The organism is Stenotrophomonas sp. LMG 10879 (assembly GCF_002750935.1).
Taxonomy (GTDB): domain Bacteria; phylum Pseudomonadota; class Gammaproteobacteria; order Xanthomonadales; family Xanthomonadaceae; genus Stenotrophomonas; species Stenotrophomonas lactitubi_B.
Map to the genome: position 1 here is coordinate 288,358 of NZ_PEJT01000001.1, position 378,745 is coordinate 667,102.

Sequence of the window (378,745 nt, forward strand, 5' to 3'; positions counted from 1 at the left end):
CGCGGGCACGGGACGTTTTCGAGTTCACAGATGTGCCGAACGCAGCGTCTTCTTTCCAGGTCCAGTGCAGGGGTGTGCCCGTCCTCTACGTGGAGAGGCAGCAGTTCCTTCTGTTGATCAGGCTGCCACTTGGCGCGGGGCGACGGGCGCCTGCGATCTTCCACCTGCAGGCCACGATGGAGTGGCCACTGCAGCCATTGAGCTATCTGGAGCAATTCCTGGCGGGCGTGCAGGAGCCAACCGTGCAGGATCGATTGCTGCTGTTGGTCACTGGCGGCGTGCCTGAGGATGAGCGTTGTAAGTGACGAGAGCTATCTCGCCAGGGCCTCGGCTAGAACATCGCCCATCACGTCAGATGTTGGCATCCGGCTCACTGGGATTTCGGCTTGCTCAAACCACGCCCGGTCTGCCTCCGGGTGCGGGCCAGTCAGAACAACTTTTCCCGAACCGTAGCGATACGAGGCGGCGCTTATGTCGCCATTTTCATAGTGCCCAAGCGCCTTGAACCCAGCTGAGGGGGATGCAGGGAAATAGGGCCCGTCCTGGAAGAACATCTGATCCTGATGCCCAAGCCACTCCACGGCAACGGCAGCGTCGTCAATCGAATGCACCGGGAAGCCGGGACGGCCGACGGCACTGTCCAGTTCCTCGTCAATCAAGCCGAGATTGTTCGCGTCCGCCAAGTACGCGCCCATACATAAGCCAAGGTAGTGACCGCCTTGATCTACGTACTCCCTGATGGCGTTGGAACGCTGCCCACCTAAGGCTCGAAGCGCCGCTGGGATGTTCTGGCCTCCACCAGGCTGGATGTAGAGGTCGAAGCGCTTCAGGGTTTCAGGGGTGACGTCCAGCGGCTCATCCGGCCCGACGTACTCCACCTGGTACTTCCCCGATGCTTCGATCGAACGTCGAACGGTCTCTGAGCAGTCATCGCATCCCGCGTCGCCGCGATAGATTGCGATACGAGGAGGCGTCGAGGAAAAGGCCGCGCCCGAGATCAGTAGCAGCGCTGCCAGGAGGGTGCCTGTCCGCAGGAGTTTAGCCACCGAAAGATCTCCGCTGGTTCACTGAGAACGTCTGCATAGGATGGTGGTTGAGAGCGGTGGCGGGTGGCCGGATTACGCTGGACTGCGGGTGAATTTGCTCTGAATCCAATGGGTAGAAAGGATGCGGGGAAATTCGACTCGCGGCCGGCATCGCATGGCGTCTTGCCGGCCAGCGGCCGGCACTACCTCTTGCGTTGTGGGCGTCCGGGATCGGAATTACCGTGACGCGTCACGCGTGAATGGCGTAAACCATCGACCGGGTATGATGCCGGCTTTCTTGCACTTGCCGCGATGCAGCGCGCGCGTTGCTGTTGGCTACGCGCCGGTGCCGCTGAGACCCCACGGACTCCATGCTCGCTTCCCATTCCCCCCTCATCATCTGGGCGGCCGTGGCCGTTGCCACCGTCGGCCTGCTGTTCCGCCCCTTCCGCATTCCGGAATACGTGTGGGCGCTGGGCGCGGCCGCACTGCTTCCACTGCTCGGCGCGGTGTCGCTCGGCACCACCTGGCATGCGGTAGCCGAAGGGCGCGACGTCTATCTGTTCCTGATCGGCATGATGGTGCTGGCCGAGCTGGCACGGCGGGAGGGCCTGTTCGACTGGCTGGCGCTGTATGCGGTGCGGCATGCCGGCGGTTCGGGGCGGCGCCTGTTCGATCTGGTGTTTCTGGTGGGCACGGTAGTAACAGTGTTCCTGTCCAACGATGCCACCGCCGTGGTGCTCACCCCCGCCGTCTATGCGGCATGCAAGGCGGCCCGCGCCAATCCCCTGCCCTATCTGTTCGTCTGCGCGTTCATCGCCAACGCGGCCAGCTTCGTGCTGCCCATTTCCAACCCGGCCAACCTGGTGGTGTACGGCAACCACATGCCCTCGCTGCTGCAGTGGCTGGCGCAGTTCGCGCTGCCTTCATTGGCTGCGATCGGCGCCACGTATCTGGTGCTGCGCTGGGTGCATCGGCGTGAGATCGCACAGCCGCTGGCCGCCGCGCCCGAGCATCGCCCGCTTACCGAGGGTGGCCGGCTGAGTGCGCTGGGCGTGCTGTTCACCGGCACCGTGCTGCTGGTGACCTCGGCAATGAACGGCCCGCTGGGCCTGGCCACCTTCTGTGCAGGCGCGCTGAGCGTCGCGGTGGTGGCGATCCGCCAGCGCCACAGCCCGCTGCCGCTGTTGCGCCACGTGTCGTGGGGCGTGCTGCCGCTGGTGGCCGGCCTGTTCGTGCTGGTTGAAGCGGTGTCGCAGACCGGTGTCATCCAGACGGCGGCCAGCAACCTGCAGGCGCTGGCGCAGACCTCGCCGCACCAGGCGGGCTGGCTGGCTGGCGCCTCGGCCGCACTGCTCAGCAACGTGGCCAACAATCTGCCGGTGGGTCTGGCGGCGGGCTCGCTGGGGCAGATGGCCGAGCTGCCGGCGCAGACGCGCGCGGCATTGCTGATCGGCGTGGACCTGGGCCCGAACCTGTCGGTGACCGGCTCGCTGGCCACCATGCTGTGGCTGGTGGCGCTGCGCCGCGAAGGCGAGCATGTCAGCGCGCTCGACTTCCTGCGGGTCGGCGCGCTGGTGATGCCGCCCGCGCTGATCGGGGCGTTGCTGCTGCTCTGATCAGGGCGCAGGCGCAGTGCTGGCCTAGAACGCCACCTGCAGGCGGGTGTTGAAGGTGGTGCCTTCGTCCTTACCTGGCCCGGTGCCGCTGCGGTTGTTTGTCTGCCAGCGGATGGCCTCGAACATCACGCGGCTGAAATCGTTGAGGTAGCAGTTCGTGCCCAGCGTCCACGCGTGGCCGGTACCGCCGCTGGGCAGTTCGGCGTAATCCACGTCTTCATAGCGTGCCTTCAGCTCCCACGCGCCCCTGCCGCCGCGCGTGACCGGGTCGGCCACCTTCACCCGGCCCCAGGTGCCGGCCTTGCCCGAATAGGCCGGCGTGGCGCCGACCAGGAACCAGCCAGCCGAGACGGCCCAGGCCTGGTGGTCGAGGTCGTAGCGACCGCTGGCATCGGCGCCACGCAGGTTGCGGGTGCCCCATTCGCCGGTCGCCCAGGCCGGGCCGAAGAAGCCCGCCAGCTCTGCGCCATAGCCGGTGCTGCGCTCGGCGCCCAGCAGCGTGCCCGGGGTGATCTTGACCAGATCGTTGAAGTGCCCGGCGATGGCCGAGCTGCGCACCACGCTGCTGGCGCCGGCAGCGATTTCCTCGTGGAAGGCCCATGCGCCCAGATGCACCGTCGTGGTGGAGCTCTCGATGGGGTTCCAGTGCACGCGCGTGGCCCAGGTCTGGCTGTCGTTGTCGGTGCCGGCGTTGTTGAGGTCATTGCCCGCAACCGAGAGGCTGGCGTGCCAGCCCTTGCCGTACACGCGCTCGGTAAGGCCGACACCGAACAACCCGCGTTGCGGCAGCATCAAGGTGCCCACCACGTTGCGGTCCTGGAAGGGTGTGTTGGAGGTGCTGCTGGAGCCGTCGATGCCGCGATCGTTCAGGCGGTTGCCGACGGTGAGGTCGGCAGGCAGGCCGAACAGGCGGTGATCGACGGTGGCATAGACCGATTTCCAGGCCACGTCGTTGTCGGCGAAATCGCCCTCCACGGCCCAGCCGAGGATGCCGTAACGGCCTTCGGCGCCCAGGCGCACCGAACGGATTTCGGTGCCGGACAGGTTGCGGTCGTTCACCGCGGAGCCGTCAGTACTGGAGGCATCAACAAACAGGCGCCCGCGCGGCCGGAAGGTGACGTTGCCGTCGACGCTGCTGAACTCCGGCGCCCCCTTCGACCAGGACACCTTGGGCTGTTTCGACTGGCTCGATTCCAGCGCGGCCAACCGGGTTTCCAGCGCAGCCGCGGGCGTTGCCGTTGCCGTTGCCGTTGCCGTTGCCGGTGATGGTGATGGTGATGGGACTGCAGTGCCCTGCCCGCCCTCGACAGCGCGCAGGCGCGCCTCCAGCTGCTGGATCTGCACGGCCTGCTGCTGCACCAGTTGCGAGAGCTGGGCATGGCTCAGTGGCGCAGGCGGTGACGACGTGGACTGGGCGCCGGCATGGCCACTGGCCAACAGCAGGCCAAGCGCGACCGACAGCGCTGCCGGCGGCAGCACGGTGGAATGGTTCATGGTCTCTCTCCGGCCAGCCGGCCCCCTGGCCTGGCGCTGGCCTGTTGCGGTGGTGCGGGGGAAGATCGGGGAAGGAGGCGCGCGCCGCCGGATCAGCCCGGCGGCGCGGCAAGCGGGCTCAGGCGGCCGCGCTCAGCTGGTGGCCTGCGCCTGCGCGTTCGGGCGCCAGGTGATCAGCTTGTTCTCGACCACATCCAGCAATGCGTCGATGACCAGCACGAAAGCGGCCAGGATGATGATGCCGGCGAACACGCCCACGGCATTGAAGTTGCCCTCGGCCTGGGCGATCAGGTAGCCCAGCCCTGCCGAGGCACCGAGGTACTCGCCGATGATCGCGCCGACCACGGCGAAACCGACCGAGGTGCGCAGCGAGGACAGGATCCAGCTGGCCGCCGCCGGGAAATACACGTGGCGCAGCAGGTCGCTGCGGCCTGCGCCGAGGATGCGGGCGTTGGCCAGCACCACCGGGTTCACTTCGCGCACGCCCTGCATGGCGTTGAAGAAGGTGGTGAAGAACACCAGCGTGACCGCCAGCGCCACCTTCGACCACAGCCCCAGGCCCAGCCACAACACGAAGATCGGCGCCAGCACCACGCGCGGAATCGCATTGAAGCCCTTGATGAAGGGGTCCAGGATGCGTGCCGAACGGCGGCTCAGGCCGAGCCAAACGCCGCCTGCCACGCCCAGCCCGGTGCCGATGATGTAGCCCAGCGCGGTTTCGGTCAGGGTGATGTAGACGTGCTGGTAGAACGAGGTATCCGACAGCCAGGTCCAGGCCTGCTGCACGATCGCCGTTGGCGAGGGGAAGAAGAACGGATCGATCACGCCCAGCGCGATGCCGCCCTCCCAGCCGCCGAACACGGCGACCACCAGGGCCAGCTGGATGAATTTGTCAGTCTTGGCGTGCATAGCTCTTCTCCACTTCGCCGCGCAGGCAGGCCCAGATGTCGCGGTACAGGTCGGTGAATCGTTCGTCCAGCTTGATTTCGGCCACGTTGCGCGGCCGCTCCAGGTTCACGTCGAAGCTGCGCACGACGCGGCTGGCCGGGCCGGAGGACAGCACCACCACGCGGTCACCCAGTGCGATCGCCTCTTCCAGGTCATGCGTGATGAGGATCACCGAGCGGCGATCCTCCTGCCACAGCCGCAGCAGTTCGTTCTGCATCAGGTGGCGGGTGTGGATGTCCAGCGCCGAGAACGGCTCGTCCATCAGGATCACCTTCGGCTCGACGATCAACGCCTGCGCCATCTGCACGCGCTTGCGCTGGCCGCCGGACAGTTGGTGCGGGTAGCGGTGCTCGAAGCCACTCAGGCCGACCTTGGCCAGCCAGGCATTGGCCTTGGCCTTGCGCTCGGCTTCAGGCACGCCTCGGAAGCGCAGGCCGAGTTCGACGTTCTGGTAGGCGGTCTTCCACGGCAGCAGTGCATCCTGCTGGAACAGATAGCCGACCGATTCCTGCACGCCGCTGACCTTGCGGCCATCGATGGCGACGTCGCCGGACGACGGGGTCAGCAGGCCTGCCACGGAATTGAGGATGGTGCTCTTGCCGCAGCCGGTGGGGCCGACGATGGCGAGGAACTCGCCGTCGCCTACCTGGATGTCGACATCGCGCACGGCGGTGAATTCGCCGAAGGACATGGTCACCTTGTTGATGGCGACCATGGTCTGTGCAGGCTCCAGCTGCGGCGCGCCGTTGAGCTGGCGCACGGTGGCATTGAGGGCCATGGGGTTACCTCCGCTTAACGTTGGGCAGCCGGCGCCGCAGCGTGTGCACGCTCGACGAAGGCATTGGTGTAGGTCCTGGACAGATCGATGTTGGCCTTGGCCACGTCCGTGTTGAATTCGCGCAGCACCTTCAGCGGTGTTTCCAGATCGGCCGCGGTGAAGTGGCCATCGGTGGTGAAGATCGCGCGGGCGTTCTCCACGGCGCGTGCATAGGTGGCGCGGTCGCCGGAGACATAGCTGTCAGGCAGGGCCGCGACGATGTCCTCGGCGCTGTTGTCGGCGATGAACTTCAACGCCATCTGCTCGGCACGGGCGATCTTTTCGGCCGCTTCCGGGCGCTTGTCCAGGAAGCTCTGGTTGGCGTACATCACCGAGGTCGGGTACAGGCCGCCATAGACCAGGCGTGCGCCGTCATCACTGCGTGCGTCGAGGATGATCTTGCCGACCTTGCGTTCGGTGATCAGGGTGGCGGCGGGGTCGTAGTTCACCAGCAGGTCGATCTTGCCCTGCTCCAGCGCGGCGACTGCTGCGGCACCGGAACCCACGCCGATCAGCGAGATGCTGTCGACCGGGATGTCATGCTGGGCCAGGAAATGCCGCACGAAGAAGTCCGACGAGGAGCCTGGTGCGGTGATGCCGACCTTCTGGCCCTTGATGGTCTGTGGGCGCGCCGGATCGAACGTGGCGTCTTCGCGGCCGGCCATCACCAGGCCGGAATTGCGCGAGAGCAGCACGAAGGCGACCACGTCCTTGCCCTTGGCCTGCATCTGGATGGTGTGGTCGTAGAAGCCGACGGCCACGTCGGTGGAGTTGGCAACCAGCGCCTGCAGCACCTTGGAGCCACCCTGGGCGAAGTTCTCGGTCTTCACGTCCAGGCCGACGTCCTTGAAGTAGCCCTTGGCGTCGGCGATGAAGAACGGCAGGTTGTTGAGGTTGTAGGAACCGACGCTGATGCGCACCGGGGCATTGTCGCCACCGCGTGCGCCGCCACCGGCGGCAGTGGCGTCCGGCTTGCTGCATCCAGCCGCGGCCAGGCCGACCGCGCACAGCGCGGCCATGAAGAACTGCTTGTACATCATCCCTCCCAGGAGTGAAGCATCTACGTTGTGGTGGCGGGCAAGCACGGCTGTGCTGGCCCGACCGGTTTCAGATCATGCCGCTGACGTCCATTGGCGGGCTTGATTGGCACTGGCCCTGGCGGGCGCGGGCGACGTGGCGAACACGCGACCTTCAAACAGACGACGTGCGGTGCGCACCACGCTGGCGACCACCGGCGCGTCGTCCGAGCTGCGACTGAGGCCCACCTCCAGGGCCCCACTCGGATGTTCGAGGGTAATGCTGCCGGGCATCGGCAGGCACCCGACCAAAGTGTGGGCCAGCGTACCCGGGGTGACGGCGGCGGTCGCGATGCCCACCGCACCGGTGATGGCCAGCGCGGTGTGGCACTGGTGCGGCATGAAATAACGCACCTGCAGCTGCCCGCCGTGTTGCGGTGCGGACAGCAGCACCGGCTTGGGAATGACCTTGTTGCCGGCGTCGGCGATGCCCATGCGGGCGCCGGCCTCGATGCGCAACGCCTCCAGCCGCGCCATGAACGCAGCATCCGCATTCAGTTCGGCAGGTGAGGCATCGCCGCGTACGCCCAGGTCTTCAGCCTGCACCAGCATCAGCGGCATCGCGCAGTCGACCAGGCTGACCGGCACGCCGTCGATGGTTTCCCGGGCATGGCCGCTGGGCAGCAGCTTGCCGGTGCGTGCGCCGGCCGCGTCCAGGAAGGACAGCCGCACCGGCGAGGCCGAGCCCGGTGCGCCGGCAATGCGCGTATCACCCCGGTAGACCACGTTGCCGCCCGGGGTTTCCACCGTGGCGATGATCAGCTTGCCGGTGTTGACGTTGTGCACGCGCACTTCGGTCTGCGGGTCCTGTGCCTGTACCAGCCCGCGCTCGATCGCATACGGGCCCACGGCCGCCAGCATGTTGCCGCAGTTGGGCGAGGTATCGACCACCTGCTGCTCCACCCGCACCTGGGCGAACAGATAGTCCACGTCAGCATCGGGGCGGCTGGAGCGGTCGATGATGGCCACTTTGCTGGTCAGTGCGTTGCCGCCGCCGATGCCGTCGATCTGCAGCGGGTGGCCCGAACCCATCACCTCCAGCAGCAGTCGGTCACGCTCGGCGATATCAGCCGGCAGATCGCTGGCCAGGAAGAACGGGCCCTTGGAGGTACCGCCGCGCATGAGTACGCAGGGAATGCTGAGCAGATCGTTGGACATACGTGTGATAGATTGATGCGTATAGGGGATGAATGACCCCTCTGTGATTCGATACTGGCATGACCCCAATTGATCTGTGAATTGCTGATTTTTGGATGATTGATACCTGATGAGCATCAATTGCGAAATTCTGGATCTGCGCGCGTTCCTGCTGGTGTCGGAAACCCGCAGCTTCCATCGCGCTGCCGAGATCCTGCATGTCTCCCAGCCGGCGTTGAGCCGACGCATCCAGAAGCTTGAGCAGGCGGTGGGCTCGCCGTTGCTGGAGCGCACCACGCGCAGCGTCAGCACCACGGCCGTGGGCGAGAACCTGCTGCCGCTGGTGCGGCGCATGCTGGAAGAATTCGATGGATCGCTGTTCTCACTGCGCGGCCGCGAAGACACCCGCGGCGCTACCGTGACCATCGCCTGCCTGCCTACGGCGGCGTTCTACTTCCTGCCCAGCGTGATGGCGCGTTTCCACGAGGCGCATCCGAACGTGCGCTTCCGCATCCTGGATATCCCGGCCACTGAAGGCCTGCAGGCGGTGGAGCGCGGCGAAGTCGAATTCGGCATCAACTTCATGGGCGCCAACGACCCCAACCTCGATTTCGACGTGCTGGCCGAGGATCCGTTCGTGCTGGCGTGCCGGCGCGATCATCCGCTGGCCCGCAAGCGCACGGTGGAATGGGCCGATCTGGCCGAGCACCAGCTGATCACCGTGCATCGCACCAGTGGCAATCGCACGCTGCTGGACGGCGCATTGGCGCGCGAGAACCTCAAGCTGAGCTGGCATTACGAAGTGACCCACCTGTCCACGTCGCTGGGCATGGTCGAGGCCGGCATCGGGGTATCGGTGCTGCCGAAAATGGCGACTCCGGACGGCGATCACCCGACGCTGGTGACGCGTTCAATCGGCAACCCGGTGGTGTCGCGCACCATCGGTATCGTCCGCCGTCGCGGTGCCCTGCTCTCGCCCACCGCAGAGCGGTTCCTGCAGATGCTGATGAGCCAGTGGCGCGCGCAGACCTGAGTGCGGCTTAGTCCGCAGGGCGTGTTGCAGCTGTGACTTTCTGGCCGCCATCAAGTGCGCTGCTGGCCAGCAGCTGTTCGGCCAGGCCGCGGTAGATCGGCACACGGCAGACCATTCCGGACACGCCTCGGGCAATCAGCACGGTGGCCAGGATCGGCAGCAGCAGATCGCCGCTGTCGGTCAGCTCCAGCGAGATCACTGCCGAGGTCAGCGGCGCCTGGGTCACGCCGGTCAGGTAGGCGCACATGCCCAGCAGCACGAACGCTTTCGGGTCCACCGCCGGCATCAGCACCGCCAGGTTGTGCCCCAGCCCTGCCCCCACCGCCAAGGCGGGTGAGAACAGACCGCCGGGAATGCCCGCCACATAGGACGCCAGGTTGGCGAGCAGCTTCATCAGGCCGAACTCGTGACCGACGATTGCCTGGCCCTGCACCAGACTGCGCGCCTGCTCGTAGCCGGTACCGAACGCGCCGTCGCCGAAGATCAGCGCCAGCACCACCACGACCAAGCCGCAGGCCGCGGCCAGTGCCACCGGATGGTCCCGCTTGAGCCGGCCCAGCCAGCGCGGATGACCGGACATGGTCAGCAGTACGATCCGCGCGAACAGTCCGCCCAGCAGGCCGGCGACCACGCCGCACAGCACAATGGCGCCCCACGCCTGGCCCAGCGGCAGCAGCGCCGAGACGTGGCCGAAGTAGGTGTAGTTGCCCAGCAGGCCGAGGGACACCACGCCGCCCACGATGACCGCCGTGAGCAGGGTGCCCGAGAAGCGGTGCTCGAACCGCCCGCTCAACTCTTCGATGGCGAACACAATGCCCGCCAACGGCGTATTGAAGGCCGCGGCGATGCCGGCCGCGCCCCCTGCCAGCAGGAAATGCGACAGCTCGCGGGGATCCTTGAACCCGAACCAGCGCCCAAACAGGCACATCAGGCTGGCGCCCACGTGCACGGTGGGCCCTTCGCGGCCAACCGACGCGCCGCCCAGCAGCGACAGCGAGGTCAGCAGCAGTTTGCCCGCCGAAACCGCAGGCGAGAGGTTGACCTGCCTGAACTGCGGGTCCGGCTGATCCAGAGCTGCGATGACCTGCGGAATGCCGCTTCCCCGGGTGGGCCTGAGCGCACCGGCGGTCAGCCAGGCCAGCAGCGCGAAGATGCCCGGCGTGAACAGCAACGCCCACCACGGGGAATGGGCAATGACACGCTGGAAGACATGGAAGGCGGCATCGCTGGCCTTGGCGAACACGATGGCAACCAGTGCCACGGCCACCGCGCCGCTCCACAAGGCCGCGCGCCGGCGCCATCCTTCGGTCAGCACCATCGCTGACAGGCGTGCGCGGAGAGGTTGAAGATCGAACATCGGTTGATTCTGTGAGCGCCGATGGGCCCAGGGAAGTGGCGAGTGTGGCGGTTGGCGCTGCGGTATCCGGTGAAATGGGCGTCCACCTGTCCTGGCAGCGCCCCCGCCGGGTGCACATCACTCGGCGCAGCTTGCGGTGTTCTTGCCGTGCCGTTTTGCGTGATAGAGCGCCTTGTCCGCCTTCGCCAGCCAGTCCTCTGCGGTGCCTGTGCCAGCGGCGGCGGCGATCCCGATGCTGACGCTGAAGTCGATGTCGGCGGCCTCGACCGTGCCCGGTTCCTGCAGATGCTGCCTGATCTGCTCGGCCACATTCATGGCCTCCGCTGCTGTGCGCTGACCCAGCAGGACGGCGAACTCATCGCCGCCCAAACGCGCCGGCATGTCGCCCGGCTGGGCCAGCTGGCGCAGCACTTCCGCGATGCGGCGAAGCACCTCGTCGCCGGCGCGATGGCCGTGCGAATCATTGATCTGCTTGAAATCATCTACATCGAGCATCAGCAGGCACGCGCCCGCGCCCTGGTGCGGCCCCTTCTCCAGCACCTGCTGGGCGCGCTGGATCAGGAAGCCGCGGTTGGCCAGTTCGACCAATGGATCCATCCGGCTCAGCCGCTGCAGCTGGCGATTCTGTGATTTCACCCGCCGCGCCAGTCGCCAGCTCAGCACGCTCAGACCGATGCCATAGACGAACAGGAAAGGCAGGCTGAGGACGATCGTGCGCTGCGAGGTGACCGGCTGAAACGGCAAGCCCAGGGCGAGCCAGGCGATCACGAATCCGGCCACCAATGCCAGGGTCGCCCGCGTTGCCAGGCGGATACCCCCGGCGGCGATCTTGTCGGCCACCAGCAGCGCGGCAAACAACGCGCTGGGCACGGTACTGAGGGCCATGAAGGCGATCCACGCGCCTCCGAGCAGGGAGTCGACGATCATGCAGCGGAACTGCACCGCGGCCGGCGCGCGCGCGCGGCGTGTCAGCACCAGCGCCACTGCAGGCCATGCGACGGCATTGAGCAGCAGCAGTACCCACGCCGACGCATCCGCCTGACGCTCCAGGATGATCGAGGCAATCGGAAGCGCCCCCAACCCATTTCCCACGAACCGCATCCAGCCGATGCGCCGTGCAGCGCCGACGCCCTCGACCGCGACTTCCGTTGAATCAGTGAAGAACGGCATTGCCGGCTCTCCCGATCATCTCCCCTGCCATGCGCCCAGACATCCGTTTGCCTGCGAGTCTGGCATCTGCACGTCAACAACAGGTCAATGGCCGGTGCTTGCCACCGGTGTCGATCTCCCAGCGCAACTCGAAGTGCAGTTCCAGTTGCTGTCCCGGCTGCAACCGGGTGGGCGCCAACGTGAACCCATCCGGCGGGCCTGTCTGTGGCTCCACGCAGGTGGCGTGCGCGGCGCCGTCATAGACCACCCAGTGATCGGTGTCGGCGCGCAGTCGCAGCCGCTGGCCGGCGGAAACCAGCGTGACCTCGCGATGGTTGATGAAGCAGTCGTCCCAAGGGCCTTGCGCCGGATCGACGCAGGGCAGGACGGCGATGCCCTCTCCGTCGCGGGGGTACATCGCGGCTGGCGCGAACAGCAACCGGTCCGGCTTGCGGAACCACGGGTGCCAGCCGAGCACGGCCGGCATCGGTGTGTCGCCTGCCTGTACGGCCAGGCGCAGTTGCAGGCAGTCGGGCTGCACGTGGATGTGCTGCGATGCCCTGCCCCCGAAGGGCCAATAGCCATCCTCGGGAAGGTCCAACGACAGCGACGCGCCGTCCGATTCAAGGCGGTCGATACGCCAGGGCCGTGAAAAGCCAACGCCATGGATGGCGTGCACTCCAAAGTTGACCGGCAGCTGATAGGGCCTGCCGTCGAAGCTGAAGCGTCCCTGCCGGATGCGCCCGGCCCAAGGGACCATTGGATAGCACCCCCAGCCGATGGCGGCCGCCTCCTGCTGTTCGCCGATCAGCCATTCCACACCGTCGAAACGGATCCGCGCGATGCGTCCACCCGCCTCCGGTGCCACTGCCACTTCCAGCCTGCCTGCCCGCAACCAATGCAGTGGACCGGCAGGCATCGCGGCCTGCGCATCATCCTGCGGAGATGTCTCAGGCGCCATAGGGATCGATGGTCCGGATGCTGCCGTCTGCTTCCATGTGCAGCGGCGTGCACTTGACCGAACGCAGGTGGGTGACCCCGCCCGACAACAGCGCGTCGTGGTAGAACAGGTACCACTGCCCCCGGAACGCACAGATGGAGTGATGGGTGGTCCAGCCCACCACGGGCGTGAGGATCACGCCGCGATAGGTGTACGGTCCGTACGGGCTGTCGCTGGTGGCGTAGCACAGCAGGTGCGTATCGCCGGTGGAGTACGACAGGTAATACCGGCCCTGGTATTTGTGCAGCCACGGCCCTTCAAAGAATCGGCGTGCGTGGTCATCGGCGCGCAGTGGCTGTCCGTGCCCGTCCAGGATGACGATCTCGCGCGTGGCTTCGGCCAACCGGGTCATGCTCGCGTCCAGTCGCGCGATACGCGGGCCCAGTGCCGGCGCGTCGCCGGCAGGTTCTTCATGCGCCGGGTCGTAGCGGTTGTCCCGGTACTTCTGCAGCTGGCCACCCCAGATGCCACCGAAACAGAGGTAGTGCGTGCCGTCGTCGTCCTCGAACACGGCCGGGTCGATCGAGTACGCGCCCTCGATGGGCTCGGGCTCGGCAGTGAACGGGCCCTCCGGCCGATCCGCCGCCGCAACGCCGATGCGGAACATGCCGTCGGCATCCTTGGCCGGGAAGTACAGGTAGTAGCGGCCATCGCGGCAGGCGGCGTCCGGCGCCCACATCTGCCGGCTGGCCCATGGCACGTCGCGCACATGCAGCGCCACGCCGCAGTCACTGGCCTCGCCGTCGGGCGTGTCCATCCGCAGCACATGGTAGTCCTGCATGCCGAAGTGCCCGCCCTCATCGTCGAAGGGCGCGCCGCTGTCGATGTCGTGCGACGGATAGATGTACAGCCGCCCCTCGAATACGTGCGCCGAAGGGTCGGCGGTGTAGATGTGCGTTACCAGTGGTTGCGAGATGGCGTGTGCTGCCAGCTGGTCCAGACGGCTGCCCTGTCGCCGCGACTGCAGGTCCTGCTCGATGCGGGTCTCCATGCGCTTGTTGATCTCGTAGAGGAAAAGCAGCGCTACTGCAGCCAGGAACGGCAGGGAGCAGTACACGCTTACCGTCAGGCGGATGCCGTCCACCACGGCCTGCGGCTGCTGCGGGGCGCCTGCCTGGTAGCCATGATGGGCGAGGATGCCGGCGACCAGCGCACCACCGATGCTGAGCCCGATCTTCAGGCCACACAGCATTGCCGAGAAGACGATCGCGGTGGCACGGCGGTGGTTCTTCCATTCGGAATAGTCGGCGACGTCGGCGATCATCGCCCACAGCAGCGGGATGGTGATGCCGTAGCAGAACCCGTGCAGCATGAAGGCAGCGAAAGCCACGGCAACCGCCGTGGGCGGAAAGAAATAGAACGCCAGCAGGAACACGGTGGACACCAGCAGTGCACCACCAAAGACATCACGCTTGCCGAACCGGTCGGCCAGGCGGCGCGATACGCCGATGCCCAGGATCATGCAGACGATGCCGCAGGCGTTGAACAGGCTGAATGCCGACGTTGCCGGGTCCTTCGGCCAGGCGAACCCGGACAGGCCCATGCCGTTGAGCGCCGCGTTGACGGCAGCGATGAAGCGGTTGAACCCGGAGCTGTCGAGAAAACCCGCCAAGGCGGCTTCGCTCATGTAGTACTGGAAGTAGTAGACGTAGGTGCCGCCCTTCAGGGACAGGTTGATGAAAACCAGGATGGTGAGGGCCAGCATCACCTGCCATGGTCGGTTGCGCAGCAGGTCGGACAGATCCTGCAGCACGCCGGCGGTCTGTTCCTTCGCCGGTACGATGCGCTCGCGCGTGGTGGCGAAGGTGATCAGGAAGAACGCCGTTCCCACTGCCGCGAACACGGTCATGACCCGCTCGAAGCCCAGCACGCGGTCGCCGTCGCCGAGGATCAACACCAGGGGCAACAGCAGCACCTGGATGATGAACTGCGCGACCATCACCGCCACGAAGCGGTAGGCCGACAGGCTGTTGCGCTGGGCCATGCTGCCGGTGAGCACGCCGCTGAGCGCCGAATACGGCAGGTTGTTGGCCGCATACACGAGCATCAGCAGGCCGTAGGTGGTCACGGCGTAGATGATCTTGCCGCGCGGCGCCAGGTCGGGGGTGCTGAAAGCAAGCAGCGACAGCGCCCCGAATGGAAGTGCTGTCCACAGGATCCACGGCCGGAACTTGCCCCACCGGCTGGCCGTCCGGTCGGCGGCGATGCCGATCAATGGAGTGAACACGAACGCCCCGAGCACGCCGATCACGAAGATGATCGTTGCGGCCGTGGCCGGCGGCAGCCGGAACACATCGGTGTAGAAGAACGCGAGGTACGTGATCAGCGTCTGGAAGATCAGGTTCGCCGCGAGGTCGCCCAGGCTGTAGCCGAGCTTCTCCCGGATGGACAGCGTGTGCCCGGTGCTTTCCATGCGACGTGCATCAGTCACGGTTGGCCTCCACGCGGAACCCGACCTTCGCACGGATGTCGGCGCTGGAGCTTCCCACCCTCACTTCATACGCACCCGCCGGCACCGCATAGCCGCCGCGCGCTTCGTCATACTGGCGCAGGTCCTGCTGTGCCTGCAGATCGAACGCTACGGTGCGCCGCTCGCCGGCGGCCAGGTGGACGCGCTGGAAGCCGCGCAATGTCTGGCGTGCGTCGCCGGGACCCGCCTCCAGCCGCCGTACATACAGCTGGACCACTTCGTCGCCGGCACGCTTGCCGGTGTTGGCTATCTCGACCTGAACCCTGAGCTTGCCGTCGTGGGTGATGCGCGCCGAATCAAGCTGCAGCCTGCCGTAGTCGAACCGGGTATAGGACAGCCCATGACCGAATGGATACAGCGGCGTGCCGCGGAAGTAGCGGTAGGTACGGCCTTCCATCGTGTAGTCGTCGAACGCGGGCAATGTGTCATCCGCCCTGTAGAAGGTCACCGGCAGGCGCCCGCCGGGATTGACTTCGCCGAACAGCGCCTGGCCGACGGCGGTGCCACCGCGCTGGCCGGGATACCAGCTCATCAGGATGGCGGACAGATTCTGCTGCGCCCACTCCACCGCCATCGCCGAGCCACCAGTGAGCACAATCACCACCGGCTTGCCAGTGGCGTGCAGCGCTTCCAGCAGCGTGCGCTGTGGCGCGGGCAGGCGCAGGTCGGTACGGTCCCCGCCGGCGAAGCCCGGGTAGTTGACCTTCATTTCTTCGCCTTCGACATCGCCGGTGAGGCCGCCCACGAACACCACCACGTCGGCGTTGCGCGCGGCCTCCAGCGCCGCTTCGAACGGCGGCTTGGCACCGGGCATGCGCCACCCCAGGCGGACACCGGCGTCGCGCTCGGCGTCGAAGTACTCAAGCCTCAGGTCATAGGCGCGGCCGGCCTGCAGGTCCAGGTCCACGCCATCGCCGCGCAGGCGATCGCTGTTGGCCCAGTGGTCGAGCACCCGCTTGCCGTCCACGTAGAGGCGGAAACCATCGTCGGCAGCCGCCTCGATCCGGTAGCGCCCCGAGACGGGCGGCAGCAGCTGGCCACTCCAGCGGATGCTGAAACCATCGCTGGGGATGCCCTGCCCCGGCGCGGCTTCACCACGGGCCAGCAGGTTGTCGGTGGGAGAGCCCCGGTCCCAGCGGAATCCGATCTGGGCATCGGTGCGCACCAGCGCCGGCGTGCCGGAAAGATCAGCGGTACGGAAGTACTCGCCACGCAGGCCGCGCTCCGGGGAATCGGCCGAGGGGCGCAGGTAGGTCGCTTCGATCAAGGGCGTGGCGCTGGGATCGTCGCGCCCTTCAACCAGGTCCACGCCGCGTGCGTAGCTCACCTCGATGCCCTTGGCGGCATCGCGGATGCCCTGCAGCAGGGTGACCGGCGCGGCTGGGGTGCCGAAGTAGTTGCCCAGCAGTGCCATGGTGTCATCGGCGGTGGGGCCGATCACGGCGATGCGCTTGAGGGTGCGCGACAGCGGCAGCACGCCATCGTTCTTCAGCAATACCAGCGATTCCTGGGCGGCCTTCAGGGCCAGCGCATCATGCGCCGGGGCCTGGTTGACCGACGCGGGAATCCGCGCCCAGCGCACGCGCTCGGGCGGGTCGAACATGCCCAGCCGCATCCGCGCGGCGAACAGGCGGGTCACCGCATCGTCGATCTCCGCCTCGCTGATCAGGCCCTGCCGTACGGCGGCTGGCAGCGTGGCGTATTCCTGGCCGCACTCCAGTTCGGTGCCGTTCCTGACCGCCAACGCGGCAGCAGCCTCGCGGCTGGGAACGATCCGGTGATGCTTCCAGATGTCGACGATGGCCCAGCAGTCGGATACCACGTAGCCCTTGAAGCCCCAATCGCGGCGCAGCACATCGCGCAGAAGGAAGCGGCTGGCGCTGGCGGACTCGCCATACACCCGGTTGTAGGCCCCCATCACCGCGTCCACCTGCCCCTCCTTCACCAGCGCCTCGAACGCCGGCAGGTAGGTGTCATACAGGTCGCGCTTGCTGGGGCGGGCATCGAAGTGGTGGCGATCAGCTTCGGGGCCGCTGTGCACGGCCAGGTGCTTGGCGGTGGCGTCGAGCTTGCGGTACACCGGGTCGTCACCCTGCAGGCCGTGCACGAAGGCCACGCCCATGCGGGCGGTGAGGTACGGGTCCTCGCCGTAGGTTTCCTGGCCGCGGCCCCATCGCGGGTCTCGGAAGATGTTGATGTTCGGTGACCAGTAGGTCAGCCCCTGATAGCGGCCATGCGAGCCTTCGCGGAGGAACTGGTGGTGCTTGGCACGGGCCTCGTCGCTGATGGTGCTGGCAACCTGCCCCATCAGCGGCACATCGAACGTGGCCGCCAGGCCGATGGCCTGCGGAAACACGGTTGCCTGCCCTGCCCGCGCCACGCCATGCAGGCCCTCGTTCCACCAGTCGTACGCGGGAACGCCCAGGCGCTCGATTGCGGGCGCGGCGTTCTGCATCTGCGCTGCCTTCTCCTCCAGGGTCATCCGTGCGACCAGGGCGGCGGCGCGGGTTTCAACGCTGGCCGAGGTGTCGAGCCAGGGCGCAGGTCCGGTAGCGTGACCGGTCGTTGCCAGCGCGATGGCAGCGCACAGGGCCAGCGTGCGGAAGATGGGAGTGCGCGTCATCATTTGCTCCTCAGGGCACGCTCGTCGCGCGCGAATGGTCCCAGCAGGGCGCCGACGAAGCCGCCTGCACGATCCGTACTCAATACCGTTCCGTCCACGTCATCGGCCAGTGTCTGCCAGCCACGCCCGTCGCCGCTGTCGAAGGCGAACGCATAGCGGCCTTCGTCACCGGCGATCTTCAGGCGCAGCGACGCGGTCGCCATCGCCTCACGGGTTGCCAGTGTGCGGGCATCGCCGCTGCCGTCGCGCGCTTCGAGAAAGACCGCCACGCGATCAGCGCCAATGCTGCGGACGCCCAGGAAGTACCAGTGCGTCTCGTTCTGGAAAGCTGCCAGGCCGGCGGCCACGCCTGCTGCCGGGCGGGTCATATCGGTACTGGCCTCGAAGCGCAGGTGCTGCTGGCGTCGGCCGAGGAACGCGGGGTTGCGCAGTGTGTCCAGGTTCTCCGCCAGCGGATGCACAGCCAACGCCCCCGGCCGCTCACGCAGGTCGGCCCACGGCTGCTTGGGGACGCGCACGCGCAGCCAGCCGCTGCCGAGTGTCGGCGCATCGAATTCGTCGCGCTCGATGAAGTTGCCGGTGGACGGCGCCTGCGACGCCTCGCCCTGCATCCACGAGGGCGCTCTGGCCGCATACGGAATGGCCTGGTTGGCCGGCAGGATCACCGGCCAGCCGTCCTGCCATTGCACCGGCAGCAGATAGGTCTCGCGCCCGGTGTTGTAGTGGCGGATGTCGTAGTTGCGGCTGGCAAGGAACACCGCCCACCAGGAGCCGTCCGGACCTTCCACCAGATCGGCATGCCCGGCATTGGTGATCGGCAGTGGCCTGCCATCGGGCAGGTCGCGCTGGGTGAGAATCGGATTGCCCGCATATGGCACGTAAGGCCCCCACACCTCGCGGCTGCGCAGCACCACCTGCGAGTGCTGCGGGCCGGTGCCGCCTTCCGCATCGGAGAGGTAGTACCAGCCATCGCGCCTGTAGAGGTGCGGCCCCTCGATCCAGATCGGGTTCCTGGCCGGCTCCACCCCGCCGTCGATCAACACCCTGCGCGGTCCCACCGGGGTGAAACGCTCCAGATCGATCTGCTGCATCCAGATGGCACGGTGGCCCTCGTAGCGTGGCGGGCCGGGCGGTACATCGTTGTTGAGCAGATACACGGTGCCGTCATTGTCGAAGAACAACGACGGATCGATGCCGTCGATGCCGGGCAGCCAGTGCGGATCGGACCAGGGACCGGCGGGATCGCGCGCGGTCGCGATGAAATTGCCGCCGCTGTCGACGGCCGTGGTGACCACGTAGAACATGCCGTCGTGGTAACTGATGGCCGGTGCGAAGATGCCACGCGACACGCCCAGGCCGTCGAAGTCCAGCTGCGATGGCCGGTCGATCACGTTGCCGATCTGCTTCCAGTGCACCAGGTCCACGCTTTCGAACACCGGGATGCCCGGGAAGTAGGTGAAGCTGGAGTTGACCAGATAGAAGCGCCCGTTTGCGGCGACGACGCTGGGGTCGGCATGGAACCCGGCAAGAATGGGGTTGCGATAGTGTCCGGCCGGCAACGGCGCATCGAATGCCGCGTCGCGACCGCGGTACTCGAACCAGTCGAAGTAGACCGGCGGCGCAGGCGCCGCTGCCCACGCCTGCGGCAGGAATGAAGACAACACGAGCAGTGAGGCCAGCAGCAGGCGCATCAGGGAACCTCCGCAGGAGAAATGGAAAGCTCGAAGGGACCGGCGGGCGCGCCGCTGCTGTCGTGCAGGGTGCACACCGGGCCATCGGCCCAGCAGTAGCGCACGCGGGCGGCGAAAACGGTCTCGGCGCCGCGCAGCACGACGTCGTGACCGTCCAGCACCGCGTCGGCGTAGTGGCAGTGGCGCGCATCGGCGTCGCACAGCTCGAAGCCGATGGGACCGTTCGCGCCGGTCGTGACCAGAGCGCCGGCCACGTCGTCGAACGCGATGCGTACACCGGCCCGCGTGGCCGATGCCTGGCGCGCTATCGGGCCGGACGGCGCTACGCCGCGCTCGCTGTAGACCACATGACGCGCTGCCCGCGCCAGTCGCCGGCCCACTTCCTGCTTGTTCGGCGGGTGGATGTCGTAGGCATCGCCGATGTCGATGGCCACCGCCAGCCCGGTGCGCGGGTCTTCCACCGCAGCGAGCCGCTGCGCTTGGCGCACCTGCGCCCAGCCACTTTCAACCGGCGCCACGGCTGGCTGGCCATAGCCGGCCAGTTGCACCAGCAGCAGCGGCGTGTGCGCGCCGAACCGTCTCCGCCAGTCGTCGCGCAGGCTGCGCAGGCGTGCGAGGTATGCCATTGCGTCGCCGGTATTGGATTCACCCTGGTACCACAGCACGCCGCGCAGGCCATAGCCGCCCAGTGGCGAAATCATGCCGTTGTACAGCGTCGACAGTCCTGTAGCGGCATGCCACGGTGCCAGCGGCGGCGCCTGTACACCGGGCGCCATCCGATACTGCCAGCGCGCATCCAGCGCGATGCGTGTACCGTCATCCAGGCGGATGGCGTGCGCACTTGCGGGCCCTGCAAGCCCACCCTCACCGTAGGTGTCCAGGACATTGATCACCACCGTGTTGGCACCGGCCTTCAGCAACCCGGGCGGCAGCGCATACGTCCGCCGCTCACCCGCGCCGTACTGGCTGCCCACGGCGACGCCGTTCACCCAGGTCATGTCCGTCTCGTCGACGGGACCCAGCTCAAGCCACGCGTGCTTGCCGGCCTGCGCGGCCGTCAGGGTCACCTGGGTGCGGTACCAGGCCATGCCGTTGTAGCCGGCCAGCGCCGGCACACCCCAGCGCTCCCACGCGCCGAGCGTGGCCGGTGCGCGTTGCCATCCGCTGCTGTCGGTGCCGGGCTGCCAGGGCGTATCGGCGGCGGCACCTTCGCGTGTTGTCCACCAGTGTTGCCAGTGCTGGCCCCAGCGGGCGTTTGCCGCTGCGGGATCGCGGGCAGACAAGGCGAGCACGTCCAGTGCTGGCCCCATGCCGCCCTGCATGCGCAGGGCATCGGTGCTGGTCCAGGCCTCGATGCGCGAACCGCCCCACGCCGCCTGGATCAAGCCCATGGGGACATCGACCGTCTTCTGCAGTTCGCGCGCAAAGTAGAAGCACGCAGCGGAAAAGTCGCGCACCGTGTCCGGCGCCGCCATATGCCATGCCACAGACGCCGGAAAATCACTCTGTGGTGAAACCGCCGCCGCCTTCGGTACGGTGAACAGGCGGATCTTCGGTTGCGTGGCGCTGGCGATCTCGCTGTCTGCGTCCAGCGTGCGCCGCACCGGCAGTTCCATGTTCGACTGCCCGGAACACAACCAGACGTCGCCGATCTGCACGTCGTGCACGATCTGGGTTGCGTCCCCCGCACGCACCGACATTGCATGGGGGCCGCCGGCGGCCATGGACGGCAGCGTTGCCTGCCAGCGGCCGTCGGCTGCCGCGTGGGTGCTGACCGTCCGCCCTGCAACGGTCACCGAAACCGTGGCACCTGGCGCGGCCCGGCCCCATACCGGAACCGGCTGCTCACGCTGCAGCACGGCGTGATCCTGGAACAACGGATGCAGCAGCGCCATCCCTGGTTCCTGCGCCGCTGCATTCGTGGCACAGCCGCCCATGGCGACCACCAGCATCCAGCCCACCCACGACGTCGGCTTCATCGCCCATCTCCCGGTGCGGACGGAAACTGCAACGCCTGGTACCAGGCCAGCGGATGCGGCGGCGCGGCTTCGCCTGCGGGCAACGGCCTGCCGCTCACCGACTGGAAGTACGCCACGCTGGCATCGCGCCACCACTGTGCTTCGCGCAGCTGGATACGCAGGAAGGCCGCGACCTGCGCATGCCGTTGTGCATCCACCCTGCCCTGCAGCCCTGCCCAGGTGCCCTGCATGCCCTGCACCTGCCGTACCCCCTGCGAGTAGCGCGCGACCAGCTCGTCCCACAGTGTCCGCCCCGAGGCCATGCGGTGGTCCCACGGCACGTGGTGGAACCACAGCAGCAGCGGCGCTGGAACCCGCGCCAGGTCGCCATACTGCTCAGCCACGCCGGGGGAATACTGGGCCACGGCATTGCTGCCGCCTGCGGTGCGGTCGAAGCCGATGCCGCTGTGATCCGCACGGTGGTAGTACACCGACGTCCAGTCCGCGCGTGGGCCGCCATCGACCCACGGACCCGGACCATGGTGGTGTCCCCGCGCCATCAGATGGTGCAGGCCCAGCGGGGTCATGTAGTTCACCGCGGCCTCGCGCGAGGCCATCATCATCCCGACAATGGGCTGCACCACGCCGGGATCGGCCGAGAAGGTCAGCGCCGCCCAATCTGCCGCGATGTCCCCGGCCGATTGCCGCGGATCCCACGCAAGGCGCCCGAAGGCGTACCAGTTGGCCTGGTCGTAATGCGATCCACTCCAGGTGCGATCGGTGCCGATGTTGGCGACGCCGGCCATGCCGGCCAGGGATCGCGCCACGGTGGAACCTTTGCCGCGTGCGCGGGTGTCGGCCCGCAGCACTTCCTCGTACAACGGCCCCAGGTAAACCAGATGCGTGGCGAAGCCCAGGTATTCCTTGGTGATCTGCACTTCCATCATCAGTGGCGTGCGCGGCATGGCCCCGAACAGCGGATGGAACGGCTCACGCGGCTGGAAGTCGATGGGCCCGTTCTTCACCTGCAGGACTACGTTCGGGCGGAAGGCGCCGTCCAGGCCGGCAAATTCGCTGTAGGCCTGCGTGGCCCGGTCGGCGGGAACGTCGTGCGCATAGACGAAGGCGCGCCACATCACCACGCCACCGTGCGGGGCCAGTGCATCGGCCAGCAGGTTGGCGCCGTCGGCGTGCGAGCGGCCATAGTCCTGCGGGCCGGGCTGCCCTTCCGAATTGGCTTTCACCAGGAAGCCGCCGAAATCGGGAATGCGTGCATAGATCTCGGCGGCCTTGTCCCGCCACCAGCGCTGCACGCCCGGGTCGAGCGGATCGGCGGTGTCGAGCCCGCCCAGCTCGATGGGTGCGCTGAAGCGTGCGCTCAGGTAGACGCGAATGCCGTACGGCCGGAACAGATCCGCCAGTGTTGCCGCTTTGTCGAGATACTGCGGCGCAAGACTCTGTGCGTTTGAATTCACGTTGTTGAGCACGGTGCCGTTGATGCCTACGGACGCATTGGCACGTGCGTAGTCGGTGTAGCGCGGGTCGCGCCATTCCGGCAGCGTCTGCCAGTCCCACAGTGACTGGCCTGCATAGCCGCGCTCCACATACCCGTCGAGGTTGTCCCAATGGTTGAGCACGCGCAGCCGAAGCCGTGGCGATTGACGCACATCGAGGGCATCGATCCTCGCGCCCGTCTGCAGCAGCCGCAGCAGATGGAACACGCCATACAGCACGCCGATATCCCGTGATGCGGCGACCAGCAGCACATCGCGCTGGCCCACCCGTGTGCGCTTGAGCAGGTAGCCCTCCTCGCCCAGTGACTGCAACTGCGCCCGCAACGGTGCGATCAACGCTGACGACTGCGGAGTACCCAGCACCAGCGCGGGACCGATGGCCGCCGTACCCGGTGCCTGCGGATCGCTGCCGAGCAGTCCGCCGAGTCCACGCTCCAGCTCATCGCGCGCGGCGCGCTGCGTGGCCGTCTGATCAGGGGCCACCACCTGCCCCAGGCGGGTGCGGTAGTGGGCAGCGAGCGTCGGCTCGAGCGGGGCGTAACGCATCCACAGCGCGTAGCCATCCTCTGCGCGTGCGTTGCCCATGCAGGCCAGCAACGCCAGCACGCTGGCGAACATCCAATGACACCGCTCGCCATCGAAACGGAACCGCAGGGTGGCCAGCAAACCTTGTAAGCTCGGCGCGTGCGCTGGATGCAGCAGCGTCACAAAGAAGAACGGGAGCGCGTATTGGACAAGCCGAAGAAATCGGTCCGCCGCAAAACCAGTGGCGTGACGATCGACGAGGTGGCAGCCCTGGCCGGAGTGTCGCCGATGACGGTGTCGCGGGCGATCAACCAGGGCAAGGTGCGCGACGTCACCCGCGAGCGCGTGATGCGCGCAGTGCGTGAACTGGGCTATACGCCCAACCTCGCCGCCAGTTCGTTGGCCGCCGCGCAGCACACGCGTATTGCACTGATCTACACCGACCCCAGCGGTGCCTACCTGCGCGAACTGCTGGTCGGCCTGCTGCGGGTAGCGTCCAACGCTGCCATCCAGCTGGTCATCGACTACTGGGACGAGCCGGGCCCCGCCGCCCAGCGCAAGGCCGCGCGTGCCCTTGCCGGGCGGGTGGACGGCGTCATCCTGCCGCCGCCGCTGTGCGAATCGAAGCCCGTGGTGACCGAGCTGGTCAGGGCCGGTATCCCGGTGGTTGCGATCGCGCCAGGTCACCTTGGCAACGGCGTTTCCTGCGTGCGCATCGACGACTTCCACGCTGGCAGGGAACTGGCCGAACACCTGATCCAGCATGGTCACCGCCGCATCGGCTTCATCTGCGGGCGTACCGATCTCAGCGCGAGCGCGCGGCGCTATGACGGCTTTGTCAGCGCGCTGCACGACGCCGGGCTGGAGGTCGACCCCGCCCTGGTCGAACAGGGCGACTACACCTACCGCTCCGGGCTCGCCGCTGCTGAGAAGCTGCTGTGCCAGCCTCGGCCACCCACTGCGATCTTCGCCAGCAATGACGATATGGGCGCGGCGGCAATCTCCGTTGCCCACCGCCGTGGGCTGGAGGTACCCCGCGACCTGTCGGTGGTGGGCTTCGATGACAGCTCGGCGGCCACCACGGTCTGGCCTGAGCTCACCACCATCCATCAGCCGATCGCCTCGATGGCCGACGCGGCCATCGATATCCTGCTGCGCACCATCCGCCGCCGCACCGGCGGCGAGCGGGTGCTGATCGACCACGTGGTGCCGCACCGGCTGGTGGTGCGCGACTCGGTCGCACGCCCGCCTGGTTCCCGATAGCGCAGTGCGTGGCGTCACGGTCACGCGCCCGCGCAGCCGATGGTGGTCTCTGCTTCATTCAGAGCGCCCAGTGCGACACGTGACACCGACAGTGTCATCGCCCCCGCCGTTCCGATCGACCACGGGCGATCCAGCTTGCCGACATCCGCGCCAGCGGCCGCCAGGCACTTCAGCGGCACGCCCACGCGCGTCCATTGGCCCACCGGCAGCGTTGCCAGCGTCGGCGTGAGCGCAATGCGGGCCGAGCAGCCAGTGCCGCAGCCCACTGCCAACCATGCCTCGCCGCGGGGTGCAGACTCCACCCGCAGTGTGGTCAGCAGCATCAGGTCGCCGTTGCTTTCGCGCTGCAGGTCCAGCGCTGTGTGCGACTGCAGCGTGGCAACTGCCTCCGCCTTGCCCGACCATGCAAGGCGGCGACCGTCCTCCTGCGCCAGATGGTCCACGCCAGTGACCTTGAGCAGATCGCCCTCCAGGGCCTCCGGCACCTTGGTGACCGTGACGCCCTGCCCCGTGCCGTTCTGCAGGCGCAGGGCCATGCCTGAACCGACTTCGCCGCGCGCGAAGAACACGCCGGTGGCGCCTTCGTTGCCAGTCACGCCGGAGACTTCCGGCAGGGCTGCCAGATCGCCGTTGTCGGCGTAGGACAGTCCGAAGCCGAAAGCGAACTGCGGGTCGTAACCCTGCTGCCCCACGTTGTTGGCGTACTGCGTGGCCGTGCGCGGCCAGCTGAAGCTCAACCTGCCCTTGAAATCGTGCTGCACGCTGCCATCAGCCTTGCGCAGCAGAACGTCGGCAACGCCGGCACCTTCCGAGCCGGGCAGCCACGCTGCAACGAACGCATCCGCGGCGTTGATCTCGCGGTTGACCCACAGCGGGCGTCCGCTCAGGAACACGGCCACCACAGGGATGCCGTCGGCCTTCAGCCGTTTGATCAGGGCAAGATCCGCGTCATCGCCCGGCTTGTACGCCAGGGTCGGCAGATCGCCCTGGAACTCGGCGTACGGGCTCTCGCCGAATACCACCACGGCCACGTCCGGCTTCGTCACATATTTCCCATCGACGGCAAGCACTGCCTCGCCACCTGCGGCGGACGCCTGTTGGGCGATACCCTCGTAGATCGTGTCTGCGTTGGGGAAGTCCTTGCGCGTGGTGCCGGTTCCCTGCCAGTTCAACGTCCAGCCACCGGCCTGCTTGCCCACGTCGTTGGCACCATCACCGGCGACCAGGATGCGCTGGCGGGGGGACAACGGCAGTACACCGCCCTGGTTCTTCAGCATTACCAGTGATTCGCGCACGGCCTGCCGCGCGAGGGCGCGATGTTCCGGTGCACCGATCAGGGCGAACTGCCCGCCGACCGCGCGCGCGGATGGCTTGCCGGCCTCGAACAGACCCAGTCGCATCTTCACCCGCAGGATCCGGCGCACGGCTTCATCCAGCCGCTGCTGGCTGATGGTGCCGTTCTTCACTGCAGCCAGCGTGGTTTCGTAGAAGCCTTTCCAGCTGTCCGAGGCCATGGCCATGTCCAGCCCTGCATTGATGGTGGCCGGGCAATCGGTGGTCGTGCATCCCTTGACCTGTCCATGTCCGTTCCAGTCGCCCACCACGAACCCACCGAAGTGCATGCGGCCCTTCAACGCATCGGTCAGGTACTGCCTGTGACCATGCATTTTTTCGCCGTTGACGCTGTTGAAGGACGCCATGACGGTCTGTGCGCCTGCCGCGATCGCCGGTGGATACCCGGCCGCGTGGATGCGCACCAGGTCTGCTTCGCTGATCCGGGTGTCACCCTGGTCCTTGCCATCGGTGGTGCCGCCGTCGCCGAGGAAGTGCTTCACCGAAGCGATCACATGACGACCATCGAGGAACGCGGGCGTACCCACTTTGCCCTGCAGGCCTTCGACCATTGCACCGGCATAGCTGGCCACCACCTCGGGCGATTCGGAATAGCCCTCGTAAGTACGCCCCCAGCGGTCGTCCTGCGGTACCGCCACGGTCGGTGCGAATGCCCACTCCATGCCGGTCGCGCGGGTCTCCAGTGCGGTGACTTCGCCGATCCGGCGCAGCAGATCCGGGTTGCGGGCCGCGCCCAGGCCGATGTTGTGCGGGAACAGCGTCGCGCCGATGATGTTGCTCTGCCCGTGCACGGCATCAATGCCGAACAGCACCGGAATCGCTTTGCCACCGGCGGAGGTGTCCATCGACGCTGCGTAGAACGCATCGGCCAGCGCCAGCCATTCGGCCGGCGCGGCATCGTAACGGCCACCGGGATCGGAATTGCCGCCGGCCAGGACCGAGCCCAACCGATAGCGGCGCACGTCGTCGGGCGTGATGCTGGCGATATCGCCCTGCACCAGCTGGCCGACCTTTTCCTCCACCGTCAGGGTGGCCATCAGGTCGGTGATGCGCTTCTCCAGCGCGGGGTCCTCGGCCAACGGCCAGGCGACCTGCGGCCACGGATCCGCCGTCGCGGCCGCAGGTCCGGCAACCTTCTCATCCTTGCCGCAGGCCGTAAGTGCCAGCAGCAGCGTGGTCAGCAGCACGCCAGCATGGGCGCGGCCAACGTGTCGATGGGTCATTGCGTTCATCCTTGCATCTGCTCCAGTTCCTTGCCCTTGGTTTCGTGCACGTACCTGAGCACGAAGAACACCGAAATGACCGCTGCCACCAGGTAGATGCTGTACGTGGCTGCCAGCCCGGTGCCGGCCAGCAGGATGGGGAAGGTCACGGTAACGGCGAAGTTGGCGGTCCACTGCGCCGCACCGGCCACTGCCAGGCCCGAACCGCGGATCTGGTTGGGGAACATTTCGCCCAGCATCACCCACATCACCGGTCCCCACGAGATGTTGAAGAACACGACATAGGCATTGGCCGCCACCAGCGCCAGCGTGCCCATGCCTGCAGGCAGCTGCAGGTGCGTATCGACCAACGAGCCGCTGGCGAATGCCGCCACCAGCACCGCCAATGACACCGCCATGCCGGCCGAGCCCACCCACAACAACGGCTTGCGCCCGATGCGATCGATCAGCAGCACGGTGACGATGCACGCACCGATGCTGAGCGCACCGGACAGCACGTTGATCAGCAATGCGTCGTTCTCGGAGAAGCCGACGGCCTGCCAGAGCACGGCACCGTAGTAGAAGACCACGTTGATGCCGACCAGCTGCTGGAAGGTGGCCAGGCCGATACCCACCCAGACGATGGAGCGGATCCGGCCGGTGCTCTTGCTGCGCAGGTCAGACAGCCGCGGCCGATGGTGGTCGGTCGACAGCGAAGCGTCGATCTCGGCAAGCTTCGCCTGCGCCTCGGCACCGCCGTACAGCCGCGCAAGCACCTGCAGTGCCTCGTCCTTGCGGCGCTTCACCATCAGGTAGCGCGGGCTTTCCGGAATGGTCAGCAGCAATGCCAGGAACAGCAGCGAAGGCACGGCCTGCATCCAGAACATCCAGCGCCACGCCGCATAGCCGCCCCACAGCGCCTCGGTGGAGGCACCGGCGGTGGCCGCCAGCAGGTAGTTGGACAGGAACGCGACGGTCAGCCCGCTGATGATGGCGATCTGCTGGACCGTGGCGAGGCGGCCACGGTAGCGTGCCGGTGCCACTTCGGCGATGTAGGCCGGCGAGATCACGCTCGCGGCCCCCACCGCGAAGCCTCCCAACACCCGCGCGGCGACGAACATCACCGAGGACGATGCGGCGCCTGCGCCGATCGCCGACAGCAGGAACAGCACCGCCGAGACGATCAGCACATTGCGGCGACCGAGACGGTCGGCCAGGCGGCCGGCACTGAAGGCACCGACGGCACAGCCCAGCAGCATCGAGGCGATCTCGAACCCCTGCATCCACTCGCCGGACCTGAACGCCTGGTGCAGGCCGTCCTGGGTGCCGTTGATCACGCCGCTGTCGAACCCGAACAGGAATCCGCCAATCGTCGCCACCACGCTGATCAGTACGATCAATCGGGTGTTCTCTCCACCGCTCATTGCCTGCTGCATTGCCCTGCCCCTCCCCGGTTCGGTGTCATCGATGCGAGCCGTCGCGCTCAACGCAGCAGGTACTGGTTGATCAGGTTCTCGTAGCGCTCCTGCTTGCCGCTGATCTGCCGTGGCTCGCCGCCCTTGGCACCCAGCGCAGCCAGCTCTGCGAGGCTGAGCGCGCCGCGCGCGAAGTCATTGCCGGCACCACTGTCGAAGCTGGCGTAACGCTCTTGGCGCCACTGCTCCAGCGGCGAATCGTTCAGCAGTGCATGGGCCACTTCGAGCCCGCGGGCGAAGGCATCCATGCCGCCGACGTGGGCAATGAACAGATCTTCCAGGTCGGTCGATTCGCGGCGCACCTTGGCGTCGAAGTTCAAGCCGCCTTCCAGACCGCCCTGGCGCAGTACCACCAGCATCGCGCCCACGGTGTCGTACAGGTCGGTGGGGAACTGGTCGGTATCCCAGCCGTTCTGCGCGTTGCCGCGGTTGGCGTCGATGCTGCCGAGCAGGCCGTGGTCCGAGGCGACCTGCAGATCGTGTTCGAAGGTGTGGCCGGACAGCGTCGCGTGGTTCGCCTCGATGTTGAGCTTGAAGTCCTTGTCCAGGCCATGTTCCTTCAGGAACCCCACCACGGTGGCGCTGTCGAAGTCGTACTGGTGCTTCATCGGTTCCATCGGCTTGGGCTCGATCAGGAAGTTGCCCTTCAGGCCGATGCTGCGACCATGGTCGCGCGCCATGGTCAGGAACCGCGCCAGGTGGTCGACTTCGCGCTTCATCTGGGTATTGGCCAGCGCGGCATAGCCTTCGCGGCCGCCCCAGAACACGTAATGTTCGCCGCCCAGTTCAACGGTGGCCTCCAGCGCCGCCTTCACCTGCACGGCGGCACGCGCCACCACCGCAAAGTCCGGATTGGTGGACGCACCGTTCATGTAGCGCGGGTGCGAGAACAGGTTGGCCGTGCCCCACAGCAGTTTCATGCCGGTGGCATCCTGGCGCGCCTTGGCCAGGCCCACCATGTGCTTCAGGTTCTTTTCGTACTGCGTGACGTCGTCGGCGTCCGGCGCCAGGTCGATATCGTGGAAGCACCAGTACGGCACGCCCAGCTTGGTGAAGAACTCGAACGCTGCATCCACCTTCGCCTCGGCGGTTGCCATCGGCGAGCCGGTCTCCCAGGGGAAGTGACGGGTACCCGGGCCGAACGGATCATGCCCGGCGTTGCAGAAGGTGTGCCAGTAGCAGACCGCGAAGCGAAGATGCTCCTGCATGGTCTTGCCACCGATGACCTTGTCGGCGTCGTAGACCTTGAAGGCGAGCGGGTTGTCCGAGCCCCGTCCTTCGAAGGGAATGCGGCCGATGCCGGGGAAGTACTCCTTGGCGCCGATGAAGGGTTGCGTGCTCATGGTGCGTCTTCCTGTCGTTGTGCGAGGTGTCGCGGAAAGAGGAATCAGCCGCGATACAGCGGCGTGATGGCGTCGAGATGTCGAAGGAACCGGGCGTAGGCCGTGGCGTAGGCTTCGCTGCGCGAGGGGTCCGGGCGCGCGGACCGCAGCGGATCGAGCGCAACGTGCCGGTCGGTGATCGCGGCGATCGAGGTAGCGTCACCGCGCGCGTGAGCGACGGCCCACAGCGCCTGCAGGGCCGCACCGAACGCCGCGCCTTCGGGCTGGGTCGGTACGTCCACCGGCAGGCCGAACACATCGGCCACCAGTTGCCGCCACTGTCCGCTGTTGCTGCCGCCGCCGGTCAGCACGATGCGGTCGAACTGCATGCCCGCGCCGACGAATGCGTCGTAGCCAAACTTCAGGGCGTAGGTGGCCCCTTCCATGGCCGCGCGGTAGATGTGCGCCGGCGTCATGTTGGTCGTATCCAGGCCCGCCAGCACCCCTTTGCCCTGCGGCAGGTCCGGCGTGCGTTCGCCGTTGAGGAACGGCAGCATCACCAGCCCGTCGGCGCCGGGCGGCGTGGCGTGCAGGTGGCCGTCGCCATCGCGGCTGCTGAAACCGAAGGCATCGGCAACCTGCCCGGTCACCACGGTGCAGTTCATCGTGCAGATCAGTGGCAGCCAGCCGCCGGTCGACGAGCAGAACGCGGCCCACGCGCCGTTGGGATCGACCACGGGGGTATCCGAGAACGCAAACAGCGTGCCTGACGTGCCCAGGCTCATCGCCAGGCGACCAGGCACGACGCAGCCGGTGCCGATGGCCGCCATCATGTTGTCGCCACCGCCGACGGCCACCTTCACGGTGGGCGGAAGTCCCAATGCCACGGCGGCCTCAGGCGCAATGTCGAACACCTCATCGGGTGCAGCGATGCGCGGCAGGCAGCCGGCAAGATCGCGCTGCGGATCGGTCGCGTGCAGCAGCTCGTCCGACCAGGTGCGGGTGCGCACGTCCAGCCAGCCGGTGCCGGACGCGTCGCCGTACTCGCAGAAGCGTTGGCCGGTCAACACGAAATTGAGGTAATCGTGCGGCAACAGGATGGTGGCCAGCCGGGCGTAGGCGTCGGGCCGGTGCATCTTCGTCCACGGCAGCTTGGAGGCGGTGTAACCGGCAAGCACCGGGTTGCCGGCCAGTTCGATGGTGCGTGCGGCACCGCCAACCGCGGCCATGATCTGCACGCATTCGGCCGCGGTGCTGGTGTCGCACCACAGCTTGGCCGGTGCCAGGACCTTCCCTGCTGCATCGATCGGTACGAAGCCATGCTGCTGCCCGGAGACCGCAAGCGCGGCAATGCGCGAGCGCAGCGCCGGATCGATTGCGGCAAAGCAGCCCTGCAGCGCGGCGACCCAGTTGTCTGGGCGCTGTTCCCGGCTGCCATCGGCGGCGCTGGTCAGTTCCAGTGGCGCGCTGGCGCTGGCAACGAGGCTGCGTGCATCAGGATCGTAGACGACCACCTTCAGGCTCTGCGTACCGGCGTCGATTCCTGCAACCAATTCCATTTACTGCACCCCGTAATGATGTGAAGGTAGCGCTACCAATTCTGTGCAACAGCACACACTGCGGCTACGCCACGGCCCGCCCCGTTTGCCAGGCTCCCGGCGCAGCCCTGCAGTAGCGTTCGATGAAGTCCGCCTGCGACGGCATCTTCGCCACCGCTTCCTGCACCGGCTGCCGGAGTCGATGCAACAGCGTTCGCAGGTCCGCGTCGCTGATCGCGCGCGCAAGCGGATGCGGCGGTCCCGGCAGGATGCCCTGGCCCATCAGGACGCTGGTCCAGGAGTCGACCCGGAACAGCTCGCCGGGGTCCTGCCAGGCATGGGCCCGTTCGCGCCATGCGCGCAGGCGGACCTGCAGTGACTCGGGAAGCGCCATCTCGCGGCACGCCTTCCACATCGGCTCGTCGCGCTGGTTGGCGTGGTAGTGCAGGATGATGAAATCGCGTACATGCTCCATCTCCTGGCGGCTGACGTCGTTGTACAGCGCCACCAGCGAAGGGGTGATGCCCTCGGAAGGGAACAGCTGGATCAGGCGCACGACGGCGCTGATGGTCAGGTGGATGCTGGTCGATTCCAGCGGCTCGATGAAGCCACTGGCCAGCCCCAGTGCCACCACGTTGCGGTTCCAGGCCTGCAACCGGCGTCCGCTGCGGAACGGTACCAGCCAGGGATCGCGCAGGGGCCGTCCGTCGACATCACGGAGCAGCTTGGCCTGCGCCTCGTCATCGGACATGTGGCGGCTGGAGAACACCAGGCCGCAGCCGACCCGGTGCTGCAATGCGATATGCCAGCGCCATCCGGCCTCGTGCGCGATGGCACGGGTGTAGGGCACCGGCGGCGTAGCCGCGTCGGTCTGCACGGCAACGGCACGATCGCTGGGCAGCCATTCGTTCCAGTCTTCATAGCCGGTATGCAGTGTCTGCTCGGTCAACAGGCCACGGAAGCCGGTGCAGTCGATGAACAGATCGCCTTCGATGACCTGGCCGTCCTCCAGCAGCAGCGATGCAACCGAACCGTCATCGGCATGCTGGCGGACTTCCCGGATCTTGCCTTCCACCCGCCGCAGCCCGTTGGCTTCGGCCTTGCCGCGCAGGAAACGGGCGTAGAGCCCGGCGTCGAAATGGTAGGCGTAGTTGACCTGGGGCTGGGTCTGCAGCGAAAACCGGTCGGCTTGGGAAGCGACGCTTTCCAGGCAGAAGTCGCCCAGTTCCGAAGGCATGCCGCGACGCAGGCTGTCCAGCCAGAAATGATGGAACGGCGTGGCCCACGTGCCCTGCCCGATCGTGCCGAAGGGATGGATGAAACGCTCACCCGGGCGACGCCAGTTTTCGAACGAGATCGAGAGCTTGAACGTGCCGGCGACCGCCCGCATGAACTCCTGCTCATCGATCTGCAGGAAGCGGTGGAACGTGCGGATGGGCGGCACGGTGGATTCGCCCACACCGACGGTACCGATCTGCTCGGACTCTACCAGGGTGATGTCCAGCTGCTGGCGGAACTGGTGCGCCAGCGCGCAGCCGGCCAGCCAGCCGGCAGTGCCGCCACCGGCGATCACCACTCTCCGGATCCGCCCTCGTGTAGTGTCCGCAGCGTTCAATGCGATGCTCCCCATCAGCGGTTGAGTCGACCCAGCAGCTGCGCGCGCATGCGCCGCGCCTGCGTCTCGTCGAACGGTGCCAGCTCCCCCCGGGCGGCTTCGGGCAGGTGTTGCCCTGCCCGCTCGCCGGGACCAAACACGTAGTAATCGAAGATCCTTGCCCAGGCCTGTTTCTCGCGTGCCGGTAGATCACGCAGGGCCCACATCGCGTGCTGCAGCGCCGGCAGGGGCGAGCCCAGGAAGGCTGGCGCGCTGCGCCACCAGTAATTCACCAGCACGTTGAACGGTTCCAGGCTGCGCACGTGGTGCCACCACAGGCCCGGGATGAAGATGGCATCCCCGGGTTCAAGCGTGGCGGTCTGCGCGCTTGCCATGGCATCACGGAAGCGCGGATGGCGGTCGACGTCCGGGCGTTCGAAGTCCACCGTGCTGACCACCTGTCCTCCCGGGGTCGGCTCCATCGGCCCCGGGTAGAGGTTGTCGATCTGCTCCGGCGGAAACAGGGTGAAGCGGCGCCGGCCCACCGCACAGCACGCCAGGTTGTCGGGGACGTCGTAATGGCAGGAGGCCGTTACCCGGTTGCCGATCCAGATGCTGGCCGAGGCATCGATGCCCTGCCCCGACAGGCCGGCATCGTTGTGCTGCGCGAACCCGGGCAGCGCCCGTGCGATCAGCAGCGAAGCGACGTAGTAGGTGGGCGGGTTCGGCGAATCCAGATGATCGCCAATTGCGTCCAGCACCTCCGTCAGCACGCCACGCCGGACCTCGAAGTTCAAGCGGGTGAAGTCGGCGTTGTAGAACGGGCGCCCTTCGATCTCGGGGCCGCCGAAGGAATAGGGAACCGGCACGCCTGCGTCAAAGCCGCGAAGGTAGGCCATCGCCTCCTGCAGGGAACGTGCACCGGCCTGCACCAGCCCCCATCCGTTCGCGATGCCGCGCAGCACCACCGGTTCGCCGGCAGCCACCAGCGACTCCAGCGGCAGCGCCGTGGCATCGAGCCCTTCCAGGGTACGCATCGGGAGGCCGTCCAGCACCGGTCAGTTCCTGCCTGCCGCAGCAGCGGCATCATGCGCCCGCAGTCGCCGCTGCTTCTCGGCGATGAGGCGGCGCATGTTGTGCAGTGACGCCAGCATCAGATAGGCGCCTTCCAGATAGCCGGCGCGGTTGAGCGCGGCCAGCGCGGCACCGTCCAGCTGCGCCAGCCGATCACGGTCGATCGCGTGCAGGCCGTTGACACCGACCCGATGCTCCGGATCGATCCGCACGTCCAGCGTGACCGGTTGGATCAGCCCGTTCGCATCGAGGGCGGCGAACATCTCCGCGGCAAACGCATGGCCATCGTGAATGCCGCGCAGCACGCCGGCGACGTGTTCGAGATAAGGCGAGTTCCCTCCTTGCGGCAGGAACACCGGCTCCCCCTGCATCGCGCTCACGCGCGGATGGTCCAGATCCACATGCAGCACGGCCTCCCGGGTGAGCGCGCCATCAACGTGGTTCTCCTGGAAGCCGATCAGGAATGGCCCCTTGGCGGCCGCACCGGGCAGGTACGCCGCATTCCAGCGGCCGCCCTGCAGGAACAGGTTCTCGTGCTGCTCGAAGCCCAGCAGAGCCACCGACTGCCAGCCACCGGTGTCGGCATCCCTGCGCAGGAAGATCGGGTACTCCCGCTGCAGCTCTGCAAACTCACTCGGGTACGCTGGCACCATGCCGACCGCATCGCCGAACTCCGGCCCGAAGCCGGTGGCAACGCGAAGATCGCGGTGGGCAACGTTGTTGAGCATTTCGTAACGCGGCATGGACGTGTCCCGTTCGGTCAGATGCCTTCAACCGGTGCAGCTGCCGTGGCAGCTGCACCCCCTACGGTTCAGAACTTGTAGCGCACGCCGAGCATATACCGCGGACTCTGGTCGGCCAGCTTGACGATCATCTGCGAGGTGCGCGAGCGCCAGCGGACATCCTCACCGGTCAGGTTGATCGCCTCCAGGCCGAACGACCAGTGATCATCCAGGGTGTAGTTCACGCTGAGATCCCACTGCTCATACGCCTCCACATAGTACGGATTGCGGCTGGCACCCTGGTTGGCCAGGATCAGGTACTGGTCGCGCCAGTTCCAGGCAAGGCGTACCGACCAGCCGTATTTCTCATACATCAGCACGGCATTGGCGGTGTCGCTCAGGCCGGTGAGTGAGAACTGGTCGATGCCCGGATCGCCGGCATTGTTGAAGCCCACATCACCGTCGACCAGGGTGTAGTTGGCCAGAATGCCAAAGCCGGTATCGCCGAAGAAGTACTGTCCACCCAGCTCCCAGCCGTGCAGCTTGGCCTTGTTCTGGTTGATGGGACGGTTGACGTTGAACTGGTAGAGCGGATCGGCAGCGGTGCCGTAAAGATCGTAGGCTGCCTCGGTGGCCAGCACCTGGGCGTCGGTGCCGTTGTAGGCGGCCAGCCCGGCCGGATTGTTGCGCAGCAGGGCCAGGGCGGTGAACAGCGAGGTGTCATTGGCCGAGCACGCCGCCGCGTTGGCAGCGCCCACCTGGGTGACGCAGGCACCGCTGTTGAGGAATGCCAGGGCCGCCTGCGCGTCCGGACCGGAGGTAGGATCGCGCAGGCCGTACAGATTTTCCTGGACAATGGTGTTGCCAACGAAGTTGTCGACCGATTTGTTCCAGTAGGTCAGCGACAGGTAGCTCGCGTCGGCGAAGTACCACTCCAGTGCCAGGTCCAGGTTGTCCGATTCCAACGGTTTCAGCTGCGGGTTCTGTGCAGTGCCGCTGGCCCGCGAGGACGGGTCGATCAGGACCGAGCCGAACGGCTGCTGGGCCGTCGGGCCGGCATACAGGTTGCCGATCGGCGCGCGTGCGATGCTCTTGCCGAACGAGACACGTCCCTTCAGGTCCTCGCGAAGATCGATGCTGAAATCGAGGTTGGGCAGGATGTAGCTGTAGTTGCTCTTCTCGGTGAACGGCTGCTGCTCGTCGGACAACACCACACGGAAGTCGTTGTTGGACTGCCACTCGATCGCTTCCGGGATGGCGATGTTCGAGGTGGAGACAACGTCCGTCGTTTCATAGCGCACACCCAGTCGGGTATTGGTACGCATCCCGCCCAGCTCGCCATCCAGCTCAACCTGGAAGTAGGCCGACTTCGTCTTCTCTTCCACCAGGTTGTCGGCGGCGCGCTTGGGGCTCACGCCGAGGCCCACGCCATACTCGTTTGCCGCCCACTGCGCGAGGCGGCCGGCGTCGCCGCGCCATGCGGTCCAGCTGCTGGCACTGTAATCATCAAACAGACCGACGATGTTGACCGGCTGCATCAGGTCCATCAGCCCGCCGGCCGTGTCACGGTTGACGTTGGCTACGCCCCAGTCACCCAGTGTCGAATAGGCCTCTTCGGCCTGGATGCGATGGGTGGTGGACTTGCTGCTGTCCACGCCGAACTGGAAGCGACCGCTGTCGAAGATCCACTCGCCATCCACGCGGCCCTGCTTGATCTCGCTGATCTGGGTCTGCGAGTTGACGCGCAGCACCTGGCTGCCGATCTCGCCCGGCACGAAGCCCGGGTTGACCACGCCGTTGGTATTGGCGGCCGCATCGGCGTTGGATGGGAACCAGACCTGGGTGCCGATCGGCAGGCCGTTGTTGAAGTTCAGCTCCTGCACCCATGAGCCGCCACAATGCGGGCCGGTGGTGCAGTTGTTGGTGCCGGCGATGCTCATGAAGATGGAGCCACCGCCAGTGAGCGGGTCGTTCGGGCGGCTTTCGTTCTTCGAATTGTGCGCATCGAAGGTCAGCTTGAAGCGGTCGGTCACGTTCCATGCCGCATTGAAGCCCAGCGACCCCAGCTTATACTTCTGCATGCTGCGCTGCTGCTCAAGGCCGAAGTCCTTGGTGCCGGCGATCTCGCGGATGTAGGTTGGGGTCGCTACCGCGCCACTGGTGTCGAATTCGACGTCGGTGTAATTGCTGTTCTGCAGCCACATGCCCTGCTCGCCACGATTCTCGGTGATCTCGTTGGTCGAATAGGTGTAGTCCAGGGTCAGGGTCACCGCATCGGTCGGCGCGAACTGCAGCACCGCCTGGCCGTTGATGCGCTCACGTTCGAACTCGGAGAACGCATAGCGCAGGTCATTGGGCCGGGCGTACAGCGCGCCCACCGCCGGTGCATTGACTACCCTCGGGTTGCCCGGCATGGTGCCGGTCCAGGGCTGCACATTCCAGTAGTTCTCGGTGGCCTGCACCGAGCCGCCCTTGCGCTTCTGGTAGCTGGCGCTCACGCCCACGCCGAAGGTCTTTTCCGGATTGGTGTAGCTGAAGATGCCGGACAGCTCCGGTGTCAGGTCGTCACCGAATGGCTGGCTGCGGTCGGAGACAGCTTTCGCGCCGGCACTGGCGACGATGCCCTCATGGTCGAACGGCCGCGAGGTAAGGATGTTGATGGTGGCACCGATGCCACCGCTGGGGACATTGGCCTGGCTGGTCTTGTAGACCTCGATGCCGTTGATGGCTTCGGCAGCCAGCTGGGCGAAGTTGAAGGCGCGGGTACCGCCGTCGACACCACCGATGGCGACCTGCCCGGACGCACCGAATGCATCGGCGCCGGGCATCTGGCGCCCATTGAGCGTCACCATGTTGAACTGAGGGCCGAAGCCACGCGCCGTCACCTGTGCACCTTCACCGTCACGTCGTTCGATCGAGATGCCGGTGATGCGCTGCAGGGACTCTGCCAGGTTGGTGTCGGGGAACTTGCCGATGTCCTCCGCACTGATCACATCCACCACGCCGGCCGAGTCGCGCTTGATGTCCATCGCCTGGCTGAGGCTGTTGCGGATGCCGGTGACCTGCACGGTATCCAGCTGTTTCGGACTGGGCGGGTTCTGCTGCTGGGCGACAGGCGCGGCGGGTGACGTCTCCTGTGCGAATGCGGGATTGATGACCAGGACCCCACCGACAAAGGTGAACATGGCCCTGGAGGTGAACTTCGCCAGCGTCCGGCTCATCGATGAGCCCTCCGGCCTGGGGTACGACGGAACGAAAAAGCGCTCATGACTCTCCCCTCTGACATACGATCGAATGGATGTACCGCCCCTCCTGGGGGCACGCACGGGCGATGCCCGTCTTCCACACCGAACATCGCAGTGCGCTTTGCACCCACTGCGACTCACACTCGCTTTCAGACCTGCCGGAACAGCCGCGCGGTAAAGGGGGGGGGCATCCGCTGGCCTTACACCGGTCCAGTGGTAGCGCTACCATCGCGTCAGGGCGCAGACTACTCACCCGCAATCGCGCTTGTCATCATGCAGCGCAGCAAAGGGAATCGACACTTGAAGAACGGCCACAAAGCGGTCCGCCGGAAAGCGAGCGCCATCACCATCGATGACGTCGCTGCGCATGCAGGCGTTTCCGCCATGACGGTGTCGCGCGTCATCAACGGCCATGCCGGGGTACGCGAGGGCAACCGCGAACGCGTCCTGCGCAGCGTGCACGCACTGGACTACCGGCCCAACCTCGCCGCATCCGCACTGGCCGCCGCGCAGCGCACGTGCATCGCCTTGATCTACACCAATCCCAGCTCCAGCTACCTGCGCGAACTGCTGGTCGGCGCACTGCGCGGGTCCACGCGGTCGGCGGCACAGCTGGTGATCGCTGCATGGGATGAACTGGGCGCCCAGGCACGTCGCGAGGCGGCACGGCAACTTTCCACCACCGTGGCAGGGGTGATTCTTCCGCCGCCCCTGTGTGAGTCAAAGGACATCGTCGATGTATTCGTCAATGCCGGCATTCCCGCGGTCTCCATCGCGTCCAGCCGCTTCAGCGACAGGATTTCCTGCGTGCGCATCGACGACCGCCAGGCCAGCCATGACATGGTGGCGCATCTGGTCTCCCGTGGGCATACCCGCATCGGTTACATCAAGGGCGATCCGAACCAGACAGCCAGTGCGCATCGCTGGCAGGGCTACCGGGATGCCCTGGCCGAAGCTGGTATCGTCTACGACGGCGCGCTCGTCCAACCGGGCTACTTCACCTACCGGTCTGGACTGGAGGCTGCCGAGCAGCTGCTGACGCTGCAGCCGCCACCCAGCGCGATCTTCGCCAGCAACGATGACATGGCATCGGCGGTCGTTTCCGTGGCGCATCGTCGCGGCCTGCAGGTACCGGGCGATCTTTCGGTAGTAGGGTTCGATGACACATCCGCTTCGACGATGGTGTGGCCGGAGCTGACCACGATCCATCAGCCGGTAGCGGAAATGGCCGACAACGCGATGGACATCCTGTTGCGGGCGATCCGTCACTCCGCCTCGCCGGGACGCGCGACGGTCAATCACGTACTCGCGCACCGGTTGATCACGCGCGCTTCGGTATCGACACCGCAGCGGCCCTCTGCACTGCGGGCATCGCCGATTGCAACGCGGCAATCCGCTGACGCCGATGGGCGCGGCGGCTGAAGCACCGCCCCGGGCCCGGTTGCCCTACAGCCGCCGCATCATCAGCTGGGCTGAGCCTGGGCACAGTCCACTGAACTGCGTCGACGCAGCGATGAATCCAGGCGCTGCATCGCGCGCGACGCGCTCATAGCCAAGCTGCCCGAAGAACGGCGCTGATGTGGTCGTGAGAAGGAACACCGTCCTGCCGCCCGCCGCTCTGGCATGCCGCTCCAGTTCCTCAACCAGGTGCCGCCCCAGACCCCTGCCCTGCGACATCGGCCGGATAGCCAGCGAACGCAGGAGCACCACATCCCGGCTCGATTCGTAGCCCACACAGCCGAGCAGCTCTCCATCCAACGTCGCTGCCAGAAGGATGATTGGCCTGCCTGCACGCAGATCCTCCGTTGGCAGGCCGCTGGCCTCCAGCAGGGCCAGCACATCGGCAGACAACGTTGTCTCCATCACGCGCATGCGGCAGCCCTCTCTTCGTTCCGGCCCGGCGACCTGCAGCGGCAGCAAGCGCTCATCGCGCTCTCTGCGCGGCGTGGGCGCGGTCGCTGCTGGACGCCGCGTGTTGGCAGGGAAGCGCGGTCTGAAGCGCTTCGATGACCAGAGATGCGGCATCCTGCTGCAGTCGTTCGGCAGGCAACTGCCGGATGTGCGAAGCCACCCGGTCGACCAGTTCATGGGGAAGGATCTGCCCCTGGCCGCACCACTGCCCTCGGCCTGCGTCCGCAATACCCTGGATATAGGCGCTCGCGCGGGCGCTCGACAGGTCCCGGCACTGATCACTGCTGCAGAATCCGCTTTCGCCCTTGCCCTGCAGGAGCCTGGCCAGCTCTGCTCCGCTCACGAACCACGTGCGCGCAGCCGGTGCCGTCTCGGCCAGCGCGGACTCCGCCAACAGGCAGAGGCAGAGCACAAGGGCGGCGGGCACGCAGCGCGCTCTCCTGCCGACCGGATCCCTGCGGATGCCCGTGTCTGTCATCTAGTTCTCCTGGGCAGCATGGCCGCGCTCCTGGATACGGTCCAACTGATTGCGTGGAGTGAACTGCGGGTCGTCCGCTCCCTCCAGCATGAGCTCGACCATTGCATCGAAGGTTGCAGCGGTCTCGCCAGACTGCGCAGGCGTCATGAAGCCGGAATCGCCCTTGCCGGCGAGGTGGACCGCAGCAACCGTCTCCCGCTCGCCATCCTCGGCCCACAGGTAGTCGTGCACCAGTGCCTCGCCGTGCTCGCCAGGCTCAAGGAAATCGGCGGCGCCGCGCGCCATGGCCAGAAACACGACCAGGTCATGGAGGTTCTCGGAATACGTCAGTGACCCTGCAACGAAGTACGCCCCTGCCTGATCGTAGGCCGCAAGCTTGATGTTCTCCGCCTGCGCGGATTGCAGGATCGCGGCCAACGCTGCGCGATTGTCCGCATGCCGGGCCAGCATTGCATTGCAATCGGCGAGGAATTCACCCAGCTCCACATCACTGGACGCAGCCAGATCGGCGCCGCCGGGCAGGCGCCACCGGCCGGCGATCGATCGCCAGTCCTTCCACCTCGATGCCGCAGGCACCGGCGCGGCCAACCAGCGTGCAAGACGCTCGCGTGGCAGCCGCAGCCTGAGCAGGGCCGAATAGGGTTCGGACATGGCTCGCATCCATTCTCTGATCTTCGACAGCGAGGCTTGTACCAAACAACGTCAGCCAATCCAACTGCCGCAACCGGGCACGTGCTGTTAACGCTTCCGCATTATGCTGACTGCCTCATTGGATTTCCGCGAGGCGCGCCCCTTGACCAAGCTGCATACCCTGATGATCGCCTGCTGCCTGTCTGCCTTCAGCCCATTGGCCCTGGCTGAATCCGTGAATCTCACTAACAGCGCTGACGGCGCCAACCGCGAGGCCGGCATTGCTGCGCTCAAGAAGAAGTTGCAGGACGCCTGCACCGATCGCAAAGGTTCGCCCGACGCGGCGTCGTTCGAAGTGGTCTTTGAGAAGACCAGCGACAACCCGAACGTACCGAAGCCGTATTACGTGGACGGCAGGATGAAGTGCGAGTTGCCGGGGTAAGCGCGCGATGCCACCGGCGGCCGTGCCTGCATTACCCCCGCGGCGGCTGCGCGCCGCCCGGGGCCCGTGCCGGAATCCCTAGCGACGCAGGGCGTCGATGATCACGCCGGTGGCGATCTCCACCAGCAGGTATTCCGTATCCGACTGCCGCACCCAGCGCTGACCGCGGCCGGGGTCGCGCAGACGGTAATGCGCGTAGTCGTCCACCCAGTAGCGCCGGTCAACCTCGGCCCAAGGCAAGCGGTCACCGCGGCGCCATGCCTTTTTCTGCCAGCCCGGCGGGGGTGCGTCGCGGTTGTGCGGGCCGCCTGCATGGGGCGGCGGTCCGTTGCCCCGTGCATGATGCGGCGGATCGGCCCAGGCAGGCGCAGCAACCAGGGTCACTGCCGCCCCCAGGGCAATGCCAAGCAAACGTCCGGTTTTCATGGGGATACTCCCGGTCCAGCCGCGGTATGCGGCGTTGTGGCCCGGAATATAGAGCAGCGCCTGTGAATGAATCCGTGCGCCCGGGCCGGACCCGATGGGCGTCCGCAAGCCCGCAGTCAGCAATGCAGCTCCCTCACCCTCGAACCTGGGTAGGATTCAGGCCCAGTCGCCTGCGCAGCAATCGCCTGAGCGTCGCAGAATCGCCCAAGCCCACCTGCGCGGTCACCTCTTCCACCGAAAGCCCGCCACTTTCCAGCAGCACCCGCGCCCGGTTCAAGCGCACCGACTGGATCAACTGCTGCGGCCCGTAGCCGAGCACCTTGTTCACTTGGCGGTTGAGGGTGCGTGTGGACATGTTGGCCCGCGCGGCAAGCGTGCCCACGGTGACTGGTTCCGGGAGCGTCTCTGCGATGTGGCGGGTCAACAGCGCAATCAGGTTGTTCTCGGGCACCATCATCGCCGGCGACATATACAGCGACTGCAGGCGACGCTGCTCGACCAGCAGCGCCTGGCCCAGCATGGCCGTGAGTTGCTCGCCGAAGCGCTGGCGCAGCACGTAAAGCACCAGGTCCATGTGTGCCATCGCGGCGCCGGCGGTGATCAGCGGACCATCCGCATGCACCATCCGGCCAGGCTCCACACGGGTAGTGGGCGCCACGCGCCGCAGCGCAGGGGCCAACCACCACGTTGTGGTCACGCAGCGTCCCTCCAGCAATCCGGCTGCGTTGAGCAGAAACACGGACGAACAGGAGCCTGCAATCGTGCCGCCCGCTCTTGCATGGCGGCGCAGCGCAGCGAGCAAGGGTGGAATGTCCGGCTGGCGCAGGCGAGCTTCCAGCTGGCAGGCATCGTCGATGTCCAGGCCCGGCAGGATCCAGCATTCGTGCGCAGAGGAGCGCGCAGGCAGCTTGTCCACCTGCAGGTGCAGGCCGTTGCCAAGCGGGATGCTTCCTGGCTTCACCGCGCAGACCCGCCAACGCGGCGGTGCAACCCCGACCCGGCACGCCAGCTTGGCCGCAGTGGTCAGAAGATCAAGGGTGAGGGTGACGCTGGAGGCAAAGGGGGCCTGTGGCGCCACCAGGGTGAAATCATGCATTGGCTGATTCTGCGCGATTGTTGGCAAATCGGCCACTTCAGGCCCGCGCCGCAGCACGATTGAATGAGCGCTCCCTCACCCACGAGCGCTATCCATGCCCACCATCCTCATCAAGACACCCGCCGACGCACTGACCGCTCTTCAGCGCGAGCGGATGATCGCCGCGGTGAATACCGCTGCAACGCAATGCAGCGGCCTGGGGCCTGATCCCCGCCAACGCAGCCTGTGCTGGGTGATTGCCGAGGAGGTGCCGGCCGGCTTCTGGCGCTGTGGCGGCAGTGCCGACTTCCTCCACGTCATTCCGTGCCTGGTCCACGTCCTCGCACCCGCCGGCGTACTCGACGAACAGCACCGGTCCCGTTACGCGGCGGTTGTGCACCAGGCCATTCTGGAATCGCTGGCTCTGCCGGATACGCAGCGGCTGGCTGCTTCGATCATGGTGAGCGATGTCACCGATGGCACGTGGGGGCCCAACGGCCAGCTGTGGACATTGCCGCAGTTCGTGGAGGCCGCGGGGTATTCCCATCTGCAAGCGCCGGAGAACCGCTGACGCCGCAAGCCCTTGTCAGCAGACTGCGCCAACGATCATGTTCAATCACCCGATGGTCGCTGGCAGTAGCGGGCAAATTCCTGAAGAAAGGCCTCCGCCGGTCCGCGATTGATCGGCTGCCTTACGGCATCGGCAATGGCCTCCGGCTCCATCTTCATGAAGGGGAAGCGCAGGAACAGTTCTTCGTTGAAGCGGGAGCTGATGGTCGACAGCACAAGCCGCAGAGCCGCGAGCATGTCGTCGCCGCGATGGGATGCGTGCACCAGCGCGATGGGCTTTGCAATCACAAGGTCGCCCGATACGAGCCAATCGATGGCGTTCTTCAGGCCGCCCGGAACGCCTCGAGCGTACTCGGGGCTTGAAATCAGAATGCCATCGCTGGCTTCAATGCAGCGCTTGAAGTGCACAACGCTGTCAGGCAAGGGCAGATCTTCAAGATCGGGAGAAAAAACGGGCAGTCCGCCGAGGTCGGCGTAGGTATTCAGTGCGATATCCGGTGGCGCGATTTCTTCCAGCGCCCTCAGCAATGCGGTGTTGGTGGACAGCCGGCGAGCGCTACCGGATAGGGCAAGGATCTTCATCCCGGCACGCTATCACAGGCACCTGCCGCCGTGTCCGGCAATGACCCGCAGCGCGCCCTTGCACGTGGCAAACTAGCGGTGGTCGTTCAACGTCCATTGATCATGCACGGATGCGCATAGCCCATGACACGTCTGCTCATCATTGAAGACAACCCCGAGCTGGTTGCAAATCTCTACGCCTTCTTCGAGCCACTGGGCTACGTGCTTGACGATGCGCGGGATGGTGCCACCGGCCTGCGCAGGGCAACGCAGAACGATTACGACGCCATTCTGCTTGACCTGATGCTGCCCCGCCTCGATGGCATGGCACTGTGCCAGACGCTCCGTCAGGAGTTCCAGAACCCGGTGCCGATCCTGATGCTGACCGCCCGTGATCCGGTGGAGGACCGCGTGCAGGGGCTCGCGTTGGGTGCGGATGACTACCTGGTCAAGCCCTTCTCCCTGAAGGAGCTGGATGCGCGCATCAAGGCGCTGGTCCGCCGCGCCCAGGGCCGGCAGGTCCAGAGTGTGCTGGACTGGGGCGATCTGCGCGTCGACACCCGTTCACCGCAGGCGTGGCGCCAGGGCCACCCCCTCAATCTGACCCCGACAACGCACAAGCTGCTGATGTGCCTGGTGCGGGCTGCCCCCGCGGTGGTGCGCAAGCAGGAGATGGAATACCTGATCTGGGGCGACGAGCCGCCTGAGAGCGGTGCACTGCGCACGCACATCCATGAGCTGCGCCTGCAGGTGGACAGGCCGTTCAACCCTGCACTCATTGCCACGGTGCACAGCGTTGGCTGGCGGCTGGACAGGCCGACACTGGCACCTGCGGAGTAGCCCATGCCGTTGACTACCCGCTCGCTGAGGTCGCTCTATCGAAGCATGACACTGAGAACGCGCATCACGGTGTCGTTCGTGCTGCTGATGGCCGGTGCCATGGGCTTCATCGTGCTGGTCGAACTGGTGGACTACGACGAGGTAAGAGCCTCCGTCGTTTCGATGACCCAGGACCGCGAGGTCCATCGGCTGCAGGCCGCACTGGCCAGTGGCGCGCAACCGGAACTGGCAAAGGGCAGCCAGCTGTATGACGCGCGCTCGGCTCCTCAGGTGCTGCGCAGGTACGGGCCGGGCTACCACGGTGAAGAAGGCCCGAACGAATGGCATCTGCGGGTCTTCGAAAGCGACGGACAGCGCTACTACCTGCTGCAGGATGGCGAGCACTATGCCTACCTGGAGCATCTGATCAACGCCTTCGCGGCGCTGGTCATTCTCACCTGCGTGCTCTGCGCGTTCTGGATCGGCCGCCGAACCGCAACCCATGTCATCGCGCCCATCACCCGTCTGGCCGAGGCGGTGCAGAACAAGCACAAGCCCTTCCCCTACCAGGATGCGCGCGATGAGATAGGTGTGCTGGCGCGCGCTTTTGCCCAGCACAGCGACGAGCTTGAGCAGTTCCTGCAACGCGAACAGTGCTTTGCAGGCGATGCCAGTCATGAGCTGCGCACGCCCTTGGCGATCATCGGTGGCGCGGCCGAGACACTGGTGCACCAGCTGCCCGCCGACAGCCATCTGGTCGCCAGCGCCGATCGCATCATGCGCACCACCCAGGAAATGCAGCGGCAGTTGACCTGCCTTCTGCTGCTTTCGCGTGACCCCAGGACGGTGCCGCGCAGCGTCGTGCCTGTGCGGGCGCTGATCGAGGAATGCAGGGAGCGATGTGCGCCGTGGCTTTCGGGAAAGCCGGTGCGCTTGGTTCTGGATGCGCCGCAGGACCAGCAGGTGCTGACCACTCCAGAGCTGGCCCGTAGTGTGATCTGGAACCTGCTGCGCAATGCCTGCCAGTACACCGACGAGGGCGAAGTACGGGTCGAACTGCGGGGCAACATACTGCGCATCGCCGATACCGGCCCGGGGTTGCCGCCCAGCATCGACGCGCAGCAGTTCCAGCGTTTCATGCCCAGTGCCCGGCAGAGCGGTGAAGGCCTGGGCCTGTCCATCGTGCAGCGTGCGGTCGAGCACATGGGGTGGCAGATGACAGTCGAGACATCGGCGCAAGGCTGCCGATTCACCCTGCAGATGCTCCCAGCCGCGCGCGGCACCTGACAGCTTCCTGACACAGGCCTGCACATCCTTGCCGGATTTCCACGTGAAGGCAGGACAGAAATGCAGCCAGGGCACCCCAATGGCAACGGCAAGTACTCGCACGGAAAGACCGGCCTGCGCCGCGTCTTCCATACCCTGATCCATTCGCGCGATGGCTTCATCGCCACCTTCCGCGGAGAGGCCGCCTTCCGCCAGCTGCTGTTGCTGCATGGCGCACTGGCGGTCGTGGCCTTCCTGCTGGAGGTCAGCCGAAGCGAGCGCGCCCTGATGCTGATGGTCTGCTTCATCAGCCTGATGGTGGAACTGCTCAACTCGGCCATCGAAGCAGTGGTCGACCGCATCTCGTTGGAACATCACCCGCTCTCCAAGAACGCCAAGGACATGGGAAGTGCGGCGCAGACCACGGCGCTGTTGATGGTCGCTACGGTATGGGCCGTGGTTCTGCTGGGCTGAGCACGAAAGCTGACAACTTCCTGATAAACGCATCCAGATACTGCGCGCACTTCTCGTACAACGGATTGTGCACGTGCGTCCATGCTTCAGACTTTCCCCTCATCATCCGATCGTGCTTGTGTGGTGCACCGCGTTGTTCTTCGCCACGCTGGGAAACATCGCCCTCTGGAAAACACTGTGGTCCGTCATGGACATCCATGACCTGCGCAGCACCCTGTTCTTCTTCAGCCTGCCGGTGCTGCTGTTCTGCCTGTTCAATCTGCTGTTCACGCCGATCGGCATCCTTCCCTATGTACGCAAGCCGGTACTGGCGCTCCTGATTCTCATCAGTGCCGCGTGCAGCTACTTCATGCTTCATTACGGCGTGCTGATCGACCGCGACATGGTGCAGAACGCGCTGGAGACCAACCAGGCCGAGATGACGTCCTATCTCTCAGTCCCGCTGCTGCTGACAGTGCTGTTGTTGGGCGCCCTGCCCTCGTGTGTGCTGCTGGTGATGCGCAGTGGAAATGGCGGTCGCCCCTTGCGGGCGGCCCTGGTATGGCTGGGAAATGTGCTGGCGACATTGATGGTGCTTGCGGCGGTGACGTTTGCGTTCTACAAGGAGTACTCGTCGCTGCTGCGCAACAATCGCTACATCCGTGAACAGGTGCTGCCGCTGAATGTGGTCCGCCACACCTATGGTTATCTCAGGAGCAGCTACAGCGCCAAGGCGCAGCCATTGCGGGCTGTCGGCGAGGATGCCACCCGCATCGTCGGAAAACGGCCCCGCCTGGTGGTCGTGGTGGCTGGCGAGACGGCACGAGCACAGAACTTCCAGCTCAACGGCTACCCACGCCCGACCAATCCGTATCTGTCACGCAAAGACAACGTCATCAGCTTCGGCGACGTTTCCTCCTGCGGTACCGCAACGGCCGTGTCGCTGCCCTGCATGTTTTCGCAGATGACGCGGTCGCAGTACGACGGAGTCGCTGCGGCATCGGAAGAGAACGTGCTCGACATCCTGCAGCGCACCGGTGTCAGCGTGCTTTGGCGCGACAACAACAATGGCGGTTGCAAGGGCGTGTGCGAGCGCGTGCCCACCGATGACATGCCTCCGCTGAAAGTGCCTGGATTGTGTGTCAACCGGGATGGCACCTGCCATGACGAAATCCTGCTGCACCAGCTGGGCGCACGCATCGAGGCGATGCCGGGTGACGGGCTGATCGTGCTACATCAGCTGGGCAGCCATGGGCCCACGTACTTTGAACGCTATCCGGCCGATGCCAGGACATTCAGCCCCACCTGCGACAGCAACCAGATCCAGAAATGCAGCAATGAAGCGCTGGTCAACACCTACGACAATACGCTGGTCTATACCGACCGACTGCTGGGCAAGGCCATCGACCTCCTGCAGACCTACGCGGACCAGCGCGATGTAGCCCTGATCTATGTGTCCGACCATGGCGAGTCGCTTGGCGAGCACGGCCTGTATCTGCACGGGACGCCCTACTTCATCGCGCCACGGGAGCAGACCCAGGTGCCGCTGGTGATGTGGTTCTCTCCCGCCTTCGCGACCCATGCACGACTTGAGGTTGCCTGCCTGCGTCATGCTGCGGGCACCAGATCCTACAGCCACGACAATCTCTTCCACTCCCTGCTGGGGCTGTTCGATATCAGCAGCGGAGTTTACGAGCCGGGCCTGGATGTGTTCGCGGGCTGCCGCCTACCCTAGCGTGGTCGACTATCACAGTGTCTCCGCCAAACGCAGTACGTCCATGGGAAACGCGGCGTAATCGTCGAGCGGCGCGCTGTGGCTGTCCCGCCGGTGGATCTGCCTGACCGCGACCACGCCCTTGTCGGGAACAATGACCAGGTGCTGGCCGAGATAGCCGTTGGCTGCGTATGCCGCTACAGGCCCCCGGTCGATGTCGAAGATGTCGCTGAGTTTCAGTCCGCGCCCGCTGATTTCGGCAGCGTAGCGCTGTGGCCAGGCAGGTCCCAGGCGTTCGGCCAGGAAGCTGATCAGCGCTGCCTTGCTGTCGAACAGACGGGCCTCGGTGGCCAGCAGCACCTCCTGCATCCCGGCGTCCACGCTGCGGGCAGACAGGAAGGCTGCTGCCGCTGATTTCAGCCGGTAGTGCTCCCAAGCGGGGATGCGCCACCACAGCAGGCCGACATCGGGGGAGCGTGCGCTCTCGGCGGTCATCAACGCCACCGAGCGTTCGCTCAGCAACCGCTTGCCGTCCGGGGCGACGCCACCGGCCAGCATCAGTCTTCCGATCGCCGCCAGATCAGGGGCTGACAGCGATAGCCCGGCCATGCCCAAGGGCGTGCCGGCCTGATCCTTCATCCATGCATGACCGGAGATGCCGAGTGGCTTGAACAGCCGTTCGTCCAGGTAGACATCCAGCGGCTTGCCGGCAAGCCGTTCGACGATGCCCGGCAGGAGATTGGTGGCCTTGTTGTTGTAGGCGAACGTGGTGCCTGGATCGGTGGACACCTCGGCCGCCAGCGCCAGCTTCACCAGATCCGGTGCGCCCTCCAGTTCCACACCGGCGTTGGCTACGTTCTGCAGTCCGGAGGTGTGGTCCATCAGCATCCTGATCGTGATGTCCCGCTTCCTGCCCTGCCGCCATTCCGGGTAGACAATGCTGACCGGCTCGTCGATGGAAGCGAGCTTGCCGTCATCGAGCAGCAGTCCGATGGCCAGGGCGACGACGGACTTGGTCGCCGACATGAGGTGAATCCGTTCTTCACCGGCGGCGGGTGCGATCTGCAGCAGGACAGCGCCTTCTCGCTCAACGAAGACCGCGTCGGAATGCGCATTGCGGGCATTCTGCTCGATCACTGCAAGGGCGTCAGGCGTGTTGGCGCCGGCCACCCAGGGGCGCAACGCGAGGAAGACTATGCAGACGAATAAACAGGCTCTCATGGCGGGCTCCTCCATTGGACAGGTACAGGATGACTACATTTGTAGTCATCGTGCAGTGCATGAAGTCATGCGCCGACCGGGTGCCTTCACCCACGCCCGGGCGGCGCCTTCGAGGCATCCGACGGCCTTTGTGCATAGGCGCGTACGAAAAGCGCGACCGTGGCATGGCTTCCAGACATGGGCGTTGCCCCATTTGGCAGGCCATGCTCTGCAAGGATGAGCCTGAGAAACTTCTCACTGTCACTGGAATGCGGCGAACATGCAGAGGCCGTCGCCGTCGCCATCGCCTGCGCGGCGAGATCGAAGTACGGCTGGAGCACCGCACGCCAGTGCTCCATGTAGACAGCGCGGGCATGATCTGAACGCGAAAGCGCACTGCAGAAGGCCTGGCATGAAGGGTTTGCCGCCAACCGTCCGATGCCATCATTGATCCGCATCAGCGCATCGCCAAGATCCAACGTTCCATGCATGTGCAGCCCAGCAACCGGCAAGGATGCCAGATGGCTGTCCATGACCGCCCCGTAGAGCTGCGCCTTGTCACGATAGTGGGCATAGATCGTGACCTTGCTGACGTCACAGACCTCAGCGATGCGCTTCATCGTCGCGTTCTCAAACCCTTCTTCCGCAAACACAGTGCCGGCTGCATCCAGTATCCAACGTCGGCTCAACGCCCGTGCACCTTCCCAGCGCAGGGCGGTTTTGCTTGGGAGGCCGCTGGAGCGAACCACGCTCACATCCGCCTGAACAATGCACTGGCATTCACGCCGCCAAAGCCAAATCCATTGGTCAACGCGAACTCGATCTCCGCTTTCCGCGGCCCGCCGGCGACGATCGAAAGCCCGTCTGCCAACGGATCCGGGCGGCCGAGGTTGAGCGTCGCCGGCGCAACCTGATCGCGCAAGGCAAGCACCGTAAAGATTGCTTCGATGCCGCCAGCCGCCCCGAGCAGGTGCCCGGTGCTGGACTTGGTGGCAGAGATGAGAAGATCTGGACGGGCGCCGAACAAGGCGCGCATGGCCGCAAGCTCTGCCCGGTCCCCCACCTGGGTCGACGTCGCGTGCGCATTGATGTGGTCGACCTGCTCAGCGGAAATGCCCGCCTGCGCCAGCGCGATCTCCATCGCCCTGCGGGCGCCACTGCCGTCGTCGGGCCCCGCGGTCAAATGGTAGGCATCCGAGGTGGTGCCGTAGCCGACCAGCTCGGCCAGCGGGGTGGCACCACGCGAGCGCGCGTGATCCAGCCGCTCGATCACCAGCAGCCCCGCCCCTTCGGACATGACAAACCCGTCCCGCTGCTCGTCAAACGGGCGGGACGCTGCCTGCGGTGTGTCATTGAATGACGTGCTCAGTGCCTTGGCAGCGGCGAAGCCACCGAGGCTGACCCGGTGCATTGCTGCCTCTGCACCACCGCACAACGCGATGTCCGCCTCACCGGATCGGATGAGGCGCGCCGCGTCGCCGATCGCTTGGACACCCGCTGCGCACGCGGTGACGGGTGCACCCTGCGGGCCCTTGAATCCGTAGCGTATGGACGCCTGCCCCGCTGCCATGTTGGCCAGGAACGTGGGCGCAGTGAATGGCGACAGCCGGCCGGGCCCGCGACTGTCCGTGGTGTGGACCGCCGTGACGATCGATCCGAATCCGCCGATTCCCGTAGCGATCACGGTCGCTGTTCGCAGCAGCCCCTGTTCATCGGCCTCGTTCCAGCCAGCCTGTGCAAGCGCTTCATGGGCGGCGACCAGCGCGAACTCAACAAACCGGTCCATCTTCTTGAGGTCTTTCGGTGCGATGATGCCGGCGGAATCGAAGCCCGCCTCGGGATCCTGAATCCGGTCTGGCACGCGGCCGCCGACTTCGCAGCCGGTTCCCGCGGCAAGCTCGGCACCCAGCGACCCGATCCCGGAGCGCCCGGCCAGGAGGCGCGACCAGACGGTTTCAACTCCACAGCCGAGTGGACTGACCACGCCCATTCCGGTCACCACAATGCGGTCTCTGTCGGCAGTACTCATGTCTCACGTCCCATTTGGAGGAGGTTCTTCGGGCCACCATCAGGCGACGGGGGTCTTGTCCGCTCGCACCTTGAACCAGATGGCATACATCGCCGGCAGGAACACCAGTGTCATGACGGTGCCTGCGATGGTGCCGCCGATCAGCGTGTAGGCAAGCGTTCCCCAGAACACCGAATGGGTCAGCGGAATGAACGCAAGCACCGCTGCCAGAGACGTGAGGATCACTGGGCGGGCGCGGTGAACTGTCGCCTCGATGATGGCGTGGAAGGTATCCATCCCCGCTTCTTCGTTCTCGTGGATCTGGCCGATGAGGATGAGCGTGTTGCGCATCAGGATGCCCGACAATGCGATCAATCCAACCAGCGCGTTGATGCCAAACGGCTGCTGGAACAGCAGCAGGGTCGGCACCACGCCGATCAGCCCCAACGGACTGGTCATGAAGACCATGATCATCGCGGAGATGGAACGTACCTGCAGGATGATGATCAGCAGGGTCACCGCCAGCATGATTGGGAACAGTGGCAGCATCGCGCTCATCGCCTTGCCCGATTCCTCGATGGAGCCGGCCTGGGTAATCGCGTAGCCCTCGGGCAGCGAGGCAATGAGCGGCGCAAGCTGCTTGCTGATCGCGGTGGATACATCCGGTGGCTGCAGTGCATCGTCAATGTCACCGCGCACGGTGATGGTGGGTACCCGATCACGGCGGCGCAGCACCGGCTCTTCCATCCGAACCTCGACCGAGCCGATCTGCGACAGCGGCACTCGCTGGCCAGCAGCACCGACGAGGGTGAAGTCTGCGATGCGCGCAGGATCCAACCGCGTTGCCCCACCAGATCGAGCGACAACCTCGACGGTGCGGATGTCCTCACGAACGGCAGTGACCGGCACGCCGCTCAGGAAGAACTGCAACTGCTGCGAGACGGACGCCGAGGTCATGCCCATGGCCTGCAAGCGGTCCTGATCCAGCGTGAAGTGCAGCGTTGGCGTGCGCACGCCCCAATCGGTGTTGACCGTGCGCATCATCGGGCTGGCGTGCATGGTCTGCTCCACCTTGGCCGCAATGCCACGGATGACATCCGTATCCGGACCGCTGACACGGTAGGCCACCGGATAGGGCGAGTAAGGCCCGAACACCAGCTGCGTCACACGCACACGCGCCTCTGGTGCCAATCCCTCAGCCACCGCCTGGCGCAGCCTTGCTTTCAAGGCATCGCGCTGTTCCTGGCTGTCGGTACGCACCACGATCTTGGCGAATGCCGGATCCGGTAGTTCCGGCGAGATGGCAAGATAGAACCGGGGAGCGCCCTGACCAATATAGGCCGTGACGATCTTCGATTCTTCCTGCTGCGAAAGCCACTTTTCGACCTTCCTGGTAGCCAGGCTGGTCTGTTCGATGGCGGTGCCGTAGGGCATCTGCACTTCGACCAGCACTTCCGGGCGATCGGAAATGGGGAAGAACTGCTTTTTCACCAACCCCATGCCCACCACAGCAAGCACGAACAGACCGATCACCGAACCTGCCGCAAGCCACTTGCGCGCGATCACGCGCGCCAGGATTGAACGGAAACGGTTGTAGCGCGGCGTGTCGTAGAGGCTGCTGTGCCCGCCTTCGACGGTCTTGAGTTCAGGGAGGAGCTTCACCCCGAGGTAAGGCGTAAAGAACACCGCGACCACCCACGACACGATCAGCGCAATGCCCACGATCCAGAACATGTTGCTGGTGTATTCGCCCGCAGTGGACCGGGCAAAGCCATTGGGCATGAAGCCCACCGCAGTGACCAGGGTGCCGGCCAGCATGGGCGCTGCCGTATGGCTCCACGCGTAGGCCGATGCCTTGACCCGGCTATAGCCCTCTTCCATCTTCACCACCATCATTTCGATGGCAATGATGGCGTCGTCCACCAGCAGACCGAGCGCCAGGATCAGCGAGCCGAGCGTGATGCGGTCAAAGTTCTTGCCGGTTGCAGCCATCACCATGAACACGGCAGCGAGGGTCAGCGGCACGGCCGCAGCCACCACGACACCCACCCGCCAGCCCATGCTGACAAAGCAGACCAGCATCACCACCAGCAGCGCGGCAAAGAACTTCATCATGAACTCGTCGACCGACGAGCTGATGTTCACGGCCTGATCGGTGACCTTGTCCAGCGCCATCCCGACAGGAAGCCCGTCATTGATCTTCCTGACTTCCGCGTCGAGTGAGGCGCCAAGATCCAGGCCATTCCAGCCGTCGCGCATGACGATGCCCAGCAGCATGGCTGGCTCGCCACCGTTGCGGATCATGAAGGTCGACGGGTCCTCATAGCCACGCTTGACGGTGGCGATGTCCCGTAATTTGAGGGTCCTGCCCTGTGCAACGATGGGTGTATCGCGGATCTTGTCCAGCTGATCGAGCGCGCCATCGAGGCGAATGAAGATCTGCGGGCCCTTGGCCTCGACCGAGCCTGCCGGGGTCAACGCGTTCTGTCCGTTCAGCGCCCCGAACACGTCCTGCGGTGTTATGCCCAGGTTCGACAGCCGTTCGTGTGACAGCTCCACATAGATGCGCTCGGACTGCTCACCAATGATGTTGACCTTCTTCACGCCAGGTACGTGCAGCAATCGCTGACGCAGCGTCTCGGCATCACGCGCGAGCAGGCGGAACGGTTCACCCTTCGCTTTCAGTGCGAAGAGAGCAAACGTGACATCCGCGTACTCGTCGTTGACCATCGGGCCGATCACGCCCGTGGGCAGATTTGCGGCTTCGTCAGCCATCTTCTTGCGCGCCTGGTAGAACTCCTCCTGTACCTCCGACGGTGGCGTGCCATCCTGCAATGTCAGCGTAGTGAAGGACAGGCCAGGCCGGGTGTAGGTTTCGCTGCGGTCATACCAGCGCAGTTCCTGCAGGCGCTTTTCCAGCTTCTCGGCGACCTGGTCCTGCATTTCTGTTGGCGTAGCGCCAGGCCAGGCCGTCACGATGGTCATGACCTTGACAGTGAACGCAGGGTCCTCAGCGCGGCCGAGCTGGAAGAAGGAAACGATGCCGGCAACGGAGACCAGAAAGATCAGGAAAACCGTGATGGCACGCTCGCGCACCGCAAGTGCCGACAGATTGAACCCACTCACTGGTGGGCTCCATTTGCAGCGGCGTTCCTGGCGGCGTCAGCGATGCGAACCACCTGCCCTTCGCGGAGTAGATGGGCGCCGAGGGCAGCCACGCGATCCGATGCTTTCAGTGCCCCCTCAACCACGACCCGGTCATCACCCAACTGCTTGACGGCGACCGGCGTCCAATGGGCTTTGAGCGGCTCACCACCGATCACCCAGACGCCGGGACCGGTACCAGGATCGAACAGCGCGCCCAACGGCACCTCGACGCCGGCCGACGCACCGGCAGGCGCTGCGCCTGCAAGTTCGACCGCCACCGTGGAACCCAGCGTCAGCGCCGTGCTGCCCTCTTCCAGGGTGTAGCGGGCTTCGAAGGTCCGGGTGGCGGGGTCGGCCGATTCCGAGAGCACGCGCAACCGTGCGGGGATCTTGCCGCTTGCCCCGAACGGGGACGCTGAGGCCACGGAGCCGATCTGGGGTCGCAGCGTCTCGGGCAACTGGACCACGGCCTCCCGACTGCCTGCACGGGCAAGCCGGGCAACGATCTGCCCCGCCGCCACGACCTGACCGGGCTCAGCGGAGATGGTCATGACCACTCCGTCGGCATCGGCGATGAGCGCCGTGTATTGACTGGCATTACGTGCAACCCGGGCTTGCGCGTCGGCCGCCTTGAGCTGTGCCGATGCTGCGTCCGCCGCCGCTTTGATCTGCTCGTAGGCCGACCGGGAAACGACGCCCTTGGCTGCCAGATCGCGGTATCGCGCTTCGTCTGCGGTGGCTTGCGCGCTTTGCGCTCGGGCCGCGATGACGGCCTGCTGCTGGGAGGCCGCTGCCAAATTCAGATCGACAGGATCAATCCGATAGAGCACGTCGCCGCGCTTTACCGTCTGCCCCGTCTCAACCAGGCGCTCGGTGACCTTGCCACCCACTCGAAAGGCCAGATCACTCTGTACGCGTGCAGCGACGGTTCCTGTGAACGTGCGCGCGCCTCCCGCCCCCGGTTGCACTTGGGCAATCCGGACGATGGGCGGAGCGGTCCGGGGATCGACGTCATCCGACTTTCCGCAGGCCACAAGGAACAACGGAGCAACACAGGAGAGGGCTGTGACTACAAAACGGCGACGCATGCGGCCTTCCGGAGTGGGGTATCCGGAGGCATTCTGTTCCTAGTGACTAATATAGTCAATAGTCACTACGGGCGTGACTCAAGGCTCCGGAGGACCAACTCCTGCAAGGCACTTGGCGCTTCTTTGTGCAGGGGCGCCAGGTGCGGCAGCGTCACCGGATTCAGATAAGGAAGCAGGACCTGGTAGACCGCACGACTGGTGTCCTCGAGCGGCGTCGTGCACTCAAATGCGCCGGAAGCGCGTCCATCCTTGATGATGTCTTCAACAAGCTGCCTGATGCGCCCTTCATACGCCTGCGCTGAAGGCCATTGATCCGTCGCGGCCGCAACGGCAATTTCATACAGGCGCCGATCCTGCAGAAACAGGCGAAGACCGGCCTCCACAATGACGGTGAACAACAACCGCAGCCTCTCGGCAGGCGCTTGCACGCCTTGCAGGGCCTGATGAACCTCGCTTTCGATCTGACTGAGGCAATTGGCGCAGATCACCTCGCCAATGGCCTGCTTGGAGGAAAAGAACTTGTAGACGTAGGCCTTCGAGAAACCGATGGCCTTGGCGAGGTCGGACACCGTGGTCTTGTCATAGCCGTAGTGGCTGAAATGCGCGGTGGCAGCCTCGATGATCTGGGTGCGCACGTCGTGCTCGGCGGGGCCGCGCCCGGCGTCGAGTGCTGCAGAGGTTGAAGTAGACATCGGGCAAGGGTAGCGCCGCGCGCTAACGCGGGCAAATGGTGACCGATCGGGTATCGGTCCACTATCGGCCCCAGAGTGACGGTTGACGGACTCGGTCACCTGTCCAATACTCGGGGCGGCTCAGCTGGGCGATGACTCCGCAGCCGGGATGCGCGCTGCGCACCAGGGCCGAACCGTCTCATGCCGTGAGGAGCGCCTTCTGAATCAAGCATCTCCCCATCCGAATCGCCGCATCGACAGCTGCCTGTGGAGGGCAAGCAATGACCACAAAAACGACACTTGCGCTGGCCCTGCTTGGTGCATTGGCAGGCGCGACTGGTAATGCGCAGGCTGCTGCATTCCAGTTGAAGGAGAAAAGTGCAAAGGGCCTGGGCCGCGCTTTTGCGGGGTCGATCAGTGCGCCAGGCGACGCATCGGTGATAGCGGACAATCCGGCTGCCATGCGTCTTCTCGATGGGCGGCTGTTTCAAGCCGATGCAAGTGTTGTGAACTACACCGTGGACTTCAAAGGCGAAGGACGCGATGCCCTGGGACGTCCGCTCTCTGGAGGCGATGGCGGGGACGCGGGTGACACCAGCCCCATCCCTGCCCTCTATTTCAACACCCCATTGGGTGAGAAGGCCCACCTGGGGCTTTCACTGACGGCGCCATTTGGCTTCAAGACTGAGTACGAGAGCGACTGGGTCGGTCGCTACAACGGGATCAAGACGGAAATTAAATCGGTTGACCTGGGGATGTCGCTTTCCTACGACGTAAATCCTTATGTGTCCTTTGGCGCCTCCATTTTTGTCGAGCGCGTGGAAGCCAAGCTCTACGACGCTGTCGATTTTGGCGCCGTGCTCGCTGGCGCACGGGCGCCCGGCTTTTCTCCGGGAAGCGCAGATGGCTATACGCGCATTGACGCCGAGGATGACGCGGTTGGCTTCACCCTCGGCGGACTCTTCACGCCGGTAGAGGGAACCAACATCGGCATCGCATATCGGTCCAGGGTGGAACACAAGCTCAACGACGCAGAGGTACGCTTCGGGGTTCCAGCGACCGCCGCACCATTGTTGGCAGCAGCGCGTCCTGGCTGGTTTGTCGACACCAACGCAAGCACTGCGCTCAATCTTCCCGCCACGCTGACCGGCAGCATCAGCCACCAGGTCAACGACCGCTGGACGGTCATGGCCGATGTGACACGCACGGCATGGTCCAAGTTCGCCGAAATCAGGCTGGACTTCCACTCTGCTCAGCCCACCCGGGCTCTGGACTTCAGCTACCGGGATACAACGTTTGCTTCCATCGGCACGGAGTATCGCTATAGCCAGAAGCTAACGCTCCGCGCGGGCATCGCGACCGATCAGAGCCCTGTGACAGACGATATCCGTGATGTCCGCGTGCCAGACAGCAATCGCAAGTGGTTATCCCTGGGCGCTACGTATCGAGCCTCTGAGTCGGCTGAGTACAGCGTCGGCTACACGCATCTCTTCCTGGACAAGCCGGAAGTGTCGGTGACCTCGGCTACGGGCAGCAGCCTGCAGGGCGAGTACGACGTCGGCTCAGACATCGTGGCTTTTTCAGCTGCCTACTACTTCTAAAGCACCGGGCGGGTCCCCTCCCGCGCCCGTAGGCTGGCGGCGCAAGCCGCCAGCCGCCTTGGCAATCCCGATCACACAAGCGGATGCCAGGCCCTGTCGCCAACAAAGAAGCGGTCCGGAGTGAGCGCGGCAGCCAAACCGCTACTCGACTTCCAAGCGAACCACCAGCGGCCCCTCGGCACGAAGGGCCTGCAGACTTCCCTCGATACGTCCAAGCAGCACCAGACCCTTCGAGTAGCCGAACGGTCTGTGGAAAATCGCCAGGTTCCCCCAAGGTGCGTAGAAGGCGATATCGCCGGCCACTGGCGTGATCCCGTCCGGTTCGCCGGCAATGTTGAGGCGGCGCGGGAGCTGCGCGATCTTCTCCGTAGCAGCATAGTCCTCAAGCTGAAGGGTAATCGGCAACTGGGCGGCGAAGTCGCGTGCGGGAACGCTGACCTCCAACGTGGCCGACAGCGTCTGGTCGTTGATGATCAGCCGGATCTTCATTGCAGGGACCTTCGGGTTGGCTGCGGTTTTCATGAGCGCAACGGCGTGCTGATTCTGCCCGGCAGAACATGCAGGCACCGCCGCGAATGCAAGGCAAAGCGAAAGCAGCTGCGCAATGATCTGCGCCGCGCGTCCCATCAGCCTCGGGCTTCCGCGGCAACCGCCGAGCCGGACGCGGATGCAGCATCGGCAGCCGTGACATGGGCAAGCAAGGCCGCGAGCAACAGCAGGCCTGCGCCGGCCAGGAACGTACTGGCGAAACCAGCGCTGTCCAACAGCAGGCCACCGAGGGTGGAACCCAACGCGATCGAGCACTGCACCACCGCTACCATCAGCCCGCCGCCCGCCTCAGCGTTGCGGGTGAACGTGCGCGCCAGCCAGCTCCACCAGCCCACCGGCGCAGCCGTGGCCAGCAGCCCCCATACCGAAAACAGTGCGGCAGTCGGCCAAAGGTGCGAACCCAGCGGCACCAGCGTTACGGCAATCACCGCCATCAGGATCGGGACAGCCACCAGCGTGCGGTAGAGGCCGCGCCTGATGAATGCCCCGATCGCGAGCGTGCCCACAAAGCCGCTTGCACCCATGGTCAGCAGCACCAGCGGAACCGCGGATTCCCCTGCACCCGTGACCTTCTCCAGGAACGGGCGCACATAGGTGAACACGGCAAACTGCCCCATGAAGAACGCGCCGCACGCCGCCATGCCCAGCATCACCACCCGCCGCCGCAACAGGGCCAGTACCCCGCCGTGGGATGGCCTTCCTTCTGCGGGCATGGAGGGAAGGCACCGCCACTGCCATGCCAGCGCGATGGCTGCCACAGGCAGAAGGCACAGGAACGCGCCGCGCCATCCGATCACGCCGCCAAGGTAACTGCCCAGTGGCGCGGCCACGACCGTCGCCAGCGCGTTGCCGCCATTGAAGATCGCCAGTGCTCGCGGCACCTGCGCTGCAGGCACCAGGCGCATGGCCGTGGCCGCAGACAACGACCAGAACCCACCGATCACCACGCCGATCAGCGCCCGGCCCATCATGTAGATCGGGTAGCTGGAAGCCATCGCCACCACCACGCCCGACACCGCCATCACCGCGGTGAGCGTCAGCAGCAGCGTCTTCCGGTTGATGCTGCCGGCCAACCGGGAGATCGACAGGCTGGTCAGCACTGCGAAGGCGCCGGAGATGGCAATTCCATACCCGGCCAGCCCTTCGGACACACCGAGGTCAGCCGCCAGGGGCGTGAGCAGGCTCACCGGCATGAATTCGGAGGCGATCAGTGCGAACACGCATAGTGTCATCGCCAGCACACCGCCCCAGTTGGCCCGTTCGGCCGTCGCGTCGTTACTGCTCATTTCCCAGCCAGGCCTTGCTGGAAGAACGTCGCCAACCTGGCGAAGGGAATCAGGTCGGTGCGGTCATACAGGTCTACGTGGCCGGCATCTTTCACCCAGTAGATTTCCTTCGGCTGGGCTGCCCTGCGGTACGCATCCTCGCTGAACTCACGGGAATGTGCGTGGTCGCCCGAGATGAACAACATCGGCCGCGGCGAGATGGCCTCGATATCGTTGAATGGATAGAAGTTGACGAACTTGACCAGGCTGCTGAACAGCGGCTGGGTGGTTCGTTCGCGCTGCTCGCCTGCGGCTGCATAGGCACCGCGCGGCGTACGGTAAAAATCGAAGAACTCACGCTGCACGTCCGGCGTATCGGCATCCAGCGTATTCACGGTGCCCGGCACATAGGCGGCCTGCCCACCGTTGAACTCAACCAGGCGCTGCTTCGTCGCCGCTTGGATCATCGCTTTGCGCTGTTGAAGCGACTGCGTGTTGTTCAACCCCTGGCGCACAGCGGCGCCCATGTCATACATGCTGACCGTCGCGATTGCCTTGATGCGTGGATCGATCTTCGCAGCGCTGATCACGAAACTGCCACTGCCGCAGATACCCAAGCCCCCAATTCGTTCCGGGTCCACGAACGACTGCGCGCTCAGGAAGTCCACCGCCGCGCTGATGTCATCCGAATAGATCTCCGGCGACACCAGGTGCCGAGGCGTACCGGCGCTTTCACCCCAGAAGGACAGGTCGATTGCCAGCGTAACGAAGCCCTGCTCAGCCAGCTTCTGCGCGTACAACTGTGAACTCTGCTCCTTCACTGCGCCCATCGGATGACCGACTACCACGGCTGGCGCGCGGGCACCCCGCACCTGGCCCTGAGGCCGGTACAGCATTCCGACCACCTCCATCTGGTACTGGTTGCGGAAGCTGACGCGCTCGCCCTTTACGCTGGCGCTTCTGTAGAAATTGTCGGCGCCGGCGGTTCTTGCGGCGACCGGTGCCTCGGCGGCCACGGCCGCCTGCGGAACGAAATGGCTGGCAATCAGTGCCAGCAGCAGCGTGGTGGGTTTCATGTGCGGACGGCCTCAGTGGGAACTCAGGTCGCCACGATAGGCGGCGCCTGCTACCGCGATAAGCCGGCTGAAAGTTGATGCATTACTGAGTTGAGCTCACAATTGACCCATGAGCAGCGTGAAGACCAACGACCTGCAGGCCTTCCTGGTGGTGGCCCAGGAGCAGAGCTTCACCAAGGCAGCTGTTCGCCTGGGGGTGACACCCTCGGCGCTCAGCCACTCCATGCGGCTGTTGGAGGAGCGCCTGGGCATCCGGCTGCTGGCCCGGACCACGCGCAACGTCTCCCCGACCGAGGCGGGCGAGCGCCTGATGCGCTCCATCGCACCGCACTTCGAGGCCATCGGCGCCAGTGTGGAGGCATTGGGGGATCTGCGCGATCGCCCGGCCGGAACCCTGCGGATCTCCTGCACGGACGATTCGATGGAGACCATCATCCGCCCTCGCCTTGCCGGATTCCTCGCCGAGTATCCGGACATCACACTGGAGCTCTACGTTGATTACGGCTTCACCAACGTGGTGGAACAGCGCTTCGACGCCGGCATCCGGCTGGGCGAGGCGCTCAGCAAGGACATGATCGCGGTCAGGGTCGGGCCGGATTGGCGGCTGGGGGTGGTTGGATCGCCCGACTACTTCCAGAAGCATGCCAAGCCAAGGAAGCCCGCCGATATCACCCAACATCGCTGCGTGCACATCCGGCATCGCCCGAATGGCGCCATCTATGCGTGGGAGTTCGAGGAGAAGGGCAAGGAGTTCACCGTGCGCGGCGACGGACCACTGGTGTTCAACAGCATGATCCACGTGATCAATGCCGCCCTGGACGGCATGGGCCTGGCGTACGTGCCTGAGCCGATGGTGGCCGATCACATTGCCGAGGGCCGGCTGCTTGCCGTGCTCGACAAATGGTGCGTGCCTTTTCCGGGCTATCACCTGTACTACCCGAACCGCCGGCAGCCCTCGCCGGCATTTTCGGCGCTGGTGGGCTGGCTGAAGCGGGACGCTTAAGGTCCGCGGTGGTGCCAGGTCGGACTGAAGCACGGCGGCCTGCATCGCGCGCGCCGGCTGACGGCCCAGAGGCACGCGCGCAGGCGCGACTCAGCGATCGGGCGCATCCGACAGGCGCGCCATGACAGCCGCCCGGCACGCATCCAGGATTTCGTCCGCCAGCGGCGAATCATCCGGACAGGACCTGGACAGCACCACTGCGCCCACGGCCATGGCCATCAGGGCTATCCGGCGCGCACGCGCCTCCGGGCTGGCGTGCTCGCTCGACGGATCATCCTCGCTGGCAGGGCGCCCTACTTGGGCTTCAATGCCGGCGGCAAAGGCTGCCTTGACCGTTGCCGGCTGGCGCGCGGCGTCTGCACTCAACGCGGCCATCGTGCAGCCGTGGCCTGGGTCATCCCGATGCTCCCGGGAAAGGTAGTAGCCAAGAAAGCCCGCCAGATCCATGCCCGCCGCAGCGTCGGCAGATTGCGCCAGGCCGCAGAGGGAGGCTTCGGCCATGAGGTCGGTCTTGGAGCCGAAATGCTTGTAGAAGCCACCGTGGGTAAAGCCTGCAGCCGCCATCAGGTCTGCGACGCCTACACCGTCGTAGCCCCGCTCCCTGAAGAGCGTGGATGCGGTTTCGACAATGTGCGCCCGGTTGGCCTGCGCTTGTGCCTTGGTGACCTTCATGACCCGATGCCCCAGGGGCTGTGCTGCGGAAGGACGGCAGTCTAGCACGTATTGATTACGTTCATCATCAAACCATTGACATCATGGATTACGGTCATCATCATTGCGGCAACGACCACCAGCCCCACATCACATGACGACCACGACACTGTTCCAGCCCTACCCCCTTGGCCCGCTGACGCTGGCCAACCGTATCGTGATGGCACCGCTGACGCGCAACCGCGCCGATGCCGGCCTGGTGCCCAGCCCACTGGCATCCACCTACTACGCCCAGCGGGCCTCGGCCGGCCTGATCATCACCGAGGCCACCCAGATCTCGGCCCAGGCCCAGGGCTACCAGGACACGCCCGGGCTCTACACGCAGGATCAGATCGACGGCTGGCGCCAGGTCACCGACGCCGTGCACGCACGTGGCGGGCACATCTTCGTGCAGCTCTGGCACGTGGGCCGCATCTCGCACGTGGATCTGCAGCCCGGCCACGCCGCGCCCGTCTCCGCCTCGGCGATCCGTGCGCAGACCAAGACGTTCGTGCACAACGGCTTTGTTGATGTGTCCGAGCCGCGCGCATTGGAGATCGACGAACTGCCGGCCATCGTCAACGACTTCCGCCGGGCCGCCGCCAATGCCATCGCCGCCGGCTTCGATGGGGTCGAAATCCACGGTGCGAACGGCTACCTGCTGGAACAGTTCATCAAGGACGGCGCCAACCAGCGCACCGATGCGTACGGCGGCTCGGTCGAGAACCGCGCGCGCCTGCTGCTGGACGTCACCGCCGCCGTGGCGCAGGAGATCGGCGCCGATCGTACCGGTGTGCGCATCTCGCCGGTTTCTCCGGCCAACGCGATTTCCACCGTCAGCGACCCGCAGCCGCAGTACGACTACATCGTTGATCAGCTCAGCGCTCTGGGCATCGTGTACCTGCACGTGGTGGAAGGTGCTACCGGTGGCCCGCGCGACGTAGCGCCGTTCGACTTTGACAGCCTGCGCCGGCGTTTCACCGGCACCTACCTGGCCAACAATGGCTACGACCTCGAACTGGCCAACGCACGGCTTGCCGCTGGCAAAGCAGACCTGGTCGCGTTTGGCCGTGCCTTCATCAGCAATCCCGATCTGGTCGAACGCCTGAAAACCGGCGCGCCGTTGAACGCGTTGAATCCAGCGACGTTGTACGGCGGCGGTGCGGAGGGTTACACCGACTACCCCGCATTGACCGATACGGCGCCGCAGTAACCCGTTCGACAGCGCCACGCTGCACACCCCGTTCGCCCCTTCCAATTCCAAGAGACACACCATGAGCCAGCTTCCCATCGTCCTCATCACCGGCGCCTCCAGCGGCATCGGCACCGTTTACGCCGAACGCTTCGCACGCCGCGGACACGACCTGGTGCTGGTTGCGCGCGACAGGACGCGTCTGGAAACACTGGCCGCGCGCCTGCGCCAGGACACCGGGGTCGCCGTAGACGTCCTGCCGGCCGATCTCACCCAGCGCAGCGATCTGGCCGCCGTGGAAGCCCGCCTGCGTGACGATGCCCGTATCGGCATCCTGATCAACAACGCAGGCATCGCCCAGTCCGGTGGCTTCACCGCGCAATCGGCCGACAGCATCGACCAACTGGTAACACTGAACACCCTCGCCCTGACGCGCCTGGCCGCTGCCATTGCACCGCGATTGGCCACCGCCGGCGAAGGCGCGATCGTCAACATCGGCTCGGTAGTCGGCCTGGCACCGGAGCTTGGCATGACCGTCTACGGCGCGACCAAAGCCTTCGTGCTGTTCCTGTCGCAGGGCCTGAGCCTGGAACTGTCGCCCAAGGGCGTCTACGTGCAGGCCGTCCTGCCGGCGGCCACCCGCACCGAGATCTGGGAGCGTGCCGGCATCGACATCAACACGCTGCCCGAAGTGATGGACGTTGGCGAACTGGTCGATGCCGCCCTGGTCGGCTTTGATCGCCGCGAACCGGTGACCATTCCGCCGCTGCATGTGGCCGAACGCTGGGACACGCTGGAGGCATCGCGCCAGGGCCTGCTCTCGGATCTCCGCCAGGCGCAGGCAGCGGAGCGCTACCGCGCATGAAAGCCTTCCTCATCGACCGGTATGGCAAGAAGGAAACGGGGCGCATCGGAGAGGTACCAACGCCACCGCTGCGCGACGGCGATGTACTCATCCGCGTGCACGCGGCCAGCGTCAACGCGCTGGACACGAAGATCCGGCGTGGCGAGTTCAAGGCGGTCCTGCCGTATCGCCTGCCGCTGATCCTGGGCAACGACCTGGCCGGTACGGTGGAGCGTGTGGGCGCGGGCGTTTCCCAGTTCAAACCGGGCGATGAGGTATATGCACGTCCCGACGATGATCGCATCGGCACGTTCGCCGGGTTCATCGCGGTCAACGCGGGCTCTGTGGCGCCAAAGCCCGGCAACCTCAGCATGGTGGAGGCCGCCTCGCTGCCGCTGGTCGCACTGACCGCGTGGCAGACGCTTGTGGAAACCGCACAGCTGAAGCCAGGACAGAAGGTGTTCATCCAGGCCGGCTCCGGCGGCGTCGGCACCGTGGCCATCCAACTGGCCAAGCATCTGGGAGCCTTCGTGGCGACCACGACCAGCACGGCCAACGTCGCGTGGGTGAAGGCGCTGGGCGCGGATGTCGTCATCGATTACAGGCAGCAGGACGTCGCCTCCGAACTCCGCGACTACGATGTGGTGCTCAACAGCCTGGGTAAAGAGGAGCTGGAGCGCTCTCTGCAGATCCTCAAGCCGGGCGGACATCTCATCTCCATCTCCGGGCCACCGACGCCGGCCTTTGCCGCCGCGCGCGGGCTCGGCTGGCCGCTCAAGCAGGTCCTGCGCCTGCTCAGCCGTGGCATCCGCAGCAAGGCCAGGCAGAAAGGCGTGACCTACACCTTTGTCTTCATGCGCGCCGACGGGCAGCAGTTGCGCGGGATCACCCCGCTGGTCGAGTCCGGTGTGATCCGCCCGGTCATTGACCGGGTGTTTCCGTTCCAGGACACCCAAGGCGCGTTGGCTTATGTGGAGAGCGGGCGGGCAAAGGGCAAGGTTGTTGTCGAGTTGCCGTAGATTCTGACGAAGTCAGGCATCGCGGGTGGGTGGACACTCGATACCCTTGAAAGCGCGTTGCCCCCGCGCGTGTGCGACTCCGGCCGGAAGCGGACATCCGAGTGGTACTGGCTTCGCAACTAATCCGCCCGCATGGCGACGTAGGTGCTGTTCCCGCGCTTCAGCGAAAAGCTGCCTGGCCTCGTGCTGCCTGCCTGCTGGAATTCGACCGTCATGTCCTGTGCGGTCATGAAGAACCGGGTCTTTGACTCCGCAAACAGCTGCATCGGCCGCTTGCTGAACAGTTCGCTCTGGAGATACAGGCGGTCTCCTTCGGCAATGATCTGCGCAGGCTTGCCCACCAGAGTGTAGTCGCCCGCATACGTCGCGTTGGCCGCTGGGTCGGCTGCCAACGCAGCTTTCTCGATGATCTGGAACTCCGGCCAGCCATACTCTGCCGCCACGCTGACAAGAATCTCATCGATCAGAGCAGCGCCGTTATCGCTATTGGTCATGACCACCACGCCCTGCCCGGTGTGGGTGTAGCCATACAGCTGCGAGCGGAACCCATCCGTACCTCCCGAGTGGGAAAAGCTGCTGCCCGCGCCAAGCTCTTCAACGTACAGCCCGAGGCCGTACTCACCCAGACCCCGGCTCAGCATTGTGGAGGTCATCGCACTGGACAGCACCTTTCCGGGCTTTCCGGACTGCGCCTGCTGGATGTCGACGACCACCTTGGCCAGATCCGCTGGAGTGCTCCAGAGCGCGGCTGCTGCCGACTGCGGATAGACGTGCCAACCGCCGGCGAGGGGCGTTCCGTTGCTGTCATGGCCCGTTGCGGCCCGCGCCTGCCATGCTGGCGGCAGTGTCATGGCGAACGTACTGTCGTCCATGTCCAGCGGTCCGAGGACCAACGCCTGCATCAACTCGGGGAATGGCTTCCCGCCGGATTCGGTCATCATCAGCTGGACAACGCTGTAGCCACCCCCGGAGTACTTCCAACCGGTGCCGGGCCTGGCCTCCACACGAACCGCCTCGGAGTTCGCTGGCGCCACACCATCCAGCACCTGCAGCAGCGACGGTACCCGTTGGCCCTTTGCGTAGCCGTAGAAGCCATGGACGTTGATGCCGGCACTGTGGTTGAGCAGACCGCGTAGCGTGACGGGGCTTTGCCGGGTGAACGCGTTCTCCGGAATCTTCCAGCTGCTGAGCTGACCGTTCGCAGGAGCGTCCAGCGACAGCTTGCCCTGCTCAACCAGGCGCAGCGCGCCCAGTGCACTGACAGGCTTGCTGATTGAGCCAGCCTGAAACAGGCTTGCAGGTGTGGCCGCGCGTTGACCGGTCGTATCGAGCACGCCGTAGCTCCGCGTCCATTCGACATGCCCATCGTTGATGAGCGCAATGCTGACCGCTGGAACAGCGTGGAAGGCCATGCGTGTGGCAATCGACGCCTTTTGGCCGGTGGCGCCCTTGACGATTACGCGACTGGAAAGACCCTGCTCCACCCGGGCAATCCGGGACTGGATTGCAGGTGAAACCTCCTGCGCAGGGGCCGATGGAACCACGAACATCAGCACGATCGATGCAACGCTGAGACTGGTGCGGAGCAACAGGCGCTGTCCGATCTCTGCAGGCGCGACGACATCAGGCATCGTGGTCTCCAAGGTGAAGCGTGCCCCCGCCAAGGGAGATCGCTTTGGGTCGAAAGCAGGCATCGAGGATCTGGACCTCCAGCGGGACGATCAGCCGGAAAGGCCTGGTTGGGTGGGCGCGTCGCTGCCAACGTCCTGATCAAGCAGGCAATCAATGAAAGCACGCAGTGCCGGCAGCATGTGACGCCGGCTGGAATAGTAGAGGAAGAGGCCGGGCACCGTCGGCGACCAATCGGCAAGTACGCGTTTGAGCCGTCCATCGCGCAGGGCGTCCGCTATGTCACTGTCGTTGTAGGCGTACAGGATTCCAAGTCCCTGCAGCGCGGCGGGCACGATGATGTCCTGATGGTTCGAGATCACCTTTCCATCACCGAAGAACTCGATCGCCTTGTCCTTCTTCTTGAACGGCCAGCCCGCGACCTTGCCGCTGCCCGGAAAGCGCCAGTTGATACAGGCGTGGCGGCTCAGATCCGCCGGCGTCCTGGGTGTGCCATGCCGGGCAAGATATTCGGGCGAAGCTACGGCAAGCAGCTCGAAATCTGGAGTCAGCCGGACCGCCACCATGTCATTCTGCAGCCGCCCACCTACCCGTATGCCGGCATCGAATCCCTCTCCCGCGATGTCGCTGAGGCCATCATCTATCACGATATCGAGAACGACATCGGGGTTGGCCTGCGCGAAACGTCCCAACCGTGGCGCGAGCACGCGCTTGGCGCCCATGCTCAGGGTGTTGATACGCAGGGTTCCCGCCGCACGCGCACTCGCGCCCATTGCCTGCGCCACGGCTTCGTCCATCTCGCGAAGCATGGGGGCCATGCGCTCATGCAGCCGCCGACCGGGCTCGGTCGGCGAGACGCTGCGTGTGGTGCGGTTCAACAGGCGCACGCGCAGCCGGGCTTCCAACTGGCGGATGATCTGACTGAGGGCCGACCGTGACAGGCCCAGATGATCGGCAGCCCGCGCGAAGCTGCCGCGCTCGACCACGGCCACAAAGGCCTTGAGTTCCGCAAATTCGGAGCCGCGCATTGTGCACTGATTCCTACATGGCCTGATCGGATAATAGGTGATTCTCTAACCGCAGGAAAGCAATCAATCTAGCTCCGCACACCCCAAACGGAGCATTGCAATGAAAGATCTGGACCTGCCCGCGCCGATCGCAGCCTACTTCGCCGCCGACCACCAGAGCGGTCATGCGGTAGCCTCCTGCTTCACCAGGGAGGGTTTAGTCCTTGATGAGGGCAACACCCATTCCGGCGCGGCCGCGATCGAAGCCTGGAAGAACGAGGCATCTGCCAGGTACACCTATACGACCCAACCTCACACTCTGGAAACCCAGGGGCGCTCCCACGTCGTTACCTGCCGGGTGTCGGGCAACTTTCCCGGCAGCCCGCTGGACCTGCGTTACGTCTTCGTGCTGGAGCGCGGCAAGATCGCCTCACTGGAGGTCGCGCCATGAATTTCGATCTCCAACTGGCGGGAAAGCGCATCCTGGTAACGGGCGGCACGCGCGGCGTCGGCGCGGCTGTCGTCGAACTGCTGTCCCAGCTTGATGCCCGGGTCGTCGCGACGGCACGCTCGATTCCGAAGCAGCCTGTCGAGGGCGTCCACTACGTGGCGGCCGATCTCGCGACGGCGCACGGGGTACGCGAAGCGGTCGAGGCGGCGCAGGAAAAGCTCCATGGAATCGACATCCTCATCAACGTGGTCGGTGGCTCTTCGGCGCCTGCTGGTGGCTTTGCCAGGCTGGACGATGCCGAATGGGCCACGGCGCTCGATCTGAACCTGATGTCGGCCGTGCGGATGGATCGTGCATTGCTCCCCGCGATGATCGCGCAGGGGGACGGTGTGATCCTGCATGTGTCGTCGATCCAGCGCATGCTGCCGCTGCATGACGCCACGATCGCCTACGCCGCCGCGAAGGCGGCGTTGTCCACCTACAGCAAGGCCCTGTCCAAGGAAGTGACCCCCAAGGGCGTGCGCGTGATCCGTGTCTCGCCGGGTTGGATCGAGACGGAAGCTGCGGTCGATTTCCTCGGCGGCATCGCCGCCAATGCCGGCACCGACTACGAAGGTGCCAGGCAGATGGTCATGGATGCGCTGGGCGGGATTCCGTTGGGGCGCCCGGCCAAACCGAGCGAAGTGGCCGATCTCATCGCGTTCCTGGTCTCGCCCCGTGGGGCCTCCATTTCGGGATCGGAGCACATCATCGACGGCGGAACGGTGCCGACGGTGTAGGCAGGCTTCCGCTTGGCCGAGCGCTGATCACGTCCGGCCTTGCCCCCACGCCAATCAGTACGCTGGATCAAGTTATCAGGATTCCATGCCACCCATGATCCTGCCGCTCAGCGCAAAGTTGCCCTGCCGACCATCACCACCTGGGATAACACACATGTCCACGCTCATTTCCGCCGTGCTCGCCGCCGCCCTGGCGGCCGGCTTCAGCCCGTCCACACAGGCCGCCGATGCCGCCGCTGGCGATGCCGGCCGGGTGAAGAACGTCGTCCTGGTCCATGGCGCCTTTGCCGATGGCGCGGGCTGGCGTCCGGTCTACAACGAGCTGACCGCGCTCGGCTATCGTGTATCGATCGTGCAGAACCCGCTGACCTCGCTTGCCGATGACGTGAGGGCCACCCAGCGCGTGCTCGACCGACAGGATGGTCCCACTATCCTGGTCGGCCATTCCTGGGGCGGCACCGTGATCACCGAAGCCGGCGTGCACGGCAAGGTGGCAGGCCTGGTCTATGTATCCGCGCTGGCACCGGATGCAGGTGAGACCACCGCACAGCAGTACGAAGGGTTCGCCCCCACCCCCAGGTTCGTCATTGAAACCGGGAGCGACGGCTTCGGATTCATCAGCCAGACCGCGTTCAAGGCCGGCTTCGCACACGACACCACGGACGCTGACGCCGCATTCCTGCGCGACTCGCAGGTGCCCATCAACATGTCGGCGTTCGCCACGAAGCTGACACAGGCCGCCTGGCGGACGAAACCCAGCTGGGCCGTCATTGCCACCGAAGACCAGGCATTCGACCAGGCGATGCTCATCCACATGGCCGAGCGCATCAACGCCCGCATCACCAGGGTTTCGGCAAGCCATGCGGTCTTCATGACGCAGCCCAAGGTGGTCGCCCACACGATCGACCAAGCGGCCAAGGAAGCGATCAGCTCGACAAAGTAGGCTCCGGCAGCAGGACATCGGGCGCCGACTCCTCGGTCGCGCCCGGCGTCTTCGTCCAATGCGTCCGCCCCTCGATCAGCCGCCCTGCCCCAGCTCCCGCGCAAGGAAAGGCGCCGTCCTGCTGCCTTTGGCGCGGGCCACTTGTTGCGGCGTTCCCTTCGCCACAATGGTGCCACCCGCAGCACCGGCGCCCGGCCCGAGGTCGATCACCCAGTCCGCCTGCGCGACGGCACGCATGTCGTGCTCGATCATCACCACCGTATTTCCGGCCTCCACCAGCCGCTGCAGCTGGACCAGCAGCCTGTCCACGTCCGACGCATGCAGGCCGGTGGTGGGCTCGTCCAGCACGTAAAGCGTGCGCCCACGCTGGCTGCGCTGCAGCTCGGTGGCCAGCTTGATACGTTGTGCTTCACCGCCTGACAGTTCCGTGGCCGGTTGGCCCAGTCGCAGGTATCCCAGTCCGATGTCCTGCAGCAACTGCAGCGGGCGGGCAATGGCATCCTCCTCGATGAAGAACGCATGCGCCTGCTCAACCGTCATCTGCAGGACCTCGGCGATGTTGCGGCCGTTCCACAACACCTTCAACGTGGCCTCGTTGTAGCGGGCGCCGTGGCAGGTGGGGCAAGGCGCATAGACGCTGGGCATGAACAACAGCTCGACGCTGACGAACCCTTCGCCCTCGCAGGTTTCGCATCGGCCCTTGGCCACGTTGAACGAGAAGCGGCCCGCATCGAAGCGACGGCGGCGCGCATCGGGTGTCGCCGCGTACAGCTTGCGCACGTGGTCGAACAGGCCGGTATAGGTGGCCAGGTTGGAGCGTGGCGTGCGGCCGATGGGCTTCTGGTCCACCTGCACGACCCGCTGGATGGCGTCCACATCACCTGCAAGCTGGCCTCGCGTGGTTTCGATCACGGTCGGCCCTTCCGTAGGCGTGCCCTCCGCTCCATCGTCTGCGGGCTCATGCCCCAGGTGCAGCAGCATCAGCTCAGGCAGTGCCTGCGCCATCAGGCTGGACTTGCCGGAGCCCGAAATGCCGGTCACTGCGGTCAGCAGCCCCAGCGGCACCTGCGCATCCACACCCCGCAGGTTGTGGCGGTGGATGCCCTTCAGCTCCAGCCAACTGTTGGCACTGCGCTGCCGGCTGGCGGCCGCAGGCACCTGGTCGAACAGGTACCGGGCCGTGCGTGAATCCTGCACGTGCCGCAGGCCTTCGGGCTCGCCGCTGTAGAGCACGCGCCCGCCATGCTCGCCCGCCTCAGGGCCGACATCCACCAGCCACTGCGCGCGGCGCATCAGCTCCAGATCATGTTCGACAACGAACACCGAGTTCCCGCCGTCACGCAGCCGGTCCAGCGCGTCGTACAGCGCCTGACTGTCGGCGGGATGCAGGCCGGCCGAGGGCTCATCGAGCACGTACAGCACACCAAACAGCAACGAGCTGAGCTGGGTGGCCAGTCGCAGGCGCTGTAGTTCGCCAGCCGATAGCGTTGGCGTGGCGCGATCCAGCGAGAGGTACCCCAAGCCCAGGACTCGCAGCTGGTGTACACGCGCCATGACGCCGCCTGCAAGCCGCTGTGCAGCCAGACGTTTCTCCTCCGACAGGGCCGAGGTCAGCCGCACGTCGGGGGCCAAAGCATGGACAGGACGACCGCTCGCTGCCCGCGTGGTGCGGTCGCGGCGGGTGGCGCTTCTGCTGGTGCGTTCACCCCGGCTGTGTGCGCTGAAATCGCCCTGCGCGATGGGCTCCAGCAGGTCCGCCAGTTGATCCAGCGGAAGGCGCATGAATTCGCCGATGTCCACGCCTGCGAAGGTGACCGAGAGCGCCTCCGGCTTCAGGCGCTTTCCGTGACAGGCCGGGCACAGCTTGCCTTCCATGTAGCGGGAGACCCGCTTCCTCATCAACGCGCTCTGGGTATTGGCAAACGTGTGCAGTACGTAGCGCCGGGCGCCGGTATACGTGCCCATATAGCTGGGCTCCAGCTTGCGTTTGAGCGCGGCACGTGTCTCGGCGGGCGTGAAGCCGGCATAGACCGGCACGGTCGGCGTTTCCTCGGTGAACAGGATCCACTCCCGGTCCTTCTTCGGCAGCTTCTTCCACGGTATGTCGATGTCGTAGCCGAGCGTGACCAGGATGTCGCGCAGGTTCTGGCCATGCCATGCCGGCGGCCAGGAGGCGATGGCGCGTTCGCGGATGCTCAGCGACGGATCCGGAACCATCAGCGCTTCGGTCACCTCGTAGACGTGCCCCAGGCCATGACAGGTGCTGCAGGCGCCCTGTGGCGTATTCGGTGAGAAGTCCTCGGCGTACAGCATGGGCTGGTTGGCCGGGTATGCGCCTGCACGCGAGTACATCATGCGCACCAGGCTGGACAGCGTGGTGACACTGCCCACCGATGAACGTGCATTGCTGGCGCCGCGCTGCTGCTGCAGGGCGACCGCCGGCGGCAGACCGTCGATGGCATCCACATCGGGCACTCCCGCCTGGTCGATCAGGCGGCGTGCATATGGCGCTACGGATTCGAAGTAGCGCCGCTGCGCCTCGGCGAAGACGGTACCGAAGGCCAACGATGACTTGCCGGAACCCGATACTCCAGAGAACACCACCAGTGCGTTGCGCGGAATGGACACATCGACATTCCTGAGGTTGTGCTCGCGCGCGCCGCGCACCTCGACGCAGCCGCTGGCGGCGGCAGCACATGACGATTCGCCAAAGGGGGTGTTGGACATCTTCGCGATCCTGCAGGCAGTAAGCGGCACGCAGCAGAGCGTGCCCGGTGACACATTCTCGCTGCTGCGGGGTGAATGGAGCGAGGGAGTTCCGCCCCGGGGGCTCGACTCCGCCATCAAGGACCGGAAACCCGGCCTTCACAGCTACCACGGCACCTGCAATGCAACCATGCAGGACGCACCCTCCCCCTTGGTAGCCCATGCCCCACCTTCGTCGTCTATTTGGCCGCTGGCTGCGCCTGCGTCGTCGTGTGCGTTGGCGCTGGCGTGAACACCAGGCCTCGGTCCCGGCCATCGAGGCCACCGAGGGCCCACTGCGTGCCGCGCTGTACAGCGTTGAACAGATGGAGGTGTACGGCCGCGCGCTGGCGCGCCAGCACCGCGTGCGGATGCGACCCGGCCCGGAGCGCCTGCTCGAACGCCTGCAGGCCAACGAGCGGGTGCTGGAAGACGCCAATTCGCTGCTCAGCAGCGTGGTACGCGAACAGCGGCCGGTAACCCCGGCGGGGGAATGGCTGCTCGACAACTACTACCTGGTTGAGGAACAGATCCAGACCGCGCGGCGCCACCTGCCGCGCGGCTACAGCCGGCAGCTGCCGTCGCTTGTCTCGGGCCCCTCGGCCGGGTTGCCGCGGGTGTATGAGCTGTCGATGCAGGCCATCGCGCACGGTGACGGTCGCATTGACGCGGACACGCTGGGCCGTTTCATCGCATCGTACCAATCGCTCGCGCCGCTGAGCCTGGGCGAGCTGTGGGCCGTTCCGATCATGCTGCGCCTGGCGCTGCTGGAGAACCTGCGGCGCATGGCGGCGCGGGTGATGCGCGATGGAACCGACCGTCGCCTCGCTTCGCAATGGGCGGACAGCCTCAATCAAGCCGCTTCCGAGACCCCGACCGATGTGGTCCTGGTGGTTGCGGACATGGCACGATCCACGCCTCCGTTGACCGGCGCGTTCATCGCCGAGCTGACGCGCTCGCTGCATGGGCGCGGCGGTGCCTGGGCCATGCCCGTCGCGTGGCTGGAACAGTGGGCTGCAGCGGCCGGGCAGCGCGTCGACGAGCTGGTCGCCGCCGAGGGGCAGCAGCAGGCGGCCGACCAGGTGTCGATCGGCAACAGCATCGGCAGCCTGCGCTTTCTCTCCACCATGGATTGGCGCACGTTTGTCGAAGAGATGAGTGTGGTGGAGCAGCGGCTGCGCGAAGACCCGATGGCCGTCTATGCGCAGATGGATTTTGCCACCCGCGACGCCTACCGCCATGTGGTGGAGAAGATCGCCCGCGGCAGCCGCATGGCAGAGGAGCGCGTTGCCACCATCGCGCTGGACCTGGCACGGACGGCAACACCGCCGGATGGGCCACGTACGCACGTGGGCTACTGGCTGGTTGGCGAGGGCCTGAACGCCACCGTGGAAGCAGTGGCCGAGGCAGCACCGCGCCACCGCAAGGCACGGCGACTGGCACATCGCGTGCCGCTTGCGCTGTACCTGCTGCCGATCGCCCTGCTGGCGGTGCTGGCCACCGCGGGCCTGCTGGCAACCGGCAGTGGTTCGGTACCGCTCTGGCTGGCCGCGCTGCTCGCACTGCTGGTGTTCAGTGAGCTGGGCATCGTGCTGGTGAACTGGACCGCAACGGTGCTGGTCGCCCCCAGGCCGCTGCCCAAGCTGGATTTCAGCGAAGGCATCCCGGCCGCCTGCGCCACCGTGGTCGCGGTCCCCTCGATGCTGTCCAGCATCGACGGAATCGACGTGCTGGTCGAAGCGCTGGAGGTGCGGTTCCTGGCCAACCGCGATCCTCAGCTGCGCTTCGTGCTGCTGACGGACTTTCTCGACGCGGCGGAGGCCACGGCGGCGACGGACGACACCCTGCTTGCGCACGCCACGGCACGGATCGAGGAATTGAACAGGCGCTACGCGCCCGAGCGCGGCGATCGTTTCTACCTGCTGCACCGCCCCAGGCAATGGAACCCGGGTGAAGGCGTGTGGATGGGACACGAGCGAAAGCGCGGCAAGCTGGCGGCACTCAATGCCCTGCTCCGTCTGGGCGATGCGGCCGCGTTCATGCGCATCGTGGGTGACGCGGCTGCGCTGATCGGCGTCCGCTACGTCATCACGCTGGATTCGGACACACAACTTCCGCGGGATGCGGCACGCGCGTTCGTCGCCACCCTGGCGCACCCGCTCAACCGCCCGCGCTTCGATCCGACGCTGCAACGCGTGGTGGAGGGCTACGGCATCCTGCAGCCCAGCGTCGGCACCAGCCTCGGTCGGCGCCGCACCTCGCGTTTTGCCCGGATGTTCGGCAGCGAGCCCGGTATCGATCCGTATACGCGCATGGTCTCGGACGTCTACCAGGACCTGTTCGACGAAGGCTCGTTCGTGGGCAAGGGCATCTATGACGTCGACGCCTTCGAGCACGCGCTCGAGGGTCGCCTGCCCGAGAACCGCATCCTCAGCCACGACCTGCTGGAAGGCTGCTATGCACGCGCGGGCCTGGTCAGCGATGTGCGCCTGTACGAGGACTACCCCGAGCGCTACGCCGCCGACACCAAGCGCCGTGCACGCTGGATCCGCGGTGACTGGCAGCTGTTGCCGTGGTTGATGCCGTGGACGCCGCGCCCGGGCCAGGGATGGGAACGCAACCGGCTCAGTCTGCTGTCGCGCGGCAAGTTGCTGGACAACCTGCGCCGCAGCCTGGTGCCGATTGCTGCCCTGGTCTTGCTGGTGGTGGGCTGGCTGTATGCCGGAAACCCTGCTGCATGGACGGCATGGGTGCTGGCACTGTGGTACGCGCCGCCGCTGATAGGCATGCTGCGCGATGCCCTGAGCGTTCCGGACGACACGCCGCTGGAAGCGCACTACATCAAGGTCGGGCGAGGTACGCTGCAATCGTTGCTGCGCGCGTCCACCCAGGTCGCGTGCCTGCCCTTCGAGGCATTGCTGGCAAGCGACGCGGTGCTGCGCACGCTCTGGCGCATGGCCGTCACACGCCGCCACCTGCTGCAATGGAACCCTTCAAGCGAAGTCGAGCGCCGTCTCGGCAGCGACCGCGGCGCGGAATGGCGGGTGATGGCGCCGGCCTCACTGCTGGCGATTGCCTTGGTGGTTGTGGTGGCCAGCGTGCGCCCGCAGGCGCTGCCGTTCGCGCTGCCCTTGCTGTTGGCCTGGGCCTTTGCCCCCGCGTTGATGGCGTGGCTGGGCCGGCCGCCGGCCGCGAGCGTGGCGGAACTTTCCGTAACACAGCGGGCGTTCCTGGGCCGGCTGGCGCGGCGCACCTGGTCCTTCTTCCAGGCCTGGGTGCGCGAGCAGGATCATTGGTTGCCACCGGACAACATCCAGGAGCATCCGTCGCTGGTGGTGGCACGCCGCACCTCGCCAACCAACATCGGCCTGTCCCTGCTGGCCAATCTGTCGGCGTGGGATTTCGGCTATCTGCAGCTGGGCGCGGTCGCTGAACGTACGGCCCTCACCTTCGACACGCTGGACCAGCTGCCGCGCCATCGCGGCCACTTCCTGAACTGGTACGACACCGAAACCCTGGCGCCGCTGCCGCCGCGCTACGTTTCCACCGTGGACAGCGGCAATCTTGCCGGGCATCTGCTGACGCTGCGCCAGGGCCTGCTCGCGCTGGTGGATGCGCCGGTGCTGGCGCCGCACACCTTCGATGGCCTGGCCGATACGCTCGGCGTGCTGGAAGAGGAACGGCAGCGCCATCGCCGCGACGATGCAGCACTGGTTGAGGCGCTCAACCATCTGCGCCAGCGTCTGGCCTCAACGCGTGTCGACCGCCCTGTCGGAACGGCGGAGATACTCGCCCGCCTGCAGGAACTGGTCAGCCTGGCCGACGTCGTGCTGGCGCAGTGGCCCGCGCCGCCATTGCCCGAGGAAGGCGAGCTGCACTGGCCGACCCTGTTCGCCGCCGAATGCCATGCCGCCCACGCGTCGCTTGCCAGTCTCCCTGCCGATGCCAATGCGGACGACGAAGCACCGGTGCCCAGCCTGCGCCAGCTGGCTGCGCGGCGCGGCACCGCCGGTGCGGATGCCCGTGCGCGCATCCAGCAGTTGCAGGCCCTTGCGCACCGCGCCGGGCAGTTCTCGCTGATGGAATACGGGTTCCTGTTCTACCGCACCCGCAACCTGCTTTCGATCGGCTACAACGTCGACGACCATCGCCTCGACAACAGCTTCTACGACCTGCTGGCCTCCGAAGCACGGCTGTGCGCCTTCGTCGCCATCGCCCAGGGCCAGCTGGCGCAGGAGAGCTGGTTTGCGCTCGGCCGGATGCTCACCGAGGTCAACGGCACGCCGACGCTGCTGTCATGGAGTGGCTCGATGTTCGAGTACCTCATGCCGCAGCTGGTGATGCCCAGCTATCCGGATACGCTGCTGGACCAGACCACACGGCATGCGGTCGAGGCGCAGATCGTCTACGGGCGGACCCTGAACCTGCCGTGGGGGGTGTCAGAGTCCGGCTACAACGCCGTCGATGCCCGCCTGAACTACCAGTACCGGGCGTTCGGCGTACCGGGGTTGGGGCTGAAGCGCGGCCTGGGCCAGGATCGGGTCATCGCGCCCTATGCCAGCATGATGGCGCTGATGGTGGCGCCGGAAGCGGCCTGCCAGAACCTGCAGGTACTGGAGGGATTGGGGTTTGCCGGGCGCTTTGGCATGTACGAGGCGATCGACTACACCCCTGCCCGGCTGCCGCCGGGGCAGGATCACGTGCTGTTGCGTTCGTTCATGGCCCACCACCAGGGCATGGGCCTGCTGTCGCTGGATTACCTGTTGCGCGACCAGCCGATGCAGCGCCGCTTCCTTGCCGATGTCGAGTTCCAGGCCACCTTGCTGTTGCTGCAGGAGCGCATTCCGCGCATCGGCGTCTTCCACCCGCATGAGGTGGAAGCGCTGGGCGAGCACTCGGCCACGGCCGAGGACGAGACGGCGCTGCGCGTGCTGCGGGACCCGGGCGGCCCGCGCCCGGAGGTGCAGCTGCTGTCCAACGGACGCTACCACGGCATGCTGACCCATGCCGGCGGCGGCTACAGCCGCCACGGCGATCTGTCGCTGACCCGCTGGCGCGAGGACGGCACCACCGATGCCTGGGGGTCGTTCTGCTATCTGCGTGATGTGGACAGCGGCGAGTTCTGGTCTGCCGCGTACCAGCCCACCTGCGTGGCGGTGGACAATTACGAGGCGATCTTCTCTGACGCCAAGGCAGAGTTCCGTGGTACCCGCCGCGGCTGCGAGAGCCATCTGCAGGTCGCCATCTCCGCCGAGGACGACATCGAGCTCAGGCGCCTGCGCCTGACCAACCGCAGCCGTCGCCCGCGTACGGTGGAGATCACCACCTATGCCGAAGTGGTGCTGGCACCTGCGGCGGCCGACGATGCGCACCCGGCCTTCAGCAACCTGTTCGTGCAGAGCGAGATTCTGGCCGCCAAGCAGGCCGTGCTGTGCACGCGCCGGCCGCGTTCGCACGACGAGGTTCCGCCGTGGATGTTCCATCTGGTCGCCGTGCATGACGCGGAGGTGGTGGCGATCTCCTACGAAACCGACCGTGCGCGCTTCCTGGGCCGTGGCAACACGCCGCGGACGCCACAGGCATTGACCACCGATACCGAGCTTTCCGGCACGGACGGTTCGGTGCTCGACCCGATCGTGGCGATCCGCGTCCGCGTGGTGCTTGAGCCCGAGCAGACCGTGCAGCTGGACATGGTGTATGGCGTCGGCGCCGACCGCCCCGGTTGCGAGGTGCTGGTGGACAAATACCGTGACCGCCGCTTGGCCGACCGCGTCTTTGACCTGGCGTGGACGCACAGCCAGGTGGTGCGCCGGCAGATCAACGCCAGCCAGGCCGAGGCGGCGCTGTACGAGCGTCTGGCCGCCCACGTGCTGTATGTCGGTCCACTGCTGCGCGCGGGCGCCGGGGTCCTCCTGCAGAACCAGCGCGGACAATCCGGGTTGTGGAGCCATGCCATCTCGGGTGACCTGCCCATCGTGCTGCTCAAGGTCACCGATGCGGACAACGTGGAACTGGTCAGGCAGCTGGTGCAGGCACACGCCTACTGGCGGCAGAAGGGACTCAACACCGACCTGGTCATCTGGAACGACAGCAAGGCCGGCTATCGGCAGGAACTGCAGGACCAGATCCTGGGGATGGTGGCCGCCAGTTCGGAGACGGGCCTGCTTGATCGCCCCGGCGGCATTTTCGTGCGGCCGGTGCAGAACATGACCCACGAGGATCGCGTCCTGTTGCAGGCGGTGGCACGGGCGGTGATCAGCGACGAGGACGGCACCCTCGCCGCACAGGTCGGCCGCCAACCGCCGCCTCCGCGACGGATCCCGCCTCTGGTGCCGCAGGCAGTGCAGCAGGAACTGGCACTGTCGTCGGAGGCGACGCCGGGGCTGTCCATCGTCGCAGACGCGGGCCTCGACGCAGGCTTGCCCCCGGGCGCCGGGCACGACGAGGAGATGGATGACCCGTGGCCGTTCCTTCCCTACCGCGGCGCCGGCCAGTTCGACAACGGCACCGGCTGTTTCAGTGAGGACGGCCGCGAGTATGTCGTGGTGGTGCGCGAAGACGCGCCGACGCCGGCGCCCTGGGCCAACGTGATCGCGAACGCCCGCCTGGGAACGGTCGTCAGCGAAAGTGCGCCGGGCTACACCTGGTTCGAGAATGCGCACGAGTTCCGCTTGACGCCCTGGCTCAATGACCCGGTCTCGGACACGGGCGGCGAGGCGTTCTACCTGCGCGACGAGGACACCGGTCGTGTCTGGTCGCCGATGCCGCTGCCGCGCAGGGGCACCGGGGCCTACCGTACGCGTCACGGATTCGGCTACACGGTGTACGAGCATGTCGAGGACGGCATCGCCAGTGAGCTGTGGGTCTTCGTCGACGTCGCCGCGCCGCTGAAGTTCTCGGTCCTGCGCCTGCACAACCTGTCGGGCAGGACACGGCGGCTGTCGGCCATCGGCTACGTCGAGTGGGTGATGGGTGACCTGCGCGCGAAGTCGCGCATGCACGTGGTCACCGAGCGCGACCCGCAGACCGGCGCGCTGTTGGCGCGCAATACCTACAGCACCGACTTCGGCGGCCGGATGGCCTTCTTCGACACCGATGCCGACGGCTGCGGCTGGACCTGTGATCGCCTGGAGTTCATCGGCCGCAACGGCAGCCTGCAGGCACCGGCGGCGCTGCGGCGCGAACGGCTGGATGGACGGATGGGTGCGGGCCTGGATCCCTGTGCGGCGATCCAGGTGCCCCTGGAGCTGGCGCCGGGCGACCGCAGTGAAACCACGTTCCGCCTCGGCGCGGGGCGCGACCGCGAGGAAACGCTGGCACTGGCACGAAGCCGCCAGGGCGCCCAGGAGGCCATCGACGCGCTGGACGCGGTGCGCATCCATTGGCGCAATGTGCTGGCCACGGTGCAGGTGCGTACGCCGGACCCGGCGTTGGACGCACTGGCCAATGGCTGGCTGGTCTACCAGACCCTGGGCTGCCGCTACCTGGCGCGCAGTGGCTACTATCAGTCAGGCGGAGCGTTCGGCTTCCGCGACCAGCTGCAGGACGCGCTCGCCCTCGTGCACGCTCGCCCGGAGCTGACCCGCGAACACCTGCTGCTGTGCGCCGCACACCAGTTCACCGACGGCGATGTGATGCACTGGTGGCACCCGCCGCAAGGTCGCGGGGTGCGCACCCGCTGCTCCGACGATTATCTGTGGCTGCCACAGGGCGCCTGCCGCTACCTGGAGGTCACCGGCGATGCCAGCGTGCTGGACGAAACGGTCGGCTTCATCGAGGGGCGCGCAGTGACCGCGGAAGAGGAAGGGTACTACGACACGCCTACCCCTTCGACGCAGCGCGACAGCTTGTATGCACATTGCGTCCTCGCGCTCGAGCGCGGTTGCCGGCTGCTCGGTGAGCGCGGCCTGCCGTTGATGGGCAGTGGTGATTGGAACGACGGCATGAACCGCGTCGGCGACCAGCAGCGCGGTGAAAGTGTGTGGCTCGGTTTCTTCCTGCATGACACGCTGCACCGCTTCATCGGGGTGGCCAACGCGCGTGGCGACACCTCCCGTGCGCAATGGTGCCAACAGCAGGCCGACAGCCTGCGCCAGAACCTGGAACTGCATGCCTGGGACGGGGAATGGTATCGCCGCGCCTGGTTCGACAACGGCACCCCGTTGGGTTCGTCACAGAACCAGGAATGTCGCATCGACTCGATCTCCCAGAGCTGGTCGGTGCTGTCAGGCGTTGCCGCACCTGAGCGTGCCACGCAGGCGCTGGATTCGCTGTACACGCATCTGGTGCGGAAGGACGCCCAGCTGATCCAGCTGCTCGATCCGCCGTTCGACCAGACCACGGAAGACCCCGGCTACATTCGTGGATACGTACCAGGCGTGCGCGAGAATGGCGGCCAGTACACGCACGCGGCCGTGTGGGCGGCGATGGCATTCGCACAGCAGGGAGACGCGGTGCGTGCCTGGGAGTTGGCCGGCATGATCAACCCGCTCAATCACGCGCTGCACCCGGAAGCGGTGCAGACCTACCGCGTCGAACCGTATGTGTTGGCAGCGGATGTATACGCCGTGTCTCCGCATGTCGGCCGCGGCGGCTGGACGTGGTACACCGGCTCGGCCGGCTGGATGTATCGCCTGCTGGTGGAATCCCTGCTCGGCATACGTCGGGAAGGTGATCGCCTGTCGCTTGCGCCTTGCCTGCCCGATCACTGGCCATCATTCGAACTGAGCTACCGCTTCGGTCGCAGCTTCTACGAATTCGTGGTGACCCGCACTGCGCAGGGCCAGCCAACGCTGCATGTGGATGGCATGCTGCAGCCGGACCTTACCGTCCTGCTTCGGGATGACGGGCATCACTACCGTGTTGCACTTGATCTGGGTGCGCCCCCGGGATGAACGTCCGCCCCGAAATACAGGTGCAGCTTGATGCGCTGGCCGAGATGCTGGTGCACTGGTTGGCGCAGGTGCGGCATCCGGCGCAGTTCTGGCCGCAGTTTGAAACGCTGGCTGCAGAAATTCTGGACCAATGCGAGCACTCGGAAAGGGACCAGGCGCATGCAGGCATCCAGGCCATGCTCAAACGCCACGCGCTGGAGCTGCCGGCCTGGCACCAGCGTGACGACAGGCTGCCGCCGAGGACGCCAGAGGAGTGAGGGCTGGCTCCCTGCGTTACGATGCCGGGCTCAACCGACCAGGGATATGCATGCTCGTCTCCGCGCGCCTGTTGCTTGCCATCGCGGCGTCCCAGCTGCCGCTCTCCATGGCGATCGCGGCACCGCCCCCGCGGCCTGCTTCCACCGCGCCGGCAAGCAGCTGCGAAGGCGATGCATCCCGCTGCCCCGCGTGGATGCCCTCGCAAGCCGAGATGCGCAACACCATCGCCGACCATTTCTGCGAGCTGGCCGACCAGGGGCGCATCCAGCCTCGGGTGAAGCCGTTGGTCCGCGCCGAATCCTCGCCACTGAACTGTGGCGCGCTGGCAGAGGAGCCCGGTTCGAATTTTGTCTGCGGCGGTGAGATGCGCTTCATCGGCAAAGGCGGCGAAATCGACACCGTCCCATTCAGTCCCACTCTTCGCCGCGAGGAGGACGGACGCATCGCGCTTTATGTCGGCGATGACGAGGAAGGTGAACAGATCTGGCATGTCCCCGCCTCGCGCTCCAACTCAGCGACATGCGTGGTGCGCTGAGCGCGGCACATATGCGCCCGTCCCGCTTCAGAACAGCTTGCGCGGGATTTCGCCATCGATCTTGTCAGGGGCGTCCATTTCCAAGTGGGCCATTAGCGCGCCCTGTTTTGCCGGGCGCCAGGCGATCATCATCCTGCCGCATGACGGCCTCGATCCAGTCGACGTAGCGGGACACGCGAACGTTGTGGACCATCTGGCCGTAAAAGCCCGCTTCAAGGGCATGCTCGGGAACGGCCGTGATCCAGGACCCAAGCCCCACCAGTTGCCAGGTTCCATGGGCGTTGACCACAAGCGGGCCACCGCTGTCGCCACTGCCAAGCACACCCTCAAGGGGTAGTCCGTGCGGAGGCGGATCGAACCGGTACCAGATATAGCGCTCGTTGCCGCCGGTAACTGCGTTGTAGGCACGCCGAAGGGATGTGCGGTGGGGGCCACCCGGCAACTGACCCGCCGCGCCATTGCCGGTGGCGCCCTTCCCTATCAATGCAACCACCTGAGTGACCTCCGCCGCGCCGCGATAGAGCGCTACCGGCCTCACACCATCCACCGGCGTCGCAAGCCTGATCAGTGCGATGTCGTCGGACGCAGCCAGGAAAGCGTGGATTCCGGAGGGATTTCCCGTCGCCAGGGCTTCCCTGCCCAAGGCCTCGGGCATGCTCCTGTAGCCGGGGTGCAGGAACACGCGCTCGACGCCGTATGCGCTCCCATTGATGGTGATCGTTGCACCCATCCCCTCCATCGGCGCGGCATGCGCTGCGGTCACCACCCAGCGTGGATCGATGAGCACGCCATGGCCCTCGCCGGGCATGTCCGCCAGTGCTGGAAACGCGGATCCTTCGATCCGATACCTGGCATCGTCAACATCATCACGGATGACGACCGCCCCGGCGGCGAGCGGGAGTGCGGCAAATAGCAGAAAGAGCCAGCGGTTCATCGTTCATCCTTGTGGTCATCTGCGCAAGCCTAGCCGAACGCATCAACACCGGCGATGGATGTGCGACCAGACCCGGTGGGGACTGATGAAAGGATGGAAACCACGACTGAAGCGCGGCTCCGATAGCACTCCGGTCCTCACCGTGTGAAGTACAGGCAACCGGCTACGGCGATCGGCACTGGGTCGGCCTCGATGCGCTGGGCCACCAGTGCCATCACTTCGATGCCGTCGCCGTGGGCCTCCGGCGCTGACCGCACCAAGCGCATTCCCGCGGGGACACCCTGCGCCCCCGACGTGTCGAGGGACAGGGCCTTGCTGAGGTCCGCAGCAAGGGCTTCATCGAAGACGGCCACCACGGAACTACGCGACAGTATCAACCGCGTGGATGGATGGCCGAAGACGAGAACCGGGGCGGCAAGCTGCATTTCCGCGACAACACCGGGCATATCGCCCAGTGCGTTGCTGTAGCCCCCAGCCTTGCCGGCGATCTGCTGCCAGCCAGCCGACGGCTTTCCGCTGGTTGCGATGTCACGCAACTGATAGGCCAAGGTCCGGAATGCCGTGCGATCGGCCTTGCAGGACACGAGCGCCAGCGCTCGATCAATGTCTTCCTGTCTGGGAGCGGTCTTGCGGATCGATTCTGCCGCTGGCGCGGCGGGCGCCATGGCAAGCCCCAGGCCTGCGAGCAGCAGGACCACATTCAACGTACGGATGATCAAAACGAAATACTCCTGCCTGGGGGTGCCAAGACCGTTCGGCACTACACCGACAGACGGAAATCGCGGGGGCGCTAACGGGAAATCCCATCACCAGCAAGAGTTTCCCGCGCGGCAATCTTCTCGACCAGCGTATCGATCGCCGTCTCCATGGCGCGCGCCGTCTGGTCGCCGCTCTGGTTGGTGATGACGAAGATGCCAAGATCATACTTGGGCACGATGTAGATGTAGCACTGCGAACGCGGTACGCCACCATGATGGGCGTAGTAGACGCCCTTCAGGCGATCGCCGGCGACGATGTTCCAGAAGTAGCCGATGCTGAACCCGGAATCGAACTGGACCAAGGGGCGATGCGATTCCTTTACCACGGGCCCATTGGCCAGCTGGAACCTGAGGTACTTCACCATTCCCGGGACGGTCGCCTTCATGTTTCCGGAGGCGCCCCATGGCAGCTGCGGCATCGGCGTGGTCGGCACCGGGTTGTCACTGTGATAGCCGGCTGCAAGCCGGAGCGCTTCGGCGTCGCCCAGCTGGATCCTGACGTCGGTCATTGCGGCGGAATCACTGAGAAATCCGCGCAGCAGCGACGCGTAGTCGCGCTTGTAGACGGTTTCGAGGATATGCGCCGTCAGCTCCGTCCCGGCACTGGAGTATGCGTAATCCTTGCCGGGCGCCCGGCCGATCTCGACGGTGTGCAGGTCCTTGAAGAAGTCAGCCTTGCCGTAGTGCGCGTAGATGGCGTTGAGTTCGCCTGGCGTACGATGATCGGTGAAGTCCGCCAGCACCGTGTTCGCACGCTCCGGCAACATGTTCGGCAGGCCGCTGGTGTGCGACAACAGATGGCGGATGCGGATGGGCTCACCCTTGTACTGCAGGTTCGGGTAGTCCCCCTGCAGGTACTGCCGAACATCGTCGTCCAGACTCACCTTGTGTTCCAGGATGGCATTGGCCATCAGGGTGCCCGCCAGGGTCTTGCTCAACGAACCGATCTCGTAGAGCGTCGCATCGGTCGGCAGGCCTGGCTTGCCGGTTTCCATGTCGCCGCGATGACGGATGAATTCCTTGCCCCGGTACACGACGCCGATCGAGGTTGAATGAAGCAACGGCTGCTGGATCAGCGTTGCGGCAACGTCATCGATCTCCGTCCCTAGATCCTTCGCTGGAACCTTTTCGCTGGCGCAGCCTGCAGCCAACAGCGCGGCGGACACCAGGAGGCAGCTGAGCCATCGCCTGTTTCGGACACTCATCGAAGTCACGTGCATGCGTCGCCGCTTGAAGGGAGGTGCGGAATGGGGCCTTAAGATAGCCGATGGCCAAGGCCCACGCCTGTGCCGGTTCTCACGGCTGGGCAGGCTCGCACCCTACTCCGCCGCCAGCGCCTGGATCGGGTCCAGCTGCGCGGCACTGCGCGCGGGGAAGTAACCAAAGGCCAGGCCGATGGCCGACGAACACGCCAGTGCAACCAGTACCGGCGCGGCGGTAAACAGGAACGGTACGCCCAGCGACAACAGGCTGGTCAGCGCACCCGCAATGAAGGCCAGCAGCACGCCAAGTACGCCGCCGAAGAGACAGATCAGCACCGCTTCGATCAGGAACTGGCGCAGGATGTCGCCTTGCCGCGCGCCCACGGCCAGGCGCACGCCGATCTCGCGTACGCGCTCTTTCACCGATACCAGCATGATGTTCATTACCCCCACCCCACCCACCACCAGCGCCACCGCGGCAATGGCGGACACCAGTGCCGCCATGGTCTGGCTGGACTTCATCACCGCTTTGCGGATCTGGTCGGCGTTGTAGATGAAGAAATCGCGGCGGCCATGCCGGCGCTGCAGTTCGGCGCCCAGCAAGGCTTCGGCTGCCTTGGTCGACACGTTGTCGCGCACACGCACGGTAATGCTCTCCAGACGCTGGCTGCCCAACAAACGTGAGGCGGCGGAAGTATGCGGCACATAGACCGTCGGTGTTGCTCCACCGGCAAAGGCGCTGGCGCCGACCACGCCGATGACCTCCACCGGCATACCGCCCAGCAGTACGGTACTGCCGATCGGGTCGCCGTCGAACAGCGCCGTGGCCGCTTTCTGATCGACCACGCCGACCGCACGATACGCCTCCACTTCGTACTCGGTGAAGAAGCGCCCGGCCTTCAGGCGCAGGCCGCGTACGCGCGGCATATCTGCGCCAACGCCCATCACCTGCGTGTTGGCACGCCGGCTGCCCTGCAGCGCGGCCACCGAACCGCTCAAGGACGGGCTGACACTGTCCACGTAGCTGAGTGCGGCCAGATGGTCGGCATCGGCGACCACCAGCGTTTCGATTTCTGCCGAACGCGGGTCACCGAAGTCGGCGCCCGGGAAGATCTCCAGTGTACTGGCACCGAGCTCGTTGATCTGTGATTCCACCTGCGCCTGTGCGCCTTTGCCCAATGCCACTACGGTGATCACGGCGGCCACGCCAATGATGATGCCGAGCATGGTCAGCAACGTGCGCAGGCGATGGGCCAGCATCGAGCGCACTGCCATGTGCGCAACCTCGTGTACGCCATCCAGTCGAGCACGCCGCCCGGCACGCGACAACTGTTCGGTCTCGGACGCGGATCTGGCGCACGCGGCCGCGCGACCGCCCGCACCGCTATCGGCCACGACGCGCCCGTCGGCGATCTCGATCACCCGCGCCGCGTGGGCGGCAACCGATGTGTCGTGGGTCACCAGGATGACCGTGTGGCCCTGCGCATGCAGGCGCTTCAACTCGGCCATCACCTGTTGGCCACTGGCATGGTCCAGCGCTCCGGTGGGTTCGTCGGCCAGCACGATGGCACCGCCGTTCATCAACGCGCGGGCGATGGACACGCGCTGCTGCTGGCCGCCGGACAGCTGGCTCGGTCGGTTGCCGGTACGTTCACCCAGCCCCAGCGCTCCCAGCAGCACGCGTGCTCGCGCAGTGCGCGCCTTGATATCCATGCCTGCGTAGATCGCTGGCAGCGCTACGTTCTCGGTGGCGCTCAGATTCTCCATCAGGTTGTAGCGCTGGAAGATGAAACCGAAGTGTTCGCGGCGCAGGCGTGCCAGCTCGTCCGGAGGCATCTGTTCGGTGGCCGCACCGTCTACGCGGTAACTGCCTTGGCTGGGGCGGTCGAGGCAGCCGAGGATGTTCATCAGCGTTGACTTGCCCGAGCCTGATGGGCCGATGATGGCGATGAACTCGCCGGCATCGATGCGCAGCGATACCTCCTTCAGCACCACCACGTCACCGGCGGCAGTGCTGTAGGCGCGCGATACGCCGTGCAATTGAAGCAGCGCGTGGGTCATGCTCACATCCCCAGCAGGCTGGTGGCCTGCGGCTCGCCGCCACTCGGGGCCTGGCCGACCACCACGTTCTCGCCAACCCGCAGGCCGGACAGGATCTGCACGGCGGTGGCGGTGCGCAGGCCGGTGGTCACCGCGCGCTCGTGGGCACGCCCCTTGGCATCAACCACGCGCACGCTGCCGCGATTGTCGTCGTTGCCATCCGATCCGGTCAGCGCGGTCAGCGGCACCTGCAGTGCGTTGCTGGCCCGGGCCAGCTGCAGCGTCACCTTCACGGTCATCGAAGGTTTCAGCTTCAGGCCAGGGTTGGCCACATCGAACAGGCCCGCGTAGTACACCGCCTTTGGTGTCTGCGCCGAACTGCCGGTGGTGGCCGAAGCCGCGTCGGCAATCGAGGATGGCGCGGGCTCCAGCTGCTGCAGATGGGATTCGTAACGGCGTCCGCTCGGCCCCAGTGTCGAAAACCACAACGGCTGGCCAGGCGCGATCAGTTCCACGTCGGCCTCGGCGATCTCGGCACGCACGGTCATCATGTCCATCTGCGCCAGCATCACGATGGTCGGCGTGGTCTGCATGGAGTTCAGCGTCTGCCCGGCCTTGGTGACGATGGCAACGATGTAGCCGTCGGTCGGCGAGAGAATGCGGGTATAGCCCAGGTTTATCCGGGCCGTTTCCACCTGGGTCACCGCTTGATCGATCTGCGCCTGCAATGCAGCTACCTCCGAACGTGCCGCATCACGTGCCACCCGGGCGGCCTCGAAGCCCTCCTGCGAGACCAGCCGCGATGCCACCAGCTGTGACTGGCGCTCATGCATCCGGCTGGCTTGCGCATAGCGGGCCACGCTGGCGGCATGCTGTGCGCGCAGTGCGTTGGTGGACGCTTCGGCACTGCGCAGGGCGATGCGCTGCGGCTGCGAATCCACCTCCGCGATCAGGTCGCCGGCCTGCACGCGCTGGCCCAGCACCACGTGCAGGCGTTTGACCTGCCCGGACACCTGCGCGCCCACCGCCACCAGTTCCTTCGGATTGACCCGGCCCACCGCCTGCACGGTCTTCTCCAGATCAGCCACCCTTGCCGGCGCGGTGATCAGGGCGCCATCATCGCCATCGGCGAACGCCCACCAGCCGGCACTGCCCGCAAGGGTGGCCACGGCGGCGATGATCAGAGTCTTGCGGGTTTTCATCGGGATGCCCGGCTGCTTGCGGTCACCCATCGCGACCGCCAAGCCCTCAGTCTGGGAGCCTTGGTTGGAGGTTTCCTGGAGCCCGTGTGGAGATCGCATGGAGCCGGGGCCTGCGTTCAGGTGCACCGCCCGCCGCTGAACCCAGGCGCGGGTCCACACAATCTCGACACAATCTCGACCGGGCCTCCATCAAGGGGCGCTAGCCTCGCCGGGTTCTTCCACCCCCTGCCCGCGATGAAGCGCGATATCCGCACCCATCAGATGCCTTTGATCCTGATTGCCGAAGATGAAGGCGAAATCGCCGATATCCTTGGCGCTTACCTTGCGCGTTCCGGAATGCGCAGTGTCAGGGCCAGCGATGGCGAGGCGGCGCTGGCCAGCCACCACCAGCTGCGCCCCGACCTGGTGCTGCTGGATGTGCAGATGCCGAAGAAGGATGGCTGGCAGGTACTGAGCGAACTGCGCCGGCGCGGCAACACCCCGGTCATCATGCTCACCGCACTCGACCAGGATCTGGACAAGCTGACCGGCCTGCGCGTGGGCGCCGACGACTATGTAGCCAAGCCGTTCAACCCGGCCGAGATCGTCGCGCGTATCCAAGCGGTGCTGCGCCGTAGTGCGCCTTGCGTGGCCGATGTGGCCAACGGCGTGATCCGCCAAGGGCCGTTCGAGATCGATCTGCGCAGCCACGATGTGACGGTCAATGTCGACGGCCAAGGACATGCGTTGACGGTCACCCTCACTGAATTCCGCCTGCTGGTGCACATGGCCCGTGCGCCGCGCCAGGTACATGTGCGCGCCGATCTTCTGCACGCCTGCCTGCCCGAGGGCGATGCCCAGGAACGCACGGTGGACAGCCACGTGAGCAAGCTGCGCCGCAAGCTGGAGGATGTGGGCGTGCGCGGTATTCCGGCGACCATCCGCGGCGTTGGCTACCGCTTGCTGGGCTGACGGATGACTGCCAAAGGCAAGAGCATCGGCCGCCAGATCACGCTTTCGATCGTAGTGGCATCGCTGTGTTCGACGGTACTGTCGATCGCCGGCTTCTATCTGTTCTATTACCTGATGGAAGTCTTCTACCCGCGCTGGTACGACACGCCGCAGACGATGCTGCCATCGGGGCTGGAGTGGCTGTGGATCGGCCTCACCGCCATGGTGGTCATCGTATTGGCGTCGCTGATCGCATCGCGCCTGACCTGGCGCATCATCACCCCCTTGAACTCGGTAGCCGAAAGCCTGCGCCGCGTGGCCAGCGGCGATCTGGATGCGCGTGCGCGCGGCGACCACACCTCGATGACCGAAGCGGCTACCCTGGTGAGCGACTTCAATTCCATGGCCGAGCGGCTGAGCCGGATGTCGCAGAACCGGGTGTTCTGGAACGCGGCCATCGCGCACGAACTGCGTACGCCGATGACCATTCTGCGCGGTCGCCTGCAGGGCATCGCCGACGGTGTGTTCGAGCCACGGCCGGAGCAGTTCACCAGCATGCTGACCCAGCTGGAAGGCCTGACCCGCATCATCGAAGACCTGCGCGTGGTGAGCCTGGCCGAAAGTGGTCATCTGGACCTGCGGCTACAGCGCAGCGACGTCAGCGTGCAGGTGGCTGCAGTAGTAGAAGCGATGTCCGATGCGTTGGCCGAGAGTGGCTTCTCGGTGACGCTGGAGGCGCGCGCCGCGCTGGCGGACTGCGATCCGGCACGCATCCGCCAGGCGATACTGGCCTTGCTGGAGAACGCGCGCCGCCACGCTACGCCTTGCCCGCTGCGGGTGTATGTGAAGCTGGCCGCGGGGCACTGCACTGTCACCGTGGACGACGGCGGGCCCGGCGTGCCGGATGAACTGCGCGACAGCATCTTCGATGCCTTCCAGCGCACCGATGTGTCACGTTCCCGGCAGGGCGGCGGTTCCGGGCTCGGCCTGGCGGTGGTGCGCGCGATCAGCGTGGCCCATCACGGAACGGCACAGTGCCGGCCAAGCGAGCGTGGCGGCACTGTGTTCGAGATCCGCTGGCCGGTGCACGCCGGTCGCTGAACGCCACCGGCTTCTCCACGCGATCTCCATCGTTCCTCCATCCCCGCTCCAAGGCGCTGCCGATACTGGGTATTGCCGGGGGTTCCTGCCTCGATTCCCTGCCCCACCCTCGATCCATCCAGGTTCCCATGAAACACGCGCACGATTCGGCCACCGCAGCCGGCAGCATCGGCCAACAGAATGCGGCCGCTACATTGAAGATCATTCTGCGCACCTATCCCTGGCAGCTCACCGGCACCTTCTCGCTGGTGGCGCTGGAGAACGCGCTGCTGCTGGCGTATCCGCTGTTCGCCGGCTTCGCGGTGGACGCCATCATCCGTGGCAACGTCGGCCATGCCATTTCCTACGCGGGCGTGGTGCTGTTGTTCTGGCTGGTCGGTGCCGCCCGTCGTGCGGTGGATACGCGCACGTTCACCCGCATCTATGCCGATCTGGCAGTGAACGTGGTGCAGGCGCAGCGACGGCTGGGCCAGGCCACGTCCACGTCGGCGGCGCGGGTGGTGCTGGCCCGCGAGTTCGTCGACTTCTTCGAGAAGCACGTGCCGATCATCGCGACGGCGCTGGTTTCCATGTTCGGCGCGGCGGCGATGCTGCTGGCAATCGAGCCCCTGGTTGGCGCGGCCAGTCTGATTGCCCTGCTCGGCGCGCTGCTGTTGCTGCCCTCGTTCGCACGACGCAACGAACAGCTGCACGGACGTTTGAACAACCGGCTGGAGCATGAAATCCGGCTGGTGGACCGGGTCAGCCCGTCGGTGCTGCGCCGCCACTACAGCACGCTGTCACGGTTGCGCATCCTGCTGTCCGATCGCGAGGCAGGCGCCTTCGTGGTCGTCGGCGGTGCGGCAGCGGTGCTGTTTGCCTTGACCATCGGCCGCCTCGCCACCACCAATGGCATCACACCGGGCCACGTCTATGCGGTGATGACCTACCTGTGGACCTTTGTCGGCAGCCTCGACGACGCACCGTCGATGGTTGACCAGCTGGCCCGCCTGAAGGACATCGGCCGTCGGGTCAGCCCGGGGATGGAGGATGCGGAGGACAGTGCCCGTCCTGGGCCATGAGCTCGCCCGCCCGCATCCGGTAGTGCTCCACCCATTCCATGGATGCTGCGATACCCCCGAAGGGGAACAGATGCGGGCTGACCTGGCCATGGGCTTCGGTCAACCCGTCCACCAGGCGATCGACGAACACATCCGGCCCGGCCGTCCCCAGCAGGCGGCCGATCGAGATGCCGTAGCGGGACAGCATCGAGGTGCTTGCAGACACGCCGCACATCGCCGCATATCGTACAAGCCGCGCGATGCTGGCGGGCCCGGGAACGCCCGCCAGCACCGGAGGGGTGATGCCCCGGCCGCGCAGTTCATTCAACCAGGTCAGCACGCTATCGGCATCGAATGCGAACTGGGTGATGATCAGCGGCTTCATGCTCCGCGCTTCAATACGCTGGCACTTGCGTTCCAGCACGCGCCAGCGATCGGCGCTGGTCATCACCGGATGGCCTTGCGGATGCCCGCCCACAGCGACAACCCTGATGCCGGCGCGCTCGAGCACACCACTCTCGATGATCGATGTACTGTCGGCAAACGGCCCGGCAGGGGTGGAAAGATCACCCGCGATCAACAGACAGCGCTCGACACCGGCGTCGATGACGGCACGGTCGATGAAATGCTCAAGCGCCGCGCGCGAGACGATGCGGCGTGCCGAAAGGTGTGGCATCGGCTCGAAACCCAGTTCGCGCACCGCGCGTACTGCGGCCAGTCGGGCAGTGTCGTCCTCGCTGGGCAGGTAGGGAATGGAGATCGTCGTCCCCGGTGCGATGCGGGCCGCCTCTGCGTGCAGCGCAGGCAGGGCCTTGGCGCTGACTTCCAGGGAAGCGGCGCCGATGAAGGCCTGCGCCCGCTGCACGCGGTCGGGCGTGCCCGCCAGAATCGGAGCCCGGCGGTCGACAGCCCCCGACATCAGCTGGCCCCGCGCAGGTTGCCGGCGCTGGTGGAGCTGTGCCGTGCCAGCTCGACGAATGCCTGCAGGTAATCGATGCCGGTATCCGCCTCGCGCGCACCCAGATAGATCTGCTTGGGAATGCCTCGCGCACCCAACCGCACCGGCACCACGTCCATGCGCGCGGCGTACTCCTCCACCAGCCAGCGCGGCATGGCGGCCACGCCGCGGCCACTGGCCACCATCTGCATCATGATGTCGGTGGTTTCAATGGCCTTGTGCCGCCTGGGCGTGACCCCGGCCGGCAGCAGGAACTGGTTGTAGATGTCCAAGCGCTCGAAAGGCACCGGATAGCTGATCAGGATTTCCTGCGAGAGCTGGCGCGGCTTCACGTAGTCCGCCTTTGCCAGGGCGTGGCCTTTGGCCACGACCAGCACCTGCTCGTAGTCGAAGACGGGAACGAACTTCAGGCCCGGCTTCAACAGCGGGTCGGGCGTGACCAGCAGGTCGATTTCATAGCCGAACAGCGCGCCGATCCCCCCGAACTGGAACTTCTGCTTGACGTCCACATCGACGTCGGGCCAGCTGGCCAGATAGGGCGAGACGATCTTCAGAAGCCACTGATAGCAGGGATGGCATTCCATGCCGATGCGCAGCGCACCGCGCTCGCCCTGTGCGAACTGGCCCAGCCGTTCCTCGGCCAGGTCCAGCTGCGGCAGCACCCGGTTGGCGACCGCCAGCAGGTACTGGCCGGCCTGGGTGAGGCGCAGGCTGCGGCCCTCGCGCAGCCAGACGTTGGTGCCCAGCTGCTGCTCCAGCTTCTTCATGCTGTGGCTCAGGGCCGACTGGGTCAGGTTGAGCACGCCTGCGGCAGCGGTCAGCGAACCTTGCTGCTCGACCTGCTGCACGATGCTGAGATGGATGCGCTCCAACATGACGATGAATCTCACTCATGGATTGGTGAAGTAATACCATTTTACGTCATGGGAAGGGCTGGCTAGCATCGGTTCATGCCTTCGGATGCCTGCCAGCCCGGCCACCCCGCCGGCCTGCAGGACTGCGCCCCTGCAGATCACTCGAAGGAGCCCCTCCCCAGCTGAAGCGAAGAGATGACCCGCCCCCTCCGTATCGTCGCCGTTTCCGGCGGGCTGCAGCGCCCCTCAAGGGCCGCGACCCTGGCCGAGCACCTGCTGGACCTGATTGGCGAAGGCATCCCCTGCGATCAGCACCTGATTGAACTGGGTGCGCTGGCGCCGCAGTTGGCCGGGGCGCTCTGGCGCTCGCAGTTGCCCGAGACCGTGGAGCGGCAGCTGGTCGCTGTCGAGCAGGCCGATGTGCTGGTGGTGGCCACGCCGGTCTACCGCGGTTCGTACACCGGTCTGTTCAAGCACTTCTTCGACTTCATCGACCAGGACGCGCTGGTCGACACCCCGATCCTGCTGGCCGCAACCGGCGGCAGCGAGCGCCACGCGCTGGTGATCGACCACCAGCTGCGACCGCTCTTCAGCTTCTTCCAGGCCCGTACCCTGCCCCTGGGCGTTTACGCGACCGATCGTGATTTCGCCGACGGCCGTGTACACGACGAAGCACTGATCCAGCGGGCGCGCCTGGCGGTACAGCGGGCGATGCCGTTGCTTGCCCTCTCCCATCGCGCAGCACCTGTTCCCCTTGTGGCCGCTGCCGCTCTCTGAACGCCGAATGCCATCGACCTGCATTCGGATGTCACCCCGCAAACCGGAACGCCGCCCATGACCACCAACACCTTCACCTTCAGCATCACCCGTATTCCTTTCAACGAGGATTACCAGCCCGCTGACGGCACGCGCATCACCACCAACTTCGCCAACCTGGCCCGCGGCGCATCCCGCCAGGAGAACCTGCGCAACACGCTCGGCATGATCAACAACCGCTGCAACGACCTGGCGCACTGGGACAACCCCAACGCCGATCGCTACGTGGTGGAGCTGGACATCATCTCGGTGGAGATGCACATCGATGGCAGCGATGGCAGCGATCCGTTCCCGCTGATCGAAGTGCTGCGCCCCACCCTGGTGGATACGCACACCGGCGCGCGCACCGAAGGCATTGTCGGCAACAACTTCTCGTCGTATGTGCGTGACTACGATTTCAGCGTGGTACTGCCCGCCAGCAACGAGGGCAAGGACAGCTTCTCCATTCCCGAAGACTTTGGCGACCTGCACGGCAAGCTGTTCAAGCACTTCCTGCAGTCCGACGCCTACCGCGCGCAGTTCAGCAAGGCACCGGTGATCTGCATCAGCGTTTCCAGCAGCAAGACCTACCACCGCACCGAGAACCACCACCCCATCCTGGGCGTGGAATACCGCCAGGACGAGTTCTCTCCTACCGACCAGTACTTCGACAAGATGGGCCTGCGGGTGCGCTATTTCATGCCGCCAGGCAGCGTCGCGCCGCTGGCGTTCTACTTCCAGGGCGACCTGCTGGGCGACTACTCGAATCTGGAACTGATCGGCACCATCAGCACGATGGAAGCCTTCCAGAAGATCTACCGCCCGGAGATCTACAACGCCAATTCCGTGGCCGGCAAGGTCTACCAGCCCAGCCTGAAGCACCAGGACTACTCCTCCACCCGCATCGTCTACGACCGCGAGGAGCGCAGCCAGCTGGCCGTCAAGCAGGGCAGGTTCACCGAAGAACACTTCATCAAGCCATACCGCGCCGTGCTTGAGCAGTGGGCCGCCCGCTGATCCATCGATTTTCCATTTCGCCCCCAGGACACAAGACGCAATGTCGACGAAGAAACTGCTCCCCACCTCCACCGCAGGCAGCCTGCCCAAGCCCTCCTGGCTGGCCGAGCCGGAAAAGCTCTGGTCGCCCTGGAAGCTGCAGGATGACGGCCTGATTGAAGGCAAGCAGGATGCCCTGCGCCTGTCCCTGCAGGAACAGCAGCACGCCGGCATCGACATCGTCAGTGACGGCGAACAGACGCGGCAGCATTTCGTCACCACCTTCATCGAACACCTCAGTGGCGTCGATTTCCAGAAGCGTGAAACCGTCCGCATCCGCGACCGCTACGACGCGAGCGTGCCCACCGTGGTGAGCGCTGTCAGCCGCCCGAAGCCGGTGTTTGTGGACGATGCGAAATTCCTGCGCAGGCAGACCACGCAGCCGATCAAATGGGCGCTGCCGGGCCCGATGACCATGATCGACACCCTGTATGACGCGCACTACAAGAGCCGCGAGAAGCTGGCATGGGAGTTTGCGAAGATCCTCAACGAGGAAGCCAAGGAGCTGGAGGCGGCTGGCGTGGACATCATCCAGTTCGATGAGCCGGCATTCAACGTGTTCTTCGACGAAGTGAACGACTGGGGCGTGGCCGCGCTGGAGCGCGCGGTCGAAGGGCTCAAGTGCGAAACGGCGGTGCATATCTGCTATGGCTATGGCATCAAGGCCAACACCGACTGGAAGCAGACGCTGGGTTCGGAATGGCGCCAATATGAAGAATCGTTCCCGAAGCTGCAGACCTCCAGCATCGACATCATCTCGCTGGAGTGCCACAACTCGCACGTGCCGATTGACCTGATCGAGCTGGTGCGCGGCAAGAAGGTGATGGTCGGTGCCATCGACGTGGCGTCCAGCGTAGTGGAGACACCGGAAGAAGTGGCCACCACTCTGCGCAAGGCGCTGCAGTTCGTGGATGCTGACAAGCTCTACCCCAGCACCAACTGCGGCATGGCGCCGCTGGCGCGTGAGGTGGCGCGGGGCAAGCTGCGCGCGCTCAGCGCAGGCGCACAGATCATCCGCGAGGAGCTTCTGGCCCAGGGCTGAGCGGGCCAGGGCATCCTGTCGAACACGCTCCGCTCCGCGAAGCAAAGGCCGCGTGCCAGCGCGGGAGCCCTCCACTCCCGCACTGGCGCCGCCTCCCCTACCCTTGCGCCCCGATACTCAGCGCTGCTGATCCTTCAGGAACAGCCACGTGATCAACGTGGCATCCGGCCCCTTGGGATCGGTGAACGGCAACCCGGACTGGCTGCCGCTCCAGGCATGCCCCATGCCCTGTACCACGTAATGCTGGACCAGCGTCCTGCCACCGTAGGTGTAGCTATCGACGGTATAGGCGCGCCCACCCGGCACCTGGCCATGGAAGGTGTTGGTCGGCACATACTTCACCGAGTCGTTGTCCAGGCCATCGTCGGCCAGGTCATTGGTCTGCAGGAACTGGCGCACGGCCTGCTGTCCGTTCACCGGGTTCACCGTAGCGTCGGCGGTGCCGTGGAATACCAGCACCGGGATCGGTCGCGGTGACGGCGAACCCGAGCACTGCCAGGCCAGCCGCCCGTTGCTGTCCGGTGAGTAGATGCTGCCGGCCAACAGCGCGTAGGCGCTGCCGGAGATCGTGGTCGCGCCCTTGTACATGCCGCCGGAATGGATCGCGCCCGCAGCGAACACATCCGAATAGCAGGCCAGCATGATCGAGGTCATCGCCCCGCCGGCGGAAATGCCGGTGACGTACACGCGATGCGGATCGATGCTGTAGCCCGCCTTCACCTTGTCCACGATGCCGGCCAGGATCGAGGCCTCGCCGCTGTCACGCGCCTGGTTGATCGGCAGCTGCCAGTTCCAGCAGCGTGCGGGATTGGAGGTCACGTTCTGCCGGGGATAGACCACGATGAAGCCTTCGGTATCGGCCACCTCGTTGAAGCCGGAGGCCTCGCCCATGAGGTTCGGCCCGGTCACGCAGCCGTGCAGCACCAGCAACAGGGGCAGCGGCTGCATTTGGTCGTAGCCGGCCGGCACCCACACCTGGTACTCGCGGGCACCGAACAGATTGCCGTACAGGCCAACATCCCAATGCCCGGCGGGGTCTGCCGCAGCTGCGGTACCCGTCGTGGCCAGCCAGGTGCACAGCAGCAGCATCAGCGCCTTGATTGAATCGATTCCAGATTTCATGACCAGATCCTCATGCGTGAGTCGTGGATGAAGTGGTACCGGAAATCCTCGTGGACCGACCTTCCAGAGGGTGCTGCGACGCCGCTGTCAAACCCAGCCGGTGGCGTAATAGATGCCGATCACCACGAACACCGCAAGGGTCTTGATGATCGTCACTGCGAAAATGTCCTTGTAGGCCTGGCGATGGGTCAGCCCGGTCACCATCAGCAGGGTGATGACAGCGCCGTTGTGCGGCAGGCTGTCCATGCCGCCGGAGGCCATCGCGGCAACACGATGCAGCACCTCCATCGGGATGCCGGCGGCCTGTGCATTGGCGATGAAAGTCTCCGACATTGCCGCCAGGGCGATGCTCATGCCGCCCGATGCAGAGCCGGTGACGCCGGCCAGGCCAGTTACGGTCACCGCTTCGTGCAGCAGCGGATCCTTGATGGAACCCAGCGCATTGGCCACCACCATGAAACCTGGCAGCGCGGCGATGACCGCGCCGAAGCCATATTCCGAAGCGGTATTCATGGCAGCCAGCACCGCACCACCGATCGCCGCCTTGGTGCCTTCGGCAAACCGGGTGACCACCGGGCGCCAGGCGAGCGCCAGCACCGACAGGATGCCCACCAGCAGCGCACCCAGCACGGCCCAGATCGCGGTGATCTTCGCCACGTCCTGCACCACCGGCGCGGCGCTGCCCATGATCGACGGTACGAAGCTGTGCTCGCTGCCGTACCAGTGCGGCATACCCAGGGTGAACAGCTTGTTGGAGACGAACACCAGCAGCAGCGGCAGTATGGCAATACCCGCATGTGCCAGGTGGGTGCCGGCGAACGGTGTGGGCTCGTTCACCAGGGTGGCCGGATCGCCGTAGCCTTCGCCGTTGCGCAGGGCGGCGAGGCGGCGCCACTCGAGGTAGACCAGGCCGACCGCCAACACGAAAATGCCGCCAAGCGTGCCCAGCACCGGCGCCGCCCAGGTATCGGTGCCGAAGAACGTGGTTGGAATGATGTTCTGGATCTGCGGCGTACCCGGCAGCGCGTCCATGGTGAAGCTGAAGCCGCCCACCGCCAGCGTGGCCGGAATCAGGCGCTTGGGGATGTTGCTCTGGCGGAACATTTCCGCCGCGAACGGGTAGACCGCGAACACCACAACGAACAATGACACGCCGCCATAGGTCAGCAGGCCCGACACCAGCACGATCGACAGCATCGCCCGCTGCGCACCGAATAGCCGGATCGCCGCACCGACGATGGATCGGGAGAAGCCGGACAGCTCGATCAGCTTGCCGAACACCGCGCCCAGCAGGAACACAGGAAAGTAGAGCTTGAGGAAGCCGACCATCTTGTCCATGAACAAGCCGGTGAACATCGGCGCCACCAGCGACGGATCGGTCAGCAGTACGGCGCCGAGGGCGGCGATGGGCGCGAACAGGATCACGCTGTAACCGCGGTAGGCGACCAGGATCAGGAAGGCCAGCGCCGCAAGTACGATCAGTAACGACATACGGTGCTTCCAGGTGGGGACGCGCCCAGTATCCGGATCTGGCGACCGCTGCCGACTGGACCTAGGTCCACTCGCCGGTGTGCCACGGCGCCGCTAGCCTAGGCAGCATGGGTGGCAATGGGCCATCTGCCTTGGGGGAGGACCGAATGAAACGGAATTGCTTGAGCCTGATGATCGGCATGCTGTTGGCCACCGGGCCGGTTCTGGCGCAGGACGCGCCGCAGGGCACGCCGGCGGTGGGCAGGACCGCTTCGGCGACCAATCTGGACAGCATCACGGTGACTGCACGCAAGCGCGAGGAAACCCTGCAGGAGGTGCCGGTTGCCGTTACTGCCTTTACCTCCGAAGCCCTGGACAAGATGAACGTCCAGGACATCAGCGACCTGGATGGACAGGTGCCCAACCTGACCATCTACGCGGCGCGCGGGGCCAGCAGCACGGTCACGGCCTACATCCGCGGCGTCGGCCAGTCCGACCCCACCTGGGGCGCTGACCCCGGCGTGGGCATCTACCTGGATGACGTCTACATCGCGCGCCCGCAGGGTGCATTGCTGGACGTGTTCGACGTCTCGCGCATCGAGGTGCTGCGCGGCCCGCAGGGCACGCTGTACGGCAAGAACACCATCGGCGGTGCCATCAAGTACATCTCGCGCGGCCTGCCCACCCAGACCGAAGGCTTTGCCCAGATCACCGTGGGCAACTACAGCCAACTGGACGCCAAGGCGGCGATCGGCGGCCCGATCGGTGGCGCCGACAGCGGTCTGCGCGCCCGCGTGGCAGTGGCCAGCATGAATCGTGACGGCTTCGGTGAGAACACGTTCACCAACCAGCCGGTGAGTGACAAGCAGATCAATGCGGCACGCTTCAACCTGGGTGCGTATGCCGGCGACGATTTCGACGTGCAGTTCGCCCTGGACTGGATCGATGACCAGTCCGGCATGCGCGGTTCGAAGATGCTGGCACCCAATCCATTCGTGCGCGTCTACCCGCCGATGGATGACCGCTACGACATCCGCTCGGGCATGCGCAACCTCAACAGCGTGGAGACCAAGGGTGCCTCGGCCACGGTGAACTGGCGGCCCAGCGAGGATGTTGCGCTGAAGTACGTGGTGGCCAAGCGCGAATCGGACAGCGATGCGAACATCGACTTCGACAGCACGCCGGTCAAGCTGGCCGATGTGGGTGGCACTTACCACGACGACCAGGTCAGCAACGAGGTGCAGCTGAACTACGACGCCGGCGGACGCGTGCGTGGCGTGGTCGGCCTGTACCAGTTCAGTGGCGAAGCCGGTGGCCAGATCCGCAACAACTTCTTCAACCTGCAGTTCGGCGATACCCGTGGCAAGGTACTGACCGACAGCATCGCGCTGTATGCCGACTGGACCTTCGACCTGACCAGCAAGCTGAAGCTGGACGTCGGCGCCCGTTACACCGACGAGGACAAGCGCGCGATCGTGCTCAACCGCTTCTACTCGGATGCGACGTTCACGCGCCCGATCGCCACCGCCGCCGATTTCGACAAGAAGACCAACTTCAAGAACGTCTCGCCCAAGGTGTCGCTGGATTACCAGATCACTCCGGACATCATGGTCTACGGATTGGCTACCCGTGGCTTCAAGTCGGGCGGCTACAACATCCGCGCCAATGCCGTGGCGGTGCCGCGCTCGGCCGAACCGTTCGATGACGAGACCGTGGACAGCTTCGAGATCGGCAGCAAGATGGCCTTCCTCGACCAACGCCTGTTCCTGAACCTGTCGGCGTTCCACAACAAGTACAAGGACATCCAGCTGTCGGTGTTCACCGGCATCGATACCAATGGCGATGGCGTCGACGATGCCTTCTTCGGCGACTTCACCAATGCCGGCGCCGGCACCATCAACGGCCTGGAAATCGAGTACCAGTACCTGCCCAGCCAGCACTGGCTGATCTCCGGCAACCTGGCCTGGCTGGACGCCAAGTATGACGAGTACATGGATCGTGGCGTCAACGTGGCCAAGCAGATGAAGTTCACCAACGCGCCGGACTTCTCGGGCGCGTTGAACGTGGAATACCGCACCGACCTGGCCAATGGCAGCAACCTGTCCGCTCGGGTGAGCTACAGCTACCAGAGCGAGGTGTGGCCAACCACCGATCTGAGCCCGGTGATCCGCCAGGACGGCTACGGACTGGTCAACGCCGGCGTGATCTGGAAGCTTGACGACGCCTGGACCTTCTCGCTGCAGGGCACCAACCTGGCCGACAAGGAGTACCGCACCACCGGTTACAACATTCCGGCGGTCGGCACGCTGATTGGTTTCTATGGGCCGCCGCGCCAATATAGCCTCAGCGTCCGTTACGATTTCTAGGAAGCGTCTGCATGACACCGTCTTACGATGATCTGTACTGGAAAAGTGACGATGGCCTGCGCCTGCATGCGCGCGATCATGCCCCGGGCGCGGGACAACCGCCCCGTGGCACGGTGGTCTGCATCCCGGGCCTGACCCGCAACGGCGCCGACTTCGATGCCCTTGCGCAGTCACTGACCGCCGTCGGCTGGCGGGTGATCGCCGTCGACCTGCGTGGACGTGCGGGCTCGGAACGTGCGCCGGACCCGTCCAGCTACAACCCGCGCGCCTATGCCGATGACATGGTGGCGCTGCTGCGGTCACAGAACATCGATAAGGCGGTGTTCGTCGGCACCTCGCTGGGGGTGCTGGTCACCATCACCCTGGCCTCGCGTGCGCCCGGGCTGATCGCCGCGGCGGTGCTGAACGACGCCGGCCCCAAGGTGCCGCGCGAAGCCCTGGCGCGGATCGGCAAGTACGCCGGCAAGCCGGTGCCACCGATGGACCTGGCTGACGCTACGACCTACGTGGAATCCATCGGCAAGGCCGCATTCCCGCGCTTCACCACCGATGACTGGCGGGCGATGGCCGTGCGCACCTTCCGCCAGCGCAGCGATGGCCTGATGGTGCTGGATTACGACCCGGCGGTGATCCGTACCACGCGGCCGTGGCTGCTGTGGCTGCTGCGCCCGGTGCTGTGGCGTGCGGTGCGTGGCCTGACGTCGCGGGTGCCGGTGCTGGTGGTGCGCGGGGCGTTGTCGGACATCCTGCCTGCCGATGTCGCACGGCAGATGGCAGCCACATCGCCCAACGCCCGCCTCGTTGAAGTACCGGAGGTAGGCCATGCGCCGATGCTGTCCGAGCCCGAGGCGCGCGATGCGATTCTGGCCCTGCTGGAGCGCGTGCGATGAGTGCCGACGTGTCGATCGATGAGCTGCCTGCCGCCCTGCGGGCACTGCGGCAATGGGCGGCAAGCGAGCGACTGAGCGGCAGCACACACATTGCGCAGTCGCGCATCGATGCCTTCGCCGACGCCACCGGCGACCACAACTGGATCCACACCGATCCGGCCCGCGCCCAGACCGGCTTGCCGGGTGGGCAGACCATCGCGCATGGTTTCCTTCTGCTTTCGCTCACCGTCGAGGACGACGTGGCGGCCCTGGCCGGCTTTCCGGGCATCGCCCACGTGCTCAACTACGGTTTGAACAAGGTCCGCTTCCTGGCGCCGGTGCCCAGCCGTTCCGAGGTGCGGGTGCGCTCGCAGCTGCTGTCACTGGAGGCACGCAGGCCCGGGCAGTGGCTGCTGACCCAGCACAAGACGGTGGAAGTGATCCCCGCCGGCGAGGTCGCGGTGGTCGCCGAACAGCTGTCGCTGATCGTGCTCGCCGACTAGCGCCGGCCGGCTGCCCGCCGGCCACGGTTCTCTCTACACTGGAGCGATGTTGACGCCCTCCATCGTCCTGTTCGCCTGCATCGCGTGGACCGTGCTGCTGTTCGGCGTCGCCCTGTGGGGGGAACGCCAGGGGCATCGGCTGTCGAAGGTCTGGCCGGCCATCTACGCGCTGTCGCTGGGCGTGCACTGCACGGCGTGGACCTATTACGGGGCCGCCTCGCAGGGCGTGCAGTGGGGCTTCCCGATCCCGCCGACACTGGTCGGCATGGCCCTCATTTTTGCATTCGGCCTGCCGTTCCTGGTGCGGCTGGGGCGACTGGCCAAGCAGCACAACAGTGCCACCATCGCCGACCTGGTGGTCGCGCGCCTGCGTGCCGATCAAGGGCTGGGCATCACCATTACCCTGGTCGCGCTGTTCGGCATCATTCCCTACATCGCGCTGCAGCTGAAAGCGGTCAGCCAGGGGCTTGCCGCCCTGCTCGGTGATCAGTTCGCGCCCGTCGGCTGGCAACTGGACATGTCGTTCTGGTTCGCGCTGACGATGGCGGCGTTCACCACGCTGTTCGGCGCACGCAAGGCGTCGGCCACCGAACACAACCGCGGCATCGTGGTCGCGCTGGGGCTGGAGTCGCTGTTGAAGCTGACGGCACTGCTGGCCATTGGCCTGTATGCCGCGCGCTCGGTACACAAGGCCGGCGTGCCGCTGCTTGAGAAGATGGCGCACCTGCCGCCGCCGGCAGTGGTGCCGGATTACCTGACCATGGTCGCGCTCGGTGCGATGGCTGCGTTCACCCTGCCCCATCAGTTCCATGTGGGCGTGGTTGAACTGCGGCAGTCGTCGGACCTGAAGACGGCGCGCTGGCTGTTCCCGGTGTACCTGCTGTTGATCGGCCTGCCGTCGGTGCCGATGGCACTGGCCGGCGCCGCACAGTTGCCGTCTTCGGTGTCGCCCGACCTGTATGTCCTGGCCCTGCCGCAGGAACGCGGCCACCACCTGCTGGCACTGCTGGCCTACCTGGGCAGCCTGAGCGCGGCCACCGGCATGATGATCCTGTCCGGGCTGACCCTGTCGATCATGCTCGGCAACCACGGCGTGGGTTCACGCCTGCTGAGCGGGGTCAGTGGCTTCAGCAGTGGCGCCGATCTGCGACCGCGGGTGCTGGCCTTCCGTCGCGCCGGCATCCTCGCCGTGTTCCTGATGTCGTGGCTGTACAGCCGCGCGATGAGCGGCACCGAGGCGCTCAGCGATTTCGGCCTGATGTCGTTCACCGCGCTCTCGCAGCTGGCACCGGCCGTGCTGCTGGCGGTATACCGGCCGCGCACGCCCTCCCCGGCCATCATCGCCGGCATCGTGCTGGGTTCACTGGTCTGGCTGTGGCTGGTACTGCTGCCGATGGTGATCCCCGCCCCGCCACCGTCGGCCAGCCCCGACGGGTTGCACTGGCTGGCGATGTTCTCGCTGCGCATGCAGCCGGGCCATATCGCCATCAGCATGGGGGCGAGCCTGGCGGTCAACCTGGCGACCGTTGTGCTGGTGTCGCGTGCGGTGCGTCCCTCGATGCCACGGCAGCGCGACGCGATCGCCGCAGCATCGTTGCGCAAGACGGCCGGTCGCTTCCTCGGCCAGGAACGGGCGCGCCAGCTGATGGACGGACACGCCGGGCAGATGCTGGATGACGAGCGGGTCACCGCCATCGAGCGGGAGCTGACCGCCGTGGTCGGTGCGGGCATGGCACGCCTGCTGGTGGAGGCGGCCCGCGATGGTGGCGCTGCACCGCTGGACGCCGTCACCCGTGCGGTCGGCGAAGCCACCCAGGTACTGCGCTTCAACCAGCGCCTGCTGGAAGCCGCGCTGGAAAACATGAGCCAGGGCATCAGCGTGGTCGACGCGCAGTTGCAGCTGGTGGCCTGGAACAGTCGCTATGCCGCGTTGTTCAAGTTCCCGCCGGAGCTGCTGCAGGTGGGACAACCGGTGTCGAACCTGACGGCGTGGGCGCTGGGACAGCTGAAGATCGGCGACACCCCTGGCGACTCGCGCGACAAGGCATTGCAACGGCGGGTGGTGCACATGCGGCGCGGTACCCCGCATCTGTCCGAGCGGATCTTCCCGGACAACACCATCGTTGAAATCCGCGGCAACCCGATGCCGGGTGGCGGCTACGTGGCCACTTTCACCGATGTCACCGCTTTCCGACGTGCAGAAGACGCGCTGAAGCGCAGCAACGAAACCCTGGAGCGCCGCGTGCAGGACCGCACCGCCCGGCTGGAGCAGGCGGTGCATGAAGCCGAGCGGGCCAACGTGGCCAAGACACGCTTCCTCACCGCCGTCGGCCACGACCTGATTCAACCGTTGCATGCGGCGCAGCTGCTGACCGATGCCATGTCGCAGCACATCGAATCGGAGTTCCTGGACAGCTTCCTGCGCCAGATCCGTGGCGCGCTGGACTCCACCGACGATCTGCTGTCGGGCCTGCTTGATATTTCGCGGCTGGAAGCCGGCGGACTGGTCGCCGATCCGCGTCCGTTCGCGCTGTCGACCGTGCTGGATCCACTTGCGCAGGAGTTCGCCGTGCTGGCAGCGGCGCGCGGCCTGCAGTTCCGCCATGTGCGCACCCGCGCGTGGGTGCACAGCGACCCGTTGCTGCTGCGTCGGGTGCTGCAGAACTTCCTGGCCAATGCCATCCGCTACACCCGCCATGGCGGCGTGCTGCTGGGGGTGCGCCGACATGGCCAGACCCTGTCGATCGGCGTGCATGACAGCGGCCCCGGCATCGCAGCGGAGCAACAAGCGGTGGTCTTCGAGGAATTCCATCGTGGCGACCGCAGCAACGGCCAGGGCCTCGGTCTGGGGCTGACCATCGCGAGCCGCATTGCCGACCTGCTGCACGCGCCGCTGCAACTGCAGAGCGCGCTCGATCGCGGCTCAACCTTCTCGATCACCGTGGCGCGGGCAGCGCCGCCTGCGGCCCCGCGCACTGAACCCGCCGCTGGCAACAGCAGCATCAAGGGTATCCGCGTGCTGGTGGTCGACAACGATCCGCAGGCCCTGGAGGCAATGCGACAGATGCTGCTTTCCTGGGGCTGCGATGTCATCGCGGCGCGCGATGTCAATGCGCTGGGTGCTTCAGCGCAGGAAGCGGCACTGTGGTTGTTCGACTACCACCTTGATGATGGCGATACCGGCGTCGCACTGTGGAAGCGCCTTGTCGCCGTCCACGGTACACGGCCGACGGTGATCCTCAGCGCCGACACCGGCAGCGACACCCGCGAGGCAGTGCGCAGCGTGGGCCTGTCGCTGCTCAACAAGCCGTTCAAGCCGCTGGCACTGCGCTGGGCGATCAACCATCTGCTGGCAACGGCCGCGACGGCAACACCCTGACCAATGGTCAGGCGTCCTGCGTCTCTTCGATCTGCCGCGAGGGATCGCTCAGCCCCATCTCGTGCAGCACACGGATGGCCTGCGCACGATTACGCACGCCCAGCCGGCCCATGATGCGGGTCATGTGCGCCTTGACCGTGCGTAACTGCACGCCCAGCCGGTCCGCGATCTGCTTGTTGAGCAGCCCTTCGGCCACCAGGCTCAGCACCTTGTACTGATGCGCGGACAGGCTGGACAAGCGCGCGGCAAGATCGGCGTCCTTGTTGAAGGGCGCTACCCGTGCCACCGGCTCGCGCAGCAGCGCCGGAATCCAGCGCTCACCTTCCAACACGGTCTGCAGCGCGGACTGCAGGTCGGTCAGCCCCGAACTCTTGGGCAGATAGCCGGCTGCGCCGAGGTCGATGGCGCGGCGGATCACGTGCGGCTCTTCATTGGCCGAGACGATGATGATCGCCAGCCCCGGTTGCAGTGCACGGATGGTCGCCAGCCCGGCAAGACCATGGTTGCCCGGCATATGCAGGTCCAGCAGCATCAGGTCGATCTGCTGGCTCTCGATCGCTTCCAGCACGCTGTGCAGCGAATCGGCCTCGCTGATCTGCAGGTCAGCCACCGCCTCCTCGGCCGCACGATGCAGCGCCGCGCGGAACAAGGGATGGTCGTCGGCGATGAGCAGGGTCGGCATGTCCAGCGGAGGTTAGCAAATCGCCTGCGGTTGGGCACGGGTACCAAGGTACGCTGGCGTGCGCCGCCCGGATCGTTAGGGTGGAGCCATGAACATCCACCGCCCCGTTACGCTGCTGTGCGCCACGCTGCCGCTGCTTGTGGGCAGCATTTCCGCCGCCCAGGCTGCCGCGCCCCGCCCCATCACTGCTGTTCCGGTGTTCGAGCAGTGGCGGGAAACCCTGCATCGCGGCGACGATGAACTGCTGACCGCGGGACTGGGCCTCGACGCCCTGCGCTCGGCCAGCGCGCCCCAGTTCGCCAACCCGGCCCGGCCCACCGCCGACGAGGCCCGACGCCGTGCGATCTGGAGCAGTTGGCGTGGTATTGCCGACCTGACTCCCGGCGGTGGTTTCGGCGATGTCTACGGGAGCCTGCAGGCAGTGCCCGGCCGCGAATTCTCGGCCTATGCGCGCATCGATGGCGCACGCCAACCCCACCGCGTACTGGTGCAGGTACCCGACACCTTCGACACCTCGCGACGCTGCCTGGTCGTCGCTGCGTCTTCCGGCTCGCGTGGCATCTATGGCGCGATTGCGGTAGCCGGCAGCTGGGGCCTGGCCCATGGCTGCGCCGTCGCCTATACCGACAAGGGCGCCGGCAGTGACTACTACGATCTGGACGCCAAGACGGGCTTCCAGGACGACGGCACGCCCGCCAGCCAAAGCGCGCTGGCCTTCATTCCTGCGGGTACGGCAGCCACCCAGGGAATCGCCTTCAAACATGCCCATTCGGGTGACAACCCGGAAGCAGACTGGGGCCGGCATCTGCTGCAGGCGCTGCGGTTCGGCCTGCAGGTACTGGACCGCGCCCACCCCGAATCGGCCCCGTTCACGGCGGCCAACACGCGCACCCTGGGCGTTGGCGTATCCAATGGCGGTGGCGCCGTACTGCGTGCGGCGGAGATCGAAGGCGACTGGTTCGATGCGATGGTGGCCGGCGAACCCAATGTCTCGGTGGCAGGCGCACCACCGCTGTACGACTTCGTTACCCAGGCCGCGTTGCTGATGCCCTGTGCCCTGCTGGCAGAGGACGATCTGCCGCAACCGCCGATGTCGGCGCAGGCCGTGCCGGTGTGGACCCAGCGATGTGCCATGCTGAAATCCGCCGGGTTGGTGCAAGGTGATGACACTACGGCACAGGCACGGTCGGCACGGCAACAGCTGCTCGACGCTGGCTTGAGTGCCGACGCACTTCGTGCCGGCGCGTTCTCGACCGGGTTCGATCTGTGGCGCGCCATCGCGGTCACTTATTCGTCAGCCTATGGACGCTACGACGCCGGCGAACATCCCTGCGCGTACAGCTTCTCCGCCGCTGGGGCAGACGGCAGGCCCGGCGCGGCCACCGCCGAGGCTCGGGCAACCTGGTGGAGCGAGGGCAGTGGCATTCCGCCAGGCAGTGGCGTGATGCTGGTGGATGGCAATGCCGCCGGGGCGGGAGCTGATCCCCTGCGCGGTCTGAAATGCCTGCGTGCACTCGGCAATGGCGAAAGCGCAGATGCACGGCGTGTGCGCGCTGGCATCGCCGCGGCCAACGCCCAGGCCCCGCGTCGCGGCCTGCCGATCGTGGTGATCCATGGCCTGGACGACGGCCTGGTGCCGATCAGCATGACCAGCGATCGCTACGTGCCATCTGCGCGCAAGGCGGGGGCGCAGATCGCCTATTGGCGCGTGAACCACGCACAGCACTTCGACTCGCTGCTGGGCTTCCCGGATTACCGCAAGCGCTATGTGCCACTGCTGCCCTACCTGTTCGCGGCGCTGGACCAGGTGTGGGGTCACCTTGAGGATCCAGCCCATGCGCTGCCAAGTGATGCGCTCATCCAGCCGACCCCACGCGCGGAAGCGCCCTTGCTGCGCGAGCAGCTGTCCATTCCCGCGGTCCAGGCCCCCCCGAGCCGCTGACACGCCGCCCACCAGGAAGCCCCCCATGTCGTCCGCCACCGCTACAGACACGCCCGCTGCCGAGGCCAACTCCTTTCCCCTGTTGATCAAGCAGTTGCTGCTGACGCCGCTGGCGGTGCGTCCACAGCAGGAAATCGTCTACGGCGACAAGGTCCGCTTCGACTACCGCACCCTTCAGACGCGCATCGGCCAGTTGGCCGGGTTGCTGACCTCGCTGGGGGTCAAGCGCGGCGATACGGTGGCAGTGATGGACTGGGACAGCAACCGCTACCTGGAGAGTTACTTCGCCGTGCCGATGATCGGAGCGGTGCTGATGATGGTGAACATCCGCCTGGCGCCTGAGCAGATTGCCTATACGCTCAATCACAGCGGCGCGCGGGTACTCCTGGCCAACCGCGAATTCCTGCCGGTGCTGGAAGCCATCGACGAACAGTTGCCGGATCTGCGCACGCGCATTCTGCTGGCCGATGAGGTTGGCCCGCTGCCAACGGGTTTCGTGACCGAGTATGAAGCCGGACTGCGCGAGGCCACGCCCATCACCTGCTTCCCGGACTTCGACGAGAACTCCCGCGCCACGACGTTCTATACGACCGGCACCACGGGCCTGCCCAAAGGCGTGTATTTCAGCCATCGGCAACTGGTGCTGCACTCGCTTGCGGCGATGGCCGCACTCGGCAGTGCGTCCAGCCAGGGGCGCCTGCACCGCGACGACGTCTACATGCCGATCACCCCGATGTTCCATGTCCACGCCTGGGGCATGCCGTACGTGGCTACGCTACTGGGCATCAAGCAGGTCTACCCCGGACGGTATCTACCGGGCAAGCTGCTGGCGCTGATCGCCCGCGAGAAGGTGACGTTCTCGCACTGCGTGCCGACCATCCTGCATATGCTGCTGGGCGATGCCACGGCTGCCGATACCGATCTGCGCAGCTGGAAGGTGATCATCGGCGGTGCGGCACTGCCGCGGGCACTGGCGCAGCAGGCACTGGCCCGTGGCATCGATATCTTCGGCGGCTACGGCATGTCCGAGACCTGCCCCCTGCTTACCATCGCGCAGATCGATGCGCACGCCCTGGACGACCCGGATGAGGAGCTGTCGCTGCGTACCAAGGCCGGCATCCCGGTGCCATTGGTGGATCTGCGCATCGTGGACGAAGACATGAACGACGTTGCCCACGATGGCGTCGCTACCGGCGAAGTGGTGGCACGCACGCCCTGGCTCACCCAGGGTTATCTGCACAACCCGGACGCTTCAACGGCGTTGTGGGCGGGCGGTTACCTGCATACCGGGGACATCGGCAACATCGATGGCGGCGGCTACCTGCGCGTAGCCGACCGCATCAAGGATGTGATCAAGACCGGCGGCGAATGGATCTCCTCGCTCGCCCTGGAGGACATCATCGCCCTCCATCCTGCGGTCAACGAGGTCGCCGTGATCGGCATCAGCGATACGAAATGGGGTGAGCGACCGCTGCCGCTGGTGGTCCGGCAGCCCGGCAGCGATGTGACCGAGGCAGAGATCATCGAACTGGTCGCAGTACGCAGCCGCTCAGGCGACATCTCCCGCTACGCGATCCCCGACCGCGTCAGCTTCGTTGATTCGCTGGAGCGCACCAGCGTGGGCAAGATCAACAAGAAGAAGCTGCGTGGGCTGCATGATCCAGAGGCAGTTGCTGATGACCCGGGCTCACATGAAGCGGACCGTCCCAGCCATCGAGGTACCTCGACAGCGCATCTGCAACGTCGATGACGCGCTCCCGATAGAACAGGTGCATCGTCGGCGAAAACGCTGCATCCAGCACGCCATCAGCGGCTCGAGCAACCACCGCGTTGAGAACCACGCGCATGCCCAGGCGGTTGGTTCCAAACAACACATCGCCGCAGCAGCGCCAGCTGCTACTTACTGATCGGGTCCACGCCAACGTACTGGTTCCGTCGCAGATAGACCTCACCCGTCTTCATGTCCAGCAGCATATTGAACTGCCGGAGAACACCCGCGCCGAGCGTGCCGTCGCCAGTGGAGGCGTCATCGTCGATTGGAAACGACGCAGCGGCGTTGCCGATGGCCAACCCCTGGATGCTTGCAGACGGGACGCGCACATCCACGGCGCGAATGACATTGCCTGCGCTGCCGGTGAAACGGGACGTTCCCACTTTCTGGGTGAACACCTCCATCAGCCCATGGCGCGAGCTGTACGCATAGCTGAGATCGATGGAACCGTTGCTTCCCGTATCCAGTGCCAGCCAGGGCTTGACGACGGCGTCACCCTTTCCGAGCGTGACTTCGATTGCGGGTGTGTTGTCGATCCAGCGGACGTTGGCGCGGGTATAGCCGGTTACATCCGGCAGACTACGATGGACGAGCAGCTGCTGCCGGTCGTAATCGATCTCGACCACCTTCCCTTCAAAGAACTTCCATCCCAGAACTGCATCAAAGGGACGGTTCCTGTAGTCGACCACCACCGCGCCCATGCGCGTATGCAGTCCGCCGATCTCAACGTCGTTGCGCGTGCTGTAGTCCATCGTGGTGACGCCGTCTGACCCTGTGTTCTCAGTACGATCATCGATGACCACCGATGCCTTCGGCACGATGGCGCGTGACAGGGCCAGTCCATCCGCACCGGTATCCACCAGGAATCGCAAGGGCTCGGACCTGTTGACGCTGCCGCGGACGTAGATCCGGTGGTCCTTGTCCTGCTCAAACGGGATTGCCACGGGCGTGGCATTGGCGCCGGCACTCGCGCCTGAAGTGGCACAAGCGATGGCGGCAACCAGAAGTACATGTGGGATTCCAGGCACGGGCGACTTTCCTTTCGTTTGGCGGTGGTAGCGTGGCACCTGATGGATGCCACTAATGCGGAAAGGGTTTACATCGGTGCCGGTGCTGCGGGTGATGCCGAACGACGGGGTGTCACTGCGGTGGCGCTGACGGAACGGGCGCATCGCGCTTTTCTGGCGACGGCACGTCGGCAGCCGCAAACTCGCGCGCCTTTACCCGAAACGGCGCAATGCAGCCGGTCAGGCTGATGCAGATGGAGAGGGAAAGTGCGATCAGGGCCAGTGTTTTCATCGAGCTGCCAGGTTGTGCGGGTATTCTTGGAGCGCCATGGTCAGGTGCTCGTGGCTATAAGTCCATAGCCATCTGCCACTGTCGGCATACTGCCCCGTGGTAGGCTGGCCCAGCAGAACCCGTGCACGATATCGCAGCTGCATTCCCCTCCGGGATGACGTCCATGAAGAGCCCACCCGTACCTGCCGCCGAGTCGGATCGTGCAATGGAAGGCCCGTCGCCCAACCTGTTCCTCGCCCTGCGTGATCTGCTGCTTCCCTACAAGGCCGATCTTCTCGTCGTGCATGACGAGGGCGATCACTTCTACGCCAATTGCAGGAACGTAGATGCCAAGGGCAAGGCTCAGTTCTTCAGCGCGGTGAAAGTATCGGGTCGCAGGCATTCATTCCACTTCATGCCCATCTACACCTTCCCCGAGCTGTTGGCCGGCATCAGCCCGGCCCTGAAGAAACATATGCAGGGGAAGTCCTGCTTCAACTTCGATGCCTGGGATCCATCATTGCTGCACGAACTGCAGATGCTGATCGAACAGGGTGTCTCCCGCTACCGGTCGGCCGCCAAGCTGTGAGCACACCACGCGGCATCTGCCGCCGGTGTGCCCCCGGAGCGGCCGCACCCGCCATGGCGGGCGCGGCATGGATTCAATGCAACGGCACCTTCAGCACCGATGGCGCGGACGTCGGCGAACTGAAGGTCACCGCACCGCCCAACTGACTGATGCCTGCATAGCGCAGGTCCACCGTATCGACTACCAGCGTCAGGCGACTGCCCGCCGGAATGTTCCAGCTGCTCGCTTCCAGCCGCAGATCGAGGGTGGTCGCCTGGCCCGGTGCAACGCCGCGCAGGGTGTACGGTTTGTGGCTGATCAGCTGGCCATTGCCCAGCACATCTTCCGCGTACAGGTAGGCATACAGCGTGGTGTTGGCACGGCTGGGGGTGACGGTCACCCGCACTTCCGGCGCGCCGTCCAGGCGACGTGCGTTCCAGTAGATCGGCCCCTGCCAGACACCGGCGGCGTTGCGCCCGATGAAAGGTACGTACGCTCCCGGCGGAAGGTTGATCATCTGCAGCGAGCCGGACACCATCGCCACGCCGGAATTGGCGGCGGTCGCCAGGCCACTGCCGATGCGGTAGTTCCAGCCATTGCTGCGCCCATTTTCAACCAGGCCCCCGGCGGGCAGAAGCAGGCCACCGGGTGCGGTCAACGCGTAGCTGACTGCACCGCTGTTGGTGGCCTGCCAGTTCGGGTAGCTGCTCCAGCTTCCCTTCTGTGACTTCAGCTGCACCGCCGACTCGCGGTCGATGCCGTTGGCCACGCCCTTGAGGTAATGGTCGAACCAATCGCCCACCGAGTCGTAGACCTCGTTTGGAATGCCCAGTGCGCCCAAGGCCTCGTTGAGGGCGTGGTCGCCGTGACGCAGCTGCAGCTGCTTGGGGCCCTTCAGCTGGTTGAAGAAATCCACCAGCTGACCCGGCGGGAACAGGCTGTCGTTGAAAGCGTTGGCGAGGAACACCGCCGGCTGGTTGGCGTTGATCTCGTTGATGCTGGCAACAGGGCTGCGGATCGCGGCCACCGGCAGCAGTGATTCCACGGCGCCCTGATAGTTGCCGACCACGACGTTGCGATTGATCGTGGCCAACTCGGAACCGGGGCGGCCGGTGACCAGGCCGGCGGCCACCAGCAGCGCGATTCCCTGTGCGCTTGGGGTGTCGTTGGCGTACAGCGACGCCTGCAGGTCTGCCCATCCGCTGAGGGCGGCCACCGCCTTGATGCGCGGGTCACGTGCGGCCGCCAGCAGGCTGGTGCCGGCGCCGTAGGAGATGCCCGAGACGCCGATCCGCGCCGGGTCGGCCTGGGTGTTGTCCAGCGCCCAGTCGATCAATGCGCTGACGTCCTCGACCGTGGCCGGCCCGGCAATATCGATGGCCCCGCCGGACTCCCAGAAGCCGCGCGAGCTGTAGCTGATGACCACGTAGCCGCGCTTGGCCAGCGACTGCGCCACCCCTACGTACTCCACGCTCGGCACAGCCCAGCTGCTGGGCATCACCAGCAGCGGGTACTTGCCGCCACCTGCGTCCTGCGGCTCGATGACAAAGACCCCGAGGGGCGTGCCATCCCAACTGGGAAGGGTGCGGTGGGTGGTCTTGACCGTGGCGGCCCAGGCGGTGGGCGCCAGCCCGGTCAGCAGGATCAACAGCAGCAATACCTTGCGCATCGTCGTCTCTCCCCGTCGTTGGTGGTGCAACGGGTTGGACCGTACCAGTGCGAATGGTGGCTGACACCTTGCGCCGCAGCATGGGGCGGCGGGCCTGCCACCTCACGCCGCGGGCCTGAATGCGCCTACAGCGTTGCCTGCGCCTGCAGGGTGAACACCCAGCTGTCGGGTCGGCTGGCATAGGCGCCGGGACGTGCCACGTACTGCACCGCTGGCCGCAGCACCAGCCACGGGGCGACCTGCACGCCGTAGTTCAGCTCGACGAACTGCTCGTTGCTCTGCACATCCTTTCCGGTCAGCTGCTGATGCCGTGCGAGCCGGTCGGAGATATCCAGCCGGTTCCAGGCCACGCTGAGCACATCATCCTCGCGCGACGCGATCACGCCGCGCCAGCTCACGCCCGCTTCCCACGAGTAGCGCATCAGCCCTGTTTTTGCGTCGGCACGGGTGGCCACGCCGAACACCGAGATGCCGCGCACCGTATCGCCCTCGGGCTTCCACACGCGCTGCGCGGCCTGCACGTACGAACCGCTGCGATGCGAGGCGCGAGGTGCGGCCGGATTACCGATGTCATCGGCGTTGGAGGTGTCCAGGTAGTAGCCGACCTTGTAGGTGCCGCCATAGTCCTCGCCGGACGTGCCATGGCTGTAGCCCACTTCCACGGGCAGGAACAGGCCGGTCTTTCCCTTCGTCGAAACACGGAAGCCACTGTTGGCCTGCTTGCGCGTCGGGTTGACGTCGTAGATGCCGGTCTGTGCGTACCAGCCCGAGGGATCGTTCCACTTCACCCGTAGGCCCCACTGGCCCGTCGGGTTGTCCAGCCACCCGGAGCTGTAGATCGGGCCCAGCGGATGCCCGCATTGGCCGTTGTTGTTGAAGTTGCAGGTGTAGGGCAAGCCGCCGAAATCGTTGCCCATCGAGTAGAAGCCCCCTTTCAGGCTCAGCCGCTTGTCCAGCAGCAACCGCTCGTAGGAGAGTTCGTTGAAGCGCAGGTTCTGGCCCTGGCCATAGAAGGCCTGGTTCTGGATATAGGAACCGGTGGACCGCTCGTTGATGGCGTTGCCGAAGCGATCGGAGAACACCACGCGCAGCGTGCCGTCGAAGCCGAGTGCTTTGCCGGTATCGATCGTCGCGCCCAGGTCAATGTGTTCGGCGGTGGACCAGCCACTGCCCTTGTAACCATCGCTGCTGACGCCAGTGCCGACCACGATGCGTGCGCTGGGGGTTACGCCGTGGTCCTGCAGCCACAGGCGTGCGGCCCAATCGGCACTCAGCGGCGTCTGTACGATGCTGTCCACTGGTTTGGGTTTGGCGGTGGCAGTCGCTTCGGCGGCCGACACCGGGCCATTGACCGCGAGCAGGAGCAGGCCGATGCCGCTCAAGGAGAGCAGTTTCATGCCGCAGCCCTCCTGTTCCTGCGCTTCTTCCAGGCACGACGCACCAGCAGCACGACGCCGACCAGCGCCAGCACCGCAACGATCAGCATCGGCAGCCACAAGCGTGCGATCTTCGCCAGCAGCGGCTTTTCACCACCGGCGCGGGTCAGTGCGACCTGTGCCTCGGTGACCTGGTCGCCCGGCCCGAACTGCGTGCGCACGTAGGTCGCCACCGCTGCGATATCGGCGTCACTCAGGTCCTGCACGAACGAACCCTTCGAGAAGTGCGGCATCAATGCGTGTTCGCCCTGCACGTCGCGGTCAACGCCGCCGATGATGGTGGCGATCAGGTTCTGCGGACGGGTGATGCCCACGGTGGTGTTGTGCACCAGGGAGGGATAGTAGCCGTCCCGGCTGCCCTCGCCCCGCGATCCATGGCAGCTTGCGCACAAACCCGAGTACAGCACTCCGCCCGATGCCAATGCGGCACCCGTACCGCGTACCGGCTGCTCGCCCGGCGTGGCGGTGGCGTTGCCCCAGGCGAAGGCGGCCCGCGTGGCGTCAGGTTCGGCCACGGCCGGCACCGTGCGCAGGTAGGCAACGATCGCGGCGATGTCATCGTCCTGCAGCTTGGACAGGCTGTTGCTCACCGCTTCGGCCATGCCGCCACCGGCCTGCGCCTTGCCGGCAACGCGGCCGGTCTTCAGGTACTGCGCCAGCTCGGCGTCGCTCCAACCGCCGACACCGCTGATGGGATGGGAGGTGATATTGGGTGCGTACCAGTCACCCAGCGAGCCGCCGGCGAAGGCCTTGCCGCCCACTTCCTGCATCATCAGCCCGCGCGGACTATGGCAGCTCGAGCAATGCGCCAAGCCTTCCACCAGATAGGCGCCGCGATTCCATTGCGCACTCTTTCCCGCATCGGGCTTGAACGTTTCCTTGTCCAGGAACAGCAGGTTCCACACCGCCATGGACTGGCGGATGCTGAAGGGGAACGGCAGTTCGGTCGCGTGTGCTTCCTCGTCGACCGGCGCCACCTCCTTCATGAAGTAGGTATACAGCGCGTGGATGTCCTCGTCGGTCAGCTTGGCATACGAGGTATAGGGCATCGCCGGATACAGATGGGCGCCATCCTTGCGCACGCCTTCGCGGACTGCTTTGGCGAAGTCATCTTCACTGTAGAGGCCGATGCCATGGCTCTTGGAGGGGGTGATGTTGCTGGCCCAGATCTCACCCAGCGGGGACGCAATCGCGTAGCCGCCGGCATAAGGCTTTCCCTGCTTGGGGCTGGTGTGGCACGCCACGCAATCGGCGGCGACCGAGAGGTAGCGCCCACGTTCGGCGACTTCGTCTGCGCGCGCGGAGTGACTGGCTGCAGCCAGCAGCATCAGCAGAGCCGCAGTGACGGCCTTCATGCCGCACGCTCGATGGCGTCTGCGGCCCGCAATGCCAGCGCGGCCATGGTCAGGGTGCTGTTGACCACGCTGGCCGACACCATCGGTCCGCCGCCTGGCAGCCACAGGTTCGGATGATCGTGCGCGCGGCAATCGCCATCGACCACCGAATCGCGCGGGTCCGCGCCCATGATGGTCGAGCCCATGATGTGGTTGTTGGCGTTGAGCGCCGTGGTGATGACGAATTCCTCGGCGTTGAACAGCGAGCCGATGTGACGCAACTGTTTGCAGGACTCGTCATAGCCCTTGCGGGCATAGTCGCCCAGCGAGTAGTGGATATCCGGGCAGGCCAGGCCATGGCCATCGACCCGCGTCTTCGACAGCGTCAGCCGATTGCTCGGGTCCGGCAAGGGCTCCAGGCTGATCGAAAGATCGACGCCGAAGACCGCACGGCGACGGATTTCCGCATCCAGCGCGTCGCCAACCAGGCCTTTTTTCAGGGCCTGGTCGGTGGCGATCGCCACCCGGCTGATGTTGTTGAGGATGATCTTGGTGGCCGAGTACTGCGAACGGAAGGCGCCGTCGCGCGGACCAACCATGCAGCTGGACTGCGCCGGTCCGCGTCCCAGCCAGATCGGGCGATCGGCGATGAACGAGCAGTGGAAACCGGAATGGTCGAGCATGTTGCGCCCGACCTGGTCGGAACTGTTGGCGATACCGTTCGGGTTCTGCTCGTTGGCGGCAAGCAGCAGCAGGCGCGGCGTCTCCAGTGCGTTGCAGGCGATCACGAAACTGCGGCCGGTGGCCTTGTGGCTGACCTTGTTGTTGTCATACCAGTGGACAGCCGTGACCCGGTTCTGCGCGTCGGTGTCGATCCTGTAGGCCACTGCTTCGGCCAGCACCTGCGCACCCAGTTTCTCGGCCGCTTCGATGGTATGGATGCCGTTGTACATCGCGCCGATCGGGCAGATCGGCTGGCAGTTGTTGTTGCCGCAGCAGGCCGGCCGATCATTCCACGGCGTGACCATGCGACCCTGCGGAATGGGCACCAGGTTGTAGCCGTGCGGATTGACCACCTCGGCAAATACCTTGTCGCCGTTGCCCCAGGGGATCATGTCGGCGAGGTAGGGCTTGGACCGTTCGGAGGGGCTCTGCTTGCCCGGGTCGTTCGGCCCGGACACACCCATCGCCTCTTCCGCGCGGCAGTAATAAGGCTCGATGTCGTCGTAGCTGATCGGCCAGTCGCGCCCTACCCCATAGGTGGACTGCATCTTGAAATCGACCGGCAAGTGGCGCCAGCAGGAGGCGGCCCAGTGCCAGGTGGTGCCACCCACGGCCTTGATGAAGCCCTGGTGGAAGCTGCTGGCATCGGGGCCGGTCAAACCCACGTAGTCGTTGGCCGGGAAGTACAGCGGCGCGGTGGCCAGCGGCGACTGCGGATACGGCCCCTGGAAGTCGCTGCCGATGCGTCGCTCGAAGCTGACGTTGCGCCAGTTTTCGACGACGTCGGAGCGATGCAGGCGCGGGCCCGCTTCGAGGACCAGAACCGATTTTCCGGCACGAACCAACTGATGGGCGATCAATGCGCCGACGACGCCCGAGCCGACGATCACAACATCGGCATCGGCGTCGCCATCACGGAAAACCGGAGCTTTCATGAGGGGAATCCAGATCAATTACGGGAAAGAGATGAAAGCGCAGGCTCAGCCGTGCGCACGTACCGCCGCCGGCGGTTCAGCCGTCCACCATGCCGGGCCACCTTGTGCGTAGGTCGGCGGGAAAAGGCCGTCGTCCACGGGCCGCTGCATCAGCGCATCACGATAGGAAACGGTGATGGCCTGCGGGCCCTTGCCGACGCTGCCGGTGTACCAGGCGGTGATGATGGCCAGCGCTGTCGGCCGGGCATCGCCCGCCGCCGCCAGCAGTGCTTCAGGGCCTTGCACCTGTTGCGCCTTGGCCGCGAGAGCGGGGAACTGGGCGTGCATGTCGGGATGCAGCTTGGCGAAAGCGGCTTCGATGCGCCCGGCGGTCGCCGGATCGAGATCGGTCTTGCCCGTCAGCACCTGCGAGAGCTGCAGAAAGCGCCCGTCCGCCTGCTTCGCAAGGGCGGCACTGGCAGCGGGCGCTGGTGCCTTGCCACTGCAGGCAGCCAGCAGCGAAGCCGAGCCGACCGCCAGCAGGAAGGTTCTGCGCGTCAGGCCTTGCCCACTCCCTTCCAATCCCTCGGGAACACTCATGATGTGGACTCCTGATGCGTCACGTCTTCGGCTGCCCCTGACCGCGACGCGGGGGGCACCTACGGGTGAAACTGTAACGCACCTGCTCGTCGTCGCGGGGTGAGTGGTAGCGGCCGCAGAACGGTGAAGTGCCCTGCTTTGCGGCATCAACGCAAGCAGATTTCCGCCGGCAAGCAGGGGCCCCCGTCACGCCCGCACAACACCGTCAACGCTAAAAACAAGGGGTTTCCTACTCTGGAGAGTGGCCATGCGGGTACTGCTGCTGTGTGCCGTGGCGACGATGGCATTGTCGGCCTGCAACCAACGCGAACCGACCGATAAGGCACAACATGCCGATGCGGTTCGGCAAAACCCGCCAGCGGCCAGCGCGCCGGCGCGCAACGTGCCCGGCGGCGGCAGCGGGACCGCAGCCTCCGAAGACCAGTCGTCAGGAACCGGCGCCAGCAGCGGTAAGGAGGCACCGCCGGATTCTCCTGCAAAGCGCTGAATCCAGAAGGGTCGCCGGCTTGGCTCGGACAGGCACGCCGGACGTCCCTGCGATGGGCCAACGACCCTCTGCCACAACAGTGATTCCGGCACCTCCGCAGCGACTGACCTGGACAGATTGATGCAGCGCGATGTGAAATTGGACCCCGACAGGATTCACGCCAACAACGCCTGTGCGCTGGCATGTTCAAGGTGACCCAAGAGGATTACCACATGCCTGACACCGGACTCTTCTACGTCTTCTCAGTGGATTACGCGGCCGACGCGCGCGGCGGCCCCGACCGGATCACCTCGATCACCTTCCGCTGCAATCAATGCCACCACGTGTCCCGTGCCGACGCGGACCTGAAGAGGGTGGCGGGTGGCACGCTTCTCACCTGTGGGAGATGCGGGACCCACCAGGCGGTCAGCAACGCGCGTTTTGCCGATGGCGCGCATGCCGCAGCGGCCGAGCGGCCCGCCGTCGCCGCAGGTGAGCGCTGATGCAGCGCTGCCCGTGATGGAGCACGGCGATGTGAGCAGGATGCATGCACCACACGCCCGTTGGGCATCTGCCGTTCACTGCATCTACCCCGTATCCCAACGGCCTCACGGCTACGGTGAAGTCTCCCTTCGTTCCGGAGCACACCATGGCGATCAAGACCGCTGAAGATCTGTTCATCCACGAACTTTCCGACATATACAGTGCCGAGAAGCAGCTGACCAAGGCACTGCCCCGCCTGGCGCGCGCCGCTGACAATCCTGACCTCTTCGCTGCGTTCGAGACCCATCTGGAAGAGACCCAGGGGCAGATCGAACGTATCGACAAGGTGGTCGAGCTGTTGGGGATCCGCCTGAAGCGCATCAAGTGTGCGGCAATGGAGGGGCTGGTGGAAGAAGGCAAGGAGGCCATCGACAGCATCGACAAGGGCCCCGTGCGCGATGCGGCGCTGATCGGCGGCGCACAGAAGGTGGAGCACTACGAAATCGCCTCCTACGGCACCATTGCCGCGCTGGCCAGGCAGCTGGGCTACAAGGACGCCGTGCCCCTGCTTCTGGAAACCCTGGAGGAAGAGAAGGCCACCGACCAGAAGCTGACCCTGCTGGCCAGTGGCGGCGGCAACGCCAACGCCGCGAAGGCCGGGTAAGCGCAGGTGCACTGCACATCCGTCCGGCGCGCCGCTCCCCGGAGGCCGACGCGCTCTTACCCGCCCCATTCCACTCTCCGCGTTTCAGCGCCCGGCCTTGCCGGCACCGCGCTGTGCTGCAGGCCTCGCCCGCGTGCGCTTCTTCGCGGCTGGCGGTAGCGGTAGTACTCGATAGTCAATCTGGCACACCGGGCAGAAGAAGGTGCGCCGATGCGTGGTACCCATATGGACCTTGCTGACCGGACCACCACAACGGGGACATGTCCGCCGGGTGTGGACCCGCCAGTGCTTTTTCAGCTCGAAGGCACGCTTCCAACGCAGGAACTCGAAGCTGTACTCGCGGGCCTGCCTGACCAGTTCGGCAAGCTTGCGCGGCGGGAGGTCGCCGACATGGTTGGCCGGATGGACCCGGATGCGGAACAGCACCTCGTTCTTGATGATGTTGCCCACGCCGGAGAACAGCGTCTGGTCCAGCAGGGCGTCGCAGACCAGGACATCGGGCATCGACTTCAGGCGACGACGTGCGAGCCTGGGATCCCACAGGTCGCTCATCACGTCGCTGCGCCAGTCGTATACCTCGTCCAGCGGCTGCGCGATCAGTTTTACCGAGCAGGTGTAGAAGTTCAGTTCGCCGTTGTCAAAGCGCAGCGATACCCGCGCTGGCGTCTCCTTGCGCTCGTCGATGCGCCAGCTGCCGAACATCATCAGGTGGATGCGCAGCGTGACGTGACTGAATTCCAGCAGGAAATGCTTGCCCCAGCTGCGCACGGCCCGCACCCGGCGGCCCTGCAGGCAGGCCAGGTCGAGCGTGCTGTTGCCGCTGACCTCGCGGACCGTCTTCCCTTTGAATTTGGCGGCGGCCTCGCGCAGCAGCACGATGGAAGGACCTTCAGGCATTGGCGTGCTCCAGCAAGGCCTGCAGTTGCAGTGCATCGGAAACGGCATGGCCGTGTGCCGTGTTGTCGAGGATGACCCAGGCCCCGCCCGGCCCGGCGGCCTGCGTTGCTGCGCCGGCCAGCCTGCACAGCTCCGGCTGCTGGTACGCGCTGTAGTAGATCCGCGGCTGCCCGTGCCACCGCCAGTAGCTCCAGTGCCTGGCTCCGCCCGGCTGGCCAGCCCCTGCAACCCGCGCGGGATCGGCCGCGACCCGTGCAATGTCATGGTCTTCCAGCAGCGCATCGGCCTTTGCGTCGAACCAGCTGGGGTGGCGGGGCTCGCACGCCATGGGCGTCGCGGTACGCCGACGCAATGCCCGGAAGAACGCCGACGCGGTGCGGCCGTCGCAGGCCAGACTGGGGGGCAGCTGCAGCAACAGCGCGCCCAGCCGATCACCGAGATGCGCCACCGCGTGCAGGAAGGGGTCCAGCAACGGCGCCGCGCCGCGCAGGCGTGCGACATGCGAGATCGCCTGCGGCATTTTCACCGAGAAGCGGAAATCGTCCGGCACGCTCGCCGCCCAGCGTGCGTAGGTGGCAGGCTGGTGTGGACGGTAGAACGACGAGTTGATCTCCACGATCGGAAAGCGCGATGCGTAACGCTGCAGCGCGCTGTCGCCCGTGCCGAACATGTGGGCGACATCGGTGGGCAGCGACCATCCTGCGCAGCCGACGGCGACGCGGTGCGCCGAGTGTGGGTCATCAGATTCAAGTGCCATTGCGCTACGGTGATGGCGGGACCGTAGCAGTGCGGTGAATACACGTCGGCTGCGGCGTGAAGCACGCCGCCGGGCGTGGCCGGCCTGTCGAGGAGGCGCTGCCCGGCATCGACCCTTGCTGCTCAGAGGCTGGCGCTGACCATTGCACCGTTCGGCGGCTGCCGCGCTGGCAGGGAATGTCCATTGCGTGGCGCAACGCGTTCGTGGGTGGCGGCCATCACCTGGTTCACGCGATGAAGTGTGCCGCGACCACCGGGCTCGATACCGATGATGTAGACGAAGCGGCCATCGCAGCGCGACTGCGCCGATTCGAGCCCCTCGGTCTCGGAGAGAACGCGTTTCAGCGCCTTCTCCCAGGCTCTGCCCGGAGCCGATGCCAGTTCCACCACCACTGCGGTTTCCCCGCAGTCCAGCGGCATCACCTCCACACGCAGGATGCGCGGTGTCTTGACGGTCTCGGCACTACCCATTTTCAAACCTCCTCGGCAAACGACGGCGGCAGTATCCACGCCCGGCGCCAAGGCGCCGTCAAGAAGCCATGGATACCGCGTGCAGGTCGGCTGACAGCGTTGCCCGTGATGCGTCGCGGCATTCCCCGAGGGGCACCTGCAACCGCGCATTGCCCCGGTAGCGGCCACGCCATTAGCAGGTCTTCTTTTCATGCATGGGCGCCCTGGTCTGACAGGAGCCCAGTGCTTGCGCGCAGTCACACCTTCGCACTTTGCTCGTTGACCTGCTGGCGTCAACAAATGACGCTAACGACACCGCGACAGCCTTCGTAACGCCCTGCAGCGGTCGAGATCCCAGGCAATACCGGCCACGGCCGGATCGCGTCCCCCATCCCTGCCACCGCATCGTCCTTCACACGGAAAGGCCTGGCCTGCCGTGGTGGACGGCTGCGCCTTGCCCATACCCATGGAGATCCGCAATGCGCCTTGCCACGTTCTTCCTTGCCCTTGTGTTCAGCACCTTTGCCGGGGCCGCACATGCCCAGGTCGTGACCCTCAACAGGGGCGGGTTTGTATTGACCTATGACTGCAGCATCCACAGTGCGACCCGCTACGAATACACCCTGGTGGCGGACACTGGCTCGGCCGCCCGCCCGTCCAGCTTCTACAAGGATCCGGAGCTGCCGGCCGGTTGCCTCGGCCAGACCAGCACGGCCTCCTATGCCAGCGTGCAGTCCGGCTATGACCGCGGCCATCTGGTGACGTCCAATCACATGGACTACGACGCCACTTACATCCGTCGCGCCAACTACATGACCAACATCGTGCCGCAGGTCTCCAGCTTCAACCAGGGCATCTGGGTCAAGGCCGAGAACGTGGCCGAATGCTATCGGGACATCGCCCCGGTCGACGTCTATGGCGGCGTCGTCTATGGCGATGCGTCCAATGACTATTTCCTGTCCAGCCATGGCATTCCGACCCCGGAATTCTTCTGGAAAACGATCATCACCAAGGATCCGAACACCGGCACCGCCAAGGCCATCAGCTGGATCATTCCCAATGAAGCGGGACTGGGCAGCCTGGACAGCTATCTGGTCACCATCGCCGACCTGGAAGAGCTGCTGGGCGCCAGCTACGTGGCGATCAACGCGCCGGCGTCGCTGAAGAACATGCTGCCCAGCGCCAGCTGGCCGCTGCCGAGCGGATGCGATCTGAGCTGAGCCCCCGATGGCCCGACGGAATGCGCTCCGCCGGGCCTATCGCGCCTGGCAGCTCAGCCTGGATGATCTCTGCTGGCCCATCTCAAGGCACGGCCCCGGCGCGCGCGCCTGGCGCTGCGCGCCGGTAATGCAGCGCAAACAGATACAGCCCGGTGAACAACTGCAGGAACAACGGCGGCAGCGGCGAATATGTGATCCACGCCGGGGGCTCGCCCTGCCCCATCCCGCGCGCCACGAAGTTGGCGATCACCGCCAGGGTGAAGACGATCGAGGTCCAGCGGTGCACCGGACGCGCCCAGCCACCGGCGCTCATTGCGGCTTCCTCTCGGCAGGCTTCACGGGACGCTCGATCATCTTCCAGCCATTGCCGGACGGATCACGGAACCCGGCATCCACCGCACCGTAACGCTCCACCGGCTCCTGGGTGAATTCCACGCCACGGGCCAGCAGTTGTTCGTAGCTGGCGCGGCAATCGTCCACCGCCAGCACCAGCGGCGGCATCGCGCCCTTGGCCACCATCTGCTGCAGGGTCAGCGCGGTGGCTGCGTCATGCACGGGTGGCCCCGGCTTGAACAGCCCGAGCTGGAAGCCACCCTCGTCGCCCGAATGCACCGTAAGCCAGCGATAGTCGCCGTTGCCCACGTCGGTGTGCACCTTGAAGCCGAGCGCGTTGACGTAGAAGTCGAGCGCTGCGTCCTGGTCGTGCACATACAGGCCGACCACATTCACCATGCCAGTCATAGGATCCTCCCTCAGGTGGGATCTACGCTAACAAGGCCGCTGCGGCGGCGCTTCTCCAAAACTGCGATCTTCAGGTCCGGGCGCTGCGCAGCACGCGCATGACACTCCGGTACCGGGCCCTGCACCGGAGCACGGGCGCGCTCACTGTCGCGGACGGCGCCGGGGCTGTCGCCGGTGATATCGCGGAAGATCCGGCCGAAGGTGCCCAGGGTGGTCCAGCCGGTCTGCAGTGCGATCTCGGTGATCGGCAGGTCGGTATCGCGCAGCAGAGCAACCGCGCGCTCGATGCGCCGACTGAGCAGGTAGCGGTGCGGCGGCATCCCGAAGGCGTCCTTGAAGGAACGCGCGAAATGGGCTGTAGAGACCGCACTGACCTGCTCCAACCGTGCCACCGGCCAGTCTTCGTGGCTGGCCCGGTCCATGTGGTCCTTGGCGCGCAACAGGCGGCGCAGCAGTTCGGGGCTCTGGGGCATGCGCCCAGCGTAGCGCAGATGCCGGCGGCGCTTCCGATGGATAGCGGGCAGTGGGATACTGCGCCTGCCGCAGCCGGCCTTGAAGCCGCTCCCGGCCCCCCCAACTTCAAGGATGACCCCGATGCGCAGGATGCACTTCGTCGGCACGCTGTTGAGCGTGGCCTGTCTTTCCGTTTCGCCCGCCTGGGCTGCGGAAGATCCCGATTCACTGGCCCTGTGCGAACAGGTAGCGCCGCTGATGGACGCCGACGACTTCAAAGCGCTGGATGCCATGGCCGAGCGCTTCCGCAAGGGCCAGCGCAACGCCAGCGGCTATTCCAACCTCGGCCGTTTCTACATCTGCATGTCACGGCGCATCGGCACCGCGCATCAGGACGTGCAGCAGTGGAATGACTGGACCGCGTGGGCCGCACGCTGGATCCGGCAATCACCGCGTTCTCCGTCGGCGCACCTGGTGGCCGCGCGGGTGCCGCTCAACCTGGCCTGGAGCTTCCGTGGCGATGGCTATGCGAACGAGGTGACGGCGCAGGACTGGCAGCAGTTCAACGAGTACAACGCAGTGGCAGCAGCCTATATGCAGGAGCACAAGGCGATCGCCAAGCGCGACCCCTACTGGTATGAAATGTCCCTCCTGATCGCGTTGCGGCAAGGGGTGGACGAAGCAGCGTTCATGGCGTTGGTCGACGAAGGCAGCAGTCTCTTTCCCGACTATGACCCGCTGTATCTGATCGCGATGCAGCGCTTCACCCCGCACTGGCAGGGCGATACCCAGCAGATGGAAGCCTTCGCCCGGCATGCCATCGCACGAACATCCACGCGCCGCCGCGCCAGCCTGTATGCACGCCTGTACGCATCGGTCAGCGAAGGCGTGTCGGGGCAGCAGCTGTTCCAGAACTCGGCAGTCGACTGGCCGCTGATGCGGCAGGGCTGGGAAGACATCCTGGCCGAGTACCCCACCGCATGGAACCTGGAGGCGGCAGCCCGCCATGCCTGCCTCAGCAGCGACGTGCCCGCCACGAAAGCGTGGCAGCGCCGGTCGCTGGCCGCACAGGGCATCGGCGAACCCTACCTGGGCATGGTCGTCGACTCGGCCGAGCGCCAGTGCCCGCCGGAGGGCTCCTTCGCGCGGTGACCGTGCCCGGCAGGCGGCTGGCCCCGTGCGCGCGTCAGCGCGCCATGGCCCGCGCGGTCTGCTCCTGTACCGCCTGCTCCTGTTGCTGCGCATCCTGCTGGGTGGCGTCGGTCAGCCCGGGTGCGTCCTGCAGCCTGCGTACCTGGTCCTCGACCGGCATGGCCACCGCCTGCGCGGTATCGGTGCGGGCGATCTGGCGATCCGCAGCGTGCGGCTGGCCCTGCACTGCGAATGCATAGCGGCCATCGTCACTGAGCACGGCCTCGTCGATCCGCTGCATGCCCTTGTCCTTGGCCGCGACCAGCAGCGCCATGCCCAGCCGTTCACTCATAGCATCGGGCTGGCGCCCCATCGCCTGGTCGAGGCTGCTGACCGCGCCCTGGCTCTGCAGCCACAGGCGATGGTCCGGGCTGCCGGCGTGGCGTGGATCCTGCCGCGGCAGCAGCGGTGACGGCGGCGCCAGTGACTGCAGGTGCTCGCCCTGCACCGCCGCGTCGATCTTCTGCAGATCCTTGCCGCCCGCCGCGGCAATGTGGAACATGCGCTCGGCCATGCCGTAGGTGGATTGCCCCTGGTTGCGTGCCAGCCCCTGGGCGAAGGCATCCACGTCCTGCTGCGGCTTGCCGCTGCCGTCCTCGGCAAGCACCTGCCACGATGGCCCCAGCATCGGGTTGTCCTTGACCATCGACTGGGTGCGCTCCATCAGCGTGCGCATCTGGGCCTCGCTGAAGCTCAGGGTGTTCAGCTCGCCAGCCTTCATCGGCCCGCGATCGCCGGCGGGGTCGCCGGACAGCGCCGCGTTGACCATCCCGGCAATCTGTTCGCCCTGCGCATGCCCGCGCAGGTCGAAGGTGAATTCGTAGCGGCGCTGCGCCGTGTCCTCCTGGCCATCGGCGCCGTAAGCGCTGACCCGGGTTGCCGGCAGGTTGCCGCCGTACTGCACGCTGCGCAGTTCGGTGCGGCTGCCGTCTTCGCGGCTGACCTGCACCACGTCACCGCTGTTGCGTGCACCGGCCAGGTCGACACCAAACGTGTCGCCGTAGCCGACCTTCAGCCGCGTCTGCGAACTCATGCCCAGCCGCTCGACCGTGGCCAGATCCTGCACGCCCGCGGTCTGGCTGTTCAGCGTGCCGTTGTCGATGAACTGTTCATAGGCCTGACGGCCTTCGGGTTGATTGATGTCGAAGGTCGCAGTGCGGACAGCCGAGTGGCCGAGCGCGTCCTGGCGACCGGCGATCGCGCTGAACCTGCCTGCAGTGAATCCCATGCCGTTGAAGGCTTCGACCGCCTCGTTGGGCCCGGTGGTGACGCGCACCCGGCCATCATCCAGGCGATCCACGCGGTAGCTGGCACCGCTCGCCTCGGTCGTCTGGGTTTGCATGGCGATGTTGCGGAAACTGCCTTCCAGTGCAGTGCCAGTGAACTGCTGGCCATCCAGGGTGACGCTGCCACCGTTGGGAATGGTCTGCGGATCGAAAGGATTGATGCGGGTGGGATCGACGTCCACCGCGTCGCTGGGCAGGCTGACCCTGTAGCGCCCGCGTACGCCGGTGCTGCTGGTGTCCTGGAAGCCGGCACTTTTCACGCTTGCACCGACCACCGACTCCATCGTCAGCAGGTAGTCCCTGCCACCGTCGGCTGTCGGGCTGCCGGCCATGTTCAGCGACGTGCCCTGGAACTGCGATGCAAGACTGGACGCTGCGCGTTTCTGCTCGGCGCCCACCTTCAACGCCCCATCGCCCTCGTTCAACGTGACCGAGTAACCGCCGGCGGCAGCGCGGACCTCGCTGTTGGCCGAGGTGTAGGTCGGATCGAACGACGCCGCGGCGGCATCGCCTGGCGCATCCAGGATTGCGCCTTCCTTGCTGGTCTGGGCATTCATGCCGTGACCTCCTTGAACAGAGACGCGCTGATTATAGGGCTCAGCGTGCGCAGCACGTTCACATCGCACCGCAGCGGCATCCACGATAGTGATGGTCATCTTATTCCACGCCGAGGGTCCATGCCCCGCTCCCTCGCCCCGCCGCAGCAATGGTTCCGTCACGGCCGCACGCTGCTGACTGTCCTGCTGGGCCTGTATCTGCTGTACCTGCTCGCGGGCAATGTCTTTCTCAATACGCCGCTGTTCGATCAGGTCACCAATCGCAAGCCGCACAAGTTCGTGATGACCACCGGTCCCGCGATCACGCTGCTGCCGGGACATGTCATCGCCTGGAACGTGCAGATGCGCGGCCACGTCAATCACACGGTGTATGTGCTGCGCGCAGACCGGGCCAGTGCCCGCCTGGCGTTGCTGCCACTGTTCCAGCGTGAAGTGCGCGTGCCGTCGCTGCACGCGACCGGTGTAGCCGCCGAGATCGCGCGTGTGGATGAGGCCATTCCCTCACCACCACGCGGTGATCGCGGCTGGACGTTGCGATTCGATGCCATTCACAGCGACAGCATCCGCAGCGTCCGCACGGGCAAGCTGTTGATCGTCGGCCAGGGCAGCGGCACCGTCGGCTTCGTCAAGCAATTGCGCGGCGGGCCATCGGAGCTGCTGGACTCGGAGGTGTCTTTCGCGGATGCCGATGTCAGCCTCGACGGCACCCAGCTGCTTGGCGACATGCAGTTGAAGTCGCAGTTCTCCTATCCACGACACTACCGCGACCAGGCGCCGGGCCTGGAAAAACTGGGCCTGCTGCATGCGGTGCTGGAGGTAAAGGCGCGCAGCCAGGGGTTGCGCCTGGATACGGACACGCAACGACCCACCGTTGCCAGCGCTGCCGTACCGGGGCAGTTGCAGGCCTCGCTTACCCTTGACCAGGGCGCGCTGCAGCCGGGCAGCCATGCCGTCTGGCGGGTTCCGTTGCAGGTAGGGGCCGGCGCACCGGACCGTGGAACGCTGGCGATACAGCTGGATGCCGCTCGCGATATCCGTCTGCAGGCGCGATTGCCGCAACGCGATGGCACCGGCTCTGCACTCGATGCGGATCTGATCATCGCCGGGCGACACATTCCATTTGCCGATCCCAGCGAGGTGCTGGGACGCACCTCTGGTAACGTCAAGGGCGAATGGACCTTCACCTCGCTCAACTGGATTCCCGCGCTGTTCGTGCAGAAGCCCTGGTTCCAGCTGCAGGGCGGCGGCGTGCTGCGCGCGGACCTGCGCCTGCAGAACGGCGAGTTGGCCGCCGGCAGCAGCGTCGATATTCCGGCGGCACGGGCGGTGGCCGAGGTGGCCGGCGTGCACCTGCAGGGAACGGCCAGCGCCCATGGACAACTGCAGGCCGGAACGCCTACGCGCGCCGTACTGGCGGTGAAGCTTCCTACGTTCAGCGCCCATGCCGGCGGCGCCAAAGGTGCCACGTTGTTCGATGGTCGCGATCTGGCGCTGACACTCACCGGTGACGGCCGTCTGCGCGAACTGCGCAAGGGAGTGCGCGCGCAGCTGCGCTTCGACGACGCAACCATTCCAGACCTCACCGCCTACAACCGCTACCTGGGCAACGGCCAGGTCCGGCTGCAGGGGGGCGCTGGCAAGGTGAGCGGCGACGCTGAACTTGATACCCAGGGACGGGTCGGCAACGGCAGCGTGCGCCTGCGCAGTCAACGCGCACGGCTGCAGGTGGCGGGGCTCGACCTGCAGGGCGACGCGCGCGTGGATGGCAGGCTGCGACGCGGCGATTTCAGCCAGCGCCGGTTCGATCTGGGCGGGAGCGTGATCGAGCTGCGCAATGTGCAGGTGGGTGACCAGCAGCGACCACAACCGTGGTGGGGCCGGGTCACCATCGCCCGCGGCGACATCGATGCGCAGTCACCCTTCCAGGTGGACGCACGTGCGGACCTCGCCATGCGCGACGCCGGCCCGCTGCTGGCGCTGTTTGCCGAGCGCAGCGATTACCCGCGCTGGGCATTGTCCCTGCTCGATTCCGGCCAGGTGGATGCGCACACCCGACTGCGCTGGCGGGCCGGGCATCTGGTACTGGATGGACTGCAGGCGGAAAACGAGCGGCTTTCACTGCGTGCGCGGCTGGATCTGCTGGAGCAGCGCAAGCGCGGCGACCTGTACCTGCGCTGGGGCCTGCTGGGTGCCGGCATCGAGCTGGATGGCCAGCGCCGGCAATGGCATCTGGCCGGCGCGCGCGAGTGGTTCGAGGGTCGGCCAGCGCTGCTGCCCGGTGCTGCAGCGGTCAGCGACGGCGGCACGGCCGACTGAACCGAAGGCTGCATCCAGTCGCGACGCGTTTACGTACAACGCACTACCGCAGTCCGCACTCGTGCTGGAGGAGATACACCATGAACGTCCGCAGGCAGGCAGTTGGTCTTCTGGGCTGGGCCGTCGTTACTTTTCTTGCTGCCGCGCTCGGCGCGCGCGCCTCCATTTCTGCAGCGGAGTTCTACGCAGGCCTCGCGTTGCCGACATGGGCGCCGCCTGCCAGCGTGTTTGGCCCGGTGTGGACGCTGCTCTACGCGCTGATGGCGCTGGCCGCGTGGCTGGTCTGGCGCCAGGGCGGATGGCGCGCGGCCACGCCTGCGCTGGTGCTCTACCTGCTGCAGCTGGCGCTCAATGTGCTGTGGAGCTGGCTGTTCTTCGGCTGGAAACAGGGGGCGCTGGCATTTGCTGGCATCCTGCTGTTGCTGGTGCTGATCGTGGCCACCGTGGTCGCCTTCCATCGCGTGCGCCCGGCAGCGGCGTGGCTGCTGCTGCCTTACCTGGCATGGGTGGCGTTCGCCAGCGCGCTCAACTACGCAGTGTGGCAGGCCAATCCGGCCGTGCTTTAGCCGAGCGATGCCTCAAGGCCCTGTGCCGCAGGCCGCCACTGGCGCAGCGCGCTGCCCCTGAAGGCCTGCTCACCGCAGCCGGTCGGGCAGCGCAGTACGCGTGCGGCAGAGGTGCTCACAAGCCCATCGCCTTCCTGCGCCTTGAACACCAGCTCGCAGGACAGGCAGCGCGCCACCAGCGAATAGAGATGAACGATGCGGCCGCTGCCGGGATCCTGCAGCGCGTTGACATCCAGCAGATCAAAGCGGCCGTTGTCAGGCGCGGGGCGCGATGGGCGAAGCGGAGAGGACGATGGCTGCAGGTTCACGTCGATGCGTCACAGAAGGAGGAGCCTCGACTGTAGTTGCCGCGATGTGCAGCAGATGTGCACCACGGCCTTCAGTCTGCGGAAGCAGAACCCAGCCGATTGATCTGCGCGCATTCGAGCACTGCTGGCGGCTCAGGCATCGTCGCCAGCACGATCATCGCGCGGCCGATGGCCTCGTTGCTGGTCACCAGCGAAGGCAGGATGCGGCCCGCCGCCGCCATCAAGGGGCCGCCAAAGCGATACAGCGGCTTCAATGCCGCATGACGGGTGCCGGTTCCCGCCACAGGGCGCACCCCCGCAGGACGCAGCATGACGGTGCGCACCGGGAGCTGCGCCAATGCAGTCTCGGTCTCGCCCTTGATGCGCAGCGGCATGATCCGGCTGTGTGGGTTGGCGTGAGCACCGGAGACATACAGGAACCGGCCGTCTGGATTCGTCTCGGCCCATGCTGCAGCTACAGCCAGGGTGGCATCGAGCGTGACCTTCCGATACTCATCCTCGGCGGTGCCGAACGGTGGCGCGCCGGCGCAATAGAAACAGGCGTCGAATCCGTCCAGCAGCGGGCGCACATCGCGGGCATGCTGGAAATCCGCCAGCACGATCTGCTCGATCCGCGCGTCCAGCCCGGCCTGGCTGCGGACCAGGGCTGCGGTCCGCGCCACCTGCGGCGAAGCGAGGCAGGCACGGGCAACGCCCTGCCCGACCAGTCCGGTCGCACCGGTCAGCAGAATCCGCAGCGGGCGTGTTGGGTGCATGCGTTGACCTTGAAGAAGCCTAGAGTTTGACGAAGCGCTGGATCTTCCGTGCCAGCCAACCACTGAACACCAGCGGCGCGTCCAGCGCGGACACGCAGATGCAGGGTACGCCTGGCGCCGTTACCGGCTGGTGTTCGACGTCCTCGTCCAGATCGGCAACATCGCCTGGCGCGAACAACCCCAGTGCATCATTGTAGGAGCCGCGCAGGATCTGGGTCAGTTCGCTGCGGCCATGGCTGTGCATCGGCAGGCATTTTCCCGGCGCGATCTTCAGCATGATCAGCGAAGGCATCTGTTCTGCGCGGATGCAATGCACTCCAGGGGCCATCCAGCGCCAGTGCAGGCGACCCAGCGAATCACCAAAGTAAGGATGCAGCGACTTCGGCAGATGGTCCGGGTCGGCCTCGGGCCGTTCCGGCGGCATCGACCGCAGCGGGCTCGGCGCCATGCCGGCCTGGTCCACATCGAGCTGCGCAAGCATTGCCTCGCGCAGCCCTGCCCGCCGCGCCTCAGCCGCCGACGGCTGGGTCTGCTCCAGCAGTGCGGCACCGATGGCCTCGGCTTCGCGCAGGCGCTGGCGACAGTGCGGGCACTGCTCCAGATGCGTGCCGGCGACGATGCTCAGGGGCGTCGGCAGGGCGCCGGCGGCGTAGCTCATCAGCGTCGACTCATGCAGATGGTGGTGCGGATTCATGGTGCACCCCCCACCTTCGACTGCAACTGCAGGAACGCTCGTCGCAGGTGTGATTTGACCGTGCCCAGCGGCATGCCCAGCGCCTGTGCGATCTCGCTGTGGCTCTTGGCCTCGAAGTAGGACATCCGTACCAGGCGCGCCTGCGTGGCCGGCAGCTCGTTGATGCGCTGGCGCAGGCGGGCGTGGTCGGCAAACTGCTCGGCGCTGCTGCGCTCGCTGACATCACCGGCAGCAGCGTCCTCCACCGCTTCCTGCACCTGCATCCAGCTGCGCTCGCGGCGCACCCGGTCAATGTGCAGGTTGCGGCCGATGCGGTACAGCCAGGTGCTCAGCGCGCCCTGCGCAGGATCGAATTCGGCTGCACGCAGCCACAGGCGCAGCAGGCATTCCTGGGCCAGCTCTTCGGCCACCGCTGCAGGTGCGCCAAGGCCGCGCAGATAGATGCACAGGCGCGGCATGAAGTGGTCGTAGATGCGCAGGAAGCAATCACGGTCGCGCAGCCGGGCGACACCGTCCATCTCGCCGTTCCAGTTCGTCGGCTCGTTGCTGGGCTGCTGTGAACTGGACACGATCCGCGCGGTGTCGAAGGAAAGAGAGGGGCTGGCGGGTGGACGGTACATCGGCGGGGGCAGCCGTTGAGTGAAGAGGAGTCCTTGTCTCTACGCACAGCAGCGCCGGTTGGATGCACCCGGGATGGGCGCCAGCGTGCATCCAGCCGGTGCCACCGCCCGTACAGGCGGGCAAGTCTCCCATGGATCGCCCCGATGCGTGCTGCCTGGTTGTTGATGGTCGCCCCCTGCGCCGCCGGTGCGGCGCCGCTGCTGCGTTCGGAGGGCGTTGCCACCCTGCCCGATGGAACCGCCGCCTACCGCGAAGTGCATTGGCAGCGCGGGGCCGGCGATGGCAGCGAGCGCTGGGTGGAGTACCTCTGCCCTGCAGGGCAACCCTTCGCCCGCAAACAGATGCCCGCCGCCGCGCGGCCGCAGGCGCGGGGCTATGTGCTGCAGGACGCCCGCAGCGGCCAGGCGGCCCGCGTGGTGGTCGGCCGCGACGGGGTGCAGGTCGACTGGAAGGAAGACAGGTCTGCGCCATCACGAATCAAGCAGCTGCCTCTACCGGCGGATGCCGTGATCGACGTCGGCTTCGATGCCGCCGTGCGGGGCCACTGGCAGACGCTGCTGGATGGAAGGCCGGTCAGCCTGCCTTTCCTGGTGCCCGGCCGGCAGCGCTTCTACCCCGTGCAGGTGCAGTACCAGGGCCCCGTGCGCTGGCAGGGGCTTGCCGCCCACGCCGTCGACGTCCGCCTCGACACGTGGTTCGGCGCGGTGGCCCCGCGTCTGTCGCTTATATACGCCGATGCAGATCGCCGCCTGCTGGAGTTCCGTGGCACCAGCAACCTGCGCGATGCACGTGGCAACTATCCGCAGGTGACCGTGCGCTTTGCCGCCGCCGCCACCGAGCACCCGGAGCAACGCTGGCGCGATGAACTGCAGCGACCGCTGGTATCGAGCTGTGTTACGGCCAAGTGAAAGCGCAGTCGCGTGCAATCGTCTGCATCCAACCGGCACCGCAACACGTAGAGGTAGGCAATCGACTCCCTCGGGCTTCCGTCCATGGCATCCGCAGCGCCTCCCCTCCGCAGACGTTCGCGCCTGTTGCGCACCTTCCAGCGCTGGTTCGATACCGATGCCGGAAGCGAAGTGGCGGCGGACGGCGCTCAGGGTGACCGCATCGACTGGCTGCGCGCCCTGCCCTTCGCGCTGTTGCATGTGGCCTGCCTCGGGGTGATCTGGGTTGGCGTGTCCTGGACGGCGGTTGCGGTCGCCGTGTTCCTGTACGCAATCAGGATGTTCGCCATCACCGCGTTCTATCACCGTTACTTCTCGCACCGCACCTTCGAGGCATCGCGCACCGTGCAGTTCGTGTTCGCCGTCATCGGTGCCGCCAGCGTGCAGCGTGGCCCGCTCTGGTGGGCAGCACACCACCGCCATCACCACCGCCACGCCGATCAACCGCAGGACCCGCATTCCCCACTCCAGGGTGGATTCTGGCGCAGTCACATGGGGTGGTTCCTCACCCGCGGCGCCTTTGCCACCGACCTGCAGCGCATCCCCGATCTGGCCCGGTACCCCGAACTGCGCTGGCTGGACCGGTTCGACACCGTGGTGCCCGTGTTGCTGGCCGCTGCGCTGTACGGCCTCGGCGCGGTGCTCGAGCGCGTGGCCCCGGCGTTGCACACCAGCGGCCCGCAGCTGCTGGTGTGGGGCTTCTTCATCTCCACCGTCGTGCTGTTCCATGCCACGGTCACCATCAATTCGCTGGCGCACCGCTTCGGCCGGCGCCGCTTCGAGACCCGCGATGACAGCCGCAACAACCTGTGGCTGGCCCTGCTGACCTTCGGTGAGGGCTGGCACAACAACCATCACTTCTTCCCCGGCACCGCGCGCCAGGGCTTCCGCTGGTGGGAGATCGACATCAGCTGGTATGGCCTGCGGGTGATGGCTGCGCTGGGCCTGGTGAAGGGCCTCAAGCCGATCCCGGCCTGGGTACTGGCCAAGGCGAGGCACTGACATGCGCATCGCGATCATCGGTTCCGGCATCGCCGGCCTGGCCAGCGCTTGGTGGCTGGACGGCGAGCATGACGTCACCCTGTTCGAGGCCAACGACTACCTGGGCGGCCACACCCACACCCACGACGTGACTGTGGACGGACGCAGGATGGCGGTCGACACGGGGTTCATCGTCTTCAATCCGCACCACTACCCGCTGTTGTCGGCCCTGTTCGATGAACTTGGCGTGGCCTCGCAGCCCACCACGATGAGCTTCTCGATGCACAGCGAGCGCAGCGGCGTGGAGTACAACGCCACCTCGCTCGATGGGCTGTTCTGCCAACGAAGAAACCTGGTGTCCCCGCGTTTCTGGGGCATGCTGGCTGACCTGCGGCGTTTCTATCGTGACGCCCCCCTGCTGCTCGGCGAGGAGCAGGGACCTACGCTGGGCCAGTACCTGCACAGCCAGCGCTATGGCGAGGCGTTCGTGCAGGAGCATCTGCTGCCGATGGCCTCGGCGCTATGGTCATCACCGACCGCACAGGTGCTGGACTTTCCGGCGCGCTACCTGGTGCAGTTCATGGCCAACCACCAGATGCTGCAGATGACTGGGCGCGCGTCCTGGCGCGTGGTCAAGGGCGGCTCGGCCCGCTACGTCGATGCGCTGCGTGCGCGCTGGCGGGTACACGAGCGGCTGGAATGCCCCGTGCACGCCGTCGAGCGCATGCCCTGGGGGGCGCGCGTGCACACGGCCAACGGCATCGAAGGCTTTGATGAAGTGATCCTGGCCTGCCACAGCGACCAGGCCCTGGCGCTGCTGGCCGACGCCGATCCGGTTGAGCGGGCGGTGCTCGGTGCGATCCGCTACCAGCCCAATGAGGCGGTGCTGCATACCGATGCCTCGCTGCTGCCCGCCAACCGCAAGGCCTGGGCGGCCTGGAACGCGCATGTGCCGCGCGACCCCGCTGCGCCCTGCACGGTCAGCTACTGCATGAACCTGCTGCAGGGGCTGCCCGGCGACACTCCGTTGGTGGTGACCCTCAACCGCAGCGAGGCCATCGATCCGGCCAAGGTACTGCGCCGCCTGCAGTACGCACACCCGGTACACGACCATGTTGCGGTACAGGCACAGCAGCGCTGGGGCGAGGTGCAGGGCCATCGGCACACCTGGTTTGCCGGTGCCTACTGGGGCTGGGGCTTTCACGAGGACGGCATCCGCAGTGCCCGCCGCGTGGTCGACGCGCTGCAGGCGCGCTCGTTCCACCGCGGCATCGCGCAGCAGATGGAGGTGCCTGCGTGAGCGCCAGCGCCATCTACTTCGGCCACGTCGAGCATCGTCGCTACCACCCGCATGCGCACGCGTTCCGCTACCCGATCGCGCAGCTGCTGCTGGACCTCGACGAGCTGGACCAGGTATTTGCCGGGCGCTGGCTGTGGTCGGTCGGGCGCCGCAACCTGGCAGAGTTCCGCCGCAGCGACTACTTCGGTGATCCCGCCCTCTCCCTGGCCGACGCCGTGCGTGATCATGCCGCCACGGTGCTCGGGCGGCGCCCCGACGGCCCGGTTCGCCTGCTGAGCCACCTGCGTTTCGGGGGCCACGTGTTCAATCCGGTCAGCTTCTACTACTGCTACCAGGCTGACGGGGAGACCCTGGACTGCATCGTCGCCGAGATCACCAATACCCCCTGGAAGGAACGGCACGCCTACGTGCTGCCGGTCGCAACCGCGGTGCAGCAGGGTCGCGCCCTGCGCTGGCAGTTCGACAAGGCCTTCCACGTTTCCCCCTTCATGCCGATGGATTGCGCCTACGACTGGCGCTTTACCGCGCCCGCTGACGACCTGCGTGTGCACATGCAGGTCTGGCGCGACGGCCAACGCCAGTTCGATGCCACCCAGAGCATGCAGCGGCGGCCCATTGATGACCGCGGACTTGCCCGGGTGCTGGCTTGCTACCCCTTGATGAGCGCGCAGGTGGTCGCCGCCATCCATTGGCAGGCACTGCGCCTCTGGCTCAAGCGCAACCCTGTGCACGACCATCCTTCCCTAGCCGAGAAACCGCGATGAACGAAATGACCCCCTCGGCCACCCTGCCCCAGCCCGGCACCCTGGACGCGTTCCTGCGCCGGCGCCTGCTGGCCCAGCTTGCGCCGCTGCACAACGGCCGCCTGTGCGTGCGCGATGCGTTTGGCGATGTGCAGCTGGGCAACGAAGGCAGCGACCTGCAGGTCACCGTGACCATCGATGACCCGGCGTTCTACCGCAAGGTGGCCGCGAACGGCAGCGTTGGCGCCGGCGAGAGCTACATCAACGGTGATTGGCGCTGCGATGATCTGGTGGCACTGGTGCAGCTGCTGGTACGCAACCGCGACCTGCTCGATGGCATGGAACGCGGGCCGGCGCGCATCGGCGGCTGGCTGCTGCGTGGCTGGAACCGGCTGCGGCGCAACAGCCGCGAAGGCAGCCGTCGCAACATCGCCGCCCACTATGACCTGGGCAATGATTTCTTCGCCCTGTTCCTGTCGCCGGACCTGATGTACTCCTCGGCGCTGTTCACCGATGCCGGCGACTCGCTGGAGCGTGCGTCGCGACGCAAGCTGGACCGCATCTGCCAGCACCTGCGACTGCAGCCGGGTGATCGCGTGGTCGAGATCGGCACCGGCTGGGGCGGCTTTGCCGTGCACGCCGCGCAGCATTACGGCTGCCACGTCACCACCACCACCATCTCCGCGGAACAGCACGCACTGGCCGCACTGCGCGTGCGCGAGGCCGGCCTGCAGGATCGGGTGACGTTGCTGATGCAGGACTACCGCGATCTGCAGGGACAGTTCGACAAGCTGGTCTCCATCGAGATGATCGAGGCCATCGGTGCCGAGTATCTGGATACCTACATGGCCACCCTGCAGCGGTTGTTGAAACCCGATGGGGTGGCCCTGCTGCAGGCCATCACCATCGAGGACCAGCGCTATGAACAGGCGCGGCGCAGCGTGGACTACATCAAGCGCTTCGTGTTTCCGGGCAGCTTCATCCCGTCGATCAACGCCATCCTGGCCGCCAAGACCCGGGCCAGTGACCTGCAGCTGATCGCCCAGCAGGACTTCGGCCACTCCTATGCACTGACCCTGCGCGCGTGGCGGCAGCGCTTCCTGGCGCAGTTGCCGGCGGTACGCGCGCAGGGCTTCGATGAGCGCTTCTGCAGGCTGTGGGAGTTCTATCTGGCCTATTGCGAAGGTGGCTTCCTGGAACGCTCCATCGGCGTGTCGCATCTGCTGCTGGCACGCCCTGGCTACCGCCCCGAAGCAGATGCCCACGGCGAACGGATCGACTGACATGCGCCGCAACTGGGCCAACGTGATCGGCAACCAGATGGTGTGGCTGTGCGCCGTTGCCGGCGCCGGCCGTGGCTGGCAATGGCCGGCGGTGCTGTCAGCCAGCGTGTATGTCGGCAGCCAGTTGCTCACCTCGCCGCAGCCGCGCCTGGATGTTCGCCTGCTGTTGCTCGCGCTGGCCTGCGCCTGGCTGGTGGATGGCAGCGCTGCCGCCAGCGGTGGCGTGCAGTACGCCGCTGCGCCGCTGGGATGGGTGCCGCCGCCGTGGATCTTCGCGCTGTGGGCGGCCTTTGCGATGACGCTGACCGCATCGATGGCCTTCCTGCAGCGGCACTGGCTGCTGCCGGTGGCCCTCGGCCTGCTGGCGCCGCTGGCGTATCTGTCTGCGGCGCGCGGATTCCAGGCGGTGCACTTCACCACCCCGGCCTGGCAGGGCGTGGCAACCCTGGCGCTGGGCTGGTGCATCGCGCTGTCGCTGCTGTGCGCGGTGGCCCGCCGCGGAACGCCCGGCAACCACGACACCCCATTGATTGGAGCAACCTGATGAGCAGCGTGTGGTGGGTACTGCTGTATGCCGTGCTGATCATGGCCTGGGGCTGGGCCTGGCAGCGCAGGCACCGCAACATCGGCATCGTCGATGTCCTCTGGGCAAAGGGCGTGGCGGCCGGCGCGCTGCTGCTTGCGTGGCTGGGTGATGGCGCGCTGCAGCCCCGCATTGCGCTGGCGGTGCTGGGTGGCCTGTGGGGAAGCCGACTTGCCCTGCATCTGTGGCGCCGTGTGCGCAGCGAGGCGGAAGACGGTCGCTACCGCTATCTACGTGAGCACTGGCACGGCCATCAGGGAAAGATCTTCGGCTTTTTCATGGCACAGGCCGCGTTGGTGGTGCTGTTTGCACTGCCGTTCGTGGCCGTGGCCAGCAACCCACGCAGCGACATGCCTGGCTGGATCGCAGCGGCCGTTGTGGTGTGGCTGCTCAGCGTGGGTGGCGAGGCACTCGCCGACCGCCAGCTGGCCCGCTTCCGTGCCGACCCGGCCAACAAGGGCCGCACCTGCCGCGAAGGGCTGTGGCGGTATACACGCCATCCCAACTACTTCTTCGAGTGGCTGCACTGGTTCACCTATGTGCTGCTGGCAGCAACGTCGCCCCTGTGGTGGCTGGCCTGGTCCGGGCCGGTGCTGATGTATGTGTTCCTGCGCTACCTCAGTGGCGTTCCCTTCACCGAGAAACAGGCGCTGCGCAGTCGCGGTGATGACTATCGCGACTACCAGCGCAGCACCTCGATGTTCTTCCCGTGGTTTCCGCGCAGCCCCAAGGAGTGATTCCGATGAACAGCACCCCGTCCCTTGCTCCGGTTGCCGATACCGAGGGCGGACTCACCGGCTGGGCCGAGCGTGGCTGGCTGCCTGATGCGGCGCTGCGCGCGGGCATCCGTCGCCTGTGCGCACAACGCCTCGCCGAAGAATCGGCCGGCAGCATCGAGGAGCAGTCGCAGCGCTTCAGCCGCCGCATTGCCGAACTGGCCAGTAGCCCGCTGGCCCTGCACGTGGATGCGGCCAACCGCCAGCACTACGAGGTTCCCGCCGCCTTCTTCCAGGGCTGCCTGGGGCATCGCCTGAAGTACAGCAGCTGCTACTACCGTACCGGCAGCGAGACGCTGGACCAGGCCGAGGACGCGATGCTGGAGCTGTACGGACAGCGCGCCGAGCTGGCCGACGGCCAGCACATCCTGGAGCTGGGCTGCGGCTGGGGCTCGCTGACGCTGTGGATGGCCGAGCGCTTCCCGAACGCGCGCATCACCGCCGTGTCCAACTCGCACAGCCAGCGCAGCCATATCCTGGCGCAGTGCGAGGCACGCGGGTTCGGCAACGTCGAGGTGCTGACCCGCGACGTCAACCAGCTGGAGCTGCCTGCAGCGGCATTCGACCGCTGCGTATCGGTGGAGATGTTCGAGCATGTGCGCAATTACGACCGCCTGCTGGGTCGCATCGCCCGCTGGTTGAAGCCGGACGGCGCGCTGTTCGTGCACATCTTCGCCCATCGCACGCTGATGTATCCGTTCGAAACCGAGGGCGACGACAACTGGATGGGCCGGCACTTCTTCACCGGCGGCCTGATGCCGGCTGCGGACACGCTGCTGCACTTCCAGCGCGAGCTGGTACTGGACCAGCGCTGGCTGCTGGACGGCACCCACTACCAGCGTACCGCCAACCACTGGCTGGCCAACCAGGATGCCGCCCGCGAGCAGCTGCTGCCGATCCTGGCGCAGACCTATGGCGACGAAGCCGCTGCACGCATCTGGTGGCAGCGCTGGCGCATGTTCTGGATGGCCTGCGCCGAGCTGTTCGGCTACGACGACGGCCAGCAATGGCTGGTCGCCCACTACCTGTTCCGCCCGCGCTGAAGGAGACCGCCACCATGCGCATCGCCCCACTGTTCACGCTGTTGGCCGTGGCCCTGTTCGGCGCAGGCTGCAGCAGCCACGACACCCGCCCCATCCCGCTGCCGCCGAAGGTCGACGTGCCCCGTTTCATGGGCGACTGGTATGTCATCGCGCATATTCCGTCGCGGCCCGAGCGCGAGGCCTTCGATGCCGTGGAAAGCTACGCGCTGCAGGCCGATGGCCGCATCCAGACCACCTTTACCTATCGCAAGGGCAGCTTCCAGTCACCGCAGAAGTCGATGCACCCGATAGGCCGCGTCGAGAAGCATGGCAATGGTGCGGTCTGGGGCATGCAGTTCATCTGGCCCATCCAGGCCGAATACCTCATTGCCTGGCTGGATGAGGGCTACACGCAGACCATCGTGGCCCGCAGCAAGCGCGACTACGTGTGGTACATGGCGCGTACGCCGCAGGTAAGCGAGGCGGAGTATCAGCAGGCGGTCGCCCGCATCAAGGCAATGGGGTATGACACTGGAAAGCTGCGCCGGGTACCGCAGTCGGTGCGCTGAGACGCCTGCAAGTGCTACGGGCTGCGGCTGGGGCGTCAGGCGGGCCAAGGCCCCACAACCAGATGAATGGGGACTCGTCCGGCCGCTAGCCGGGCGTAGCCTGCCTCCTCTATAGTCAGCCGAGCACGACAGGCGTGGTGCCTGTCCGGCAACTACAGGGAGTGGGTCATGGGTCTGGTACAAGCGGTGAAGGGTGCAGTCGGCGGCGTGCTGGCGGACCAATGGAAAGACTTCTACACCGTGCCGACCGGCCTGCCGTCCACGGCAGCCCTGTTCGCAGCGGTGCCGCAGGGCACCAACGCCGGGCGCGGCTCGAACACCAGTGGCTCCTCCAACATCATCAGCAACGGCTCGAAGATCGTCGTGCCGGAAGGCTACGGCCTGCTGCTGTTCCAGGATGGCGCGATCACCGCCTTCGTCGCCGAGCCGGGTGGCTACGAGTGGCGCTCGGACGATCTGAACTCACAGTCGATCTTCGCCGGCGACGGCCTGGTCAGCACCTTCATCAAGCAGAGCTGGGAGCGCTTCAAGTTCGGCGGCCAGCCGGGCTCGCAGCAGGCCGCCTTCTTCATTTCGCTGAAGGAACTGCCGGACAACCGCTTCGGCACCCAGTCGGAAATCTACTGGGACGACGGCTTCCTCAACACCCAGGTCGGCGCGGTCACCCGTGGCTCGTACACGCTGAAGATCGTCGACCCGATCCTGTTCGTGAAGAACTTCGTTCCGGCCAGCTACCTGCAGCCGGGCCAGGTGTTCGACTTCACCGACCTGGACAACGCCGCTGCCAGCCAGTTGTTCAATGAAGTGGTGGGTTCGCTGGCGCCGGCGTTCAGCCTGTACACCAACGATCCGGGCAAGGGCAACCGCATCACCAAGCTGCAGCAGGATTCGCTGGGCTTTGCGCAGAGCCTGTCGGCCGCCGTCGAACAGGGCTACCAGTGGAAGTCCGATCGCGGCCTGGCCATCGTCAAGACCGCCATCGTCTCGATCGAGTACGACGCCAACACCCGTGAACTGCTGAAGACCGTGCAGCGCGCCGATGCCCTGTCCGGCTCGCGCGGCAATTCCAACCTGCAGGCCAGCGTTGCCCAGGGCATCCAGTCCGCAGGCGAGAACGGCGGTGCCGCCGGCCTTGTCGGCGTGGGCATGGCGTCGGGCATGTTCGGCGCGGGCAACCTGCAGCAGCCGGCAACCCCGGCCGCGCCGGCTGCCGACGACCCGGTGGCCAAGCTGAAGAAGGCCAAGGAAATGCTGGATCTGGGCCTGATCACCCAGACCGACTATGACGCGCTGAAGGCCAAGGCGCTGGGACTGTAAGCAGACGCAGGACGCGCAACCACCATGTCTGATCCCAGAAACACGCCGCCGCCGCTGCCCCGCTCCGCTTCAGCACCGCCGCCCCTGCCGGCGGCGGTGCTGGACGGGCCGGGATCGCCGCAGGACGTCCCTCCCCTGCCCGGCAGCTTCCCGCTCGATACCTCGACGCTGCCTGAGGCCATCCGCAACGACGTCGAGGCGCCCGACCCGGTCGCCATCGATACCTCTTCGGCCGAACTGAAGGACGGCCTCAACCGCTGCCCGAAGTGCGGCGCTACCGATATCCGGCCCAAGCTGGGCACCGATATCCTGGTCTGCCTGTACTGCCGTCACGAATGGCATGGCGCACGGGTGGAAGAAGAATTCGGCCTGGGCGAAGCCATCGACCAGCTGCGTGGCACCGTCATCGCATCGGGCGCGCGCGATATCGATGCCGACACCTCGGCACTGATGACCTTCAAGTGCACCGGTTGCGGCGCCGAAGTCACGGTCAACACCGAAAGCACGATGACGGCGCGCTGCCACTGGTGCCGTCACGTATTCGGCGTGAACGAACAGATCGCCAATGGCGCCGTGCCTGACGCCGTGCTGCCGTTCCATATCAAGAAGGAGGATGCCGTCGCGCGCATCCGCCAGTTCGTCGACAAGCGCCGGATGTTCGCGCTCAAGGCGTTCAAGGAACAGTTCACCCCGGAAAACGTGGTGGGTGTATACCTGCCCTACATGATCGTCGACGGCAATGTCAGTGCGGCGGTGGCCGGCAAGGGCGAGATCAAGACACGCGAATACACCCGTGGCAGCGAGAAGAACAAGCAGACCTACTACGACGCGGACATCTACCAGGTGGAACGCCAGGTCGATTTCACCGTGGACGACCTGCCGTTGGAATCGTCAGCCGAGCGCGGCAACCTGGACACGCGCGCCAACACCAACAACATCATCAACACGATTCTGCCGTTCGACACCAAGAACGCGGTGAAGTGGAACGCCTCCTACCTGGCGGGCTTCACCTCGGAAAAGCGCAACCTGGATGTCGAAAAGCTGCGGCCGCGGCTGGAAGACCAGCTGCTGTCGATCGCCCGCGCGCAGGTGGAAGGCACGGTGCGCCGCTACGACCGTGGCGTACGCTGGGAACAGGAGCAGCTGGAGGTGCACGGCACCCGCTGGGTGGCCATGTACCTGCCGGTGTGGCTGTACTCGTACCATCAGCCCGGCAAGAACGGCGGCATGCTGCACTACATCGCGGTGAACGGCCGGACCGGTGAAACCATGGGCAGCGTACCCGTGCAGCAGTGGAAGATGCTGCTGGCGGCGCTGACCGCCGGCACGATCATCGAAGCCCTCGCAATTGCCTTCCTGGTGGCCAGCACATGAGTGATGACAGTGGTCTTTGGTTGTTGGCTGCAGGCCCGGCCGGCGCGACCGCGCTGTACTGGGCGCTGTACCGGTTCTACCGCAACACCGACAAATCGCATTCGTTCGAACACGAAACCGAGATCGATGCCAAGCCGGTGACCGGCTCGGATCGTCGCGTGGACAGCATCAGCGGAACGCAGGAAAAGCGGATCCGCGGTGACAACGTGTATGAGTATCGAAAGCGGGTGGCCCGGGTGAAGACCGGCCCGGAATAGTCGACCCGGCCGGCCAAGGCCGGCCATGACTGTGGCGTACTGCCCAGATCCGGGCGCAATGCCGTGCCTATACTGCTGCCGCCTGGTGCGGCGGCGCGTTCGCGGCCGTCGATCCGGGCGGCGGGGCTGGATGTCCCCGTCCGGCCCGTGGCAGCAGCCGCGGGCCCTTGCAGTGATTCGTAACCCGTCGCGGTTGAACCAATCACCAAGGAGGACGCTATGCGCTACACACGCCGTGATTTCCTAGCGACCACTGCCACCGCCTCATTGGCCTCGCTGTTCGCGCCCAGTGCCCTGGCCAGTGGCCAGAGCACGGCCGACGGTACTGCAGTGGCGCGTTTCCACCGCTACAACGTCACCAGCGCGAAAGGACAGCAGATGCTGGCCAGCTATGCGCGCGGCATCCAGGCAATGCTGGCGTTGCCGGCTGACGACGCGCGCAACTGGTTCCGCAATGCGTTCGTGCACCTGATGGATTGCCCGCACGGCAACTGGTGGTTCTATGTCTGGCACCGCGGCTACGTCGGCTACTTCGAGCAGACCATCCGCGAGCTCAGCGGCGACCGCGAGTTCGCCATGCCTTACTGGGACTGGACCGAGCTTCCAAGGATTCCGCCAGCCATGTTCGATGGCCTGCTGACCCCGACCCACACCGCCTATACACCCTACACCCGCAATCTGGCGGTGTTCACCCAGTTCATGAAGCCTGCTTTGCAGCGCCACTGGAATACGCTGGACACCGGCCAGCGCCAGCAGCTGTCACTGCGGGGCTACAACAGCGCCGAAGACGTCTGGAACGATGTCACCGGCTACAACGCAAAGGAGCAGACCGGCATTTCCGGCAATGCGGCGTACGCGGTGACCTGTGGCGCCCGTTATCTCTGGCGGGAGCACCCGGGCTTCGACCCGAAGACGGCCTCCGCCGTGTCCGCCGACACCATCCGTGCCGGCCTGTCACCGGTGGAGTTCAACAACCCTGACATCAGCCGCAGCTTCACCAGTTCACGCACCACTTCGCACGTGCTGCAGCCCGATGGGGCCACCAAGTTCTCGGTACTGGAGGGCTTCCCGCATAACAAGGTGCACAACTGCATTGGCGGTGTCGGCGCCGTCGATCCCGGTCCCTACGGCAACATGACCAACTTCCTGTCGCCGCTGGATCCGATCTTCTACCTGCACCACGCCAACATGGACCGTCTGTGGGATGTGTGGACCCGCAGGCAACAGGCCTTCGGCCGCCCGATCATGCCGACCGACCCTGCGGAGAACAAGCAGTTCATGGAAGAGCCGTTCCGCTTCTTCGTCAATGCGCAGGGGCGTTACGTCGGCACACGCCCGGCCCGGGAGTTCTTCTCCACCAGCGCGTTCGACTACGACTACGACTATGTCTATGGCAGCGGCGTGCGTGCGGCAGAGCAGGCCGCAACGGCTCCCACCACCGCCAAGGCCGCGCGACTGGTGCGCGGCAAGCGGGCTGATGGCGCCGTACGAGTGGCTGTCCCCAACGAAGCGGTTCGTGCACATCTGGCGGCTACCGGGCCGCGCGTGCTGATTGCGGAGGTTACCCTCGAGCGTCCCCATGGACTGCACAACACGCGCGAGTTCGACGTGTTGATCAATGCGCCGGCAGATGTCACCTCGGTGAGCGCGGACAGCCCGTACTACGCCGGCACGGTCTCGTTCTTCGGGCCGAGCATGGCGGCCATGGGCCACGATCATCCAACGACGTTCGCCGTGCCATTGCCGCAGACGCTGGGGGCGCTGCGCGCGGATGCTGCCGGCGTCGGCTCGACGACGCTGGAGATCCGCCTGGTCGCCTCGTCGGGCCAGGCACCGCAATCGTTCCCGGTGCTGGATGCAGCGATTCTGGTGTCCCCGAACTAGCGCACCCTCGGCGGCTGGCGTCGCCACGGGGCGATGCCAGCCGGGGCTCCCGGGAAATGTGACTGCACACCAAGGCAGCGCCAGCATCGGGGCCTCGTCACACCGCCCCTGCCATGCGAGGCCTATGCTCACGCGCACACACCCGCTGTTTCCGTTGTTCCCAACGAGGATTCGACGATGGCAACCGTGCTTCCCCGCTTCGCGCTGCTGGTGCTGTGCAGCTTCGCCGCCCCCGCTACCACCCTTGCCCAGGACGCCTCCATCGGCTTCGGCCAGCACTCCAGCAGTACGCAGTCGTCCAGCGCATCGCAGACCACGGAAACCACCCGTTCGACCTCCGGGTCAACCAGCGATGACACGGCCGGGAACAACAATGGCGAATCGGCCTTCGGCAACTTCGGGTCGATAACGACGCAGTCCAACAGCAACAGCAGCGCGCATTCCCAATCCCGCAGCGAGAGCAAGGACGTCGGGATCCATATCAGCTTTGATGACAGCAACAACGATGACGGAAGCAACGACCGCCGTCGCGATGGCAGCAGGGTGATCGACAGCGATTTGTTCGGCCGTTGGACGCTGGGCCAGGAGAACAGCAAGAGCTGCACCATCGAACTGAAGGACAGCCCCTGGTTTGGTGGCTATGGTGCATGGGTGCCGGCCGGGTGCCCGGACGATTTCTTCTCGGCCAATCGCTGGCTGCTTTCAGGCAACCAACTGCTGATTACCGATACCGACAACAAGGTGATCGGAAGATTCCGCCAGACGGGTGGCGGGCGCTGGTCGGGGCGACGCGAATCAGACGGTGCACGGCTGTATCTGAATCAAGTCGGGCGCTGAGAGCTGATGCTGCCCTGAAGGAGCGCGTTCTTGTCCACGCAAGGATATGCGTGGATCTGGATTTCGATTCAAGCGCTTTCGCGAACGGCCGATATCCGGGGGTGAAGCCCGACTCATGGACGATGCGCGATGCCGTTGCAGGACCCCCGCCCCGACACCCTTTCGCCTCCTTCCGGCTCGCCTTGGCCGGCAGCGTCCAAAATCCTGACCGATCTCTACGCTCACAAGGGGTTGTTCGCGCTGGCGGGGACCCTTGCGATGGTCGTCTTCTTCTGGCGGATCCACTACCTGCCCAGCCTTGCATTGACTGATATCGCTCTGGTGGCGGCGGCCATCGTCTTCTTTTCGGTCGTGATGGTCATCGTGGTCGTCCTTACGCTCATGCTCCCCGCCGCTGTGCTGATCGAGTGGCAGAAGTCAGGATTCATCACCGACAGAAGCAGCGTCCGCACATCTGAGACGCACTGGCTGCCGTCCGCTGGCCTCAGCATGAGTATGGCCATGCTGGGCGCGGGCCTGGCAACAGGCTGGATGTATGTATGGTTTTTCACTCCGCTCGGCGACGCTGCACCCATCTTGTTCGCAGGTGTCATGCTGGTCGGTGCCGCTGGCGCCTTCGCGCCGATGGGCGTGAAACTCAAGCCGATTGATGAACCCGTCAACAGCGTTGTGCGGAAAAGGAAGATCTGGTGGGCACTGAGGCTGACGGTGCTTTCCGCTTGCCTCTACCTGTTCACGCTCCCCTTGATCGCGCTAGTGGTCTTCGGCACCCATTCCGCAGCCGCCACGATGAACGGCTGGGAAGTGCTCCTGGTCTCCCTCGGGCTGCCGCTCCTTCACTTGATTATCCTGAGCATAAGGACGCTCCCGCTCTGGATCCGGATGGTTGCACTTGCCTTGGTAATAACCCCGATCCTGCTCATTGCCGGCACTCCGTTCGAGTCACTCGACCGCGCTGCCAGCACGTTCCAGCTGGGGATGCTGCGCGACCAGAGCGTGGTGGTATCGAGCGAGGGCTGCAGAATGGTTCGGGCATCCGGGGTATCAGGCAACTGCCGCAGGATCGACGGCCCAGGGAAAGAGCTGTACGAGATCCGGGATGTCTTCGTGCTCAATCGCCTTGGCAGCCACACCGTCATCGCCGAGCCGGGCTGGACGCCGAAGACGCGAACCCGGTCGATCCCCCTGCCCAGCAGCGAAGTGTTCACCTGGTACAAGACTCCTGAAACTCCCCGTGCACCTCCCCCGTCGCTGCCTCCGGAACCACGCGCGCCGGCATCCGTCACGCCGCCACCCCCGATGAAGGCCACCTCGCGTGCGGTGCGCAGATCAAGGCCGCGGCAAAGGGCTCCTGCCTGCTAGCCCATAGGTGGGCAGAGGTGTGAAGGACCTTCCCCTGCACACGCCGGGCACAAGCTGGACGCGATCATCAGTGTTCCGCGCCGCCTTCTCTCTGCCATGTCCTCGCCCACTGGCTCCCGCCTCGTCATCTACGCTGCACTGGCAGGCAACCTTGCCATCGCCATTGCCAAGTTCATCGCCGCCGGCCTGTCCGGCAGCTCGGCGATGCTCAGCGAGGGCGTGCATTCGCTGGTCGATACCCTCAACGAAGTGCTGCTGCTGTACGGCCTGCGCCGTGCCGAGAAGGCCCCCGACACCCTGCACCCCTTCGGCTACGGCCGCGAGCTGTACTTCTGGAGCTTCATCGTCGCCCTGCTGGTATTCGCCGCCGGCGCCGGCGTCTCGGCCTACGAAGGCATCCAGCACATCCGCCAGCCGGAGCCGGCCAGCAATCACGCCATCAGCTACAGCGTGCTGGGCATCTCCATCCTGTTCGAAGGTGCTTCATGGTGGGTGGCGCTGCGCGAATTCCGCCGCAGCAAGGGCTCGCTGGGATACTTCGAGGCATTCCGGCGCAGCAAGGATCCGTCCACCTTCACCGTGCTGCTGGAAGACAGCGCCGCCCTGCTCGGCCTTGGGTTCGCGCTGGTCGGGCTGCTGGCCGCGCAACTGCTGGAGATGCCTGTGCTGGATGGCGTGGCCTCGCTGTGCATTGCCGGCGTACTGGCGATGACCGCGTTCCTGCTCGCGCGCGAGACCAAGGGCCTGCTGATCGGTGAGCCGGCCCACCCGGCGGTGGCGCAACGGATCATGGCCGTGGCCGTGACCGACCCGGATCTGCGCCGCGCCAACGGTGTGACCACCCTGCAGATGGGCCCGGAACAGGTGGTGGCGATGCTCAGTGCGGAGTTCGAGGACGATCGCACCACGCCGCAGATCGAGGCCTGCATCACCCGGATCGAGTCTGCGGTGAAACAGGAGTTCCCGGAACTGGTGGCCCTGTTCATCAAGCCGCAGACACCGGAAGTGTTTGCCGCGCGCCGGGCCGCGCTCGATCGTCCAGCCACGGCGGACTGACGCCGCGCTGGCGACAGCCTCACCGCTGACAGGCGATGATTGCAGCATGCCGAAGCAGACCGGTCCAGACGCGCCGTTCACCGTGCAGCCCGTTGACGGGACTCGACTACCGCGCGCCTTCTATCAGCGACCTTCAACGGTGGTCGCCCCCGAGCTGCTGAACAAACTGCTGGTGCGCAACGATGGCCGCGTCGCACGCATTGTCGAGGTCGAGGCGTATGCCGGCAGCGACGATCCGGCGGCGCACTCCTGGCGCGGCATGACCGCGCGCAACGCCAGCATGTTCGGCGAAGCAGGCCATCTCTATGTCTACTTCACCTATGGCATGCACTGGGGCAGCAATGTCGTCTGCGGAGACGTCGGCGAGGGTGTTGCGGTTCTGCTGCGTGCCGCCGCGCCAGTCGCCGGGCAGGAACTGATGTACCCGCTGCGGCCTGCCGCCCGCCGCGACCACGACCTGGCCAGTGGCCCCGGCAAGCTGTCGCAGGCGTTTGGCCTGGACCGGCACTTCGACGGCGCCGACCTGGTAACCGTCAGCCACGGCATCACGATACTGGACGACGGCATGCCGCCGCCGCAGGATCCGGTGGTGGGGCCGCGCATCGGCATCACCCGCGCCGTGGATTTTCCCTGGCGCTGGCATGTGCGCGACCATCGTCACGTTTCGGTACGCGCGCCCCGCGCGGCAACGCGAAGGAAACCTGCATGAAACCCATCATTGAAAGAGCATTGACACCAGCATCACTGTTCCACGCAACGGCATAACGTGCCGCGCCCTAGCGTGATCGCTGTGACCTGCCCTTCCCTGCCGGAGACGCAGTGCCTGCCATGGATGAAGCTTCCAGACTTCTCGAGATCGATCGCCTTGGTGTTCTCGATACACCGCCTGAGCCCGTGTTCGATGCCATTGTTGCCGCCGCGCTCGCTGCCACCGGCATGCCCATCGGGTTGATTTCCATCGTTGCCGCGCAGCGGCAATGGTTCAAGTCCAGCATCGGGCTGGGCGACATTACCGAAACGCCCCGCTCCATCTCTTTCTGTTCGCATGCCATCGAGCAGGACGAGCTGCTGGAGATTCCAGACGCGCGGCAGGACCCGCGGTTCGCCAGCAGTCCGCTGGTCACCGCAGGGCACCGGGTACGCCACTACGCCGGGATTGCACTGACCACCGCCCATGGCGCGCGCATCGGCACACTGTGCCTGCTCGACACGCTGCCCGGGGTGCTGTCGCCGTCGCAGCGGGAATTGATGGTCCATCTTGGCCGGGTCACCACGCAGGTGCTGGAGCAGCGCAGCGCATTGCTGCGACAGGTCGACCAGGCGCAGGCACTGCATCGCGATCTGAAGCGCAGCGAGGATTTCCTGCAGCGCACCAACACCGCCGCCAAGGTCGGCGGCTGGGAACTGGACCTGGACACCGGCGAGGTGCGCTGGACGCGCGAGACCAAGCAGATCCACGGTGTCCGTTCCAGCTACCAGCCCACCCTCGAATCCGCCTTGTCGTTCTACCGCCAGGACAGCCGCAGCATCATCCAGACTGCCGTGCAGCGTTGCGTGGAGGATGGCACGCCCTGGGAGGTGCAGCTGCCGATGCGCACGGCCGACGAACGCAGCATCTGGACCCGCGTGGTGGGCAACCGGCAGCAGGTGGAGGGCCATCCACGGTTGGTGGGCGCGATCCAGGACGTCACCGAAGAACGCGCGGCGCTGGACGCCCTGGAGGCGAGCGAGGTGCGCTATCGGCGCCTGTTCCACTACAGCCTGGGGCTGATCTGCACGCATACGCTGGATGGCACGCTGACCTCTGTGAACCCGGCGGCACTGCAGTCACTGGGCTACGAGGAACGCCAGATCATCGGCCGCAGCCTGTGCGATTACATGCCGCCCGAGCGCCGAGAGGTGTTCAATGCCTACCTGAAGCGCATCGAAGCCAACCACACCGATGCCGGAGTGATCGAGCTCATCGCCGCCGATGGAACGCTGCGCTACTGGGCCTACAACAACGTGCTCGACAGCGAAGGACAGCCGCCCTTCGTACTGGGCCACGCCCAGGATGTCACCGCGCTGCGGCTGCAGGAGCAGCGCCTGCGCGAGCTGTCGCTGAAGGATCCACTCACCCAGTGCCACAACCGTCGCTACCTGCACCGGCTCGATGAGATGACCGCCGGAACGTGGGCATGCCTGGTATTTGACCTGGACGACTTCAAACGGATCAATGACGCGCAGGGGCACCGCCGGGGCGACGCGATCCTGATCGACTTTTCCGCGTTCCTCAGGGCGCCACTGGGTGCGGGAGAGACCGTGGTCCGCCTGGGCGGAGACGAGTTCCTGGTGGTGCTGACCGCATCGGCGTCCGCGCGCCTTCCCCTGCTTGAGGGCTGGTATGCCGCCAACGCGGCGCAGTCGCCGACAGCGTTCTCCATGGGCGCGGCGCTCAGTGCGCCGGGTGAATCCGTGGCCGACACCATCCATCATGCGGACAGCCAGCTCTATGACGCGCGCGCACGGGTACGCACGGAGCGACGCGACGACTAGCTGCAGCGCCCGCTGTCGTCCCAAGGCAAGGCCTCAGCCAGCGAGAAAGCGCGTCATCCGCTCCAGCTCGTCATCCAGCGCATTGCGGAACAGAACGTCCTTCATGGGCGAGGCGCTGGCGAAACCAAGCTCCGGGTGCAGAGCGCCATCCCTGGCGGTGACATTGGCCCAGCCGACCATCTGGTCGCGCCACAGCAGCGGCAGTGCGTAGTAGCCGAAGCGACGCTTGGCCGCCGGGGTGTAGGCCTCGAACCTGTAGACCCAGCCCCAGAGCAGTTCGAATCGTCGCCGATCCCAGGCCACGGGGTCGAACGGGGCCAGCAGCCGCACCTGCTCATCGGCCTGATAGCGCCGCGAGCGGGGGTTCTCCTCGGCCGGCCAGTACCACTGTGTTCCGTCGATGATGCAGCCAGCCAGGCGCTCGCGTGCCAGCCGCAGTGCCTGCTGGATCTCAACGGACAGATGTGGAGCGCCGTAGCCCAGCAGCCGTGCCAGATAGGTGAGGCTGGCCGAAGGCAACGGCGCGTACTTGCGCACCACCAGATCGATCAGCGCGGTGGCGCGCTGCAGGCGCGCGGCCTTGCCGCCCTCGGCGAGTGCATGTTCTGCAACGGCATAGATGCGGGTGCCGCTGTCACGACGGGCGATGCGCAACATGCCGCGATAGTGCATGCCATCCAGCAGATGGGTGCTGGCATTGCTGGTGCCGCCCCAGTAGTTGGTCACCCGGCCATGCGCGAACGCCTGGTCGACCTCGCGCGGATGCACCGCGCCCCGCTCCTGCACGAACGCCAGTACCTCGGCCGCCTTGCGCCGCGTGCTGGCGTCCCACGGCCTGCGGGACACCCGCGGATGCATCAACGACAGGTGTTCGCGCGGCAGGAAACCGTAGTTGACCAGGAAGTCTTCCTCGATCGGCAACCGGCTGTAGCGGCGCTCCAGATCTCCAGCCTGATAGCCCTTCACCCGGTGCCGCAGGGTCAGGTCCTGGGCACGCGCAGGCGCACGGATGGGATCGGCCTGCACGAAACCCAGGCGACGGATCGCGGTCAGCAGCGTGGTGGGCGTGAACAGCGTGCGGGCTACGGCGTAGCGACGCAGATCGTCGAGGGTGGGCGTGGCAGGCATGGGCCGATTGTAGAGGCGAGCGTGCCCGGTGTGCGTTGCGCACTGGAAAGGCAACCGCGACGTGACCGTGGCAGCTCACCGCTACGATGGGTGCCGTTGCGATGGGTGCCGTTGCTCAGCGCAGCCACTGCGCATAGGCGGCCAGAACCGCCAGGTGCCCCACGTAGTACACGTAGAACGCCCAGCGTGAACGCGGAACCGTCCACGGCACCCTGGCCAACGCCAGCACCAGCGGGATGGCCAGCAATGCCCATCCGTTGCCATTGACCCAGCACAGCCCGCCGAATCCGAACGCCAGCAGCCAGTACGCCCGGTGGCGGAACGCGATCCAGCCCAGCACCACCAGGGCCACCCCCGCCCATTGGTAGTCCACGAAGAACGGCAGCAGGCCTCCTGCCACCAGCAGCAACAGCTGCCGGTTGCTGGTCAGCGCATGCACCGCCACCGCAGCCAGGCCGAAAGCCAGCAGGATGTTCAGCGGCAGCCAGTGGCCGAAGGCCAGCATGTGCAGCGGCTGCGCGACCACGCCCCAAGCGGACAAGCGCCGGATCGACTTGCCCAGATCGGCGCCCGGTTGCGCCAGGTTGCAGGCCATCACCAGTGCGAACAACGGGAAGGCGATGCGCCCCAGCTCGCTGACCACCGGCACATAGCCACCGAACACCACTTTGGCGACGTGATCGCCGGTCATCGACAGCAGCGCGATCCACTTCAGCAGCTCGCGGGCGCCGCTGCTGAGGGTGCCGTGCGCCGGCGGGGCGTGTACGGCGACGTCCTGCGCGCTCATGTCATTCATCCTTTGCGTCCTGCCGGGTCCATCTCGTCAGGAATCGACGACGTTGCCCCTTGAACGCAAAGAGTACTTGAACCTGACGCGGATGACGCTGGCGGATGTGCCCCGCTATCCTTGCAGTCCCCGCTTGTGAGGCACCGCCATGCGCACGCTGTATCCACCGATCACCCCGTACCGCGAACACACGCTACCCGTCGACGCGCTGCACACCCTGCATGTCGAAGAGTGCGGCACGCCTGAAGGCATTCCGGTGGTGTACCTGCATGGCGGCCCCGGCGCTGGCATCTCGCCCACCCATCGCCGCTTCTTCGACCCGACGCGCTACCGCATCGTGCTGATCGATCAGCGCGGCAGCGGCCGCTCCACGCCGTTCGGCGAGCTGCGTGACAACACCACCCAGGACCTGGTGGCCGACATCGAGAAGGTGCGCGAACACCTGGGCATCCAGCGCTGGCTGGTCTACGGTGGTTCCTGGGGTTCGACGCTGTCGCTGGCCTATGCACAGGCGCATCCCGACCGCGCTACCGGGCTGATCGTGCGCGGCGTCTTCCTCGGTCGCGAGGAAGAGAACCGCTGGTTCGCCGAGCGCGATGGCGGTGCCCGCTGGATCTTCCCGGAGCGCTGGGATCGTTACCAGGCGCACATCCCGGAGGACGAGCGCGGCAACATGCTCGAAGCGTACTGGAAGCGCCTGGACCATGCCGACGAAGCCGTCCGCATCGCAGCGGCACAGGCCTGGCTGGGCTGGGAAGACAATGCCGCCACGCTGCTGCATGAGGTCGACGCGGTGTCCGCTACCGATCCGCTCGATACGCTGGCCAAGGCACGCATCGAGGCGCATTACTTCCGCCACAACACCTTCCTGGAACACGGCCAGCTGCTGCGCGATATCGATCGCATCCGCCATCTGCCGGGCGTCATCGTGCAGGGGCGCTACGACATCATCTGCCCGCCACGCAGTGCCTGGGATCTGGCCAAGGCCTGGCCGGAAGCCACCTTGCAGATGGTCATCGCCGGCCACAGCGCCAACGAAGCGGCCACTACCGATGCCCTGGTGCGGGCCACCGACGCTTTCGCGGACCGCAGCTGAACAGAAGGGGCCAACGGCCCCTTTTTCTATACCAAGGTATAGCCGGGCTAACCCACGGGCCTCTAGGCCTGCTGAATACGAGCGCGGACAATAGCGCCACTGGCCAGCCACTGGCCGCCCCACGCGGAGACGCAGATGGATCCCGACCCTGCCGGGCGCAACGCGCGCCCCTGCCTGCCCCCTTGTTCACTGCTGGCGACTGACGGCCGGTTCCTGTCCGTGTAAGCGATGGGAGCCCCGGGCAGCGCCTGCCCGGAGGAATCCCATGTCCTACAAGATTCTCTACATCACTGTCCGCCGCCTGATCGGTGAGCGCGATGTTTCCGCCCTGCGCAGCCTGCTGCTGCAGCACGGCCCTGTCCTGTTCGCCCGTTCGCTGGCCCTCGGCTCGCCACGGGTGGTGGCCGACGCCCTGTCGCTGCTGCCGATCAGCGAGCGCATCAACGTGCTGCGCCACCTGCCCTACCCGCTGCGCGATGCGATGAAGCCGCTGTGCATCGGCGGCAGCCAGCGGCTGCGCATGCAGCCCTGGTCGCCCGCGGTGCTGGTCATGCGCCACGCCTGACGACCCGCCCCTTCCGCTCCACGCGCCGGCGCCGCCCGACGCCGCTCCACGAGGACCTCCCCCATGAGCCTGCTCAACGCCTGGTTCAATACCTTCCTGCGCAGCCGACGCGCGGCCAACCTGTTTGGTCGTCGTGCCATGCCCGAAGCCGGTTACGGCCGTGGCAGCACGCAGGCCGCACCGGCCGCGCTCACCGCCGGACTGCTCGCGCTGGCACAGGGCAGCGAAGCCGATGCGCTGGCCACCCTGCAGTCGCACGTCGACGGTCTCAGCCCGCATGAGGCCGAAGAGCGCCTGCTGCGTTTCGGCCCGAACGAGGTCGACCACGAAAAGCCACTGCCGTGGTGGCGCCATCTGTGGCAGTGCTATCGCAACCCGTTCAACCTGCTGCTGACGGTACTGGCCGCGGTGTCCTGGCTGACCGAAGACGCCAAGGCGACGGTAGTGATCGGCGCAATGGTGGTGCTGTCCACCTTGATCCGCTTCGTCCAGGAGGGCCGCTCCAACCGCGCTGCCGAACGGCTGAAGGCGCTGGTGGGCAATACCGCACGCGTGCTGCGCCGCGCTGCGGGCACCGAGGCGGCGGAGGTGGCCGACCAGTATTTCGGCGCACAGCTGCACAGCCGGCGGCCGGCACGGCTGCTGGATCTGCCGATCCGTGATCTGGTGCCGGGCGACCATATCGTGCTCTCGGCCGGCGACATGATCCCGGCCGATTGCCGCGTGCTTGCGGCCAAGGACCTGTTCGTCGCGCAGGCTGCGATGACCGGTGAATCCTTGCCGGTGGAGAAGTTCGTGCAGCCGGGCAATGCCGAGGCTGGCCTGATGGAACAGGCCAACCTGTTGTTCATGGGTACCAATGTGGTGTCCGGCACGGCAACCGCGCTGGTGCTGGCGACCGGCAACACCAGCTACTTCGGCACCCTCGCCCAGCGCAGCAGTGCCAGCGATCGCGCGCCGACGGCATTCCAGGCTGGCGTCAACAGCGTCAGCTGGCTGCTGATCCGGTTTGCCCTGGTGATGGTGCCGTTCGTGCTGCTGGTCAATGGCTGGACCAAGGGCGACTGGACCGAAGCCTTCCTGTTCGCGCTGTCGGTGGCGGTCGGCCTGACCCCGGAAATGCTGCCGATGATCGTCACCTCGACTCTGGCCAAGGGCGCGGTGCTGCTGTCGCGGCGCAAGGTGATCGTCAAGCGCCTGGACGCGATCCAGAACTTCGGCGCGATGGAAGTCCTGTGCACCGACAAGACCGGCACCCTCACCCAGGACAAGATCGCACTGGAGCGGCACACCGATGTGTTCGGCCAGGATTCCGAGGATGTGCTGACCTTCGCCTACCTCAACAGCCACTTCCAGACCGGCCTGATCAACCTGCTCGATCGTGCGGTGCTGGAGCATGTGGAGCTGCAGAGCTCGCTGCGCCTGTCACAGGACTACCGCAAGGTCGATGAGATCCCGTTCGACTTCGAGCGCCGCCGCATGTCGGTAGTGGTATCCGAGCGCGAGGACCATCACGAACTGATCTGCAAGGGCGCGGTGGAGGAGATGCTGGCGGTGTGCAGCACCGTGCGCGAGAACGGCCAGGACATGCCGCTGGATGAGCAGCGCCTGGCCCGCGTGCGGCAGACCACCGAGGAACTGAACGAACAGGGCCTGCGTGTGGTGGCGGTGGCGATGAAGGAGACCGCGGCCAGCCAGAGCGTGTACTCGCAGGCCGACGAGCGCGAGCTGACCCTGGTGGGCTACGTCGCCTTCCTCGATCCGCCGAAGGAGTCGGCCGCGCAGGCGCTGCAGGCGCTGGCCGCGCACGGCGTGGAAGTAAAGGTATTCACCGGCGACAACGAGCTGGTTACCGCCCGCGTCTGTGCCCAGGTCGGCCTGGATGCCGACACGATCGTGACCGGCCCGCAGATCGAGCGCATGGACGATGCGGCCGTGGCGCATGCACTGCAGGAACACCGCGTGTTCGCCCGCCTCACGCCGCTGCACAAGGAACGGCTGGTGCGCGAGCTGCGCGCACAGGGCAAGGTGGTTGGTTTCCTCGGCGATGGCATCAACGATGCTCCCGCGCTGCGCGCGGCCGATATCGGCATCAGCGTGGACAGCGCGGTGGACATCGCCAAGGAGGCGGCCGACATCATCCTGCTGGAGAAGAACCTGATGGTGCTGGAGGAAGGCGTCATCCAGGGGCGGCGCACCTTCAGCAACATGCTCAAGTACATCCGCATGACCGCCAGCTCCAATTTCGGCAATGTGTTCTCGGTGCTGGTGGCCTCGGCGTTCCTGCCGTTCCTGCCGATGCTGCCGTTGCAGCTGCTGGTGCAGAACCTGCTGTATGACATCTCGCAGATCGCCATTCCGTTCGACAACGTCGATGAGGAGCTGGTACGCAGGCCGCTGAAGTGGAACCCGGCGGACATCGGCCGCTTCATGGTGTTCTTCGGGCCGATCAGCTCGATCTTCGACCTCAGCTGCTTCGCCTTGATGTGGTACGTGTTCGATGCACGCACGCCGGCCGACCAGAGCCTGTTCCAGTCCGGCTGGTTCGTGGTCGGCCTGCTGACCCAGACCCTGATCGTGCACATGATCCGTACGCCCAAGGTGCCATTCGTGCAGAGCATCGCCGCGCCGCCGCTGCTGCTGATGACCGGGGCGATCATGGCCATCGGCGTGATCCTGCCGATGAGCCCGCTGGCCGGCTACTTCAAGCTGCAGGCACTGCCGGCCGGCTACTGGCCGTTCCTGGTGGCGATCCTGTTCGGCTATGCGGTGCTGACCACCCTGCTGAAGAAGCTCTACATCCGCCGTTACGGTTGGCAGTAAGCGCATCGGCGCAGGGAGAACCCTCATGGACTTCAACCCCCACCTGCCGGCGTTCAACGCCGGCGCCACCCTCAGCTCGCTGATCAGCCTGTCTGTCGCCTTCGTGCTGGGCGCGCTGATCGGCCTGGAACGGCAGTTCCGCCAGCGCACCGCCGGCCTGCGCACCAATACGCTGGTGGCAGTGGGTGCCGCGGTGTTCGTCGACCTGGCCGTGCGCTTCCACGACATGTACGGCGGTCCGCCATCACCGCTGCACGTGGTGGCCTACGTGATCTCCGGTGTCGGCTTCCTCGGTGCCGGCGCGATCATGAAGGATGGCGCACAGGTATCGGGCCTGAACACCGCAGCCACCTTGTGGGGCTCGGCGGCGGTCGGCGCCTGTGCCGGCATCAAGCTGCTGCCCGAGGCAGTGCTGGCTGCGGTGTTCGTGCTGGCCGCCAACACCCTGCTGCGGCCGGTGGTGAACCGCATCCAGCGGCAACCGCTGCCGGAAGCTTTCAGCGAGGCGACCTACGCGATCAACGTGGTCTGCCAGCGTGAGCAGCAGGCCGAGGTGCTGGACCGGCTTCTGCTGTTGCTGGAACAGGCGCAGTACCCGGTGCGCGCGGTCGACCAGCGCCCGTTCGGCGAGCGCGATGTCGAGATCGAGGCGGTGCTGTACGCCACCACGGTCGATGGCGGCGAACTGGATGCCGTGCTGGCGACGTTGGCGGCCACGCCGGGTGTGCTGCAGGGGTTCTGGAACGCCAGCCTGGAGGAATGACGCCCGGTAGTGCCGGCTGCTGGCCGGCAACCAGCAAGAGCGTGCACACCAAGCTTCGGTAGGTGCCGACCGTTGGTCGGCACGGATCTTCAGATACCCCGGCTTCCTGCTGCTGTGCCGACCAACGGTCGGCACCCACCGCGGCACCCGCGGCCGTTCGAGGGCATGGGCTCACCTTTGCTATCCTCTCCACCCACGCCAGGGAGCCCCCGATGCCATCGCTGTCGCCCCGCCGCCCCCTGGTCGTGCTGGCCCTGATCATCGTGATGGCGGCCATCTTCCTGGTCGATACGGTTACCGATTACGCCGTAGCCGCCGCCTGCTTCTACGCTGCCGTCATCCTGGCGGCGTCGCGGCAGCTGCCCGCACGCGGACTCATCGCGCTTGCGGCAGTCTGCATCGCATTGACCGGCATCAGTTTCTTCCTGACCCGTTTCGGCACCTACCGCATCGGCCTGGTCAATTCGGCCATCGGCATGCTGGTGATCGGCATCACCACGTATCTGGCATTGAAGATGGAAGCGGCCAAGGCTGCGGTGCAGGATGCACAGGCGCGCCTGCTGCGGGTGGCCCGCGCCTCCACCGTCGGTGAGCTGACCACCTCCATCGCGCATGAAGTGAACCAGCCGCTGGCGGCCATCGCCAGCAGTGCCGAAGCCAGCCAGCGCTGGTTGGCCCAGCAGCCACCGAACCTGGACAAGGCACGGCAGACCATCGCCCGTATCGTCGCCGACGCCCATCGCGCCAGTGACGTGATCGCCCGCATCCGCGGCCTGACCCAAGGCGCCGCGCCCGAGCGCCAGGCCTTCGACCTCAACCTGGCCGTGGAGGAAATGCTGGCGTTGTCGCGCAGCGAACTGGAACAGCATGGCGTGACGGTCGCGCTGCTGCTGGGCAACGAGCTGCCCCCCGCCCATGCCGACCGCGTGCAGGTGCAGCAGGTGATCGGCAACCTCATCCTCAACGCCGTTGACGCGATGGCCGTAACGCCCATGGGCGAGCGCAGGCTGTCGCTGCTGACCGCACATGATGGGCAAGGCCACGTCAGCCTGAGCGTGCGCGATCGCGGAATCGGCCTGCCGGTGGAGCAGCCCGACCGCGTGTTCGATGCATTCTGGACCACCAAGGCGAATGGCCTCGGCCTGGGTCTCAGCCTGAGCCGCTCGATGATCGAGGCCAATGGTGGCCATATCCGCGCCGAGCGACCCTCAGGCGGTGGCGCCTGCTTCATCTTCGAGCTGCCCACGGCCACGGAGGATACGGATGCGTAAACCCACGACAACCCCCGTGGAACCGGCACCGATCGTCTATGTGATCGACGACGATGCCTCGGTGCGCGCCGCGCTGGAAGACCTGCTTGCGTCCATGGGCCTGCAGGTACGGGCCTTCGCCTCGACCGCCGAATTCCTGGCCCACGCGATGGACGATGCGCCGGCCTGCCTGGTGCTGGACGTGCGCATGCCTGGCCAGAGCGGACTGGACTTCCATCGCACCATGGCCAGCCACGGCCTGCACCTGCCGGTGGTGTTCATCACCGGGCACGGCGACATCGCCATGGGCGTCAATGCCATCAAGGAAGGTGCCATCGAATTCCTGACCAAGCCTTTCCGTGACCAGGAGCTGCTGGATGCCATCCACAAGGGCATCGGGATCGACCGCCAGCGGCGCCGCGAGGGCGACGTGCTGGGCGCGTTGCAGCAGCGCTGGGACACCTTGAACACCGGCGAGCGCGAGGTGGTCGACGGCGTGGTGCGAGGTCGCCTGAACAAGCAGATCGCCGCTGACCTTGGGGTCAGCGAGATCACGGTGAAGGTGCGACGCGCGCAGGTGATGCGCAAGATGGGCGCGCGCACGCTGGTTGACCTGGTGCGCATGTACGATCGGTTGCAGGCCGCCGCGCCCTGATCGAATCCCGCGGCGGCGCGGCACGCCCCGGGCAGATCCCGCATGCCCCTCTGCGAGGCATGCGGGACGGTGTTACCAGCTGAAGCCAGCGCCGGCCGAAACGCTCTGGTCACTGCCGCTGAAGGCGCCGCCGAGTGAAACCGACATGTTCCTCTTCTCACCCACGATGCGCTGATAGCCGACGGCCAGAGCCGTACGCCCGTTCTGCGCACCCACACCGGCGCCGACACGGTTGTCGCCACTCAGCCCAGCGGTGTTCAGGGCCATGCCAGCGTAGGCCGCGCTGATCGCACCCATGCGGTCGAAGCGCTTGTCGATCGCCTGGAAGCGGCTGTTCGACCAATCGCGCTCGGCCTGGAAGCGGTCTTCCATCTGACCGACATTGACGGCATCGGTCGCACGGGTACCGTTGGCCACGTTGCTGATGACGCGTTCATTGCCCTGGGATCCCACCGACACTTCCTGATCACGATCGGCGACCGAACCGGCGCCGATCGCCACGGAGCCGTTGCCGGACGCCGAGGCACCGTCACCGATGGCGACTGCCCCTTCGCCGGTGGCTGCAGCACCGCTGCCGATACCCACCGAACCGCTGCCGGCGGCCTGGCTGCCGTCGCCGATGGCAACCGAGCCCTCGCCGGTGCCCGGCGAGGTCCCCGGCCCGCCAGGATTGCCCGGGCCACCGATGTTGCCGTCGGCGATGCGCTCCTCGACCACGCCCACGCGGCCATCCAACGCCGCCCAGCGCGCTTCCCAATCGGCCTGCACCTGCCACAGCTGACCGCCATTGATCGCCTCGCGGCTGCCCGCAGCAATCAGGCCGTTGCCCAGGTTCGCGATGACGGTGCCCTGGCTGCCGCCCAGCGTAGCGCGGTCCAGTGAGACGTCGTCGTAAACCAGTGCGCCCAAGGCGCGGCCATCATTCGGATCAACCAGGCCGGACGCCTTCAGCTGGGCAATGGTGGCCACGTCGGCGTCGTCAACACCATTGGCCACGCCACCGATGCGGCGGGCACCGGACGTGCCTGCCATGTCCACCAGGCTTCCACCCTGCTGGCTGCCGACCTTGATGCTGTCCGAAGTGGCGTCGTACTGGACGATGCCGGCCGAGCCGTTCGACAGATTGTTCACGTCCTGGCTGAGCTGGGTCAGGTTGCCTTCGTTGATGGTCACGCGCCCATCGAGGTTGCTGATATCGCCCTCGGCAACCGCGACGCGGTCGTTGGTCGCCTTCAGCTGCGCGCCATTGACGGCCTCGTCGCTGTCGTCGTCAACGCGGCCCCCGCCAACGCCCTTCACGACGCGGTTGCCATCCGTACCGGACACGTCGACAACACCACCGCTCTGCAGGGCAGCCACACTGACCACGCCCGTGCTGGCGTCGTGGGTCACCAGGCCCAGACCGCCGGCCGCCAACTGGCTCACCTGCGAGGTCAGATGGGTGATATCGCCCTCATTGGTGGTTACCCGCGAATCCAGCCGGGTAACATCACCCTGGATGAGGGAGATGTTCCCTTCCGCCGCGACAACGCGCTCATTGGTGTCGTGCAGCTGCCCGCCATTGACCGCTTCGGTGCTGCCGTTGGAGACATCGCCGGCAGCAACGTTCTTCAACACGGTGCCCTGTGCGCCGCTGAAGCGCACCGATGCCTTGTCGGCACCGTCGTAGACAACGGCGCCTTCGAGCGTATCGCCGATCGCACCCATGTCGTTGCGCAGCCCCTGCTCGGTCGCCTGCAGCTGTGACAGGTTCACCGCATCGTTGGCCGACACGCCGTCGTCGACACCGGCCAGCACGCGATTGCCGCTGGTGCCGGCGAAGTTCACCGTGCCACCGTCATTGCCACCGGCAACGGTAATGGTCCGGGTAGTGGCGTCCTGGCGGACAAGGCCGACAGTGCCGGCATCGAGGTCGCTGACCAGGGTAGTGACCCGGTTGTCGACGTTGGTCACGCGCCCGTCCAGCGTGGTGATATCGTCGGCGTTGCGCGCCACCCGCTCGTTGGTCTGGTGCAGCTGGCCACCATTCACCGCATCGGTACTGCCATCGGCAACGTCACCGTCGGCGATGTTCTTCAGCGTGGTGCCATCGGCGCCACCGAAACGGACGGACGACTTGTCGGCACCGTCGTACATCACCGCACCGTCAACAGTGCTGGCCAGCGTGTCCAGTGCCGTGGTGTTGGCTGCGGTGCGGCCGTCGAGGTTGGCCAGTGCGGCACCCACGTTGCTGTGCGCGCTGCCGCCCACGTTGTAGCTCGGCGCGGTCACGTTGCCATTGGCATCGACGGATGCGCCCCCGCCCAGCGCGGCTGCCGTGCTGCCGGCGCTGGCCTTGAGCTGCGCGAGGTTCACCGCATCGGTATCGATCGTGGCGGCACGCACGTTGACGATCTGCCGTTCGCCGCCCACCGTACCAACCGACACACTGTCGGCACGGTTGGCCACCGTACCCTGGCCGATTGCCACGGCATTGATGCCGGTCTCGGTGACCTGGGCATTGCGACCCAGGGCAACGCCATACTGCGCGGCAGCGTCGACGTTGGCGTTGGCGCCCAGCGCCAGCGAGCGTTCGCCCTGCGCCCGTGCCGTATCGCCGAACGCCGAAGCGGCGACACCGCTCGCCAGTGCGGCATTGCCCGCAGCGGTCGCATTGTTGCCGGTCGCCTTGGCGTCAGTACCCACGGCCGTAGCGCGGGCCGCGGTCGCGCTGGAACCTCCGCCCACACTCAGGCTGAAGTTCCCGGTCGCGGTGGCGGCATAACCCATGGATACGGAATTGAAGCCGTCGGTTACCGCACGATCACCAATGGCGACGTTTGCAAGGTTGTTGGCCACCGCACCATTGCCAACAGCGACCGAGTTCGTAGCCAGTGCCTGCGAACCCGGCCCCACCGCAACGGCATTGGTACCGGGAGCGACGCCGCCATCCATGCCACCCAGTACGCCGATGCTGCGCGATGCCGGGGCATCGGCGATGCACTCTGCGCGCTCGTCCTCGCTGCCAGGGGTGCCATCGGGCGTGGAACAGGTCTGCGCGGCCATGGCGCTGCCGGCCGACAGGCCGACGGCGATCGCCAGCAGTGCACGACGACCACCGGCGCTGCGCTTGCCGCGGGCCGTGGTCAGTTCGGATGCGACCATCCAACGGCCGATGGCCTGGTTCCAGACGATTCGATAGATCTTGTTCATGGCGGTTCCTCGTAGTTGATTCGCGCGGTACATGACGTTGGCCGCGGGGGGTGGACAGTGACCTCGTAGTGCTTGAGGCCATGCTCCTATCCCCCCCCATCCGGAAACATCGGACGCGGCCTAATCACGCATCCGGAACCCAGGCCCGCGTAGGCATGCCGCGGCAATTCAGCTGCATGAGGACGGCCTTGCACAGCCATCTATGCAGTGGCAGAAAGGACGATGCGTGGCGCCGTGCGGCGCGCTATGGCTCCACACTCGGGGGCGTTGTAGCGGCCATCGCAGCCGCCCTGCCTGGTCGGGCCGGTCGAATGGCGGCCGATGCCGCGTCTACGGACAAATGCTGGAAAGCAGCGGTCCTGCCCCGAATCGGACAGGGCCTGAATGGCGGCTGTGGCAATGGCTGAACGCATGCCGTTCAGCCTGGCGGGGCCTCAGTTGTAGGTCATCGACACGGTGATCGGCCGGCTTACCGTTCCCGCTGCCACGGTCGCTGCGCTCTGCAGGAAACGCGCACGGAAAGCGTGGGTGCCGGCGGCGGTGGTCATCTGGGACAGACCGCCGGGAGGCAGCCGGGTACCGTTGCTGGTGCGCTGCAGTTCGATGCCGATGCCGGCAACACCCTGGAACAGCGTGCCATCGTTGCTGTCGGCGCTGCCGGTGAAGCGCAGGCCGACCCGGGTCACCAATGGATCGCACTGGCTGACCACCACGTTGACGGCCTGGAACGGCGTACTGAAGGCGCCGGTGAACTGGGTAGCCTGGTAGGTTCCCAGGTCGACATCGGCCACGGCAATGCGGCACACGCCCGGCAGGATGGTGCCGGTGACGTTGAAGTTGGTGGTGGTAGCGGTCTGTGCCGATGCTGCACCGGACAGCATCAGCAGAGCGGCCAGCCACAGGCCTGGAATCGAAACACGCATGGGGGTTCTCAGTTGTAGGTCAGGGAAACCGTGATCGGTCGCTGGATGCGCCCGACGGAGACCGGCATCGCCGATTGCAGCAGGCGCGCGCGGAACGGATAGATGCCTTCGGCCGTCACGTATTGCGTTCTGCCACCGGGCGGAATGGGCACGTTCAGCGTCGACACCACCCGCACCAGTTCCACGCCCACGCCGGGCACGCCCTGGAACAGGCGGTTGTTGTCGATGTCGGCGGTGCCGTCGAAGGTCATGGCCACCCGCAGGATCAAGGGATCGCAGTCACTGACGGTCCCGCTGAAATCAACGTAGGCGGTGCCATGGCTGCCAGTGAACACGTTCGCCAGGTGCGACCCGAGGTCGACGTCCGGGAACGTGATCCGGCATGCACCGGGCAGGATCTCGCCGGAAACGGTGAATGGCTGGGTGTCCTGCGCCTGCACGCTGAACGTCAACATGGCCAGCACCAGGAAAAGAGCAGTGCGATGCATGATGCGCCTCAGTTGTAGGTGACCTGTACGGTCACGCTGGTGCGGATGGTGCCAGCCGTCACCGTGCCGGTGCGGACCAGGCGAGCGTTCAGCAGGTGACCGGCCGCCGGCGTTCCATTGGTAAGCCAGTCGAACCCCGCCTGGTTGGGTGCCAGTGTTTGCTGGGCGGGCGTGTACAACCACACGGCCAAGCCGCGCACGCCACCGCTGGCGGGTACCGCGAAGTAACGCGCATCGCTGCTGTCGGCGGTGCCCGCCATGCGCACGTGCAGCACGCGCAGATCGCTGGCGCAGCTGCTGCGGTTGAGGGTGAAGCTGACCGCGGGCGACTGCGGATTGGCGGTGAAGTACGGCGCGTCAAAGGTACCCACATCGACATCGGCGACGCTGAACTGGCAGGTGCCGGGCTGGAAACGGCCACTGAAGCGCAGGGTCAGGTCGGCCGCATGCGATGGCAACGGCAGCAGTCCGGCGAGCGCGGCCAACAGCAGGACAGCGCGCATGTCAGTTGTACTCCAGGGTGATGGTGGCCGCGCCATTGGCCTGCCCGGAGGACGCCGCGGCTGCAAGGCGGTAATAGCGCGCGCGCAGCATGATCGTGTACTGCGCGTTGTTGACCTCGGTCAGGGCCAGGCCGGAATCACGCAGGGTGTTGAAGCCGACCGAATCCTGCGCCTGCGTTCCGATCTGGATACCGATGCCGGTGGCGGTCAGGTTGACGCCGTCGTCCTGCAGCGCCATGACCGAGCGCGCACGGTCGGCAACCGCAGTGACCGGATCGACACGATAGCGGATGCGGTTGTCCACCCGCCCGTTGGCGGTCTGCACCGTACCGGTGGTCAGGTGGCCGCGGAAGCGGCCGAAGAACGCAGGACAGTTGCGCAGCACCACGGGCACATTCACCCAGCCCGTGGTGGTACCGGCCGCAGGGATTTCGCTCATCTGGTGCACGCCCAGATCCACCGGCACGTCGCTGGTGCTGCACGTGCGCGAGACAATGTTCAGGCTGCCCTGCACGCGCCCGCTCCAGAAGAGCACGTTGCGGTTGGCTCCGGTCATCCGGTACTCGAACTGCGGCAGGCTGACGCCGGTCACGGTGCCTGCGTTGATGGGACCGATCTTGATCAGGCTCACATCGAAGGCCTGTGCCGGTGTGAACAGCAGGACGGTAGGTGGCGGAAGGTTGGTTTCGTCTTCGACCAGGAACGGAAATCCTCTTCCGCTGTACCACACGGCCACACCCACGCCCGGTACATTGGTCTCATACACGGTGCCGTAGCTCGGGTGCACGTAGCTCGAAGCGCGATACGGCAACGACGTGTACTGGCGGATGCGGTCCATCCGACCAGGTGTGCAGGTAATCTCGTTGCCGGGGCCAGGGTAATAGGTTGCCCGGAAGATCTCGGTTCCCACCGGCACGTCCGGACCGACGGTGATCGAGCCATTGAGGTTTGCGATGTTGACCAGCGGCGCATTGCCGTCGGACATCCGGCAGTTCTGCGCCCAGACAGGCGCACTGGCCAGCAGCATCGCGGCCAGCAGGAATCGGGCCATCAGCATGATCGGGTTCATGGCGCTTTCTCCAGAGTAACCAGGTGAGGAAGAGCGCCGGGGCCGGGCTGCTGTGCAGCGGCCGCGGTCTGGCAGCGCGCTTCCACTACGGTGTAACCATCGCCGGAACGTGAGGTCGGCACCTGCACCTGCATCACGCATTGCTCGTCGCTGTCAGGACCCCATTGCACATGCACCGGACCGGAAGCCTGCAGGCCGGTGAGCAGCAGGCGGCTGCCCTGCCCCACCACACCGACATTGGTGCCCTGGGCGTCAGTGGCCTCGGCACCGAACGGCAATGGCCGACCGTCATCGGTACGTGCGTCGACCATCAGGCCATGGCTGGCGCGGGTACTGAAGGCCAAGCGCACCAGCGAGCCGGCACGCGGCGCGACGCTGCGTGCCGTTTCCTGCAGTTCCACGTCGAAGCCGGTGCCCTTGGGATCGATCGAGATGGTGTTCAGCTGGTAAGGCGTCAGGAACGGGACCACGGCGTAGCCGCGCTTGTCCAGGCGCGCACCCCCACCGTTCTCGATGCGCGCACCGGCCGCACCAGCGGCGTGCACCAGTGCTGCCGTTTCGCCCAGTGGCGGGGACAAGGTCAGCCCATCCCCATGCAGCACCATGCCACCCGCTGCGCCCATGCCCAGCTGGGTATAGTCGCTGCCCCTGCTGATGCTGGCCGTCCACTGGCCGCGCGCACCGCGGTAGCCGGTGTTGAGATCGACGCTGTTGCTGCCCGCGATGCGCGACAGGGTGGCGCCATAGCTGAAGCGGTCGTCCCGCGCGGAGAGGCCGTTGGTCGACAGCTGCGTGGCCGGTTCGCCATTACGGCTGCGGGTATGCATCAGGTTGCCCAGCGGCGCCCGCGGCGACCTGCCCAGCGGCAACGACACCATCAGCATCAGGCGGTTGTCCACGCGTGCCTGCTGGGCTCTTGCGGCCGGCACGTCCGCGCCGGGAATACTGTCCTGCAGATAGCCGCGACCAAAGTCGATCGAGTCGCGGGTGCGCTGGAAGTTGAGGCTGTAGCTCAGTGCTTTCCACTGGTTGCTGTAGCCGATGCTCAGGTCGAGCTGGCGGCCGGGTGCGTTCCAGAAATCGCGACGGGTGCCGATCACGAACAGCTGCCCGCCGCGCTCCCCCAGCTGCTGGTTCATGCTCAGGTCCATGCGGTTGCGCTGGCGGGCCACGGTGTCGATGTCCAGGTCGCGGGCACGCGCGTCGCGCAGCGATGCCCAGTCGCGCAGGCTCACGTAGTCGCGGGTGGCATAGCGGTAGGCGGCCACGGCAAAAGACGTTCCGGTGCGCACCACGTTGCGGTTGTAGGCCAGCCGGAAGCTGCTGCCGGACATCGGCGGCAGCCCCTGCACGGCCATCCGCGCCAGCGACCCGTCTGCGGCCACCGCGCCGAAGGACGTGTTGATCGCCGCACCTGCAAGGGCGGCGCGATAGTCTTCACCCACGACCATGCCGCCGTAGGTGCTGAGGGTGTTGCTGAGGCCGCGCTGGTACTGCAGCTGCAGCAGTTCCGGCGCTGCACGCAGCGAACTCTCGTCGACACGGCCGGCCGACGCGCTCCAGCGCGACTGGCCTGGGCGCAGCAGCTGCGGCACGGCCGAGTACGGCACGGTGAAGCGGTGCGAGCGGCCATCCGCTTCGCGCACCTCCACCTCCAGGTCACCGGCATAGCCGGTTGGATACAGATCGTCCAGCTCGAACGGCCCCGGAGCCACGCTGGCCTCGTGCAGCACGCTGCCGCGCTGGCGCACGATCACCCGTGCATTGGTCTCGGCCACGCCGCGGATCACCGGTGCGAAGCCACGCTGCGACTGCGGCAGCATGCGGTCATCGCTGCCAAGGCGCACGCCACGCAGGCGCACGCCTTCGAACAGGTCACCCGGCGTGGAGGTGTCACCCAGCATCAGCTGCGCCTTCCACGGCACGATATCGTGCTGCAGGTAGGCGGCCGTGGAACGGTAGCGCTGCGGCTGGCTGCCGCCCAGGGTCATCGCGCCCTGGTGCACCAGCTGCCATCCGGCAACGCGGCCGGTGGCGTTCAGGCCCAGGAAGCCCGAATAGCGGGCCGTGCTGCCGTTGTTGTAGTGGTACGCGTTGGCGTTGTAGCTCAAGGCGAACGCGGGCACGCCGGCATCCCACTGGCTGGGATCGACGTAACCGCGTGCTTCGCTGCGCAGGTAGAGCTGCGGTACCTGCAGGTCCAGCGTCTGGCTGCCGGCATCGAACGTTGCCGTTGCGCCCGGCACCAGGTCACCCAGGCTTGCGCAGACCAGCTCCTGCGGCCACGGCAACGCAGGCAGGTGCTCCGGGTCTGCCTGCAGCCGATCCACGGCAATGCCGTACGCCTGCAGATGTGCAGGGTCCAGGCACAGCCGGGAACTGCCCTCCACCTCGCGGTAGAGGATGTCCGTCCGTGCCTGCCACTGTCCGTTGAGACGGACATCACCACGGTAGGTACCCGGCGCGACGTAGTCAGCCTGCGCGAAGCGCTCCAGGTCAAGGCGGGCCGACGCACCGGCCGGCAGGAACGCCGCATCGAACGTGACCGCTTCGTCGACGCCGGATTCCGCCGCCGAAACGCTGTGGGCGAACAGGATGGTGGCCACCAGCATCGGCAGCCGGGCATGCCGCAGGCGGCAGGCGCCGTTGCCCGGCGCCCGGATCGGGGCGTTCATCAGGGTGTCTCCGCGGGGACAGGGAAAGGCGCGCAGGCGGTGCGCGCTGTACTCAGGGCTGCAAGGCGACCTGGGTCGGCACCAGGGCGCCGAAATCGTTGATGACGGTGATCGCGCCCTTCAGCTCGCCCTGCGGAGGAGCGGTGAGCCCTTCCAGCGCGAACTCGGCCTGTGCGAACGGTGCGACCATGCCGCCCCCCTGCATGCCTTGTTCCTTGCCATTGGCCCACAGGCCGACGCTGGCGAAGTTGACGTGGTAAGGCGTCGGGTTGTCCGCACGCAGCACCAGTCCGGAGGACGCGGAGTGCAGCGACCAGCGCACCTTCTGATGCGCCAGCACCGGCTCGCCGGCCAGGTTCGGCGGGCGGTAGAAGACCTTGATGCGGGTACGGAAGGCGAACTGCAGGATGTTGGCCGTGCTGCCACCGGTCTTCGGCGGGATCTCGAGCATGTTCAGCCAGTACAGCGTTTCACGATCGGCAGGCAGCGTGGCACCGGTGAACAGGATGCGGGCCGTCTGCTGCTTCTTCGGGTCCAGGCGGAACACCGGCGGCGCGACCGCGAACGGCGCCTTGGCGCTGTCCGGCGTGGACTGGTCATCACCATCATCCAGCCACACCTGGACCAGCGCGGCGCGCTCGCCTTCGTTCATGAATTTGAGCGTGACTTCCTTGTCCTGCGCGGGATAGACCACGCGGGTGCCACCGATCACCACCGATGCGTCGGCAGCCTGGGCGAACAGTGTGCCAAGGGCGAGAACGCCGGCACAGAGCGTGCGGTTGAAGGAAAGCATGGATCACCTCATCGATGAGGCCGGCCACAGGGCCGCCGGCAAGTGCCGACGGCCCTGCGCGGCATCAGTTGTAGACAACCTTGTAGTTGACGTACGACTGCACGAAGCCGGGCGCAGCAGCGCCGTTGACGGCGACGTACTGGCTGGCCATGTCGATCACGGCGGTGTTGTTGGCGATGGTCACCGGATCGGTCTTGAAGGCCGGGTCACGCAGATCGACCACGGCGTTCTTGTACAGCACCTGGATCTGGGTGTTGACGGCCGGTGCATTGGCTTCCTGGTTGCGCAGGTTGCCGTTGCCCGCGTCCACCTGGCCAGCGGTCGGGTCGAAGTACAGTTCGGCGATCTTGCCGTTCTGGCAGGTGCCCTGGCCCGGGCCGCCGATGACCAGCTGGAACGGATGCAGGCCCGCGACGTCACCGGCCGCTGCCAGCTGGTTGGCCTGGACCGGGTCCATCGGCACGGTGATGTTGGTGGTGCCGATGGCGCCTGCACCGCCGGAGATCGTGCAGGTCAGGTCGGTCACTTCACCGGTGAATTCGATGATGCCCGAGCCGTAGGACTGGGCATTGGCGGCCGCAGCGGCCAGCAGCAGGGTTGCAGCGGAAGCAATCGGGAGGAGCTTCATGGTGTTGGATTCTTCTTCACAGGTGTGATCCGCGCGAGGCGGTGAAAAGGCCCCGCCGCCGGGGAGGACGGCGGGGCCGGGAACGGGCGGGACACCTGGGGAGAAGCGTCCTTCCCGGCAGACCGGTTCATTGGCCTACGGGAGGAATGCTAGGAAGTGAAGGCGATTGCCTCCATCGGACCCGGCCGAGATTTCGGCTGTGATCGCTGAACGCGGTTTGCCCGCCGATCACGCATCATCACGCTCGTCGTCGGCGGGCGCATGCAGGTGCCAATGACGGCGCAGCTGGCTGCGGCGCCTCGGCGAGGCGAACAGGTAGTGATTCAGCAGTTCGAGGAAGTGCGCCTGCGCGGCTGCGGGCAGCCGGGTGAAGTGCAACAGCAGGGCAGTCAAACGGGGGTCGTCTCGAACGGACACATCATCACCGCAGCAAGGGATACCTCTCCGAGCCTAGGCATGGACAGCGGCGGGTCCATCGGACCCGTCCTCAATCAGTCGGCAGATCCTTCGCCACCGGCACCCGCGCGTGCGTTCTGTGACGCCTGCACAAGGCCGTGCGTCAGTGCGTACTCGAAGATCTCCGCATCGCGCTGCAACCCAAGCTTGCGCATCGCGGCGATCTTCTGCGTGCTGATGGTCTTGCGGCTGCGGCCAACGCGCTCGGCGATCTGCATCACGCTCAGCCCCTCGGCGAACATCCGCAGCACTTCTGATTCGCGCTTCGACAGGGCCTCGACCTCCTGCACATCGTCGTGCGGGTCGTCCTCGACGATCAGCCGCGCGATCTCCGCTGAAATGAAGGCCTGCCGGCGGCTGGCGGCATGCACGGCGGGAACCAGCTGCTCCAGCGGATCGCTCTTGCTGACGATGCATGACACCCCGGCCCGCTGGATCGAGCGCAGGACCATGGGACTTTCCATGCCGGTCAGCACCACCAGGTGCAGCGCCGGAAAGCGACGCTGCAGGAACCGCAGCAGGGTAACCCCATCCCCATAGCGGCCGTTGGGCATCGAGAAATCGCAGACCGCCACATCAACCGGTGTGCGGCTGAGCAGATCGACCAGTTCGGTGGAGTCGCGTACCAGTCCGGCGATGGCCAGGTCCGGCTCGGCCTCCAGCAGGTGCTCCATGCCGGCCAGCAGGACCGGATGGTCATCGGCCACGACGATGTTCAACGGCATGCTCGCTTCCTCTCCTGATGGTGAACCGCACGACCTGCCCGGGGACGGTCGGCTGCCTTATAGTGGTCCGCGCCAATTACGGCAATTTCTGTCTGTTTAATCAACAGAGACCCTCCATGTCCCATCCGATCATCCGCGTCGCCATCGCCGACGACCATCCGGTCATCCGCATGGGTATCGAAGCTGCCATCGACGAGATCCCCACCCTGTCCTGCATCGGCGCGGTAGGCGATTCCTCGGCCCTGGTCGCGCTGCTGCAGCAGACTGCCTGCGATGTCGTGGTGACCGACTACGCAATGCCCGGCGGCGCCTTCGGTGACGGGCTGCAGCTGCTCGACCATCTGCGCAAGCACTTTCCCGACCTGCGCCTGATCGTGATGACCGGGCTCGACCAGCCGGCGATGATCCAGGCGCTGCACGCCAGCGGCATCGACCACATCCTGAGCAAGGCCGATGACACCAGCCACGTGCCGGCGGCGATCGCCGCAGCATGGGCCAACCGTCGCTACCTGTCGCCGTCGATCACCCAGCTGCTGCCTGCACGCGGGGCGCCGCGCGCCATCGCGGCGCTGTCGCCCCGCGAGCACGAGGTGCTGGTGCTGTTCGTCTCGGGGCTGAGCGTCAATGAAATCGCAACCCGGCTGGACCGCCGCAAACAGACGATCAGTACCCAGAAGACCGCCGGAATGGCCAAGCTCGGTATCGACAAGGATGCCGACCTGTTCAAGTTCGCCAGCGAACTGGGGCTGCGCACCCCCAGGCCGGATACGGAGTAGCCGCAGCCTGCTCACACGTCGTCCCGCAGGCCATCGCGATAGGCGTCGATCAGATCGCGCAGATCGGACAGCAGAGCAACGCGTTCGTCCTCCGGCAGCGATTGCCCTTCGCGCAGCAACCGTTCGGCATCGCCAAAACGCGTGCCAAGCGGTTTCTCACCCATCATCAGCAGCACGCCCTTCAGCGCATGCAGCTGCTCCAGCAGCGCCTCGTCGTCGCCGCTCTCGCCTGCGGCGTGCATCCTGTCCAGATCGCGGGCACTGCTTTCCACGAACAATGCGCGCAGCTTGTGCGGCTTGTCCTTGCCTGCCGGCGAAAGCGAGCGTGGTGGCGGCGGCAGCGCCTGCAGGTAGCGGTCCAGCATCGCCAGCAGCCGGGCCAGGTCCAGCGGCTTGAGCAGCAGGTCGTCGATGCCCGCCGCACGGCAGCGTTCGCGTTCGCTTGCCAACGCGGTGGCAGTCACGGCGAGGATCGGCAGCGTTTCGCCGCGACCGCGCAGCGCCCGTGCAAGCTGGTAGCCATCAAGCACCGGCATGTTGATGTCGGTCATCACGATATCCCACGCCCCCGATTGCCAGCCGGTCAACGCCACCTGTCCGTTCTCCACCGCATCGACCTGGCAGTCCAGTTCCTCCAGCTGCTGCTGGATCAGCTCGCGATTGACCGGGTTGTCCTCCACCAGCAGGACACGGCCACGCGTGCGGCGTACTCCGGCCTGCGGCGCAGCGGCGGGCACCCGCGGCACAGGCATCCACTCCCCGCGCAGCGCCTGCAGCAGTGCCGGGCTGGCATAGCACGAGACGTGCACTGCATCATCGCGCTGCTCCGGCGACAGCGGCCCTCTGGGATAGGCCCGCACGATCCTGGCATAGCTGGGCAGCACCGCCAGCTCTTCGTCATCGGTCCAGGCGCGGCGCTCGCCGAAGATCAGCAGCGTGGCTCCGGGGGCGCCGTCGGTGGGTCGCTCGATCACCGTTACATCGGCGCCCCAGCGGTGCAGCAGCTGCCCGATCTCCTGCCGCCACTCCTGCGCCGACGACAGCAGCGCAATGCGGCGAGCGGACAAGGGCTGGTCCGGCGCTGTCGCAACCGCTGAGCGCTGAACGGGGACGTCGAGGGTGAACACGCTGCCTACGCCCAGCGTGCTCTGCACCTGGATACGGCCCCCCAGCAACTGCGCCAGCTGCTGGCACAACGCCAGGCCCAGCCCGCTGCCGCCGTAGCGCCGCGAGACGCTGGCATCGCCCTGCTGGAAGGGTCGGAACAGCGTGGCCACCTGTTCCTCGGAAAGTCCAATGCCCGAATCGACCACCTGCAGGCGCAGCTGCCGCTGCTCGCCTGTTCCGGCACCCGCCTCGGCGCGCAGGGTGATGCGACCGGAGGCAGTGAACTTCACCGCGTTGCTCAGCAGGTTGTTGAGGATCTGGCGGATACGATGGACGTCGCCGATGAAGACCTCATCCAGCGCTGGATCGATGGTGAAATACAGCTTCACGTCCTTGCGCTGCGCTTCTGGGGCGTACAGCAGCGCGGCCTGTTCGATCAGCGGACGCAGCGCGAACGGCAGTGGATCGATGTCCAGCTGCCCTGCTTCGATCTTGGAGAAATCCAGCACGTCGCTGATGATCGCCATCAGCGAATCGGCCGACAATCGAATCCGCTGCAGGCGCTCATGCTGGTCCGGCTGCAACGACGAACGCGCCAGGAGTTCGAGATGCCCCAGCACGCCATTCAGCGGCGTGCGGATTTCATGGCTCATCGTCGCCACGAACGCGGTCTTGGCACGACTGGCAGCCTCGGCCGCTTCGCGCGCACGCTCCGAGTCCTGCCGCGCCTGTTGCAGCGTATGCTGGAGTTCCACCTGCGCGGTGGCGTCGCGCATCGCACACACCCAGACCGGCTGGTCGTGGTAATTGGCTGCCGCCAGGGCGACCTGCAACTGACGGGCGTCGTCGGTGCCGGCGCCCAGCGCCCAGTTGAATTCACCGCCACGGGCTGGCAGGCCACGTGCATGGGCGATCAGCTGCGCATAGAGTTCCGGCACGGCGTGGTCCTGACCGGATTCGCCAACCAGTTCGCGCGCCACCTGGTTCTGCAGCAGTGCCGCACCGTCGCGTCGGCGCAGCAGCGCCAGGCCTACCGGCGCGGTACCGATGATGGCCTGGCTCAGCGCCTCGCTCTCATACACCCGCGAGGCATCGGCCAGCGCCGGTGCGAAGACGCGACGGTCCATCCGCCACAGCAGCATCCACAGTGCTGCCAGGATCAGCAGTGCGGTGAACACCCGCAGCAGGATCGCCGCATGCTGCGCGCGCCACAGGTCTGCCCAGCCGTACAGGTGGGTCAGGCGCCAATCCACCCCGCGCAGCGCGCCGCTGACCAGGAACCGGCCATCGTGGTACTGGCGCTGCCCCGCGGCTGATCGCGCATCTGCCAGCGTCGCGGCCAACGCAGCGGGTGATCGCGCGAGCGCCCCGCCCGCCAGCACCACACGCCCGTCGCCGGTGGTCACCAGGTAACTGCCGGGATCGGTTGCTTCCAGTCGACCCTTGAGATTGTCGATGGATTCGAACACCACGCGACGGAAGTACGGCACGTCCGCACGCGCCATCGTCATCACGCCGACCAACGCAGGTTGGCCGTTGAGCGGGTTGTCACCCAGGAACGACACCAGGCGGCGCCCCTGCGCTGCACCTGCCACTGGACCGGGCGCGGGAACCCGATCGCCCACAGCCGCTTCCATCTGCATCAGTCTTTCGAAGGCCTGGGCACGGGTCGGCACCTTCAGCGTCTGCAGCAGCTGGGCCTCGTCGATCACGCCGGCGACGGCCAGCAGCCGTCCCTTCGGCTCATACGCGTACATGGTGATCGGCCCCTGTGTCTGCAGGGCAGTGATGGTCGCAGCCGTGTATGCCGAGTATTCGTGCAGCATGCCCAGGTAGGCTTCGAGCTCGTCCTGCGGCATCGGCTGCGCGGGATTGCCCAGCACCAGCCAGGGCACCGATGCGCGCCCTTCCGCCCGCACCACCCCCTGCTGACCCTGCGACAGGAAATCACTCAGCAGAGGGGCACCCAGTCGTCGCAGCTCGGCCTGCTGGTCAGTCCACAATGCGTCGTTGGCATTGATGCTGCTCGCATAGGCGCGGTCGCGCTGGGACAGGAAATAGTCCAGCGCCGACTGCGCCTCCTGGAAGGTCTGACGCTCGCGCGAATGGAACTCGCCGATACCACCGACGAGGCTGGCGACGGCCGTCAGCACGATCAGGATGCTGATCAGTCCGCCACCACCGAACAGCAGGCGTCGCTGCAGCCTGCGCAGGGCATCTATCTGGTTGATGGGCGCTGCAGGCGCGGCCGGATGCATGGTGATTCCCCTTGAATGATGTCGTGCGCTGGCGCCCGCGATGAATCTAGTCCAAGCCCTGCCCGACCGCCAGCGGTCGCTGCCCCGGTCGGGCCGGCGCCAGCAACGCCTGCAGCAGCGACTCGCCGGAATAGCAGGATACCCGCCAGGTGGAGCCACGCCGCTGCGCACGCAGGGGGCCATCGGCACTGACCCGCACCACGCACCGCCCGTCCTCGCCAAGAACCGGCAGTTCCCGCGCCGGCCCGCGCTCGAACAGGACCAGCGGCGTGGCCGCATCGACATCGTGCTGGGCCAGCAGAGCAGGATCATCAATCACCTGCACATGGGCGCCCCACGCCTGCAAACGCCGGCTCAGTTCATCGCTCCAGCCGGCCGCCGCCGAGGCAAGCACCACGCTGCGTCCTGCCAGTGGCCGAGGCGACGCGCCAGCCACGCGCCCCACCGGCACCGCGAAGGTAAACACACTGCCCACGGCGGGCGTACTGCGCGCCTGGATCTCCCCGCCCATCCGCAGGCACAGCTCCCGGCACAACGACAGCCCCAGCCCGGACCCGCCGAAGCGGGTGATGATGCTCGCGTCGGCCTGCACATAAGGCTGGAACAGCCGTTCCAGCTGCGACGGACTCAGGCCGATGCCGGAGTCAGCCACCTCCATCTGCAGCATCAGGGTCTCGCCCTGCGCTTCCACCCGCGCCCGCAGCGCGATGCGCCCGGAAAGGGTGAACTTCACCGCATTGCTGACCAAGTTGCGCAGTACCTGCTCGATCCGCGCCTGCGGGCCTTCCACCTGCGCAGGCACTGCCGCATCCACCGACAGGTCCATCACCAGTCCCTTGGCCTCTGCCAGCGGCGAGAACAGCACGGCAACCCGCTCCAGCAGCGCGATCGGCTCGAACGTCTCGGCCTGCAGCTCCAGCTGCCCCGCTTCGGCACGGGAAAAGTCCAGCACGTCGTTGATGATCTGCAGCAGCGAGTCGGCCGATTGGTTGATGCGGCGCAGTCGGGCCTGTTGGTCCTCATCGAGCGAGGACCGGCCAAGCAGTTCGAGGTGGCCAAGGATGCCGTGCAACGGTGTGCGGATTTCGTGGCTCATGGTCGCCAGGAAGATGCCCTTGGCGCGGCTCGCCGCTTCAGCGGCCTGGCGTGCCTGCGCCTGCTGCTGTTCGAGCTCCACGCGCGCGCTGAGATCGCGCAGTGCGCACAGCAGCACGCTGCGCCCCTGGTAGGTGGCACCCACCGCACCGACCAGCAGTTGCCGGGCGGGAGATTTGTCGTTGGCGGGAACAGGCAGCTCGAACTCCACCGGCGCCTGGAACACACCGGCCCCGGACTCGTGTTCGGATGCCAGCTGCACCAGCTGCAGATACAGCGGCACCCCGCTGCGCTCGGCGGCCGCCGCATAGTGGCGCATCAGCTCGTTCTGCAGGACGGGGCGGGCCTCGCCGCGATCGATCAGGCACAGGCCCACCGGCGACAGCTGGATGAGGGAGCGGCTGAGCTGCTCGCCCTGGTAGACGCGTGCTGCACGCGCCAGCGCCGGGCCGAACACGCGCCAGTGCAACCAGGCAAGCAGCGTCCACAGGCCCAGCAGCAGTCCGCCTCCGAGCACGGCGGCCACAACGTACAGGCGCCTGCCATCATGGGCAATGTCGCCCACGCAATAGGTATTCACCAGCAGCCAGTCGGTGCCGGCCACACGCAGCGCCTGGTAGAAGCGGAGCCCTTGCCGGAACGCCACCACGGAGCCGTCGCCTTGCCTGCCAGCGCGCAGCGCCCGCATTGTGCTGCGCATCGGCAATCCGGTGACATCCGCGGTACCGGCAACCACCCGGCCGTCAGCGGTCACCACGAATGACGTGCCACGATCTGCAACCGCCATCACCCGCGCGAGCCGGTCTGTCGGTTCCAGGGTCACGAATGTACCGATCGCGCCGCCCTTGTCGTGTGCCGAAAGCCGTACCGCGATCGAAGCGGCGGCGCTCACGGGATGGCGCACCAATGCGATCTGCATGGCGCTGTCCGCGCCGGGCGCAGCAGTTGCGGAGGGCGCCGACAGCCGTTGCAGCTGCTGGAACAGACCAGCGCGGTGGCCGGCGCCGGTGGCAGCCAGCAGGCGCTGTTCGGTCAGTCCGTCTCCCAGCACCAGGAACTGGTGGCTGGGATCGAAGAAGAAGCCACTGGCGGCCGTATCCGGTTCCCCCTGGGGCGTACTCAGCCTGCGGATCACCGACAGCGAATGGGCCAACGTGAGATAGCGGTCCAGGCGGGCCAGCGGCCAGGTGTCGGTACCGACCCCCAGCACCATCTGCGGAGCGCTTTCGGGCCCTGCGCTGACGATCATCCGCTGGCCACCAGACAGGTAGCGCTCGCGCTCCGCCAGGCGGGTCGCGGCATCGCTGTCCGGGCGATGCCGCCAGGCATATTCGGCCATGTTCAACATGCGCTGGTGTGCCGCATCTGCCGCCACCAGATGCGCCTCGACCGCGGCATGGGTGCGCTGCAGTCCTTCCAGACGACGTGTCTGGAAGCCGCTGGCATGCAGCAGCACCAGCGCGACCGCCCCGGCAACGATGGCGAGGCTGAGCAGGCAGCCGCCCCACAGCAGCACCCGGTGCTGGTAGCGGCGCAGTGCACTGACGTCACAGTCCTCGTCGTCAAAGGAGCCGCGTCCGCGCAACAGGGGTGGAAGGGAGGGAAACCAGGGCATGGGAGCAGGAGGCGCCCCCGGCGCACAACGCCGGGGTGGCGCTCTCGTGGAAGGGCCGGTGATGGAATCACGAGGCTATCGGCGCCCTGCCCCCCTCCCCATAGGACAGGGCTGAGTTCGCTCCGTCGCGATCTGCCTGGCACCCTCGTGGAGGGCGGTCAGTCCCGCAGCAGGCGCCGCTGCTTCAACCGTGTATCGGCCAGCCCCACCACCAGCAGCACGATGCTGGTCAGCCACCCTGCGGCCAGCAGGTGCATCCATGGCAGCACGAAGCCGAGCACCACCAGCGCCGCCGCCCCCAGCAGATGCGAGCGCGGCACGTGGCCGTAGACCGCACGCTTGTACAGCGCGCTGCCCAGCAGGTAGATCAATGGTCCCGCCGCCAGCATCGCGGCATACGGCAGGGTCACCACCGCTTCCGGTTCGTCCATCACCAGGTCATTGCCGACGGCGGTGGCGATGATGCCGGCGATCAGCAGCGCGTGCACGTAGTGGAAATAGGCGCCGATGCGACCCGGGTCGTCGGAACGGGTGATGGTGTCGGTGGCGTCGCGGCTGGAGATGCCGAAGTACAGCCACCACATCGCGATCGTACCGGCGAAGGTCGCCAGCACCGCCGAAACCACCGCGCCACTCCAGTGCTCCACTTCGCTCAGCACGCCGCCGGTTGCCAGCAGCGTCTCACCCAGTGCGACGATCACGAACAGCTGGCAGCGCTCGGCCAGATGCCCGCCTTCAATGGTCCACTCGCGGGTCCGCGAACGGCCGAGGCCAGGAAACGCGAAGCCGAACATCGGCGAGATGTATTCGCAGGCGACGGCCAGCGCCCACAGCGCCAACCGCGCATTGCCTTCGACCGCCGCACCGGCCAGCCAGAAGCAGGCCGACACGCTGACCCAGGCCAGCATGCGCCTGAAATTGGCGGCCAGCGGATGCGCGCGCCCTACTTCCAGCAGGACGAACAGTGTCCGCCCCACCTGCATCGTGGCGTACGCGCCGGCGAAGATCCATGCGCGTCCGGCAAAGGCTTCGGGGATGGACGAAGACATCAGCAACGCCAGCAGCATCGTCACGAACAACAGGCCGCGGATGCGTGGCGCCTCCGGGTCGAACCAGTTGCTGACCCAGCACGCGTACTGCCAGCCGAGCCAGACCGCAAACCACAGCACCAGGGTCTGCAGCACGCCCAGCAGGCCAAGGTGGTGCAGCAGGTGGTGGCTGAGCTGGGTGACGGCGAACACGTAGACCAGATCGAAGAACAGTTCTTCGTAGGTCACCCGCGCATGATGGCCGTCGCGGCGACGCAGGGCAGGAAGACGGGGTGTTGCCGGCATCGCGGATCCTCGCTTCAGCGGCCCAGCCGCCAGAAAATGACACCGGCCACCAGCGCCGGAACGGCAAACACCAGCAGCAGGATCGGCAACTCCTCGCGCACTGTATAGCCCGCCCGGCTGACCCCCACCCACAGATTGGCCACCGACACCAGCAGCCACGTGCCGATGAAGGCCAACAGCGCCGTGGGCAGCTGCGAGCTGCCGGTGCTCCAGAGCCTGCCGAACAGGGCGAAGACGCCCAGCAGCAGGAACCCGCCGACGATCACCAGAAGCACGTGCATGGTCACTCTCCCCGATGGCTGCCCTGCAGCCTATCTGCGGCCGAGTGTGCGCGGCAGAGGGTGATCGTGGATTCACTTTCCCGAAGCGGCGAACAATGCCGTTGTCCGTCACCAGGGCCACACTGGATGACGCTGCACTGGCGTTGCCGCACGGGCCCATGGCGCCCTTATGGGTGCCATGAAATCTATGCGTGACGCGACGAAGGAGGCCCATGCTAGTTTCTGGGCCTCTTTCATCGGTGTCCTCCCATGCGCCTGCAGACCCTCGCCATCTCCCTCGCTGCCCTGCTTCCCGCTGCGGCTTATGCCGCCGAACCGCAGCTGCCGCAGCTGCGTGCCTACACCGTGGATGCGTCCTGGCTGCAGCCGATGGCGCCGCTGCAGATTGCCGACCACACCTGGCAGATCGGCACCGAAGACCTGACCGCGCTGCTGGTGCAGACGCCGCAGGGCGCGGTGCTGCTCGATGGCGGCATGCCGCAGATGGCCGACCACCTGCTGCGCAACATGAAAGCGCGCGGTGTTGCGCCTCAGGATCTGCGCCTGATCCTGCTCAGCCATGCCCACGCCGACCACGCCGGCCCGGTTGCAGCGCTCAAGCGCAGTACCGGCGCGCAGATCGTGGCCAATGCCGAATCGGCGGTGCTGCTGGCGCGCGGAGGCAGCCACGACCTGCACTTCGGCGACGGCATCACCTATCCGCCGGCCAACGCCGACTGCATCATCATGGATGGCGAAGTGGTCACGGTGGGCGGCATCGACTTCACCGCCCACTTCATGCCGGGACATACGCCGGGCAGTACCGCCTGGACCTGGACCGACACCCGCGATGGCACGCCTGTGCGCATCGCCTACGCTGACAGCCTGAGCGCACCGGGCTATCAACTGCAGGACAACCCGCGCTACCCGCACCTGATCGACGACTACCGCCGCAGCTTTGCCACGGTGCGCGCCCTGCCCTGCGATATCCTGCTGACCCCGCATCCTGGTGCCAGCAACTGGAACTACAGCGCTGGCGCCAAGGCCGGTGCCAAGGCCCTGAGCTGCAAGGCCTATGCGGATGAGGCCGAGAAGAAGTTCGACGCGCAGCTGGCCAAGGAAGCGGCCGGGGCCCGCTGATCCTGTAGAGCCGAGCCGATGCTCGGCTCGCCGGCCGAAAGCAGCCGAGCGTGGGCTCGGCTCTACACACGGCGCGCCGAAGAAGGACTACGTGGATGCAGCCGAATGGGCGCTCGACACGCAGCTGGCCAAACGGCCGGGGCCCGCTGATCCTGTAGAGCCGAGCCGATGCTCGGCTCGCCGGCCGAAAGCAGCCGAGCGTGGGCTCGGCTCTACACACGGCGCGCCGAAGAAGGACTACGTGGATGCAGCCGAATGGGCGCTCGACACGCAGCTGGCCAAACGGCCGGGGCCCGCTGATCCTGTAGAGCCGAGCCGATGCTCGGCTCGCCGGCCGAAAGCAGCCGAGCGTGGGCTCGGCTCTACACACGGCGCGCCGAAGAAGGACTACGTGGATGCAGCCGAATGGGCGCTCGACACGCAGCTGGCCAAACGGCCGGGGCCCGCTGATTCCGTAGAGCCGAGCCGATGCTCGGCTTGCGGGCAGAAAGCAGCCGAGCGTGGGCTCGGCTCTACACGGGCCGCGTGGAAGGGTGCCGGTCAGACCGACCGGCACTGCCACTGAATCTCAGCCTCCCTGGCCGTGCTGGGCGAAGGGCTCGGTGCTGCCATCAGCCAGCACCAGCTCGACGGTGTACGGCTGCACGTAGCCATCCGGCATTTCCATGCCCGGCGAGCCGGCCGGCATGCCGGGCAGCACCAGCCCGCGCGCCGTCGGCCGTTCCTTCAGCAGCCGCTTGATGTCCTCGACCGGAATATGGCCTTCCACCACGTAGCCACCGATCTCGGCGGTATGGCAGGACGCCTTGCCGGCCGGTACGCCGAGGCGCTGCTTGACCGGATGCATATCATCGGTGTCGCGTATCTCAACCGGGAAGCCGGCAGCCTTGAGGTGGTCGGCCCACACGCCACAGCAACCACAACTGGCCGTCTTGTGCACGATCGCCAGCGGCAATTCGGGATCGATCGTCGCCTCTGCCGTCACCGCCGCTGCCGAGGCGGTTGCGGTTGCGGTTGCGGCTGCGGTTGCCGTGGCGGGCGAGGACACGACCTCTTCGGAGGCGCGCGCGCAGGCGCTGCCCAGCAGAACGGTGGTAAGCAACAGGCTCAGGGAAAGCGTGCGGTTCATGTGTCAGGTTGTCCTTTGCAATCGCAGGCGCGAGCGCCTGCCACCCACACGACCGATGCGCGTGGGTCAGGTTGATGAGGGGGATACTGCAGGACGGCAGGCATGCACTGCCTGCGCGCGATCAGGCGATAGGCGGACGGATCAGCTGCGGCAGCGCAGGCGCGGGATGACCGGGTCGCAGCGCCTCGCCGGGCACTGCACGCAGCGGCCATGCAGCAAGGCCTCCCGCTGTCGGCAGCATGGCCACACTGGCCGGCACACACTCACAACCCTCGCTGATGCACGCGCCTGCGCCCTGGTCATCGCAGCAGGCGGGCGCTGCAGAAATCACAGTGTCAACGCTCTCGTGGGGTGCACTGCAATGACCCTCGCTGGCCTGGCCGTTGATGCCGCCCGAGGCAAGCGCCAGCGCCGGTGCATTCAGCACCAGGGTCAGGAGCAGCATCAGTCGCAGCAGCAGGCCGGATATATCCACGGCTTGATGATAGCCGACGCACGAGGCACCCGTCGCCGCTGACTGGTGTCATCATGGATGACGTTCATTGGAGCTTCTCCATGCCTGCCCGCTGCGCCTCTGCTGCCCTCCTGCTGTCCGCGTTGCTGAGCCTGCCGGTCATGGCAGGCGAACGGCAATGGACCGTGCTGTCCAGCGGCGATACTGACGACACCCATGAGCGCTGGCAGGTGAGCGCGACGCGGTTGCATACACTGCCCGCCTTCGACCCGGCACGCGCCGAGCCGCCGCTGTCGGTGCATCAAGCCACGGCGGCAGCGCTGGCCCACGCACGCCTGCGTTATCCGGGCGACGACTTCGTGGTCTCCGAGGTCAGCCTGCAGCGCTTCACCGCCGGCGCGGCGCCGCCTGCCGAAGACGCAGCGCGAGGCTGGGTGTACCTGGTCAGCCTCGACTACAACGCCAAGGGCTGGACCCAGATGGTGCCGGTACTGCTGGATGGCAGCATCGTGCTGAGCGACAACGAGGAACCTTAGGTGCGGCGTCTCACGCGGGCACCTCGACCTGCGCGCGCATCCGTACCGGGATGGATTTCGCCGCCGGCGTACCGCTGATCCGATCGTAGTGGTCCAGCGGCAGCAGCGGATTGAGCTCAGGGTAGTAGCCCGCCAGTGCACCGCGCGGCATCGGATAGTCAAGCACGGTCAGGCCGTCGATGCGCCGCGTCACGCCATCGTCGCTGATCGTTTCCAGGCTCACCAGGGCTTCCTTGCCGAGCCCGCGTGCCAGACGGTCCTCAATGTTCATGAATACCACCATGCGGTCGTTGTACACGCCCCGGTAGCGGTCGTTGTAGCTGTAGATGGTGGTGTTGTACTGGTCGTGCGAACGCACCGTGGCCAGTCGCAGCATCTCCGGGTCATCGACCACCGTGTTCACTTCCAGGCCCGGCATGACCAGGATGTTGGCCTTTCCGTTCGGCGTCGGCCACACGCGCCGGCGCGGTGGAATGTCCAGGTGGAAACCGTGCAGTGCCTGGATGCGTTCGTTGAAGCCTGCGTAGATGTCCGGGTAGACGGCGGCAATCAGGTCTCGGATCGGACCGTAATCATGCATGTACGCGGCCCAGTCCACCTTGCTGTCCGGCAACGCCGCCATCGCCATGCGGCAGACGATCTCGACTTCCGGCAGCACGTGCTCGCTGGCCGGCTCCAGCACGCCGCGCGACGCGGTCACGTTGGACATCGCATCTTCGATGGTGACGAACTGTTCCCCCAGTGGCGTGCGGATCCACTCCGAGCGCGCCACCACCGGAAGAATCAGCGCGTCGCGGCCATGCACAAGATGACCTCGGTTGAGCTTGGTGGCGATGCCCACGGTCAGTTCCAGCTTGCGCATGGCTTCGTAGGCGCGTTCGGTATCGGGCACGGCATGGATGAAATTGCCGCCCATGCCGATGAACACCTTGGCGCTGCCATCCAGCATCGCCGCGATCGACTCGACCACGTGGTGGCCGTGTTCGCGTGGCGGATCGAAACCGAACACCTGCTGCACGCGATCCAGGTAGCGCGCCGTGGGCTTTTCATCGATGCCGACCGTGCGGTCGCCCTGCACGTTGGAATGCCCGCGGATCGGGCCGATGCCCGCGCCCGGCTTGCCGAAGTTGCCGCGCAGCAACAGCAGGTTGGCCACCTGCTGCAGCAGCCGCGAACCCTGCTGGTGCTGGGTCAGGCCCATTCCATAGCAGATGACCGTCGCGCGCGAACGGATGTAGATCTCCGCGCAGCGCCGTATCTGCTCCTGCGCGATGCCCGACACCCGCACGATCTCATCCCAGTCCTGCGCCAGCACGTCTTCGCGTAGTGCCTCCAGGCCAACGGTATGCTCGGCCAGGAAGGCATGATCCAGCACCTGCTCGCCCTGCGCTTCGCGCTCGAACATCACCTTCATCATGCCCTTGATCAGCGCCAGGTCGCCGCCGATGCGCACGTGCACGAACTCGCTGGTGATCTCGGTGGAACCGAACGTGGCCATCTGCACCACGTCCTGCGGTTCGGTGAAGCGGATCAGCGCACGCTCGGGCATCGGGTTGACCGCCACGATCGGCACGCCGCGTTTGCGTGCTTCCACCAGGTTGCTCATCATCCGCGGCGAGTTGGTGCCGGTGTTCTGGCCCATCACGAAGATCGCCTCGGCGTGTTCGAAGTCGTCCAGCACGATGGTGCCCTTGCCCACGCCGATCACCGGCGGCAGGCCCCGGCTGGTCGGCTCGTGGCACATGTTCGAGCAGTCCGGGAAGTTGTTGGTGCCGAACTCGCGCACGAAGATCGAATACAGGAACGCCGCCTCGTTGGGCGTGCGGCCGGAGGTGTAGAACTCGGCCTGGTCGGGGTGGTCCAGCGCCTGCAGATGGCGGCCGATCAGCGCGAACGCCTCGTCCCATTCGCAGGGCACGTAGTGGTCGGTGGCAGCGTCGTAGCGCATCGGCTCGGTCAGCCGGCCCTGCAGCTCCAACCAGTAATCGGTCTGCGCCATCAGCTCGGTGACGGTGTGCTGGGCGAACAGCTCCCGGGTCACCCGGTGCTGGGTCGCTTCCCAGGCCAGGGCCTTGGCACCGTTCTCGCAGAATTCCAGCTTCTTGCGGTGGTCGGCATCGGGGAATGCGCAACTGGGGCACTTGAAGCCACCCGGCTGGTTCATCGCCAGCAATGCCTTCGATCCTTTGCTGATCACGCTCTGCTGCAGCAGCACCTTGGCGGTCGCACCGGCGGCCCCCCAGCCGCCTGCCGGTTGGTTGTAGGGCTTGTAACGCGGCGGCTTCTGTTCGGACATGGTCGGGAACCTGCGTTGGTGGAGTGCCTGCCTGCAGTGCCGGGCCCGCGCCCGGCTGCCGTGGCCAGTCAAGCACGCCGGCAACCGCGGCGCCATAGCCCAGCCGTGGTACAGCAGGCTGCCATGGCAACGGTTACCGCCGCGTCTTCACTGGAGGGCTGCGCTATTCTGCAGGCGTAGCCTGCCCTTCTGCTTTGCCCAGGATGTGCCGCATGCCCGGATCGACGCAGCCCTCCCCTCCGCCCGCCGGTACGGCACTGCGCACGTTGCAGCGCTGGCGCAGCACGGGGCAGGAGCATCAGGTCGACGTGATCGCCGAAGAAGTGCCGGTGGTGATGCGCTACAACGGTGCCGCCTTCGCGGTGATGATGGCCACGCCGTGCGACCTGGAGGATTTCGCCTTGGGTTTCTCGCTCAGCGAAGGATTGATCGAGCGGCCCGATCAGCTGCTGTCCGCCGAGGTGCAGCCACAACTGGAAGGCATCGAGCTGAAGATGACCGTGTCCGCCGACGCCCCTGGCGCCGCACTGGATCTGGACAACGGGCGCCTGCTGCCTGGTCGCGGCGGTTGCGGGTTGTGCGGCGCGCGTCAGCTGGAAGACGTGCTGCGTCCGCTGCCGCCGGTGAAGGACCGCCGCACGTATCAGACGGCTGCACTGCAGCGGGCACTGGCCGGGCTGGCCGCGCAGCAACCGATGAATGCTGCCAGTGGTTCGACCCATGCAGCGGCCTGGGCCGATGCCAGTGGCCGCATCGGCTGGGTGCGCGAAGACGTGGGCCGTCACAACGCGCTGGACAAGCTGATCGGTGCGCTGCACCACAACGAGCACAGCATCGATGGTGGCCTGCTGGTGGTGTCCAGCCGTGCCAGCTACGAAATGGTCAGCAAGGCAGCGCGCGCCGGTGCCAGCGTACTGGTTGCCGTTTCGGCCCCCACCGCGCTGGCCATCGACCTGGCCCGCAGTGCCGGTCTGTGCCTGGTAGGGTTCGCCCGCGAAGGGGGCTTCAACGTGTATACGCACCCGGAGCAACTGCAGGGGGATGGCCTGCACGGCCATCCGCCTGCCTGACGCGGCGGCCTCAGCGCAGCGCCACCTTCGGGAAGTCCACCGGCACGTCAAAGGCCACGTTGACGTAGTTGGTGAACAGATTGAGCGCTACGTGGGCCAGGATCTCCACAATCTGCTCGTCATCGAAACCAGCCGCGCGCAGCGCCTGCACGTCAGCGTCGGCAATCTGCGCACGCTGCTCGACCACCTTCAGCGCGAAGTCCAGGGCAGCGGCGGTGGCCGGATCGCTGGACTGGCCGATCTGCGCAGCGGCCATCTGTTCGCCACTGGCGCCGGCCTTGCGCCCCAGCGCCGTGTGCGCGGCCAGGCAGTATTCGCACGCATTGCGGTTGGCGATGGCCACCGCGATCTGTTCACCCAGCAGCGGCGACAGACGGCCGCCACCGAGCGCGCCAAATGCGCCCCACATGCTCTGCAGCGCGGCGGGCGAGTTGGCTACGGCACGGAACATCGCCGGTGTCGCGCCGAAGGCGGCGTGGACCTGGCCCAGCAGGGCCTGGCGTTCGGGCGTGGTCGAGGTCGGATCGATCAGGGGAATGCGGGACATGGGAGTACTCCTTGCGATAGCGCCCGGGATTGGACGATGGGCGCATCGTAGGTAGACTCTCCGGACGAATAGAGCATTTATCTCCAGACATGTTGTCCATTCATCCATGACCACCCTCCCGCCTCCGGCCCGGCCATCCGACGACGTGCCCGACCGGCTGTCGACCCTGCTCGAACGGTTCCGGGTACAGGCAGCGCTGTTCCATTCCGGCCCGTTGTGCGGACGGCACGTGTTCGAACCGCAGCCGGGGCGTGCCTTCCTGCACATCCTGCGCAAGGGCGAGATGGAGGTGCATCACCCGGACGCGGACTGCATCACGCGCCAGTTGAAGGTCACCGCGCCCAGCTTGCTGCTGTACCCGCGGCCCCTGCGGCATGTGTTCCTCAACGCGCCGCTGGACGGTCCTGATTTCACCTGCGCCACGCTCGATTTCGACGGCGGTGCACGCAATCCGGTCGTCCAGTCGCTGCCGCCGGTGATGGTGGTGCCGCTGTCGGCCATCGGTGAACTGGACGGCACCCTGCACCTGCTGTTCACGGAAGCCGACCGCCAGCGCTGCGGGTCGCGCCTGCTCACCAACCGGCTGTTCGAGGTTGCCCTGATCCAGGTACTGCGCTGGGTGATCGATCATCCCGATGCGGCGGGGGTAAGCCACGGGTTGATGCGCGGGCTGTCCGATGCGCGCCTGGCACGCACGCTGGTGGCCCTGCACCAGTCGCCGCAGCAGGCCTGGACCCTGCCGAAGATGGCGGCCATCGCCGGCCTGTCGCGCAGCGCGTTCGCGGCGGTGTTCAAGGACGTGATGCAGACCACACCGGCCAGCTACCTGCTGGACTGGCGCCTTAGCCTGGCCTGCACCCAGCTGCGCGCGGGGGCAGCGGCCAAGCAGGTGGCGACCGAGGTCGGCTTTGCCGATACCGCGTCATTGTCCAAGGCGTTCCGCAAGCGCCTGGGGCTCTCGCCCCGCGCGTGGCTGGCGACGCTGTAGCCCGCGGCTAGTCCTTAGGGGACTGCCCAGGAGAGAGCAACCCGCCGATCCGCTCGGTCAACTGTGCGCGCACCTTCTCGTCCAGCTGGCCTTCGTACATCGCCTCGTAGATCCACAGGCCGTCGGCAGCCAGCCGCGCCACGAAATTGTCCAGCGCCGCAGGGTCGTCGCTGCCGGCGGCCGGTGGAGAAGGTGCCCAGCGCTGCACTACCGGCGCCCACGGCCGGTCGCTGGGGAACTCAGGGTCCACCGAGTCCAGCATGAACATCAGCTCGGCACGGGTGGCACTCTGCGCCGAAACCCGCACGAACGTCTGGTAGCGCTCCAGCGCAGTGGCCTCGCCGGCCGACTTGCCCAGCAGTGCCTCCATCGATGCTTCCCAGCTCTGCACCAGGTGCTCGTCGATGCCGCGCAGCAACGCCTCGCGCGACGGGAAGTGGTACAGCAGGCCGCCACGGGTCAACTGCGCCTCGGCCGCCACCGATTCAAAGGTGACCGCACGCACGCCGTCGCGGTTGATCACGCTGACGGCGGCGTCGAGGATGCGCTCGCGCTTGCTGGTTCTCATTGCCGCTATTTTACGCGATCGGCAGCGCCGTCGCGGCCACCGGCACGTCCGAGCAGCAGGCGCGCGATGATCACCGCGCCGGCCGCCAGCACAGCGCTGATCACCAGCAGCACGATCTGGTAACCGCGATCGTAGGCCGCGGTTGCAAGGGCGAACCACTCCCCCTGCCCCGTGTCACGCGCCACGTGCAATGCCTGGGTGAACCCCTCGCGCGCGGCGGCCGGAATGTCCGCCGATTCCGGCAGGAACGCGCCGTACATCGCAGCGCTCAGGCTGCCCAGCAGCGCGACCGCCAGCAGGCCACCGAACTCGTAGGACACCTCTTCGACCGATGAGGCCATGCCCGCACGATGCGGCGGTACGTTGTTGAGGATGGCGGTGGACGCCACCGAGATCGCAGCACCCATGCCGAAGCCGGTGATCGCCATGCCGGCCACCACCCAGCCCAGGCCGTGCGGGAAGCCCAGCGCCACCACGCCCACACCTACCGCGCCAGCCGCAAGGCCGCCACAGATCAACGGACGCAGGCCGACCCGATGCAGCACGCTGCCGCCCAGCAACGCGCTGGGCAGGCTGCCCAGCGCCGCCACCGATACCAACAGGCCCGCCTGCAACGGGCTGAGGCCGGCCACCAGCTGGAAACGCTGGGTGGTGAGCAGCTGCAGCCCGGCCATCGCAAACAGGGTGAACACTGCCGACAGCGTGCCTGCGAGGAACGCCGGGTTACGGAAGATGGTGAAATCCAGCAGCGGATAGGGCAACTACTGCTGACGGCGGCTGAAGGCGAAGCCGGCGATGACCGCCAGCAGCAGCGAGACCGCGCCGACACCGTACGAGGGCGGCGTAGCGATCAGCGACTTGATCGCCAGCACCAGCCCGGACAGCGCGGCCAGTGCCAGCAACGAGGACAGCAGGTCCCACGGCCGCGTGCTGTCGCGCTGCCCTTCCGGCGCCAGCACCAGGGTCGCGATGAAGGCGACCACCACCACCGGCACGTTGATCAGGAATACCGAGCCCCACCAGAAGTGCTGCAGCAGCCAGCCACCGATGATCGGCCCCAGTGCCGCACCGACGATGGCCACCGAACCCCAGATCGCGATGGCGATGTTGCGCTCGCGCTCTTCATGGAAGCTGAGCCCGATCAATGCCAACGTGGCCGGCATCATCGCCGCCGCACCCACGGCGAGGAAGGCACGCGCTGCAATCAGCTGCGCGGCAGTCGCAGAGAACGCGGCCGCCAACGAGGCGATGCCGAACACCACCAGGCCGATCAGGAACATCCGCCGGTGGCCGATGCGGTCACCCAGGGTGCCCGCACCCAGCAGCAGGCCGGCCATCACCAGCGGATAGGCGTTGATGACCCACAGCGCCTGCCCGGCACTGGCCGAGAGCTCTTCGGTCAGGGTCGGCAGCGCCGTATACAGCACCGAGTTGTCCAACGTGACCAGCAGCAGGCCGGCGGCGACGGTGAACAGCAGCGACCAGCGACGGGCGCGCGACAGGGACGGAACACCGTCCAAGGGCTGGGAGAGAGCCATGGGAACCTGGATGGGAAGGGGTACACTCATAACTATACAGGACGTCCTGTATAGTTATAGATCTTCCAGGGAACGTTATTCAGCTTCCGGGAGGCGCAACGCCTGCTGCGACAAGGCTTGTGCCTACCTGCACTCCGCCGGCAATGCAGCGACCGCCTGCACGACCGGGTCCTGCATGGCCTCGCCCACCGCAGCATCCAGTTCGCCACGCAGATGGCCGTGCTGCCGCTGCATCACGTCTTCGCACAGCGCACGCACCCGCGCACGAGCGTTGCTGCGCAGCGTGCTGCAGCGCCAATCCACCCCTCCCAGCGGCAGCACCGAATAGACCACGCTGTTGCAGGCGTTGCCGGCGCGCTCTGGCAGCGGGCGCCCGCCGAAGTCACGCGGCGCACTGCTGCGCTGCGGGTCGAAGTAGCTGTCCGGGAAGGTGCGTGCGTACTGTTCGATATCCACCTCGATCCTGCCGCCATCGCCTGCAGGCAAGCTCAGTGGCTGCCCGCAGCCAGTGGCATCGGCGCGGTGCTGGATGTACTGGTAGATCGGCCGGTCCAGGCTCGCATCCTGCGTGGTCACGGCGCTCACCGCCGCCAGCACCGGCAGCGATGCACGGTTGGCCATGCGTGCCAGCACTCCCGCCTGCGTCGGTTCACAGCGGTCGCGCAGCGTCGCCACCAGCAGGAACAGCAGGTCATCACGAAAGGCTTTGTCGGCAGCCAGGTGATGTTCGATGCGTGCCTGCGCTTCCGCCGCCGGTGCTGGAAATGCCACTGCCGGTGGCAAAGGCGCGTGCGTTGCGTTCCACAGCAGCGCCACGCCGGTCCCTGCCAGCAGCAGCACCATCAGCAGCGCGACGCTGCGGGCGCGGAGCTTCGTCATCGGGTGTTCGTCATCGGGTGATCGCGGAAAGCGTCGCCGCGGCTGCGTCATAGGACGCGCTGGCGATATCCGCCTCGAAGTGCTTCACCTGCAGGCGCCCTGACAGCCGGTAGGGATCCCACAACGCGCCCATCGTGATCGGGGTGGCCAATGTCACATGGATGATCTGGTTCGGCGGTGGCGGCGGTACGTGGATGCACGCGCCATAGAACGGCACGAACAGCAGTTCGTCCACCTGCCCCGCGTCGTTCATCGCCAGCGGCACCACGTAGTCATCCAGGTCCAGCGTCCGTCCATCCACGCCATCGACCACCGCCGACGAGCCGAACTGCTGCGCGCGCAGAGGGCTGGAATGATCGATGGCCTGCCCGGGCAGCGAGCCCGATCCCGTGTCGTCGATCAAGCCGCCTACCCCATCCATGCCGTTGCCACGCGACAGCCCGATCTGCGGCGGTGGACGCTGGAAGCTGTCCTCCCCGGGCATCAGCGCGTCCCAGCGGTCGATCACTGCGAGTTTCGCCGCTGGCGAAGCGGCAGCGGCATCGTCCCGTGGTCGCGGCACCTCCACGGGCGGCCGGCCACAGCTGGTCAGCAGTACACCGGCAAGCACAGCGGCAAGCACCTTCGCGCTACGGTTCATAAGGCCTCAATTCGGCGTCGGCCATGCTGTAGGCCGAGCCGGCAAGATCATCGTCCACCCGCTCGGCACGCAGCACCCCGGCCAGGAAGAACGGCGAGTACATGTCGGGCATGGCGATCGGCTGCGGCAGCACCACGTGCACGATCTGGTTCGGTGGCGGCGGTGGCACGTGGATGCACGCGCCGTAGTACGGCACGAACAGGAATTCGAGCAGTCGACCGTCTGCCGCATTGGCCAAGGGCACGACATAGCCCGGCAACCGCACCGCGCGATCCAGTACCGCGTCCACGGTACGGAAGGTACCGAACTGGGCCATGCGCCGGTTGCCGCTGTGCTTCACCTCCGGCCCCTCACCGCGCTCCAGTGCGGCCAGTTCATCGCCCGGCAGCATCTGCAACCAGTCCAGCTCCTGCTCGCTTTCGGTGCCGGCACTGTCCTGCACCGGCGAGGGAGACAATGCCTGCACACCAGTGTCGGTCGGCCGTGTGCAGGCAGCCAGCAGCATGGCCGCAGCCAGCAGCAACCCGCGGACACCCGTGCTCATGACGCAGGCGCCAGGCCATCGGCCAGGGTGCGCCGGTAGGCCAGCAGCGCAGGCAGCAGGCCTGCGACCGCGCTGATCAGCAGCACGCCACCCACCCAGGCTAGTTCGCGCGCGTCCGGCCAGACGTGGGTGATCGACAGACCGAAATTGGCCAGCGCCCAGCTGCGCCCCACCACGCTGGCGCAGGTCAGCACGGCCAGCGCCAGCGCGCAGGCCATCGCTGCGGTAGCCACGGCTTCAACCACCAGCAGGCAGGCGACATAGGCCGGACGCGCACCGGTAGCGCGCAGCACCGCCATCTCGCGACGCCGCTCCTGCAGCGTAGATACCAGCAGCGCCATCAGCGAAACCATGCCCAGCAGCACCACCATCGCACTGATCAACTGCAGCGCGCGCTCGGCGGTCCCCAGCGACTGCCACAGCTGCTGCAGGGTCACGCCGGGCAGGATGGCCTGCAGCGCTTCGTCGGGATACTCGTTGATGCTGCGCTGCACGCCGAAGGTGGCGATGCGCGAGTTCAGGCCGAGCATGAAGGCGGTGATGCTGGTCGGGGTCAGGTCGAGCTGGCGTGCCTGTTCGGCGCTGACATGCTGGCTGCGAAGCTGCACGCCGGAGCGCCAGTCGACATGGATCGCCTCGATCGCCGGCAGTGATACCAGCACGGAAGAATCCACCGGCGTGCCGGTCCGCTGCAGGATGCCGACCACACGGAACGGCTTGTCCGCATGCGTGGCCAGCGTCACCGCACCGGTGCCATGGGCCAGCACGATGTCAGCGCCCACGCCGATGTGCGCCGCCTGTGCGACTTCCGCGCCGACCACCGCGTCATAGAGGTCGTCGAACGGCTTGCCCTGCGCGAATGCCAGCGGATGCCCTGCGCCATGCCGGTAATGTTCAAAGTAGCCGGCAGTGGTGCCGATCACCCGATAGCCCCGCCAGGAATCGCCCAATGACAGCGGCACTGCCCATTTCACCTGCGGCAGCGTGGACAGTTCCTGGTAGGACTGCCAGGACACGTTGTTGGTCGGATCGCCGATATGGAACACCGAATACAGCAGCAGATTCACCGGCCCCGAGCGTGCGCCGACGATCAGGTCCGTACCCGAGACGGTGCTGGCAAAGCCCTCGTGCGCCTGCGTGCGGATGCGTTCCACGCCCAGCAGCAGGACCACGCTCAGGGTGATGACCAGCACGGTCAGGCTCACGCTCAGGGCGCGGCTGCGCAGGCTGGCCCAGGCCAACTCAAACATGTGCACCCCCTGCCCGGTTCAGATCACCCAGCGACAACACCTGGTCGAACAACGGCTGCAGGCGGTCATCGTGGCTGACCACCAGCGCGGTGGTGCCGGCGGCGCGGCACTGCGCGGACATCAGCTGCAGGAAGGCCGTGGCCGCGTCGGGGTCCAGCGCCGAGGTAGGTTCGTCGGCCAGCAGTACCGCAGGGCGGCCGATCAAAGCACGGGCAGCGGCAACGCGCTGCTGCTGGCCGACGCTGAGCGTGCCTGCCGCACGCGGCATCAGTGCCGGGTCCAGCTGCAGCGCGCGCAGCAGCCGCGCGATTTCGGCGTCCAGCCCGCCGTCGATGCGCGCGTTGCGCAATGGCGAGAAGCGCACGCCCAGGGCGATGTTGTTGCGCACGCTCAGGAACGGCAGCAGGTTGAACTGCTGGAAGATCACGCCCAGCTGGTCGGCGCGGAAACGATCACGCGCGGCCGCGCCCAACGTGTTCACCGCATGACCGGCGACACGGATGCTGCCGCTGCCCGGCAGCAGGATGCCTGCCAGCAGGCCCAGCAGCGTGCTCTTGCCCGAGCCGCTGGTGCCGCGCAGCAGCACGCTGCTGCCCGCGCTCACCTGCAGCTGTGCGATGTCCAGAACTGCTCGGTCTGCGTAGCCGAACTGCACGCCCTGCAGATCGATGATGGTCGCTTGGTTCATGGCGCCAGCGGCACCCGCAGGCTGTCGGCGGTCACCACGCTGCGGCCTTGCCCGGTCGACGTTGCGGTATTGACGATCACCTCATGCAGACCTGGAAACAGCGTCGGCAGCGGCAATGCCAGCCCACGCAGCGCCGCCGGGTTGGCACAGTGGTAGCGCAGTGCTGCGGTGAATCCGGCGTGCGTGTGCTGGCCAGGCTGCGTTGCCACTGCTACTGGCGCAAAGCCCTCCGCAGTGGCCTCGGCATGGTCCAGCCGGCACTGCGCAGCGCTCGGCAACGTGACCCAGCTGCCGCTCTGCAGGATCGATCGCGCCCGCGCCACTGCGGCCTGTTCGCGGCTGTCGGCAGGTGGTCGTTCGAAATCGAGGATGCCGATCCCCGGCGCACGCAGTGCCAGCTCCAGCGTTCCCTGGTCCACGGCCAGATCGACATCGGCCTGGCCATGGACATGCGCATCGTGATGGCGCACGTCGTGGGCGTTCGCAGAATGGGCAGCAAGCAGCAGCAGAAGGACGGCAGAACGTTTCATGGGGGAGCTCCGTATTGTTACTATGTAACATTATGGACCACATCCCGACCTCGCCCGCAAGGGCCCGCACCCAGCCGCCAGCTTCGGCACGCTGGCATCCCCGCTTCGATCTGGCAGGCGCCTGGCTGTCGCTGGCCTGTGCCGCGCATTGCGTGGCCCTGCCCCTGCTGCTGGCCTTCACGCCCGCGGCGATGATGGCGCTGCGCTCGTTCCAGCACCCTGGCCACGCGGCGATGACCGCGCTGCTGGTGATGTCACGCTGGGAATGGCTGTTCGCGCTGCTGGCCTCGACGATCGCCGTGCTCAGCACCGCCGCCGGCCGGCGCCGCCATCAGCGGGCACTGCCGCTGTGCGTGGCCCTTGCAGGCGCGATCCTGCTGCTGTCCGCCTCGCTGTACCTGCCGTTGAAGGAATCGCTGCTCTGGCATGGCGCTGCCACCGCCTGCGGAGGGGTGATGCTGGCCGTCGCACATCTGCGCAACCGGCGGGCCCTGCGGTCCGCCGGTTGATGCTCCTTCAGAACCGGTAGCCGACCTCGGCACCGACAATGCGCGGGCTGTCCACTGGACCGTAGTAGTTGCCATCGCGGCCGAAGGCCAGGTTGTCGAAGATCAGGCCGTTGATGCGCCGCTTGTCGGTCAGGTTCTGCACGAACACGCGGGTGCTCCACGGGCCCCGCTCGTAACCCAGTTGCACGCCTAGTACGGCCACGGCCGGCTGGAACGCGCGGTTGCGCTCGTCCAGCGCACTGGAACCGGTGAACTGCGATTCCACCCGGGCATAGATGCCGGAGTCGAACTGATACCGCACGGCCAGGTAGCCGGTGTAGTGCGGCGTCAGCTTGACCCGCTTGCCATGCAGGTTCTCCTGCGGGCTGACCCACAGCTTGGTGTACGTCGCATCGACATAGCCGACATTGGCCATCACCGTGAACCCCGGCGCAACTTCAAATACGCCTTCCAGCTCTGCACCACGCGAGCGTATCGAGGCATCCGAGCCCACGTAGTCGGAGGAGATCGGCCGGCCGTTGGCATCGGTGGCCACCTGGATTTCCTGCCAGTTGTCCGAGCTGATATGGAACAGGGCACCGCCGAGATGGCCACGGCCGCCCGCGAGGTTCATCTTGAAGCCCACTTCGTGGCTCCACATGCGTTCGGATTCGTAGCGCAGCACCTTGTCGTTGATCACATCGCTCTGCGCGGCGGCCAGGTTGAAGCCACCGGGGATGTAACCCTTGGCCGAGGCCGCATAGAACGACAGATCATCGCTGGCGTCGTAGCGCAGCGAGACGCGCGGCAACGTCGCCGAGAACGTATGTGCCAGGGCGGCGTCGCGGTAGCGCACCAGCCCTCCAGCGCCGAGGTCGAGGAATCCAGCCCGCTGCTCGGTGGAGCGGCGGGCCTGCTCGTGGCGGATGCCGAGGCTGGCGGTCAGCTTCGGCAATGCCGGCAGCGTGTAGCTGGCGGTGGCGAACACACTGTAGTCCTCACCCTTGGAGGTCTGCCGCGGCGCCAGGTTGTAACTGTCCAGGCCGCGCAGCGCCGGGCCGACGAAGGTGCCCTGGATCGAATCCTTGTCGATGCGGTAGGTCGATACACCGGCCATCCAGGTCAGCGCCTGGTCGCTGGGCGAGCTGAAGCGCGCCTCGGCATTCCATGCATCCTTCCTGTCGTAGATGTAGCCGGCCAACGCGGAGCTGGCGGTCATGTCGAAATCATAGCCAGCCGAGGTGGTTTCCTCGCTGCGGTACGAGGCGGCAACATCCAGGGTGCCTGACTGCAGTTGCCACTGGGCGCTGAGGCCGGCAACGGTCTCGTCCTTTTCGGTGCGCTTGGGCGCATCGTTGATGTAGGTGAAATCACCGGCGTGGCGGCCACCGTTGAGGCGATCGCCATAGGTGCGGTTGTACAGGCCGGTATCCAGCGGCAGGTACTCGTACTCGAACATGCCCGGTGCGCGTGTTCGCAGGTGATAGGCCAAAGCGTTGACGGTCACGTAATCGCTCGGGCGCCAGCGCAGCTTGCCCTGCAGGTAGCCCTCTTTCACTTCGCCGCGCGCGCCGTACGGGGTCAGGTTCTTCAGGTGGGCATCCTCATCGGACCCCATGAACGCCACCGAGCCCGACAGCGTGCCGTCCTTGCTAAGCGGGCCTGCCAGGAAGCCATCCACGGCCGTACCGTTGCCATTGCCGAACCAGGTGCCGCGCACGTTCACCTCACCCTCGCGGGTATCGGCCGGGCCGCGCGTGCGCACCAGCACCAGCCCCGATTCGCTGTTGGCGCCGTACAGGGTGCCCTGCGGCCCCCGCAGCACCTCGACCGATTCCACCTGGTTGAGTACCGCGTTGCTCAGCTCGCGGAACGGAATGCCATCGATGTACACCGACGCACGGTTGACCAGGAAAGGATTGGATTCGATGCCACGGATGGAAATGAACAGGTTGCTCAGCTGGCCCATCACGTTGAACTTCACGTTGGGGGCCAGCTTGTCCAGGTCACGGAACTCGGTGACACCGGCTTCTTTCAGCGCCTGCCGGTCAAGCACGGTCACCGACAGGTCACTCTTCAGGTAGGGCGTGTCGCGCTTGGAGCCGGTGACCACCACGCCATCGAGGGTGGTGGCATCGGCGTGCTGCGCGTGGGCGGGAAGAACAGGAACGAGCAACGACGCTGCGACGAGGGCAACGGAGGAAACGGGGGCTTTCAAGGGCAACCTCATGGGGAACGGAAACGCGCCTGGCGGGCCGGCTGGCGCAAACTGTTATCCTGTAACATTCCGCGTTCGCCGCCACTCCATTGCAGTCAGCGCTGCTCCATTCCTGGACCCGCCATGCCCGCCCTCGCCGACCAGTTGCACCGGGAAGTCGCCCAGCCCATGGCCGGAACCGTGACCAGCGAGGATGGCTCGGTCGTTCTGCTGCGCCACGGCTTCCAGGCCAGCGAAGGCCCCATGGGGCACCCGCACCAGCTGCGCCTGGGCCTGCTGCTGGCCGGTGGCGGCAACCTGTACCAACGCACCACTGGCGGGGTCCTGCAGGCACGGTGGCATCCGGGCCAGTTCAACGTGGTACTGCCCGGCGATCATGGACACTACGCCAGCCCAGCGGTGGAGCTGCTGGGAATGGCCGTCGATACCGCGCAGTGGCGTGATGCGCCTGGCGGCTTCCCGGACATTCCTTCCCTTTCCCTGCGGCTGCATCGCGACCCGGTCATCGCCTCCGTGCTGCAGGCGCTATGGTCCAGCGCGCAGGTTGACGCCTGCGTGCCCGGCTTCCTGCAGTACGGTGCAGAGGTAGTGGTGCGGCGATTGGCCCAGCTTGCCGGCCATCCGCCCGCCCGGCCACGCATGGCCGCACCGCTGTCATCGCGGCAGCTGCGCCAGCTGCAGGGCTTCATCGATGAACACCGTTCGCAGCCGCTGGATGTCGCAGCGCTGGCCGGCGTACTCGGCATGGAACCAACCACCTTCAGCCGTGCGCTGCGCGCCGCCACCGGCACGCCACCGTATGCCTACCTGACCCAGCGCCGCATGGACTGGGCGCAGCAGGCGCTGCAGCGCGGCCTCAGCGTGACCGAGGTGGCCATGGCCTGCGGCTACGCCAATCCCAGCAAGTTCAGCGCTGCCTTCCGCCGCGTTGTCGGCACCCTCCCGTCAGCGTGGCTGCCGTAGATCCACGCCATGCGTGGATGGGCCACCAAGCGCGCGCTCCGCCTCGAACACACCCGCCACCCAATCGATGAATACCCGCAACCGTGGCGACGGCGTGCGGTTGCGCGGATAGACCAGGCTGACCGGGCTCGGCGTGGGCGGCATATCCGGCAACAGCTCCAGCAACTGCCCACGCGCGATGTACGGGTCCATCCGGTAACGCGGTGCCTGGATGATGCCCAGCCCGGCCAGCGCGGCACCCAGGAAGGCGTCAGCACCGGACACCCGCACGCGCGCCGGCAACGGCACATGGCGTACCTGGCCGCCCTGCTGGAACTCCAGCGGAATCAGCTGGCCGGTGGCGCTGGAACGGTAGCCGACCATCTGGTGTCCCGCTGCCAGCGACGCGATGCTCTCAGGCTGCCCGTGCGCCTGCACGTAGGCAGGCGACGCCACCGTGGCCTCGCGCAGCAACGCCAGGCGCCGCGCGGCCAGATCGCTGTCGGCCAGGGTGCCCACGCGGATGGCCGCATCCACGCCCTCGCGCAGCAGGTCGACATAGCGGTCGCCCTCGCTGACCTCCAGTTCGATGTCCGAGTAACGCTGCAGGAAATCCGGCAGGTGCGGGAACAGCAGGTGACGCCCCAGCGTTCCGTGCACTTCGATGCGCAGTGGCCCGCGCGGTGGAACGTCACGGAACGCGGCTTCGGCATCGTCCATGTCCGCGATCAGGCGCAGACAGCGGCCGTAGAAGGCCTCGCCTTCCAGCGTCGGCACCACCACGCGCGTGGTCCGGTGCAGCAGGCGCACGCCCAGGCGCTGCTCCAATGCCTTGATCGCATCGGTCACCGTGGCCCGCGGCAGCCCCAGGTCTTCGGCGGCCCGGCTGAAGCTGCGGCGCTCGACGATCCGCACGAAGGCACGCAGGGCGGTGAATCGATCCATTGTTCGGTTGGCCGGATGATGTTTCCGAATTATCCCTGATTATCCGCGACGGCGGAGAGACGAAGATGGCCCTGCGCCATGCCGGCGTGCCTTCCTGGAATGTGCCATGACCTCCCCCGCTTCCCGCCCTGTCGCCCTGGTCACCGGCGGCTCCCGTGGCATCGGCGCTGCGATCTCGCGCCGCCTGGCCGCCGACGGCCACGCCGTGGTGATCAACTATGCCGGCCGCCGCGACGAGGCCGAAGCCCTGGCTGCCGAACTGAGCGCCCATGGCGGCCAGGCCGTGGCCCTGCAGGCCGATGTCGCCGACCCGCAGGCCGTGCATGCCCTGTTCGACGCGATCGAGGCGCGCTTCGGTGGCATCGATGTGGTGGTCAACAGTGCCGGCGTGCTGCAGTTGGCTGCACTGGCCGACAGCGATGATGCATTGTTCGACCGCGTGATCGGCATCAACCTCAAGGGCGCATTCAACGTGCTGCGCGAGGCTGCACGCCGCGTGCGCGACGGTGGCCGCATCGTCACCCTGAGCACCAGCGTGGTGGGCATCAAGCTGGAAAACTACAGCGTGTATGCCGCCAGCAAGGCCGCGGTGGAGACGATGGGGGCGATCCTCAGCAAGGAGCTGCGTGGGCGGGGCATCACCGTGAACGCGGTGGCACCCGGGCCGACCGCCACCGATCTGTTCCTGGACGGGAAGTCGCCGGAGCTGATTGATCGGCTGGCGAAGACGAATCCTTTGGAGCGGCTGGGTACGCCGGAAGACATCGCCGGTGCGGTGGCGTTCCTGGCCGGTGCCGATGGCGGCTGGATCAATGGCCAGGTGCTGCGCGCCAATGGTGGGATGGTGTAGATCGCATGCCAACCAAGGTTGGCATCTACCAGATCACGCCACATCGGTAGTCGCCCACCTTGGTGGGCGCTGCGTCACGGGCTCATCGAATACGGCGCCTGCGCGCCCTGCCCCGGCCAGTCCTTGTTCGGTTCGGCCTGCATGGTGAAGTGCAGCTCACCACCGGCCAGGATCTCATCGTGGCGCAGGAAGGTGCGCTGCAACGGCTTGCCGTTGAGGGTCACGCTGCCGACATAGGTGTGCTTGTCGCCCAGGCCTTCGGCCACGATGGTGAAGGTCTTTCCGTTCGGCAACCGCATTGCGGTCTTCGGCAGGAACGGCCGGCCGAGGATGTACTCGCCCGAGCCCGGCGCCACCGGGTAGAAGCCCAGCGCGGTGAACACATACCACGCCGACATCTGGCCCACGTCATCGTTGCCAGCCAGGCCATCGGGGCGATCGGCGTACTGGGTGTCCATGATCTGCTTCAGGCGTGCCTGCGTGCGCCACGGCTGGCCGGCATACGAGTACAGGTAAGCCACGTGGTGGCTGGGTTCGTTGCCATGCGCATACCAGCCGATCAGGCCGGTGATGTCTTCCATGTGTTCGAAGATGGCCGGATCGACCTTGGCGTTGAACACTTCATCCAGGCGCGCCAGCAGCTTGTCGCTGCCACCGTGCGCGGCGGCCAGGCCTGCCACGTCCTGCGGCACGTACCACGAGTACTGCCAGGCATTGCCTTCGGTGTAGTCGGTGCCGTAACCACTGGCGCTGGGGTCGAACGGCGTGCGGAAGCTGCCATCGCGCTTGCGCGCACGCATGAAACCGGTGTCCTTGTCGAAGGCATTGCGCCAGTTGCCGGCACGCTTGTCGAAGGTCGCTGCCACATCGGCCTTGCCCATCGCCTGCGCCATGCGCGCGATGGTCCAGTCATCGAAGGCGTATTCCAGCGTCTTGCTGGCCGCTTCACCTTCTTCGTCGATCGGCACGTAGCCCAGCTCACGGTACTGCGCGATGCCATCGTAAGGACCGTAGTTGGCGGTCTCCACCATCGCCTTCAGCGCCTTGTCGGCGTCGAAACCACGGATGCCCTTCACGTAGGCATCGGCGATCACCGGCACCGCGTGGTAGCCGATCATGCACCAGTCTTCCAGGCCATGGAACGACCACACCGGCAACATGCCGTAAGGGCTGTGCTCGTGATGGGCCAGCATGGAATTGACGAAATCGCTGTTGCGCTTTTCCGGCTGCACCAGGGTCAGCAGCGGGTGCAGCGCCCGGTAGGTGTCCCACAGCGAGAACGTCGAATAGTTCGTATAGCCCTTGGCCTGGTGCACGGCGTTGTCGGCGCCGCGGTACTGGCCGTCGGCATCCATGAACAGCGTCGGCCCCAGCAGCGTGTGGTACAGCGCGGTGTAGGCGCTGCGACGTGCATGCTCCGGCGCATCGATATCCAGCACCGACAACGCCTGCGTCCACTCCTGTTTTGCCTGCGCACGCACGCGGTCGAAATCGAAGCCGGCCACTTCGGCATCCAGGTTGGCGATGGCGCCCGCCTCGCTGACCGGCGAAATGGCCACCTTCACCACCAGCGGCGCGTCAAGCTTGCCGAAGTTGAAGGTACCTACCAGCTGCCGCCCCTCGATCTGCGCGCGCTGCTTCGGGTCCTTCTCGCCCGGCGGCGCAAAGCCCTTGTAGACGATGTCCTGTTCGGTGTTGTGCAGTTCGTGGCTGGACAGCGGCCGCGAGAACCGCATCGCGAAATACAGCTGGCGGCCAGCGGCCCAACCGCGGGTCTCGCGGAAACCGGTGACTGTGCCATCGTCGCGCACGCGCACCCGCGACCACAGGATCTTGCCCGGGTAGTCATACATGCTGGTACGCATGTCCAGCAGCACCTTGGCCTCGGCGCCCTTCGGGAACGCATAGCGATGCACGCCCACGCGCGCGCTGGTGGTCAGCTCGGCGCGCACCTTGTAGTCGTCCAGGGTGACCGCGTAGTAGCCCGGCTCGGCCTTCTCGTCGTCGTGGCGGAAGCGCGAGGCGTAACCGCTGCGAGGCTTTTCAGGGTCGCCGCGCTCCAGGCCCGGGCTGCCGGTGAACGGCATCAACAGGATGTCGCCCAGGTCTGAATGGCCGGTGCCAGAAAAATGCATGTGCGAGAAGCCGACGATGCTGCTGTCGTCATAGCGATAGCCCGCCGCCCAGCCGTAGGCCTTCTCTCGCGGCTGGATGCGCGTATCCGGGCTGAGCTGGACCATGCCGAACGGCACCGTCGCACCGGGGTAGGTGTGCCCCTCGCCGCCGGTGCCGATGAACGGATCGACCGAAGCATAGGCCTTGTCGGCGGCGGTCTTGGCCGGGGCAGCCGCAGCCAAGCCGGAGGCGAACATCGCCGTGGCGGCGACAGCGATCAGGAGACGACGGTCCAGCGTGGGCATCGGCATTTGGATCGATTCAGGTGGTGGTCAGATCCTAGCACCGGGGTGGCGGTGTCGCATGCTGCAGTGCGGATGCCGCCTTCAACCTGTGCCTCTGCAACCAATTGAATGGATCGGCGCTGGGATTGAATGGATGCTGGCGAGGCTGGCACGCCAATTTCGATGCGAAAGCGCAACCGGTTGTCGGAATGGGCACTACTGAAAAATATCAGCCCGTAAATGGAGACTTCCAGATCCAATGCCTATTGGAACAGACCGCCATTGCGTGTGCAGGATGTCCGCGCAGCGCGAACGCACGCTGCCGGGTGTGGAACCCCGAAATGAGCCTTGGGAGCTGCTTGCCGTGACTACGGCGGGCGGTGCGCGGCGGCCGCATGGCCCTCCGGCTTTTCCCAAAGCTCAGCCGAAGTTCCAACCCCGCACCGCCCGCCACCCTTGCGGTGGCCACGTCCCCTCAAGGAGCCATCGCATGTCGCATGAACCGCCCATCCTGACCCCGGAAATGGAATCCCTGTTCTTCCGCATCGAGCACGCCCTGAACACCGCGGAGGGCATGGCGATGATGATCGGCGAGAACGAACCGGCCGACCCGCAGGCGCATCTGCGCCCGGGCTACAACCTGCAGAAGATCACGGTGGCGATGATGGCACTGAGCCAGCATGGTCGGCGGTTGCTGCATGAACTGCGCGAGCAGCATGTGCGGGTGACGCTGCATTGACGCGTGTAGAGCCGAGCCCATGCTCGACTCTGGTGTGATCGAGCACTACGGTTGGTGACGGAGCACGCCGAGCATGGCCTCGGCTCTAAGGGAGGCGGTCAATCCGGCAGCGCGCTCTGCAGTGTGGCGAGATCTGCCGCATCCACCGGCCGCACCACGCGCGCCACTTCCTTGCCGTCACGCAACAGGACCACCGTCGGCCACAGCTTCACCTGGAACGAGCGGCCCAGCGGTTTGCCCTTGCCATCTTCGATCTTCCAGTGCGGCAGATCATGCGCATCCACGAAGGCCTGCAGTGCCGGTTGCGCGGCCTGGCAATGGCCGCACCACGGGGCGCCGAATTCCAGCAGCAGCAAACCGGCCTGCGCATCCACCTCCGCGCGGGCCGGTTCGGCTGCAACGTGATCACGCATGAAGGGCATGCGGTTACGCCTGCAGCGTGCGCTGAATGTCTTCCAGCGGCGCGTTGGTCAGATCCTTGGCGATGTCGACCAGCATCCGCGCCTGCGTCTCCTTGTGCAACAACGGACGGATGCGACCCAACGTGGTGGGATCGGCGATCAGCACCAGATGCGCATAGCGGTTGTTGAGCGCGTCTTCGTTGAGCTGCTCGGCGACCTGCTTGGCGAAGGTCGCTTCGTTGAGCTGCGAGATCGACATGTCCTTGGGCACCGCGCCCGACGGCCCCTGTCCGGACACACCCTGCTCGCTGATGTCCTGCAGGCGCAGCTCGCCTTCCTGCTTCAAGGTGAGCTTCTGCTCGCTGCCGACGTTGGTGAACACGCGGGCCGAGCCACCATCGGCGACGATAACCAGGGTGCCTTCGGGAATTCGACGGGTCATGCGTTACTCCTTGCGTTGGTTCGTAACCACCGTAAAAGGCGTGGCGTGAGCGAGGTGAGCACAACATGTTCATTCGATGTGCGTGGGTCATCTGCATGAACAGGCAAGATGGAACGCTGCGTTCGTACCAGCGCGATTCTCGGCACGCTCACACTGTAACCGTTATCATGAACGCATGATCGACACGACCCACTGCGCGTCAGCACTTGTTGCTGGCATGCGGGAAGCACTGCCGACCGGCGCTTCGCTTTCCATCATTGCATCCCCCTCGCCTTTCCATCGCCTCGCGCTGGATCCCGGCGGATGACGCCTGCGGGCCCCGCCCGCCTGTCCCCTGCGGCTGCCACCACCACACGTGCACTGACGCGGCCTGACACGTAATCGGACCCATCCGATTGTCCCGCGTTCTGGCAGCGGGCAATGCTTGTCGCGTGCGCGGCGTTTGATCGCACACACCTTTCGCCCCGTTCCGGGCCTTCCATTCGATGCCCCTGCGCCTGCTGCGCCAGCATCGCCGTTTCCGACTTTCGGGACATCCGTACCGCCCATTCCACTCCATTTCCATTCTTCCAAGGGAGTCCCCATGCAGGACAACTCCGATGCCCATGCCCATTTCGGCTGGTTCAAACGCCGCCGCCATCTGAAGGTCGACGAGATCACCGTTGTCGACAAGCCCATGCTCAAGCGCGCCGTGGGCGCCGCTGCACTGGGCAATGCGATGGAATGGTTCGACTTCGGTGTCTATGGCTATCTTGCCGTCACCATCGGCCAGGTGTTCTTCCCCTCCAGCAACCCCACCGCGCAGGTGATCGCTGCGTTCGCCACGTTCACCGTGGCCTTCCTGGTACGCCCGCTGGGCGGCATGGTCTTCGGGCCCCTGGGCGACCGCTACGGGCGCCAGAAGGTACTGGCCTTCACCATGATCATGATGGCACTGGGCACCTTCGCCATCGGCCTGATTCCCTCTTACGAACGCATCGGCATCTGGGCGCCGGTGCTGCTGCTGCTCGCGCGCGTGGTGCAGGGCTTTTCCACCGGTGGCGAGTATGGCGGCGCGGCAACCTTCATTGCCGAGTACTCCACCGACCGCAACCGCGGCCTGATGGGCAGCTGGCTGGAGTTCGGCACGCTGGGCGGTTATATCGCCGGTGCCGGTACGGTCACCGCCCTGCACATGCTGCTGAGCAGCGAACAGATGCTGGACTGGGGCTGGCGCATTCCGTTCCTGGTGGCCGGCCCACTCGGCCTGCTGGGCCTGTACATGCGCATGCGGCTGGAGGAAACGCCGGCGTTCCGTGCCTATGCAGAGGAAGCGGAGAAGCGTGACCACGAACGTCCGGGCCTGGGTGAACTGCTGCGTGTGCACGGTCGCCAGCTGATCGTGTGCATGGGCTTGGTGCTGGTGTTCAACGTTACCGACTACATGCTGCTGACCTACATGCCCAGCTACCTGAGCGTGACCATGGGGTACGCGGAGAGCAAGGGCCTGCTGCTGATCATCATCGTGATGCTGGTGATGATGCCGTTGAACATCGTCGGTGGCCTTTTCAGCGACAAGCTGGGCCGGCGCCCGATGATCATCGGCGCCTGCATCGCGCTGCTGGTGCTGGCGGTGCCGAGCCTGCTGCTGGTGGGCAGCGGCAACGACTGGCTGATCTTCCTTGGGCTGATGCTGCTGGGCCTGGCGCTGGTGTGCTTCACCAGTTCGATGCCGTCCACGCTGCCGGCACTGTTCTATACGCCGGTGCGCTACAGCGCGCTGTCCATTGCGTTCAACGTGTCGGTGTCGCTGTTCGGTGGCACCACGCCGCTGGTGACCGCCTGGCTGGTGGAGCGCACCGGCGATCCGCTGGTGCCGGCCTACTACCTGATGGGCGCGGCGGTGATCGGCCTGATCACGATGATCTTCGTGAAGGAAACCGCCGGCCTGCCACTGCGCGGTTCGCCGCCGGCCGTGGGCTGCAACAAGGAGGCGGCCGCGCTGTTGAAGAGCGATGCGCCGGTGACGGTGGACCGCGCCCTGCCGCCGTTGCCGGACCTGGCCGAGCCGGAACAGGTGACCCCGGCCTAAGTGCCAGGGGCAGCGCCGGGCAGTGCCTGGCGCTGCCGGCTGCGCAGCGCTAGTCGGCGCGGGTCAGCTTGCCCGGGGTCCAGCGCAGGGTCCAGACATAGTCGCCATCCGGCGGGCAGACATGCTTGTAGCCCACGACATCGCAGGTGCTCGCACCGGCAACGACCTTGAACGCGACGATGATGCGGTCACCTTCGATCCTGATGGAATGCACGGCACCCGGAATCTGCTCGCCCGCATCATCGCCGTAACCTGACGCGCGGATGGCGGCGAAGTCCTCTGCCTCCACAGGCGACAGGCTCTTGGGGTTTTCCTTGCCGCGTGGATCATCCGCTGCCAGCGCCGTCATCACCGCAATCACATTGCTCTGTGCGAACGAGCCACCGGTATAGGTCGACGTATAGAGATATATGACCTCCGCACGACCATCACCGTCCAGGTCGGCAACGGCGGTCCACACCGGGCGGAAATCACTTTCGATGTCATCGCCGGGGATACGCCGCAACGAGGCCTCGGCTGCGTGGAACGCCTGTACCAGGCTCGGTGGCGATGCCTTCGATGCCGCAAATACCGGGTCACAACCGACCAGCGCCCAAAATGCGAATGCGGAAGGCAACAGGATGGAACGGGAAAATGCAGATCCGTGCATGGTGTTCTCCTTGGTGAATGGCGCAGCCGGTAATGCGGTTACTCGGCGCGGGTCAGCTTGCCCGGGGCCCAGCGGTACACCCAGGCATGCTGCCCTTCCGGTGGGCAGGTCACCTTGCCACGCACGCACAGCTTTGAATTGCGGGTGCTGTTGAAGGTGACGCGGATACGGTCGCCGTCCATGGTGATCGTTTCCATTTCGCCGGGAATGTGCACGGCAGCGTCATCGGCGTAACCGGATGCGCGGATCAACGCGTAGGTTTCGTCGTCATAGGCGGATTTGCCCGGCGATGCGGCCTGGCCCCGTGCATCGCCTTCGGCCAGCGGGGTCATCACCACCAGTTCGTTGAGCTGCATTGCGCTGCCGGTCTGGGTCGCGGTGTAGAGATAAACGATTTCCGGGCGGCCATCGCCATCGAGGTCGGCATTACCGGCCCACAGCGGGCGGTAGTCATACTGGCTGTCGGTGCCCGGGTGCAGGCGCAGGGACGCCTCGGCGGTACGACGTGCCTTGTCGTAGCTCATCGGCTCGTTCTTCGCCTCGTCCTTGACGTCGGCCGGCGTTGCATCCTGGGCAAGCAGCGGCGCCGCCACCGTCAATGCCATGGCCGCCACCAGCGCGCGCAGGCCGATGGCCTGCCAGTGCTTCCGCTCGTACATCCCTGTTCCTCGATCACTGAATCTGCGGAGTCGGATCATCGCACAGGCGGGCCGGCGAGCGGCGTGCTGTCGGCATGCAGTTCCATCGCGCGCATGACGATGGGCTTGGCCCAGTCCGGGGTGTGCAGCAGTTCCACCACTGACACCGGATACTGCAGGCCCTTGCGATCCAGCGCCAGCACAGGCAAGGGGGCAACACGTCCGTAGCGATCGGCCGGCGCGCTGTTGTCGTACACGTGCAGTTCGGCCAGGTGCGGCATCAATGCCAGCAGGTTCTCGCGCGCGGAATCGAAGCGTGCGCGGATCTTGTCCTGCGGGATGTCGTGGCCACCGCCAGCAACACGCGCCGCTACGCGCGACACATGCAGTTCGACAGTGGCCAACCCGCAGAACCAGATCGCCACGTCGTGCTGGCTGCAGGCCTCGCGCAACAGACGCGGAATGGTGTTGCCGCCCAAGGTGGTTTCAAAGGCAAAATCGCTGCCGTCGGCGATCGCCTGGCGCAGCCGTCGTGCGCCTTCCTGCCACGCTTCAGCGTTGGCTTCGGCCAACGGCCAGCCCGCCTCCACCAGCCGTCGGGTAAAGCTGTCCGGGTTGTACCAGCCCAGGCCGTCGGCCTCCAGCCAGGTACCGAGCAGCGAACTCTTGCCGGCGCCGTTGACGCCGGCCAACGCCAGGATCCGCCCCATGAGTCAGAGCGGACGGCCGAGCGCGACCTTGTGGCCGCGGCGGATCGGCTTGCCCATCACCTTGCCCAGCCCCTCACCCTGCTGCAGCCCGGCCAGCGCCTGGTCGAACTCGGTACGCAGGCGCGAGAGCACGTCGCTGCGCTCGTCGGTATCGCTGCCACTGGCCCTGGCCAGCAGCTCCTGGTAGGTCTTGATGTCCACGATCACCGCTTCAGGGTGGTTGTGGTTGGTGATGACCAGCGCCTGCTTCTCGCGCACGGTACGCATCAGGCTGGGCCAGCCACGGGTCTTGACCGAGGACGCCGGGGCCTTGTCGAGGCCGGGCAGGTCGAGCGGGAGGGTCATGGCACGGCTCCAGCGGAAGGATAGGAGGCCACTATACCCAATTTGGCCAAATTGGGGATAAATGCCCCCCCGCCCTTCCGCCCCGGCGGACGGGCGCGCACACGACTGGCAACGGGCTCCGCCGGGAGGGGGAACTGACATCCGCTCAGCCAGCATGCCGCCAATGCGTACGTGCAGCAGTGCGATTGGGTAGGCCAGCCGCAGTGTGCCCCGCGGTGGCACGGCCGGCATCCAGTTCTCGTACGATCGTACGGAGTGATTCCGTGGCGGCTCCGGCTCCGGCTGGCGCCGCCCTTTCCTGCAGCCGAGCATGGCTCGGCGCTACAACCGGGGATTCCCATGGCCTACGCACGCATTGTTTCGACCGCCGACAACTACCTGCACCACATCAGCAACGGCCATTTCGACGTCGCGGCCGATGAGCCGGCCTCGCTCGGTGGCCAGGGCAAGGGCTTTGCCCCGTTCGACCTGTACCTGGCCTCGCTGGCCGCGTGTACCGCCATCACCCTGCGCATGTATGCCCAGCGCAAGGGCTGGGAGCTGGGCGAGTTCCACGCCGAGCTGCGTTCCGAACGTGATGCGGACGGGCGCTTCCACGTGCACCGTGTGCTGCATGCCACTGGCGAACTGAGTGATGCGCAGTGGCAGCGCCTGTTGGAGGTGGTGGAGAAGACCCCGGTGACGCTGGTGATGCGCGAGGGTGCACGGATCACCAGCGAGCGCGGGGCGGCAGCATAAGCGCATCCACGCATGGCGTGGATCTACTGGCCCCTCAACGCCGTGAATGCAGCACGGTGCGCTGGCGCATGGCGTTGAATTCCTGTTCGACCTGCTGGATGTCTTCGGCCTGGAAGCCGGCGGCATCCAGCAGCTGATCGGCGGCCGCGGCAGCCAGCGGATCATCCTCGCGCTGGCGCCAGCAGCGTGACGGCAGGAAATAGCCGACCTCGCTGCGCCCGCGCATGATGACGACCGGGCGCCCTGCATACAGCAGGAATTCGGCCAGGTGCTGGCGCAACCCCTCCACCGAGACATAGGCCGGCCCGATGCCCAGTGTGTGTGCGGCGGGCTCGGAACTCTCGAACAGCTTGCGACGGCTCATCCACTCCTCCTTTGTGCAACGCGTGGTCTTCCTTCCTTAGACGGGCGCGTCGCCGCGCCCCCGCCACACGTGTCGTGACTGCGATCACGCTGTCCGATCAGAAACCGGTGTTGAACTCCAGCTGGAACACGTCGATCGACAACGGCGGGCCCGACACTTCCTTGGCCGCCATCCACTTGCCGCTGATCCAGCTGCGCGCATCCAGCGCATAGGCGCCGCCGACGTAGTAACCGCGCGCATTGGTACCGCCAAGGTGGAAGTTCGGATCGTTGTAAGCATCAGGCAGCGCATCGGCCTCGATCCGCTTGTAGCCCAGCAGGGCCTGCCACTGGCCCTTCTCCTTCAGCTCGGTGGCGCCGAAGGTGGCCTGCAGCATCCAGGCGGTGTCGCCGCTGCGGAAGGTATCGATGCTGGCGCTGCCACCGGCGCCGTAGTTGTTGACGATGCCGTTGTTGGCCCGGGCGAACATGGCCTGCTTGTCATAGGCCAGGTTGCGGATGTAGTCCGCGTCCAGGCGCATGCCGATGTCCTGCGCGAGCTGTGTATCCCAGCGCAGGTTGAAGGTGGCCAGGCGGAATGCCGAGGCCAGGCCCACGTACTGCGGTGTGGGCGTGTTGGCCGGATCCAGCGGATTGCGGGCGATGTCGCGGATCAGCATCAGGGTGTTGCCCTTCTGCATGAACGCCGGCCGCGACCAGTCGGTATCGCACCCAACCGCGCCTGCATACAGCGCGCACGGCGACGACAGGCGGCCACTGATGTTCTTGAAATCGTAGTAGCCCAGCGCTGCACGCAGGCTGTTGTCATCGTTGAAGCGCCAGTTCACCCCCACCTGTGCACCGGACAGCCACTTGTTCTCGTTCGGGGTCTTGACCCGGCTCTGGCTGGGAGCACTGTCGGAGGTGTACTCCAACGGCACCACCGCCAGGTTGCCGAACAGGCCGACGTCCTCAGCAATGTCGTACCTGAGATTGGCCGCCAGGCCATCGAAGTTCAGGTCGTTGGAGAACAGCGTGTCGCTGGTCCAGAACGGATTGCCGAAGCGTCCGCCGCGCACCGTCACCCAGTCGGCCGGGCTGTAGGCGAGCCATGCCTGGTCCAGCCACACGTCCTTCTTGCCCAGGCCGCCGCCAAGCTGTTCGGTGGTGGACACCGGCCCGTTGCTGCTGCCACTGGCCAGGCGCACGCCTGCGGTGGTGTGCTCGCCGATCATCGCTTCGATGCCCAGCCGTGCACGGATGCGCCACAGGTTGCGGCGGTCCTGGCGGGTGTTGAGCAGCGGCGGCAGCTGCAGGTTGGTGTTGTTGTTGGTATCGAAACCGCTGCCCGCATTCACCGAGGCCCAGTTGGTTTCGATGTCGCTGTTGCGTTCGGAGTAGAAGCGCGACTCACTGCGCACGCGCATGTCACCGGTCACCTTGATGCGCTTGGTCCACTCGGCCACTTCGTTCGGCGCGGCCCAGCCCTCGGCTTTGGCCTGCGCCATCACGTCCTGGCGCACTTCATCGCGGATGCCATCACGCACGCTCTGCGGCACGTACGGCACACGCACGTCGCCGGCTTCCAGCGCCACACCGCCGCTGCTGGCTGCGCCACTCGCAGTGACACGTTGCGCAGCCGCCGCTTCTGCTTCCGCCTGTACCAGCAGCGCCTGGCCGTCTTCGGGCTTGAGCGCGCCACTGGCAATCAACCCCTTGATCAGCTTGACCATGGTGGTTTCGGCAGCCATTGCACTGGCCGGCACGGCCAGGCTGAGCAGTACGGCGCAGCACAGCAGCGCCCGTCGGGCCGGCCGCGGGCGGCGGGATGCGGTTCGAGCGCGGTCGTGGTCGTTCATCACGGTTCTCATCGAAAGAAGGGAAATCACGGAAGTCATCGGTCAAGCGCCGGGGCGGCGCCCCTGGATCAGCACGCGCGCGGGGAAATCCAGCGACGCCGGTGGCATCTGGTCGACTTTGCCGATCTGCCGCAGCGCATCGAGCACGGCCACGTCGGCCTCCTCGTTGCCGCTGCCACGCACCAGCTCGACCTTCTCCAGCCGGCCATCCGGCGCCAGCCACACATTCACCTGCAGCTGGAAGGCCAGGCGCTTGACCCGCGCATCGCGCGAGATCGCCTGTTGCATCAGATAGCCCAGGTAGCGGCCATAGCTGGCATTGCCGGCACCGCCACGGCCGACACCGGACGAACCCCCGCCGCTGCCCGACTGGATGCCGAAGCTGTCGCCGCCGGCCTGCGCATCGGCGTCCATGGTTACCGGGTCGGCGTTGTCCGGCGTCGGCGTCGGCTCTTCGGCCGGCGTTGGCTGGTCCAGCGGTTCCGGCTCAGGCACGGTCTCTTCCGGCGGCGTCTCCGGCTCGGGCGGTTTTTCCGGTGGCGGCGGTGGTGGTGGCGGTGGTGGCAACGCCAGCATCGGCGGCTGCACCACCGGCCGGCGGGTGCTGGCGGTGTCCTTGAACAGCAGCCACCACAGGGCAATACCCAGTACCAGCAGCGCCGCCAGTACCAGCGCGATCGTCACCAGCAACTGGCGTCCGCGCGTACCAGGCTCCTGCAGGGGTGGTCGATGGCCGGCCATGCCTCAGCCCTGCGCCTTGCCGGTGACCAGGCCGACCTGGGCCAGCTCCAGCCGCCGCAGCAGGTCCAGCACCTCGACCACGCGCGCGTACTGCACCTGCGCATCACCGCGCACGATCACCGGGAAATCCGGCGAGGTTGCGCGTTCGGTACGCAGGCGGTCCTCCAGCTCGGCCATCGTCACCGGGTAGGCATCCAGGAATACCTGGCCGCTGGGGTCGATGGTGATCGCCTTGGTCTTGGGCTTCTCAAGTGCGGTGCTGTTGCTGGCCTTCGGCAGGTTGACCTCGATGCCGGGAATGGAGGCGTTGCTGGTCAGGATGAAGATCACCAGCACCACCAGCAGCACGTCGACGAAGGGCGTCACGTTGATGCCCTTCTCGCGTTTCTTGATGCCGAACTTCGCCTTATAGGCCATGGCCGGTCCCTCAGCCCTGGACCGCGGCCGGGCCGCGTCCGTCCTGCTCTTCGGCCAGGCGGGCGGCGAACTCGTCGATGAACACCGCCATGTCGGCGCCGATCGCTTCGGCGCGTGCCCCCAGCCAGTTGTAGCCGAACAGCGCCGGAATCGCGACGCCCAGGCCGGCGGCGGTACACAGCAGCGCTGCCGCCATGCCCGGGGCCACCGAGTTGATGTCCACCGCACCGGCCATCGCCGCCACCACGAACACCAGCATGATGCCGATCACGGTGCCGAACAGACCCACATACGGTGCACCCTCGATGGTGGTCGACAGCCAGTTCATGCGTCGCGCCATCGCCTCCTGTTCGCGCACCATCACCGCGTCCATCGACGCGCGGATGGCGGCGATGGTGGCCGCGCTCAGATAGCCGGAGTTGCCGTCGCGCTGATGGCGCTGCTGCATTTCATCGATGGCCACCTGGTAGATGCGCCACAGCGAGCCGTCGTGCATCGCCGTCGGCACCTTGCCCTGCCGGTCCATCTCGGACAAGGTGCGCAGCGGCACGCCGGAGAGCTTGCTGAAGCTCTCGGTGAACACCGCATTGGCCTTGCTGGTGCGGCCGAAATGACGGCTCTTGGCGATCATGATCGCCCATGACAACAGCATCATCAGGCCGAGGATGGCGACCACCACCCAGGCGTCGAACGGCATCGCCTTGAGGATGAAGGCGAAGTGGCTCTGCCCGGCCGACTGCTCGTCGGCGCCGTAGCTGATCAGGCGCGAGTCGGCGCCCTGTGCGGTGGCATCGGCCAGCAGCAGCGCCGCCGGGCGCGCCACGCGTGAGATCCGCAGTTCATCCAGCACCCCATCGAAGTTGGCCAGCGGCTGCGTCGCACCCGGTGCATCGGCGCCCACCACCGCAGCGGTGCTCAGTGCCGGCAGTTCACCACTGAGCTGGGCCACCACGCGACCGTTCAGAAACAGCTGCAGCGAACCCTTCTCGGCAGTAAGCGCGAGATGCGCCCACTGTCCTTCCGGGACCGGTTGTGCTGGCGTGCTGCGTTGACCGTTGAGCTGCACGAACGGCACGCGGTTGTCGATACCCAGCACCAGCTCGGCGCTGCCATCGCGCCGGGCGTAGACCGCCTGCGCGGTGGTCTGCGCGCCCGGTTTGATCCAGGCCGAAACGGTGAGCGGCGCGCCCGCTTCCTGTGCCAGCGAAGCGCTGGCCGGCAGCGGCAGCGGACCCGCGCCCAGCTGCACGCCACGCCCGATCACCGTGCTTTCCGCCGCAGGCACTACCGCACCGGCCGTGTTGCCGTAGGCCGTGGTATCACGCGCCGGCGCATTGGCTTCGGCAAAGTGGTAGACCAGCGTGTAGTCCGGATCGAACACCTGCTGGCCATTACCGCTGGCCGGTGCCTTCGCGTTTCCGTAGTACATCCAGATCGTCTGCGGCGCGCTGGCGGTCAGTGCTGGAACGTCCACCCAGACCAGGGCCAGGCCCAGGTTCGGGTCGAACTGCTCGATCTGATGGGCCAACACGGTGCGCCCGTCGGCAGCAACGAAGCGCAGGTCGTTGCCACCCTCCTGGGTGCCATCAAACCCGAAGTTGCCGGTATGCAGGCGCAGCAGCAGCGGGGTACGCCCGGGATTACCGGCCAACCCCGCGCCCTGTGGGCCGGCGTCGACGGTGATCGGCTTGCGGTACTTCCATTCGGCCTGCCACCAGTTGGCATCGGCCGCGGCGGCGGGCAGCGCGATCAGCGCAGCCAGCAGCAGCAACATTCGGGAAAGCAGACGGTCCATGCAAAAGGTCTCCGGAGAACGCATCTCAAGGGAAGGGTCAGTAGCTGGTGCTGATGTTGAAATGCAGGCGCGGGTCGTCCTTGCGCGTGACCGGGCCATCGGCGTAGGGCCAGGCGTAGTCCAGGCGCAACTGGAGGTGTTCGCCCAGGCGCAGCTGCGCGCCCAGCCCGACCGAGGCCAGGTTGTACTTGTCGCGCTGTTCCGGCAGCGGCTGACGCAGGCGCAGGTAGGCCGCGTCAGCGAAGCTGTACAGGCGCAGGTCGGTACCGCTCCACAGCGACCACGCCGGGGTGCGCCATTCCAGGTTGGCCAGGCCACCGTAGTCGCCGATCGCTTCGGCCGAGAGGTAGCCACGCACGGTGTACATGCCACCGGCGGCGAACTGCTCGGCCGAGACCAGCGGTGCATCGGTCGCCTGCAGCGAGCCACGCGCATACCACTGCCAGTCGTTGCCGAAGGTGTGCGTATTGGAGACATCCGCCTTGAACGCCACGAAGCTCGGGTCGGCCCAGTAGCGTTTCTGACCGAAATCGGTGGCGTTGCTGCCATAACCGAACAGGCGCCGGGTTCCCGCCACCAGCTGCGTGTTGATGCTCAGCTGATCGTTCTCGCCCTGGCGCACACCGACGAAGGCCAGGGTGATCGGCGCGTACTTCAACGGCGTCTTCAGGCTGTCCTTGCCCATCTGCGTGTCTTCTTCGGTGTCCTTGAAGTCCACGCCGAGGCTGAGCTGGCGCCACCACTGGCTGCTGCCGGCCAGGCGGTAGTTGAGCTTGAGACCAATGGAATGACCGTTGCCGATCACGTTGGTGCCGGTGCCGGTACCGACCTGCCCGCCTGCATTCAGTACGCGGCTGTCGGACTTGTAGCCCGATGCCTCCAGGCTCCACGGCGTGCCCTCGAAGGGGACCGTGTAGGACGCAGAGAACACCTTTGCCTGGTCGGTGTCTTCCGGCGCGATGAACACGCCGATGCTCGCGCTGTGTCCACGCCGCCACAGGTTGTCGTGGGCCAGCGATGCACTAAGCCGTAGCTTCTCGGTGTCGGCACTGTGATCGTTGTTGAGTGCCGCGCTCGCGCGCCACGGCGACTTCTCTTCCACCTGCAGGTCCACATCCATGGTGCCCGGCACCTGGCCTTCGCGCACCAGCGGCAGCACCTGGCGACGACCACCTTCGTTCAGCGCAGTCAGTTCCTTCTGCGCCTGGTCGAAGTCCGGCACCCGCCCCTCAGCCAACGCCGGTACCCGCTCGCGGATGCGTTCGGGTGAGTCATGGCGGGCACCGACCACGCGCAGCTGGCCAATGGGCGTTTGCTGCACCTTCAGCAGCACCACGCCCGCGTTGACCTGCTGTTCGGGCAGCTCCACATAGACCGATTGGTAGCCGGCCTGCTGGTACAGCGCGTTGACTGCATCACGCGCCTTCTCGACATCGGCGAGCGTTTTTCCGGGGCCGAGGAACGGTTCGACCGCGCGTTCGATCTGGCGCGCATCGAGCACGGTGTTGCCGCGCACGATGTACTCGTTGATGTTCACCGTGGGCGCTGGCGCGGCGTCCTGCGCGAGCACTGAAAAGGGCAACGACGCCAGGGCCAGCAACAAAGGATGCAGGCGCAGCGGAAGGCGAACGGCACGGCACGGAACGGGAGTCATCGAAGGCATCGCGTCGTATCGAAGGGAATGGCCAGGGAGCGGCGCGTGGGTCTACCAACAGGACGTGCAGGCCGCGTCAAAACCGCCAACAGTTTTGTGACAGCACTGTCATCTGTTGACGATGCTGAAACAGGCGCAGGCGGACACTTCGCCTGGTGCACGTCTTCATTGCAGAGCGCCTGCTGCCTCGGGAGATTCAAGATGCACGCCACCCTGCTTACGCCGAACCGCCGTGCCCTCTGTATGGCGTTGGTCCTGGGGCTGGCTTCGCCTTGGGCGCGGGCCGACCAGGCCGCCAAACAGGCAGACGCAGCGCCATGCATCGAAGTACAGGTCAATGGCGAGCGCATCCCCGCCTGGGACTGCCTGCAACGCAAGCTGGCGCCGACGGAGAGCGCAGCCGCCCGCCCTGCTCTTCCCGAAGCCGAACGCGTGATGCGCAAGCCCGGCAACCAGATGCTGCAGTACAACCTGGAAGGCACGCGGCAACGCATGGGCGATGCGTTCGGGCGTTCGGTGGTGCCACAGCGCCCGGCGCGCTGAGCCGTGTTCAGTGCCGCCCCAGCGCGGCGGGAACGATGCCATCGGTGGGCAGGGGCGGCAGTTCGGGCACGGGCAGCGAGCGCGGCTGTCCTGCCTGCTGCAGTTCAACCGCGTTGGCGCTGATCGCTGCCAGTACGGTAGATGGACCCAGCCGCTGGCCTGGAGCATAGGCCTGCGCAGGCGCCCCATCCACCGACAGCAGCGCCAGCGGCGCCTGCCGCCCAGCCATTACGCCCAGCACGCTCACATCGGTCTGCACCGCGCCGGGCGAGAGCAGCCGCACCAGCGGTGCGCTGGCAGCGTCGTCGACGGCCGGGGCAGCGGGTACGGTAACCTGCACCGCGGCCGCGGCCACGCGAGCCGGCGCCATGAACAGGGCCATGCCCCAGTATCCCGCCACGGCCAGCAGCAGCATGGCCGCCAGCAGGGTCAACGTGCGATTGCGATCCCAACGCCTGCCGTCCATGTTCCGCACCTTCGCCAGGGTCCTGTGCGGCCACGCTAGCAGCTGTCGCTGACGCTTTTGTTTCATCATCCGCACCTACGCTGGCAGGTATCGGCAAGGACGGGAGGCGATGTCCGATGCAACGCAGGCCACGCGGCTTCACCCTGATTGAACTGATGGTAGTACTGGTCATCATCGGCATCTGCACGGCGGGTATCGGCCTTGGCCTTGGCAGCCTGCTCGACCCTGCGCGGCAGCTGCGCCAGGAATCGGAGCGGTTGGCGCAGCGCCTGCAGGTCGCGCGCGATGAAGCACGCATCGATGGTCGGCCGATCCGCTGGCAGGCCAGCGCAGAAGGCTATCGCTTCAGCCGCCGCGACAGCGAGGGCTGGGTCGAGCTGCGGCGCGATGACCTGCTGCGCCCCCAGCAATGGCAGACCCGCGGCATTGAAGTGCAACCAAAGGCTGCCATCGAGTTGAGCCCCGAATGGATCGGCGTGCCGTGGGAGCTGGCGTTGTCGCTGGACGGCCGTCGACTGCGTCTTCGTGATGATGGCAGCGGACAATTGCAGGTCATGCAGTGAAGCGGACGCAACACGGATTCACGTTGATCGAGGTGCTGATCGCCTTGGCCATCGTGGCCATCGCCTTGGCAGCGGTGATGCGCTCGGTGGCGGTGGCGACCGATGACCAGTCGCGTCTGCGTGACCGTCGGCTGGCCCTGCTGTGCGCGCAGGACCGCTGGCAGGAGCTGCGCCTGGCCGCGCAACCACCCGGCGATGCACGCCTGCTGTGCCTGCAGGGGCGCACCCGTTTCCTGGTGCAGCAGCACCTGGGCAGCGGCGCCGACGGGCAACCGCAGCTGGAGTTGGGCGTGGTGGCCGAAGATGCACCGAAGCAGTCGCTGGCGCGCCTGCAGCTGCCATGGACGGCGGCGCCATGAAACGCGCTGCGCGGGGCTTCACCCTGATCGAAGTGATGATCGCCATCACCATCATGGGCGTGCTGGCGGTGATCTGCTGGCGCGCACTGGACAGCGTGGCCAACACTGACCAGCGCCTGCGCCAGGCCGATGCCGAGACCAGTACGGCGATGCGGGTGCTGCAGCAGTTCCAGCGCGATATCGAGATGCGGGCCGACGATGCGCTGATGAACGGTGCGGTGCGCCCGGCCGATCAACCCGCGCGGCTGCTGCCGCCGTCGTTGACCAGTGAGCGCCACCCCGATGGTGGCTTCACCCTGGAGATCACCCGCAGTGTCGGCAGTGATGGGCTGCAGTGGCAGCGCGTTCGCTGGTGGCGGCAAGGCAGCACGTTGTGGCGTGCCAGCGGTGCGCCGTCCGATCATTATCCGCTGCCTGCGCCTGAGCCGACGCGCGGGCTGCTGGTGGCGCGTGATGTACAGCGCTTCGAGGTGCGCGCATGGCAGCCGGGGGTGGGTTGGGCGATGCTGCCGAGCCAGGGCGAGGTATTGCCGGCGACCGGTCTGGAGTTGCGGTTGGGGTTGCGTGATGGACGCGGGCCGTTGAGTTACCGGCGGGTGTTGGCGCTCTGAGAGGAGCATCCACGCATGGCGTGGATCTACTGAACTGCATCCACGCATGGCGTGGATCTACTGAACTGCATCCACGCATGGCGTGGATCTACTGAACTGCATCCACGCATGGCGTGGATCTACTGCCCCGGTCGCCGGGCGCTGTCCCGCGCCCGGCGACGCCGTGTCGGTGGTCCTCACCGCTGATGGCTGCTCCCTGCCCTCCGTGCCGTCCTGGCTGGGGCCGCCACCGCTCCCTGGCAGCTGGCCCGATCCTCTGTTCTGCGCGTGGTCGGTGCGGACCTTGGTCCGCACCGCTCCTCATCCACGCATGGCGTGGATCTACTGGGTCGGCTGCTTGCCTGCTTCCGCACGTGCCTGCGGGAACTGGAAGGCGCTGTTGACGTCGTAGCCCGTGGCCGCTGCCGTGTTTCCGCGTGCTGGCGGGTCGATGCTGCTGCTGGCACTGCCGAAGCCGAGAATCTGCACGCTGATCACCGACGGCTGGTTGCGCCGCGCATCGTCCTGGCTCTTGCGCATCACGTCCTGTGCGGCCTGGCTGGCGCTGTTGGCCGCAGCGCTGGCCGACGCCAGCGCGTTGACGTTCACCGAGGCCAATACCGGCAGGCCCTTGCTGTCGCCCTGCACCTGGATGTTGGCGGCGTTGAGCACCTGCAATGCGGCCAGGTTGATGTTGCCCGACACGCGGATACCTGCCTCGCCCGCGTCGATGGTGCCCAGCGGCGCGATCAGGTCGACATCGCCCGGCGCCACTTCGGCGATCGGGTTCAGCGTTGCAATGCCCGCGCCGCTTGCCGGTGCCTGTGGCGACAGGATCACGTTGCCCCAGGTGTCGTAGACGCGACGCGGCGGGGTGTACAGCAGCGTGGTCTGCGAGCCACGGCCGGCGTTGATGTCGCCCTGCTCGGACCACGCCAGGATGTCGCCACCAAAGGTGGTCATCACCCGCGACAGGCCCAGCAGCACGCTGTCCTGGCTGAACAGACGGATGTCGCCCTGGCCCTGGGTGACCAGGCCCGCGCTGGCCGGAGGCACCACGCCCTGCACGCCCACCACGATCTGCCCGCCCGGCGCCATCAGCTCGATGTTGCCACCCGCTTCGGTGCGCACACCGGAACCGCCGTACATCACGATATCGCCAGTACGGTTGATGGTTGCGCCATTGGCGTCCTTGTCCGGCATCAGCGTGGCGATCGCTTCGCGCCCGCGCAGGTAGGAACCGAAACGCGGCCCTTCTGCGTTGGTGTACTCACGCCCTCCTTCGCGCAGTTCAGCGTAGTAGACCTGGCGCAGGAAGATGCGCTGCTGCTCCTTCGGCAGCGCATCGAACGCGGCCAGTGCATCCGTACCTTCGGCAGCGGTGCCGAAGCGCTGCTGCAGCCACTGCTTCAGTTCCTTGTCGTAGATCTTCACCGCCTTGCCAGGCTGCGATGCCAGCGACTGTGCCGGGTCGGCCAGGCTGGCCGGGTCGAGATAGCGCGCACGCAGCGCGGCGAAGTCGATCTGCTGGTTGCCGGCGGTCAGGCCGACACTCGCCCCGGGGCGGGTATCGCCCTGCACGATGCCGCCCAGCGTCACGATGCTGCCTACGTCCTCCTGCCGCAGCTGACGACCTGCACTGACCTCCAGATTGCCGGGACCGGCCACCACGGCATCCAGGTGCACTATGTCGCGCCCTGCCTCCACCACCGAAATATCGGTGGCCGTACTGTTCAGGGCGGTCAGCGAAACACCCAGGATGTCGCGCCCGGCGCGCATCTGCACCGCACCGGCCGCCTCGAACAGAGCAAACTGCGTGCGCTGGCTGCCGGAGCGCTCCAAGGTACGCTGCGCGCCCGATTTCAGGCCGATGATGTCGCCGCCCACGGCATAGAAGCGGCTGGGCGATAGCGCACCCGGCAGATTCGACAACGGTGTATTGGGACCGAACGCGAACAGCGGCAATGCCGCCTCCGGCGTCGCCGAATGGCCATCCACCGACAGGTTGTGGTGCGGCCGCGTAAGGCTGCCGCTGCCATCGCCCACCTGGGCCATGAAGGCCGGATCGAACGGCCCCGGCACGCGTGTATCCGCGGCCGAACGTGCGATCTGGGTAGCACCCGGCTGGGCGAAGATGCCGCCGCCGGCCAGTACATCCAGGCGGCCACTGGCCGAGGGTGCCAGCAGCAGTACGTCCTGGGTGTTGTCCTGCATGCTCAAGCGGTCGAAGGTGATGTTGCCCTGCGCGGCAACCGCGCTGAACCGCGAAGGATAGAGCCAGTACTGCAGCAGATCGCGCCCGCCGGCCTGCAGCTGCACCTGCTCAGGCGCGAGGTTGCTGCCGCTGAGATTCAGGGGGCCGGACACGCCCGGCGAAAGATCGCCTCCGGCGCTGAACAGGTCCACGGCGGTGGATGCGGTCCACAGCGAGAACCAGGTGGTGCCTGCGGCGCGGCTGCCGTTGTCCTGGGTCACACCGCTGTAGTTGGCCACCGCTACCCGGCCGGCATCGCCAACACCGCCCAGCACCACATCCCCGCGCGCCTGCAGCGATGCCGTGGCATCGCCCAGCACCAGCACCGGACCGCCCATCGCGCGTGCACTGTCGGCGGCGAACAGGTCGGCCGCACGCTGGCGGCCGAGCGTGCCGTAGTTCTCCAGCGTCACGCCCATGCCACCGATGCGGCCGGCCTCCAGCAGCAGGCTGCCCCGCAGGTTGCTGAAGGTGCCGTTGAGGTCAAGGTCCTGCGCGGCCCTGGCCGTGTTGAGGCTGGAGAACGTGGCGGTCAGCTGCGGATTCAGCACACCGCCGGTGCGCAGGCGCAGATCGCCGCCGCCGGTCAGGTGCAGCTGGCCATCGCTGACCCGGCCGGTCGAGCCGACTGCGGCAACGATCGCACCCGAGTGCGGCGCGGTCATGAACCCCAAGGCATCGCCCATCGCCTCGCGCACACCGGCGTTGCGGCCGGCATCGAGCGTGAGATTGCCGCCACCGAGCGTACCGAAACCGGTGAAACCCACCATCCGCGGCGTGCTGTCTGCGGTGGCCGAGACGTTGGTGTAGGTACCGAAGTTGACCCACCAGCTGGTCGGCACCGGCGTCACCCCGGTGGTGCTGCCGGTACCCTGCCGCCAGAGCCAGTTGCCCACGGCGGCACTGCCATGCAGTGCCATGTCGCGGTCGCTGCTGCCCGATTCGGCGCGCGCGGTCCACACATCGCCGACGATGTCCCGCCCGGCCTCCACGCGCAGGTTGCCACCATGGTCGGGATACCACGCCTGGTAGCCCGCCAGTGCAGCGTCGTAGCTGCCGGGCACCACGTCCTTGCCGAGCAGAGCGCTGTTCCAGGGCGCCGGCGCACGCGGCGAATTGAAGGCCGCATCACGCCCGTTGCCAAGCGAGGTGGGTGTGCCGGCGGTGTAGACGCCGAATCCGGATTTCATCACCACGTCGCCTGCCGCCAGCAGTTCCAGGTCGCCCTTGCCGGTGCGCAGCACGCTCCACGCGGGTGTGCCGGGGCGCTGGCCATAGGTGGTCACCTCGGTCTGCGTGCCTCCGCCGAAGCAATAGGTGGGCGCCGAGCCGCAGAACTCGTCTTCGGTCATGCCGAAGATCGCCGCGAAGTCCTTGGCCGATGTGCCGACGTAGGATTCATCGCCCCAGAAATCCAGCGAGCCCTGTGCGGCCACCTGGCGCGGTGCGGGGCCGCAGTAGCCGTCTGCCAGCGCACAGAACTCCTCTTCGGTGTAGCCGAAGATATCGGCCAGTTCGGCGATCGGTCGACCGGCATAGGAGGTATCGCCCATCCAGTCCAGCGAGGCCTGCTCGGTCAGCACGCGGTCGCCCACGAAAATGATCTCGGTCTTCACCGTGCCCACCGATCCCTGATGGGTATCGGCCAGCACCACGCTGCCGTCACTGCCCCAGCGACGCGTGCGCGGATCGGCAGCGTCGCTGTCCGCGCCGGCCACGGCGGTCAGGTCCCACGACGTCGTGCCTTCCGCCAGCATCGGCGCCAGCGCCCAGTTGCGGCCCTGGTTGCCATTGGCATCGGCAGGTCGCAGCTTCACCGGTGCATCGCCGGCCAGCTCCACCTTGGTCATGGAGGGAATGTATGCGCCCACTTTCAGGTCTACCGCGCGTGCCAGCCGCAACGCGATCGGCAGCACGGCACCGGCCGGCCACTCCTGTGCGGCCATCTGCACGCTGCTGCGCAGACGGAAGCCGCCGCCCAAGCGCGCGCCTGCCTCCAGCTGCAACGGCTGGTCAAGCAGGGTGCCCGCGGCGAAGGTCTGCCCATCACGGGTGGTAACCGCCGCACCGAGCACGGTGCCGGCAGGCAGTCGCAGGCTGTCGGCCAGTGTCATCGCTGCGGGCAGCACGGTACCGGCGGGCAGCACGGTCGATTCCACCGGCACCGCATAGTTCAGCGTGGTGCCCGCCGGGAATTCGGTACCCGGCTGCAGCTGCACGCCATCCACCGGCACCACCAAGCCGCCACCGAACGGTGTGTTGGCGCCGCCGCTGCTGCGACCCTCGATCAGTTCCCAGCCTGCTTCATCCGGGTTGGCGGGCGGTGGTGCGAAGCCATCGTTGATGCTGCCATGGATGTTGATGTTGCCTTCGGCCCGAAGCACCAGCGAGGCCGATTCGCCAAACCCGCGCCGCGCCGCGTCGAGACGGTCGGCGTCGGGACCGTAGCGATAACCGGACAGGTCGATGTCGCCGGAAACTGTCAGGTCGCCGCCGGGGTTGTCCGCACTACGGTGCGCCACCACCTGCACACCCGGACGCAGGCGGTGGCTGCCCAGCGCTGCGGTGCGCTGCTGCAGATCGGCATTGGCCAGCGCCCCGTCCATCCACGTGCGGTTGTCCGGATCGACGATCTGGTCCAGCCACTGCTGGGTGACCACCTGCGGCCGGTTGCCGTGTACATCCACGCTGGAGGCCAGCGGAGCATCGTCATAGCGGCGCACGCCGTTGACCTGGATGTCGGCCGCACCGGTGATGCGCATACCGTTGGCAACGGCAATGGCCGCATCATCAGTACCGATCCGCGGCACGTCGATCTTCAGCGTGCCTCGCGCAGCGCCGTCGTTCTGCCCGGGCTGGCTGCCCACGGCGACGCCGCTGCCCGCACGCAGGTCGATGGCGGCGCCGGCGCCGATGCTGACCTGGCCTGCGGCGCTGCCCAGTTCGACCGTCGCCCGGTTGGGGCTGTCGATGATCTTGCCGTAGCTGTCCACGCGCAGGCCACTGCCATGCGCGTCGAGCGTGCCGTTCACCTGCAGCGCGTCGCGGGCGTACAGGCGGATGCTGCCGACCTGCTCGCCGCTGGCGTCGATGCGCCCGGCCACGGTCAGGCTGCCCTTGTCCACGCTGATGTCGACCCGTCGCGCCTTCACCTCGTCGCCGATCTGCAGATCCCCCTCGCCGATCTGGAAGGTGCGCGCGCCGGTCACGCCGCTGCTGTTCAGCCGCTGGTTCAACCCTGCGAAATCCTGCAGCTGGCGTGCACGCACCACCAGTTCGCCCGCGTCGTAGGGCACCACGGTGCCACCGGCGTCGTAGCGGCCGCTGGCCGCGCCGTCCACACGCCCGGCCAGGTCCGCGCGACCGGCCAGGGCATTGACCGTCAATCGCCCACCGCGGTTGTTGCGCGCCGACACATCGATGCGCGAGGCGGCATCGGTGGTCACCGCGCCACTGTCGCTGGACAGCAGCACATCACCGCCCCAGCTGTATTTGTCCACGTCGAACAGGCTGACCTTGCGACCCGCCAGATCCAGCGCCGCATGCGCACCCACGCCGATGCCCTGGCGCGCACTGGCCGACAGGCGGCCGGAGGCCAGCGCGATCGTGCTGTCCAGCAGGATGCGATCAGCGTCGATGCTGAGCTCACTGCCCAGCGCATCACCGCCAGCCCTGCCGTTGCCCCCGTGCAGGGCGAAACTGCCGCCGGTGCGCAGGGCGAGCTGCGCGCCCGGGTCTGCGGTCAGCAGGGGCGTGCTGATGACCACGCTGCCACCGCTGTACTGCCAGCCCTTGTCGGCCAGGTACTCGCCGCGCTGCTGGTACGCATCCAGCGTTCCCTTCGCCGAGAACACCATCTGTTCCGACGCCCCGAGGTTCAACGCGCTGAAGCCAAGTACCTGACGGTTGGCCGCGACCTCGGAGCTGGGCCTGCTGTACGGCGCACGCCCCAGCGTCAGGGTGCGCGTGACGATATCCAGCTGGCCATCGCCCAGGCGATCCACCATCGGCTCTGCCGGCGGCACGGCCGCGTTGCTGCCCGTGGCCTGCGTGGCCGCCAGCGCACCATCCCACACCAGCGTATCCACCAGGATGCGCGCACGGTCGCTGGCGTTGCCATAGCCGTGGATCGCCTGCGCGCCCAGCACCAGGGTGCGCAGGCTGCCAACGCCGGTGGCGCTGTCGCGCGCATCCAGGTCGACGCTGCCGAACACATTCACCGAATCACGCGCCACCAGGCTCAGCGTGTCCAGCGCGGGTGCGCCGGTAGCCGCGTTGCCACGCAGCAGCTGCTGCAGCACCGTCTGGTTCATGGTCATGCCGGCGGGCAGTGCACCCGCTGCCGCCGCCTGTGCGATGGCTTCGGCGCTGCCGAGGTTCAATGCAGCCATGCTGACGCCCAGCTGGCGCGTGCCGTAGCTGGCCGAATCGCGCAGTTGCAGGGTGCCATCGGTGGCGACGGCGATGCTGCCGTCGGACACCAGCCGCGCTTGTCCCTCGCACGCGTCCTGGCAGCCGCCGATATCGATCGCCACCGGGCCGGCGGCAACGCCGGTGGTGCCGGTGATCAGGTTCAGGCGCTGGTTGGACACCGCCAGCAGGCCGCCCGTGACCTGGTAGGGCAGCGTGTCGACGGCGTCGCCACCGGCGCGTGCGTACGGCAAGGTGTTCACGGTCGCCCCGGCTTCGACCAGAATGCCGGCGCCACCGGCGGCGGCCGCCACCAGGATTTCCGGTGCCTGCAACGTGGCCCCGGAACGGATCGCCACGCTGCGGGCCTGGCCGTTCACCGTCACCTGCGACGCCACCTGGTTGATCTGACCACCGATCACCATGCGCGCCGGCTGGAATGCATTGAGGGCCTGGTCGCTAAAGGTCACGCCTCGGTCGCGCGTTTGCGCAACGCCGTCGGCAGCGATGACCTCCAGCGTGCCGATGGCCGGATTGGCCATCGAAGCCACCAGGGTGCCGCCCCGCCCCTTGTCACTGGCCGCGGCAAACCGCGCGGTACCGGCGAAGTCGATTGCCGCCGCACTCTGGCGTCCGGCGCCCTCACCCAGCGCCAGGGTCAGGCCCAGCGCATCGATGGTCTGCCAGCCGCGCGATTCGCCGCGGCGGTCGGCCGTTGCCTGCACGAAGGCGTTGTAGCTGGTTTCGTTGTAACCCGAATGCCGCCGCACCACCGCCGCCGGTGTCAGCAGCAGGTCGGTCAGCAGCGGCGATTGCACACCGCCCAGACCGCCACGCTGGTGGCCGGACACGCGCCAGGTGCCGGTGCCGGTCGGCAGCGGCTGCGAAACGCCGGACGCACCGGTCGCGCCAAGCTCGACACGGAACGCACCGGGCTGCAGCGCGAAGTTGGCCGGCAGCAGCGTGTAGGTGCCCGCCGGCAACCCGGGAACACCCGCCGGCACGGTGACCTGCTGACCGATGCCGGGCGCGGCGAAGCCGTCGGTGCTGGTGGGCGCGAATGCGCCCGTATAGCCGGGCACGATGGCATACACCGGGTTGCCCGAGGCACTGAACGCGTAGCGGGGGTTGGCATCGGCCAACGCGGTGCGCAGCACGTCCACCGAACCACCCCGACCGGAGATGAATGCTGCGCCGGTCAGGTCGCCGCCACCGGACATGTCCAGCAGCGCGCCCGGGCTCACGTTCACCTGGTTGGCTTTGAGGGTGACGCCCATCGAGGTGATGCCACCGGCGGTCAAGGAATCCACGCTGCGGCTGCCGATGCGCCAGTTGACCCCATCGGCGGTACCGCCATAGGGCAGCGCCAGGCCGGCACCGCTGGTGGAGGTGATGCTGCCGGGCAGCAGTTCCACCCGGCCGCCGGCCGTACCGCCCATGGCCAGACCACCCAGCTGCAGGGTTCCCATCGGCGCCCACACCACACCGCCCTGCTGCACGGTAGCGGCCACCAGTCGCAGCGAGCCGAACGCCGATGCGGGGACACCCGCTGCCGTGCCGTTACCCTGGATGCGCAGCACCGCATCCGGGTTCGCCCAGTAGTCGACGGTGTCCACGGTCTGCGCCGATGCACCCGCCACCACCCGGCCCACCGCCCCGGACGTCGGATACAGGCGCGCCGCGGTCAGGTCGATCGAGCCCGGTGCCAGCAGCGAACTGACCGCCGCGTTGCTGGCGATGCTGGAAAGAAGGCGCACATCGCTGCGGCTGTTCAACGAGAGATGGTCGAAACTGGGCAGCCAGGTGACATCGCGAAGATCGATGAGATCGCCATTGACCGCCAGCGCATGATCGCCCGCAGTCGCTGACACCGCACCCTGGGTGAACTGCAGGCTCTCGCCCGACAACTGCTTCCAGCGCGCCTGCGCCAGGCGCACATACGGTGCCGACAGCGAGATCGCGCTGGGCGTGCTTGCGCTTGCGCTTGCGCCTGCGGCCACGCCCAGACTGGACTGCCCCTGCCCATAGATGCGCAGGGACTCGGCCATACGCAGGTCGACATTGCCGAGCGTGCGGAGGTCGCCGAAGACCGAGAGATTGTCGAATCCGCCGGCCTGGATCTGCTGCACCGACAGTGTGGCATGCCCATAGTCCAGCCGCGCTGGCAACGACGTCTCGGCCGCGGTCTGCTGGCTGAGCGTGATCGCCCGTTCGCGCAGCACCTCCTCGGTTGCTCCGCGTGCATGCACGCTGCCGCCAAAGGCGAGGCCCAGCGTGCCACCACGCGCCCCACTGCCACCGGCCGCCGCATCCATCGCCCCTTGCAGGTACAGCGCATTGGCCGAACGCAGCACTATCTGGCCGCCGTCGCTGTCGACCCGGGTACGGCCCTGTCCATCAATATCCAGCTCGGCCGAGGCACCGCGCGCGTCAAGGCGTGCACCGCGTTCGACTACGACGAAGGCTTCCGGCGGCCGGTTGTCGACGAAGGCCGACGTCTCCCAGTCGAGCGCGCCACCGATCTCGATGCGCCCGCCCGTCCGCACCTGGCCGCGCAGCCGGCCAGCAGCATCGACCATCGAAACCGAATCGGCGCTGGCGTCCAGTACCGCCAGGTCACCGATCCGCCAGGTACGCTCGCTGCGCTGGCTGGCGTACAGCGCCGTGTCCGGGCGCACATCGTCGATGCTGATGCGGCCGCCGCGTGCCTGCAGCGTGCCCTCCACGTCGATGTTGCCCGCGCCCAGCAGCGAGATCGCCTGGCCTGGATCCACGGCGATACGCGCGTCGCGTCCCACGCGCAGGTCACCGCCCACGCTGTTGCGGTCCGAACGCAGGGTGATGCTGGCGCCGCTGCGCTGGCGGATGCGCCCGTTCTGCGGATCAGCCGCGTACAACGGCGCCGACCATGCCTGCAGCGCACTCGTCCGATCCTGCGCCGTGCGCGCGTCTTCGGCCAGGCGCAGACCCGGCGTCTGCACGACCAGCTCGGTGCCGTCGGCGATATCCAGGCCCTGATGGGCGTTGATGTCGTACTGCGCGAAGCCACTGCCGAACAGCGCCGTGTCCAGCTGCAGTGCGCTCGCGTCCTGCAGGGCTGTGCCGACCGCAACCTTGCCGCCGGTGCCCAGCGCGAACGTGCCACCGCCCTCGCCACGGCCGCTGAAATAGCTGCTTTCGCCCAATCGCACGCGACCACTGCCATCTGTCGCCACCTCGGCAGTGTTGGCCTGCAGGTTTACGCTCCCGCCCTTGCCGATGCGGCCTTTCCCTTGCATGTCCAGCGCAGCACCGGCGTCGACATCGACAGCCACCTGTCGGCCCACCGTCACGTCATGGCTGCTCTGCAGGCGCAGGCTGCCACCCTCGGTCCACGCCGCGCCGCTGTCCAGCCCGATGCCACGCGCCGAATTGCTCCAGCCACCGGCCAGATCAATCCGGGTACCGTCGGCAATGGCAACGTCGGCGCGGCCGTTGCGCAGCAGCGCCGTCGGCCGGCCCAGCACATCCAGCAGATTGCCCGCGTGCAGCCGGCCACCCACGATGTGGATGTCAGCGGCCAGGTTGACGGTGCTGCCGATCAGGTTGAGTGCGCCGCCAGCCTGCAGCGTCAGCGGCGCATCGACGGAGGCGCGGCCGGCAGTAGCCAGGTCGATGGCACCCCACTGCTGCGCGTTGAGCAGCCCGGCATCAAGCCACACGGTGTCGCGCCGCTCGCTGCCGATCGGCGACTGCAGCGTCAGGCCGGGGATCGCTGTACCGCCCTGCACGCGCACATCTGTATCGAACGCGCCATTGCGGCCCAGGCCGTCATAGCGCCCCAGATACAGCCCGGCGTTCCGCGCCACCGCCGTCTGCGCCTGCGCATAGCCTTCCAACGCAGCATCGGGCCGTCGCCCCTGCTGCGCGCCCTGGAAGGTGGTGGTCTCCACCTGGCCGTCCAGCACTGCGGTCGGCGCGGACACTACAAGGCGCCCGGCATCGCGGCCGACGGTGTAGCCGTTGTCAGTCCGCTGCGCAGCGAAAACGATGGGGTTGCGGAACGCCTCGGTGACACCCCAGCGCTCCTGCTTTACCTCGTAGCCCTTGTACAGACCATCGAACAGCATCTCCGCCGGCGCGTCGTCCAGCCGGTATACCTGCCCGTCGACACCGCGCAACCAACTCTGCTGTATCGCCCCGCTCTGCACGTCCAGGCTGCCGCCCGCCAGATTGATCCGCGAGCCTGCGCCGGTGACCACCTCGCTGCCGCCCAGCAGTACCGTGCCGCCCTGCGCCGCCCATTCGCTGATCGAGTGGCCCTGGTTGTCCAGATAGCCGCCCACTTCCAGCAACCCGCCGGCGGCATACCAGCGATCGCCCTCGTAGCCGCCAGTGCCGGCCGGCACGTGGATCAGCTGCCGACGGTCGATCCAGACTTCGCTGCTGGTCAGCTTGCCGCTGTCGCGGTTGTCGGGCGAATCGCGCAGTTCATTGCCCTGCACCTTGACCTGTACGTTGTTGCTTTCCATCGCCACCTTTACACCCACCGCGCCGGAGACATCCACACGCGCGGCGTTGTCCAGGTGGCTGCGACGACCGGCATCGGCAATCACCTGGCCGCCGGTGGCCACCGTCAGCGAGTTGCCCTGGAAATGGATGTCGCCCCCGGAAACGATCTCCACCCGCGACTGGTCGCGTCGATCGCTGTGCAGGGACAGATTGTCGAAGGTCGTCGTCCGCGACGCTGCACGAAGCGCATCCTGTTCGGCCGACTCCTTCAGCAGTGCATCGCGCTGGGTATCCAGTGCGCTGGCCTTGCCATCGTCTTCGATCAGCACCGCCGTGGTCGAGCCTTCGGCCAGGGTGACCCTGGCCCGGGCGTCACTGGCCGAGGCCAGCAGGTGCACGGTGCCGCGCTGGCCCAGCGTGGTGCTGGCCACGGCCACACCGGCCTGCTCGACGCTGCGCCCGGCCAGGGTGATGTCGCCCTCGCGGGCCAGCAGCAGGCCGGTGTTGCGGACGCTGCCGGCGCTACTGTCGGTGAGCAGGCGCGGCGCGATCTCGTTGCCGCGTGTGGTCGAAGCGGTATTGGCCGCCGTACCCACGCCGCGACGGATCACGAAGCTGTCGCCGGCCGCCATCTGGGCCTGGCCTTTGCGCGTCTCGATCTGGCCCGCGTTCTCCACACTGTGGCCGGCCAGCAGCACATAGCCGCCGCCACGCGTTGCGCTGGTAGGTTCATGCGTGGTGATGCGCGCGCCCCGTTCAACCATGACCTTGCCCACGGCATCGGTGAGGGCCGAGGTGTTCGCGTCGGCACTGTACAGGCCGTTGTCACGGAACTGCGCGTCGCTGATGCGTGCTGCAGCAGCAACCAGATTGCGGACGTTGACCTGGCTGTTGTTGCCGAACACCACGCCGTTGCGGTTGGCCACGAACACCGTGCCGTTGGCCTTCAGCTGGCCAAGGATCTGGCTGGGCCGCGCGTCCGGATCATTCACCCGGTTCAGCACCGCCCAGTCGGGGTTCTGCAGGAAGTTGAGGATGGTGTTGCCACCGATGTTGAAGGATTCCCAGTTCAGGATCGCCTGGTCAGCGGTCTGCTCGATGCTGACCTGTACGCGGCCATCGCTGCCCTGCGACTGGATCGCCTCGCGCGCATTCACCCAGCCGCGCGTCAGGGGGTTCTCATCGACCTTCAGTCCATCCTTGCCCAACCCATCGGCCACCACGAAGCCGGCCTCGCGACGCGACTGCCGGGCCTGTTCCTGCATGCGTTGCTGCAGAGCGATCGCCTGCGCCGCGGTACCAAGGTTGTCGATCGACTGCTGCAGCTTCTGCCGCGCGGCGTCCTGCTGCTGCGCGGGCAACTGGAACTGGATGGGCACGCCATTGGGCATGCGACCGCTCTGTGCGGCCGCGCCCTGCGCCGCGCCGCGGTCGGCGAACCAACCCGGACTGAACGCCTGTTGCGCGTGGCTGGCGGGGGCAGCCAGGGTTCCCAACGCCACCGCGATGGCCCAGGCCATCGGGTGGTTGCGGCGCATCGGCGCAGCCGAATGAACAGCGGACGTGTGCGGGAGCGACATCGGAACCTCATCAACCTGGTGGGCCGCAACTGCGGCAGCGATCGGGAGGCACGCGCAACGCATGCCCTGCCACTGATAGACGGTTCACGTGACATGAAGCCGACAGCAATGCACTGCACTGGCCCGTACCGCCGCCGGAAACGGAGACGCCGGCCCAAAGGGCCGGCGTCGGGTAACGCAGATTTCAACTACCGGACGCGATTACAGCGGACGGCCGATGCCGGCGCAGGTGCTCGGGTTGTTCAGGCCAGCGGCGTTGCCGGCGAGCACGAAGCGGTTGCGGATCGCGTCGCGCCACACCTTGGTCAGCGGGATGAAACCGTGGTCGGTGATCGCCTTGGCATGGGCCACCAGCGCCGGGGTGGCGGTGTAGTCAGTGGCGTAGTGGCGCATCAGGAAGCCACGCAGGCTGTTGGCGACGGTCGAATCCTTGTAGCACTGGCCGATGACCAGGTTGGTGTAGCCGGCGATCGGATAGCCAGCCGACGGATTGCCGAACACCGGCACCCAGTTGGCCGGATTTTCGGCAGCAGTGCCGGTCGGCGGAGCGACGGTTTCCAGGGTGGCCTGCACGCTCACCTGGTCCGGCGAGAAGCCCTTGACCTTGGCAACCTTGGTGGCATCGGTCAGGCTCGGGATCACGTCCGGACCGACATAGCCGATGCGGCCGGCCTGCGCGTACACGGCGTTGTACAGCGCGGTGCCGCCGGTGGCCGGCGCGGCCACCAGGAAGGCCGGCAGGTTGTTGTTGGCATCACGCTTGTACAGATCGGCGAAGGTCGACTTGATGGCGAACTTGCCATCGACCAGGTTCGAGGTGGCGGCAACTTCCGGCGCACAGGCGGCGGTCAGGAAGCGGGTGAACATTTCGCTGGTGCCGCTGCTTTCCGGACGGTAGACCACCTGGATCGGGCCACTGCGGTTGGCATCGATGGTCGACCAGTCAGTGATCGCACCGGAGAACACGCCGCAGATCTGCGCCACGCTCAGGTCAACCGCCGAACCGGCCTTGTTGAACGGAATGGTCACCGAGGTAGCCACCGACGGCACCTGGATCAGGTTGCCATAGCGGTTGGCATTGCTGGCCTGGTTGTAGGTGGCGGTGTAGGTGCTCAGTTCGGTCGAGCTCAGCACCGAATCGCTACCGGCAAAGTGCACGGTGCCGGTGGTCGAAAACAGCTGAGAATCATTCTGCAGGAAGGCCTTCTTGCCGGTGCCCGAGCCGGTCACGGCGTAGCTGAAGTTGCTCGGCAGGATGCTGTCAGCCTGACCCTTGTAGAGCTCGGCCGGCAGCGAGGCGCCGCCACCGGTAACGGTCTGGGCCGAAGCGGCACCGGCAGTGGCGAGCAGCGCGGTAGCAACCAGCGCGGCCAGGGTCTTGTACTTGTTCATGATCTTCTCCTGAAGGGTTTACTGCGAAGGTGAAACACCAAGGGAGGAACGGTCACTACACGCCTGCTGCCGCCGAGGGCCTCCCAGCCCACTCTGCGGCGACAGGGTCATGCTGGTCGTTGCCGATGACAGGCCGCTTAAGAAACCTGTGGAAGATCTGAAAAAGGTGTGGAGGATTGTGTGGAGAATCCGGACGTCGTTGGATCCACGCCACGCGTGTATGCACGTCATTGCACCAGCTGGTTCATTTCCATGATCGGCATCAGCACGGCCAGCACGATGGTCAGCACCACCCCGCCCATCACCAGGATCATCGTGGGCTCCAGCAATGCCGTGAGTGCCATCGCGCGGCGTTCGATCTCGCGCGAGATGGTCTGTGCAGCGCGGTCGAGCAACGGTGCCAAAGAACCGGTCTTCTCGCCACTGGCCACCAGGTGCACCAGGATCGGCGGATACACCTTCTGCACCTTCAGCGCAGCGCCAAGCGACGTACCTTCGCGCACGCGTGCGGCCACATCATCGGCACAGCGCGCCAGCAGCGCGTTGCCCAGTGTCTGTCGTGCGGCGTCCAGTGCACGCAGCAGGGGCACACCGGCATCCAGCAGGATTGCCAGTGTCGATGCAAAGCGAGCACTGTTCACGCCCAGCACGAAACGACCCACCATCGGGACGCGCAACAGCAGGCTGTCCCAGCGCAGGCGCAGATCCGGCCGCCGCAGTGCCAGCCGCCAGCCGACCACGAGTGCGCCGATGCCTATCCCCGTCCATACGCCCCACGCGCGTACGAAAGCACTGGCCGCCAGCATCACCTGGGTCAGCATCGGCAGCGTCTGCCGTGCCTGCACGAACGCGGTCACTACCTGCGGCACCACGTAGCTGAGCAGGAAGATCACGATCGCCACCGACACCAGGCTGATCGCCGCCGGGTAGATGAACGCCGTCAGCACCTTCGCCTGCAGCGCGTTGCGCTCTTCGATGTAGTCGGCCAGGCGTTCCATCACCCGCGCCAGATCGCCGGAATCCTCGCCGGCACCCACCAGGGCACGATAGATCGCGGGAAAGTCGCGCGGCCGCGCCGCCAACGCCACGGTCAACCGCTGGCCCGCGCGCACATCGGCACGCACTGCGGTGAGCGCCTGCGCAACGTGCGGGCGTTCGGCCTGTTCGATCACCGCGCTCAATGCGCTTTCCAGCGGCAGGCTGGCGGCCAGCAGGCTGGCCAGTTGCCGTGTGCCCCAGGCCAGTTCGCTGGCCGACAGTCTGCGCGCGCCCCAGCCGCTGCCGGCAGTGCGTGCGGCTGATACCTGTACCGGTGTCAGCCCACGCCCACGCAGTTGCTGGCGCACACCGCGCGCGGTATCGGCGTCCAGCTGTCCCTTCTCGATGCGCCCCTGTGCATTGGCGGCCTGGTAATCGAACAGTGCCATGCGCGCCTCAGTCGTCGCCGGTCACACGCAGGATCTCCTCCAGCGTGGTCACCCCGCTGTCGACCCAGCGCTGCCCGTCCTGGCGCAGGGTGCGCATGCCGGCACGCCGCGCCGCCTCGCGCAGCGCGGGTTCGCCCTGCCCTTCATGGATCAACGCGCGCACGCGCTCATCCACCATGAACAGTTCATGGATGCCGGTGCGCCCACGGTAGCCGCTGTTCGCGCAGGCCGAGCAGCCTACGGCCCGCCACACGGTGCGCCCCTCTGCATCGAGTTCGGCACGCCGACACTGCAGGCACAGCCTGCGCACCAGCCGCTGCGCCAGCACGCCACGCAGCGATGAGGCCAGCAGGAACGGCTCCACGCCCATGTCGGCCAGTCGGGTCACCGCCGAGATCGCATCGTTGGTATGCAGCGATGCCAGCACGCCGTGACCGGTCAACGACGACTGCACCGCGATCTGCGCCGTTTCCAGGTCACGGATCTCACCGATCATGATGGTGTCCGGATCCTGGCGCAGGATCGCGCGCAATGCCGTGCCGAAGCTCATGCCGATGCGCGCGTTGACCTGGATCTGGCCGATGCCGGCGAAGTCGTACTCCACCGGGTCCTCCACGGTGAGGATGTTGCTGGTGCTGCTGTCGAGCTGCCCCAGTGCCGCATACAGCGAGGTGGTCTTGCCACTGCCGGTCGGCCCGGTCACCAGCACGATGCCATGCGGCTGGCGGATCAACCCGGTGAAGGTGGCCAGCGTATCGTCGGCCATGCCCAACCGCTGCAGCTGCAGTCGCCCGGCGTCCTTTTCCAGCAGGCGCAGCACTGCGCGCTCGCCATGTCCGGTCGGCACCGTGGACACACGGATGTCCAGCGGTCTGCCCCCCACGCGGATGGCGATGCGCCCGTCCTGCGGCAGGCGCTTCTCGGCGATATCCAGGTGGGCCATGATCTTGATGCGCGAGACCAGCGCCGCATGCAGCGCACGCCGTGGCTGCACCATGTCACGCAGGGTGCCATCGACGCGGTAGCGCACCACCGAATGGGTTTCGAAGGGTTCGATGTGCAGGTCGCTGGCGCCATCGCGCGCGGCCTGTGCCAGCAGCGCGTTGATCATGCGGATCACCGGCGCATCGTCCTGCGCATCCAGCAGATCGGTCACCTCGGGCATGTCCTGCATCAGCCGGTCGAGATCGACTTCGCTTTCGGCCGCGCCGACCACCGCAGCAGCGTCGCCACCGTCACGATACTGCTCGCCCAGGCGCTGCTGCCAGGCTGCCCCTTCCAGTATCTGGAACGGCAGCGGCCCGTGCCGGCGGCGCAGCTCGGCCACCGCCCAGGCGGCGGTCTCAGTGGTCCCCAGCAGTACCGGCGCGCCCCCTGCTTCGGCCAGCATCACCCCGTGGCTTCGCACCCAGGCATACGGCAGCAGTGGCAACGGCACGGGCATGCTCATGGCCCGATGACCAGTTCCGGGGTGTAGCCCAGCCCGCGCAGCTGCTGCAGCGCCGGGTCGAGCGTGGCCGGGTCGCGCGCCACCCGCACCCGCAGGCGCTGTCCCGTTTCACCCGGCGTGGTCTCGGCATAGGCCTGCAGGCCAAGCGCACGCACCTGTGCCACGGCCTGGGTCGCACGCGCCGCATCCAGCCCCTGCGCGAACTGCACCACCTGCACATTGCCCTCGCTGGCCGGGTACAACGCCGCAAGGCTGCCGTTCTGCAACGGCTGGCCCTGTCCGTCCCGCGCATTGCCCTGGCCAAGCACGGACAGGTTCTGCGGCGGCAGCTGCGGTGCCGACAGTGCTGGCAGCGCCCAGCTCTGCACGGGCTGCGCAGCGGCCTGTGCATTGCGCATGTAGTCGTAGCGGTCGCGGGTCAAGCGTTGTCCGGCGGCCGGGTCGCGCACCACGTGCGGGCGCAGGAACACCATCAAGTTGGTCTTGGCCCGCTTGCGCGTGTCGCTGCGGAACAGCGCGCCCAGCACAGGGATCTTCCCCAGCCCCGGTACGGCATCGCGGCCATGGCTGACGCTGTCTTCCAGCAGGCCGCCCAGCACCATGATCTGGCCGTCATCGAGCAGAACGCTGGTATCCAGCGCCCGCTTGTTGGTGATGATGCCGGCGCTGCCCGAGCTCTGCGCATCGATGCTGCTGACTTCCTGGTAGATGTCCAGCTTCACCGTGCCGCCCTCGGAAATCTGCGGGCGCACCCGCAGCTTCAGGCCCACGTCCTCGCGTTCGATGGTCTGGAACGGATTGTTGCTGCCACCGCCACCGTCGGTCACATAACGGCCACTGACGAAGGGCACGGTCTGCCCGACCATGATGCTGGCCGCCTCGTTGTCCAGGGTCATCAGGTTCGGCGTGGAGAGGATGTTGGCGCCGCCTTTGCTCTGCAGGGCGTTGGCCAAGGCCTTCATGTTGAGGATCTGGCCGACGCCCGGCAGGTTGATGGTGCCGTCGATCACGCCGATGTTGAGGCCGTCCTTCGGCAGTACATCCAGCGTGGTGCGCGCGGTAGTGCTGATGCCGCTGCCACCGGTGGTACCACCGAAATGGGTTCCACCGAACGTGCGGCCGTTGCCCAGCATCCATTGAACGCCCAGTTCAGCGGCATCGGTCTGGTTGACCTCCACGATCAGGCTCTCCACCAGCACCTGCGCCCTCCGCTGGTCGAGCTGGTCGATCACCCGCCGCAGGTTGCGGTACACCGGCTCCGGCGCGGAGATCAGCAGGGTATTGGTGGCGATGTCAGCCTGCACCGAGATGCCGTTGTGGCTGAAACCGCTGCTGCCGGCATCGATTGGATCACGACGGCCCGGGTCAAGCCGCGGCGATTCCAGCGCATTGCCCTTGCTCTTGCCCTGCGCAGGTTGCGCCGGCGTGCTGGCGCTGCGACTGGCCTCGCCCGGCAATGCGGTGATGCCGTCGCTGCTGCCCATCGCCGGCGCGTCGCTCTGCCCTGCCACAACACCACGCAGCACCCCGGCCAGCTGGGTGGCCTGGGCATTGCGCAGGTACACCACATGCAGGTTGCCGGACTCGTCCTGGGCCTTGTCCAGCTTCTCCACCAGCTGCCGCGCAAGGCGCGTGCGGCCCGGGCTGCTGGAGCGCAGCAGCACGCTGTTGCTGCGCGGGTCGGCCATCACCACCACCTTCTGCGCCGGCTCCGCGCCCTGCGCATCCAGCAACGGTGCGACCATCGCCGCCACGTCCACGGCAATGCCCTGCTGCAGCTTGACCACGTCGGTGTCCATGCCGGCCGGCGTATCCACGCTGGCGATCACCCGCGCGATGCGCTCCAGGTTGTCGGCGTAGTCGGTGATGACCAGCGTGTTGTTGCCCGGGTTCGCGGTGATCGGATTGTCCGCGGTGATCATCGGCCGCAGCACCGCCACCAGTGCTGCTGCGCTTTCGTAGCGCAGGGCAAACGTGCGCGTGGCTATCTCGCCTCCCGCACCGCCGGCACCCACACGACCGCCCAGCAGCTTGGCGTCGGCCTGCGGCACCACCCGGCTGACGCCTCCACTTTCAACCACCGCAAACCCGCGCATGCGCAAGGCACCCAGCAGCAGCTGATAAGCCTGCACACGGCTGACCGGCCCATCGGAGACCACGGTCATCTTGCCGGTCACCCGTGGATCGACCAGGAACTGGCGGCCGGTGAAGCGTGCCGCCATGCGCAGCACCCCACCGATATCGGTGTCCACCAGGTTCAGCTGCACCGGTTCGCCACTGGCGTCCTGCGCCTGCACCGCCGCCGGAAGATGGGCCAGGCCCACCACCAGTGCCAGTGCCGCGCTGCAGCCCAGGCTGCGCATCGACTTCATGGATGGCCACCGCCATTGGCGGCCATCACGATGTTTCCGGAAATCCGTGCCGCCGGCATGTTCGCGTCCCCTGTGCGTTGCAGTTGCAGTTGCTGCAGTTCGATGGCCGGGTCGGCCAGCAAGGGCAGCAGCCAGTTCCAGAGCGCATCGGCGGGCACGCTCTGCACCCGCAGGTGCCAGCGCCCGTCACGCGGTTCGATATGCAGGCTGTCGGCCAGGCCCGCAGCGGTGATCTGTTGGCGCAGCCCGGCAAGCGTCGGCCGCTGGCCGTGTGCCTGCCGCTGTTGTTCACGGGCACGCAGCAGCGGTGCAAGTGCCGCCGACTGCGCCTGCAGCCGTGGCAGTTCAGCCTGCCAATGGCTGCGCTGTTTCAGCAGCGGCTGCAGCCAGCCCAGCCACAGTGCGGCCGCCACTATCGCGGCAGCCATCAACAGCAGCATCGCGCGTTCGCGCGCCGCCAGCCGCTGCCAACGGTGCTGCAGTCCACGCAGGGAATCCGCTGGGCGCAACCCGGCTGCGGTCACGGCGCAGCCCCGCTGCTGATCCGCAACCGGCCACCGGCTTCGCGCGCAAGCTGCAGCCCCTGTGCCTGCGTCGCCTGCTGCCAGCGCTCCAGCCGCTGCGCGTCCTCGGCCAACGCCTGCGCGTCGGCATCCAGCTCCATCTCCAGCTGGCCCGGCTGATAGCGCAGGCTTCGAACCTGGCCCGCCAACTCAGGTATGGCCTGCAGCACGCTGGCAACCTGCTGCTGCACGGCAGGAAGTGCCCGTGGCGCTGCCGGCACCGCCAGCGCCCGCCGTGCCTGCAGCACCGGATCGACCACATCGTGGATCTCCGGGAAGTGCGTGCTGAAGCCCTGCGCCATGTCCTGCCGCAAGGCTTCAGCCTCGCCATGCCAGCGCGATACCTGCAGTTGCAGACCCAGCGCAGCCAGCACCGCCGCCGCCAACGCAAGACCGATGGCCAGCCGCGGCGCGCCTGCACCCATGGCCGGCAACGGCAGCGACCAGCCAGGCAGCGGACCGCTGGACTGCAGTGCCTGCGCCAGCACGCTGGCTGGCAGGCGCTCGGCCCAGGCAGCCGGTACGGCATCGATCCACTGCACCGCCTGCACCCCGGCCTGCTGCAAGCGCACGGCCAGCGAATGCATCACCGAGCCCAGGTCGCGCCCGCTGCACCACTGCACGAAGCCACGATCACGGCCGAAGCGAACCAGTACATGCTCGCCACACAGCTGCAAGGTGGCCTGCCCAACCGACCAAGGCAGCAGCAAGGGCGTCGGATGCAGCGCCTGCAACTGCAGCCCACAGTCCTGCATCTGCTGCTGTAGGCGCGCGATCGCCTGCAGGCCAAGCCATGCCACCGCCACCATGCCATCAGTGGCCTGCGAGCCATGGCCCAGCGCTACTTCCTGCAGATCATCCAGCAGCATCGCTTCCACTTCGCCCTGCAGGGCCGCCTGCAGGCGTCGCCCGGACAGCGGCGGCAGCTGCAGCTCCAACAGGATCAGGTCCTGCGGGTCCAAGCTCGCGTGCACCATCGCCTGTGGAAAGCGCTGACCCAGCGTCGACAGGCGGTCACTGCCCGTTGCCAGCACACGTTCCTTGTGCAGCTGCGCCCATTCGACCGCGCTGTCCCTATCCAATCGTTCCAGCGCCGGCAGGCGCATTCTCAGTTGCGTGCTCATGCACCGATCCTTGTCCATATCCGTTGCACACGCACGCTGTCGTCGCGGTACTCGCGCCAGATCAATGCGCGGAAATCCACCGATGCGCCGTCGGCCTCTACCTGGCCTACCGCCAGGAACCATTCGCTATGGATACCCAGCGGCATCAACGCCATCTGTTCGTTGCTCAGCTGCAGCCGGTTGGCGATGTCACCGCGATTGAGCAACCAGTGGCCACGATCGCGCTCGCCCAGCAGCGCCTGCAGGCGCCCGGCATCCACCCCGGGTGCAATCGCCTGCAGCACGGCGATATCACTTGTATTGGCGTTGACCAGGGTCTGCGCAGGCAGCACCACCGTGCGCCGTTCCAATGCCTGTACCGCCAGCGGATCGGCGCCGGCCAGCACCTGTTCGATCAGCGACTCGCGCGGCAACGGCGCACGCGCCTGTCGCTCGCCATCGCGCAGGCGCGACTGGATCTGTGTTGCGGCGCTGGCACAGGCGGCGCGAGGCAGCCCCTGCCCGGCACACAGGGTGGTGAACGCACGCAGTGCCTCCGCTGCAGGTTGGCCGTCGGCCAGCAGCGTGCGCAGGTTGAACTTCGACTGCGCGTCCACCAGCTGCAGATGCACCGGCAGTGGCACCTGCAGCTGCAGCGGGCGCGCCCAACGTCCGCTGCCCACGGTAGTCAACTGCTCGCGCGCGTCGTCACGCAACTGCTGCGCCGCGCGCTCCAGCGTGGCGTCCACCGCCATGCGCACCTGCATGCGCAGCTGATCGCTGCGTACCGCACGCAGCTGCGCCGCCTGACGGGTCAGCAGCGCTGTGGCGATCACCGCCACCAGCGCCACCACCAGCATCGCCACGATCACCGCCATGCCCTGCTGGCGGGCACACGAACCTGGAATGTTCCGACGTGCCATCGTCTGGCCTCACAACTGCCAGGAGCCGATGTCCGCGTTGCCGGCCTCACCGCCGGGCTTGCTGTCGGCCCCCAGTGAGAACACGTCGATATCGCCGTGCGTGCCGGGGTTCTGGTACTGGTAGGGGTGCCCCCACGGGTCATCCGGCAGGCGGTCGAGATACGGCGTGACCGGCATCGCAGCACTGCCCTGCGGTGGCTTCAGCAGCGCCTGCAGCCCCTGCTGGGCATTGGGGTAACGACCATTGTCCAACCGGTACAGCTTCATCGCCTGCATCAGCGCGGCGATGTCCTGGCGTGCCGCCACCACGCGGGCCTGGTCGGGGCGATCCATCAGCCGGGGCACGATCAGCGCAGCCAGAATGCCGATGATGACCACCACCACCATGATCTCGATCAGGCTGAAGCCCTGCTGCCGAGCCCTGCGACCACCCATCTGCGTTGCCATTGTTCCGCCCTCATCATCCTGGAAGAGACCGCTGCCCCATGGTCAGCGGCGCATGTGTCAGTACGATAAATATCCTGCGGAAATCCGCTGTTCCTGCAGCCGATCACCCACGCGACGTGCGTTCGCCATGCAGGCGGCATCCAGCAGCGACGAAGGAACACGCGCAAGCGTGTCGTCCACGCAGTGCTGCAGCAGAGGCGTGGCGCACGCCTGCAGCAGGCGCATGCACTGCAGAGGCGACCAGGCCATGCCATGGTCGAAGCCGATGAACTGCCGATACACCTGGTGATAGCGAAGATCGTCGTGCAGGCGTTGCACGCTCGCAGGCGCTCGCAGCGCGACCAGCAACACCGCACGCTGCACCATGCGCACCTCCCCGCACTCCTGTGCCAGCGTGGCCAATGCCGATTCCGGCCACAGCTGCAGGCGCGCGTCCAGCGCCTGCCGCAGCAGCATCAACGGATGGCCGCTGGCATCCAACGCTGACCACCTTGCGGCGTCGGCCCAGGCATTGCTGGACAGCATCCACACCCACGGCTGTCCGTAGCGCTGCACATTCACGGGTGCATGCCGTGCCTGCTCCAGCGACTGGCTCAGGTGGCGATCCAGCTCCAGCATGCTGATCCTGCGACTGTCGGTCATCGGCGTCGCCTGCGCTCCGCGACGCGGGAGCGTCGTACTCTGCAGAAGACGTCAGCAAGGCAGCCGAAGCGACAGCACGAATGCGATGTTGAGCAGTGCGTGGCAGCATCGCGGGAGTGTCACCGCAGCGTCATCCGCCTGCAGGCTTCCAGGTCCAGGCGCGGAGCATCGCCGCCACAGCGCCGGGCCAGCACGGCAACGTCGCTGCGCTGTGCGAATGCGGCCAGTGCGTGCATCGCATCCGGGTCATCCAACAGTGCCGCCATCGAGGCCTGCAGCAACGGCAGCTGCCATCCCTCCATCTGCGCATCGCTGGCGGCCACGAACCAGTGCCACAACCGGTGGTAGCGCACGTGATCGTGAAGGGCCGCAAGACTCTCGATGCCATGCATGGCCATCAGCAGCAGCGCGCGCGCCAGTGCAGCGGCAGGCAACGTTCCCGATTCCGAAAGCGGCAGCGCCTGCCGCTGCAACCGCAACAGCATCGCCAGCGGATGGTCCTGCGGCTCGAATTCCAGCAGCACCGCCTGCTGTCGCCACTGCGCATCGGACACCACGCAGACCCACGGCGCGCCGTAGCGGTGCACCATCAAGGGTCGGCGCTGGGTGGTTTCCAGCAGCGCCGACAGATTCCGGCGCAGATCCAACACACCGATGGTCTCGTTGCGCATCCTTGGCCTCTCCATGCATGCAGCGGCCGTGCGCGTCGCGCGCAGCCAGGGTCTTACCCCAAGACGGCAATTCCACCGGGAAAGCGACGCAGGCCGAGCGACATCGTCTGCCCGAGCTGCTCCAGCGCAGCATCCGGATCATCGATGCGGAAGCGGCCGCTGACCGGGGCGCGCGCCAGTGCCGATTCGCCCAGCAGCACCTTGCCGCGCCGGTAGCGGTTGATCTCGGCCACCACCTCACGCAGCGGCGCGCGGCGGAACACCAGCATGCCTTCGGTCCACGCGCTCACTTCGGCCGCCACCGCTTCGGCCACCACGCCGCTGAGGCGCTCGTCATACACCGTCTGCTGGCCGGCCTGCAGCTGCAGGCGACCCTGCGGATGCTCGATGCGAACGCTGCCGCGCAGGCAGGTCACACGCACCTGGCCGTCGGTGTTGCGCACATCCAGGCGTGCTGCGCCCTCGTCGGCAACAAGACAGCCCGGCCCGGCGAACAGTGCCAGGCGCGTCCCCGCTGCGGCGTCGATCGCCGCCTGTCCCTGCACCAGCTCGAAGCCCTCACCCTGCGCGTCGCTGCGCCGGCGCAGGCTGCTCTGCGTATCCAGTTCGATCTTCAGATGTGGCGTCGGCGCAATCATCAGCCGCTCGCCGGTACCGGTATGGAAATCGGCCGTCATCGCCGTCACCGAAGGCCACAGGCCCAACGGCGGGTGCAGCGCAGCCACCACGGCCAAGCTCGCAGGTGCCGCCACCGCCGCCCCCAGGAATGCGCGCCGGCTCCAGCGTTGCGCCGGGGTTGCCGCCTGCGGCTGGCGTGCGGCGGCAGGCAGCTGCTCGCCGGCCAGGCGTACCTGTTCCCATTGCCGCTTCGCGCGGGCAAAGGCCTGCCGATGGCCGGGATCGGCCTCGCACCATTGGCGGAATTTCCTGCCATCGGCCGCCGTGGCCTCGCCCGAGGTCAACCGCACCACCCACGCGTGGGCCTGGCGCTCCACGGCGTCGAGCGGGCGGTGCGGTTGATCGTCAGCGTCCATGAGGGCTCTTGCCGTCCCCGCACGCTGCGGGGTTCTGCTCGGCGTCAAAGTGTAGACGGATGCCGTGCCTCAGAACCGCACCTGCCGCCCCTGCCCGCTGCGTTCGGCCAGGTAATCCTGTGCGGCTTTCAGCTCACGCTGCACCAGCCGCAGCGACACGCCCAGATGCTCGGCCACATCGCGCTGCTGCAGGCCGTCCACGCGGATCGCCAGCAATATCCGGCGGCGGCGCTCGGGCATCCGCTGCAGCAGGCCGACCATGTCTTCCAGCGCCATTTCCTGCTCGGCCGCCTGTGCCGGCCCCGGGCCGGGATCGGCCATGTCCATCAACGTATCCACTTCTTCCAGGCTCAGCAGGCGATGGTCGGCGCGCTGGCGGTCGATCACGGTGTTCATCGCCATGCGCAGCAGATACGCCGCGGGGTTCTGCACCGGGTCCAGGCGGTGTCGGCGCGTGCTCAGGCGCATCCAGGTGTCCTGCAGCGCGTCGCCGGCCAGCTCTTCCGAGCCCAGCTTGCGCACCAGCCGGCGCTTCAGTTCGTCGTAGGCGCCCAGCAGATGGTCCATCAGGTCTACCGCCCCAGCCGTGCTGTTGCTCATGTTCGATTCCTTGACGTCATGGTTGGGGCGGGCGCCGGCCACAGTCGTGGCCCGCGCTGGAAGGACGGATCTGCAGAGTCACCGGCTGCGGCAGCGCGGCAGCATCGGCGCCCAGCCGCAGGGCCTGCATCGCCTGCAGAAGGCGCGCATCGCGGCGTGTGCTGCCGCTGCCGGCAAGCAGTTCGGGTCCCTGCACCTGGCCATCGTTGGCAATGCGGAAGCGCAGCGTCGCCGCATAGGCGCCCGGCGCCAGCTCAGGGTCGTCACAGAAAGCGGTGCGCAGCCGTTGCTGCAGGTCGCCGAAGCGGCGACGCTGCCCGAGGTCGGCGGCCACATCGGTCGGGGAGGATTCGGTGCCCGCGTGTGCACCGCGGCGCAGGACCACACGCTGTGCACCGATCAGCTCGGCCTCGACGCCCGTGTCCTGCAGCACCACCTGCAGCGCCTGCAGGGGTGGCAGGCTGGCCTGCAGCGGATGGCTGCTGCGGCCCGTACCGAGATCGCCGGGATACATCACCGACCACCCGCTGACGACACTGAAGCGCTCGACCGCCTGTTCCAGCGGTTGCGCGGGAATGTCATAGGAACGGATGTCGTCCTGTGCGGCAGCAGCGAAGGCGAACAGCAACCCGGCGGCGGCGGCCACCCTCCAACGTCTGATCGCATGCTGTCCATTCAGCCCCCTGACGTAGAACACATGACCCTCGGCAGCGACATCAGCTGCAGCGGCGGAGCGCGGCACGACCAGGTGGGTCGGCCTGCACACGGCCGGCAAGCGGGTCACACCGTAGCGGCGTCACGTGTCATTGCGATGACGGCGGCGCGCAGGGGACGCGCCGGGTCGGCTCAGACCGGCAGTTCAGTGGTCTGCTTGATCCGCTGCATCGGGATTTCGGTCTTGGTGTTCTGCACCCCGGCGATGCGGTTGAGGTGCTGGATCTGGAACTGCCGGTACGCATCCAGGTCGGCCACCGCCACCCGCAGCAGGAAGTCACAGTCGCCAGCCATCAGATGGCATTCAAGCACTTCCGGGAAGGACTTGATGCTGTTGATGAAGTGATTGGTGGTGTCTTCGTCCTGACCGCGCAGCCAGACACGGACGAACACGGTGAAGCCCCGTCCGATCCTGGCCGCATTCAGCAGGGCCACGTAGCGATCGATGTAACCGCCCTCTTCCAGCAGACGAACCCGGCGCAGGCAGGCAGACGGCGAGAGCCCCACCTGGCGGGACAGCTCCAGATTCTGCAGGCGACCGTCGCGTTGCAGGGCGTCAAGGATGCGACGATCCAGGTTGTCGAGCTGGTACTGCATGAAATTCCACTCCTTGACCAAATCACCGCATGATATTGCACATTCGGCCGAACCAATGGCATCAACGCAACCCGATTTCGCGATCGGACCGTTAGCATGGATCACCCCCACTCGTTGTTGATCCATGGACGCCCGAACCACCCTGCCCTTGCCTGATCCCGCCTGCGACACCGCACCACGCGCCGAGTTCATGCGCGGCCTGCGCGCCGCCATACCGGTGATGATCGGCTTCATTCCCTTTGCCCTGGTGCTCGGCGCCCAGGCCGCCCAGAAGGGCCTGTCGGCGCTGGAAGTGCCGCTGATGACCGGCCTCAACTTCGCTGGCGGGTCTGAATTCGCCGCGGTCGAACTGTGGACCTCGCCGCCGCACATCGCGCTGATCGTGGCGATCACCGCGCTGGTCAACAGCCGCCACCTGTTGATGGGCGCCAGCCTGGCACCGTTGCTGCAGCACCTGCCGCGCCGTCGCGTGCTGCCGGCGCTGTTCTTCATGTGCGATGAAAGCTGGGCACTGGGCGTGGCCGATGCGCGCCGTCGCGCACTGGGCTTCAGCCTGGCCTACTACCTCGGCGTGTCGGCCGGCCTGTACACCGTGTGGGTGCTGTGCACCGCGCTGGGCGCGATCGTCGGCCCGCTGCTTGGCGACATCCATGCCTACGGCTTCGACATGGCCTTCCCCGCCGTGTTCCTGGTGCTGTTGCGTGGCATGTGGCAAGGCATGCGCGCCGCCCGGCCATGGCTGGTCAGCCTGGTGGTGGCAGCGGGCACCTACCTGCTGGTGCCCGGCGCCTGGTACGTGGCCAGCGGCGCGCTGGCCGGCCTCGCCGCCGCCTGGCTGCTGGCGGAGGACGCGGCATGATCTTCAACGGCCTGATCCACTGGACCTCGGTGCTGACCATCATCCTGATGGCCGCCGCCACCTATCTCACCCGCATCATCGGTTTTCTCGCGCTGCGCAACCGCACCCTGAGCAAGCGCGCGGTAACGGTGATGGAAGCCGCCCCGGGCTGCGTGCTGATCTCGGTGATCGCCCCGGACTTCGTGGCCGACAAGCCGGCCGATCTGGCCGCGCTGGCAATCACCCTGATTGCGGCCACGCGGCTGTCGATGCTGCCGACGGTGCTGATCGGCGTGGTATCGGCGGGGGTGCTGCGGTATGTGATGGGGTGAGCGGCAGAGGACCGTCGTCGTCTGTTTGCAATGGCGTCATGCGCGCAGCGCGCACCCACTCAAATTGCGCGTTTTGCTGTGCAGGTATCGCAACTCTAAGATTTTTCAACGATTCTGATTGCCCAACTCTACGCGTGTCGCTATGGATGGTTGGCCGATGCAGGAGCTTGAGCTGGTCGGCCCCTTCGAATAGACGAATAGATAAGCGGAGAATACCGATGCAGAATCTGCGAATGATCGTGGCAACGGTTGGAATTGCAGTTGGCACGGCAGGATGCGGCCCCGTCGAGTGGCAAGTCAGCGCATCCTGCGAAGAAACGAAGAAATGTCGCATTGAGGGAAAGATCGGAGGAAAGATCGGAGGTGGCGAACGCTCGAGCATTCCTTGGTACGAGCGCCTTCTGAAATCCTCGACTTCCGAAATTCCAGACGCAGCGCAATTCGACATTGACATATCAGGCTCATCTGTCGCTTTTCCCGCCAATGGTCTAGTTACCCTTCTGCTCTTTGATAGTCGACTAGGTGCAGCTACCGCGGCCCGACAGTTCCACTGGCAAAGAAGTGGGAACTCACTGACGTTGAGCAATCCAGATGCGGTGAATGCTTGGGCCGCCGGTGCAGCCGGGACAGCGGACGAGCTGAGATACGACCTTGCAGCTTTTGACGTTGGCGCTGTTCCAGGACCGAACACGATTGCGGCTTCATCAAGATATCAGGGAGCAACCAAGGCAGCCTCAGTTTCTGACTTCCAAGTCTGCACAAAGTATCCCTCTCCCTACCAATGCGGCATGACTCCCTGATGCAAGATAGCCGGCCTGGCTTCACCGCAACCCGCCGGCGGTTTGCCGGTGGAGCCGGGCTGGCTGCTCTCGCCTTTTCAATCAGTGCCTGCCAGTCCGTTCGTGTACCACAGCGTGACCTCGTCAGCGTAGATGGCGCCTTCGCAACAGTCCTGTCAGGTAGGGGCTCTGACTTGCAGGTTGCGACACTGTCGGTATTGCCAGGCTCGGAAAACGCAGAAGAGTTCACGCAATCGTTGGACTGCGCGACTGGCCCGGTAGCAGTCCAGATAAGATCGGCTGTGCAGGCTCCTTCTTTCGAACAGATCGAACAGCTATGTGCAGGTGCCGCACGGGCTGCCGGACTAGCCCTGCAATCAGTCAACCTGACTCAAACACCGGTCCGCTATCAGGTCACGATCGTCAGCGACGGTGGCGGCATCTGGCAACAGCCCGCCAGGCCGGCACGACCAGAACTGGTGGTGGCGTTCTGGTTTCCCGCCGGCGACGATGCCGATGCACTGCGCGAGCGCGTGATCTCCACCACCGCGCACGAATTCCACCATATCGCCACCGCGATGGCAGGCCAGCGTCGATGGGGCGCGCACCGGGAACCGGAGGCATACCTCGCCGGGGCATGTGCGCTGCTGGCGATTGAAGGTGAGCTTCGGCGCGAACAGCTTCCCGGCCGCCATGATCCCCGCGCTGACAGCCTACTGCCGGCGGCTGCACGCCGCTCTGGAAATGCTGGCAACGCGATCGGCCGGTCGTTGCAGGCATTCTTCAGCGGTGATCATATGCAACGCGATGACAAAGACGGGCGCGCACTGCTGCGGTACTGCCAGCAGAGCATCGGATTCCCCGGCATCGCCCGCTAGCGCCGCCCCTTCGCCCCTCCTGCGACAGCCGGTCGCAGCCCCCTCCCGGCGCACGCTTGACCTATATCAATCCGCCCACCGCCACGGGCGCGTATCTCTATGCAGGAACCCATACGCCGGCGTCACCGGCATCCAAAGGACCTGCGATGAGCTACACCCCCGACAACGCCCAACTGCTCAACGCCATGCAGAACGTGATGGTGATCTCCACCACCGACCTGCAAGGCAACATCACCTATGCCAACGACCTGTTCTGCACGCTCACCGGGTTCGCGCGCGAGGAACTGATCGGCCAGCCGCACAGCATCGTCCGCCATCCGGACGTGCCCAAGGCCGTCTACAAGGACATGTGGGACACCATCAAGGCCGGCAAGACCTGGACCGGCATCGTGCCGAACCTGGGCAAGGGCGGCGTGCTCTACGTGGTCGACACCACCGTGCAGCCGCTGTTCGATGCCGAGGGCAACATCACCTCGTACATCAGCATCCGCCGCGTGGTGAACGACCTGATGCAGAACTACGACCTGGTCGAGTTCAGCAAGGAAAAGTTCGACGACTTCTACGAGGCTGCGTGAACGCCCTCCCCACACGCACGCCCATCAGCCGGCTGCTGGTGGGTTTCGCCTCCGAGTCGGGCAACGCCCGCGCCCTGGCCCAGCGCCTGGGCGCGGACCCGGACCTGCAGCCGCATGGGCCGCAGGTCCTGCCGTTCAATGACATCGATGTGGCCAGCCTCGGCCACGGCGATGTGCTGCTGGCCATCTCCAGCTCGTTCGGCGACGGCGAGCCGCCGGCCAATGGCGAGCGCTTCTTCGAGTCGCTGCGGCAGGCGCCCGCCCTGCCCGGTCTGCGCTACGCGGTGTTCGGCCTGGGGGATACCGGCTACCCCAGCTTCTGCGGTTTCACCAAGGCACTGGATGCAGCACTGAGCGAGCGTCAGGCGCAGCCACTGCTGCACCGTGTCGACGCTGATCTGGGCTACGAGCAGTTCTTCCAGCAGTGGCGGCCGGTGCTGGGTCAGGTACTGGAGGGTGATGCGACCGCAGGCCAGGATCTGCGCCTGCAGGTGACGGCCTATGGCGCAGACAATGCCTTCAACGCCCGCATCGTCGAACGGCGGCGCCTGAGCCACAGTGACCCTGCGGCCTGGCACCTGCAGCTGGACATCGCCGGCAGCGGCATGGTCTACCGGGCCGGCGACACCCTGCATCTGGTTCCGGAAAACGATCCGGCACTGCTGCAGGCACTGGCCATCTGGTTGGGTGATTCCAGTGCCGTCGACGCACTGCGCGACCGTGAACTGCGCCTGCTCAGCAAGGGCGTGCTGCGCGAGCTGGCAAAGCTGGGCGGCAGCGAAGAACTGAAGGGCCTGCTGAAGATCAGCCAGAAGCGCGAACTGGACGCCTACCTGCATGGCCTGGACCTGCTTGATGTGCTGCAGGACCACGCCACCCCGGACAGCGTGCCACTGGCCCGCCTGCGTGAACTCCTGTCACCACGCCTGCCCCGCGCCTATTCCATCGCCTCGCATCCGCACGACGATCAGCTGAGCCTGTGCGTGCGCGAAGTGCGCTACACCCTGCGTGGCCGCGAACGATTCGGCACTGCCACCGGCAGCCTTCTGCACGGCGGCGACACAGCCCGCGTGTACTGCCGCTCCAATCCGGGTTTCCACCTGCCCGACAGCGGCAACGCACCCCTGCTGCTGGTCGGCACCGGTACCGGCATCGCGCCGCTGATGGGCCTGATGCAGGAACTGCAGGCTACCGGCGATGCACGCGAGGTCCATCTGGTGTTCGGCGAGAAGCACCGCGAGCACGACTTCCTGTACCGCGAGCAGCTGCAGGACTGGCAGGCGCGTGGCGTACTGGCTGGCCTGCACACCGCGTTCTCGCGCGATGGCGCGCAGAAGGTCTATGTGCAGCATGTGCTGCAGCAGCAGGGCGCGCAGATGCAGGATGTGTTGGCCCGTGGCGGCCACATCTACCTGTGTGGCAACAAGAGCCACCTGGAAGGCGCGGTGCGTGCAGCCATCGACGCGATCGGCGGTGACGGCCATTGGGACGCCTTGCGCGGCGAGGGCCGCACTCACTGCGAGCTGTATTGAGGCGCCTCGCCCAGGGGTAGAGCCGGTCGCTGGCCGGCTGCTCCGGATTCCGTGGTTGCCGGCCAGCGGCCGGCACTACCACCGCTCCGGCGCATGAATATGCAACGCGCCAGGCTCTGCCGGGCATGGCCCGGCACTACCATCACAGGTCAATCGCCGACGATGCGCCCGTCCACTACCCGCGCCACCTGCTGGCCGAACACCGCCACATCCTGTGGATCGTGGCTGATCAGCAGCAGCGGAATGCCGGTTTCATCCAGCACGGTTTCCAGCTCCTGCCGCAGGTGCTGGCGCAGGTCGTGGTCGAGCGCTGCGAACGGCTCGTCCAGCAGCAAGGCCTGCGGCCGGGTCACCAGCGCACGCGCCAACGCCGTACGCTGGCGCTGGCCACCGGATACCTGTGACGGCAGCAGATCCGCCACATGCTCGATACGGAATGCCTGCAACCACTGCTCCACCGCGTCGATGCGGGTACCGCGCCGCGGATTCAACCAACCCCGCTCAAGCCCGAACGCCACATTCTGGCGCACGCTCAGGTGCGGGAACAGCGCGTAATCCTGGAACACATATCCCAGGCGACGACGCTGCGGCGGCAGGTCAATCCCTGCACCTGCATCGAACAACGTCTGCCCGTGCAGGCGCACATGTCCGTGCTCCGGGCGCAGCAAGCCGGCCACCGCTTTCAGCGTCAGGCTCTTGCCGGCGCCGGAAGGCCCGAACAGCACCACCTGCCGCTGCGTGCACTGCAGTACCACGTCCAGTTCGAAGGTCTGGCCGGACGCCTGCAATCGTCGCTGTACCTGCAGGTCAAGCCACATCGCGCAGCTCCCGGCGGCGCCCGCCCACCAGCCGTGCGGCCAGCAGCAGGATCACGATGCATACCACCGACGTCAGGATCACCAGCGCATTGGCCTTGCCATCCTGCCCCGCCTGCACCGCTTCATAGATGGCGATCGACAAGGTCTGCGTACGGCCGGGAATGCTGCCGGCCACCATCAGCGTGGCGCCGAACTCACCCATCGCCCGTGCGAACGCCAGCAGCAGGCCGGCCAGAATCCCGCGCCAGGCCAGCGGCAGGGTGATGCGGAAGAACACCGCGGCTTCGGACACACCCAGCGTGCGTGCGGCCTGCTCCAACTGACCATCCACTTCTTCGAATGCGGCGCGTGCCGGCTTGAACACCAGCGGCAACGACGCTACCGCGGCAGCGATCACCGCCGCCTGCCAGGTAAATACCAGATTGATACCGAACCACGACTGCAGCCAGGCACCGATCGGGCCATTGCGCCCGATCAGTACTAGCAGGTAGTAGCCCAGCACCGTCGGCGGCAGCACCATCGGCAGGGTCAGTATCGAATCCAGCAGCTCCCGGCCGGGAAAGCGCCGTCGCGCCAGCAGCGCGCCAAGTGCCACGCCTGCCACAAGGTTGATCGCGGTGGCCCAGCCGGCCACCTTCAACGACAATCCCAGTGCGCTCCAGTCCAGGTCCATCCGTCAGGGCTTGCCGAACCCGTGCTTCTGCAGGATCGCCTGGCCCTGCGCCGAGCGCACGAACGCCGCGAAGCGCTTGGCCTCCACCGGCTGCGTGCTGGCCTGCACCACCGCGAGCGGATAGGCGATGCGCCCGGCAACCGGAACGTCGAACGCGCGCCGCACGCGATCCGGCATCGCCTGCGCGTCGGTAGCGTAGACAAAGCCCGCATCCACCTCGCCCCGTGCCACGTAATCCAGCGACTGCCGCACGTTCTGCGTACTGATCACCTTGCCCTGCACTGCCGGCCACAGCTTTGCGGCCTGCAGCGCACCCTGCGCGTAGCGGCCCACCGGCACGCTGTCCGGGTTGCCCAGTGCAATGCGCTGCACGCCGGCACCCGCCAGATCGGCCAGTGCGCGCGGCGGCGCCTTCGCCTGCGGCGGCACCACCACCCACAGCGCGTTCACTGCGAAGATCGCACGCGTACCCGCTGCCAGCAGCTTCTGCTGCGCCGCCTGGTCCATCGTTGTTTCATCAGCCGAGGCGAACACATCCACCGGCGCGCCCCGCGCGATCTGCTGCAGCAGCACGCCGGATGCAGCAAAGTTGAAGTCGACCTTGCTGCCCGGGTTCGCCTTCTCATAGGCGGCGCCCAGCTCGCGGAAGCTCTCGGTCAGGCTGGATGCCGCCGACACGGTCAGGTTGCCGGCCCACGCAGGCAGCGTGACCAGCAGACCCAGAAACACCATTGCGCATCGCTTCATCGTCGCCTCCCAGGTCAGGTTCAATCGGGGTCGTTCTCATCTGCAACGGCCAGCGCCGCCAGCCGGTCGGGTTGCAACAGCAGGATCTCGCGCTGCTTCACCGCAATCACGCCGTCATCGCTCAACCGCCGCAGCACCCGACTGGCCGTCTCCGGCGCCATCCGCAGATAGTTGGCGATCTCGGTGCGGGCCATGGTCAGGTTGAAGCGGGTCGCAGAAAAACCACGCCGTGCATAACGGGCCGACATATCCAGAAGGAACGCGGCCATCCGCTCTTCGGTGCGGTGGTTGGCCGCCAGCGTGGCAACCTTGCCGATCTCCGCACTGAGCAGGCTGAACAGCTTTGCCTGCAGCCCCGGCATGCGGGTGGCCAGCAGGCTCAACTTGGGGAACGAGATACGGCACAGGTGCACCGTATCCAGAGCCACCGCATTGCAGGGGAAGCGCGAGCCATGAATCGCGTTGAGCCCGATCACCTCGCCCGGCAGCGCAAAGCCCAGCACCTGTTCGTTGCCCTGACTGTCATCGACGAAGGTCTTGACCATGCCTGCGCGCACCGCCGCGATGGAATCGAAAGCCTCTCCCGCGCGGAAAATGTAGTCGCCCGCATGGAACGGCCCTACGTGGTCAACCAGCACATGCAGTTCGCCCAGCGCCGTCTTGTCATAGCCCTGCGACATGCACGCATCGGAGAAGGCACAGGTGCTGCAGAAATGCAGCGCATCGCCATCATCGGCGGCGGCGGGATTCGGCGTGGTGCGGCCGGGTCTGGCCTGGGAAGGCGGAGTCGAAGACATCGGGACAGCACTCAAGCGATGGCGGCCGCCGGCCGGAAGCATGCGGCCATCATACGCCACAGCAACCGCCCTTCCTCGGCCAGGCGAAGCACGCGGCCGTCCCAGCGCGCCCAGCCACGCGCGAGCAGCGGTGCGAGTGCGGGCAGGGTCTCGGCGAAGCATTCATCGAACGGAACATCATTGCGCCACTCGAAGGCGGCAGCATCCAGCGCATGGTCGCAGGCGATGCTCTGCGCGACCTCGGCGGCCAGACGTTCCTGCTCGGACAGGATCAGGCCCGCGGCCACGCCCACATGCCCCGCCTGCAGGCGGGCCTGCCAGCACTCCAGGTCATCCTCCGTCCGGTAGAACACCTCACCGACTTGGCTGCACGCCGCCAAGCCGATGCCGATGAAATCGCTGCGATCGCGGCGCGGTATGCCGGCCAGATCGCAATGACGCTGACCGTCGCCCGGGCCGTTCGGATCCGGCAGGTCGCCGCGCTGATGATGGTCGCCACCGATACCCACATAGCCCGCCTCGCGCAGCAATCGCCACGCCTGCAACCAGCGTTCCGATGAGGGATGCTCAGGCAGCGCGCATGGCGCCGGCAGCAGCACGCGCTCGGGCGCATCTGCCAGCACGGCCTGCAATCGCCCGATGAACCCAGCATCCTCCGCCGCAGGTACACGCAACTGGTAGTAGCGCGCGGTAAAGCCCGCGTCGCGCGCCTGCGCCAGCACTGCCGGGCCCGGTGCATCGGCGCGATCGATCACGTTCAGCCGTGTGCAGCCCACCGCGCGCAGTTGTGCCGGCGCCACGGCGCTGCCGGCATCCAGCCGTACCTCCACCTGCGGCCGGGCCACGGTGCGCAGGTGCCGCGGCACTGCATCCAGCAACTGCCCCAGCAGCGCTGGCGGCAGTGCTTCGGCAAGGCCCAGCTGCAGCACCATCGCCACCACCTCACGGTCCTCGGCCAGAGTATCAGCCTGCAGGCGCAACGCGGCCAGCAACGTGTCCAGATAGCGTTCGGCCGGCACGTCGCGGCCCATGCGGCCGGTCTGGAAACCCAGCGTCAGCCCACGCGGAATCAGGTGCTCGTTGCTGGCGCGCACGGCGGCACGCCAGCCGCTTTCACCGAAGCCGGCACTGAACTGGTCGGGCGGCGGAAACAGCACGTGGCGGGGTTGCCGCAGCAATGCCGCCTGCAGCGCCGTGTCCTCGCTCGCATCAACATGGAAGCTCATGACGGTCATCCTCGCGCGTTCCTCTTCGCACAGCCCTGATTGAAATCAAGCGTGGCGCATTGCGTTGCTGGTGCCGGCCAGCGGCCGGCACTACCGTTCAGGTGCCGCGCGCACGATCGACCGCCGCCGCATCGATGGCCTCCGGCAGGTCGGTCTCGCGATCGATCTGCGGGAAGTGTCGACGCTCCATCCTGCGGATGGCGAAATGCATCCATGCCAGCGCGGCGGACACCACCACGAACAGCAGCATGAAACAGCTGCTCCAGATACCCAGCGCGTCGTTCAATGCACCGAACACGATCGGCAGGATGAAGCCACCAAGGCCACCGATCATGCCCACTACGCCGCCCACCGCCCCCACGTGCCTGGGGTAATACACCGGGATGTGCTTGTAGACCGCAGCCTTGCCCAGCGACATGAAGAAGCCCAGCACGAACACAAGCACGGTGAACATCACCACGCCAATGGCCAGGTGGAAGTGGATCGGACCATGGATGCCCTTCACCACGTACTCGGTATCGGGGTAGGCCAGCAGGAACGTACAGATGGCCGACACACCGAAGGTCCAGTACATCACCCGGCGCGCTCCCATCCGGTCCGACATCCAGCCGCCCACCACGCGGAACAGGCTGGCCGGGATTGAATAGCACGCGGCCAGCATGCCGGCGGTGCCGACGTCCATGCCGTACGCACCCACCAGGTAATGCGGCAGCCACAGCGCCAGGGCCACGAAGCCACCGAACACGAAGAAGTAATACAACGAGAACCGCCACACCTGCAGATTCTTCAACGGTGCCATCTGCTCGGCGAACGGCACCGGCTTCACCCCGTCACGGCGGCGCTGCTCCAGCGAGGGGTCTTCCTTGCTGAACAGGAAAAACAGCACCGCCGTGATCGCCAGTGCCACTGCCCACACTTTGGCCACCATCATCCAGCCCGCCGCCACCATCACCATCGGCGCCAGCAGTTTGGTGACTGCCGCACCGATGTTGCCGGCACCGAAGATGCCCAGCGCGGTGCCCTGCTTGCTGGCCGGGAAGAACTTGGACACGTAGGCCACGCCTACCGAGAAATTGCCACCGGCAATGCCCACGCACAACGCGGCGAACAGGAATTGCGGGTAGGTGTGCGCGTAGGTCAGCATCCAGGTGGCGACCGCGCCGCACAGCATCACCAGCGCCATCACCTTGCGGCCACCGAACTGGTCGGACCAGATGCCCAGGAACACACGGCTGACCGAGCCGGTCAGCACCGGGGTGGCGATCAGCAGGCCGAACTGGGTGTCGGTCAGGCCCAGCTGCTCGCTGATCTGGATACCGATGATGGAAAAGATCATCCACACCGCAAAGCACACGGTGAACGCGAACGTGCTCAGCCACAGCGCACGCTGCTGCTGCCCGGCACTGGCGGGGGCAAGGGCCTGGTTCATGCAACCTCCTTCCTCAAGAGTGGGTCAGCCGATTTCGGCTTCGGCTTCGATCTCATCCAGCCCGCGTACCGGGTAGCGCTCCTGCAGCTGCAACAGGTAGGCCTGCACTTCGCGCTGGCGCACCTGCAGCTCCAGGTAGTCACGGATCTGTGGCAGCACTGCGTCGAACGGCAGCGGCTGCCCTTCCTCGCGCCCATCGATGCTGACCACGTGGTAGCCCCAGCGTGATTCCACCGGGAAGCCGGCCAGGCCCTCGCGCAGGCGGAACACCTGGCGATCGAACTCCGGCGTGGTCTGCCCACGCTGCAGCCAACCCAGGTCACCGCCCTCGCTGCTCGACGGGCAGCGCGAATGGCGCAGGGCGAAGTCGGCGAACAGGTGCGGCGCTTCCTTCAGTTCATTGGCCAAGCGCTCGCCCTCGGTGCGCGCCTCCAGGCGCCCGGCCACATCATCGGCCGGCGCGGCCAGCAGGATATGGCGCAGGCGCACGCGGTCCGGCGAGCGGAATCGTTCCGGGTTCTGTTCGAAATACCGTTGGCAGTCCTCGTCGGTCGGCACCCGGTCTTCAATTGCGTCTTCCAGCAGTTGCTGGATCAGCACTTCCTCATCGCTTACCCGGCCGCCGGCTGGCGCCAGCAGGCCCAGGCGCTGTGCTTCCAATCGCAGCAGTTCACGCACCACCAGTGCGCGTGCCGCCTCGGCACGCGACTGTTCCGGGCGCAGCGCCCGATGGTGTTGCATCTCGCGGGCGATGTCGGCCTCGCTGATCGCCGTGTCCTCCACGAACAACCGGCACGGTGCCGGTTGCCCAAGCGAGCGCGGACCCTGCTCTGCCCCGTCATGCTGGTGCTGGTGGGCCTCGGCCGGAACAGGCTGGGTGGAATCGATCACGGTGATCGGCAGGAACTTCGGCAGGCTGCCCATGGCTTACTCCCGCGGCCCGTAACGCAGCGCCGCCTGGCGACGGCGCACCACTTGGTATGGCCGCCACAGATAGCTGACCGGAATGCTCCAGACGTGCACCAGACGGGTGAACGGCGCGATCAGGAACAGGGTCAGGCCCAGGAAGATGTGCATCTTGTAGACCCAGCTGACGCCCTGGATGTAGTCGGCGGCACCGGCACGGAAGGTCACGATGTGCTGCGCCCACTCGGCCAGCTGCACCATTACCCCACCGTCCAGATGTCCGGCCGACACCCGGATGCTGTACAGGCCAAGACAGAGCTGGGCGAACAGCAGCACCAGCACCAGGGTGTCACCGAAGCTGCCGGTGGCGCGCACGCGGGCGTTGGTCAGCCGGCGCACCAGCAGGATACTGATACCGATGAAGCACAACGCACCGAACACGCCGCCCACCACCATCGCCAGCATCTGCTTCTGCGAGGAGGTGATGAAGTGCTCGTACACCGCGTGTGGAGTCAGCAGGCCGACCAGATGACCACCCAGGATGGCCAGGATGCCGATGTGGAAGCAGTTGCTGCCGATCCGCATGCCCTTGTCCGACAGCATCTGGCTGGAACCGGTGCGCCAGGTGTACATGGCCTTGTCATAGCGCGCCCAGCTGCCGATCAGCAGCACCGCCACGGCGATGTACGGGTAGTACTGGAAAGCGAATTGATGCAGGTAGTAGTTCATGGCTGGACCTCTCGATGCACAGGGCGGGCCGGTGAGCGTGTCGGTGGCTTGCAGTCTTCGGCAGGAGCTTCGGCGCCGAAACGCACGGCTTCCTCTTCCCACAGCCTGTCCATCGCCTCGGCCGTATCGTCGCGGGGCTCTTCGCTGGCGCGTTGCCGCAGCGCCTCCAGGTTGACCTTGCCGTCGCCGGCCTCCACCAGAATCTCCAGCAGCGGCACATGCGGCAGCTTGCGCTCGGCGGCGCGCGCGGCCAGCATCCCGGCGATGTGGCCGATGTGGTGCAGCCACTCCCGCGCCTCTGCCTCAGGACGATGCGCCAGGAATTCCAGCAACAGCGGCAGGTAGTCCGGCAGTTCGCGTGCATCCAGCTCGAAGCCGTGCTTGCGGTAGGTTTCCACCAGATCGACCATGGCCTGGCCGCGGTCACGCGATTCGCCGTGGATGTGTTCGAACAGCAGCAGGCTCATCGAACGGCCGCGGTCGAAGGTTGCCAGCCACGCGGCCTGCGCATCCAACGGATCGCTGTCCAGCAGCTGCTGCACGAAGCCACGCAGCTGCCTGCGCCGCGTCGGCGTCAGTGCCACCTCGTCACAGGCCGCCAGCAGTTCCTCGCCGTGCTGCCACAGTTCCTCGCGGGGGTAATCCAGCAGTACCCCCACCAGCTTCAGAACGCTCATCAGACCACCTCCTTGCGGCGGTGGTTGGGCCCGTTGTTCACCACGAAGCTGGTGCTCTTGCGCTGGCCGAACAGGTCGGCCGGGCTGTCGCCGTTGCAGCCGTTGCCGAAGGTGAAGCCGCAGCCGCCGCGTTCGCCGAAGGCGTCGTTGGCGTACTCGCGGTGAGCGCTGGGAATCACGAAACGGTCCTCGTAGTTGGCAATCGCCAGGTAGCGGTACATCTCTTCAACCTGGGCTACGGTCAGTCCGGTCTGATCAAGCACGGCGGTGTCTTCCACGCCGTCCACGTTCTTGGCCCGGCGCCAGGCGCGCATCGCCATCAGACGTTCCAGCGCCCGCACCACCGGTGCCTCGTCACCGGCCGTCAGCATGTTGGCCAGGTAGCGCACCGGAATACGCAGCGAGGCCACGTCCGGCAGTTCGCCACTCATGCCGATGCGGCCACGTTCGGCGGCCGACTGGATCGGCGACAATGGCGGCACGTACCAGACCATCGGCAGCGTGCGGTACTCCGGGTGCAGCGGCAGCGCCAGCTTCCAGTCGATCGCCATCTTGTACACCGGCGACTGCTTGGCCGATTCCAGCCAGCTGTCCGGAATGCCTTCCGCACGTGCAGCAGCAATCACCGCCGGGTCATGCGGGTCCAGGAAGATGTCCAGGTGGGCCTGGTACAGATCCTTTTCGGCGGCCACCGATGCGGCCTCCGCAATGCGGTCGGCGTCGTACAGCATCACGCCCAGGTAGCGGATGCGGCCGACACAGGTTTCCGAACAGATCGTCGGCTCACCCATCTCGATGCGCGGGTAGCAGAAGATGCACTTCTCCGACTTGCCGCTCTTCCAGTTGTAATAGATCTTCTTGTACGGGCACGCCGACACGCACATGCGCCAGCCACGGCACTTGTCCTGGTCGATCAGCACGATGCCGTCTTCCTCGCGCTTGTAGATCGCGCCTGATGGGCACGCCGACACGCACGCCGGGTTCAGGCAGTGCTCGCACAGGCGTGGCAGGTACATCATGAAGGTCTTTTCGAAGGCGCCGTAGATCTCCTTCTGCACTTCATTGAAGTTATAGTCGCGCGAACGCTTGCTGAACTCCGAACCCAGGATCTCTTCCCAGTTCGGGCCCCACTCGATCTTCTGCATGCGCTCGCCACTGATCAGCGAGCGCGGCCGTGCGGTCGGCTGGTGCTGGCTGTCCTTGGCGGTGTGCAGGTTCTGGTAGTCGAAGTCGAACGGCTCGTAGTAATCGTCGATCTGCGGCAGGTCCGGGTTGGCGAAGATCTTGGCCAGCATCCGCCAGCGACCGCCAGCGCGTGGCACCAGCTTGCCGCTGCCGGTACGCACCCAGCCGCCGTTCCACTTCTCCTGGTTCTCCCATTCCTTCGGATAGCCGATGCCCGGCTTGGTTTCAACGTTGTTGAACCAGGCGTACTCGACACCCTCGCGCGAGGTCCAGACGTTCTTGCAGGTGATCGAGCAGGTGTGGCAGCCGATGCACTTGTCCAGGTTCAGCACCATCGCGATCTGTGCACGGACCTTCATCACACCACCTCCTTGGCAACGGCCGGTACGGCCTCGCCATCAAGCCAATCGATCTTGTCCATCTTGCGCACGATCACGAACTCGTCGCGGTTGGTGCCGCAGGTGCCGTAGTAGTTGAAACCGTAGGCCAGCTGCGCGTAGCCACCAATCATGTGGGTCGGCTTGAGCACGATGCGGGTCACTGAGTTGTGGATGCCGCCGCGGGTACCGGAAATCTCCGAACCCGGTACGTTGATGATGCGTTCCTGGGCGTGGTACATCATCGCCATGCCCGGCATCACGCGCTGGCTGACCACCGCTCGCGCGGCGATCGCGCCGTTGACGTTGAACAGCTCGATCCAGTCGTTGTCGACGATGCCGGCATTGCGCGCGTCGTCCTCGCTGATCCACACGATCGGACCACCGCGCGACAGCGTCTGCATGATCAGGTTGTCGCTGTAGGTGCTGTGGATGCCCCACTTCTGGTGCGGGGTGATCCAGTTCAGCACGATCTCCTTGTTGCCGTTCGAGCGCTGGTTGAGCAGCGGCTCGATGGTGCGGGTGTTGACCGGCGGCCGGTAGCTCATGAAGGCCTCGCCGAAATCGATCATCCACTCATGGTCCTGGTAGAACTGCTGGCGACCGGTCACCGTGCGCCACGGAATCAGCTCGTGCACATTGGTGTAGCCGGCGTTGTAGCTGACGTTGTCGTCTTCCAGCCCGGACCAGATCGGTGAAGAGATGATCTTGCGCGGCTGCGCCTGGATGTCACGGAAGCGGATCGCCTCGTGTTCCTTGCCGACCGCCAGATGGGTGTGCTCGCGGCCGGTGAAGCTGCCCAGCGACGCCCACGCCTTCACCGCCACGTGGCCATTGGTTTCCGGGGCCAGGTGCAGGATCACTTCGGCCGCATCGATGGCGGTCGAGATGGCCGGCCGGCCCTGGCTGACGCCCTCCTCGTGCACGGTATGGTTCAACTTGCCGAGGAATTCCACCTCGTGCTTGGTGTCCCAGTTCATGCCCTTGCCGCCATTGCCGTGCTTGTCCAGCAGCGGCCCCAGCGAGGTGAACTTGCGATACAGGTTCGGGTAATCGCGCTCCACCACCGTCATCGACGGCATGGTCTGGCCGGGGATGGCCTCGCACTCGCCCTTCTTCCAGTCGGCCACGCCGAACGGCATGCCCAGCTCGTTGGGGGTGTCGTGCAGGGTCGGCACCAGCACCAGGTCCTTCTCCACGCCCAGCACGCCGGGCGCCATCTCGCTCACGGTGCGCGCAACCTCCTTGAAGATGTCCCAGTCACTGCGCGATTCCCACGCCGGGTCCACCGCCTTCGACAGCGGATGGATGAACGGATGCATGTCCGAGGTGTTGAGATCGTCCTTCTCGTACCAAGTGGCCGTCGGCAGCACGATGTCCGAATACAGCGCGGTGGTGCACATGCGGAAGTCCAGCGTCACCAGCAGGTCGAGCTTGCCTTCCGGCGCCTCGTCGCGCCACTTCACTTCCTCCGGCTTTACCGCGCCCATCTCGCCCAGGTCCTTGCCCTGCAGGCCGTGGCGGGTACCCAGCAGGTGCCGCAGCATGTACTCGTGGCCCTTGCCCGACGAACCCAGCAGGTTCGAGCGCCAGATGAACATCATCCGCGGGTGGTTCTGCTGCGCGTCCGGATCGGCAAAGGCGAAGTCCAGCGAACCGTCCTTGAACTTGCCCAGTGCGTAGTCGGCAGGGGCCACGCCGGCCGCTTCGGCCTCGCGCACCAGCTGCAGCGGATTGCGGTCCAGCTGCGGCGCGCATGGCAACCAGCCCATGCGCACGGCGCGCAGGTTCAGGTCGGCCAGGCTGCCGCTGTACTTGCTGGCGTCGGCCAGCGGTGACAGCAGCTCATCCACCTGCAGCTTCTCGTAGCGCCACTGCCCCGTGTTGAAGTAGAAGAACGACGTGCCGTTCATATGGCGCGGCGGCTTGCTCCAGTCCAGGCCGAACGCCAGCGGCTGCCAGCCGGTCTGCGGGCGCAGCTTTTCCTGGCCCACGTAGTGCGCCCAGCCACCGCCGGTCTGGCCCACGCAACCGCACATGATCAGCATGTTGATCAGGCCTCGGTAGTTCATGTCGTTGTGGAACCAGTGGTTCATGCCCGCGCCGACGATGATCATCGAACGGCCATGGGTCTTGTCGGCGGTACGCGCGAACTCGCGGGCGATCTCGATCACCTCGCCACGCGGCACGCCGGTGATGCGTTCCTGCCAGGCCGGCGTGCCCGGCACGTTCTCATCGAAGCTCTTGGCCACATTGGCGCCGCCGAAACCGCGGTCAACGCCGTACTGCGCCAGCAGCAGGTCATAGACGGTCGCCACCAGGGTCTCGCTGCCATCGGCAGTGGCCAGGCGGCGCACCGGGATGTTGCGGTCCAGTACTTCCTCGGCCGGGGCGGCCGTCCAGCCGTCACTCTCGATGCCACCGAAGTACGGGAAGCTGACCGCCTCGATCCCATCGTTGAAATCGGACAGGCTCAAGCGCAGGCGCGTATCCGCGCCGTTGCTGGCCTTCTCCTCGATGTTCCAGCGACCCTTTTCGCCCCAGCGGAAGCCGATCGAACCGTTCGGCACCACGATCTGGCCACTAGTCTCGTCGTAAGCGAGGGTCTTCCAGTCCGGGTTGTTGGCCTCGCCCAATCCACCCAGCTCACTGGCGCGCAGGAAACGCCCGGCCACCAGGCGGCCATCGGCGCGACGCTCCAGACGCACCAGCATCGGCATATCCGAGTACTGGCGGCAGTAGTCCTGGAAGTACTGCGACGGCGAATCGACATGGAACTCGCGCAGGATCACATGGCCGAAGGCGAACGCCAGCGCAGCATCGGTGCCCTGCTTGGGGTGCAGCCAATGATCGGTCAGCTTTGCCAGCTCGGAATAGTCCGGGCAGATCGAGACCGTCTTGGTCCCGTTGTAGCGCGCCTCGGTGAAGAAGTGCGCATCGGGCGTACGCGTCTGCGGCACGTTCGAGCCCCAGGCGATGATGTAGCGGCTGTTGTACCAGTCAGCCGATTCGGGCACGTCGGTCTGTTCGCCCCATACCTGCGGCGAAGCCGGCGGCAGATCGCAGTACCAGTCATAGAAGGACAGGCAGGCGCCGCCCAGCAGCGACAGGTAACGCGCACCGGCGGCGTAGGACACCATCGACATCGCCGGAATCGGCGAGAAACCGACCACGCGGTCCGGTCCGTACTGCTTCACCGTGTACAGGTTGGAGGCCGCGATGATCTCGTTGGCCTCTTCCCAGTTCAGTCGCACGAAACCGCCCATGCCGCGCCGGGTCTTGTACGAGCGCGCCTTTTCCTTGTCCTCCACGATGCTGGCCCACGCATCCACCGGGCCCTGGGTCCTGCGTGCTTCGCGCCACAGGCGCAGCAGCGTGCCGCGGATCAGCGGGTACTTCAGGCGGTTGGCACTGTACAGGTACCAGGAGTAGCTGGCGCCACGCGGACAGCCACGCGGTTCGTGGTTGGGCAGGTCCGGGCGCGTGCGCGGGTAATCGGTCTGCTGGGTTTCCCAGGTCACCAGACCATTCTTGACGTAGATCTTCCAGCTGCACGAACCGGTGCAGTTCACGCCGTGGGTGGAGCGCACGATCTTGTCGTACTGCCAGCGCTGGCGATAACTGTTCTCCCAGTCACGGCCTTCGCTCTTGGCAAACCCATGGCCATCGGCAAAGGGCTGGGGGTCACGCTTGAAGAACTGCAAGCGATCAAGGAAATAACTCATCGGGGGTCTCCCTTTGCGGACATCTGCATCGTGGCTGTGTGTGTCATCTGGCTGCGGTGCGTTTTCATGTCAGCAGGGCGTCTCTGCGCCGCGCCGGTAGTACCACCACCAGGTCACGGCCAGGCAGGTGACATAGAAAACGACGAACCCGTACAGCGCCATATCGGGGCTGCCGGTCAACGTGATCGAAGAGCCGTAGCTCTTGGGAATGAAGAAGCCGCCGTAGGCACCGATCGCACCGGAGAAGCCCACGACCGCGGCCGACTCGATGCTGGCCTGGTGCGCCGACGCGGCCTTGCCTTCCGCATTGGCACCTGCCGACAGGCGCTCATGCAGCGTGCGGAAGATCACCGGGATCATGCGGAAAGTGGTGCCGTTGCCGATGCCGCTGAGCACGAACAGCGCCATGAAGCTGAAGAGGAAGCCGTAGAAATTGCCGCCCTGGCCATCGCTGGGCAGGAAATGCAGCACGCCGAACACCGCCGCGATCATCAACGCGAACACCCAGAACGTCAGCCGCGCACCACCCCAACGGTCGGCCATGCTGCCGCCGACCGAGCGCATCAGCGCACCCAGCAGCGGGCCGATGAAGGCGTAGGCGAGCGGGTTCACGGCGGGGAACTGGCTCTTCACCAGCATCGGGAAGCCGGCCGAGAAACCGATGTAGGAACCGAAGGTGCCGATGTACAACCAGCACATCAGCCAGTTGTGCTTGCGGCGGAAAATCACCGCCTGTTCCGCAAACGAGGAGCGGGCGCTGGTCAGGTCATTCATGCCGAACCAGGCCGCCACCGCGCAGATCGCAATCGCCGGCACCCAGATGAAGCCGGCATTCTGCAGGTACAACGGCGTACCGCCCTCCACCACCGGCTGCGGCGCACCACCGAGGGCACCGAACACGCCCACGGTGATCACCAGCGGAATCACCGCCTGTGCCACCGACACGCCGACATTGCCCAGGCCGGCATTCAGGCCCAGCGCCAAGCCCTGCTTCTGCTTGGGGTAGAAGAAGGAAATGTTGGACATCGACGAGGAGAAGTTCGCCCCACCAAAGCCACACAGGATCGCGATCACCACGAACACCCAGTAAGGCGTCGCCGGGTTCTGCACCGCAAAGCCAAGCCAGATCGTGGGGGCCAGCAGCGATGCGGTGGACAGCGCCGTCCAGCGGCGACCGCCAAAGATCGGAATCACGAACGAATAGAAGATGCGCAGCGTCGCGCCGGACAGGCTGGGCAGTGCCACCAGCCAGAACAACTGATCGGTGCTGAAGCCGAAGCCGATCTTCGGGAGGCTGATGGTCACCGCCGAGAACAGTACCCAGACCGAGAAGGCCAGCAGCAGCGAGGGGATGGAGATGACTAGGTTGCGGGTGGCGACCCGCTTGCCGGTGCGCTCCCAATAACCGGGATCTTCCGGCGTCCAGTCGCTGATGACGCGACCAGGACTGGCAGTGCTGCGGACAACAGGATCGCTACCGACGGTCATACATGGCTCCAAGGCTGTGGAATGACGTGGGTACTGCTTTCAAGTTGTAACCCGTCGTCATGCAGCCATTAGGCCGTGCCGCAGTAACGACGGGGTTGATCTGGATCAATCAGGCGCGGGTTTCCCCCCTGCCCCTGACAAATGTCAAACCGATGATGCGGAACTGCGGCGGGTCGCCCCGCGCTGGCGCACGCTGTCGCGTACATCCACATCGAACTGCAGCTGCAGCGTGGTGCCGTCGTCCAGGTACAGCGCAAAGGCCAGGCCATCACGGCACGGCAGGCGCCCGGCCAGGTCCTCCACGGAAGACCGTGGCAGCACCAGGCGGCAATCGGTGCCGCTGTCGAGCAGCACGGCCGATTCGCCACCATGCAGCGAAACGGCCGTACCCCAACCACCGCTGCCACCGAACCGGGTCACGTTTTCCACCGTTTCACCGGCCAGCAGCTGCGCGAGCTCGGCCTCGTCCAGGCGCAGGCGCATCGTCTGTTCGTGCAACTGCACCTTCATGAGGCAACGTCCTCCCATTGGGCGGGGGTATTGCAATTGACCAGGGCGCTTTCATCAGCCTGGGCCAGGCGCAGGGTCTGCGCGTCCAGCCGGTGTTGCAGGGCCTGCAGGGAACGCGGACCGAGGGGATCGTGGATCATGTTTTCGAGGATCGTGCGACTTTCATTGTCCACATTAAACAGCATCGGAAGCGGATGCCCGTCAAAGATCGTGCAAGCGCTGCGATGCCCGTCACGCAATTGCCGCAGCAGATCCGGGGTCAGACGGGGCGTATCCACCGGCACCACCCAGGCGGGGCCATCGGGCATCTGCATTGCCACGCTGAACAGGCCGCCCAGCGGCCCGCACCGTGTGATCTGGTCGGGTACGCCGCCGAAGGCCGGGTAACGTCCGCTCACCCAGACGCGGTCTGCCCCGGCCAGCCGCAACGTGCCGCGCATGTGCTCCAGCAGCGCGCGCCCCTGCCAGGGCAGCAGCGCCTTGTCGCGCCCCATGCGGCTGGACAGGCCACCGGCCAGCACGATGCCGGCGATGGTCGTGTTCACGCGGGAAACCCCAGTAGAGCCACGCCATGCGTGGCTGCCCCTGCCGGGCGCGAGGGGAAGGCTCCATCCACGCATGGCGTGGATCTACTGGGGTCAATGGTGGTGCTCATGTGCCGGTTCACTGTCCGCGTGACACAGCGTGCAGCCTTCGCTCCACTCGCTGTCGCCGTCTTCGTAATGTTCCTGTTTCCAGATCGGGCACTGGTGTTTCACCGCCTCGATCAGCTGCCGGCACGCGCGGAACGCTTCATCACGGTGCGGGCTGCCCGCAGCCACCACCACCGCCACATCGCCAATGCCCAGACGGCCCTTGGCATGTGCCACGTACAACTTCAGCTTCGGCCCGAACGTCGCCTCGATCTCCGCCGCCAAGCGCTGGATCTCATTCAGCACCAGCGGTTCGAACAGGTCATAGGTGATGCCGGTCACCGGCCGCCCCACATTGAAGTCGCGTACCTTGCCGATGAACACATCGATGCCGCCGAATGCCGGGTCGGACACCGCTGCGATGCCTTCGGCCGGATCGATGGCGCGCTGCGCGCGGTCCACCACTTTCGCAGTCACGTTGCTCATGGCTCAGCCCCCACTCACCGGCGGCAGGATCGCCACCTTGCCATCGGCGGGCAGCGCCTCGTGGTCACGCAGCACGCGCTGCTGGTCGGCGAAGGCCGAATAGTCCAGCAACCCGGCGCGGAAGCCGGGAAAGCGCACCGGCAACAGCTCACGCAACGCCTGGCGCAGATCGGCCACGGTGCCACCGGCCACCTCCAGCGCGATCTCGCGGCTGGCATCCAGATCGGAAAACGCACCGAACAACTGCAGATTCACCTGTTTCATCATGACTCCTGGTTCGCCAGCTGCAGCGGGTCCTGATGGCCCCAGCCCTGCACGCGCACCGGCGTGCCGGCCGTGGCAAGGTCACCCTCGCCCTCCAGCACCACCCAGGCATTGGCCTGCAGCATGGATTTCAAACGGAACGATTCCTGGCCCGCCAGCACGCGCGCGCTCAAGCGCCCCTGCGCGTCCACTTCCACCCGCGCCCGCGCGTGGAAGCGCAGGCCCGGCGGCTTGCGCACGTCGGCCTGCAACGGCAGCTGCAGCAGCGGCTCGGCGGCCAGACCCAGCAGGCGCCGCAGCACCGGTTCCACGAAGAAGCGCTGCCCCACTGCCGCCGACACCGGGTTGCCGGGCAGGCCAAAATACAGCGCGCCGCCCGGCAGCACCGCGAACAGCAGCGGCTTGCCCGGGCGGATCGCCACTTTGTGGAACACGATGCGGGCGCCACGCGCGCGCAACGCATCGGGAATGAAGTCGTAGCGGCCCGCCGACACCGCACCGGTGCTGACCAGCACCTGCGCCCCTGCCGCCAGCGCGTCATCCAACACGGCATCGAAGGCAGCCACCTCATCGCCCACCGTGCCCTGCCACACCACCTCGGCACCGGCGGCCTGCAGGCGGCCGATCAGATAGGGCCGGTTGCTGTCACGGATCTGTCCGGAGTCCAGCGCCTGCGCCGCTTCGGTCACCAGCTCCTTGCCGGTGGCAATGACAGCGACCTTCGGCCGTGCCACCACCGCGACCTCGGCCACGCCGATGGCATGCAGCAGGGTGCGCGCATTGATGTCCAGCGCCTGCCCGGCCTGCAGCACGCGCTCGCCTTCTTCCACGTCCTGCCCGCGCAGGCGCACGTTCTGGCCAGGCTTCACCGCGCTCTTCAACGCAATGCGGGTCGGCCGGCCATCCTCGCTGGCGAGGATCTCCACGTTCTCGATCGGCACCACCGTATCCAGCCCAACCGGCATGCGCGCGCCGGTCATGATTTCCCAGGCACCTTCGCCGCCCTCGGCACCGGCATCGCCTGCGGCCTGCCAGCCCTGCACCGCAAACCCGGTACCGCTTTCGAAGGGCGTGCCATTGGCGCGCAGCGCGAAGCCGTCCATCGCCGAATTGTCGAACGGCGGCAGCGACTGCCCGCTGATGATGTCCGTGGCCAGGATGCGACCACCCGCCTCATGCAGCGTCAGCCGCTCGGCCGGCAGCGGTGTGGCTGCCTCCATCAAGTGCTGCAGCGCTTCGCTGTAGGCGATCATGCGTGGCCACCGCCATCGACCATCGCCAGCGCGTGGCCCAGCACCGGCGCCAGAATGTCCAGACACTGCGCGGCCGCACGAGGGCTGCCCGGCAGTGCAAATACCAGCATGTCATCCAGCTGCACCACCTCGGCACGGCTCAGCCAGGCCATCGGCGTGTGCTGCGCGCTCAACGCGCGCACCATCTGCGCCAGGCCGTGCACCGGGCGCGCGTTCAACGAACGCAGCGCTTCCGGGGTCAGGTCGCGCGGGCCAAGCCCGGTGCCGCCGGTACACAGGCACAGGCGTACGCCCTCGCCCGCCAGCGCACGCAGGCGGCCCGCCAGTGGTTCGATGCCATCGGGTAGTACTTCGGCAGCCACCACCTCGCCACCGAGCGACTGCAGCCCGCTCACCAGCTTCGGCCCGGACTCGTCGACATACGTGCCCTCGCTCGCGCGATCGCTCAGGGTGATCACCGCGCAGGCCGCACCGTTCAAGCCCTTCGGCGGGCGCGGCCTGAAGCGCTCGCGCTCACCATCGTCCATGCCATCAGGGTGCAGCCACAGGCCGCGCTTGCCGCCTTCCTTGAACAGCAGGCGGATGCCCTCGATACGCAGCGCCGGCTCCACCGGCTTGCTCAGGTCGTACAGGGTCAGCAGTGCGGCGTTCACCCCGGCTAGTGCTTCCATCTCCACACCGGTGCGGGCCTCGCTGGCGCACTCGCACCACACGCGGATCGACTGCCGTTCTGGCACAGGCGCGCAGTACACCTGCACCAGCTCCAGCGGCAGCGGGTGGCACAGCGGCATCAGCAGCGAGGCCATCTTCGCGCCTTGCAGGCCGGCAATCTCGGCCATCACCAGCGCATCGCCCTTGGGCAGGCGGCGCTCGACAATCAGCGGGTAGGCCACCGGTCCGGCATGCAGTTCGCCCACCGCCACCGCGCGGCGGCGGGTAACGCGTTTGTCGCGCACATCGGCCATGTGGAAGGCCGCAGTCAATTCACCACTCATCGTGTTCCTCATCCTCCGATCGACGCCAGGTGCGGGGTCAACCCGGTCTGGCCCTGATGCAATCCGTGCCCGGCCGCTTTCAGGCCAAGCTGTGTGGTGATGCGTGCCAGCAGCGCGTCCTGGTCATCGTCGCTCTGCAGCAGCGGGCGCAGTGGCACGCCGAATTCGCCGAACAGGCACAGCCGCAGGTCGCCCTTGGCGGTGACCCGCAGGCGATTGCAGCCCTTGCAGAAGTCACGCGAATACGGAGCGATGATGCCCACCGTGCCGCAATGCTGCGGGTGGCTGAACTCACGCGCCGGGCCGGCATCGGCCGCGCGCGGGCGCTCATGCCAACCGGCGGCATGCAGCTGGTCGATCACGTGTTCGGCACGCAGGTGGTGCCGCTGGAAATAGGCTTCGTTGTCGCCGGTACGCATCAGTTCGATGAAGCGCACGCTGAAAGGACGGTCGCGCAGGAAGTCCATCCATTGCGGCAGCTCGTCGTCGTTCAGGCCGCGCAGCAGCACCGCGTTGAGCTTGATGGCCGGCAGGCCCAGTGCCTGCGCCATCTCCAGCCCCTGCTGGATTTCCGGCAGGCGGTCGTGGCCAGTGATGGTGCTGAAGCGCTCGCGCTGCAGGCTGTCCATGCTCACGTTCAGCGCGGTCAGGCCGGCGCGGTGCCAGCCCGGCAGGCGGCGCGGCAGCAGCGTGCCATTGGTGGTGATGGCCACCTTGCGGATGCCCGGCACGGCCGCCACCGTGGCAATGATCTCGTCCAGGTCCTTGCGCAGGCTGGGCTCACCACCGGTAAGACGAATCTTGGTCATCCCCAGCATGGCAAACGCGCGCACCAGGCGCGCGATCTCGTCCACCGCCAGGAAGCGCGGGCGGCCATCGGCCTGGTAGCCATCGGGCAGGCAGTAACTGCAACGGAAGTTGCAGGCCTCGGTCAACGACAGGCGCAGGTAGGGAAAGCTGCGCCCGAATCCGTCGGTGAGTTGGCTCATGGCTGGTCCACCTTGTTGTTCCACCGTCTTGCCTGTGCCCGGAACGGCCCGGATACCCTCGCCTGCTGAGACTGACGCCAGCCTACGCGGCAGGCATTGACAACGGGATGACTTAAATCAATCGCCGCCGGCCACGCCGCGCAGGCGTTGTGGCAGCATGCGGCTTTCCGTGCCGTGTGCGTGTGACAGCCATCATGATGATGAACGATTTCCAGCACCTGCTGCAGGCCGCAGGCGAACAGGCCGAACCGCAACGCCTGCTGTTCGTATTCGCCCGCGCCGACCTGCCCGAATCGCCCACCGACGACCAGCGTGACCGACATGACCGCCGCGAAGGCGGCACCCTGTCGCCGGTGCTGTGCGTGGACAAGCTGCCGGCCGAGGTGCCCAGCTTCCAGGCGTTGGCCAGCGAGTCCAGCACCACCGGCGTGGAGTGGGACATGGTGTTCGTGGCGGCGATGGACGGCCGTGCGGGTTTTGCCCCGACCACCGACGAGGCCACCCGCCCGCTGCGGCTGATGGTCAACGCCATCAACGACGGCCAGATCGGCCGCTTCGCCGCCTTCGACCGCAGCGGTGAGCCGATCCAGTTCTATTGAGCCACCAGCTGCAGGGTCAGGAAGAAGATCAGCAGCACCGTGTTCAGGCCCCAGGCCACTGTCAACCCGCGCGCAGCAACGCCCAGATTCGGAGTGCGCGCGGTGGGTGCCGCCCGCCACACCGCCGGAATGATCCAGCCGGTATAGAGCAGCAGCACGGCGAACATCGCCAGCACCAGCGTGGTGCGCTGGTTGGCCAGGGCCCAGAGGGCAACAGCCCAGAGAATGTTGCTGGGAATGACCCCCTGCAGCCAGAAGACGTTCCAGAGGCGTGAACGGCCTTGGGTGTCGGGCGCGGGGTGCAGAGACGCGGTGGCTGTCATAAGTCTCCTTGGTGTTTAGGAAACGTGCTGGGCAAGCCTGCGCTTGGTGGCTGGGAACGTCAAGGCACGACGGAATGGTAGCGCCGGGCCGTGCCCGGCGGAATGCATCCGGGTTCACTGTGATGTCGCCTTCGCCCCGGCCACCCTGCTCACTCCATGCCCACAACCACGACACCTGTCGCAGATTGCCTGGTCGCGCTGGACCAACGCGGCAGCCAGCACTGCCAGTACTTAACAGCGTGGTTCAATGCCGAAAGCGTCTCCAATCGTGAGCTATTTGCAACTCTTCTGATTGGCATTGCATAGCGACGCGGGCTGAGATGGCGTGCCACCGAAAACGGGTGGTCGGGCGTCGAACACCCGTGTTGTTCCTGAGTGATTACGCTTGCCAGTCGGCGTCACCTTGCGTGGCGCCGGCTGGCAATCCGTCTGCCGGCTATGGCGGGCGGTACGTGGGGGCCCCGTGCCCGCCGGCTTGGGATCAACCCGGTGTTCGAACCTCGTACCGTCCGCCACCTCTGTGTGGCGGCTACCGATTGCCTTGCACGGAGCCTCGCCATGAACGGATCTGACCTGCCCCATCTGCACGCCTACAGCGACCCGGCCAACGCCGATGACCTGGCAGAGGCTGTGCCCTGCGTGGATGCGAATACCCTGATTGCCAACCTGAAGCGCATCGGCAAAGGCGCTGCGGCCGACGGGCAGCCCTGGCCGGAGCGGCACCAGTTACCCGGGCGCTGCATGGCACTGGCCGATGCGGATTGCGCGTTGGCCGGGTTGCGGGTGGTGCAGGAGATGCTGCTGGCGGCAGAGCGGACCCGACAGAACGGCGAGCCCGAGGACTATGTGGGCGACCGGGTGATGGAAGGGCTGATGCTGGCGTGCCTGGCGTTGAGTGCGCAGGCTGTGGGGCGGTTGCAGGTGAGCGGGTGATCGCTTCTACGGGTGTCGTCTCTGGCCTCATTTCGGCCCGTCTTTTACCCGCATAAACGCGACGCCCTTCTCATTACCTCCCGTGCCATGGCCACTCCAGACTGCCGTACGCCCCATCGTTCTGGCGGTACGACAATGCTGGCAAAGGCGATCAGGGCAATTGAATCGCTCGCCCTTTCAGAGTTGCGCAGACGGAGTCATCAGAAAACCAATGCAGAATTTCAAGAGCACCTTGGCGCTGCTCGTGGCCACCGGTTGCAGCGTGGCCCCAAACATGGCGCACGCGTTCCAGCTGGTCAGAGAAGAGGCCGATGTCAGGCTCATAGATGGCACACCCGCGATCTGCATCCCGCAAAAAGCGAGGCGGTCGTTCCCGGTGGCCAACCTGCTACTGATGGAGCACTACACACTCCAACACGAAAGCTGGGCCATCAGCCTGAAGGACGACGCCAAGCCGACGAAGCTAAGGCCTGGCAATTGCATTTCATACGGCTCAACGCCAGACGGCTACGAGCGGGATGGGCCAGAAGACAACAGGGAGAATGTTCAATTGAAATTGAACACAACCTACTACTTTCAAGCAATCCGATACATTCCAAATCTCTGGTACTTTCATACCGCAATCTATGAAGCCACATTCTGCCTCAAGACGGATGCCGACGGAGCTCTCAGCATTCAGAAGAAATCAGCATGCCCCGACTACAGCAGATGAAATTTCCCATCCCGGCATCAATCCTCGCCCTCCTGCTTCTCAGCGGCTGCCGCCATACCCCGGGCAGGGAGTTACCGGACCGAGGCTTGTCGCCCACCACGGATGCAGGCGTGGTCAATGTGACCATCAAGGTCCCCACGGAGCTCGATACGATGGAAATGCGAGTCATTTACCGATCAAAGACTTGCACCTTCACCGATCATACTGCCTCCGGAATTCCCTATGATCGAGATGGCTATCAGCGGATGGACTTGAAGCCCATCCAGCAGGAGCAGAGCAGACTGTTCGAGGCTAAAGTGCCGGTGAATGGAGGTGGTGCCTGCAACTGGGAACTGAGCAATATCACCTTCGGCGCGGAGTACAAAGACACCTCCGCGTTTGGCGAGGGCATTGCATCCGGCCTTCCTGCCGGCATGACTGTCATTTTTTATGACAACAATTCGCCCAACGGCCGCTGGGATATCAAAGTCGACGGAGATCTGACAGTTGTGCGGGACTACTACCCATGGCTCAGTGAGAGGTTCCTTGGAGGCCATACAAAGTCAATGAGCCTGATCACGAACGGGGATTACTACCTAACTTACAAGGCACCTGATGCCCGCAATGTCCATTTCGAACCCATCCTACATTCGCAGTTCCTCACGCGATCCGTGGGACCTAAAGTCAAAGCCAAAGGCAACAGCACGATCTTCTATTATCCAGATGGCAGCAATTCGTTCGAAGCTTACGTCTCGCCGAATCACGCGAAACTGCAGGCAATCCGGATGGCTGCCGAAGCGCAGCGCCAGGCCCTGTCCGATTCCGAAGGGTGAATGCCATGCGCTACGCCCTTCAGCGAAGACCGCTTTCAGCAGGCGTCAGTGCTCGCTGAAAGCGCTCCTCAGATCGACGCCGATGATCGGTGAGAGGTCCACCTTGCACAGCTCCAGCTCGAAGAGCTGATCGTGATTGTCCAGACACAGGGTGACTCTCACCGGCATCGGCATCGGCATCGGCAAGCTTTACAACGGCAATGTCACAGCCTAAGACCTAAGTCGTGCTGGACAGCAACAACACGCCCCCGAATCCGACGACATCCACGCACGCCACCTGGGCGAGCACGAGATCCTTCAACAATCGTTCGGACAGTTCGAACCTATCAGGCAGTCTCTGGATGAGGGGCACCTCGCCGGAGATTAGGAATCTGGACATCGGGCATCCTTCTTTCCGGATAGAGCAACCAGGAAGATCAGAACAAGCGCGATGCACACTGTCACGTTGAACAAGAGAATCGGTCGTATGGCGAGGTAGAGCTCACCGACTCCCACGGAATACGAACCATGATTGGACTGCGAGCCCAGCGCTCTGGCAATGATCTGAATCCAGACAAGCGAAGCCATCTGAACCGCAATGATTCCAATCGCGGAGAAGAGCCTTCTGGTGGGAGTTCTACCAACCATTGCGAAATACGCGAGCACCGAGAGGGCCGCATAGAAAACAACCAACATCCAAGTCATCCCACCTCCCCTGCGGAAACTTCAGCGCTCACGCACCCCGTGCTCGCCGCACTTTGGCCAGACCTTCTCTGGCGCGATGAAACCGTTTGCTGCGCCTTGGCAAGCCACGGTCAACACCTCTTTCCACCGCCGGCATGAATCCATGCACGCCGATGTAGCGATCATACGATGCATTGGCGCTGACACGATGTTCGATCGTCAGCTGATGCTCCAACATCATGGGCGATCTGTACTGACGGAAACGGAGCCGTCCTCCCCCATCCAGACGTTCACATACGAATCTGGCGGAGGTATGCGATTGATCGACGATCCCGCAGGAAGAATCTCCCAGTTGGTGATCGAGCCGCAGACTGTTTTATGAATCAACCTGCGACCATCCAACCCCCGTCTGGCGAGCTCGGCAACAACCACTTCAGGAGGGTGGCGATCAAAGCCCTTGTAGGCAGTGCAGGTCTTTCCCGTCTGACCCATGGGGTACGTTGAACTCTCCACCTCGTCCCGGCACCCCGGCTGGGCCAGGACGAGCAGGAGGGTGATCAGTAGCCGAGTGCATCGCATTGCCTGCCGCTCCTTCGAAGCGTACATCCCACACTGGACAACCCTCTCTGGACGACATTCCGTGCGGATGAAGACGGATTCCCCATATAGCCACGAGTATAGACAATGGAAGCGGTTGCCGATCCTGTTCGGGGTCAGATCCTCTTTCCAGAATGTGCCCCACCCAATATCCGTGATAGCGTGCGCCATCACAGTCTCCAACAGGTGCAAGGATGCGCAGCAGGATTGGATATGCCCTGGTCATCACCTCCGCTTTCCTGGCGGCGGACGCGACGGCAGCACCGCCGGCCGCAACTCCCAGCGATCGGGCCCAGGACTTCGTGCAGACACAGGCGATCTCGGCGCGCTGCCAGAAGATCCTGCCTGGCCTGAAACTACAGTTGCAGGACGGCCGCGAACGTTGGCTGTCGACCTTCGATCCCGCGCAGCTTCAGGTGGCGCAGGCCTACGCTGCCAGCAAGGAGGGAAAGAGGCTCGGCAATGAGGTCGAACGTGATGCCTCCCGAGCCTTTGGCCGCAATACGCTGTCTGCCGCCGCGACCTGCATCAGCCTTCTGGGCGAGTATTCGCCGGCCCATCCCCTGCCGACTGGCTCGGCAATGCCGGCCGAGAGAGTGCAGCATTACATGTTCCATTTCACGCCGATGGCACTGGCAAGGCTGCAATGCGCGCGCCTGGACGGGATCGATGTAGCAACGCAAGCGGACGGCTCGGAGACTTGGCAGTACCGGGCCTGCGGCCGGGTGGAAACCGTGCGCATGGCGCCGGCCGGTCAATCGTGGTCGATGACCGATGCGGATCGAAACCGTCTTTTCCAGGCCTTGACCCAGTAGGTCGCGAGGCAAGGCATGGCAGCAATGACGTTCCGACAACTTGCCAGAAGCAGCACGAGGCTGCTCCTCCTCTTCGCACTCTGCTTGATACTTGCCTCCTGCGATCTGGATCTGGTGATGGACAGCTCCTACGCCACGAAGCAGGAAGCCGTCGACGCCGAGATGATTGCCAAGGGCTGGATTCCCGCGTGGGTGCCCGAGGAGGCGACCGACCTGCGTGAGGTGCACGACCTCGATTCAAACGTGAGCGCGCTTGCCTTCAGCAAACCACGCAGCAAGCAGTTGTTGTTGCCGCCCGGTTGCCGGCCCGTCGACCACAGCGCTACCCAGCCGGCGCTGTTCAATCGAAGCTGGTGGCCGAGTGAGACCGCTCTGAAGCGCTCCTATACCTTCTTTCGTTGCGAGCCCGAATTCGGCAAGTCGATCTTCGTCGCAACAAGCAGCACAGGCAATCGCGTGCTCTTCTGGCGCACGTACGCTCGCTGATGCGCATGCCCGCCCTCCCCTTCAACCCGACACTACAGATGCACATTCCAGGAACGGTCCTCACCACCCTCGCCCTTTGCCTGTTGCCCTGCCTTCCGGCCTACGCAGAGCAAAGCACGCCTGCCGATGTGCAAGCGATCGAACAGGTGATCGAGTCCTTCCGCACCTCGCTGATCAACAAAGACAAGCCGACCTACATGGCGCTGTTCTTCTCTGACAAGCCGGAAGACATTGGCTGGCAGTTGGTGTCCGAGGACCGGCGATTGGCGGACATCCGCAGGGCCAAGCCCGATGCGATCAAGGCACGAAATATCCCATCGAACAACTTCATCTCGCTCATCGATGAGGCCGTGGCCACTGCAGAGCCACGAGAGGAGAAGTTCTTCAACACGAAGATCGACACAGACGGCGATGTGGCATCGGTGTCGTTCGACTACAGCTTCCACGCCAATGGCGCGAAAGAAAACTGGGGCAGGGAAATGTGGCAGCTGGTCCGCACCGAGCAAGGCTGGAAGATCTTTTCAGTGATCTATTCGATACGCGACAAACGCAGTTCCGCGGAGAGCTGATACTTCCTTTCAGCCAGTCAACGTCAATCGCCACGAGTAGCAGAATCCTGATTCCGCAGCCGCGCCGCAAAGTACCGCGTAGGCGACTGCCCCAGCGCTTTCTTGAACATCGTGATGAACGCTGTCACCGACTCGTAGCCCAGGGTTTCAGAAACCCGCTGCACCGCCGCGCCGCCGGCAAGCTCGCGAATCGCAACCAGCAGGTGCAGTTGCTGCCGCCAGCGCCCGAACGACAGACCGGTTTCCCGATCAATCAACCGAGTCAACGTGCGCTCGCCCAGTGCCAGGCGTTTGGCCCATCCACTGATGGTGCTGCGGTCGGCCGGATTGGCCGACAGCGCCGCAGCCAGCGCACGGATCTTGGGGTGATCGCTCACCGGCAGGTACAACCGCTCGGCCGGCATCTGCACCAGTTCGTCCAGCAGCACACGCGCCAGCCGATCGGTGTGCCCGCCGCGCGGGTAGTCCTGCGGCACATCGGCCAGGTGCAGGATCATCTCGCGCACCATCGGTGAGATCGACAGGGTCACGCAGTGCAGCGGCAGGTCGACGACGCCCGGCTCGACGAACAGGTAGCAGAGGCGCGCGTTGGCGGTCGCACGGTTGCTGTGCGGCAGGCTGCCGGGAATCCACACGCCGCACTGCGGTGGCACGATCCACAGGGCATTGGCCACCTCGCAGGTTACCGCGCCATGAAGCGCCAGGATCAGCTGTCCCTTGCGGTGGTCGTGCACCGGAATCTCAGCATCGTGGTCGGCCACCTGCAGGCGGCTGGCCACTGCCGGCCGATCCGTCGCGTCCGGGTCCAGATCAAAGCCAGGCAACGAGATGCGAGTCATTCTCAATGACCAGATTCAGCGATAGGCTGGCATTCTAGCGAAATTCGGCTGCAGGCCTCGCTGAATACGATGGCGGCATGCAGATTCCCGCCCCTACCCGCCCCTGGCTTTCGCGCCCGAGCGCGCTGCTGACGTCGCCCGCATTGAAGGTCGACCGCGAAGCGGTGCTGTTCTCGCTCAAGTGCCTGCTCGCCGCGATCCTCGGGCTGTATGTCTCGCTGCGCATCGGCCTGACCCGCCCATTCTGGGTGATCGGCACGGTCTATCTGGTGTCGCAGCCGATGTCCGGCGCAACGCTCAGCCGGGGCCTGTTCCGCCTGCTGGGAACCGTCGGCGGTGCGGTTGCTACGGTGCTGCTGGTGCCGCGGTTCGCCAACGCGCCCTTGGTGCTGAGCGTGGTGCTGGCGGCCTGGATGGGCCTGTGCCTGTACCTGGCCATGCTCGACCGCACACCGCGTGCGTATGCCTTCCTGCTGGCCGGGTACACCACCAGCCTGATCGGTTTCCCGGCGGTGATGGTGCCCGGTGACGTCTTCACCATTGCCATCACCCGCGTGCAGGAGATCTCCATCGGTATTCTTGCGGCAACGCTGGTCCACGGGCTGGTGCTGCCGCGCCGGGTTTCGCCGCGTGTGCACGCGCGTGTGGCGTCGATCCTCGGCGATGCGGAACGCTGGACGCAGGACATGCGCGCAGGCGCCCAGGAGACGGTACTTGCGGAGGATCGCTCCAAGGTGGCCGCGGACCTGCTCGAACTGCACACGCTGTCCATCCACCTGCCGTTCGACAGCGCCCACGGCGTTGCCCAGGTGCAGATCCTGCGCGCACTGCATGACCGGATGCTCGATGTGCTGATGCTGTCCAGCGCGGTGGACGAATCGATGGCCCAGCTGCGCGCGCAGCCTGTTGGCACGACAGACACAGCATGGCCGGACCTGCTGCGTGCAGCGCTTTGCACACGTCAGGCCGAACTCGATGCTGCGCATCACGACTGCCGGCTGCTGGAAGAGCAGCTGCACGACGCCCGCCCGGACTGGCGCCGGCGTGTGCCCGTGCACCTTGCCAGCAAGGCGAATGGCCACGTGCTGCACCGTGATCACCGCATCGCCCTGCGCAGCGCTTTGGGTGCTTTCGTCGGCATCGTACTGAGCTGCGCGCTGTGGATCGCCACCGCGTGGTCCGATGGTGCAACCGCCGTCTCCATCATCGGCACGGCCTGCGTGTTGTTCGGGACCGCCGAGGCACCTGCGGGGCATGTCATGCGTTACCTGATCGGGTCGACCATCGGCGTGGTCATTGGGCTGTTCTACGCGCTGGTGATCTTTCCGGGCCTGTCCGATTTCGTCGGCCTGGCCATGACGCTGGCGCCCGCGCTGCTGCTGTGTGGCTCGTTCCTCGCCCGCCCGCCGTTCATCATGGCGGCGTTGGGGGTAGTGCTCACCTTCCCGCTTATTGCAGGATTGGGCGCGACCAACGCCAGCAACATCGTGGGTGCGCTCAACAGCGGCGTCGCGCTGTTCGTCGGCACGGCGGCGGCGCTGTGCAGCATGTCGCTGTTGCAGACCCTGGACAGCAATCGCAGCCGCGCGCGCCTGCAGGATGTGATCAGGCGGGACATCGCCCGTCGAGCGGCCGGGCAGGTGCGAAATGCCAGCGACTGGACCAGCCGCATGGTGGATCGGCTTGCGCTGCTTGCTCCTCGCCTGCGCGGCCGTGCGGATGCGGCCCGCACATTGCGGACGATGTTTGCAGACATGCGCGCGGCCAGTGCCGTGGCCGAATTGCGTGTGATCGGCAGGACGCTCAAGGACCGGAGCAGCCGCGAGTGGCATGCGCTGCTGATGCACAGGGCCATCGCCCACTTCCGCACTCCCGCTCCCCGCCTGGTGAATGCGCCGCTGCTGGAATCGCTCGAACGCACACGCGACGCCGTCAGCACTGGCAGCGCGCCCGGAACCGAGCATGTTCTTGCACTGCTTTCCGGCCTGCGCCGCGACCTGCTCGCTCATGAGGCCTGATGCGATGTTCTCCGATATCTCCATCGATGGCGTCTTCGTTCCCGGCCTGCTGGCGGTGGCGCTCATCGCGCTGGCCCTGTCGATGATGGCCTCGCGGCTGCTGGCAAGCCTCGGGCTGTACCGGCTGTTCGCCTATCGCCCGCTGGTGGGTCTTTCGCTGTTCGTGATCCTGGCGGAGCTGTTGATCCAGCTCGCGCCCCTGTTCGAGAAACTGAAATGAAACACGTGCTGAGTGTCCTTGGCCGCTGGAGCGCAACGCTCTGCCTGTTCGCCGTCGCCGTCATCGCGGCCCTGTCCCTGTGGAGCCGATACGAAACGCAGCCCTGGACGCGCGATGGCCGGGTGCGCGCGGATGTGATCCGCGTGGCGTCGGACATGGGCGGACTGGTGACCCAGGTGCTGGTGCAGGACAACCAGCGGGTGAAAGCCGGGCAGCTGCTGCTGGTGCTGGACCAGCCGCGCTACGCCGCCGCGCTGGAGAAGGCGGATGCTGCGGTGAGCAGCGCGCAGGCCACGCTCACCCTCGCCCGCCGTGAATCGAAGCGGGATCTGGCGCTGGGCAACCTGGTCGCCTCGGAGACACGCGAGCGCAATGCGGCCAAGGTCGATACCGAAGTGGCCGGTCTGGCGCAGGCCCGTGCGGAGCGGCGGGTGGCACTGTTGAACGTGCAGCGCACCGAAGTGCGCGCCAGCGCCGCTGGCACCGTCACCAACCTCGATCTGCACCCGGGCGACTTCCTGCAACCGGGTGCCCAGGCCCTGGCCCTGATCGACAGCAGCAGCCTGAGGGTCGAGGGCTATTTCGAGGAAACCAAGCTCAACTGCATCAGCGAAGGCGATGCTGCGGTCGCGCGCCTGATGGGCGATGGCCGCAACGTGCATGGGCATGTGGAGAGCATCGCCGCCGGTATCGCCGACGACCAGCGCTCGAGCACCCACAACCTGCTGCCGTCGGTCGCGTCGACCTATACCTGGGTGCGGCTGGCGCAGCGGATACCGGTCCGCATCCGCCTGGATGACGTTGCCCCGGACACCCGCCTGATCGTCGGCAGAACCGCCAGCGTGACCATCACTCCGCGCGTGCAAGGGGCCTGCAAGTGATCGGCACCGCATCACGCGCGGGCGTGCTCGCCTGTGCGCTGTCGCTGGCCGGCTGCGTGTCCGGCCCTGACTACACACTTCCCGCCAGCGCGGTCGCCGCCGCCCCGGCTGCCCGCCGCGCATTCGTATCGGGGCCCGAGGCGGCCTACACACAGGCCGAGCCGCCAGATCGCTGGTGGCAGCTGTACGACGATCCACGGCTCAATGCCTACGTCAGCGAAGCGCTGCGGGCCAACACCGATCTGCGCGCGGCCGACGCCAACCTGCGCCGCGCCACGGCGCTGGTGCTGCAGGCCCGGGCCGAGGGCTCGGTAGGCACCGACGCCGACGCATCGGCCACGCTGGCCCGCGCCGGGGGATACACCTCCCCTTCCTCGCCACCGCAGGTGTACGCGCTCGGCATCCACCTGTCCTACCCGCTGGATCTGGCCGGTGGCATCCGCCGCGGCATCGAGGCCGCCAACGCGGATGCAGAGGCCGTCGCTGCGGCACGTGACCAGGTGCGGGTGGTTGTCGCCGCCGCCGTCACCCGCGCCTATGTCGGCATCTGTTCGACCAACCTTACCCTGGCGGCGACGCAACGGGTGCTCGATACGCAGCGCGCCACGTTGGACGCCACCACCCGCTTGGCGGCCGGCGGACGCGGAACCGAATTTGACGTGAGCCGGGCGCGCGCGGCGCACAACCGCAGCGCGGCGGCTGTGCCGCATCTGGTTGCCGAGCGGCAGGCGGCCCTGTTCGAACTGGCAGCGCTGATGGGCCGACTGCCAGCGGACTACCCGCAGGACGTCGCCAACTGCCAACAACCGCCGCGCCTGCAGCAGCTGATTCCTGTCGGCGATGGCAGCCAGCTGATCCAGCGTCGCCCGGATATCCGTGCGGCGGAGCGCCGCTTGGCGGCCGCCACTGCGATGATCGGCGTGGAAACGGCGGCACTATATCCCCAGGTGAGCATCGGCGCGTCCGCTGGCATGGCAGGTTCATTCAAGAAGCTGCTGGGCAGCGACAGCATCGGCGCGTCCATCGGACCGCTGCTGTCGTGGCGCTGGCCGAACCGCCGCGCAACCCACGCACGGATCGACGCTGCCGGGGCCAACGCCGATGCTGCGCTGGCATCGTTCGATGGCGCGGTGCTGGATGCGTTGCGGCAGACCGAAACCGCGCTGTCGGCGTATGCGCAGGAGATCGATCGCGAGCACAGCCTTGCCCTCGCCCGCGACGACGCGGCACGTGCGAGCGGCCAGGCCGGGCAACTGTACCGGTTCGGCAGGATCGGCTTCCTTGATGTGCTGTCAGCCGAAGCCGCGCTGGCCGATGCAGAATCCGCACTCGCAGCCTCGCGTGCGCAGCGGGTGGACCGTCAGGTGGATCTGTTCCTGGCGCTGGGCGGGGGTTGGGCCGAGACAGGCAATCGGACACTCGCCCCGGGTGGTACACAGGACTGATGGACGAGCGGTTCACGTGCAGCCAACCATGCCTGCCGGAAACTTCCGCAACACACTTGCATCGGACGTACCGCGCGGCGACGATGCGGTTCGGTTTAGGGGAACTCTGCATGGAACTGCTGACGCTCGACCATTTCGCCCGCCACGTCGATCAGACCTTCTCGGCGGTCATCAACGACGGCGAGGTTCCGTTTGTGCTTGTGGAGGCGCGAGCCCTGAACCCATCGCAAGTGCCGCCCGGCGCGGCACGGACTCCGTTCTCGCTGTTGTTCCGCAACGGCTCGGCCTTCCTGTTCCCGCAGCAGATCTATCAGATGCGCCATGACGACATCGGTGAGGTGGGCATATTCCTGGTGCCGGTAGCGCGCGAGCAGGCGGGGTTCCTGTATCAGGCGATCTTCAACTGACGGTGTGCCCGCTCCGGCGGGCGTACGACAGCGTGTCGCCGGCTCAGCCCGGTGCCCAACGCAGCAGCAGATGCGAGCCTTGATCGTGGATCAGGGCAAAGCCCGCACGCCGGTACAGGCGCTGCGCAGCGACGTTGTCAGCCTGCACGTGCAGGGTCACGCCGCGACCCAGCGCGGCGGCCTCGCCCTGGCTGTGAGCAATCAGGGCCGCGGCCACACCGTGACCGCGCTCACCGGGAAACAAGCAGATATCGACGATCAGGTGATCCGGCGCACTGCGCTGCAGGTAGTAACGGCCCACCACCACGCCGTGGCGTTCGATGGCCAGGAAATCAGAGTCGCTGTAGTGCGCCTGGTAGTGCTGGTGCTGGAGTGCGAACTGGCTATCCAGAAACGCGCGCTTGCTCGCTTCGGGCCAAGGCACTGGTGCCAGTTCCTCCGCGCGGGTGCTGGCGTACAGTTCGCGCAGCCAGCTCAGGTCATCGTCGCACAGGGGCCGCAAAGCGTACCCGCGCTCGCCAAGGAGCGCGGGGACGGCCAGGTGGTCGTTGCGGCCTGCCGGAAACGAAGTGAGCTGCGACGTTGCTTGCATGTCGTCAGCCAAAGCTGGGGAATACACCCTCCAGCGCGATGCAGAAGTTCGTCGCGAGGTAGGGCTGACGGTTTTCATGCGGCTGGCCACCGCCGGACGGCGCGATCATCATGGGGCTGAACTGCGTGTTGGCAGTGTTGCCAGGCACGAAGGGTGAGCCCGACGTAGGCAGGCCAAGGTAGTTGCCCGCTGCCGGGACGCTAGTGCGCTTGCTCTCGGCAGGTTGGTTATAGATGGTCAGGGAGTGGCTGTGCGATGGCATCTCGTTCTGGGTCAGCGTCACCCCATTGCTGCCGAAAGCCTCGCCGATGCTGCGCGGGGTCAGGCCAGGGCCTTGGCCCTGCTGGGTGGCTGCGCGATTGACGAAGTTGGGCAACTGGAACGTCGTTTGTCCGTCGCCGCCATACTGAGTGCCCAGCAGCGAAAACAGGGCGGTGTTCTGCCGGATCGCCAAGGTGGCGCCATTGCAGCTGGCCCAGCCCTGTGGCGCGAAGTTGAAGCCGAACAACTGGATTTCGCCGATGAAGGGTTCGGTCATGGTCGTGTCCTGGAGGCGCGTATGCGCGGGTTGCGGCTCAGCTCTGCGACGGGAAGATGCCCGCCCACGCGATGCAGAACTGCACCGTGAGCGTAGGCATCTGGTTGTCGTGCGGCTGGTTGCCACCCATGCTGACAACTGCATTGGGCGACATGACCGCAGCATTGGCGCCGGTGATGTCGGTGACATACATGGTTTCGCCCGACAGCGCCGCCGGCAGCACGGCAGTGCCGACCGCGCCGGTGGTTGCCAGCGCCGTGGTTGCCATCAGCGATGGCGTATGCTGCGGCAACTGCGTCTGCAGCAGGGTGACACTTTCAGTGCCGGCCTTCTGCCCCATTACATAGTTGCTCAAGCCCTGGCCACGGCCCTGATGGATCGGCACGCGGCCGCTCAGGTCGGGCACGCCGAACGTAGTGACGCCGTCGCCGCCGAACGTGGTGCCGATCAGGGTATACAGCACTTCGTACTCGGCAATCGATTGAAGCGAACCATTGCATGCGAACCAGCCGTTGGGCACGCGTGCAAAGCCGAACATCCGGATTTCTCCGACGTAAGGGGTGCTCATGATTAACTCCTGTAGTGGATGCCGGGCGGTTCAGCCGCGTGACGGATAGATGCCGGACAGCGCGATCACGAAACTGATCACGGTGTAGGGCTGCAGGTTCGAGTGTGGCTGATTGCCCCCACCCGCCCCCACGCCCTGCAGTGGCACCAGGGTGCCGCTGGCGGCTCCGAAAATCGCGCTGCCATTGGTGCCATACAGGCCATTGGTGGGATTTCGCGCCGTCCCCGCGCTGGTGGTGCCATTGACCACAGGACTGTGGAGTGGCACCTGCGTGCCCTGCAGTGTCACGTTTTCCGCACCCGCAAGCTGGCCCTGGACGTAAGGTGCTGGGCTCCAGCTGGGATCCACCGAACTGCCGGCACCAACCGGGGTACACGACTGCATGTTGGGCAGGGCGAAGTTGGTGGTGCCGTTACCACCGTATTGGGTGCCCAGCAGCGAAAACAGCGCCTGATTCTGGGCAATGGATAGCAGCTGTCCGTTGCAGAGGGCGAATCCCCTGGGTGCGAACGCAAACCCCGTGAGCATTATCTGCCCGAGGAAGACTTCGGTCATACCTTTTCCCCCGAAAGGTTGGTGGCACGGACATCATGTCCGGTGCGGGAGTAACTCTGGCTCACACGCCGAGCCCGGTACAAGTAAAACTTTTGTGCAATTGCAACATTAATGCTTCATGAACCATGCGGCACTTTCTTTTTTACCATGAATGCTGCTTGAATGGTCGCCAGCAGTTCGCAAGGGGTGCGGTCCGGGGAAAATCCCGGTTACCGCGGACAGGGGTTAAGTCTCGCCGCACTGACTCGAAAGCCCTGGTGCATTCGAGCCGGTGCGGTGCCAACAGGGGCAGGACATGCATCAGTCATCGGCGCTACGCGTGGAGACGCCGCGTGCGCGTTCGCACGCTTTCTATTCCTGGTTCTGCTCCTGGATCGCCATCGCGCTGTTGTGCGCGGGCAGTCTGTGGCCGCAGCCAGCGGCCGCCGCGCCATCGACCTTCTGCCCGACGCTGAGCATGTCAGTCGCCAACAGTGGCTCGCAGACGCTCAACATCAACAACTGCCATGGCGGCTTCGGCATCTCCGCAGGGACGGCAAGCACCCCGCACGGCAGCCGAACCGTGGGCGTGCAATCCGGTGCCAACCTGCCGCTGACCTACACCCACAACGGCGACAGCGCCTCCACCGATACCTTCGTCATCCAGGACGACTTCGGCGGTGACATCACCGTCACCGTAACCATCGCTCCGGCATCAGCCATCACCCTCGCCGCCTCGCCTGCGGTCAACCTGACGGTGGGCGTGCCTTTCAGCACCAGCCTCAGTGCCAGCGGCGGCACCGGACCTTACACCTACAGCCTGGACACCGGTTCCATTCCGCCGGGCCTGAGCCTGAGCGGAAACACCATCAGCGGTACACCCACCCAGCGCGGCGCCTATGCCTTCACCATCCGCGCCACCGACAGCGCCTCTGCCAGCGGCGTGCGCAGCTTCAGCGGTTCGGCAGCCAACCCGACCCTTGCCATCGCGCCGTCGACGCCCTCTGCGGCGCAGGGCCTTGCCTACTCGGTGACCTTCACTGCCAGCGGTGGCGTGCCCGGCTACACGTTCGCGTATGAAAACGGCACCCTGCCGCCCGGCCTGAGCCTGAGCGGGGCGACCCTGAGCGGCACGCCCACCACCCAGGGCAGCTACACCTTCGGCATCCGCGTCACTGACAGCAGCACCGGCACCGGCAGCTATGCCGAGGTCAAATCGGTGACCCTGCAGGTGATTCCGCCGCCGACCATCGTGGTCAGCCCGACCACCGTTCCGGGCGCAACCGTCGCTGTGGCCTACAGCCAGACCCTCAGCGCCAGCGGCGGCACTGCGCCGTACAGCTTCGCCATCACCGCAGGCACGCTGCCCGCAGGGCTGAGCCTCAACACCAGCACCGGCGCACTGACCGGTACGCCGACCGCAGCCGGCACCTTCAACTTCACCGTGACCGCGACCGACACCAACAGTTTCACCGGCTCCCGCGCGTACACTCTGGTGGTGGCGCCGCCGGTGATCCTGATCGCTCCGTCCGCGCTGACAGGCGGCACAGTCGGCGCGGCCTACAGTGAGAGCTTCATCGCCAGCGGCGGCATCGCGACGTACAGCTATGCGATCACTGCGGGCGCCCTACCGGCGGGGGTGACGCTCAATGGCAGCAGCGGCGTCATCAGCGGTACACCCAGCGCAGGCGGCACCTTCAACTTCACCGTTACCGCCACCAGCAGCAGCACCGGCGCCGGCGCGCCGCACACCGGTTCGCGCGCCTATTCCACGACGTTCCTTCCGGCCACGGTGGTGCTGCCGGCCACCACGCTGGCCAACGGTACCCAGAACGCGGCGTACAGCGCCACGCTCAATCCTGCCAGCGGCGGCACCCCGTCATATACCTATGCGCTCACCGCCGGCAGCTTGCCGGCCGGTATCACGCTCTCCAGCGCGGGCACCCTGTCGGGCACACCCACATCAGCGGGCACCTCCAATTTCTCCGTAACAGCCACCGACAGCAGCACCGGCAGCGGCCCCTACAGTTCCGCGCCGCGTGGCTATTCACTACAGATCATCAACATCCCACCCGTGGCCAATCCGCTGTCAGCGAGCGTGGCCTACAACAGCAGCGCCAATCCGATCACGCTGAACATCTCCGGCGGTGTGCCGTCCTCGGTGGCCGTCGGCACCGCGCCGCTCCATGGCAGCGCGAACGCCAGCGGCACTTCCATCACCTACCAGCCAACCGCAGGTTACGCGGGCCCGGACAGCTTTACCTACACCGCCACCAACGGCGCCGGCACCTCTGCACCGGCCACGGTCAGTGTCAGCGTTGGCCTGCCGAGCATCACCGTGACTGCGGGCGGCCCGATGAACGCCCAGGTCGGCGCAGGCTACAGCCAGACGTTCACCTGGAATGGTGGCACCGCGCCCTATAGCGGCTTCACTGTCACTGGCCTGCCAGCGGGCCTGGGCATCAGCGGCACCACCGCCAACAGCGTGACCATAAGCGGCACGGTGGGCGCGGCGGGCAGCTTCAACCTCGTCGCCACTGCCGTCGACAGCAGCACCGGCAACGGTCCGTTCACCACCCACCAGAGCTTCACGCTGACCGTTGGCGCGCCGACCCTGAGCATGACCCCGGCGCCGGGCAACCTGCCGATGAACTACGGCGTGGCCACCACCATCAACTTCGCCAGCAATGGCGGCACCGCGCCGTACAGCTACGCACTGGTCGCCGGCTCGCTGCCGGTGGGGGTCACCCTGACGTCGGCCGGTGTGCTCAGCGGTACGCCGACTGTGCCGGGCAACTACAACATCGCCGTGCGCACCACCGACTCCAGCACCGGCGCGGGAGCGCCGTTCTCGCTGCAGCAGAACTACACCATCGTCGTTGCCACGCCGGCAATCGCCATCGATCCGCCCAGCCTGCCCAACGGCAGCGCAGGCGTGGCCTACAACGCGCAGGTTAGCTCCAGCGGCGGCGTTGCGCCATACAGCTACTCGCTGATCAGCGGTGCGCTGCCGATCGGCATGTCCTTCTCCTCCGCTGGCGCGCTGACCGGCGTCCCTCGTTCGGATGGCAGCTTCAGCGTCACGGTGGGATCCACCGATTCCAACGGCCAGACCGCCAACCGCGTGTACACCGTCACGATCGCTCCGGCGACCGTGGTGCTGGCCCCGGCCACCCTGCCCGGCGGCGCAGTGGGCACGGCCTATTCGCAGGGCCTGAGCAGCAGCGGTGGCATCGCGCCGTATACCTACGCGATCGCCTCCGGTGCCCTGCCCCCCGGCATTGCCTTCAGTTCGGCGGGTGTGTTCAGCGGTACGCCAACCACGGCCGGCAGCTATACCGCGGTGGTGCGTTCCACCGATGACGCCGGCTACAACGCCACCCAGAGCTACAGCATCGTCATCGCTGACGCCGTGCCGGTGGTAGTGGACGACAGCGCCGCGACGCCGTCGCAGCAACCGGTGACGATTCCGGTAACAGCGAACGACGGCGGCGTGATCACCTCGATCGCCGTGGCAGGCGCGCCGGCACATGGCACCGCCACCGTCAGCGGCGTGACGGTTGTCTACACGCCAACGGGCACCTACTTCGGCGCGGACAGCTTCACCTACACCGCCACCGGCCCAGGTGGCACCTCGGCCCCGGCTACGGTGTCGATCACCGTCAACGCGCTGCCGGTGCCTGCGGGGCAGCCGCGCGCGGCTGTCGCCACCGTGGCAGGGCAGCCGGTGACCATCGACACCACGGTGGGTGCCACCGGCGGTCCGTTCATCGGTGTGACCCTGGTGACGCAGCCGGCCACCGGCACCACGACGGTGACCGGTACCAACATCACCTACACCCCACTGGTCACCGCCTCGGGCACCGCAAGCATCGTCTACACCTTGAACAACGCCTACGGCGCATCGGCTCCGATCACCGCCACGATCACCATCAACCAGGTGCCGGTGGCGGTCTCGCGCCGGGTCAGTGCCAATGCGGGTGTTGCGGCGGTGGTCGAGCTGACGACCGACGCCACCGGCGGCCCGTTCACTGCGGCCACGCTGGTATCGCTGTCGCCGGCGACTGCCGGCACGGCCACCATCGCACCTTCCGGCAGCGGTGCCAGCGCGGGCTATCGCCTGACCTTCACCCCGGCGGCCACCTTCGCCGGTATCGCCACGGCCACCTTCACGTTGGCCAACGCATTCGCGACCTCGGCGCCGGCGACCATCGACTTTGATGTAATCGGCCGACCGGACCCGACCCTGGACGCGGAAGTGATGGGCCTGCTGGGCGCGCAGACCGCTTCCACCCGTCGCTTCGCCACTGCGCAGATCGGCAACTTCCAGCGCCGCATGGAAGGCCTGCATGGTGCTGGCAGAGGGGAGCGCTTCGAGAACGGGCTGAGCTTCGGCGTCGACCGCGACCGTCGCTGCCAGGATGAGGTGCGACGCATGCCCGGCGGCGATTGCCGCCAGGTCACCGCGCTGGACGAATCTATGCTGAGGGACGACGTTGCTGTCGCGCCCGTCGGCGGGGATCGCGGCAAACGTAGCGGCAATGGCGATAAAGGCGCCCTGACCCTGTGGACCGGCGGTTCGATCAACAGCGGTGATCGCGATGGTCGCTCGGGCAGCGCCGGCTTCGACTTCCAGACCAGCGGCATCAGTGCTGGTGCCGATACCCGCGTGAACCAGTCGTTCGCCTTCGGCGCCGGTATCGGCTACGGCCACGACACTACCGACGTCGGTCACAACGACACCCGCAGCCACGGCGAAAGCTACACCCTGGCTGCGTACGCCAGCTATCACCCGGGCCAGTACTTCTTCGTTGATGGCCTGCTGGGTTACCAGTTGCTGTCGTTCGATTCCCGCCGCTACGTGACTGCCAATGGTGCGATGGTGCAAGGTGACCGCGACGGCAAGCAGTGGTTCGCCTCGCTGTCGGTCGGTGGCGACTACCAGCACGACCGGTTGTCGGTGAGCCCGTACGCGCGCCTGGATCTGGCCCGCGCCACATTGAACGGCTATACCGAACGCGGCGACGCCATCTACGCCCTGCGCTACGACGACCAGGATGTGGACACCACCACCGCCAGCCTGGGCGTGCACATGGACTATCGCTTCCCGGTGCGCTTCGGCACGCTGTCGCCACAGGTGCGGTTCGAGTACCAGCACGACTTCCAGGACGCCAGCTCGGTGACGATGGGCTACGCCGATCTGCCGGGCGGTCCGTTCTACCGCGGCGAAATCGACGGGCTCAAGCGCAACCGGTTCGTGTTCGGTCTGGGGGCGGTGCTGCAGACCGAGCGCGACCTCAGCTTGCGGATCGAGTACCGCGGCCTGTTCGGCAGCAGCGAAGACACAGACCACGGCGTGCAGCTGAACCTGGAAAAGAAGTACTGATCAAGTGGGGCGCGGCGACGCGCCCCACCCTCCCGGCAACACCGGCCGTGCATGTCGAAAGCATCGGCTGAACCTGCCGCCGACCGCAGCAGCCGGGCATGGGCCCGGCGCTACGACACAGCCGTCAATTGGCCAGGGCGAAATCCAACCCCGCACACACCGCAGCCACCTGGGCGTCGTTGCATTCCTGCGGGTTGGTGCGCGGGCTGTCCGGGTACACCTCGGTGGTGGTGGCATACAGCGCATCGGTGAAGCCGGCACATGCACCAATGGAACGCGACTCGCCCCACACCACGCCCAGCGACTGCAGCGGCATGCCCACCAGATTGCCCTCGGCGTCGGCCGGGGCAATGTGGGTGATCGGGGCCACGGCGGCGATCAGCGCCTTCTGGAATTCGTGCTGCGGGTCTTCGCTGTTGCCGATCACATAGAAGCCATCGGGAATGGTGTCGCGCTCGAACGGCTTGCCATCGCGGGCGCAACGGGCCGGGTCGAATTCGTGCAGGTCGCTGTCGGTGGTTTCGTGCAGGTCCAGGTGGACCCGGATGTTGGGCTTGCGTTCGGCCACCCAGCGCATCAGCGAGGCGGCTTCCTCGATCAGGTCGCCGTCACGGAAGCTGCGGTTGGGGTCGATGGCATTGGGATTCCAGCGCTGGATGCGCTCGTAGCCCCACGGGCTCACGCACGGGGCCACGATCAGGTTGAAGCGGCCCAGGTAACGCTCGGCGTGCTGTTCCAGGAACTGCAGGGCGCCATGCACGCCGCTGGTTTCGTAGCCATGCACGCCGCCGGTGACCAGCGCGGTCGGCAGGGCCGGGTTCCAGTCGTGGTTCACCACCGCAAACAGCGGGTAGTGGTCCGGGGCGTAGTCAAGCTGGCCGTACTGGACCACGTCGAAGCGCTCGTCCAGCCGCTCCAGCGCGGTCACCACGTCTTCATGGTAGCTGCGCTGCCGCTGCTGGCGGGCCCGCCACTGCGCGCGTTCGGCGTCGCCCCAGGGCTGTCCGGGGGTGCCGATCGGGTAGAACTGCGCAACGGTCATCTCAAGCTCCAGAAGTCGGGGTGCGGTGGTACAGCCGACCATTTTAAGCCCTGTGGCCCGATCGTTGCTGCCCCCGCGCCCCGCCTTCATACGGCCGGCTTCATCTGGTTGTAAAATCAACGGTTTTTGGCCCCCACCCCCTTGATGGCGAACGCAGCGCAGCCGGTCCTGGGTGGACCGGACTTCCTCCGTCTGCTCGCCCGTCTCAGCGACGGCGCGATGCCGGCCTCCAGTCCCGCCCTGACCGATCGCCTCGGTCAGTGGGTGGACTGGAGCCGTGCCGTGGCCCTTGCGGGGGCGCTGGATGGCCGCCTGGCTGAACCGGCCGAGGCTGCCGAGGCCCTTGATGATCTGCTGGCCGACTGCGCCCAGGCCGAAGCGAGCCTGTTGGCCTCGCTGAGCGAGGACGTCGAGGCCGAGCGCCTGCTGGACCTGGCCGAGGCCGCTGCGGCACCCAACTTCGCTTCGCTGCGGCAGCGTTACCGGGTGCTGCAACAGGCCATCCAGACCGCCACCGGTCGCCTGCGCGGCCGCCTGCGCGACCAGCTGATGCTGGCCTCACCCGAGCTGGCGCGGCTGGCCGAGGTCGATGCGGTGATGGAACAGACCTTGAGCCCGCGCGAGCACAGCCTGCTTGCCACCGCCCCAGCGGTGCTGGGTGCCCGATTCGAACGCGTGCACGGCCAGCCCGGCTGGCGCGCGTCCTTCCGCCACGACATGCGCACGCTGCTGCTCGCCGAGCTGCAACTGCGCTTCCACCCGATCCAGGGGCTGCTTGCCGCCCTGCGCTCACACTGACCGGAACACCATGTCCAGAACTGTTTTCCACGTCCTTGTCTTCCTTGCTGGCCTGCTGGCCGTGTGCTGGATCGGTGTCGGCTACGTCTCGGTGCACCCGCTGGGTGCGGCCGTGGCCGCGATCATCGCGGCCTGCTACATCGCCGGTGGCGTCGAGCTGTACCGTTACCGGCAGGCCAGCAATGGCCTGCGCGCCGCGCTGAATGACGTTTCGCTGGCCAAGGACAGTCTGGCGCCGTGGCTGGAGCGTGTGCCGCTGGGCCTGCGCAATGCGGTGCGCCTGCGCGTGGAGGGCGAACGCACCGCCCTGCCCTCGCCGGTGCTGACCCCTTATCTGGTGGGCCTGCTGGTGCTGCTGGGCATGCTCGGCACGCTGCTGGGCATGATGGACACCCTGCGCGGCACGGGCCTGGCCCTGCAGAGCGCTACCGACATGGCGGCCATCCGCGGCTCGCTGGCCTCGCCGGTGCAGGGCCTGGCGGTGGCGTTCGGCACGTCCATCGCCGGTGTGGCCAGCTCGGCCATGCTGGGCCTGTTGTCGGCGCTGCTGCGCCGCGACCGCCTGCAGGTGGTGCAGCAGCTGGACCGCGCCATCGCCACTGACCTGCATCCGTATTCGCAAGCCTGGCAGCGTGCCGAGTCGCTGCGCCTGCTGCAGTCGCAGTCTGCGGCGCTGCCTGCGCTGGTCGATCGCCTGCAGGCGATGACCAGCACCTTCGAACAACACAGCGCGGCCGCCAATGAGCGCCTGCTGGCCGGCCAGGCCGAATTCCTGGCGCAGAGCCAGGCGTTGCAGGAACGCCTGGCCACCTCGCTGCAGCAGTCGCTGCGCGAAGGCGCCGAAGCCAGTGCCGCCGCCATCGGGGGCGCCCTGCAGCCGATGGCCGAAGCCACGCTGGCCGGTCTGGCCAGCCACGGCCAGGCGCTGCATTCGCGCGTCGAACACGCGGTGCAGCAGCAGTTGAACGGCCTCACTGAAGGCTTCGAGCGCAGCCGTGTGGCCACCGAGGCCAGCTGGGCCAACGTCGTGGCCGAGCAGACTGGCGCGCAGCAGGCACTGGTTTCTGAACTGCGCCAGCATCTGCAGGCCTTCAGCGAAGGCCAGAGCGCGCAGAGTGAAGCGCTGGTGGTGCGCATCGGCGAGCGCCTGCAGGCCGACGCCAGCGGCAACGCCGACGCCTGGCGTGCCGCTGCCGAACAGCAGCATGCATTGAACAGTGAACTGGTCGAGCGTCAGCAGCAGGCACTGCAGCGTGCCAGCAGCCACCTGGACGAACGTGCGCAGGCGCTGCTGCAGGCGCTGGATGAGCGCCACGCCGCCGGCCAGTCGCTGCTGCAGGACCACGAACAACAGCGCCTGCAGGACTGGCAGGCTGCACAGGCCGCCATCGCCACCGCGCATGCCGAGCTGCAGGCCGGCCTGGATGCGCGCGAGCAGCAGCGTCAGGAACGCTGGGACGCGGTGAGTACCGAGCTGCAGCAGGCGCATGCCGCGTTGCAGGCCCAGCTGGTGGCCGCGGACGAACAGCGCCTGCAGCGCTGGAGCGACGCACTGCAGAACGTTTCGACCGACCTTGCCGCGCGCCTGCAGGCCGATGGCGAACGCTTGTCCACGCAGCAGCAGCAGGTGTGCGACACGCTGGCGCAGACCGCGCAGCAGATCGGCGAGAACGGCCGCGCCCAGGCCAGCGCCACGTTGGCCGAAGTCTCCACCCTGCTGCAGACCGCGGCCGAGGCGCCGAAGGCCGCGGCCGAGGTCATCAACGAACTGCGCAGCACCCTGTCCGAAAGCCTGGTGCGCGACAACGCGATGCTGGAGGAGCGTGGCCACCTGCTCGCCACCGTGCAGACCCTGCTGGAGGCGATCAACCACGCCTCGCACGAACAGCGCACGGCCGTGGACGCGCTGGTCGGTGGTTCGGCCGAACTGCTGGAACGCGTCGGCAACCGCTTCACCGACCACATCACGGCCGAGACCGGCAAGCTCGATGGCATCGCCACCCTGCTCAGCGGCAGTGCCGGCGAGGTGGGCCAGCTGGCCGGCACCTTCGGGTCTGCGGTCGAACAGTTCGGTACCGCCTCGGCGGAGCTGTCGGGACGCCTGGAACAGATCGGTGGCGCACTGGATGCCTCGCTCGCGCGCAGCGATGAGCAGCTGGCGTACTACGTGGCGCAGGCGCGCGAGGTGGTCGACCTCAGCCTGCTGTCGCAGAAGCAGGTGATGGAAGAACTGCAGCAGCTGGCCGCGCGCCGCGGCAAGGCCGGCAGCGCATGAGCGACGAGCTGGAGGTCGATGGCGGCTCGCACGCCCCGATCTGGGCGGCATTCGGCGATCTGATGTCGGTGCTGCTGGGTGCGTTCGTGCTGATCCTGGTCGGCGTGGTCGCCGTGCAGCTGGAGCTGTCGCAGCGGCTGGACCAGGAGGTCAAGCAGCGCCAGGCCGAGGCCAAGCGCCTGCAGACCCTGGAACAGGCGCTGGCCGGTCCGCTTGCCGCCGGCCGGGTGACGCTGGTGGACGGTCGCATCGGCATCAGCGGCAACGTGCTGTTCGCGCTGAACTCCGACCAGCTGCAGCCGGAAGGCCAGGAGCTGCTGCGCAGCCTTGCCGCGCCGCTGGCGGCGTACCTGGGTTCGCGCGAAGAAATCCTGATGGTCAGCGGCTTTACCGATGACGCACCGGTGCGCGAAGGCAACCGCCGCTTCGCCGACAACTGGGAGCTGTCGGCGCAGCGCTCGCTGACGGTGACCCGGACCCTGATCGCCGACGGTGTACCGGCCGATGCGGTGTTCGCCGCCGCCTTCGGCAGCGAGCAGCCGGTCAGCTCCAATGCCAGCGAAGAGGGCCGCGCGCGCAACCGCCGCGTGGAGATCGCGCCGATTCCCAAGCCCAAGGCCCCGGATGCCAAGTAAGCCGCCCGCGCTGGAGGGCCTGCGCGCACTGGTGCGCGATCTCGATGCGGGGTCGCGCTCGCTGCCGCATTACCCGCAGGTGCCGATGCTGCAGCAGGTGCAGCGCGAGTGGTCGGAGCTGCGCAGCGAACTGCAGGTGCGCCGCTCGCTGCGTACCGAGGCCCCCGCCGACGGCGGCCCACTGAACTCGGCAGTGCTGGTGCAGCGCATGCTGGACACGATGCAGGCTACCAGCCCCGGGTATCTGCGCCACTTCATCGACTATGTCGACACGCTGTCGTGGCTGCAGGCGTTGCAGGATGGCGCCGCCAGCAGCGGTGACGCAGCAAAGCCCAAGCGCACGCGCAAGCCACGCAAAGCGGATTGAGCGCGCGTTGACGCCGACCTGGATCGGCGCTTCTGGTAGAGGCCAACCTTGGTTGGCGCTTCTCCATCAATGCTACGCATCGACAATTCGGCGCCGCGCATGCCGACCAAGGTCGGCATCTACCTTGCCCCTGAAGCTCCTTGTAGAGCCGAGCCCATGCTCGGCTGCACCCGAAAGCAGCCGAGCATGGGCTCGGCGCTACAGGTCTGCGCCTCACAACAACTGAACATGTCACCAGACAGTCATCTGTCTAGCGCACCATTTTCACGTTGATCGAACGGCGCCTGCGGCGCCGCTGATCACATCGCATCTTCCCCCTTCATCTGCCTGAGCTCCGCTTCCACGCGGCGGCTCGCGCCTGCCTGAGTGCGTGTTCCATGACCAAGACCCTGTTGGCTGCTGCGTTGTCCCTTGCCCTTGCGCCGATCGCATGGGCGCAGCAGGCGCCGTCGGCCACCGACCTCGATGCCGTTTCAGTCATCGGCAGTGGCGAGGCGCGCCAGGTGCAGCGCATCACCCGCGAGAACCTGGACATCCTGCCGCCCGGCACCAGCCTGCAGAAAACGCTGAACCTGCTGCCGGGCGTCAACGCGCAGTCGGCCGACGCGCTGGGTACCAACGAACAGTCGATGACCCTCAGCCTGCGCGGCTTCAACGCCACCCGGCTGGGTTACACGCTGGACGGCGTACCGCTGGGCGACGGTGCGTACAACAACTACAACGGCCTGACCATCAACCGTGCGCTGATCAGCGAGAACATGGCCGGCGCCGAGCTGGCGGTGGGCATCGGCAGCCTCGGCACGCCGTCCACCAGCAACCTCGGCGGCACCATTTCCTATACCTCCGACCGCCCGGCGCAGGAACTGGGCGGCCGCGTGGTGCAGACCTTCGGCAGCGATGCCAACCGCCGCACCTTCGTGCGCGTGGACAGCGGCGAGTACAACGGATTCTCCGGCTACGTGTCGGGCATGAACGCGGTCTCGGACCTCTGGAACGACCAGACCGCGTACAACAAATCCACCACCAGGCAGTTCAACGCCAAGGGCGTGTGGAACTTCGGCGGCGGCCAGATCACCGGCTTCGTCGACACCTCGCGCACCAGCCAGGCCGACTACTTCTACCTGTCCAAGGACGAGATGTCCCGCGGCCTGGGCTGGGACTGGGGCGGCTACGCGCCGGACTGGAACAAGGCCGTGGCCAAGGCCTACTGCAACACCGCCAGCCTCAACGCGAAGAAGTGCGACAACAGCGGTCCGGACAAGGACGCCGACGGCGCCTTCACTGCCGGGCAGATCCTGCGCGATGACAACCTGTACTACCTGGCCGGCGACTTCTTCCTCGCCGACGGCTTCACCCTGCGCGCGCTGGCCTACCACCACGACGACCGTGGCGAAGGCCACAACTGGAACAGCGGCGCCTGGTCGAACAAGGGCACGGCGCAGGAAATCCCGATCATTTTCCGCAACACCATCTACACCATCGACCGCGATGGCGGCACGCTGTCGTTCGATTGGGAGCTGGGTGCACACCGCATCGAAGGTGGCGTCTGGTACGAACGCAACACCAGCAGCGCCGAACGCTACCAGACCGCAGTGGACGGCCCACGCGACCTCAGCGGCATGAACACCCTGCCCTCGGACGTGGGTGTGTTCGCCCAGCGCACGCGCTGGAAGACCCACCAGTTCTTCCTGAAGGACACCTGGCGCCTGCTTGACGACCGTCTGACACTGGAATTCGGCGCCAAGAGTCCGCATGCCACCTCCGACGCGCAGGCACTGCCCGGCGATGCGAAGACACCGATCTCGCCGAGCTCGAACAACCAGTTCGCGACCGGTTCGCTGAAGGCCAGCAAGAACTTCCTGCCCAGCGTGGGTGCGAACTTCCGCCTCAGCTTGCATCACGAAGTGTTCGCCAGCTATGCGGAGAACATCGCCATGTTCCAGGGCGGCTTCAAGCTGGGCCCACAGGCGGTCAGCCAGGCCACCTGGAACGCGCAGGGCAACCTGAAGCCGGAAGAATCACGTTCGCTGGAAGCGGGCTACCGCTTCGTCACCGACACCCTGCAGGCGTCGGTTGCTGCCTACAGCGTGCGCTTCGACAACCGCCTGCTGCAGTACAACCCCTGCGACTCGCGGCAGCCGGTCGGACCGACCTGCGGCAACCGCTTCTACAACGTCGGCGGCGTCGACAGCCGCGGTGCCGAACTGACCGTGCTGTGGACACCGAACGAGCACTTCAGCTGGTACACCTCGGCGTCGCTGAACCGCTCGACGTATGCCTCCAACTACATCCAGGCGGGCGTCGAGCAGCAGATCAAGGGCAAGATCCAGACCGACACGCCCAAGCAGCTGCTGGCCACCGAGATCACCTGGCGCGACAACGGCTGGTTCGCCAGCCTGCGCGGCAAGTACACCGGCGAGCGCTTCTACACCTATACCAACGACCAGGGCTTCGGCGGTTTCACCGTGTTCGACGTGGCCGGTGGCTACGATTTCGGCCAGGTTGGCTTCGCCAAGGGCATGCGCCTGTCGCTGAACGTCACCAACCTGGGCGACAAGCGCTACGCCAGCAACCTGGATTCGAGCGTGTTCGCACCCAGCGACCCGTCGGGCAAGCTGTATGTGTTCCATGCGTCGGCACCGCGCCAGGTGTTCGGTACCATCGACGTCCGCTTCTGATCGCCGGCCGAGGAGTCCATCGATGTCCGCTACTGCCCTGCTGCTGGCCGCGCTCTCGGTCAGCGGCTACAACGCACCGCATGAAGCCCGCGGCATGCCACCACGCGCGGTGGACGTAGGCAGCTTCACCTACGTGGACAAGGGATTGGTCGCCGCCGGGCGATTGCCGGCAGGCACCGTGGACTTCCTCGGCGATACGCTGGGCTCGTTCTCGTCGTTGGCGATACAGCCGGGCACGTGGCGGCGCACCGCGCGTGGCTACCAGGGGGTGCTGTGGACGCTGCCCGACCGCGGCCGCAACGATCCGGAGGCCGGCCTGTTCTACGACTACGCCGGCCGCCTGGAACGCATGAAGCTGCGCATCGACTGGCCGCAGGGAACGTCCAAGGGCTTCGGCGTGGTGGCGATGACGCCCGACAAGGGCCTGGTGCTGAAGGACTACAACGGCCAGTCCTTCACTGGTGCCGACCCCGGTGATCACACGATCAACCAGCGTGGCGTGGTGCTGCCCTCGCCCGCAGTTGGCGCGGGGGCCGGCAAGGTCGCGCTCGACGCGGAATCCCTGCAGTTCACTGCCGACGGCCACTTCTACATCGGCGACGAGTACACCGCCAACGTCTACTACTTCGATGCACAGGGCCGGCTGCAGGGCGTGATCGTGCCGCCGCTGGCGATCCGGCCACAACGTGATGGCAAGCCTGCCTTTGGATCGTTGGCCGCGCCGCAGACCGGGCGCCGCAACAACCAGGGCGTGGAAGGCATGAGCCTGTCGCCCGACGGCACACGGCTGTTTGTTGCCCTGCAGAGCGCCTTGATCCAGGACAGCGCGCCGGGCAATGCCGCCGGCCGCATCAATACCCGCGTGCTGGTCTACGACGTATCTGCCAACCCGACGCCGACGCAACCGGTCGGCCATCATGTGATGATCCTGCCCGCCTATGCCCATGACGGCAAGGGCAAGCTCGACCGTACTGCTGCACAGAGCGAGCTGCGTGCGCTGGACAACGCGCGATTCCTGATGCTGGCGCGCGATGGCAATGGCCTGGGCAAGGATGGCGATGATCCGATCGTCTATAAATCGGTGCTGCTGGTGAACGTGACGCAGGCCTCCAATCTGGTGGATACGGAATATGAGACCGGCACGGCATCGGTGCTGGCCGATCCGGCTGATGCGATCTTGAAGACCGGCATCGTGCCCGCCAACGTCAAAGAGGTGCTGAACCTGCTCGACCGGACTCAGCTGGCCCGGGCCGGGCTGGATCTGGATACAGGGCGCGGCCCGCACCCGGGGCTGCTGTCGGAGAAATGGGAGGCGATGGACGTGCTGCCGGCGCTCGATCCAGAGCACCCGAACGACGTACTGCTGTTGATCGGCAACGACAACGACTTCATCGCCCGTACCTGCCGCATGCAGGGCGAGCACTGCGACAGTGCGTACGACAACGACAACCGCCTTCTGGTGTACCGTCTGACGCTGCCCTGACAGCGAACCGATGTCGCGCTCGCTGTAGAGCCGAGCCCATGCTCGGCTGAGGGAGGAAAGCAGCCGAGCATGGGCTCGGCTCTACAGATGCTCACCCACGCAGCGTGGCGCCGCCATCCACGTACAGATCGCTCATCGCCACGTGCCCAGCCTGCTCGGACAGCAGGAACATCACCGCCTGTGCGATGTCCTCCGGCGTGGCCAGCTTGCGCAACGGGATGCCAGCCTTGTAGGTCGCCGGATTGCCTGCAATCACCCGCGCCGCGCCCTGCTCGTCTTCCCACATGCCGGTCTGCATAGGGGTCAACGTGGAGCCCGGCGCCACGATGTTGCAGCGGATGCCCAGTGGCGCCAGCTCCAGGCCCAGGCAGCGGGTGAACATCGTCGCCGCCGCCTTCGAGGCCGCATAGGCGGCCATGCCATGCCGTGGCACGCCCGCCGCGTTGGAGCTGACGGTCACGATGGCGCCTTGCCGGCGCGGCGACATCACCCGCGCCAATGCGCGACCGACATGGAACACACCGTCGGCATTGACAGCGAACACCCTGCGCCAATCCGCGTCACTGGTGTCCACGACCTCGCCGACATGCAACACGCCGGCCACGCTGGCCGCCAGCATGATCGGCCCCACCGTGGCTTCCACCTGGTCGACCAGGGCGTCTACGGCCGCGCCGTCGGTGACATCCAGTGCGAAGGCCTGCACGCGCCCATCGTCGGCCGCCGGCGCAGGCCGCTCACGATCGGTCGCCACGACCCGGCATCCTGCGTCCAGCAGTTGCCCCACCAGCGCCGCGCCGATACCGCCGGCTGCGCCGGTCACCAGCGCCACGTTTCCTTCAAAACCCGTCAACTGCACGTTGCATTCTCCTGTTGCCTGTCCCACTGCTGCAGACGCGCCGATAGCCAGGGTGCCAGCTGTGCCACGGCATCACGCCCGGTCAGTTCGGCGTGCAGGAACGGCAGCTCGATGGCATCCACCCGCAGCGCATGGGCCTTCCACAGTGCGGACTGCAACTGCGGCCGTGCCTGATGATCGCGTCCGGCGCGCACATGCGCCAGCGTTCCCACGAAGGGTCGGTGCTGGTGTTCGCGGATCAGTCGATTGGTTCCGGTCACCGCCCGCACCACACCGTCGAGCACCACCTCGGGCAGGCTGCCCAGCGCGCTGCCGCCGCGCCGCAGGAAGGCGAGGATGCGCGCGCGGTCGTCCAGCTCGGGATGCGCGTCAGGATCGTGCCCGGCGATGGCCAACAGCGCCCGCAGCGCCGCGATCGCGTCGGGCTCCGGCTCAGCGCGCCAGCACTCGCTGGGATAGGCATCGAGCAGTACCAGTTCACCGACCTCGCGGCCGATGTCGTGCAGGCGCACCGCCATCGCCTGCGCGAGGATGCCGCCCACCGACCAGCCGAGCAGATGGATCGGCCCCTGCGGCTGCAGCGTGATCACCCGCTGCACATAGTCATTGGCCATGGCCTCGATGGTGCCTGGCAGGGGTTGCGTGGGATCGAGTGCAGGTGATTGCAGCCCGTACACCGCGCGCGTTGGCTGCAGCGCACGGGCAAGCGCGCGGTAGTTCCATGCAATGCCCCCGGCCGGGTGCAGCACGAACAAGGGCGCCACGGTTGATTCGTCGGACGCGGACAGCGCAATCACCGGTCCCAACGCGTGATCGGCACGTGCCGGAGGCTCAGCAATGCGTGCCGCCAGCGCGGCAACGGTTGGCTGCGCGAACAGCGCGCCGAGGCCCAGCTCGCAACGCCAGCGCTGCTCGATGGCCAGCAGCAGGTGCACGGCCGAAAGCGAGTCGCCACCGAGACTGAAGAAATCCACATCGACGGCCACGGGCGATTCACGCCCCAGCGCCTGCGCGAACAACCCGGCCAGTTCCTGCTCCAGCGGCGTGCGCGGTGCCTGCCCTGCGACTTCCTGCTGCGGCGGCTTCGGCAGCGCAGCGCGATCCAACTTGCCATTGGCAGTCACCGGCCACTGATGCACGCCTACGAACGCAGACGGCACCATGTAGTCGGGCACCCGCGTCAGCAGATGACTGCGCAGCACCGCTGCATCCGCCTGAGTCGACGGCACATAGGCGACCAGCCGCGCCTCGCCGGGAAGATCATCGCGCAACAGCACTTCCACCCGGTCCATGCCAGGCAGCTCGCGCAACGCCGCTTCGATCTCGCCGAGTTCGATGCGCAGGCCGCGCAGTTTCACCTGGTGGTCGCTGCGCCCCAGGTATTCGACAACACCGTCGGCCCGCCAGCGCGCCACGTCGCCAGTACGATAGATGCGTTCACCCGGCAGGAACGGATCGGCCAGGAAGCGCTCGGCCGTCAGGTTGTCGCGGCCGAGATAGCCGCGCGCCAACTGCACACCACCAAGGTAGAGGTCACCTGCCACGCCCACCGGCACGGGCTGCATACGTGCGTCAAGCACATACAGGCGGGTGTTCCAGACCGGGAAACCGATCGGCACCGGGCGCGAGCAATCATCGGCCGACGCCGGCCACCAGCTCACATCCACAGCAGCTTCGGTCGGCCCGTACAGGTTATGTAGTTCGGATTGCATCCTCGCGTGGAAGCGATCACGCAGGGCGGCATCCAGCGCCTCGCCACTGGTGAACACGCGCCGTAGCTGCAGGTCCTGTGAGGCCGGTGCAGCCAGGAACGCATCCAGCATCGACGGTACGAAATGCGCGGTGGTGATGCCATGCACGCGGATCAATCGCGCCAGCTCGGTCGGGTCGCGGTGTGCGTCCGGCCCCGCCAGCACCAGCGTCGCGCCACACAGCAGTGGCAGGAAGAATTCCCAGACCGATACGTCGAAGGTTGCCGGGGTCTTCTGCAGAATCCGGTCGTCGGCACCGATGCCGTAGTGCTCGCGCATCCATAGCAGGCGATTGACGATGGCGCGGTGCTCGATCACCACGCCCTTGGGCTCGCCGGTCGAACCGGAGGTATAGATCACATAGGCCGCATCGTCGCCCATCGGGCCCGGCCAGGGTGCGGCGAAGCTCACATCGGTCCACTGCTCCGGCGGCAGCACCGGTTCGTCTGCCATCCGGGACTGCGCGCTGGCCTCTGCCAACACACAGACCGGTTGCGCCGACGCCAGGATGCGCGCCAGCCGCTCAGTGGGATGGGCAAGGTCCAGTGGCAGGTACGCGCCGCCTGCACGCAGTACCGCCAGCAGCGCCACCACCAGTTCCAGCGAACGCGGCAGCGCTACCGCGACGATGGTGCCCGGCCCCACGCCAAGCGAACGCAGCTGCGCGGCCAGTGCGAAGCTGCGCGCCTCAAGCGTGGCATGATCCAGCGTCGTATCACCGAACACCAGCGCCGGTGCCGACGGATCACGGTCCATGCCCTGCTGCAGCAGTTCCACCAGGGTGGTGTCAGGCAGTGGATGCGCGGTGGCATTGAAGCCAAGCAGGACCTGCCTGGATTCTTCCGGCGTGGCCAGCGGCACCGCCGCGATGTGTTCGGCCTGCAGCGCCGCCGACACGAAATGCAGCAACCGCCGGGCATGCGCCTTCACCTCGTGCAGATCGTACAGGGCGGGGTTCGCTTCAATCTCCAGATCCAGCAGGGTCTGTCCATCACCACGGAAGCCCAGCGTCAGGTCGTCCACCGGACCGGTGCTCAGCACCTCCAGCGAGGCCTGCACACCCGGCAGCGCCAGCGGCTTGTAGAAGGGCTGTACGTTGATCAACGGCCCATGCAGGCGGTGCTGTGCGCCGACCAGCCCGAGGTCACGACGCAACTGCTCCCCCCGGTAGCGGCCATGCTTGCGGCCCTGGCTGAGCTGGCGCCCGATGCGCCGGCAGAATTCCTCGACGCTGTCCTCGCCGCCCGCCACCCGCAGCGGCAGTACGTTCATCACCATCGCCGGCACCCGCGCCGCAACACTGCCCAGCCGCGCCATGTACGGCACGCCGAGCACGACTTCTTCGGACGCGCTCATGCGGCGCACATACTCGGCGGCCAATGCAGCGAGCACATCCGGCCACGGCTGCAGCCACGCTGCCGAAACCTGCAGCAGGCGGTCGCGGAAAGCAGGGTCCACCGGCTGCACCCAACGCACGGCATCGTCACTGGCAGCGGCGGTTCCGGCCAGGCCGGTGGAGGCCGGCGCGCCCTGCAGTGCCTGCAGCCACCACTGCCTGTCGGCGTCGCGGCGCGCATCGCTGCGGTAGCTGGCATCGTCGGCCAGCACGCCCGCCAGCGCTGGCAACGCGCTACCGGTGCGGCCCGCATACAGTGCGCATACACGGTCAGTAAACAGCGCCATGCCATAGCCATCGGTGGCCAGGTGATGCACGCGCAGGTACCAGGCCCAGCGCTGGCCGCCCAGGTTGAACAGCACCTGCTGGCTCAGTCGGTCGCGGGTCGGATCAACTACGCTGGAGCGATCGGCCTGCATCGCGGCGCGTGCCGTCTGCTGCGGATCGGCCGCAGCAGCAACATCGCGCAGCTGCAGTGATGGCACCCGCGTGGATTCATGCCATTGCACCGGCTGGCCGTCCTCGGCCTCGGCGAAACGCAAGGCCAGCGCCTCGGCCTCGGCCGCGGCCTGATTGGCGGCGGCAGTGAACGCCACTACATCCAACGGACCCTCGATCCACACCGCATGCGCGGTATTGAATGCAGGGTTTTCCGGTGCAAGCCGCTGGGCAAACCACAGCCCGGCCTGCGCCTCGGTCAGCGGCAGCGGCGATCCGTTCATGCCGTCTGCGAAGCCTGCAGCTGCTGCACCACCGCCCACCATTGGCGCAGCGTGGTGTGTTCGGCCAGCTGCGAGAACTCCAGTGGCAGCCCGGTGTTGCCCCAGGCCAGCACCAGTCCCAGCATGCGCATCGAATCCAGATCCAGATCGATCAGGTTGTCATCGTCACCGATGTCGGCCGCTTGGCAATCCAGTACGCGGGCGACGTCGGCGCGCATGCGCTCCAGCGTCAAGGTTTCGGTCGTCGCGTTCATCACAATGCTTCCAGCAGCTTGTCGGTGGTCATCGGTACGCCGCAGGTGCGGGCAATCCAGTGCAGCGCCTGATCGTGGTCGGCACGCGAGAAATCAGCCACGGCATCGGCAGCGATGAAGGTCTCTATGTCGCGCTGGAACGCCTCCACCGCCGTGGCGGTGCATCCGATGTGCGCGTACACGCCGGTGATCAGCAGCTGATCGCGGCCACGCACGCGCATCAGCGTTTCCAGATTGCTGCGCTGGAATGCGCTGTAGCGGTGCTTGACCAGCACATGCTCGCCCGGTGCCGGTGCCAACGCGTCGATGATCGGCTCGTGGTCGGCACGACGGCCCATGCCCGGGCCCCACAGGTCTGCCTGCAGGCCGCGGTCACGGCGGTCCTGGTCGCCGTGCTGGGCGGTGTAGAAGACGGGAATGCCGTGTGTACGGCAATGCCCAAGCAGCCGCGCGATGTTGTCCACTGCCGGCCGCAGCGGCGCATTGCCCGCATCGAAGGCGGCGAGGAAATAGCGCTGCATGTCGTGCACCAGCAAGGCGACACGATCACGCTGGGGGCGCCAGGCGCCACGCGCCTGCGGCAGTTCCGTGGCGGTCGGCAGGGAATACGGGGCAATACGGGGCAGCGCCATCAGCGCGTTCCTCCTGTCTGTTGCAGATGACGCGCACGCAGCTGCGCGCGCAGTTCGCGGCGGCTGATCTTGCCAACCGCCGTGGTATCGAAGCTGTCCACGAAAACAATCTGATCGGGCACCTTGAACGCGGCCAGGCCACGTCCGCGCATCCACGCCTTCAGCGCCGGCGCCTTGATCGCCTCGCCCTGCTGGATCACGAAGGCACAGCTGCGCTCGCCCAGATAGTCGTCGGGAATGGAGACCACGGCGGCATCGAACACGCTGCCATGGGCCAGCAAATGGTCTTCGATCTCCTCGGCAGAGATCTTTTCGCCCGCCCGGTTGATGTGGTCGCCGGCACGGCCCTGCACCACCAGGTAGCCTCCGGGCAGCTGCTGCACGCGGTCACCGGTGCGATAGAAGCCATCGTCGGTGAACGAGCGCGCATTCGCCGCCGCATCGTTGTGGTAACCGCGGATGGTATACGGGCCCCGCGTGAGCAGATGGCCGACCTCGCCTTCTGCAACTGGATTATCGTGGTCATCGACCACCCGCACCTCGTCATCGGCGCTGATCGGCCGGCCCTGGCACGCAACGATCAGTTCCTGCGGATCATCCAGCCGGGTGTAGTTGACCAGGCCTTCGGCCATGCCGAACACCTGCTGCAACGTGCATCCAAGGCCATCAATGACCCGCCGTGCGGCTTCCGGCACCAGCTTGGCGCCACCAACCTGCAGGACCTGCAGGCTGGACAGATCGTGCTTGCTGGTGGCCGCCGCCTGCGCCCACAGCAGTGCCAGCGGTGGTACCAGACCACAGCAGGTCACCTTCTCGCGCGCGATCAACGGGAATGCCGCATCCGGGCCGGGGCCCGGGCTGAGCACCACGCGGGCGCCGGCGTACAGCGCACCGAAGAAGCCCGGTGAACTCATCGGGAAGTTGTGTGCCGCCGGCAGCGCGACCAGGTACACGCTGTCGCGGTCGATGCCGCAGATTTCGTTGCTGGCGCGGAACGAGTAGATGTAGTCGTCGTGCGTGCGCGGAATGAGCTTTGAAAGCCCGGTGCTGCCACCCGAGATCTGCAGGAACGCCACCGACTGCGGGTCAGGATCGGCCGGCAGCTGGCTGCGGTCGCCCTGCAGCGAGTCCAGCGCAACAAATTCGGCTGCGTCGCCATCGATCAACACGTGGCGCACCGCCGGCACCTCCACCTGCAGCGCGCGCGCCAGTCCCCGATGATCGAAGCCCTCATGTACATCGGTGCTGATGTAGGCACTGGCCTCGGCCTTGCGAGCGAAGTGCGCCAACTCGGTAATGCGGTGCGCCGGCAGCGCGTACACCGGCACCAGCCCGGCGCGGAACAGCCCGCAGATGGTGCTGATGAAACTGGCGGTGTTGCCCAGCTGCACCAGCACGCGCTCCCCGGGGTGCAGGCCCAGCGCCAACAGGCCGGCACCAATGCGCCCGGCCTCATGCCAGAGCTGCGCATAGCTCAGGCGCACATCGCCCGCCACCACCGCGATGTCGTCGGCGTGGCGCTCGGCGCGTTCGCGCAAAAAACCGGGGAAGGTCTCGCCGCGCCAATGGCCGGCAGCCCGATAGCGCGCGACCAGCGCTTCGGGCCATTGCTGCTGCAGCGGCAGGCGGGAGTCAACGGCGGACGGCGTCATGCGGATACCTCGATCAGGGGCAGCGGGTCCTGCACGCCCAGTGCGTTCAACAGCGCAGCGAACTTGGCGGCGGTCTCGGCGACCTCGGCGGCGGGCTGCGAGTCGGCGACGATGCCGGCGCCGGCATACAGGCGCAGCTGAGTGCCCTGCAGCCGCGCGCAGCGGATCGCCACGTACCAGTCGCCATCACCCTGTGCATCCAGCCAGCCCACGGCACCGGCATAGAAGCCGCGCGGCACCGGTTCCAGCGCACGGATGCGCTGCAGTGCTTCCATCCGCGGGGTACCGCAGACGGCCGGGGTGGGATGCAGCTCGGCCAGCAGGGTCGCCGCCGACGTAGCAGCGTCCTTCAGCGTGGCGTGGATGCGCGTTCCCAGATGCCACATGCTGGCGGTAGCGTGCAGCACCGGGCGCGGCTGCGCCTCGATGTGGCTGCACCAGGGCGACAGGCCATCGACGATGGCCTCCACCACATGGCGGTGTTCGTCGTGATCCTTCGCCGATGCCAGCAATGCCTGCGCGGCGCGCTCGTCGGCGACCGGATCGGCACTGCGCCGGGCCGAACCGGCAAGCGGATGCGACAGTACCTGCGCACCGCGCTTGCGCAGCAGTAGCTCCGGCGTCGCCCCCACCAGCCACGCCGGCGCCTGGCCGACGTCCACCGGCAGCGGCACGGCGTAGGTCGCCACCGAAGGATCGGTGCCCAGGCGGGCCAGCAGCATTTCCGGCGACAGCACCTGCTGCGTATGCGCCAACAGGCTGCGCGCCAGTACCACCTTGTGCAGCGCCGGGTTGGGCGCGCGCATCGCGCTGACCGCGTCGGCCACTGCCACTGCATAGTCCTGCGCGGATGGCTCGGCGGTCAGCGCTCCGGACAGCGCTGGCGCTGCCTGTGACTGCACAGGCAATGCTGGCAACAGTCGCTCGGGCTGGTACAACGCATCATCGGCACGCGGCTCGAACGGCACCGCGCCGACCAGCAGGCCCGGGCCACCGCGCTGCTGCGCGAAGAACGTCGCCACGCGCTCGGCCAGGGTGGCCAGCGCGCCCGCCGGCAAGGGGGCGCGGCAGCCCCGCGCGTGCATCTGCTGATCGGCCTGCCGCAGCAGGAACAGCGACGCTTCGGCGGTGGGCTCCGGCAGCATCGACGCAGCCTCCGGCCACGCGCCCTGCATCAGGGAATCGTTCATGGGGTCTCCTTCATCCGATACGCTGCGGCCAGCACGCACAGCATCAGCAGCAACACACCGACCAACAGGTAAGGCAGGCTGGCGCCGCCGCGATACAACAGGGTGCCGAGCATCGGCCCGGCCACCATGCCCAGGCCCTGTGCTGCCGCGACCGTGCCGGCCGCCGCACCCTGTTCGTGCGCCTGCACCGCATCGGCGGCCAACGCCTGGAACGAGGGAAACACGAAGCCCATGCCGAACGCCGCGAGCGCGTAGGCCGCCGGCAACTGCCAGGTCTGCTGCACCGCGGCCACCGAGGCGAAACCGATGCCAGCGATCAGTGCGCCGAGGATGATCCAGCGCCGGGGATGCACGTCCAGCTTCATCACCAGCCCCTGCGCGAGGATCAGGCCCACACCCACTGCAGTCAGGGCGATGCCGGCCATGCGCGCGCCTTCGGCTGCATCCAGGCCGAAGCGATCGATGGCGAAGAAGCCCACCGTGACCTGCGCGATGGTGACCGACACCATCGCCACGAACGCGGCCATCTGCGGCAGGCGCAGGCGCGGGTCGAGGCGCGACAGCGGCACGCGGTTGCGCTGCTGCGCGGCAGCCACCGGTGGCGTGGCCGGCAGGCGCCAGGCCAGCAGACCCAACGCGAGCAGCGGCAACAGCGCCGCCACGTACAGCGCCAACGGCAGGTCCTTGTAGGCCAGCCAACCAGCCGCCGCCGGACCCAGCACCATGCCCAGCGCATTGGCGCTGCCCAGCCGGGCCAGGAATTTCGCACGTTGGCCGGTGGGTGCTTTGTCGGCGATCAGCGCGGCAGCGGTTGGCGGCACGGCCGCATAGAACAGGCCGATCAGGCCACGCGCGCCGACCAGCACCAGCACCGAGACCAGCACCGGCGGTATCGTCTGCAGCGCGACATCGATGAACACCGCCAGCGCGATGTAGACCACGGTGTAGGCACTCATCGCCAGCATCAGCACGCGCTTGCGGCCGATGCGGTCGCTGAGCTGGCCCCAGGGGCGAGCGGCCAGCATCCACAACACACCCGCGGCCGTGACCGATAGACCGGCATGCCATTCAGACAGGCCCAGCAGGCGCACCACCGGGCCGATGACGGCGACGAAGGACATCATCGCCATGGTGCCGATCAGGGCAGCCAACACCAGCGCCGGCAAGCCGGGAACCACGGGACGTGCATGCATGGAACACCAACCGTAACCAAGGAGGGAACGCCGGGCGCTTCCGCACCCCGCGCGACGTCGCCCTGTCAGGCGGCGACGTCATCCTTAAATGATAACGGCTCGCATTTGCATTTGATACCCATTCGCTTAACGGGCACGCACCCGCAGGTGCATCACTGCCCGGCGCGTACCGACAACAGGCCGCGACGCTTGAACCACCACTCCAGCGGCAAGGTCACCAGCGGCGGAATCGCGGCCAGCAAGGCCAGCCCCGTTGCCCACCATGGCCAGCGCAGGCGCAGCGCCGCAAACAGGGTCACCGCCACATAGACCATGAACGCCACGCCATGCAGCGGCCCGAACAGCTTCACCAGCGCGACGTTGGCCTGCGGGCCGTACTTGAGCCACATGCCGGCCAGCAGACCGGCCCAGGTGATGGCCTCGATGAAGGCCACGATCGCGAACAGGCGTCCGGTCGGGTGCAGCGGGTTGCGGTGGGTCACGCGAGGCTCCAACAGTGGATATCAAATGCGAATGATACGCATATGCGAACATTCCGGACACCGAGGGTAGCGCCGGGCCATGCCCGGCGAACGGGACAGCTGTGTCCACCAAGGGGGACACCTACCGAGGCGTATCCGGCAGGATCTGCTCCCCGATCTCACGCAGCACCTCGTCCATCGGCCGGCCGTTGTCGACCAGGTTGAACATCACATGCGCCACGCCCTGCGCGTGCACCCGCAGCAGGTAGTCGCGCAGGCCATCGCGGCCCACCTTCAGGCCCAGCGGCAGCGGCTCTGCCGGCGCAGCAGGGTCGGCCTGCAGGTCCAGCAGCATCGACTGCACGAACGGCTTGGGCGCGCCACCGCGCTGGGCCTGGGCCTGCTGCCACAGACCAATGCGCCCTTCCTGCGCGGTCTCTTCGCGGTGATAGGTCGCCCAGCCTTCGGCTTCGCGTGCGATCCACTGCAGGCTCTGCCGTGCAGTACCGACCACCAGCATCGGAATGCGCCTGGCCGGCGCGGGAAGTACGTGGTATCCGCCGGTTGCCTGCATCACCGGCGCACGCTCGGATGGTTCGGGCGACAGCGCCGCATGCAGCAGCGACCAGCGCTCGCGGAAGGTCGCTGCCCTGCTTTGCAGATCCTCGCCGAATGCCGCGAACTCCTCCGGTCGATCACCCGAGCCCAGGCCCAGCACGAAGCGCCCACCACTGATCCGGTCCAGGCTCAACGCCGACTTCGCCACCTGCAACGGTTGCCGCAACGGCAGCACGATGGCCGCAGTGCCGATCACGATGCGTTCGGTCGCCGCGGCCAGCATGCCCAGCCACAGGAACGGATCATCCAGCGCACTGGCAGTCGCATCCGGCCCCTGCGGCACCATCAACGGCACATCCCGGGTCCACAGCGCGGCGAAACCCAGATCGTCGGCCAGCCGCGCGATGCGTCGTGCCTCATGTGGATCGGCCAGGCCGTGTGCGGCCACCGGCGTCATCAGGCCAAGGCTGAGGCCCTGCGCTGGAAACAGGCGGGCATGGGCGGGATTGAAATCAGTCATGCCGCCAGCTTAGCGTGGGGCATTGATGCCGTCCCGCCACAGGAAGTACCGCGCATGACCAGGATCCGCCCCGCCCACGTCGATGACCTGCCCGCGATCAGCGCGGTGTGCATGGCCGCCTTCACTGCCGCCGTTGCGCCCATGCTCACCGCCGAGGGCATCGCCACGTTCGGCACGGTGGCTGCCGCCTCCGCGTTCGCCGAACGTCTGCAGGGCGACAACCACATCCTTGTGGCCGAACAGGCAGGCCAGGTGGTCGGCGTGGTGGAACTGAAGGCCGGCCAGCATCTGGCAATGCTGTTCGTTGCGCCGGAACTGCAGGGGCAAGGCATTGGTCGTGCCCTGCTGCAGGCGGTGCTGCCGCAGGTGCGTGGCCCGCAGATGACCGTGCGCGCCTCGCTCAACGCGGTGCCCGCCTACGAACACTATGGATTCGTGCTGGATGGCGAAGTTGGCCAGTTCAACGGCCTGATCTACCAGCCGCTGGTGTTGACGGTGCCTGCTCCGGTGGATGCGGCCCCTGGTCCGCACTGAAGTGCAGCCCACATGCCGTGCTGCGCGTGCGACATAAGCAAACTGCATCAGCCAGCACCCAGACCGTTCCTACAATGGCCCCATCACCCTGTCCTTCGAGATGCCGCCGATGCGTGTCGCGCTTTCCATGTTGCTGCTGGCCTCGGCCCTGAGCGCCTGCTCTCCCGCTTCCGCTCCGGTACCGACGGCGCAGGCGGCAGCCACTGCCCCGGCCTCTGCTATCGCCTGGCGCCAGGGCGATGTGGATGATGCCTTCAACGAAGCCGCCGAGAGTGGCAAGCCGGTGCTGCTGTACTGGGGCGCGGTGTGGTGCCCGCCGTGCAACCAGCTCAAGGCCGGGCTGTTCAAGGATCCGGCCTTCATCGCATTGACCGGCAAATTCGTGCCGGTGTACCTGGACGGCGACGAGGAAGGCGCGCAGGCGTGGGGCGAACGCTTCGGCGTGCGCGGCTATCCGACCCTGATCGTGCTCGACCCGCAGCGCAACGAAATCACCCGCGTCGCCGGCGGCAACGACGCGGCCGAACTGACCCGGGCACTGACCGTCGCCGCCAGCCGCCGCAGCGCCGTTGCGGAAACGCTCGCGATTGCGCTGGCCACGCCGGCCAAGCTTGGCACCGAAGACTGGCAAGTGCTGGGCGACTACGGTTGGGAAGTGGATGCCAACCGCCTGGCCGGCAAGCGTAGCACGCAGGACGTGCTGCAGCAGCTGGCCAAGGCCGCACCCGAACCTGCGCTGCAGCGTCGCTTCGCGCTGCTCGCCTTGGCTACAGCCGAGAAACCGACGACAGCGCCCACCCAGGTACGCGAGCTGTTGCAGGCCGTGCTGGCGCAACCGGCGGAAGTACGTCGCAACCGCGAGCTGCTGGGGTATGCCGGCGCCGGGCTGGTCAAGCAGGCCAGCGCCGGTCCGGCCAGCAGCAATGCCCTCGGTCAGCAGCTGCTGGTCGCGCTGGAACGCGCCGATGCCGCGCGCGGCGATCGCGCTGACGATGCCTTGTCACGCGCGCTGACCGAGCTGGCGCTGGCCCGCCAGCAGCAGCCCGAAGGCGCGCTGCCGGCAGCCCTGGTTGAGCGGGTAAAGCAGCGCGTGGCCGCCGCCGATGCCGCCGCCACCGACGCGCATTCGCGCCAGGCCACCATCAGCAGTGCCGTCTACGCGCTGCGACAGGTCGATGACGATGCGGGCGCCGAGGCCTTGCTGCTGGCCGAGCTGAAGCGTAGCGAGCAGCCTTACTACTACATGCCGGAGCTGGCCGAACTGGCCGAGCAGCGCGGTGATACCGCCGGCGCACTGGAGTGGTTGAAGCGTGCCTACGAAGGCGCGCAGGGGCCTGCCACGCGCGTGCAATGGGGTGTGCTGTACGTGGAAGGCCTGCTGCGGCTGGCGCCCGATGATGCACCGCGCATCGAGAAGGCCACCGAGGCGTTGATCGCCGAGCTGGACAAGCAGCCGTCCGGCTACCACCAGCGCACGCGTCAGCGCTTCGAACGGCTGGCCGCACAATTGCAGGCGTGGAGCGCGAAGCACAAGGGTGCGGAGACGCTGGCACGGTTGCAGCAGCGGATGCAGACCGCCTGTGGTGATCAGGTTGATAGCGCCTGCAAGGATTGGTTGAGCTGAGATATTGAAAGCGCTGGCAGATGGTTCGCCGCTCCGGCGCTTTTGTTGATATCGATTGCGGCGGCGGGAGGGGCTGGACAATTTCCTGCGGGCGCGGACGGCGCATCACCACGCCGGTGAGGGTTCGAAAAGCGGTTCCCGCTTGACCTCAACCAATGTTGAGGTGCGATAACAGTCTCCCCACGGCCACACCCCTGGCCTTCCCCACGGAGACTGTCTCGATGTCGTACTCGCTTCCCGCCCTCCCCTATGCCTACGACGCCCTCGAACCGCACTTCGATGCGCGCACGATGGAAATCCACCACGGCAAGCACCACCAGGCTTACGTCAACAACCTCAATGCCGCGCTGGAACAGGCGGGTCTGCCCGCGCAGCCGGTGGAAACCCTGATCGCCGATCTGGATGCCCTGCCCGAATCGATCCGCGGCGCAGTGCGCAACAACGGCGGCGGCCACGCCAACCACAGTCTGTTCTGGACCGTCCTCAGTGCAAACGGCGGCACGGCCGATGACGAACTTGCCGCGGCCATTGATCGCGACCTCGGCGGCTACGATGCCTTCAAGGAAACCTTCAGCAGGGCCGCGCAGACCCGCTTCGGCAGTGGCTGGGCGTGGTTGACCGTCGATCGCGACGGCCGCCTGCAGGTCGAAAGCAGCGCCAACCAGGACAGCCCCCTGATGGGCGCCGCGGCGGGTGCCTCCGGCAATACCCCGATCCTTGCGCTGGATGTGTGGGAGCACGCCTACTACCTGCACTACCAGAACCGCCGCCCGGACTACATCGGCGCGTTCTTCAACCTCATCAACTGGGCCGAAGTCGGCCGGCGCTACCGCCAGGCCAGGGCCGCATGAACGCGGACTCTGGCGCATACGCCGGGCCGTGGGCAGGGGTCTTCCCCGCTCCGGCACCGGTGCCGTCGGTCAGCCTGCCGCCGCGTGCGCTGCGCCGGTTGCTCGGCCATTTCCCTACCGGTGTGGCGATCGTGTGCGCGCGTGATGCACAGGGAAAGCCGCAGGGCCTGACCATCAATTCGTTCGTGCCGATCTCGCTGCAGCCGCCACTGGTGCTGTGGAACCTGGCCCTGCATGCGCAGAGCCTGTCCACGTTCCAGCGCGCCACCCAGTTCGCGATCAGCGTGCTTGGCGCCGGACAGGAAGCGCTGGCGCGCCGTTTTGCCGACCCGCAGGTGCGCCATCGATTCACCGATGTGCCCTTGCTGGACGACGGCGAGGACGCGCCACCGCGGATCGCCGGTGCCGTCGTCCACCTCACCTGCACCCGCCACGCGCAGTGGCCGGTCGGTGATCACCTGTTGCTGGCCGGGCGCATCGTCGATGTGCAGGAAGAAGGCGGCGCACCGCTGCTGTTTCATCGCGGCCGCTTCCAGGCCGGTCCGGTGGAAACCCTGGTGGAGGTGCGGTGATGGACATCGACACGCTGGAAAACATGCTCGCCGCTGGCAAGGACAGCGCGCTGCTGCGCTTCGGCTTGGGCAAAAGCTGGCTGGACGCCGGCGATCCGGTGCGCGCAGCCACCCATCTGGGGCGCTGCGTGGTGCTCGACCCGGATTATTCGGCAGCGTGGAAACTGCTGGGCAAGGCATGGCTGGCCGGTGGCCAACCACAGGCGGCGCGCGAGGCGTGGCAGCGCGGGCTCAGCGTGGCCGGCAGCAAGGGCGACCAGCAGGCCCGCAAGGAAATGGAGGTGTTCCTGCGCAGGCTGGACCGCGAGTCGCCTGCGCTGTTGGCGAAGGCCGGCTGAACAATCAGCCGGCGTTGGCCGATGCCGGTGCCGGCATGATGTCCGGCATCGGCAGGCGGCGCGGCTTGCTCGGGAACGCGTGGCGCAGGATGCGCCAGACCACCTGGGTGAACTGCCGCGGCAGCGAGCCGTTGTTGTAGTGCTGGCCGTAACGGCGGCAGATATCCTTCACTTCCTTGGCGATCGCCGCATAGCGGTTGGCCGGCAGATCCGGATAGAAGTGGTGCTCGATCTGGTGGCTGAGGTTGCCCGACAGCACGTTGATCACGAAACCACCGCTGATGTTGGACGAACCGCGCAGCTGGCGCAGGTACCAGTGGCCGCGCGATTCATTGCGCAGGCATTCCTTCGGGAACGTTTCCGATTCGGCAGTGAAGTGCCCACAGAAGATGATCACGTAGGTCCAGATGTTGCGCAGGCCGTTGGCCACCATGTTGCCCAGCAACACCGGCAGGAAGAACGTACCGGCCAGCAGCGGGAAGAACACGTAGTCCTTCAGCACCTGGCGGATCATCTTGCGTGCCACCGGACGGGTCTGCAGCCACATCGCGCGGCTGCTGATGCGGCCCTTGAACCAGCGGCCCAGGCGCAGATCCTGCGCAGCCACGCCCCACTGGAACAGCAGCGCGAAGATCGGTGCGATGATCGGCTGCAGCAGGTAGAACGGCTTCCAGCGCTGTTCCGGGAAGATGCGCAGCAGGCCATAACCGATGTCATCGTCCATGCCACGCACGTTGGTGTAGGTGTGGTGGCGGAAATTATGGGTCTTGCGCCAGTTGTCGGCAGTGGCAACGATGTCCCATTCGTAGGTGTTGCCGTTGAGCTTGGGGTCGCCGGTCCAGTCGTACTGGCCGTGCATGACGTTGTGGCCCAGCTCCATGTTTTCCAGGATCTTGGCCAGCGCCAGCAGCAGGGTGCCGGCGATGCAGGCCGGCCACAGCAGCGGCGCCCAGAACAACGGCGAGAACGCGCCCAGGAACAGCAGGCTGCGGCCAAGCACGCCCGACCAGCGCACAGCCGCTGCGACGCGCCGGATGTAGCGGGTGTCGGACGCGCCGAGGCTGCCGATCACACGGTCGCGGATCGCATCGAGTTCCTCACCAAACGTCTGCATCTCGGCAGGGCTCAGGGCACGGTCGGTAGCGCGGGTCATGGCAGCGGGGTCCTCAGAGATCCAGGGTCAGGTCGGTGGTCGGCGCGCTCACGCAGATCCGCACCGGCACGGCCGTTTCGAACTGGGTGTCGCCGGTGCGCAGGTGGCGGGTGGTGCCACTGACGCGTTCACAGGTGCAGCTGTTGCAGATGCCCATACGGCAGCCGTGCTTGGGCGCGATGCCCTGCGCCTCCAGGCTTTCCAGCAGCGAGCGGCCACGCGGCACGATCAGCCGCCGGCCGCTGCGGGCCAGGGTCAATGCGACCTCGCCCAGGCTGTCGGCATCACTGAGTGCTGCCGGTGGGGTAAAGGCTTCCGCCTGGAAGCCGGCCACGTGCTGGGCCAGCCGCGTGCGCGCGGCGGCAACGAAACCGTCCGGGCCACAGGCCAGTACATGGCGCTGCGCCAGCGGGGTGTCGTCACCGGGTACGGCCAGCGTGTGGCTGTCGATACGCGCAGCCGGCACGTCGCCTTCGCGGGTGGTCAGCAGGTGCACGCGCAGATTCGGATGCGCCGCAGCCAGGGCCAGCAGTTCATCGCGGAACTGGAACGCCGCAGCGTTGCGCTCCCAGTAGAACAGGTCGACCGGTGCCGCCAGCGGGCGCTGGCAGGCGTCGCGCAGCAGGCTGCGCATGGGCGTGATGCCGCTACCGGCTGCCAGCAGCAATACCGGCGCGGCAGCAGGCATGTGGAAATCACCGAAGGCCGCGTCCAGCCGGAACAGGTCGCCCGGCTTGGCATGTGCGACCAGATGCTGGCTGACCTTGCCGCCCTCCACCGCCTTGACGGTAATGGCCAGCTCGCGGCGGCCCAGGCGGGTCGGGCTGTAGCTGCGGCGCAATACACGCCCCTCAAGCTCAACGCCGAGGGTGACGTGCTGGCCGGCGCGCATCCCGGTCCAGTGCCGGTTGCAGCGCAGGACCAGGGTCGCGGCGCCCTCGCCGGCCGGCTCGCGCCGTACCAGGCGGGCCATCGGCTCTCGCAGGGTCCACAACGGATTCAGCTGGCCCGCCCAGAAGTCGAACAGCGACGGCGACAGCCAGCGGTACGGAGAAAGCAGGGAAGGTCGGACGACAGCGCTCATGGGCGCACTATACGGCCGCACACACAGCTGTGTATACATGTGTATATTGCACCGGATTGGGTATGATTCAGCCTTGCCCCTCCGGAAGTGCCATGGCCGCCGCCACCGTTCTATCTCCGCCTGAAGATGCCAGCAGCCCGGCCCGCCGTACGGTGAGCCGCGAGGATCTGTTGGCCGCCGCGTTGAAACTGATCGGCCCGCATCGCAGCCTCTCCACCCTCAGCCTGCGCGAAGTCGCGCGCGAGGCCGGCATCGCACCCAACAGCTTCTATCGCCAGTTCCGCGACATGGACGAACTGGCCGTCGCCCTGATCGACGTCGCCGGGCGCTCACTGCGCACCATCATCGGCGAAGCCCGCCAGCGCGCTACGTCCAGCGCCACCAGCGTGGTGCGCGTGTCGGTGGAAACCTTCATGGAACAGCTGCGCGCCGACGACAAGCTGCTGCACGTGCTGTTGCGCGAAGGAGCGGTCGGCTCGGATGATTTCAAGCACGCGGTCGAACGCGAACTGCACTACTTCGAAGAAGAGCTGCAGCACGACCTGGTGCGCCTGGCCGCACTGGATGGCGCGGTGCTGTACAAGCCGGAGCTGGTGTCGATGGCGATCACCCGGCTGGTGTTTGCAATGGGCGCTTCGGCCATGGATCAGCCCCCGGAGAACGACCCGGAACTGGTCGAACAGATCTCCACGATGATCCGCATGATCATCGTCGGCGCGCGCACTCCCGCCGCCTTCCGCCGCGGCTGACCCCTTCCGGTGCATGACCACCGGCACGCTTCCGTGCGCAATGTGTAATGTTATAACACTCGGATTCGAGTAAAGACCCCGGTCCCGCCGGAAGCTGACACGGCAATATAGCAATTGCTATGTTGATGAGCTTCTGCTTTCCTGTGCGCCAGCCAGGTCGCCCTCGCCGCCCTCCCTCCCCAAGGACGACGCCCTCATGCGCATTGCTGCCTCCCTTCTTCGTCGGCTGCCGCTGGCTGCCGGTATCGCCGCCGCGCTGCCATTGGCCGCAGTCGCTGCACCGCCCTCACCCACCGAGTTGGACCGGGTGCAGGTGAAAGTCAGCACGGCCACCCGCAGCGAACGCCTGCTGTCGGACGTGCCGATCCGCACCGAAGTACTGCGCAAGGAAGACATTGCCCTGCGCGCGGCCACCGATTTCTCCCGCGCGGTCGAGCTGATCAACGGCCTGCGGGTGGAAAGCAACTGCCAGAACTGCAACACCAGCGAGGTGCAGCTGCTGGGTCTTCCCGGTGCCTACAACCAGCTACTGTTCGATGGCATTCCACTGCTGTCCACGCTGGGCAGCGTGTACGGGCTGGAACAGATTCCCGCCGGCTTCGTCGACCGCATCGAAGTGGTCAAGGGCGGTGGTTCGTCGTTGTATGGGCCGGGCGCGGTGGCCGGTGTCATCAATCTGATTCCGCCACTGCCTGCACGCAGCGGTGGCCATGTACAGGCCGGCGTGGATGTGCTGAAGGGCACGCCGCAGAAAAACGCCGACGTCCGTCTGGATCTGGTCGCCAGCGAAGCCGATGCGGGACTGTCGGTGATCGCCCAGCGCAACTGGAACAGCGGCATCGACTACAACGGCGACGGCTATACCGAGATCACCCGCAAGAACCTCAAGGTCGGTGGCCTGCAGGCCTGGTATGCACCGAATCCGGGCACGCGCCTGCGGCTGGACCTGCAGGTGACCGATGAGAGCCGTCGCGGTGGCAATCGTCTCGACCAGCCCGAACACCTGGCCAACATCGCCGAATCGCTGGATACGAACTACCGTCGCGGCAGCCTGTCCTGGGACCAGGAAGTGAACAGCGACGTCGACTTCCGTCTGGCCTACGCCTTCGCCGACATCGACCGCGACAGCTTCTATGGCGGTCTTGGCGATGTGGTCACCGATCCATCGGCGCCCGGCTACGACCCTTCGCAGCTGGACCCGAGCGTGCCCGGCAGTGCCGCATCACGCTCGTGGCGCCAGTACGGGCGCACCCACAACCCGCTGCACTACATCGACAGCCAGTTGAACTGGCGGCTGGGTGCACACACGCTTGCGTTCGGCGTGCAGTACAAGCATGAGGGCCTGCGTGACGACAACCGCGATGGCGCCGGCCAGCGCCTGGCCGTGCTCGAGGATGCAACCTTCCACAACCTCGGCGCGTTCGTGCAGGACGAATGGAGCGTACGCGATGACGTCGACCTGGTGCTGGGTGCGCGCGTGGACAAAAGTTCGGAACTGGACAGCGCCGTGTTCTCACCGCGTATCGCCCTCGCCTGGCAGGCGACTCCCCGGCTGAAATGGCGTGCGGGCATCGCCACCGGCTTCCGTGCGCCGGAAATCTTCGTCGAGGATGTCCACGTCGATACCCTCGGTGGCGAGCAGGTGCGCGTGCGCAACACCAGTGGCTTGAAGGAGGAGCGCGCACTGACCACGCTGTTCGGGTTCGACTGGCGCTCGGACCCGGCCGATCCTGTATGGAGCTGGGATGCCACCGCGTCCTACGCACGCATCCGCGATACCTTTGCGCTTGGCGAGATCCAGCGTGGCGATGATGGCCAGCTGACACAGCTGCGCTACAACGCGTCCGGCTCGAACGTGCTGGGCATGGAAACCAACGTCGGCTGGCAGCCCTCTGCGCAATGGCGGCTGACCGCCGGTGCGTCGTGGTACCGCTCGCAGTTCCGCGCGCCGCAACGCATCTTCGATGACACCGCCGACGGCGGCGATACGGTGATCGACAGCCGCGACTACCTGAAGACGCCGCGCTGGACCGGCGTGGCCCAGCTCAGCTGGATGCCGGCCGAACCCTGGGAGACGTTCCTGGCGCTGCGCCACACCGGATCGATGCCGGTACTCAACAATCGGCTGGGCGAACTGCACCGCACCCGCGCCTTCCTGGTCACCGATCTCGGCGCGCGCTGGCATCGCCACCTGGGCGCGCAGGCACAGCAGGAAGTGTCGGTGGCGGCCGGAGTCAAGAACGTGTTCGACCAGCGGCAGAAGGATCTGGAAAGCGGTGCGCTGCGCGACAGCGACTACGTGTACGGTCCGCGTTTCGCCCGCTCGTGGTACGTGAACCTGCGTTATGCGTTCTAGCGGGCTGCCCGCCCTGCTGCTGGCACTGGCATGGCCGGCGGCGGCGGCCGACCTGCACGCGCAGGTCTCAGCGTCGCTGATGCGGCCCGAGCCACGTGCCCTGCGGCCGATGCAGTGGTCGCCACCCCCGAAGCTGATCGCGCTGTACTTCGGTGCCGACTGGTGCGCGCCCTGCCACGCCTTCGTGCCGACCCTGCGCGGCGTGCGCGACGCGCTGCGCGAGGCCGGCGCCGATACCGAAGTGGTGTATGTCAGCCTGGATGAAAGCGAGGCGGCGTTGCGGCGCTACATGCAGCTGCAGGAGATGCCGTGGCCGGTGCTGGACCCGCGTCGCGCGAAGCGCATGCCGGCGCTGCAGGCGTTGGCCGGCCCGGCCCCGCCCAACCTGGTGCTGATCGATGCGCAGGGCACGGTGCTGGCCAATGGCTGGCAGGGGCACCATTACCGCGGGCTGCAACCGGTATTGCAGGAATGGCGGAAGCAGGCGTGTGCTCAGGAACAGGCGCGTTGCCCGCCTGAATTGTAGAGTCGAGCCATGCTCGACTCATTTCATCACCGCGCGAACAGCAGCCGAGCATGGCTCGGCTCTACAGAAAGCAGATTCCGCGAGTAGATCCACGCCATGCGTGGATGCACTCATTCCATGCCGCGCGAACAGCAGTACAGAAACCGCGACTCAGCCGCCCTCGGCCTTGCGTACGAATGCGTCGAACAAGGCCAGGGTCTGCTCACTGACATGGTGCTCGATGCCTTCGGCATCACGCCGCGCGGTATCCGGGTCCACGCCCAGCGCCAGCAGGAAGCGTTCCACGGTCTGGTGGCGCTGACGGCTGGCATGGGCCAACGCCTCGCCCTCGGGGGTCAGGAACACGCCGCGGTATGGGCGCTGCACCACCCAGCCGTCACGGGCCAGCCGTCGCAGCATCTTCGCCACCGTCGGCTGGGCCACGCCCAGGCGGGTGGCGATGTCGACCTGGCGGGCCTCGCCGCCGTCGGCCAACAGGTCGGAGATCAGCTCGACATAGTCCTCCACCAGTTCCATCCGGTGTGCCTCGCGCACTTGCCGGAAGCTCTCGACCTGGCGCTCGGCCTCGATCAAGGGGGTGCTTTTCAGCGATGTCGAATCGTCCGTCTTGCCCACGCGTGTGCCTGTCCTGCAGTTGTCATCGGGTGCGAACCTGAATTCTGGACCAGTGACGCAGTAAAGACGATTGTTTCACATTGCTATGCGATATAGCAGTGGCTATATTGGCAGCCATGAACACTGTCGCACCCACCGATTCTGCCGCCTCCACTCCGGCCAGCCTGGGTGCGCTCAACGCGTCGATAGCCGTACCCGACAAAGGTCATTGGTGGTTCCGGCTGCTGGCCTTCCTTGGCCCGGGCTACATGGTGTCGGTCGGTTACATGGACCCGGGCAACTGGGCTACCGATCTGGCCGGCGGCTCGCGCTTCGGCTATCTGCTGCTGTCGGTCATCCTGATCTCCAACCTGATGGCGGTGATCCTGCAGGCGTTGTCGGCACGGCTGGGCATCGCCACCGGCATGGACCTGGCGCAGGCCTGCCGTGCGCGCTACCCCAAGCCGGTGAACCTGGCGCTGTGGGCGCTGTGCGAAGCGGCGATCATCGCCTGCGACCTGGCCGAAGTGATCGGCACGGCCATTGCCTTGAAACTGTTGTTCGATCTGCCGCTGCTGTGGGGCGCGGTGATCACCGCGCTGGACACACTGCTGGTGCTGCTGCTGATGAACCGCGGTTTCCGCGCGCTGGAAGCCTTCGTGATCGCGCTGCTGCTGGTGATCTTCGGTTGCTTCATGGTGCAGATCGCGCTGGCCGCGCCGCCGGTGATGCAGGTGCTGGGCGGTTTCATTCCGCGCACGCAGGTGGTCACTGATCCGCATGCGCTGTACATCGCCATCGGCATCATCGGGGCCACGGTGATGCCGCACAACCTGTACCTGCATTCGTCCATCGTGCAGACCCGCGCCTATCCACGCACCGATGAAGGCCGTCGCAGCGCGCTGCGCTGGGCCGTCACCGACAGCACCGTTGCCTTGACCCTGGCACTGTTCATCAACGCCAGCATCCTGATCCTGGCGGCGTCGGTGTTCCATGCCAATGGCCGCTTCGATGTGGAAGACATCGAGCAGGCGCACCAGTTGCTGGCACCGATGCTGGGCGTGGGCCTGGCCTCGACATTGTTCGCCGTGGCGCTGCTCGCGTCCGGCCTGAACTCGACGGTGACGGCGACACTGGCCGGGCAGATCGTGATGGAGGGGTTCCTGCGCCTGCGCCTGCCGCCGTGGCTGCGGCGCTTGATCACCCGCGCGCTGGCCATCATCCCGGTGGTGGTGGTGATCATGCTGTTCGGCGACCAGGGCGCGGTGAAGCTGCTGGTACTGAGCCAGGTAGTGCTGTCGATGCAGCTTCCGTTCGCGATCATTCCGCTGGTACGGATCGTGACCGACAAGATGACGATGGGCGCGCTGGTGGCGCCGCGCTGGCTGGGCAGCATCGCCTGGGTGATCGCGCTGGTGATCGTGGTGCTGAACGTGAAGCTGCTGGTGGACACGTTCGCTGGCGGTTGATCCGCGCGCCCGGGGTCGGATCCCTTGCCACAGGCAAGGGCTCTGACCCCAGTAGATCCACGCCATGCGTGGATGCCCGCGTAGATGCGGATCGCGCGAAATGCCGCCGGGCATGGCCCGGCGCTACCGATGGCGAACTGCAGTAGATCCACGCCGTGCGTGGATGCGGCAATGTCAGGCGCTACAGGAACTCCGCGATCGCCGCTTCGATCTGCTGCGGAGACTGGAAGCCCGGCATGCGCATGCGTTCGTCACCGTCCAGGAACAGCGACAGCGTGGGGGTCTGCCGCAGCCCCAGCTCACGGAAGAACGCCTCTCCCACTACTTCCAGCTGCACCCGCAGCAGGGTCGTGCCCTGCCCTGCAGTGCCGCTGGCCACCCGCTGCAGCGACATGTCCAGCATCCGGCACCCCGGGCACTGGTCCTTGTGGAAGTCCACCAGCACGCGCGGGTGGTCGGCCAGCAACTGGTGGAACTGCTCAGGCGTGGTGGCGTCGATGATCTGCATCGGTGGTACTCCAGTAATGAGCCAGGACCGCGTCGGTCCAACGGTTGATGGCCGTGGCATGCCGCCGGCCATGGGGCATCTGTTCGATCTCCAGCGGCGGGTAGCCGCTGTGGAAATAGCGGATCAGCCGGTGCACCGCACCGCAGTAGTACTCCTGCCCCCACTGCGTTTCGCCGGTACCGAACACCGCCACCTGGCGCGGCCGCTGGCCGCGTTCGGCGATGCCTGCCACCCAGGCCTTCATCTCCGACGGCGTGCGCCCGGCGTTGTCGGTCCAGCAACCGAGCAGCACCAGGTCGGCCTCGCCCACCGGCAGCGGCGGGCACTGGCGCGGGTCGTCGGCGTCCTGCCAGTGCACGGCGTGGCCTGCGGCCCGGCAACGCTCGGCGATGTGGCGGCCGAGCTCACGGGTGTTGCCACTGAGCGACGCCACCACGATCAGGATGCGCAGCGCCGGGCCGCGCTCAGAGGTCGTCGAAGCCGTTGTCGACGTTGGTCTTCTTGTAACTTGCATTGCGCATCTCGAAGAAGTCGGTCTTGGTCTCGGTGAAGTTGTCGGCGTAGGCCTTGATCCACGGCATCACGTTGTCGGTGGTGTCGCTGTACAGGCGCTCGATGCCGAGCATGCCGGCCATCTTGTTGGCGCGGTACTTCACGTAGCGCACCATCTCGTCCACGTCGATGCCGTCGATGCCGTCCAGCACTTCCGCCGACCATTGGGTTTCCAGCTCGATGGCATGTTCGAACGACTGGTGCACGTAGGCGGTCAGCTCGTTGGTCTGCAGCTCCGGGTTCTCGCCGATGATGGCGCGGATCAGCTCGCTGATGAACTTGGTGTGGGCCAGTTCGTCACGGTTGATGAAACTGATGATCTTGCCGGTGCCGTTCATGCGGTTCTGCCGCACCATGTTGTAGAAGTAGGCGAAACCGGAATAGAAGTTGATGCCTTCCAGGATCGAGGACTGGATCAGCGACTTCAGCAGGGTTTCGGCGGTCTTCTCGCGCATGAAATCGTCATACGCCCCCATGATCGGCGCGTTGCGCTTGATGATGGTCGGATGGGTGCGGGCGATCTCGAAGATGCGGTTCTGGTTCGGCAGGTCGGTGATCGAAGCCAGCACGTAGCTGTAGCTCTCGTTGTGGATCACCTCCTGCTGGCCGATGATCGCCGCGTTGGCGTGCGCGGCCGGGTCGGTGATGTACTCGGCGACGTTGTAGATGAAACGCGTCTGCGGCGAATCAAGAGTAGCCAGCAGGCCGATGATGGAATCGTAGGCGTTCTTCTCGCGCGCGTTCAGCTCGCCGTACTGGCGTGCATCCACCTTCATGTCCACCTCATCAGGGATCCAGAAGTTGGTCGAGAGCTCCTTGTAGGCGCGATAGAACGACGGGTACGGGATGTCGTTCCAGTTCAGGATGCCGCTGGTGCGGCCGTTGATGATGCCGGTGCTGCGGTTGGGGTGGCGCGGTTCGAGGATCTTGATGCGGTCGAGGGGGGTTGCCATGGTCTTCTGCCTTCGTATTGCATGCGTTGCGGATGTAGAGCCGAGCCCATGCTCGGCTGCTCTTCGCGCCTGAGCCGAGCGTGGGCTCGGCTCTACAGGGGGCGCAGCGATCAGCTCGAGCACCACTCGCATTCGCTGATGTCGATGTCGTTGGAGCGCACGTAGTAGGTGGTCTTCAACCCTTCCCGCCAAGCACTCAGGTGCAGCTCCAGCAACGTGCTGGCGCGGATCGTGCTCGGCACGTAGAGGTTGAAGCTGATCGACTGGTCGACATGGCGCTGGCGGCGCGCGTTCTGCCGCACGCTGGCGAACTGGTCGACCTTGTAGGCGCCCTTCTCGTAGTACGGCCAGGTTTCCAGCGACAGCCCGGGCGCAGCCACCGGCCGCCGGAAGTCCTTCTTTTCCTCGTAGTAGAACGCGCTGTAGATCGGATCGATCGACGCGGTGGAACCGGCTATCTGTGCGGTGCTCATGTTCGGTGCCACTGCCAGCAGCCAGCCGTTGCGCAGGCCGTTGCTCGCCACCTCGCGTGCAAGACTGTCCCAGGCCGCGCCGCTGTAATCACGGTCACGGAAATAGTTGCCGTTGTGCCAGTCGCTGCCGGCGAACATCGGGTAGCTGCCCTTCTCCCTGGCCAACTGCGCGCTGGCCTGGATGGTCAGGAAGTTGATGCGCTCGAACAGGCGATCGGACAGCTCCTCGGCCTCGGGCGATTCCCAGTGGATCGCCTGCTGTGCCAGCAGGTGGTGCCAGCCGAACGTGCCCAGGCCGATGGCGCGGTACTTGTGGTTGGTGATGGTGGCCTGCGGCACCGGCAGTGCATTGAGATCGATTACGTTGTCGAGCATGCGCACCTGGATCGGAATCAACCGCTCCAGCACATCCGTGGCCAGCAGATCCTCGGGGGCGGTGATGGCGCGGCCGAGGTTGATCGATGACAGGTTGCAGACCACGAAGTCACCGGCACGACGGGTGGTGACGATCTGGTCGCCGCTGACGATCTCCTGGATCATCCGCGTCGGGCTCATGTTCTGCAGGATCTCGGTGCACAGGTTGCTGGAATAGACCATGCCCGCGTGCTTGTTCGGGTTCTTCCGGTTCACTTCGTCGCGGTAGAACAGGAACGGATTGCCGGTTTCCAGCTGGCTGAGCATGATCCGCTTGAACAGGTCGATCGCCTTCACCGTGCGGCGGCTGATGCGCTCGTCGGCGACCAGTTCGGCGTAGCGGTCGCGGAAGCTGCCCTGCCCGCGCTTCTCGTCGTAGAAGTCCTGCAGGTACCAGCCCTTGGCCTGCTTCACCTCGTGCGGATCGAACAGGTACCAGTCGGCCCGGCGCTCGACCGCCTCCATGAACAGATCGGGCACGCAGATGGCGGTGAACACATCGTGCGCGCGCAGGCGCTGGTCGCCGTTGTTCAGGCGCAGGTCCATGAAGGCTTCGATGTCGCGATGCCAGATGTCCAGGTACACCGCCACCGCACCCTTGCGCTGGCCGAGCTGATCGACCGACACCGCGGTGTTGTTGAGCTGCTTGATCCACGGCACGACGCCGCCGGATGAGTTGGGCACGCCGCGGATCGGCGCGCCACTGCTGCGCACGTACCCCAGGTACGCACCCACACCGCCGCCGTGCTTGGACACGCGGGCAATATCGGTGTTGGAGTCATAGATGCCCTGCAGGCTGTCATCGACGGTATCGATGAAGCAGCTCGACAGCTGACCACCGACCTTGCCGGCGTTGGCCAGGGTCGGCGTGGCCACCGTCATGTGCAGGTTGGACAGTGCCCAGTACGCCTCGCCCACCAGCTGCATGCGCCGCACACGGCCGCTCTCACCCGGCCCGCCCTCGTTCTGCATCAGGTACAGGGCGATGGTCAGCCAGCGCTCCTGCGGCAACTCATACACCTCGCGGCTGCGGTCGGTGGCCAGATAGCGCGTGGCCAGCAGGTACAGGCCGTTGTAGGCGAACAGACGATCGCGCTCGGGGTCGATCATCTCACCGGCCTGCTGCAGCTCTTCCTTCGAATAGCAGCGCAGGATGTCGTTGCTGTAGACACCGCGGTCGGCGAGGCTTTCCTGCAGGCCCACGAAGGAGCCGTACTTCAGGCTGACGTCGTAGAAGCGGTTGCGGCTGGCGCGCTTGTACAGCCGGCGCAGGTACAGGCGTGCGGCAAACTGTTCCCATTCGGGCGCGACAAGATCGACGCGCGATTCTGCTTCGCGGATCAGCAGGTCCACCAGATCATCGGCACTGATGCTGGGCTTGCGCTCGACCATCGCCAGCACCACGCGGCAGTAGTCGGTCACATCCAGCTGTGGCAGCTCGGCATGGATCGTGTCGATGCTGCGCAGCAGGCGTGCCGCATCGTAGGGCAGGCGACGATTGCCGGCTTCCTTGGTAATCCAGGTCGGCACGCGCTCGCCGCTGGCGCGCATGGCGTCGCCCGCGCCGGCCAGGTCGGCCACGCGGAAGGTACTGTCGGTCATGGTGGTGGAACTCCAGGCTCGTACGCGCGTCGGCGCCCGATGCCATGGCGGCCCTGCACGCGATACCGGCGCGCGGGGCGAACGGGTGAAGTGCCAGGGTGCAGGAACGTAGGTCGTCGGCATCTGCCTGCGCCTGCGGCCGGTATCCGGGCCGTGGGGGCGACCTGCGTCCGCACGATGGCGGCCGCGTCGACACGGCAAGCCTTCAGGGGCGGGCCGCGGGACGTTTACTGCATGTCCGGCGGCGGCGGCTGACCGGGAGTGACGGCCACAACATAGTGGGGATGCCCTGAGCCGTCAACACAAGATGCAGTAATCACGTCATGTCGCGACCATCGGTCGCAGGATGCCGTGTTGCACCGCCATCACCTTGTTGACGCCGCACACGTCCCCAGTTCGGTAACACATCAACTTTTACGGAACACCGCTCATGCGCGCTGCCCAGTACTCCTCCTTCGGCGACCCGGCCGACGTCCTTGCCGTTGCCGACGCCGCACTGCCCGACCCCGGCCCCGGCGAGGTGCGCATCCGCACCGTGCTGGCCTCGATCCACAACCACGACCTGCTGACCGTGCGTGGCCTGTACGGCTACAAGCCGACGTTGCCGGCGATCGGTGGCAGCGAAGCACTGGGCGTGGTCGATGCGCTCGGCGAGGGCGTCGATGGCCTGCAGATCGGCCAGCGTGTTGCCGCCGCCTCGGTGCACGGCACCTGGGCCGAAGCGTTCATCGCGCCGGCGCGCATGGTGATCCCGATGCCGGAATCGATCCCCGACGAGATGGCCGCACAGCTGATCGCGATGCCGCTGAGCGCGCTGATGCTGCTGGAGTTCCTGCGCGTCGAGCCGGGCCAGTGGGTCGTGCAGAACACCGCCAACGGTGCCGTCGGCAAGTCGCTGGCGATGCTGGCAAAGGCGCGCGGTGTGCACGTGGCCAACCTGGTGCGCAACGCGGAAGCGGTGGCGCAGCTGCAGGCGCTCGACATCGATCACGTGTTCGATACCTCGGTGGACGGCTGGAAGGACCGCGTGCGCGAAGCCACCGGCGAAGCACAGGCAGCGGCTGCGGTCGATTCCATCGGTGGCGATGCCAGCGGCGACCTGGTCGACCTGCTCGGTCACCACGGCACCCTGGTCTCGTTCGGCGTGATGAGCGGCGAGCCGATGCGCATTCCCGCCGGTGGCCTGATCTACAAGGAAGCCACGGTGAAGGGCTTCTGGGGCAGCAAGGTCAGCCAGGCGATGGCGGTGGAAGACAAGCGTCGGCTGGTCGGCGAGCTGCTGAAGCGCGCGGCGGGCGGTGAGCTGACCTTGCCGGTGGAGCGGATCTTCGATCTGGACCACATCGCCCAGGCCGCAAAGGCCGGTGCGGGTTCGGGTCGTAACGGCAAGGTGTTGCTGCGGCCGTGATCGTCTGACATTGCGTTCTGTAGAGCCGAGCCATGCTCGGCTGCTTTCCGGCCAGTGTGTGGAGCCGAGCGTAGGCTCGGCTCTACAGGGGCGTGCGGACCAACGGTCCGCACCCACCGGAGCACGGGCCACTCCACCAAGGGCGCTGACTTTCGTTAAGAACCTGTGATGTATAACTGAATGCGCTTTCGTCATTGGAAGGCGCACGGACCCGCGTGCGGTACTGACGACTCCTCCCCCGTTTGGCGTAGTCGCTTCCATGTATCGCTCCACCCTGCTTTCCAGCGCGGTCGCGCTGGCCCTCGTCGCCGGCACTGCCGGCGCCGCTGAAACCGCCGACACCGGCAAGGACAGCACCACCCTCGGCACCGTGCTGGTGACCGGCTCGAACATCAAGCGCAGCGACACCGCCGGCCCCAACCCGGTGCAGATCGTCACCCGCGAGCAGATCCTGCAGACCGGCCGCTCCACCCTTACCGACGTGCTGCGCAACCTGTCGGCCAACGCCGGCAACAGCTTCGACGAGCAGTACACCGGCAGCTTCGCTGCGGGCTCGGCGTCAATCGGCCTGCGTGGCCTGTCGCCGAAGAACACGCTGGTGCTGGTCAATGGCTACCGCGTGGCCAACTTCGGCTTCGCGCTCAACACCCAGGACACCTTCGTCGACCTCAACGCGCTGCCGATCAGCGCGGTCGAGCGCATCGAAGTGCTCAAGGATGGCGCCTCGGCGGTGTACGGCTCGGACGCCATCGCCGGTGTCATCAACATCATCCTGCGCCGTGATTTCCAGGGCGTGGAAGTTGGCGGTGGCTTCGGCACCGCCACCCACGGCGGTTTGAACGAGCGCAAGGCCAACCTGCTGGCCGGCTTCGGTGACCTCGAGCAGCAGGGCTGGAACGTGCTGTTCGGGCTGGACCTGCTCAAGCGCGACCGCCTCGATGCTGACCAGCGCGCGTACACCCGCGACGGCGATTTCCGCGACAAGCCCGGTGGCCGCCTCGCCGGCTGGTCCACGGCCGGTGGCAACTGGCTGTCCAATCCACGTGCGCCGCAGCCGTTCTCGCCCTGCCCCGATGGCAGCGAGCTGCGTCCCTACAGCGACTTCGGCAGCACCCTGCCCGGCCAGGCCTGCGCCTTCAACGCGCAGCCGTTCAAGACCCTGCAGCCTGGCGCCGAGCGCCTGCAGGCGTCGTTGAGCGCGACCTACCGCTTCAACGACAGCGTCGAAGCCTTCGCTGATGTGCTGTACAGCCACAACAAGGCCGACCAGATCTTCAGTGCGCCGCTGACGGTCGGCCCGGGCCTGCGTGCCTACAATCCCGCCACCGGTACGTTGACCGATATCGCCGCGGTGCTGCCGGTCGGCCATCCGAACAATCCGGGCAGCGCGCCGCTGCCGTTCGAATACACCTTCTTCGATCTCGGCCCGCGCCTGAAGGACAACACCCAGGTGTTCTACCGCGCGCTGGCCGGCGTGCGTGGCACCGGCGAACGCTGGGACTGGGAAGTGGCCGCACTGACCTCGCAGAGCGCGCAGCGCGAGTACGTGGACAACTTCGTGGACCGCTACGCCTTCCAGCAGATCCTGCGCGATGGCAGCTACAACTTCCTCGATCCGTCCAGCACGCCGGGCGCACTGGACGATCTGCGCCTGCAGACCAAACGTCCAGGTTGGTACAAGCTGCACTCGTTGAACGTGAAGGCCTCGACCTCGTTGTGGGAACTGCCGGCCGGTGCGATCGGCTTCGCCTGGGGCGCCGAATTCCGCAAGGAATCACTGGATGCGCGCACCAGCGCGCAGGTGCTGTCCGGTACCGAGCTGCGCCCGGCGATCAACATCGTCGACGGCGAACGCCAGGTCAGTGCCGCCTATGCCGAGTTCAGCGTGCCGCTGCATCGCACGCTGGAGCTGCAGGTGGCCGGCCGCGGTGATCACTACGATGACTTCGGCAAGGCGTTCTCGCCGAAGTTCGCGCTACGCTGGCAGCCGCTGGACAGCCTGCTGCTGCGCGGTTCGTTCTCGCGCGGTTTCCGTGCACCGTCGCTGCCGGAGATCGCACCGGGGCAGACCATCAGCTACGGTTCGGTGGTCGACCCGTTCGATCCGCTGCAGCCGGGCGGCAGCCGTGGTGTGACCAACCTGCGCACCGGCAATCCGGACCTGAAGGCCGAACGCTCGCGCAACCTCAATGTCGGCGCGGTGTGGTCACCCGATGCCGATTCCAGCATCGGCCTGGACTGGTACCGCATCGAGCAGGACAACCTGGTCAAGCCGGACAGCGCGCAGTTCATCGTCAACAACCCGGACCTGTTCCCCGGCCGCGTGCAGCGCGATGCACAGGGCCGCATCCAGATCATCACCAACCAGTACGCCAACCAGGGCGAGCTGACCACCTCGGGCATCGACCTGGAAGCCAACCGTACCTTCCGCACCGATGGCTGGGGCAACTTCACCGTGGCCGGCAGCTGGACCCACCTGCTCAGCTTCAAGCAGCCGCTGGTGGCTGGACAGGCGCCCTATGACGGCGCCGGCAACAATCGCCATGGCGCCCTGCCACGCACGCGCGGCACCACCTCGTTGAACTGGGCTGTGGGTGACTGGAGCAGCACGCTGAGCCTGCAGTACGTGAGCGGCTATGACCAGCGCGTGGCCACCGCCACCAGCAATCCGGGCCTGCGCGACAAGGTCAAGCCCTACCATCAGCTGGACCTGTACGTGGCCTACGAGGGCATTCCGCAGACCACGCTGTCACTGTCGGTGCTGAACCTGACCGACAAGGATCCGCCGTTCGATCCGGCCGGCGGCTCCAGCGGCTTCGACATCAGCCAGTACAACCTGCGCGGTCAGTTCGTTTCGCTGGGCGCGCGCTACCGGTTCTGATTGCCGCTGTAGAGCCGAGCCCACGCTCGGCTCTTCCCTCGGAGCCGAGCGTGGGCTCGGCTCTACAGGGGGGTGCGGACCAACGGTCCGCACCCACCACATCAACGGCTCAGGTGCAGGAACTGCAGGTGCCGTTCGTACTGGCTGATGATGTCGTTGATGATCTGCTTGCGGTTGTAGCCGACCAGGTCGTAATCCTGGCTGCCCTCGTACAGATGTACTTCGGCGCGGTAGTAGCGCTGGTTGCGCAGCTGCTGCGCGGCGAAGGACGGGGTCAGGTAGCCACTGAGGATCACGCGGTACAGGAAATCCTGCTGCTCGCCGTGGTTGACCGACAGTTCCATATCGCCCGCTTCGAAGCGCGTCTGCACGTCCCAGCCCTGCTCGCCCAGCTGCTCGGCCACCGCCTCCATCGCCGGCTTCACCGTGTCGTCCATGAAGCGGTACACCTGGTCGCGCACCGGGAAGTTCATGGCCTGGGTCAGGCGCTGGCGCCAGCCCTGGTGGTGGCGATCATCGCCGATCAGCGGCGATGGCCTGAACTGCTGCGCGCGCTTGCGGTGCGACTCGTCACTGAAAGCACGGGTCAGGCCCCACATCATCAACAGCAGCACCGCCGAGAACGGCAACGATGCCAGCACCACCGCTGATTTCAAGGCATCGATGCTGCCGGCCAGCAGCAGGCCAGCGGTCAGCACCGCGATCACCGTGCCCCAGAACACACGCAGCCAGCGCGGGCCATCATCCTCCGGCGCACCGCCATGCGAGGACAGCGTGGACAGCACCACCGCCCCGGAATCGGCCGACGTCACGAAGAAGATGAAGCTGACCAGCACGGTCACCCCGATAACCGCCTTGCTCCACGGGTAGCCATCCAGCAACGCATACAGCACCGTCGGTGGATCATCCACCGCCAGCTGCGCCAGCTGCTGCTGGCCATGGTGCAGCACCTGGTCCAGCGCGCTGTTGCCGAAGATCGACAGCCACGCCAGGGTGAAACCCAGCGGAATCAGCAGCACGCCGAACACGAATTCGCGGATGGTGCGGCCGCGCGAGATGCGCGCGATGAACAGGCCGACGAACGGCGCCCAGCCGATCCACCAGGCCCAGTAGAACACCGTCCAGCCGCCCAGCCATTCCGGACGCCCACCATAGGCGTACACGTCGAAACTCTTGCCCACCACGCTGCCCAGGTAATCACCCAGGTTCTGCATCAGCGTGCTGAGCAGGTACTGGGTGGGGCCGGCGCAGAGCATGAACAGCACCAGCGCGATCGCCAGCAGCATGTTGATGTTGGCCATCCAGCGCACGCCCTTCTCCACCCCGGACACCGCCACCGCGACGGCCGCGCCCATCATCGCCACCACCAGCAGGATCTGCACCAGGTTGGAGTGCGGCACATTGAACAGGTGCGACAGGCCGGCGTTGAGATGCAGCACGCCGAAGCCCATGTCCGCACCGATACCGAACACCGTGGCGACGATGCCCAAGGCATCGACGGTGTAGCCGATCGGGCCGTTGATGCGCTTGCCGATCAGCGGATACAGCGCCGAGCGCAGCGCCAACGGCAGGTTGTGCCGATAGGCGAAATAGGCCATCGCCATTGCCGCCAGCGCGAACACGCCCCAGCCATGCAGGCCCCAGTGCAGGAACAGCAGCTGCATGGCCTGGCGTGCACCGGCCTCGCCCGCTGCGCCATCACCCTGCGGCGGCTGCAGGTAGTGGGTCAGCGGTTCGGAAACGCAGAAGAAGAACAGGGTGATGCTGATGCCTGCAGCGAACAGCATGCCGGCCCAGGAGAGATAGCTGAATTCCGGTTCGTCATGGTCGGCACCGAGCTTGATGCCACCGTACTTGGACAACGCCACACCGACCACGAACACCAGGTACAGGGTCATCGCCAGCAGGTAGTACCAGCCGACGTTGAGCGCGGCCCAGTCCTGCGCCTTGACCAGCAGGCGACCGGCGCCGAGCGGAAACAGGCTGACGAACAGTGCGAAGGCAACGACAACGATCGCCGCGAAGGCGAAGACGGGCCGCAGGGTTCGCACCGGCTGATGTTGAGGCTCCAGTGCTTCCATGGGTAGCCATCTCCGGATCGATCAGAAAGTAAGCCGGCGGATTCTGGATGAACAGCAGTGGACACAGGATGAAGTCGTGGCACCGCGCAGGCACGATCGGCCGGTGTTCCGTGCTACGCGCGCGCCTGCAGCCCTCCACGCGCGTCCGGCGGTGATGTCACCCTGGTCCGATTACGACACACCGCGTCCAGCGCCGACGATTCAACCCATCACGTGCACCGCGCACAGCTTGTTGCCGTCCGGATCACGCAGGTAAGCCAGGTACAACTGGCGCCCGGCCTTCTGCCGCACGCCAGCCGGCTCTTCCACCGCAGTACCGCCATGGGCCACACCCGCTTCCTGCCAGGCATGCACCGCCTGTGGGTCGGCCAACGCAAAGCCGATGGTGCCACCGTTGGCGTGGCACGCCGCCTGGCCATCGATGGGCGGAATGACCATGAACATCCGGCCGTCCTTGACGTAGACCAGCTTGCCCTCGTCATCGAACACGCCTGCGCGGCCGCCGACGGCGGTGAACAACGCATCGTAGAAGCGGCGGGAGATCGCCATGTCGTTGGTTCCGACGGTGACGTGACTGAACATGCGGGCACTCCGTTGCGGGAAAGCCCGAGTGTCGGCCACCTCACTGATCGCCGCAATCAAGCCGGGTTCAAGACGTACTGAGCAGCAACACCGCCACAGTGACCAGGCCGATGCCGATCCAACCAATCGGGCGCAGGCGGTTGCCGAACAGCAGGCGGCCACAGGTGGCCGTGCCGATCACGCCGATCGCGCCCCACATCGCATAGGCGGTGGCCAGGTCCATGTAGCGCACGGCCTGGCCCAGCAGGGCGAAGGCGATCCAGACCAGCACGATGGCGCCGACACCCCAGCGCCAGCGACGGAAGCCATCGGACTTGGCCACCATCATGTTGGCGGCGACATCGATCAGCGCCGAACAGATCACGAAAAACAGGGCCATCATGTTCATCAGTGCGCCTCCCCGAGGGTGACACAGACGATGCCGACCACCGCCAGCACCAGACCGGCCAGCTGCTGCAGCGACAGGCTCTCACCGAACACGCTGATGCCGACCACGGTCAGCAGGGTCAGGCCGAGGCCTTCCCACACCGCATAGGCCACGCCGACGGCGATGCGGCGCACCGACAACGCCAGGAAGTAATAGGACAGCGCCAGCGCGGCGGCCATCACCAGATAACCGGTCCAGCCGCCATCGCGGGCGGCATGGGCCATGAAGGACGTGCCGACCACTTCGGCGACGATCGCCACGGTCAGGCAGGCCCAGGCGACGAAGGCGCCACGGGCAGGAACAGTACGGGACATGTGAAGCTCCTTGCGGGACGGGGACCGCGCCCGTCATCAATAGATCCACGCCGTGCGTGGATGATCCGGAACGCCCCCGCAGACAGGGGCGACGGCGGCCAGTATCATCGCCTTTTACGGTGGTATCAAAATGGATTCCATCGACAGGAGCGATGGATCAATGCCCTATTCCCCTGAATCCCTGCAGGCCTTCGTCGAGGCCGCCGCGCTGGGCTCGTTCTCGGCGGCCGCGCGCCGGCTGCGCAAGACCCAGTCCACGGTCAGTACCGCCATCGCCCATCTGGAGGCGGACCTGGGCATGGTCCTGTTCGATCGCAGCGGCCGCTATCCACAGCTGACCGACGCCGGTCGGCAGGTGCTGGGCCACGCGCAGGAAATCCTTGCCGCCGACGCGCGGCTGCAGCAGTTGAGCGTACGCCTGGCGGCACCGGTGGAGCCGCGCCTGACCGTGGTGTTCTCCGATGTCTACCAGCTCGATCCAGCGCAACGTGTGCTGCAGCGGTTTGCCGAGGCATTTCCCGAGATCGAACTGGAATGGCTGGATGCCGAAGGGCGGGACGTACTGGAACTGGTGGATGCTGGGCGCGCCGGACTGGGACTGCTGCCGCGCCAGGCGCAGTACCCCGATGCGCTGGTGGCCCAGCCCTTGGCCCACCACAGCGAACTGGCGGTGTACGTGGCCAGCGACCATCCACTGGCGCAGGCCGGCGTGCGCGCGGCGGCGCAGCTGGCCCGGCACCGGCAGGTGCGGCTGAGCGCGCAGGTCGACCACGCGCCGCCGATCAGCGGGCCGGCGTGGACCGCGTCGGACTACCTGATGGTGATGGAGATGGCCGAGGACGGCATCGGCTGGGCCGAGCTGCCGCGTGCGCTGGTGCAGCGCTACGACCGCGGCCGCCTGCTGGAACTGCGCGTGCCGGGCTGGCCGCGCCGCATCCACAGCGACCTGGTGTGGCGCCGCGATACGCCGCCGGGGCCGGCGGCGTTGTGGTGGGCCGAGGCATTGGGGTGATGCATCAACGGCGCCCCATCCACGCATGGCGTGGATCTACTGCACGCTGAATTACCGCATCCACGCATGGCGTGGATCTACTGCGCACTGAACTACCCCATCCACGCATGGCGTGGATCTACTGCACGCTGAAGTAGATCCACGCCATGCGTGGATGCACAGGAGGTCAGCAGATCACGGGTTGGCTAGCGCGTAATCCAGCGCCGAGCACACCGCCGCCACCTGCGCGTCGTTGCACTGCTGCGGCGTCGCCCGCGGGCTGTCCGGGTAGACCTCGGTGGTGGTGGTGTACTTCGCCCCGGTGATGCCGGCGCACAGGCCCAGCGGTACCAGCGCGTACTCGATCACGCCGTGCGCGACCACCGGCGAACCGATGATCTCGCCCTTGTCGTCGGCCGGTGCGATATGGGTGACCTTCTCCACTTCGGCGACCACGGCCTGCTGGAACGCCGGCTGCGGATTCTCGCTGTCATCCACCAGGTAGAAGCCATCGGGAATCAGGCCCGGTTCGAACGGCTTGCCGTCGCGCGCGGCAAGTGCGGGACGGAACTCGCTCTCGTCGCTGTCGGTGGTCTCGTGCAGGTCGATGTGCAGCACGAACTGGCCCTTCAACGATGCGATCAGTTCGATCAGCGCCGTCGATTCGCGGGCCGGGCCGTCAGCGCGGAAGTTGCGGTTCGGGTCGATCGCATCGAAGTTCCAACGGTTGATGCGCTCGAAGCCCCACGGATTCACGCACGGCGCGACCAGCAGGTTGGCCTTGCCGGCGTAGCTGGCGGCGTGCTTTTCGAGGAATTCCAGCGCGCCCAGCACGCCACTGGTCTCGTAGCCGTGCACACCGCCGGTCACCAGCGCGGCCGGCAGTGCCGGATTCCAGTCGCGGCTGCGCAGGGCGAACAGGGTATAGGTCTCGCCTGCGTAGTCGAGCTGGCCGTAGGCCACCTTGTCGAAGCGCCCGGCCAGTGCATCGATGCGCGGCAGCACTTCCTCGTCGTAACGGCGCAGGCGCTGCTGGCGCGCACGCCACTGCTCCCGTTCCGCCACGCCCCACGGCTGGCCAGGGGTTCCGACGGGGTAGAAAGCAGCAGTGGACATGGCAGATCTCAGCGGGTCAGGAGGCAATTGATCACTTTACCATCGGGTCAAAGCGCTGAACCGTGTGCCGATTCCAATGGCGAATGGAATCAGCAATAATTCTCATTTACGCCCTTCCACTGCCCGCAACGATGCCCATCCCTGCCCTGCAACCGGCCCGCCTGCCCCTGGCCGCCGCCCTCGCCCTGTGCCTGATCCCGGCTGCCAGCGCCTTCGCGCAGGAGAGCGCCACCACGCTCGACAGCATCCAGGTATCGGGCAGCTGGCTGGGCACCGGCCTGCACGACAGCGTCAAGAGCTTCGCCGGCGCACGTACCGTGGTTGATCGCCAGCGCATCGAGGCCAGCGGCGCCGCCAGCCTGGGCGATGCCATGCGCCGCATTCCCGGCGTGCAGGTCACCGACAACTCCGGCACCGCCGGCAGCTCGGTGTCGCTCAACATCGGCGTGCGTGGCCTGACCGGCCGCTACTCGCCGCGCTCGACCGTCCTGCTGGACGGCGTGCCGCTGGCGGTGGCGCCGTACGGGCAGCCGCAGCTGTCGTTCGCCCCGGCCAGCCTGGCCAACATCGAGTCGATCGACGTGGTGCGTGGCGGCGGTGCGGTGCGCTACGGGCCGCAGAATGTCGGCGGCATCATCAACTTCAGTACCCGTGCCATTCCGACCGCGACCGGCCTGCACGGCGAGGCCGGCGTGCGCTACAGCGCGTACGACCACGGCGGCGGCGACAGCACCCAGTACAACGCGTTCCTCGGCGGCACCGCCGACAACGGCGTGGGCACGGCCCTGTTGTATTCCGGGCAGGACGGCCGCGGCTGGCGCCAAGGCAGCGATGACCGTTTCGACGACCTGGCACTGAAGTTCGCCTATGCCATCGATGCACAGCAGGAACTGCGCGCCAAACTCTCGTACTACAACGTGCGTTCGCTGACCCCGGGCGGCCTGACCCGCGCCCAGTACGAGACCGATCCGTTCCAGAACACCCGGCCGACCGACTTCTGGAAGGGCCATCGCACCGGCATCGACCTGGGCTACACCAACACGCTGTCGGAGAACAGCGAGTTCGAGGTGCTTGCGTATTACAACGAAAGCAACCGCGCCAGCTCGCTGATCAATGCCGCCAACACGCAGATCACCGTGCAGCCGCGCGACTACCGCGTGCTCGGCATCGAACCGCGCTACACCCAGCGCCTGCACTGGGGCAGCAGCGTGCACGACATCACCGCCGGCTACCGCTTCCTGCGCGAGCGCGGCAACGACCGCAGCTACACCGTGACCCGCCGTACCGGTGCCGCCGGCGCCACCACCCGCTTCGACAACGCTACCGATGCGCACTCGTTCTACGTTGATGACCGCATCGCCATCGGCCAGTGGCGGATCACGCCCGGCGTGCGCATGGAGTGGATCGACATGGACCGCCAGCAGGCCGGTGGCGGCGCGACCTTCAGCAGCCGCAACGACAAGGCCCTGCCCTCGCTCAACGTGACCTACCTGCTGACCCCGCAGCTGACCGTGTTCGGCAACTACACCACCTCGTTCGGGCCGGTGCAGAACATCCAGCTCAACTCGCAGAGCGCGACCAATCCGCTGAACCCGGAAATCGCCAGGACCACCGAGCTGGGTGCGCGCTGGCAGGATGGCGCGCTGCGCGCGGAAGTGACCGTGTTCAAGATGCGCTTCGACAACCAGATCCTGCAGGTGCCGGGCATCACCCCGCCGACCTTCCAGAACATCGGCGCCACCGACCACAAGGGCGTGGAGAGCGCGATTGAATATCGCTTCGCCGAAAGCAGCGCGCTGGCCGGGCTGGAGCTGTACGCGAACTACACCTGGACCAAGGCCATCCAGCAGTCCGGCGACAATCGTGGCCTGGATGTGCCGTTCTATTCGCGCGATACCGACAGCATCGGCGCGCGCTATGCGCTGGCCGGCTGGACCTTCAATGTGTCCAGCACCCACCAGAGCGGCCAGTTCTCCGATGCCGCCAACACCTGGGACGAAACCGCCGATGCGCGCGTGGGCCGCGTGCCGGGCGTACGCCTATGGAACGCGCAGGCCGCCTGGCAGCTGCCTTGGCTGGCCGACAGCGAGATTGCGGTGGGCGTGAACAACCTGGCCGACAAGCGCTGGTACACCCGCAACGTGGATGGCAACGCCGGCCGCATGGTGGCCGCACCGCGCACGTTCTACGTGCAGGGCCGCTACCGCTTCTGAGTGCGGTAACCGCCTGATGCGGTGACGGTAGCGCTCACGGTGGCGGCGTATCATGCCGCCACCATGTCCTCCACCGCTTCGCCATCGCGCCTGCATCTGGCCTTCCAGGGCCTGCGCCTGCGCCTGCGTGGCAGCGACCTGTGGTTCATCGCCCTGGCCCTGCTGGTCGGGTTGATCGCCGGTGGCCTGACCCTGTTGCAGGCTGGGCTGGCACGCACCCTGCAGACGGCGCTGTATGGGCTGGACGAAGGCATGCGCCTGAGCTCGCTGCCCTCGCTGACCTGGACCGCGCTGCTGGTACTGCCGCTGGGCGGCCTGGTGGTGGGCGTGGTCAGCCTTGCTGCAACGCGCCTCAAACGCCCGCTGCTGGATGCCGTGGAAGCCAACGCGCTGCACGGCGGCCGCATGTCGATGCGCGACAACCTGATCGTGTTGACCCAGACCCTGGTCTCCAACGGCTGCGGCGCCTCGGTCGGACTGGAAGCGTCGTACACACAGATGGGCGCGGGCAGCGGCTCGCAGCTGGGACGGGTGATGCGCCTGCGCCGCAACGACGTGCGCATCCTGGTCGGAGCCGGTGCGGCCGGTGCCATCGCCGCGGCCTTCGGCGCTCCGCTGGCTGGGGCGTTCTACGCCTTCGAGATCGTCATCGGTGCCTATACGCCGGCGGCACTGGCACCGGTTGCGGTGGCCGCGCTGGCCGGCGCCTTCGTTGCCGACCAGGCCGGCGTGGAAGCCTACCTGCTGCCGGCGGCATCCACCATCGACGTGCGCGCTGCCGACTATGCGATCTACGGCCTGCTCGGCTGCTGCTGTGCCATGGTCGGCATCGTGGTGATGCGCCTGATCGCCTCCATCGAGGGCACGGTCAAGCGCAGCCCGTTGCCGCTGTGGGGGCGGCCGGTGGTGGGCGGCCTGCTGCTGATTCCGCTGGCGCTGGCCAGCCCGCAGGTGCTGTCGTCCGGCCACGGCGCACTGCATCTGGACCTGACCACCCATCTGCCGCTGATCTGGATCGGCGGACTACTGACCCTCAAATGCCTGGCCTCGGGCATCTCGCTGGGTTTCGGCTTCCGTGGTGGCCTGTTCTTCGCCTCGCTGTTCATGGGCACCCTGGTCGGCACGCTGTTTGCCGGGCTGCTGGCGATGGCCACTGGCGTACCGGTGGTCGACGCCACCTCGGCGGCACTGGCGGGCATGGCCGCACTGGCCGCGGCGGTGGTTGGCGCGCCGATGACCATGGCCATGCTGGTGCTGGAAGGCACGCACGATTTCCTGCTGACCAGCGTGGTGATGAGCGCCGTGCTGGTGTCCAGCACCCTGGTGCGCCAGTGGTTCGGCTATTCCTTCTCGACCTGGCGCATGCATCTGCGCGGGGAAACCATCAAGAGCGCGCGTGACATCGGCTGGGTGCACAACCTCAATGCCGGGCGGATGATGCGCAAAGGCGTAGCCACTGCCCCGGCCGACCTCGATGCCGCTGCCTTCCGCCAGCGCTTCCCGCTGGGCTCGGGCAGCCGGGTGATCCTGATCGACAGTGAAGGCCACTACGCCGGCATCGTGCAGATCCCGCGCCTGTTCGGCGACGGCGTGAAACCCGAGGACGTGGTGGGTACGTTCGCCGAGAACCGCGACGTAGCGCTTGCCGCCAGCGCGGACGTGGTCAGCGTGATGCAGCGGTTCGACCAGACCCAGGCCGACGAGCTGGCGGTGGTGGCCGACGATGGCCAGGTACTGGGCGTGGTGTCTGAAGCATTCGTGCGCAAGCGCTATGCGGAGGAGCTGGACAAGCGCCAGCGCGAAATGATGGGCGAGCGCGTCGACGAGTAGATCCACGCCATGCGTGGATGATGTCCCAGGCGCACCAACCCATCCACGCATGGCGTGGATCTACTGTCACCTGCGGGAGGTAGACTGCGGCCATGCGCTTCATTGAAACCTTCCAGTCCGGCCCCTTCGCCGACACCGTGGTCAGCCTGCTGGCGGCGTTCGTGCTCGGCACCCTGATCGGCGCCGAACGCCAATACCGGCAGCGCACCGCCGGCCTGCGTACCAACGTGCTGGTAGCCGTCGGCGCCGCGGCCTTCGTGGATCTGGGCATGCGTATCGCCGGCAGCGCCGAGGCCGTGCGGGTGATCTCGTACGTGGTCTCGGGCGTCGGCTTCCTCGGCGCCGGCGTGATCATGAAGGAAGGCATGAACGTGCGCGGCCTGAACACCGCCGCGACGCTGTGGTGCTCGGCGGCCGTGGGCAGCTGCACCGGCGCGGACATGCTGGCCGAAGGCGTGCTGCTGACCGTCCTGATCATTGCCGGCAATACCCTGCTGCGGCCACTGGTGAACGCGATCAACCGCATCCCGATCAACGAAGCCGCCAGTGAGGCAACCTACGAAGTGCGCCTGAGCGTGGATGCCGACGCGGTGCCGCGCGTGCGCGAGCGCCTGGTCGATGCACTGGAAGCAGCGCAGTATCCCGTCGGCGACGTGCAGCTGGTCGAGCACGCCGATGCGCCCACCGATGTGATCGCCGTCCTGGTCAGCACTGCTGTCAGCGCCGACGAGCTGGACGTGGTGCTGGCGCGGATGGAGCAGGTTCCGGGCGTGCTGCACGCCACCTGGGAAGTCAGCACCCGCGATTGAGCGTGGGCCAGCAGTTCATCCACGTGTGGCGTGGATCTACTGCTCATGCACGGGCCACGCGCTGCTGCGCACTCAGCAGCCTGCGGAACGATGCGCAGCGCCGCGCATCCTCGGCGTGTGGGCAGGCCGCAGCGCGCCGCAACCGATCCTGCACCCGCTGCAATCCGCGGATCTGCTGCTGCAACGCATCGGCCTGGGCCAGCAATGCCGTGCGGTCCAGTGCAAGCCCGGCCCCCTGTGGCATCGCCGCACCAATCTGCTGCAGCGACAGGCCCGCAGATTGCCCAAGGCCGATCAGTGCCAGCCGTTCCAGCACCTGTTGGTCGTATTGCCGGCGCAGACCACGACGCCCCAGCACCTGCACCAGGCCCAGCTGCTCGTAGTAGCGCAGGGTCGAGGCCGGTACGCCACTGCGGCGCACCACCTCACCGATATCCAGTTCCCGCATCGTGCTTGACCTCAAGTGGGCTTCAAGCGCCACCATGGTCGCACTCCCCGCGCAAGGCAAGCCCATGGCTGATTCACTCCCGCTCGATCAGAACACGCTCTGGAACGGCCCTGCTGGCGAGAACTGGGTCGCGCAGCAGGCCCTGCTGGACGGTCTGTTCCAACCGATGGCCGATGCCCTGCGCGACGAACTGCCGGCTGCCGTCACGGAACTGCTGGACATCGGCTGCGGCACCGGCGCCAGCACGCTGACCGCCGCCGCAGCGCGTCCTGAGGCCCACTGCACCGGCATCGACATCTCCGCACCCATGCTCGCCCTCGCCCGCCAGCGTGCCGCCGCGATCGGGCGCGACATCGACTTCATCGTTGCCGACGCGCAGCGCCATGCCTTCGCAACAGCGCGCTACGACTGGGTCCAGTCGCGGTTCGGGGTGATGTTCTTCGAAGACACGCTGGCCGCCTTCGCCAACCTGCACCGTGCCGCCCAAGCGGGCGCGGGCCTGCGCTGCATCGCCTGGCGCAGCGCGCAGGAAAATCCGTTCATGACCACCGCCGAACGCGCTCTTGCGGATCAGTTGGTGCTGCCGGCACGAGCAGCCGGTGCGCCAGGACAGTTCGCCTTCGCCGATGGCGAGCGGGTGCGTCGGCTGCTGCAGAGCGCCGGATGGCAGGACGTGGATGTATCGCCGCTGGACCTGACATGTTTCCTCACCCGTGACGCGCTGGCCAGCTACGTTGGCCAGCTCGGACCTGTGGGCCTGGCCTTGCGTGCACTGCCCGCCGAGCGCGCCGATGCGCTGCTGCAACAGGCACTGGCCGCATTCGCTCCGTTCATCGACGGTGATCGCGTGCGCGTGGAGACCGCCTGCTGGATGATCCGCGCCCGCGCCTAGCAACAGAAAAGGGCACGGAGGGGATCAAGTCGTTCATGCCCCGGCTGTGCGGGAAACGACTTGATCCCCTCCGTCCCCTCTTCTCTACAGCGCCTCGCCTGCATCGGCCAGCCGCGATTCGATCAGCGCGTACCACTGCTCGAGCATGTCGACCAGCATGTCCAGCTCGGCGTCGGCCCGCTGCGCGCGGCCACTGCGCAGGCAGGCCTGCGCCTCCTGCAGCTGGGTGAGGAAGCCGGCAACGGTGTCGGCCTGCAGGATCAGGCCCGGCAGCCGGCGCCCGGGAATGCGCACGACCGCATGGTTGCCGAGCTGGCCGTACACGCTGAGAGTGGCTTCCGTCTTCATGGACAAGGGCAGGAATTGGGCATTCATCAGGTGCACCAGGGAAGAAACCTGCCCACCGGCAGGCGTGGAAAACGGGGGAGACGTTTCCACGTCCTGCCGGCAGAACAGGGGGGACTCGGGATGCCGGGGCACGCCCCGGCACGGGGATTCAGTGCGGCCGGGCCACGCCAGCGATCTGCACCCGCCGGTTGGGCGCCAGGCAGGCGATCAGTTCGCGCCGGTTGCGCTGGTCGCACTGCACCAGCGGTTCTGCCGCGCCGCGACCTTCGGCACTGATGCTCGCCGCGGGTACGCCGCCCTGTACCAGCGCCATGCGCACCGCCTCGGCACGTCGCTGCGACAGTGTCTGGTTGTAGGCAGCGCTGCCGATGCGGTCGGTGTAGCCGACCACCTGGATCGACTGCACCTGGCTGGCCTCACGCACCTGCGCCAACACGCCCTGCACGGCCTGCTGACCAGTGGCACTGAGCACCGCACTGTCAAAACCGAACAGGGCATCGGCGGCCAGTCGCAGCGGCTGCTCCGGCAACGGCGCCGGCGGTGGCGGTGCAGGCGGACGCGGCGGGTCCAGCACGGCAGCGCACGATTCAGGCTTCCAGTAGCCGCCCTGGGCGATGCCCTTGTTGTCAAAGCGCACCTGGAACTGGCAGGTGAAGTATTCGGCGCCCTGTGCGGTGCGGAAGTTGAACAGGTAGTTCCACTCGCGCACGCCCCACATGCCTTCATTGAAATGCGGGGTGCCCAGCAACGTATAGAGCTGGCGCTTGCTCATGCCCGGCGCGAACCGGCGCAGGTCGGCGATATCGGGATAGATGCCTTCCTTCAGCGAGGCCTTGCTGGCCTCCGGGAAGGTGACGGCAGTGCTGCCGGCGGGACCGTCGGCGGCCGGTGCGTGGCTGCGGCACGCAACCAGCAGCCCTGCAGCCAGGATCAGCCCCAGCGTGGCGATGACGCGGCCACTGCGAGCGATGCGATGCGATTTCATGTCATTCCCCCTGTAGACGTTGGCCGCGGCGCCGGGCCGCAAGTACGACCCGGCGCGGGCAATCACCACTGGATGCCGGCACCGACGGCCACACCGGCCTCGCCACGGCTGTTGGTGGAGCCACTGAACTTGTAGATCCAGCGGCCGCCCTCGGAAACACCGGAGATGCCCAGGGCCACGCCGGATTCGCCGTTGTAGCTGCCGGCGGCGATCGAGGCCATGTTGCGTCCGGCTTCGCTGGGCTGCGGCAGCGACGCGGTTGCCATCGCCGAGGCGATACCGGCCGAGGCACGGTTGTCGGTCTTGCGCAGGTCGCGTTCGAAGCCGCCCATGCGCTCATCGGTGTAGGCCTTGGACCAGTCCAGCGTCTGCGCCATGCCCGACTTCAGCTGGTCGACATTGACCGCGTCGGTACCGGCGGTGCCGGCGGCGACGTTGCGCACCGTGGTCGGGCCGCTGCTGGTGCTGCCCAGGGTCACGCTGTTGTAGTTGGTGGTGCCGTTGGTGGTGGTGTCATAGCGGATCGTGCCCTGCTGCGAAGCCTGCAGCTGACGCACGTTGACCGCGTCCGTTGCCTGCGAACCATCGGCCACGTTGACCACCTGGCGTTCGGCACCGGCTGCCCCCACCGACACGGTATTGGCGCGGTTGGCGACCGAGCCTGCACCCAGCGCCACCGAGTTGTCGGCCTGTGCCTGCGAACCGTTGCCCAGTGCGGTCGAGTTCGCCCCGGCAGCGGTGGAGCCGGCACCGCCTGCGGCGGAGTTGGCACCGCTGGCAGACGGATCGGCCAGGTTGTTGCTGTTGTTGGCCCGGAAGCTGCCGGCGACGTTGGTGATGTTCTGGATCTTCTGGTCGGTGTAGGACTTGGACTGGTCGATGGCGTAGTTGACGCCGTTCTTCAGCTGGCCGACGTTGGTCGCATCGTGGTCGTCGGAGCCATCGGCCACGTGGGTGACCTTGCGCTCGCTGCCGCTGCTGCCCACCGCCACTTCACCGGACGAGTTGCTGGCCCCGGCTTGGCCGTAGGCACCGGTATAGCCAGTCTGCGCGCCGACGCTGGCCACCGAGCCGGCACCCAGCGCAACACTGTTGCCTGCGCTGGCATTGGCGCCGTTGCCGACTGCCACGCTGCCCGCGCCCGCTGCGCTGGCCTGCGGGCCGACCGCCAGTGCTTCGGCACCGGTGGCCGTAGCCGCGGCGGCAGTGGAGTTGACCGCCAGGTACGGGCTGCCGCCACCGTTGCTGATGCGCTGGTTGAGCACCCGCAGCGAGCCGTCCACGGCGGAGAACGCCGCGGTGACGTTGCTGTAGTCGTTGCCGGTGATGGTGCCATCGGTGGCGATGGTGGAGATGTTGAAGGTCGGCGCGGTCCACAGGCCGGTGCTGCCGTTGTACACGGTGCTGCCACCGAAGTAGCTGGCCACCGTCTGGTGCGTGCTGAACAGCTGATCACCGGTGATGGCATCGCTGCTGCCCGCCAGAATGCTGCCGGCGGCAACGTTGGTGACTTTCACCGGTGCACCGCCGGTACCACTGAGGGTCACGGTATCGACCACGTTGCCACTCCCATCCACGTCGTACTTCACGGCGCGCTTGTCGAGGTCATCGGTCTGGTCTGCAACGTTGGCCAGCGAATTGCTGACCGCATCGAAGGCGGTGCCGACGTCGTTGTAACTGCCCTGGCTGACGGTGCCATTGGCGGCGACGTTGTTGAGCGTATAGGTCGGTGCAGTGACCACGCCATTGGCATCCACCGCAGCGCCGCCGCCGAGATGGGTGGCCACGGTCTGGTTGGCCGCGAACAGCTGCGCACCGTTGATCGCTTCGCTGCTGGCCGCGCTGATCTGGCCCGGGCCAAGGTTGCGCAGCGTGGTGGCCGTGCCGGACTGGCCCAGCGTAGCGCTGCCGTAGTTGACGCTGCCGTCGCCGTTGAGGTCGTAGCGCAGCGCGCCCTCTTCCGAGGCCTGCAACTGCCCCAGGTTGACCGCATCGGTGCTGGCGGTACCGGCGGCGACGTTGGTGACCTGGCGTTCGGCGCCTGCGGCACCGATCGACACGCTGTTGGCACGGTCGGCCAGGCTGCCGGCACCGACCGCGATGCTGTTGGCGGCGGTCGCGTTGGCACCGGCACCGACGGCGATCGATTCGGTACCGCTGGCCACGGCGTCGGCACCGGTCGAATTCACGCGCAGGTACCGGGTGCCGGTGTTGCGGATGTCGTTGATCTGCGTGTTGAGGTTGACCAGCGAGCCATCCACCGCATCGAAGGCGTCGGTGACGTTGTCATACAGCCCCGAGGCGACGGCGCCACCGGTGGAGATGCTGCTGATCTCGAACAGCGGTGCGGTGAAAGTGCTGGTGAGCGGATCGAACGCTGCACGTCCACCGAAGAACTTCGCCATGGTGTCGTTGCTGGCGAACAGCTGCGCACCATTGACCGCCTCGCTGCTGGTGGCGTTGACCGCACCGGCGGCCAGATTGCCGATGGTGGTGGTGCCGGTGCCATTGCCGAGGGTGACACGGCGGTAGTCGGGGTCGCCTGCACCATCCAGGTCATAGGTGACCGCCGCGGCACCGACCGCATCGATCTGGCTGATCGCGCCCTTCAGCTGGGCCACGTTGACCGCGTCGGTGTTGGCGCTGCCGGCCGCGAGGTTGGTGATCTGCCGCTCGCCACCACCGGCGGTGCCTACCGACACCTCGCCAGCGGACACCTGTGCGGTGGTCAGGCCGTAGGCGCTGTAGCTGGCCTGGGCACCACGCAGTGCGGCGGAGCGGTAGCCCAGCGCCACCGAATTGGCCTGGTTGGAGGTGCTCTCCGCACCGAGCAGGGTCTGCCCGTTGGCGGTGCCGCTGGCACTGTCGCCGACCACCACCGAGTGGCCCATGCGTGCCGCGTAGTCGGCAGTGGGGACGCCGGTCGGATCGCTCGGATCATTGGCACCCGCACCCGGGAAGGCGACGTTGGCATCAACCTTCGGCAGCTCATGGCGGGCATTGGCACCGATCACCACTTCCTTGGAGCCGTTGGCATAGGCGCCATCGCCCATCAGCACCTGGTAGTCCTGCGCGGCGTTGACCGCCCAGCAGGAGATATCGGCCAGTGCAATGTCCAGGCACTTGGCCGCCCAGGCCGGCGAATCCTTGGGCAGCAGCAGGCCCAGCAAGCCACCGGGATTGCCGTTGTTGATGTTGTAGATGTAGCTGTCGGAGGTGACGCCACCGATCAGGGTCAGGTGCGAGCTGCCGCCGGTGACCGCGCCACCCAGGCCATTGAGCGTGGTACCGACCGGCGTGGCATTGACCACCGGCAGGCCGAGCACGTTGACCGTGGAATAGGTCTGCATGACGTTGGCGGTGCTGAGCTTGAGGTTGCCGTTGGACAGGTAGCCGGTGCCACCGAACAGGCTGGCGGTGGTCGGGCCGAGCAGTTCGGTGACACCGCCCACCAGGCCACCGGTGCCGATCACCAGGCCCGCGTTCGGGTCGGCAGCGGCCGGCGCCTTCGGGCTGGTCGGCGGAATGGCCGACGGCGAGGTCAGGCCGAGGCTGCCCAGGGTATTGCCGACCAGGCCGCCGACGGCGCCGGTCAGGTTGCCGACAGTGCCGTTGAGATCGCCGTTGAGCAGGCTGCCGACAGCGCTGCCAACGCCGTTCAGCGCAGTGCCGACGCCGTTGAGCAGGCCGCCCAGGCCAAGCGCGCTGTTCTGTGCGGCGACGGTTGCGGTGCCGGCCAGCTTGAGGTTGCGATCAGCGACGAGTTCTTCGCCGTCCTTGCCCTGTACGCGTACCTTGCCCGCCACGCCGGTATCAAACGCGGCGGTGATCGCGCGGTCATCGGTGTCGCCCGGCAGCTCTTCCTTGGCCGGCAGTGTGACTGATGCGGTGGCGCCGGCCTGGCCTTGTCCTTCGATGGGGTTGCCGGCCACGCCCAGCCGCGAATCGACCTTGCCGTCGACGGCCGCCTTCAGCCCGGACGGCGTTGCAGTCACGGCGGTGGCAACCTGGGTGCCGGCATCGACGCTGGCAACCGGCGTACCGGCGATGCCGACATTGGCTTTTGCGGCGGCGTTGGCAGACAGACCCAGCGGCGCCTGAGCGGCCGGTGCGACGTTCGCGGCGACTGCGGTATCGACACGGGCGGCGGCGACGTTGCCGATGCCGATGTTGGCGTGCACGTCGGCGCCGAGCGCCGGTGCGGGCACCTGGCGCGGCGTCGCGCCGGCGGCCAGCTTGACCTGCACGGTGGCCGGCAGGACGTCGCGCACCACCGGCAGCGAAGTCGTGCTCAGCTGCAGGCCAACGCGTGCGTTCGCACTGATCGCCGGGTTTGCCTGGGCCTGTCGTGCGGCCGCTGCCAGCGCAACCTCGGCATCGACCTTCACCGGCATCGGCTGGGTGTACTTGGCCGCCAGCGCCTGCAGGTCGCGCAGCGATTGGTTGGACTCCGTGGCCGCCGCAGGTCCGCTGGCCAGCACACACAGCAGTGCCAGGGCCAGGGTGCTGGGCACCAGGAGGCTGGCGCGGCGGTCGCGCGGTGCGGCACCACCGCTATCGCCGGTGGCCAGTTCCGAGGCCACAACCAGAGCATTGAGCTGGCGGTTCCATACACGCCGGTAGATGCGGTTCATGAGCATTTCCCCCGTAGGCGGACTACTTGAATGTCAGTGGACTTGCCGTTAGGCAGGTGACTGACATTTCGCGCCTTTCAGCGAGGGCTGAGCACTTCATTCCGGCAGGGCAATCGCGCATTCCGGCAAATCCACGGCCGGATTCGGCAGCCAGATATGCAAATCCGGCAGGGAGGGCTGGCCGGGCTGCGCCCGGCACCCGCAGAGGCCACGTCAAAGACAACAGCAACGGCAAAATCTGGGTTCCTGAGGGATGGCGGGGTGGGTCCGGTTGCGGGGGACGCTGCAAGTACGTCCATGTAAGCTCGGTCGCGCCATCCATGGCGCTCACGCCCCCGCAACCGGACCCACCCCGCCTTCGACAGTTTCCCGCGCGCGTTGTAGTAGAGCCGGGCCATGCCCGGCTGAGGGGAAAGTCCGATCACCATTTTTCATTTAGATCGAAATAATCAATCAGAATCGAAGATTCACTCACACTTTCGAATGCGCGATGGCCAATCCCACCGCCCTCGGGAAACTGTCAGGGGTGGGGCGGTGTGGGCTTGCAGGACCGTTGGCGCCATGGATGGCGCCATCGAGCCCCCATGGATGGGTTTACGGCGTGTCCTGCAAGCCCACACCGCCCCGCCAACCCACAGAAAACCCAGAGCCGGCTGTTGCTGTGGCTTCGGCTGTGGCTTCGGCTGTGGCTTCGGCTGTGGCCTCTGCGGGTGCCGGGCGGCAGCCCGGCCGATACCCTCAGGCCGGTTGGCCGAGCTGTGCGGGCGCGCGCATCAGGGTGTCGCGCGGCAGTTCGCCAAATACCTTGCGGTAGTTGTCGGCAAAGCGCGACAGGTCCCACAGCCCGCAACTGAGCGCGATGGCCTTGACCGAGCGCCGGTTGGAATCGGCCATCGACAGGCTGCGGCAGGCCGCGCACAGCCGCAGCATCGACAGGTAGCGATTGGGCGAGGTACCGAACAGATCCTCGAACGCATAGCGCAGGCCACGTTCGCTGACGCCGGCGGCGTCGCAGATTTCGTTCATGTAGATATTGCGACGCAGGTTGAGGCGCATGAAGTTCTCCGCCCGCTGCGCGATCAGGTAATGCGTGCGCCGGGCGCGGCTGCAGCTGGGTCGATCGGCGGGGCCCGCGCCCAGCAGTGCCTGGATATGCTCATGCAGCAGTCGCTCGGTTTCCTCCGGCTGCAGCCCACCGCCCTGCCCCAGCTGTGCATGCAGTTGCTGGTAATGGCGCACCAGGGGCATTGCCTCGTCGCCCAGGTTGAACAGCGAAAGTGCCTGCCCCGCCGGTGGCGTGCTGCGCAGGCTCAGTTCGGTCAGCTTGCGCTGCACGCGCGCGACCGGCACCAGCATCAGCGTCATCTGCGTGCCGGGGCTGAGCGTGAATTCACTGATGCCTTCAGGCATCACGGCCAGCGCCATGCCCGGCGTCAGCGGCACGCCATGGCACCAGCTCAATGCATCGTCGGTGGTGTGCAGGTAACCGAGCATCGCCCAGTCGGGGGGCAGCATGAATCGGCCGCGGCAATGGAAGCCGCAGGTGATGCTGCAGAACAGGGCTTCCTCGTGAACGCGCGAAGCGAATGCCGCGCGCGGACCATTGCCATCCAGCAGCAACAGTTCCACATCGCACACGCGGAGCACGCCGCTCAGCGTGGCCAGGTCGATCGACCTGAGATCGCCGTCGTCGTTGCCTTCCACCCCACCATCGACCATGACAGTGTCGTCCCCCGTTTGGTCTGCTGTACGACCCCGCCCCCACTGCCTGACAGGGCGCACGCCGTTTCCAAGAGCATCGTCCGTTGCCGTGATGGTCGCTGCGCGGCACGCGCGTCCATCCATGAAAATGCAATACCTTGAATGCGAGTATGCCCGATAATCCGCAGCCGTAAACAGGATGTTTCGACGCCAGCCGATTATCGACGACGTGAAGAAAATGTGCGCGCGGATGGCATGGTTTTCGCATGCGCGCAGATCGACCTCACATTATCTGCACGACCATGAATCGTTTTGCGCAGGAACGGATATGCGTCACAGATCCGCGCCTGAATATTCAGCAATTCACCGAATCTGCCGAATTTGCATATAGGTTCCGGTTGCAGGGAACCGCCATTCAGGCAAAGTCGAATACACGGTGATCGGGCACGCAGATAGCGGCCACACCCAGGGGGACAGCATGACCATGCACCTGCGAAATACCGTTTCGACCACCGGCCCGGTGCCGTGCGGTCGCGGTTGCGCGGCCGCTGCCCTGCCCGGGAATGATCACCCTGCTTGAGCACAGCGGGATTGCCCGCCGTGCCTCCTCCGCCAGGATGGCAGAGGCCTACGGACGGTCCCGGCGGAGCCGGGCCACCGCCCATGCAGGTGTCCTGCAGCAACTGACAGGTAGAGGGAGACAACCGTCATGAACGCATCGATCCGCAAGTTCCTGAAAGAAGAAGATGGCGTGACCGCGCTCGAGTACGGGCTGCTGGCCGCCGTGATCGCCGGCATCCTGATCGTGGTGGGCAGAACCCAGATCACCGCGTTCTTCACCACGTTGTTCACCCGCCTGCAGGCCATCGCCACCGACGCCACCACCACCTAGCCGTCGCGCGGGGTACAGCACCTGCGGTCGCTTCGATGGCGACCGCGGTGGCCGATGAAGGGGGTCTGCAACTGTCCAATGACGGACGAAGAGGGTGTGCGATGACACTGCTGGGATTGCTGGCCATGGGAGTGTGCCTGCGGATCGCGATCAGCGATCTGTACGCCCGCCGCGTGCCCAACACCTGGCTGCTGGCCGCGTGCGCGATCGCGGTGCCACTGATCATCGCCGACCAGTTCAATGCAACGCGCACGACCTGGGCGCCCCACCTGCTGGGCGCGGCACTTGGCCTGCTGGCATTGCTGCCGTTCTATGCGGTGCGCTGGATGGGCGCCGGCGATGTGAAGTTCTTCGCCGTGCTCGGCCTGCTGCTGGGCTGGAAGGCATTGCTGCCGGTATGGGTGCTGGCCAGCCTGGCCGCAGGCGCCCACGCCATGCTGGTGATCGTCGGACGGCAGTTGGCCGGTCACCTGCCGCTGCGCCTGCAGATGCAGGTCAATCGCGCCAGCACGCATTGGAATGGTCACCCTGCCCTGCGCGAGCTGCAGGCCGCCCGGCAAGGGCGACAGGGTATTCCCTACGCCGCCTACCTGGCCTTCGCGGCAATTGGCTGGGTACTGGCAACGACTTATGGAGGCGTGGCATGAAAGCGTTCGCACGTCGCCGCCAACGCGGCGTGGCCAGCATCGAATTCGCGCTGATGCTGCTGCTCGGCCTGGTGCCGCTGTTGCTGTTCACCTTTTCCGGCGTGCTGATCATGGCCGCACAGCAGACCCTGGCCACGGCCTCGGCCGAGGGCGCGCGCGCGTCGCTGCGCTATGGCAGCGCCGGCGAGCGGCGCACGGCTGCCTGCCTGGCAGCCCGCCGCTCCATGCAGTGGCTGTTGCAGTTTTCCAGGCAGAACCCGGACTGCAGCGCGGGCGGCGCCGGTGCCATCGTGGTCTCGCCGCAGGCGCCCTGCGCCGGCCTGGCGACGGTGCAATGCATGACCGTGACCGTGAGCTACGACTACAACGCCCATCCCTTCCTGCCCGGCACCGCCACGCTCTATGGCTGGGTGATGGGCGCCCCCATTCGCAGCGTCGCGGTCGCCCAGCTGGACCTTGGCAGCAACTGACGATCGGTACAGGAGACGAATTCCATGCTCAAGTTGACCCGCATCGCCGCCATCGCCCTGATCGCGCTCGCCGTGCTGCTCGCCGTGGTGGCCTTCGTGATCGGTCGCAAGCCTGCGGCTTCGGCGGACAATCCGAGCACGATCGTAACGGCCGATGCGCAGACGTTCAGTGTCGTCGAAGCCACCGCGCGGCTGCCTGCCGGCGAGCCGATCAGCGCCAATGGCGTACGGCTGACACAACGCACCACCGAAGTGCCGGGGGCGGTGGCCGACCTGGCCGCGGTGGTCGGCAAGGCGCCGGTGCAGGACATCAGCGAAGGCAGCGCGATTGGCGCCAGCCTGCTCGCGCAGGGCTTCTCGCTGCAGCTGCGGCCGGGGGAACGGGCGCTGGCGGTGCCGGTCGATGAGCTGGTCGCGGCAGGCAACCGCATCCTGCCCGGCGATTTCGTCGACGTCTTCCTCAACCTGCGCAGCGCTGCTACCAGCTACAACGGCCAGCAGGACATCGCACAGACCCGCTTGCTGCTGTCGCGCCTGCGCGTGCTCAGCTACGGTCAGCAGGACATTGCGGTGGCCCCCGGCCCTGCCCAGGGTGAGGCACCGGCCACGGCCAGCAACGACTCTCGCGCGGCCGACATCACCAGTGGTTCCAGCAGCGGCCACAGCAACGGAAACGGCAGCGATGCCACGCAGCCGGCACGCACCGCGGTGCTGGCGGTACCGGTGGCCGATGCCAACCGCCTGCTGCTCGGCGCGCAGCAGGGCAAGCTGTTCCTGGCCCTGCGCAATCCCGCCGACACCGGCCTGCCGGACCTGGCGCTGTTCCCGCAGGCGCGCGGCGTACTGGACCCGGTGCGCGGCCTGGACAACGAACAGCAGCAGGCCCTGCAGCGGCCGGAGAACAACGCCTACGCCGGCCTGGATGGCGACGCACTGGCGGGCCGCGGCAGCAGCGTGCAGCGCAACGCTCACGAAACGCCGGCGCGTGCACCGGTGCAGCGCCGCTCGACACCGCGACCGGCGGGCATCGAAATCATCCGCGGCGACACTGCCGCCCCCCGTGGCTCCCTTTGACCCTTGCCGAGAGCGCACATGACCGAACGTCGCTACTGCCTACGCCCCTCTGTCCGCCAGCGCTGGCTGGCCCTGCTGCTGGTGCTGCTGGCACCGGGTGCGAGCGTGGCTGCCGACGACCTGCTGCTGCAGACCCGCGAGCAGCGGCCATGGACGCTGCCGGCCGACCTGGAACGGGTCGCCATCGCCGATCCCGGGGTGGCTGACATCGTGATGCTGCGCGGCGCACGCCAGGCGTTGCTGGTCGGCAAGGCGCCGGGCACCACCACCCTGCTGCTGTGGCACCGCAAGCAGAGTGAACCGCAGCGTGTGCAGGTGCGCGTACAGAGTGCCGTGCAGGGCGCAGCCGATGCCGGCTCCAGCGGACTGGTCTTCACCCAGCAGGATCAGCAGGGGCTCCTGCAGGGAAGCAGCGACAGCGTGCTGGCGCACATGCAGGAACAGAAGACCGCCGTGATGGCGCTGGGCAAGGACGGCAGCCTGGCCGACGCCTCCACCATCAGCAGCGGCGGCGTGGTGCAGGTCGAGGTCAAGGTGGTCGAATTCAACAAGACCGCGCTGAAGCAGATCGGCATCAACTTCCAGAACCGCAACGGTGGTTTTGCTTATGGATTCGCCCGACCCGGTGGGCAGCTGCCAGGCAACACCGGCATTCTCCCCGGCATGAAGGAAGGCGAGTCCAGCAACGAAAGCGAATCACCGATTTCCTCGGCGTTCCGGCTGGTGTTTGGTTCGACCAAGGGCCTGTGGAACGCCGACGTCGACCTGCTGCAGGCCAACGGCATGGCGCGCGTGCTGGCCGAGCCGACCCTCGTTGCGCTGTCCGGGCAGAGCGCCAGCTTCCTGGCCGGTGGCGAACTGCCGATCCTGGAGCCGCAGGGACTCGGCACGACCACGGTCACCTACAAGCCCTTCGGCATCGGCCTGACCGTCACCCCCACCGTGCTCTCACCGAACCGCATTGCGTTGAAGGTCGCGCCGGAAGCCAGCGACCTGGACTACACCAACGCGATCGCGCTCAACGGCGTGCAGATCCCGTCGATCACCACCCGCCGCGCCGATACCACCGTCGAGCTTGGCGATGGCGAGAGCTTCGTCATCGGTGGCCTGGTCAGTTCCACCGTGGCATCGACGGTCAACAAGATTCCGCTGCTCGGCGACCTGCCGATCATCGGTACGTTCTTCCGCAACTTCGACTACAAGCGCCAGGACAAGGAACTGGTGATCATCGTCACGCCGCGGTTGGTACAGCCGATTGCCCGCAATACCGAACTGCCGCTGCCCGGCGATCGCGAAGCCAAGCCGAACATGCCCGAATGGGGCGCGTGGCTGCTTGGCCCGATCAGCCGCGATCCGGTTCCCGGTTTCTCGCGCTGACCCACATGACGTCTCCGGTACCACGCCCATGCCCTACGCCACTGCCCTGCCGCTGCACCCGCAAGGACCACCGATGAACCTGGTCCTGTACGGGATCGACCGTGAACTGCTGCCGCGCCTGGCTGCCAAGCTGCCGCCGGCCACGGCACTGCATTGGCAGGACAGCGGCGAGCCGACCTCGGCACAGGACCTGCAGCGTGGCCCGCAGAACCTGGTTCTGCTCGACTTCCGCCCGGAGCATGCGTCGGCATCGACGGTGCTGGCCCAGCAGCTGCAGCAGACCCAGCCCGATCTGACTCTGGTGGCTGTGGGTGCAACCAGCGCCGGTCAGGTTGAAGGTGTGGTGATGGCACTGCGCGCCGGCCTGCGCGATGTGCTGGACCTGGACAGTGACAACACCGGCATCGAGGCCGCCCTGCGCCGCGCCCTGTCGCCGCGGCCCGCCGCAAGCGCACAGCAGGCGCACAAGGCGCGGCTGATCGTGCTGCTGGGCGTGCGCGCCGGCGTCGGCACCAGCACCCTGGCTGCACATCTGTCGGTGCTCGCACAACAGACTCATACCCTGGCGCAAGGCGATGCGGCCGTGCAGGACGGGCTGCTGATGGAGCTGGCGCAGCCGGCCGGCGACCTTGCCCTGTACCTCAACCTTGACAGCCGCTTCCACTACGAAGACGCGCTGCGCAATGCCAGCCGCATCGATGCCACCCTGGCGCGCACCGCGATGGCGCGGCATTCCAGCGGCCTGGTCCTGCTTGATCGTGCCAGCGGCAGCGACGCGCTGCCGCCGTCCGACCCTGGCGCGCTGCTGCAGCGCCTGCGCAGCGTGTTTGCCAGCGTGCTGTGTGATGCCGGCGGCTGCCCGCTGCGGCAGTTGCCGCCGCTGCTGCTGGACCAGGCAGATGAAATCTGGCTGGTGGCCGACGCCTCCATCGCCACGCTGGTGTCGCTGGACCACGCCCTGAAGCACCTTTCCGGCCAGCGCGATCGCGAGAAGCGCCTGCAGCTGCTGATCAACCGCCACGACGACAACAGTGGCATGAGTCCCGAACAGATCGCGCGCCGCTTCGAGCTGCCGCTGCTGGCCACCCTGCCCGAGCGGCCACGGGTGCGCACCGCCGCCAGCCACGGTCATCTGCTGCTGCAGGATGCGCCGCGCGACCCGTACCTGCGTGCCCTCGCCCCGCTGGTGCAACGCCTGGATCCGGCTGCCTGCCCGGTCCAGACGCATGGCCTGCGGGAAAGACTTGCCCTTGCCCTGGGTGGATCGCAATGGAAGACAAAGTGACCCCGTTCCCGCACGTTGTCGCCCGCAACACGGTGCCGGAGCATGCACCGGGCAGCCTGCCGTTCGCACAGACCGAGCAGTACCAGAAGGTACTGTCGGCCGCGCACGAGCACCTGCTCAACAGCATCGAAGACGAGCGCATCGACATCGATTCCTGGGCCCCGGACACCATCGCCCGCTGGGTGGAGGTGCAGACGGTCAGTTTCATCCAGGAATGGCGCATCCCCATCAACGAAGAAGAAATGCAGGTGGTGGCCGAAGGCCTGGTCAAAGAGCTGACCGGGTTCGGCCCGCTTGATGACCTGCTGCATGACCCCACCATCGAAGACATCCTGATCAATGGCTTCAAGGATGTGCATGTCTCCCAGGGCGGGCAACTCAAACGCGCGCCACAGCGTTTCACCGACGACACCCACCTGCTGCGCATCCTGCGCCGCATCATCGCCCCGCTCGGCCGCCGCCTGGATGACTCCAATCCGATGGTCGATGCGCGCCTGCCCAATGGCGGTCGCCTCAACGCGATCATCTCGCCGTTGGCGGTGGACGGGCCGATGGTGTCCATCCGCAAGTTCCGCAAGGACCCCTTCACCCCCGATGAACTGCTGGCCAAGGGCACCTTCGATGCACCGATGCAGGCCCTGCTGAAGGCGATGGTGCTGGGCCGCTGCAACATCCTGGTCTCCGGCGGCACCAGCTCGGGCAAGACGTCGCTGCTCAATGCGCTGGCCAGTTATGTGCCGGCCAACGAACGCGTCATCACCGTGGAAGACACCGCCGAGCTCTCGCTCAACCACCCGCATGTGGTGCGCCTGGAAAGCCGCATCGGTGGCGCCGAGGGCCAGGGTGCGGTCAGCATCCGCGACCTGGTACGCAACAGCCTGCGCATGCGCCCCGACCGCATCGTGGTCGGCGAGGTGCGTGGCGCCGAAGTGCTGGAAATGCTGCAGGCGATGAACACCGGCCACGACGGATCGATGGCCACCATCCACGCCAACTCGCCGCGCGACTGCCTGTACCGCATCGAGATGCTGGCCGGGTTTGCCGGCTTCCAGGGCAGCGAGGACAGCCTGCGCCGGCAGATCGCCAGTGCCATCGACTTCATCGTGCAGATCTCGCGCCTGGGCAGCGGCCGCCGCGTGCTGGTGTCGATCACCGAAATCACCGGCGTCAGCGACAACCTGATCACCACCCAGGAGATGTTCCGCCACGAAGTGCAGATCGATGGCAGTGGCAAGGAAATCGATCGCTGGATCGGCCTGGGCTTCCAGCCGCATTCGCACAAGCTGGAACCGTTCCGGCAGTTGCTGCGCGAATCCCTGTACGGAGACTTCTGAGCATGAGTACCGGCCTGCTGCTGGGTGTGCTGAGCATCGTGTCGGTGCTGCTGGCGCTGGCCGTGTGGTTGTGGGGGACGGCCAACAGCCGCGAACAGCGCCAGGCCTCCCTGCAGCATGCCGAGCAGCAGCTGGCGCGCGGCACCGGCCCTGGCGCCAATACCACCGCCGACGCGGCGCGGCAGGCCCCGTTGCCTGCACCGGGTCGGCGCACCCTGCCCTGGGACGGACAGCTGCAACGTGCCGGCCTGACGCCGGGCTGGAAGCTGCCACTGCTGATGCTGCTGCCGGGCATCGCCCTGTCCGCATTCGCGGTGCTGCGGCTGGGCACCGCCTGGATGTTCCCGCTGACCCTGCTGCTGTACCTGCTGGGCTGCTGGCTGTGGCTGATGCGCCGCACCGGCAAGCTGCAGGCGCAGCTGCTGCACCAGCTGCCGGACTTCCTCGACAACCTGGTGCGCCTGACCGCGCTCGGCAACAGCCTGCAGGCCGCCTTCCAAGTCGCCTCGATGCAGACCAACGCACCGCTGCGCGGCCTGCTCGACACCACCGTGCGCTATGCCCGTGGCGGCATGGACCTGGACCGCGCGCTCAACCTGGCCGCACAGCCCTACCGCATGGACGTGCTGAAGGTACTGGCGGTGGTGATGGGCGTGAGCGTGCGCATCGGTGGCCGTGCCGACCAGATCCTGCAGCGCATGGGCGACTTCATGCGTGACCTCGAACAGGCCCAGCAGGAACTGGCCGCGACCACGTCTGAAACCCGCATGTCGGCCTGGGTACTGGGCCTGTTACCACCGGCCAGCGCGGTATTGATGGCGATCTCCAGCCCCGAATTCTTCCAGCCGGTGCTGCACGATCCGCTGGGCCACAAGATCCTGTTGATCGCCCTGTGCATGGAACTGACTGGCGCCTTCCTGCTGTATCGCCTGGCCAAATCGCTATGAGTACTCCCGTCCACGCAGGAGGCATCCAATGAGCGCCAGCATCTGGTTCGTGGCCGCCCTGCTGGTGCTCGCTGCCGGCGTGGCCCTGCTGGGCCTCGGCAGCTGGGTCCGCAGCCATCGCGAGGACCGCAGCGCGGCCACATTGAAGACGGCGCTGCGTCCGCGCGAAAACGAAGACGGCGCTGCCGATGCACGCAAGGATTCGCTGGGATGGCTGGAGCAGTTCGGCCGTGGACTGAGCGGTGGCCGCCTGGAAGCCGCACTGCTCGCCGGTGAAGATCGCCTGCTGCTGGACCTGGCCGGCTGGAACACCCGCCGCGGCACCGCCATCTATCTGGGCCTGCGCCTGCTGCTGGCAATGCTGGTGCTGGGTATCGCGCTGGCGATCAGCGATGCCACGGGGTTGTCCAGGATCATGGTGGTGATCGGCGCACTTGCTGCCGGCCTGTTGCTGCCGAAGTTCGCGCTCAGCGCGTGGGTCAAGCGCCGCCGCCGCGCCGTAAACAATGAACTGCCGCTGTTGATCGACCTGCTGCGCCTGCTGCAGGGCGTGGGCTTCAGCATGGACCAGAGCCTGCAGACACTGGGCGACAAGCTGCGCGACGCACTGCCGGTACTGGGCGGGGAAATCCAGGAAGCGAATGTGTCCTACACCCACGGACGCACGCGCGCGCAGTCGCTGCGGCGGCTGAGCGATGTATACGGTGACGACGACCTGTCCAGCCTCGTGCAGTTGATCCTGCAGGTGCACGCGCATGGCGGTGCCGTGCAGGAACCGCTGCGCCAGTTCAGCATCCGCCTGCGCGAGCAGCGCCGCAACGCGCTGAAGGAAAAGGTCGGCAAGCTCTCGGTGAAGATGACCGTGGTGATGATGCTGACCCTGCTGCCGGCACTGATGCTGGTGCTGGCCGGACCGGCGCTGGTCGCGCTGGCCACTACCTTGTCGAAAATGGGATGACTTTCATGCCTGTCCTGCGCCCCGCCTGCCTGTTGCTTGCCCTGGTTGCCGCCGCTGCCGGCTGCAGCTCCACCACGCCGAAGTACCTGCGTGCGCCGAGCCTGGCCGAGCCGACGCCGGCCCCGCAGGACAGCCGCAACGCCTATCTGGAGCTGATCCAGCGCATGCAGCAGCAGGGCGCCTGGTACGCCTCGCTGGCGCACGTGGATGCCTTCCGCCAGCGCTACGGCGACACCCCGGCACTGCGCCTGCTGCAGGCCGACGCACTGCGCCAGACCGGCCAGATCGAGGCGGCGCTGGCGTTGTACCGCGAACTCGGCAACGGCCCACAGGCCGCGGCCGCCGCGCATGGCATCGGCCTGATCGCCGCCCTGCGCGATGATGACGACGGTGGCGAGCAGGCACTGGCACGTGCCACCCAGCTGAACCCGCTGAACACCGATTACCTGGGCGACCTCGGCTATGCACGGCTGCGCGCCGGCCGCTTCGAACAAGCACGTGAGCCGCTGGCCAAGGCACTGGAACTGTCGCCGGGCAACGCCAAGGCCACCGCCAATCTCGCCCTGTGGGCGCTGCTGCGTGGCGACACCGCCACTGCCGAACGCCTGGCCCAGCAGGCCAGCTTCAGCGAGGAAACGCGCCGCAGCGTCGAACAGCAGGCACAGCAGATCCGCACGCGGCTGCAGCAACGCCAGGCGGCTGCCACGGCGGCAGCGGCGGCAGCGACGCGGCCGGTTGCCGCGGCGACTGCCAGCCAGGCCGCCACGGGCCCGCGCCTGGCCGCCGAACCGCGCCGCGATGGCCGTGACCAACGCGAGCCGCCACGACTGCCGCCCTCGATGCTGGAACGCTTCGGCACCACCGACCATCCCACCGGGAACACGCCATGACCTCGACGCCACTGATCCGCTGCCTGCTGCCGATGCTTGCCGGCTTGTCTTTCGCTGCGATTGTGCAGGCGCAGACGCCGCAGCAGCCGTTGACCGGACAGATGCTGGGGGGTGCGGCGCCCGCACCGGCAGCCGCGCCCCTGCACAGCGAGCCGCTGGCCACCGTGGACGTATCGCCGGAACAGGCTCCACCGCCTCCGCCGGTCCCTGCAGCCAAGCCTGATTTCGGCGGCACGCAGCTGCGGCCCAACACCTCGCAGATCGGCGACACCACACGCAGCCTGTTCCGCCTGCAGGCCTCCGGCGAGATAGCCGGTGCGCGCCTGCCGATCCTTGGCGACCAGGCCACATCCAGCTACGCGCGTTACCTGAAGAGCTTCCAGTACGACATCCCGCAATTCTTCGAAACCGACGTCGCCAAGTCTGCAGGATCCTCCCGATCCGGACGCTGAGGTCTGCCATGAACCGAGCACGCCACATCAGCTTCAGTCGCCCGCGCGGCGGCATGTCGGTCACCATGATGCTGGTGATGATCGCGTTGCTGGCAATGCTCGGCCTGATCGAGATCGGCTTCCTGTTCTGGGCCAAGCGTGATGCACAGAAGGTAGTCGATCTTGCCGCACTGGCGGGCGCACAACGGCTGGACCTGTGCAACGCCAGCAATACCGACAACAGTGCTGCCCGGCAGAGCGCACTCGCGCAGAACCGCTTCCGTGGGCAGGTGCAGATCCAGTGCGGCAACTGGAATGCCAGCCGCGGAACGGCAGACCACTTCAGCCCGAGCGTGGACGCCAGCAATCCGCGCAACGCGGTGCGCGTCATTGCCGAACGCGGCGTGCTGCCATTCTTCGGCCAGAACCGCACGCTGCCCACCCTGCGCGTGCAGGCCGTGGCCAAGCGCTCGGAACCCACCGCGGTGTTCGCGGTGGGCTCGCAGCTGCTGCGCACCAATGGCAACTCACCGTTGATGGCGACCCTTCGCCTGGTTGGTCTGGACGTCACCAACGCAACGGTGCTGTCCTACGATGGCCTGGCGCAGGCCACCATCACCCCGTCGGGGCTGCTGGCTGCACTCGGCATCCCGGTCACCGCTGACCTCAGCGTGGCCGACTTCAACCGGCTGCTGTCGATCAACCGCATTTCGCTGGCACAGCTGGTCAATGCCACCGCCACTGTCGTTGGCCGTGACACCGCCGTCGGCGTGCAGCTGCAGGCGTTGTCCAACCTGGTCGGCACCCGGTTGGACATCAACCAGCTCAATATTCTGCTGGGCAGCCAGAACGGCGGCGGCGGCCTGTTCGCGCAGGTGATTTCGCCGGACGGCACCATCGGCAGCGCGCTGGAATCACGGGTCAACGTGCTGGATCTTGTCACCGCCGCGATCTCCATCGCCAACGATGGCAATGGCGTGCAGGTGCAGGGCTTGAACCTGCTGGGCATCGACGTCAAGGCCGGCGTGGTGGAGCCACCGTCCATCGCCATCGGCGGTGTCGGCGCACGCGCCTACAACGCGCAGGTGCGGCTGATGGTGGACGTCGACAGCGACCGCCTGTTCGCGATCGGTCCGTTGCTGAACCTGCTCGGCACCAGGCTGCATCTGCCGCTGCACGTGGATGTGGCCAATGCGATGGGAACATTGACCAGCATCCAGTGCGGGGCGACGCCACCGACGGCCACCGTCCAGGTCGATTCCTCGGTGCTGCGTGCCTGCGTCGGCAAGGTCAACGCGGCCGATCGTTTCTCCAAGAGCAACGTCTGTGATGCGACCCTGCAGAACGAGCAGCTGTTGAAACTGCTGGGGCAGCCCTTGATCAACGACAGGATCACCCTGCCGGCGCTGACCAGCACGCAGAGCCTGACCCTGGCCGCCGGCCAGACCGGCTCGACCCGGATCAACCCGCTGGCCGTCGGCACCGCCGTGTCGGATCTGGTCAACGAACTGCTGCGCGTGCTGTCCGGCATGCTCAGTTCGCCCAAGCAGGGCATGAACGCCAACGACACCGCCAAGGCATTGGCCGACCGTTACCTGCAGGCCGCCTTCCCCAGTGGCGGGCGCTACAACGTGGACCAGGTGATTCCGCTGCTGCGCGATGGCGATCCGTCACGCAACCTTGCACCGTTGGGCAACTGGACAGTTACCAAAGGCGTACCCAAGCCCTGCCTGCTTGGCCTGACCACCTGTTGGGAAGATGGCTCGGTGTGGACGGGCTACCGCACCACCGTGACCGGCCAGGGCCTGGGCCTGCTCGACGGCCTGCTCGGCTCGCTGGTCGGTGGCCTGCTGATCAACCGCTGCGACAGCCTGCTCGGCAACCTGATCGACTACAACGGCTGCGTGCGTACCAACCTGGCGTCCTATATCCAGACCGCCCCGGCCGGATTCCTCGATGGCCAGAACGGCGGCGGGGTAACCACCCCGGGCAACAACGTGACCTGCAGCGGACTGTTGTGCGCGCTGCTGAACCCCGTACTGGCCGCGCTCAAGCCGGTGCTCAACAGCGTCGGCACCCTGCTGACCAACACCCTGGCCAGCCTGCTCGGGCTGGAACTGGGCCGCACCGATGTCAGCATGCAGTCGATCCAGTGCAGCTCGGCGCAGCTGGTCTTCTGACCCGCGCGGGCGCGGGTTGGCGGCGTCCGTGCCCATGCTAGACTCGCGGCGGGGAACCACTTTCAACTCAACCCACACTACATCCGTGGATGGTCTAGACATGCGAGAAACTTCAGGGGGCACCGTCTTCGCCCGGTATCCGCGCGGCGCAGCACTGCTGGCCGTGGCCATGATCGTGGTGGCGCCGTCGGCGCTGGCCGCACGTGGCGATCGCACTGCCACCGTCGAGCCGGCCAAGGCCGCGCCGGTGGTACGCAACACCGTCGACGAACTCAAGCAGTTGATGGATGCGCAGCAGCTCACCGAGCTGCGTACCACCTACAACGGCAACTACGGCGCCAGCCTGCTGTTCAACGCCAATACCCTGACCTACTACGTGGCCCTGTTCCAGGAGAAGAACTTCTGGCGGGTGATCAAGACCGATGCCGTCGACAACGCCGAGCGTGTCTACCGCACCTTCGCGCAGCAGTCCGAACAGCTGGCGCAGGTCTATATCGACACCACCCGGCTGGAAGCCGGCAAGCGCTACACCGAGCGCCTGGTGGCCTACAACGAAGAACGCCTGCGTACCCTGCAGCAGGAAATGGAACAGCAACAGGCGCAGTCGGCGCAGGTCAGTGCAGCGCTGCAGCAGGCCCAGCAGCAGGCGGTCAGCCTGAGCACCGACGTGCAGAGCACCAACAGCCAGCTCGATGCGCTGCAGCGCCGGATCCAGATCCTGCAGGCCGAACAGGGCAACCCGGAGCTGAGCCTGCCCAAGCCGGATGCAGCCGCGGCGCCGGCCGCCGCCAGCGACGGACGCTGAGGCCTACCTGGCCTGTAGACCAAAACGGCACCTTCGGGTGCCGTTTTTCGTTGTGATCAACGACAGGCCTCGCGCACCGCGTCATCCAGCTGCCTGCGCTGCAGGTAATCGAGCCTGCGCGGCTTGGCCAGCGTTTTGACCTGCTGCTCGCGCGCCCGCTCGCAGGCTTGCGGGTCGGCCATGATCGATATCAGCGCGCCCTGCGCGCGTCCGCGCCGTGGCGTCCGCCTGGTTGCGCTGCGGGCAGGCTGCACGGCCGAAGGTAGCGGCCCACGCGCCTTCGACTCCACAGCAGGCACTTCCCAGCGCCACTCCGCCTCCCCCTGGCAGGGCGTCTGCTGATAGACCGGATGCTCACCATCGGTGCACTTGTAGACGTTGGTCTGCGCCGCCGCGACAGCCGCCCACAGCAGTCCAGGCAACACTCCCCACCTCGGCATCTTCATGACTGGCCCTCGCGCGTCCGATGGCCATGGTTGCCATCAGCACCGACCTGCCGCCAGAGCGAGTCGCGTCAGCGCAACGAACCCGTCAATCCGCCACAGCCGTGCAATGCACGCCGCCCATCGTGCGCTGTACTGCCGCAGGCGCCGGCGAACCCGCAGGCGTCTTTCCTCCCTTCCGCCAAGGAACCTGCAATGAGCAATTTCGTGACCGTCAACGATGGCGCCCGCATCTTCTACAAGGACTGGGGCACCGGCCAGCCTGTCGTATTCGCCCATGGCTGGCCGCTTTCGTCCGACGCCTGGGACCCGCAGATGCTGTTCATGGGCCAGAACGGCTACCGCGTGATCGCCCACGATCGCCGCAGCCATGGCCGCTCCAGCCAGACCTGGGACGGCAACAACATGGACACCTACGCCGATGACCTCGCTGCCGTTCTGGATGCGCTGGACGTGAAGAACGCGATCCTGGTCGGCCATTCCACCGGCGGTGGCGAAGTGGCCCACTACATCGGCCGCCATGGCAGCACGCGCGTGGCCAAGGTGGTGCTGGTCGGCGCCGTGCCGCCGTTGATGCTGAAGACCGCCGGCAATCCGGCCGGCACGCCGCTGGAGGTGTTCGACGGCATCCGCAAAGGCACCGGCGGCGACCGTTCGCAGTTCTTCAAGGACCTGGCCACGCCGTTCTTCGGCGCCAATCGTGATGGCAACAGCGTCACCGAAGGCATGCGTGATTCGTTCTGGCTGCTGGGCATGCTGGGCGGCGTGAAGGGCCAGTACGACTGCATCCACGAATTCTCGGAAGTGGACTACACCGAAGACCTGAAGAAGATCGACGTGCCGGCCCTGGTGGTGCACGGCGATGACGACCAGATCGTGCCTTTCGACGCCTCCGCCAAGCTGTCTTCGCAGATCATCACGGACGCGGAACTGAAGGTGTACGCCGGCGCACCGCACGGCCTCACCCTCACCCATGCCGACCAGTTCAACGCCGACCTGCTGGCGTTCGCACGCAAGTGACATAGCGCGGCGGCGCTCCGGCGCCGCCGCTCCTGCGGTAATGCCGGCCACTGGCCGGCAACCGCATCAACCCCGCTCGAAACCGCGTTCAGCCGGCCAGCGGCCAGCTCTACCACGACACCCTCAGATGTCGCTGTGGTGATGCGGCGCTGCTGCGGGCAGTGGATCATGGCCGCCGACGAAGTGACGCACCACCGGCGCGCGCTCACCGCGATGCAGCGCCCGCAGCGCTTCCTGGATCGCCTTGTCGTCGGCGGTGATGCGCTCATGCTGGCGCAGGTGCTCCAACCACGACGCCGCCACGAAATATTCCAGATGGATGCCCGGGGTCGCCACATCCTCGACCACGCCCCAGACCACGGCGCCATCGCGCCGACGGATCGTCCCCAGCGTGCGCATCTGCGCCTGGAACGCGGCACGGTCGGCGGCATCGATGCGATATTCGATGGTCACCAGCACCGGCCCGCGATCATTGGACACCGGTACCGACAGCTCCGGCGCTGGCCAGTGGCCGGCCGGGCTCAGGTTCAGATCTTCGGCACCGGCTATGCGCACGCGCCATACCAGCAGGCCGCCGATGACCGCGCCTGCGGCGGCCACCAGCAATGCCAGTTCCGGCGATGTGCGCTGCGCCAGCGCGCCCCAGCTCAGGCCACCGGCCGCCATGCCGGCCGAGAACACCATGATGTACAGGGCAAGCGCCCGTGCTCTCACCCAGGCCGGCACCGCGGTCTGTGCAGCGATCTGCAACGAAGACAGTACGGTGATCCAGGCGAAGCCATTGACCAGCATCACCAGCGGCAACACGTACCAGCTGCGGGTCAGGGCCAGGCCGGCCAGGCTTGCAGCCAGCGACAAGGTGGCCAGCAGCACCAGCAGGTCGCGGTCGAGCTTCGCCCGCAGCTTCGGCAGCAGCAGTGCGCCGCCCACCGCACCGATGCCGATGCAGCCCAGCAGCACGCCATACTGCCCTGCCCCACCGTGCATCTGTCCGCGCACCACCACCGGCAGCATCGCGTTCATCGCTGCGGCAAAGAAGAAGAAACCAGCCGACTTGATCAATACCGCCTGCAGGCGTCCGGCACGGCTGGCATAGCGCAGGCCTGCCTTCAGGCCAGCACCGAACCCTTCCGGAGGCAGGCTGGACGCCTTCGGATCGCGCTTCCAGCCCCACACTACGAACAGCATTGCCGCAAAGGTGATGGCGTTGAACCCGAAGGCCCATACCGCACCCAACTGGGCCACGATCACGCCGCCGATGGCTGGGCCGATCGAACGGGCGATGTTGATGCCGATGGAATTGAGTGCCACTGCCGAGGCCAGCATCGGTTGCGGCACCAGCTCGGAGACGATCGCCGCCTGCGCCGGCATCGCCATCGCCGCGCCGCAGCCCATGCAGAAGGTCAGCAACACCAGCAGCTGCGGCGTCAGCAGGTCCATCGCCGTAAGCATCGCCGTCACCGCCGCCACCAGCAGCATCCAGCCCTGGGTGAACAGCAGGTACTTGCGGCGATCGACAATGTCGGCCAGGGTGCCGGCCGCCAGCGCCAACAGCACGATCGGCACGGTGGTGGCCGACTGCACCAGCGCCACCATCAACGCCGAACCGGTGCGTTCAGCCATCACCCAGGCGGCGGCAACATCGTTGACCCAGGTACCGATGTTGCTGGCCAGGATCGCCAGCCAGATCGAACGGAACATGCGGATCTTCAGCGGCGACCAGGCGCCATCGGCTTGCGGGGAGTGTTGTGACGCGGATGCGTTCACCATTGCCATGCTCCAACGATTGAGGCGAACAGCGTGTCCTGGCCACCGGCCTGCTTCAGTGCAGGACCGGCGTCGACCCAGGCCAGCTGCAGCTGCCATTGCCAGCGGTCATTGACCTGCCAGCGGGTTTCGGATTTGTACTGGGTGCCGATGCGGCGTGCGCCACCGGCACTGCCGGGCAACGCCGCCAATGGTGCCGGCGTGGTGTAGACCGCATCGGCGCGCCGCTGCTTCCAGGCCAGCTGTACACCCAGCTCGGTGGTCACCGCGTCATGCAGGCGCAGCGCCAGTGTCGGTTGCAGATCCATCAGGTTGGCCGGTGCCAACAGGCTGGCTTCGCTGAAATAGGCGGACTTGGGAAACAGCGCATTGAACGTACCCAGCCGACCATCCTGCGGATCTGCATCGCCGCTGGCGATATCGGCCTTCAGGCCCAGGCGCGGTTGCAGCGGCAGCCCTGCCCAGCGCCAGCCGGTATCGGTGGCCAGGGTCCACGCGCGGACGTCCAGATCGCCAGTCACGGCCCGCAGCTCACCGCCCTGCACCACCAGCTCGGTGTTCCAGTCCAGCGCACCGGACTGGCCGAACCAGCGCGCGCCCAGGGTCTGCCGCCGCTCGGTACCGCTGCCTGCGGCGAAGCGCGCGCCCTCGCGACGATAGTCCAGCAGATAGAGATCCCACTGGCTGCCGCCTGTGCCCTTCGCCGTCGTCGCATACACGCCGATCAGGTGTGCACCGCGCTCACCGCTGTCATCGAACGCACCGGGGCGGTTCTCGACCGGACGCAGCGCCATCAGGTCCAGCGCGCCCCGCCGGCCCTGCCAACCTACCCGTGCACCATCAAACGCCAAGCGGATGTTCGGCCCATCGCGCACCGACAGCAGGCGCGAGCTGCCATAGCCCGCTTCCTGCCGGCCCAGCTGCACGTGCATGCCTCCAGCAGCCCAGCGCCAGTACGCCTGCTGCACGTCCAGCGCGCCGCGATCGGTTCGACCTGGGCCACCGGCCTTGCCGCGCTCGGCATGCGCACCCAGCTGCAGCTTCGCCTGCCAGTCATCGCGGGCGAAGGTGGCCGATGCCAGCGCACGCAGCAGGCCGTAGCCATCCTCGCCGCCACCAACGCCGAACCGGCTCGGGTCGTAGTACATGCCACGCAGGCGCAGCGATGCATCCCACTGCAACTGGCCATCGCCAACCGCGGTACAGGCGCCGCCGTCGCAGGCCAGTGCCAACGACGGCAACGCCAGTGAAGCCAGAGTCAGAACGCGAAGCACGAACATCCCATCGCGCCCCAGAACGCGGTCAGGTCATCGGTTGGCGCGGCATGGCGGGCCGCATGTCCATGCCCACCATGGGTGCTGCAGGCGGCGCCGTGATGGTGATGATGGGCCGCCGCCAGGCCAGTGGCGGCGCCGCCGACGTGGTAGCCGCCGAAGCGGTTCACCGGCGACCAGTCCGGCATCGCGGGAGGCAGCTGCGGCGCCAATCCGGCGTAGTCGCCGTCGCCATGCACGATACGGCCACCCACCACGGTCAGCAGGCTGGTGATGTCGGCGATCTGCTGCTCATCGACGCGGAAGAAGTCCGCCGACAACAGAATGAAGTCGGCCAGCTGGCCCGCCTTCAGCGTGCCCTTCACTGCTTCGTCGCCGGAGAACCAGGCACTGCCCTGCGTCCACAAGCGCAAGGCCTGCTCACGTTCCAGCAGGTTTTCATCACCGTACAGGGCCAGGCCACCGACGGTGCGCCCGGTCACCAGCCACGACAGCGCCACCCAGGGGTTGTAGCTGGCCACGCGGGTGGCGTCGGTACCGGCGCCGACCGGCACGCCCTCGGCCAGCATCCGCTTCACCGGTGGCGTGTGCCGCGCCGCCTGCACGCCATAGCGCTGCACGAAGGCCTCGCCCTGGTAGGCCATGCGGTGCTGCACGGCGATGCCGCCGTTCAATGCGCGGATACGCTCGATGTTGCGCGGGGTGATGGTCTCGGCGTGGTCGATGAACCAGTGCAGGCCATCGAACGGCACCTCGCGGTTGACCTGTTCGTAGACGTCGAGGATGCGGCTGATGCTTTCGTCGTAGGTCGCGTGGATGCGGAACGGCCAGCGCTTTTCCACCAGCAGCTTGACCACGTCGTGCAGTTCCGGTTCCAGCTCCGGCGGCAGCTCCGGGCGCGGCTCGTTGAACAGTTCGAAATCGGCTGCCGAGAACACCAGCATCTCACCGGCACCGTTGTGGCGCAGCAGGTCATCGCCCTGGCGCGGCTGCAGCATCTCGCTCCAGCCGCGGAAATCGCTGACCTCGCTGCCCTTGTTCTGGGTGAACAGGTTGTAGGCGATGCGCACGGTCAGCTGATCATCGCGATGCAGCTGCTCGATGACCTGGTAGTCCTCGGGGTAGTTCTGGAAGCCACCGCCGGCGTCGATCACCGAGGTGATGCCCAGGCGGTTCAACTCGCGCATGAAATGGCGGGTGGAATTGGACTGGTATTCGATCGGCAGCTTCGGCCCCTTGGCCAGGGTTGCATACAGGATCAGTGCGTTCGGCTTGGCCAGCAGCAGGCCGGTCGGGTTGCCCAGCGAATCGCGCACGATCTGCCCACCGGGCGGATCCGGCGTGTCCTTGGTATAGCCGCAGGCACGCAGCGCGGCGCGGTTGAGCAGCGCGCGGTCGTACAGGTGCAGCAGGAACACCGGCGTATCCGGGGCGATGTCGTTCAGCTCCTGCAGGGTCGGCAGGCGCTTCTCGGTGAACTGGGTAGCGGTGAATCCACCGACCACACGTACCCACTGCGGCGCGGGCGTGCGGTCCACCTGCGCCTTCAGCATGGCCATCGCATCGGCCAGTGACCGCAGGCCGTCCCAGCGCAGCTCCAGGTTGTAGTTCAAGCCACCACGGATAAGGTGGGTGTGGCTGTCATTGAGACCCGGCACCAGTCGCCGTCCCTGCGCATCGATGAGGGTGGCTTCGCTGCCCCAGTCGCGCATGATCTGTTCATCGCTGCCGACGGCGACGATGCGCCCCTCCTGCACGGCCAATGCCTGCGCATGCGGTTGCTGCGGATCGAGGGTGGTGATGCGTGCATTGCGGATGACCAGCGTGCTCATGCGGCGCTCCTTGGAAGGGGATTCGATGGCGACGGCGGTGCCGCCAGCCAGGCCCAGCGCCAGCGCGGCACCGGTGGCCAGGACCACGTTGCGGCGGCCAGGATCGAGAGGGTCGTTGCTCATGCGATGTCTCCAGAAAGAACCAGCCCATCCACCGCCCATGCACCGGGCCCGGCCAGGGCGATGGCCAGCAATACCAGCGTCCACAACAAGGGATACTCGGCACCGCCACGCATCCAGAACCATCCTTTGGGCAGCGCCAGCAGTGCGGTGAAGGCGATGAACGCGGCAGCGACAAGCGCGGCGACCCGGGCCTGCCAGCCCAGCATCACCGCGGTGCCGGACGCTACCTGCAGCAGCGCCAGCAGCAGTGGCAACGGGGCCGCTGCAGGCAGGCCGAAGCCACGCAGTTCGCCGGCAAAACCCGCCAGGCCAGGCCCGTTGAACCAGCCGAACAGTTTGCCCAGCGCGTGCGGCAGCAGGAATCCTCCCGCCGCCGCCCGCAGGATCAGCAAGGCCAGGTCGAGGCCATGGCCATCGCGCACGCTCAGTGCCCGCCTTCCTGGGCGCCGAACATGCTCTTGGCATACTGGATGCCGACGCCATAGCCGCCGGCATGGTCGCGGGCGATGCCGGTGGTCAGGTCGTAGGTTTCACCGCGCGCCCAGTCGCGCTGCAGTTCCAGCAGGTACTGCACGCTGGTGATCGGCACTGCACCAGCCTGCACCATGCGGGTGATCGCACGTTCGTGCGCCTCTTCACTCACGTCGCCACAGGCATCGGTGACCACGTACACCTCAAACCCCTGCTCCAGCGCCGACAGCGTCGGTCCGACGATGCAGACGCTGGTCCACAGCCCGGCCAGCACCAGCCGACGCTTGCCGATACGGTTTACCTCATCGATCACCGGCTGGTCTTCCCAGGTGTTCATCGAGGTGCGATCGAACACCGTCTGGCCCGGGAAGATCGCCGGCAGCTCCGGGAACATCGGGCCGGAGAACGACTTCTCGGCCACCGTGGTCAGCAGCACCGGCACGCTGAAGCCCTTCGCGCCCTTGCTGATCAACGCCACGTTGTTGCGCAGTGCGGAGATGTCGATGGTGTGGGTGGCGAACGCCATCTGCGACTGGTAGTCGATCAGGATCAGGGCGTGGTCGGTGGGTGACAGCAGTGCCTTGGCGGGGGTGGCGATGGCGAGGCTCATGGGTGGACTCCAGTGGAAGAAACAACAAGGGGACGTGCGAGCGCCGCATCGCCGGCCAGATACTGGCCGGGACTGCAGCCGGTCTCGGCGCGGAAGCTGCGGACGAAATGGCTCTGGTCGAAAAAGCCCAGATGCTGGGCCAGGCAGGTCATCGACTGCCCATGGGTCGCCAGCAGCTGCCGCGCACGTTCAATGCGCCGTCGGCGTACATAGCGAAGCGGGCTGGCACCGGTGCCATTGCGGAACAGGCGCACCAGATGAAAACGGCTGACGCAGGCGACTTCGGCCAGCTCGGTGACCCGCAGCGGCTGCGACAGGTGCTCATCGATGTAGCGCAACGCACGCTGCAGGGCGGCCGACTGCTGGGGCGCCAGCGTGGGCGTGGGTTCGGCGGGCGAAAGGACGGTAGCCATGTTCGGGCGCCGCAGCGGGGGTGGCCCATGGTGCGGCGCCAGCCGTCGGCGCCCTACCCCCAACGGTCGAGGTCAACACTCACCCGATCGGGGGAGGCGGCCGTCGCAACCGTCGCCGGCCGAACAGGCGCGCGTCCAGCGAATAGGCGCCCGGCCCCAGCAGCAACAGTGCCAACGGCAGCAGCGACCATGGCAACGCCGCGCCCTGCCAATAGAGCCCCGGCACCGCCAGCGCGACCGCCAGCGGCGTCAACAGGCCGGGCAACAGCAAGCCCGTTGCCGCCAGGCACAGCCACCATGACCCACCTGCAGCGGTACCTGGCAGCAACAGCGCGCTGGCGACGCACATTCTCAGCCACAGCAATCCCAGGCCCGGGCCGCGATCGGGAAACATCACATACAAGCGCTGCATCGCCGGCCTCCATCATCCATGTCGGCGTGATAGCCGACCCCGCTGCATCACGCCTACCCCATTCGGGTCACCTGCGCCTGCCCCGCACCTGCCAGAATGAGCGCCATGCGTGGCCACATCATCCCTCTCCCGCGTCGCCTGCCGGCGCTGCTGTCGTGCCTGCTGTTGTGGATCGCCCTGCCCGTGCTCGCTGCGCAGCATCCGGTGATCAGCGACGGCATGCCCGGCTACCAGCACACCGCGTGGCGGGTCGGCCAAGGGGCGCCAGGCGATATCTGGGACATCGCCCAGGATCGTGAGGGCATGCTGTGGCTGGCGACCGGCTCGGGCCTGTACCGCTTCGACGGTCGCCGTTTCGAGCGCCAGGCGGCACCTGCGGGCGCCCGCTTCCCCTCCACCAACATGGTCACGCTGGGCCTCGACGGCGAGGGCGACGACCTGTGGATCGGCTATTTCCAGGCCGGCATCAGCCAGTTCTCGCCGCAGCGGCTGCGCAGTTTCGGGCGCGCACAGGGCGTGCCGGTGGGCGTGGTGCCGCGCTTCGCGCATGACCGCAATGGACGCCTGTGGGCTGCAATCAACGGTGGCCTGCGCTGGTTCGACGGGCAACGCTGGCAGGCCCCGTCTGCCGATGAAGGCGTGCCACAACGTCGTGTGCAATGGCTGCTGCAGGACAGCCACGGCACCTTCTGGGTGCTGGCCGACCTGCACATCTGGAAGCGCCCGGCGGGAAAGACCGCATTTGAAAACACCGGCATCGCGGTCTCGCAGATGGCGACCCTGGTGGAAAGCCCGCAAGGCGAGATCTGGCTGGCTGACCGTATCCGCGGCACCTCGCCGCTGGCCAACGCGCAGGGGCTGCTGCCCCCCAGCGAACGTGAAGCGCGGCGCATGCCGGACCTGGTGGCCGCGCGGCTGCAGTTCACCGCCGATGGCGCACTGTGGGCCACGATGAGCCCGCACGGTGGCGTCGCCCGCGTCACCTTCGATGGCCAGCAGGCCGTGCGCATCGAGCGCTTCGACACACCGCAGGGCCTCACCGCGACCTCGGCGGTGCCGGTCATCGCTGACCGCGAAGGCAACCTGTGGGTCGGCACCAACCTCGGCCTCAACCGCTTCCGCGCCCGCAGCGTGCAGACGCTGGCCGTCGGCCCCAGCGATCCTTACCGCTCGCTGGTACGCGGCAGCGATGGCCGCGTGTACGGCTATGGCGAAGACCTCAAGCTGTTCGACCTGCAGCGCCCGCTGCTTTCCGAAAGCGCGGCGCAGTTGCAGGCCGCCGCGCAGCGGGCGCCCACGCCGGTCTGGCAGTTCGACTGGATCAACCTCGCGCGCACGGTCGGCGGCCACACCACGCGCATTCCCCTGCCCGCACCGTTCACCGGCCAGCCCCTGCATGCCCTGCTGTTTGCCGAAGATGACCAGGCCTGGGTCTGCGCCGGTGAGCAGGCGGTGCTGCAGTACGCGGATGACCGCTGGCGACGCGAGACGCGGCTGCCCGAACAGGCCTGCTCGTCGTTGGCGCGTGCCAGCAACGGCGCGCTGCTGCTTGGTTATTCCGACGGCACGCTGCGCCGCCTGGATGCCGCATCGATCAGCACGTTCGGCGCGGCACAGGGGCTGTCAGTCGGCCCGATAACCGCGCTGCTGCAGCATGACGATCTACTGCTGGTTGCCGGTGAGGCGGGCCTGGCCGCGCGCCTCGGCAACGGCCGCTTCCTGCCGGTGCGCACCAACACCACCGGCATTCTCGAAGGCATTACCGGCATGGTCGGCGATGCCCAAGGGCGACTCTGGCTCAACGGCAGCCGCGGCCTGGTGCGGCTCGAAGTCGCGACCCTGCGCAGCGCACTGCGCGACGGCCAGCCGGTTGCCCCGCGCCTGTTCGATGCCGTCGATGGCATGCCTGGCATTGCCCTGCAGAGCGGCCCCATCCCGACCGCCGTACTGGCCGCCGACGGCCTGCTGTGGCTGGCTACCAACCAGGGCCTGGCGTGGCTGGACACCCTGCAGCCGCACATCAACACCATGGCGCCTTGGGTGCGCATCGGCGACGTGCTGTATGGCACCACCCAGACGCCGTTGCAGGAGGGTCTGCGCCTGCCGGCCGGAACCTCCCAGCTGCAGATCGACTATGTCGCGCTGTCGCTGGCGCGGCCCGAGCGCAACCGCTACCGCTACCGCCTGTCCGGCGTGGACGACGGCTGGCAGGACGCTGGTGGCAGCACGCGCGCCTACTACACCAATCTGGCACCGGGTCATTACCGTTTCGAGGTGGAGGCTGCCAACGAGGACGGCATCTGGAGCCGCGCGCCAGCGACCCGCAACTTCCGGATCGCGCCCACGTTCCTGCAGAGCGTCTGGTTCAAGTTGTTGTGCGTGGTGCTGGTGCTGGCCGTGCTGATGCTGGCCATCCGCATCCGCAGCGGCCAGCTCGCGATGCTGTTCCGCGCCCGCCTGCAGGAGCGCAACGGCGAGCGCGAACGCATCGCACGCGACCTGCACGACACCCTGCTGCAGGGCAGCCAGGGGCTCATCCTGCGGCTGCACGCCATCAGCCAGTCCGCGCAGACACCTGAACCGGTGCGCACCCAGCTGGAGGCGGCGATGCAGTTGGCCGAGCAGAATCTTGCCGAAGGCCGGGAGCGGGTCAACGCGCTCCGTGACGGACCGTTTGCCGGTCGCGACCTCGCCTCGGCGCTGGCCGATGTGCACGCCGAATACGCGGGCCAAGGCACCAACCCGCTGCGCCTGACCGTGGAAGGCAGTCCCCCGCCCCTGCAGACCGATGCCGCCGAAGAAGTGTTCCTGATCGGACGCGAGGCCATCCGCAACGCGCTGCGGCATGCGCAGGCCAGTGCCATTGAAGTGGAGCTGTCCTACGGCACCCGCTGCTTCCTGCTGCACGTACGCGATGATGGTGTCGGTATTGCCGACGAGGATGCCGGCCGCGGTCATTGGGGCATGCAGGGCATGCGCGAGCGCGCACAGCGACTGGGCGCGGAACTGCAGCTGTGGACCCGACCGGGACTGGGCACCGAAGTTGCGCTGTCCGTGCCGGCCCGTCGCCTGTATCACCGCCGTCCATCGCGCTGGCGCTGGCCGTGGAGCAGACCCACCCATGACTGAATCCCTTCCTCCCATCGGCGTGCTGGTGGTTGATGACCATCCCCTGCTGCGCGATGGCCTGGCGGCACTGCTGAGCACGCACGCAGACCTGCGCCTGCTCGGCGAAGCCGCCGATGGCGAAGAAGCGCTTGCCCGCTACCAGCAGCTGCAACCCGATGTGGTGCTGATGGACCTGCAGATGCCACGCATGGACGGCGTGGAAGCGATCGTGCGGATCCGCGCGCTTGATCCCCGCGCCCGCATCATCGTGCTGACGACCTACCGCGGCGATGTGCGTGCGGTGCGTGCCCTGCAGGCCGGCGCCAGCGCCTATCTGCTGAAGGACACGCTGCGCCACGAACTGGTGGACACCATCCGCACCGTGGCCAGCGGCCGCCGCGCACCGATACCGGCAGAGGTGGCGGCCAGCATCGCCGCACATGTCGTGGAAGACCGGCTGTCGCCGCGCGAAACCGAAGTACTGCGCCACGTGGCCGGTGGCCTGTCGAACAAGCGCATCGGCGAACGCATGCAGATTTCCGAGCAGACGGTGAAGGCGCACATGAAAAGCCTGATGGACAAGCTGGGCGTCGGCGACCGCACCCACGCGGTAACCCAGGCGCTGCGCCGCGGAATCATCAGCCTGGATGACACCGGTCAGGATTGAGGGGGTTCGGCCGGGCTGCGCCCGGCACCCGCCGAAGCAACGTCAAGGTCAACGTCAACGTCAAAAGCGGGCTACCTGGGGGATGGCGGGGTGGGTCCGGTGGCAGGGGCCGCTGCAAGTACGTCCATGTAAGCTCGGTCGCCGCATCCATGCGGCTCACGCCCCTGCCACCGGACCCACCCCGCCTTCGACAGATCTCCGCGATCTGCCCGGATGACATGACCTGCTCTTGGTAGGTGTCGACCTTGGTCGACACGTAGATCCACGCCATGCGTGGACGCTCTTCGTTCAATTGTCGAAAAATCAGATTTCGATGGAGATTCATCCAGCATGGGATGGGTCCATCAGACACCGGAAAACTGCCCGGATGACATGACCTGCTCTTGGTAGGTGTCGACCTTGGTCGACACGTAGATCCACGCCATGCGTGGATGCTCTTCGTTCAATTGTCGAAAAATTAGATTTCGATGGAGATTCATCCAGCATGGGATGGGTCCATCAGACACCGGAAAACTGTCGAAGGTGGGGCGGTGTCGGATTGCGGGGTGTCAGCCGCATGGGCCCGAGGCATGCCTCGGGCGGGTTGGGCAGGACGCCCAACCCCGGTCTTGCCGTGTGCGCAGGACTGCGCACACGAGCAAGCGGCGGCCAAGCCTTATCTGATCGGAATCTGGCAGCGTAGGTGTCGAGAGCCGGCGTGGGCCGCCGTGCAAGCCTGGATCTCGACGATCGCCATGTAGCTTGGCGCCCACGCCGGAATCTCCCTTGATCCGCCCG

326 protein-coding genes and 2 pseudogenes (1 of these 328 cut by a window edge) are annotated in these 378,745 nt (G+C 66.5%); 138 read left to right on the forward strand and 190 right to left on the reverse strand.

Features of this window, described 5'->3' with window-relative positions:
• Window positions 1-305 carry the 3' portion of a hypothetical protein gene (locus CR919_RS21300; RefSeq protein ID WP_243379787.1) on the forward strand. 196 nt of this gene lie to the left of the window's left edge, so 305 of the gene's 501 nt are visible here — the last part of the coding sequence; its start codon lies off the left edge, out of view; the stop codon is at window positions 303-305.
• A gap of 6 nt (window positions 306-311) precedes the next feature.
• Here CR919_RS21300 and CR919_RS01215 read toward each other — a convergent pair whose 3' ends face one another.
• Window positions 312-1,046, reverse strand: coding sequence for a BPL-N domain-containing protein (locus CR919_RS01215; protein WP_165787222.1), 735 nt, complete (start codon window positions 1,044-1,046; stop codon window positions 312-314).
• A 350-nt stretch (window positions 1,047-1,396) separates the two neighbouring features.
• Between CR919_RS01215 and CR919_RS01220 the strand changes: the two genes are divergently transcribed.
• A complete protein-coding gene (locus CR919_RS01220) occupies window positions 1,397-2,644 on the forward strand; it encodes an arsenic transporter (RefSeq protein ID WP_099818454.1) in 1,248 nt (415 codons plus the stop codon).
• A gap of 24 nt (window positions 2,645-2,668) precedes the next feature.
• On the opposite strand, the gene CR919_RS01225 is transcribed toward CR919_RS01220, so the two are convergent.
• The 5 genes from CR919_RS01225 to CR919_RS01245 form a co-directional block, all read right to left on the reverse strand.
• Complete coding sequence (locus CR919_RS01225) at window positions 2,669-4,138, reverse strand: porin (RefSeq protein ID WP_099818455.1); 1,470 nt, start codon at window positions 4,136-4,138, stop codon at window positions 2,669-2,671.
• Between the two features lie 132 nt (window positions 4,139-4,270).
• On the reverse strand, window positions 4,271-5,047 hold the full coding sequence (locus CR919_RS01230) for an ABC transporter permease (protein ID WP_006367989.1): 777 nt from the start codon (window positions 5,045-5,047) through the stop codon (window positions 4,271-4,273).
• Window positions 5,031-5,864: an ABC transporter ATP-binding protein gene (locus tag CR919_RS01235; protein ID WP_099818456.1), complete on the reverse strand. Its 834-nt coding sequence runs from the start codon at window positions 5,862-5,864 to the stop codon at window positions 5,031-5,033. The genes CR919_RS01230 and CR919_RS01235 overlap by 17 nt, the downstream gene beginning before the upstream one ends.
• A gap of 14 nt (window positions 5,865-5,878) precedes the next feature.
• Window positions 5,879-6,940, reverse strand: coding sequence for an ABC transporter substrate-binding protein (locus CR919_RS01240; protein WP_099818773.1), 1,062 nt, complete (start codon window positions 6,938-6,940; stop codon window positions 5,879-5,881).
• Between the two features lie 75 nt (window positions 6,941-7,015).
• Complete coding sequence (locus CR919_RS01245) at window positions 7,016-8,137, reverse strand: 4-oxalomesaconate tautomerase (protein ID WP_099818457.1); 1,122 nt, start codon at window positions 8,135-8,137, stop codon at window positions 7,016-7,018.
• Between the two features lie 109 nt (window positions 8,138-8,246).
• Here CR919_RS01245 and CR919_RS01250 point away from each other — a divergent pair, with 109 nt between their 5' ends.
• Complete coding sequence (locus tag CR919_RS01250) at window positions 8,247-9,149, forward strand: LysR family transcriptional regulator (protein ID WP_099818458.1); 903 nt, start codon at window positions 8,247-8,249, stop codon at window positions 9,147-9,149.
• A 7-nt stretch (window positions 9,150-9,156) separates the two neighbouring features.
• On the opposite strand, the gene CR919_RS01255 is transcribed toward CR919_RS01250, so the two are convergent.
• The 9 genes and pseudogenes from CR919_RS01255 to CR919_RS01290 all read right to left on the reverse strand — a co-directional run bounded on the left by CR919_RS01255 (window position 9,157) and on the right by CR919_RS01290 (window position 23,529).
• On the reverse strand, window positions 9,157-10,506 hold the full coding sequence (locus CR919_RS01255) for a chloride channel protein (protein ID WP_099818459.1): 1,350 nt from the start codon (window positions 10,504-10,506) through the stop codon (window positions 9,157-9,159).
• 117 nt (window positions 10,507-10,623) lie between these two features.
• A complete protein-coding gene (locus CR919_RS01260; protein ID WP_099818460.1) occupies window positions 10,624-11,676 on the reverse strand; it encodes a sensor domain-containing diguanylate cyclase in 1,053 nt (350 codons plus the stop codon).
• 73 nt (window positions 11,677-11,749) lie between these two features.
• A complete protein-coding gene (locus CR919_RS01265) occupies window positions 11,750-12,616 on the reverse strand; it encodes an aldose epimerase (protein WP_099818461.1) in 867 nt (288 codons plus the stop codon).
• Complete coding sequence (locus CR919_RS21305) at window positions 12,606-13,622, reverse strand: glycoside hydrolase family 43 protein (protein WP_343124854.1); 1,017 nt, start codon at window positions 13,620-13,622, stop codon at window positions 12,606-12,608. The genes CR919_RS01265 and CR919_RS21305 overlap by 11 nt, the downstream gene beginning before the upstream one ends.
• Window positions 13,599-15,068: pseudogene (locus CR919_RS21310) on the reverse strand (MFS transporter); the annotation flags it as partial. The pseudogene CR919_RS21310 and the gene CR919_RS21305, both read right to left, overlap by 24 nt.
• A gap of 10 nt (window positions 15,069-15,078) precedes the next feature.
• Window positions 15,079-17,748 carry a glycoside hydrolase family 3 C-terminal domain-containing protein gene (locus CR919_RS01275; RefSeq protein WP_343124853.1) on the reverse strand — a complete coding sequence of 890 codons (2,670 nt, stop codon included), beginning with the start codon at window positions 17,746-17,748 and terminating at the stop codon, window positions 15,079-15,081.
• Window positions 17,748-19,439 carry a glycoside hydrolase family 43 protein gene (locus tag CR919_RS01280; protein WP_099818464.1) on the reverse strand — a complete coding sequence of 564 codons (1,692 nt, stop codon included), beginning with the start codon at window positions 19,437-19,439 and terminating at the stop codon, window positions 17,748-17,750. Before CR919_RS01280 ends, CR919_RS01275 begins: the two co-directional genes overlap by 1 nt.
• Window positions 19,439-21,418, reverse strand: coding sequence for a sialate O-acetylesterase (locus tag CR919_RS01285; protein WP_099818465.1), 1,980 nt, complete (start codon window positions 21,416-21,418; stop codon window positions 19,439-19,441). The genes CR919_RS01280 and CR919_RS01285 overlap by 1 nt, the downstream gene beginning before the upstream one ends.
• Complete coding sequence (locus tag CR919_RS01290; RefSeq protein WP_099818466.1) at window positions 21,415-23,529, reverse strand: alpha-glucuronidase family glycosyl hydrolase; 2,115 nt, start codon at window positions 23,527-23,529, stop codon at window positions 21,415-21,417. The genes CR919_RS01285 and CR919_RS01290 overlap by 4 nt, the downstream gene beginning before the upstream one ends.
• Before the next feature lie 111 nt (window positions 23,530-23,640).
• Here CR919_RS01290 and CR919_RS01295 point away from each other — a divergent pair, with 111 nt between their 5' ends.
• The gene (locus CR919_RS01295) at window positions 23,641-24,699 is read left to right on the forward strand and encodes a LacI family DNA-binding transcriptional regulator (RefSeq protein ID WP_099818467.1); all 1,059 of its coding nucleotides are present in this window, start codon (window positions 23,641-23,643) and stop codon (window positions 24,697-24,699) included.
• Window positions 24,700-24,719: 20 nt separating this feature from the next.
• Here CR919_RS01295 and CR919_RS01300 read toward each other — a convergent pair whose 3' ends face one another.
• The 8 genes from CR919_RS01300 to CR919_RS01335 all read right to left on the reverse strand — a co-directional run bounded on the left by CR919_RS01300 (window position 24,720) and on the right by CR919_RS01335 (window position 38,200).
• A complete protein-coding gene (locus tag CR919_RS01300; RefSeq protein WP_099818468.1) occupies window positions 24,720-27,284 on the reverse strand; it encodes an exo 1,3/1,4-beta-D-glucan glucohydrolase in 2,565 nt (854 codons plus the stop codon).
• On the reverse strand, window positions 27,281-28,690 hold the full coding sequence (locus tag CR919_RS01305; RefSeq protein WP_099818469.1) for a sugar porter family MFS transporter: 1,410 nt from the start codon (window positions 28,688-28,690) through the stop codon (window positions 27,281-27,283). The genes CR919_RS01300 and CR919_RS01305 overlap by 4 nt, the downstream gene beginning before the upstream one ends.
• Before the next feature lie 47 nt (window positions 28,691-28,737).
• On the reverse strand, window positions 28,738-30,072 hold the full coding sequence (gene xylA, locus CR919_RS01310) for a xylose isomerase (RefSeq protein WP_099818470.1): 1,335 nt from the start codon (window positions 30,070-30,072) through the stop codon (window positions 28,738-28,740).
• Between the two features lie 44 nt (window positions 30,073-30,116).
• Window positions 30,117-31,610 carry a xylulokinase gene (gene xylB / locus CR919_RS01315; protein ID WP_099818471.1) on the reverse strand — a complete coding sequence of 498 codons (1,494 nt, stop codon included), beginning with the start codon at window positions 31,608-31,610 and terminating at the stop codon, window positions 30,117-30,119.
• A 64-nt stretch (window positions 31,611-31,674) separates the two neighbouring features.
• Entirely contained in the window at window positions 31,675-33,219 is a 1,545-nt protein-coding gene (locus tag CR919_RS01320; RefSeq protein WP_099818472.1) for a tryptophan halogenase family protein, read from the reverse strand.
• Window positions 33,219-34,238, reverse strand: coding sequence for a cupin-like domain-containing protein (locus CR919_RS01325; RefSeq protein ID WP_207761003.1), 1,020 nt, complete (start codon window positions 34,236-34,238; stop codon window positions 33,219-33,221). Before CR919_RS01325 ends, CR919_RS01320 begins: the two co-directional genes overlap by 1 nt.
• Window positions 34,239-34,241: 3 nt before the next feature.
• Window positions 34,242-35,000, reverse strand: coding sequence for a SapC family protein (locus CR919_RS01330; protein WP_099818473.1), 759 nt, complete (start codon window positions 34,998-35,000; stop codon window positions 34,242-34,244).
• A 68-nt stretch (window positions 35,001-35,068) separates the two neighbouring features.
• A complete protein-coding gene (locus tag CR919_RS01335) occupies window positions 35,069-38,200 on the reverse strand; it encodes a TonB-dependent receptor (protein ID WP_099818474.1) in 3,132 nt (1,043 codons plus the stop codon).
• A 408-nt stretch (window positions 38,201-38,608) separates the two neighbouring features.
• Between CR919_RS01335 and CR919_RS01340 the strand changes: the two genes are divergently transcribed.
• Window positions 38,609-39,646 (forward strand): LacI family DNA-binding transcriptional regulator, encoded by a 1,038-nt coding sequence (locus CR919_RS01340; protein ID WP_243379790.1) that lies wholly within the window; start codon window positions 38,609-38,611, stop codon window positions 39,644-39,646.
• A gap of 24 nt (window positions 39,647-39,670) precedes the next feature.
• On the opposite strand, the gene arsN2 is transcribed toward CR919_RS01340, so the two are convergent.
• Genes arsN2 through CR919_RS01355 form a run of 3 tightly spaced genes read right to left on the reverse strand, consistent with a single transcriptional unit; the run spans window position 39,671 to window position 41,264 of the window.
• Window positions 39,671-40,144 carry an arsenic resistance N-acetyltransferase ArsN2 gene (gene arsN2, locus CR919_RS01345; RefSeq protein WP_165787223.1) on the reverse strand — a complete coding sequence of 158 codons (474 nt, stop codon included), beginning with the start codon at window positions 40,142-40,144 and terminating at the stop codon, window positions 39,671-39,673.
• Window positions 40,145-40,148: 4 nt separating this feature from the next.
• Window positions 40,149-40,613, reverse strand: coding sequence for a Rap1a/Tai family immunity protein (locus CR919_RS01350; RefSeq protein WP_165787224.1), 465 nt, complete (start codon window positions 40,611-40,613; stop codon window positions 40,149-40,151).
• On the reverse strand, window positions 40,614-41,264 hold the full coding sequence (locus tag CR919_RS01355; RefSeq protein WP_099818477.1) for a hypothetical protein: 651 nt from the start codon (window positions 41,262-41,264) through the stop codon (window positions 40,614-40,616).
• A 142-nt stretch (window positions 41,265-41,406) separates the two neighbouring features.
• Between CR919_RS01355 and CR919_RS01360 the strand changes: the two genes are divergently transcribed.
• Entirely contained in the window at window positions 41,407-41,685 is a 279-nt protein-coding gene (locus CR919_RS01360) for a hypothetical protein (RefSeq protein ID WP_099818776.1), read from the forward strand.
• Between the two features lie 78 nt (window positions 41,686-41,763).
• Here the strand turns inward: CR919_RS01360 and CR919_RS01365 are convergent, their stop codons facing one another.
• Together CR919_RS01365 and CR919_RS01370 are read right to left on the reverse strand one after the other, a co-directional pair.
• Complete coding sequence (locus CR919_RS01365) at window positions 41,764-42,111, reverse strand: RcnB family protein (protein WP_025877128.1); 348 nt, start codon at window positions 42,109-42,111, stop codon at window positions 41,764-41,766.
• Window positions 42,112-42,244: 133 nt separating this feature from the next.
• Entirely contained in the window at window positions 42,245-43,264 is a 1,020-nt protein-coding gene (locus CR919_RS01370) for a helix-turn-helix domain-containing protein (RefSeq protein WP_207761004.1), read from the reverse strand.
• A gap of 37 nt (window positions 43,265-43,301) precedes the next feature.
• Between CR919_RS01370 and CR919_RS01375 the strand changes: the two genes are divergently transcribed.
• Window positions 43,302-43,757: a tautomerase gene (locus CR919_RS01375; protein WP_099818479.1), complete on the forward strand. Its 456-nt coding sequence runs from the start codon at window positions 43,302-43,304 to the stop codon at window positions 43,755-43,757.
• Between the two features lie 41 nt (window positions 43,758-43,798).
• Here the strand turns inward: CR919_RS01375 and CR919_RS01380 are convergent, their stop codons facing one another.
• Window positions 43,799-44,338 carry an NADPH-dependent FMN reductase gene (locus tag CR919_RS01380; RefSeq protein ID WP_099818480.1) on the reverse strand — a complete coding sequence of 180 codons (540 nt, stop codon included), beginning with the start codon at window positions 44,336-44,338 and terminating at the stop codon, window positions 43,799-43,801.
• 123 nt (window positions 44,339-44,461) lie between these two features.
• Between CR919_RS01380 and CR919_RS01385 the strand changes: the two genes are divergently transcribed.
• The 4 genes from CR919_RS01385 to CR919_RS01400 all read left to right on the forward strand — a co-directional run bounded on the left by CR919_RS01385 (window position 44,462) and on the right by CR919_RS01400 (window position 48,590).
• On the forward strand, window positions 44,462-45,157 hold the full coding sequence (locus tag CR919_RS01385; protein ID WP_099818481.1) for a response regulator transcription factor: 696 nt from the start codon (window positions 44,462-44,464) through the stop codon (window positions 45,155-45,157).
• Window positions 45,158-45,202: 45 nt separating this feature from the next.
• Complete coding sequence (locus tag CR919_RS01390) at window positions 45,203-46,423, forward strand: HAMP domain-containing sensor histidine kinase (RefSeq protein ID WP_099818482.1); 1,221 nt, start codon at window positions 45,203-45,205, stop codon at window positions 46,421-46,423.
• 60 nt (window positions 46,424-46,483) lie between these two features.
• Entirely contained in the window at window positions 46,484-46,876 is a 393-nt protein-coding gene (locus tag CR919_RS01395; RefSeq protein WP_099818483.1) for a diacylglycerol kinase, read from the forward strand.
• A 133-nt stretch (window positions 46,877-47,009) separates the two neighbouring features.
• Window positions 47,010-48,590, forward strand: coding sequence for a phosphoethanolamine--lipid A transferase (locus CR919_RS01400; protein ID WP_243379793.1), 1,581 nt, complete (start codon window positions 47,010-47,012; stop codon window positions 48,588-48,590).
• Between the two features lie 12 nt (window positions 48,591-48,602).
• Here CR919_RS01400 and CR919_RS01405 read toward each other — a convergent pair whose 3' ends face one another.
• From CR919_RS01405 to CR919_RS01430, 6 genes are all read right to left on the reverse strand, one after another.
• Window positions 48,603-49,805, reverse strand: a complete 1,203-nt coding sequence (locus CR919_RS01405; RefSeq protein WP_243379795.1) for a serine hydrolase domain-containing protein — start codon at window positions 49,803-49,805, stop codon at window positions 48,603-48,605.
• Window positions 49,806-49,876: 71 nt separating this feature from the next.
• Window positions 49,877-50,458, reverse strand: a complete 582-nt coding sequence (locus tag CR919_RS01410) for a TetR/AcrR family transcriptional regulator (protein ID WP_207761005.1) — start codon at window positions 50,456-50,458, stop codon at window positions 49,877-49,879.
• Window positions 50,459-50,520: 62 nt separating this feature from the next.
• Window positions 50,521-51,798, reverse strand: coding sequence for a beta-ketoacyl-ACP synthase II (gene fabF, locus CR919_RS01415; protein WP_099818486.1), 1,278 nt, complete (start codon window positions 51,796-51,798; stop codon window positions 50,521-50,523).
• Between the two features lie 39 nt (window positions 51,799-51,837).
• Entirely contained in the window at window positions 51,838-54,903 is a 3,066-nt protein-coding gene (locus CR919_RS01420; protein WP_099818487.1) for an efflux RND transporter permease subunit, read from the reverse strand.
• Entirely contained in the window at window positions 54,900-56,012 is a 1,113-nt protein-coding gene (locus tag CR919_RS01425; RefSeq protein WP_165787225.1) for an efflux RND transporter periplasmic adaptor subunit, read from the reverse strand. Before CR919_RS01425 ends, CR919_RS01420 begins: the two co-directional genes overlap by 4 nt.
• 65 nt (window positions 56,013-56,077) lie before the next feature.
• On the reverse strand, window positions 56,078-56,704 hold the full coding sequence (locus tag CR919_RS01430) for a TetR/AcrR family transcriptional regulator (protein WP_099818488.1): 627 nt from the start codon (window positions 56,702-56,704) through the stop codon (window positions 56,078-56,080).
• 260 nt (window positions 56,705-56,964) lie between these two features.
• Here CR919_RS01430 and CR919_RS01435 point away from each other — a divergent pair, with 260 nt between their 5' ends.
• Window positions 56,965-58,284 (forward strand): outer membrane protein transport protein, encoded by a 1,320-nt coding sequence (locus tag CR919_RS01435; protein ID WP_099818489.1) that lies wholly within the window; start codon window positions 56,965-56,967, stop codon window positions 58,282-58,284.
• A gap of 141 nt (window positions 58,285-58,425) precedes the next feature.
• On the opposite strand, the gene CR919_RS01440 is transcribed toward CR919_RS01435, so the two are convergent.
• The 3 genes from CR919_RS01440 to CR919_RS01450 all read right to left on the reverse strand — a co-directional run bounded on the left by CR919_RS01440 (window position 58,426) and on the right by CR919_RS01450 (window position 61,174).
• Window positions 58,426-58,911, reverse strand: coding sequence for a cyclophilin-like fold protein (locus CR919_RS01440; protein ID WP_207761006.1), 486 nt, complete (start codon window positions 58,909-58,911; stop codon window positions 58,426-58,428).
• Complete coding sequence (locus tag CR919_RS01445; RefSeq protein WP_243379797.1) at window positions 58,911-60,053, reverse strand: MFS transporter; 1,143 nt, start codon at window positions 60,051-60,053, stop codon at window positions 58,911-58,913. Before CR919_RS01445 ends, CR919_RS01440 begins: the two co-directional genes overlap by 1 nt.
• Window positions 60,054-60,115: 62 nt before the next feature.
• The gene (locus CR919_RS01450) at window positions 60,116-61,174 is read right to left on the reverse strand and encodes an alpha/beta hydrolase (RefSeq protein WP_099818491.1); all 1,059 of its coding nucleotides are present in this window, start codon (window positions 61,172-61,174) and stop codon (window positions 60,116-60,118) included.
• A gap of 109 nt (window positions 61,175-61,283) precedes the next feature.
• Between CR919_RS01450 and CR919_RS01455 the strand changes: the two genes are divergently transcribed.
• Entirely contained in the window at window positions 61,284-62,177 is an 894-nt protein-coding gene (locus CR919_RS01455) for a LysR family transcriptional regulator (RefSeq protein ID WP_099818492.1), read from the forward strand.
• A gap of 90 nt (window positions 62,178-62,267) precedes the next feature.
• Here the strand turns inward: CR919_RS01455 and CR919_RS01460 are convergent, their stop codons facing one another.
• Window positions 62,268-62,849: a TetR family transcriptional regulator gene (locus CR919_RS01460; RefSeq protein ID WP_099818493.1), complete on the reverse strand. Its 582-nt coding sequence runs from the start codon at window positions 62,847-62,849 to the stop codon at window positions 62,268-62,270.
• A gap of 133 nt (window positions 62,850-62,982) precedes the next feature.
• Here CR919_RS01460 and CR919_RS01465 point away from each other — a divergent pair, with 133 nt between their 5' ends.
• The 3 genes from CR919_RS01465 (at window position 62,983) to CR919_RS01475 (ending at window position 65,922) form a co-directional block, all read left to right on the forward strand.
• A complete protein-coding gene (locus CR919_RS01465) occupies window positions 62,983-64,080 on the forward strand; it encodes an alkene reductase (protein WP_099818494.1) in 1,098 nt (365 codons plus the stop codon).
• Between the two features lie 61 nt (window positions 64,081-64,141).
• Window positions 64,142-64,924 carry an SDR family oxidoreductase gene (locus CR919_RS01470; protein ID WP_099818495.1) on the forward strand — a complete coding sequence of 261 codons (783 nt, stop codon included), beginning with the start codon at window positions 64,142-64,144 and terminating at the stop codon, window positions 64,922-64,924.
• Entirely contained in the window at window positions 64,921-65,922 is a 1,002-nt protein-coding gene (locus CR919_RS01475; protein WP_099818496.1) for an NADP-dependent oxidoreductase, read from the forward strand. Before CR919_RS01470 ends, CR919_RS01475 begins: the two co-directional genes overlap by 4 nt.
• A 119-nt stretch (window positions 65,923-66,041) precedes the next feature.
• Here the strand turns inward: CR919_RS01475 and CR919_RS01480 are convergent, their stop codons facing one another.
• Together CR919_RS01480 and CR919_RS01485 are read right to left on the reverse strand one after the other, a co-directional pair.
• Window positions 66,042-67,553 (reverse strand): serine hydrolase domain-containing protein, encoded by a 1,512-nt coding sequence (locus tag CR919_RS01480; protein WP_243379800.1) that lies wholly within the window; start codon window positions 67,551-67,553, stop codon window positions 66,042-66,044.
• A gap of 90 nt (window positions 67,554-67,643) precedes the next feature.
• A complete protein-coding gene (locus tag CR919_RS01485; protein ID WP_099818497.1) occupies window positions 67,644-68,579 on the reverse strand; it encodes a LysR family transcriptional regulator in 936 nt (311 codons plus the stop codon).
• A gap of 100 nt (window positions 68,580-68,679) precedes the next feature.
• Between CR919_RS01485 and CR919_RS01490 the strand changes: the two genes are divergently transcribed.
• From CR919_RS01490 to CR919_RS01500, 3 genes are all read left to right on the forward strand, one after another.
• Window positions 68,680-69,009: a nuclear transport factor 2 family protein gene (locus CR919_RS01490; RefSeq protein ID WP_099818498.1), complete on the forward strand. Its 330-nt coding sequence runs from the start codon at window positions 68,680-68,682 to the stop codon at window positions 69,007-69,009.
• A complete protein-coding gene (locus CR919_RS01495) occupies window positions 69,006-69,788 on the forward strand; it encodes an SDR family oxidoreductase (RefSeq protein ID WP_099818499.1) in 783 nt (260 codons plus the stop codon). Before CR919_RS01490 ends, CR919_RS01495 begins: the two co-directional genes overlap by 4 nt.
• A gap of 94 nt (window positions 69,789-69,882) precedes the next feature.
• Window positions 69,883-70,731, forward strand: a complete 849-nt coding sequence (locus tag CR919_RS01500) for an alpha/beta hydrolase (protein WP_243379805.1) — start codon at window positions 69,883-69,885, stop codon at window positions 70,729-70,731.
• A 75-nt stretch (window positions 70,732-70,806) separates the two neighbouring features.
• Here the strand turns inward: CR919_RS01500 and CR919_RS01505 are convergent, their stop codons facing one another.
• On the reverse strand, window positions 70,807-73,458 hold the full coding sequence (locus CR919_RS01505; RefSeq protein ID WP_099818501.1) for an excinuclease ABC subunit UvrA: 2,652 nt from the start codon (window positions 73,456-73,458) through the stop codon (window positions 70,807-70,809).
• A 200-nt stretch (window positions 73,459-73,658) separates the two neighbouring features.
• Between CR919_RS01505 and CR919_RS01510 the strand changes: the two genes are divergently transcribed.
• Genes CR919_RS01510 through CR919_RS01520 form a run of 3 tightly spaced genes read left to right on the forward strand, consistent with a single transcriptional unit; the run spans window position 73,659 to window position 83,163 of the window.
• Window positions 73,659-82,370, forward strand: a complete 8,712-nt coding sequence (locus tag CR919_RS01510; protein ID WP_099818502.1) for a glycoside hydrolase family 94 protein — start codon at window positions 73,659-73,661, stop codon at window positions 82,368-82,370.
• Between the two features lie 20 nt (window positions 82,371-82,390).
• On the forward strand, window positions 82,391-82,627 hold the full coding sequence (locus tag CR919_RS01515; protein ID WP_133119578.1) for a hypothetical protein: 237 nt from the start codon (window positions 82,391-82,393) through the stop codon (window positions 82,625-82,627).
• Window positions 82,628-82,677: 50 nt separating this feature from the next.
• Window positions 82,678-83,163, forward strand: a complete 486-nt coding sequence (locus CR919_RS01520; protein ID WP_099818504.1) for a hypothetical protein — start codon at window positions 82,678-82,680, stop codon at window positions 83,161-83,163.
• A 64-nt stretch (window positions 83,164-83,227) separates the two neighbouring features.
• On the opposite strand, the gene CR919_RS01525 is transcribed toward CR919_RS01520, so the two are convergent.
• From CR919_RS01525 to CR919_RS01545, 5 genes are all read right to left on the reverse strand, one after another.
• Entirely contained in the window at window positions 83,228-84,097 is an 870-nt protein-coding gene (locus tag CR919_RS01525; protein ID WP_099818505.1) for a trypsin-like serine protease, read from the reverse strand.
• 137 nt (window positions 84,098-84,234) lie between these two features.
• Window positions 84,235-84,816 (reverse strand): hypothetical protein, encoded by a 582-nt coding sequence (locus tag CR919_RS01530; RefSeq protein ID WP_099818506.1) that lies wholly within the window; start codon window positions 84,814-84,816, stop codon window positions 84,235-84,237.
• Window positions 84,817-84,887: 71 nt separating this feature from the next.
• Window positions 84,888-86,021 carry a serine hydrolase domain-containing protein gene (locus tag CR919_RS01535; protein WP_243379809.1) on the reverse strand — a complete coding sequence of 378 codons (1,134 nt, stop codon included), beginning with the start codon at window positions 86,019-86,021 and terminating at the stop codon, window positions 84,888-84,890.
• A 153-nt stretch (window positions 86,022-86,174) separates the two neighbouring features.
• A complete protein-coding gene (locus CR919_RS01540) occupies window positions 86,175-88,118 on the reverse strand; it encodes a MacB family efflux pump subunit (RefSeq protein ID WP_099818508.1) in 1,944 nt (647 codons plus the stop codon).
• A gap of 2 nt (window positions 88,119-88,120) precedes the next feature.
• On the reverse strand, window positions 88,121-89,299 hold the full coding sequence (locus CR919_RS01545; RefSeq protein ID WP_099818781.1) for an efflux RND transporter periplasmic adaptor subunit: 1,179 nt from the start codon (window positions 89,297-89,299) through the stop codon (window positions 88,121-88,123).
• Between the two features lie 234 nt (window positions 89,300-89,533).
• On the opposite strand from CR919_RS01545, the gene CR919_RS01550 reads away from it, so the two are divergent.
• From CR919_RS01550 to CR919_RS01560, 3 genes are all read left to right on the forward strand, one after another.
• Window positions 89,534-90,250 (forward strand): response regulator, encoded by a 717-nt coding sequence (locus tag CR919_RS01550; RefSeq protein ID WP_099818509.1) that lies wholly within the window; start codon window positions 89,534-89,536, stop codon window positions 90,248-90,250.
• A 3-nt stretch (window positions 90,251-90,253) separates the two neighbouring features.
• Window positions 90,254-91,330 (forward strand): ATP-binding protein, encoded by a 1,077-nt coding sequence (locus CR919_RS01555; protein WP_099818510.1) that lies wholly within the window; start codon window positions 90,254-90,256, stop codon window positions 91,328-91,330.
• Between the two features lie 128 nt (window positions 91,331-91,458).
• Window positions 91,459-92,391, forward strand: a complete 933-nt coding sequence (locus tag CR919_RS01560) for an ABC transporter six-transmembrane domain-containing protein (RefSeq protein WP_099818511.1) — start codon at window positions 91,459-91,461, stop codon at window positions 92,389-92,391.
• Here CR919_RS01560 and CR919_RS01565 read toward each other — a convergent pair.
• Together CR919_RS01565 and CR919_RS01570 are read right to left on the reverse strand one after the other, a co-directional pair.
• Window positions 92,342-93,289 carry a methylenetetrahydrofolate reductase gene (locus CR919_RS01565; RefSeq protein ID WP_099818512.1) on the reverse strand — a complete coding sequence of 316 codons (948 nt, stop codon included), beginning with the start codon at window positions 93,287-93,289 and terminating at the stop codon, window positions 92,342-92,344. The two genes, CR919_RS01560 and CR919_RS01565, sit on opposite strands and share 50 nt — an antisense overlap.
• Window positions 93,289-94,203 carry a LysR family transcriptional regulator gene (locus CR919_RS01570; RefSeq protein WP_099818513.1) on the reverse strand — a complete coding sequence of 305 codons (915 nt, stop codon included), beginning with the start codon at window positions 94,201-94,203 and terminating at the stop codon, window positions 93,289-93,291. The genes CR919_RS01565 and CR919_RS01570 overlap by 1 nt, the downstream gene beginning before the upstream one ends.
• A gap of 174 nt (window positions 94,204-94,377) precedes the next feature.
• Here CR919_RS01570 and msuE point away from each other — a divergent pair, with 174 nt between their 5' ends.
• From msuE to CR919_RS01585, 3 genes are read left to right on the forward strand one after another with little or no spacing between them, the layout of a single operon-like run.
• Window positions 94,378-94,959 (forward strand): FMN reductase, encoded by a 582-nt coding sequence (msuE, locus tag CR919_RS01575; RefSeq protein ID WP_099818514.1) that lies wholly within the window; start codon window positions 94,378-94,380, stop codon window positions 94,957-94,959.
• A 57-nt stretch (window positions 94,960-95,016) separates the two neighbouring features.
• A complete protein-coding gene (locus tag CR919_RS01580; protein ID WP_099818515.1) occupies window positions 95,017-95,994 on the forward strand; it encodes a DUF1852 domain-containing protein in 978 nt (325 codons plus the stop codon).
• A 40-nt stretch (window positions 95,995-96,034) separates the two neighbouring features.
• The gene (locus CR919_RS01585) at window positions 96,035-97,075 is read left to right on the forward strand and encodes a methionine synthase (protein WP_099818516.1); all 1,041 of its coding nucleotides are present in this window, start codon (window positions 96,035-96,037) and stop codon (window positions 97,073-97,075) included.
• A gap of 117 nt (window positions 97,076-97,192) precedes the next feature.
• Here CR919_RS01585 and CR919_RS01590 read toward each other — a convergent pair whose 3' ends face one another.
• On the reverse strand, window positions 97,193-98,197 hold the full coding sequence (locus CR919_RS01590) for a PHB depolymerase family esterase (protein WP_099818517.1): 1,005 nt from the start codon (window positions 98,195-98,197) through the stop codon (window positions 97,193-97,195).
• An 87-nt stretch (window positions 98,198-98,284) separates the two neighbouring features.
• Entirely contained in the window at window positions 98,285-99,688 is a 1,404-nt protein-coding gene (locus tag CR919_RS01595) for a GntP family permease (RefSeq protein WP_099818518.1), read from the reverse strand.
• Between the two features lie 170 nt (window positions 99,689-99,858).
• Between CR919_RS01595 and CR919_RS01600 the strand changes: the two genes are divergently transcribed.
• Genes CR919_RS01600 through CR919_RS01615 form a run of 4 tightly spaced genes read left to right on the forward strand, consistent with a single transcriptional unit; the run spans window position 99,859 to window position 106,784 of the window.
• Entirely contained in the window at window positions 99,859-102,033 is a 2,175-nt protein-coding gene (locus CR919_RS01600; RefSeq protein ID WP_099818782.1) for a TonB-dependent receptor, read from the forward strand.
• 11 nt (window positions 102,034-102,044) lie between these two features.
• Complete coding sequence (locus tag CR919_RS01605) at window positions 102,045-102,923, forward strand: alpha/beta hydrolase (RefSeq protein ID WP_099818519.1); 879 nt, start codon at window positions 102,045-102,047, stop codon at window positions 102,921-102,923.
• Complete coding sequence (locus tag CR919_RS01610) at window positions 102,920-103,405, forward strand: MaoC family dehydratase (protein WP_099818520.1); 486 nt, start codon at window positions 102,920-102,922, stop codon at window positions 103,403-103,405. Before CR919_RS01605 ends, CR919_RS01610 begins: the two co-directional genes overlap by 4 nt.
• 46 nt (window positions 103,406-103,451) lie before the next feature.
• Window positions 103,452-106,784: a PAS-domain containing protein gene (locus tag CR919_RS01615; protein WP_099818521.1), complete on the forward strand. Its 3,333-nt coding sequence runs from the start codon at window positions 103,452-103,454 to the stop codon at window positions 106,782-106,784.
• A 7-nt stretch (window positions 106,785-106,791) separates the two neighbouring features.
• Here CR919_RS01615 and CR919_RS01620 read toward each other — a convergent pair whose 3' ends face one another.
• A complete protein-coding gene (locus tag CR919_RS01620) occupies window positions 106,792-107,466 on the reverse strand; it encodes a response regulator transcription factor (RefSeq protein WP_099818522.1) in 675 nt (224 codons plus the stop codon).
• An 88-nt stretch (window positions 107,467-107,554) separates the two neighbouring features.
• Here CR919_RS01620 and CR919_RS01625 point away from each other — a divergent pair, with 88 nt between their 5' ends.
• Both CR919_RS01625 and CR919_RS01630 read left to right on the forward strand, forming a co-directional pair.
• Window positions 107,555-109,408, forward strand: a complete 1,854-nt coding sequence (locus CR919_RS01625; RefSeq protein ID WP_099818523.1) for a 3-hydroxybutyrate oligomer hydrolase family protein — start codon at window positions 107,555-107,557, stop codon at window positions 109,406-109,408.
• Window positions 109,409-109,433: 25 nt separating this feature from the next.
• Window positions 109,434-111,158: a fatty acid--CoA ligase gene (locus CR919_RS01630; protein ID WP_099818524.1), complete on the forward strand. Its 1,725-nt coding sequence runs from the start codon at window positions 109,434-109,436 to the stop codon at window positions 111,156-111,158.
• Window positions 111,159-111,304: 146 nt separating this feature from the next.
• On the opposite strand, the gene CR919_RS01640 is transcribed toward CR919_RS01630, so the two are convergent.
• The gene (locus tag CR919_RS01640; RefSeq protein ID WP_099818525.1) at window positions 111,305-112,351 is read right to left on the reverse strand and encodes a retropepsin-like aspartic protease; all 1,047 of its coding nucleotides are present in this window, start codon (window positions 112,349-112,351) and stop codon (window positions 111,305-111,307) included.
• Window positions 112,320-112,478, reverse strand: coding sequence for a hypothetical protein (locus CR919_RS21150; RefSeq protein WP_165787226.1), 159 nt, complete (start codon window positions 112,476-112,478; stop codon window positions 112,320-112,322). Before CR919_RS21150 ends, CR919_RS01640 begins: the two co-directional genes overlap by 32 nt.
• Window positions 112,479-112,641: 163 nt before the next feature.
• Here CR919_RS21150 and CR919_RS01645 point away from each other — a divergent pair, with 163 nt between their 5' ends.
• A complete protein-coding gene (locus tag CR919_RS01645) occupies window positions 112,642-113,046 on the forward strand; it encodes a hypothetical protein (protein WP_133119579.1) in 405 nt (134 codons plus the stop codon).
• A gap of 73 nt (window positions 113,047-113,119) precedes the next feature.
• Here CR919_RS01645 and CR919_RS01650 read toward each other — a convergent pair whose 3' ends face one another.
• The 5 genes from CR919_RS01650 to CR919_RS01670 all read right to left on the reverse strand — a co-directional run bounded on the left by CR919_RS01650 (window position 113,120) and on the right by CR919_RS01670 (window position 119,701).
• The gene (locus CR919_RS01650; protein ID WP_099818527.1) at window positions 113,120-114,694 is read right to left on the reverse strand and encodes a CocE/NonD family hydrolase; all 1,575 of its coding nucleotides are present in this window, start codon (window positions 114,692-114,694) and stop codon (window positions 113,120-113,122) included.
• Between the two features lie 125 nt (window positions 114,695-114,819).
• Complete coding sequence (locus CR919_RS01655) at window positions 114,820-116,091, reverse strand: carbohydrate porin (RefSeq protein ID WP_099818528.1); 1,272 nt, start codon at window positions 116,089-116,091, stop codon at window positions 114,820-114,822.
• Entirely contained in the window at window positions 116,088-117,485 is a 1,398-nt protein-coding gene (locus tag CR919_RS01660) for a cytochrome c (RefSeq protein WP_243379812.1), read from the reverse strand. Before CR919_RS01660 ends, CR919_RS01655 begins: the two co-directional genes overlap by 4 nt.
• The gene (locus CR919_RS01665; RefSeq protein WP_099818529.1) at window positions 117,482-119,122 is read right to left on the reverse strand and encodes a GMC family oxidoreductase; all 1,641 of its coding nucleotides are present in this window, start codon (window positions 119,120-119,122) and stop codon (window positions 117,482-117,484) included. Before CR919_RS01665 ends, CR919_RS01660 begins: the two co-directional genes overlap by 4 nt.
• 45 nt (window positions 119,123-119,167) lie before the next feature.
• Window positions 119,168-119,701 (reverse strand): sugar dehydrogenase complex small subunit, encoded by a 534-nt coding sequence (locus CR919_RS01670; RefSeq protein ID WP_099818530.1) that lies wholly within the window; start codon window positions 119,699-119,701, stop codon window positions 119,168-119,170.
• A 247-nt stretch (window positions 119,702-119,948) separates the two neighbouring features.
• Between CR919_RS01670 and CR919_RS01675 the strand changes: the two genes are divergently transcribed.
• The 3 genes from CR919_RS01675 to CR919_RS01685 all read left to right on the forward strand — a co-directional run bounded on the left by CR919_RS01675 (window position 119,949) and on the right by CR919_RS01685 (window position 121,314).
• Entirely contained in the window at window positions 119,949-120,188 is a 240-nt protein-coding gene (locus tag CR919_RS01675) for a hypothetical protein (RefSeq protein ID WP_099818531.1), read from the forward strand.
• A gap of 182 nt (window positions 120,189-120,370) precedes the next feature.
• Entirely contained in the window at window positions 120,371-120,670 is a 300-nt protein-coding gene (locus CR919_RS01680; protein WP_207761007.1) for a hypothetical protein, read from the forward strand.
• 146 nt (window positions 120,671-120,816) lie between these two features.
• Window positions 120,817-121,314, forward strand: a complete 498-nt coding sequence (locus CR919_RS01685; protein ID WP_099818532.1) for a ferritin-like domain-containing protein — start codon at window positions 120,817-120,819, stop codon at window positions 121,312-121,314.
• 84 nt (window positions 121,315-121,398) lie between these two features.
• Here CR919_RS01685 and CR919_RS01690 read toward each other — a convergent pair whose 3' ends face one another.
• The 3 genes from CR919_RS01690 to CR919_RS01700 form a co-directional block, all read right to left on the reverse strand.
• Window positions 121,399-122,211 (reverse strand): DNA-formamidopyrimidine glycosylase family protein, encoded by an 813-nt coding sequence (locus tag CR919_RS01690; protein ID WP_099818533.1) that lies wholly within the window; start codon window positions 122,209-122,211, stop codon window positions 121,399-121,401.
• Window positions 122,204-122,968: a DUF72 domain-containing protein gene (locus tag CR919_RS01695; RefSeq protein ID WP_243379815.1), complete on the reverse strand. Its 765-nt coding sequence runs from the start codon at window positions 122,966-122,968 to the stop codon at window positions 122,204-122,206. Before CR919_RS01695 ends, CR919_RS01690 begins: the two co-directional genes overlap by 8 nt.
• Before the next feature lie 122 nt (window positions 122,969-123,090).
• Window positions 123,091-123,438, reverse strand: a complete 348-nt coding sequence (locus tag CR919_RS01700) for a hypothetical protein (protein ID WP_099818535.1) — start codon at window positions 123,436-123,438, stop codon at window positions 123,091-123,093.
• Between the two features lie 458 nt (window positions 123,439-123,896).
• Between CR919_RS01700 and CR919_RS01705 the strand changes: the two genes are divergently transcribed.
• Window positions 123,897-124,637 carry a DNA/RNA non-specific endonuclease gene (locus CR919_RS01705; RefSeq protein ID WP_099818536.1) on the forward strand — a complete coding sequence of 247 codons (741 nt, stop codon included), beginning with the start codon at window positions 123,897-123,899 and terminating at the stop codon, window positions 124,635-124,637.
• Window positions 124,638-124,719: 82 nt separating this feature from the next.
• Here the strand turns inward: CR919_RS01705 and CR919_RS01710 are convergent, their stop codons facing one another.
• The 3 genes from CR919_RS01710 to CR919_RS01720 are packed head-to-tail and all read right to left on the reverse strand — an operon-like array spanning window position 124,720 to window position 125,851.
• Entirely contained in the window at window positions 124,720-124,950 is a 231-nt protein-coding gene (locus tag CR919_RS01710) for a hypothetical protein (protein WP_099818537.1), read from the reverse strand.
• On the reverse strand, window positions 124,947-125,378 hold the full coding sequence (locus CR919_RS01715; protein WP_099818538.1) for a VOC family protein: 432 nt from the start codon (window positions 125,376-125,378) through the stop codon (window positions 124,947-124,949). The genes CR919_RS01710 and CR919_RS01715 overlap by 4 nt, the downstream gene beginning before the upstream one ends.
• 11 nt (window positions 125,379-125,389) lie before the next feature.
• Complete coding sequence (locus CR919_RS01720) at window positions 125,390-125,851, reverse strand: AraC family transcriptional regulator (protein ID WP_099818539.1); 462 nt, start codon at window positions 125,849-125,851, stop codon at window positions 125,390-125,392.
• A 121-nt stretch (window positions 125,852-125,972) separates the two neighbouring features.
• Between CR919_RS01720 and CR919_RS01725 the strand changes: the two genes are divergently transcribed.
• A complete protein-coding gene (locus tag CR919_RS01725) occupies window positions 125,973-126,983 on the forward strand; it encodes a DUF4034 domain-containing protein (protein WP_165787227.1) in 1,011 nt (336 codons plus the stop codon).
• A gap of 34 nt (window positions 126,984-127,017) precedes the next feature.
• Here the strand turns inward: CR919_RS01725 and CR919_RS01730 are convergent, their stop codons facing one another.
• Window positions 127,018-128,865 (reverse strand): XVIPCD domain-containing protein, encoded by a 1,848-nt coding sequence (locus CR919_RS01730; RefSeq protein ID WP_099818541.1) that lies wholly within the window; start codon window positions 128,863-128,865, stop codon window positions 127,018-127,020.
• A gap of 120 nt (window positions 128,866-128,985) precedes the next feature.
• Here CR919_RS01730 and CR919_RS01735 point away from each other — a divergent pair, with 120 nt between their 5' ends.
• Both CR919_RS01735 and CR919_RS01740 read left to right on the forward strand, forming a co-directional pair.
• Window positions 128,986-131,181, forward strand: a complete 2,196-nt coding sequence (locus CR919_RS01735; protein WP_099818542.1) for a hypothetical protein — start codon at window positions 128,986-128,988, stop codon at window positions 131,179-131,181.
• A gap of 80 nt (window positions 131,182-131,261) precedes the next feature.
• The gene (locus tag CR919_RS01740) at window positions 131,262-131,747 is read left to right on the forward strand and encodes a TspO/MBR family protein (RefSeq protein ID WP_099818543.1); all 486 of its coding nucleotides are present in this window, start codon (window positions 131,262-131,264) and stop codon (window positions 131,745-131,747) included.
• On the opposite strand, the gene CR919_RS01745 is transcribed toward CR919_RS01740, so the two are convergent.
• The 4 genes from CR919_RS01745 to CR919_RS01760 all read right to left on the reverse strand — a co-directional run bounded on the left by CR919_RS01745 (window position 131,744) and on the right by CR919_RS01760 (window position 134,124).
• Window positions 131,744-132,055, reverse strand: a complete 312-nt coding sequence (locus CR919_RS01745; protein ID WP_099818544.1) for a hypothetical protein — start codon at window positions 132,053-132,055, stop codon at window positions 131,744-131,746. The genes CR919_RS01740 and CR919_RS01745 overlap by 4 nt on opposite strands.
• A 71-nt stretch (window positions 132,056-132,126) precedes the next feature.
• Window positions 132,127-132,810 carry an NAD(P)H-binding protein gene (locus tag CR919_RS01750; RefSeq protein ID WP_099818545.1) on the reverse strand — a complete coding sequence of 228 codons (684 nt, stop codon included), beginning with the start codon at window positions 132,808-132,810 and terminating at the stop codon, window positions 132,127-132,129.
• Window positions 132,811-132,829: 19 nt separating this feature from the next.
• On the reverse strand, window positions 132,830-133,504 hold the full coding sequence (locus CR919_RS01755; RefSeq protein ID WP_099818546.1) for a ChrR family anti-sigma-E factor: 675 nt from the start codon (window positions 133,502-133,504) through the stop codon (window positions 132,830-132,832).
• A complete protein-coding gene (locus CR919_RS01760; RefSeq protein WP_099818547.1) occupies window positions 133,501-134,124 on the reverse strand; it encodes a sigma-70 family RNA polymerase sigma factor in 624 nt (207 codons plus the stop codon). The genes CR919_RS01755 and CR919_RS01760 overlap by 4 nt, the downstream gene beginning before the upstream one ends.
• Window positions 134,125-134,268: 144 nt before the next feature.
• Here CR919_RS01760 and CR919_RS01765 point away from each other — a divergent pair, with 144 nt between their 5' ends.
• From CR919_RS01765 to CR919_RS01850, 18 genes are all read left to right on the forward strand, one after another.
• Entirely contained in the window at window positions 134,269-135,033 is a 765-nt protein-coding gene (locus tag CR919_RS01765) for a hypothetical protein (RefSeq protein WP_099818548.1), read from the forward strand.
• 84 nt (window positions 135,034-135,117) lie between these two features.
• Window positions 135,118-136,074, forward strand: coding sequence for an acyl-CoA desaturase (locus tag CR919_RS01770; protein WP_099818549.1), 957 nt, complete (start codon window positions 135,118-135,120; stop codon window positions 136,072-136,074).
• 1 nt (window position 136,075) lies between these two features.
• Complete coding sequence (locus CR919_RS01775) at window positions 136,076-137,353, forward strand: FAD-dependent oxidoreductase (protein ID WP_099818550.1); 1,278 nt, start codon at window positions 136,076-136,078, stop codon at window positions 137,351-137,353.
• Window positions 137,350-138,117, forward strand: a complete 768-nt coding sequence (locus CR919_RS01780; RefSeq protein WP_099818551.1) for a DUF1365 domain-containing protein — start codon at window positions 137,350-137,352, stop codon at window positions 138,115-138,117. Before CR919_RS01775 ends, CR919_RS01780 begins: the two co-directional genes overlap by 4 nt.
• Window positions 138,114-139,379, forward strand: coding sequence for a cyclopropane-fatty-acyl-phospholipid synthase family protein (locus tag CR919_RS01785; protein WP_099818552.1), 1,266 nt, complete (start codon window positions 138,114-138,116; stop codon window positions 139,377-139,379). The genes CR919_RS01780 and CR919_RS01785 overlap by 4 nt, the downstream gene beginning before the upstream one ends.
• Window position 139,380: 1 nt before the next feature.
• Window positions 139,381-139,923 carry a DUF2878 domain-containing protein gene (locus tag CR919_RS01790; protein WP_099818553.1) on the forward strand — a complete coding sequence of 181 codons (543 nt, stop codon included), beginning with the start codon at window positions 139,381-139,383 and terminating at the stop codon, window positions 139,921-139,923.
• The gene (locus tag CR919_RS01795; RefSeq protein WP_099818554.1) at window positions 139,923-140,699 is read left to right on the forward strand and encodes a DUF1295 domain-containing protein; all 777 of its coding nucleotides are present in this window, start codon (window positions 139,923-139,925) and stop codon (window positions 140,697-140,699) included. Before CR919_RS01790 ends, CR919_RS01795 begins: the two co-directional genes overlap by 1 nt.
• Before the next feature lie 5 nt (window positions 140,700-140,704).
• Window positions 140,705-141,781: a class I SAM-dependent methyltransferase gene (locus CR919_RS01800; protein WP_099818555.1), complete on the forward strand. Its 1,077-nt coding sequence runs from the start codon at window positions 140,705-140,707 to the stop codon at window positions 141,779-141,781.
• A gap of 14 nt (window positions 141,782-141,795) precedes the next feature.
• A complete protein-coding gene (locus CR919_RS01805; RefSeq protein WP_099818556.1) occupies window positions 141,796-142,329 on the forward strand; it encodes a lipocalin family protein in 534 nt (177 codons plus the stop codon).
• Between the two features lie 168 nt (window positions 142,330-142,497).
• Window positions 142,498-143,646 (forward strand): SPFH domain-containing protein, encoded by a 1,149-nt coding sequence (locus CR919_RS01810; RefSeq protein ID WP_099818557.1) that lies wholly within the window; start codon window positions 142,498-142,500, stop codon window positions 143,644-143,646.
• A 24-nt stretch (window positions 143,647-143,670) separates the two neighbouring features.
• The gene (locus tag CR919_RS01815; RefSeq protein WP_099818558.1) at window positions 143,671-145,020 is read left to right on the forward strand and encodes a hypothetical protein; all 1,350 of its coding nucleotides are present in this window, start codon (window positions 143,671-143,673) and stop codon (window positions 145,018-145,020) included.
• Window positions 145,017-145,277 (forward strand): hypothetical protein, encoded by a 261-nt coding sequence (locus tag CR919_RS01820; RefSeq protein WP_099818559.1) that lies wholly within the window; start codon window positions 145,017-145,019, stop codon window positions 145,275-145,277. Before CR919_RS01815 ends, CR919_RS01820 begins: the two co-directional genes overlap by 4 nt.
• 219 nt (window positions 145,278-145,496) lie before the next feature.
• On the forward strand, window positions 145,497-147,161 hold the full coding sequence (locus tag CR919_RS01825; protein ID WP_099818560.1) for a tyrosinase family protein: 1,665 nt from the start codon (window positions 145,497-145,499) through the stop codon (window positions 147,159-147,161).
• A 177-nt stretch (window positions 147,162-147,338) separates the two neighbouring features.
• Entirely contained in the window at window positions 147,339-147,998 is a 660-nt protein-coding gene (locus CR919_RS01830; RefSeq protein WP_099818561.1) for an AprI/Inh family metalloprotease inhibitor, read from the forward strand.
• 129 nt (window positions 147,999-148,127) lie between these two features.
• Window positions 148,128-149,360, forward strand: coding sequence for a hypothetical protein (locus tag CR919_RS01835; RefSeq protein ID WP_099818562.1), 1,233 nt, complete (start codon window positions 148,128-148,130; stop codon window positions 149,358-149,360).
• 96 nt (window positions 149,361-149,456) lie between these two features.
• On the forward strand, window positions 149,457-150,416 hold the full coding sequence (locus tag CR919_RS01840; RefSeq protein ID WP_099818563.1) for a cation diffusion facilitator family transporter: 960 nt from the start codon (window positions 149,457-149,459) through the stop codon (window positions 150,414-150,416).
• Window positions 150,417-150,462: 46 nt separating this feature from the next.
• Complete coding sequence (locus CR919_RS01845; protein ID WP_099818564.1) at window positions 150,463-151,125, forward strand: DNA-3-methyladenine glycosylase; 663 nt, start codon at window positions 150,463-150,465, stop codon at window positions 151,123-151,125.
• 119 nt (window positions 151,126-151,244) lie between these two features.
• Window positions 151,245-152,951: a PAS domain S-box protein gene (locus CR919_RS01850; RefSeq protein WP_099818565.1), complete on the forward strand. Its 1,707-nt coding sequence runs from the start codon at window positions 151,245-151,247 to the stop codon at window positions 152,949-152,951.
• A 33-nt stretch (window positions 152,952-152,984) separates the two neighbouring features.
• Here CR919_RS01850 and CR919_RS01855 read toward each other — a convergent pair whose 3' ends face one another.
• Together CR919_RS01855 and CR919_RS01860 are read right to left on the reverse strand one after the other, a co-directional pair.
• Window positions 152,985-154,079, reverse strand: coding sequence for a crosslink repair DNA glycosylase YcaQ family protein (locus tag CR919_RS01855; protein ID WP_099818566.1), 1,095 nt, complete (start codon window positions 154,077-154,079; stop codon window positions 152,985-152,987).
• Between the two features lie 115 nt (window positions 154,080-154,194).
• A complete protein-coding gene (locus CR919_RS01860) occupies window positions 154,195-154,866 on the reverse strand; it encodes a TraX family protein (protein WP_099818567.1) in 672 nt (223 codons plus the stop codon).
• 148 nt (window positions 154,867-155,014) lie between these two features.
• Here CR919_RS01860 and pip point away from each other — a divergent pair, with 148 nt between their 5' ends.
• The 6 genes from pip to CR919_RS01890 all read left to right on the forward strand — a co-directional run bounded on the left by pip (window position 155,015) and on the right by CR919_RS01890 (window position 162,018).
• Entirely contained in the window at window positions 155,015-155,962 is a 948-nt protein-coding gene (pip, locus tag CR919_RS01865) for a prolyl aminopeptidase (RefSeq protein ID WP_099818568.1), read from the forward strand.
• 265 nt (window positions 155,963-156,227) lie between these two features.
• A complete protein-coding gene (locus tag CR919_RS01870; RefSeq protein ID WP_099818569.1) occupies window positions 156,228-156,527 on the forward strand; it encodes a hypothetical protein in 300 nt (99 codons plus the stop codon).
• Window positions 156,528-156,590: 63 nt separating this feature from the next.
• Window positions 156,591-159,350 carry a magnesium-translocating P-type ATPase gene (gene mgtA / locus CR919_RS01875; protein WP_099818570.1) on the forward strand — a complete coding sequence of 920 codons (2,760 nt, stop codon included), beginning with the start codon at window positions 156,591-156,593 and terminating at the stop codon, window positions 159,348-159,350.
• A 25-nt stretch (window positions 159,351-159,375) separates the two neighbouring features.
• The gene (locus tag CR919_RS01880; RefSeq protein WP_099818571.1) at window positions 159,376-160,113 is read left to right on the forward strand and encodes an MgtC/SapB family protein; all 738 of its coding nucleotides are present in this window, start codon (window positions 159,376-159,378) and stop codon (window positions 160,111-160,113) included.
• Between the two features lie 212 nt (window positions 160,114-160,325).
• On the forward strand, window positions 160,326-161,384 hold the full coding sequence (locus tag CR919_RS01885) for an ATP-binding protein (RefSeq protein ID WP_099818572.1): 1,059 nt from the start codon (window positions 160,326-160,328) through the stop codon (window positions 161,382-161,384).
• A complete protein-coding gene (locus CR919_RS01890) occupies window positions 161,377-162,018 on the forward strand; it encodes a response regulator transcription factor (protein ID WP_099818573.1) in 642 nt (213 codons plus the stop codon). Before CR919_RS01885 ends, CR919_RS01890 begins: the two co-directional genes overlap by 8 nt.
• A 72-nt stretch (window positions 162,019-162,090) precedes the next feature.
• Here the strand turns inward: CR919_RS01890 and CR919_RS01895 are convergent, their stop codons facing one another.
• The 10 genes from CR919_RS01895 to CR919_RS01935 all read right to left on the reverse strand — a co-directional run bounded on the left by CR919_RS01895 (window position 162,091) and on the right by CR919_RS01935 (window position 173,470).
• A complete protein-coding gene (locus tag CR919_RS01895; RefSeq protein WP_165787228.1) occupies window positions 162,091-165,210 on the reverse strand; it encodes an ESPR-type extended signal peptide-containing protein in 3,120 nt (1,039 codons plus the stop codon).
• A 434-nt stretch (window positions 165,211-165,644) separates the two neighbouring features.
• Window positions 165,645-166,133 carry a fimbrial protein gene (locus CR919_RS01900; protein WP_099818575.1) on the reverse strand — a complete coding sequence of 163 codons (489 nt, stop codon included), beginning with the start codon at window positions 166,131-166,133 and terminating at the stop codon, window positions 165,645-165,647.
• Between the two features lie 8 nt (window positions 166,134-166,141).
• Window positions 166,142-166,621 carry a type 1 fimbrial protein gene (locus CR919_RS01905; RefSeq protein ID WP_099818576.1) on the reverse strand — a complete coding sequence of 160 codons (480 nt, stop codon included), beginning with the start codon at window positions 166,619-166,621 and terminating at the stop codon, window positions 166,142-166,144.
• 8 nt (window positions 166,622-166,629) lie between these two features.
• Window positions 166,630-167,124: a fimbrial protein gene (locus CR919_RS01910; RefSeq protein ID WP_165787229.1), complete on the reverse strand. Its 495-nt coding sequence runs from the start codon at window positions 167,122-167,124 to the stop codon at window positions 166,630-166,632.
• A 1-nt stretch (window position 167,125) separates the two neighbouring features.
• Window positions 167,126-168,193 (reverse strand): fimbrial protein, encoded by a 1,068-nt coding sequence (locus CR919_RS01915; protein ID WP_099818578.1) that lies wholly within the window; start codon window positions 168,191-168,193, stop codon window positions 167,126-167,128.
• Entirely contained in the window at window positions 168,190-170,868 is a 2,679-nt protein-coding gene (locus CR919_RS01920) for a fimbria/pilus outer membrane usher protein (protein WP_099818579.1), read from the reverse strand. Before CR919_RS01920 ends, CR919_RS01915 begins: the two co-directional genes overlap by 4 nt.
• Before the next feature lie 52 nt (window positions 170,869-170,920).
• Window positions 170,921-171,661, reverse strand: coding sequence for a fimbria/pilus periplasmic chaperone (locus CR919_RS01925; RefSeq protein ID WP_099818581.1), 741 nt, complete (start codon window positions 171,659-171,661; stop codon window positions 170,921-170,923).
• A gap of 64 nt (window positions 171,662-171,725) precedes the next feature.
• Entirely contained in the window at window positions 171,726-172,289 is a 564-nt protein-coding gene (locus CR919_RS01930; RefSeq protein ID WP_099818582.1) for a fimbrial protein, read from the reverse strand.
• A 228-nt stretch (window positions 172,290-172,517) separates the two neighbouring features.
• Window positions 172,518-172,682 carry a hypothetical protein gene (locus CR919_RS21155; protein WP_165787230.1) on the reverse strand — a complete coding sequence of 55 codons (165 nt, stop codon included), beginning with the start codon at window positions 172,680-172,682 and terminating at the stop codon, window positions 172,518-172,520.
• Window positions 172,683-172,780: 98 nt separating this feature from the next.
• Entirely contained in the window at window positions 172,781-173,470 is a 690-nt protein-coding gene (locus CR919_RS01935) for a response regulator transcription factor (RefSeq protein WP_099818583.1), read from the reverse strand.
• Between the two features lie 116 nt (window positions 173,471-173,586).
• Between CR919_RS01935 and CR919_RS01940 the strand changes: the two genes are divergently transcribed.
• The gene (locus tag CR919_RS01940; protein WP_099818584.1) at window positions 173,587-174,246 is read left to right on the forward strand and encodes a response regulator transcription factor; all 660 of its coding nucleotides are present in this window, start codon (window positions 173,587-173,589) and stop codon (window positions 174,244-174,246) included.
• Between the two features lie 11 nt (window positions 174,247-174,257).
• On the opposite strand, the gene CR919_RS01945 is transcribed toward CR919_RS01940, so the two are convergent.
• The 4 genes from CR919_RS01945 to CR919_RS01960 all read right to left on the reverse strand — a co-directional run bounded on the left by CR919_RS01945 (window position 174,258) and on the right by CR919_RS01960 (window position 181,936).
• Window positions 174,258-177,611, reverse strand: a complete 3,354-nt coding sequence (locus tag CR919_RS01945; RefSeq protein WP_099818586.1) for a hybrid sensor histidine kinase/response regulator — start codon at window positions 177,609-177,611, stop codon at window positions 174,258-174,260.
• Between the two features lie 46 nt (window positions 177,612-177,657).
• Window positions 177,658-180,321: an ATP-binding protein gene (locus tag CR919_RS01950; protein WP_099818587.1), complete on the reverse strand. Its 2,664-nt coding sequence runs from the start codon at window positions 180,319-180,321 to the stop codon at window positions 177,658-177,660.
• Window positions 180,322-180,479: 158 nt separating this feature from the next.
• Window positions 180,480-181,655 carry a low temperature requirement protein A gene (locus tag CR919_RS01955; protein WP_099818589.1) on the reverse strand — a complete coding sequence of 392 codons (1,176 nt, stop codon included), beginning with the start codon at window positions 181,653-181,655 and terminating at the stop codon, window positions 180,480-180,482.
• Window positions 181,656-181,669: 14 nt separating this feature from the next.
• A complete protein-coding gene (locus tag CR919_RS01960) occupies window positions 181,670-181,936 on the reverse strand; it encodes a hypothetical protein (RefSeq protein WP_099818590.1) in 267 nt (88 codons plus the stop codon).
• A 249-nt stretch (window positions 181,937-182,185) separates the two neighbouring features.
• On the opposite strand from CR919_RS01960, the gene blaL1 reads away from it, so the two are divergent.
• A complete protein-coding gene (blaL1, locus tag CR919_RS01965; RefSeq protein WP_099818591.1) occupies window positions 182,186-183,055 on the forward strand; it encodes a L1 family subclass B3 metallo-beta-lactamase in 870 nt (289 codons plus the stop codon).
• 568 nt (window positions 183,056-183,623) lie between these two features.
• On the opposite strand, the gene CR919_RS01970 is transcribed toward blaL1, so the two are convergent.
• Both CR919_RS01970 and CR919_RS01975 read right to left on the reverse strand, forming a co-directional pair.
• Window positions 183,624-184,184, reverse strand: a complete 561-nt coding sequence (locus CR919_RS01970) for a DUF411 domain-containing protein (RefSeq protein WP_099818593.1) — start codon at window positions 184,182-184,184, stop codon at window positions 183,624-183,626.
• A 121-nt stretch (window positions 184,185-184,305) separates the two neighbouring features.
• On the reverse strand, window positions 184,306-184,659 hold the full coding sequence (locus CR919_RS01975; RefSeq protein ID WP_099818594.1) for a CopL family metal-binding regulatory protein: 354 nt from the start codon (window positions 184,657-184,659) through the stop codon (window positions 184,306-184,308).
• 80 nt (window positions 184,660-184,739) lie between these two features.
• Between CR919_RS01975 and CR919_RS01980 the strand changes: the two genes are divergently transcribed.
• Entirely contained in the window at window positions 184,740-185,174 is a 435-nt protein-coding gene (locus CR919_RS01980; protein WP_099818595.1) for a hypothetical protein, read from the forward strand.
• A gap of 10 nt (window positions 185,175-185,184) precedes the next feature.
• Here CR919_RS01980 and CR919_RS01985 read toward each other — a convergent pair whose 3' ends face one another.
• Window positions 185,185-187,470 (reverse strand): FdhF/YdeP family oxidoreductase, encoded by a 2,286-nt coding sequence (locus CR919_RS01985; RefSeq protein ID WP_099818597.1) that lies wholly within the window; start codon window positions 187,468-187,470, stop codon window positions 185,185-185,187.
• 212 nt (window positions 187,471-187,682) lie between these two features.
• Between CR919_RS01985 and fdhD the strand changes: the two genes are divergently transcribed.
• A complete protein-coding gene (fdhD, locus tag CR919_RS01990; protein ID WP_099818598.1) occupies window positions 187,683-188,540 on the forward strand; it encodes a formate dehydrogenase accessory sulfurtransferase FdhD in 858 nt (285 codons plus the stop codon).
• 10 nt (window positions 188,541-188,550) lie between these two features.
• Here the strand turns inward: fdhD and CR919_RS01995 are convergent, their stop codons facing one another.
• Complete coding sequence (locus CR919_RS01995) at window positions 188,551-189,087, reverse strand: peroxidase-related enzyme (protein ID WP_099818599.1); 537 nt, start codon at window positions 189,085-189,087, stop codon at window positions 188,551-188,553.
• Between the two features lie 106 nt (window positions 189,088-189,193).
• Here CR919_RS01995 and CR919_RS02000 point away from each other — a divergent pair, with 106 nt between their 5' ends.
• Window positions 189,194-190,075, forward strand: a complete 882-nt coding sequence (locus CR919_RS02000; RefSeq protein ID WP_099818600.1) for an AraC family transcriptional regulator — start codon at window positions 189,194-189,196, stop codon at window positions 190,073-190,075.
• 7 nt (window positions 190,076-190,082) lie between these two features.
• On the opposite strand, the gene CR919_RS02005 is transcribed toward CR919_RS02000, so the two are convergent.
• From CR919_RS02005 to CR919_RS02040, 8 genes and pseudogenes are all read right to left on the reverse strand, one after another.
• Window positions 190,083-190,643 carry a TetR/AcrR family transcriptional regulator gene (locus CR919_RS02005; protein WP_099818601.1) on the reverse strand — a complete coding sequence of 187 codons (561 nt, stop codon included), beginning with the start codon at window positions 190,641-190,643 and terminating at the stop codon, window positions 190,083-190,085.
• A 5-nt stretch (window positions 190,644-190,648) separates the two neighbouring features.
• Window positions 190,649-192,181, reverse strand: a pseudogene (locus CR919_RS02010) (MFS transporter).
• 123 nt (window positions 192,182-192,304) lie between these two features.
• Window positions 192,305-193,024, reverse strand: coding sequence for a hypothetical protein (locus CR919_RS02015; RefSeq protein WP_099818784.1), 720 nt, complete (start codon window positions 193,022-193,024; stop codon window positions 192,305-192,307).
• A 46-nt stretch (window positions 193,025-193,070) separates the two neighbouring features.
• Window positions 193,071-193,700: a DUF3299 domain-containing protein gene (locus CR919_RS02020; RefSeq protein WP_099818602.1), complete on the reverse strand. Its 630-nt coding sequence runs from the start codon at window positions 193,698-193,700 to the stop codon at window positions 193,071-193,073.
• On the reverse strand, window positions 193,690-194,244 hold the full coding sequence (locus CR919_RS02025) for a DUF3299 domain-containing protein (RefSeq protein WP_099818604.1): 555 nt from the start codon (window positions 194,242-194,244) through the stop codon (window positions 193,690-193,692). The genes CR919_RS02020 and CR919_RS02025 overlap by 11 nt, the downstream gene beginning before the upstream one ends.
• On the reverse strand, window positions 194,241-195,494 hold the full coding sequence (locus CR919_RS02030) for an ABC transporter permease (RefSeq protein ID WP_099818605.1): 1,254 nt from the start codon (window positions 195,492-195,494) through the stop codon (window positions 194,241-194,243). Before CR919_RS02030 ends, CR919_RS02025 begins: the two co-directional genes overlap by 4 nt.
• Window positions 195,487-196,182 (reverse strand): ATP-binding cassette domain-containing protein, encoded by a 696-nt coding sequence (locus CR919_RS02035; RefSeq protein WP_099818606.1) that lies wholly within the window; start codon window positions 196,180-196,182, stop codon window positions 195,487-195,489. Before CR919_RS02035 ends, CR919_RS02030 begins: the two co-directional genes overlap by 8 nt.
• On the reverse strand, window positions 196,179-196,712 hold the full coding sequence (locus tag CR919_RS02040; protein WP_099818607.1) for a DUF2796 domain-containing protein: 534 nt from the start codon (window positions 196,710-196,712) through the stop codon (window positions 196,179-196,181). Before CR919_RS02040 ends, CR919_RS02035 begins: the two co-directional genes overlap by 4 nt.
• Window positions 196,713-196,744: 32 nt before the next feature.
• On the opposite strand from CR919_RS02040, the gene CR919_RS02045 reads away from it, so the two are divergent.
• Window positions 196,745-197,221, forward strand: coding sequence for a MerC domain-containing protein (locus CR919_RS02045; RefSeq protein WP_099818609.1), 477 nt, complete (start codon window positions 196,745-196,747; stop codon window positions 197,219-197,221).
• A gap of 7 nt (window positions 197,222-197,228) precedes the next feature.
• Here CR919_RS02045 and CR919_RS02050 read toward each other — a convergent pair whose 3' ends face one another.
• On the reverse strand, window positions 197,229-199,418 hold the full coding sequence (locus tag CR919_RS02050) for a TonB-dependent receptor (RefSeq protein WP_099818610.1): 2,190 nt from the start codon (window positions 199,416-199,418) through the stop codon (window positions 197,229-197,231).
• 123 nt (window positions 199,419-199,541) lie between these two features.
• On the opposite strand from CR919_RS02050, the gene CR919_RS02055 reads away from it, so the two are divergent.
• Window positions 199,542-200,381, forward strand: a complete 840-nt coding sequence (locus CR919_RS02055; protein ID WP_099818612.1) for an AraC family transcriptional regulator — start codon at window positions 199,542-199,544, stop codon at window positions 200,379-200,381.
• Here CR919_RS02055 and CR919_RS02060 read toward each other — a convergent pair.
• A complete protein-coding gene (locus CR919_RS02060; protein WP_099818613.1) occupies window positions 200,364-201,305 on the reverse strand; it encodes a LysR family transcriptional regulator in 942 nt (313 codons plus the stop codon). The genes CR919_RS02055 and CR919_RS02060 overlap by 18 nt on opposite strands.
• Window positions 201,306-201,411: 106 nt before the next feature.
• On the opposite strand from CR919_RS02060, the gene CR919_RS02065 reads away from it, so the two are divergent.
• Window positions 201,412-202,155 (forward strand): SDR family oxidoreductase, encoded by a 744-nt coding sequence (locus CR919_RS02065; RefSeq protein ID WP_099818614.1) that lies wholly within the window; start codon window positions 201,412-201,414, stop codon window positions 202,153-202,155.
• 74 nt (window positions 202,156-202,229) lie between these two features.
• Here the strand turns inward: CR919_RS02065 and CR919_RS02070 are convergent, their stop codons facing one another.
• Window positions 202,230-204,581 carry a GH92 family glycosyl hydrolase gene (locus CR919_RS02070; RefSeq protein WP_099818615.1) on the reverse strand — a complete coding sequence of 784 codons (2,352 nt, stop codon included), beginning with the start codon at window positions 204,579-204,581 and terminating at the stop codon, window positions 202,230-202,232.
• 463 nt (window positions 204,582-205,044) lie between these two features.
• Here CR919_RS02070 and CR919_RS02075 point away from each other — a divergent pair, with 463 nt between their 5' ends.
• Window positions 205,045-205,293, forward strand: a complete 249-nt coding sequence (locus tag CR919_RS02075; protein ID WP_099818616.1) for a hypothetical protein — start codon at window positions 205,045-205,047, stop codon at window positions 205,291-205,293.
• A 98-nt stretch (window positions 205,294-205,391) separates the two neighbouring features.
• Here the strand turns inward: CR919_RS02075 and CR919_RS02080 are convergent, their stop codons facing one another.
• Together CR919_RS02080 and CR919_RS02085 are read right to left on the reverse strand one after the other, a co-directional pair.
• On the reverse strand, window positions 205,392-205,715 hold the full coding sequence (locus CR919_RS02080) for a thioredoxin family protein (protein ID WP_099818617.1): 324 nt from the start codon (window positions 205,713-205,715) through the stop codon (window positions 205,392-205,394).
• A gap of 4 nt (window positions 205,716-205,719) precedes the next feature.
• Window positions 205,720-206,136 (reverse strand): host attachment family protein, encoded by a 417-nt coding sequence (locus tag CR919_RS02085; protein ID WP_099818618.1) that lies wholly within the window; start codon window positions 206,134-206,136, stop codon window positions 205,720-205,722.
• A 583-nt stretch (window positions 206,137-206,719) separates the two neighbouring features.
• On the opposite strand from CR919_RS02085, the gene proP reads away from it, so the two are divergent.
• A complete protein-coding gene (gene proP / locus CR919_RS02090) occupies window positions 206,720-208,207 on the forward strand; it encodes a glycine betaine/L-proline transporter ProP (protein WP_099818619.1) in 1,488 nt (495 codons plus the stop codon).
• Window positions 208,208-208,256: 49 nt separating this feature from the next.
• Here proP and CR919_RS02095 read toward each other — a convergent pair whose 3' ends face one another.
• Genes CR919_RS02095 through CR919_RS02110 form a run of 4 tightly spaced genes read right to left on the reverse strand, consistent with a single transcriptional unit; the run spans window position 208,257 to window position 210,549 of the window.
• Window positions 208,257-208,856 (reverse strand): hypothetical protein, encoded by a 600-nt coding sequence (locus CR919_RS02095; RefSeq protein ID WP_099818620.1) that lies wholly within the window; start codon window positions 208,854-208,856, stop codon window positions 208,257-208,259.
• 38 nt (window positions 208,857-208,894) lie between these two features.
• Window positions 208,895-209,515 carry a hypothetical protein gene (locus CR919_RS02100; RefSeq protein WP_099818622.1) on the reverse strand — a complete coding sequence of 207 codons (621 nt, stop codon included), beginning with the start codon at window positions 209,513-209,515 and terminating at the stop codon, window positions 208,895-208,897.
• 35 nt (window positions 209,516-209,550) lie between these two features.
• Window positions 209,551-210,204, reverse strand: a complete 654-nt coding sequence (locus tag CR919_RS02105; RefSeq protein WP_099818624.1) for a hypothetical protein — start codon at window positions 210,202-210,204, stop codon at window positions 209,551-209,553.
• Window positions 210,205-210,207: 3 nt separating this feature from the next.
• On the reverse strand, window positions 210,208-210,549 hold the full coding sequence (locus CR919_RS02110; RefSeq protein ID WP_099818625.1) for a type II toxin-antitoxin system prevent-host-death family antitoxin: 342 nt from the start codon (window positions 210,547-210,549) through the stop codon (window positions 210,208-210,210).
• Between the two features lie 339 nt (window positions 210,550-210,888).
• On the opposite strand from CR919_RS02110, the gene CR919_RS02115 reads away from it, so the two are divergent.
• The gene (locus tag CR919_RS02115) at window positions 210,889-211,287 is read left to right on the forward strand and encodes an OsmC family protein (RefSeq protein WP_099818627.1); all 399 of its coding nucleotides are present in this window, start codon (window positions 210,889-210,891) and stop codon (window positions 211,285-211,287) included.
• 34 nt (window positions 211,288-211,321) lie between these two features.
• On the opposite strand, the gene CR919_RS02120 is transcribed toward CR919_RS02115, so the two are convergent.
• From CR919_RS02120 to CR919_RS02145, 6 genes are all read right to left on the reverse strand, one after another.
• A complete protein-coding gene (locus CR919_RS02120) occupies window positions 211,322-211,651 on the reverse strand; it encodes a hypothetical protein (protein WP_099818628.1) in 330 nt (109 codons plus the stop codon).
• A 97-nt stretch (window positions 211,652-211,748) separates the two neighbouring features.
• A complete protein-coding gene (locus CR919_RS02125) occupies window positions 211,749-213,488 on the reverse strand; it encodes a putative porin (RefSeq protein ID WP_099818629.1) in 1,740 nt (579 codons plus the stop codon).
• Between the two features lie 42 nt (window positions 213,489-213,530).
• The gene (locus CR919_RS02130; RefSeq protein ID WP_099818631.1) at window positions 213,531-214,229 is read right to left on the reverse strand and encodes a cell envelope integrity protein TolA; all 699 of its coding nucleotides are present in this window, start codon (window positions 214,227-214,229) and stop codon (window positions 213,531-213,533) included.
• Between the two features lie 3 nt (window positions 214,230-214,232).
• A complete protein-coding gene (locus CR919_RS02135; protein WP_089235818.1) occupies window positions 214,233-214,646 on the reverse strand; it encodes a biopolymer transporter ExbD in 414 nt (137 codons plus the stop codon).
• 10 nt (window positions 214,647-214,656) lie between these two features.
• The gene (locus CR919_RS02140) at window positions 214,657-216,441 is read right to left on the reverse strand and encodes a MotA/TolQ/ExbB proton channel family protein (protein WP_099818632.1); all 1,785 of its coding nucleotides are present in this window, start codon (window positions 216,439-216,441) and stop codon (window positions 214,657-214,659) included.
• Between the two features lie 37 nt (window positions 216,442-216,478).
• On the reverse strand, window positions 216,479-218,095 hold the full coding sequence (locus CR919_RS02145) for a ShlB/FhaC/HecB family hemolysin secretion/activation protein (protein ID WP_099818634.1): 1,617 nt from the start codon (window positions 218,093-218,095) through the stop codon (window positions 216,479-216,481).
• A gap of 201 nt (window positions 218,096-218,296) precedes the next feature.
• Between CR919_RS02145 and CR919_RS02150 the strand changes: the two genes are divergently transcribed.
• Complete coding sequence (locus CR919_RS02150; protein ID WP_099818635.1) at window positions 218,297-218,638, forward strand: hypothetical protein; 342 nt, start codon at window positions 218,297-218,299, stop codon at window positions 218,636-218,638.
• A gap of 7 nt (window positions 218,639-218,645) precedes the next feature.
• On the opposite strand, the gene CR919_RS02155 is transcribed toward CR919_RS02150, so the two are convergent.
• Window positions 218,646-219,104 carry a general secretion pathway protein gene (locus tag CR919_RS02155; protein ID WP_099818636.1) on the reverse strand — a complete coding sequence of 153 codons (459 nt, stop codon included), beginning with the start codon at window positions 219,102-219,104 and terminating at the stop codon, window positions 218,646-218,648.
• 116 nt (window positions 219,105-219,220) lie between these two features.
• On the opposite strand from CR919_RS02155, the gene gspH reads away from it, so the two are divergent.
• The 3 genes from gspH to CR919_RS02170 are packed head-to-tail and all read left to right on the forward strand — an operon-like array spanning window position 219,221 to window position 220,637.
• The gene (gspH, locus tag CR919_RS02160; RefSeq protein ID WP_099818638.1) at window positions 219,221-219,667 is read left to right on the forward strand and encodes a type II secretion system minor pseudopilin GspH; all 447 of its coding nucleotides are present in this window, start codon (window positions 219,221-219,223) and stop codon (window positions 219,665-219,667) included.
• Entirely contained in the window at window positions 219,664-220,026 is a 363-nt protein-coding gene (gspI, locus tag CR919_RS02165) for a type II secretion system minor pseudopilin GspI (RefSeq protein WP_099818639.1), read from the forward strand. Before gspH ends, gspI begins: the two co-directional genes overlap by 4 nt.
• The gene (locus CR919_RS02170) at window positions 220,023-220,637 is read left to right on the forward strand and encodes a prepilin-type N-terminal cleavage/methylation domain-containing protein (RefSeq protein ID WP_099818785.1); all 615 of its coding nucleotides are present in this window, start codon (window positions 220,023-220,025) and stop codon (window positions 220,635-220,637) included. The genes gspI and CR919_RS02170 overlap by 4 nt, the downstream gene beginning before the upstream one ends.
• A 321-nt stretch (window positions 220,638-220,958) precedes the next feature.
• Here the strand turns inward: CR919_RS02170 and CR919_RS02175 are convergent, their stop codons facing one another.
• The 15 genes from CR919_RS02175 to CR919_RS02245 all read right to left on the reverse strand — a co-directional run bounded on the left by CR919_RS02175 (window position 220,959) and on the right by CR919_RS02245 (window position 247,286).
• The gene (locus CR919_RS02175) at window positions 220,959-233,351 is read right to left on the reverse strand and encodes a filamentous haemagglutinin family protein (protein WP_099818640.1); all 12,393 of its coding nucleotides are present in this window, start codon (window positions 233,349-233,351) and stop codon (window positions 220,959-220,961) included.
• 201 nt (window positions 233,352-233,552) lie between these two features.
• On the reverse strand, window positions 233,553-234,743 hold the full coding sequence (locus tag CR919_RS02180; protein WP_099818641.1) for a substrate-binding domain-containing protein: 1,191 nt from the start codon (window positions 234,741-234,743) through the stop codon (window positions 233,553-233,555).
• Window positions 234,744-234,970: 227 nt separating this feature from the next.
• Window positions 234,971-236,170, reverse strand: coding sequence for a type II secretion system inner membrane protein GspF (gene gspF, locus CR919_RS02185; protein WP_099818642.1), 1,200 nt, complete (start codon window positions 236,168-236,170; stop codon window positions 234,971-234,973).
• Between the two features lie 7 nt (window positions 236,171-236,177).
• A complete protein-coding gene (gspE, locus tag CR919_RS02190) occupies window positions 236,178-237,614 on the reverse strand; it encodes a type II secretion system ATPase GspE (protein ID WP_099818644.1) in 1,437 nt (478 codons plus the stop codon).
• A gap of 2 nt (window positions 237,615-237,616) precedes the next feature.
• Window positions 237,617-239,992, reverse strand: a complete 2,376-nt coding sequence (gspD, locus tag CR919_RS02195) for a type II secretion system secretin GspD (RefSeq protein WP_099818645.1) — start codon at window positions 239,990-239,992, stop codon at window positions 237,617-237,619.
• A complete protein-coding gene (gene gspM / locus CR919_RS02200; protein WP_099818646.1) occupies window positions 239,989-240,516 on the reverse strand; it encodes a type II secretion system protein GspM in 528 nt (175 codons plus the stop codon). Before gspM ends, gspD begins: the two co-directional genes overlap by 4 nt.
• Window positions 240,513-241,679 carry a type II secretion system protein GspL gene (gene gspL, locus CR919_RS02205; protein WP_099818648.1) on the reverse strand — a complete coding sequence of 389 codons (1,167 nt, stop codon included), beginning with the start codon at window positions 241,677-241,679 and terminating at the stop codon, window positions 240,513-240,515. Before gspL ends, gspM begins: the two co-directional genes overlap by 4 nt.
• On the reverse strand, window positions 241,676-242,536 hold the full coding sequence (gene gspK, locus CR919_RS02210; protein WP_099818649.1) for a type II secretion system minor pseudopilin GspK: 861 nt from the start codon (window positions 242,534-242,536) through the stop codon (window positions 241,676-241,678). Before gspK ends, gspL begins: the two co-directional genes overlap by 4 nt.
• A gap of 54 nt (window positions 242,537-242,590) precedes the next feature.
• Window positions 242,591-243,028: a type II secretion system major pseudopilin GspG gene (gene gspG, locus CR919_RS02215; protein WP_099818650.1), complete on the reverse strand. Its 438-nt coding sequence runs from the start codon at window positions 243,026-243,028 to the stop codon at window positions 242,591-242,593.
• Between the two features lie 57 nt (window positions 243,029-243,085).
• Window positions 243,086-243,670, reverse strand: a complete 585-nt coding sequence (locus CR919_RS02220; protein ID WP_099818652.1) for a hypothetical protein — start codon at window positions 243,668-243,670, stop codon at window positions 243,086-243,088.
• A gap of 119 nt (window positions 243,671-243,789) precedes the next feature.
• On the reverse strand, window positions 243,790-244,341 hold the full coding sequence (locus CR919_RS02225; RefSeq protein ID WP_099818653.1) for a hypothetical protein: 552 nt from the start codon (window positions 244,339-244,341) through the stop codon (window positions 243,790-243,792).
• Window positions 244,342-244,394: 53 nt separating this feature from the next.
• A complete protein-coding gene (locus CR919_RS02230) occupies window positions 244,395-245,375 on the reverse strand; it encodes a DUF4880 domain-containing protein (protein WP_099818654.1) in 981 nt (326 codons plus the stop codon).
• A gap of 69 nt (window positions 245,376-245,444) precedes the next feature.
• Window positions 245,445-245,975, reverse strand: a complete 531-nt coding sequence (locus CR919_RS02235) for a sigma-70 family RNA polymerase sigma factor (protein ID WP_089237960.1) — start codon at window positions 245,973-245,975, stop codon at window positions 245,445-245,447.
• Between the two features lie 16 nt (window positions 245,976-245,991).
• A complete protein-coding gene (locus CR919_RS02240; protein ID WP_099818786.1) occupies window positions 245,992-246,672 on the reverse strand; it encodes a TonB-dependent receptor in 681 nt (226 codons plus the stop codon).
• 149 nt (window positions 246,673-246,821) lie between these two features.
• The gene (locus CR919_RS02245; protein ID WP_025874361.1) at window positions 246,822-247,286 is read right to left on the reverse strand and encodes an Lrp/AsnC family transcriptional regulator; all 465 of its coding nucleotides are present in this window, start codon (window positions 247,284-247,286) and stop codon (window positions 246,822-246,824) included.
• 124 nt (window positions 247,287-247,410) lie between these two features.
• Here CR919_RS02245 and CR919_RS02250 point away from each other — a divergent pair, with 124 nt between their 5' ends.
• From CR919_RS02250 to CR919_RS02270, 6 genes are all read left to right on the forward strand, one after another.
• On the forward strand, window positions 247,411-248,145 hold the full coding sequence (locus CR919_RS02250; protein ID WP_099818655.1) for an AzlC family ABC transporter permease: 735 nt from the start codon (window positions 247,411-247,413) through the stop codon (window positions 248,143-248,145).
• Complete coding sequence (locus CR919_RS02255; RefSeq protein ID WP_099818656.1) at window positions 248,142-248,456, forward strand: AzlD family protein; 315 nt, start codon at window positions 248,142-248,144, stop codon at window positions 248,454-248,456. Before CR919_RS02250 ends, CR919_RS02255 begins: the two co-directional genes overlap by 4 nt.
• A 218-nt stretch (window positions 248,457-248,674) precedes the next feature.
• A complete protein-coding gene (locus tag CR919_RS20995) occupies window positions 248,675-249,256 on the forward strand; it encodes a hypothetical protein (RefSeq protein ID WP_133119581.1) in 582 nt (193 codons plus the stop codon).
• Between the two features lie 173 nt (window positions 249,257-249,429).
• Window positions 249,430-250,113 carry a hypothetical protein gene (locus tag CR919_RS21000; RefSeq protein WP_133119582.1) on the forward strand — a complete coding sequence of 228 codons (684 nt, stop codon included), beginning with the start codon at window positions 249,430-249,432 and terminating at the stop codon, window positions 250,111-250,113.
• A 146-nt stretch (window positions 250,114-250,259) separates the two neighbouring features.
• Window positions 250,260-250,688, forward strand: coding sequence for a PAS sensor domain-containing protein (locus tag CR919_RS02265; RefSeq protein ID WP_032128130.1), 429 nt, complete (start codon window positions 250,260-250,262; stop codon window positions 250,686-250,688).
• Entirely contained in the window at window positions 250,685-252,220 is a 1,536-nt protein-coding gene (locus tag CR919_RS02270) for a sulfite reductase flavoprotein subunit alpha (RefSeq protein ID WP_099818659.1), read from the forward strand. Before CR919_RS02265 ends, CR919_RS02270 begins: the two co-directional genes overlap by 4 nt.
• A gap of 149 nt (window positions 252,221-252,369) precedes the next feature.
• Here the strand turns inward: CR919_RS02270 and CR919_RS02275 are convergent, their stop codons facing one another.
• From CR919_RS02275 to moaA, 19 genes are all read right to left on the reverse strand, one after another.
• Window positions 252,370-253,038 (reverse strand): ATP-binding cassette domain-containing protein, encoded by a 669-nt coding sequence (locus CR919_RS02275; RefSeq protein ID WP_099818660.1) that lies wholly within the window; start codon window positions 253,036-253,038, stop codon window positions 252,370-252,372.
• The gene (gene modB, locus CR919_RS02280; RefSeq protein WP_089235839.1) at window positions 253,028-253,711 is read right to left on the reverse strand and encodes a molybdate ABC transporter permease subunit; all 684 of its coding nucleotides are present in this window, start codon (window positions 253,709-253,711) and stop codon (window positions 253,028-253,030) included. Before modB ends, CR919_RS02275 begins: the two co-directional genes overlap by 11 nt.
• Before the next feature lie 3 nt (window positions 253,712-253,714).
• The gene (modA, locus tag CR919_RS02285) at window positions 253,715-254,458 is read right to left on the reverse strand and encodes a molybdate ABC transporter substrate-binding protein (RefSeq protein WP_099818661.1); all 744 of its coding nucleotides are present in this window, start codon (window positions 254,456-254,458) and stop codon (window positions 253,715-253,717) included.
• A gap of 20 nt (window positions 254,459-254,478) precedes the next feature.
• Complete coding sequence (locus CR919_RS02290) at window positions 254,479-255,255, reverse strand: helix-turn-helix domain-containing protein (protein WP_089235841.1); 777 nt, start codon at window positions 255,253-255,255, stop codon at window positions 254,479-254,481.
• 11 nt (window positions 255,256-255,266) lie between these two features.
• Window positions 255,267-256,481 (reverse strand): coproporphyrinogen III oxidase, encoded by a 1,215-nt coding sequence (locus CR919_RS02295; protein WP_099818787.1) that lies wholly within the window; start codon window positions 256,479-256,481, stop codon window positions 255,267-255,269.
• Between the two features lie 97 nt (window positions 256,482-256,578).
• Window positions 256,579-257,910, reverse strand: a complete 1,332-nt coding sequence (locus CR919_RS02300) for a nitrate/nitrite transporter (protein ID WP_089235842.1) — start codon at window positions 257,908-257,910, stop codon at window positions 256,579-256,581.
• Between the two features lie 24 nt (window positions 257,911-257,934).
• Complete coding sequence (locus CR919_RS02305) at window positions 257,935-258,834, reverse strand: peptidylprolyl isomerase (protein ID WP_099818662.1); 900 nt, start codon at window positions 258,832-258,834, stop codon at window positions 257,935-257,937.
• A 3-nt stretch (window positions 258,835-258,837) separates the two neighbouring features.
• Complete coding sequence (gene narI / locus CR919_RS02310) at window positions 258,838-259,545, reverse strand: respiratory nitrate reductase subunit gamma (RefSeq protein ID WP_089235844.1); 708 nt, start codon at window positions 259,543-259,545, stop codon at window positions 258,838-258,840.
• The gene (narJ, locus tag CR919_RS02315) at window positions 259,542-260,222 is read right to left on the reverse strand and encodes a nitrate reductase molybdenum cofactor assembly chaperone (protein WP_099818663.1); all 681 of its coding nucleotides are present in this window, start codon (window positions 260,220-260,222) and stop codon (window positions 259,542-259,544) included. The genes narI and narJ overlap by 4 nt, the downstream gene beginning before the upstream one ends.
• Window positions 260,222-261,766, reverse strand: a complete 1,545-nt coding sequence (gene narH / locus CR919_RS02320) for a nitrate reductase subunit beta (protein ID WP_099818664.1) — start codon at window positions 261,764-261,766, stop codon at window positions 260,222-260,224. Before narH ends, narJ begins: the two co-directional genes overlap by 1 nt.
• Complete coding sequence (locus tag CR919_RS02325) at window positions 261,766-265,509, reverse strand: nitrate reductase subunit alpha (protein ID WP_099818665.1); 3,744 nt, start codon at window positions 265,507-265,509, stop codon at window positions 261,766-261,768. Before CR919_RS02325 ends, narH begins: the two co-directional genes overlap by 1 nt.
• 69 nt (window positions 265,510-265,578) lie before the next feature.
• On the reverse strand, window positions 265,579-266,997 hold the full coding sequence (locus CR919_RS02330) for a NarK family nitrate/nitrite MFS transporter (protein WP_099818666.1): 1,419 nt from the start codon (window positions 266,995-266,997) through the stop codon (window positions 265,579-265,581).
• 144 nt (window positions 266,998-267,141) lie between these two features.
• Entirely contained in the window at window positions 267,142-267,507 is a 366-nt protein-coding gene (locus CR919_RS02335) for a hypothetical protein (RefSeq protein WP_099818667.1), read from the reverse strand.
• Window positions 267,504-268,052, reverse strand: a complete 549-nt coding sequence (locus CR919_RS02340) for a molybdenum cofactor guanylyltransferase (RefSeq protein ID WP_279324030.1) — start codon at window positions 268,050-268,052, stop codon at window positions 267,504-267,506. Before CR919_RS02340 ends, CR919_RS02335 begins: the two co-directional genes overlap by 4 nt.
• Before the next feature lie 93 nt (window positions 268,053-268,145).
• On the reverse strand, window positions 268,146-268,625 hold the full coding sequence (locus CR919_RS02345) for a molybdenum cofactor biosynthesis protein MoaE (protein ID WP_099818669.1): 480 nt from the start codon (window positions 268,623-268,625) through the stop codon (window positions 268,146-268,148).
• 3 nt (window positions 268,626-268,628) lie between these two features.
• Window positions 268,629-268,889, reverse strand: coding sequence for a MoaD/ThiS family protein (locus CR919_RS02350; protein ID WP_049463966.1), 261 nt, complete (start codon window positions 268,887-268,889; stop codon window positions 268,629-268,631).
• Window positions 268,889-270,142, reverse strand: a complete 1,254-nt coding sequence (glp, locus tag CR919_RS02355; protein WP_099818670.1) for a gephyrin-like molybdotransferase Glp — start codon at window positions 270,140-270,142, stop codon at window positions 268,889-268,891. Before glp ends, CR919_RS02350 begins: the two co-directional genes overlap by 1 nt.
• A complete protein-coding gene (moaCB, locus tag CR919_RS02360) occupies window positions 270,139-271,137 on the reverse strand; it encodes a bifunctional molybdenum cofactor biosynthesis protein MoaC/MoaB (protein ID WP_099818671.1) in 999 nt (332 codons plus the stop codon). The genes glp and moaCB overlap by 4 nt, the downstream gene beginning before the upstream one ends.
• Window positions 271,138-271,145: 8 nt before the next feature.
• Complete coding sequence (gene moaA, locus CR919_RS02365) at window positions 271,146-272,126, reverse strand: GTP 3',8-cyclase MoaA (protein ID WP_099818672.1); 981 nt, start codon at window positions 272,124-272,126, stop codon at window positions 271,146-271,148.
• Window positions 272,127-272,320: 194 nt separating this feature from the next.
• On the opposite strand from moaA, the gene CR919_RS02370 reads away from it, so the two are divergent.
• Window positions 272,321-272,725, forward strand: a complete 405-nt coding sequence (locus CR919_RS02370; RefSeq protein WP_099818673.1) for a ribonucleotide reductase subunit alpha — start codon at window positions 272,321-272,323, stop codon at window positions 272,723-272,725.
• Here the strand turns inward: CR919_RS02370 and CR919_RS02375 are convergent.
• On the reverse strand, window positions 272,719-273,048 hold the full coding sequence (locus CR919_RS02375) for a hypothetical protein (RefSeq protein ID WP_099818674.1): 330 nt from the start codon (window positions 273,046-273,048) through the stop codon (window positions 272,719-272,721). The two genes, CR919_RS02370 and CR919_RS02375, sit on opposite strands and share 7 nt — an antisense overlap.
• A gap of 558 nt (window positions 273,049-273,606) precedes the next feature.
• On the opposite strand from CR919_RS02375, the gene CR919_RS02380 reads away from it, so the two are divergent.
• The 3 genes from CR919_RS02380 (at window position 273,607) to CR919_RS02390 (ending at window position 275,505) form a co-directional block, all read left to right on the forward strand.
• The gene (locus CR919_RS02380) at window positions 273,607-273,981 is read left to right on the forward strand and encodes a hypothetical protein (protein ID WP_099818675.1); all 375 of its coding nucleotides are present in this window, start codon (window positions 273,607-273,609) and stop codon (window positions 273,979-273,981) included.
• Window positions 273,982-274,192: 211 nt separating this feature from the next.
• Window positions 274,193-274,693, forward strand: a complete 501-nt coding sequence (locus CR919_RS02385; protein ID WP_099818676.1) for a hypothetical protein — start codon at window positions 274,193-274,195, stop codon at window positions 274,691-274,693.
• On the forward strand, window positions 274,690-275,505 hold the full coding sequence (locus CR919_RS02390) for a hypothetical protein (protein ID WP_099818677.1): 816 nt from the start codon (window positions 274,690-274,692) through the stop codon (window positions 275,503-275,505). The genes CR919_RS02385 and CR919_RS02390 overlap by 4 nt, the downstream gene beginning before the upstream one ends.
• Before the next feature lie 363 nt (window positions 275,506-275,868).
• Here the strand turns inward: CR919_RS02390 and CR919_RS21160 are convergent, their stop codons facing one another.
• Window positions 275,869-276,189, reverse strand: coding sequence for a hypothetical protein (locus CR919_RS21160; protein WP_099818678.1), 321 nt, complete (start codon window positions 276,187-276,189; stop codon window positions 275,869-275,871).
• Between the two features lie 770 nt (window positions 276,190-276,959).
• Between CR919_RS21160 and CR919_RS02410 the strand changes: the two genes are divergently transcribed.
• From CR919_RS02410 to CR919_RS02420, 3 genes are all read left to right on the forward strand, one after another.
• Entirely contained in the window at window positions 276,960-277,580 is a 621-nt protein-coding gene (locus CR919_RS02410; protein ID WP_243379827.1) for a hypothetical protein, read from the forward strand.
• Between the two features lie 117 nt (window positions 277,581-277,697).
• Complete coding sequence (locus tag CR919_RS02415) at window positions 277,698-278,066, forward strand: hypothetical protein (protein ID WP_243379830.1); 369 nt, start codon at window positions 277,698-277,700, stop codon at window positions 278,064-278,066.
• A 38-nt stretch (window positions 278,067-278,104) separates the two neighbouring features.
• On the forward strand, window positions 278,105-278,635 hold the full coding sequence (locus tag CR919_RS02420; RefSeq protein WP_099818790.1) for a hypothetical protein: 531 nt from the start codon (window positions 278,105-278,107) through the stop codon (window positions 278,633-278,635).
• A gap of 23 nt (window positions 278,636-278,658) precedes the next feature.
• On the opposite strand, the gene CR919_RS02425 is transcribed toward CR919_RS02420, so the two are convergent.
• Complete coding sequence (locus CR919_RS02425) at window positions 278,659-279,474, reverse strand: helix-turn-helix transcriptional regulator (protein WP_099818680.1); 816 nt, start codon at window positions 279,472-279,474, stop codon at window positions 278,659-278,661.
• A gap of 77 nt (window positions 279,475-279,551) precedes the next feature.
• On the opposite strand from CR919_RS02425, the gene CR919_RS02430 reads away from it, so the two are divergent.
• The 5 genes from CR919_RS02430 to CR919_RS02450 all read left to right on the forward strand — a co-directional run bounded on the left by CR919_RS02430 (window position 279,552) and on the right by CR919_RS02450 (window position 284,445).
• On the forward strand, window positions 279,552-281,492 hold the full coding sequence (locus CR919_RS02430; protein ID WP_099818681.1) for an FUSC family protein: 1,941 nt from the start codon (window positions 279,552-279,554) through the stop codon (window positions 281,490-281,492).
• A gap of 4 nt (window positions 281,493-281,496) precedes the next feature.
• Complete coding sequence (locus tag CR919_RS02435; RefSeq protein ID WP_099818682.1) at window positions 281,497-281,712, forward strand: DUF1656 domain-containing protein; 216 nt, start codon at window positions 281,497-281,499, stop codon at window positions 281,710-281,712.
• Window positions 281,709-282,593 carry a biotin/lipoyl-binding protein gene (locus CR919_RS02440; protein WP_099818683.1) on the forward strand — a complete coding sequence of 295 codons (885 nt, stop codon included), beginning with the start codon at window positions 281,709-281,711 and terminating at the stop codon, window positions 282,591-282,593. Before CR919_RS02435 ends, CR919_RS02440 begins: the two co-directional genes overlap by 4 nt.
• Window positions 282,590-284,038 (forward strand): efflux transporter outer membrane subunit, encoded by a 1,449-nt coding sequence (locus CR919_RS02445; protein WP_243379832.1) that lies wholly within the window; start codon window positions 282,590-282,592, stop codon window positions 284,036-284,038. The genes CR919_RS02440 and CR919_RS02445 overlap by 4 nt, the downstream gene beginning before the upstream one ends.
• A 110-nt stretch (window positions 284,039-284,148) precedes the next feature.
• Window positions 284,149-284,445, forward strand: a complete 297-nt coding sequence (locus CR919_RS02450) for a hypothetical protein (protein ID WP_099818684.1) — start codon at window positions 284,149-284,151, stop codon at window positions 284,443-284,445.
• A 43-nt stretch (window positions 284,446-284,488) separates the two neighbouring features.
• On the opposite strand, the gene CR919_RS02455 is transcribed toward CR919_RS02450, so the two are convergent.
• Genes CR919_RS02455 through CR919_RS02470 form a run of 4 tightly spaced genes read right to left on the reverse strand, consistent with a single transcriptional unit; the run spans window position 284,489 to window position 286,698 of the window.
• A complete protein-coding gene (locus CR919_RS02455; protein ID WP_165787232.1) occupies window positions 284,489-285,037 on the reverse strand; it encodes a GNAT family N-acetyltransferase in 549 nt (182 codons plus the stop codon).
• 4 nt (window positions 285,038-285,041) lie between these two features.
• Window positions 285,042-285,575 (reverse strand): tail fiber protein, encoded by a 534-nt coding sequence (locus CR919_RS02460; RefSeq protein WP_099818686.1) that lies wholly within the window; start codon window positions 285,573-285,575, stop codon window positions 285,042-285,044.
• Between the two features lie 37 nt (window positions 285,576-285,612).
• Window positions 285,613-286,143 carry a tail fiber protein gene (locus CR919_RS02465; protein WP_099818687.1) on the reverse strand — a complete coding sequence of 177 codons (531 nt, stop codon included), beginning with the start codon at window positions 286,141-286,143 and terminating at the stop codon, window positions 285,613-285,615.
• Between the two features lie 30 nt (window positions 286,144-286,173).
• The gene (locus CR919_RS02470; RefSeq protein WP_099818688.1) at window positions 286,174-286,698 is read right to left on the reverse strand and encodes a tail fiber protein; all 525 of its coding nucleotides are present in this window, start codon (window positions 286,696-286,698) and stop codon (window positions 286,174-286,176) included.
• Between the two features lie 295 nt (window positions 286,699-286,993).
• Between CR919_RS02470 and CR919_RS02475 the strand changes: the two genes are divergently transcribed.
• Window positions 286,994-292,063 (forward strand): putative Ig domain-containing protein, encoded by a 5,070-nt coding sequence (locus tag CR919_RS02475; RefSeq protein ID WP_099818689.1) that lies wholly within the window; start codon window positions 286,994-286,996, stop codon window positions 292,061-292,063.
• A gap of 124 nt (window positions 292,064-292,187) precedes the next feature.
• On the opposite strand, the gene CR919_RS02480 is transcribed toward CR919_RS02475, so the two are convergent.
• Entirely contained in the window at window positions 292,188-293,105 is a 918-nt protein-coding gene (locus CR919_RS02480; protein ID WP_099818690.1) for a M14 family metallocarboxypeptidase, read from the reverse strand.
• A gap of 144 nt (window positions 293,106-293,249) precedes the next feature.
• On the opposite strand from CR919_RS02480, the gene CR919_RS02485 reads away from it, so the two are divergent.
• The 6 genes from CR919_RS02485 to CR919_RS02510 all read left to right on the forward strand — a co-directional run bounded on the left by CR919_RS02485 (window position 293,250) and on the right by CR919_RS02510 (window position 301,341).
• Window positions 293,250-293,903, forward strand: a complete 654-nt coding sequence (locus CR919_RS02485; protein WP_099818691.1) for a DUF3348 family protein — start codon at window positions 293,250-293,252, stop codon at window positions 293,901-293,903.
• A 10-nt stretch (window positions 293,904-293,913) separates the two neighbouring features.
• Complete coding sequence (locus CR919_RS02490) at window positions 293,914-296,178, forward strand: DUF802 domain-containing protein (protein WP_099818692.1); 2,265 nt, start codon at window positions 293,914-293,916, stop codon at window positions 296,176-296,178.
• On the forward strand, window positions 296,175-296,813 hold the full coding sequence (locus CR919_RS02495) for an OmpA family protein (RefSeq protein ID WP_099818693.1): 639 nt from the start codon (window positions 296,175-296,177) through the stop codon (window positions 296,811-296,813). The genes CR919_RS02490 and CR919_RS02495 overlap by 4 nt, the downstream gene beginning before the upstream one ends.
• Window positions 296,731-297,180 (forward strand): DUF2894 domain-containing protein, encoded by a 450-nt coding sequence (locus CR919_RS02500; protein WP_243379834.1) that lies wholly within the window; start codon window positions 296,731-296,733, stop codon window positions 297,178-297,180. Before CR919_RS02495 ends, CR919_RS02500 begins: the two co-directional genes overlap by 83 nt.
• Before the next feature lie 377 nt (window positions 297,181-297,557).
• Window positions 297,558-299,858, forward strand: coding sequence for a TonB-dependent receptor (locus tag CR919_RS02505; protein ID WP_099818695.1), 2,301 nt, complete (start codon window positions 297,558-297,560; stop codon window positions 299,856-299,858).
• A gap of 22 nt (window positions 299,859-299,880) precedes the next feature.
• Window positions 299,881-301,341 (forward strand): esterase-like activity of phytase family protein, encoded by a 1,461-nt coding sequence (locus CR919_RS02510; protein ID WP_099818696.1) that lies wholly within the window; start codon window positions 299,881-299,883, stop codon window positions 301,339-301,341.
• A gap of 91 nt (window positions 301,342-301,432) precedes the next feature.
• Here the strand turns inward: CR919_RS02510 and CR919_RS02515 are convergent, their stop codons facing one another.
• The 9 genes from CR919_RS02515 to CR919_RS02555 all read right to left on the reverse strand — a co-directional run bounded on the left by CR919_RS02515 (window position 301,433) and on the right by CR919_RS02555 (window position 312,526).
• The gene (locus tag CR919_RS02515) at window positions 301,433-302,197 is read right to left on the reverse strand and encodes a 2,3-dihydro-2,3-dihydroxybenzoate dehydrogenase (RefSeq protein ID WP_099818697.1); all 765 of its coding nucleotides are present in this window, start codon (window positions 302,195-302,197) and stop codon (window positions 301,433-301,435) included.
• Window positions 302,188-306,066, reverse strand: coding sequence for a non-ribosomal peptide synthetase (locus CR919_RS02520; RefSeq protein WP_099818698.1), 3,879 nt, complete (start codon window positions 306,064-306,066; stop codon window positions 302,188-302,190). The genes CR919_RS02515 and CR919_RS02520 overlap by 10 nt, the downstream gene beginning before the upstream one ends.
• Entirely contained in the window at window positions 306,063-306,320 is a 258-nt protein-coding gene (locus tag CR919_RS02525) for a phosphopantetheine-binding protein (RefSeq protein WP_099818699.1), read from the reverse strand. The genes CR919_RS02520 and CR919_RS02525 overlap by 4 nt, the downstream gene beginning before the upstream one ends.
• A complete protein-coding gene (locus CR919_RS02530; protein WP_099818700.1) occupies window positions 306,320-306,952 on the reverse strand; it encodes an isochorismatase family protein in 633 nt (210 codons plus the stop codon). The genes CR919_RS02525 and CR919_RS02530 overlap by 1 nt, the downstream gene beginning before the upstream one ends.
• Window positions 306,952-308,604, reverse strand: coding sequence for an AMP-binding protein (locus CR919_RS02535; protein ID WP_099818701.1), 1,653 nt, complete (start codon window positions 308,602-308,604; stop codon window positions 306,952-306,954). The genes CR919_RS02530 and CR919_RS02535 overlap by 1 nt, the downstream gene beginning before the upstream one ends.
• Window positions 308,601-309,794 carry an isochorismate synthase gene (locus CR919_RS02540; RefSeq protein WP_099818702.1) on the reverse strand — a complete coding sequence of 398 codons (1,194 nt, stop codon included), beginning with the start codon at window positions 309,792-309,794 and terminating at the stop codon, window positions 308,601-308,603. Before CR919_RS02540 ends, CR919_RS02535 begins: the two co-directional genes overlap by 4 nt.
• Window positions 309,791-310,987, reverse strand: a complete 1,197-nt coding sequence (locus tag CR919_RS02545) for an MFS transporter (RefSeq protein WP_099818703.1) — start codon at window positions 310,985-310,987, stop codon at window positions 309,791-309,793. Before CR919_RS02545 ends, CR919_RS02540 begins: the two co-directional genes overlap by 4 nt.
• Window positions 310,988-311,139: 152 nt before the next feature.
• Entirely contained in the window at window positions 311,140-311,469 is a 330-nt protein-coding gene (locus CR919_RS02550; protein ID WP_230109969.1) for a DUF3817 domain-containing protein, read from the reverse strand.
• A 121-nt stretch (window positions 311,470-311,590) separates the two neighbouring features.
• A complete protein-coding gene (locus CR919_RS02555; RefSeq protein ID WP_099818704.1) occupies window positions 311,591-312,526 on the reverse strand; it encodes a TIGR03571 family LLM class oxidoreductase in 936 nt (311 codons plus the stop codon).
• Window positions 312,527-312,580: 54 nt separating this feature from the next.
• Here CR919_RS02555 and CR919_RS02560 point away from each other — a divergent pair, with 54 nt between their 5' ends.
• From CR919_RS02560 to CR919_RS02580, 5 genes are all read left to right on the forward strand, one after another.
• Window positions 312,581-313,060: a GNAT family N-acetyltransferase gene (locus CR919_RS02560; protein WP_099818705.1), complete on the forward strand. Its 480-nt coding sequence runs from the start codon at window positions 312,581-312,583 to the stop codon at window positions 313,058-313,060.
• A gap of 100 nt (window positions 313,061-313,160) precedes the next feature.
• Window positions 313,161-314,684, forward strand: a complete 1,524-nt coding sequence (locus CR919_RS02565) for a thioredoxin family protein (RefSeq protein ID WP_099818706.1) — start codon at window positions 313,161-313,163, stop codon at window positions 314,682-314,684.
• Between the two features lie 221 nt (window positions 314,685-314,905).
• Entirely contained in the window at window positions 314,906-315,535 is a 630-nt protein-coding gene (locus CR919_RS02570) for a superoxide dismutase (RefSeq protein WP_099818707.1), read from the forward strand.
• A complete protein-coding gene (locus CR919_RS02575; RefSeq protein ID WP_099818708.1) occupies window positions 315,532-316,107 on the forward strand; it encodes a flavin reductase family protein in 576 nt (191 codons plus the stop codon). The genes CR919_RS02570 and CR919_RS02575 overlap by 4 nt, the downstream gene beginning before the upstream one ends.
• Window positions 316,107-316,445: a tetratricopeptide repeat protein gene (locus CR919_RS02580; protein ID WP_099818709.1), complete on the forward strand. Its 339-nt coding sequence runs from the start codon at window positions 316,107-316,109 to the stop codon at window positions 316,443-316,445. Before CR919_RS02575 ends, CR919_RS02580 begins: the two co-directional genes overlap by 1 nt.
• Before the next feature lie 4 nt (window positions 316,446-316,449).
• Here the strand turns inward: CR919_RS02580 and CR919_RS02585 are convergent, their stop codons facing one another.
• Window positions 316,450-317,598 (reverse strand): acyl-CoA desaturase, encoded by a 1,149-nt coding sequence (locus CR919_RS02585; protein WP_099818710.1) that lies wholly within the window; start codon window positions 317,596-317,598, stop codon window positions 316,450-316,452.
• A 13-nt stretch (window positions 317,599-317,611) separates the two neighbouring features.
• Complete coding sequence (locus CR919_RS02590; RefSeq protein ID WP_099818711.1) at window positions 317,612-318,721, reverse strand: ferredoxin reductase; 1,110 nt, start codon at window positions 318,719-318,721, stop codon at window positions 317,612-317,614.
• Window positions 318,722-318,774: 53 nt separating this feature from the next.
• Between CR919_RS02590 and fabR the strand changes: the two genes are divergently transcribed.
• The 3 genes from fabR to CR919_RS02605 all read left to right on the forward strand — a co-directional run bounded on the left by fabR (window position 318,775) and on the right by CR919_RS02605 (window position 322,313).
• A complete protein-coding gene (gene fabR / locus CR919_RS02595) occupies window positions 318,775-319,431 on the forward strand; it encodes an HTH-type transcriptional repressor FabR (RefSeq protein WP_025878574.1) in 657 nt (218 codons plus the stop codon).
• A gap of 196 nt (window positions 319,432-319,627) precedes the next feature.
• The gene (locus CR919_RS02600; RefSeq protein WP_099818712.1) at window positions 319,628-321,787 is read left to right on the forward strand and encodes a TonB-dependent receptor; all 2,160 of its coding nucleotides are present in this window, start codon (window positions 319,628-319,630) and stop codon (window positions 321,785-321,787) included.
• Complete coding sequence (locus CR919_RS02605; protein ID WP_099818713.1) at window positions 321,777-322,313, forward strand: thioredoxin-like domain-containing protein; 537 nt, start codon at window positions 321,777-321,779, stop codon at window positions 322,311-322,313. The genes CR919_RS02600 and CR919_RS02605 overlap by 11 nt, the downstream gene beginning before the upstream one ends.
• A 150-nt stretch (window positions 322,314-322,463) precedes the next feature.
• Here the strand turns inward: CR919_RS02605 and mntR are convergent, their stop codons facing one another.
• Window positions 322,464-322,928 (reverse strand): manganese-binding transcriptional regulator MntR, encoded by a 465-nt coding sequence (mntR, locus tag CR919_RS02610; protein ID WP_099818714.1) that lies wholly within the window; start codon window positions 322,926-322,928, stop codon window positions 322,464-322,466.
• 116 nt (window positions 322,929-323,044) lie between these two features.
• Here mntR and CR919_RS02615 point away from each other — a divergent pair, with 116 nt between their 5' ends.
• Window positions 323,045-324,376 carry an Nramp family divalent metal transporter gene (locus tag CR919_RS02615; RefSeq protein WP_099818715.1) on the forward strand — a complete coding sequence of 444 codons (1,332 nt, stop codon included), beginning with the start codon at window positions 323,045-323,047 and terminating at the stop codon, window positions 324,374-324,376.
• Window positions 324,377-324,557: 181 nt separating this feature from the next.
• Here the strand turns inward: CR919_RS02615 and CR919_RS02620 are convergent, their stop codons facing one another.
• The 4 genes from CR919_RS02620 to CR919_RS02635 all read right to left on the reverse strand — a co-directional run bounded on the left by CR919_RS02620 (window position 324,558) and on the right by CR919_RS02635 (window position 328,827).
• Window positions 324,558-324,884, reverse strand: a complete 327-nt coding sequence (locus CR919_RS02620) for a thioredoxin family protein (protein ID WP_099818716.1) — start codon at window positions 324,882-324,884, stop codon at window positions 324,558-324,560.
• Window positions 324,856-325,323, reverse strand: a complete 468-nt coding sequence (locus CR919_RS02625; RefSeq protein WP_243379853.1) for a flavodoxin — start codon at window positions 325,321-325,323, stop codon at window positions 324,856-324,858. Before CR919_RS02625 ends, CR919_RS02620 begins: the two co-directional genes overlap by 29 nt.
• Before the next feature lie 25 nt (window positions 325,324-325,348).
• Window positions 325,349-326,389 carry a ribonucleotide-diphosphate reductase subunit beta gene (locus tag CR919_RS02630; protein WP_025878567.1) on the reverse strand — a complete coding sequence of 347 codons (1,041 nt, stop codon included), beginning with the start codon at window positions 326,387-326,389 and terminating at the stop codon, window positions 325,349-325,351.
• A gap of 110 nt (window positions 326,390-326,499) precedes the next feature.
• On the reverse strand, window positions 326,500-328,827 hold the full coding sequence (locus CR919_RS02635) for a ribonucleoside-diphosphate reductase subunit alpha (protein ID WP_243379856.1): 2,328 nt from the start codon (window positions 328,825-328,827) through the stop codon (window positions 326,500-326,502).
• 481 nt (window positions 328,828-329,308) lie between these two features.
• Between CR919_RS02635 and CR919_RS02640 the strand changes: the two genes are divergently transcribed.
• Together CR919_RS02640 and CR919_RS02645 are read left to right on the forward strand one after the other, a co-directional pair.
• Window positions 329,309-330,286: a zinc-binding dehydrogenase gene (locus tag CR919_RS02640; RefSeq protein ID WP_099818719.1), complete on the forward strand. Its 978-nt coding sequence runs from the start codon at window positions 329,309-329,311 to the stop codon at window positions 330,284-330,286.
• Window positions 330,287-330,545: 259 nt separating this feature from the next.
• Entirely contained in the window at window positions 330,546-333,167 is a 2,622-nt protein-coding gene (locus CR919_RS02645) for a TonB-dependent receptor (protein ID WP_099818720.1), read from the forward strand.
• Between the two features lie 101 nt (window positions 333,168-333,268).
• Here CR919_RS02645 and betT read toward each other — a convergent pair whose 3' ends face one another.
• From betT to CR919_RS02665, 4 genes are all read right to left on the reverse strand, one after another.
• Window positions 333,269-335,248: a choline BCCT transporter BetT gene (gene betT, locus CR919_RS02650; RefSeq protein WP_099818721.1), complete on the reverse strand. Its 1,980-nt coding sequence runs from the start codon at window positions 335,246-335,248 to the stop codon at window positions 333,269-333,271.
• Window positions 335,249-335,449: 201 nt separating this feature from the next.
• Window positions 335,450-335,830 (reverse strand): VOC family protein, encoded by a 381-nt coding sequence (locus tag CR919_RS02655; protein WP_099818722.1) that lies wholly within the window; start codon window positions 335,828-335,830, stop codon window positions 335,450-335,452.
• A gap of 67 nt (window positions 335,831-335,897) precedes the next feature.
• Window positions 335,898-336,218, reverse strand: a complete 321-nt coding sequence (locus CR919_RS02660; RefSeq protein WP_099818723.1) for a multidrug efflux SMR transporter — start codon at window positions 336,216-336,218, stop codon at window positions 335,898-335,900.
• Window positions 336,218-336,571, reverse strand: a complete 354-nt coding sequence (locus tag CR919_RS02665; protein ID WP_032975306.1) for an SMR family transporter — start codon at window positions 336,569-336,571, stop codon at window positions 336,218-336,220. Before CR919_RS02665 ends, CR919_RS02660 begins: the two co-directional genes overlap by 1 nt.
• A 160-nt stretch (window positions 336,572-336,731) precedes the next feature.
• On the opposite strand from CR919_RS02665, the gene CR919_RS02670 reads away from it, so the two are divergent.
• The gene (locus CR919_RS02670) at window positions 336,732-337,583 is read left to right on the forward strand and encodes a LysR family transcriptional regulator (RefSeq protein ID WP_033831329.1); all 852 of its coding nucleotides are present in this window, start codon (window positions 336,732-336,734) and stop codon (window positions 337,581-337,583) included.
• A gap of 174 nt (window positions 337,584-337,757) precedes the next feature.
• Here CR919_RS02670 and CR919_RS02675 read toward each other — a convergent pair whose 3' ends face one another.
• Window positions 337,758-338,678, reverse strand: coding sequence for a M14 family metallocarboxypeptidase (locus CR919_RS02675; protein WP_099818724.1), 921 nt, complete (start codon window positions 338,676-338,678; stop codon window positions 337,758-337,760).
• Window positions 338,679-338,809: 131 nt separating this feature from the next.
• On the opposite strand from CR919_RS02675, the gene CR919_RS02680 reads away from it, so the two are divergent.
• From CR919_RS02680 to CR919_RS02690, 3 genes are all read left to right on the forward strand, one after another.
• The gene (locus CR919_RS02680) at window positions 338,810-340,891 is read left to right on the forward strand and encodes a TonB-dependent siderophore receptor (protein WP_099818725.1); all 2,082 of its coding nucleotides are present in this window, start codon (window positions 338,810-338,812) and stop codon (window positions 340,889-340,891) included.
• 63 nt (window positions 340,892-340,954) lie between these two features.
• Window positions 340,955-342,721, forward strand: coding sequence for a chloride channel protein (locus tag CR919_RS02685; protein ID WP_243379837.1), 1,767 nt, complete (start codon window positions 340,955-340,957; stop codon window positions 342,719-342,721).
• Window positions 342,722-342,813: 92 nt separating this feature from the next.
• The gene (locus CR919_RS02690) at window positions 342,814-343,530 is read left to right on the forward strand and encodes an MgtC/SapB family protein (RefSeq protein WP_099818727.1); all 717 of its coding nucleotides are present in this window, start codon (window positions 342,814-342,816) and stop codon (window positions 343,528-343,530) included.
• A 43-nt stretch (window positions 343,531-343,573) separates the two neighbouring features.
• Here the strand turns inward: CR919_RS02690 and CR919_RS02695 are convergent, their stop codons facing one another.
• Window positions 343,574-343,978, reverse strand: coding sequence for a MerR family transcriptional regulator (locus CR919_RS02695; RefSeq protein ID WP_099818728.1), 405 nt, complete (start codon window positions 343,976-343,978; stop codon window positions 343,574-343,576).
• Window positions 343,979-344,042: 64 nt separating this feature from the next.
• On the opposite strand from CR919_RS02695, the gene CR919_RS02700 reads away from it, so the two are divergent.
• On the forward strand, window positions 344,043-344,870 hold the full coding sequence (locus CR919_RS02700; RefSeq protein ID WP_099818729.1) for a class I SAM-dependent methyltransferase: 828 nt from the start codon (window positions 344,043-344,045) through the stop codon (window positions 344,868-344,870).
• An 84-nt stretch (window positions 344,871-344,954) separates the two neighbouring features.
• On the opposite strand, the gene CR919_RS02705 is transcribed toward CR919_RS02700, so the two are convergent.
• The 4 genes from CR919_RS02705 to CR919_RS02725 all read right to left on the reverse strand — a co-directional run bounded on the left by CR919_RS02705 (window position 344,955) and on the right by CR919_RS02725 (window position 352,556).
• Window positions 344,955-345,245: a hypothetical protein gene (locus CR919_RS02705; RefSeq protein WP_170929478.1), complete on the reverse strand. Its 291-nt coding sequence runs from the start codon at window positions 345,243-345,245 to the stop codon at window positions 344,955-344,957.
• A gap of 121 nt (window positions 345,246-345,366) precedes the next feature.
• Window positions 345,367-346,203: an OmpA family protein gene (locus CR919_RS02710; protein ID WP_099818730.1), complete on the reverse strand. Its 837-nt coding sequence runs from the start codon at window positions 346,201-346,203 to the stop codon at window positions 345,367-345,369.
• A gap of 62 nt (window positions 346,204-346,265) precedes the next feature.
• The gene (locus tag CR919_RS02715; RefSeq protein ID WP_099818731.1) at window positions 346,266-350,837 is read right to left on the reverse strand and encodes a YadA-like family protein; all 4,572 of its coding nucleotides are present in this window, start codon (window positions 350,835-350,837) and stop codon (window positions 346,266-346,268) included.
• 738 nt (window positions 350,838-351,575) lie between these two features.
• Window positions 351,576-352,556, reverse strand: a complete 981-nt coding sequence (locus CR919_RS02725) for a helix-turn-helix domain-containing protein (protein ID WP_099818732.1) — start codon at window positions 352,554-352,556, stop codon at window positions 351,576-351,578.
• A gap of 691 nt (window positions 352,557-353,247) precedes the next feature.
• On the opposite strand from CR919_RS02725, the gene CR919_RS02730 reads away from it, so the two are divergent.
• The 13 genes from CR919_RS02730 to CR919_RS02790 all read left to right on the forward strand — a co-directional run bounded on the left by CR919_RS02730 (window position 353,248) and on the right by CR919_RS02790 (window position 365,828).
• Entirely contained in the window at window positions 353,248-353,430 is a 183-nt protein-coding gene (locus CR919_RS02730) for a Flp family type IVb pilin (protein ID WP_025878547.1), read from the forward strand.
• A gap of 101 nt (window positions 353,431-353,531) precedes the next feature.
• The gene (locus tag CR919_RS02735) at window positions 353,532-354,077 is read left to right on the forward strand and encodes a prepilin peptidase (protein WP_099818733.1); all 546 of its coding nucleotides are present in this window, start codon (window positions 353,532-353,534) and stop codon (window positions 354,075-354,077) included.
• The gene (locus CR919_RS02740; RefSeq protein ID WP_089235916.1) at window positions 354,074-354,547 is read left to right on the forward strand and encodes a TadE/TadG family type IV pilus assembly protein; all 474 of its coding nucleotides are present in this window, start codon (window positions 354,074-354,076) and stop codon (window positions 354,545-354,547) included. Before CR919_RS02735 ends, CR919_RS02740 begins: the two co-directional genes overlap by 4 nt.
• A gap of 24 nt (window positions 354,548-354,571) precedes the next feature.
• Complete coding sequence (gene cpaB / locus CR919_RS02745) at window positions 354,572-355,621, forward strand: Flp pilus assembly protein CpaB (protein ID WP_099818734.1); 1,050 nt, start codon at window positions 354,572-354,574, stop codon at window positions 355,619-355,621.
• 18 nt (window positions 355,622-355,639) lie between these two features.
• A complete protein-coding gene (locus CR919_RS02750; protein WP_099818735.1) occupies window positions 355,640-356,998 on the forward strand; it encodes a type II and III secretion system protein family protein in 1,359 nt (452 codons plus the stop codon).
• Between the two features lie 28 nt (window positions 356,999-357,026).
• Window positions 357,027-358,283 (forward strand): fimbrial protein, encoded by a 1,257-nt coding sequence (locus CR919_RS02755; protein WP_099818736.1) that lies wholly within the window; start codon window positions 357,027-357,029, stop codon window positions 358,281-358,283.
• Window positions 358,268-359,617 carry a CpaF family protein gene (locus CR919_RS02760; RefSeq protein WP_099818737.1) on the forward strand — a complete coding sequence of 450 codons (1,350 nt, stop codon included), beginning with the start codon at window positions 358,268-358,270 and terminating at the stop codon, window positions 359,615-359,617. The genes CR919_RS02755 and CR919_RS02760 overlap by 16 nt, the downstream gene beginning before the upstream one ends.
• Window positions 359,618-359,619: 2 nt before the next feature.
• Window positions 359,620-360,564, forward strand: coding sequence for a type II secretion system F family protein (locus CR919_RS02765; RefSeq protein ID WP_099818738.1), 945 nt, complete (start codon window positions 359,620-359,622; stop codon window positions 360,562-360,564).
• A gap of 28 nt (window positions 360,565-360,592) precedes the next feature.
• Window positions 360,593-361,522 carry a type II secretion system F family protein gene (locus CR919_RS02770; RefSeq protein ID WP_099818739.1) on the forward strand — a complete coding sequence of 310 codons (930 nt, stop codon included), beginning with the start codon at window positions 360,593-360,595 and terminating at the stop codon, window positions 361,520-361,522.
• A gap of 5 nt (window positions 361,523-361,527) precedes the next feature.
• Window positions 361,528-362,412 (forward strand): Flp pilus assembly protein TadD, encoded by an 885-nt coding sequence (locus CR919_RS02775; RefSeq protein WP_099818792.1) that lies wholly within the window; start codon window positions 361,528-361,530, stop codon window positions 362,410-362,412.
• Window positions 362,409-362,864, forward strand: a complete 456-nt coding sequence (locus tag CR919_RS02780) for a DUF3613 domain-containing protein (protein ID WP_099818740.1) — start codon at window positions 362,409-362,411, stop codon at window positions 362,862-362,864. Before CR919_RS02775 ends, CR919_RS02780 begins: the two co-directional genes overlap by 4 nt.
• A gap of 8 nt (window positions 362,865-362,872) precedes the next feature.
• Complete coding sequence (locus CR919_RS02785; protein ID WP_099818741.1) at window positions 362,873-365,023, forward strand: TadG family pilus assembly protein; 2,151 nt, start codon at window positions 362,873-362,875, stop codon at window positions 365,021-365,023.
• A 100-nt stretch (window positions 365,024-365,123) separates the two neighbouring features.
• Window positions 365,124-365,828, forward strand: coding sequence for a DUF2968 domain-containing protein (locus CR919_RS02790; protein ID WP_088100167.1), 705 nt, complete (start codon window positions 365,124-365,126; stop codon window positions 365,826-365,828).
• Window positions 365,829-365,884: 56 nt separating this feature from the next.
• Here the strand turns inward: CR919_RS02790 and CR919_RS02795 are convergent, their stop codons facing one another.
• Window positions 365,885-366,274, reverse strand: a complete 390-nt coding sequence (locus tag CR919_RS02795; protein ID WP_099818742.1) for a hypothetical protein — start codon at window positions 366,272-366,274, stop codon at window positions 365,885-365,887.
• 192 nt (window positions 366,275-366,466) lie between these two features.
• On the opposite strand from CR919_RS02795, the gene CR919_RS02800 reads away from it, so the two are divergent.
• The gene (locus CR919_RS02800; protein ID WP_099818743.1) at window positions 366,467-367,291 is read left to right on the forward strand and encodes an alpha/beta hydrolase; all 825 of its coding nucleotides are present in this window, start codon (window positions 366,467-366,469) and stop codon (window positions 367,289-367,291) included.
• 123 nt (window positions 367,292-367,414) lie between these two features.
• Here the strand turns inward: CR919_RS02800 and CR919_RS02805 are convergent, their stop codons facing one another.
• The 7 genes from CR919_RS02805 to CR919_RS02835 form a co-directional block, all read right to left on the reverse strand.
• The gene (locus CR919_RS02805) at window positions 367,415-369,061 is read right to left on the reverse strand and encodes an MFS transporter (RefSeq protein WP_099818744.1); all 1,647 of its coding nucleotides are present in this window, start codon (window positions 369,059-369,061) and stop codon (window positions 367,415-367,417) included.
• Window positions 369,055-370,338, reverse strand: coding sequence for an alginate export family protein (locus CR919_RS02810; RefSeq protein ID WP_099818745.1), 1,284 nt, complete (start codon window positions 370,336-370,338; stop codon window positions 369,055-369,057). The genes CR919_RS02805 and CR919_RS02810 overlap by 7 nt, the downstream gene beginning before the upstream one ends.
• The gene (locus CR919_RS02815) at window positions 370,317-372,164 is read right to left on the reverse strand and encodes an amidohydrolase (protein ID WP_207761010.1); all 1,848 of its coding nucleotides are present in this window, start codon (window positions 372,162-372,164) and stop codon (window positions 370,317-370,319) included. Before CR919_RS02815 ends, CR919_RS02810 begins: the two co-directional genes overlap by 22 nt.
• Before the next feature lie 119 nt (window positions 372,165-372,283).
• Window positions 372,284-372,709 carry a DoxX family membrane protein gene (locus tag CR919_RS02820; protein WP_099818747.1) on the reverse strand — a complete coding sequence of 142 codons (426 nt, stop codon included), beginning with the start codon at window positions 372,707-372,709 and terminating at the stop codon, window positions 372,284-372,286.
• A 2-nt stretch (window positions 372,710-372,711) separates the two neighbouring features.
• On the reverse strand, window positions 372,712-373,368 hold the full coding sequence (locus CR919_RS02825; RefSeq protein WP_099818748.1) for a hydrolase: 657 nt from the start codon (window positions 373,366-373,368) through the stop codon (window positions 372,712-372,714).
• Window positions 373,365-373,781 carry an AraC family transcriptional regulator gene (locus tag CR919_RS02830; protein ID WP_099818749.1) on the reverse strand — a complete coding sequence of 139 codons (417 nt, stop codon included), beginning with the start codon at window positions 373,779-373,781 and terminating at the stop codon, window positions 373,365-373,367. The genes CR919_RS02825 and CR919_RS02830 overlap by 4 nt, the downstream gene beginning before the upstream one ends.
• Window positions 373,782-373,860: 79 nt before the next feature.
• Window positions 373,861-374,193 (reverse strand): hypothetical protein, encoded by a 333-nt coding sequence (locus CR919_RS02835; RefSeq protein WP_099818750.1) that lies wholly within the window; start codon window positions 374,191-374,193, stop codon window positions 373,861-373,863.
• 96 nt (window positions 374,194-374,289) lie between these two features.
• Between CR919_RS02835 and CR919_RS02840 the strand changes: the two genes are divergently transcribed.
• Window positions 374,290-377,322, forward strand: a complete 3,033-nt coding sequence (locus tag CR919_RS02840) for a sensor histidine kinase (protein WP_099818751.1) — start codon at window positions 374,290-374,292, stop codon at window positions 377,320-377,322.
• Complete coding sequence (locus CR919_RS02845; RefSeq protein WP_089235934.1) at window positions 377,315-377,968, forward strand: response regulator transcription factor; 654 nt, start codon at window positions 377,315-377,317, stop codon at window positions 377,966-377,968. The genes CR919_RS02840 and CR919_RS02845 overlap by 8 nt, the downstream gene beginning before the upstream one ends.
• The last annotated feature ends 777 nt before the right edge of the window (window positions 377,969-378,745 follow it).

Coding starts and splice junctions, on each gene's coding strand:
- CR919_RS01840 (WP_099818563.1), top strand. CDS start 149,457: ATGTCCTCGCCCACTGGCTCCCGCCTCGTCATCTACGCTGCACTGGCA.
- CR919_RS01385 (WP_099818481.1), top strand. CDS start 44,462: ATGACACGTCTGCTCATCATTGAAGACAACCCCGAGCTGGTTGCAAAT.
- CR919_RS01640 (WP_099818525.1), bottom strand. CDS start 112,351: ATGCGCCCGTTCCGTCAGCGCCACCGCAGTGACACCCCGTCGTTCGGC.
- CR919_RS02000 (WP_099818600.1), top strand. CDS start 189,194: ATGACCACCCTCCCGCCTCCGGCCCGGCCATCCGACGACGTGCCCGAC.
- CR919_RS01505 (WP_099818501.1), bottom strand. CDS start 73,458: ATGTCCAACACCCCCTTTGGCGAATCGTCATGTGCTGCCGCCGCCAGC.
- CR919_RS01380 (WP_099818480.1), bottom strand. CDS start 44,338: ATGAAGATCCTTGCCCTATCCGGTAGCGCTCGCCGGCTGTCCACCAAC.
- CR919_RS02680 (WP_099818725.1), top strand. CDS start 338,810: ATGCCCATCCCTGCCCTGCAACCGGCCCGCCTGCCCCTGGCCGCCGCC.
- CR919_RS01595 (WP_099818518.1), bottom strand. CDS start 99,688: ATGTCGTTACTGATCGTACTTGCGGCGCTGGCCTTCCTGATCCTGGTC.
- CR919_RS02525 (WP_099818699.1), bottom strand. CDS start 306,320: ATGAACGCGACGACCGAAACCTTGACGCTGGAGCGCATGCGCGCCGAC.
- CR919_RS02180 (WP_099818641.1), bottom strand. CDS start 234,743: ATGAACAAGTACAAGACCCTGGCCGCGCTGGTTGCTACCGCGCTGCTC.
- CR919_RS01440 (WP_207761006.1), bottom strand. CDS start 58,911: ATGGGACGCGCGGCGCAGATCATTGCGCAGCTGCTTTCGCTTTGCCTT.
- CR919_RS01510 (WP_099818502.1), top strand. CDS start 73,659: ATGCCCCACCTTCGTCGTCTATTTGGCCGCTGGCTGCGCCTGCGTCGT.
- CR919_RS01845 (WP_099818564.1), top strand. CDS start 150,463: ATGCCGAAGCAGACCGGTCCAGACGCGCCGTTCACCGTGCAGCCCGTT.
- CR919_RS02590 (WP_099818711.1), bottom strand. CDS start 318,721: ATGTATACACAGCTGTGTGTGCGGCCGTATAGTGCGCCCATGAGCGCT.
- CR919_RS02480 (WP_099818690.1), bottom strand. CDS start 293,105: ATGACCGTTGCGCAGTTCTACCCGATCGGCACCCCCGGACAGCCCTGG.
- CR919_RS02295 (WP_099818787.1), bottom strand. CDS start 256,481: ATGAGCTTCCATGTTGATGCGAGCGAGGACACGGCGCTGCAGGCGGCA.
- CR919_RS02600 (WP_099818712.1), top strand. CDS start 319,628: ATGCGCATTGCTGCCTCCCTTCTTCGTCGGCTGCCGCTGGCTGCCGGT.
- CR919_RS02030 (WP_099818605.1), bottom strand. CDS start 195,494: ATGTTTGAGTTGGCCTGGGCCAGCCTGCGCAGCCGCGCCCTGAGCGTG.
- CR919_RS01720 (WP_099818539.1), bottom strand. CDS start 125,851: ATGCCCCAGAGCCCCGAACTGCTGCGCCGCCTGTTGCGCGCCAAGGAC.
- CR919_RS01995 (WP_099818599.1), bottom strand. CDS start 189,087: ATGTCCCGCATTCCCCTGATCGATCCGACCTCGACCACGCCCGAACGC.
- CR919_RS02810 (WP_099818745.1), bottom strand. CDS start 370,338: ATGTTCGTGCTTCGCGTTCTGACTCTGGCTTCACTGGCGTTGCCGTCG.
- CR919_RS01330 (WP_099818473.1), bottom strand. CDS start 35,000: ATGCCGCGTTACGAAATGCTCAACAACGTTGCCCACCGCGATCTTCGC.
- CR919_RS02060 (WP_099818613.1), bottom strand. CDS start 201,305: ATGGATCGATTCACCGCCCTGCGTGCCTTCGTGCGGATCGTCGAGCGC.
- CR919_RS02420 (WP_099818790.1), top strand. CDS start 278,105: ATGCACATTCCAGGAACGGTCCTCACCACCCTCGCCCTTTGCCTGTTG.
- CR919_RS02800 (WP_099818743.1), top strand. CDS start 366,467: ATGAGCAATTTCGTGACCGTCAACGATGGCGCCCGCATCTTCTACAAG.
- CR919_RS01855 (WP_099818566.1), bottom strand. CDS start 154,079: ATGCCTGCCACGCCCACCCTCGACGATCTGCGTCGCTACGCCGTAGCC.
- CR919_RS01580 (WP_099818515.1), top strand. CDS start 95,017: ATGACCACCAACACCTTCACCTTCAGCATCACCCGTATTCCTTTCAAC.
- CR919_RS01655 (WP_099818528.1), bottom strand. CDS start 116,091: ATGAAACTGCTCTCCTTGAGCGGCATCGGCCTGCTCCTGCTCGCGGTC.
- CR919_RS01750 (WP_099818545.1), bottom strand. CDS start 132,810: ATGCACCCAACACGCCCGCTGCGGATTCTGCTGACCGGTGCGACCGGA.
- CR919_RS02425 (WP_099818680.1), bottom strand. CDS start 279,474: ATGACTCGCATCTCGTTGCCTGGCTTTGATCTGGACCCGGACGCGACG.
- CR919_RS01960 (WP_099818590.1), bottom strand. CDS start 181,936: ATGCACGTGCTTCTGGTGATCGTCGGCGGGTTCCTGCTGCTGGGCGTC.
- CR919_RS01955 (WP_099818589.1), bottom strand. CDS start 181,655: ATGCCGGCAACACCCCGTCTTCCTGCCCTGCGTCGCCGCGACGGCCAT.
- gspL (WP_099818648.1), bottom strand. CDS start 241,679: ATGAGCACGCAACTGAGAATGCGCCTGCCGGCGCTGGAACGATTGGAT.
- CR919_RS02375 (WP_099818674.1), bottom strand. CDS start 273,048: ATGACAGCCACCGCGTCTCTGCACCCCGCGCCCGACACCCAAGGCCGT.
- CR919_RS02575 (WP_099818708.1), top strand. CDS start 315,532: ATGAACGCGGACTCTGGCGCATACGCCGGGCCGTGGGCAGGGGTCTTC.
- CR919_RS01905 (WP_099818576.1), bottom strand. CDS start 166,621: ATGCATCGCACTGCTCTTTTCCTGGTGCTGGCCATGTTGACGTTCAGC.
- CR919_RS01240 (WP_099818773.1), bottom strand. CDS start 6,940: ATGTACAAGCAGTTCTTCATGGCCGCGCTGTGCGCGGTCGGCCTGGCC.
- gspE (WP_099818644.1), bottom strand. CDS start 237,614: ATGCCCGTGCCGTTGCCACTGCTGCCGTATGCCTGGGTGCGAAGCCAC.
- CR919_RS01485 (WP_099818497.1), bottom strand. CDS start 68,579: ATGCGCGGCTCCGAATTTGCGGAACTCAAGGCCTTTGTGGCCGTGGTC.
- CR919_RS01665 (WP_099818529.1), bottom strand. CDS start 119,122: ATGAAAGCTCCGGTTTTCCGTGATGGCGACGCCGATGCCGATGTTGTG.
- CR919_RS02440 (WP_099818683.1), top strand. CDS start 281,709: ATGAAACACGTGCTGAGTGTCCTTGGCCGCTGGAGCGCAACGCTCTGC.
- CR919_RS01465 (WP_099818494.1), top strand. CDS start 62,983: ATGACGACCACGACACTGTTCCAGCCCTACCCCCTTGGCCCGCTGACG.
- CR919_RS01870 (WP_099818569.1), top strand. CDS start 156,228: ATGTCCTACAAGATTCTCTACATCACTGTCCGCCGCCTGATCGGTGAG.
- CR919_RS02225 (WP_099818653.1), bottom strand. CDS start 244,341: ATGCGCAACGAGACCATCGGTGTGTTGGATCTGCGCCGGAATCTGTCG.
- CR919_RS01585 (WP_099818516.1), top strand. CDS start 96,035: ATGTCGACGAAGAAACTGCTCCCCACCTCCACCGCAGGCAGCCTGCCC.
- CR919_RS02755 (WP_099818736.1), top strand. CDS start 357,027: ATGCCCTACGCCACTGCCCTGCCGCTGCACCCGCAAGGACCACCGATG.
- mgtA (WP_099818570.1), top strand. CDS start 156,591: ATGAGCCTGCTCAACGCCTGGTTCAATACCTTCCTGCGCAGCCGACGC.
- CR919_RS02145 (WP_099818634.1), bottom strand. CDS start 218,095: ATGACTCCCGTTCCGTGCCGTGCCGTTCGCCTTCCGCTGCGCCTGCAT.
- CR919_RS02545 (WP_099818703.1), bottom strand. CDS start 310,987: ATGCATGCACGTCCCGTGGTTCCCGGCTTGCCGGCGCTGGTGTTGGCT.
- CR919_RS01945 (WP_099818586.1), bottom strand. CDS start 177,611: ATGCATCCGGCCGCGCCTGCAGCGCCCATCAACCAGATAGATGCCCTG.
- CR919_RS02455 (WP_165787232.1), bottom strand. CDS start 285,037: ATGCAAGCAACGTCGCAGCTCACTTCGTTTCCGGCAGGCCGCAACGAC.
- CR919_RS02170 (WP_099818785.1), top strand. CDS start 220,023: ATGAAACGCGCTGCGCGGGGCTTCACCCTGATCGAAGTGATGATCGCC.
- CR919_RS01540 (WP_099818508.1), bottom strand. CDS start 88,118: ATGACCCACGCGCTGCTTCAATTGCACGGCGTATCGCGCGCCTACAGC.
- gspH (WP_099818638.1), top strand. CDS start 219,221: ATGCAACGCAGGCCACGCGGCTTCACCCTGATTGAACTGATGGTAGTA.
- CR919_RS01320 (WP_099818472.1), bottom strand. CDS start 33,219: ATGGGGAGCATCGCATTGAACGCTGCGGACACTACACGAGGGCGGATC.
- CR919_RS02045 (WP_099818609.1), top strand. CDS start 196,745: ATGGACCACATCCCGACCTCGCCCGCAAGGGCCCGCACCCAGCCGCCA.
- moaA (WP_099818672.1), bottom strand. CDS start 272,126: ATGAGCCAACTCACCGACGGATTCGGGCGCAGCTTTCCCTACCTGCGC.
- CR919_RS01950 (WP_099818587.1), bottom strand. CDS start 180,321: ATGCCCTGGTTTCCCTCCCTTCCACCCCTGTTGCGCGGACGCGGCTCC.
- CR919_RS02530 (WP_099818700.1), bottom strand. CDS start 306,952: ATGGCGCTGCCCCGTATTGCCCCGTATTCCCTGCCGACCGCCACGGAA.
- CR919_RS01785 (WP_099818552.1), top strand. CDS start 138,114: ATGAACGAAATGACCCCCTCGGCCACCCTGCCCCAGCCCGGCACCCTG.
- narI (WP_089235844.1), bottom strand. CDS start 259,545: ATGAACTACTACCTGCATCAATTCGCTTTCCAGTACTACCCGTACATC.
- fabF (WP_099818486.1), bottom strand. CDS start 51,798: ATGAGTACTGCCGACAGAGACCGCATTGTGGTGACCGGAATGGGCGTG.
- fdhD (WP_099818598.1), top strand. CDS start 187,683: ATGCCCGGATCGACGCAGCCCTCCCCTCCGCCCGCCGGTACGGCACTG.
- CR919_RS02380 (WP_099818675.1), top strand. CDS start 273,607: ATGAACGGATCTGACCTGCCCCATCTGCACGCCTACAGCGACCCGGCC.
- CR919_RS01920 (WP_099818579.1), bottom strand. CDS start 170,868: ATGAACGCCCCGATCCGGGCGCCGGGCAACGGCGCCTGCCGCCTGCGG.
- CR919_RS02535 (WP_099818701.1), bottom strand. CDS start 308,604: ATGACGCCGTCCGCCGTTGACTCCCGCCTGCCGCTGCAGCAGCAATGG.
- CR919_RS02300 (WP_089235842.1), bottom strand. CDS start 257,910: ATGAACCAGGCCCTTGCCCCCGCCAGTGCCGGGCAGCAGCAGCGTGCG.
- CR919_RS01675 (WP_099818531.1), top strand. CDS start 119,949: ATGCGGGTACTGCTGCTGTGTGCCGTGGCGACGATGGCATTGTCGGCC.
- CR919_RS02325 (WP_099818665.1), bottom strand. CDS start 265,509: ATGAGTTATTTCCTTGATCGCTTGCAGTTCTTCAAGCGTGACCCCCAG.
- CR919_RS21150 (WP_165787226.1), bottom strand. CDS start 112,478: ATGAAAACACTGGCCCTGATCGCACTTTCCCTCTCCATCTGCATCAGC.
- blaL1 (WP_099818591.1), top strand. CDS start 182,186: ATGCGCCTGCAGACCCTCGCCATCTCCCTCGCTGCCCTGCTTCCCGCT.
- CR919_RS02475 (WP_099818689.1), top strand. CDS start 286,994: ATGCATCAGTCATCGGCGCTACGCGTGGAGACGCCGCGTGCGCGTTCG.
- CR919_RS02175 (WP_099818640.1), bottom strand. CDS start 233,351: ATGTCGCTCCCGCACACGTCCGCTGTTCATTCGGCTGCGCCGATGCGC.
- CR919_RS01555 (WP_099818510.1), top strand. CDS start 90,254: ATGACTGCCAAAGGCAAGAGCATCGGCCGCCAGATCACGCTTTCGATC.
- CR919_RS02390 (WP_099818677.1), top strand. CDS start 274,690: ATGAAATTTCCCATCCCGGCATCAATCCTCGCCCTCCTGCTTCTCAGC.
- CR919_RS01560 (WP_099818511.1), top strand. CDS start 91,459: ATGAAACACGCGCACGATTCGGCCACCGCAGCCGGCAGCATCGGCCAA.
- CR919_RS01235 (WP_099818456.1), bottom strand. CDS start 5,864: ATGGCCCTCAATGCCACCGTGCGCCAGCTCAACGGCGCGCCGCAGCTG.
- CR919_RS02105 (WP_099818624.1), bottom strand. CDS start 210,204: ATGGGGCGGATCCTGGCGTTGGCCGGCGTCAACGGCGCCGGCAAGAGT.
- CR919_RS02155 (WP_099818636.1), bottom strand. CDS start 219,104: ATGGACGGCAGGCGTTGGGATCGCAATCGCACGTTGACCCTGCTGGCG.
- CR919_RS01285 (WP_099818465.1), bottom strand. CDS start 21,418: ATGAAGCCGACGTCGTGGGTGGGCTGGATGCTGGTGGTCGCCATGGGC.
- CR919_RS01265 (WP_099818461.1), bottom strand. CDS start 12,616: ATGGCGCCTGAGACATCTCCGCAGGATGATGCGCAGGCCGCGATGCCT.
- CR919_RS01680 (WP_207761007.1), top strand. CDS start 120,371: ATGTTCAAGGTGACCCAAGAGGATTACCACATGCCTGACACCGGACTC.
- CR919_RS01520 (WP_099818504.1), top strand. CDS start 82,678: ATGCTCGTCTCCGCGCGCCTGTTGCTTGCCATCGCGGCGTCCCAGCTG.
- CR919_RS02345 (WP_099818669.1), bottom strand. CDS start 268,625: ATGAGCAACGTGACTGCGAAAGTGGTGGACCGCGCGCAGCGCGCCATC.
- CR919_RS01670 (WP_099818530.1), bottom strand. CDS start 119,701: ATGAGTGTTCCCGAGGGATTGGAAGGGAGTGGGCAAGGCCTGACGCGC.
- CR919_RS02250 (WP_099818655.1), top strand. CDS start 247,411: ATGGACGCCCGAACCACCCTGCCCTTGCCTGATCCCGCCTGCGACACC.
- CR919_RS01705 (WP_099818536.1), top strand. CDS start 123,897: ATGCGCCTTGCCACGTTCTTCCTTGCCCTTGTGTTCAGCACCTTTGCC.
- modB (WP_089235839.1), bottom strand. CDS start 253,711: ATGGACCTGGACTGGAGCGCACTGGGATTGTCGTTGAAGGTGGCCGGC.
- CR919_RS01710 (WP_099818537.1), bottom strand. CDS start 124,950: ATGAGCGCCGGTGGCTGGGCGCGTCCGGTGCACCGCTGGACCTCGATC.
- CR919_RS01495 (WP_099818499.1), top strand. CDS start 69,006: ATGAATTTCGATCTCCAACTGGCGGGAAAGCGCATCCTGGTAACGGGC.
- CR919_RS01250 (WP_099818458.1), top strand. CDS start 8,247: ATGAGCATCAATTGCGAAATTCTGGATCTGCGCGCGTTCCTGCTGGTG.
- CR919_RS01900 (WP_099818575.1), bottom strand. CDS start 166,133: ATGCGTGTTTCGATTCCAGGCCTGTGGCTGGCCGCTCTGCTGATGCTG.
- CR919_RS02490 (WP_099818692.1), top strand. CDS start 293,914: ATGTCCAGAACTGTTTTCCACGTCCTTGTCTTCCTTGCTGGCCTGCTG.
- CR919_RS01280 (WP_099818464.1), bottom strand. CDS start 19,439: ATGCGCCTGCTGCTGGCCTCACTGCTCGTGTTGTCTTCATTCCTGCCG.
- CR919_RS01835 (WP_099818562.1), top strand. CDS start 148,128: ATGCCGTTGCAGGACCCCCGCCCCGACACCCTTTCGCCTCCTTCCGGC.
- CR919_RS01935 (WP_099818583.1), bottom strand. CDS start 173,470: ATGCCGTTGAACATCGTCGTGGCCGATGACCATCCGGTCCTGCTGGCC.
- CR919_RS01790 (WP_099818553.1), top strand. CDS start 139,381: ATGCGCCGCAACTGGGCCAACGTGATCGGCAACCAGATGGTGTGGCTG.
- pip (WP_099818568.1), top strand. CDS start 155,015: ATGCGCACGCTGTATCCACCGATCACCCCGTACCGCGAACACACGCTA.
- CR919_RS02605 (WP_099818713.1), top strand. CDS start 321,777: ATGCGTTCTAGCGGGCTGCCCGCCCTGCTGCTGGCACTGGCATGGCCG.
- CR919_RS01470 (WP_099818495.1), top strand. CDS start 64,142: ATGAGCCAGCTTCCCATCGTCCTCATCACCGGCGCCTCCAGCGGCATC.
- CR919_RS01740 (WP_099818543.1), top strand. CDS start 131,262: ATGAACGTCCGCAGGCAGGCAGTTGGTCTTCTGGGCTGGGCCGTCGTT.
- CR919_RS01700 (WP_099818535.1), bottom strand. CDS start 123,438: ATGGGTAGTGCCGAGACCGTCAAGACACCGCGCATCCTGCGTGTGGAG.
- CR919_RS01500 (WP_243379805.1), top strand. CDS start 69,883: ATGATCCTGCCGCTCAGCGCAAAGTTGCCCTGCCGACCATCACCACCT.
- CR919_RS02700 (WP_099818729.1), top strand. CDS start 344,043: ATGGCTGATTCACTCCCGCTCGATCAGAACACGCTCTGGAACGGCCCT.
- CR919_RS01590 (WP_099818517.1), bottom strand. CDS start 98,197: ATGAAATCTGGAATCGATTCAATCAAGGCGCTGATGCTGCTGCTGTGC.
- CR919_RS01685 (WP_099818532.1), top strand. CDS start 120,817: ATGGCGATCAAGACCGCTGAAGATCTGTTCATCCACGAACTTTCCGAC.
- CR919_RS02290 (WP_089235841.1), bottom strand. CDS start 255,255: ATGTCTTCGACTCCGCCTTCCCAGGCCAGACCCGGCCGCACCACGCCG.
- CR919_RS01390 (WP_099818482.1), top strand. CDS start 45,203: ATGACACTGAGAACGCGCATCACGGTGTCGTTCGTGCTGCTGATGGCC.
- narH (WP_099818664.1), bottom strand. CDS start 261,766: ATGAAGGTCCGTGCACAGATCGCGATGGTGCTGAACCTGGACAAGTGC.
- CR919_RS02675 (WP_099818724.1), bottom strand. CDS start 338,678: ATGTCCACTGCTGCTTTCTACCCCGTCGGAACCCCTGGCCAGCCGTGG.
- CR919_RS01930 (WP_099818582.1), bottom strand. CDS start 172,289: ATGAAGCTCCTCCCGATTGCTTCCGCTGCAACCCTGCTGCTGGCCGCT.
- CR919_RS01725 (WP_165787227.1), top strand. CDS start 125,973: ATGCGCAGGATGCACTTCGTCGGCACGCTGTTGAGCGTGGCCTGTCTT.
- CR919_RS01365 (WP_025877128.1), bottom strand. CDS start 42,111: ATGAAAACCGGACGTTTGCTTGGCATTGCCCTGGGGGCGGCAGTGACC.
- CR919_RS02805 (WP_099818744.1), bottom strand. CDS start 369,061: ATGGTGAACGCATCCGCGTCACAACACTCCCCGCAAGCCGATGGCGCC.
- CR919_RS02570 (WP_099818707.1), top strand. CDS start 314,906: ATGTCGTACTCGCTTCCCGCCCTCCCCTATGCCTACGACGCCCTCGAA.
- CR919_RS02495 (WP_099818693.1), top strand. CDS start 296,175: ATGAGCGACGAGCTGGAGGTCGATGGCGGCTCGCACGCCCCGATCTGG.
- CR919_RS02555 (WP_099818704.1), bottom strand. CDS start 312,526: ATGACTGATTTCAATCCCGCCCATGCCCGCCTGTTTCCAGCGCAGGGC.
- CR919_RS21160 (WP_099818678.1), bottom strand. CDS start 276,189: ATGACTTGGATGTTGGTTGTTTTCTATGCGGCCCTCTCGGTGCTCGCG.
- CR919_RS02410 (WP_243379827.1), top strand. CDS start 276,960: ATGCGCAGCAGGATTGGATATGCCCTGGTCATCACCTCCGCTTTCCTG.
- CR919_RS02770 (WP_099818739.1), top strand. CDS start 360,593: ATGAGCGCCAGCATCTGGTTCGTGGCCGCCCTGCTGGTGCTCGCTGCC.
- CR919_RS02565 (WP_099818706.1), top strand. CDS start 313,161: ATGCCGCCGATGCGTGTCGCGCTTTCCATGTTGCTGCTGGCCTCGGCC.
- CR919_RS02505 (WP_099818695.1), top strand. CDS start 297,558: ATGACCAAGACCCTGTTGGCTGCTGCGTTGTCCCTTGCCCTTGCGCCG.
- CR919_RS02775 (WP_099818792.1), top strand. CDS start 361,528: ATGCCTGTCCTGCGCCCCGCCTGCCTGTTGCTTGCCCTGGTTGCCGCC.
- CR919_RS02735 (WP_099818733.1), top strand. CDS start 353,532: ATGACACTGCTGGGATTGCTGGCCATGGGAGTGTGCCTGCGGATCGCG.
- CR919_RS01355 (WP_099818477.1), bottom strand. CDS start 41,264: ATGTCCGAACCCTATTCGGCCCTGCTCAGGCTGCGGCTGCCACGCGAG.
- CR919_RS02025 (WP_099818604.1), bottom strand. CDS start 194,244: ATGAGCACGGGTGTCCGCGGGTTGCTGCTGGCTGCGGCCATGCTGCTG.
- CR919_RS02350 (WP_049463966.1), bottom strand. CDS start 268,889: ATGAAACAGGTGAATCTGCAGTTGTTCGGTGCGTTTTCCGATCTGGAT.
- CR919_RS01260 (WP_099818460.1), bottom strand. CDS start 11,676: ATGCCGTTCTTCACTGATTCAACGGAAGTCGCGGTCGAGGGCGTCGGC.
- CR919_RS01810 (WP_099818557.1), top strand. CDS start 142,498: ATGGGTCTGGTACAAGCGGTGAAGGGTGCAGTCGGCGGCGTGCTGGCG.
- CR919_RS02385 (WP_099818676.1), top strand. CDS start 274,193: ATGCAGAATTTCAAGAGCACCTTGGCGCTGCTCGTGGCCACCGGTTGC.
- CR919_RS01245 (WP_099818457.1), bottom strand. CDS start 8,137: ATGTCCAACGATCTGCTCAGCATTCCCTGCGTACTCATGCGCGGCGGT.
- CR919_RS01910 (WP_165787229.1), bottom strand. CDS start 167,124: ATGCGCGCTGTCCTGCTGTTGGCCGCGCTCGCCGGACTGCTGCCGTTG.
- CR919_RS02080 (WP_099818617.1), bottom strand. CDS start 205,715: ATGCCCTTCATGCGTGATCACGTTGCAGCCGAACCGGCCCGCGCGGAG.
- CR919_RS01940 (WP_099818584.1), top strand. CDS start 173,587: ATGTCCCATCCGATCATCCGCGTCGCCATCGCCGACGACCATCCGGTC.
- narJ (WP_099818663.1), bottom strand. CDS start 260,222: ATGAGCGTTCTGAAGCTGGTGGGGGTACTGCTGGATTACCCCCGCGAG.
- CR919_RS02330 (WP_099818666.1), bottom strand. CDS start 266,997: ATGACCGTCGGTAGCGATCCTGTTGTCCGCAGCACTGCCAGTCCTGGT.
- CR919_RS01475 (WP_099818496.1), top strand. CDS start 64,921: ATGAAAGCCTTCCTCATCGACCGGTATGGCAAGAAGGAAACGGGGCGC.
- CR919_RS02460 (WP_099818686.1), bottom strand. CDS start 285,575: ATGACCGAACCCTTCATCGGCGAAATCCAGTTGTTCGGCTTCAACTTC.
- CR919_RS01690 (WP_099818533.1), bottom strand. CDS start 122,211: ATGCCTGAAGGTCCTTCCATCGTGCTGCTGCGCGAGGCCGCCGCCAAA.
- CR919_RS01715 (WP_099818538.1), bottom strand. CDS start 125,378: ATGACTGGCATGGTGAATGTGGTCGGCCTGTATGTGCACGACCAGGAC.
- CR919_RS02005 (WP_099818601.1), bottom strand. CDS start 190,643: ATGAGAACCAGCAAGCGCGAGCGCATCCTCGACGCCGCCGTCAGCGTG.
- CR919_RS01550 (WP_099818509.1), top strand. CDS start 89,534: ATGAAGCGCGATATCCGCACCCATCAGATGCCTTTGATCCTGATTGCC.
- CR919_RS01885 (WP_099818572.1), top strand. CDS start 160,326: ATGCCATCGCTGTCGCCCCGCCGCCCCCTGGTCGTGCTGGCCCTGATC.
- CR919_RS02540 (WP_099818702.1), bottom strand. CDS start 309,794: ATGAACGATTCCCTGATGCAGGGCGCGTGGCCGGAGGCTGCGTCGATG.
- CR919_RS02615 (WP_099818715.1), top strand. CDS start 323,045: ATGAACACTGTCGCACCCACCGATTCTGCCGCCTCCACTCCGGCCAGC.
- CR919_RS01970 (WP_099818593.1), bottom strand. CDS start 184,184: ATGAACCGCACGCTTTCCCTGAGCCTGTTGCTTACCACCGTTCTGCTG.
- CR919_RS01775 (WP_099818550.1), top strand. CDS start 136,076: ATGCGCATCGCGATCATCGGTTCCGGCATCGCCGGCCTGGCCAGCGCT.
- CR919_RS02100 (WP_099818622.1), bottom strand. CDS start 209,515: ATGTACGAGCGGAAGCACTGGCAGGCCATCGGCCTGCGCGCGCTGGTG.
- CR919_RS02705 (WP_170929478.1), bottom strand. CDS start 345,245: ATGAATGCCCAATTCCTGCCCTTGTCCATGAAGACGGAAGCCACTCTC.
- CR919_RS02040 (WP_099818607.1), bottom strand. CDS start 196,712: ATGAAACGTTCTGCCGTCCTTCTGCTGCTGCTTGCTGCCCATTCTGCG.
- CR919_RS02485 (WP_099818691.1), top strand. CDS start 293,250: ATGGCGAACGCAGCGCAGCCGGTCCTGGGTGGACCGGACTTCCTCCGT.
- CR919_RS01915 (WP_099818578.1), bottom strand. CDS start 168,193: ATGAACCCGATCATGCTGATGGCCCGATTCCTGCTGGCCGCGATGCTG.
- CR919_RS02620 (WP_099818716.1), bottom strand. CDS start 324,884: ATGCAGATCATCGACGCCACCACGCCTGAGCAGTTCCACCAGTTGCTG.
- CR919_RS02230 (WP_099818654.1), bottom strand. CDS start 245,375: ATGGACGCTGACGATCAACCGCACCGCCCGCTCGACGCCGTGGAGCGC.
- CR919_RS02065 (WP_099818614.1), top strand. CDS start 201,412: ATGACCTCCCCCGCTTCCCGCCCTGTCGCCCTGGTCACCGGCGGCTCC.
- CR919_RS02760 (WP_099818737.1), top strand. CDS start 358,268: ATGGAAGACAAAGTGACCCCGTTCCCGCACGTTGTCGCCCGCAACACG.
- CR919_RS02035 (WP_099818606.1), bottom strand. CDS start 196,182: ATGAACCAAGCGACCATCATCGATCTGCAGGGCGTGCAGTTCGGCTAC.
- CR919_RS02630 (WP_025878567.1), bottom strand. CDS start 326,389: ATGGCAACCCCCCTCGACCGCATCAAGATCCTCGAACCGCGCCACCCC.
- CR919_RS01220 (WP_099818454.1), top strand. CDS start 1,397: ATGCTCGCTTCCCATTCCCCCCTCATCATCTGGGCGGCCGTGGCCGTT.
- CR919_RS01620 (WP_099818522.1), bottom strand. CDS start 107,466: ATGCCGACCCTGCTCATCGCCGACGACCATCCCTTGTTCCGCGCGGCG.
- CR919_RS02095 (WP_099818620.1), bottom strand. CDS start 208,856: ATGCACGGATCTGCATTTTCCCGTTCCATCCTGTTGCCTTCCGCATTC.
- CR919_RS02435 (WP_099818682.1), top strand. CDS start 281,497: ATGTTCTCCGATATCTCCATCGATGGCGTCTTCGTTCCCGGCCTGCTG.
- CR919_RS02150 (WP_099818635.1), top strand. CDS start 218,297: ATGCACGCCACCCTGCTTACGCCGAACCGCCGTGCCCTCTGTATGGCG.
- CR919_RS02845 (WP_089235934.1), top strand. CDS start 377,315: ATGACTGAATCCCTTCCTCCCATCGGCGTGCTGGTGGTTGATGACCAT.
- CR919_RS02220 (WP_099818652.1), bottom strand. CDS start 243,670: ATGACCGACAGTCGCAGGATCAGCATGCTGGAGCTGGATCGCCACCTG.
- CR919_RS01300 (WP_099818468.1), bottom strand. CDS start 27,284: ATGAACGCAATGACCCATCGACACGTTGGCCGCGCCCATGCTGGCGTG.
- CR919_RS02740 (WP_089235916.1), top strand. CDS start 354,074: ATGAAAGCGTTCGCACGTCGCCGCCAACGCGGCGTGGCCAGCATCGAA.
- CR919_RS02465 (WP_099818687.1), bottom strand. CDS start 286,143: ATGAGCACCCCTTACGTCGGAGAAATCCGGATGTTCGGCTTTGCACGC.
- CR919_RS02075 (WP_099818616.1), top strand. CDS start 205,045: ATGTCGCATGAACCGCCCATCCTGACCCCGGAAATGGAATCCCTGTTC.
- CR919_RS02130 (WP_099818631.1), bottom strand. CDS start 214,229: ATGGCCGGCCATCGACCACCCCTGCAGGAGCCTGGTACGCGCGGACGC.
- betT (WP_099818721.1), bottom strand. CDS start 335,248: ATGGAAGCACTGGAGCCTCAACATCAGCCGGTGCGAACCCTGCGGCCC.
- CR919_RS01335 (WP_099818474.1), bottom strand. CDS start 38,200: ATGAGCCGGACGCTGGCGAAGTTCACCTCCAGGGCCATGTTCACCTTT.
- CR919_RS01660 (WP_243379812.1), bottom strand. CDS start 117,485: ATGAAGGCCGTCACTGCGGCTCTGCTGATGCTGCTGGCTGCAGCCAGT.
- gspK (WP_099818649.1), bottom strand. CDS start 242,536: ATGGCGGTGATCGTGGCGATGCTGGTGGTGGCGCTGGTGGCGGTGATC.
- gspG (WP_099818650.1), bottom strand. CDS start 243,028: ATGGCAACGCAGATGGGTGGTCGCAGGGCTCGGCAGCAGGGCTTCAGC.
- CR919_RS01375 (WP_099818479.1), top strand. CDS start 43,302: ATGCCCACCATCCTCATCAAGACACCCGCCGACGCACTGACCGCTCTT.
- CR919_RS01735 (WP_099818542.1), top strand. CDS start 128,986: ATGCCCCGCTCCCTCGCCCCGCCGCAGCAATGGTTCCGTCACGGCCGC.
- CR919_RS02140 (WP_099818632.1), bottom strand. CDS start 216,441: ATGGACCGTCTGCTTTCCCGAATGTTGCTGCTGCTGGCTGCGCTGATC.
- xylB (WP_099818471.1), bottom strand. CDS start 31,610: ATGGAATTGGTTGCAGGAATCGACGCCGGTACGCAGAGCCTGAAGGTG.
- CR919_RS02725 (WP_099818732.1), bottom strand. CDS start 352,556: ATGGTCGATGGTGGGGTGGAAGGCAACGACGACGGCGATCTCAGGTCG.
- CR919_RS01830 (WP_099818561.1), top strand. CDS start 147,339: ATGGCAACCGTGCTTCCCCGCTTCGCGCTGCTGGTGCTGTGCAGCTTC.
- CR919_RS01645 (WP_133119579.1), top strand. CDS start 112,642: ATGAAGAGCCCACCCGTACCTGCCGCCGAGTCGGATCGTGCAATGGAA.
- CR919_RS01545 (WP_099818781.1), bottom strand. CDS start 89,299: ATGAAAACCCGCAAGACTCTGATCATCGCCGCCGTGGCCACCCTTGCG.
- CR919_RS02110 (WP_099818625.1), bottom strand. CDS start 210,549: ATGACCCTCCCGCTCGACCTGCCCGGCCTCGACAAGGCCCCGGCGTCC.
- CR919_RS02685 (WP_243379837.1), top strand. CDS start 340,955: ATGTCCTCCACCGCTTCGCCATCGCGCCTGCATCTGGCCTTCCAGGGC.
- cpaB (WP_099818734.1), top strand. CDS start 354,572: ATGCTCAAGTTGACCCGCATCGCCGCCATCGCCCTGATCGCGCTCGCC.
- CR919_RS01615 (WP_099818521.1), top strand. CDS start 103,452: ATGTTGACGCCCTCCATCGTCCTGTTCGCCTGCATCGCGTGGACCGTG.
- CR919_RS02670 (WP_033831329.1), top strand. CDS start 336,732: ATGCCCTATTCCCCTGAATCCCTGCAGGCCTTCGTCGAGGCCGCCGCG.
- CR919_RS01395 (WP_099818483.1), top strand. CDS start 46,484: ATGCAGCCAGGGCACCCCAATGGCAACGGCAAGTACTCGCACGGAAAG.
- CR919_RS02795 (WP_099818742.1), bottom strand. CDS start 366,274: ATGAAGATGCCGAGGTGGGGAGTGTTGCCTGGACTGCTGTGGGCGGCT.
- CR919_RS02510 (WP_099818696.1), top strand. CDS start 299,881: ATGTCCGCTACTGCCCTGCTGCTGGCCGCGCTCTCGGTCAGCGGCTAC.
- CR919_RS02835 (WP_099818750.1), bottom strand. CDS start 374,193: ATGCAGCGCTTGTATGTGATGTTTCCCGATCGCGGCCCGGGCCTGGGA.
- CR919_RS01605 (WP_099818519.1), top strand. CDS start 102,045: ATGACACCGTCTTACGATGATCTGTACTGGAAAAGTGACGATGGCCTG.
- CR919_RS01755 (WP_099818546.1), bottom strand. CDS start 133,504: ATGAATCCGCACCACCATCTGCATGAGTCGACGCTGATGAGCTACGCC.
- CR919_RS02790 (WP_088100167.1), top strand. CDS start 365,124: ATGCGAGAAACTTCAGGGGGCACCGTCTTCGCCCGGTATCCGCGCGGC.
- CR919_RS01435 (WP_099818489.1), top strand. CDS start 56,965: ATGACCACAAAAACGACACTTGCGCTGGCCCTGCTTGGTGCATTGGCA.
- CR919_RS01630 (WP_099818524.1), top strand. CDS start 109,434: ATGTCGTCCGCCACCGCTACAGACACGCCCGCTGCCGAGGCCAACTCC.
- CR919_RS01795 (WP_099818554.1), top strand. CDS start 139,923: ATGAGCAGCGTGTGGTGGGTACTGCTGTATGCCGTGCTGATCATGGCC.
- CR919_RS02520 (WP_099818698.1), bottom strand. CDS start 306,066: ATGAACGGATCGCCGCTGCCGCTGACCGAGGCGCAGGCCGGGCTGTGG.
- CR919_RS02020 (WP_099818602.1), bottom strand. CDS start 193,700: ATGAACCGTAGCGCGAAGGTGCTTGCCGCTGTGCTTGCCGGTGTACTG.
- proP (WP_099818619.1), top strand. CDS start 206,720: ATGCAGGACAACTCCGATGCCCATGCCCATTTCGGCTGGTTCAAACGC.
- CR919_RS02335 (WP_099818667.1), bottom strand. CDS start 267,507: ATGAAGGTGCAGTTGCACGAACAGACGATGCGCCTGCGCCTGGACGAG.
- CR919_RS02690 (WP_099818727.1), top strand. CDS start 342,814: ATGCGCTTCATTGAAACCTTCCAGTCCGGCCCCTTCGCCGACACCGTG.
- CR919_RS02245 (WP_025874361.1), bottom strand. CDS start 247,286: ATGCAGTACCAGCTCGACAACCTGGATCGTCGCATCCTTGACGCCCTG.
- CR919_RS01525 (WP_099818505.1), bottom strand. CDS start 84,097: ATGAACCGCTGGCTCTTTCTGCTATTTGCCGCACTCCCGCTCGCCGCC.
- CR919_RS02430 (WP_099818681.1), top strand. CDS start 279,552: ATGCAGATTCCCGCCCCTACCCGCCCCTGGCTTTCGCGCCCGAGCGCG.
- CR919_RS01925 (WP_099818581.1), bottom strand. CDS start 171,661: ATGCTTTCCTTCAACCGCACGCTCTGTGCCGGCGTTCTCGCCCTTGGC.
- CR919_RS01350 (WP_165787224.1), bottom strand. CDS start 40,613: ATGACAGACACGGGCATCCGCAGGGATCCGGTCGGCAGGAGAGCGCGC.
- CR919_RS02660 (WP_099818723.1), bottom strand. CDS start 336,218: ATGAACATGATGGCCCTGTTTTTCGTGATCTGTTCGGCGCTGATCGAT.
- CR919_RS01430 (WP_099818488.1), bottom strand. CDS start 56,704: ATGTCTACTTCAACCTCTGCAGCACTCGACGCCGGGCGCGGCCCCGCC.
- CR919_RS01770 (WP_099818549.1), top strand. CDS start 135,118: ATGGCATCCGCAGCGCCTCCCCTCCGCAGACGTTCGCGCCTGTTGCGC.
- CR919_RS02560 (WP_099818705.1), top strand. CDS start 312,581: ATGACCAGGATCCGCCCCGCCCACGTCGATGACCTGCCCGCGATCAGC.
- xylA (WP_099818470.1), bottom strand. CDS start 30,072: ATGAGCACGCAACCCTTCATCGGCGCCAAGGAGTACTTCCCCGGCATC.
- CR919_RS02265 (WP_032128130.1), top strand. CDS start 250,260: ATGAGCTACACCCCCGACAACGCCCAACTGCTCAACGCCATGCAGAAC.
- glp (WP_099818670.1), bottom strand. CDS start 270,142: ATGATCGCCTACAGCGAAGCGCTGCAGCACTTGATGGAGGCAGCCACA.
- CR919_RS02370 (WP_099818673.1), top strand. CDS start 272,321: ATGATGATGAACGATTTCCAGCACCTGCTGCAGGCCGCAGGCGAACAG.
- CR919_RS01340 (WP_243379790.1), top strand. CDS start 38,609: ATGACGGTGTCGCGCGTCATCAACGGCCATGCCGGGGTACGCGAGGGC.
- CR919_RS01425 (WP_165787225.1), bottom strand. CDS start 56,012: ATGCGTCGCCGTTTTGTAGTCACAGCCCTCTCCTGTGTTGCTCCGTTG.
- CR919_RS02695 (WP_099818728.1), bottom strand. CDS start 343,978: ATGCGGGAACTGGATATCGGTGAGGTGGTGCGCCGCAGTGGCGTACCG.
- CR919_RS02785 (WP_099818741.1), top strand. CDS start 362,873: ATGAACCGAGCACGCCACATCAGCTTCAGTCGCCCGCGCGGCGGCATG.
- CR919_RS01480 (WP_243379800.1), bottom strand. CDS start 67,553: ATGCCTGATGTCGTCGCGCCTGCAGAGATCGGACAGCGCCTGTTGCTC.
- CR919_RS01805 (WP_099818556.1), top strand. CDS start 141,796: ATGCGCATCGCCCCACTGTTCACGCTGTTGGCCGTGGCCCTGTTCGGC.
- CR919_RS01760 (WP_099818547.1), bottom strand. CDS start 134,124: ATGTACCGTCCACCCGCCAGCCCCTCTCTTTCCTTCGACACCGCGCGG.
- CR919_RS01625 (WP_099818523.1), top strand. CDS start 107,555: ATGAACATCCACCGCCCCGTTACGCTGCTGTGCGCCACGCTGCCGCTG.
- CR919_RS01290 (WP_099818466.1), bottom strand. CDS start 23,529: ATGTTCGCCAGCGTGCTGGCGTTGCTGGCCTGCATGGGCAACGCACGC.
- CR919_RS01230 (WP_006367989.1), bottom strand. CDS start 5,047: ATGCACGCCAAGACTGACAAATTCATCCAGCTGGCCCTGGTGGTCGCC.
- CR919_RS02825 (WP_099818748.1), bottom strand. CDS start 373,368: ATGAGCCTCGCCATCGCCACCCCCGCCAAGGCACTGCTGTCACCCACC.
- CR919_RS01570 (WP_099818513.1), bottom strand. CDS start 94,203: ATGTTGGAGCGCATCCATCTCAGCATCGTGCAGCAGGTCGAGCAGCAA.
- CR919_RS02840 (WP_099818751.1), top strand. CDS start 374,290: ATGAGCGCCATGCGTGGCCACATCATCCCTCTCCCGCGTCGCCTGCCG.
- moaCB (WP_099818671.1), bottom strand. CDS start 271,137: ATGAGTGGTGAATTGACTGCGGCCTTCCACATGGCCGATGTGCGCGAC.
- CR919_RS01880 (WP_099818571.1), top strand. CDS start 159,376: ATGGACTTCAACCCCCACCTGCCGGCGTTCAACGCCGGCGCCACCCTC.
- CR919_RS02015 (WP_099818784.1), bottom strand. CDS start 193,024: ATGGTGCTGCTGCTGGCAGGGACCGGCGTGGCGCTGCTGTGGAACGCA.
- CR919_RS02415 (WP_243379830.1), top strand. CDS start 277,698: ATGGACAGCTCCTACGCCACGAAGCAGGAAGCCGTCGACGCCGAGATG.
- CR919_RS01275 (WP_343124853.1), bottom strand. CDS start 17,748: ATGACGCGCACTCCCATCTTCCGCACGCTGGCCCTGTGCGCTGCCATC.
- CR919_RS02780 (WP_099818740.1), top strand. CDS start 362,409: ATGACCTCGACGCCACTGATCCGCTGCCTGCTGCCGATGCTTGCCGGC.
- CR919_RS01600 (WP_099818782.1), top strand. CDS start 99,859: ATGATCGGCATGCTGTTGGCCACCGGGCCGGTTCTGGCGCAGGACGCG.
- CR919_RS02750 (WP_099818735.1), top strand. CDS start 355,640: ATGACCGAACGTCGCTACTGCCTACGCCCCTCTGTCCGCCAGCGCTGG.
- CR919_RS02645 (WP_099818720.1), top strand. CDS start 330,546: ATGTATCGCTCCACCCTGCTTTCCAGCGCGGTCGCGCTGGCCCTCGTC.
- CR919_RS01815 (WP_099818558.1), top strand. CDS start 143,671: ATGTCTGATCCCAGAAACACGCCGCCGCCGCTGCCCCGCTCCGCTTCA.
- CR919_RS01255 (WP_099818459.1), bottom strand. CDS start 10,506: ATGTTCGATCTTCAACCTCTCCGCGCACGCCTGTCAGCGATGGTGCTG.
- CR919_RS01225 (WP_099818455.1), bottom strand. CDS start 4,138: ATGAACCATTCCACCGTGCTGCCGCCGGCAGCGCTGTCGGTCGCGCTT.
- CR919_RS01730 (WP_099818541.1), bottom strand. CDS start 128,865: ATGAATGCCCAGACCAGCAAGGAAGGCGCAATCCTGGATGCGCCAGGC.
- CR919_RS02580 (WP_099818709.1), top strand. CDS start 316,107: ATGGACATCGACACGCTGGAAAACATGCTCGCCGCTGGCAAGGACAGC.
- CR919_RS02135 (WP_089235818.1), bottom strand. CDS start 214,646: ATGGCCTATAAGGCGAAGTTCGGCATCAAGAAACGCGAGAAGGGCATC.
- CR919_RS01450 (WP_099818491.1), bottom strand. CDS start 61,174: ATGAAACCCACCACGCTGCTGCTGGCACTGATTGCCAGCCATTTCGTT.
- gspF (WP_099818642.1), bottom strand. CDS start 236,170: ATGGCACTGTTCGATTACCAGGCCGCCAATGCACAGGGGCGCATCGAG.
- CR919_RS01565 (WP_099818512.1), bottom strand. CDS start 93,289: ATGTCGGGGGCTGTCGACCGCCGGGCTCCGATTCTGGCGGGCACGCCC.
- CR919_RS02730 (WP_025878547.1), top strand. CDS start 353,248: ATGAACGCATCGATCCGCAAGTTCCTGAAAGAAGAAGATGGCGTGACC.
- CR919_RS01650 (WP_099818527.1), bottom strand. CDS start 114,694: ATGCGCAAGGTATTGCTGCTGTTGATCCTGCTGACCGGGCTGGCGCCC.
- CR919_RS02655 (WP_099818722.1), bottom strand. CDS start 335,830: ATGTTCAGTCACGTCACCGTCGGAACCAACGACATGGCGATCTCCCGC.
- CR919_RS02055 (WP_099818612.1), top strand. CDS start 199,542: ATGCCCGCCCTCGCCGACCAGTTGCACCGGGAAGTCGCCCAGCCCATG.
- CR919_RS01895 (WP_165787228.1), bottom strand. CDS start 165,210: ATGAACAAGATCTATCGAATCGTCTGGAACCAGGCCATCGGCCGTTGG.
- CR919_RS01985 (WP_099818597.1), bottom strand. CDS start 187,470: ATGTCCGAACAGAAGCCGCCGCGTTACAAGCCCTACAACCAACCGGCA.
- CR919_RS02640 (WP_099818719.1), top strand. CDS start 329,309: ATGCGCGCTGCCCAGTACTCCTCCTTCGGCGACCCGGCCGACGTCCTT.
- CR919_RS02815 (WP_207761010.1), bottom strand. CDS start 372,164: ATGAGCACGCTGGTCATCCGCAATGCACGCATCACCACCCTCGATCCG.
- CR919_RS02070 (WP_099818615.1), bottom strand. CDS start 204,581: ATGCCGATGCCCACGCTGGACCGTCGTCTCCTGATCGCTGTCGCCGCC.
- CR919_RS02115 (WP_099818627.1), top strand. CDS start 210,889: ATGGCCTACGCACGCATTGTTTCGACCGCCGACAACTACCTGCACCAC.
- msuE (WP_099818514.1), top strand. CDS start 94,378: ATGACCCGCCCCCTCCGTATCGTCGCCGTTTCCGGCGGGCTGCAGCGC.
- CR919_RS02305 (WP_099818662.1), bottom strand. CDS start 258,834: ATGGGCAGCCTGCCGAAGTTCCTGCCGATCACCGTGATCGATTCCACC.
- CR919_RS01825 (WP_099818560.1), top strand. CDS start 145,497: ATGCGCTACACACGCCGTGATTTCCTAGCGACCACTGCCACCGCCTCA.
- CR919_RS02085 (WP_099818618.1), bottom strand. CDS start 206,136: ATGACCCGTCGAATTCCCGAAGGCACCCTGGTTATCGTCGCCGATGGT.
- CR919_RS01765 (WP_099818548.1), top strand. CDS start 134,269: ATGCGTGCTGCCTGGTTGTTGATGGTCGCCCCCTGCGCCGCCGGTGCG.
- CR919_RS02255 (WP_099818656.1), top strand. CDS start 248,142: ATGATCTTCAACGGCCTGATCCACTGGACCTCGGTGCTGACCATCATC.
- modA (WP_099818661.1), bottom strand. CDS start 254,458: ATGAAGCGATGCGCAATGGTGTTTCTGGGTCTGCTGGTCACGCTGCCT.
- CR919_RS02585 (WP_099818710.1), bottom strand. CDS start 317,598: ATGACCCGCGCTACCGACCGTGCCCTGAGCCCTGCCGAGATGCAGACG.
- CR919_RS01860 (WP_099818567.1), bottom strand. CDS start 154,866: ATGAGCGCGCAGGACGTCGCCGTACACGCCCCGCCGGCGCACGGCACC.
- CR919_RS01980 (WP_099818595.1), top strand. CDS start 184,740: ATGCCTGCCCGCTGCGCCTCTGCTGCCCTCCTGCTGTCCGCGTTGCTG.
- CR919_RS02830 (WP_099818749.1), bottom strand. CDS start 373,781: ATGGCTACCGTCCTTTCGCCCGCCGAACCCACGCCCACGCTGGCGCCC.
- CR919_RS02635 (WP_243379856.1), bottom strand. CDS start 328,827: ATGCGCGCCAGCGGCGAGCGCGTGCCGACCTGGATTACCAAGGAAGCC.
- CR919_RS02450 (WP_099818684.1), top strand. CDS start 284,149: ATGGAACTGCTGACGCTCGACCATTTCGCCCGCCACGTCGATCAGACC.
- CR919_RS02710 (WP_099818730.1), bottom strand. CDS start 346,203: ATGAAATCGCATCGCATCGCTCGCAGTGGCCGCGTCATCGCCACGCTG.
- CR919_RS01490 (WP_099818498.1), top strand. CDS start 68,680: ATGAAAGATCTGGACCTGCCCGCGCCGATCGCAGCCTACTTCGCCGCC.
- CR919_RS01460 (WP_099818493.1), bottom strand. CDS start 62,849: ATGAAGGTCACCAAGGCACAAGCGCAGGCCAACCGGGCGCACATTGTC.
- CR919_RS02715 (WP_099818731.1), bottom strand. CDS start 350,837: ATGAACCGCATCTACCGGCGTGTATGGAACCGCCAGCTCAATGCTCTG.
- fabR (WP_025878574.1), top strand. CDS start 318,775: ATGGCCGCCGCCACCGTTCTATCTCCGCCTGAAGATGCCAGCAGCCCG.
- CR919_RS02275 (WP_099818660.1), bottom strand. CDS start 253,038: ATGTGGCTTGACCTGCAGGTACAGCGACGATTGCAGGCGTCCGGCCAG.
- CR919_RS01455 (WP_099818492.1), top strand. CDS start 61,284: ATGAGCAGCGTGAAGACCAACGACCTGCAGGCCTTCCTGGTGGTGGCC.
- gspD (WP_099818645.1), bottom strand. CDS start 239,992: ATGAAGTCGATGCGCAGCCTGGGCTGCAGCGCGGCACTGGCACTGGTG.
- CR919_RS01820 (WP_099818559.1), top strand. CDS start 145,017: ATGAGTGATGACAGTGGTCTTTGGTTGTTGGCTGCAGGCCCGGCCGGC.
- CR919_RS01305 (WP_099818469.1), bottom strand. CDS start 28,690: ATGCAGCAGGCAATGAGCGGTGGAGAGAACACCCGATTGATCGTACTG.
- CR919_RS01405 (WP_243379795.1), bottom strand. CDS start 49,805: ATGGAGGAGCCCGCCATGAGAGCCTGTTTATTCGTCTGCATAGTCTTC.
- CR919_RS02235 (WP_089237960.1), bottom strand. CDS start 245,975: ATGAGCAACAGCACGGCTGGGGCGGTAGACCTGATGGACCATCTGCTG.
- CR919_RS02470 (WP_099818688.1), bottom strand. CDS start 286,698: ATGACCGAAGTCTTCCTCGGGCAGATAATGCTCACGGGGTTTGCGTTC.
- CR919_RS02125 (WP_099818629.1), bottom strand. CDS start 213,488: ATGAACGACCACGACCGCGCTCGAACCGCATCCCGCCGCCCGCGGCCG.
- CR919_RS02765 (WP_099818738.1), top strand. CDS start 359,620: ATGAGTACCGGCCTGCTGCTGGGTGTGCTGAGCATCGTGTCGGTGCTG.
- CR919_RS01800 (WP_099818555.1), top strand. CDS start 140,705: ATGAACAGCACCCCGTCCCTTGCTCCGGTTGCCGATACCGAGGGCGGA.
- CR919_RS01610 (WP_099818520.1), top strand. CDS start 102,920: ATGAGTGCCGACGTGTCGATCGATGAGCTGCCTGCCGCCCTGCGGGCA.
- CR919_RS02500 (WP_243379834.1), top strand. CDS start 296,731: ATGCCAGCGAAGAGGGCCGCGCGCGCAACCGCCGCGTGGAGATCGCGC.
- CR919_RS01890 (WP_099818573.1), top strand. CDS start 161,377: ATGCGTAAACCCACGACAACCCCCGTGGAACCGGCACCGATCGTCTAT.
- CR919_RS01695 (WP_243379815.1), bottom strand. CDS start 122,968: ATGGCACTTGAATCTGATGACCCACACTCGGCGCACCGCGTCGCCGTC.
- CR919_RS01850 (WP_099818565.1), top strand. CDS start 151,245: ATGGATGAAGCTTCCAGACTTCTCGAGATCGATCGCCTTGGTGTTCTC.
- CR919_RS20995 (WP_133119581.1), top strand. CDS start 248,675: ATGCAGAATCTGCGAATGATCGTGGCAACGGTTGGAATTGCAGTTGGC.
- CR919_RS02120 (WP_099818628.1), bottom strand. CDS start 211,651: ATGAGCCGTCGCAAGCTGTTCGAGAGTTCCGAGCCCGCCGCACACACA.
- CR919_RS02665 (WP_032975306.1), bottom strand. CDS start 336,571: ATGTCCCGTACTGTTCCTGCCCGTGGCGCCTTCGTCGCCTGGGCCTGC.